This window comes from Ralstonia sp. SET104 (assembly GCF_003851545.1).
Lineage (GTDB): Bacteria > Pseudomonadota > Gammaproteobacteria > Burkholderiales > Burkholderiaceae > Ralstonia.
This window is the reverse complement of sequence record NZ_BHVX01000001.1, coordinates 54949-512685: the sequence shown is the minus strand read 5'-3', so window position 1 is coordinate 512685 and position 457737 is coordinate 54949. Positions and strand designations below refer to the sequence as shown.

403 protein-coding genes, 1 tRNA gene, 5 pseudogenes and 2 riboswitches (2 of these 411 cut by a window edge) are annotated in these 457737 nt (G+C 63.6%); of the genes and pseudogenes, 165 read left to right on the top strand and 244 right to left on the bottom strand.

All coding sequences use genetic code 11. The features are described 5' to 3' along the window. Positions 1-573 carry the 5' portion of a YbhB/YbcL family Raf kinase inhibitor-like protein gene (locus tag PSUB009319_RS02315; RefSeq protein WP_124380627.1) on the bottom strand. Its footprint begins 9 nt before the window's first position, so 573 of the gene's 582 nt are visible here — the first part of the coding sequence; the start codon lies at positions 571-573; the stop codon falls past the left edge of the window. Positions 574-772: 199 nt separating this feature from the next. Between PSUB009319_RS02315 and PSUB009319_RS02310 the strand changes: the two genes are divergently transcribed. Both PSUB009319_RS02310 and PSUB009319_RS02305 read left to right on the top strand, forming a co-directional pair. Continuing rightward, complete coding sequence (locus tag PSUB009319_RS02310; RefSeq protein WP_124380626.1) at positions 773-1333, top strand: YggT family protein; 561 nt, start codon at positions 773-775, stop codon at positions 1331-1333. 71 nt (positions 1334-1404) lie between these two features. Continuing rightward, positions 1405-1587: a glycine zipper 2TM domain-containing protein gene (locus PSUB009319_RS02305; RefSeq protein WP_124380625.1), complete on the top strand. Its 183-nt coding sequence runs from the start codon at positions 1405-1407 to the stop codon at positions 1585-1587. Positions 1588-1752: 165 nt separating this feature from the next. On the opposite strand, the gene PSUB009319_RS02295 is transcribed toward PSUB009319_RS02305, so the two are convergent. The 3 genes from PSUB009319_RS02295 to PSUB009319_RS02285 form a co-directional block, all read right to left on the bottom strand. After that, entirely contained in the window at positions 1753-2298 is a 546-nt protein-coding gene (locus PSUB009319_RS02295) for a hypothetical protein (RefSeq protein WP_124380624.1), read from the bottom strand. 178 nt (positions 2299-2476) lie between these two features. Next, positions 2477-3916, bottom strand: coding sequence for a nucleobase:cation symporter-2 family protein (locus tag PSUB009319_RS02290; protein ID WP_124380623.1), 1440 nt, complete (start codon positions 3914-3916; stop codon positions 2477-2479). 146 nt (positions 3917-4062) lie between these two features. After that, positions 4063-4851, bottom strand: coding sequence for a hypothetical protein (locus tag PSUB009319_RS02285; protein ID WP_124380622.1), 789 nt, complete (start codon positions 4849-4851; stop codon positions 4063-4065). 309 nt (positions 4852-5160) lie between these two features. Here PSUB009319_RS02285 and PSUB009319_RS02280 point away from each other — a divergent pair, with 309 nt between their 5' ends. Next, the gene (locus PSUB009319_RS02280; protein WP_124380621.1) at positions 5161-6252 is read left to right on the top strand and encodes an MBL fold metallo-hydrolase; all 1092 of its coding nucleotides are present in this window, start codon (positions 5161-5163) and stop codon (positions 6250-6252) included. Between the two features lie 39 nt (positions 6253-6291). Here PSUB009319_RS02280 and PSUB009319_RS02275 read toward each other — a convergent pair whose 3' ends face one another. The 27 genes from PSUB009319_RS02275 to PSUB009319_RS22835 form a co-directional block, all read right to left on the bottom strand. Beyond that, positions 6292-7053, bottom strand: coding sequence for an RNA polymerase sigma factor FliA (locus PSUB009319_RS02275; protein WP_124380620.1), 762 nt, complete (start codon positions 7051-7053; stop codon positions 6292-6294). Positions 7054-7061: 8 nt separating this feature from the next. Further along, positions 7062-7859 carry a MinD/ParA family protein gene (locus tag PSUB009319_RS02270; protein WP_124380619.1) on the bottom strand — a complete coding sequence of 266 codons (798 nt, stop codon included), beginning with the start codon at positions 7857-7859 and terminating at the stop codon, positions 7062-7064. A 13-nt stretch (positions 7860-7872) separates the two neighbouring features. After that, positions 7873-9807 (bottom strand): flagellar biosynthesis protein FlhF, encoded by a 1935-nt coding sequence (gene flhF / locus PSUB009319_RS02265; protein WP_124380618.1) that lies wholly within the window; start codon positions 9805-9807, stop codon positions 7873-7875. Then, on the bottom strand, positions 9804-11930 hold the full coding sequence (flhA, locus tag PSUB009319_RS02260; protein ID WP_124380617.1) for a flagellar biosynthesis protein FlhA: 2127 nt from the start codon (positions 11928-11930) through the stop codon (positions 9804-9806). The genes flhF and flhA overlap by 4 nt, the downstream gene beginning before the upstream one ends. Positions 11931-12398: 468 nt before the next feature. Next, positions 12399-13562, bottom strand: a complete 1164-nt coding sequence (gene flhB / locus PSUB009319_RS02255) for a flagellar biosynthesis protein FlhB (RefSeq protein WP_124380616.1) — start codon at positions 13560-13562, stop codon at positions 12399-12401. A gap of 208 nt (positions 13563-13770) precedes the next feature. Beyond that, a complete protein-coding gene (cheZ, locus tag PSUB009319_RS02250; RefSeq protein ID WP_124380615.1) occupies positions 13771-14439 on the bottom strand; it encodes a protein phosphatase CheZ in 669 nt (222 codons plus the stop codon). Further along, positions 14439-14840, bottom strand: coding sequence for a chemotaxis response regulator CheY (gene cheY / locus PSUB009319_RS02245; protein WP_048933593.1), 402 nt, complete (start codon positions 14838-14840; stop codon positions 14439-14441). Before cheY ends, cheZ begins: the two co-directional genes overlap by 1 nt. Before the next feature lie 150 nt (positions 14841-14990). Further along, positions 14991-16112, bottom strand: coding sequence for a chemotaxis response regulator protein-glutamate methylesterase (locus tag PSUB009319_RS02240; protein ID WP_124380614.1), 1122 nt, complete (start codon positions 16110-16112; stop codon positions 14991-14993). 38 nt (positions 16113-16150) lie between these two features. Then, on the bottom strand, positions 16151-16768 hold the full coding sequence (cheD, locus tag PSUB009319_RS02235) for a chemoreceptor glutamine deamidase CheD (protein ID WP_185453402.1): 618 nt from the start codon (positions 16766-16768) through the stop codon (positions 16151-16153). 86 nt (positions 16769-16854) lie between these two features. Beyond that, on the bottom strand, positions 16855-17739 hold the full coding sequence (locus PSUB009319_RS02230; protein WP_124380612.1) for a CheR family methyltransferase: 885 nt from the start codon (positions 17737-17739) through the stop codon (positions 16855-16857). Between the two features lie 104 nt (positions 17740-17843). Beyond that, positions 17844-19787, bottom strand: a complete 1944-nt coding sequence (locus tag PSUB009319_RS02225) for a methyl-accepting chemotaxis protein (protein ID WP_124380611.1) — start codon at positions 19785-19787, stop codon at positions 17844-17846. 225 nt (positions 19788-20012) lie between these two features. After that, on the bottom strand, positions 20013-21863 hold the full coding sequence (locus PSUB009319_RS02220) for a methyl-accepting chemotaxis protein (RefSeq protein ID WP_124380610.1): 1851 nt from the start codon (positions 21861-21863) through the stop codon (positions 20013-20015). Positions 21864-21987: 124 nt separating this feature from the next. Beyond that, the gene (locus PSUB009319_RS02215; RefSeq protein ID WP_124380609.1) at positions 21988-22479 is read right to left on the bottom strand and encodes a chemotaxis protein CheW; all 492 of its coding nucleotides are present in this window, start codon (positions 22477-22479) and stop codon (positions 21988-21990) included. A gap of 81 nt (positions 22480-22560) precedes the next feature. Next, positions 22561-24741, bottom strand: a complete 2181-nt coding sequence (gene cheA, locus PSUB009319_RS02210) for a chemotaxis protein CheA (protein WP_124380608.1) — start codon at positions 24739-24741, stop codon at positions 22561-22563. 286 nt (positions 24742-25027) lie between these two features. Continuing rightward, entirely contained in the window at positions 25028-25450 is a 423-nt protein-coding gene (locus PSUB009319_RS02205) for a response regulator (RefSeq protein ID WP_124380607.1), read from the bottom strand. A 25-nt stretch (positions 25451-25475) separates the two neighbouring features. Then, complete coding sequence (gene motB / locus PSUB009319_RS02200) at positions 25476-26435, bottom strand: flagellar motor protein MotB (protein ID WP_124380606.1); 960 nt, start codon at positions 26433-26435, stop codon at positions 25476-25478. Positions 26436-26513: 78 nt separating this feature from the next. Further along, on the bottom strand, positions 26514-27374 hold the full coding sequence (gene motA / locus PSUB009319_RS02195; RefSeq protein ID WP_124380605.1) for a flagellar motor stator protein MotA: 861 nt from the start codon (positions 27372-27374) through the stop codon (positions 26514-26516). Positions 27375-27879: 505 nt separating this feature from the next. Next, positions 27880-28440 (bottom strand): flagellar transcriptional regulator FlhC, encoded by a 561-nt coding sequence (flhC, locus tag PSUB009319_RS02190; protein ID WP_124380604.1) that lies wholly within the window; start codon positions 28438-28440, stop codon positions 27880-27882. A gap of 78 nt (positions 28441-28518) precedes the next feature. Beyond that, positions 28519-28836, bottom strand: a complete 318-nt coding sequence (gene flhD, locus PSUB009319_RS02185; protein WP_065854231.1) for a flagellar transcriptional regulator FlhD — start codon at positions 28834-28836, stop codon at positions 28519-28521. Positions 28837-29696: 860 nt separating this feature from the next. Next, complete coding sequence (locus PSUB009319_RS02180; protein WP_124380603.1) at positions 29697-30593, bottom strand: SMP-30/gluconolactonase/LRE family protein; 897 nt, start codon at positions 30591-30593, stop codon at positions 29697-29699. Further along, entirely contained in the window at positions 30590-31444 is an 855-nt protein-coding gene (locus PSUB009319_RS02175) for a citryl-CoA lyase (RefSeq protein WP_124380602.1), read from the bottom strand. The genes PSUB009319_RS02180 and PSUB009319_RS02175 overlap by 4 nt, the downstream gene beginning before the upstream one ends. Positions 31445-31446: 2 nt before the next feature. Further along, on the bottom strand, positions 31447-32634 hold the full coding sequence (locus PSUB009319_RS02170; RefSeq protein ID WP_124380601.1) for a CaiB/BaiF CoA-transferase family protein: 1188 nt from the start codon (positions 32632-32634) through the stop codon (positions 31447-31449). Positions 32635-32814: 180 nt separating this feature from the next. Beyond that, positions 32815-33618 (bottom strand): IclR family transcriptional regulator, encoded by an 804-nt coding sequence (locus PSUB009319_RS02165; RefSeq protein ID WP_124380600.1) that lies wholly within the window; start codon positions 33616-33618, stop codon positions 32815-32817. A gap of 20 nt (positions 33619-33638) precedes the next feature. Continuing rightward, positions 33639-34643, bottom strand: a complete 1005-nt coding sequence (locus tag PSUB009319_RS02160) for an ABC transporter substrate-binding protein (RefSeq protein ID WP_124380599.1) — start codon at positions 34641-34643, stop codon at positions 33639-33641. Positions 34644-34670: 27 nt separating this feature from the next. Then, positions 34671-35501: an ABC transporter permease gene (locus PSUB009319_RS02155; protein ID WP_124380598.1), complete on the bottom strand. Its 831-nt coding sequence runs from the start codon at positions 35499-35501 to the stop codon at positions 34671-34673. Continuing rightward, a complete protein-coding gene (locus PSUB009319_RS02150; protein ID WP_124380597.1) occupies positions 35485-36306 on the bottom strand; it encodes an ABC transporter ATP-binding protein in 822 nt (273 codons plus the stop codon). Before PSUB009319_RS02150 ends, PSUB009319_RS02155 begins: the two co-directional genes overlap by 17 nt. Before the next feature lie 124 nt (positions 36307-36430). Continuing rightward, positions 36431-36664 (bottom strand): hypothetical protein, encoded by a 234-nt coding sequence (locus PSUB009319_RS22835; protein WP_185453406.1) that lies wholly within the window; start codon positions 36662-36664, stop codon positions 36431-36433. Between PSUB009319_RS22835 and PSUB009319_RS02145 the strand changes: the two genes are divergently transcribed. Together PSUB009319_RS02145 and PSUB009319_RS02140 are read left to right on the top strand one after the other, a co-directional pair. Continuing rightward, a complete protein-coding gene (locus PSUB009319_RS02145; protein ID WP_306308023.1) occupies positions 36582-37079 on the top strand; it encodes a FlxA-like family protein in 498 nt (165 codons plus the stop codon). The genes PSUB009319_RS22835 and PSUB009319_RS02145 overlap by 83 nt on opposite strands. Before the next feature lie 157 nt (positions 37080-37236). Continuing rightward, positions 37237-38835, top strand: a complete 1599-nt coding sequence (locus PSUB009319_RS02140; RefSeq protein ID WP_124380596.1) for a hypothetical protein — start codon at positions 37237-37239, stop codon at positions 38833-38835. A gap of 12 nt (positions 38836-38847) precedes the next feature. Here the strand turns inward: PSUB009319_RS02140 and PSUB009319_RS02135 are convergent, their stop codons facing one another. Then, entirely contained in the window at positions 38848-39555 is a 708-nt protein-coding gene (locus PSUB009319_RS02135) for a GNAT family N-acetyltransferase (protein WP_124380595.1), read from the bottom strand. A gap of 239 nt (positions 39556-39794) precedes the next feature. Here PSUB009319_RS02135 and PSUB009319_RS02130 point away from each other — a divergent pair, with 239 nt between their 5' ends. Further along, a complete protein-coding gene (locus tag PSUB009319_RS02130) occupies positions 39795-40526 on the top strand; it encodes a hypothetical protein (protein WP_260392867.1) in 732 nt (243 codons plus the stop codon). Positions 40527-40919: 393 nt separating this feature from the next. On the opposite strand, the gene PSUB009319_RS02125 is transcribed toward PSUB009319_RS02130, so the two are convergent. Together PSUB009319_RS02125 and PSUB009319_RS02120 are read right to left on the bottom strand one after the other, a co-directional pair. After that, positions 40920-41474 carry an NADPH-dependent FMN reductase gene (locus tag PSUB009319_RS02125; RefSeq protein WP_124380594.1) on the bottom strand — a complete coding sequence of 185 codons (555 nt, stop codon included), beginning with the start codon at positions 41472-41474 and terminating at the stop codon, positions 40920-40922. Between the two features lie 43 nt (positions 41475-41517). After that, the gene (locus PSUB009319_RS02120) at positions 41518-42735 is read right to left on the bottom strand and encodes a cation:proton antiporter (protein WP_124380593.1); all 1218 of its coding nucleotides are present in this window, start codon (positions 42733-42735) and stop codon (positions 41518-41520) included. 242 nt (positions 42736-42977) lie between these two features. Here PSUB009319_RS02120 and PSUB009319_RS02115 point away from each other — a divergent pair, with 242 nt between their 5' ends. Genes PSUB009319_RS02115 through PSUB009319_RS02100 form a run of 4 tightly spaced genes read left to right on the top strand, consistent with a single transcriptional unit; the run spans position 42978 to position 45811 of the window. Next, on the top strand, positions 42978-43742 hold the full coding sequence (locus PSUB009319_RS02115) for a CoA transferase subunit A (RefSeq protein ID WP_124380592.1): 765 nt from the start codon (positions 42978-42980) through the stop codon (positions 43740-43742). Positions 43743-43771: 29 nt separating this feature from the next. Continuing rightward, positions 43772-44455 carry a 3-oxoacid CoA-transferase subunit B gene (locus tag PSUB009319_RS02110; protein WP_124380591.1) on the top strand — a complete coding sequence of 228 codons (684 nt, stop codon included), beginning with the start codon at positions 43772-43774 and terminating at the stop codon, positions 44453-44455. A 23-nt stretch (positions 44456-44478) separates the two neighbouring features. Continuing rightward, positions 44479-45114 (top strand): 2-hydroxychromene-2-carboxylate isomerase, encoded by a 636-nt coding sequence (locus tag PSUB009319_RS02105; RefSeq protein WP_124380590.1) that lies wholly within the window; start codon positions 44479-44481, stop codon positions 45112-45114. After that, a complete protein-coding gene (locus tag PSUB009319_RS02100) occupies positions 45107-45811 on the top strand; it encodes a Crp/Fnr family transcriptional regulator (protein WP_124380589.1) in 705 nt (234 codons plus the stop codon). Before PSUB009319_RS02105 ends, PSUB009319_RS02100 begins: the two co-directional genes overlap by 8 nt. Before the next feature lie 7 nt (positions 45812-45818). On the opposite strand, the gene PSUB009319_RS23090 is transcribed toward PSUB009319_RS02100, so the two are convergent. From PSUB009319_RS23090 to nirK, 6 genes and pseudogenes are all read right to left on the bottom strand, one after another. Next, a complete protein-coding gene (locus tag PSUB009319_RS23090; protein WP_260392866.1) occupies positions 45819-45944 on the bottom strand; it encodes a hypothetical protein in 126 nt (41 codons plus the stop codon). Positions 45945-46058: 114 nt separating this feature from the next. Beyond that, complete coding sequence (locus tag PSUB009319_RS02095) at positions 46059-47012, bottom strand: AEC family transporter (protein ID WP_124380588.1); 954 nt, start codon at positions 47010-47012, stop codon at positions 46059-46061. Between the two features lie 131 nt (positions 47013-47143). Further along, positions 47144-47248, bottom strand: a pseudogene (locus PSUB009319_RS23085) (LysR family transcriptional regulator); the annotation flags it as partial. A gap of 34 nt (positions 47249-47282) precedes the next feature. Next, entirely contained in the window at positions 47283-47873 is a 591-nt protein-coding gene (locus PSUB009319_RS02085) for an SCO family protein (protein ID WP_124380587.1), read from the bottom strand. Continuing rightward, positions 47870-48631, bottom strand: a complete 762-nt coding sequence (locus PSUB009319_RS02080; RefSeq protein WP_260392873.1) for a formylglycine-generating enzyme family protein — start codon at positions 48629-48631, stop codon at positions 47870-47872. Before PSUB009319_RS02080 ends, PSUB009319_RS02085 begins: the two co-directional genes overlap by 4 nt. 58 nt (positions 48632-48689) lie before the next feature. After that, complete coding sequence (nirK, locus tag PSUB009319_RS02075) at positions 48690-50189, bottom strand: copper-containing nitrite reductase (RefSeq protein ID WP_124380585.1); 1500 nt, start codon at positions 50187-50189, stop codon at positions 48690-48692. A gap of 273 nt (positions 50190-50462) precedes the next feature. Here nirK and PSUB009319_RS02070 point away from each other — a divergent pair, with 273 nt between their 5' ends. The 7 genes from PSUB009319_RS02070 to PSUB009319_RS02040 all read left to right on the top strand — a co-directional run bounded on the left by PSUB009319_RS02070 (position 50463) and on the right by PSUB009319_RS02040 (position 57223). After that, complete coding sequence (locus tag PSUB009319_RS02070; RefSeq protein ID WP_124380584.1) at positions 50463-50753, top strand: DUF2249 domain-containing protein; 291 nt, start codon at positions 50463-50465, stop codon at positions 50751-50753. A gap of 32 nt (positions 50754-50785) precedes the next feature. After that, complete coding sequence (locus PSUB009319_RS02065; protein ID WP_124380583.1) at positions 50786-53062, top strand: nitric-oxide reductase large subunit; 2277 nt, start codon at positions 50786-50788, stop codon at positions 53060-53062. 147 nt (positions 53063-53209) lie between these two features. Then, positions 53210-53932, top strand: a complete 723-nt coding sequence (locus tag PSUB009319_RS02060; protein WP_124380582.1) for a GntR family transcriptional regulator — start codon at positions 53210-53212, stop codon at positions 53930-53932. A gap of 60 nt (positions 53933-53992) precedes the next feature. After that, entirely contained in the window at positions 53993-54787 is a 795-nt protein-coding gene (locus PSUB009319_RS02055; RefSeq protein ID WP_124380581.1) for an ABC transporter ATP-binding protein, read from the top strand. Further along, positions 54777-55673 (top strand): ABC transporter permease, encoded by an 897-nt coding sequence (locus PSUB009319_RS02050; protein WP_124380580.1) that lies wholly within the window; start codon positions 54777-54779, stop codon positions 55671-55673. The genes PSUB009319_RS02055 and PSUB009319_RS02050 overlap by 11 nt, the downstream gene beginning before the upstream one ends. A gap of 82 nt (positions 55674-55755) precedes the next feature. Next, on the top strand, positions 55756-56784 hold the full coding sequence (locus PSUB009319_RS02045) for an ABC transporter substrate-binding protein (RefSeq protein ID WP_124380579.1): 1029 nt from the start codon (positions 55756-55758) through the stop codon (positions 56782-56784). Between the two features lie 40 nt (positions 56785-56824). After that, entirely contained in the window at positions 56825-57223 is a 399-nt protein-coding gene (locus PSUB009319_RS02040; RefSeq protein WP_124380578.1) for a DUF488 domain-containing protein, read from the top strand. A 26-nt stretch (positions 57224-57249) separates the two neighbouring features. Here PSUB009319_RS02040 and PSUB009319_RS02035 read toward each other — a convergent pair whose 3' ends face one another. Both PSUB009319_RS02035 and PSUB009319_RS02030 read right to left on the bottom strand, forming a co-directional pair. Beyond that, positions 57250-57891, bottom strand: a complete 642-nt coding sequence (locus PSUB009319_RS02035) for a helix-turn-helix transcriptional regulator (RefSeq protein WP_124380577.1) — start codon at positions 57889-57891, stop codon at positions 57250-57252. Between the two features lie 115 nt (positions 57892-58006). After that, entirely contained in the window at positions 58007-58444 is a 438-nt protein-coding gene (locus tag PSUB009319_RS02030) for a multidrug/biocide efflux PACE transporter (RefSeq protein WP_124380576.1), read from the bottom strand. Between the two features lie 115 nt (positions 58445-58559). On the opposite strand from PSUB009319_RS02030, the gene PSUB009319_RS02025 reads away from it, so the two are divergent. Next, positions 58560-59456, top strand: coding sequence for a LysR family transcriptional regulator (locus PSUB009319_RS02025; RefSeq protein ID WP_124380575.1), 897 nt, complete (start codon positions 58560-58562; stop codon positions 59454-59456). 15 nt (positions 59457-59471) lie between these two features. On the opposite strand, the gene PSUB009319_RS02020 is transcribed toward PSUB009319_RS02025, so the two are convergent. The 5 genes from PSUB009319_RS02020 to PSUB009319_RS02000 all read right to left on the bottom strand — a co-directional run bounded on the left by PSUB009319_RS02020 (position 59472) and on the right by PSUB009319_RS02000 (position 63410). Then, a complete protein-coding gene (locus tag PSUB009319_RS02020) occupies positions 59472-60344 on the bottom strand; it encodes a flagellar brake protein (RefSeq protein WP_124380574.1) in 873 nt (290 codons plus the stop codon). A gap of 154 nt (positions 60345-60498) precedes the next feature. After that, complete coding sequence (locus PSUB009319_RS02015) at positions 60499-60888, bottom strand: RidA family protein (RefSeq protein ID WP_124380573.1); 390 nt, start codon at positions 60886-60888, stop codon at positions 60499-60501. Then, positions 60885-61853, bottom strand: coding sequence for a threo-3-hydroxy-L-aspartate ammonia-lyase (locus tag PSUB009319_RS02010; protein WP_124380572.1), 969 nt, complete (start codon positions 61851-61853; stop codon positions 60885-60887). Before PSUB009319_RS02010 ends, PSUB009319_RS02015 begins: the two co-directional genes overlap by 4 nt. Next, a complete protein-coding gene (locus PSUB009319_RS02005; protein ID WP_124380571.1) occupies positions 61850-62500 on the bottom strand; it encodes a transcriptional regulator in 651 nt (216 codons plus the stop codon). The genes PSUB009319_RS02010 and PSUB009319_RS02005 overlap by 4 nt, the downstream gene beginning before the upstream one ends. Positions 62501-62648: 148 nt before the next feature. Beyond that, positions 62649-63410, bottom strand: coding sequence for an SDR family oxidoreductase (locus PSUB009319_RS02000; protein ID WP_124380570.1), 762 nt, complete (start codon positions 63408-63410; stop codon positions 62649-62651). A gap of 112 nt (positions 63411-63522) precedes the next feature. Between PSUB009319_RS02000 and PSUB009319_RS01995 the strand changes: the two genes are divergently transcribed. The 3 genes from PSUB009319_RS01995 (at position 63523) to PSUB009319_RS01985 (ending at position 67025) form a co-directional block, all read left to right on the top strand. Further along, complete coding sequence (locus PSUB009319_RS01995; RefSeq protein WP_124380569.1) at positions 63523-64449, top strand: LysR family transcriptional regulator; 927 nt, start codon at positions 63523-63525, stop codon at positions 64447-64449. A 225-nt stretch (positions 64450-64674) separates the two neighbouring features. After that, positions 64675-65208 (top strand): hypothetical protein, encoded by a 534-nt coding sequence (locus PSUB009319_RS01990; RefSeq protein WP_124380568.1) that lies wholly within the window; start codon positions 64675-64677, stop codon positions 65206-65208. Between the two features lie 95 nt (positions 65209-65303). Next, a complete protein-coding gene (locus tag PSUB009319_RS01985; protein WP_124380567.1) occupies positions 65304-67025 on the top strand; it encodes a SulP family inorganic anion transporter in 1722 nt (573 codons plus the stop codon). Positions 67026-67034: 9 nt separating this feature from the next. On the opposite strand, the gene PSUB009319_RS01980 is transcribed toward PSUB009319_RS01985, so the two are convergent. The 4 genes from PSUB009319_RS01980 to PSUB009319_RS01965 all read right to left on the bottom strand — a co-directional run bounded on the left by PSUB009319_RS01980 (position 67035) and on the right by PSUB009319_RS01965 (position 72243). Continuing rightward, positions 67035-68795 (bottom strand): virulence factor, encoded by a 1761-nt coding sequence (locus PSUB009319_RS01980; protein ID WP_124380566.1) that lies wholly within the window; start codon positions 68793-68795, stop codon positions 67035-67037. Then, positions 68792-71449, bottom strand: coding sequence for a bifunctional lysylphosphatidylglycerol flippase/synthetase MprF (mprF, locus tag PSUB009319_RS01975; RefSeq protein ID WP_124380565.1), 2658 nt, complete (start codon positions 71447-71449; stop codon positions 68792-68794). The genes PSUB009319_RS01980 and mprF overlap by 4 nt, the downstream gene beginning before the upstream one ends. Positions 71450-71717: 268 nt before the next feature. Continuing rightward, the gene (locus PSUB009319_RS01970) at positions 71718-71924 is read right to left on the bottom strand and encodes a hypothetical protein (protein WP_124380564.1); all 207 of its coding nucleotides are present in this window, start codon (positions 71922-71924) and stop codon (positions 71718-71720) included. 115 nt (positions 71925-72039) lie between these two features. Then, the gene (locus PSUB009319_RS01965) at positions 72040-72243 is read right to left on the bottom strand and encodes a hypothetical protein (RefSeq protein WP_124380563.1); all 204 of its coding nucleotides are present in this window, start codon (positions 72241-72243) and stop codon (positions 72040-72042) included. On the opposite strand from PSUB009319_RS01965, the gene PSUB009319_RS01960 reads away from it, so the two are divergent. Further along, complete coding sequence (locus PSUB009319_RS01960; RefSeq protein ID WP_124380562.1) at positions 72242-73756, top strand: sensor domain-containing diguanylate cyclase; 1515 nt, start codon at positions 72242-72244, stop codon at positions 73754-73756. The genes PSUB009319_RS01965 and PSUB009319_RS01960 overlap by 2 nt on opposite strands. A 59-nt stretch (positions 73757-73815) precedes the next feature. Continuing rightward, positions 73816-75201 (top strand): amino acid permease, encoded by a 1386-nt coding sequence (locus tag PSUB009319_RS01955; RefSeq protein WP_124380561.1) that lies wholly within the window; start codon positions 73816-73818, stop codon positions 75199-75201. A 24-nt stretch (positions 75202-75225) separates the two neighbouring features. On the opposite strand, the gene PSUB009319_RS01950 is transcribed toward PSUB009319_RS01955, so the two are convergent. The 6 genes from PSUB009319_RS01950 to PSUB009319_RS01925 all read right to left on the bottom strand — a co-directional run bounded on the left by PSUB009319_RS01950 (position 75226) and on the right by PSUB009319_RS01925 (position 81610). Next, positions 75226-76155 (bottom strand): amidohydrolase family protein, encoded by a 930-nt coding sequence (locus PSUB009319_RS01950; RefSeq protein ID WP_124380560.1) that lies wholly within the window; start codon positions 76153-76155, stop codon positions 75226-75228. Between the two features lie 2 nt (positions 76156-76157). Next, positions 76158-77492, bottom strand: a complete 1335-nt coding sequence (locus PSUB009319_RS01945) for an MFS transporter (protein ID WP_124380559.1) — start codon at positions 77490-77492, stop codon at positions 76158-76160. Between the two features lie 86 nt (positions 77493-77578). Further along, positions 77579-78952 carry an MFS transporter gene (locus PSUB009319_RS01940; RefSeq protein ID WP_124380558.1) on the bottom strand — a complete coding sequence of 458 codons (1374 nt, stop codon included), beginning with the start codon at positions 78950-78952 and terminating at the stop codon, positions 77579-77581. A 56-nt stretch (positions 78953-79008) separates the two neighbouring features. Beyond that, positions 79009-79959, bottom strand: a complete 951-nt coding sequence (locus PSUB009319_RS01935; protein ID WP_124380702.1) for an SMP-30/gluconolactonase/LRE family protein — start codon at positions 79957-79959, stop codon at positions 79009-79011. Positions 79960-79964: 5 nt separating this feature from the next. Further along, positions 79965-80912 carry a hydroxyacid dehydrogenase gene (locus PSUB009319_RS01930; RefSeq protein WP_124380557.1) on the bottom strand — a complete coding sequence of 316 codons (948 nt, stop codon included), beginning with the start codon at positions 80910-80912 and terminating at the stop codon, positions 79965-79967. Continuing rightward, positions 80912-81610: an RraA family protein gene (locus PSUB009319_RS01925; protein ID WP_124380556.1), complete on the bottom strand. Its 699-nt coding sequence runs from the start codon at positions 81608-81610 to the stop codon at positions 80912-80914. Before PSUB009319_RS01925 ends, PSUB009319_RS01930 begins: the two co-directional genes overlap by 1 nt. Positions 81611-81780: 170 nt before the next feature. Between PSUB009319_RS01925 and PSUB009319_RS01920 the strand changes: the two genes are divergently transcribed. Together PSUB009319_RS01920 and PSUB009319_RS01915 are read left to right on the top strand one after the other, a co-directional pair. Continuing rightward, complete coding sequence (locus tag PSUB009319_RS01920) at positions 81781-82491, top strand: IclR family transcriptional regulator (protein WP_124380555.1); 711 nt, start codon at positions 81781-81783, stop codon at positions 82489-82491. Between the two features lie 52 nt (positions 82492-82543). Beyond that, a pseudogene (locus tag PSUB009319_RS01915) lies at positions 82544-82717 on the top strand (GNAT family N-acetyltransferase); the annotation flags it as partial. On the opposite strand, the gene PSUB009319_RS01910 reads toward PSUB009319_RS01915, so the two are convergent. Then, the gene (locus PSUB009319_RS01910) at positions 82707-83987 is read right to left on the bottom strand and encodes a voltage-gated chloride channel family protein (RefSeq protein WP_124380554.1); all 1281 of its coding nucleotides are present in this window, start codon (positions 83985-83987) and stop codon (positions 82707-82709) included. The pseudogene PSUB009319_RS01915 and the gene PSUB009319_RS01910 overlap by 11 nt on opposite strands. 77 nt (positions 83988-84064) lie before the next feature. After that, positions 84065-84166, bottom strand: a riboswitch (Fluoride riboswitch). Positions 84167-84443: 277 nt separating this feature from the next. Here PSUB009319_RS01910 and PSUB009319_RS01905 point away from each other — a divergent pair. Continuing rightward, positions 84444-85937 (top strand): acyl-CoA synthetase, encoded by a 1494-nt coding sequence (locus PSUB009319_RS01905; RefSeq protein ID WP_124380553.1) that lies wholly within the window; start codon positions 84444-84446, stop codon positions 85935-85937. A gap of 34 nt (positions 85938-85971) precedes the next feature. On the opposite strand, the gene PSUB009319_RS01900 is transcribed toward PSUB009319_RS01905, so the two are convergent. From PSUB009319_RS01900 to PSUB009319_RS01870, 7 genes are all read right to left on the bottom strand, one after another. Then, a complete protein-coding gene (locus PSUB009319_RS01900) occupies positions 85972-87741 on the bottom strand; it encodes a phospholipase D-like domain-containing protein (protein ID WP_124380552.1) in 1770 nt (589 codons plus the stop codon). Positions 87742-87986: 245 nt separating this feature from the next. Beyond that, a complete protein-coding gene (locus PSUB009319_RS01895) occupies positions 87987-89144 on the bottom strand; it encodes an enoyl-CoA hydratase/isomerase family protein (protein WP_124380551.1) in 1158 nt (385 codons plus the stop codon). Beyond that, the gene (locus PSUB009319_RS01890; RefSeq protein ID WP_124380550.1) at positions 89141-89938 is read right to left on the bottom strand and encodes an enoyl-CoA hydratase; all 798 of its coding nucleotides are present in this window, start codon (positions 89936-89938) and stop codon (positions 89141-89143) included. Before PSUB009319_RS01890 ends, PSUB009319_RS01895 begins: the two co-directional genes overlap by 4 nt. Further along, complete coding sequence (gene mmsB, locus PSUB009319_RS01885; protein WP_124380549.1) at positions 89938-90831, bottom strand: 3-hydroxyisobutyrate dehydrogenase; 894 nt, start codon at positions 90829-90831, stop codon at positions 89938-89940. Before mmsB ends, PSUB009319_RS01890 begins: the two co-directional genes overlap by 1 nt. A gap of 19 nt (positions 90832-90850) precedes the next feature. After that, a complete protein-coding gene (locus PSUB009319_RS01880; RefSeq protein ID WP_124380548.1) occupies positions 90851-92410 on the bottom strand; it encodes a CoA-acylating methylmalonate-semialdehyde dehydrogenase in 1560 nt (519 codons plus the stop codon). Positions 92411-92478: 68 nt separating this feature from the next. Continuing rightward, positions 92479-94182 carry an AMP-binding protein gene (locus PSUB009319_RS01875; protein ID WP_124380547.1) on the bottom strand — a complete coding sequence of 568 codons (1704 nt, stop codon included), beginning with the start codon at positions 94180-94182 and terminating at the stop codon, positions 92479-92481. Positions 94183-94243: 61 nt separating this feature from the next. Continuing rightward, entirely contained in the window at positions 94244-95377 is a 1134-nt protein-coding gene (locus PSUB009319_RS01870; protein WP_124380546.1) for an acyl-CoA dehydrogenase, read from the bottom strand. A gap of 171 nt (positions 95378-95548) precedes the next feature. On the opposite strand from PSUB009319_RS01870, the gene PSUB009319_RS01865 reads away from it, so the two are divergent. Beyond that, complete coding sequence (locus PSUB009319_RS01865) at positions 95549-96565, top strand: AraC family transcriptional regulator (protein ID WP_185453392.1); 1017 nt, start codon at positions 95549-95551, stop codon at positions 96563-96565. Here the strand turns inward: PSUB009319_RS01865 and PSUB009319_RS01860 are convergent. From PSUB009319_RS01860 to PSUB009319_RS01850, 3 genes are read right to left on the bottom strand one after another with little or no spacing between them, the layout of a single operon-like run. After that, a complete protein-coding gene (locus tag PSUB009319_RS01860) occupies positions 96541-97467 on the bottom strand; it encodes a LysR family transcriptional regulator (protein ID WP_124380545.1) in 927 nt (308 codons plus the stop codon). The genes PSUB009319_RS01865 and PSUB009319_RS01860 overlap by 25 nt on opposite strands. Before the next feature lie 8 nt (positions 97468-97475). Further along, positions 97476-99695, bottom strand: coding sequence for a xanthine dehydrogenase family protein molybdopterin-binding subunit (locus tag PSUB009319_RS01855; protein WP_124380544.1), 2220 nt, complete (start codon positions 99693-99695; stop codon positions 97476-97478). After that, complete coding sequence (locus PSUB009319_RS01850) at positions 99692-100156, bottom strand: (2Fe-2S)-binding protein (RefSeq protein ID WP_124380700.1); 465 nt, start codon at positions 100154-100156, stop codon at positions 99692-99694. The genes PSUB009319_RS01855 and PSUB009319_RS01850 overlap by 4 nt, the downstream gene beginning before the upstream one ends. Before the next feature lie 135 nt (positions 100157-100291). Here PSUB009319_RS01850 and PSUB009319_RS01845 point away from each other — a divergent pair, with 135 nt between their 5' ends. The 8 genes from PSUB009319_RS01845 to PSUB009319_RS01810 all read left to right on the top strand — a co-directional run bounded on the left by PSUB009319_RS01845 (position 100292) and on the right by PSUB009319_RS01810 (position 109308). Further along, positions 100292-101185 (top strand): LysR family transcriptional regulator, encoded by an 894-nt coding sequence (locus PSUB009319_RS01845; RefSeq protein ID WP_124380543.1) that lies wholly within the window; start codon positions 100292-100294, stop codon positions 101183-101185. 240 nt (positions 101186-101425) lie between these two features. Beyond that, complete coding sequence (locus PSUB009319_RS01840) at positions 101426-102337, top strand: amidohydrolase family protein (RefSeq protein WP_124380542.1); 912 nt, start codon at positions 101426-101428, stop codon at positions 102335-102337. 28 nt (positions 102338-102365) lie between these two features. Further along, positions 102366-103289: an amidohydrolase family protein gene (locus PSUB009319_RS01835; protein WP_124380541.1), complete on the top strand. Its 924-nt coding sequence runs from the start codon at positions 102366-102368 to the stop codon at positions 103287-103289. 63 nt (positions 103290-103352) lie between these two features. After that, positions 103353-104744 carry a UbiD family decarboxylase gene (locus tag PSUB009319_RS01830; RefSeq protein WP_124380540.1) on the top strand — a complete coding sequence of 464 codons (1392 nt, stop codon included), beginning with the start codon at positions 103353-103355 and terminating at the stop codon, positions 104742-104744. Then, the gene (locus tag PSUB009319_RS01825) at positions 104741-105391 is read left to right on the top strand and encodes a UbiX family flavin prenyltransferase (RefSeq protein ID WP_260392860.1); all 651 of its coding nucleotides are present in this window, start codon (positions 104741-104743) and stop codon (positions 105389-105391) included. Before PSUB009319_RS01830 ends, PSUB009319_RS01825 begins: the two co-directional genes overlap by 4 nt. Next, positions 105388-106482 (top strand): GTP-binding protein, encoded by a 1095-nt coding sequence (locus tag PSUB009319_RS01820; protein WP_124380539.1) that lies wholly within the window; start codon positions 105388-105390, stop codon positions 106480-106482. The genes PSUB009319_RS01825 and PSUB009319_RS01820 overlap by 4 nt, the downstream gene beginning before the upstream one ends. Before the next feature lie 74 nt (positions 106483-106556). Next, the gene (locus PSUB009319_RS01815) at positions 106557-107900 is read left to right on the top strand and encodes a nucleobase:cation symporter-2 family protein (RefSeq protein WP_124380538.1); all 1344 of its coding nucleotides are present in this window, start codon (positions 106557-106559) and stop codon (positions 107898-107900) included. Between the two features lie 19 nt (positions 107901-107919). Continuing rightward, the gene (locus PSUB009319_RS01810) at positions 107920-109308 is read left to right on the top strand and encodes an amidohydrolase family protein (protein ID WP_124380537.1); all 1389 of its coding nucleotides are present in this window, start codon (positions 107920-107922) and stop codon (positions 109306-109308) included. 4 nt (positions 109309-109312) lie between these two features. On the opposite strand, the gene PSUB009319_RS01805 is transcribed toward PSUB009319_RS01810, so the two are convergent. From PSUB009319_RS01805 to cphA (PSUB009319_RS01785), 4 genes are all read right to left on the bottom strand, one after another. After that, complete coding sequence (locus tag PSUB009319_RS01805; protein WP_124380536.1) at positions 109313-109825, bottom strand: GNAT family N-acetyltransferase; 513 nt, start codon at positions 109823-109825, stop codon at positions 109313-109315. Further along, entirely contained in the window at positions 109822-110436 is a 615-nt protein-coding gene (locus PSUB009319_RS01800) for a flavin reductase family protein (protein WP_124380535.1), read from the bottom strand. Before PSUB009319_RS01800 ends, PSUB009319_RS01805 begins: the two co-directional genes overlap by 4 nt. Before the next feature lie 574 nt (positions 110437-111010). Beyond that, a complete protein-coding gene (cphA, locus tag PSUB009319_RS01790) occupies positions 111011-113578 on the bottom strand; it encodes a cyanophycin synthetase (protein ID WP_124380534.1) in 2568 nt (855 codons plus the stop codon). 40 nt (positions 113579-113618) lie between these two features. Then, a complete protein-coding gene (gene cphA / locus PSUB009319_RS01785) occupies positions 113619-116291 on the bottom strand; it encodes a cyanophycin synthetase (protein ID WP_124380533.1) in 2673 nt (890 codons plus the stop codon). 292 nt (positions 116292-116583) lie between these two features. On the opposite strand from cphA (PSUB009319_RS01785), the gene PSUB009319_RS01780 reads away from it, so the two are divergent. Then, positions 116584-118920, top strand: coding sequence for an ABC transporter ATP-binding protein (locus PSUB009319_RS01780; protein ID WP_124380532.1), 2337 nt, complete (start codon positions 116584-116586; stop codon positions 118918-118920). A gap of 22 nt (positions 118921-118942) precedes the next feature. Beyond that, positions 118943-119413, top strand: coding sequence for a DUF1854 domain-containing protein (locus PSUB009319_RS01775; protein WP_185453391.1), 471 nt, complete (start codon positions 118943-118945; stop codon positions 119411-119413). Between the two features lie 13 nt (positions 119414-119426). On the opposite strand, the gene PSUB009319_RS01770 is transcribed toward PSUB009319_RS01775, so the two are convergent. Next, on the bottom strand, positions 119427-120572 hold the full coding sequence (locus tag PSUB009319_RS01770; protein WP_124380530.1) for a serine hydrolase: 1146 nt from the start codon (positions 120570-120572) through the stop codon (positions 119427-119429). 202 nt (positions 120573-120774) lie between these two features. Between PSUB009319_RS01770 and PSUB009319_RS01765 the strand changes: the two genes are divergently transcribed. After that, positions 120775-122388, top strand: a complete 1614-nt coding sequence (locus tag PSUB009319_RS01765; RefSeq protein WP_124380529.1) for a glucan biosynthesis protein — start codon at positions 120775-120777, stop codon at positions 122386-122388. A 42-nt stretch (positions 122389-122430) separates the two neighbouring features. Here PSUB009319_RS01765 and PSUB009319_RS01760 read toward each other — a convergent pair whose 3' ends face one another. Both PSUB009319_RS01760 and blaOXA (PSUB009319_RS01755) read right to left on the bottom strand, forming a co-directional pair. Beyond that, a complete protein-coding gene (locus PSUB009319_RS01760; RefSeq protein WP_124380528.1) occupies positions 122431-122895 on the bottom strand; it encodes a hypothetical protein in 465 nt (154 codons plus the stop codon). A 207-nt stretch (positions 122896-123102) separates the two neighbouring features. Then, on the bottom strand, positions 123103-123918 hold the full coding sequence (gene blaOXA, locus PSUB009319_RS01755; protein WP_124380527.1) for an OXA-60 family carbapenem-hydrolyzing class D beta-lactamase: 816 nt from the start codon (positions 123916-123918) through the stop codon (positions 123103-123105). A 191-nt stretch (positions 123919-124109) separates the two neighbouring features. Between blaOXA (PSUB009319_RS01755) and PSUB009319_RS01750 the strand changes: the two genes are divergently transcribed. The 3 genes and pseudogenes from PSUB009319_RS01750 to PSUB009319_RS01740 all read left to right on the top strand — a co-directional run. Then, a complete protein-coding gene (locus PSUB009319_RS01750) occupies positions 124110-125708 on the top strand; it encodes a hypothetical protein (protein WP_124380526.1) in 1599 nt (532 codons plus the stop codon). A 61-nt stretch (positions 125709-125769) separates the two neighbouring features. Continuing rightward, positions 125770-126189 carry a MarR family winged helix-turn-helix transcriptional regulator gene (locus PSUB009319_RS01745; RefSeq protein WP_124380525.1) on the top strand — a complete coding sequence of 140 codons (420 nt, stop codon included), beginning with the start codon at positions 125770-125772 and terminating at the stop codon, positions 126187-126189. A 78-nt stretch (positions 126190-126267) separates the two neighbouring features. Next, positions 126268-126501 (top strand): annotated as a pseudogene (locus PSUB009319_RS01740) (pyroglutamyl-peptidase I); the annotation flags it as partial. An 81-nt stretch (positions 126502-126582) separates the two neighbouring features. On the opposite strand, the gene PSUB009319_RS01735 reads toward PSUB009319_RS01740, so the two are convergent. From PSUB009319_RS01735 to PSUB009319_RS01725, 3 genes are read right to left on the bottom strand one after another with little or no spacing between them, the layout of a single operon-like run. After that, a complete protein-coding gene (locus PSUB009319_RS01735) occupies positions 126583-127209 on the bottom strand; it encodes an FMN-dependent NADH-azoreductase (protein ID WP_124380524.1) in 627 nt (208 codons plus the stop codon). After that, a complete protein-coding gene (locus PSUB009319_RS01730) occupies positions 127206-127670 on the bottom strand; it encodes a GNAT family N-acetyltransferase (RefSeq protein ID WP_124380698.1) in 465 nt (154 codons plus the stop codon). Before PSUB009319_RS01730 ends, PSUB009319_RS01735 begins: the two co-directional genes overlap by 4 nt. Beyond that, positions 127667-128164 (bottom strand): carboxymuconolactone decarboxylase family protein, encoded by a 498-nt coding sequence (locus tag PSUB009319_RS01725; protein WP_124380523.1) that lies wholly within the window; start codon positions 128162-128164, stop codon positions 127667-127669. Before PSUB009319_RS01725 ends, PSUB009319_RS01730 begins: the two co-directional genes overlap by 4 nt. A 77-nt stretch (positions 128165-128241) precedes the next feature. On the opposite strand from PSUB009319_RS01725, the gene PSUB009319_RS01720 reads away from it, so the two are divergent. The 3 genes from PSUB009319_RS01720 to PSUB009319_RS01710 all read left to right on the top strand — a co-directional run bounded on the left by PSUB009319_RS01720 (position 128242) and on the right by PSUB009319_RS01710 (position 130436). Beyond that, positions 128242-128760, top strand: a complete 519-nt coding sequence (locus tag PSUB009319_RS01720) for a MarR family winged helix-turn-helix transcriptional regulator (RefSeq protein ID WP_124380522.1) — start codon at positions 128242-128244, stop codon at positions 128758-128760. 107 nt (positions 128761-128867) lie between these two features. Beyond that, entirely contained in the window at positions 128868-129536 is a 669-nt protein-coding gene (locus PSUB009319_RS01715; RefSeq protein ID WP_124380697.1) for a PadR family transcriptional regulator, read from the top strand. Between the two features lie 78 nt (positions 129537-129614). Then, positions 129615-130436 (top strand): siderophore-interacting protein, encoded by an 822-nt coding sequence (locus tag PSUB009319_RS01710; protein ID WP_124380521.1) that lies wholly within the window; start codon positions 129615-129617, stop codon positions 130434-130436. A 13-nt stretch (positions 130437-130449) separates the two neighbouring features. Here PSUB009319_RS01710 and PSUB009319_RS01705 read toward each other — a convergent pair whose 3' ends face one another. Then, complete coding sequence (locus tag PSUB009319_RS01705) at positions 130450-130701, bottom strand: hypothetical protein (RefSeq protein WP_124380520.1); 252 nt, start codon at positions 130699-130701, stop codon at positions 130450-130452. Between the two features lie 214 nt (positions 130702-130915). On the opposite strand from PSUB009319_RS01705, the gene PSUB009319_RS01700 reads away from it, so the two are divergent. Further along, positions 130916-132505 (top strand): PAS domain-containing methyl-accepting chemotaxis protein, encoded by a 1590-nt coding sequence (locus tag PSUB009319_RS01700; RefSeq protein ID WP_124380519.1) that lies wholly within the window; start codon positions 130916-130918, stop codon positions 132503-132505. A gap of 21 nt (positions 132506-132526) precedes the next feature. Here the strand turns inward: PSUB009319_RS01700 and PSUB009319_RS01695 are convergent, their stop codons facing one another. Beyond that, positions 132527-136066 carry an EAL domain-containing protein gene (locus PSUB009319_RS01695; protein ID WP_124380518.1) on the bottom strand — a complete coding sequence of 1180 codons (3540 nt, stop codon included), beginning with the start codon at positions 136064-136066 and terminating at the stop codon, positions 132527-132529. A 689-nt stretch (positions 136067-136755) separates the two neighbouring features. Between PSUB009319_RS01695 and PSUB009319_RS01690 the strand changes: the two genes are divergently transcribed. The 4 genes from PSUB009319_RS01690 to PSUB009319_RS01675 all read left to right on the top strand — a co-directional run bounded on the left by PSUB009319_RS01690 (position 136756) and on the right by PSUB009319_RS01675 (position 139704). After that, positions 136756-137064: a ferrous iron transport protein A gene (locus PSUB009319_RS01690; protein WP_124380517.1), complete on the top strand. Its 309-nt coding sequence runs from the start codon at positions 136756-136758 to the stop codon at positions 137062-137064. Positions 137065-137109: 45 nt separating this feature from the next. Then, positions 137110-138975: a ferrous iron transport protein B gene (feoB, locus tag PSUB009319_RS01685; RefSeq protein ID WP_124380516.1), complete on the top strand. Its 1866-nt coding sequence runs from the start codon at positions 137110-137112 to the stop codon at positions 138973-138975. After that, entirely contained in the window at positions 138972-139292 is a 321-nt protein-coding gene (locus PSUB009319_RS01680; RefSeq protein ID WP_124380515.1) for a DUF6587 family protein, read from the top strand. The genes feoB and PSUB009319_RS01680 overlap by 4 nt, the downstream gene beginning before the upstream one ends. Positions 139293-139398: 106 nt before the next feature. Beyond that, entirely contained in the window at positions 139399-139704 is a 306-nt protein-coding gene (locus PSUB009319_RS01675; protein ID WP_124380514.1) for a hypothetical protein, read from the top strand. A gap of 9 nt (positions 139705-139713) precedes the next feature. Here PSUB009319_RS01675 and PSUB009319_RS01670 read toward each other — a convergent pair whose 3' ends face one another. Both PSUB009319_RS01670 and fur read right to left on the bottom strand, forming a co-directional pair. Beyond that, the gene (locus tag PSUB009319_RS01670) at positions 139714-139965 is read right to left on the bottom strand and encodes a hypothetical protein (RefSeq protein ID WP_124380513.1); all 252 of its coding nucleotides are present in this window, start codon (positions 139963-139965) and stop codon (positions 139714-139716) included. A gap of 96 nt (positions 139966-140061) precedes the next feature. Beyond that, entirely contained in the window at positions 140062-140526 is a 465-nt protein-coding gene (gene fur, locus PSUB009319_RS01665; RefSeq protein WP_124380512.1) for a ferric iron uptake transcriptional regulator, read from the bottom strand. A gap of 490 nt (positions 140527-141016) precedes the next feature. On the opposite strand from fur, the gene PSUB009319_RS01660 reads away from it, so the two are divergent. After that, entirely contained in the window at positions 141017-141904 is an 888-nt protein-coding gene (locus tag PSUB009319_RS01660; protein WP_124380511.1) for a LysR family transcriptional regulator, read from the top strand. 87 nt (positions 141905-141991) lie between these two features. Here the strand turns inward: PSUB009319_RS01660 and ahpF are convergent, their stop codons facing one another. Both ahpF and ahpC read right to left on the bottom strand, forming a co-directional pair. Further along, a complete protein-coding gene (gene ahpF / locus PSUB009319_RS01655) occupies positions 141992-143566 on the bottom strand; it encodes an alkyl hydroperoxide reductase subunit F (RefSeq protein WP_124380510.1) in 1575 nt (524 codons plus the stop codon). Between the two features lie 124 nt (positions 143567-143690). Continuing rightward, entirely contained in the window at positions 143691-144254 is a 564-nt protein-coding gene (ahpC, locus tag PSUB009319_RS01650) for an alkyl hydroperoxide reductase subunit C (protein WP_124380509.1), read from the bottom strand. 402 nt (positions 144255-144656) lie between these two features. On the opposite strand from ahpC, the gene glgA reads away from it, so the two are divergent. The 11 genes from glgA (at position 144657) to PSUB009319_RS01595 (ending at position 169357) form a co-directional block, all read left to right on the top strand. After that, positions 144657-146288, top strand: a complete 1632-nt coding sequence (gene glgA / locus PSUB009319_RS01645) for a glycogen synthase GlgA (RefSeq protein ID WP_124380508.1) — start codon at positions 144657-144659, stop codon at positions 146286-146288. 30 nt (positions 146289-146318) lie between these two features. Next, positions 146319-149909: a maltotransferase domain-containing protein gene (locus tag PSUB009319_RS01640; RefSeq protein WP_124380507.1), complete on the top strand. Its 3591-nt coding sequence runs from the start codon at positions 146319-146321 to the stop codon at positions 149907-149909. Further along, entirely contained in the window at positions 149906-153400 is a 3495-nt protein-coding gene (gene treS, locus PSUB009319_RS01635; RefSeq protein ID WP_124380506.1) for a maltose alpha-D-glucosyltransferase, read from the top strand. Before PSUB009319_RS01640 ends, treS begins: the two co-directional genes overlap by 4 nt. Beyond that, entirely contained in the window at positions 153397-155742 is a 2346-nt protein-coding gene (glgB, locus tag PSUB009319_RS01630) for a 1,4-alpha-glucan branching protein GlgB (RefSeq protein ID WP_124380505.1), read from the top strand. Before treS ends, glgB begins: the two co-directional genes overlap by 4 nt. A 172-nt stretch (positions 155743-155914) precedes the next feature. After that, positions 155915-158233: a glycogen debranching protein GlgX gene (glgX, locus tag PSUB009319_RS01625; RefSeq protein WP_124380504.1), complete on the top strand. Its 2319-nt coding sequence runs from the start codon at positions 155915-155917 to the stop codon at positions 158231-158233. Next, complete coding sequence (gene treZ, locus PSUB009319_RS01620) at positions 158230-160083, top strand: malto-oligosyltrehalose trehalohydrolase (RefSeq protein ID WP_124380503.1); 1854 nt, start codon at positions 158230-158232, stop codon at positions 160081-160083. The genes glgX and treZ overlap by 4 nt, the downstream gene beginning before the upstream one ends. Positions 160084-160114: 31 nt before the next feature. Next, positions 160115-162409 carry a 4-alpha-glucanotransferase gene (gene malQ / locus PSUB009319_RS01615; RefSeq protein WP_124380502.1) on the top strand — a complete coding sequence of 765 codons (2295 nt, stop codon included), beginning with the start codon at positions 160115-160117 and terminating at the stop codon, positions 162407-162409. Beyond that, complete coding sequence (gene treY / locus PSUB009319_RS01610) at positions 162406-165249, top strand: malto-oligosyltrehalose synthase (RefSeq protein ID WP_124380501.1); 2844 nt, start codon at positions 162406-162408, stop codon at positions 165247-165249. Before malQ ends, treY begins: the two co-directional genes overlap by 4 nt. A gap of 149 nt (positions 165250-165398) precedes the next feature. After that, entirely contained in the window at positions 165399-166646 is a 1248-nt protein-coding gene (locus PSUB009319_RS01605; protein WP_124380500.1) for an MFS transporter, read from the top strand. Between the two features lie 55 nt (positions 166647-166701). Continuing rightward, positions 166702-167631 carry an amidohydrolase gene (locus PSUB009319_RS01600; RefSeq protein ID WP_124380499.1) on the top strand — a complete coding sequence of 310 codons (930 nt, stop codon included), beginning with the start codon at positions 166702-166704 and terminating at the stop codon, positions 167629-167631. Between the two features lie 340 nt (positions 167632-167971). Continuing rightward, positions 167972-169357 (top strand): sensor histidine kinase, encoded by a 1386-nt coding sequence (locus PSUB009319_RS01595; protein ID WP_124380498.1) that lies wholly within the window; start codon positions 167972-167974, stop codon positions 169355-169357. Positions 169358-169387: 30 nt separating this feature from the next. On the opposite strand, the gene PSUB009319_RS01590 is transcribed toward PSUB009319_RS01595, so the two are convergent. Next, positions 169388-171037, bottom strand: coding sequence for a diguanylate cyclase (locus tag PSUB009319_RS01590; RefSeq protein WP_124380497.1), 1650 nt, complete (start codon positions 171035-171037; stop codon positions 169388-169390). 457 nt (positions 171038-171494) lie between these two features. On the opposite strand from PSUB009319_RS01590, the gene PSUB009319_RS01585 reads away from it, so the two are divergent. Beyond that, positions 171495-172976, top strand: coding sequence for an AMP nucleosidase (locus tag PSUB009319_RS01585; protein ID WP_124380496.1), 1482 nt, complete (start codon positions 171495-171497; stop codon positions 172974-172976). A gap of 133 nt (positions 172977-173109) precedes the next feature. Next, positions 173110-174693, top strand: a complete 1584-nt coding sequence (locus PSUB009319_RS01580) for a M20/M25/M40 family metallo-hydrolase (protein WP_260392814.1) — start codon at positions 173110-173112, stop codon at positions 174691-174693. Positions 174694-174711: 18 nt separating this feature from the next. Here the strand turns inward: PSUB009319_RS01580 and PSUB009319_RS01575 are convergent, their stop codons facing one another. From PSUB009319_RS01575 to PSUB009319_RS01525, 11 genes and pseudogenes are all read right to left on the bottom strand, one after another. After that, positions 174712-176241 (bottom strand): carotenoid oxygenase family protein, encoded by a 1530-nt coding sequence (locus PSUB009319_RS01575; protein ID WP_124380495.1) that lies wholly within the window; start codon positions 176239-176241, stop codon positions 174712-174714. Between the two features lie 20 nt (positions 176242-176261). Further along, a pseudogene (locus PSUB009319_RS01570) lies at positions 176262-176441 on the bottom strand (DUF2141 domain-containing protein); the annotation flags it as partial. Between the two features lie 119 nt (positions 176442-176560). Beyond that, positions 176561-176782, bottom strand: a complete 222-nt coding sequence (locus tag PSUB009319_RS01565) for a hypothetical protein (RefSeq protein WP_124380494.1) — start codon at positions 176780-176782, stop codon at positions 176561-176563. A gap of 98 nt (positions 176783-176880) precedes the next feature. Beyond that, positions 176881-177672 (bottom strand): phytanoyl-CoA dioxygenase family protein, encoded by a 792-nt coding sequence (locus PSUB009319_RS01560; protein WP_124380493.1) that lies wholly within the window; start codon positions 177670-177672, stop codon positions 176881-176883. 143 nt (positions 177673-177815) lie between these two features. Then, positions 177816-178823, bottom strand: coding sequence for a glycosyl transferase family 90 (locus PSUB009319_RS01555; RefSeq protein ID WP_124380492.1), 1008 nt, complete (start codon positions 178821-178823; stop codon positions 177816-177818). 368 nt (positions 178824-179191) lie between these two features. Continuing rightward, positions 179192-179497 (bottom strand): copper-binding protein, encoded by a 306-nt coding sequence (locus PSUB009319_RS01550; RefSeq protein WP_374704177.1) that lies wholly within the window; start codon positions 179495-179497, stop codon positions 179192-179194. A 58-nt stretch (positions 179498-179555) separates the two neighbouring features. Then, positions 179556-180044, bottom strand: a complete 489-nt coding sequence (locus PSUB009319_RS01545; protein WP_124380490.1) for a plastocyanin/azurin family copper-binding protein — start codon at positions 180042-180044, stop codon at positions 179556-179558. 31 nt (positions 180045-180075) lie between these two features. Continuing rightward, entirely contained in the window at positions 180076-181374 is a 1299-nt protein-coding gene (locus PSUB009319_RS01540; protein ID WP_124380489.1) for a copper oxidase, read from the bottom strand. A 2-nt stretch (positions 181375-181376) separates the two neighbouring features. After that, a complete protein-coding gene (locus PSUB009319_RS01535) occupies positions 181377-182786 on the bottom strand; it encodes a TolC family protein (RefSeq protein WP_124380488.1) in 1410 nt (469 codons plus the stop codon). A 9-nt stretch (positions 182787-182795) separates the two neighbouring features. Then, a complete protein-coding gene (locus PSUB009319_RS01530) occupies positions 182796-183149 on the bottom strand; it encodes a hypothetical protein (protein WP_124380487.1) in 354 nt (117 codons plus the stop codon). Positions 183150-183246: 97 nt separating this feature from the next. Further along, the gene (locus PSUB009319_RS01525; protein WP_124380486.1) at positions 183247-183645 is read right to left on the bottom strand and encodes a DUF2946 family protein; all 399 of its coding nucleotides are present in this window, start codon (positions 183643-183645) and stop codon (positions 183247-183249) included. A 174-nt stretch (positions 183646-183819) separates the two neighbouring features. Between PSUB009319_RS01525 and PSUB009319_RS01520 the strand changes: the two genes are divergently transcribed. Continuing rightward, positions 183820-184323, top strand: coding sequence for an acyl-CoA thioesterase (locus tag PSUB009319_RS01520; RefSeq protein ID WP_124380485.1), 504 nt, complete (start codon positions 183820-183822; stop codon positions 184321-184323). A gap of 136 nt (positions 184324-184459) precedes the next feature. Here the strand turns inward: PSUB009319_RS01520 and PSUB009319_RS01515 are convergent, their stop codons facing one another. From PSUB009319_RS01515 to PSUB009319_RS01505, 3 genes are all read right to left on the bottom strand, one after another. Further along, on the bottom strand, positions 184460-185269 hold the full coding sequence (locus tag PSUB009319_RS01515; RefSeq protein WP_124380484.1) for an alpha/beta fold hydrolase: 810 nt from the start codon (positions 185267-185269) through the stop codon (positions 184460-184462). A gap of 19 nt (positions 185270-185288) precedes the next feature. Then, complete coding sequence (locus tag PSUB009319_RS01510) at positions 185289-186074, bottom strand: sulfite exporter TauE/SafE family protein (protein ID WP_124380483.1); 786 nt, start codon at positions 186072-186074, stop codon at positions 185289-185291. A gap of 61 nt (positions 186075-186135) precedes the next feature. After that, positions 186136-186591 (bottom strand): hypothetical protein, encoded by a 456-nt coding sequence (locus PSUB009319_RS01505; RefSeq protein ID WP_124380482.1) that lies wholly within the window; start codon positions 186589-186591, stop codon positions 186136-186138. 258 nt (positions 186592-186849) lie between these two features. Next, positions 186850-186932, top strand: a riboswitch (cyclic di-GMP riboswitch). A 62-nt stretch (positions 186933-186994) separates the two neighbouring features. Here PSUB009319_RS01505 and PSUB009319_RS01500 point away from each other — a divergent pair. Both PSUB009319_RS01500 and PSUB009319_RS01495 read left to right on the top strand, forming a co-directional pair. Further along, the gene (locus tag PSUB009319_RS01500; protein ID WP_124380481.1) at positions 186995-187849 is read left to right on the top strand and encodes a spherulation-specific family 4 protein; all 855 of its coding nucleotides are present in this window, start codon (positions 186995-186997) and stop codon (positions 187847-187849) included. A 122-nt stretch (positions 187850-187971) separates the two neighbouring features. After that, positions 187972-189054 carry a calcium:proton antiporter gene (locus PSUB009319_RS01495; RefSeq protein ID WP_124380480.1) on the top strand — a complete coding sequence of 361 codons (1083 nt, stop codon included), beginning with the start codon at positions 187972-187974 and terminating at the stop codon, positions 189052-189054. A 74-nt stretch (positions 189055-189128) separates the two neighbouring features. Here PSUB009319_RS01495 and PSUB009319_RS01490 read toward each other — a convergent pair whose 3' ends face one another. Both PSUB009319_RS01490 and PSUB009319_RS01485 read right to left on the bottom strand, forming a co-directional pair. Further along, a complete protein-coding gene (locus tag PSUB009319_RS01490) occupies positions 189129-190508 on the bottom strand; it encodes an FAD-containing oxidoreductase (protein WP_124380479.1) in 1380 nt (459 codons plus the stop codon). 174 nt (positions 190509-190682) lie between these two features. Next, complete coding sequence (locus PSUB009319_RS01485; protein WP_124380478.1) at positions 190683-191114, bottom strand: hypothetical protein; 432 nt, start codon at positions 191112-191114, stop codon at positions 190683-190685. A gap of 196 nt (positions 191115-191310) precedes the next feature. On the opposite strand from PSUB009319_RS01485, the gene PSUB009319_RS01480 reads away from it, so the two are divergent. Then, positions 191311-191820, top strand: a complete 510-nt coding sequence (locus PSUB009319_RS01480; protein WP_124380477.1) for a DUF1697 domain-containing protein — start codon at positions 191311-191313, stop codon at positions 191818-191820. Positions 191821-191840: 20 nt separating this feature from the next. On the opposite strand, the gene PSUB009319_RS01475 is transcribed toward PSUB009319_RS01480, so the two are convergent. Then, entirely contained in the window at positions 191841-192695 is an 855-nt protein-coding gene (locus tag PSUB009319_RS01475) for a cytochrome c (protein ID WP_124380476.1), read from the bottom strand. A gap of 356 nt (positions 192696-193051) precedes the next feature. Here PSUB009319_RS01475 and PSUB009319_RS01470 point away from each other — a divergent pair, with 356 nt between their 5' ends. Then, positions 193052-193516: a lysozyme inhibitor LprI family protein gene (locus PSUB009319_RS01470; protein ID WP_260392786.1), complete on the top strand. Its 465-nt coding sequence runs from the start codon at positions 193052-193054 to the stop codon at positions 193514-193516. A gap of 5 nt (positions 193517-193521) precedes the next feature. Here PSUB009319_RS01470 and PSUB009319_RS01465 read toward each other — a convergent pair whose 3' ends face one another. Next, positions 193522-194313 (bottom strand): 5'-methylthioadenosine/adenosylhomocysteine nucleosidase, encoded by a 792-nt coding sequence (locus PSUB009319_RS01465; protein ID WP_124380475.1) that lies wholly within the window; start codon positions 194311-194313, stop codon positions 193522-193524. A gap of 98 nt (positions 194314-194411) precedes the next feature. Then, positions 194412-195098, bottom strand: coding sequence for a DJ-1/PfpI family protein (locus tag PSUB009319_RS01460; protein WP_124380474.1), 687 nt, complete (start codon positions 195096-195098; stop codon positions 194412-194414). 100 nt (positions 195099-195198) lie between these two features. On the opposite strand from PSUB009319_RS01460, the gene PSUB009319_RS01455 reads away from it, so the two are divergent. The 4 genes from PSUB009319_RS01455 (at position 195199) to PSUB009319_RS01445 (ending at position 198712) form a co-directional block, all read left to right on the top strand. After that, on the top strand, positions 195199-196134 hold the full coding sequence (locus PSUB009319_RS01455; RefSeq protein ID WP_124380473.1) for a GlxA family transcriptional regulator: 936 nt from the start codon (positions 195199-195201) through the stop codon (positions 196132-196134). A gap of 116 nt (positions 196135-196250) precedes the next feature. Next, the gene (locus tag PSUB009319_RS22830) at positions 196251-196409 is read left to right on the top strand and encodes a hypothetical protein (RefSeq protein ID WP_185453390.1); all 159 of its coding nucleotides are present in this window, start codon (positions 196251-196253) and stop codon (positions 196407-196409) included. Positions 196410-196542: 133 nt separating this feature from the next. Further along, complete coding sequence (locus PSUB009319_RS01450) at positions 196543-197121, top strand: hypothetical protein (RefSeq protein ID WP_124380472.1); 579 nt, start codon at positions 196543-196545, stop codon at positions 197119-197121. A 187-nt stretch (positions 197122-197308) separates the two neighbouring features. After that, positions 197309-198712, top strand: coding sequence for a sensor domain-containing diguanylate cyclase (locus PSUB009319_RS01445; RefSeq protein WP_124380471.1), 1404 nt, complete (start codon positions 197309-197311; stop codon positions 198710-198712). 70 nt (positions 198713-198782) lie between these two features. Here the strand turns inward: PSUB009319_RS01445 and PSUB009319_RS01440 are convergent, their stop codons facing one another. Continuing rightward, positions 198783-199577, bottom strand: coding sequence for an enoyl-CoA hydratase (locus tag PSUB009319_RS01440; RefSeq protein WP_124380470.1), 795 nt, complete (start codon positions 199575-199577; stop codon positions 198783-198785). A gap of 272 nt (positions 199578-199849) precedes the next feature. On the opposite strand from PSUB009319_RS01440, the gene PSUB009319_RS01435 reads away from it, so the two are divergent. Next, complete coding sequence (locus PSUB009319_RS01435) at positions 199850-200785, top strand: MASE4 domain-containing protein (RefSeq protein ID WP_260392785.1); 936 nt, start codon at positions 199850-199852, stop codon at positions 200783-200785. Between the two features lie 394 nt (positions 200786-201179). Next, positions 201180-201800: a hypothetical protein gene (locus PSUB009319_RS01430; RefSeq protein WP_124380469.1), complete on the top strand. Its 621-nt coding sequence runs from the start codon at positions 201180-201182 to the stop codon at positions 201798-201800. Between the two features lie 330 nt (positions 201801-202130). On the opposite strand, the gene PSUB009319_RS01425 is transcribed toward PSUB009319_RS01430, so the two are convergent. After that, complete coding sequence (locus PSUB009319_RS01425; protein ID WP_124380468.1) at positions 202131-202508, bottom strand: hypothetical protein; 378 nt, start codon at positions 202506-202508, stop codon at positions 202131-202133. A gap of 962 nt (positions 202509-203470) precedes the next feature. Between PSUB009319_RS01425 and PSUB009319_RS01420 the strand changes: the two genes are divergently transcribed. The 4 genes from PSUB009319_RS01420 to PSUB009319_RS01405 all read left to right on the top strand — a co-directional run bounded on the left by PSUB009319_RS01420 (position 203471) and on the right by PSUB009319_RS01405 (position 207226). Further along, positions 203471-204691, top strand: a complete 1221-nt coding sequence (locus PSUB009319_RS01420) for a hypothetical protein (protein WP_124380467.1) — start codon at positions 203471-203473, stop codon at positions 204689-204691. Then, positions 204691-205125, top strand: coding sequence for a hypothetical protein (locus PSUB009319_RS01415; protein WP_124380466.1), 435 nt, complete (start codon positions 204691-204693; stop codon positions 205123-205125). Before PSUB009319_RS01420 ends, PSUB009319_RS01415 begins: the two co-directional genes overlap by 1 nt. A gap of 543 nt (positions 205126-205668) precedes the next feature. Next, positions 205669-206535 carry a DUF2242 domain-containing protein gene (locus tag PSUB009319_RS01410; protein WP_124380465.1) on the top strand — a complete coding sequence of 289 codons (867 nt, stop codon included), beginning with the start codon at positions 205669-205671 and terminating at the stop codon, positions 206533-206535. A gap of 196 nt (positions 206536-206731) precedes the next feature. Then, positions 206732-207226, top strand: coding sequence for a VOC family protein (locus tag PSUB009319_RS01405; RefSeq protein WP_124380464.1), 495 nt, complete (start codon positions 206732-206734; stop codon positions 207224-207226). Between the two features lie 51 nt (positions 207227-207277). Here PSUB009319_RS01405 and PSUB009319_RS01400 read toward each other — a convergent pair whose 3' ends face one another. Next, a complete protein-coding gene (locus PSUB009319_RS01400; protein WP_124380463.1) occupies positions 207278-208567 on the bottom strand; it encodes a chloride channel protein in 1290 nt (429 codons plus the stop codon). A gap of 498 nt (positions 208568-209065) precedes the next feature. Here PSUB009319_RS01400 and PSUB009319_RS01395 point away from each other — a divergent pair, with 498 nt between their 5' ends. Further along, a complete protein-coding gene (locus PSUB009319_RS01395; protein WP_124380462.1) occupies positions 209066-209641 on the top strand; it encodes an isochorismatase family cysteine hydrolase in 576 nt (191 codons plus the stop codon). A 99-nt stretch (positions 209642-209740) separates the two neighbouring features. Here PSUB009319_RS01395 and PSUB009319_RS01390 read toward each other — a convergent pair whose 3' ends face one another. Together PSUB009319_RS01390 and prpR are read right to left on the bottom strand one after the other, a co-directional pair. Further along, positions 209741-211087 carry a GGDEF domain-containing protein gene (locus tag PSUB009319_RS01390; protein ID WP_124380461.1) on the bottom strand — a complete coding sequence of 449 codons (1347 nt, stop codon included), beginning with the start codon at positions 211085-211087 and terminating at the stop codon, positions 209741-209743. Between the two features lie 326 nt (positions 211088-211413). Next, the gene (prpR, locus tag PSUB009319_RS01385) at positions 211414-213369 is read right to left on the bottom strand and encodes a propionate catabolism operon regulatory protein PrpR (RefSeq protein ID WP_124380460.1); all 1956 of its coding nucleotides are present in this window, start codon (positions 213367-213369) and stop codon (positions 211414-211416) included. A 212-nt stretch (positions 213370-213581) separates the two neighbouring features. On the opposite strand from prpR, the gene prpB reads away from it, so the two are divergent. The 4 genes from prpB (at position 213582) to prpF (ending at position 219756) form a co-directional block, all read left to right on the top strand. Then, positions 213582-214478, top strand: a complete 897-nt coding sequence (gene prpB / locus PSUB009319_RS01380; RefSeq protein WP_124380459.1) for a methylisocitrate lyase — start codon at positions 213582-213584, stop codon at positions 214476-214478. 37 nt (positions 214479-214515) lie between these two features. Beyond that, entirely contained in the window at positions 214516-215685 is a 1170-nt protein-coding gene (gene prpC, locus PSUB009319_RS01375) for a 2-methylcitrate synthase (RefSeq protein ID WP_124380458.1), read from the top strand. Positions 215686-215962: 277 nt separating this feature from the next. Continuing rightward, positions 215963-218560 (top strand): Fe/S-dependent 2-methylisocitrate dehydratase AcnD, encoded by a 2598-nt coding sequence (gene acnD / locus PSUB009319_RS01365; protein WP_124380457.1) that lies wholly within the window; start codon positions 215963-215965, stop codon positions 218558-218560. Then, positions 218557-219756, top strand: a complete 1200-nt coding sequence (gene prpF, locus PSUB009319_RS01360; RefSeq protein WP_124380456.1) for a 2-methylaconitate cis-trans isomerase PrpF — start codon at positions 218557-218559, stop codon at positions 219754-219756. Before acnD ends, prpF begins: the two co-directional genes overlap by 4 nt. Positions 219757-219793: 37 nt before the next feature. Here prpF and PSUB009319_RS01355 read toward each other — a convergent pair whose 3' ends face one another. The 9 genes from PSUB009319_RS01355 to PSUB009319_RS01315 all read right to left on the bottom strand — a co-directional run bounded on the left by PSUB009319_RS01355 (position 219794) and on the right by PSUB009319_RS01315 (position 227414). Then, positions 219794-221137: an ATP-binding protein gene (locus tag PSUB009319_RS01355; RefSeq protein WP_124380455.1), complete on the bottom strand. Its 1344-nt coding sequence runs from the start codon at positions 221135-221137 to the stop codon at positions 219794-219796. After that, positions 221134-221799 carry a response regulator gene (locus PSUB009319_RS01350; protein ID WP_124380454.1) on the bottom strand — a complete coding sequence of 222 codons (666 nt, stop codon included), beginning with the start codon at positions 221797-221799 and terminating at the stop codon, positions 221134-221136. The genes PSUB009319_RS01355 and PSUB009319_RS01350 overlap by 4 nt, the downstream gene beginning before the upstream one ends. Before the next feature lie 72 nt (positions 221800-221871). Further along, positions 221872-222654, bottom strand: a complete 783-nt coding sequence (dsbG, locus tag PSUB009319_RS01345; protein WP_124380453.1) for a thiol:disulfide interchange protein DsbG — start codon at positions 222652-222654, stop codon at positions 221872-221874. 30 nt (positions 222655-222684) lie between these two features. After that, positions 222685-223494, bottom strand: coding sequence for a TlpA disulfide reductase family protein (locus tag PSUB009319_RS01340; RefSeq protein ID WP_124380452.1), 810 nt, complete (start codon positions 223492-223494; stop codon positions 222685-222687). Beyond that, a complete protein-coding gene (dsbD, locus tag PSUB009319_RS01335; RefSeq protein WP_124380451.1) occupies positions 223491-225305 on the bottom strand; it encodes a protein-disulfide reductase DsbD in 1815 nt (604 codons plus the stop codon). Before dsbD ends, PSUB009319_RS01340 begins: the two co-directional genes overlap by 4 nt. A gap of 96 nt (positions 225306-225401) precedes the next feature. Then, a complete protein-coding gene (locus tag PSUB009319_RS01330) occupies positions 225402-225815 on the bottom strand; it encodes a hypothetical protein (RefSeq protein ID WP_124380450.1) in 414 nt (137 codons plus the stop codon). A 39-nt stretch (positions 225816-225854) separates the two neighbouring features. After that, positions 225855-226637 (bottom strand): hypothetical protein, encoded by a 783-nt coding sequence (locus tag PSUB009319_RS01325; RefSeq protein ID WP_124380449.1) that lies wholly within the window; start codon positions 226635-226637, stop codon positions 225855-225857. A 27-nt stretch (positions 226638-226664) separates the two neighbouring features. Further along, positions 226665-226979: a PepSY domain-containing protein gene (locus PSUB009319_RS01320; RefSeq protein WP_124380448.1), complete on the bottom strand. Its 315-nt coding sequence runs from the start codon at positions 226977-226979 to the stop codon at positions 226665-226667. Positions 226980-227162: 183 nt separating this feature from the next. Continuing rightward, on the bottom strand, positions 227163-227414 hold the full coding sequence (locus PSUB009319_RS01315) for a putative quinol monooxygenase (RefSeq protein ID WP_374704176.1): 252 nt from the start codon (positions 227412-227414) through the stop codon (positions 227163-227165). A gap of 110 nt (positions 227415-227524) precedes the next feature. Here PSUB009319_RS01315 and PSUB009319_RS01310 point away from each other — a divergent pair, with 110 nt between their 5' ends. Continuing rightward, entirely contained in the window at positions 227525-228886 is a 1362-nt protein-coding gene (locus PSUB009319_RS01310) for a site-specific integrase (protein WP_124380447.1), read from the top strand. Here PSUB009319_RS01310 and PSUB009319_RS01305 read toward each other — a convergent pair. The 5 genes from PSUB009319_RS01305 to PSUB009319_RS01285 all read right to left on the bottom strand — a co-directional run bounded on the left by PSUB009319_RS01305 (position 228881) and on the right by PSUB009319_RS01285 (position 231315). Then, a complete protein-coding gene (locus PSUB009319_RS01305) occupies positions 228881-229270 on the bottom strand; it encodes a hypothetical protein (RefSeq protein ID WP_124380446.1) in 390 nt (129 codons plus the stop codon). The two genes, PSUB009319_RS01310 and PSUB009319_RS01305, sit on opposite strands and share 6 nt — an antisense overlap. After that, on the bottom strand, positions 229267-229467 hold the full coding sequence (locus PSUB009319_RS01300; RefSeq protein ID WP_124380445.1) for a CI repressor: 201 nt from the start codon (positions 229465-229467) through the stop codon (positions 229267-229269). Before PSUB009319_RS01300 ends, PSUB009319_RS01305 begins: the two co-directional genes overlap by 4 nt. A gap of 146 nt (positions 229468-229613) precedes the next feature. After that, the gene (locus PSUB009319_RS01295; protein WP_124380444.1) at positions 229614-230291 is read right to left on the bottom strand and encodes a hypothetical protein; all 678 of its coding nucleotides are present in this window, start codon (positions 230289-230291) and stop codon (positions 229614-229616) included. 47 nt (positions 230292-230338) lie between these two features. Continuing rightward, entirely contained in the window at positions 230339-230971 is a 633-nt protein-coding gene (locus PSUB009319_RS01290) for a hypothetical protein (RefSeq protein WP_124380443.1), read from the bottom strand. A 74-nt stretch (positions 230972-231045) separates the two neighbouring features. Next, positions 231046-231315, bottom strand: a complete 270-nt coding sequence (locus PSUB009319_RS01285; RefSeq protein ID WP_124380442.1) for a hypothetical protein — start codon at positions 231313-231315, stop codon at positions 231046-231048. 297 nt (positions 231316-231612) lie between these two features. On the opposite strand from PSUB009319_RS01285, the gene PSUB009319_RS22825 reads away from it, so the two are divergent. The 4 genes from PSUB009319_RS22825 to PSUB009319_RS01270 all read left to right on the top strand — a co-directional run bounded on the left by PSUB009319_RS22825 (position 231613) and on the right by PSUB009319_RS01270 (position 234914). Beyond that, a complete protein-coding gene (locus PSUB009319_RS22825; RefSeq protein WP_185453389.1) occupies positions 231613-231753 on the top strand; it encodes a hypothetical protein in 141 nt (46 codons plus the stop codon). Between the two features lie 136 nt (positions 231754-231889). Beyond that, complete coding sequence (locus tag PSUB009319_RS01280; RefSeq protein ID WP_124380441.1) at positions 231890-232864, top strand: DUF932 domain-containing protein; 975 nt, start codon at positions 231890-231892, stop codon at positions 232862-232864. Between the two features lie 73 nt (positions 232865-232937). Continuing rightward, positions 232938-233933 (top strand): YqaJ viral recombinase family protein, encoded by a 996-nt coding sequence (locus PSUB009319_RS01275; protein ID WP_124380440.1) that lies wholly within the window; start codon positions 232938-232940, stop codon positions 233931-233933. A gap of 87 nt (positions 233934-234020) precedes the next feature. Continuing rightward, positions 234021-234914, top strand: coding sequence for a hydrolase or metal-binding protein (locus tag PSUB009319_RS01270; protein ID WP_124380439.1), 894 nt, complete (start codon positions 234021-234023; stop codon positions 234912-234914). Between the two features lie 378 nt (positions 234915-235292). Here PSUB009319_RS01270 and PSUB009319_RS22820 read toward each other — a convergent pair whose 3' ends face one another. From PSUB009319_RS22820 to PSUB009319_RS01225, 8 genes are all read right to left on the bottom strand, one after another. Beyond that, complete coding sequence (locus tag PSUB009319_RS22820) at positions 235293-235658, bottom strand: type II toxin-antitoxin system RelE/ParE family toxin (RefSeq protein ID WP_185453388.1); 366 nt, start codon at positions 235656-235658, stop codon at positions 235293-235295. A gap of 950 nt (positions 235659-236608) precedes the next feature. Continuing rightward, complete coding sequence (locus PSUB009319_RS01260; protein WP_124380437.1) at positions 236609-236983, bottom strand: hypothetical protein; 375 nt, start codon at positions 236981-236983, stop codon at positions 236609-236611. Continuing rightward, complete coding sequence (locus PSUB009319_RS01255; RefSeq protein ID WP_124380436.1) at positions 236967-237917, bottom strand: hypothetical protein; 951 nt, start codon at positions 237915-237917, stop codon at positions 236967-236969. Before PSUB009319_RS01255 ends, PSUB009319_RS01260 begins: the two co-directional genes overlap by 17 nt. Positions 237918-238582: 665 nt before the next feature. Beyond that, positions 238583-239167: a hypothetical protein gene (locus PSUB009319_RS01245; RefSeq protein ID WP_124380434.1), complete on the bottom strand. Its 585-nt coding sequence runs from the start codon at positions 239165-239167 to the stop codon at positions 238583-238585. A 101-nt stretch (positions 239168-239268) separates the two neighbouring features. Then, positions 239269-239727 (bottom strand): HNH endonuclease signature motif containing protein, encoded by a 459-nt coding sequence (locus PSUB009319_RS01240; protein WP_124380433.1) that lies wholly within the window; start codon positions 239725-239727, stop codon positions 239269-239271. A gap of 346 nt (positions 239728-240073) precedes the next feature. Then, positions 240074-241429, bottom strand: a complete 1356-nt coding sequence (locus PSUB009319_RS01235; RefSeq protein WP_124380432.1) for a hypothetical protein — start codon at positions 241427-241429, stop codon at positions 240074-240076. A 14-nt stretch (positions 241430-241443) separates the two neighbouring features. Next, positions 241444-241815 carry a hypothetical protein gene (locus PSUB009319_RS01230; protein ID WP_124380431.1) on the bottom strand — a complete coding sequence of 124 codons (372 nt, stop codon included), beginning with the start codon at positions 241813-241815 and terminating at the stop codon, positions 241444-241446. A gap of 325 nt (positions 241816-242140) precedes the next feature. Further along, the gene (locus PSUB009319_RS01225) at positions 242141-242749 is read right to left on the bottom strand and encodes a plasmid pRiA4b ORF-3 family protein (RefSeq protein ID WP_306308021.1); all 609 of its coding nucleotides are present in this window, start codon (positions 242747-242749) and stop codon (positions 242141-242143) included. Positions 242750-242956: 207 nt separating this feature from the next. Here PSUB009319_RS01225 and PSUB009319_RS01220 point away from each other — a divergent pair, with 207 nt between their 5' ends. From PSUB009319_RS01220 to PSUB009319_RS01195, 6 genes are all read left to right on the top strand, one after another. Continuing rightward, positions 242957-244798, top strand: a complete 1842-nt coding sequence (locus PSUB009319_RS01220; protein ID WP_124380430.1) for a class I SAM-dependent DNA methyltransferase — start codon at positions 242957-242959, stop codon at positions 244796-244798. Beyond that, entirely contained in the window at positions 244795-246147 is a 1353-nt protein-coding gene (locus PSUB009319_RS01215) for a restriction endonuclease subunit S (RefSeq protein ID WP_124380429.1), read from the top strand. The genes PSUB009319_RS01220 and PSUB009319_RS01215 overlap by 4 nt, the downstream gene beginning before the upstream one ends. Then, complete coding sequence (locus PSUB009319_RS01210) at positions 246144-246983, top strand: DUF3883 domain-containing protein (protein ID WP_124380428.1); 840 nt, start codon at positions 246144-246146, stop codon at positions 246981-246983. The genes PSUB009319_RS01215 and PSUB009319_RS01210 overlap by 4 nt, the downstream gene beginning before the upstream one ends. Before the next feature lie 2 nt (positions 246984-246985). Beyond that, a complete protein-coding gene (locus PSUB009319_RS01205) occupies positions 246986-250063 on the top strand; it encodes a type I restriction endonuclease subunit R (protein WP_124380427.1) in 3078 nt (1025 codons plus the stop codon). A 209-nt stretch (positions 250064-250272) separates the two neighbouring features. Then, on the top strand, positions 250273-251076 hold the full coding sequence (locus tag PSUB009319_RS01200; RefSeq protein ID WP_124380426.1) for a hypothetical protein: 804 nt from the start codon (positions 250273-250275) through the stop codon (positions 251074-251076). Positions 251077-251136: 60 nt separating this feature from the next. Beyond that, entirely contained in the window at positions 251137-251748 is a 612-nt protein-coding gene (locus PSUB009319_RS01195) for a PolC-type DNA polymerase III (protein WP_124380425.1), read from the top strand. 102 nt (positions 251749-251850) lie between these two features. Here the strand turns inward: PSUB009319_RS01195 and PSUB009319_RS01190 are convergent, their stop codons facing one another. The 4 genes from PSUB009319_RS01190 to PSUB009319_RS01180 form a co-directional block, all read right to left on the bottom strand. After that, entirely contained in the window at positions 251851-252900 is a 1050-nt protein-coding gene (locus tag PSUB009319_RS01190) for a hypothetical protein (protein WP_124380424.1), read from the bottom strand. Positions 252901-252935: 35 nt separating this feature from the next. After that, a complete protein-coding gene (locus PSUB009319_RS23080; protein ID WP_260392781.1) occupies positions 252936-253067 on the bottom strand; it encodes a hypothetical protein in 132 nt (43 codons plus the stop codon). A gap of 14 nt (positions 253068-253081) precedes the next feature. Continuing rightward, complete coding sequence (locus PSUB009319_RS01185) at positions 253082-254041, bottom strand: metallophosphoesterase (RefSeq protein WP_124380423.1); 960 nt, start codon at positions 254039-254041, stop codon at positions 253082-253084. A gap of 293 nt (positions 254042-254334) precedes the next feature. Further along, on the bottom strand, positions 254335-257394 hold the full coding sequence (locus PSUB009319_RS01180) for a DEAD/DEAH box helicase (protein ID WP_124380422.1): 3060 nt from the start codon (positions 257392-257394) through the stop codon (positions 254335-254337). On the opposite strand from PSUB009319_RS01180, the gene PSUB009319_RS01175 reads away from it, so the two are divergent. Continuing rightward, complete coding sequence (locus PSUB009319_RS01175) at positions 257359-257697, top strand: hypothetical protein (RefSeq protein WP_124380421.1); 339 nt, start codon at positions 257359-257361, stop codon at positions 257695-257697. The genes PSUB009319_RS01180 and PSUB009319_RS01175 overlap by 36 nt on opposite strands. Positions 257698-258409: 712 nt before the next feature. On the opposite strand, the gene PSUB009319_RS01170 is transcribed toward PSUB009319_RS01175, so the two are convergent. From PSUB009319_RS01170 to PSUB009319_RS01120, 11 genes and pseudogenes are all read right to left on the bottom strand, one after another. Continuing rightward, positions 258410-259000, bottom strand: a complete 591-nt coding sequence (locus PSUB009319_RS01170) for a hypothetical protein (protein WP_124380420.1) — start codon at positions 258998-259000, stop codon at positions 258410-258412. Next, positions 258990-259211: a helix-turn-helix domain-containing protein gene (locus PSUB009319_RS01165; RefSeq protein WP_221620952.1), complete on the bottom strand. Its 222-nt coding sequence runs from the start codon at positions 259209-259211 to the stop codon at positions 258990-258992. Before PSUB009319_RS01165 ends, PSUB009319_RS01170 begins: the two co-directional genes overlap by 11 nt. Before the next feature lie 175 nt (positions 259212-259386). Beyond that, positions 259387-260370 carry a hypothetical protein gene (locus PSUB009319_RS01160; RefSeq protein WP_124380418.1) on the bottom strand — a complete coding sequence of 328 codons (984 nt, stop codon included), beginning with the start codon at positions 260368-260370 and terminating at the stop codon, positions 259387-259389. A gap of 292 nt (positions 260371-260662) precedes the next feature. Beyond that, a pseudogene (locus tag PSUB009319_RS01155) lies at positions 260663-260758 on the bottom strand (antibiotic biosynthesis monooxygenase); the annotation flags it as partial. A gap of 130 nt (positions 260759-260888) precedes the next feature. Continuing rightward, positions 260889-262037, bottom strand: a complete 1149-nt coding sequence (locus PSUB009319_RS01150; RefSeq protein ID WP_124380417.1) for a collagen-like triple helix repeat-containing protein — start codon at positions 262035-262037, stop codon at positions 260889-260891. A 315-nt stretch (positions 262038-262352) separates the two neighbouring features. After that, a complete protein-coding gene (locus tag PSUB009319_RS01145) occupies positions 262353-263912 on the bottom strand; it encodes a SulP family inorganic anion transporter (RefSeq protein WP_124380416.1) in 1560 nt (519 codons plus the stop codon). Between the two features lie 127 nt (positions 263913-264039). After that, positions 264040-264684: a carbonic anhydrase gene (locus PSUB009319_RS01140; protein WP_124380415.1), complete on the bottom strand. Its 645-nt coding sequence runs from the start codon at positions 264682-264684 to the stop codon at positions 264040-264042. A 383-nt stretch (positions 264685-265067) separates the two neighbouring features. Beyond that, the gene (locus PSUB009319_RS01135; protein ID WP_124380414.1) at positions 265068-267101 is read right to left on the bottom strand and encodes a DUF3488 and DUF4129 domain-containing transglutaminase family protein; all 2034 of its coding nucleotides are present in this window, start codon (positions 267099-267101) and stop codon (positions 265068-265070) included. Positions 267102-267141: 40 nt separating this feature from the next. After that, positions 267142-268218 carry a DUF58 domain-containing protein gene (locus PSUB009319_RS01130; RefSeq protein ID WP_124380413.1) on the bottom strand — a complete coding sequence of 359 codons (1077 nt, stop codon included), beginning with the start codon at positions 268216-268218 and terminating at the stop codon, positions 267142-267144. Positions 268219-268233: 15 nt separating this feature from the next. Beyond that, on the bottom strand, positions 268234-269205 hold the full coding sequence (locus PSUB009319_RS01125; protein WP_124380412.1) for a MoxR family ATPase: 972 nt from the start codon (positions 269203-269205) through the stop codon (positions 268234-268236). Between the two features lie 130 nt (positions 269206-269335). Continuing rightward, on the bottom strand, positions 269336-269986 hold the full coding sequence (locus PSUB009319_RS01120; protein WP_124380411.1) for a TetR/AcrR family transcriptional regulator: 651 nt from the start codon (positions 269984-269986) through the stop codon (positions 269336-269338). Between the two features lie 164 nt (positions 269987-270150). On the opposite strand from PSUB009319_RS01120, the gene PSUB009319_RS01115 reads away from it, so the two are divergent. Further along, positions 270151-271449: an MFS transporter gene (locus PSUB009319_RS01115; RefSeq protein WP_124380410.1), complete on the top strand. Its 1299-nt coding sequence runs from the start codon at positions 270151-270153 to the stop codon at positions 271447-271449. Here the strand turns inward: PSUB009319_RS01115 and modA are convergent, their stop codons facing one another. From modA to PSUB009319_RS01095, 4 genes are all read right to left on the bottom strand, one after another. Continuing rightward, positions 271450-272232: a molybdate ABC transporter substrate-binding protein gene (gene modA, locus PSUB009319_RS01110; RefSeq protein WP_124380409.1), complete on the bottom strand. Its 783-nt coding sequence runs from the start codon at positions 272230-272232 to the stop codon at positions 271450-271452. Between the two features lie 108 nt (positions 272233-272340). Further along, positions 272341-273219 (bottom strand): LysR family transcriptional regulator, encoded by an 879-nt coding sequence (locus PSUB009319_RS01105; RefSeq protein WP_124380408.1) that lies wholly within the window; start codon positions 273217-273219, stop codon positions 272341-272343. A gap of 50 nt (positions 273220-273269) precedes the next feature. After that, positions 273270-273704, bottom strand: a complete 435-nt coding sequence (locus tag PSUB009319_RS01100; protein WP_124380407.1) for a VOC family protein — start codon at positions 273702-273704, stop codon at positions 273270-273272. Positions 273705-273958: 254 nt separating this feature from the next. Further along, positions 273959-274537, bottom strand: a complete 579-nt coding sequence (locus PSUB009319_RS01095) for a GNAT family N-acetyltransferase (RefSeq protein WP_124380406.1) — start codon at positions 274535-274537, stop codon at positions 273959-273961. Positions 274538-274672: 135 nt separating this feature from the next. On the opposite strand from PSUB009319_RS01095, the gene PSUB009319_RS01090 reads away from it, so the two are divergent. The 4 genes from PSUB009319_RS01090 (at position 274673) to PSUB009319_RS01075 (ending at position 279069) form a co-directional block, all read left to right on the top strand. Beyond that, positions 274673-275215 carry a helix-turn-helix domain-containing protein gene (locus tag PSUB009319_RS01090; RefSeq protein ID WP_124380405.1) on the top strand — a complete coding sequence of 181 codons (543 nt, stop codon included), beginning with the start codon at positions 274673-274675 and terminating at the stop codon, positions 275213-275215. 197 nt (positions 275216-275412) lie between these two features. Next, complete coding sequence (locus tag PSUB009319_RS01085; RefSeq protein ID WP_124380404.1) at positions 275413-276249, top strand: GntR family transcriptional regulator; 837 nt, start codon at positions 275413-275415, stop codon at positions 276247-276249. A gap of 103 nt (positions 276250-276352) precedes the next feature. Continuing rightward, complete coding sequence (locus tag PSUB009319_RS01080; protein ID WP_124380403.1) at positions 276353-277573, top strand: MFS transporter; 1221 nt, start codon at positions 276353-276355, stop codon at positions 277571-277573. 191 nt (positions 277574-277764) lie between these two features. Then, positions 277765-279069 (top strand): MFS family transporter, encoded by a 1305-nt coding sequence (locus PSUB009319_RS01075; protein ID WP_124380402.1) that lies wholly within the window; start codon positions 277765-277767, stop codon positions 279067-279069. A gap of 93 nt (positions 279070-279162) precedes the next feature. Here PSUB009319_RS01075 and PSUB009319_RS01070 read toward each other — a convergent pair whose 3' ends face one another. From PSUB009319_RS01070 to PSUB009319_RS01045, 6 genes are all read right to left on the bottom strand, one after another. Then, positions 279163-281760 (bottom strand): 2-oxoglutarate dehydrogenase E1 component, encoded by a 2598-nt coding sequence (locus PSUB009319_RS01070; protein ID WP_260392780.1) that lies wholly within the window; start codon positions 281758-281760, stop codon positions 279163-279165. Positions 281761-282035: 275 nt separating this feature from the next. Continuing rightward, positions 282036-283667 carry a methyl-accepting chemotaxis protein gene (locus tag PSUB009319_RS01065; RefSeq protein ID WP_124380691.1) on the bottom strand — a complete coding sequence of 544 codons (1632 nt, stop codon included), beginning with the start codon at positions 283665-283667 and terminating at the stop codon, positions 282036-282038. Positions 283668-284281: 614 nt separating this feature from the next. Beyond that, the gene (locus tag PSUB009319_RS01060) at positions 284282-285067 is read right to left on the bottom strand and encodes a hypothetical protein (RefSeq protein ID WP_124380401.1); all 786 of its coding nucleotides are present in this window, start codon (positions 285065-285067) and stop codon (positions 284282-284284) included. Positions 285068-285107: 40 nt separating this feature from the next. Then, the gene (locus tag PSUB009319_RS23075; protein ID WP_260392872.1) at positions 285108-285284 is read right to left on the bottom strand and encodes an efflux RND transporter permease subunit; all 177 of its coding nucleotides are present in this window, start codon (positions 285282-285284) and stop codon (positions 285108-285110) included. A gap of 162 nt (positions 285285-285446) precedes the next feature. Continuing rightward, positions 285447-286487, bottom strand: a complete 1041-nt coding sequence (locus PSUB009319_RS01050; protein WP_124380400.1) for a YncE family protein — start codon at positions 286485-286487, stop codon at positions 285447-285449. A gap of 36 nt (positions 286488-286523) precedes the next feature. Next, positions 286524-287054, bottom strand: coding sequence for a hypothetical protein (locus PSUB009319_RS01045; protein ID WP_124380399.1), 531 nt, complete (start codon positions 287052-287054; stop codon positions 286524-286526). Between the two features lie 185 nt (positions 287055-287239). On the opposite strand from PSUB009319_RS01045, the gene PSUB009319_RS01040 reads away from it, so the two are divergent. From PSUB009319_RS01040 to PSUB009319_RS01000, 9 genes are all read left to right on the top strand, one after another. Beyond that, complete coding sequence (locus tag PSUB009319_RS01040; RefSeq protein ID WP_124380398.1) at positions 287240-288604, top strand: ATP-binding protein; 1365 nt, start codon at positions 287240-287242, stop codon at positions 288602-288604. Positions 288605-288979: 375 nt separating this feature from the next. After that, complete coding sequence (locus PSUB009319_RS01035) at positions 288980-289981, top strand: ABC transporter substrate-binding protein (protein ID WP_124380397.1); 1002 nt, start codon at positions 288980-288982, stop codon at positions 289979-289981. 2 nt (positions 289982-289983) lie between these two features. Next, positions 289984-290826, top strand: coding sequence for an ABC transporter ATP-binding protein (locus PSUB009319_RS01030; RefSeq protein WP_185453387.1), 843 nt, complete (start codon positions 289984-289986; stop codon positions 290824-290826). Next, a complete protein-coding gene (locus PSUB009319_RS01025; protein WP_124380396.1) occupies positions 290823-291698 on the top strand; it encodes an ABC transporter permease in 876 nt (291 codons plus the stop codon). Before PSUB009319_RS01030 ends, PSUB009319_RS01025 begins: the two co-directional genes overlap by 4 nt. Before the next feature lie 106 nt (positions 291699-291804). Beyond that, positions 291805-292695 (top strand): hypothetical protein, encoded by an 891-nt coding sequence (locus tag PSUB009319_RS01020; protein ID WP_260392779.1) that lies wholly within the window; start codon positions 291805-291807, stop codon positions 292693-292695. Beyond that, positions 292692-294176, top strand: coding sequence for a substrate-binding domain-containing protein (locus PSUB009319_RS01015; protein WP_260392778.1), 1485 nt, complete (start codon positions 292692-292694; stop codon positions 294174-294176). The genes PSUB009319_RS01020 and PSUB009319_RS01015 overlap by 4 nt, the downstream gene beginning before the upstream one ends. 54 nt (positions 294177-294230) lie before the next feature. After that, the gene (locus tag PSUB009319_RS01010) at positions 294231-295403 is read left to right on the top strand and encodes a PstS family phosphate ABC transporter substrate-binding protein (RefSeq protein ID WP_124380394.1); all 1173 of its coding nucleotides are present in this window, start codon (positions 294231-294233) and stop codon (positions 295401-295403) included. Between the two features lie 143 nt (positions 295404-295546). Next, on the top strand, positions 295547-298456 hold the full coding sequence (locus tag PSUB009319_RS01005; RefSeq protein ID WP_124380393.1) for a TonB-dependent siderophore receptor: 2910 nt from the start codon (positions 295547-295549) through the stop codon (positions 298454-298456). A gap of 155 nt (positions 298457-298611) precedes the next feature. Continuing rightward, positions 298612-299670: a PstS family phosphate ABC transporter substrate-binding protein gene (locus tag PSUB009319_RS01000; protein WP_124380392.1), complete on the top strand. Its 1059-nt coding sequence runs from the start codon at positions 298612-298614 to the stop codon at positions 299668-299670. A gap of 252 nt (positions 299671-299922) precedes the next feature. Here the strand turns inward: PSUB009319_RS01000 and PSUB009319_RS00995 are convergent, their stop codons facing one another. Then, complete coding sequence (locus tag PSUB009319_RS00995) at positions 299923-300585, bottom strand: response regulator transcription factor (protein ID WP_124380391.1); 663 nt, start codon at positions 300583-300585, stop codon at positions 299923-299925. Between the two features lie 254 nt (positions 300586-300839). Here PSUB009319_RS00995 and PSUB009319_RS00990 point away from each other — a divergent pair, with 254 nt between their 5' ends. Then, on the top strand, positions 300840-301613 hold the full coding sequence (locus PSUB009319_RS00990) for a hypothetical protein (RefSeq protein ID WP_124380390.1): 774 nt from the start codon (positions 300840-300842) through the stop codon (positions 301611-301613). 174 nt (positions 301614-301787) lie between these two features. Here the strand turns inward: PSUB009319_RS00990 and PSUB009319_RS00985 are convergent, their stop codons facing one another. Genes PSUB009319_RS00985 through PSUB009319_RS00950 form a run of 8 tightly spaced genes read right to left on the bottom strand, consistent with a single transcriptional unit; the run spans position 301788 to position 310072 of the window. Next, a complete protein-coding gene (locus tag PSUB009319_RS00985) occupies positions 301788-302198 on the bottom strand; it encodes a RidA family protein (RefSeq protein ID WP_124380389.1) in 411 nt (136 codons plus the stop codon). 28 nt (positions 302199-302226) lie between these two features. Next, positions 302227-302646: a thioesterase family protein gene (locus PSUB009319_RS00980; RefSeq protein WP_124380388.1), complete on the bottom strand. Its 420-nt coding sequence runs from the start codon at positions 302644-302646 to the stop codon at positions 302227-302229. Beyond that, positions 302643-304259, bottom strand: coding sequence for an AMP-binding protein (locus tag PSUB009319_RS00975; protein WP_124380387.1), 1617 nt, complete (start codon positions 304257-304259; stop codon positions 302643-302645). Before PSUB009319_RS00975 ends, PSUB009319_RS00980 begins: the two co-directional genes overlap by 4 nt. 35 nt (positions 304260-304294) lie before the next feature. Then, on the bottom strand, positions 304295-305482 hold the full coding sequence (locus PSUB009319_RS00970; RefSeq protein ID WP_124380386.1) for an acyl-CoA dehydrogenase family protein: 1188 nt from the start codon (positions 305480-305482) through the stop codon (positions 304295-304297). Position 305483: 1 nt separating this feature from the next. After that, positions 305484-306335, bottom strand: coding sequence for an enoyl-CoA hydratase family protein (locus PSUB009319_RS00965; RefSeq protein WP_124380385.1), 852 nt, complete (start codon positions 306333-306335; stop codon positions 305484-305486). Next, positions 306332-306928, bottom strand: coding sequence for a MarR family winged helix-turn-helix transcriptional regulator (locus tag PSUB009319_RS00960; RefSeq protein ID WP_124380384.1), 597 nt, complete (start codon positions 306926-306928; stop codon positions 306332-306334). The genes PSUB009319_RS00965 and PSUB009319_RS00960 overlap by 4 nt, the downstream gene beginning before the upstream one ends. After that, positions 306925-307707 carry an SDR family NAD(P)-dependent oxidoreductase gene (locus PSUB009319_RS00955; protein ID WP_124380383.1) on the bottom strand — a complete coding sequence of 261 codons (783 nt, stop codon included), beginning with the start codon at positions 307705-307707 and terminating at the stop codon, positions 306925-306927. Before PSUB009319_RS00955 ends, PSUB009319_RS00960 begins: the two co-directional genes overlap by 4 nt. A gap of 1 nt (position 307708) precedes the next feature. Continuing rightward, a complete protein-coding gene (locus PSUB009319_RS00950; protein WP_124380382.1) occupies positions 307709-310072 on the bottom strand; it encodes a bifunctional salicylyl-CoA 5-hydroxylase/oxidoreductase in 2364 nt (787 codons plus the stop codon). 185 nt (positions 310073-310257) lie between these two features. Here PSUB009319_RS00950 and PSUB009319_RS00945 point away from each other — a divergent pair, with 185 nt between their 5' ends. Further along, positions 310258-310950 (top strand): DUF2076 family protein, encoded by a 693-nt coding sequence (locus PSUB009319_RS00945; RefSeq protein ID WP_124380381.1) that lies wholly within the window; start codon positions 310258-310260, stop codon positions 310948-310950. A gap of 288 nt (positions 310951-311238) precedes the next feature. Here the strand turns inward: PSUB009319_RS00945 and mctP are convergent, their stop codons facing one another. The 3 genes from mctP to blaOXA (PSUB009319_RS00925) all read right to left on the bottom strand — a co-directional run bounded on the left by mctP (position 311239) and on the right by blaOXA (PSUB009319_RS00925) (position 314968). After that, positions 311239-312747 carry a monocarboxylate uptake permease MctP gene (mctP, locus tag PSUB009319_RS00940; protein ID WP_124380688.1) on the bottom strand — a complete coding sequence of 503 codons (1509 nt, stop codon included), beginning with the start codon at positions 312745-312747 and terminating at the stop codon, positions 311239-311241. Continuing rightward, positions 312747-312926, bottom strand: a complete 180-nt coding sequence (locus tag PSUB009319_RS00935) for a DUF3311 domain-containing protein (protein ID WP_004632354.1) — start codon at positions 312924-312926, stop codon at positions 312747-312749. Before PSUB009319_RS00935 ends, mctP begins: the two co-directional genes overlap by 1 nt. A gap of 1205 nt (positions 312927-314131) precedes the next feature. Beyond that, positions 314132-314968 (bottom strand): OXA-22 family class D beta-lactamase, encoded by an 837-nt coding sequence (gene blaOXA / locus PSUB009319_RS00925; RefSeq protein ID WP_124380380.1) that lies wholly within the window; start codon positions 314966-314968, stop codon positions 314132-314134. A gap of 171 nt (positions 314969-315139) precedes the next feature. Here blaOXA (PSUB009319_RS00925) and PSUB009319_RS00920 point away from each other — a divergent pair. Continuing rightward, positions 315140-315224, top strand: a tRNA-Leu gene (locus tag PSUB009319_RS00920). A 164-nt stretch (positions 315225-315388) separates the two neighbouring features. Here PSUB009319_RS00920 and PSUB009319_RS00915 read toward each other — a convergent pair. From PSUB009319_RS00915 to pip, 5 genes are all read right to left on the bottom strand, one after another. Continuing rightward, on the bottom strand, positions 315389-316846 hold the full coding sequence (locus PSUB009319_RS00915) for a sensor domain-containing diguanylate cyclase (protein ID WP_124380687.1): 1458 nt from the start codon (positions 316844-316846) through the stop codon (positions 315389-315391). 520 nt (positions 316847-317366) lie between these two features. Further along, complete coding sequence (locus PSUB009319_RS00910) at positions 317367-318518, bottom strand: DSD1 family PLP-dependent enzyme (protein ID WP_124380379.1); 1152 nt, start codon at positions 318516-318518, stop codon at positions 317367-317369. A gap of 23 nt (positions 318519-318541) precedes the next feature. Further along, complete coding sequence (locus tag PSUB009319_RS00905) at positions 318542-319201, bottom strand: HAD-IA family hydrolase (protein WP_185453386.1); 660 nt, start codon at positions 319199-319201, stop codon at positions 318542-318544. Positions 319202-319334: 133 nt separating this feature from the next. After that, positions 319335-320240: a LysR family transcriptional regulator gene (locus tag PSUB009319_RS00900; protein ID WP_124380377.1), complete on the bottom strand. Its 906-nt coding sequence runs from the start codon at positions 320238-320240 to the stop codon at positions 319335-319337. Positions 320241-320254: 14 nt separating this feature from the next. Continuing rightward, a complete protein-coding gene (gene pip, locus PSUB009319_RS00895) occupies positions 320255-321208 on the bottom strand; it encodes a prolyl aminopeptidase (RefSeq protein WP_124380376.1) in 954 nt (317 codons plus the stop codon). A 119-nt stretch (positions 321209-321327) separates the two neighbouring features. Here pip and PSUB009319_RS00890 point away from each other — a divergent pair, with 119 nt between their 5' ends. From PSUB009319_RS00890 to PSUB009319_RS22815, 3 genes are all read left to right on the top strand, one after another. Further along, entirely contained in the window at positions 321328-321960 is a 633-nt protein-coding gene (locus PSUB009319_RS00890; RefSeq protein ID WP_124380375.1) for a TetR/AcrR family transcriptional regulator, read from the top strand. After that, positions 321957-324530, top strand: a complete 2574-nt coding sequence (locus PSUB009319_RS00885) for a PEP/pyruvate-binding domain-containing protein (RefSeq protein ID WP_124380374.1) — start codon at positions 321957-321959, stop codon at positions 324528-324530. Before PSUB009319_RS00890 ends, PSUB009319_RS00885 begins: the two co-directional genes overlap by 4 nt. A gap of 108 nt (positions 324531-324638) precedes the next feature. Then, positions 324639-324794, top strand: coding sequence for a hypothetical protein (locus PSUB009319_RS22815; protein WP_185453385.1), 156 nt, complete (start codon positions 324639-324641; stop codon positions 324792-324794). 121 nt (positions 324795-324915) lie between these two features. On the opposite strand, the gene PSUB009319_RS00880 is transcribed toward PSUB009319_RS22815, so the two are convergent. The 3 genes from PSUB009319_RS00880 to PSUB009319_RS00870 all read right to left on the bottom strand — a co-directional run bounded on the left by PSUB009319_RS00880 (position 324916) and on the right by PSUB009319_RS00870 (position 327821). Further along, positions 324916-326316 carry a ClcB-like voltage-gated chloride channel protein gene (locus PSUB009319_RS00880; protein WP_124380373.1) on the bottom strand — a complete coding sequence of 467 codons (1401 nt, stop codon included), beginning with the start codon at positions 326314-326316 and terminating at the stop codon, positions 324916-324918. Positions 326317-326368: 52 nt separating this feature from the next. Beyond that, positions 326369-326686: a YciI family protein gene (locus PSUB009319_RS00875; RefSeq protein ID WP_124380372.1), complete on the bottom strand. Its 318-nt coding sequence runs from the start codon at positions 326684-326686 to the stop codon at positions 326369-326371. Positions 326687-326813: 127 nt separating this feature from the next. Next, a complete protein-coding gene (locus PSUB009319_RS00870; RefSeq protein WP_124380371.1) occupies positions 326814-327821 on the bottom strand; it encodes a quinone oxidoreductase in 1008 nt (335 codons plus the stop codon). Positions 327822-328026: 205 nt separating this feature from the next. On the opposite strand from PSUB009319_RS00870, the gene PSUB009319_RS00865 reads away from it, so the two are divergent. Continuing rightward, complete coding sequence (locus PSUB009319_RS00865; RefSeq protein WP_185453398.1) at positions 328027-328899, top strand: LysR family transcriptional regulator; 873 nt, start codon at positions 328027-328029, stop codon at positions 328897-328899. A 108-nt stretch (positions 328900-329007) separates the two neighbouring features. Here PSUB009319_RS00865 and PSUB009319_RS00860 read toward each other — a convergent pair whose 3' ends face one another. The 7 genes from PSUB009319_RS00860 to PSUB009319_RS00830 all read right to left on the bottom strand — a co-directional run bounded on the left by PSUB009319_RS00860 (position 329008) and on the right by PSUB009319_RS00830 (position 337314). Further along, positions 329008-329742, bottom strand: coding sequence for an ABC transporter ATP-binding protein (locus PSUB009319_RS00860; protein WP_124380369.1), 735 nt, complete (start codon positions 329740-329742; stop codon positions 329008-329010). Continuing rightward, a complete protein-coding gene (locus tag PSUB009319_RS00855) occupies positions 329739-330536 on the bottom strand; it encodes an ABC transporter ATP-binding protein (protein WP_124380368.1) in 798 nt (265 codons plus the stop codon). The genes PSUB009319_RS00860 and PSUB009319_RS00855 overlap by 4 nt, the downstream gene beginning before the upstream one ends. Before the next feature lie 7 nt (positions 330537-330543). Then, a complete protein-coding gene (locus PSUB009319_RS00850; RefSeq protein ID WP_124380367.1) occupies positions 330544-331452 on the bottom strand; it encodes a branched-chain amino acid ABC transporter permease in 909 nt (302 codons plus the stop codon). A gap of 26 nt (positions 331453-331478) precedes the next feature. Beyond that, the gene (locus tag PSUB009319_RS00845; RefSeq protein WP_124380366.1) at positions 331479-332360 is read right to left on the bottom strand and encodes a branched-chain amino acid ABC transporter permease; all 882 of its coding nucleotides are present in this window, start codon (positions 332358-332360) and stop codon (positions 331479-331481) included. A 108-nt stretch (positions 332361-332468) separates the two neighbouring features. Then, the gene (locus PSUB009319_RS00840) at positions 332469-333629 is read right to left on the bottom strand and encodes an ABC transporter substrate-binding protein (protein WP_124380365.1); all 1161 of its coding nucleotides are present in this window, start codon (positions 333627-333629) and stop codon (positions 332469-332471) included. A 457-nt stretch (positions 333630-334086) separates the two neighbouring features. Next, positions 334087-336768, bottom strand: a complete 2682-nt coding sequence (locus PSUB009319_RS00835) for a diguanylate cyclase domain-containing protein (protein WP_124380364.1) — start codon at positions 336766-336768, stop codon at positions 334087-334089. A 105-nt stretch (positions 336769-336873) separates the two neighbouring features. Continuing rightward, complete coding sequence (locus PSUB009319_RS00830) at positions 336874-337314, bottom strand: surface-adhesin E family protein (RefSeq protein WP_124380363.1); 441 nt, start codon at positions 337312-337314, stop codon at positions 336874-336876. Positions 337315-337444: 130 nt separating this feature from the next. Here PSUB009319_RS00830 and PSUB009319_RS00825 point away from each other — a divergent pair, with 130 nt between their 5' ends. Then, positions 337445-338245 (top strand): YhfC family intramembrane metalloprotease, encoded by an 801-nt coding sequence (locus PSUB009319_RS00825; RefSeq protein ID WP_124380362.1) that lies wholly within the window; start codon positions 337445-337447, stop codon positions 338243-338245. Positions 338246-338259: 14 nt separating this feature from the next. Here PSUB009319_RS00825 and PSUB009319_RS00820 read toward each other — a convergent pair whose 3' ends face one another. The 7 genes from PSUB009319_RS00820 to PSUB009319_RS00790 all read right to left on the bottom strand — a co-directional run bounded on the left by PSUB009319_RS00820 (position 338260) and on the right by PSUB009319_RS00790 (position 347205). Continuing rightward, the gene (locus tag PSUB009319_RS00820) at positions 338260-339618 is read right to left on the bottom strand and encodes a sigma-54 dependent transcriptional regulator (RefSeq protein ID WP_124380361.1); all 1359 of its coding nucleotides are present in this window, start codon (positions 339616-339618) and stop codon (positions 338260-338262) included. Further along, on the bottom strand, positions 339611-341530 hold the full coding sequence (locus PSUB009319_RS00815; RefSeq protein ID WP_124380360.1) for an ATP-binding protein: 1920 nt from the start codon (positions 341528-341530) through the stop codon (positions 339611-339613). The genes PSUB009319_RS00820 and PSUB009319_RS00815 overlap by 8 nt, the downstream gene beginning before the upstream one ends. Positions 341531-341534: 4 nt before the next feature. Beyond that, the gene (locus tag PSUB009319_RS00810; RefSeq protein ID WP_124380359.1) at positions 341535-342887 is read right to left on the bottom strand and encodes an MFS transporter; all 1353 of its coding nucleotides are present in this window, start codon (positions 342885-342887) and stop codon (positions 341535-341537) included. 285 nt (positions 342888-343172) lie between these two features. Beyond that, positions 343173-344123: a UTP--glucose-1-phosphate uridylyltransferase GalU gene (galU, locus tag PSUB009319_RS00805; protein WP_124380358.1), complete on the bottom strand. Its 951-nt coding sequence runs from the start codon at positions 344121-344123 to the stop codon at positions 343173-343175. 256 nt (positions 344124-344379) lie between these two features. Then, positions 344380-345216 (bottom strand): DNA-binding protein, encoded by an 837-nt coding sequence (locus PSUB009319_RS00800; RefSeq protein ID WP_124380686.1) that lies wholly within the window; start codon positions 345214-345216, stop codon positions 344380-344382. A gap of 319 nt (positions 345217-345535) precedes the next feature. After that, entirely contained in the window at positions 345536-346540 is a 1005-nt protein-coding gene (locus tag PSUB009319_RS00795) for a ParB/RepB/Spo0J family partition protein (protein ID WP_124380357.1), read from the bottom strand. Beyond that, the gene (locus PSUB009319_RS00790) at positions 346537-347205 is read right to left on the bottom strand and encodes a ParA family protein (protein ID WP_124380356.1); all 669 of its coding nucleotides are present in this window, start codon (positions 347203-347205) and stop codon (positions 346537-346539) included. The genes PSUB009319_RS00795 and PSUB009319_RS00790 overlap by 4 nt, the downstream gene beginning before the upstream one ends. A gap of 414 nt (positions 347206-347619) precedes the next feature. On the opposite strand from PSUB009319_RS00790, the gene PSUB009319_RS00785 reads away from it, so the two are divergent. Continuing rightward, positions 347620-347823, top strand: a complete 204-nt coding sequence (locus tag PSUB009319_RS00785; RefSeq protein WP_004632415.1) for a cold-shock protein — start codon at positions 347620-347622, stop codon at positions 347821-347823. A 79-nt stretch (positions 347824-347902) separates the two neighbouring features. Here PSUB009319_RS00785 and PSUB009319_RS00780 read toward each other — a convergent pair whose 3' ends face one another. Next, entirely contained in the window at positions 347903-348985 is a 1083-nt protein-coding gene (locus PSUB009319_RS00780; protein ID WP_124380355.1) for a replication protein RepA, read from the bottom strand. A gap of 1423 nt (positions 348986-350408) precedes the next feature. Between PSUB009319_RS00780 and PSUB009319_RS00775 the strand changes: the two genes are divergently transcribed. Further along, positions 350409-351713, top strand: a complete 1305-nt coding sequence (locus tag PSUB009319_RS00775) for an NCS2 family permease (protein ID WP_124380354.1) — start codon at positions 350409-350411, stop codon at positions 351711-351713. A gap of 292 nt (positions 351714-352005) precedes the next feature. Here PSUB009319_RS00775 and PSUB009319_RS00770 read toward each other — a convergent pair whose 3' ends face one another. Then, positions 352006-353295, bottom strand: a complete 1290-nt coding sequence (locus tag PSUB009319_RS00770; RefSeq protein ID WP_124380353.1) for an integrase — start codon at positions 353293-353295, stop codon at positions 352006-352008. Between the two features lie 308 nt (positions 353296-353603). On the opposite strand from PSUB009319_RS00770, the gene PSUB009319_RS00765 reads away from it, so the two are divergent. The 6 genes from PSUB009319_RS00765 (at position 353604) to PSUB009319_RS00740 (ending at position 360564) form a co-directional block, all read left to right on the top strand. After that, complete coding sequence (locus PSUB009319_RS00765) at positions 353604-354386, top strand: DUF4397 domain-containing protein (protein ID WP_124380352.1); 783 nt, start codon at positions 353604-353606, stop codon at positions 354384-354386. 89 nt (positions 354387-354475) lie between these two features. Next, positions 354476-356893, top strand: a complete 2418-nt coding sequence (locus tag PSUB009319_RS00760; RefSeq protein ID WP_124380351.1) for a PAS domain-containing protein — start codon at positions 354476-354478, stop codon at positions 356891-356893. Between the two features lie 51 nt (positions 356894-356944). Next, complete coding sequence (locus tag PSUB009319_RS00755; RefSeq protein ID WP_124380350.1) at positions 356945-358213, top strand: AI-2E family transporter; 1269 nt, start codon at positions 356945-356947, stop codon at positions 358211-358213. Positions 358214-358438: 225 nt separating this feature from the next. Continuing rightward, positions 358439-358870 carry a hypothetical protein gene (locus PSUB009319_RS00750; RefSeq protein WP_124380349.1) on the top strand — a complete coding sequence of 144 codons (432 nt, stop codon included), beginning with the start codon at positions 358439-358441 and terminating at the stop codon, positions 358868-358870. Between the two features lie 7 nt (positions 358871-358877). Continuing rightward, the gene (locus PSUB009319_RS00745) at positions 358878-360050 is read left to right on the top strand and encodes a glycosyltransferase family 1 protein (protein WP_124380348.1); all 1173 of its coding nucleotides are present in this window, start codon (positions 358878-358880) and stop codon (positions 360048-360050) included. Continuing rightward, a complete protein-coding gene (locus PSUB009319_RS00740; protein ID WP_124380347.1) occupies positions 360028-360564 on the top strand; it encodes a phosphatase PAP2 family protein in 537 nt (178 codons plus the stop codon). The genes PSUB009319_RS00745 and PSUB009319_RS00740 overlap by 23 nt, the downstream gene beginning before the upstream one ends. 9 nt (positions 360565-360573) lie before the next feature. Here the strand turns inward: PSUB009319_RS00740 and PSUB009319_RS00735 are convergent, their stop codons facing one another. From PSUB009319_RS00735 to PSUB009319_RS00725, 3 genes are read right to left on the bottom strand one after another with little or no spacing between them, the layout of a single operon-like run. Further along, complete coding sequence (locus tag PSUB009319_RS00735) at positions 360574-361368, bottom strand: DUF2334 domain-containing protein (protein ID WP_124380346.1); 795 nt, start codon at positions 361366-361368, stop codon at positions 360574-360576. Between the two features lie 19 nt (positions 361369-361387). Next, entirely contained in the window at positions 361388-362608 is a 1221-nt protein-coding gene (locus PSUB009319_RS00730) for a glycosyltransferase family 1 protein (protein WP_124380345.1), read from the bottom strand. A gap of 26 nt (positions 362609-362634) precedes the next feature. Further along, entirely contained in the window at positions 362635-364137 is a 1503-nt protein-coding gene (locus PSUB009319_RS00725) for an RNA polymerase factor sigma-54 (RefSeq protein WP_124380344.1), read from the bottom strand. A gap of 318 nt (positions 364138-364455) precedes the next feature. Between PSUB009319_RS00725 and PSUB009319_RS00720 the strand changes: the two genes are divergently transcribed. Both PSUB009319_RS00720 and PSUB009319_RS22810 read left to right on the top strand, forming a co-directional pair. After that, the gene (locus tag PSUB009319_RS00720) at positions 364456-364860 is read left to right on the top strand and encodes a hypothetical protein (RefSeq protein ID WP_124380343.1); all 405 of its coding nucleotides are present in this window, start codon (positions 364456-364458) and stop codon (positions 364858-364860) included. 32 nt (positions 364861-364892) lie between these two features. Continuing rightward, on the top strand, positions 364893-365033 hold the full coding sequence (locus tag PSUB009319_RS22810) for a hypothetical protein (protein WP_185453405.1): 141 nt from the start codon (positions 364893-364895) through the stop codon (positions 365031-365033). A 111-nt stretch (positions 365034-365144) separates the two neighbouring features. Here PSUB009319_RS22810 and PSUB009319_RS00715 read toward each other — a convergent pair whose 3' ends face one another. Beyond that, the gene (locus PSUB009319_RS00715) at positions 365145-366248 is read right to left on the bottom strand and encodes a sigma-54-dependent Fis family transcriptional regulator (protein WP_124380342.1); all 1104 of its coding nucleotides are present in this window, start codon (positions 366246-366248) and stop codon (positions 365145-365147) included. Between the two features lie 543 nt (positions 366249-366791). On the opposite strand from PSUB009319_RS00715, the gene PSUB009319_RS00710 reads away from it, so the two are divergent. From PSUB009319_RS00710 to PSUB009319_RS00695, 4 genes are all read left to right on the top strand, one after another. Further along, a complete protein-coding gene (locus PSUB009319_RS00710) occupies positions 366792-368195 on the top strand; it encodes a sigma-54 dependent transcriptional regulator (RefSeq protein WP_124380341.1) in 1404 nt (467 codons plus the stop codon). A gap of 91 nt (positions 368196-368286) precedes the next feature. Next, the gene (locus PSUB009319_RS00705) at positions 368287-368454 is read left to right on the top strand and encodes a DUF1328 domain-containing protein (protein ID WP_004632450.1); all 168 of its coding nucleotides are present in this window, start codon (positions 368287-368289) and stop codon (positions 368452-368454) included. A 69-nt stretch (positions 368455-368523) separates the two neighbouring features. Further along, entirely contained in the window at positions 368524-368829 is a 306-nt protein-coding gene (locus PSUB009319_RS00700) for a hypothetical protein (protein ID WP_124380340.1), read from the top strand. A gap of 116 nt (positions 368830-368945) precedes the next feature. Continuing rightward, positions 368946-369953, top strand: coding sequence for a YihY/virulence factor BrkB family protein (locus PSUB009319_RS00695; protein WP_124380339.1), 1008 nt, complete (start codon positions 368946-368948; stop codon positions 369951-369953). An 18-nt stretch (positions 369954-369971) separates the two neighbouring features. Here the strand turns inward: PSUB009319_RS00695 and PSUB009319_RS00690 are convergent, their stop codons facing one another. After that, on the bottom strand, positions 369972-370307 hold the full coding sequence (locus tag PSUB009319_RS00690) for a hypothetical protein (protein WP_124380338.1): 336 nt from the start codon (positions 370305-370307) through the stop codon (positions 369972-369974). 127 nt (positions 370308-370434) lie between these two features. Then, complete coding sequence (locus PSUB009319_RS00685; protein WP_124380337.1) at positions 370435-370662, bottom strand: hypothetical protein; 228 nt, start codon at positions 370660-370662, stop codon at positions 370435-370437. 361 nt (positions 370663-371023) lie between these two features. Here PSUB009319_RS00685 and PSUB009319_RS00680 point away from each other — a divergent pair, with 361 nt between their 5' ends. Continuing rightward, complete coding sequence (locus tag PSUB009319_RS00680) at positions 371024-372619, top strand: peptide chain release factor 3 (RefSeq protein ID WP_124380336.1); 1596 nt, start codon at positions 371024-371026, stop codon at positions 372617-372619. Here the strand turns inward: PSUB009319_RS00680 and PSUB009319_RS00675 are convergent. The 10 genes from PSUB009319_RS00675 to mdcA form a co-directional block, all read right to left on the bottom strand. After that, positions 372616-372831 (bottom strand): hypothetical protein, encoded by a 216-nt coding sequence (locus tag PSUB009319_RS00675; RefSeq protein WP_124380335.1) that lies wholly within the window; start codon positions 372829-372831, stop codon positions 372616-372618. The two genes, PSUB009319_RS00680 and PSUB009319_RS00675, sit on opposite strands and share 4 nt — an antisense overlap. A gap of 196 nt (positions 372832-373027) precedes the next feature. Continuing rightward, positions 373028-373963: a malonate decarboxylase subunit epsilon gene (gene mdcH / locus PSUB009319_RS00670; RefSeq protein ID WP_124380334.1), complete on the bottom strand. Its 936-nt coding sequence runs from the start codon at positions 373961-373963 to the stop codon at positions 373028-373030. Then, positions 373960-374595 carry a malonate decarboxylase holo-ACP synthase gene (locus PSUB009319_RS00665; protein WP_124380333.1) on the bottom strand — a complete coding sequence of 212 codons (636 nt, stop codon included), beginning with the start codon at positions 374593-374595 and terminating at the stop codon, positions 373960-373962. Before PSUB009319_RS00665 ends, mdcH begins: the two co-directional genes overlap by 4 nt. Then, positions 374592-375356: a malonate transporter subunit MadM gene (gene madM / locus PSUB009319_RS00660; protein WP_124380332.1), complete on the bottom strand. Its 765-nt coding sequence runs from the start codon at positions 375354-375356 to the stop codon at positions 374592-374594. The genes PSUB009319_RS00665 and madM overlap by 4 nt, the downstream gene beginning before the upstream one ends. A gap of 11 nt (positions 375357-375367) precedes the next feature. Next, positions 375368-375775, bottom strand: coding sequence for a malonate transporter subunit MadL (gene madL / locus PSUB009319_RS00655; RefSeq protein ID WP_124380331.1), 408 nt, complete (start codon positions 375773-375775; stop codon positions 375368-375370). A 300-nt stretch (positions 375776-376075) separates the two neighbouring features. Next, positions 376076-376897: a biotin-independent malonate decarboxylase subunit gamma gene (mdcE, locus tag PSUB009319_RS00650; RefSeq protein WP_124380330.1), complete on the bottom strand. Its 822-nt coding sequence runs from the start codon at positions 376895-376897 to the stop codon at positions 376076-376078. Next, entirely contained in the window at positions 376894-377751 is an 858-nt protein-coding gene (locus PSUB009319_RS00645) for a biotin-independent malonate decarboxylase subunit beta (protein ID WP_124380329.1), read from the bottom strand. The genes mdcE and PSUB009319_RS00645 overlap by 4 nt, the downstream gene beginning before the upstream one ends. A 9-nt stretch (positions 377752-377760) precedes the next feature. Further along, positions 377761-378060, bottom strand: coding sequence for a malonate decarboxylase subunit delta (locus PSUB009319_RS00640; protein ID WP_124380328.1), 300 nt, complete (start codon positions 378058-378060; stop codon positions 377761-377763). Continuing rightward, positions 378047-378976 (bottom strand): triphosphoribosyl-dephospho-CoA synthase, encoded by a 930-nt coding sequence (locus PSUB009319_RS00635; RefSeq protein ID WP_124380327.1) that lies wholly within the window; start codon positions 378974-378976, stop codon positions 378047-378049. The genes PSUB009319_RS00640 and PSUB009319_RS00635 overlap by 14 nt, the downstream gene beginning before the upstream one ends. Further along, positions 378976-380655 carry a malonate decarboxylase subunit alpha gene (gene mdcA / locus PSUB009319_RS00630; RefSeq protein ID WP_124380326.1) on the bottom strand — a complete coding sequence of 560 codons (1680 nt, stop codon included), beginning with the start codon at positions 380653-380655 and terminating at the stop codon, positions 378976-378978. Before mdcA ends, PSUB009319_RS00635 begins: the two co-directional genes overlap by 1 nt. A gap of 184 nt (positions 380656-380839) precedes the next feature. Here mdcA and PSUB009319_RS00625 point away from each other — a divergent pair, with 184 nt between their 5' ends. The 3 genes from PSUB009319_RS00625 (at position 380840) to PSUB009319_RS00615 (ending at position 384230) form a co-directional block, all read left to right on the top strand. Beyond that, a complete protein-coding gene (locus PSUB009319_RS00625; RefSeq protein ID WP_124380325.1) occupies positions 380840-381754 on the top strand; it encodes a LysR substrate-binding domain-containing protein in 915 nt (304 codons plus the stop codon). 290 nt (positions 381755-382044) lie between these two features. After that, positions 382045-382356, top strand: coding sequence for a hypothetical protein (locus tag PSUB009319_RS00620; RefSeq protein WP_124380324.1), 312 nt, complete (start codon positions 382045-382047; stop codon positions 382354-382356). A gap of 245 nt (positions 382357-382601) precedes the next feature. Further along, positions 382602-384230, top strand: coding sequence for a hypothetical protein (locus PSUB009319_RS00615; protein WP_124380323.1), 1629 nt, complete (start codon positions 382602-382604; stop codon positions 384228-384230). Here the strand turns inward: PSUB009319_RS00615 and PSUB009319_RS00610 are convergent. After that, entirely contained in the window at positions 384208-384516 is a 309-nt protein-coding gene (locus PSUB009319_RS00610) for a hypothetical protein (RefSeq protein ID WP_124380322.1), read from the bottom strand. The two genes, PSUB009319_RS00615 and PSUB009319_RS00610, sit on opposite strands and share 23 nt — an antisense overlap. On the opposite strand from PSUB009319_RS00610, the gene PSUB009319_RS00605 reads away from it, so the two are divergent. Further along, on the top strand, positions 384494-385597 hold the full coding sequence (locus tag PSUB009319_RS00605; RefSeq protein WP_124380321.1) for a prolyl oligopeptidase family serine peptidase: 1104 nt from the start codon (positions 384494-384496) through the stop codon (positions 385595-385597). The genes PSUB009319_RS00610 and PSUB009319_RS00605 overlap by 23 nt on opposite strands. 142 nt (positions 385598-385739) lie before the next feature. Here PSUB009319_RS00605 and PSUB009319_RS00600 read toward each other — a convergent pair whose 3' ends face one another. Continuing rightward, complete coding sequence (locus PSUB009319_RS00600; protein WP_124380320.1) at positions 385740-386348, bottom strand: J domain-containing protein; 609 nt, start codon at positions 386346-386348, stop codon at positions 385740-385742. Between the two features lie 226 nt (positions 386349-386574). Here PSUB009319_RS00600 and PSUB009319_RS00595 point away from each other — a divergent pair, with 226 nt between their 5' ends. The 3 genes from PSUB009319_RS00595 to PSUB009319_RS00585 are packed head-to-tail and all read left to right on the top strand — an operon-like array spanning position 386575 to position 388846. Further along, the gene (locus PSUB009319_RS00595) at positions 386575-387849 is read left to right on the top strand and encodes an MFS transporter (protein ID WP_124380685.1); all 1275 of its coding nucleotides are present in this window, start codon (positions 386575-386577) and stop codon (positions 387847-387849) included. Positions 387850-387882: 33 nt separating this feature from the next. Continuing rightward, positions 387883-388338, top strand: a complete 456-nt coding sequence (locus tag PSUB009319_RS00590; protein ID WP_306308020.1) for a helix-turn-helix transcriptional regulator — start codon at positions 387883-387885, stop codon at positions 388336-388338. Beyond that, positions 388328-388846, top strand: coding sequence for an SRPBCC domain-containing protein (locus tag PSUB009319_RS00585; protein ID WP_124380319.1), 519 nt, complete (start codon positions 388328-388330; stop codon positions 388844-388846). Before PSUB009319_RS00590 ends, PSUB009319_RS00585 begins: the two co-directional genes overlap by 11 nt. A gap of 114 nt (positions 388847-388960) precedes the next feature. Here PSUB009319_RS00585 and PSUB009319_RS00580 read toward each other — a convergent pair whose 3' ends face one another. Together PSUB009319_RS00580 and PSUB009319_RS00575 are read right to left on the bottom strand one after the other, a co-directional pair. Then, positions 388961-389347 carry a cupredoxin domain-containing protein gene (locus tag PSUB009319_RS00580; protein WP_124380318.1) on the bottom strand — a complete coding sequence of 129 codons (387 nt, stop codon included), beginning with the start codon at positions 389345-389347 and terminating at the stop codon, positions 388961-388963. A 1-nt stretch (position 389348) separates the two neighbouring features. Next, positions 389349-390299 (bottom strand): metallophosphoesterase, encoded by a 951-nt coding sequence (locus PSUB009319_RS00575; RefSeq protein WP_124380317.1) that lies wholly within the window; start codon positions 390297-390299, stop codon positions 389349-389351. Positions 390300-390511: 212 nt separating this feature from the next. On the opposite strand from PSUB009319_RS00575, the gene PSUB009319_RS00570 reads away from it, so the two are divergent. Beyond that, positions 390512-391147: an RNA polymerase sigma factor gene (locus tag PSUB009319_RS00570; RefSeq protein ID WP_124380316.1), complete on the top strand. Its 636-nt coding sequence runs from the start codon at positions 390512-390514 to the stop codon at positions 391145-391147. Further along, positions 391137-391958 (top strand): anti-sigma factor, encoded by an 822-nt coding sequence (locus PSUB009319_RS00565; RefSeq protein WP_124380315.1) that lies wholly within the window; start codon positions 391137-391139, stop codon positions 391956-391958. The genes PSUB009319_RS00570 and PSUB009319_RS00565 overlap by 11 nt, the downstream gene beginning before the upstream one ends. A gap of 5 nt (positions 391959-391963) precedes the next feature. Here PSUB009319_RS00565 and PSUB009319_RS00560 read toward each other — a convergent pair whose 3' ends face one another. The 4 genes from PSUB009319_RS00560 to PSUB009319_RS00545 form a co-directional block, all read right to left on the bottom strand. Further along, on the bottom strand, positions 391964-394636 hold the full coding sequence (locus PSUB009319_RS00560; protein WP_124380314.1) for an EAL domain-containing protein: 2673 nt from the start codon (positions 394634-394636) through the stop codon (positions 391964-391966). A 257-nt stretch (positions 394637-394893) separates the two neighbouring features. Beyond that, a complete protein-coding gene (locus tag PSUB009319_RS00555; protein ID WP_124380313.1) occupies positions 394894-397020 on the bottom strand; it encodes a 3-hydroxyacyl-CoA dehydrogenase NAD-binding domain-containing protein in 2127 nt (708 codons plus the stop codon). A 12-nt stretch (positions 397021-397032) separates the two neighbouring features. Beyond that, positions 397033-398238, bottom strand: a complete 1206-nt coding sequence (locus PSUB009319_RS00550; protein ID WP_124380312.1) for an acetyl-CoA C-acetyltransferase — start codon at positions 398236-398238, stop codon at positions 397033-397035. Between the two features lie 17 nt (positions 398239-398255). After that, the gene (locus PSUB009319_RS00545) at positions 398256-399398 is read right to left on the bottom strand and encodes an acyl-CoA dehydrogenase family protein (RefSeq protein ID WP_124380311.1); all 1143 of its coding nucleotides are present in this window, start codon (positions 399396-399398) and stop codon (positions 398256-398258) included. A gap of 88 nt (positions 399399-399486) precedes the next feature. Between PSUB009319_RS00545 and PSUB009319_RS00540 the strand changes: the two genes are divergently transcribed. After that, entirely contained in the window at positions 399487-400509 is a 1023-nt protein-coding gene (locus PSUB009319_RS00540) for a GlxA family transcriptional regulator (RefSeq protein ID WP_124380683.1), read from the top strand. A gap of 17 nt (positions 400510-400526) precedes the next feature. Here PSUB009319_RS00540 and PSUB009319_RS23070 read toward each other — a convergent pair whose 3' ends face one another. The 7 genes from PSUB009319_RS23070 to PSUB009319_RS00510 form a co-directional block, all read right to left on the bottom strand. Further along, on the bottom strand, positions 400527-400661 hold the full coding sequence (locus PSUB009319_RS23070; RefSeq protein ID WP_260392776.1) for a hypothetical protein: 135 nt from the start codon (positions 400659-400661) through the stop codon (positions 400527-400529). Between the two features lie 230 nt (positions 400662-400891). Then, positions 400892-403078 carry a TonB-dependent siderophore receptor gene (locus tag PSUB009319_RS00535; protein ID WP_124380310.1) on the bottom strand — a complete coding sequence of 729 codons (2187 nt, stop codon included), beginning with the start codon at positions 403076-403078 and terminating at the stop codon, positions 400892-400894. Positions 403079-403209: 131 nt separating this feature from the next. Then, positions 403210-404844, bottom strand: coding sequence for a PepSY domain-containing protein (locus PSUB009319_RS00530; protein WP_124380309.1), 1635 nt, complete (start codon positions 404842-404844; stop codon positions 403210-403212). Then, entirely contained in the window at positions 404841-405131 is a 291-nt protein-coding gene (locus PSUB009319_RS00525) for a hypothetical protein (protein ID WP_124380308.1), read from the bottom strand. The genes PSUB009319_RS00530 and PSUB009319_RS00525 overlap by 4 nt, the downstream gene beginning before the upstream one ends. After that, a complete protein-coding gene (locus PSUB009319_RS00520; RefSeq protein ID WP_124380307.1) occupies positions 405128-405424 on the bottom strand; it encodes a hypothetical protein in 297 nt (98 codons plus the stop codon). The genes PSUB009319_RS00525 and PSUB009319_RS00520 overlap by 4 nt, the downstream gene beginning before the upstream one ends. A gap of 134 nt (positions 405425-405558) precedes the next feature. Further along, a complete protein-coding gene (locus PSUB009319_RS00515; protein WP_124380306.1) occupies positions 405559-406146 on the bottom strand; it encodes a 2-hydroxychromene-2-carboxylate isomerase in 588 nt (195 codons plus the stop codon). A 51-nt stretch (positions 406147-406197) separates the two neighbouring features. Continuing rightward, positions 406198-406932, bottom strand: a complete 735-nt coding sequence (locus tag PSUB009319_RS00510; protein WP_124380305.1) for an SDR family oxidoreductase — start codon at positions 406930-406932, stop codon at positions 406198-406200. A 91-nt stretch (positions 406933-407023) separates the two neighbouring features. On the opposite strand from PSUB009319_RS00510, the gene PSUB009319_RS00505 reads away from it, so the two are divergent. Then, positions 407024-407599 carry a TetR/AcrR family transcriptional regulator gene (locus tag PSUB009319_RS00505; protein ID WP_124380304.1) on the top strand — a complete coding sequence of 192 codons (576 nt, stop codon included), beginning with the start codon at positions 407024-407026 and terminating at the stop codon, positions 407597-407599. A gap of 325 nt (positions 407600-407924) precedes the next feature. On the opposite strand, the gene PSUB009319_RS00500 is transcribed toward PSUB009319_RS00505, so the two are convergent. Beyond that, positions 407925-408734 (bottom strand): helix-turn-helix domain-containing protein, encoded by an 810-nt coding sequence (locus tag PSUB009319_RS00500; RefSeq protein WP_124380303.1) that lies wholly within the window; start codon positions 408732-408734, stop codon positions 407925-407927. Positions 408735-408831: 97 nt separating this feature from the next. Here PSUB009319_RS00500 and PSUB009319_RS00495 point away from each other — a divergent pair, with 97 nt between their 5' ends. The 3 genes from PSUB009319_RS00495 to PSUB009319_RS00485 all read left to right on the top strand — a co-directional run bounded on the left by PSUB009319_RS00495 (position 408832) and on the right by PSUB009319_RS00485 (position 412563). Then, positions 408832-409734 (top strand): DMT family transporter, encoded by a 903-nt coding sequence (locus tag PSUB009319_RS00495; protein WP_124380302.1) that lies wholly within the window; start codon positions 408832-408834, stop codon positions 409732-409734. A 115-nt stretch (positions 409735-409849) separates the two neighbouring features. After that, on the top strand, positions 409850-410902 hold the full coding sequence (locus PSUB009319_RS00490; RefSeq protein ID WP_124380301.1) for a LacI family DNA-binding transcriptional regulator: 1053 nt from the start codon (positions 409850-409852) through the stop codon (positions 410900-410902). A gap of 422 nt (positions 410903-411324) precedes the next feature. Next, positions 411325-412563 (top strand): hypothetical protein, encoded by a 1239-nt coding sequence (locus PSUB009319_RS00485; protein ID WP_260392775.1) that lies wholly within the window; start codon positions 411325-411327, stop codon positions 412561-412563. 60 nt (positions 412564-412623) lie between these two features. On the opposite strand, the gene PSUB009319_RS00480 is transcribed toward PSUB009319_RS00485, so the two are convergent. The 6 genes from PSUB009319_RS00480 to PSUB009319_RS00450 all read right to left on the bottom strand — a co-directional run bounded on the left by PSUB009319_RS00480 (position 412624) and on the right by PSUB009319_RS00450 (position 420583). Beyond that, the gene (locus tag PSUB009319_RS00480) at positions 412624-413550 is read right to left on the bottom strand and encodes an NAD(P)-dependent oxidoreductase (RefSeq protein ID WP_124380300.1); all 927 of its coding nucleotides are present in this window, start codon (positions 413548-413550) and stop codon (positions 412624-412626) included. A 331-nt stretch (positions 413551-413881) separates the two neighbouring features. Next, a complete protein-coding gene (locus PSUB009319_RS00470; protein ID WP_124380299.1) occupies positions 413882-415084 on the bottom strand; it encodes a sugar ABC transporter permease in 1203 nt (400 codons plus the stop codon). Between the two features lie 6 nt (positions 415085-415090). After that, positions 415091-416638, bottom strand: a complete 1548-nt coding sequence (locus PSUB009319_RS00465; protein ID WP_124380298.1) for a xylose ABC transporter ATP-binding protein — start codon at positions 416636-416638, stop codon at positions 415091-415093. Positions 416639-416710: 72 nt separating this feature from the next. Further along, positions 416711-417721, bottom strand: coding sequence for a D-xylose ABC transporter substrate-binding protein (gene xylF / locus PSUB009319_RS00460; RefSeq protein ID WP_124380297.1), 1011 nt, complete (start codon positions 417719-417721; stop codon positions 416711-416713). 50 nt (positions 417722-417771) lie between these two features. After that, positions 417772-419127 (bottom strand): carbohydrate porin, encoded by a 1356-nt coding sequence (locus PSUB009319_RS00455; RefSeq protein WP_124380296.1) that lies wholly within the window; start codon positions 419125-419127, stop codon positions 417772-417774. Positions 419128-419578: 451 nt separating this feature from the next. After that, the gene (locus PSUB009319_RS00450; protein WP_124380295.1) at positions 419579-420583 is read right to left on the bottom strand and encodes a LysR family transcriptional regulator; all 1005 of its coding nucleotides are present in this window, start codon (positions 420581-420583) and stop codon (positions 419579-419581) included. A gap of 94 nt (positions 420584-420677) precedes the next feature. Between PSUB009319_RS00450 and PSUB009319_RS00445 the strand changes: the two genes are divergently transcribed. Further along, the gene (locus PSUB009319_RS00445; protein WP_221620951.1) at positions 420678-421655 is read left to right on the top strand and encodes an MBL fold metallo-hydrolase; all 978 of its coding nucleotides are present in this window, start codon (positions 420678-420680) and stop codon (positions 421653-421655) included. A gap of 4 nt (positions 421656-421659) precedes the next feature. Here PSUB009319_RS00445 and PSUB009319_RS00440 read toward each other — a convergent pair whose 3' ends face one another. Further along, positions 421660-422490, bottom strand: coding sequence for a FadR/GntR family transcriptional regulator (locus PSUB009319_RS00440; protein WP_124380294.1), 831 nt, complete (start codon positions 422488-422490; stop codon positions 421660-421662). Between the two features lie 353 nt (positions 422491-422843). On the opposite strand from PSUB009319_RS00440, the gene PSUB009319_RS00435 reads away from it, so the two are divergent. From PSUB009319_RS00435 to PSUB009319_RS00405, 7 genes are all read left to right on the top strand, one after another. Further along, positions 422844-424043: an ABC transporter substrate-binding protein gene (locus PSUB009319_RS00435; RefSeq protein WP_124380293.1), complete on the top strand. Its 1200-nt coding sequence runs from the start codon at positions 422844-422846 to the stop codon at positions 424041-424043. Between the two features lie 72 nt (positions 424044-424115). Further along, the gene (locus PSUB009319_RS00430; protein WP_124380292.1) at positions 424116-424973 is read left to right on the top strand and encodes a branched-chain amino acid ABC transporter permease; all 858 of its coding nucleotides are present in this window, start codon (positions 424116-424118) and stop codon (positions 424971-424973) included. Next, on the top strand, positions 424973-425941 hold the full coding sequence (locus tag PSUB009319_RS00425) for a branched-chain amino acid ABC transporter permease (protein WP_124380681.1): 969 nt from the start codon (positions 424973-424975) through the stop codon (positions 425939-425941). Before PSUB009319_RS00430 ends, PSUB009319_RS00425 begins: the two co-directional genes overlap by 1 nt. Then, positions 425938-426708: an ABC transporter ATP-binding protein gene (locus PSUB009319_RS00420; RefSeq protein WP_124380291.1), complete on the top strand. Its 771-nt coding sequence runs from the start codon at positions 425938-425940 to the stop codon at positions 426706-426708. The genes PSUB009319_RS00425 and PSUB009319_RS00420 overlap by 4 nt, the downstream gene beginning before the upstream one ends. An 8-nt stretch (positions 426709-426716) precedes the next feature. Continuing rightward, positions 426717-427421, top strand: a complete 705-nt coding sequence (locus PSUB009319_RS00415; protein WP_124380680.1) for an ABC transporter ATP-binding protein — start codon at positions 426717-426719, stop codon at positions 427419-427421. 15 nt (positions 427422-427436) lie between these two features. Further along, complete coding sequence (locus PSUB009319_RS00410; protein WP_124380290.1) at positions 427437-428690, top strand: Zn-dependent hydrolase; 1254 nt, start codon at positions 427437-427439, stop codon at positions 428688-428690. Positions 428691-428703: 13 nt separating this feature from the next. Beyond that, positions 428704-430182: a M81 family metallopeptidase gene (locus PSUB009319_RS00405; protein WP_124380289.1), complete on the top strand. Its 1479-nt coding sequence runs from the start codon at positions 428704-428706 to the stop codon at positions 430180-430182. Positions 430183-430185: 3 nt separating this feature from the next. Here the strand turns inward: PSUB009319_RS00405 and PSUB009319_RS00400 are convergent, their stop codons facing one another. Continuing rightward, positions 430186-431238 (bottom strand): LacI family DNA-binding transcriptional regulator, encoded by a 1053-nt coding sequence (locus PSUB009319_RS00400; RefSeq protein WP_124380288.1) that lies wholly within the window; start codon positions 431236-431238, stop codon positions 430186-430188. 164 nt (positions 431239-431402) lie between these two features. Between PSUB009319_RS00400 and PSUB009319_RS00395 the strand changes: the two genes are divergently transcribed. From PSUB009319_RS00395 to PSUB009319_RS00375, 5 genes are read left to right on the top strand one after another with little or no spacing between them, the layout of a single operon-like run. Then, positions 431403-432962 carry a UxaA family hydrolase gene (locus PSUB009319_RS00395; protein ID WP_124380287.1) on the top strand — a complete coding sequence of 520 codons (1560 nt, stop codon included), beginning with the start codon at positions 431403-431405 and terminating at the stop codon, positions 432960-432962. 52 nt (positions 432963-433014) lie between these two features. After that, the gene (locus tag PSUB009319_RS00390; protein ID WP_124380286.1) at positions 433015-434364 is read left to right on the top strand and encodes an MFS transporter; all 1350 of its coding nucleotides are present in this window, start codon (positions 433015-433017) and stop codon (positions 434362-434364) included. Next, positions 434333-435115: a 4-hydroxy-2-oxoheptanedioate aldolase gene (hpaI, locus tag PSUB009319_RS00385; protein ID WP_124380285.1), complete on the top strand. Its 783-nt coding sequence runs from the start codon at positions 434333-434335 to the stop codon at positions 435113-435115. The genes PSUB009319_RS00390 and hpaI overlap by 32 nt, the downstream gene beginning before the upstream one ends. 52 nt (positions 435116-435167) lie before the next feature. After that, on the top strand, positions 435168-436253 hold the full coding sequence (locus PSUB009319_RS00380) for a tartrate dehydrogenase (protein WP_124380284.1): 1086 nt from the start codon (positions 435168-435170) through the stop codon (positions 436251-436253). Positions 436254-436276: 23 nt separating this feature from the next. Next, positions 436277-437758: an NAD-dependent succinate-semialdehyde dehydrogenase gene (locus PSUB009319_RS00375; RefSeq protein ID WP_124380283.1), complete on the top strand. Its 1482-nt coding sequence runs from the start codon at positions 436277-436279 to the stop codon at positions 437756-437758. Position 437759: 1 nt separating this feature from the next. Here PSUB009319_RS00375 and PSUB009319_RS00370 read toward each other — a convergent pair whose 3' ends face one another. The 3 genes from PSUB009319_RS00370 to PSUB009319_RS00360 are packed head-to-tail and all read right to left on the bottom strand — an operon-like array spanning position 437760 to position 441121. Continuing rightward, complete coding sequence (locus tag PSUB009319_RS00370) at positions 437760-439013, bottom strand: FAD-binding oxidoreductase (RefSeq protein WP_124380282.1); 1254 nt, start codon at positions 439011-439013, stop codon at positions 437760-437762. Between the two features lie 13 nt (positions 439014-439026). Then, the gene (locus tag PSUB009319_RS00365) at positions 439027-439386 is read right to left on the bottom strand and encodes a RidA family protein (protein ID WP_124380281.1); all 360 of its coding nucleotides are present in this window, start codon (positions 439384-439386) and stop codon (positions 439027-439029) included. A 52-nt stretch (positions 439387-439438) separates the two neighbouring features. Continuing rightward, positions 439439-441121, bottom strand: coding sequence for an amidohydrolase family protein (locus PSUB009319_RS00360; RefSeq protein WP_260392774.1), 1683 nt, complete (start codon positions 441119-441121; stop codon positions 439439-439441). 255 nt (positions 441122-441376) lie between these two features. Between PSUB009319_RS00360 and PSUB009319_RS00355 the strand changes: the two genes are divergently transcribed. Continuing rightward, positions 441377-442333 (top strand): hypothetical protein, encoded by a 957-nt coding sequence (locus PSUB009319_RS00355; RefSeq protein WP_124380280.1) that lies wholly within the window; start codon positions 441377-441379, stop codon positions 442331-442333. A 3-nt stretch (positions 442334-442336) separates the two neighbouring features. On the opposite strand, the gene PSUB009319_RS00350 is transcribed toward PSUB009319_RS00355, so the two are convergent. The 9 genes from PSUB009319_RS00350 to PSUB009319_RS00315 form a co-directional block, all read right to left on the bottom strand. Continuing rightward, on the bottom strand, positions 442337-443812 hold the full coding sequence (locus tag PSUB009319_RS00350) for an efflux transporter outer membrane subunit (protein WP_260392773.1): 1476 nt from the start codon (positions 443810-443812) through the stop codon (positions 442337-442339). After that, entirely contained in the window at positions 443809-445122 is a 1314-nt protein-coding gene (locus tag PSUB009319_RS00345) for an efflux RND transporter periplasmic adaptor subunit (RefSeq protein ID WP_124380279.1), read from the bottom strand. The genes PSUB009319_RS00350 and PSUB009319_RS00345 overlap by 4 nt, the downstream gene beginning before the upstream one ends. Next, on the bottom strand, positions 445115-448309 hold the full coding sequence (locus PSUB009319_RS00340; RefSeq protein ID WP_124380278.1) for an efflux RND transporter permease subunit: 3195 nt from the start codon (positions 448307-448309) through the stop codon (positions 445115-445117). The genes PSUB009319_RS00345 and PSUB009319_RS00340 overlap by 8 nt, the downstream gene beginning before the upstream one ends. 212 nt (positions 448310-448521) lie before the next feature. Beyond that, a complete protein-coding gene (locus PSUB009319_RS00335; protein WP_124380277.1) occupies positions 448522-448959 on the bottom strand; it encodes a DNA-binding protein in 438 nt (145 codons plus the stop codon). Beyond that, a complete protein-coding gene (locus PSUB009319_RS23065) occupies positions 448922-449209 on the bottom strand; it encodes a nucleotidyltransferase domain-containing protein (protein ID WP_260392772.1) in 288 nt (95 codons plus the stop codon). The genes PSUB009319_RS00335 and PSUB009319_RS23065 overlap by 38 nt, the downstream gene beginning before the upstream one ends. Positions 449210-449230: 21 nt before the next feature. Then, entirely contained in the window at positions 449231-449530 is a 300-nt protein-coding gene (locus tag PSUB009319_RS23060) for a winged helix-turn-helix domain-containing protein (protein ID WP_260392771.1), read from the bottom strand. Between the two features lie 283 nt (positions 449531-449813). Next, a complete protein-coding gene (locus tag PSUB009319_RS00325) occupies positions 449814-450107 on the bottom strand; it encodes an addiction module antidote protein (protein WP_124380276.1) in 294 nt (97 codons plus the stop codon). A 1-nt stretch (position 450108) separates the two neighbouring features. Next, the gene (locus PSUB009319_RS00320; RefSeq protein WP_124380275.1) at positions 450109-450405 is read right to left on the bottom strand and encodes a type II toxin-antitoxin system RelE/ParE family toxin; all 297 of its coding nucleotides are present in this window, start codon (positions 450403-450405) and stop codon (positions 450109-450111) included. Positions 450406-450466: 61 nt separating this feature from the next. Beyond that, positions 450467-451327 (bottom strand): SDR family oxidoreductase, encoded by an 861-nt coding sequence (locus tag PSUB009319_RS00315; RefSeq protein WP_124380274.1) that lies wholly within the window; start codon positions 451325-451327, stop codon positions 450467-450469. 154 nt (positions 451328-451481) lie between these two features. Between PSUB009319_RS00315 and PSUB009319_RS00310 the strand changes: the two genes are divergently transcribed. The 5 genes from PSUB009319_RS00310 to PSUB009319_RS00290 form a co-directional block, all read left to right on the top strand. Beyond that, entirely contained in the window at positions 451482-451991 is a 510-nt protein-coding gene (locus PSUB009319_RS00310) for a DUF421 domain-containing protein (RefSeq protein ID WP_124380273.1), read from the top strand. Continuing rightward, positions 451988-453259, top strand: a complete 1272-nt coding sequence (locus tag PSUB009319_RS00305; protein WP_124380272.1) for an Nramp family divalent metal transporter — start codon at positions 451988-451990, stop codon at positions 453257-453259. The genes PSUB009319_RS00310 and PSUB009319_RS00305 overlap by 4 nt, the downstream gene beginning before the upstream one ends. A gap of 81 nt (positions 453260-453340) precedes the next feature. Further along, on the top strand, positions 453341-454576 hold the full coding sequence (locus tag PSUB009319_RS00300) for a cystathionine gamma-synthase family protein (protein WP_124380271.1): 1236 nt from the start codon (positions 453341-453343) through the stop codon (positions 454574-454576). A 125-nt stretch (positions 454577-454701) separates the two neighbouring features. Beyond that, positions 454702-456231 (top strand): catalase, encoded by a 1530-nt coding sequence (locus tag PSUB009319_RS00295; RefSeq protein WP_124380270.1) that lies wholly within the window; start codon positions 454702-454704, stop codon positions 456229-456231. A gap of 639 nt (positions 456232-456870) precedes the next feature. Next, positions 456871-457737: the 5' portion of a hypothetical protein gene (locus PSUB009319_RS00290; RefSeq protein WP_124380269.1), read on the top strand. 660 nt of this gene lie beyond the right edge of the window; only the first 867 of its 1527 coding nucleotides appear in the window; it begins with the start codon at positions 456871-456873; its stop codon lies off the right edge, out of view.

The following is a 457737-nucleotide window of genomic DNA, read 5'->3' as shown; positions in this document are numbered from 1 at the left end:
GCCGAAACGGCCGATCCAGGCAGCGGCGCCCTTGATATGCCCCTTGAGCGCGGCATCCAGTTCAGCGCGGGTGAGGCCGTTGGGCAGCGCGTCTGGCGCCAGGTCTGTGGCGATCAGCACAAAAACGTAGTGGTGCATGCCCGTGCCTTTAGGCGGACACGGCCCGAGGTAGGCCGGCTTGCCCATGGCGTTCTGGCCCATGCGCATTGCGCTGCCGGTGCCTGCACCTGCACCTGCGCCGGCCCCCTCCGGCAGGCTCGTCTGCGTGGCCGGAATGCCGTAGGCCATCCAGTGGTTCACGCCCAGGCCACCCCCGCCCTGCGGGTCAGTCACGATCAGCGCCAGGCTGGCGGTGCCGGCCGGCACGTTGGACCAGCGCAGCGGCGGAGAGACGTTCTCGCCCGTGCAACTGGCGTTCGCGGGATTCTTACCAGCGTACTTGCGGTCCATGACGCCGTTGTCGGCAAACGCGGGCGATTCGACAGCGAACGTGGTGTCGGCCTGCGCATTCACATGCGGCACAGCAGACAGGCACGCCAACGCGCACAGCGTGCGGAGCAGATGTGACTTCAAGGCAGGTCTCCCGGCAAGGAACGGCAACGTGGCAGTAAAGCGGCAGCAAACGGCCCCCACAATACGCCAATGCAACGCCGGTGCGCAGACACATCGCCGTACAGACCACGCGCAGATTGCCATGCGACAATACCGCGCCCCAAGCGCGCGGCGTTTGCAGCGCACTCTTGCCTGACCTGACCATAGGAGAACCGGACGCATGTTCGGCGATATCACGCGTTTTCTGCTCGACACGATCTTCACGCTCTTTGGCGCCGCGCTGCTCCTGCGCGCCTGGACGCAGGCGGTGCGGCTGTCACCGCGCAATCCGTTGTCGCAGGCAATCTTTCAGCTCACCGGCTGGCTGGTGCATCCGCTGCGCCGGGTGATTCCGGCCACGGGTTATATCGATTGGTCATCGCTGGTGGCCGCTTATGCGACGGCGCTCGTATATCTGCTCCTGCTGCTGGCGTCGGTGGGTATCAGCCCGGTGGCGTTTTTGCCGATGGGCTTTGTGGCAGCGCTCTTCACGGTGCTCAAATGGGCGTTCAACGTGCTGGTGTGGGTGACCATTGCGTCCGCCGTGCTGTCGTGGATGGGGCCGGCATCGCCCATGGGCGCGGTGCTCAACACGCTGGTTGACCCGCTGCTGCGCCCGATCCGACGTGTGGTGCCGCCGCTGGGCGGGCGGCTGGATCTGTCTCCACTGATCTTGCTGGTGATTGCGCAGGTGATCGTGATCGCACTGTCGCATCTGTCGCTCTCGCCGCTGTTTATGTGAGTGCGGCACGCGACTTGCTCGACTGAGGGATATGCCGGCTGCTGCTCTGGCCGGCAATTCAGGAGGGCATCATGAACGCATGGAAAACAGCGCTGGTGTGCGCCATTGCGGTGCTGGCTCCCACGCTCACGGCGTGTACGGCAGGCGGCGCAGTGGCAGGCGGTGTGGCAGGCCACGAGTTGACACATAGCCCGGCCGGCACGATCGGGGGCGCCGCCGCAGGCGCAGTCATCGGCCACGAGTTGAGCAAGTAACCCCACGGCGGCTCACCAGCCGCTTCTGACTTTCAGGCTTGCGCAAACAAGGCGCGGTAGGCGCTGGGCGACGTGTGACACGTCCGGCTGAAATGCTGCCGCAGCGATACCGCGCTGCCAAACCCCGCGAGTCGCGCAGCAGGCAGCGTGATGCGTGCGGTTGGTTCAGTTGACCACGCCGTCTTCGGCCGGCAGGAACCCGCGGAACGACATTTCAACCTGCTCCACCATTGATGCCGATGTGGCCTCGCGCAAGGCCGCCATCAGTGCATCGAATGCGCCCTCTACCGAGGCGCGATCGGTGGCCTCGACCAGGCGCTGGCGGATCGGGTGCTCCGCCGAGGTGAACGTGCGCGCGGCAATGTCCATCAGGTACATGCGCGCGGCGGCCAGCGAGCGCTTGCGATTGGCTGTTGCTGGCTTAGCCGCTGCGGGCTGGGGCGCCTCTGATTGCGGCTCCGCAACCTGGACGAAGGTCGGCTCGCCGGCCGCATCGGCCGCGCGCTGAATCAAACCCGCTTGCACCAGCTCGAATACGGCCTGCGCTTGCAGGCCAAGCTGGCCGGCACGCATGGCCAGATCCTCTCCCGTGACCTGTCCATCCACCATGATGAGCAGCGCGCGGCTTGAACGGCTCAGCGCCCCGCTGCGCGTGGCGATTTCTTGGCGCCCCGCATCTGTTTTTTCGAATCGTGCAGATAGCTCTTGCATGGCTTCCCTCTCTTCCCCCGAAGATCGGCTCAACCTAAGACGCTTTATTTGCAAAACCGTGAAAACGCGCGAATTGCACAGCGCAATGGCATGGCAAACGCTTGGCATGCGGGTTGGTGTCGCCAAAGCAAAACACCCCGCCGGACGCGGGGTGTTGCGTGTGTGCAGATTGCGCTAATCAGTGCGCCGCAGCGGCTGCACCATGCATGATTTCTTGCGCGCCTCGGATACCGTTGAACCAGGCATTGAGCACCACCGCCACCAGCGTCCCCAGCACGATGCCGCTGTGGGTGATCGGGTGCGTCCAGTCTGGGAAATGGTGAAAGAAGGCCGGCGCCAGCGTCGGCATCATGCCAAACCCCACCGACACCGCGATGATCAGCAGGTTATGGCGCTGCTGCTGAAAATCCACCATGCCCAGCATGCGGATGCCGGCTGCGGCCACCATGCCGAACATCACCAGCCCCGCGCCGCCCAGCACGTATTGCGGCACCGATGCCACCACGTACGACAGCTTCGGGAACAACCCCAGCACAATCAGCAACACACCCCCGGCGGCCGCCACATAGCGCGAACGCACGCCCGTGATCGACACCAGCCCGATGTTCTGCGAGAACGATGTATGCGGAAACGTGTTGAACACGCCCGCCACGACCGTCGCCAGGCCGTCGGCACGCAGGCCGTTCGTCAGTTCATTGCGCGAGATCGGCTTGCCTACCACGTGCGACAGGGCGAGGAACATGCCCGTCGATTCCACCAGCGTGATCACAATCACGATGCACATGGAGATGATGGCTGACAGCTCAAATTTGGGCATGCCGAAATGGAACGGCGTGACAAGCGTCATCAGCGGCGCGGCGCTCGCGTCGGCCAGCGACACCTTGCCGAAGGCGGCAGCCACCAGCGTGCCCGTCACGATGCCCAGCAGCACGGCGATGTTGCACAGCAGCGCGTTACCGAACTTGGTCAACAGCAGGATCGTTACCAGCACCAGCGCGGCAATGGCGAGGCCAAACGGATCACCAAAGGCGGGGTTCGGCACCATGTGGCGCACACCGTCCACCACCTGCGGAATCATCTGCTGACCGCCGGCCGCCCAGTTGATGCCCACGCTCAACAGCGAAAAGCCGATCAGCATGATGACCGTGCCCGTCACCACGCGCGGGAACAGGCCCAGGAGCCTGCCCATGAGCGGCGCAATGGCAATCCCGAAGACGCCCGAGACAATAGACGCGCCAAAGATGCCGGGCAGCCCCATGCCAGGCTCCACGCCGATGGCGATCATGGGTGCAACCGCAGCAAATGTGACCCCCATCATCACCGGCAGGCGAATCCCGAAAATCAGGAAGCCGAGCGATTGAATGAGCGTGCCGATACCGGCCGCAAACAAGTCGCAGTTGACCAGATACGAGAGATCGCTCTTCGACAGGCCGAGCGCATTGCCAACAATCAGGGGCACGGCAATCGCACCGGCATACATCACCAGCAGGTGTTGCAGGCCAAGGGCAAACAAACGCGGCAGCGGCAGCAGCTCGTTGACTGGGTCAACAACGGGGTCAACAACGGCGTCAGCAATTGTTGACGAAGAAGGCGAGGGTTGGCCGGGGGATTGGCGCATGGTTTGTCTCCTGTGGCCGCTCCCGTGTCAATGCCAGGAGCGTGCTTTAGGCGGATGGGGGTGGGATCTATCCGCCAGCATTCATGCAGCGTGATGCCGCGTATTTGCCGGAATCTTGGAGGCCTGCCATTTTTCTGTCAACAATTTCAATCGTTTTTTGTGTACATATTTTGCGTTCTGAAATGCGTGTGCGCTTCAAACATCGCCACCCCCTGATAAAGCGCACCCGAATCGAAGCGCCGCCGGTAGAGGATGACGCAGCGCAGCATGCCGTTCTCTGTTACCGCTGGCGTGAGGTCATAGTTGCTGTTGCCGAATGGGCTGCCGCCCCGGCATGTGGTGCCGATGTCGGGCTGGTAATTGCGAACCGGCAGGCTCGCCCGCTCGCCGTTGGCCTCGATCTCGAGGTTGCCGATCAGACGCAGGGTGCCGTCATGCCAGACCATGTCGAGCGTGCCATTCACCCGGCCTGCGGGGCCGCTTGCGCCCACCATGGTTGGCGTAGTGAACACGCCGTGACACCCAAGCGCGGTCTGTTGCTGCAGCGGCGTTTCCGCCTGTTCAATGACGGCATAGTGGCTGTCTCCGGCCTCACCGCCCACCGCCAATGTGGCTGCACTGCCACCGCCAAGGCTGACCAGGCCGTGCGCCCAGCGCCCGTGCAGATAGCCCTGCCGGCGATGAAAATCGGCCAGTTCGGCTGTCTCGCCAATCAGCCGGTAGTCGTTGATGCCGACAATCGCGCCTGACGGCAATTGCGCCAGCCAAGTGGCACTGCCGCTGATCTGTCGTGTGGAATCGCCCAGTAGAAAGCGCGGAGGTGCGCGATGGCGGCCAAGCGACGGAGGCGTCGAAACGATGGGAAACGCAGTAAACCGGGCATCTGCAAGTACAGCTGTCTGGTGTTCATGGCCATGTTCTTGACTGACTATCAAGTGGCTAGCAGCCCCCTTTTTTATGCACGTCCCGCACGTCCGTGTCATCGGCCTGACCGGCCAGGTGAGGATGTGGATGCATGATGGCGCTATGAGAACGGTGAGCGGTGAACGGTGAACGGCGGTATGGGTTGGTTTGGCTGCTGCGGCTCCCTCAGAGCAGAAATAGGCTGCGGCAGCACGCCTCGGCGATGCCGTTCCAGCCTAGCCAGCGCCGCCGCCATTGTTCAGAACCCAACACAAGTTGATATTTCTTGATATTGCAGCCACCTCCCTCACCTGCCTGTTTCGCCCACGCCCTGCGACGCCATGAAGAATCCCCACTACGATCCGGCCAAGCCCCACCACACGCCGGACGGATTCCGCAACCGCTATCCCCACCCACGTCCCGACGGCGATTTCTGGCAGTGGCAACGCGAACGCCGGCGCCTGAAGCTGCCCAAGCCGCCCACCCAGGATCTCTCTTGCGTTGCCCCCAAACTGAGCGCCGTGCACCAGCCGCCCGACGTACCGCAACTCACCTGGATTGGCCACGAAACGCTGCTGCTGCAAATCGACGGGCTGAACGTACTGACCGACCCCGTGTTCTCCAAGCGCGCGTCGCCGCTGCCATTTGCGGGCCCACGCCGGCACCAGCCGCCAGGGCTGTCGCTCAGGCAATTGCCGCATATCGACCTGGTGCTGCTCTCGCACAACCACTACGACCATCTGGACAAGGCCAGCGTCCGGGCGCTGATGCGCCAGCCGGGTGGCGCGCCGATGTTCTTCGTGCCGCTGGGCATTGATCGCTGGTTTGCACGCAACGTACGTGGCACGCGCCTGGGCGGCGACAAACCCAACGTGCGCGCGTTCGACTGGGATGACGAGACGCAATTCGGCCCGTTCACAGCGCGCTTGTGCGCCGTGCAGCACTGGTCTGCGCGCGGCCTGTACGACCGCAACCGGACGCTGTGGGGCAGTTGGGCGCTGCTGCATCCGCGCCTGCGCTTCTGGTTCTCGGGCGATCTGGGGTATTCGCAAGACACGCGAGACATTGGTGCGCGCTTCGGCCACTTTGATGTGGCCGCCATTGCCGTGGGCGCTTACGAACCGCGCTGGTTCATGAAGACGCAGCACATCGACCCGGCCGAAGCCGTGCAGGTCATGCACGACGTGGGCGCGCGGCAATCGGTGGGCATCCACTGGGGCACGTTCGCGCTGACGGACGAAGCGCTGGACCAGCCCATCACCGATCTGGCCAATGCATTAAAGGCGGCCAACGTGCCCGCCGAGCGTTTTGTCCTCTTCAGGCATGGCGAAACCCGCGTGTGGGATGCCGCCACCGAACGCCTCGTCACAACCATCACAGAAGTGCCCAAAGACAAAACGCGGCCGCGAGATGACTCGCAGGCCGCGCAGTAAAAAACTGGCAGGTAAAGCTGAGGTTAAGCCGGCATCCGATCAGGTCGGCGTCGGCAACCATGCGCGATCACGCAGGCGCGAGCGGATGCGGGCAATCGCCTGGCTGTGGATCTGGCACACGCGCGATTCCGACACGCCCATCACGGCGCCGATTTCGCGCAGGTTCAGGTCCTGCTCGTAGTAGAGGCTCATCATGAGCTTTTCGCGCTCCGGCAGCGCCTCGATGGCGGCGACCACCGATTCACGCAGGTCGTGGTCCAGCAATTGGTCCAGCGGCGTCGCGTCGTTCTCGGGGGCGCGGTTCTCGATGAAGGCGTCAGCGTCTTCGCGGTCAAAATCTTCGTAATACAGCAGTTGGCTGCCTTGCAGGTCGACCAGTTGCTTCTGGTAGTCGGCCAGCGACATGCCCAGCGCTGCGGCAATCTCGGTTTCAGTGGGCGCGCGGCCCTTCTGCTGCTGCAGCTTCTGGATCGCCTGCTCGATCGTGCGGGCGTTGCGGCGCAGGCCGCGCGGCAGCCAATCCGAGCCGCGCAGTTCGTCCAGAATCGCACCGCGAATACGCTGCGCCGCATAGAACTCGAACTGCACGCCCTGCGTTTCTTCATAGCGCGACAGCGCGTCGAGCAAGCCCATCATGCCGGCCTGGATCAGGTCGTCCAACTCAACGCTGGCCGGCAGCTTGACCATCATCTGGTTGGCAATGCGACGTACCAGTGGGGCATACGTGGCCATTTCGTCGGACTTGGTCTTGCGACCGGTTGCGGTGTACATATCCATGCCTGCCTTTGACGCTTCGTTCATGCTGCGCCTCAATAAACCAATTCGGCCGCGCGTGCGGTGGCGCGGAGCGTCGCAGTCGATGTTGCTGCCGACATTGACGTTGCCTGCGCCGATTCATCTGCCGGCTGTGCCGGTGCCCGCGCCGACATGACCGCCCGCGACGGCGCACCGCCATCACCGGCTTGGGCCTCGGCGCTGGCCCAGCTCAACATCTCTTCGGCAAGCTGGCGGAAGGCCATGGCCGAAGGCGATGCGGGAAACGCACTCGCCACGGGCTTGCCGAGCGAGAGCGCGAGTTCTACGTGCCGGTCCTCAGGGAGGTAGCCGGCGAAATCGATACGGGTGTTCAGGTACTGGCCCACGGTGTTGGCCAGGTTGCCGAACACGCGCACAGCAGAGTCCACCGAATGCGCGCCGCACACCACGGCGCGAATGCCACGCCCTTGCCGATTCGTGCCTTGCAGCACGGCGGTTTTCTTGAGCAGCGTGTACGCGCTCTTGATGCCGTCCGGGCCATCGGAGAAGGTCAGCAGCACGTCGTCGCAGGCTTCGGCCACGGTGCCAAGCGCACGGGTGCCAAAATGTGCGGCCACCAGCGTCACATCCGCCGTCTCGTCGTGCTGCTCCAGCACACCGGCCATGGCCAGCGTGGTCTGGGCGCTCACCACGGCGGCGTCGCGGCCCATGGCGGACAGCGCAATGCGCAGGTTGTCGACAAAGTCATCGACCTGCTCTTCCGCGCCGATCACCAGCACGCGGCGGGCAGCGGCATGACCCAGCATGCGCCGCAGCCCTGCGGCTTGATCCTTGGCGAATGGCGTTGTCATGGTCGCCCCCTTGTCAGGCGAAATCGAAAGCGGCCAGGCCGGGTTCGCGCTTGGCGACGCCATGTGCAGAGCCTTGCGCCACCAGCAACGATTCATCCGAATCCAGCGTGAACGACGACTGCTCGGCACCGGCCCGGAATGAGCGGTGGATCAGCAGCTTCTTGTTCGGCACCGCAATGTCTTCCGGCACGCGCTGGCCGTACGACACGTAGTGCAGCGGCAGGCGGCGGCGGATCATGACGTCCATCGCGTGGCCAACCGAGGCGGCCTCGTCGATCTTGGTCAGGATGCAGCCGGCCAGATTGGCGTCGCCTTGGTGGGCATTGCAATACGCGCTCACCACTTCGTCGAGCGTCTTGCCGTTGCTTGCAGCGTTCAGCAGCAGCAGGCGCTTGATCGACGGGCCCACGGCGTGCAGCATCGCCATCTGCTCAGACACGGCGCGGTCACGCTGGCTCATGCCGATGGTGTCGATCAGCACCACGTGCTTCTCGCGCAGATCGTTCAGCGCCAGGCTCAGGTCTTGCGCGTCTTTCACGGCATGCACAGAGACGCCCAGGATCTTGCCGTAGATGCGCAGTTGCTCATGCCCGCCGATCCGGTAGCTGTCGGTCGAGAGCAGTGCCACACGCGATGCGCCATGGCGCAGCACGAAGCGCGCAGCCAGCTTGGCGGTGGTGGTGGTCTTGCCCACACCCGTCGGGCCCATCAGGGCAAACACGCCGCCCTGGTCGAGCAGGCTGTTTTCATCCGACACGGTGCTCAGGTTCTTTTCAATCGCGCGCTGCACGAAATCCAGCGCGCCTTCATACGTGTCGTGCTGCGGCATGTTCTCCAGCACGTAGCGCGTGAGCTGTGCCGAGAACCCTGCGTTGAGCATGGTCTGGAACAGGCGCGTGCGCACCGGATCGCCCAGCTTCACGCCCAGCGAGGCGAGGCTGGACATGGCGTCGTTCAGCGTGCTCTTGAGCACGTCGATCTCGCTGACCATGCGGCGGGTCATCACGTCGGTCTCGGCACGAATGCTTTCCTTCACGTCGGCCTGGATGGCCGAACGCTGCAGGCTCAGGTCTTCACGCGGAGCTTCGGGCTTGGCCATCGTGTCTTCCACACGGACGAAAATGTCGGACGATTTGCGGGCATCAATGTGGGCATCGGCTTGCGCCTCGACACGCGCCTTCACCGGCGCGTCCATCTTCTGCTCTGCACGGAGGGAGCGGGCCTGGGCTTCCACGCGCTCTGCAAAGCTGCGCAGCGTGGCCGGGCGCTCGTCCTGCTCGCGTGCCTGTTCACGAGCGGGCTGACGGCTGGCGGCAAAGCGAGCGGTCGATTCCATCTCCGGCGCGTCGTCTTCCACCGTGGTGCGGCGGGCGATGAACTGAGCGGTGCTGGCCAAAGCCTGTGCGGCAGACTGGGCAACGTCGAGGTTGGCGCGATCCAGCGACAGGCCGGCCAGCATGCGGGTGGACGCCACCAGCGCATCTTCTTCGCCAAAGGCCACGTCATCATCCACGCGCGTTTGCAGCGTGCGGCCAGCCGGCTTCGCCTGGGCAGCGGCCACCGGGGCCACCGGCGCGTCTTCCTGCGCAGGGGCACGGCGCGAAGCAATAAAGCGGTTACGCAGACGGGCCAGCGCGTTGGGTGCCGGGGCTTCCGCCTGGAGGGACGCTTCAGCCGGTGCCTGAGCGGCAACGACGGCTGCGGTTGCAGCGGCAATCGGTGCGGGCTCGGGAATCGGTGCCGGTGCCATCGGACGGCGCTGTGCCGTCTTGGGCGCCGACGACTGCGTGTCCACCAACGCGTCCACGTGCGTATCCGACGCGGCGATGATCTCAATGCCGCCCGGCACGGCGCGGTTCGACAGAATCAGAGCGCCATCGCCGAGTTGATCGCGGACTTTGCGCAGGACGTCGCGCGACGTCAGTCCGGTGAATCGATGCATCTTCATGCGCGGCCTCCAAGCATGGCGACAACCTTAATCGTTCTGTGATCTGGAATTTCTGCGTGCGAGAGCACGCGCAGGCCGGGTGCGGCACGCTTGAACAGGCGGGCAAGCATCGGGCGCAGTGCGGGCGGCACCAGCAGGACGCCCGTCTGGCCCATCTGCTCGTGCTGGCGCGACGAATCGGCGGCCGCTTGCATGAGCGAATCTGCCAGTTGCGGTTCGATCGGGCCGGCGTTAGAGCCAACAACGCTTTGCAGCAAGATGTTCTCCAGATTCGGGTCAAGCGTGACGACCTGCATTTCGGTCTTGTTGGGAAAGAGCTGCTGGGCAATCGCCCGGCCCAGCGCCACACGCACGGCGGCGGTGAGTTCAGCGGGGTCTTGCGTCCTGCCGCCGTGTTCCGCCAGCGTCTCGACGATGGTGCGGATATCGCGGATATGCAGGCCTTCGTCCAGCAGGTTCTGCAGCACCTTCTGCACGGTCGCGACGGGCAACAGCTTGGGCACAACGTCTTCGACCAGCTTCGGTGCTTCCTTGCCCAAATGATCGAGCAACTGCTGGACTTCCAAACGGCCGAGAAGCTCGGTGCTATGGGTGTAAATCAACTGATTGACGTGGGTGGCGATGACCGTGCTGCAATCGACCACGGTATAGCCTTCGGCCTGCGCGCGATCGCGCACATCGGCGGTGATCCACATGGCCGGCAGGCCAAAGGTTGGGTCCACGGTGGGGGTGCCGGGCAGTTGCGTGCCCAAGCGCCCACCCTGGCCGCCATTGGCACCAAAGCCGCCAACGCCATCCTGGCCACCGGGGTTGATGGCGAGGAACTTGCCCTGCTGCACCTCGCCGTGGCCGATTTCCACGCCCTTGAGCGTGATGCGGTACGACGACGGGCCCAGCTCCAGGTTGTCGCGAATATGCACAACCGGCGCCAGAAAACCCATGTCTTGCGTGAACTTCTTGCGGATGCCCTTGATCCGGCGCAGCAGCTCGCCGTCCTGGCTCTTATCGACCAGCGGGATCAGGCGGTAGCCGATCTCCAGGCCCAGCACGTCGACCCACGACACATCGTCCCAGCTCGCTTCGGGCGTATCGACCGGGGCAATGGCTTGCAGTACCGGCTCGACTTCGGGCACTTCGCGCTTCTTCTTGAGATACCAGCCCAGATAGCCCAGACCGCCGCCAAACAGGATGAACGGGATGTGCGGCATGCCCGGCACCATGCCCAGCAGGCCCAGCACACCGGCGGTGGTCATCAGCACCATCGGCATGGCAAACAGCTCGCTCGACAGTTGCTGGCCGACGTTCTTGTCAGTCGAAACGCGGCTGACCATGATGCCCGCCGCGGTGGAGATCACCAGCGCAGGAATCTGCGCGACCAGGCCGTCGCCAATGGTCAGCAGCGTGTAGTTGGTAGCCGCGTGGCCAATGTCCATGTTGTGCTGGAGCACACCCACGGCCAGACCACCAATGATGTTGATCAGCAAAATGGCGATACCCGCCACTGAATCGCCGCGCACGAACTTGCTGGCACCGTCCATGGAGCCGAAGAATTCGGCTTCCTGGGCGATGGCCGTGCGGCGCTTGCGGGCTTCGTCTTCACGGATCAGACCGGCGTTCAGGTCGGCGTCGATGGCCATCTGCTTGCCGGGCATCGCATCGAGCGTGAAGCGCGCGCTGACTTCGGCAATGCGCCCCGCGCCCTTGCTGATCACCATGAAGTTGATGATGACCAGGATGACGAACAGCACGATGCCAACGGTGTAGTTGCCGCCCACCAGGAAGTGGCCGAAGGCTTCGATGACCTTGCCGGCGGCGTCCGGGCCGGTGTGGCCTTCCATCAGCACCACGCGGGTGGAGGCGACGTTGAGCGACAGCCGCATCAGCGTGGTGATCAGCAGGATGCTGGGGAATGACGAGAAATCCAGCGGCGTGAGCGTGTGCATGCTGATCAGCAGCACAATGATCGACAGCGCGATGTTGAAGGTGAACAGCAAGTCCAGGATGAACGGCGGCAACGGCAGCACCATCATCGCCAGGATCAGGATGATGAGCACCGGGCCCGCGGCGGAGCGGAAGTCGCCCTTGCGCAGGATGTCGGTGACTCGGAGCAGTGCGGCGTTCATTGGCGGGGCGTGCAGCAGGGGGCTTTTTCGATGGATGCCATCTTGCCGGGGGCGCCGCCAAATTGAAGACGTGAGAAAGCCGCCCAAAAGGCGGCTTTTCTTTGAAATACCCTCCCACCGAGGGGTGCGGAAGCGGAAGACGCCGCCGCCACGGTGCCACCTACCGCGGGCCGCAAATACAAGTGCTACAAGTGCCACTTATGTCACACAGAGGGCGCATGCGAAGCCGCAAAGCGGCGGCCTGCACGAAGTCCTATGTCAGTTGCACGAGGCAGTAGCGTCGGCGCTGAGAAACCGCATCGCCCTTCCCAATCGGCATTGTTCTCGCCACGGGCGCGGAACCAATCTGTGTCAGGGTCGATGGGGTGAGTGCGAGGCGCACACATTGCAGACGCCCGCTGGAATGCCGGCCCACGCTGGCTCGACCAGGATGCGGATCATAAAAACCGTGCGCAAATCCATGACGTCTTATGCGTCGTCGGGCTCGTCGTCGGGGCCGGGTTGCGGCCCTGGGTCCATATCGGCGGGCACTGGCAGGTCGGTCGGGCGTACCGGCGCGCGGCCACCCACCTGATGCAGACGGCGCAGTTGGTAGACGTAAGCCAGCACTTCTGCCACGGCGGCGTAAAGCGCTTCTGGAATCTGGTGGCCGATCTCGGTATGGCGATACAGCGCGCGCGCCAGCGGGGGCGCTTCCAGGATGGGGATTTTGTGCTCCGTGCCCAGCTCGCGGATCTTGGCGGCCACCATGTCGGCGCCCTTGGCCAACACGCGCGGCGCGCCGCCTTCCTTCTCGGAATAGCGCAGCGCCACGGCGTAGTGCGTCGGGTTGGTGACGATCACGTCGGCCTTGGGCACGTCGGCCATCATGCGGCGCTGGGCGGCCTGACGCTGCAGGTTGCGGATGCGGCCCTTGACGTGCGGGTCGCCCTCGGACTCGCGGTGCTCCTTGCGTACTTCTTCCTTGGTCATGCGGTGCTTGCGCGCGTATTGCCACAATGACAGCGGCACATCCACCGCTGCCACCAGCATCATCACGGCCGCCATGCACAGGAAGGCCACACCGGCCACATGCAGGGTGTCGCGCATGGCAACGCCCAGGTCTTGCTGCGGCAGCTCGATCAGGTCGCCACGGTAGTGACGGACCAGCAGCCAGCCCACGCCGGCAATCAGGAACAGTTTGATCAGCAGGCGAGGCAGCTCCATCAGCCCCTCGAGCGAGAACATGCGCGTCAGGCCCTGCAGCTTGAACAGGCGCGAGATATCAGGCGCCAGCGGCTTGAACGAGATGGCCCCGCGCGTGAGCGCCAGCGGCGACAGCGCGGCAATCACCAGCATCAGCATCAGAGCGCCCAGCGCCATGGCCAGCGGCATGAACTGGCCGCTCACATAGTTCCACTGGTCCTGCCCGCTTGTGTAGTTGTAGCGGTGAAACTCCAGGCAGCGCGCCAGAAAAGACGACGCGGCCCGCACGATCGAATCGCCCATGACCCATAAACCGCCCGCAGACACCGCGGTCAGGGCGAACGAAGCCAGTTCCCTTGATCTGGGAACGTCGCCTTCCTCGCGCGCCTGCTCGAGGCGCCTCGGAGAGGCGGCTTCAGTTTTTTCGAGATCGCTTTCTTCGGACATGCCGGACGAGAAAGGTGGGCTGGCGAGGGTAAATGGACACCATCGGCCCCATGGCCGACCGTTGCATTATTCCCGCAGCACTGTCCAGCCGAAGCACGGAAAAAGCCCGCCCGAGCCCGCTTTTTCCGTGAAATGACCGCCTGCGTCACAAACGAAAACGCCCACCGGAAGGCGGGCGTTTCAGGGAGCGTGCAGACGGTTCAGCGCTTCAGAACCCCAGACTTTCCAGCAGGTCGTCCACCTGCTCCTGGTTGGCAACCACGTCCGGATGGTCCGGATTGATCTGCGGGCCGTTGAGCAGCGTGGATGCAACTTGCGCAGCTTCCACGCGCAGGTGTTCTGGCGCGTTGTCGAGCAGGATGCCAACAAGCTGGCTTTCGATCAGTTGGACGACATCCAGCACCTTCTTGATCACCTGGCCAGTCAAGTCCTGAAAGTCCTGAGCCATCAGGATTTCCATAAGCTGCTGGTTCGTGTCACGCGTCTTTTCCGGGACGCTGCGCAGGAAGCCGTTGGTCTGGCCGACCAGATCGCGGATCTCGTCATCGCCCAGTTGGCGGTCCATCCACGACTGCCAGCGGTTGACCAGCGCCTCGGCGTCGGACTCCAGCGCGTCCTGCACCGGACGGGCGGCGTCAATGGCGTTGAGCACACGGGTGGCTGCCTGCTCGGTCATGTTGGCAATGTAGTTCAGGCGGTCGCGTGCGTCGGGAATGGCCGATGCCGCGCGCTCCACACTCTTGTCCAAGCCGAGTTCACGCATGCTTTCACGCAGCATCCGCGTGAGGTGACCGATGCGCTGGAGCATTTCCGGCATGTCACCGTGGTCTGCGCCTTCTGCGGCCTGCACCTGGGCGCCATCGTGCATCTCGCTCATCACGCCCCCTTTTCGAGCTTCTCGAAAATCTTGCCCAGCTTCTCGTCCAGCGTGGCTGCCGTAAAGGGCTTGACCACGTAGCCGTTGGCACCTGCCTGGGCAGCGGCAATGATGTTTTCCTTCTTGGCTTCGGCCGTGACCATCAGCACGGGCAGCTTGCTGATGACCGGATTGGCGTCTCCACGGATGCTCTGCAGCATCTGCAAGCCATCCATGTTGGGCATGTTCCAGTCCGAGATCACGAAATCGAACCGGCCTTCCTTGACCTTGGCCAGGCCGGCGGCGCCGTCTTCGGCCTCGTCGACGTTGGCAAAACCGAGTTCCTTGAGCAGGTTACGCACGATCCGGCGCATCGTCGGGAAATCGTCGACGACGAGGAATCGGTACTGGCTCTTGTCCATGGACACAATCTCCGCAAACTAACTGAAATGGGGGGTTTCGGGACTACCTTGGCAGTGTTATCGGCGTCCCAGGCTGTTTCTTGAGCGCCGTAACGCTTCGGGGCGCCTGACTGCTGCGCCCCGCAACCAATGTACCCGCAAAGGTAAGCGTTACACGCGCGTCACGCGGCCATGGGCTGACAACCTGGCCAGAACATGCGGGCCGATCTGCGACAGCGGCAGGACTTCGTGCACGCCGCCATGGGCCACGGCCTCTTTGGGCATGCCGTAGACCACACAGGACGCCTCGTCCTGGGCGACGTTGTAGGCGCCCGCGTTGCGCATTTCCAGCATGCCGACCGCGCCGTCGCGGCCCATGCCGGTCAGGATCACGCCCAGGGCGTTGGCCCCGGCGTTGCGCGCGGCCGAGCGGAACAGCACATCCACCGCCGGGCGATGACGGTTGACCGGCGGGCCCTGATCCAGCTCGGTGACGTAGTTGGCGCCGCTGCGGCCCAGCGACAGGTGCATGTCGCCCGGGGCGATGTAGGCGTGGCCAGGCAGCACACGTTCACCGTGCACGGCTTCTTTCACGCGGATGCGGCACAGGCCGTCCAGCCGCTTGGCAAACGACGTGGTGAAGCCCGCCGGCATGTGCTGCACGATCAGGATGCCGGGGCAGTCGGGCGGCATTTCCAGCAGGAAATCCTTGATGGCCTCCGTGCCGCCGGTGGAGGCGCCCACGATGATGAGCTTTTCCGTCGACGAGAAATGGGTACGGGCCGGAGCCGGCGCGGCCGGTGCATGATCTGCGCGAACGTGTGCGCCGGGCGCCGATGCCGACACGGGCGCAGCCGCGGGGGCTGCCGCGCGCGGACGCAGCTTGGCGCGGGCAGCCGCACGAATCTTGTCGGCAATCTGATCGGCGTATTCGTTCATGCCGTCGCGCATGCCCAGCTTGGGCTTGGCGACAAAATCCACCGCGCCCAGCTCCAGCGCGCGCAGCGTGGCTTCCGAGCCGCGCTCCGTGAGCGAGGAAATCATGACCACCGGCGTCGGGCGCAGGCGCATGAGTTTTTCCAGAAAGTCGAGGCCGTCCATCTTCGGCATTTCGACATCCAGCGTGAGCACGTCCGGATTGGTCTGCTTGATGAGCTCGCGCGCGATGATCGGGTCGGGCGCCACACCCACCACTTCCATGTCCGGCTGGCTGTTGATGATCTCCTTCAGGATGCTGCGGATCAGTGCGGAATCGTCGATGCACAGCACCTGAATCTTGCGTTTGTCGTTCATGTTGGAAGCAAGTGTCAGGAATTACGGGGATTGCGGGATTACGTGAACAGTTGCAGGCGCGAAGCGGGTTTCGTCGTGATGGATTTCGACAGCTTGCTGGCGTATTGGGCTTCGCTGTCCAGCTCGGCCGCCGAATTTTGCGAGCGCAGCTTGCGCACCATGATCTGGCCGGTGGACGGTACGAAATACACCTTGCGCGGATGCACGTCAAAGAGGTCTTTGGCGGCCACCGTCAGCCCTTCGTTGCGCAGGAATTCGAGCACGAACTTGCCGTTGCGTTCGCCCACGTCCAGCGTGCTCATGCCGGCCAGCACGGCGGCGCCACCAAACACCTTGATCTCCAGGCGCTCGCGCCGGGCACCCGCCTTGTAGAGCTGGTTGAGCAGCACTTCCATGGCGTGCGTGCCGTAGCGCATGGACGGCGACAGGATCGATTCGCCCTCGCTGCGCGAGGGCAGCATGAAGTGGTTCATGCCGCCAATGCCGAGGGTCTTGTCACGCACGCAGGCCGAGACGCACGAGCCGAGCACCGTCACCAGCATCAGGTCTTCGGTGGTGACGTAGTACTCGCCGGGCAGCACTTTCATGGCGCGCCGGCTGAAGGTGGTGTCGTAGTAAGCGTGGGTGCTGGCGGCCGATTGCGCGAGCGTGGCCATGGCGCCCGCGCTCATGCCGCTGGTGCCGCTATCGCTGCGCACAATGTCGGCAGCCGATTGCGGGGGCGCCCGTTTGCCAAAGTCGATCATCGTGCCCCCGTCATCCTGGCGCGCAGCTCGGGCGCGACTTCGTACACGGTTTTGCCGCGCAATGACCACGCCTTGCTGATCTGCAGGAAGCTCTCCGAATGGCCGGCAAAGAGCAGGCCGTCGGGTTTCATCACGTCGATAAAGTGTTCAAGGATCTTGGCCTGCGTCGGCTTATCGAAATAGATCATCACGTTGCGGCAGAAGATCACGTCGAATTTCTGCTGCAGGGGCCAATCGCGATCGAGCAGGTTGATCTGGCGGAAATCGATCATGGCCTGCAGCTCGGGCCGCACGCGGGCATAGCCCTCTTGCTTGCCGGTGCCGCGCAGGAAGTACTTCTTCAGGCGCTCGGGCGACAGCGCCGACACGCGCTCCATCGGATAAATGCCGGCGCGGGCACGGGCCAGCGCATTCGTATCCACGTCGGAGGCGACCACGCTCACCTGGCTGGGCGACATCGAGCCAAAGGCTTCGGCCAGCGTGATGGCGATCGAGTAAGGCTCTTCGCCCGTTGACGACGCCGAGCACCACACGGTGAACGGCGTGCGGCGGGCCTTGGCGTGTTCGGCCAGGATCGGGAAATGATGCTGCTCGCGAAAGAACGCGGTCAGGTTGGTGGTGAGCGCATTGGTAAAGGCTTCCCACTCGTCGGGCAGATGGCCTTTTTCCAGCGCGTCGAGGTAATCGCGGAAGGAGCCGAGGTTAACTACGCGCAGGCGGCGCGCCAGGCGGCTGTAGACCATCTCACTCTTGCGGTCGGACAGCGAGATACCGACGCGGCGATAGATCAGGTCGCGGATGCGGCCGAAATCTTCCGCGGTGAATGAAAACTCGCGCGAAGCGAGCGTCGGCGAGACTGGCGCCAAATTTTGTGCTGCCATGGATAACTAACCCCGTGTTTGGCGAGTCCTGATGCCCGCTTTCAATCGTTGGCGGGCACTGCTACCGCAGTGCCGCGCCAAGTTTGCTGCGGACGAGGCTGGCGTCAGAACGTGCTCCAGTCATCTTCATCGGCAGAACCGGCTGCCAGCTTGAGGGTCGGGGGAATCACGGCTGCCGAAACGACGGCGGCAACCACGGGGGCAACTGGCGCGTGTGACGGGTGTGGCGGGTGTGGCTCTTGGGGCGCGTGTGGCTCTTGGGGCGCTTTTTCTTCTTGTGCAACAACCGGGGCGGCAGAAGCAGTGGCGCAAACCTCTTCGGTGGCAGGCTCCGGCACCGTTGCCGGCTTGGCCGTCTTGCGCGAAGCCAAGGCGCGGGCCACGGAGGGCAGCACCTCGGTCTTCTCCGGGCGGACCTCGCTACGCACGGCAGGCGCCGAAACAACAGCCGGCGCCGCCACCGCCTGTTCCTCGGCGGCGTCCGTGCGGAAGGCCGACACGGCATTGCGCAGCATCTGCGCCTGTTCTTCCAGCGACAGCGCGGCGGCGGCGGCCTGCTCCACCAACGCGGCGTTCTGCTGCGTAACCTCGTCCATCTGGTTCACGGCCTGGTTGACCTGTTCGATGCCACTGGTCTGCTCGTCCGACGCGGCGGAAATCTCGCCCATGATGTCAGTCACGCGGCGCACGGCCACCACGACTTCCTCGATCACCGTGCCGGCTTCGGCCACCAGGGCCGAACCGTTGCGCACACGGCCAACCGAATCGCCGATCAGCTCCTTGATCTCCTTGGCCGCCGTCGCCGAGCGTTGGGCCAGGTTGCGCACCTCACCCGCCACCACTGCAAAGCCGCGGCCTTGCTCGCCCGCGCGCGCGGCTTCCACCGCTGCATTCAGGGCGAGGATATTGGTCTGGAACGCAATGCTCTCGATCACGCCGATGATGTCAGCGATCTTCTTGCTGCTGGCGTTGATGCCGGCCATGGTTTCCACCACACGCCCCACCACCTGCCCGCCCTTGACGGCGATGTCTGACGCGCTGCCCGCAAGCTGGCTGGCCTGCCGCGCGTTGTCGGCGTTCTGGCGCACGATGCTGGTCAGCTCTTCCATGCTGGAAGCGGTTTCCTCCAGCGAGCTGGCCTGCTCTTCCGTGCGCTGCGACAGGTCGGCATTGCCGGCCGCGATCTGCTTGGTGGCGCTGGCAATGGAGTCGGCCGAACTCTTGATGTTGGTGATGGTGCCGGTCAGTTGCTGCTGCATCTGCGCCATGGCGAAGAGCATGCTGCTCTGGTCGCCGGGGCGGGTCTGCACGTGCACGGCCAGATCGCCGGCGGCAATGCGGCGGGCAATATCGGCCGCGTACGATGGCTCGCCGCCCAACTGGCGCGACAGCCGGCGTGCGATGACGATGCCCAACACGATGCCAAGCAGCGCGCCCGCGCAGGCCATCACCATCATCACGAGGCGCGAGCGCTGTGCGTCATCGCGGGCGCGGGCGGTGGAAGCGGCAGAGACTTCCTCCACACGCTTGACCATCTTGTCGAGCGTCTTTTCAAAGGCGGCGGTGTCGTCCAGCAGGCCAACGTTCTCGGCCGTGACGCGGCTGTCGAACTGGGTCGGGTCAAGACCCTGCTTGTCCATCAGCGCCACGAAGTCGGTCATGCGCTTGCCCCAGACGGGGTAGATCGCATCGACCTCACGGATCATCTTCTTGCCTTCGTCCGACGTGAACAGCGGGCGGACATTCTCCACGCCGTCTTTCAGGTGCAGCATGCTGTCTGCAATCTGCGTGCTGAGTGTCTTGCGCTCGGTGAGCGTGGTGGCAATCAGCAGCGCCGTCTGCGCACGGCTGGCATGCGCCAGGCTGTTGGCCGCGCTGCCCATCTGCGTGATGGCGCGCATCTGCTTCTGTGCCAGCTCTTCGCTGGCTTTGGTCAACTGCGTGATCGTATAGATGCCCAACCCGCCAATGGCTGCGCCCATGGCGGCCACGATCAGGAAACCGCCGGTGAGTACCGTGGACACCGGCAAACGCTTGATCCAACCCATGTTGTCTACCCCTTCCTCTTTTTTGTATGCCCCCTGACCGCTATCGGCCCGTGGGGGGCGGCCCTTTAGAACCGCCGTGGGGTCATGCCACTTCAGTGGGGGGTCGCCCCAGCTTCAGTGAGTGATCGCCCAGGCAAAAAAAAACCTGCCCCGAAGGGCAGGCTGCACACCACAAACACACACGAGAGAGCTTTCGCGAGCAGCGAAGATCCCGTGCATACATGGTCAAAAGGTTTCCCAGTCGCTACCGTCGCCGCCTGCGGCAACGCGCTTGGGTACTGGCAACTTGGGCGCTGACACGGCCGCTTTCGTCACGGCGGCGGCGCGCTCGCGTTGTTGTTCTTTGGCGCTGGCCCGCACTGCGGGTTCAGCGGCAGTTCCGACTGCGGCCTTCGGCTGGGCGGCACGGCGCGGCACAGCCTGGGCCTTTGGCACCGGCCTGGCAGCGAGTGGGGCAGGGACTGGGGCAACGACTGGGGCAACGCCCCGGACAACCCCAGGCACCGTCGGCAGCACATTCGCCTGCGTACCGGTTTGCGTGCGGAACGCCGCCACGGCCTGGCGCAGCCCGCTGGCCTGCTCCTGCAGCGAAGTCGCGGCGGCGGCGGCCTGCTCCACCAGTGCGGCGTTCTGCTGCGTGCCCTCGTCCATCTGCGTGACAGCGTGGTGGATCTGCTCGATGCCGGCGCTTTGCTCGTCGGAAGCCGAGCTGATCTCGCCCATGATGTCGGTCACGCGTTTCACGGCAACGACCACCTCGTCGATCACGTTGCCCGCTTCCGCCACCAGCGCGGTGCCGTTTTCAACGCGGCCAACCGAGTCGCTGATCAGCGCCTTGATTTCCTTGGCTGCCGTGGCCGAGCGCTGCGCCAGGCTGCGCACTTCACCCGCCACCACCGCAAAGCCGCGGCCCTGTTCGCCTGCGCGTGCGGCTTCAACCGCCGCATTGAGCGCCAGGATGTTGGTCTGGAAGGCAATGCCCTCAATCACGCTGATGATGTCGGCGATCTTCTTGCTGCTGTCGTTGATGCCGGCCATGGTGTCCACCACGCGGCCAACCACTTCGCCGCCCTTGACGGCGATGTCCGATGCGTTGCCGGCCAGCGTGCTGGCCTGGCGTGCGTTGTCAGCGTTCTGGCGGACGATGCTCGTCAGCTCTTCCATGCTCGACGCGGTTTCCTGCAACGCAGAGGCCTGTTGCTCCGTGCGTTGCGAGAGGTCTGCATTGCCGGAGGCAATCTGCTGCGTGGCGCTGGCAATCGAGTCGGAGCCCGAGCGCACCTGCCCCACCATCTTCTGCAGGCTTTCCTGCATGCGTTGCAGGGCCAGCAGCAGACGGCCAGTTTCATCCGCACGCCCAACGCGAATGGTGTGCGTGAGATCGCCTTGCGTGATGTGCTCGGCCTGTTCGACGGCGCGCACCAGCGGCAGCGTAATCGAACGGCGCAGCGCCCACGTCAGCAGCCCACCCGCCAGAATGCCGCCCAGCAGCAGGCTGGTGGTGAGCGTGCTCAGCATGGTGTGCTCGTGCTGGCTGGCTTCGTAGCTGGCCTTGGCCTCGTCCATCTGCAGGCGGTTGAGCGCCGTCACCTTATCGCCCAGGGGGCGGTATAGGGCGGGCATGACGTCCATGACCGTCTTGTTGATGCGAGCCTCGTCGCGCGCTTGCAGAGCTTGCATCAGCACCTGTGCGCCATCACGTAGAAAAACATCCCGCAGGCCCTGGGCCTCATCGGCCAGCTTGCGCCCGTCTGCCGTGGCGGGCAGCGCGCGATAGCGCTTCCAGGCGGCGTCAGACCTGTCGAGAAACATCCTGGCGCGCTCGATCGCCTTCTCCATGCCCGGCGCGTCGGGCGCCATGGCTGCACGGTCCAGCACGATGCGAAAGCTCAGCAGGCTGGAATCGGACTCAGCCAATGCCACGGTGCCCGCCAGTTGCACGGCGTAGCCGTCCTGCACGCGAGTGTTGGCGTGCCGCATGCCGATCAGGCCAGCCACACCCACGATCACGGCGAGCACACCAATGCCTGCCATCATCAGCCCCAAGCGGAGCCGGATGGTCATCTTGCCGAACATGCTTCCCTCCCCTAACGGCGCCGCACCTGTTATCACGGTGTCTTGTCGCCCTGCCGGACCCCCTGTGGCCCAGCCTCTTTTGCCGTGGGCACGCACGCCGCGCCCGGCCGGATTCATCTTGCGATCAAGCCGTTTCTGCTTCGTCGCACAGTGCCATGTCAGCCGACATCAGCAGGCGCTCGATGTCCACCAGGATCAGCATGCGCTCATCGATCGAGCCCAGGCCACGGATGTATTCCGTATCCAGCGCGCCCGAAAATTCCGGCGCCGGCTTGATCTGCTGGCTTTGCAGCGTCAGCACGTCCGACACGCCATCCACCACGATGCCGACCACGCGGTCCATCAGGTTCAGGATGATCACAACGGTGTACTGGTTGTACTCGATGCGATCGAGCTGGAACTTGATGCGCAGATCAACGATCGGCACGATGATGCCGCGCAGGTTGATCACACCCTTGATGAAATCGGGCGCATTGGCAATGCGCGTAACGGTCTCGTAGCCGCGGATTTCCTGCACCTTCAGGATGTCGATGCCGTATTCCTCACGGCCCAGCGTGAAGGCCAGATACTCCTCTCCGCCGGTGTCTTCGCCGATCGCATGTTCCTTGACTGCCATTGTGGCTCCCCTCGGGCCCGTCGGGCCACTAGATTGAATTCGTTTTTTTGGTGGTTGATCCCACTCCGCCAGCGTGGACGCTTATGCTGCGGCCATCGCCTCGGTCGAGAACCGGCCGCCTTGTGCTTCGCCCAGCTCTTGCTTCTCGGCAGTAACGGCACGCATCGCGTTTTCTGAATGGCCAGAACGTGTCTCACGCGTCTCGCGCATCAGTGCCGACACATCAACGATCAGTGCAACGCTGCCATCGCCCAGGATGGTCGCGCCCGAGATGCCCGGCACACGGCGGTAGTTGGTCTCCAGGTTCTTGACCACCACCTGCTGCTGGCCAACCAGTTCGTCGATCTGCAGCGCAATCTTCTTGCCTTCCGAATCCAGGATCACGACGATGCCTTCCGACGGATTGGGCAGCGAGGGCGTGATGCGGAAGCGCTCATACATCGGCACCAGCGTCAGGTATTCGTTGCGCACCTTGAGCAGGCGGCCGCCGCCCGGCACGGCCTTGATGTCTTCGGGGCGCGGTTGCAGCGATTCAGCCACGCACGACAGCGGGAGGATGAACACCTCGTCGCCGGTCTTGACCGACATGCCGTCCAGAATGGCCAGCGTCAGCGGCAGCACGATACGGATCGTGGTGCCCTTGCCCTTTTGCGACTGGATCTCGACATAGCCGCCCATCGACTGGATGTTCTGCTTGACCACGTCCATGCCCACGCCGCGGCCGGACACGTCCGTCACCTGATCGGCGGTGGAGAAACCCGGCGCGAAGATGAGCTGGTTGATCTCGTCGTCGGTCATGTTGTCCGACACGGGCAGGCCACGCTCGCGCGCTTTCTTGAGGATCTTGTCGCGGTTCAGGCCCTGGCCGTCGTCGCTCACCTCGATCACGATGTTGCCGCCCTGGTGGGCAGCGGAGAGCAGCAACTGGCCGGCGGGGTCTTTGCCAGCGGCCACGCGGGCCTCGGGCAGTTCGATGCCGTGGTCCAGGCTGTTGCGCACCAGGTGCGTGAGCGGATCGATGATGCGCTCGATCAGGCCCTTGTCCAGCTCGGTCGATTTGCCAAACGTCGACAGCTCGACCTGCTTGCCCAGCTTGTGCGCCAGGTCGCGCACCAGGCGCGGGAAGCGGTTGAACACATAATCCATCGGCATCATGCGGATGGACATGGCGGCCTCTTGCAGATCGCGTGCATTGCGCGTGAGCTGCGACAGGCCAGCAAACAGGCGCTCGTTGAGCACAGGGTCAAAGGCTTGCGCGGTTTGCGCCAGCATGGCCTGCGTGATGACGAGCTCGCCCACCAGGTTGATGAGCTGATCGACCTTTTCCACCCCCACGCGAATCGACGTTTCCGCAGCCACGGTCGGTTTGCTCTCTGCAGCGGCCGGACGTGCGAGCGTCGGGGCAGCCGCAGCGGCAGCAACGGCACCTTGCATCGGTGCGGCTTCGTTGGCGGCAGGGGCATGCACTTCGGTTTGCGCGGCAGCCGGAGAAGGTGCAGTGACAGCGGCCACGGCGGCTTCAGCACCGGCCGGGGCCACGTCACCCACGTGCGGCGTGATGACGATCTGGTCGGCATCGATGATGAAGCAGCTCACCGCGATGATGTCGTCGGCGGTGCAGGTGCTTTGCAGCACGATGTCGCTGTTGCGGCCGGTGCGCGCGTGGCGCAGCACGGTGCCCAGGTGCTTGAGTTCAGTGACGATCAGTTCGCAGTCTTCATTCGAGACGTTGATGAGCTTGATGTCCAGGCCGCCATCGATGGCGGGACCGGCTTCGGCCACCGGCTCGGGGGCAGCCACTGGCTCGGGGGCAGGCGCCACCGGAGCGGCGGCAACAGGGGGGACGGCGGCAACAGGGGCAACGGGGGCGCCATCCTCGGCAGTCAGGCTGTTGAGCTTGGCCACCATGTATTCGAGCGTGGCCGTATCGATGGGGTGCTCTTGCCGGTAGGCATCAAGTTGGCTTTTCAACACGTCTTTCGTTTCCAGGAAGGCATCTACCATGTTCTCGCGCAGTTGCAGGGTGCCAGTGCGGGCGCGGTCCAGAATCGATTCCGCCACATGCGTGAGTTCAGTCATGTGCGTGAAACCAAAGGTCGCAGCACCGCCCTTGATGGAGTGCGCGCAGCGGAAGATGGCGTTCAGATCGTCAGAAGAAGGATTGGCGACATCGAGGTTGAGCAGCAGCCGCTCCATGTCGACAAGCAGCTCTTCCGCTTCTTCGAAGAAGGCGCCGAAAAACTGGCTGAGATCGAGATTCATGTCGTGGTCTCTGTGTAGGGTCTGTCCGCGCATGAAACGTGCGCACGCAAGGGGGATTTGGGTCGCAGGGCTAGGCGTGGATGGCGCCGCCTGGTCATTCCAAGCAAGCCAGCCGCAACAACGCCATGCGGCACAAATTCCCCTTGCCCTTCGGGTTGGCCCGATCGGGGGCCATCTACTTTGTCGGGCTGCCTTGCAAAGGGAATGACCCTTTGCTGCGGCCCCCTTCGCGTATCTGGGCCCCCGCTCGGGCCAACGTGCGTACGTTTCATGTGCGGACAGACCCTCAATGCGTGGAATGCGTCGACGCAGACCCGTGAGTCTGCGCATGCCATTCGAGCAACTGCATCACCGAATCGGTCAGGCCGTCGGGGTCGAACGGCTTGGGCAGGAAACCCGTCGCGCCGGCAGCGCGTGCCTGGTCGCGAATGGTGGCGTCAGCCTCGGTGGTCAGCATCAGGATCGGGGTGTCAGCGTAGGCCGGCAGCGTACGCAGGGCACGGATAAGAGTCAGGCCGTCCATTGACGGCATCACCTGATCGGTAATCACAAGGTGGTGGCTGCCCTGGGCAAGCGTGCGCACGGCTTCCAGCGCGGCGGTGCCGTCACCGGCTTCCGTCACGGCAAAGCCGCACTCGCGCAGGCACGCGGCAATCATGCGGCGGATCGATGTGGAATCGTCTACCACCAGGATGTGTTTCTCGCTCATTGACTCGTTCTCCCCTCGGCGCTCTTTATGGCTTGGCCGTGCTCACCGCATCCGCAGTACCTGCAACAGGCGCCGTGGCACGTGCGGCGGCGTCGGTCAGCGTGTCTTTGCCGTCATTGCGCAGGTCGGCCACTGGCTCGACCCCGCCCGAGCGCGCGGCTTCTGCGGCGCGTGCGTTGAGCACGACGATGCTGATGCGGCGGTTGATCGGGTTATAGATATTGGTCTTGTCCAGCGGCACCGATGCCTCAAGCCCCACCACACGGCTGACCTTCTCGGGCTTCATGCCGCCGGCCACCAGTTCGCGGCGCGATGCATTGGCGCGGTCGGCCGACAATTCCCAGTTGCTGTAGCCGTGCTGCGTGGCGTATTGCGTGGCATCGGTGTGGCCCGACAGGCTGATCGGGTTGGGCACGTCGTTCAGGGCCACGCCCAGCTCGCGCAGGATGGTGCGCATGTAGGGCTGCACTTCGGCGCTGGCGTTGGCAAACATCGGGCGGTTCTGCTGGTCGACGATCTGGATGCGCAGGCCTTCGGTGGTCATGTCGATCAGCAACTGGTGCTTGAACTGGCTCATCACCGGGTTCGTCTCGACCATCTCGGCAATCTTCTGCTTGAGCTTGTTCAGCGCCGCATCGTCCGATTCGTCGCGGATGTTGCGCTGGCGCTGCACCGTCGGGCTGGGGCTCGGGTTCGGCTGCGGCACGTTCTGCCTGAGGGCCGGGCTGCCCTGCAGGATGCTCGATTGGTCACCCGAACCGGCGCCACCAAACAGCGCCACCTTCAGCGGCGTGCGGAAATACGTTTCAACCGACGACAGCTCGGCCTTTGTCACCGAGCTGAGCAGCCACATCAACAGGAAGAACGCCATCATGGCGGTCACGAAGTCGGCGTAGGCGATCTTCCACGCGCCACCGTGGTGGCCGTGTCCGCCTTTCTTGTTGCGCCGAATGACAATGAAGGTCGGCGTGCTGGACTTGCTCATGGTCCGTTCCCGTCGGTTGGTGCTGTGTGGTTATCCGGCGCGACTCGTTGGCCGCGCTCTTGTGCTCATGGGTTCGCGCTACGCGGTCTTGGCGCCACGCACGTGGTCTTCCAGTTCGGCAAACGAGGGGCGCTCGGTCGAGAACAGCACCTTGCGGCCAAATTCCACGGCAATCGCCGGGGCATAGCCGTTCATGCTGGCCAGCAGCGTCACCTTGATGCACTGGAACAACTTGGTCGATTCTTCGGCGCGCTGCTCCAGCAGCGAACCCAGCGGCCCGATAAAGCCATAGGCCAACAAGATGCCGAGGAAGGTGCCGACCAGCGCAGACGCGATCAGCTTGCCAAGCTCTGCCGGCGGCAGGCCGACCGAGCCCATGGTGTGCACCACACCCATCACGGCGGCCACGATGCCGAAGGCCGGCATGGCGTCGCCCACTTTGGTGATGATGCGGGCCGGTTGTTCGGCTTCGTGGTGGTGGGTGTCGATTTCCTGATCCATCAGCGCTTCGATCTGGAACGGATTCAGGTTGCCACCCACCATCAGGCGCAGGTAATCGCAAATGAAATCCAGCGCGTGGTGATCGGCCTGGATGGCGGGGTAATTGGCGAACAGCGTGCTTTCGTGCGGGGCTTCGATGTCGGCTTCGATAGACATCATCCCTTCGCGGCGGATCTTGGACAGCACCACGTACAGCAGCGCCATCACTTCCATATAGAGCGCCTTGGTGTACTTCGAGCCCTTGAACAGGCCCGGAATCGCCTTGACGGTGGCGTTAATGGCCTTCTTGTCATTGCCGACCACAAACGCGCCGATGCCAGCGCCAAAGATGATCAGCAGCTCAGTAGGCTGGAACAAAGGCCCGAGGTGCCCCCCGGCCAGCATGTAGCCGCCGAACACCGAGGCGAGAATCACGATGTAACCGATGGCAACTAACACGGGCGAACTCCTGAATGGGCGATCCTTCGATCAATACAAGAGGGAATAACGGCATTCCCCCGGTTTCCTGAAGGCTTGACCGCCTTGTTTTGCTGCCGCGCGAGGGCTTGGAAAACCTTGCCACCACGCCCTTCTCCACCAAGAACGGCAGCAAAACGGATGGCTTGAGCGCCACCCGGCCAAGGGAGGGCATATCCCTACGCCAATCCAAAGAAAAAGGGACGGAAATCGCTTTCCGTCCCTGTTTTTCGATCTTCTTTTATGCGCGGCGGCAAAAAAAACCGGTCTGCAGTTTCCCGCGACCGGCCTACCCCCTTCCCCTTTTATCCTGCCTGAGCCCCTGTGCTTTGCTGCTCTGCGTGCTTTGCTCTTGTGCTCTTGTGCTCTTTTGTATTGTTATCTGGCGATCTGGCTGCCATTCCCGTATTTCCCGTCCGCCCTTTTTTTGCCCATCCCCCGGCGGTTCTGCAAGTCCCGTGTTCCCGTGTTCCCGCAAATGCCGTTATCAGGCCTCGATCGTCTTTTCTGCGATCGCATCAACCGGAGCAGCGACGCGCTTTTTCTTTCCTGCGCGTGACGGCGGCTGGCATACACCGCACACGAAATCATGGTGCAGGTCGTCTGCGTGGGCCACGAAATGACCCGTGCAGCGCTTGCACTTCACGGTGTGCAGCATCTTCCCCTCGAAGAACTTCAACATCATCCACGCGCGGGTGATCGAGAGCACCTCTTCCTGGTCGTGGACGTGAATATGTTCCTGGTACAGCTTGTAGGCCGAGATCAAGCGGCGCACACCGGTGCTGCGGCTGTTCTCGCCCAGAAAACGATAAATGTTCAGGAAGATCGACGAATGGATGTTCGGCGACCACGTCAGGAACCAGTCTGCCGAGAAGGGCAGCATGCCCTTGGGCGGCGATTCCCCACGAATTTCCTTGTACAGCTTGACCAGACGCTCACGGCTGAGCGTGGTTTCCTGTTCCAGCAGTTGCAGGCGCGCACCGAGCGAAATCAATTCCGCTGCAAGGTGGATCTGCTCAACTTCGTTCATGACGCTGGTGTGACGCATGGCACTGCTCCCGCTTTGCTTCTGCTACTCATCCAAGGTGCAAGGGCTGAACCCGGCGGAACATCCGCCGCAAACGGTTCAGTTAATTTGCTCAACCGCCTGACGCGCGAGCAGGATCGACATTTGCGATTGCTGCAGGCCCTTGTCACGGTGCGGCTGGGTCACCAGACCCAGGATGGCGTGATCGTCAAAGCGGAAGCGGCACAGCATCATGTTCGTGCTGGCCAGCTTGACGATCTGCGCGGGCGACATCGTCAGCAGGATGTCAGCCAATTCTTCAGAGATGCCAAGGCGGAAGAGCGCGGCATCGCGATCCTTGGCCAGCATCTGCTGGGCAAGCATCAAGTAAGTGAGATTCAGCTCGCTGATCTCGGAAACAATGTCTTGCGTGTCCATGTATATCCCGTCGTGTGCAGTAAAAGTACAACTTGCATCCGATCTCGCATGGTGATGTCCGGTTGGCGCTATTTTTTTTGCGCCTACCCTCGCCGGGCTGCTCACCAATCCCCACAGATCGGATGTTCCTGCAGTGGGCGCCGTTGCCGGCACTTCCTGCCCCTTCTTACTCACGTCGCTGAAGACATGGCGAAGTTGTTTTCTGTTGAACACATTGTGTGTTGACGTCGGGGGTAAGTAAAGAAGGGGGGACCCCTACGTCGGAGGGGTGAGGTAATCCATTTTCTTGTAAGCGAATTTCCTACAAATCTGTTAATAAACGTTGCAAATGAAGCCTTTGCCGACGCAACGGCCCTGAGTGGACGATGCGCTAAAGCGGGCGTTTGACACGTATTTACCCCAATGTTCGGCCAAAGATAGCAATTAAATTGCCTAAAGTTGCCGCAAATTAACAAAGAAGGCGTCGCACTTCTGCGACTGTGAGCATCGGATGCCGGGTTAACCGCTTGTAGGACACTTCTGACCCGCTCCTACACACCGTGTAGGACAGTTCCGCCCCATTTTTGGCTGACTTTGTAGGATCGCTCCTACATTCGAACGGTTATTTTGTAGGACGATTCTTACGGTATTGTCTTTCTAAAAAAGACGCGTCTATCTAAGCGATACAAAAATCGCCAATCAGGCAAGTTTGCCGGGACTGGAAAGGACGGCTGCCGCACTTTGTTTGACGCGGTGCCGCAAAAAGTGCGGCATAGCCGTCTGCACGGAGAGAAAACGAAGGAATTTTGATGATCTGGCGGGCCGCCGTCTTGTAGGACAGCTGTAGGACAGCGGGCTGCGACGACAGCCCGCGCGTGCGCTCAGCCGTGGTGGGGCGGTGCCCAGTTGGCGCGCAGTACAACGCCCGTGGCAGATTCGGTAATGACCAGCGATTGCCCGTCGGGCGTGAGCGCTACGTTGGTGGTCGTACGCCCGCGGCACGACGCGATGCGCGCCAGCGGTTCGCCATGCGGCGAGAGTACAAACACCGCCCCCAACGATGCGTGCGCGACAAACAGATGGCCCGCGGCATCCATCGCCATGCCGTCGGGGCCGCTGGTGCCATAGAACTGTGCAAAGCGGCCGACCTTGCTGGTGCTGCCGTCGGCCAGCAGCGGCAGGCGCCAAACGGCGTTGTCGCGTGTCATGGCAACGAACAGCGCGGATTCGTCTGGGGTGAGCGCCAAACCGTTCGGGCTCGGGCCGTTGGCGAGCAGGCAATCGAGCCGGCCGTCCGTGCGCAGGCGATACACGCGGCCTGTGGGGTCGTGCAGGCCGGTCTGGCCCTGATCGGTGAAATAGACGTCGCCGTTGCGGGCGACGATCAGATCGTTGGGGCCCTTGAAGCGCTCGCTGTTGCGGCGGGTGAGCAACGGTGCGACCACGCCCGTTATTGGGTCAAGCGACAGCAATCCATTCTTATAGTCAGCAATCAGCAGCGTGCCGTCGTGGCGAAGCGCGAGGCCGTTCGGTTCGCCGTCGTATTCGGCAACGACGCTCCAATCGCCCTGCGGTGAGACTCGCAGGATGCGGCCATGCGGAATGTCGACCAGCCAGAGATTGCCGTGCGCGTCCCAGCACGGGCCTTCCAGAAAGCACTCGACCGGCGCCCCGCCCTTGTTGGCGCGCGACCATTCGGTCGGAACGGGGCGGCGCAGCGCGGCGGGCATCTGCGCAAAGACGGTGGTTTCGACGGTGGGCCAGTTGAAGTAAGTCATGGCGCAGTGGCCGCCTCGGCTTCGGGCAGATGCCGCGTGGCGGCGCCGGTGTAACGGTATGGCAACTGACGCGGCATTGGGCCCTTGTTGCGCTCGCCGCGGCCGCTTTGTTCCCATGCGTGCGCCAGGATGCCGACCGCGCGCGACAGGCAAAACACGCCCCGCGCCAACGGCGCTGCAAAGCCCAGCTCCGCATAGATGATGGCCGTGGCACCGTCGATGTTCATCGGGATCGGCTTGCCCTTGCGGCGGCCAAGCAGCGCTTCGATGGCGCGGCCGATGCTGGCATAGCGTCCGCCCACCACACCGTCTTGTGCGGCTTCATCCACCAGTGCAAGCAAGCGGCCTGCACGCGGGTCGATCGGGTGGAAGCGGTGTCCAAAACCGGGCAGGTACTTGCCATGCGCGGCGATGAACGCATCAACGCCCGCTGCGGTGGCTGCCTCCGGCGATGCGCCGTCGAACATGCGTGCCTCGATAGCGTGGAACAGCTCCACGGCCTGCTGCCCTGCCCCGCCGTGCACGTCGTCCAGCGCGTTCAACGCAGACGCCATCGCGCCATTGAGCGGCAAGCCGCAGCTCGTCGCCATCTTGGCAATGGCGATGGACGGCGCATGCGGGCCGTGATCAACGGACGCCACCAGCGCCGCTTCCAGCAATGCAGCCTGGCGCTTGCCCGGCAGCTCGCCACGCAGCATCAGCCAGATCATCTCGGCAAAGCCGATGTGGCCGATCAGCTCCTGGATCGGGTAGCCGCGCACGTGGATGCGGCCGGGTTCGATGTCGATAATGTCAGTCCGCCAGTAATCAGCGGCCAGGCCGGCGGCATCTTGGGAGAAATTCGAGGTCATGGTCAGATGGCGCCTTCCGCGCGCAGCGCTTCAATGTGGTCGGTCTGGTAGCCGAGCTTGACGAGCCAGTGATCGGTATGGGCGGAAAGCGGCGGCGCGGGCGTCTGCGGGCATGGATCTTCGCCGGACAGACGAAAGCCCGCGCGCGTGACGTGCTGCCCCGCTTCCGGGAACGAGGTCACAAAGCCGCGGCCCGTCACCTGTTCGTGCGCAAGTACGCCAGGCACATCGAGCACCAGCCCGGCGGGAACGCCAGCATCGATCAACATCGGCTCCCACTGCGCCGCCGGCCGTGCAGCCAGCGCAGCTTCCAGCGCATCGTTGAGCGCCTGACGGTGCTCCTTGCGCGCGTGGCGCTCGGCAAAACGCGCATCGATGGCCAGTTCCGGATGGCCGACCACGCGACACAGCGCCGCAAACTGCTTGTCTTCGTTGGCGGCGATATTAATGAGCCCGTCGCCCGTACGGAACGTGCCCGACGGTGCGGCGGTGAAGTTCTGGTTGCCCATCGGGCGTGGGCTCACGCCGGCATTCAGGTAGTTCGACACCACCCAGCCCATGGTGGCCAGTGTCGATTCCAGCATCGACACGTCGACCATCTGGCCCTCGCCCGTGCGTTGCGCGCCGAGCAGGCAAGCGGTTACAGCCAGCGCCGCCGTGATGCCGCCCACCGTATCGCTGATCGGGTAGCCGACGCGCAGTGGAGCGGATTCATCATCGCCCGTGACGCTCATCACGCCGGAAATGCCCTGGATGATCTGGTCGTAGGCCGGGCGCCCGCTCAACGGGCCGTCCTTGCCGAAACCCGAGATGGCGCAATAGACGAGGCGCGGGTTGACTTCGCGCAGCACGTCGTAGCCGAGCTCCAGGCGATCCATCACGCCGGGGCGGTAGTTCTCGATCAGCGCATCGGCCTGCGCCACCAGCTTGAGCAAAATCGCCCGCCCTTCCGGGTGCTTCAGGTTGACGGTGACGGATTGCTTGCCCGCATTGACGGCGACGAACGAGGCGCCCATCTTGCGGCGCGCCTGCTCTGGATCAGCGCCCAGGCGGCGGGCGAGATCACCGTTGCCGGGCACCTCGACCTTGATGACTTCAGCACCGAGCAAGCCCAATTGATAGCCGCAGAACGGCCCGGCCAGCACGTTCGACAAGTCGAGCACGCGCAAACCCGCGAGAGGCAAAGCCATGAAAACAACTCCTACAACTGCAGCGGCTGCGCCCCTCGCCGTCTGGGGCGATGGATGCTCTGCAAAACGTAGCGAGGGTCTGAGGTTGGCTCAAGAAGCGCAGCCGCACTTGAGTACGGCGAGCATCACAGGACCAGGATCAGGACGCGCAGTCGTTTTGCTGAGCATTCATGGCGGAGCCTAGGTTTTAGAGATCAACTGAGCAGCATTGCGCAGCGGCGCAGGGTCGCCACCCAGCGTGGAAGTGATTTGCGCGGCGTGCTCCAGCACCGGGCCGCGCCACGACTGCAGCAAGGTCCCGTCGATGCGCGAAGCCGGGCCGGCGAGGCACAGCGCCCCACGCAGCGCCTGCTGTGCACCGAACACCGGCACCGAGATGCCGACCGTTTCCCGATCGCGCTCGCCAATCGACACGTAGTAGTAGTCGCGCCGGATCGCGTCGTACGTGGCGCCCTGCATGCCCGAGAACGCGCACAGCACGCGCCCGCCGGAGCCACGCTCCAGCGGCAGCACATCGCCCTCGCGCACGTGGTCACGAATCGAATGGTTCGAATCCACGCGGTGCAGGCAAACGCGCACGTCGCGCTCGCGGATGTAGAGCGACACGGCCTCGCCCGTGGCCTCGGCCAACGCGCGCATGTGCGGCAACACGACGTCGCTCAAGCGCATGCTGCGCTGGTAGAGCGCGCCCAGCATCAACGGCGCAGCGCCAATCTGGTAGCGGCCGTCTTCCAGACGGAACAGCATGCGGTGCTGGATGAGCGAGCCGGCCAGCCGCAGGATCGTGCTCTTGTAGAGCCCGGTGCGCGCCGCCAGCTCAGCCAGCGTGAGCGCGTAGTCACCGGGGCGGAACGCAAACAGGATCGAGAACGCACGGTCCAGCGCGGCCACACCTGACTGCCCAGGCGCGGCCTCGCCTTCATTGGCGGCGGGCAGCGTGGTCTCGCTCTGGGCTGTTGAGGCGGTTTGGCGGTCTGCGGTCATGACGTGTTGAGTGAGACGATTCACTTGACCGTCTTCAAGGCTTGGTCGACGAAGCGGTTAGTGTACGTTTTACTCAGGTCGATCCTGGCATTGCGGATCTTCTCGTCGTAACTGGAGAGCACCGTCAGGGCCACCTTGGCGTCCGCTTCGGTCATCAGGCCGTCCTTGGAGAAAATCGGCTTGGAGTGGCGCAGGGCGTCGACAAACACATCGCGGCCGCCCACTTGCTGCTCCTTGGGCATCTTGTCGGCAATGGCTTCGGGCGTGCTCGCGTCGATCCACTTGAGGGTGCGCACGAACGCGTTCACCAGGCGCTGCACGGTTTCGGGGTTCTTGGTCATGAAGTCGCGCGTGACGTACAGCGTGGCCGTCGGGTAGCGGCCACCAAACACGGTATTGGAGCCGGCATCGGTGCGCGTATCGACCAGGAACCTGGCCGCGTGGCGCTTCTCCAGCAGACTCGCCACCGGGTCAAAGTTGACCAGCGCGTCGATCTCCTTGCGATCGAGCGCCACCATGCCCGGCGCGCCCGAACCCACGGCGATGTACGACACGTCATTCACCTGCAGGCCGTTGCGGATGGCGTAGTAGCGCGCGAACAAGTCGGTGGACGAACCTGGCGCGGTGATGCCGATCTTCTTGCCCTTCAGATCCTTGCCGCTTTTGATATCGAGGTCGGGCCGCACCGCCAGCACAATGCCCGGCGTGGTATTGAGCAGCGCCACCGACACAATGTCCTTGCCCTGCGCCTGGATGTGAATGGTGTGGTCATAGAAGCCGACCACCGCATCGGTTGAACCGGCAATCAGCGCCTGCAGCGCCTTGCTGCCGCCGGCCTGGAAGTTCTCCACCTTGACGTCCAGGCCTTCCTTCTGGAAGTTGCCGAGCGACTGCGTGAGCGGCACCGGCATGTAGTTCAGGATCATCGAGCCGACCGACAGGCTCACGTCCTTCTTCTCCGGTTCAACGGCGTTGGCTGTCGTACAGACGGCCGCACACAGCAGGGCCGAAATCCATCGTTTCATGGTTGTCTCCATCATTGTTATTCAGGATCAGGCACCAGTTTCGGGGTCGGCCTTCGGGCGCCACACCAGCAACTTGCCTTCGAGTGCATCAACACTGCGGTCCAGCGCGATCACAAAAGCCGACAGCACGACGATCCCGGAGAACACGCCAGTGGCATCGAACACGCCCTCGGCCTGTGCAATCAGGTGGCCCAAGCCGGCGGACGAACCCAGGTACTCGGCCACGATCGCGCCCATTACCGCCATGCCGACGGAGGCGCGCAGGCTGGAGAGAATCCAGCTCGTGGCGGATGGCACATACACGTGGCGCAGCAGGCTGATGCGGCTGGCCTTGAGCAGGCGTGCATTGGCCAGGATGACCGGGTTCACCTCGCGCACGCCCTGGTACGTATTGAAGAAGGTGATGAACAACACCATCGTCGCGCCCAGCGCCACCTTGGAGGTCAGCCCCAGCCCGAACCACATCACAAAGATGGGCGCGAGCAAGATGCGCGGGATCGCGTTGAAGACCTTGATGAACGGGTCCAGCACCTCGGCCGCCAGCTTGGACAAACCCAGCCACAACCCCAGGCTGATGCCCATCAACGTGCCAATGCCAAACGAGAGAATCGTCTCGGCCAGCGTAATGGCCAGATGCGTGTAGATATCGCCAGCGGTGAACCATTCCCAGATGCGGGCGACGATGGACGACGGCATCGAAAAGTAGAACGGGTCGATCACGCCAGCGCGGCCAAGGCCCTCCCACGAGCCAAACATCAATACCACCACGGCCAGTTGAAACAGGCGGATCTTGGTCTTGTGCGCGAGACCGGCGCGCTGCACGCCCACGGCAGGCATCGTATTAGTGCTGGACTGCATGGCTCTTCTCCACTTCAGTGCCGAGGATCGACCAGATCTCGCGATACAGGCGGATGAACGCGTCGGACATGTTGATTTCAGACACGTTGCGCGGGCGCGGCAGCGTGATCCCCACATCGCCAACCGGGCGGCTGGCGGGCCCGGCCGACATCACAACCACACGGTCTGCCAGGGCAATGGCTTCTTCCAGGTCATGTGTAATGAACAGCAGCGATTTGCGGTCTTCCTGCCACAGGCGCAGCAGCTCGCTTTGCATCAGGTGCCGCGTGTGGACGTCCAGCGCGGAGAACGGCTCGTCCATCAGCACGATCTTGGGCGAGAGGATCAGCGTCTGCGCCATGCTGATGCGCTTCTTCTGGCCGCCCGAAAGCTGATGCGGATAGCGCGCCTCGAAACCCGCCAGCCCTACCTTCTTCATCCACGGGCGCGCGCGCTCGCGGGCCTCGTCCACCGGCATGCCCTGGAACACCAGGCCCAGCGCGACGTTGTCCAGCGCCGTCTTCCAGGGCAGCAGCGAGTCCTGCTGCATCATGAAACCGGCGCTGCCGTTCAAACCCGTGAGCGGCTCGCCAAACACGGTGACGGTGCCACCAGCCGGCTTGAGCAGCCCCGTAACCGCGTTGAGCAACGTGCTCTTGCCGCAGCCCGTGGGGCCCACCACCGCCACGAACTCGCCTTCACCAATCGACAGGTCAACACCCTGCACCGCCGTGAAGCTGCCAAACCGCACCGAAACCTGTTCGAGCTGAACCGCCGGCAACCCGGCGCGGATGCAGCCGCTGGCGGCCTGAATAGAAGAAAGCATGGGCGTCTCCTTGAACGCGCCTGATTCGATGCGTTCTGTTTGATGGAATATAGTTCTATTTTATTTGCAAAACACTGCCAAGTTAACGGGCGTAAACCCTATCAATCCGCCACGCATGCCGACATCAATGCCGCTTAGTCGGCGCAATTTGTTCTTTCCAGAAAAATACTGTTCTGCTGGAAAGAACTCGTAACAAACCAATTTCGCCGGGAATGTTGGCAAGAACGCTAAAGTTTTCCGCCCGCCATCCGATCAAGGGCGTACTGATCAGCGAGATGGCCATGCAACTTTCTTCCTCTTCCGTTTCTACTGCGACCGCCAGCGCATCGGGCAGCGGGAGCAACTCGGCCAGTGACATCGAGCGCCTGCAGCGTCAGCTCAAGAACCTGCAGAAGTCGATGCAGGATCTGCCCGCGCAGAATCTGCCTGCCGACCAAACCCGCCAGCAGGCGCAACTGCTCAGCCAGCAGATTCAGATCGTGCAGGCGCAGATCGCGCGCCTTCAGGCTCAGAAAGGCCTGGAGCAGGCGGAATCCCAGGTGGAAAGCCGCCACAACACATCCAAGAGCGCCTCCGGCACAGGCAACACCGACGCAGCCGCCAAGGCACGCACGACAGACAAAGTCACCGGGTCGTCCACGCTGAGCGATGCCCGGCTGCAAACCCGCGAGGCAACTGAGGCGCAATCGACGCAGTCCGCGCAGTCAGCCCACCCGGCCAGCGCCGAGGCCATCACCCCGGCGAAGCCCCCGCTGGTTTCCGTCAGGGCCTGACCGGAGGCAACGCGGCGGCCGCCTTTACTTGATGGCGCCAATTGCCGATGCCTGACCGCCCTCTTCGCCACCCCCTCCCATCGAGGGGACGCCAGCTTGCGGTGCTGACAGCGACAATCGCCGCGCCGCTATCCCGTGTGCGGCATCGAGAACACGCATGACCTCCGCCGCCAGCGACGCCCTGCCCCCAACCGTCCCCACCGATCCGCATCGGCAACGCGCACCATCGCGCAATTTCTTTGCACGCCACTGGCGCGGCGATTACGGCCTTGCGCGCTCGTACTGGCTGCACACGGCGCTGATGCAATTTGGCATGGTGGCGCTCAGTGCCGGCGTCACGCATGCGCTGGCGCATAACGCACCGGCGCGCGCGGCCTCATCGGCGCTGCTCGTGATTTACGTGATGGGATTGGCGCTGTGGATCTGGGCGGTGGTGGGCACCTGGCGCTCTGCCGATCGCGAGCAGGCGCGCAGCCGGCGCGCTGGCTTGTCGAACCCGTGGCCGCTGATCGCCAAGGTAATGATCGTGCTGGGCGCCGTGGGCACAAGCTCGCGCGTCATCAGCGATGGCCCGCGCCTGGGCGCGCACCTGCGCACGGCGCTGGGTGAACAGGCGGCGTCTCCGTTTACGGTGATCCCGCAGCGCGATGGGCGCGCCATTCTCTTCAATGGCGGCATCAACGATGGCGCAGCCGACGCACTGGAAACCGCGCTGCGCAAGGCGCCAAACGCCACGGCCGTTGTGCTGCGCTCCGAAGGCGGCTGGCTGCGCGAAGGCACGCTGATGGCAGACGTCATCCGCCGTCACCATCTGCAAACGTATGTCGAGCGGGCCTGCGCTTCGGCCTGCACCATCGCGTTCCTGGCAGGCGTTGACCGCGCCGCCGCACCGGGCGCACGCATCGGCTTCCACCGTCCGCGCGCGGTTGGCGCCGACCACGATCAGACCCCCGGCGCCATCGACAGCGAACTCTGGCTTGCTTACGCAGACGCTGGCCTGCCCGATGCTTTCGTGCGCCGCGTGCAAAACACGCCGTTTGACCAGATGTGGTTTCCGACGGCGCAGGAGTTACTGGCCAACCACATCGTCACGCGCACGTCGCCCGGCGGTGAATACGCAACCATGGCCACACAGTTGCGCACCAGAGAAGCCCTGGCCACAGAACTGCGCAGCGCCCCGCTGTATGCGGCACTGGAACGCAAATATCCCGCGCATTTCAGCCGCTTGATCGACGCACTGTGGCCCGAACTGCAGCGCAATGCTACCGACGCGCAGGCCGAGGCCCTGCTACGCGGGCAGACGGGCAAGCTGTATCGCGCGCTGATTCCGACTGCCCCCAACGCGCTGCTCTTTGCCAACGCACAACTCACGCTTGAACAGGCCCAGGCCCTGCAACGCGTGAGCCCCGAAGCCTGCGTGGCATACCTGGATGGCACGTCCGGAGCAAGCGCTGCTGCCGCACGGTTGCCGCGCGCGCTGGTGAAGCGCGAGCAGGCCTTGTTCTCAGACCTGATGCAGGCAGCCGACCCCGACCACGCACCAGTTGTCACGCGCGCACAGACCCTGCCGGCGCTACAACTGGCCGTAGCCGCGCTACCGCTGGATGAACAGCGCGTGCTGACCTTGCCCGCGTTGCGCCACACCGCGCCGCCGGCCGAACGCTGCCGGGCGCTGATCGGGTTCTCCCGCTCCATCCTCGCGCTGCCGGAAACCGAACGCGCGCTCGCGCTGCGCGGCATGTACGCCGAAGCGTAGCAAGCAAGACGCTTAAGCCGAACGCAACACAGCCAGCGACGCGCGCTGGCGCCCCTGCGCATCAAAGTTGCCCGGCGCCAGCCATTGCTCGAATGCGGCCCGCAACAACGGCCAATCCGCATCAATGATCGAGAACCACGCGGTATCGCGGCTGCGCGCCTTGTAGACCACCGCTTGGCGGAAGATGCCCTCGAACTGGAAACCCAGCCGCTGCGCGGTCTGTCGCGATGGCGCATTGAGGCTGTCGCACTTCCACTCGTAGCGGCGGTAGCCCAGGTCTTCAAAGACGTGCTTCATCAGCAGGAACTGCGCCTCTGTCGAAGCCGGCGTGCGTTGCAGCAGCGGCGAGAACGTAACCGCCCCCACCTCCACCACGCCGTGGTCTGGCGTGATGCGCATCAGCGCCAGCGTGCCGACAGGGCGATCGGTGCGCGCGTCGATCACGGCGTATTGCAGCGGATCACGCTTGGCCGCAATGCGTTCGATATAGGCGCGATGCGCTGCGATGTCGGCAAACGGGCCTTCCACCATATATGTCCAGACGCGGTCATCCGGCGCCTGGCTGAACGCTTCGAACAGCGCTTCGGCATGGCGAGCAGCGTCGAGTGGTTCGAGCCGGCAATAGCGGCCAGTGAGCGGTGTGTGCGGCGGTAGCGGGCGGGCAGTCCAGCCGGCCAGCGGCGTGCCGATGGGCTGCTCATAAGCGTTGAGCGTGGTCATGCGTGAAACCCCGATCGAAAAACAGCATAGAGCCGTTCACTCTATCGAATCTGCTGGCTCCATGAAAAGAGCCATGCAAACACACCTGGGTAGAGCCACGCCAACATCCCCACACGCGGATTAATCCATTCGATGCCCCGCCACACGCCGCTGGCGCTCGTGCATGCAAGTCGATATGTTGATGGCGAGCAATTCGGCGCCGCGAATACGCGCGGGCATAGGCATTGCTGTAGAGGGGCATGAACGCGCCCACGGAACTGTCCGCCATCTTTTCTGCCAGGAGCCCGCGAGTGGCGCCGTTAATCACAGCGTGGTACCGCCGCACCCACCGCGTCCGGTACGCATGCGCAGCCGCGTGGATCGCCCTTGCCGGCATCGCGCCGTGGGGCCCCACTTGGGCGGCGCCCAGGTTCGCCTACCCCGTCACGCAGCGCATTGACGCCGGTGCGAGCATTGCCGTACCGCGCACGTGGGGCCCGTTGCGGCTAACCAACGACACGCCCATTCCCTCGGTTCTCACCACCATCAACTCGCCGTTCGGGCCGTCGCGACTGGTATTTGCGCAACAGACCGTAGCGCCGGAGAGCTTCGCGCTGGTCACGGTACGCAAATCCGATTTCGACAAAGGCACGCCGGCTTATCTGGAAACCCTGCGCCCGCGCGATCTGGCAATCCTGCTCAATCACATGGAATCGCGCGTGCATGGCGATCGCCCGGCCTGGGCCACCCGCCTGGTGCGCGGCAAGGCCCCGATGCAGCAGATGCTTGCCGGGCGCCGGGTGATCTATTGGGAAGGTGAATGGAACACGTCCGCTGCCAGAACCGTCGTGGTTCGCGGGTATGCCTTCTTCGGCAATGGCGCGGTTTATCTGCTGCGCATATTCGGCACCGCGGGGCGCAGCAATCCTGTGGAGTTTGCCGAAGAGGCGCGTTTTGCCGACTTGGTGGCTGCGACTTTCCGCACGAAATAGTCGCTGCATTGTTGCAATGCAACAACACGCGTAGGCCGCGCGCCTGCCCCGCCGCACAAGCGCAGCCCCATTCACGCAAGCGCTGAAATTTGTTGTTACTCTTGGAACAGTCTGTTCACCCGCCATCGTATTGTTCTGGCGCACTGCAACACCTAAACTTCCTAACAGTTGTTCAGACATCGATTGCCTGAACAAGCAATGCAAGTGTTGTAAGGAGAACAATGATGAAATGGTTGGATATTGGCGCCGTCATGGCCGCCTGGATTGCAAGCTGCGTGGCAGCAGGTTGGCTCATCAGCGCCGCCGCCTTCCTGGCCTAATGCTCCAGAAGGCAAAACGGCCGAGCGGGAACCCCTTCCCCGCCCGGCCCTGAATACCCGGTTGATCGATTCGTCAGACTGGCTGTTGACCTGCCCACTGGACGAATCGGTCGACAAATCCCTGCAAGAACTGGCGCGTACGCGCATCTGTCACCCCGCCCTGGGCATCGAAGGGCTCCCCCGCAAAGTGGAAGAACACCTCCGGCAACGGCAAGACCTTCACGCCGACCGCCGCGAGCACATTGCGCAACTGCGCCTGTGACAACGCCGTGCCGATTGCGCCCGGCGATGCGCCCGCAATGCCCGCCGGCTTGCCGCCCCACACGCTCTGGCCATACGGCCGCGAACCCCAGTCGATGGCGTTCTTCAGCACGCCCGGCGTGCCGCGGTTGTATTCCGGCGTGACAAACAGAATGGCGTCCACACCCGCCACAGCAGTCTTGAAGCGCTGCACGGGCTCAGGCAGGTTGGCATCCAGATCCTGGTTGTAGAGCGGCAGCTCGCCAATCTCGATAAACTGCGCCGTCGCCCCAGACGGCAGCAGACCCACCAGCGCCTGCGCCAGTTGGCGGTTGAACGACGCCTTGCGCAGGCTGCCGACGATCACTCCGATAGTCAGATTGCTCATAAACACTCCTCGCTTGCAAAACAGTTCAAAACGGCCTCGATGCTCAGTCCACCGCCGCCGGCTCTGGGGCCACCTCGCGCTTGAGGCGGTTGATCAGGGCGAACATCAGCGGGTTCAGCAGAATCGACAGAATCGCCGCTGACAACAGCAGCCCACGCGCACGGTCAGGCAGGATTTCCAGGCTGATCCCCAGCCCGATCAGGATGAACGAAAACTCGCCGATCTGCGCGAGGCTAGCCGAAATCGTGAGCGCGGTGCGGTTGCCGTGGCCAAACGCGCGCACCACCGCAAACGCCGCCAGCGACTTGCCCACCACGACGATCAGGACCGTGCCCAGCACCGCCCAGGTGTCTTCAATCAGCACGCGGGGGTCAAACAACATGCCCACCGACACGAAGAACAGCACCGCAAATGCATCGCGCAGCGGCAGCGATTCTTCCGCCGCGCGTTGGCTGAACTCCGACTCCGCCAGCACCATGCCCGCGAAGAACGCACCCAGCGCGAACGACACGCCAAACAGCACCGTCGCACCATAGGCCACACCCAGCGCTGTGGCCAGCACGCCCAGCCGGAACAACTCGCGGCTGCCCGTCATGACAATGCGCTCCAGCATCCACGGGATCACGCGGCGGCCCACCACCAGCATCAGCGCGGCAAACGCCACCACCTTCGACAGCGTGATCGCCAGCACCTTGATGATGTCCCACGCGCTGACCGCCGTGCTGCCGGCGCCGCCCAGTGCACCGGCCAAGGCCGGCAGCAGCACGAGGGTCACCACCATCACGAGGTCTTCCACGATCAGCCAGCCGACGGCGATATGGCCTTCGTGCGAGTTCTCAATGCCACGATCCTCCAGCGCCTTGAGCAATACCACCGTGCTCGCCACCGACAGCGCCAGGCCGAACACCAGCCCTGGGCCGCCATCCCAGCCGAGCAGCCACGCCAGCCCCATCCCCATGAGCGTGGCCAGCGCGATCTGCCCGATCGCCCCCGGAATGGCGATGGCCTTGACCGCCAGCAACTCCTTCATCGAGAAGTGCAGCCCCACCCCGAACATCAGCAGGATCACGCCCAGCTCGGCCAGTTGCGGCGCGAGACTCTGGTCTGCCACAAACCCCGGCGTGAACGGCCCCGCCACCACGCCCGCCACCAGGTAGCCCACCAGCGGCGGCAGCCGCAAGCGCTGCGCAATGGTGCCAAAGATGAAGGCCAGCACCAAGCCGCCGATGATGGTGGAGATGAGCGGGGTGTCGACGTGCATGCGTTCCTGTGACGTTGATGTGGATGTGAAAACGGATTGGACAGCAGAACAGCGGAATGGGCCTGACCGGCCCTGGTGCGACAACGGTGGCGCCTGTTTGTTCACTTGGCGTCACAACTATAAGGGGTGGCACCCGCCAAACCTTACGAAGCAAATGTCATGCAGAAGACATCGCAGCAGAAGCGCCGCTCCTACACTGCGCCGCAGACCCGCTCTCCAGCGCGGCCCCAAGGAGACAACACATGCGCTACGCCAACAAAGTCCTTTCCGTGGACGAGGCCATCGCCCACATCCGCAGCGGCACCCGCCTGATGCTGGGCGAATTCGTGGGCGCCGGCGAGCCGGCCTGCTGCATCGAGGCACTGCTCGCCAGCGGCATCAATCAGCTCACGCTCATCACCAACACGCCGGGGCTGCGCGGCGGCTTTCTCAAGGCCAGGTTGTTTGCCTCGGGCCAATTGGCCGAGTTCATTGGCACGCACGTGGGTACCACCGATGAATCGACGCAGGCCTACCTGACCGACGCCGTGCGCGTGGCCGAGTTTTTCCCGATGGGCACCTGGGCCGAGAAAGTGCGCGCTGGCGCGCTGGGCCTGGGCGGCGCGCTTGTGCCGGTGGGCGTGGGCATCCTCGATCAGCCGGGGATGTTCCCCGCGCGCGGCGCACCCAAGCCGACGCTCACCGTGGACGGCATGACCTGCTTCGTCGAGCCGCCGCTGCGCGCCGACGTGTCGATCATCAAGGGCTGGCGGGCCGATACTTTCGGCAACGTGGAGTTTCGCGGCACGGCACTGCAAAACCAGCGCGATATCGCCATGGCGGGCGACTACACGATCGTCGAGGTAAACGAGATCGTGGAGGTGGGCACGATTGCGCCGGAGCGCGTCGGCTGCCCAGGCGTGTTCGTCAATGCCGTGGTGCAGGGGCTGTCGCTCGAAGACCAGCACGCGCTCTACAAGCAGCACTGGACCAAGCTCGGCCGCCTGCCCACTGCCGCTGAAGCCTGACCGCTGCTCACCACAACAAGGAGACCGTCATGCACGCGCTGCCCGAAACACCTAAACAACGCATCGCCGCCCGCTGCGCGCAGGAATTGCGCGCGGGTGAAGTCGTCAACCTCGGCCTGGGTATTCCGACGCTCACGGCCAACTACCTGGACGCCGATACCGGCGTCATCTTCCACACCGAGAACGGCGCCTTCGGCTTTGGCGGGCGCCCGTCGCTGGATGCCATCGACAGCGACCTCACCAACGCCGGCTGCGAGCCCATCACGCTGATACCCGGCGCCGCGCTCATGGACCTTGCTACCTCGCTGGGTGCCATGCGCAACGGCTATATCGATGTGACCATCCTTGGTGCCCTGCAAGTGGATGCGCTGGGCAACCTCGCCAACTGGGCGTGCGATCGCAACGGCAAGTGGTGGCCCGGCATTGGCGGGGCGATGGACCTGTGCTACGGCACGCGCAAAGTGATTGCCGCGCTGGCGCATACCGACAAGCACGGCAACTCAAAGATCCTGCCACGCTGCACGCTGCCACTCACGGGCCAAGGCTGCGTGAAAGTCATCGTGACCGAGCACGCCGTGTTTGATGTGACCGAGAGCGGGCTCGTGCTGCGTGAAATCCTCTCGCATGCGACACTCGACGACATTCGCGCCATGACGGCGGCACCGTTCACGCTGGCGTCGCTGCTGCAGATGCCCGTACCGCTTGATGCTTGATGCTTGATGCTTGAGGAGCGTCCATGTCCACCACTGTCGATTGGTTCTTCGATGTCATCTCACCGTTTGCCTATCTGCAGCTTGAGCAGTTGGACGCGCTGCAGAAGGCCAACGACATCGTCATCCGCCCACGCCCGCTGGTGCTGGGCGCGCTGCTGAACCACTGGGGCCAGAAGGGCCCGGCCGAGATCGCCTCCAAGCGCGTGTTCACGTATCGGCATGCGCTGTTCCGTGCGCAGCAACTGGGCATTGCGTTTCGCATGCCGCCCGCACACCCATTCAACCCGATCAAGGCACTGCGGCTGACGATTGCGATGGGGGGCTCGCTTGATGCCGTGCGCGCGGTGTTCCAATACATCTGGCGCGAGGGCAACGATGTCGCATCGCCCGAAGGTTTTGCAGCGCTGTGCGAGGCGGTGGGGTTTTCGGAAGGCGTCAGGGCGGTCGACCAACCTGCCGTAAAAGACGCCCTGCGTGCGCACACCGATGCGGCCATCGCGCTTGGCGTTTTTGGGGTGCCTACGCTGGTGCACAACGGCGAGCTGTTCTGGGGCGAAGACGCTAGCGGCATGTTCCTGCAGAGCCTGCGTGATGGGTGGCTCGCCACGCCCGAAGCGCAGCGGGTGAGCACATTGCCGGTAGGTATACAGCGTGGCTGAACACGACACCAACTCGCACCCCGGCATCAGCCGCGCACGGCTGGCGCATATCGCTGCGTGGTCGATTGATCTGCCTGCCGGCGAGGCAGACCGGGCCTGCGCCGGCATCGTTGAAAAAACCTACGCACGCGGCGCCTGCATTTGCCCGAAGAACACGCTGCTGGAAAGCTGGACGGGCGTGGTCACGGGCCTCATCAAGATCGGCACGGTGTCGCCGGAGGGCCGCAGCGTCACGTTTACCGGGGTGCCTGCCGGCGGCTGGTTTGGCGAGGGCACGGTGCTCAAGAATGAGCCGCGCCGCTACGACATCGTCGCGTTGCGCGACACACGCATGGCGTTCATGGACCGCACCACCTTCATGTGGCTGGTGGAGAACAGCGTGGCATTCAACCGCTTTCTGGTGCAGCAGCTCAACGAGCGGCTCGGGCACTTCATGGCGCTGCTCGAATATGACCGCCTGCTCGACGTTACGCCGCGTTTGGCGCGCTGCATTGCGTCGTTGTTCAACCCGGTGCTGTACCCCGGCGCGGGCGACCATCTGGAGATCACGCAGGAAGAACTCGGCTTGCTCTCGGGGATGACGCGGCAGGTTGCCAACCAATCACTCAAGGCGCTGGAAAAGGACGGCGTGGTGCGGCTGGAATACGGCGGCGTGACGGTCGTGGACCTTGATCGGCTGCGCACTTACGGCGCTTGATGCCCCCTCACAACTGCCCGGCCAGCACGACCTTGCCGGCCTGCAGCAGCAGCTTCACGTTGGCCCCATCGGCAAAGGTGCCTTGCACGATCACCACGAACGGTCGACTGGCGTCGGCTGCGGTATCGGGCACAACCTGCCGCAAGCCGCGCCGAAGGCTTCTGTGCAAGCCATGCTGGATGTGGTGCGCCTCTGAAACATCAGGGCGTGCTGGTGGCGATGCGCATGTGCATCACCGCATCCGGCCTCACAGCGCCGAGAGCAGCCCCTGAGGCAACCCGCGTGTGAGCGCCAGCAGCGTCATCACGGCCGGCATTGCGGCGGCGGCGAGCACCGTCTGCGCAGCGGTGATGCCAGCCATGAGCGGCGCATCCCCACCCAACTGGCGCGCCATGATGTACGAGGACGACGCCGTTGGCAGCGCCTGGAACAGCAACGCCACCAGCAACGCCACATCCGTCAGGCCGAACACGTGGCCCACCGTGAGCGTCAGCACCGGCATGGCCAGGAACTTGACGACCGACGACACGAACACCGGCTGCGCCCACGAACGCACACCACTGAAGTTCAGCGCGGCCCCCACGCACAGCAGGCCAAGCGGCATCGACGCCACGCCCAGCGCGCGCACGGCGGGCTCGATCAGGGCCGGCACCTGCATGCCTGTGGCCTGCATGCCGATGCCGATCACGCACGCCACCACCAGCGGGTTCGTCACGATCTGCCGCAGCAGTGCTTTGCCCCCGAACCGCACGGTGCCGTAGCGCGCAAACACCAGCACGCACAGCAGATTGACGGTCGGCACGATGGCGGCATTGCACACGGCGGCCAGCGCGATGCCCTTCGCGCCGAACATGCCCGCCGCCAGCGACACGCCCACGTAGTTGTTGAAACGCACCGCGCCCTGAAACACCGAGGTAAAGGCCGCACCGTCTACGGGCATCCAGCGCCGTGTCAGCACCAGCGCCACGGCGACGGTGACAGTTGCCGCAATCAACGTGGCCGCCAGCGGCAGCACCGGCAAGGCCTGCACATGCGCACTCGCCAAGCCATGCATGAACAGCGCGGGCAAGAGGATGTAGTAGCAGAGGCGCTCGGCCTGCGGCCAGAAGGCGTCTGCAATGAAGCCGGTGTGCCTGAGCCCGTATCCAAGCGCAACGAGGAGCGCCACCGGCGCCAGCGCCAACAGAATCGCGGCGGTCATGGCTGGGCTCCGGTGCAGCGGGATGAAGCAAGAAGAAAGGCGGGGAACAGCATGGCGGTGCTCGGCAAGAACAGGAACATCGCCAAGCTATCACGCACTGGTCGCAGCAATAATTTTGATTGATCGACCAATCAACAAGAAATTCTCATGGCAGACGCCATGACCGCATCGGCCAATGCCTGCGTGAAGCGCTGTGCCGGACGGGACTGATGCTCCAGCAACACAACCGCGCGGTTCCATCGACTCCGCCCGGGAGAACGCCGGTTGACCTTAGCGCTGCTGCGCAGCCACCAGCTTGCGCATGGCATCGACCAGCTTCGGATCCACGGCGCCCAGCGTGTTGGTACGGGCGTTGATGCGTCCTTCCGCATCCAGCAACAGGATCGTGCTGGAGTGGTTGAAATCGCCATCGGCCAGGCGGCGGTACTGCACGCCCAGCAACGCAGCCACTTCGCGCGTTCCGCTGGCGTTGGCGCGGGCGACTTGCCAGTGCGCATCGGCATTGTGCGCGGCGGCGGTTTTCTTGAGTACGGCAACCGAATCGCGCTCCGGGTCCACCGTCACCATCAGCACGCGCACGCCGTCCTGCGCGGGCTTGCCGCCCTTGGCCAGCGTGGCACGGATGGTCTCGAAGATCATCGGGCAGACCATCTGGCAGGATGAATAAAACATGCTCACGAGCACAGGCTCACCGCGCAAGTCGGCCAGGTGAAAGACGTGGCCATTCTGGTCGGTCAATGCCACATCTGACTGATACAGCGAGCCAGAGGTGACCGGCGGCCCCGCGGCAATGGCGCCGGCAGTCGCACCGGTCAACAGGAACGCCACCAGGGCGCGCCGAATGAAGGTCAGGAAAGTCATGGATGGTCTCCATTGAGGGATCGGGCGCAGCGGAAGCCAAGGCTGCCCGTGGCATCTGCGCCTTCGAGTGAGGACAGCAGCGCCACGCGCATCAGCACGGCGTAGCTGTCGCGGCGCACGATGCTGATGGCACCGGCACCGCAGAACTTCTGTTTGTCGGGGTCGCCCTGGGTGCGGCTGTCTCCGGCAATGAACAGCGCGTTGAAATCGTCGACCCATTCCCAGATCAGGCCATGCAGGTCGCGCACGCCGTGCACATCTGCCGGGCCGCCCACCGGTGGCAGCACACGCGTGGCCGGCCGTTCGTACCAGCCGAGAATGCGCTGCGCCCATTGCGGGTCGTCACGTGCGTCGGCACGGGTGGCGTCAGCCGCGGCGGCGGATTCCCACTCCAGCCAAGTCGGCAGCCGTGCACCTTCGCTTTCGCAATAGGCGCGGGCGGCAAACCAGCTCACCCCCGTGACCGGGGCCTGCGGCGAGGCCTGCGCGTCAGGGTGTGTCGCGTCGGCCCAGTCTGCAAGGTAAGCCTTGCCGGCAAACACCTGTGGCACACGGCCGCGCTGCCAGGCCTCGTGGCTTTGCACAAAGGCCTGGAACTCGCCAATGGTGACTGGCGTGGTACGCAGCGCAAACGGCTCGATATGCACCCGCTGCGGCTGCCCCGGTGCGTTCTGGGGCAGCACGCTGTCAAAGTCGCCGCCGGGCAACCGCACATAGTCGGCACCCTGTGCGGCGGCACTGGTCAGTGCCATCAGCATGGCTGCGAGCGTGGCAGCAGAGCGCAAGGTCAGGCGGGCCATGATCGTGCATGTCAGGTCAATGTTCGGCCACGGCCTTGGCCGGCGCCGGTTGGGCACGCACCGCCTTAACGTCGTCCGCGCTCACGCGACCGCCCGGGTTGTCCCAACTGTTGAGCACGTAGGTCAGGATGTTGGCAACCTCGTCGTCATTGAGCTGCGTCATCGGCGGCATGACGGAGTCGTATTCCTGGCCGTTGACCTTGATCTTGCCGTTCAGGCCGTGCAGCACGATGTTCATGGCGCGCTTCGGGTCTGCGGCCAGGAAGTCCGACTTGGCCAGCGGCGGGAACACACCCGGCAGACCTGCACCGTTGCCCTGGTGGCACACCGAGCACGTGCCCGCAAACAACGCACGTCCGGCATTCACCTGATCCTGCACCGACAGCGTGCCCGACACCGATGCCTGTGTCGCCTTGGTTACAGCAGCCAGGTTCGGGCCTGCGCGGTCACCCAGGTAGACAGAATCCAGCTCCTTGCCCGAATACACGAGCTTGTTCTCCGGACCATCGACCTTGAGGATGGCCAGTGCGCCCTTGTTGAAGGCACGGAAGATCGAGTGGTCGACCAGCACATAGCTGCCGGGCACCCGCGCGGTGAACTTCACCACCGCCGCGCCACCCGCGGGGATCAGTGTGGTCTGCACGTTCTTCTGCACATTGGTGCCGCCCTCGTAACGCACCTGGTCAAAAATGGCGCCAATCACGTGGAAGCTCGACACCAGGTTCGGCCCGCCGTTGCCAACGAAGATGCGCACGGTCTCGCCCACCTTGGCGCGCAGTGCCTTGTCGCCAGTGAGCGCGCCTTCTGCGCCGTTGAAGAGCACGTAGCTCGGGCGTTCATCAATGGCCTTTTCCATGTCGAAGGGCTGCAAGCCCTTCTCACGATATTTGCCGGCAGTGTAGAAGTCGCCCTGCATGACGTAGTACTCGTGATCGACCTTGGGCAAGCCTTCGGGCGGTTCGACCAGGATCAGGCCGTACATGCCGTTGGCAATGTGCATGCCCACTGGCGCGGTGGCGCAGTGGTAGACGTAGATGCCCTCGTTGAGCGCCTTGAAGGTGAACTGCGATTCATGGCCCGGTGCGGTGAAGCTTGACGCTGCGCCGCCGCCCGGCCCGGTCACGCCGTGCAGATCGATGTTGTGCGGCATCTTGCTGTTCGGGTGGTTCTTGAGGTGGAACTCCACCGTATCGCCCTGCCGCACGCGGATGAAGCTGCCGGGCACGGTGCCCCCGAACGTCCAGAAGGTGTAGCTGACCCCTTCGGAGATCTGCATTTCCTTCTCGACCACTTCCAGTTCCACGATGACTTTGGCCGGATAGTTGCGATTGACCGGCGGCGGCACCAGCGGCGGGCTGGTGAGCACGGCGTGGATGGGTTCGCCCCGTGGCGGACCAAAATCACCCGGTAGTTTGGCGCTGGCGGCGCGCGCTGCGGTGCCCGCCAGCACGGCGCCCAGCATCATCGAAATCAGGCCCGCGCGCATCAAGCCACGGACAGTGTGAAGACGGCTCATTTTTTCCCCCGTGTATCGGTGTGGTGTCGTCCACTCCACGTTATGACGTGCCCGCCGGGAGAGTTTTGATACAGAGCAAACGAAATCAGGCGCTTTAGGGGGCATCTGGGCTGCCGGGGTTCCCGCCATGCCAGTTGCAGCCTGGATTACCGTATCAAGATCGCCACAAAACAAGCATCTGATATACATCAATAACCGCGGAGATTCCTCTGGGTACTATAGTTGCATCTCCAATGCATCTTTATTGATGCGATACCCACAGAGGGAATCCCCATGACACAGTCCGCCTCGTCCATCCAGCTTGATCTGCGCTTGCTGGCGCCGCGCGAGCGCCATCCGCTGATCTTCTCCGCCTTTGGGGAACTCGGCATCGGCCAGAGCCTGGAGCTGATCAACGATCACGATCCGCGCCCGCTGCAGTCGCAGTTTCAAGTCGAGCGCCCGGGGCAGTTTTCCTGGGACTACCTTGAGCGCGGCCCCGCCACGTGGCGTGTTGCCATTACCAAGGTGGCGTCTGCCGCCAGTGCCGGCCACTGCTGTGGCGGCTGCGGTGGTGGTGCCTGAATTTCCGACTGCATCCTGCAAGGAACCTTGTCATGAAAACCAACCAAAGGCTGTGGCGGTGGCTCGGCCTGATCTTCATCCTGTCGTTCGGGGCATTGGGCTATCTGGGCCGGCAAATCTATCTGGCAGCACCGCCGATTCCGCATGCCGTCGTCACCTCTGTGGGCGAGGTGATCTTTACTGGCGAGCAGATCCAGCGCGGCCAGGAGGCCTGGCTGGCAGCCGGTGGCCAGCAGCTTGGCACCGTCTGGGGCCATGGCAGCTACGTTGCGCCTGACTGGTCTGCCGATTGGCTGCACCGTGAGGCTACGGCACTGCAAGCCATCCGCGCGCATCAGCAGTTCGATACCGACGCGCCGTTGACGACCGTGCAACAAGCCACCGTTGACGCCACCGTGAAGGAGGAAATGCGCCGCAATACGTACGATGCGGATCACGACATCCTGACCGTATCGCGCGAGCGCGCAGAGGCCATCCGTAGCGTTGCGCACCACTTTGAGGCACTGTTCGGCACCGATCCGACGCTGGCAACGCTGCGCGATCAGTACGCCATGGCCACCGGCGTGCTGCCGGAACAGGCCGATCGTGAAGCACTGGCAGCGTTCTTCTTCTGGACGTCGTGGGCCGCCGCCGCCGACCGCCCGGGCGAGACCGACATCTCGTACACGAGCAACTGGCCGCACGAACCGCTCGTGGGAAACACCATGACCGGCGGTGCCGCTGTGTGGTCGATGGTCAGTATCGTCCTGCTGCTGGGTGGTATTGCCGCCATGCTGTGGCTGCACGGCAGCAGCAAGCACGAAGAGGAAGAGCCGCCTCTGCCGGCCGATCCGTTCCTCAACGTGGTTGCCACGCCGTCGATGAAGGCCACGCGCAAGTACTTCTTTGCCGTGATCGGGCTGATGCTGGTGCAGATCGGCATGGGCGCCATCACCGCGCACTATGCGGTGGAAGGCGAGTCGTTCTTCGGGATTCCGCTGGCACAGGTGCTGCCGTACGTGATCAGCCGCACCGTGCATACGCAACTTGGTGTGCTGTGGATTGCCACCGCTTGGCTGGCCACGGGCCTGTATATCGCGCCGCTGCTCTCGGGGCGTGAGCCGAAGTTCCAGAAGCTCGGTGTTGACGTGCTGTTCTGGGCGCTGATCTTTATCGTGGTGGGTTCCATTGCCACGGGCTGGCTCGGCACGCTGCAGCATCGCGGTGCGGACTTCGGCTTCTGGATCGGCAACCAGGGCCTGGAATACACCAGCATGGGCCGCGTGTGGCAACTGCTGCTGTTTGTCGGGCTGCTGTTCTGGGTCGTGCTGCTCGGCCGTGCACTGTGGCCGGCACTGAAGACGCCGTCAGAATCGCGCGGGCTGATCGCCATGGTGTTCCTGTCGGCCACATGTATCGGCGGGTTCTATTCGACCTCGCTGGTGTGGGGCCAACACACGCACTATTCGATGATCGAGTACTGGCGCTGGTGGCTCGTCCACCTGTGGGTCGAGGGCTTCTTTGAAGTGTTCGCCACCGCCGTCATCGCGCTGATCTTCACGCGCCTGGGCCTGATCCGTGCCGCCAGCGCCAACCGCGCCATCGTGGCCGAGACGATCGTGTTCCTGTTCGGCGGCATCCTGGGCACGCTGCACCACCTGTACTTCACGGGGACACCGACCTCGATCATCTCGGTGGGCGCCGTGTTCTCGGCGCTGGAAGTGGTGCCGCTCTCGCTCATCGGCCTGGAAGCGCTGCAGAACTATCGCCGCACGCAAGGCACGCCGTGGCTGATCGCCTACAAGTGGCCGGTGCTGTGCTTCGTGGCCGTGGGTTTCTGGAACACCGTTGGCGCTGGCCTGCTGGGCTTTGCCATCAACCCGCCGGCTTCGCTGTACTACGTGCAGGGTCTGAACATGACGGCCGCCCACGGGCATGCAGCACTGTTCGGGGTGTACGGCATGCTCGGTATCGGCCTGATGCTGTTCTGCCTGCGTGGCCTGTATGCGCGCAGCCTGCATGCTGACCGCCTGCTCAAGCCCGCGTTCTGGGGCCTGAACATCGGCTTGGCAATGATGGTGTTCATGTCGCTGCTGCCGGCCGGTATCTACCAGGCCTGGGCCAGCGTCACCAAGGGCATGTGGTACGCCCGCTCGCCAGAGATCGTGCACTCGAAGGTGATGGAAACGCTGGTCTGGCTGCGTGTGCCGGGTGACATCGTGTTCGCCATCGGTGCGCTTGTTCTGGCCTGGTATGCGCTGCGTCTGCTGCGCCGTCCGAAAGCCCAGCAAGCGGAACCGTTGCCGGCTTCGGCTCGCGCCACCCGCTGATCTTTAACCTCTCGCAGTTCTCCCAAAACCCGCAGGGCTCGTGTCAGTCAGACCGAGCCCTGCGGGTTTTCCTGTAATGCCCGCCGCCATCAAGCTGCCTACAATGACGAGTCATATAGATGAATAGTTGACCACTTCCCGCACCTTATGCCCGCCGATCTCCGCCTGCCCCGCTACCAGCAATTGCGCGACGATCTGGCCGCGCAGATCGCCCAGCAGCACTGGCGCCCAGGCGACGCCATTCCCACCGAAGCCGAGTTGGCCAAAACCTACAACGTGGCCGTCGGCACAGTCCGCAAAGCCGTTGATGTATTGGTGGCCGAAGGCCTGCTCGAACGCTTCCAGGGCCGCGGCACTTTCGTGCGCCGGGCCAGCTTTGCCAGTTCGCTGTTCCGCTTCTTTCGCTTTCAGAGCGAAACCGGCGAGCGCCGCATCCCAGAGAGCCGCATCCTCAAGCGCGATGTGCTCGATGCACCGTCTGCGCCCGCTGCCGGCCTGCAGATCGAAACCGGCGCCCCCGTCATCCGCATGACGCGTCTGCGCTTGCTGGATGGCGCGCCATTGCTGGCCGAAGAAATCTGGCTGCCCCACGACCGCTTTGCCGACCTCGCCACGCTGGAACCTGAAGCGTTTGGCGACCTGCTCTATCCGCTCTACGAATCGCACTGCGGCCAGATCATTGCGAGCGCCGAAGAAACGCTCACCGCAGAGGCCGTCAACGCTACCTATGCACGCCTGTTGCGCATTCAGACGGGCGATCCGGTGATGGTCATCGAGCGCATCGCGCGCGGCTACGACCGCGTGCCGCTGGAATGGCGGCGCTCGCGCGGCGCGGCGGCGCACTTCCGGTATCACGTCGATATCCGATAGCCCTCGCGCGCATCCGACCGGCACGCACAAAACACAAAACACAAAACAGGAGACAACCCCATGCAGGCCAACTCGCCGACAGCGCCCCCATTGCTGGATGTACGTGGCGTCACGCTGCAATACAAGACACGTCAGCATCTGGTCACGGCCACCTACCGCGTCGACTTCCAGGTCTATCCCGGCGAGCGCTACATCCTGCTGGGCCCTTCGGGCTGCGGTAAATCGACGTTGCTCAAGGCCATCGGCGGCTACCTCACGCCCACCGAAGGCGAGATCCGCCTGAAGGGCCAGCCCGTGACCAAGCCGGGGCCGGATCGCATGATGGTGTTTCAGGAGTTCGACCAGCTCCTGCCATGGAAAACGGTGAAGGAAAACGTGCTGTTCCCGCTGCTCAGCACGGGCAAGCTCGGCGTGCGTGAAGCCGAAGCACGTGCGCTGCACTACATCAACAAGGTCAACCTCACCAAGTTTGCCGACCACCACCCGCACATGCTCTCGGGCGGGATGAAGCAGCGCGTGGCGATTGCACGCGGCATGGCCATGGAGCCCGACGTGCTGCTGATGGACGAGCCCTTCGCCGCGCTCGACGCACTCACGCGCCGCAAGATGCAGGACGAACTGCTGCAACTGTGGGACGAGACACGCTTCACTGTCCTGTTCGTCACGCACTCGATTCCGGAGGCGATCCGCTGCGGCAGCCGCATCCTGATTCTCTCGCCGCATCCGGGCCAGGTCCGGGCAGAACTGCCGAGCCTCGCGCGCGGTGATGATGACCCCGAGCGCTTCAAGGCGCTGGAAGCCGAAATCCACAACATGCTGTTCGACCGTGCGGTGGAGCAAACCCATGCAGACTGAAACCCTTTCCATGCCAGCCCCGGCCGACATCAGCAATCGCGCGCCCGTCTACGGCACGCCCGTGGCGTTCGAGCGCATTGGCGTGGTGGAAAAGCCGCTCTCGATTGCCGAACGTTTGTACGAGCAGGCGTGGCTGCGCAAGCTGGTCATCCTCATCGTGCTCGCGCTCGTGTGGGAAGGCGGCGCGCGCTGGCTCGACAACCCGCTGCTGATGCCGACGTTCTCTGACACCGCGCAGGCGCTGTGGGCGGGCTTGGCCAGCGGCACGCTGTTTGCACGCATCGGCACCTCCATGCAAACGCTGCTGGCCGGCTATGCGTTGGGCTTGGCGCTGTCATGCGCACTGGTTGTGCTGGGCATCAGCAACCGGCTGGAGCAGGACTTCCTGGAAACGCTCACCGCCATGTTCAACCCGTTGCCCGCCATCGCACTGCTGCCGATCGCACTGGTGTGGTTCGGCCTGGGCAACGGCAGCCTGATCTTCGTGATCGTGCATTCGGTGGTGTGGGCGGTATCGCTCAACACGCATGCGGGCTTTCTGTCGGTATCGAACACGCTGCGCATGGTAGGCCGCAACTACGGGCTCTCGGGCATGGGGTACCTGACCAAGATTCTGATTCCGGCGGCGTTCCCGTCCATCCTCACGGGGCTGAAGATTGGTTGGGCGTTTGCATGGCGTACGTTGATTGCGTCAGAACTGGTGTTTGGCGTCAGCTCCGGCCAAGGCGGCCTCGGCTGGTACATCTACGAAAACAAGAACCAGCTCCAGATTCCGGAAGTGTTTGCCGGCCTGCTGACCGTCATCATCATCGGCCTGCTGGTGGAGAACCTCGTGTTCCGCACGCTGGAGGCACGCACCATCAAGCGCTGGGGCATGCAGAACTAAGCTGATCAGGACGACCCTGGCAGGGGAGGAAACATAGGATGCCCCACCAACCTAACAATCGACCAAAACAAGGAGACACCCCATGCAGCAAACCCGCCGCAACATCCTTCGCCTGACCATGGCTGCCACACTGGCCACCTCCCTCTTCAGCGGTGCCATCTCCGCAGCCCATGCAGAAGCCAAAGAAGTCCGCATCTCTCACGGCTACGGCATCCTCTACCTGCCCATCATGGTGATGGCCAGCGAGCACCTGCTGGAAAAGCAGGCCAAGGCCGCCGGCCTGGGCGACGTCAAGGTCAACTACCGCATCCTCGATGGCGGCAACGTCATCAACGATGCAATGCTCTCGGGCGCGCTCGACATTGCCTCGCTGGGCGTGCCGGGCTTCCTCACGCTGTGGGACAAAACGCGGGGCAGCGCGATGGAAGTGCGCGGCCTGTCGTCGCTCAGCTCATCGTCGATGTACCTGATGACGCGCAACCCGAACGTGAAGACACTGGCGGACTTCTCCGACAAGGACCGCATTGCCGTGCCCGGCATCAAGACCTCGCTGCCTGCCGTGGTGCTGCAGATGGCCGCCGCCAAGACCTTCGGCGACAAGCAGTTCAACAAGCTCGACCCGATCACCGTGCCGCTGCCGCACCCGGACGCCACTGCCGTCATGCTGGCCGGCGGCAGCCAGATCAACAGCCACATGGCATCGCCGCCGTTCTCGTACACCGAGGCCGCTGCACCTGGCCTGCACCGCGTGTTCAATACCGTAGACGTGCTCGGCAACATCACGCTGGACATGACTTACACCAGCAAGAAGTTCTACGAGGCCAACCCAAAATTGTCGGCGGCATTCGTGGCGGCGCTGGATGAAGCGAATGCGCTCATCGCCAAGGACAAGACACGCGCCGCGCAGATCTACATCGCGCAATCGAAGGTGAAGAGCTCGCCGGAAGAGGTGAAGAAGATCCTCGATGATCCGGATTCGCGCTTCACGACCACGCCGGTTGGCGTCGGCCACTATGCTGAGTTCATGCAGCGCGTGGGCACGCTCAAGAACAAGCCCGCTTCGTGGAAGGATGTCTTCTTCCCGACGGTGCAGAGCCGGCAAGGTTCATAAGCGCTGAGCGCAACGACCCGCATCCGCACGGAGGCATCTCATGACACTACGCATCGTCCGGCTCGGCGAGCCGCGTCATCCTGATGAAGGCTTGCGTATCGGCACCGTGCGGCGGCCGCCGCGCGGCGTGCCCAAGGAAGCATTCGCCAGCCGCGATTTCTATGACGTGTGGATGCCGCTGCTCTCGCCCACGCCCGAGCTGGTCAAGCAGGCACAGGCCGCGCAAGCGGAGCACGACGACAAAGCGTGGCACACCTTCGTGCGGCACTTCCGCACCGAAATGCGCGACGGTGATGCCGCACGCCTGCTCGACATGCTGGCCGCGCTGTCGCATCAGACGAATCTGTCTGTCGGCTGCTATTGCGAAGATGAAGCGCACTGTCACCGCTCAGTGCTGCGTGAATTGTTGAATGAGCGTGGGGCGAAGGTGGCCGACTGACGGCAGGCCCCGGAACGTGCATGCACCTACCGGCGCGCAGACAGCGCCAGCATCAGCCGCACCACATCGCACTGGCTGTGCGTGTTGGTCTTGCGGTAAACGTGCTTGAGGTGCGTGCGCACCGTGTCGAGTGAAATGCCCAGCGTGCGGGCAATGCACGCGGGGTCAGAGCCGCCTGCCAGCAGATCGGCCACATCGGCTTCGCGGCGCGTGAGGTGGAACGCATCGGTCAGCCACAGGCTGGCCGGCTGTGCAGGCGAAATGCCAACACGCGTCGCAACGCGTTGCCAGCACAGCGGCAGCGCTTGCGCAAAATGCGGTAGCAAGGTCTCGGGCGCGGCACGCTGCTGCATGGGCTGCGGCACGCCTGCCTTGCGGTAATCGAGCCACACCGCGCCACGCACTTCGGCATCGGCCATCGGCCAGGCGTCGACACCATCGCCGCGTACCGCGTGCAACAGCACCTCGGCCGAGCGTGCGCCGCGTGATGCCACCCAGTGCCAGCGTCCATCCACGCGCCATCGGATCATGGCTGCGGCGTGGTCCGCACCGCACACATCGCGCAGCACGTTCATCACGCCCACGGCGTCGCCCGCGCACGCCGCCACATAGCATTGGCGCAGCACAGTTGCCGAGACATGGGATGAGGTGACAGAAAGGCGCAGCATGAAGGCAATACGGGCGCAGCGGCTTGCGGCCACTGCGCCCGTCTTGAAAGGGCCTTCATTATAGGAAGCGCGCTACCGCCTGCACTGCCCTTTTTGCCCTAGGCCGATCTTCGCGTCAGGCCAGCGCACGACGCGACATCCAGCGGGCGCGCAAATGGTCGTAGGCAAGGTTGAAGAAGAACGTGTACGGCAAGAAAAACAGCATGATGCCGATATCAATCACAAAGGCTTCCCACAGGCTGACGTTCAGCCACCACGCGCCCAGCGGCACCAGCATCACGACCAGGCCGCCCTCGAACAGGCCGGCATGCACCACGCGCACGGCCACGGTGCGCGATAGCTTGTAGCGATGCTCCACGCGCTCGAAGATGGCGTTGAACACCATGTTCCACGCCATCGCCACGCCAGCAAACATGAGCGTCAGGGCCCCCATATGCGCGAGGGGCACACCCATGATCCAACTGAACAGCGGCGCGCAGATGAGGGTGGCGAGAAGCTCAAAGCTCAGCGCATGAAACACACGCTCGACGGGGGTTTTGGCTGGCACTTGCATGGCGATACTCCGATGAATGGGCGTAATTTTCATCGGTGGAAGCGGGCTTATCCAGTTCGATAACATCGGTTTTTCCGATATATTGCGAGAATCCGTGCGCCCCCCGGAGCACCCTATGCGCCACTCTCCTGAAGCCCTGCACGCCTTTGCCGAGGCCGCCACGCTCGGGTCGTTCTCCGCCGCCGCGCGCAAGCTGGGCAAGCGGCAATCGACCATCAGCGAGGCAATCGGCAATCTGGAAATCGACCTTGGCCTGACGCTGTTTGACCGCAGCACGCGTCAGCCCACGCTGACCGAAGCGGGGCGCGCGATGCTCACGCAGGTGCGCCGTGTGCTTGAGGCCAGTGAACAAATGGACCGCCTTGCCGCACAGATGGCCGGTGGCCTGGAGGCGCGCCTCACGCTGGTGGTGTCCGATACGTACCAGTCTGATCGCTACGAACAAACGCTCGCGTTGCTCGAACAGCGCTTTCCCGAACTGGAGCTCGAGTGCCTGATCGCCGAGTACGAAGACGTGCTCGACATCATCCAGCAGGGCCGCGCGCAACTCGGCCTGGTGGCTACGCAGCCCGCGTATCCGCCGGACATTGGCGCGGCAACCATCGCAGAGCAATCGGAGATCGGCCTGTTCGTCGGACGACAGCATCCGTTCGCGCAATACGGCGACAAGGAAGTGCCGCATGCGATGCTGCGCGACGCGCGGGAGCTGCGCCTGAATACCTTTGTCGACCCGATCGGGCCGCGCGCAGAGACAACGCCCGTGCGCGGCCTGCGCCGGTGGTCTGCGCCGAGCTATCTGATGCTGCTGGAAATGGCCGTGCTGGGCTTCGGCTGGACGGAGTTGCCGCGCTGGCTGGTTGACCACTTCGCGGCAGACCGCCTGCACGAGGTGCGCGCACGCGGCTGGCCTCGCCATGTGCCGGTGGATGCGGTGTGGTCTCGCAAGCGTGCGCTTGGCCAGGCCGGTGCGTGGCTGCTGGAAACAATGCTTGCCGGCGCGATCAAGGCATAAGGCCGGCGCCAAAGCCTATTCGTCCAACCGCTCGATGATCAGGCGCGACAACTGCGCCGTCTGCTCTTTTGAGAGCGCGAACTCCACCCCAAACGACGGAAACGCCAAGTGCGATGCCCCCGGTGCGGGCGAGCCGCTGGCCACCCGGCCTGCCAGGGCGAAGTCTTCCTGTTGTCCGTCCACGTAGGCGCTGAACTCCAGCGCAAGGCGATCCCCCGGATGGAAAGCGGGACCGGCGCTCTGCACTAGCGCGCCATTCAGGCAGATATCGCGAATGACGGCCACACGATCAGCGGGCGAAGCCGGCTGCCCCTCTGCACGCACCGTGGCACCCATGCGCACCTGCACGCGCTTGGCCCGCCGCAGCGGCACCTTGTGCACCTTGGTCGGCATCGACAGCACGATATACGGTGACGGAAATTGCCCCACCGCCACCACGCTGCACAGCACGCTGACCACCGCCCGGCCCGAGAAACCGCGCACCAGCAGGATGTCACGCACCTCGGGCCGCAACGTGCGCGTGCCATCGGCTGGCTGCGTGATGAAAATCGCTTCGCCTTCGATATAGCCGATCAGTCGGCACGGCAGCGGGCCACGCAGCGGTGCGGATTTTTCCTGCACCTGAAGGATGGTGCCGATGGCCAGACCGGTTGCGCCCAGGCGCGGCTTGCCTTCGGGCACGTCAACAGGCTCAGCGGCGGCCGCGTCGTCGGCTTCGGTCAAGGCCATGACCGGGCCATGATGAAACAGCAACCGCACATCTTCGGCATCCGGCACGACCACACCGGCGGGCAGCAGCAGCCGGCCCGCGTTGTCTGCCAGGGTGAACGGCAGCGGTTGCCCGATGGGTACGTCGTCCTGCGTGAGTTGCCGCGATGGGTGGCTCATTGTTTTGAAGGGGGGGCGCATACGTTAGAGCCGGGCCAGCGCATGTGTCCTGGCGAGCATTCCGGCCATTTTGCAACAATGGCTCGCAAACGGGCGAAGATCAACCACCATCCGCTACCCCTGGCGTGATGTGCATCAACGCCAAGCGTTTGCGTCAGCCTGCCAGCGCGGTCGCCTCGATTTCGACCGCGAGGCCATAGTGCAACGTCGGCACCGGCACCACGGCGCGCGCGGGGCGCAGTTCCCCGATCCATGCGCGGTAAAGCGCATCGAATGCGGGCCAATGCGTTTCCATGTCGGTCACGTACACGCGCACCTGCACCAGGCGCGAGCGGTCCGTGCCAGCGGCGGCAAGCACCGCGTCCAGGTTGAACAACACCTGCCGCACCTGCGTCTCGAACGACGCATCGGCGAGCTTTTCGCCCGTGGGCGTCACCGGAATCTGCCCGGCCACGAACACAAAGCCATTCGCGCAGACCGCGTGTGAGTAGTGCCCGGCGGGCGGGCGCAAGTCCGGCGCATTCAGATAGCGCGCATCGCTCATACCGACCCCAGCACCAGCTTGGCGAAATGCTGCAAATCCACATTGCCACCCGACAGAATCACGCCGACGCGCTTGGCCGCCACGTCCACCTTGCCGGTCAGCGCGGCAGCAGCCGCCAAGCAACCCGTGGGCTCGACCACCGCCTTCATGCGGCTCGCAAAAAACTGCATGGCGCTCACCAGCTCTGCATCGCTCACCGTGACGATGTCGTCCACCAGCTCGCGGATCACGGCAAACGTGTAGTTACCCAGGTGCTGCGTCTGCGCGCCGTCAGCCAGCGTCTTGGGCGTGTCGATATGGACGATTTCGCCCTTGCGCAAGCTCTGTTGGCCGTCGTTGCCGGCCTCGGGTTCTACGCCGATGATCTTGCACGCGGGGTTCAGCGCACGCGCTGCCGTGGCGCAACCGGACAGCAAGCCGCCGCCGCCCAGCGGAGTGAGCAGCATATCCAGCGGGCCGACCTCTTCGATCAGCTCCTTGGCGGCCGTGCCCTGCCCGGCCATCACGTGCGGATGGTCGTACGGCGGGATCAGCGTGAGGCCGTGCTCTTCGGCCAGCCTGCGGCCGATGGCTTCGCGGTCTTCGGTATAGCGGTCGAAGAACACCACCTCACCGCCATAGCCGCGCGTGGCCTCCACTTTCACGACAGGCGCGTCCTTGGGCATGACGATGACGGCGCGCATGCCAAGCAGCCTGGCCGACAACGCAATCGCCTGCGCGTGGTTGCCCGACGAAAACGTGATCACACCCGCCTTGCGCTGCTCGGGCGTGAACTGCGACAGCGCGTTGTACGCCCCACGAAACTTGAACGCGCCCATGCGCTGGAAGTTTTCGGCCTTGAAGAACAGCTCGGCGCCGGTCATGGCGTTGGCGGTGCTCGACGTCAGCACGGGCGTCTTGTGGGCCACGCCTTGCAGGCGGGCATGCGCGGCAACAACGTCTTCGTAAGTGATGGGCAGGCTCATGCGATGTGCTCGTTATTCTCGGGAAGGTAGGTGTAGACGGTGGAGCGCGCCACGCCCAGCGTTTGCGCAACTTCAGTCAACGCGCGGCGCAGGTTCAGCAGGCCGCTGGCGGCCAGTTCGCGCATGGCTTCACGGCGCAGATCGAGCGTCATGGCCATGGGCGTGGTATTGCGCGCGGCAGCAAAGTGTTCAAGCGCGGTGCGCACGTCTTCCACGCGGCGCGAGCCCAGCGATTCAGCCACCGGCGGCGCAGCCACATCGACGCGCATCAGTTGCGTCAGGCCGGTGGTCACCGCGCTCAACATGGAAACGTCCATGTTCAGGCAGATGGCCGCGACGTAATGGCCGCGGCTGTTCTTCAGGCCGATGGATGTGCTCTTGGCCGGGCGTCCGTCGGGAAACCGGTTGGCGTAGTTTTCGATGACTTCCGGAAACTCCGGATCAGCCAGGCGCGCAAGGCCCAGTTCAGTCACGGCGTCGCCCACTTGGCGGCCGGACAGGTTGTTGGCGATGGCAACGACAGAATGATCGGGGTCGGTCAGGTCGTGCAGCACGACTTCCACCAGCGGCGCCAGCGTCTTGCCCAGCGCCTCGACAATCTTGCGGCCCTCGCGCAGCAGAAAGCGGTTTTCTTCAGCAGGTTTCATGGGCACTGACGATACGTCAATTACTGACATTTCGTCAATATCGTGCTGTTTTAGCGTTGCCACCTACAGAAGACGGAAGGCTCTGCCGTGCAACGCGGATGTCCGCGGGGACAAGTTGCGGCGCTGAACGGCAGAGCAAGGGGTAGATTTAAAGCTGGCTCATGCCGCCATCGGCAATGATTTCCGTGCCGACAATGAAGGCCGATTCCGGCGCCGACAGGTGCAGCACAGTCGATGCGATCTCTTCGGGCTGGCCAAAGCGGCCCAGCGGAATCTGGCTCTGGATCTGCGCCGCCGTGGCGGACAGGGTGTCGGCATCGAGGCCCAGCTTGCCGTAGAGGGGTGTGCTGACTGGGCCGGGGCTGACCACGTTCACGCGGATGCCCGAGCCGATCAGCTCGCCCGACAGCGTCTTGGCCAGCGAGATCAGCGCCGCCTTGCTCGCCGCATACACCGACGACATCGGCATGCCGATACGCGCATTGATCGAGCCGTTCAGCACGATCGATGTACCAGGATTCAGGATCGGCAGCAGCGCCTGAATCTGGAAGAACGCGCCCTTCACATTGGCGTTGAAGGTGGCGTCCCACAGGGCCTCATCCACATCCGGAACAGTTGCAAACCTGGCCATGCCAGCGTTGATGAACACGGCATCCAAACGCACGCCGGCTTCCTGCAGTTGGCGCGCCAGCTCGCGCGCGGCGGCCACGGTGCCGGTTTCATTGCGGATGGCGATGGCCGCGTTGCCGCCAACCGTGCCGAGCGCGGCGCGGGCCGTTTCCAGCGCCGCCGCATCGCGCCCGGTGATGACCACGCGGGCGCCTTCCTTAACAAATGCCTGGGCGGCTGCCAGGCCGATGCCGCTGTTGCCGCCAGTGACCAGAACGGTCTTGCCTTCAAAGCGATTCATGATGTCCTCCATGGGATCCGTTGAACTTGAACAATCGCGTAACTGCAGTGTGGACGCGGTCAAGCGGTTTGCCATACGATCATTCCGATGAACACGTTCGAAGGAATTGCACATGTTGACGGACGAAGAATTGGCGCTGCTGGAGGCCATTCGCCAGACGGGCAGCCTGTCGCGCGCGGCGGCGCAGTTGGGCAAGGCGCCCTCGACCGTGTCGTACGCGGCGCGGCAGCTAGAGCAGCGTTTTGACGCCCTGCTGTTTGACCGGCGCCGCTACCGGCTGCAGCTCACGCGTGCGGGAGTGCTCCTCACTGAAGAAGCCGCGCGGCTGGCGCAGGATGTGTCGCGCATCACGCAGCGCGTGCGGCAGGTGGCCAACGGCTGGGAAGACCGGCTGTGGATCGTGACGGACGAGTTGCTGGAGTTTGAATCGCTCATGCCGGTCATGCATGCGTTTGATGCGCTGCAATCGGGCGTGGCGCTGCGCGTAACGCACGAGGTGCTGGCCGGCACATGGGAAGCGCTGCGCGATGGCCGCGCCGATCTTGTCATCGGGGCCACCAACGAGCCCCCGTCCATCCCCAACCTGGGGTGGTTCGAGCTGGGCGTGGTGGAGTGGGTGTTTGCCGTGTCACCACGTCATCCGCTGGCGGCCATCGAGGCGCCGCTCACGCGTGAGGAAATCGCGCGGCACCGCGCCGTGGTGGTGGCCGACTCGGCACGAACCACCGCCGGCCGCGCCTACGGCATGCTCAGCGGGCAACCCACACTGGCTGTGCCGAGCATGCGCGCCAAGACGCTGGCCCAGCGCGACGGCCTGGGCGTCGGCTGGCTGCCGAGGCACCGCGTGGCATCGCTGCTCGCACGCGGCGAGTTGGTGGAGAAACACACCACCGACCCGCGCGAGCCGAACCTGCTCTACGTCGGCTGGCGCAGCGGCGATGTCGATGGCGAGGGCCGCGCCCTCCAATGGTGGCTTGAGCAACTACGCCAGCCGCGTCTGGCCAAACGCCTCGTGCAGGGTGTCGACGCATTTGCCTGAAACCTCGCCTGGGCGTGTGATCTTGCCTATGCTGGGATGGCGTCGGCGCCGCATGGTCGCCGATGCACCGTAAATCGCATCACAGGGCGCCAACTGTTGCGAAATGATCAACGTTGCAGCGTTTGTCTTCAGACAAACCCTCGGTTTGGTCAACGCGCGCTGTCGGCTGGCGTTAATCGGTCACGCACGTATCTTCGTGCCTCGTTAACCTCGTAAGGTCTCGTTATGAAACTGTCTGCGTTGATGTTTTCGATGGGTGCGTTGGTGATGGGCTCCTCGGCGCTTGCGCAAGGCACAGCCACGCCCGCTACCGCACCGGCGGCTGCACCGGCTGCTGTCCACGCGGTCTGCAAGGACGGCACGCCTTACAGCGGCGCGACGCTCAAGGGCGCTTGCCGCGGCCATGGCGGCGTCGACAAGAAAGCCAGCACGGGCAGTGCTCCGGCTGCCGCGCCGACTACGCCTGCGGCAGCGCCTGCTGCACCGGCACCGGCTAAACCCGCGGCTGCTGCGCCTGCCGCTGCGCCCGCACCGGCGCCAGCCGCCAAACCTGCAGCCACTGCACCTGCCAAGCCGGCAGCAGCAGCCGTTGCCCCCGGCGGCGGCCCTGACAAGGTGTGGGCCAACGCCGGCACCAAGGTCTACCACTGCCCGGGCGATCGCTACTACGGCAAAACCAAGCAAGGCGAATACATGACCGAAGCCGACGCCAAGGCCGCCGGCATGCGCCCGAGCCGCAACAAGGCCTGCACCAAGTAAGTCACGCCTGAAGCAACCCTGCACGCCGCGGCCCTTCCGGGTCGCGGCGTCTTCCATTTCAGCGCCATCGGCTCATCGTCCCACCATCACATCGCATGCCCCCGAGCAACGAACATCCCGCCACCGCCCTGCAACACCCGGAGAGCTTCGCGCCGCTGGCAGGGCCACCCCAGCCGCCACAGCAGCGCGTGGTGCGCGACGTCATCGCCGGGTTCTCGATTGCGGGTCTGCTGCTGCCCGAAGCCGTTGCCTATGCGGGCATTGCCAGCCTGCCGCCGCAGGCCGGTTTGATTGCACTGCTCTGCGGCCTGGTGGTCTATTCGCTGGTGGGCACAAGCCGCTTTGCCATCGTCTCAGCCACATCGTCGTCGGCTGCCGTGCTGTTTGCGACCGTGCTCTCGGAGCCCGGCGCCAACAGCGCAACGGCCCTCACGATGGCAGCGGCGCTCATCATCGCCACGGGAGTGCTGTTTATCCTGGCCGGTGCTGCGCGGCTGGGCGGCATGTCGGATTTCATCGCGCGGCCGGTGCTGCGCGGCTTCACGTTCGGGCTGGCGCTGACGATTGCCATCAAGCAGTTGCCCAAGATCCTTGATGTGACGGTGCACCACAGTGACACGCCACGCGTGGCACTCGACATCATCACCAGCGCGGCCAATGCCAACCCATACAGCACTGCGTTGGGAGCCATCGCGCTCGTCCTGCTGTTTGGCCTGGGGCGCTGGGGGCGCATTCCGGCCACGCTGGTCGTCATCGTGCTGGCCATTGCGGCCGGCTACTGGATCGACTGGCACACCTACGGCATCGCCGTGGTCGGCCATATCGATTTGCAAAACATCAGCTTTGGCGTGCCCGGCCTGAGCCACACGCAATGGATGCAAAGCGCCGAACTCGGCTTTGCATTGATGCTGATTCTCTATGCCGAGTCCTACGGCTCGATCCGCAACTTCGCGCTCAAACACGGTGATGGCATCTCTGCCAACCGTGACCTCATCGCGCTGGGCTGCGCGAACCTGCTCTCGGGATTGCTGCACGGCATGCCCGTCGGTGCCGGGTATTCAGCCACATCTGCCAACGAAGCGGCGGGCGCGCAATCACGCCTGGCCGGGCTGTGTGCGGCGGCTGTGGTCGCGCTGATCGTGTGGCTGTTTTTGCCGCAGCTCGCGCGCATTCCCGAGCCGGTGCTGGCGGCCATCGTGATCTTTGCGGTCAGCCATTCGCTACATCCGGCCGTGTTCAAACCGTACTGGATGTGGCACCGCGATCGTCTCGTGGTGATTGCCGCGCTGCTTGCGGTGCTGGTGCTGGGCGTGCTGCACGGGCTGCTGGCCGCGATTGGTGTGAGCCTGCTGCTGACGCTGCGCAAGCTTTCCGAGCCCAACGTGAGCGTGCTCGGCCGGCTGCGCGAGAGCCACGATTTCGTCGATGTGTCCTTGCACCCGGAAGCCAAGCCGTTGCCCGGCGTGCTGATCGTCCGGCCCGAAGTGCCGCTGTTCTTCGCCAACACAGAACGCGTGCTGGGCAAGGTGCGCGCGATGCTGCAACCACCGCACGCGCCCGCGCTGCGCGCCATCATGCTCAGCCTGGAAGAAACACCGGACGTGGACGGCTCGGCCATCGAGGCGCTGCGCATCTTTGCCGCCGAATGCGCGGCACGCGGCTTGCAGTTGATGCTGGTGCGGCTCAAGCCGCGCGCGCTGGCGGCCTTGCAACGCGCCGCAAACAACACGCTGCGGCCTGAAATGCTGCACGAGTTGAGCGTAGACGAGTGTGTGCAGTCGTTGGCCTCCGGCACCAGCGGACCGGCCGGCGGCTAGCCAAGCAGGTTAGCGCGGGGCGTTGCCCGGCCCGCGCGCGCCTTCGAGGATGATGCGCGCCAGCTTGGCGTAGTCGCCATCAAAGTGATGGCCGCCGGGCAGCTTCACGAGCTGCACCTGCTTCGGGTCCAGACCGGGGCAGTTGGTGTCCTTCTCTTCCTTGCCGTAGATACACATGCCCAGGCCCGCTGGCAACTTCTGCACCTCGGGCAGGATCAGCAAGCCAGACGCGCTGCTCGACACCCAGTTGGTCATGTGAAATTCAAAATCGGCGCGCTTGCCCAGGCCCATCATCACGGCCAGCGCCACTTGCTCGCGCGAGGCCGCCGGCATGCGGTTGACGATGAAAGGCAATACATCCGCCCCCTGCGAATAGCCGATCAGCAGCGCCTTCTGCTTCTTCCAGCGCGCGGCGTAAAAGCGCACGAGGCGGTCCATGTCGGCCGCAGCAGAGGCCGGCGTGCGTGGCGACCAGAAATAGCGCAGCGAATCAATACCGACCACCGGCACGCCCGACTTTGACAGCGCGGCCGCCACTTCCTTGTCGAGCCCCGCCCAGCCGCCGTCACCCGAGAGCAAAATCGCAAACAGCTCCGACGACGTGCCCGGCTGCGCAGCGACTTCAATGATCGGCAAGTCCGACACCGCAGCAGGCGGCGGCGGGGGCGGCGGCTTGCGTTGTGCGACGAGCTTGGCGAAAGCCGTTTTAAAAGGCTCGCTCTCTGTGATGGGCGGCACATTGGCACCCGAGCCAGCGGCTGGCAACGCCACCGATTGCGCCCCGGAAATCGTATCGATGAACGCTTGCGTGGCGCGCGCCTCGCACAGCGGGCCGGAGCGGCGCGCGAACGACGTCAGCGTGCCCGGCGATTGCAGCGCCACCCACGGCGCCGACAGCTTCATGGCCGGCAGCAGCACCACGCCGGCGTTCTCGGGCGGTTTGACACGTTTGGCCGTGGTGCGACTCTCGCTCTTGCGGCGGCTGAAGTGAATGCCTTCACCCTTGCACAGCGGCTTGCGCAGCTCCAGCACCGGGCAGAACTCCATCGACATGGCTGCGGCAAAGATGTTCGGGCGCGCCTGCGCGATCATCGCGTAGGCCAGCGCACCGCCTTCGTTGTCGCCAACAAGGATGGGCGGGTAGTAGCCCGGCACCTTCTCGTAGGCTTGCAAGAAGCGGCTGAAGTTTTCCAGGTCACCATCGGGGAAGGCGCAATCGCCCTGGTCGGCTTCCAGGCTGGAGAACAGCGCTGGCGTCGACAGCCCGGCCACCAGCGCGCCCTGCTGGGCCAGGCTTTCTGCCATGCGCGATGCGGCGGGCGTCCAGCCCAGGTCGCCCGACAGCATCAGCACGACGGAGCGGATTTCGCTCTTCGGCTTGTAGACCGGCACGTCGCGAAAACGCCCGTGCGTGACGAACTCGGCGGCGCCCGGTGCGGCGGCGGGCGTGGCCGGCGCCACCACCGGCAGCGAAAGCACGCCACCGTTGGCGGCCTTGTTGGCGGTGACGGCGGCGGCGCTCATCTGCAGGCGCGCCGGCATATCACCCTGCGCAGGCACGGCCGCAACGCCACTGGCGCCCGTCATGCCGACGGTCGGCACCAGCACCGGACCTTGCACAGACGTGGGCTTGGCCGGTGCATCGGCGGCGATGGCCCAGGCTGCAGTCAGCGCCATGCCGATCGCACTCAGATGCGCCGCCCAGCGCAAGCCTTTGCGTAACGCTCCCCGATGCCGTGCCTCTTGCGTGCGCGGTGCTTGCCAACTCATTTGGAGATCACTCCCTTCAAGCCGCCGCCGATCAATGCAGCGACGTCCGTCAATGTGAATAGCGGCGCAATGCCGCCGCGTGCGAGCAGGTAGCGGGCTTCCCACACCGGCTCGAACTTGTCCTTGAAATTGCGCAGCCCACGGAAATTGTAGAAGCGCGCGCCGTGGCGGAACATCATCCGTCCGAAGCGGTGCCAGCGCGGCGCAAGCTGATGCTCGACCATGCCCGACATCGGCGCCATGCCTAGCCCGAAACGCTGATACCCCTCCGCCTGAAAGTGGAGGATGACCTTGCCGAACAGGAAATCCATGGTGCCGGGCGGCACTTCGCTGCGATAGCGCATGAGGTCGACGCTGGCCTCGATGCGCTGCACATCGGGGCACATCAGCGTGGCAAACGCGACGATGGCGCCCTGTCTGTCGGATGCACCGCGCACCACGGCCACGGGCTGGCGGCAGATGTAGCGGTCATCAAACGCGCCGAGCGAAAAACCCTTCTCGCGCGCGTTCTGGTTGCGCAGCCATTCATCGGAGATGGCGCGCAGTTCGTCAAGCACGGCGGGCACGTCCGCCGCCGGCACGATCTCGAACGACAGGCCTTCGCGCTCGCCCCGCGTGACGCCGTGGCGCAGGTTGGCGCGGCGCGAGCCCTTCAAGCTGAACTCGGGCAGCGACACATAGGCCTCTTCACCCAGCTTGTAGGCGCGCAGGCCTGCATCGAGATACAGCGGGAGCGTTTGCGGCCGCGTCTTGTAGAACGCCGCACGGCCGCCGTGCGCATCGGCCATTTCGATAAAGCGCCAGATCAGCTCCGGCCATTCCTGTTGCGCGCCCACGGGGTCGGACAGCGCCACCCAGGAGCGCCCTTGCTTGGCATACATGATGAAAGCGTTGCCCGACGGCGAAAACAGCAGGCTCTTGTCGCCCATCAGCGCGAGCGTGGCATCTGCGGCGGGTTGCTTGCGGATGATCTCTGCGGCGCGGGTGAGTTCTTCATCGCTCGGGAATGTCGTAACGCCGGGCTCCTTGCGAAAGAGCTGCCACATGCCGAAACCGAGCCCGGTGACGGCCACCGCCATCAGCGCGCGGATGGAACGCGGTGCATCGCCGTCGAAGGTGAATTGCCACCAGAGCTGGTTGGCGTAGGCCACCTCGCGGTAAGCGAAGAAGAGGATCCACACGCACGCCGCAAATACACACACCGTGGCGAGCAGCCACCCTGCCTCCAGCCGCTGCGAGAACAGCGACGACGGCCGATCAAACTGCCTGCGCGAGATGACAAGCAGCACCGCCAGCGTCACCAGCACCGCCATCTCCGACACGGCGATGCCCTTGGGCAGAGCCAGCACGCCAGCGAGCAGCGACAGCACCAGCGCAGCCCACCATGCGGCGTCCAGCCGATGCAGCAGCCCGCGCGCGACAAACAGCATGATGAGCCCCGCCACGCTGCCGATCATGTGCGACGCTTCCACCACAAACAGCGGCACGTGCATGCGCAGGAGGTCTTCGGCTTCGTCCGTGGCCGGGGTGACACCCGAGACCAGCAGCATCACGCCGGCCACCATCGTCAGCGCGGCCAGCAGCCCCGGCGACAGCTTGACCGCGGCACGGCCGAATGGGGCAGCAAACGGAGCGCCCGCGCCAGAGCGCAACTCGAACACGCCTAACATGGCGGCAGCCACCACCAGCGGCAGCAGGAAATAGATCGCGCGGTAGAACAACAGCGCGGCCAGCACCTCGGCCGGTGGCGCCTGGCCGCTGCAGCCCAGCAGGATGACGGCCTCGAACACGCCCAGGCCACCCGGGCTCTGGCTCAGCACGCCCAGCGTGACGGCCAGCGCGTAGAACGCCACAAACGTGGGCAGATCAACGGCACCGGCCGGCATCAACACCCACAGCGCTGCCGCAGCCGCAATCATGTCCGCCGCCGAGATGGCAAACTGCCGCGCGGCCAACCCCGGCGGCGGCAGGCGGATCTCCCACCGGCCGAACAACGTCACGTGGCGCTGCCGCATGCACAGCACCAGCAACGCCACCACACCGGTCAGCACCAGCAGCGCCACCACTTCAAGCAACGCCGCCGGCAGATGCGTAATCGCAGCGATATGCGGCGCGCCCCACAACAATCCCACCGCACCGAAGGCCGTGGTGGACACGCCCAGCGCACCCGCGTCAAAGGCCACCGCCTCCGTCACACGCGCAGCGTCGAGCCCGGCCGCTGTGTACAAGCGTGTGCGCACCGCCCCCGCCGTCAGCGAGCCCAAACCAACGGTGTTGCCCAGCGCATAAGCAATGAACGAGGTAGTGGCCACGGTACCGGGCGCCACGAGCGCGCCTGCATAACGCAGGCCGGATGCGTCGTAGCCGGTCAGGGCGACATAACTCAGCGCTGTGGCCAGCCCGGCCAGCAGCAGGTGCGAGCGGGGTGTTGCCTGCAGCGCGGCGACCATGTCGGCGTAGTGCACGTGGTCGAGCAGCGCGTACAGGCTATCGAACACCAGCGCGCCAAGCACCAGCACCACCCCGATCACGATCCACCCGGTAAGGCCCAGGCGCGAATCGGAACGCGCAGGGGTGGCGGGCGCGGCAGGCGCAGCATGCGCCGACGATCGGCGCGAGGTTGAACTGGCGTCGTTGGACGCGGCGTCAGGCATGGTGAAAAACGAAATCCCTGCTGGCTTGGCGGAGTGCCTGGTCGAAGCGATATGCGAATCCGAACACGCAGGGGCGGGAAAGCGCGGCAAGCCGAACGGCCTGAGCCCACGCTCCTGCGGTATCGACATCTGGGTTGGACCCGGCCTATGGGCGCGGGCTCATTGCGCGCGCCTCGGCCTCAAATGGCGCGGGTGCCGGATTCGCACGGTGTCTGTGGTCCACGTAATACGGCTGAAGTGACCGATTCGTTGACACGCATTCCGTATTTTACGGTTTGGGCGCGCTTCCTGGCGCCTTGGGCGGCACATTGGGCTTGCCGGCATCGATGGATACCGGATCGCTGGCCGGAAAGGTCTCTTCAATGCCCTCGTCGAGCAGGGCTTCCTCGTGCGTATCGGGCACAGGCGGATGCGGGTTGGCGGGCGCTGGGGTGGGCGAGGCGCGGTCGTCTGGCTGATCTGGCTCATCTGGCATGGCGTTCTCCAAGAGTGCTTACCCAGAATAGGTAAAGCCGGCCTGACAGGATGACATGGAGGGCGGCATGGCCATATGTCAGGCGGGCGCGTCCTCGGCGCTACGAGTGCGCCACTCAGTCGATGCTCAGCAAGTCGTGCGCCCGCGGCACCGAAAAAGGACACAACGGGGCCTCGAAACGTTGCGCATCGAGGCGGCGGCCGATATCCGCAAACGTTTTTCTTCTGGAGAAGGCGCTCGACAGTATTGCGGAGAAAGGTGGAGTGCGGTAGACAATCACGGCTGTTACCGTTTTCAATTTTTTTACAATTCCGCGCATGCCTTTACAGCGCGCCACCGGTGCGTTCCTGCGCCGGCCGTCCTCATTAATCTTTGGCGCTTCGGTGCTGTCGCTGGTGCTGGCCGCGTTGACTGCGCTGTCATTGCAGGAAATGCGCGCCGATGCACTCGCCCGCGCGCGTGACAGTGCCGACAACCTGTCGCTGATCCTGCAGCGCGACATTGCCCGCAACATCGAGGTGTATGACCTCTCATTGCGGGCCGTGATTGACGGCCTGCGCGAGCCGGACATCGTTGCGCTGCCGCCCGCCATCCGCCAGCTTGTGTTGTTCGACCGCTCGACCAACGCGCAGGATCTGGGCTCGCTGCTGGTGACCAACGCGGTGGGCGACATCGTCATCGATTCACGTTCGGTGCCGCCCCGGCACATCAACCTGGGCGATCGCGACTACTTCCGGGTGCAGCAGGGCTCACCAGACGCCGGCCTGTACATCAGCGCGCCATTCAAGCCGCGCATTACCGACGCGGATGCGTCACTCGGGCTGAGCCGGCGCCTGAATGGGCCGCATGGTGAATTCAACGGCGTGGCGGTCGGCACGCTGCGCCTGAACTACTTTCGCAGGCTGTTTGACGGCATCAACCTTGGCCCCCACGCAGCGGTCACGCTCATGCGCTCCGACGGCACGGTGCTCATGCGCCGTCCTTACGAGGCCGACGTCATCGGCCGCAGCCACGCGCAAAGCCCGGCGTTTCAGAAACGGCTGCTGTCGCCCGAAGGTTCGTACGTGGAAGTGTCGCCCGACCACGTCGAGCGCCTGTTCAGCTACCGCCATATCGGCGACCACCCGCTGATCGTCACGGTAGGCCTGGCCACCGAAGACATCTACGCCGAGTGGTGGCAGCGCGCGTGGGTGATCGGCGGCATCGTGCTGATGCTCGATGCGGTGTTCATGGTGCTGTCGGTGCTGTTTGCCCAGCAACTGCGCAAGCGTCTGGAGATTGAACGGCAGCTTCAATTGCTGGCCAATACCGACAGCCTGACCGGGCTCGGCACGCGCCGCGCGCTGGACTCTGTGCTGGACGTGGAATGGCGCCGCGCCAATCGGCATCACACGCCAATGGCCGTGCTGATGATCGACGTGGACGACTTCAAGCAATACAACGACCGCTACGGTCATGCGGCCGGCGACACCGCGTTGCGCACCATGGCGCGCTGCCTGAACGACAGCATCAAGCGCCCCGGCGACTTCGCTGGCCGCTACGGCGGCGAAGAGTTCGTCGCCGTGCTGCCGAACACCGACCTGAACGGTGCCATGCGCGTGGCAGAGGCCATCCGCACCGCTGTGCTGGCCGCCGACGAACCGAACGTGGGCAGCACGTACGGCAGGCTGACAGTGAGCATCGGCGTGGCCGTGCACTCGGGCATTGCCGACGAGGACGACACGCTCGAAGACCTCATTCGCCTGGCCGACGGGCGGCTGTATGAAGCCAAGGCCGCCGGCCGCAACGTCGTCATCCCGCGGCAGGAGCGGCCAAGGCTTGCGGTGGTGTAGTCGGCCCGCCATCCGGGCCGCAGCGTATCATCGCGGCTTTTTCACCGGAACCTCACACCATGACCAAGGCCACCGGCAGCTTCGAAGCGCTGGCCGCACGCGAGGGCGGCCTGCAACACCGCCTGTCTTCTGCACAGCTCACCATGATCGCCATTGGCAGCGCGATCGGCACGGGCCTGTTCCTGGGCAGCGGCGCGGCCATCCAGTTGGCTGGCCCAGGCGTGATTGCCAGCTACGCCATCGGTGCGGCGATAGCCCTGCTGCTGATGGGCTGCCTGGCCGAGATGGTCGTCGCACACCCTACGACCGGTTCGTTCGGCGCGTATGCCGAGCACTACGTCAGCCCGCTCGCCGGGTTCCTGGTGCGCTATGCGTACTGGGCGGCGGTCGTCTTCGTGATCGGCGCAGAGGTGACGGCGGTGGCGGTGTACATGGCGTACTGGTTTCCGGGCGTGCCGGCATGGGTGTGGATCGTCGGGTTTTCAGCCGTGCTGGTGTGGATCAACGCGAGCAGCGTCGACGTATTTGGCGTGGCCGAATACTGGTGCTCGATGATCAAGGTGGTGGCCATCGTCGTGTTTCTGGCGGTGGCGAGCTACGCCATCTATCGCGCACCCGATGGCGGACCCATCGGCTTTCACAACTACGTGAGCGCGGGCGGGTTTCTGCCGCATGGGTGGTCGGGCGTGTGGTTTGGCGCGGTCATCAGCATCTTCAGCTTCTTCGGCATTGAACTGATTGCCGTGGCCGCAGGCGAGGCACGTGAGCCTGAAGCCGCGGCCACCAGTGCATTCCGCTCCACGCTGTTCCGACTGGTGTTCTTCTACCTCTGCACGCTCGCGCTGATGTTGGCTGTGGTGCCGTGGCAAGAGGCCGGCACCGGCAAGAGTCCGTTCGTGCGGGTGATGGAAATCCTGGGCATTGCCGGCGGCGCCGGTGTGATGAACTTCGTGGTGCTCACGGCTGCCCTGTCGTCGATGAACGCACAACTGTATGTGTCAACGCGCATGCTGTTCAGCCTTGCACGCGGCGGGCAGGCGCCCAAGGCGCTTGGCGCGGTGAGCAAAAACGGCGTGCCGCTGCGCGCGCTGGCGGTGTCCAGTTCCGGCGCGGCATTGGCCGCAGTCCTGAGCGTAGTGCTGCCGGGGCACTCGTTCCTGCTGATGATGTCGCTGGCGATGTTCGGGGCGCTGTTCACGTGGCTCGTCATTTTCGTCACGCATCTGCGCTTCCGGCGTGCTGCCGAGCGTGAAGGCCGCGCGCTGCGCTTTCGCATGTGGGGCTACCCCGTGCTGACCATCATTGGCGCCATCGCCATGGCAATCATTATTGTCAGCACGGCCTGGATGGCGGATTTCCGCATGACGCTGGTGGTGGGCGTGCCGTTTCTGGCGGCGATGGCGGTGGTGTTTCGGTGGGTGCGCCCGCGTGTGAACCACACCTGAACAACAGCTCCAGCATCAAGCCATTCAAAAACCGTAGAGCTTGACCGGGTTGGCAACAAAGATCATGTGCTGCCAATCTGCTCGCCCGATCCACGCGGCGATTGTGTCGACCAGCGCGGCATCATCCGGCTTGTGCGCTTTTTCAGTCGGATGCGGCCAGTCGGTGCCCCAGAGCGTTCGCTCGGGCGCCATGCTGATGAACGTCTTGGCCACGGGTTCAACATCGGCATAGGCAGGGGCGCCGGTCTTGGTATCGACGTAGGGCCCGGACAGCGTAATCCACGTGTTGCCCTTGTCGACAAGGCGTTGTGCGGTTCGCATCGCGTCAGACTGCATGCCGCCCGGCTGCGGAACATGCGCGATATGGTCGATGACGAGCGGGCACGGCAGCGTAAGCAGATGCTGCTCCAGTTCAGGCAGCTTCGCGCCCTGCACCACCAGCTCGATATGCCACCCGAGTGCGTTGATGCGCGATGCCAGCGGAGCCAGCATGTCGAGCGTGGTTGCGCCGGGATAGCTCAGGTTGAAGCGAATGGCCCGGAAGCCCGCCGTGTTCATCTCCACAAGCTGCGCATCCGTCACGGACGTATCGACCACCGCAACACCGCGCGCGTTGGGCCCGAAACGTTTGAGCGCATCCAGCGTACAACTGTTGTCGGTTCCGTACGTCGAGGGCGTGACGACCACGTTGCGCTGCACGCCCAGACGCGCCTGCACCTTGCGATACTGCTCGATGCTCGCGTTGGGCGGCCGGAGCGTGGTGCCCGGTGCGCTCGGGAAGCGATCATCGTAGATGTGCATGTGGCAGTCCACCGCACCCGGCGGCGGCTTGAACGCCGGTTTGTCGCTGCCGCTGGACCACACCTCTTGCGCTGCGGCGAATGCGGGCATCGCGTTAACCACGGCACCCGCACCCGCCATCTGCAGGAACTGCCTTCTGCTGAATGCGGGCATGGTCAGGCGGTCTCCGTCTTGTTCAGCACCTGGCCTTCTGGCCCGTTCGGCTTTGCGCGGCTCAACAGCAGCAGCGTCGTCACACTCACCAGCGTCAGCAGGGCCAGCGGCATCAGCGCCAGTGCATAGCTGCCGGTGGCCTGCTTGACCCAACCGTACACGTTCACCATCAAGCCGCCGCCAATGAGGTTGGCAATCGCGTTGATGGTTGCAAGCCCGGCGGCGGCGGCGCTATTCGAAAGCATGCCGGAGGCCAGCGCCCAGAACGGCCCCTTGAACGAGTACGCGCCCACCAGCACCGCACACAGCATCACCATGGTCGGCACCAATGACCCGCTGAGCGACGTGCCGAACAGGCCCAGGCCAATCAACAGCATGGGAACGGCGGTGTGCCAGCGGCGCTCCTTCAGGCGGTCTGACCGGCGGCCCCAATACACCATCAGCACCGACGCCACGGCATACGGCACCGAGTTGAGCAGCCCCGTCTGCATGACGGTCAGCCCGAAGGATTTGAGCAACTGTGGTTGCCACACCGACAGCGTGCTGCCCGCTGCCGACGCGCACACATCCACCAGTGCGAGGCACAGCACGTAGCGGTTGCAGAACAGCTTGGCCAGCGGCATCTGCGCAACTTTCTTTGGCCCGCGCGCCTCGCCAGCCAGCGTGTTCGTGAGCCACTGGCGCTCTTCGTTCGACAACCACTTGGCTTCTTCCGGCCGATTTGTCAGCAAGCCCAGGCAGGCGATGCCCAGCAGCACCGTGGGAATGCCTTCAAGGATGAACAGCCAGTGCCAGCCACGCAGCCCGGCCAGACCATCCATCTGCAGCAGCGCTGCCGAAATGGGCGAGCCGATGAAGCTTGCCGCCGGAATCGCCACCATGAACGTCGCCACGATACGCGCGCGGTGCGTTGCCGGAATCCAGTACGAGAGATACAGCAGCACACCCGGAAAGAACCCGGCCTCTGCGGCGCCCAGCAGGAAGCGCAGCGCGTAGAACGACGCCGGGCCGCGCACCAGTGCCGTCGCGGCCGAGATCAGCCCCCAGGTGATCATGATCCGCGCGATCCAGATGCGCGCGCCGTAGCGCTGCAGCGCCAGGTTGCTCGGCACCTCGAAGAAGAAGTACGACACGAAGAACAGGCTGCTGCCGAACCCGAACACGCGGGCTGTCAGCCCAAGGTCATGGTTCATCTGCAGCGAGGCCATGCCCACGTTGCCGCGGTCGATGAAGGCCAGCAGGTAGCAGAGCATGAGGAATGGCACGAGCCGCCAGACCACCTTGCGCAGGGTCTGCTGCTCGATTTCTGTGACACCGGTACTGCCCGTCACTTGCATGTGTGTCTCCTGGCGCCGTCGCGTGCTGCGCGGCGCTATTGGATGTCTAGGAAGAAAGGTACTGCGATCGCGCCGCTAATGGGCCATCAATGAGCCGCCGCTTCACCGGCATCGGCACCGGGGTCCCCCAGCCAGGCAATAGCCAGCGCACCGATGAGCAGCACCGCCGACACCGCCAGCAGCGGCGCCGTGAAGCCATGCGAAAACTGCTTGATGGCACCGATCATCGACGGGCCGACAAAGCCGCCCAGGTTGCCCACGGAAACGATCAGCGCCAGGCCGCCCGCCGCCGCACGGCCGGTCAGGAAGCTGGAGGGAATCGCCCAGTACGTCGCCTGGAACGCGAGAATGCCGCTCACCGTCAGGCACAACGCCGCCAGCTTGAGTGCCGGTGCATCCAGCGCCGTGCTGGCCGCCAGCGCCACGGCGGCAACGACCAACGCGCCAGCCACATACGGGATGCGGTTCTGCGCGCGGTTCGCCACACGCGCCCACCACAGCATAACTACCGCGCCCATCGCATAAGGAATGGCCGTCAGCCAGCCGACCACCGCATGCTCAACGCCAAACTGCTTGATGATCTGCGGCATCCAAAGGCCCACGCCGATGGAACCGACGATGCCGCAGAAGTTGATGAACGCCAGTACGAAGACGCGCCAGTTGGTCATCGCATCCCGCAGGTCGGTGCCGTGCTTGCTGGCGATGTTGCGTTGTTCCAGCGCAAGGCGGCGCGCGAGCACGGCTTTTTCATCATCGGTCAGCCACTTGGCTTTTTCAGGCCGGTCTGCCAGCACAAACAGGCACGCAATGCCGAGCACCACCGCCGGCAGCCCTTCGATCAGCAGCAGCCATTGCCAGCTTCGCAAGCCATGCAGCCCGCCCAATTGCAGCAGCGCACCGGAAATCGGCGAACCAATCATGTTCGCCACCGGAATGCCCACCAGAAACGCCGCCGTCACCTTGGCGCGCCAGCGGCCCGGAAACCAGTGCGTGAAGTACAGGTAGATGCCGGGCGTGAAGCCGGCCTCGGCAAGGCCCAGCAGGAACCGCGCGGCGGCAAAACTCTTGGGGCCAACCACAAACGCCGTGGCCATCGAGAACAGGCCCCACGTGATCATGATCCGCGCGATCCAGATCCGGGCGCCCACCTTCTGCATGATGAGGTTGCTCGGAATCTCGAACAGAAAGTAGCCGATGAAGAACAGCCCCGCCCCGAACCCGAACTGCTCGGCGGTCAGGCCAAGATCCTTGTTCATCGTGAGCGCAGCAAAGCCCACGTTGGTGCGATCGAGGTAGCTGATCACATAGCAGGCGAAGATGAACGGCAGGATGCGGCGGAACGCCTTGGCCAGCGTGCGTTCGCTCGCCTGGTAGTCCGCATCGGGCAGCGCAGGAGCAACGCGCGCCTCTGCGCCATGGGGTGGCGTGGCGGCATTGGCGGTGCTTAGGGACTGGGACATTTGCATGGTCTCCTCCATCGCGCTTCTATGAGCGCTACGGGTTGCGTATCAATGAGCTAGGGCTGGGGCTTGGCCTGCTTTGCCCGATGCGGCAGCGCGCCCGCGACGTCCATCTCGGTCTTGAGCACCGTGCCGGACACCGATTCCGTCATGAACAGCGTCTTCATTTCGGGGCCGCCGAAGCACAGATTGGTGAGCGACGCGCCTTCCGGGCTGGTCACAATCACCTCCGGTTCCGCGCGGTGATTCAGCACCCACGCACGACCGAGGCCGGGGTTAGCCACAAAGAGCCGCCCCGCCGTGTCGATCGTCAAACCATCGGGGCCGCTCGGGCCGTACGAGGTGAAGAACTGCCCCACCTTGCTGACGGACCCGTCTGCCTGCAGCGGCGCGCGCCAGACGCAGTTGCCGCGCGTCATGGCAACGTACAAGACCTTCTCGTCGGGCGACAGCACAAGCCCGTTCGGGCTGGGGCAGTTGCTGAGCAGCATGTCGAGCTTGCCGTCCGCCGACAGGCGATAGACGCGACCCGTCGGGTCGTGCAGTCCGGTCTGGCCCTGATCTGTGAAATACAGGTTGCCCCTGGAGTCGAACGTCAGGTCATTCACACCCTTGAAGCGCTCCGAATTGCGCCGCTCCAGGTAAGGCGTGACCTCACCGCGTGCGATATCGAGCAGCATCAGCCCATTGCGGTAGTCGGTGATGAGCAGGTGCGCATCGTCGACAAGTTTCATGCCGTTGGGCTCGCCGTCGTACTCGGCCACCAGTTCCCAATCGCCCGCAGGCGAGATGCGGAAGATGCGGCCATGCGGGATATCGGTCACGTACAGATGGCCGCGACCTTCGCCGTCAGGGCTCCACACCGGCCCTTCGAGGAAGGAGTCGGTGGCTAGCCCGCCGCGATTGGCGCGTGACCATTCCGTCTGGACATCGGGCTTACGAAATTTGGCGGGCATGCGCGTGAAGACGTCGGCTTCACGCACGGCAGGTGGCGAGAGCGTGAACATAGGCATCACGCGGCGGTGCGCGCGCGCTCCCCGATCACGGCAAGCACGTTGGCAGCAGCGCCCTTGCCCATGTTCACATAGGCTGCATCGCTCACGCCGCCGATGTGCGGCGACAGGATGACGTTCGCAATGCCCTGGAACGGGTGCGGCGTGGTCATCGGCTCCACATCGAAGCTGTCGAGCCCGGCCGCGCGCAACTGGCCGCTGGCGAGTGCCTCAGACAATGCGGGCTCGTCAATCAAACCGCCCCGCGCCGTATTGACGAGAATCGCGCCGGGCTTGAAGCAACGCAACGCATCACGGTTCAACATCTTGCGGTTCTCGGCGGTCAGCGGGCAGTGCAGCGACACTACATCGGACTGCGCATACAACTCGGCGAGGCTGACCAGCTTCACGCCGGCCGGCGCCTCCTTGGCGTATGGATCAAACGCAATGACGTTCATACCAAACGCCAGCCCGATAGCGGCAGCCCGACGCCCGATCGCACCCAGGCCAACCAGGCCCAGCGTGCGGCCATCCAGTTCGACCGACTTGTGCGTGGCCTTATCCCAATGCCCGGCGCGCATGCGTGCGTCGAGCTGCGGCACGGCCTTGGCACACGCCAGAATCAGCGCCCAAGCATGCTCGGCCACAGCGGCCGCATTCGCGCCCACGGCCGCGCGCACGGCAATGCCACGCGCGGCTGCAGCGTCCTGATCAATGACGTCGATCCCGCTGCCATGCTTGGAGATCACCTGCAGGTTGGCGGCGGCATCCATGATGCGGGCGTTCACCTTGCCGTAGCGGACGATGATCGCCACCGGCTTGTGACGCGCGCAGAGCGCAACGATGTCGTCTTCGGTGGGCTGCTTGCCAGCGAACACGACTTCGAAGTCGCCCAGCATGTCCAGCGCCTGCGGCGCGAGGTCAGCCGCTGTCACCAGCACAACGGGCTTGTGTGCAGTCGCGCCCATCACAGAACCTCGCCTTCGGCCAGCATGCCCGCGGCGCGCAGTTCCTTCTCGAGCCAACCCGGGCGCGTGTCGCCCTTGCGGATGGCGGCAATCCGGGCCGCTTCCGCATCCACCTTCTTCTGTGCGAGCACCAGAATGCGCTCGACATCTTCACGCGGGATAACGACCACGCCATCCGCATCGCCCACCACCAGATCACCGGGGTGCACCGTCGCGCCGGCGGCGGACACGGGCAGGTTCACGCGCCCCGCCACGCTCTTGGTCGGGCCGCACGGGTTGAGCCCGGCGGAAAAGATCGGGAACACGCCGTTCGCCAGCTCGTGCGAATCGCGCACCGCGCCATCGATGACAAACCCGGCGATGCCTGTGGCGTGTGCTTGCGTGGCCATGATCTCGCCGATCAGCGCGCAGCTCTGGTCGCCCTTGCCGTCCACCACGATGACATCGCCCGGCTTGGCGACTGCCATGGCGGCGTGGATGGCGAGGTTGTCGCCGGGGCGGACTTCAACCGTCACAGCCGGGCCCGCCACTTTCATGGTCGGTGCCAGCGGCTTGACGCGGCCGTTCAGGGTGCCGCGACGGCCGGCAACGTCCGCCAGGATGGCTGCCTGGAAGCGGGCTGCGGCCTCGACGAGGGTGGGCGAAACACGCTCGATATCTCGAACGATGGCGGAAGTGGTATGCGAAGGGGTACTCATGAAAAATCTGCCTCAATCTGATGAGTTGTACCATGTACAACTATGGTGTACTAAGCGAAACCACTATAGCCCCGGCAAGCGAGACGATCCACTCGCGTTTACCCTTCCGTCAGATACAACAGCGTTGTACATAGTACAATCTTGCCGTTCATCAATTCAGGGAGTTGGGAATGGGGAATGACGGCGTCGCCGCAGTAGAAAAGGCGTTGGCCTTGCTGGATTGCTTCAAGCCGGGGGCGGAAGCGTTGTCACTCGCGGCGCTGGCGCAGGCCTCGGGCATGCACAAGACCACGGTGTATCGGCTGATGAACTCGCTGGAGCGCATGAGCTATGTCGTCCGCTCCGAGTCGGGCGCGTATTCGCTCGGGCCGCGCCTGCTGTATCTGGGCAAGCTCTACGAGCAGTCCTTCCACTTATCTTCCGTGGTCGAACCGGTGCTGCACGCGTTGGCCGCAGCCACCCGGGAGAGCGCATCGTACTACGTCATCGACCACGGCCGGCGGCTGTGCCTGTTTCGCGCCGAGCCCTCGGAAGGCCTGCGCGAGACGCGTTTGCCGGGCACCTCGCTGCCGCTGGACGACACGGCCATCAGCCACGTGCTCCGCTACTGGGGCCTGGGCGACACGCTGTACGACGAAGCGCCCGAACTGCCGCTGTTCACCTCGGGCGCGCGCGATCAGCACACGGCGGCGTTTGCCACGCCCGTCTTTGGCTCCGGCGACAAGTTCATGGCAGCGCTGACCTTGTCCGGCGCCGCATCGCGGCTCGAAGCTGCGCGTACGTCCGTCGATTTCGTCACAAAGCAGTTGCAGGCGGCGTCCGACCTGTCGCGCAAGCTAGGCGCAAGCGCGGCGCTGTGCGAACGCATCTACGGCGTTTGAGTGAAGCCATGAGCCAGCCCGCCTCCGACCTTTCGCAGCCGCGGCAGACGGCGATGCGCTGAACGAAAAGTCCCGCGCGGCGGTCCTGCGCATCGGCGCGAAGCTGGAAGGCATCGTCCGTCATGAGCGCATCAAGCCGGATGGCCGCAAGCACGGCTCGGTGCGATTCAGCATCATCGACACCGAGTGGCCTGAGGTGAAGGCGCTGCTCGGGGCTAAGCGCGCGGGGCGGATTCCGAAGCGGTTTGCCGCGCCGCTTCGGCTTGCGGCGGGCGCTTCGCATGGCCAATGCGCTGCGCGTGGTAAATACCGGTGTGGCCCGAAAAGAGATAGCTCACCACGCACGCAATGCCGGCAAACGTACCGACCTCGGGGCCGAAGAGCTCCATCGCCATCAACGTCGATGCGATGGGCGTGTTGGCCGCGCCCGCAAACACGGCCACAAAACCGAGACCGGCGAGCAACGGGAACGGCAGCGGCAGCACATAACCAAGCGCATTGCCCAGCGTCGCACCGATGTAGAACAGCGGCGTCACTTCGCCACCCTTGAAGCCGGAAGCGAGCGTGACGATGGTGAAGGCGGCCTTGCCAGCAAAGTCGTAGGCAGGCAGCGGGTTGTGAAAGGCATCCACGATGACGGGAATGCCGAGGCCCAGGTACTTGTCCGTACCGAGCGCCATGGCCGCAGCCACGACCACGCAGCCGCCCAGCACGGGGCGCAGCGGGCCAAACGCGATGTGATGCTTCAGCAGGCGGCCGAGCCGGTGCGTCAACGCTGCGAACGTCATGCCCGCCAGCCCGAAGACAATACCGGCCACGACCACCAGGCCGATGGCGATGGGCGTGAGATGCGGCACAAACGGGATCACATACGGCGTGTGATGCACGCCCAGCAGCGGCGGCACCAGATCGCCCACGATGGCCGCGATGAAGCACGGCAGGATCGCGTCATAGCGCAGGCGCCCGATTGCAAGCACCTCCAGCCCAAACACCGCGCCGGCCAGCGGCGTGCCAAACACCGATGCAAAACCGGCGCTAATGCCGGCCATCAGCAAGATGCGCCGGTCCGCCGGGGCCAACGAGAACAGCCGGGTCAGGTAGTCGGCAAAGCTGCCGCCCATCTGGACGGCCGTCCCTTCACGCCCGGCCGAACCGCCGAAGAGGTGGGTAACGACGGTGCCCAGCAGGATGAGCGGCGCCATGCGCTTGGGCACGACGCGCTTCGGGTCGTGGATCTCATCGATCAGCAGGTTGTTGCCGCCCTCCACTGACCGCCCCGTGTAGTGATAGAGCAAGCCGACGGCAAGGCCCGCCACGGGCAGAAACCACAGGAGCCATGGGTGTGCCGTGCACGTGTTGGTGGCCCAATCCAGCGCCAGCAGCAATACCGCCGAGCCGGCGCCCGCAAGCATGCCGACGAGCGCCCCCAACGAGAGCCAGCGCAGCAGATACCCGAACATGAGTAGCGGCTCGGAGCGTGTAACGGTTTTCTTCATGATGACCAGATTCGAAGAACTCAAACCTGAGTGACAGAACGTCGTACGGGCGTATGTCTACAACTTCCTTCGCTCAGGAACTTGCAGGCATCATCAGCCGATTGCGCGATTCGTTTCGGGATTCGTTTCGCGATTCGCTAACCGGCGGTTAAGGGAGGCATGCCATCTCCACAAGGGTGGGCATTGTGCCTGAAGGTGGCAACCGTCACAACTCAGCACAGTTGGGCTTTACCCGACTGCCGCAGGCCCTTCACCCGGTCTGCGGTGATATCGCCACACGCGCTCGCAGATGCACAAACAGGTTCGGCACAATTGGGCAGGCGTTGTCCAATCGCATTCACCAGTGTGCGAACCCGGGGCAGATTGTTCAGCATGGGGCGATCCGGCATGCTGCGCAGGTTGAGAGGCCGCCCGTTCAAAACAGCCAGACATAGAGACCCGCCACAGGAGACACGCATGACCGCCCACCTGATCTTCGATGATCGCCCAACCGATGCCGACACGCTGCTCGCACGCGGCGCCGCCCTTGCCGGCGGCTTGCGCCGCATGGGCGTGCAGGAAGGCGACGTGATCGGCGTGCTGCTGCGCAATACGCCCGCCTGCATTGACGTGATGCACGCCTGCCGCATTGCCGGGTGCTACTTCTGCCCGATCAACTGGCACTTCACGCCGGCCGAGGTGGAATTTCTGGTGCGCGATTCTGGCGCCAAAGTGTTGATCGGCCATCGTGACCTGGTCGACGCGGTCGAACCGCGACTGTCGCCCCACGTGCAATTGCTGCGCGTGGATGCGGAAGGCACCGACCGCGCCGATGGTTATGCCAACTGGCTCGCGCTGCAGACGCCGTACGACGGCCCGGTTGTCTCCCCGCGCGGGCACATGGCCTATACATCGGGCACCACGGGCCGGCCCAAGGGCGTCGTGCGCCAGGCCGTGCCGCTCGATCAGCTCGACGCGCACCTGCAAAGAGCACGTGCCGTGGTGGCGGCCACGTTCGGCATCGTGCCGGGCTGCCGCGCGCTGGTGCCGGCGCCGCTGTATCACAGCGCCCCGAGCCTGTTCGCGCAGCAAGCCGCGCAGATGGCGCAGGTGCTGGTGGTCAACGCGCGCTTTGACGCGCTGCGCGTGCTGGAGCAGATCGAGCGCTACCGCATCGACACCGTCTACCTCGTGCCGATCATGTACGTGCGCCTGCTCAAACTGACAGCGCAAGAGCGCAACCGCTACGACCTGTCATCGCTGCGGTTCGTGGCCTCCACCGGCGCACCGTGCGCGCCCGAGATCAAACGCCGCATGATCGACTGGCTCGGCCCCGTCATCTATGAGACGTATGCATCAAGCGAGACCGGGATGATCACGGTAATGGACCCGCGCGACGCCGCCGCCCGCCCCGGCAGCGCCGGCCGCCCGGTGTGCGAAGCGCAAGTGCGCATCCTGCGCGAAGACGGCACGCCCTGCCAAACCGGCGAGATCGGCCTGATCTACAGCCACCAGCCCGCCTACCCCGATTTCACGTACCGAGGCAATGACGAGGCCCGCAGCAAGATCGAGCGCGACGGCCTGGTCACGCTCGGCGACATGGGTTACCTCGATGCGGATGGCTACCTGTATGTGTGCGATCGCGCGTCGGACATGGTCATCTCGGGCGGCGTGAACATCTACCCGGCCGAGATTGAACACGCGCTGCTGCGCCACCCCGATGTGGTTGACTGCGCCGTCTTTGGCGTGCCGGATGACGAATACGGCGAGCGCCTCATCGCCGTGGTGCAGACCGAGCGCGAAGACCTGCAGGCAGACCCCGTGATCGAATGGCTGCGCGGTCAGATTGCCGGCTTCAAGATCCCGCGACAGATCGAGTTCACCGCCGCACTGCCACGCGACGACAACGGCAAGATCGCCAAGCGCCGCCTGCGCGACGCGTGGTGGGGCGACCGGCAGCGGCGCGTCTGAGCGCTGCGGCCAACGCCGTGGGTCAGATGACTGATCAGGCGACCGCTGCGGTTTTTGCCGTGCCGGACTTGGCAAACAGCGTGCGCTCCGTGAACTTGATGTTCTGCGGATCGTAGTAGGGGTCGGCCCAGGCACCGGTCGTCTTCAGCACCAGCGGTTTGCCTGCCGTGGCCTTCGATTCGCCCGCGCGGAAGCGGTAGTGGTCGAACAACCGGATGGCCTCGATCGCATAGGCCGTGACGATGACGGGGTCGTAGATGGCAATCAGGCTGTCGCCGTTCTGTTCCTCGCCGCCTTTCGAGAGGTTGGACGAGCCGCAGAACACGACGGGCTCATCGCCGTTGAAATCACACACGACAAACTTGTGGTGAATGTGCTGGCCGGTACCAGCGTCGACTTCCTGCTTGAATGGCGCGGGCGCTTCGTCCTTCAAATACGCGAACGACACGGTTTGCGAGGGCACATCGCGACCGGGTGCGAAGGCATCCACACCGCCCTGTTTGTCGATAACGCCCAGCGAGAGCAGCCCCGCCTTGTGCGGTACGACCTGTTCGAGCGTGGTCAACATCTCGCCGCCGCCATCGGTGGCCATCACGGCAAACAGCACGGACGACAGCGCACCCTTCACACGGTCAGCGGCCTCCGTCAACAACGCGTCGGTCTGATGCGGCGAGAACCCGAAGCGCGCACGCGGCGTGCTGCCTTTGGGCACAGCCTGCCAGTTGGCCGCCAGCGCATCGGCGCGGAAGGCAGCCGCCACCTTGCGGCTGCCGGCGGCATCTTCACCGTACTGGCCGATCAGACTCCACATGTGCTCGAACACCTGCGCATAGAGCTGCGCGGGTTCCTGCTCGAACACCAGTACGCTGTTGGCCTGCACATACAGCCCGCGCAACGAGAAGTTGGCTGAGCCCGCCAGCACGCGCACCGGATTGCCCGCGGCATCGCGCAGCAGGATCGCCTTGTGGTGCTGGAAGCGCGCGAAGTGCGTGCGGCGGACGTCTGCGCCCGCCTGCTTGAAGTATTCGGTGGCCTGCGTTTCGAAGGCGTTGTCGGTGCCATGACCGGTCGGGTTGGCGCCGGTGCCGACGTAGTTGTCTTGAATCACCCGGACCTTGCGGCCGTTCTGCGCGAGCCACGCAACGGCGCGGATGATGTCCGGCTCGTCCAGGTCATAAGCCAGCACGTCGATGCCGTAACCGTTGGACGCCCGGCACTGGTTGAGCAGATCGATGATGAGGCGGCGGCCGGTGGCACCCAGGTAGGCATACTTGTTCTGATACGGCTGCGTGTCGTACAGCAGCGGCGATTTGGTCTGCGCGCGCTTGTCTGGTGCCAGCGCCGTGTTGCCGCCGTAGTGATCAATGAACGCCTGCGACGACACATAACCGCGCACCATGCCCACCGTGGCCCAGTCGCTCATCGGCTGCTGCAGCGTGATGTTCACGGTGCGTGTGGCGCGCGTTTCGAGCTGCACGGGGTTCGTCGAGACAAAGTAGCGCGCATGCACCGTGTAGGTGAGCTGCGCAGCCGCATGCGGCGGAAAGTGAACCCAGTGAAACGACTGGACCGGCGCGTCGATGGAATCGGCGTATTTGCCAGCCTGCAGGGGCGCGTCTGCATGAATGGGCGTGTCGAACGTCAATCGATTCGGCACCCAGTACGGCGCTGCGCCCTGCGGTGCGCATTGGATGGCAAAGCCGGCGAGGTCTGCGCGGTCTGCATCGGCCAAGTCAAAGGCGAACAGCACCGCGCTGTCGCCCTGGTACACCTTCACTTGGAATGAATCGACGGATGTCGCCATGGTGGGCTCCTGGGTGACAAAACATCCGCCCATCTAGCACCGAAATTGTGACAACTGTCTGACGCGGGCCGCCAGAACCTAGCTGCCATGCGGCTTGCCGGGCAGCGCGTTCCATTCGGTTTCAGCCCGATTTGCACGGGACGCATGCAACCGGATGCCCAAGTGATCCCAAAAGTGATCACAAAAGTGACGCCAAAGCCGGTGATGACGCACACCAGCTCCGGCGCAGGCTGCAGGGATGAGATTCACACCGCGCCCAACCCCACCAGCGGATGCGCCTCCGCCCGCCACGGCGACGCCAGAAAATCCCGCACCCGCTCCGGCCGCACTTGTGGCAGCGTGGCGGGTGCCCAGCCGGGGCGATGGTCCTTGTCCACCAGATGCGCGCGCACGCCTTCACAGAAATCGCCGTCCTGAATCACGCGCGCGACGATGCCCAACTCCATCTGGAAGCATTCGGCCAGTGAAAGCTGCCGGCCACGCAGCAACGCTTCACGCGTGACATGCAGCATCGTTGGCGAATGCGTGGTCATCGCATCCAGCGTGGCCTGCAGCCACTGACGCGGCTCGCGGGCGAATTCGCGCTCCAGGCTTTCGCGCAGCGTGGCGACGATACGATCCACCGACGAACGCCGATCAAAATAGCGCTGCACCCACGGCATGGCCTGTGCCAGCGGCGCGTGCGGGACGATGTTGCACGGTGGCTCGAACACGCGGCGCAGCGCCTGCATGAGATCACCGTCGTGCGGCATGCGCTGCAGCCGGTCTTCAAACGAGACGAGCCATTCGGCGGGCACGCACACATCGGCCAGATGGCAATGCAGCGCGTCAGCGCCGGTGAGCGTCACGCCCGTCAGCCCCACATACAACTCCAGCTCCGGCGACATCACGCTCAAAAAGTGCGCTGCGCCCACGTCGGGCAGAAAGCCGATGCGCGTTTCGGGCATCGCCATCTTCGTGCGCTCGGTCACCACGCGCAGGCGCGCAGCCTGCCCGAGCCCCATGCCACCGCCCATCGTGATGCCGTCCATCAGCGCGACGATGGGTTTCTGGAACTGGTGCAGTGCGTAGTCGAGCCGGTATTCGTCGACAAAGAATTGCAGCCAGCCGTCGTCGCCATCCATGCGGCCCTGTTGCGCAAGCTGATAGAGCGAGCGCACGTCGCCGCCAGCGCAGAAGCCCTTCTGGCCGGCGCCGCGCAGCACCAGCGCGACAACGCCGTCATCGTGGCGGCATTGCTCCACCAGCACGGCCAACTGCCGCACCATGCCGTGCGACAGCGCATTCAACGCAGACGGCCGGTTCAGTGTGATGATGGCCACGCGATTGACCACACGCATCAACACATCGGGTTCAGCGGCAGCGGTATCGGGCGGTGTCGCCTGCAGTTGGACTGCACTCATTGCAGCGTCTCCGGTTCGTAGGCGGACTGCCAGCGCGGCGGGCGCTTCTCAAGGAACGCGTTCACGCCCTCGCGCTGATCCGGGTGGTCGAACAGGTCGACAAAGCGCTCGCGCTCCACGGCCAGCGCCGCGCTGCGCGGTACGCCGTTGCGCGCCTGGTGAATCAACTGTTTGCTGAAGGTGACGGCCTGCGGGCTGAGTGTCGTCACCCGCAGCGCCATGGCGATGGCAGCCTCGCGGGCGGCGCCGGTTTCCACAACCTCCTCCACCAGGCCGATACGCAATGCGGTCTGCGCATCGACGCGCTCGCCGGTCAGGATCATCCGCTTGGCCCAGCCTTCGCCCACGAGCCACGGCAGCGTCTGCGTGCCGCAGCCACAGCACAGCAGGCCCACGGCGGTTTCGGGCACCGCCAGCTTGGCATGCGCTTCAGCAATGCGAATGTCGCAGGACAGCGCGCACTCCAGGCCGCCGCCCATCGCAAAGCCGTTGATGGCCGCGATCACTACCGGGCGCGCATTCTGCAACGCCTCGAACGCGGCACCAAAACGCGCCGCGGCTTCGCGGGCGGCGTCGCGGTCGCCATCGGCAAAGGTGTTGAGATCGGCTCCCGCGCTGAAGAACTTGGGGCCATCGCCAGTGATGACGATGGCGCGCACGCGTGCGTCGGCGTTCAGCCGTTCCACGGTGGATTGCAGTTGCAACAACCCCTGCGGCGTAAACGCGTTGGCGGGCGGGCGCTTGAGCGTGAGCAGCGCGATGGTGTTGTCGTGCAGCGTTTCCAGTTCGATCATCACGCGGCTCCGTCTTTCCGATAGAGCTTGATGACGGCGGAGAAATCCAGCTTGCCGTCGCCCTTGCTGCTCACGGTCTGATAAAGCTGCTGCGCCAACGCGCCGAGATAGACCGGCTGATGCACGGACTTTGCGGCATCACCGGCCAAGCCAAGGTCTTTGAGCATCAGATCGGTGCCGAAACCGCCGGTGTAGCCGCGCGAAGACGGCGCCGTCTCGATCACGCCTGGGAACGGGTTGTACGTGTCCGAGCTCCAGCAGCGGCCCGTAGATGTGTTGATGATCCCGCCCAGCACCTTCGGATCGATCCCCAGTGCTTCACCCAGCGACATGGCCTCTGCCACGCCCGCCATGGTGATGCCGAGCACGAGGTTGTTGCAGATCTTCGCGCCCTGGCCTGCGCCGGTGTCGCCACAATGCACGAGGTTCTTGCCCATGGCGGACAGCACTGTGCGCACCTGCTCGAATGCCGCTGTGCTACCGCCCACCATGAACGTCAACGTGCCGGCCGCCGCGCCACCCGTGCCGCCTGAGACCGGCGCATCGATGAACGTGTTGCCGCGCTCAGCGGCCAGCGCGGCAAACGCCTTCACGCTGGCCGGGTCAATGGTGCTCGAATCGATGATGGGCACGCCTTTGGCAATGCCGGCCAGCACACCGTCTTCGGCCGTCAGCACATGGCGTACATGGGCGGCGGCGGGCAGCATGGTGATGACGGCCTCTGCCCCGGTCACGGCCTCCTTGGGCGAAGCGGCAGCGCTGGCGCCAGCCTCCACCAGCGCTCCGACCGCTTGCGTGTTCAAGTCGAACACGTTGAGTGTGTGGCCCGCCTTGAGCAGGTTGCGCGCCATCGGGGCGCCCATGTTGCCCAGGCCGATGAATGCGATTTTCATGACAACGCTCCTTGGCCGCTCAGCGCAGGCTGATGGTGGTGTTCACGCCGCCGGCGTCCACCGCATCGTCAAACCAGCGTGCGGTCACGGTCTTCGTTTGCGTATAAAACTGCACGACCTGCTTGCCGTACGGGCCCAGATCGCCCAGCTTGGAGCCGCGCGAGCCGGTAAAGCTGAAGTACGGCACCGGCACCGGAATCGGGATGTTGATGCCGACCTGGCCGACGTCGATCTCGCTCTGGAACTTGCGCGCCGATGCGCCGCTCTGGGTGAACAGGCCCACGCCGTTGCCGAACGGGTTGGCGTTGACCAGTGCAATGGCATCGTCCAGCGTGGGTGCGGTCAGCACCAGCAGCACGGGGCCGAAGATTTCATTGGTGTAGATGTCCATGTCGGTCGTCACATCGGTGAAGACCGTCGGGCCGACGAAGTTGCCGTCTTCGTAACCGGGCACGCGCACGTTACGGCCGTCCAGCGCCAGCGTGGCGCCCTGCTGCACCCCCGAGTCGATCAGGCCGAGGATGCGTTGCTTGGCCGCGCGCGAGACGACAGGGCCAACGTCCGTGCCCGGCTCCACACCGGCATTCACCTTGAGCGTCTTGGCCTTGGCGATCAGGTCCGGCACCCACTGTTGCGCAGCGCCCACCAACACCACTACTGACGTCGCCATGCAGCGCTGCCCTGCTGCGCCAAAGGCAGCGCCGACCAGCGCGTTGAGCGTCTGTTCACGGTTGGCGTCGGGCAGCACCACGGCGTGATTCTTCGCACCCATCATCGATTGCACGCGCTTGCCATGCTCGCTACCCAGGCGATACACGTGCGTGCCCACCGCCGTGGAGCCGACGAACGAAATCGCCTTCACGTGTTCGTGCGTGCAGAGCGCATCCACCACATCCTTGCCGCCGTGCACGACGTTGAGCACGCCCGGCGGCACCCCGGCTTCCAGCGCCAACTCGACGAGCTGCATGGTCGACAGCGGGTCTTGCTCCGACGGCTTCAGCACGAACGTGTTGCCACACACGATGGCCATCGGGAACATCCACAGCGGGATCATGGCCGGGAAGTTGAACGGCGTGATGCCCGCGCACACGCCAATCGGCTGACGCAGCGTGTAGGTATCGACTGCACCCGCCACGTTCTCCAGAAACTCGCCCTGCTGCAGCGAACCGATCGAGCACGCGTGCTCCACCACCTCCAGCCCGCGGAAGATGTCGCCTTCGGCATCGGGCAACGTCTTGCCTTGCTCGGCCGTGAGCGTACGGGCAATGCGCGGCGAGTGCTCACGAATGAGCGCCTGGAACTTGAGCATGATGCGCATGCGCGCGCCCACCGGCGTGTTCTTCCAGGTGGCAAAGGCAGCGTGCGCAGCCTGGATGGCGGCATCCACCTCATCGGCCGTGGCAAATGGCACGCGCGCCAACACTTCCTGCGTGGCAGGGTTCACGATGTCGCGCCACGCGTCCGACTTGGATTGGACGAACGCACCGCCGATCAACAGCTTGACGGTGGGCGGGGTGTCCTGATTGTCGGCAGGATTGGCGACAGGCTTGGCGGAAGCGAGAGAGGCTATGGCGCTCATTGGGGGTCTCCTAGGCAAATCGATGGCGGGGTTCAGGGGGGATCAGTGAAGATCAGCGGAATCCGGAATCAGGCGAAGTCTTCTTCCCAGTACTCGCCAGGCAGGCGGGCGGGCTGGGGCGTGCGCTCCAGTTCAAGACGGCGCAGCTCGACGCGGCGGATCTTTCCGGAGATGGTCTTGGGCAGCTCGCTGAACTGCAGGCGGCGGATGCGCTTGTAGGGCGCGAGCTTTTCGCGCGAGAACAGAAACACGGCACGCGCCAGTTCGGGCCCGGCTTCGTAGCCCTGGCGCACCGTCACGAACGCCTTGGGCACGGACAGGCGCAGCGGATCGGCACTCGGCACCACGGCGGCCTCGGCAATGGCCTCGTGCTCGATCAGCACGCTCTCCAGCTCGAACGGGCTCAGGCGGTAGTCGGACGACTTGAACACGTCATCCGTGCGGCCCACGTAGACGAAGTAGCCATCGTCGCGGCGCATGGCCACGTCAGACGTGTGGTAGTAGCCGTTGCGCATGGCCTCGGCGGTGGCGCGGGCGTTGTTGGCGTAGCCCTGCATCAAACCGAGTGGGCGGTGCGAGAGCGGCAGCACAATCTCGCCTTCGCTCGCGGGCTGGTCGTCATGGTCGACCAGTTCAACGCGATAGCCCGGCAGCGGGCGGCCTACCGAGCCCGGCACCACCGGCTGGCCCGGCGTGTTGCCGATCTGGCAGGTGGTCTCGGTCTGGCCAAAGCCATCGCGGATGGTCACGCCCCAGGCGCTGCGCACGCGCTCGATGATCTCGGGGTTCAACGGCTCGCCCGCGCCGACGATCTCTCGCAGCTTGACGGCATACGACGCGAGCGGCTCCTGCACCAGCATGCGCCACACGGTGGGCGGCGCGCACAGCGTGGTCACGCCACAGCGCACCAACGCATTCAACGTGTCTTTCGGCACGAAGCGCGCGTAGTTGTAGATGAACACGCAGGCCTGCGCGTTCCATGGCGCAAAGAAGCAGCTCCACGCGTGCTTGGCCCAGCCCGGTGAACTGATGTTCCAGTGGATGTCGCCCGGTTGCAGGCCGATCCAGTACATGGTTGACAGGTGGCCGACGGGGTAGCTCTGGTGTGTGTGCTCGACCAGCTTGGGCTTGGATGTCGTGCCCGACGTGAAGTACAGCAGCAGCGGATCGGTGGCCTTTGTGGGGCCATCGGGAACGAATTCAGCTGGTGCGTTGCAGGCATCCGCCAGATCGATCCAGCCATCACGCTGCGTACCCACTGCGATGCGCTTGACGCCAGCATCAACGCCATCGAACTTGTGCAGTTCCGCCGCGTCGACCACCACGCAGGTCGCAGCGCCCAGTTCAACGCGGTCGCACACATCGTCGGGCGAGAGCTGCGTCGTGGCAGGCAGCACCACCGCGCCCAGCTTCATCGCGGCCAGCATCACGTCCCACAGCTCGACGCGGTTGGGCAACATCAGCAGCAAACGGTCGCCGCGCACGATGCCGAGCCCGCGCAGGAAGTTCGCCATGCGCGACGAGCGCTCGGACATCTGCGCAAACGAGAGCTTCAGCCCCGCGCCCTGCAGGTCATCGACAATCCACAGCGCCGGATTGTCGTTGCCGCGCGCCATCACGTCGAAGTAATCGAGCGCCCAGTTGAACGTGTCCAGCTTCGGCCACGTGAATTCACGGTACGCGCGGTCGTAGTCGGTGCGATGGCGCTGCAGGAAATCGCGCGCCTCGACAAACCGCATTGAGCCCTCTGCTGCAGATGCCACTTCGTTCATCGTCGTCTCCTGGTCGGCGCGTGTGCGCTCTTTCGTGTTCGGTCGATGCTGTGCAGGCTTGCTACACGTGCCGCGCAATCACCATCCGCTGGACTTCGCTGGTGCCTTCGTAAATCTGGGTGATGCGCGCGTCGCGGTAGTGGCGCTCGACGGCGTAGTCGGCCAGGTAGCCGTAGCCGCCGTGGATCTGGATGGCGTTGGAGCAGATTTCCTCGGCCAGTTCCGACGCATACAACTTGGCTTGCGACGCTTCAGACAGGCAGGGCTTGTCGGCACTGCGCAGGCGCGCCGCATGGTGGACGAGCAGCCGCGCCGCGTTCAGGCGCGTAGCCATATCGGCCAGCATGTTGGCGATGGTCTGATGCTCGCGCAGCGCCTTGCCAAACTGGATGCGTTCATTCGCGTAGTTGCGCGCCGCGTCAAATGCAGCGCGCGCAATGCCCACTGCCTGTGCGGCAATGCCGATGCGCCCGCCTTCCAGGTTCGACAGCGCGATCTTCAACCCCTCGCCGCGCGCACCCAGCATGTTTTCTTCGGGCACGGCGCAGTCTTCCAGCGTGATCGGGCAGGTATCGGACGCGCGAATGCCGAGCTTGTGCTCCGGCCGCCCGACATGAAAGCCCGGCGTATCCGTGGGCACGATAAAGGCGGAGATGCCGCGTTTGCCAGCTTCAGGGTCCGTCACGGCAAACACGATGGCGACGTCGGCGCGCGCGCCGTTGGTGACGAACTGCTTGTTGCCGTTGAGCACCCACTTTCCGTTGCGCAATACGGCACGCGTACGCAGGTTGTTGGCCTCGGAGCCGGCGTGCGGCTCGGTCAGGCAGAACGCGCCAATCGCGCGCCCCGTGGCCAGGTCCGGCAGGTAGCGTGCCTTTTGCGCCTCGGTGCCGAACTTCAGAATCGGCCCACAGCCGACCGAGTTGTGCACGCTCATCATCGTCGCGCAGGCGGCGCAGCCGGCGGCCACTTCTTCCAGCGCAAGCGCGTAGGCGACGTAGTCGGTGTACGACCCGCCCCACTCTGGCGGAACGATCATGCCCAGCAGCCCGAGTTCGCCCATCTGGCGGACCACGTCATCGGGCAGCGCGCCGTCTCGGTCCCACTGCGCGGCGTTGGGCGCCAGACGCTCGGTGGCAAAGTCGCGTGCAGCGTCGTGGATCATCCGCTGCTCTTCGGTATAGAAGTCGTCCATCGCTTGGCTCTTGCTTGTTTGCTGACCGGTGCCGCGTGACGCTGCCTGTGCAGGCGCCTTACACTGTGCAGCCTGCGGCGCTTGGTTTCGATGGAGAAAAAGTGTAGGCACGCGGCGGGGCGGCTTCGATGCCCGTCACGATCAACTTGCGTGAGCGGATTTGCCATACCGATGAAAACCAGCGAGAAAGGAACCGTCTCCGTCAGCCTCGTCAACGAGGCTGTGACACGCGCACGCGCGCACGGCGTGGAGTTGCAGCCGATCATGGCTGCGGCCGGCATCACGCCGCAGATGCTGGCGCAGCCGCGCAGCCGCGTATCGTCAGCGCAGTACGGCGCGCTGTGGGCAGGCATTGCGCAGGCCATGGACGACGAGTTCTTCGGGCAGGATGCACACCCCATGCGCTGGGGCAGCTTCGTGACGATGACGCAGGCGGCGCTCACCGCGCGCACCGGGCGGCAGGCACTTGCGCGGGCCACGGGTTTCTTGCGGCTGGTGCTCGATGATCTGCATGTGCAGATTGAAGAAGATGCGCAGCGCGTGCGGCTGGTGTTCGTGCACCGCACGGGCACGCGCGTGCCGCCCATGTTCACCTATGCCACGTGGCTCATCATGGTCTACGGCCTGGTCTGCTGGCTGGTGGGGCGGCGCATTCCGCTCATTGCGGCGCGCTTCCGGTGTGCGGCGCCGCAAGACGCGCAGGAATACCGCCTGATGTTCTGCGACGACATGGCATTCAAACACGACGCGTCATACGTCGATCTCTCACCTGCTTTTCTTGACCTGCCGGTCATCCAGACCGCCGCCTCCATCAAGACGTTCCTGCGCGATGCGCCCGGCAGCTTCATCGTCAAGTACCGCAACCCCGATTCATTTGCGGCGCGCGTGCGCAAGACGCTGCGCAATCTGCCGGTGGCAAGCTGGCCCGCATCACACGCGATGGCGCTCAAGCTGAACGTGGCCGAAGCGACCATGCGCCGCCGCCTGAAGCTGGAGGGCCACACGTACCAGTCGATCAAGGATGATTTGCGGCGCGACATCGCCATCGGCCAGTTGCAGGACACGCGCCGCACGATTGCCGACATTGCTGCGGCGGTGGGCTTTGCGGAGCCGAGCGCGTTTCATCGCGCCTTCCGCAAGTGGACGGGCATGCGGCCAACCGACTATCGGCTGACCAGCGCGGGCTGAGGTTCGACAGCTGCGGCATCGGCACCCGCGCTGACCTCTCGCAGCGTTTCCAGAAAGGCCTTGAGCACCGGCGATGTGTCGTCCACCCGGTAATGCACATACAGCGGCACGGTCGGCAGCGCGGGCTCCAGCGGCCGGAAGACCACGCCCGGCGGCGCCAGGTTGGCCGTGGAGCCGGGCAGCAGCGCCACACCAAAACCCGCACCCACCAACGCCAGCAGCGTCTGCACCTCGGTCACTTGCTGGCGCACCAGCGGTGCGAAGCCAGCCTGGATGCACAGATGCATCAGGTGGTCGGCAAAGCGCGAGCGCCTGGACTCGAACGCAACGAACGGCTCGCCCGCAAAGTCGCCAAGCGGCAGACTGGCCTGCCCGGCCAACCGGTGCGTAGCGGGCAGCGCCATCACGATCGGCTCGTGCTGCAGCAGTTCGCTGCGCACGGCCGGATCTTCGTGGCCCAGACGAAAGATGCACGCATCGATACGCCGTTCCTTGAGTGCCGCCACCTGCGCGGCGGGCGTCATCTCCTTCAGGCGCCATTCGACGCCCGGATAGCGCTCTCGAAACTGGCGCAGCGCTTCGGGCAGCAGCCCCACCATCACCGAGCTGATCATGCCGATTTCCAGCTCGCCGACTTGCCCACGGCCCGCCTGCCGCGTGAGGTCCAGCGCGCGGTTGAGCTGCTCAAACACCAGCGGTGCCTGCTCTTTCAACGTACGTCCGGCCGCCGTCAGTTCCACGCGATGGTGGCTGCGGATGAACAGCGGCGTGCCGATCTCGTCTTCCAGCAGGCGAATCTGCTGGCTCAGCGGCGGCTGGGACATGAACAGGCGCGCCGCCGCTCGCCCGAAATGCAGCTCGTCGGCCAGTACCGAGAAGTAACGCAGCAGGCGGATGTCCACGATGCGCGCTAGCCCTGCAAGTCGAGCTTGAACGGCGTCTCGCGCTGGCGCTTGCCAGTCAGGCGGAAGATGGCGTTGGCAATGGCCGGCGCCACCGGCGGGTTGGCCAGCTCGCCCACACCGCCGGGCTTGTCGCGGTTGCCGTCCACGATAACGATCTCGATGGCGGGCATGTCAGACATGCGCATCACCGGGTAGTCGTGGAAGTTGCTCTGCCGGACGGCGCCGCCCTGGATGTCGATACGGTCGAACAGCGCATGGCCGAGGCCCCACATCAGGCCGCCATAGAGCTGCTCTTCCACGCCGGTGCGCGAGACGGCCAAGCCAACATCCGCCACGCAGGTGAGCTTTTCCACCACCACGCGGCCATCCTTGCGCGCCACCTGTGCCACCACGGCGATGTAGCTGTCATAGGCCTGGTGCGTGGCCACGCCCAGCGCATGCCCATGCGCAGTCTTGCCCCACCCGGCGCGCTGCGCGGCGGTGCGCAGCACCTCCACATGGCGCGGCCGGTCGGCCATATGCGCAACACGAAAATCCAACGGATCACGCTTGGCCGCCACGGCCAGCTCGTCCATGAAGCTCTCGGTGGCGAATACGTTGGGGATGAAGCTGACGGCCCGGTACCAGCCCGTCGGGATGCCCGTTTCGTGGCGCACCCAGCCGATGTCCATGTGGTTGGCGCGGTAGGGAAAATCCCACTTCGAGATGGCCTCGGTGGTGCTGTAGTCCATGCGGTCGGGGCGATCGAAGTAACCGGGCTCCCACTGCTCGGGCGAGGCCGGCGACACCGCGCGGATGCGCAGCGCGTCCAGCCGGCCCTGCGCATCGAGCGCGCCGTCGAGCTGGTGATACGTGGCAGGGTGGCCGTACAGCGCGCGCATCTCGTCTTCGCGGCTGTTCATCAGCTTGACCGGCACGCCGGTCTTCTTGGCGAGGTAGCTCACCTCGAACAGCCAGTACTTGCTCTCGCGTGCGCCAAAGCTGCCGCCCGACACCATCTCGTGCAGCACCACCTTGTCGCGCGGCAGGCCGCAGATCGTCTCGGCCGCTTCCATCGCGGTGGAGGGCACCTGGATGCCGCCCCAGTACTGAATCGTTCCGTCCTTGAGCCACGCGGTGATATTGACGGGCTCCAGTGGGTTCTGCTGCTTGTAGGGCATGCGGTAGGCCGCGCTGATGCGCTTTGCGCCGTGCACGATCGCCACGTCCGTGTTGCCCGCCTGGACGGTGTGCACCACGCGGGCCTTGCCGCTGGCGAGCCACGCGGCCTGATGCTCGGCAACATGCCCGCTGTCAAAATCGGCGAAGGCGCTGTCGTCCCACTCGACCTTGAGTGCGGCGCGGCCCCTGTTGGCTGCCCAGTAGTCGTCGGCCAGCACGGCCACGCCTTCCTGGTTGCCGCCCAGCACGTCAGACCGCAGCGGAATCATGATGACTTGCCGCACGCCGCGCACCTTCAGCGCACCGGTGCTATCGATATGCCGCACACGTGCGCCAGGCATGGGCGCGCGCTGCACCACCGCCACCAGCATGCCGGGCAATGCCACGTCGATACCGTATTGGAAACGGCCCGTGGCCTTGGCCAGCGCATCGCGCTTGTGGCGCAGCTTGCCGATGTATTTGAAATCCGCCGGGTTCTTGAGCGCGACGTTGGCAGGCGCGGGCAAGCGGCCTGCGGCGTCGGCCAGTTCGCCGTAGGTGGCCTTGCGGCCGTCGGCGCAGATGACGGTGCCATCCGCTGTGCTGCAGTTGGCAACCGGCACGCCCCAATGCTGCGCGGCCGCGCTCACGAGCATCGCGCGCGCCGTGGCGCCAGCCTGCCGCAGCCGCGCATATTCAAGCGACACGCTGGTGCTGCCACCGGTGGAATACACCTTCCAGATCGGGTGGATGTAGTCCTGAAAGAACGGGTGTTCGGGCGTAATGACGGCGATGCGCATCGGGTCCACATCCAGCTCTTCCGCCACGCAGGCGGCCAGGGCCGTTTGCGTGCCGGTGCCGGAGTCATGCTTGTGGACGACGATCTTGACCGTGTTGTCGGCCAGCACGCGCACCCAGGCGTTGGGTTCAAACTCGCCCGCGGCGGCATCCTGGCTGGCGGCCAGCGCATCCGGCAGGCGAAAGCCGACTGCCAGCCCTGCTGTTAGCAGCGCGCTTTGCCGCAGGAAGCGGCGGCGGGATGGAGCGTCGAGCATCGGTGCAGGCAATTCATGCAGCGCGTTCATGCCTTGCCTCGCTCGTCAGCGGCGCGCTTGATGGCCTGGCGGATGCGCCCGTAGGTGCCGCAGCGGCAGATGTTGCCGGCCATGGCATGGGTGATGGCCGCGTCATTGACGGGGCCACCAGACGCCAGCAGCGCGGCTGCGGACATGATCTGCCCCGACTGACAGTAGCCGCACTGCGGCACGTCCTCAGCCACCCAGGCACGCTGCAGCGGGTGGGTGCCGTCTTTCGACAGCCCTTCGATGGTGGTGATCTTGTGCCCGGCAGCGACCGATGCCGGTGTGATGCACGCGCGGATCGGCGCGCCATCCAGGTGGACCGTGCAGGCCCCGCAGAAGCCGCCGCCGCAGCCAAACTTGGTGCCAGTCAGCTTGAGCCGGTCGCGCAGTACCCACAGCAGGGGCATGTCAGCGTCGGCATCGTGCAGCGCATGGGGGGTGCCATTGATCAGAATGTCGGTCATCATTGTTTCCTCCAGAAACCTGGCCATCTTGTGCGGCCGCTCCTGGCTGCAATATGAAGCCGCGCCCCGGTGCCCCGCCAGCGACGATTTCTGCCAACCCGTGTAAGTCGAACTAACAGGTAAGTAAGGGCTGCCATGTACAAGCGTTATCCGTCGATCCAGTCGATGCATGCCTTCCTGCAGGCTGCACGCACCGGCAGCTTTACCAAGGCCGCGCAGCAACTGGACCTGACGCACAGCGCCATCAGCCAGCAGATTCGCTCGCTGGAGGAGTTCATCGGCCAGCCGCTGTTCGTGCGCGAGGCCGGCGGCATCGTGCTGACAGACGCCGGCCAGCTCTTCGCCAGCATGCTCACGGATGGCTTCGGGCAGGTGGACCGGGCACTGTCTTCCGTGCGCAACCGGCACGTGCCGCAAACGCTCATCGTCGACGTTGACAGCGAACTGGCACAGGGCTGGCTCAACGCGCGGCTGCCGCAGTTGCTGGGGGCACTGCCGGGGTATCAGGTGATGTTCCTGTCCACCACGCGCGGCGAGCGGCCCTCGTTCGAGCGTGTGGATGTGTCGCTGCGCTACGGCTATGGCGAATGGGATGACTGCGAGCTGACCCTGATCTGCGGCGATCACGTCACCGCCGTGGCGGCACCCGCCCTGCTGGAGCGGCATGGCGTACAGGTGCCGCTGGCACCCTCGGCGGTGATGACACTGCCGCTGCTGGGCTACACGCGGCGCTCGTGGATTCCCTGGCTGGATGCGGCCGCGCAAGAGCCGCTGGAACCCGCCGTGGTGGCCGCTTTTGACAACGCGGCCAACATGGTTGCCGCGGCTGAGTCCGGTGTGGGCGTGGCGCTGGTGCGCGGGCTGCTGGCCGCCGACGCGCTGCAGCATGGGCGCCTCGTGCAACTGACCGATGTGGCCATCCCGGCGCACTACAACCTGTATGCCGTGTGGCAACGCGGCCAGGGCCAGCGCGCACAGGCGGTGGTGAACGCAGTGCAACAACTCGCGCGCGACACGCTGGGCGGCTGAGCGCCCGCCGCCTTCCTACCGACTTGCCGATATCGGCAACGTATCAAGACCGCCGCCAAATAGTATTGGCCGGCCCCCGGCCCTGACTCCGATACTGCGCCCCAAGCAGCACGCATCCGGCATCACGCGATCCGGCGAGGGGAAGGCACACGCCTAGCAAAGAGCGCCGCGCTGCAGGACGTGCCTGCCCTCACCGGGAAGCCATCACGCGCTTCCTCCCAGTCATCAGGAGATCCAACGATGATCATCGACATCAGCTGCTACCCCACCGACCTGGTGGACCTCGCGTGGTGGCACGACGGCGACCCCTTTACCGGCGAGCGCCTGCTCGAAATGATGGACGGCCCCTACATGATCAACGGCAAGCCGCGCCGTATCGACAAGGCCTTCATCCAGCCGCCGCAGGGCAACACCATCTATACGTGGACAGACGGCGAGCTTTCGGGCCGCGAATCCATCGACGCCTACATGGCGTACACGCTCAAGATGGTGCAGACGTACCCCGACCGCTTCATCGGCTGCTTCGTCTACAACCCGCGCTGCGGCGTGCAGAACGGCGTGGAAGCCATCGAGCGCTACGTCAAAGAGCACGGTTTCAAGATGGTCCAGATGCAGGCCAACATGCACGCCTACCGGCCCGACCGCGCGCTGGACTGGGTGATGCCGGCCTTTGAGAAATGCGCCGAGCTGGGCGTGCCCGTCAAGCTGCACACCGGAGACGGCCCTTACAGCATCCCGTCGGAATGGATTCCGATGATCAAGCGCTTCCCCAACGTCGATTTCATCATGGCGCACTTCGGTGTGCAGACCGGCGGCGTGTACGTGTTCGAGCCGATGCAGTGGGCCATGGAGCTGCCCAACGTGTACTGCGAATCGGGCTGGTGCCTGCAGTCGCGCATTGTTGAATTTGCCAAGGTGCTGCCCAAGCACAAAATCCTGTTCGGTACCGACACGCCACCCAACGAGCCCGGCATGTGGCTGCGTCTGCTGGAGGTGCTGTGCATGGACCCGCCGCAGGGTCTGAACCTCGATGAAGACACGCTCGAGGATTACCTGGGCAACAACATCGCCCGCATGATCGGCTTGGAGCCGACCCGTCCGCCCAAGACCGTGGCCGAAGCCGAAGCGCAGCGCGCGCTGGCTGCCGCCTGAGCCACCGCAGAACGCACGGAGCGCACACATGATTATCGATACCCATCTGCACCCGACCAACCTCGTTGACGAGGCGTGGCGCCACACCGGCACGCCGTTCAACGGCGAGCGCATGATCCAGTTGATGGACGGCCCCTACATGATCAACGGCAAGCCGCGCCGCATCGGCATGGGTTTCATCCAACCGCCGCCGGGCAACACCGGCTACCGCGACGGCAACCGCCGTGGCCGCGAAGGCATTCGCGACTACATGGCGTACATCGCCGAACTCACGCAGAAGTACCCCGACCGCTTCATCGGCAACTTCACCTACAACCCGCGCTGGGGCCCAGAGAACGGCGCGGCGGAGCTGGAATTCCACATCAAGGAATACGGCTTCAAGATGGTCAAGCTGCACGCCAACATGCACGGCTACCGCCCCGACCGCGCGCTGGACTGGCTGCGCCCGGCCATGAAGGTTTGCGCCAAGTACAACATCGTGGTGCTGATCCACACCGGCGACGGCCCGTACACCATCCCGACGATGTTCTACCCGATCATCCGCGAGTTCCCGATGGTGAACTTCATCATTGGCCACTTCGGTATCCAGACCGGCGGTAACTACTCGTTCGAGGCGTTCTGGATGGCGATGGATACGCCCAACGTGTACTGCGAATCGGGCTGGTGCTTCCAGTCGCGCATCGTTGAATTTGCGAAGCAGTTGCCGCGCGACAAGATCGTCTTTGGCACCGATTCGCCGCCCAACGAGCCCGGCATGTGGCTGCGCGAGCTGGAGGTGCTGTGCTCGGCGCCGCCGCAAGGGCTGGGCATTGATGAAGACCACCTTGAAGACTATCTGGGCAACAACATTGCGCGACTGGTCGGCATCGAGCCTACCAAGCCGCCCAAGGACTTGGCCGAGGCAGAACTGCGCCTGAAGTCGACCTACGTCCAGACAGCAGAAGCGGCCTGAGTGCCGATCCCGCGGGCGCCGCGCCTCTGTGGTGTTGGGCGCCCGCCTCTAGCGAGGTGTGCCATGAGCATGACCCGGCTTGGCGAAGGCCAGGATTTCCACGTCTTCGCCAATCTCTATCGCGAGCTGTATCCGGAAGATGTGCTGACCCTGCACAACGGCATCTGCGCCGATCAGGATGTCACGGCCGTCATCGATCAGCTTGCTGCGCGCAACCGCAACCCCATGCTGGTCTGCGAGCAGGTCAGCGGCCTGCAGGTGCCACTGGTCACCAATGTCTTTGCCTCGCGCACACGGTTGGCACGGTTGTTTGACGTGTCGCCGCCGCAACTGCACGACGCCTTTCAGGCGCGTGCCAATGCCCCCATCGCACCGCGTGTCGTTTCGCAAGGGCCCATCACCGACGAGGTGATCGAGGGCGATGCGGTGGACGTTGCACTGCTGCCGATGATCAAGCATTTCGAGAGCGACCGCGCACCCTACATCACCAACGCCATCATCGTGGCTGAGGACCCGGTGACAGGCGTGTCGAACATGAGCTATCACCGCTCGATGCGCCACGCACGCAATGCGCTGGCCACCAGCCTGCACTCGCGCGGGCACTTGTGGCGCATGCTGCAGACCGCACGCGAGCGTGGCGACGTGCTGCGCGTGGCCATGGTGGTGGGCGCGCATCCGCTGTTCATGCTGGCCGCCGCCGCGCGCCTGCCCTTCGGCGCCGATGAGCGTGCCGTGGCCGGGGGCCTGCTGGGCGCGCCGCTCGATATCGTCCGCACGCCGCGCTACGGCATCGGCGTGCCGGCGGCGGCGGAGTTCGTGCTGGAAGGCACCATCGACCCGGCAGCCTATGCGGAAGAAGGCCCGTTCGGCGAGTTCACCGGCTATTCGTCGGATCGCTCCACTAACAACGTGCTGCGCATCGATTCGCTGATGCGCCGGCGCGATGCGTGGCTGGTCGACGTGGTGGGCGGCCAGTACGCCGAGCACCTCACGTTGGCCCGCCTGCCGCGCGAAGCCGAGATGAGCGAGAAGCTCAAGGCGCGCTTCCCATCGGTCACGGCGCTGCACTACCCCAACTCGGGCACGCACTTCCACTGCTACGTGGCGCTCAACCCCACGCGCGACGGCGAGGCACGTCAGATCATGCTGGCCCTGCTCGGCTGGGACCCATACCTCAAGACCGTGATTGCCGTGGACTCAGACATCGATCTGCAGCAGGACGAACAGGTGCTGTGGGCCATGGCCACGCATTTTCAGCCGCATCAGGATCTGTTCATGATCGATGGCCTGCCGGGCAGCCCGCTCGATCCATCGTCGTCGGTGCACGGCACCACCTCGCGCATGGGTATCGACGCCACACGCGGCGCCAGCTTCGAGGGCATCCGCGCGCGCATCGATCCGGCGGTCATTGCGCGGGCAAGCGAGATTCTCGTCAAAGCCGGAGTGCAGTCATGAATGCGCGCCACGTTCAGCAGCTTCGACCTGTGACGCCCCCGCGCATGGTGGTCGGCATCAGCGGCGCATCGGGCTTCATCTACGGCGTGCGCCTGCTGGAACTGCTGCGGGCGCTGGAGGTGGAGACGCACCTCGTCGTCACACGGTCTGCCCTGCTGACGATGACGCACGAAACGCCGTACAAGCTGGCCGACGTGATCGGCCGCGCTACGCACTACCACCGTGCAGACGACATGGCCGCCGGCATTGCCAGCGGATCGTTTCGCGCGCTCGGCATGATCGTGGCGCCGTGCTCGATGAAATCGCTGGCGGAGATCGCCACCGGCGTTTCGTCGACGCTGCTCACACGCGCGGCGGACGTCACGCTCAAGGAGCGCCGCCCGCTGGTTCTGATGGCGCGCGAGACGCCATTCACGCTGGCACATCTGCGCAACATGCAGGCCGTCACGGAGATGGGCGCCATCGTCGCCCCGCCGGTGCCGGCCTTCTATGCGCGCCCCAATACGTTGGACGACATGATCGACCACACCCTCGGCCGCGTACTCGACCTTTTCGGGCTCGATGCCGGCACCGCCCTGCGCTGGGGCGAACACGCCTTACCAACCTTAGTCCGTACCCCACCCACGATTGACAAGGAGATCGCATGACCTCGCACGCAAACCTGCACGCCCATTTGCCCGGCCCGAACACCAAGATCCCGGTCACCATCCTGACCGGCTTCCTGGGCGCAGGCAAAACCACGCTGCTCAACTTCATCCTGCGTGAGAACCACGGGCGCAAGATCGCCGTGATCGAAAACGAATTCGGCGAGGTCGGTATCGACGGCGGCCTGGTGATGGCCTCTGAGAACGAAGAGATCTACGAGATGGTCAACGGCTGCGTGTGCTGTACAGCCGAAGTGCGCGAAGACCTCGTGCGCATCGTGCGCCAGCTCGTGGCACGCCCGGAGCGGCTCGACCACATCCTGGTGGAAACCAGCGGCCTGGCCGATCCGTATCCGGTCGCGCAGTCGTTCTTCATCGACGACCCGATTGCTGAGCATGTGGAGCTGGATGCCATCGTCACCATGGTCGATGCCAAGCACATCTGCGCACACCTGGACGACCTGCAGCTGGACGGCGTCGACAATCAGGCCGTCGATCAGATCGTCTGCGCAGACCGCATCGTCATCAACAAGGTGGATCTGGTGGACGACGATGCCGTTGCCGCACTGCGCGGGCGCATCCGCGGGCTGAACGCCACGGCCGGCATCGTCACCTCCAGCTATGCCGAGATCGACCTGAACAAGATCATCGGCGTGGGCGCATTCGAGGCCACGCAGAAGCTGCTGGAGATCGGCGCGGATGCTGGCCATGGCGAGCATCACGATCATGATCATGCTCACGGCAATGACCACGCCCACGCGCATGAACATGAACATGAGCCCGACCACCAGCACGATCCGAGCGTCAGCTCCGTGGGCTTTGATGTGCCGGCCGACGTGGACCTCGCCCGCTTTCACACCTGGATCGAAACCCTGCGCACCGAACAGGCCGAAACGCTGTACCGCATGAAGGGCATCCTGGCCGTGCAGGGCCAGGCGCAGCGCTATGTGCTGCAGGGCGTGCACAGCCTCATTGACTTTCGCGCAACACAGCCCTGGGGCAGTGAAGCGCGCAGCAGCAAGATCGTCTTCATCGGCCGCCACCTCGATCGCGCAGCCCTGCAGGACGGTTTCAACGCGTGTCTGGCGGCGTGAGCATGCCATGACATCCCCCTGACCTGTGGGCGGCCCATGGCACGCCCCGGGCATGACAACGAAAGGAGACAACCATGACAACAGCCGTACACCCGGTCGACCAGATTCTCTCGACCCGACAGATGTTGACGTTGGGCTTGCAGCATATGGCGGTGTCGTACATCGGCGCCATCGCGGTGCCGCTGATCATTGCATCGGCGCTCAAGATGTCGCAGGCGGACACCATTGTCCTCATCAGCACCACGTTGTTCTGCTCGGGCATCGCCACACTGTTGCAGACCATCGGGTTCTGGAAGTTCGGGGTACGGTTGCCGATCCTGCAAGGGGTCGCGTTCAGCAGCGTGGGGCCGGTGATTGCCATCGGCACCAACCCTGCCGTAGGTTTCGCGGGCGTGTGCGGTGCGGTCATTACGGCCGGCCTGTTTACGCTGCTCGCCGCACCGCTGGTGGGGCGGCTGCGGCGATTTTTTCCACCGGTGGTCACGGGCTGCATCGTGACCGTCATCGGCCTGCAGCTCTTTCCGGTTGCTTATGACTGGGTGGGCGGCGGGCGCAATGCCCCCAACTTCGGTGCGCCGCTGTACCTGACGGTGGCCGTCGTCGTGGTGCTCACCATCCTTCTCATCAACCGTTTCGGCAGCCCGCTGTTGCGCAACCTTGCCGTGCTGATCGGCATGATCGTCGGCTCGCTGCTTGGCTACGCGCTGGGCATGGGCAGCTTTCATGGCGTGGCAGAAGCCCCCTGGGCAACGCTGCCGGTGCCGTTCCACTTCGGGATGCCCATCTTTGCCCTGGTGCCGGCGCTGACCATGATCGTGGTGATGATCGTGCAAATGGTGGAATCGATGGGCCTGTTCCTGGCCATCGGCGATATTGTCGAGAAGCCCATCCACGAGGAAGAAGCCATCAACGGCCTGCGCGCCAACGGCTTGGCCAGTGCCATTGCCGGCATGTTCGCGGCCTTCCCGTTCATCGCCTTCATGGAGAACGTTGGGCTGGTGGTGCTCACCGGCGTGCGCAGCCGCTGGGTGGTGGCCGTGAGCGGCGTACTGATGTGCCTGGTTGCACTGGTACCCAAGGCAGGCGCCGTGATTGCCACCACGCCACCGGCTGCACTGGGCGGCGCCGGCATCGCCATGTTTGGTGTGGTGGCCGCCGCGGGCATCCAGACGCTCGCCCGCGTGGACTACGAAGAGAACCGCTACAACGTGCTGATCGTGGGCTTCACGATTGCTGCCGCGCTGGTGCCGGTGCTCGCCCCGGCGCTGCTCAAGCAGATGCCCGACTGGTCGCAACCGTTCCTGCACAGCGGGGTGGTGATCGCCTGCCTGGTGTCGGTGGGGCTGAACCTGCTGCTCAACGGCACGGAAGAGGAGCACGTGCCAGCATCCGTCGTGCGCACTGCCGGCCGCGCCTGATTCTTCATCGGAAACCCTCATGCACAACACGCCTCAAGACATCCTCATCCGCTGCCCGATGGCCGTCATGACTGGCCTGCGCGGCGACGCGGCGCGCGCCGGGGCCATCGATATCCGCATCGCCGGCGGCCGCATTGCCGAGATGGGCACCGATCTCACGCCCCGCCCCGGCGAGCGCGTGATCGACGCCCGCGACTGCATCGTCTACCCCGGCTGGATCAACACGCACCATCACCTGTTCCAGAACCTGCTCAAAGCCGTGCCGGAAGGCATGAACCAGGACTTGCAAGGCTGGCTGGCCAGCGTGCCATATCCGCGCCTGCCGCTGTTCACGCCGGAACTGATGCGCACCGCCGCGCGCCTGGGCATGGCAGAACTGCTGCTGTCGGGCGCCACCACGTGTGCCGACCACCACTACCTCTATCACGCCAGCGGCAGCACCGAGTCGGGCGATATGCTGTTCGACGTGGCCGATGAATTCGGCATGCGCTTTGTGCTGTGCCGCGGCGGCGCAATCGAATCGGCCAACAGTCATCCGGGCTTCTCGAAGACGGCGCTGCAACCTGAGACGCTCGACCAGATGCTGGCCGACATTGAACGGCTCAAACATCGCTATCACGATGACGCCCCTGACGCGATGCGCCGTGTGGTGGTGGCGCCGACCACGCCCACGTTCTCACTGCCGCCGGCATTGCTGGTGGAGCTGGCGCATGCCGCGCGCAGCATGAACCTGCGCATGCACACGCACCTGTCTGAAACCGACAACTACGTGCGCTTTTGCCGCGAGAAATACAACTGCCTGCCGGTGGAGTTTGTGGCCGAGCACGAGTGGCTGGGGCCTGACGTCTGGTTTGCGCACCTTGTGCACCTGCAACCGTCGGAGATCCGCATGCTGGCGCAAACGGGCAGCGGCATCGCGCACTGCCCGGTCAGCAACAGCCGGCTGGGCAGCGGCATCGCACCGGTGCCGCAACTGGCGGCAGCCGGTGTGCCGGTGTCATTAGGGGTGGACGGCGTGGCATCAAACGAATCGGGCAGCATGACCGGCGAGGTCAACACTGCCTGGCTGATCCACCGCGCCGCCCAAGGCGCCAGCGCCACCACCGCCGAAGACGTGATCCACTGGGCCACCGCTGGCGGCGCACGCGTGCTCGGTTTGAGTGAAGTCGGCACGCTGCAGATCGGGCAAGCGGCCGATCTGGTGCTCTACGACACCAACCACCCGCGCTTCTATGGCTTCCACGATCTGGCGCTCGCGCCCGTGGTGGCTGGCGAGCCCATCACCGTGCGCACCAGCATCATCGGCGGGCGCGTGGTGGTGGATGAGGGTGTGGTGTGTGGGTTGGATGTGGCAAGCATCCGCGCGCAAGCCACTCAGGGTGTGGCCAACCTGATGGCGTGCGCCTGACGGTTCAGGCATCGAGCCGCAGCGCCATGTGTTGTTCATCGTAGAAACGATCATCGACACGCATGGCGCGGCGCTCGACGCCGAAGGTTTCAAAACCCGCGTTGCGATACAGCGCTTGCGCACGCGGGTTTTCGGCGTTCACGCACAACTGGATCTGCAACACGCGCTCCGTGCGCGCATGCGCGATCGCCGCATCCAGCAGACGACCTGCAATACCGCCGCGCCGGTGCGCAGGGTCGACAAACACACCCCACAACACGGCTTTGTGGGCAACCTGCGCGAGCGGCTCCCGGCGCAATCCAGCAATGCCAATCAGTGCGGGGCCCGCAAACGCACCGAATACGATCTGGTGATCGGTCTTGCGAACGCGGTTGCGCGTCTCCTCCAGCGTGCGCCCCGACTCTTCATCGTACGTGGGCCAGATGGCGGCAGGCGCATCCTGAATCGCCTTTAACCGCAGCGCTCTGAACGCTTCGGCATCCTCATCCATCAACGGGCGGATTGCGATGTCGCTCATGGCTGTTTGGCCTCCACGTTAAATGCATCTCCCGTTTCAAAGAAGGCGCCGCCTGCAAGGTAATGCACGGTCTTGCTGCCCGCATCGGTAAAGTGCCAACGGCCATTGCTGAACAGCGCGGGGTCTGCCCAGGCGGCAGTCACTTCAGCGATGAAGAGGTCGTAGCGCTTCTCGTTGTGCGGCTCAGGAATGACGCGGCATTCCAGCCATCCTGCGCAGCCTGCCACCAACGGCACGTCGATTGTGCGGGCGGGCATGGTGGCAAGGCCGAGCGCATCGAACTTGTCGCCGTCGCGGCCCGAGAGCGTGCCCACCGCGAGCGTGGTCTCGGCGATGGCCCGGGTGGGGATGTTCAGCGCGAATACGCCGGAAGCCTCAATCAGCTCGCGCGTGAGCGTGCGGCTGTCAACCACGACGAGCACCTTGGGCGGGTCGAAGTCGAGTGGCATTGCCCAGGCGGCAGCCATGACGTTGCGCACGCCGTTGTGGGCGCTCGTGACCAGTGTGGTCGGGCCGTGGTTCAGCAGGCGGTAAGACTTCGCCAGTTCGACTGGGGCGAGCGTGGTGGGGTTGGTCATGATGGCGAGGGGACTAGGGGGAGGCGTCATCATAGGGCATGGTGTTGGAGTTGTTGGGGCGCGGTTTTTTCTGTTTTTTTTGTTGGTGGTGCATCCCTTGTTTCATCCCCTGCCGGGGCTGACTCACTTTCTTTGTCTTGCCAAAGAAAGTAAGCAAAGAAAAGCGCGCCCGATGCGGCGACCCACTCCTTGAATTTCTGTCGCAATGAGGGGAAGGGAAAAACTCGCTGCGCTCAAACAGTTTCCCTTCCTTTTTCCTCCTTGCAACAGAAATTCAAGGCGCCGCATAGGGCAGGGAAAGTCAAAAGCAAAGCAACGGCCAGACCACCGGGGCGCCAGCCAAAACGACAAAGGCCAACCGCGCGATGGGTTGGCCTTTTCTTTTGACATTAAGCCCTTGATGGCGCCTTGAATTTTTGTGAGCGGGCGGATCAAGGAAGGAGGCTTGTCTGAGCGCAGCGAGTTTGCCTCCTTCCCCGCACGCTCACACAAATTCAAGGGGAAGTCGCCATCCCGGGCGCGCCTTTCGTCGGTCCCGGCAGGGAACGAAACAAGGATGAACCACAAAAAACCAACCCCGGCGAACCCCATCCACCGGGGCTTCAATTTACTCAGCCACCCGCTTGGCAATATGCTCCAGCGCCTCTTCCACCTGATCGATCAAAATCAGGCAAAGATCACCAGACTGCAACCGCCCCAACGCCGTATCGATGGCAAGAAACTCTCCGCGGATTTCTTCAATGCGACTGGTCCGCTGAGCGCCCTGCAACCCCTCCCGCAGCAGCGCCAGCACTTCACCATCTTCACGCCCACGCTGGCACTGGTCTTCGTACAGCACCACGTCATCAAACACGTCGCCAAGAATCTGCGTCTGCTTGCGGATGTCCTCATCACGGCGGTCGCCCGCACCGCTGATCACCACCATGCGGCGCTGTGCCGGCATGGTCGCCACGGCGTTGCACAGCGCCTGGATGGCATCCGGGTTGTGGCCGTAGTCGGCGATGAGCGTGGCGCCCTTGTAGTCGAACAGGTTGAAGCGGCCCGGCGCCGTTGCAGCATCGTTCACAAACGTAGCCAGCCCGCGACGGATTACCGCCCAGTCGATGCCAAGCGCCCACGCGGCGGCAATCGACGACATTGCATTCTCGACCTGGAAGCCGATGGTGCCGTTGCGTGTGAGCGGAATATCGGCCAGCGCGATGCGCGTTTCGTTGGCACCTTCGGTCGCCACAATCTCTGCGCTGTCGACAAACACCACACGCTTGCCCTGCGCGCGATGCAGCGCCATGGTTGGCAAGCCCACATCGTGTGCGAAGAACGTGATCGAACCGGGGCAGGCATCGGCCATGCGCGCAACCATCGGGTCGGCGGCGTTCAGCACCGCCATGCCCTTCGGCGCCACGTTCTGCACGATCACGCTCTTGAGCACGGCCAGATCTTCGACCGTGCTGATGTAGTTCAGGCCCAGGTGGTCGCCTTCGCCCACGTTGGTGACCACAGCCACATCGCAGCGGTCGAAGGCCAGGCCTTCGCGCAGCAGGCCGCCGCGCGCGGTTTCAAACACGGCGGCGTCCACGTCCGGATGCAGCAGCACATTGCGCGCGCTGCGCGGGCCGCTGCAATCGCCGGTGTCAATGCGCTGGCCCTGGATGTACACACCATCGGTGCCGGTCATGCCCATGCGCAGGCCACTGGTGGCCAGCAGATGGGTGATCAGGCGCACCGTCGTCGTCTTGCCGTTGGTGCCGGAAACCGCCACCACAGGAATGCGGCCATCGTCGCCATCGGCAAACATTGTCGAGACGATGGCTTCGCCCACGGCACGGCCCTTGCCGTAAGACGGCTGCAGGTGCATGCGCAGGCCCGGCGCGGCGTTGACTTCCACAATGCCGCCGGCTTGCTCCTCGAACGGCTTGAGCATCGTTTCGCACACCGCATCCACACCGCAGATGTCGAGCCCGACCATCTGCGCGGCCGCCACGGCGCGCGCGGCAATGGCGGGGTGGACGTCGTCGGTCACGTCGGTGGCGGTGCCGCCGGTGGAAAGGTTTGCGTTGTTGCGCAACACCACGCGCGTGCCTTTGGGCGGCACCGCGTCGGCGCTCAGGCCCTGCTTGGCAAGCGTGGCCAGCGCAATATCGTCAAAGCGGATTTTCGTGAGCGACGTGGCATGTCCAACGCCCCGGCGCGGGTCGCGGTTCACTTCTTCAACCAGCTCGCGCACCGTGTGCTTGCCGTCGCCGATGACTTGCGGCGGGTCGCGGCGCGCGGCCGCCACCAGATGCTTGCCCACCACGAGCAGGCGGAAATCATGGCCAGGAATGTAGCGCTCGACGATCACGTCGGACGAAATGTCGGCCGCCACTTCGTAGGCCGTCATCACTTCTTCGCGCGTGCGGATGCGCACCGCCACGCCCTTGCCCTGGTTGCCGTCGCGCGGCTTGACCACGACCGGGCCGTGGATCTCCTGCGCGGCTTCCCACGCTTGTTCTGCGCTGGTGACGGAGCGGCCCAGCGGCACCGGCACACCGGCCGCGTGCAGCAGGGTCTTCGTCAGGTCCTTGTCCTGCGCGATGGACTCGGCCACCGCGCTGGTCATGTCGGTCTCGGCCGCCTGAATGCGGCGCTGCTTGCTGCCCCAGCCGAACTGCACCATCGAGCCCTGCGTCAGCCGGCGGTATGGAATGCCGCGCGCCACAGCGGCGTAGACGATGGAACCGGTGCTCGGGCCCAGGCGCACGTCTTCATCGAGATCGCGCAGCCGATGCAACGCCTCATCAAGATCGAACGGCTGGTCGTCGCGCGCGGCCAGGCAGAGTTGGCCGGCCAGCTCGAACGCCAGCCGCCCCACCTCCTCTTCGCTGTATTCGACCACCACCTGGTACGTGCCGGGTTCGAGCGTGGGCTCGGTATGGCCGAACGTGACTGGGCAACCGGCGGCGGCCTGCAGGCCAAGCGCTGCGGCTTCCAGCGCGTGCGCCATCGACGGCGCGCTGGCTTCGTCATCCGGCCGCAGCGGCCCGATGGCCGGAAAACGCGCGCGCAGGCGGTCTTCAAAGCCCGGCAGTTCGGCCAGCAGGAGCGATTGATCCGAGCAGGCCACGATGGCCTCAATGGCCGTGTGGCGACACCAGAGATTCGGGCCACGCAAGGCCCGGATACGAGAGACTTCCATGCAATCAGCTTTCCGTTGTGCTTTGGGCGTTCTTTCTGACTCAGGCCCGGTGTTCCGCGCGGCCCATCCACTGGTGTACTTGCTCGACGGTGCCCTCGATCGCGCACTCGTCGCATTGCAGGACCAGCAAGTCGCCTGCCGTGAGCTGCGACAGTGCCGTATCTACGGCATCCCGGCGCTTGCCTCCGTCGACAACGACCTCAGCCACGCGCCCGCCTGCCTGCAGCCCTTGCTTGAGCAGCGCGCGTGCTTGAGATTCGAAGTGGGCATCGGTGCGTTTGACGCTGGCGTCTTCGCACAACAGCACGCGATCGAACGTCCGTCCGATGACCGAGGCTTGCGCCACCAGATCTTCATCGCGGCGTTGCAGGCCGGCACCGAACACGATTGAGCGGCGCTGGGCCGGGAAGTTGTCCAGCGCAGCAGCCAAGGCTTCCAGCGCCAACGCGTTGTGCGCGTCGTCCACCACGATCGTGGCGCCGTTGTACTGGAACAGCGTAAAGCGGCCGGGCACATCCACCTGGCCCACGTCAAACGTGACGATGCCGGCGCGCATCAGATCATTTGAAATACCCAGCGCCCAGCCGGTGGCCACAGCAGCCAGCACGTTCTCAAGCTGGAATGGCACCCGGCCGGCGTAGGTCAGCGGAATGGCCGACACATCAGCCAGCGCCAACTCGGTCGGGCCGGTGGCGAGCACCACCTTGCCGTCGCGCACGAACACGGCCCGCTTGCCCTGAGCGCGGTGCGTGATGATGGCCGGCAGATCGCCTGACAACGCGAAGAAGATCACGTCGCCGTCGCACAGCTCGGCCATGTCGACCAGACGCGCATCGGCGGCGTTAAGCACGCCCACGCCGCTTTTCAGCACCACGTCAATCTGCGTACGCAGGACGCTGGCCATGCGGTCTTCGTCTTCGACGTAGAAGTCGCCCAAGTGGTCAGGCTTGCCGAAGTTGGTGACCACGCCAACCTGGCAGCGGTCGTACGGCAACCCCTGGGAGAGGATCATGCCGCTGTCGCTCTCGAACACGGCGGCTTCCACCGCACGGTTCATCAGGATGCGGTGGCAGGCGTCCCACGCAGCGCGATCGCCGTGGCCGCCCCGGTTGTTGCCCGTCTCCACCTGGCGGCGGTCCAGATACAGGCCATCGCTGCAGCCCAGGCCGGTGTGCTTGCCCGACAGTTGCAGCAATTGCGCAACCAGCTTGGCGACGACCGTCTTGCCGTTGGTGCCTGTAATGCCGACGATGGGGATGCGGCCGTCGTCCTGCGTGCCGTCTTTGTGGGAGAACAGGTGATCGACAATCGCGCGGCCCACCGGGCGCGCCTCGCCTTCTGCCGGGCGGATATGCATCAGCAAACCCGGCCCCGCGTTGACTTCCACAATGGCACCGCGCTGCGCGTCCAGCGGGCGCGAGATGTCATCGGCCACCAGATCCACGCCTGCAATATCGAGCCCCACCACCCGTGCGGCCAGCGCCGCATGGGCAGCCACGCTCGGGTGCACGCGATCGGTCACGTCAAAGGCGACGTTGCCGTTGCGCTGGATCAGCACGTTGCGGCCCGCAGGCGGCACGGCACTGCCATCGGCATAACCCTGGCGCTTGAGTTCCAGACGCGCGGCAGAATCCAGACGCACGCAGTTCAGCGGATGTTCTTCTGTGTTGCCGCGGCGCGGGTCGGAGTTGATCTGCGAGGCAATCAGCTCTTCGATGGTCGAGGTGCCATCACCGACCACCGACGCGGTTTCGCCCATCGCCGCCGCTGCCACACGGCCACCGACCACCAACAGGCGGTGTTCGTTGCCGGAGATAAAGCGCTCGACGATCACGCCGTTGCCTTCCTCGATGGCCACGGCGTAAGCGGTTTCCACCTCTTCGCGCGTCATCAGGTTCGTGAACACGCCACGGCCGTGGTTGCCGTCGTACGGCTTGACCACCACGGGCACGCCGATGTCCTCAGCCGCGTCCCAGGCGTCTTCGGCGCTGTCGACCATGCGGCCTTCGGGCACCGGCACGCCGCACGATTGCAGCAGGCTCTTGGTCAGGTCCTTGTCGCGCGAGATCGATTCGGCAATGGCGCTGGTGCGGTCGGTCTCGGCCGTCCAGATGCGACGCTGGCGTGCGCCGTAACCGAGCTGCACGAGGTTGCCGTCCGACAGGCGGATCGACGGGATATTGCGATCATCCGCCGCATCGACGATGCAGGCGGTGCTGGGGCCGAGGCAGTGGTCGTCCACCAGATCCCGCAGCGTTTCGACGGCCGCATCCACGTCGTACGGGCGGTCTTCAATGGCCGCCATGACCAGATCACGCGCAGCCAGCAGGGCGGCGCGGGTCACGTCTTCATGCCAGGCACGGACGATCACCTTGTAGACGCCGCGCACCGGCGTCTCGCGTGCCTTGCCGAAACCGCCCGGCATGCCGGCCAGGTTCTGCAGCTCCAGGGTGACGTGTTCCAGGATATGACCGGGCCAGGTGCCTTCCTTCAAGCGCATCAGGAAGCCGCCGCGCACACCAGGGCTGCAACGGTGCTCGATCAGCGTCGGCAGCCAGGTCGACAGGCGCTCGTAAAACCCCGGAATCGTGTTGGAAGGAAAGTCTTCCAGTTCACCAATGTCGACCCATGCCTCCAGCACTGGCCGATATGTCCACATATTCGGGCCGCGCAGCGACATGACATCGAGAATCTCAATGTCCTTCTTCTTCATGGAATTTGCTTGGAAAGCAGGGGGCGATGTACGCGTGAAGTCGGCCCGTGAAATCGAACCGTTACCTTTCAATAACGTTACAACGGCGTCGGCGTTGACGTCTTGAGCCCGAAGTGCATTGTGCAGCGCACAAAACGCCTGGCTCGCGTGGCTATGTATACTTGCGAGCAAAATTTGCAGGCCGCAACACACGCGACGCCGCACTCTTGCCCTGATTTATGTTCGTCCTTTTCCCGTTTTGGGCTGTTTTTGGGGCCATTTGGACGCGCTTTTTGAATTCTTTGCGCCATTGATGACCCAGCTCTCCCCATCGTCCGCATCATCCATTCGTGCCATCGCCCGCGCTCAGGAACCCTGGAGTGTCGCGCTCGGCTCAAGCCTCGCTCCAGAAGAAACCGTCCTGGCCGGGCTGCAGCTGGATTTGGACGCAAGGCTGCATTTTACCCAAGGCTGGCTGGTTGTTACGAACTGTCGCCTGATCGGGCAGGCCCCTGGTGAAAAGGACTTGCAAAGCTGGGACATCACCCCCGGCATGACGCTCGCCCACAGCGACCACGCCGGTGTTGGCACGCTGGAGCTGTCCGACGGCCAGCGCCGGTTGGCGAGCTGGCGCTACACGCTGGGCCATAACACCAACGCCCTGCGGTTGGCCGACATGTTCGACGCCCACCGCAACGCGCTGACCGCAGGCACCCAACCCGCCCAAGCCGACACGGATGTCTGCCCAACCTGCAAGGCACCGCTGCCACCCGGCGAAGACACGTGCCCGCAATGCAGCCGCGAGCTGGAACAGCCCCCTTCCACCTGGGCGCTGCTGCGCCTGTGGCGCTTCGCCCGGCCGTATCAGTGGGAATTACTGGCCGGTTTCGCCCTGCTGTTGATCGGCACGGCCGCCACCCTGGTGCCGCCGTATCTGACGATGCCCTTGATGGACAAGGTGCTGATCCCATACCAGAACGGCCAACCTGTCGACTACCACCTGGTCACGCTCTACCTGTCCGGCCTGTTTGGCGCCGCGTTGGTGGCATGGGTGCTGGGCTGGGCGCGCACCTACCTGCTAGCGCGCGTGTCCGAGCGCATCAGCGCCGACCTGCGCACGACAACCTATGATCACCTGCTCAAGCTGTCGCTCGAATACTTCGGCGGCAAGCGCACGGGCGACCTGATGGCGCGCATCGGCTCTGAGAGCGACCGGATCAGCGTATTCCTGTCGTTGCACCTGCTCGATTTCGCCACCGACGTGCTGATGATCGCAATGACGGCAATCATTCTGGTCTCGATCAACCCGTGGCTGGCGCTCGTCACGCTGGTGCCGCTGCCGTTCATCGCGTGGATGATCCATCTGGTGCGCGACCGGCTGCGCCACGGCTTCGAGAAGATCGACCGGATCTGGTCGGAAATCACCAACGTGCTGGCCGATACGATCCCGGGCATCCGTGTGGTCAAAGCATTCGCCCAGGAAAAGCGCGAAGTGATGCGCTTTACCGAGGCCAACCGGCACAACCTCGCCATCAACGACCGTGTCAACGCGGTGTGGTCGATGTTCACGCCGACGGTGACGCTGCTGACCGAAATCGGGCTGCTGGTGGTCTGGATCTTCGGGATCTGGCAGGTCACGCACGACGCCATCACCGTGGGCGTTCTGGTGGCGTTCCTGACCTATATCAGCCGCTTCTACACGCGCCTGGACTCAATGAGCCGGATCGTGTCCGTCACGCAGAAGGCGGCAGCCGGCGCCAAGCGTATCTTCGACATTCTCGACCACGTGTCGAGCGTGCCGGAACCGGCCAAGCCCGTACATATCGAGAAGGTGAACGGCGCGATCGAGCTGCGTGACCTGGGCTTCCGCTACGGCAATCGTGCTGTGATCCGCGGCCTGAACCTGTCGATCCGGCCGGGCGAGATGATCGGGCTGGTGGGCCACAGCGGATCGGGCAAAAGCACGCTCGTGAACCTGATCTGCCGCTTCTACGATGTGTCGGAAGGCGCGATCCGCGTGGACGGCGTCGATATCCGCTCGCTGCCCGTGTCGGAATTCCGCCGCAACATCGGCCTCGTGCTGCAGGAGCCGTTCCTGTTCTTCGGCACGATTGCAGACAACATCGCCTACGGCAAACCCGGCGCCACGCGCGAGGAAATCGTCGCCGCGGCGCGTGCCGCCCACGCGCACGAGTTCATCCTGCGCCTGCCGCACGGCTATGACTCGCTGGTGGGCGAGCGCGGCCAGGCGCTGTCGGGCGGCGAGCGCCAGCGCATTTCAATTGCGCGCGCGCTGCTCATCAACCCCCGCATTCTGATCATGGACGAGGCCACGTCGTCGGTGGATACGACCACCGAAAAAGAAATTCAGAAGGCGCTCGACAACCTGGTCCAGGGCCGCACGACCATCGCCATCGCGCACCGTTTGTCGACGCTGCGCAAGGCGGATCGTCTGGTCGTCATGGACCGGGGCCAGATCGTTGAAGTTGGCAACCACGACGAGCTGCTCGCGCGCGAAGGCGCGTACTACAAGCTCTATCAGGCGCAGGCCCGCAATGTTGATGCCGACACCGATTTGACCAGCGACGGCGAACGCGTGGACGCCGCCGCGCCAGCCGATCCGGCGCATTCGGCGCATTCGGCGCAGTAATTCCCTAATTGAAATGACTGCGATGCAAACGCCCGATTTCACCCTGAGCCGCAACGGCTTGGGCAAGCTTGTCATGACCCTGGCCGACGGCACCGCACATGAAGGTGTGGTGGCCGTGCGCGCGTTTCCGATTTCCGCTGCCAGCGAGGGCCTGAGCCTGATGAGCACCGATGGCCGCGAGCTGGCATGGATCGCACAGCCGAATGCGCTGCCCGCGCCCATGCGCGCGCTGATCGAAGCCGAACTCGGCGCACGCGAATTCATGCCCGAGATCCGCAAGATCGTTGGCGTATCGACCTACGCCACGCCCAGCACATGGACCGTACAGACCGACCGCGGCCAGACGGACCTCGTGCTGCGCGGCGAAGAAGACATCCGCCGCCTGACCGGCAACACGCTGCTGATCTCAGACAGCCACGGCATCCATTACCTGATTCGCGATCAATTTGCGCTGGACAAACCCAGCCGCAAGATTCTCGACCGGTTCCTCTGAACCACGCGGCCCGTCACTTGGGGGCGGGCTGCGCCGTCGCCATCACCTGCTGAAACAACGTCGCGGCCTGCGTCCAGATGGCTCGCTGGTTGTAATCGCCGGCGGTGGCAACCACCACCATATCCAGCCCCGGCACGATCCAGAGGCGCTGCCCGCCCCGGCCGATACCGCCCACCCACGCTTGCTCGCTGCCGGCCGCTTGCACCTTGCCAAGCCACCATTGGTAGCCGTACTGCAAGCCGGGTTCGATACCGGTGTCGATGCGCGGCTGCGTCGATTCCGCAATCCACGCGGCGGGCACGATCTGGCGGCCCTGCCACTCGCCGTGCTGCAATACGAGCTGCCCAATGCGGGCAAGATCGCGCGGCCGTAGCCGCAGCCCCGCATGCGCCATCGGGCGGCCACGAAAATCGTCCACCCACTCCCAGTCAGAAATGCCCAGCGGTTCAAAGAGTTGCTTGCGTGCGTACTCGGGCAGCGACACGCCTGCACGCGCCACCAGCAACTGCGCCAATACCGCCGTATTGCCGCCGCTGTAATTGAACTGCGCACCAGCCGGCGCTGCCATGGGCCGATCGAACACGTAGTGCACCTGCGCGCTGCGCCAGATCAGGCCAAATTCGTCGTTGTCCAGCAAGCCGGTCGACTTCCATTCGTTCCAGGCCAGGCCGCTCGACATGGAAAACATCTGCGCCAGCGTGATCGCCTCGCGCCCTTGTCCGTTGAGATCCGCCAGATCCGGAAACAGCGACAACGCGGGCGTATCAAGCGGCGGCATCTTGCCCTGCGCCTGCGCAATGCCCCACAACAGGCTCGTCACCGATTTGCTGATCGATCGGACGTCGTGCACGGCGGTCGGGCCGAAGGTTCTCGTCGTGCGGAACAGATCTTTGATGCGCTCGTCCTTGCCGGGCCGGTAGACCTCGGCCACCAGTCGGCCGTGGCGCACGACGAGCAGGCTGTGGAAGTTGATATCGCCATCGGCAAGGTTGCGCAGGACAGCGCAGAGGCGGTCGGTGTCGAAGCCAGCGGTGCTCGGGCTGGCTTCGATCTGCCAGCCGTCGTTCAATTGAACCGGGACGTCACACGGTGCGGCGAGCGCGTTGTGCGCCTCACACGCCAGTACGAAAGCGATGCCCATGTTATGAAGTCGCCGCATCGTCTCCGCCTCCCCGATTCGATTTGAGGTGAAGTATGGTTGCCAGCACTGTGGCGCTCAAACCGCTTGCGACGAACGGCGGTTTTCGGCGCCCGGATGGCAATGGATCAGCTATCCGGAGGAGTCCGGAGCCCGCTTCGGAACCCCCGCCCGCGTTACCATGTCGGACTGTTCTTATTCTTCAGACACATCACAGGCACCTATGGTCACACGTCGAACCCTTCTTGCCTCCGCATCCGTGACCGCCACACTGGCGGCGCTCGGCATCACGCCTGAAGCGCTGGCAGCCAATCGCGTCAGGCTGGGCGATGCTGCGCCGTTTTCTTTCGATGCACTGATCGAGCGCGCCCGCACAATGGCCGGCAAGCCGTACACGCCGCCGGCCACCGCGCCGGCCGACATCCTCGCCAAGATCGATTACGAGGCGCACGGCAAGATCAAGTTCGACACCGCCCATGCGCTGTTTGCCGACGGCCCCGGCCAGTTTCCAGTGACGTTCTTCCACCTGGGCACGTTCTTCCGCGCGCCGGTGCGCATGCATGTCTTGGAGAAAGGCGCCGCGCGCGAGATCGTCTACGACGAGTCGTACTTCGACATGCCCGCCGACAGCCCCGCACGCAAGCTGCCGCGAGGCAGCGGTTTCTCTGGCTTTCGCTTCCAGGAAAGCCGTCTGGGCGACCAGAAGAAGCTCGACTGGAAGAAGAATGATTGGGTTGCCTTCCTGGGCGCGTCGTACTTCCGCGCCATCGGCGAGCTGTATCAGTACGGCCTCTCGGCCCGCGGCATTGCGCTGGATGTGGCGCAGGCCGGCAAGCCGGAAGAATTCCCCAACTTCACGCACGTGTGGTTCGACACACCGGCCGACAACCGCGCCGATTCCGTGACGATCTACACGCTGCTCGACGGCCCGAGCATCACGGGCGCGTACCGCTTCGTCATGCACCGCACGAAGGGTGTGGTAATGGACATCGACACGGCGATCTTTTTGCGCCGCGACATCGACCGCTTCGGCATCGCCCCGGCCACGTCGATGTATTGGTTTTCGGAAACCGCCAAGGGCACCGCCACCGACTGGCGCCCCGAGGTGCACGACTCCGATGGCCTCGCCCTATGGACGGGCAGCGGCGAGCGCATCTGGCGCCCGCTGAATGATCCGCCGCGCACGATGGCTTCGGCCTTTGGCGACAACAACCCGCGCGGCTTCGGCCTGCTGCAGCGCGATCGTGATTTCAACAACTACCAGGACGGTGTGCATTACGAGCGCCGCCCGAGCCTGTGGGTCGAGCCGCTGGAGGGCTGGGGCGAAGGTGCCGTGCAGCTCATCGAGATCCCGACCGACGACGAGATCCACGACAACGTCGTCGCCATGTGGGTGCCGAAGGCACCGGCGCGCGCAGGCAGCCAGTACCGCCTGCGCTATCGCCTGCACTGGCTGGCCGATGAACCGTATCCGACGCAACTGGCGCGCTGCATAGCCACGCGCATGGGCAACGGTGGCCAACCGGGCCAGCCCCGTCCGCATGGCGTGCGCAAGTTCATGGTGGAGTTCAAGGGCGGCCCGCTGGAGAAGCTCCCCTTCGGCACGAAACCTGAGGCGGTGCTGAGCAGCTCGCGCGGCACGTTCTCGTACGTATTTACCGAAGCGGTGCCCAACGGCGTGCCGGGCCACTGGCGTGCGCAGTTTGATCTGACGGTCGACGGCAAGGAGCCGGTGGACATGCGGCTGTTCCTGCGGGTGGATGGCAAGCCGTTGTCGGAGACATGGCTGTATCAGTACCACCCATTCCAATCGCCGGTCGGGCCGGTGGCTGCGTAAGCCCCCGCGCCGCCAATAAAAAAGGCGAGGAAAAATCCTCGCCTATCGATATGCGACCATAATCACGACCAGCACGGGTTGCGCCGATAGCGCACTCGATAGCGTGAGTGTGCCGTTTTTGCCGGCAAGTACGTTGCCTTTGAAGCCAACGTATTGGGCCCGGACGCCGGTTTCGTTGCGGGCTGCTCCTACGCGCTGCCACGTCGGCGAAGCTTTAGTGCGTGCCGCCACCGATACCACCGCCGGTACTGGGCGCGCTGCGAGCGTGCTGAAATCCACAACCACTTGTCCACCGGATGCGGCCGCGTGTGTCTCCAACCCGTTGGTCGCACTTGCGGCACCTGCCGCACCTGCCGCACGCGGTGCTGCCGTCACGCTGTATCCGGCACCCAGAACGGTGCCAGTAAATTGGATGGTGCCACTGGTCTGGCTTCCCGCCGCTAGCGCTCCGGTAGCGCCAACGGCCGCCACCACCGCAACAATTCCCTTCGTATAACGCGTGCGCATAACAGCCCCCTGTACCCGACCCTCGGGCCTTTCACGGTATTCAGTCGTGTGCGAACGACCTCGCTTGACGTTTTTTACTGACCATTTTGTAGCGGCCTTACGCAACAATTGTTTGCAGAAACAATAGTCCTACAACTTAATTCTGAGCCGAACCTCCGGGTATTCCTGATTGAAAATCGGAATACCCCGCGTGCAACCCTTTAAGGTTCAGGGCGTCGGCCACACCGCCAGCGCTTGCATCAACTGCTTGCCCAGCGGAATGCGCTTGGCCATATCGCCTTCACGCGGCATGTCGATGTTCAGTGCGAAGGCATACACACGCCCGGCACGCTCCACCCAGCCGACCCACCAACCGATCTCAGGCTGGTATTCCGTCGCAACACCTGTCTTGGCATACAGCGCGGCATCGCCCTGCTGCTCGATCAACAACATGCGGTGGACCATGTCCCACGTGCGCGGCTTCACCGGCAGTTGCTTGAGCGCGAGGCGGCTGGTGAAGCGCGCCTCTTCGAATGCGGAGATCTCCAGCGGGCCACGCAGCCAGAACTGGTCGATCACGCGGCCAAGCTGGCGGTTGCCGTAGTCGAATGCGTCCACGTAGGCCTGCATGCGCTCGGCACCCACGCGGCGCGCAACTTCCTGATAGATCGGCACAGCCGACAGGCGGATCGCCTCGGGCAACGCCATGTCGTGTTCCCACTGCTTGTAGGGCTGCGGCTTGCCGCCGTATGGCAACACCTCGTTATCGTCGCGCACGGCACCCGTATCGAAGGCGATCAGGCTGTTCGGAATCTTGAACGTGGATGCAGGGTGGATGCGCCGCGCAGCGCGCCCCGGGTCGACGACATAGGTGCGGTCGGCGCTGATATCCATCAGCACGAAGGTGCCGCTGACACCAGCGGCGTCGAACACGCGCTTGAGATCGTTTCGCACAACCAGCTCGGCGTGGGCGGGGACGGTGCTCATCGCCACGGTGCAGGCCATGAGCGCGAACGCAAAGGTCTTCGACCAATGAGAAAACATGAAGGGCTCCTTGATTGGGGTGGATGACGGCCGGCAACCGTCGGGGTTGAGATGCGCCGGCGCTGCGCATCGTAGGGAGCGCGCGGCGCCGCTGCCAGCGCGCATGGCATGCCGCATGTCACGGGCGTAACGCCTGTAACAATCGGCTTGGCGCACAATGGCGCCACGTTTGGCCTCGCCTGATTGTTTGCATGACGCCGTCCACCCTGCCCGCCCTCCATGTCGAGCTGACCACCCCGCAAACCGTGGATGGCCGGCGCGCGCCGTTTCAGAGCCTGTGGCTGCTGGTGCGGCTGGCGTATGCGCATCGGCTGTCGCCGGAGCAACCGCTGGTGCGGCTGGCCGACTTGCGCGGCGCCGTGTCGGACGCCAGCACGCAGCGCATGATGATCAGCCGCGCCTTTCGCGACTGGCAGAACTGGGGCGTGCAGGCCGGCTGGGGCGAACAGCGCGAGCGCGAGCCGCGCTTTCTCAACGCAGACAAACGCAGCCAGGGCCCGTTCTGGCTCACGCCCGAAGACGCAGCGCGCGTGATCTGTGTGGTTGAAGGCCGGATTGCCGATGACGCCGACGTGCGCGCATTTCTCGGCATCGCTGTGCCGGAAAGCAGCACGGAAGCAATCGCAGAAGCAAACGCCAGCGCACTGTCGGGCCCGGTGCCAGGCACGCCCAACCCCGCGTTCTGGCACGCCTTTCTGACCGCACGCCACGCCATGCGCGAAGGCCGGCTGTTGCATGCGCTGGGCGCTGGCGCCAGTGCATCCGACACCGAGCGCGGCGGCGCCCTGCTCGCACTGCGCCACGCCGGTGACGCCGCCGACAACGACTTCCAGCGCGCCCTCGTCACCCTGGGCGAGGCCATGGCCGCGCGCCGCCTGGGGGATTCCACGCGCGCCAGCGCCCTGCTCTCGCAACTGCGCGCCCACCGCCGGCAGCGCCATGTGCTTGGCAACGATTACCTCGCCGCCATGGAGCACATCGTCACAGCATGGTGCGCGTATGACCGGCGCGACCTCGACCTCGCCGCCGGCCGGCTCGCCCGCTTGGCCGATGCCGAGCCCGGCCGCAGTCTGCTGCGCTATCACCCGCAGATCCGCTTCGAGTGGAACAACTTGAGCGCACTCATCGAGCGCGCGCGCCTGCTCTACGCCGAGACCGCCAGCATTGCATTGGACGCGCGTGCGCAAGCCGCACAACGCATCGTCGCGCAATTCGAAACCGCGCTGGCCGCCGCGCTGGAAAGCCAAGCCGCCGACGCTGTGCAGCAGGTCGCCGCCAACCTGGGCATGACGTGCTGGCTGCTGCGCGATGTGCTCGGCAACTCAGTGCATGCCGATGGCACCGTCGACGCTGTGCGGTGGCTGGCCATGAGCGAGTGGCAAGCGCTGCGTAACGGTGGGCCGCTGCAATCGGCGTGGAATGCCGTCGCGCTGATGCGGATTGCGCGTGCCGACACCCGCCGCGCAGTCATGACACTGGCCGACCTCCGTATGCAGGCCGGCCCGTTTGCCGAGGCCTTTGACGCGCGCTACTGGCCGCAACGTTGGACAGACGTGGCTGCGCTGCGCCTGCGCGAACACGACAGTGGCCGCCACCGCTACGGCCACGTCCAAGTCAGCGGATTGTTGCTGGAACTGGCGTGGTTTTCCCACGCAGACGGCGATCACGTCACCGCCCGCACGACGATGGACCGCCTCTCGCAAGCCATGCAAGACCTGGCGCCGCACGATCGTGCGTACTTCGTCCAGGCGCTCAAGCAAATCACGCAGACGACGGAAGCTGCACCTTAAGCACATCGTCGGATGGAAAAATTCGTTGCATCGCTAACCATCCGTCGCTAGACTGCCGCACATGTTCGAGCACTGCCTGTACTTCAACACTACCGCACTGGCGCGCACCGTCGAGCGCGAATGGGCGGCCGCGTATGCGCCGTTCGGCGTAACGCCGCCGCAAGGCTTTGTGCTGCGCGTGGTACTCAAGCGGCCCGGCGTGCTCAACCGCGAACTGGCCGAGGTGCTGGGCATTGCCCGGCCCACCGCCACGCGCCTGGTCGACGGCTTGATTGCCAAGAGCTTGGTAGAACGCCAGCCCTCTGCAGAAGACGGCCGCGAATGGAATCTGTTCCCCACTGACGCCGCGCTCGCATTGGAAGCCGCGTTGCAGGCTGCCAGTGCCAAAGTGGCGCGGCGCTTGCGCGAGCATGTCGGCACTGGCGTGTTTGACGATACGGTGCAGGCCATCCGCGACGTTCGCAGTGCGCTGAACACATAAGGCAATCGGGCGGGTTCTGCCGCCTTTTTTGTTCATCAAATAGTTGCATACCTACGCATTTGACCAAGGAGCGCCAGCGTGACCACCGTTCTCATCACAGGCATCGAGCCGTTTGAATCCGATCCGACCAACCCGTCCTGGGACATCGCTCGGGCGCTCGATGGCACGCAGGTGGGTGGAGCGACCATCGTGGCGCGGCAATTGCCGTGCGTATTCGGCGTTGCTAACGAGACATTGGTGGAAGCGATTACGGAAACGTCACCGTCGCTGGTATTCGCACTCGGGCTTGCCACGGGCCGAACGGAGATTTCGCCAAGGGCGCAACGGCAGATGCCGCTAGCGTGACAACAGGCCGGCCACGCACCGGCCTGTTTTCTTTACGCGTGACGCGCGTCAGGCCACCAACGGCATCAGCAACATCCGTGCAGCCAGTTCCTGCCGGAAACCTTCGAGCGCCTGCTTGGCGAAATCGGCGCCGCGCGCGGTGTTCTGCAAGCGGATGCCTTCCACTTGGTGAATACCGACCGTGGCAAACACGTAACGCAGATACGGCATCAGAAAATCTGTCTGCGCGTGGGCACCATCAAAGTTACCGCCCGAGGCGGACACCACCAGCACCGAGCGATCGGTCAACATGCCCACCTTGCCTTTAGGCGTGCGGCTGAATGTGCGTTCCGGCCGCACCACCAGATCGATCCATGCCTTCAACGCCGAAGGCACCGTGTAGTTGTGCACAGGGGTGGAGATCAGCACGGCATCCGCCGCTTCCAATTCTCCGATCAGTGTTTCTGACAGCGCAAGCTCTGCGCGGTGGGCCGCGGTGCGGTGGGTGTCGGGCATGAGGCTGGCCTCGACAAAGCCGGCATCAGGATGCGGCAGCGGCGTCGCTGCAAGGTCGCGCTCGACAATGCGCAGGCCACCGGCGGCTTCCGCCAGTTGTGCGATTACCAGTTGCGCGCCGCGCCGGCTGTGCGAGCGATCATCGCGCGGGCTCACGCTCACGTGCAGCAGTGTTGTCATCGGGCAGCCCCTTGTTGCTTCAGGTTCATGCCCGTGTTGATGCCAAAGCGCAGAGCGCCCGCGAGCAGCCCGTTGCGATAGTAGAAGCGATGGCCGAGCACGTTCGACAACGGTGTGTCGAGCACCAATCGCGCGCAGCCGAGGCGCTCGGCTTCGGCCTTGAGGTGGTCCATCAATACGTTGCCAAGACCACCGCTGCGCAGACTTGCGTCGGTCACCAGATCGTCGACATACAGGAAAGGGCCGTAGACGAGGTTCTCCTGCTGCCGGTAGCCCGCCAGCGCAACCGGCACGCCATCTCGCCAGACAGCAATCAGGCGATAACCATCTTCGACTTGCCGACGCCAGCGCGCGACCAACTCGTCGGCATCAACCAGATGTGGCCGCAGTTGATGCATGACAGAAAAGCACGCACGCAATGCAGCTTCGTCTTCAACGGGGCGGATGGCGTCCATGGTCAGGCCTCCTGTGCGGTCAGGGCGGCCGGCACCTGTGGTGCAAAGCGCATCGCGACGGCAATGCGATTCCACGCCTGAATGTTGGCGACAGCCGCCGTGAGAAAGGCAACTTCCGTCTTGGAGAAGTGTTTGCGCACAGCGTCGTATTCGTGATCTTCCACACCGTGGCCAACGGCGCGGGCCAGCGTGGTCAGCGCTTCCGTCCAGGCCAGTGCGGCGCGCTCGCGCGGGGTGAAGACGGCAGGCGTGTCGCGCCAGACGGCCGCCAGATCCAGCTTGGCGGGCGCCACTTGCAGCGTGCGCGCCAGGTTCAGGTGGAACTGCACGCAGAACGCGCAGCCGTTGATTTGCGAGGCACGCAGCTTGACGAGTTCAGTCAGCGGCTTTTCCAGCCCGGAGGCATCTACCGCCTTGCCGAGCGCCTGCAACGCCGCCGACACGCCACCAGCGGTTTCGACAAATTCCGGGTAATCCATGCGAGGCGAGAGATCTTCCATGTCTGGCTCCTGTTGAGGGTCCGGGTTGGATGAGTGGTAATATCAGTGCTCGAACATCATATTCGAACTCTTACATTATGAGCAAGCGCGCTTCTGCCGCCGGAAAGAGAAACGACACGTCCCGCACCTCACCCGCCATCCCCGAGCCCGGCCAGGGCAAGCGCGGCGAGGAGGGCTATCTCGGCTACCTGTTGCGCCAGGCAAGCGCCGCCCACCGGCTGCGCATGGAGCGCGCCATGGCCGACGTGGACGTCACACTGCCGCAGTTCCTGGTGCTAACCATGCTCCGCGCCTACCCCGGCATCTCGAACGCCGATCTCGCCCGGCTGACCATGCTGACGCCGCAGACCGTGAGCGTGATTGTCACCAACCTGGAGCGCAGCGGCGCCATCACGCGCAGGCCCCACGCGGTGCACGGCCGCATCCAGCACATCGACGTCACCGCAGAAGGCGCGGCCCTGCTTGCCGCCTGCCGCAAACGCTCCGGCGGCATCGAGCAGGATCTGCTCGACGGCTTCACGCCCGAAGAGGAAGAGGTTGTGCGGCGCTGGCTCGTGCACGTTGCCAAACTGGGCAGCGACAAACCCGCTTCCTGATCTGTCCCTCAGTTTTTTTCCGCTGTCGTCCTTGACTTCTGAATCGTCGCCACTATCATCCGATGTATCTTACGATATATCTGATGATGTTCTTCAGGAGAGTCATGATGCGCGGATGGTTTGGACACCACCACAAAATGTGGATGGAAAAGCATTTCTTGATGGGTCGCCATGGGCATGGCGGCCACGGTTTCGGGCGCGGTATGGGCGGCTTTGGCGGCCCCGGTGGCTACGGTGAAGGCGATGACGAGGGCGGTAGCCCATGGCGCGGCCGCCGGCTCAGTTCGGCCGACTTGCAACTTGTGCTGCTGGCGCTGCTCAAGGCCACACCGCGCCATGGCTATGAGCTGATCAAGGCGGTGGAAGAGCACTCGCTCGGCTTCTACACGCCGAGCCCCGGCATGGTGTACCCGGCGCTGTCGTACCTGGAAGACCACGGTTTTGCCTCTGTCACTGCCGAGGGCAACAAGAAGCGCTACGGCATCACCCCCGAGGGCGTTACGTGGCTGGCCGAGCGCCAGAACAGCGCCGACGCCATCCTCGCGCAACTGCGCGCCATGGGAGAACGCGTCAAGCGCATGAACGAGGCCATGGCCTTCGACCGCGAAACCGACAACGCTGCCGAATGGACCGATACCGGGCACGACCCACTGCGCACCGCGCGCTGGCGCCTGAAATTCGCGCTCATGGAAAAACGCTTCGCCTCGCGCGAAGAACAGCAGCGCGTGGCAGATATCCTGCTACGTGCCCTTAAGGAAATCACTGGAGAGCGGTAAGCGGCAACCACCATGCAGCCCGCGCCGGGTGATGCTTCATCGCCCGGACCACCGCCTCGATCCATTCGGCAGCCATCAATGTTTGCCTTCAATCGCACACAAGGTCTCATGTCGCAGCTGCTCAGTTCTGTCAAACCCGCCACACGCCGCGTGCGTGTGCGCGCCATCCATACGCTGTCACCGCGCATGCGTCGCGTGGTCTTTACTGGCGTGGCCGCCACGGATCTCGCTGATCTGGCTGGCGCTCCGCCCGGCGCGGCTATCAAGCTGATGTTTCCCCACGATGGCGCAGGCACTGGCCGCACGCTGGGCCGCGCTTACACCATTCGCCGCTATCACGCAGCGCGTGATGAACTCGAAATCGATTTCGTCGTGCACGACGAAACACCCGCCGCCGAGCACGGCCCCGCTGCGCGCTGGCTGGAAAACGCGGCACCCGGTGACGAGGTGGAATTTGCGGGCCCCAAGCGCGGCTTCCGCGCCGACCCTGCGGCACCGTGGACGCTGCTCATCGGCGATGAAACCGCGCTGCCCGCCATCTTTGCAATTCTGGAGACCCTGCCCGAGCACGCGCAGGTGCTTACCTATATCGCCATCGGCGATGTTCGCGCGCGACTACCGCTGGAAGGCGCGCTGGCCGCGCACCCGCGCAGCCGCAGCATTCATTGGGTAGAAAGCGATACGGCCCGCGCTGGCGCGATGATGGTCGGCGCACTCAGCGCACAAGCCGTGCCCGCCGGCACGCCGCAGGTGTTCCTGGCCGGCGAGGCGTCATTGCTCAAGCAGGTCCGCACGCTGCTCGAGGGCGCGTGGGCCGTGCCGCACGACGCCATCGACGCCAAGGGCTACTGGACGGCCGGACTCACGCGCGAGGAGCGCAAGGCAGCCGAGGCGCGCTGATCTTCGGGCCGCCTCAGGTGGCGATGTCCGCGTTGGGCGTGGCACCCCGCACCCAGTCGAGCAGCAGGCGCTGCCCATGAAGGAGCGCCGCATCCATCGCTTCGCGCGGCGAGCCGAACGTGCATCCTGGACGCACCGGTTGCGAGCCTGACAACGATTGCCCTCCGGTGTCGCGAAACACCACCTCAACGCGCGCTTCCCAACCCCGCCCGCCGGCGGGAATCACTCGCGGGACGATCTCAACGTCTCCACAGATCTTGTGCACCTCGTTCCTCCATCTGCCGCGCCTGAACGACGCGCTGCGAGGAACTTAGCAACGGCCGTGCCCAGCCGCGCGGGCCATGCGACTTGATACAGATCAACTCGCGGCGCACGCATCACCTTTAGCCCGCTGCCAGCTTGCCGATGCAAAGAGGACACTGTGTTTTTCACGCTTACCCCTCTTCCGTCTATCCGCGCCTACTCAGCGCGGCACCACCATGCGCAAGAATCTGCCGGTCACTCAAGCTGAAACCGCTCTCAACCCGACGGACTACCTCATCTCCCGCACCGACCTCAAAGGCCGCATCGTCTTCGCCAACCCGGCGTTCGTGCGCATCAGCGGCTATACGCACGAAGAGCTGCTGGGCGCGCCGCACAACCTCGTGCGCCACCCCGACATGCCCGAAGCCGCCTTCGCCGATTTGTGGGCCACGCTGCAAGCCGGCAAGCCGTGGCGCGGCCTTGTCAAAAACCGCCGAAAAGACGGTGGCTTCTACTGGGTGCTCGCCAACGTGACGCCGGTGTTCCAGAACAACGCAGTGATCGGCTATACGTCCGTGCGCTCGATGGCCACGCCTGCACAGATTGCCCGCGCGCAACGCGCCTACACAGCCATCAACGAGGGCAACACGTCATACACCGTGCGCGCCGGCCGCATTCTGCGCACGGGCTGGCGTCGCGCGGGGAACCTGTTCCGCCGCGACAGCCTTCGCTTCAAGGTGATCGGACTGCAAACGCTGATTGCGTCAGCGATCCTGATCGGCACGCTGTGGGCGCACATCGCCCTGGAAGCGGCCGACCTGCACGGCGCAGCGTGGCTGGTGTTCAGCCGCGACTGGCTATGGCTCACAGGCGTAGGCTGCGCGGGGTTGGCAACGGTGTCGGGTGTGCTGCTCGCCCGCACGCTCATCCGCCCGCTGGAAGAGGCCGGCACGCTGGCTACGCGCCTCGCGGCAGGCGACCTGACCACCACGGTCGAAGTCCGCTCCAGCGACGAGTTGGGAGAAGTCATGCGCGCCATGGGCACCATGCGCGCGAGCCTGTCGTCCATCGTGCGCGACATTCAGGACGGCGCCACCAGCGTCGCACACAGCACCCTGCAGATTTCCGCCGGCAATCATGACCTCTCTGCGCGCACGGAGCAGCAGGCCGCGGCATTGGAAGAAACCGCATCAAGCATGGAAGAACTGACGTCGATGGTTGCGCAGAACGCAGAGCATGCCCGCTCCGCCAGCATCCTCGCCGAACAGGCCTCCACCATCGCGGTAGACGGCGGCCAGGTCGTGCAACGCGTGGTGCACACCATGGACGCCATCCGCGCCGACAGCCAACGCGTGACGGAGATCATCGCCACCATTGAGAGCATCGCGTTCCAGACCAACATCCTGGCCCTCAACGCCGCCGTGGAGGCCGCCCGCGCGGGCGAGGAAGGCCGTGGCTTTGCAGTCGTCGCCGGCGAGGTGCGCAGCCTCGCGCAACGCAGCGCGCAGGCTGCCGCGCAAAGCAAGGAGATCATCCGCGCGTCAGATCAATCCGTGCGCGATGGCGTGGACCTGGTCAACAAGGCCGGCGCCACCATGACGCAGATTGTGCAATCGGTGCAGACCGTCACGCAGCTTATGTCGGAAATCTCGGCCAGCTCGCGCGAGCAGAGCAGCGGCATTGCGCAGATCAACGCGTCGGTTTCGCAGCTCGATGGGGTAACGCAGCAGAACGCCACGCTGGTGGAAGAAGCCGCGGCGGCCACCTCGGTGCTGGCTCGCCAATCGGAAGATCTGAAGCGCGCCGTCGCGGTGTTCCGCGCGTAGCGCAGCCGTGACAGCAGCGCGTTACAGTGTGAAACGCGTGTCGCGTTCCAGCAGTGCCGTCACCGCATCGGGCAACAGCGGCTCGCTAAAGTAGTAGCCCTGCAGCACGTCGCATTGGTGCGTGACCAGGAAGGCAGACTGCGCGGCATCTTCCACACCTTCGGCACACACTTTCACGCCCAGGTTGTGCGCGAGTGCCACGACCGTCGTGCAGATGACCGCGTCGTTGGAGTCGCGGTCAATATCCTTAACGAACGCGCGATCGATCTTGATGAGGTCGATCGGCAAGCGTTTCAGATACGCCAGGCTCGAATAACCCGTGCCGAAATCGTCGATGGCAATGCGCACACCGAGCTGACGAATGGCAGTGAGGTCTTCAATGGTGCGCTCGGTGCCTTCCATCAGCATCGATTCGGTCACTTCCAATTCCAGAAAACCCGAACTCAGGCCGTATTGGCGCTGCAGCTTGAGCAACGTCGGCAGCACAGTGCCGCGCTTGAACTGCAATGGCGAAACGTTCACCGCGAGCGTCAGATCATCCGCCAGGCCGCGTTTGTGCCATTCGGCGCGCTGCTGCGCAGCTTCAGTCAACACCCAATTGCCGATCTCGACAATCAGCCCGCTTTCTTCGGCCACCGGAATGAACGCTGCCGGCGGCAGCAGCCCACGCGTCGGGTGAATCCATCGGATCAACGCTTCCAGCCCGCACACGCGGCCCGTCTTGGTATCGATCTGCGGCTGATAGAGCAAGCGGAACTGGCCCTGCTCCAGCGCAGCCCGAATCTGATGTTCCAGGTTCAGGCGATACGACACGCCGATGTCCATCTCCGGCGCAAAAAATTCGAGCCGATTGCGGCCATTCTGCTTGGCGTAGTACATCGCCATTTCAGCATGGCGAATGAGCGTATCAGCGTCCGCGCCGTGTGCCGGGTATTCGGCCACGCCAATGCTCGCCGTCACAAACACCTCGTGCCCTTCCACGCGCACTGGCTCGGCGAAGAGGTCAAAACCGAAATCGACACCGTGCGAACCGGCGTGCGAGATTACCAGCGCAAACACGTCGCCGCCAAAGCGCGCCACCGTGTCCACCGTATCGGCCGCATCACGCAGGCGCTCGGCCACACGGCGCAGCACCTCGTCGCCCAACAAGTGGCCAAGGCTGTCGTTGACCACCTTGAAGCGGTCAATGTTGACCAGCGCCACATAGAAGCGGATACGCTGGCGCGCGGCCATCTCAACCGACTGCTGCACGCGGTCGGCCAGCAGCGTGCGGTTGGGCAAGCCTGTGAGCGAATCGATGGTGGCATGCTGCGCCAGGCGCGTGCGCGTCATCTCCTGCTCGGTCACGTCGTCCTGAATGCCGACGTAGTGCGTGACCGCACCTTTGGCATCGCGCACGGGCGAGAGCAGGAAGTTGTTCAAAAACGCGTGACCGTCCTTGTGGAAGTTGCGCAGCAGCACGCGGATCTCACTCTCGTCACGCAGGGCGGCGCGCACCTCGTTGAGCGCCGGCTGCCCCGGCTCGGACGAGTGCAGGAAGCGGGCGTTGCGGCCCAGCACTTCTTCAGCGCGATACCCCGTCATGCGCTCGAAGCCAGGATTCACGTACACCACCGGAAAATCGGGCTGCTGCGCGTCGGCCACCGTGATGCCCGACGGCACCGATTCAACTACGCGCCGCAGCAACCGCAGTTGCTCGTCGGATTCGCGCCGCTCGGTGATGTCCTGCATGGTGCCGAACAGAGCGACGACCTCGTCGTGGTCATTGCGCTCGATGTTGCCGCGCGAGAGCACCCAGCGGTGCTCGCCGTCGAGACGGATCATCTCCAGGTCCAGCGAGTAGGGCTCGCCTTCGGTCACGGCGCGGCTGGCGGCTTCGCGCAGGCGGTTGTAGCTGTCGGTGGTAAAGAACTGCGCCTGCTGAGCAAAGGCAGGCGGCGCACCGATCGGCATGCCAGTCAGCACGTACATGCCCGACGACCAGGTAGTCGAATCGCGCAGCACATCCCAGCGCCAACTGCCCAACAGCGCAATCTGTTCCGCCACGCGAAGGTTCGCTTCGCTGCTACGCAGTTCCTGCTCAATGGCCGAGCGCTGTGAGATATCGGTCACCCCGCCGACCATGCGCACGGCACGGCCATCCTGATCGCGATAAAGGCTCGCGCGAATTTCCACCGTGCGCGTGGCGCGGTTGGCATCGATCACGCGGCAGACGTGCTGCCAACTGTCGCGATCCGAAGTCAGCACGGCACGCAGCTCTTGGCCAAAGGCATCCGCGTCATCCGGGTGCACAAACTGATGGAAGGTCAGTGTGCGTGATACACCGTCGTCGTCGCCTTGGCCCAGCAGCACATCACTGCCAAGCAACCGGTGCAGGCTGGCGTTGGCCCATGACTCGCCTGTGGCGATATCCCAGTCGAAGATCCAGTCGTTGGTGGCGCGCGCCACGCGCTGGAAGCGTTCGGTCAGCCGGTGGACGGTGGCATCGTGGCGCTGGATGGCGGCGCGCATTTCATTGAAGGTGCGCTCAAGCAGAGAGAGCTCATCGCGCAAGATACCGTGCTCTGCCACACGGGCAGAAAAATCACCTGTTGCGTAATGACGTGCCGCATCCACCAGCGCGTCGATGCGCGGCATGACCATCCGCCGCAGTGCCATCTGGATCAACGCCAGCAACATCACGACCATCATCAGGATGGCGCCGCCGCCAGCCAGCGTCATGTTGCGCTGCTGGCGAACGATGTCGGTTGCGTCCACCCCGCGCACGATGCGCAGGCGCCCCCCGGCGGCATGCGGCACCACCATGGCGGCGTAGGCGCGGCGCACGCCGTCGGTATCGTCCACCAGCACGGGTTCGCCCGGTTGCTGCCCGGCCGTGGCCAGCAGCGGCCCGCGCACAACAGCCGGCACTTGCGCGGGGGCCAAAGCGCCGCGCGTCGACAACACGTTGCCTGCCGCATCCACAAGATAGACGGGCGCATCCGGCATACCGTCCATCGCCGCCGCAATCAGCGCACTTTGTCGTACGGCTGCGTACGCCACGCCATGGATGGTCCCATCGCCGCCCACCATTGGCCGGCCGGAAATGAGTACGGCTTCATGAGAGACGCGGCCCGTCGAAAACGTCGAGAGCGACGGCTTGCCGCTCGCAAGGACGTCGCGAACGTACTGGCGATCCGACAGCGTGATGCCAAGCCCGGCCGTATCTGGCGTGCAGACGACCTTGCTGTGCACATCGATCAGGCCCAGCCCTGCAAGGTCACTTTGGTCGTGGGAAACGCGGCTGACAAAGCGGCTGCACTCCTGCTCGTCTATCCGCAGGGCCGAGTCATCGGCCAGCAGCACGGAGAGCAGCGTATTGGCGTTGGAGAGCACCATGCCGATGCGCGCGGCGGCAGCCTCGGTCTCGTGCGTCAGGTGCTGGGCAAGGTGATCATTGAGCCGGTCACGGTAAAGCGCCACACCGGCAATCGCCACGACGATGGCCGGCAAGGCGGCCACCGCGGCCAGAGCGAGCAAGCGGCCGCGCAGCGTGGTGGGAAAGAAAGCGTGCTTCGGCACTTGAATGACCGGTAGAGCCTTATATGGAGAGCGGATGCACTCTGCGTTCGCACGATGCGCGGCTCAAGGCCCCTCCCCTCGGCGCACGATGCAGTTGCAGCATCGTGCAGGATAACGGCTGACGCAGTGCGCAAGCATTTTGCTTGCAATTCCTATCGCACGCAACTTGTGGATAGTCTATAGGCGAGTTGGCTGCAAATCGGCGCGGCAGGCGGCACGGCGGGGTCGTTCGCGAGCAGCGTGTGCGTGGTGGCACACGTTCTGTGCCGCTGTACTCATCGACGGCAAGACAGGCTCGCCGTCACCGTGTCGGCATCCTCTGGTGCGGGGTCACCTCAATCGGCGGGCGCCCATAGAAAAAACCACCGGATAGCGGTATCCGGTGGCTTAAGAATACGCTTTGAACGGGGAAGTTCAGCGCAGTAGAAGCATAGGCAATGGTCCCCGTTCAGGCCAATACCCAGGATAGGGTAATTTAGGAAAGACCCTGCATCGGCAGCGGTTTTGGCCGTCATGCCCTCTCGCGTGTGCCTTCTGCACAACGCCCGCCTCCGTAACAACCCTCCCTTCCGAAATAACCATCCTGGCGACCAAGTGCCGCAGCCCTCCCAAGGTGATGTTGCGATATAATGAAAACGATTCGCATTTAGCCTACTTGCCCTACCACGTTACGTTAACGATCACGCACGATGCGGCTTTCCGAGCTTTCCCGCCGGGCGACGGCAGTGGTGGATCACGTTGAAGACCGTGAACCTGCCGATCCCATCAGCCAACGCCTGCGCGAACTCGGGTTCGTGACGGGCGAAGAGGTGCGCGTGGTGGCCGTCGGCCCATTTGGCGGTGACCCACTGGTCGTGCAGGTGGGCTTTACCCGCTTTGCATTACGCCGCCAGGAGGCCGCACGCATACGCTTGCGCGCCGAGGCGGCCACGCAGCCCACTGCGGCCGTCGCCGCCATTGAGACGCCCCCGCCCGCCAAGGTACGCGAGGCGGCGTAGCCGCCTCTCATTGCCGCCGCTTTACGGCTCCGCTTATCCGGCTTCATGCAGATGCACGCCTCTTCCTCCTCCACTTCTTCACCTGCATTGCGTGTTGCCTTGGTGGGCAACCCCAACTGCGGCAAGACTGCGCTGTTCAACCTGCTGACGGGCAGTCGTCAGAAGGTCGCCAACTATGCGGGCGTGACGGTCGAGCGCAAGGAAGGCCGCTTTACCGCGCCGTCGGGCCGACATGTGCAGATCCTGGATTTACCCGGCGCCTACAGCCTGATCGCCACCAGCCCCGACGAAGCTATCACGCGCGATATCTGCCTGGGCACGTTCCGGGGAGAGTCGCGCCCCGACATGCTGATCTGCGTGGTGGACGCCACCAACCTGCGCCTGCACCTGCGCTTTGTGCTGGAGCTGCAGCGCCTGGGCCTGCCAATGGTGCTTGCACTCAATATGGTGGACGCCGCCGAGCGTCGCGGCATCCGCATCGACCGCGCCAAGCTGGAAGCCGCGCTGGGCGTGCCGGTGGTGCAGACCGTGGCCATCAAGCGCAATGGCGCAGCAGATCTCGTCACGCATATCGATCAAGAGCAACTGCCGGCTGTGCCGGTCGGGCTGCCTGCTGACGCCGACCCGCACATCGAGGTGAAACGGCTGCTCGACACCGCCGTCACCATGCCGCGCAGCACGGCTGAGCTAGACGACCGGCTCGACCGCATTGTGCTGCATCCGGTGCTGGGCCTGGCGCTGTTGGCTGTGCTGATGTTCTTCATGTTCCAGGCGGTGTTCTCGTGGGCGAAGCCGCTCATGGACGGCATTCAGGGCGCCGTGGAAGCCGTGGGCGTGTGGGTCAGCACGGTCATGCCCGATGGGCTGCTCAAGAGCCTGCTCGTCAACGGCATCATTGCCGGCACGGGCAGCGTGCTGGTGTTTTTGCCGCAGATTCTGATCCTGTTCCTGTTCATCCTCTCGCTGGAAGAATCGGGCTACCTGCCGCGCGCGGCCTTCCTGCTCGACCGGCTGATGGCAGGCGCTGGGCTATCGGGGCGCTCGTTCATTCCGCTGCTGTCGAGCTTTGCCTGCGCGATCCCCGGCGTGATGGCAACGCGCACGATTCAGGACCCGCGCGACCGGCTGGTGACAATTCTCGTAGCACCACTGATGACGTGTTCTGCGCGGCTGCCGGTGTATGCGCTGCTGATCGGCGCGTTCATTCCAGTACGGCAGGTGTGGGGCCTGTTCAACCTGCAAGGGCTGGTGCTGTTCGGGCTGTACATGGCCGGCATCGTGTCGGCGCTGGTGGTGGCCTACGTGCTCAAGCACCTCAAGCGCGATCGCAACGAGCACCCGCTCATTCTCGAACTGCCGTCGTACCGCCTGCCCAGCGTGCGCAACCTGATCGTCGGCTTGGTTGAGCGCGCGCGCATCTTCCTGCGCCGCATCGGCACGGTCATCCTGAAGATGATGGTGCTGCTGTGGTTCCTGTCGACGTTCCCGTCGCCGCCGGCAAACGCCACCCTGCCGGCCATCGACTACAGCTTTGCCGGCCACATCGGCCGCGCGCTGGAAGTCGTGTTCGCGCCCATCGGATTTACGTGGCAGATGTGCGTGGCGCTGGTTCCGGGCATGGCTGCACGCGAAGTGGCCGTGGGTGCGTTGGCGACGGTGTATTCGCTGTCGGCTGCAAATGAAGATGCGGCAGCACAACTGGCGCCGATCATCTCCCAGCAATGGTCGCTGGCCACGGCACTGGCCTTCCTGGCATGGTACGTGTACGCGCCGCAGTGCATCTCGACGCTGGCCACCATCCGCCGCGAAACCAATTCGTGGAAAGTCATGGCGGGCACCGCCGGTTACCTCTTCGCGCTGGCCTACCTGGCCGCCTTCGCCACCTATCAGATCACACGGGTGCTGACATGAGCGTGTATCACGTTGTCGAAACGGGCGTTGTCGCCACGGTCGTAGCACTGAGCGCGCTGTCGCTGACCAGCCGTTATGCGCCAGCCACGCGTGCCCGTGCGATGGCACGTGTGGCGGGCTGGTGTGATCGGCCGTCGCGGCCGGGCTGGATGCGCACCTTCGGGCAGCGCCTGCTCACGCCGGGTGAGTCGCCGTCGTGCCATTCCGATCCGCTTTCGGGCAGCGCATGCGGCAGCGGTTGCAGTGGCTGTGCGTCGGGTGAAGCGTCGTCATCCGCGGCGGTTGAACAGCCGATCCGCTTCGTGCGCCGCAAATAGCGGCCGACGCAACGCCACAACACCAAGGGGCTCGCATCACGCGGGCCCGTTTTATTTTTGGCGAACGCAAGCGTAGACTGGTCCAAACCTGAACGGGGGACGCGTCATGACCGAAGAATTGCTGGTCCAGTTGATTGCGGAAGTCGAGAAGGAAGACCCGGTAGATTTCGCTAACCTGCCCTTCGATGAGCAGATGCTGCGCGGCCTGGTCTGCAAGCTGGTATCGCGCCAGCTGTCGCAAATGGAAGAGGCCCACTTCAGCCCGGACGAGGTGATCGCTTCCCTCACGGCGAGCATCGCCAAACTGGTCCTCGAAAATCTCGTGCTGAATGCGCGTCTGCTGGCACAGCAGGGGCACGGTGAAAGCGCTCGCGCGCTGCTTGAGCGTATTTCGCGTCAGGCAAAAGGGTAAGCAGCGCGGTTACTGCGCCGGCACCACGTTGTACTGCGTGCGTGCGCGCGTCAGCAGACGTTTGGCGACCGACAGGCCGCGAATGGCGGCGGCATCGTCGTCGTCCGGAAAATCAAACTCGGCGCTCCAATTGCAGCCGGTGTGGTCGGGGCGGTGAATGCACATCGCGCGCAGTTCGCACTGTGCGCATTCCGGATGTTGCTGGACGCAGCGGGCCAGCAAGGTCTTGAGTTCATCTTCGGACTTCAGACGGCGTTGCATCGGCATCTCCTGGATAACAGGGAGTTGGAACCCAGAGCGCGCGGTGAGTTTCGCCATGATTCCGCCGATACTGTTTCAGCAAGTTACCGGATCACATCACGCGTTCAATCCAACCGTGCCGGACACACCCGCTCCCGCTTGGCATGCCGGGCACACGCCGTAGAGCGCCAGCGCGTGATCGCGCAGCACAAAGCCGCGCTCGTTGGCCACACGCTCCTGCCGCGACTCAATGGCGTCGTCGTGAAACTCTTCCACACGGCCGCACGACAGGCAGATCAGGTGATCGTGATGCGCGCCCTCGTTCAGCTCATACACCGCGTGGCCGGCCTCAAACGTATGACGCAGCAGCACGCCGGCATCCACCAACTGATTGAGCACGCGGTAGACCGTCGAGATGCCGATGTCGAGTTCCGCCGTCAGCAACTGGCGATATACACCTTCAGCGCTCAGATGGCGGCCGTGGTCTGTGCCAGCAGCGAGGATTTCCAGGATCCTGACGCGCGGCGACGTGGCTTTGAGCCCGGCTCTATGCAAATCGGGCAGGTCGGTCGAGTTTGGCATGACGTTCGTTGGGGCGGGATTTGGGTACAGCAGGCAGAGTGCGACAGCGGGTCAGAACCGGAGGCGACGGGCGCCGCAACTGTGCAGACGGGGTCGCAGCGTTCTGAAAAAAAAACGGCATGGCTGGCAGCCCGGGAAAGTCGCAGTCGGGAAAGCGGGGTCTGAGTGCTTTCCCGACTGTCGGGCGGCTTGCTACTGCCAAACGCTCTGTGTGTCAGAGCGGTCCCCACAAAAGATCGGTTGCCGGGCGCCGACTCATGGAACGGCCGACGCACGCAGCGAAATTCGGTTCGATGCGCCGTGCCTTGGGTGATGCGCCCTGAGGGGCGGTTCCATCGGCTGCAGCGCTGTCGAATGGATGCACTATAAATGCGAATGATTCGCATTACAAGTGTTTTTTTCGAGGCGCCCGCGTTACACCGCCCCAACCGGCTTGCACGCCGATGTATTTCAAAATTAAATGACAAAATCTCTATCAGAGATTTTTTGAATGATTGATCTGATCTTGCTACGCAGTTTTGTCACCGTGGTGGACACGGGCAACTTCACGCGGGCAGCCGAGCACCTGCATCTGACGCAATCAACCGTCAGCCAGCAAATCCTGCGGCTGGAGCAGCAATTGGACTGCCGCCTGCTCGACCGCAGCCAGCGACAAGTGCTGCCGACCGAAGAAGGCGACCGGTTGCTCGGCTACGCGCGCCGTCTGCTGCGGCTGGCCAACGAAGCGAGCGAAGCGCTCAGCCCCGAGCACACCGGGGGGGTGCTGCGCCTGGGCGTACCGGAAGACCTCGGCAGCGGCGCGCTGATGCCGCTCATCGCCAGCTTTGCGCGCGAGCGCCCACGGTTGCGGCTGGAAGTGGAAAGCGGCCTCTCGCACCACCTGCTGCGTCTGTACCGCAACGGCGATCTGGACATGCTGCTGGTCAAGCAATGGGGCACCGATAGCGATTGCCATGCGCGCTGGGCTGAACCGGTCTGCTGGATCGACAGCGCCGAGCGACCACACACGCTGCCGCTCGGGTCATCGGAACCCGCGCTGCCGCTGGTGGTGTTTCCGGTGGGCGCGCTGTATCGGCAGGAGATGCTGCACGCGCTGGAAGCGATCGGCCAGCCGTGGCGTATCACGTATTCGAGTCCGAGCCTGGCGAGCCTGTGTGCGGCTGTCAGCGCAGGATTGGGTGTGAGCCTGTTACCGGCCAGCAGCGTGCAGCCTGGGCATCGCGTGCTCGGCGCGGGCGATGGCTTTCCGGAAATCGGCGGGCTGGAGCTGGCACTGTTTGCGCGGCCGGACCTCGACAGCGCGGGGCGCGCGCTGCGCGATCGGCTGGTCGATATGTGCAGCGCGCGGGCACAGGTGCTGCAGTCCGCTGCCGGCTGAGCGCCAAAGCGCCAAAGAAAAAGAAAAAGCCGGACCCGCTGATTACGTGGTCCGGCTTCCTGCAGCGCGTTTCAGCTTCAGGCGGCTTCAGGCGGCTTCCGCCAGCGGTACGCGAATCAGGTGGTCAAACGCCGACAATGCGGCCTTTGCACCATCACCGGTGGCGATGATGATCTGCTTGTACGGCGTGGTAGTCGCGTCGCCTGCGGCAAACACGCCTTCCGCGCTGGTCTGGCCACGCGCATCGACGACGATCTCGCCGAAGCGGTTGCGCTCCAGGGCACCGTCCAGCCATTCGGTGTTGGGCACCAGGCCGATCTGCACGAACACGCCTTCAAGCTCGACTGTGTGCTCGACGCCGCCAACGCGGTCCTTGTAGCGCAGGCCATTGACCTTCTGGCCGTCACCGGTGATCTCGGTGGTCTGCGCGTTGGTAACGATGGTCGCGTTCGGCAGGCTTTGCAGCTTGCGCACCAGCACGGCATCGGCCTTCAGCTCACCGGCAAATTCGACCAGCGTGACGTGGCTCACCAGGCCGGCCAGATCGATGGCCGCTTCCACACCCGAGTTGCCACCGCCGATCACAGCCACGCGCTTGCCCTTGAACAACGGGCCATCGCAGTGCGGGCAATAGGCAACGCCCTTGTTCTTGTATTCCTGCTCGCCCGGCACGTTGACATTGCGCCAGCGCGCGCCGGTTGACAGGATGACCGAGCGGCCCTTGAGCACCGCGCCGTTGGCCAGCGTCACCTCGGCAAAGCCGCCCGGCGCGGTCGCAGGCGTGAGCTTGACCGCGCGCTGCGTGTTCATGATGTCGACGTCGTACTGGCGCACGTGCTGCTCCAGCGCGGCGGCAAACTTCGGCCCTTCGGTTTCCTGCACGGAGATGAAGTTCTCGATGCCCAGCGTGTCGAGCACCTGGCCGCCAAAGCGTTCGGCCACCACACCGGTGCGCACGCCCTTGCGTGCCGCGTACACGGCAGCCGCCGCGCCCGCCGGGCCACCGCCGACGATCAGCACGTCGTACGCCTCCTTGGCCGCGAGCTTTTCAGCATCGCGCGCGGCAGCGCCGGTGTCGATCCTGGCGAGGATCTCTTCCACGCCCATGCGGCCCGTGCCGAACGTTTCGCCGTTCAGGAACACGGTCGGCACGGCCATGATCTGGCGCGCTTCGATTTCACCCTGGAACAGCGCGCCGTCAATGGCGACGTGCTGGATGCGCGGGTTGATCACGGACATCACGTTCAGCGCCTGGACCACATCCGGGCAGTTCTGGCACGTGAGCGACATGTAGGTCTCGAAGCGGAAATCCCCTTCGATATTGCGAATCTGTTCAATGACGTCGGCTTCGAGCTTGGGCGCATAGCCGCCCACCTGCAGCAGCGCCAGCACCAGCGAGGTGAACTCGTGGCCGGTCGGGACGGCGGCAAAACGCACGCTCACGCCGGAACCGGTGCGGCGGATCAGGAACGACGGTGCACGCTCTGCGCTGTCACGTTGTTCAGTCAGCACGATCATGCTGGACTGCTCGGCCACATCGCGCAGCAGGTCCATCATGTCGCGGGCGCCCTCGCTGTCATCGACGTTGGCGATCAGCTCAATGGGCTGCACGAGGCGTTCGAGGTAGGCCTTCAGTTGGGCCTTGACATCAGCATCCAGCATGACGACTTCCTTATAAGCGTTGATTCTGTAACCGGGGGCGACACATGCCGCCTGCCCTTAAGCAAACGGCCGGCAGAGCCGGCCGTTTTTTACCGCTGCATTTCTGCAGCAACAGCCTGACAACTTAGATCTTGCCGACCAGGTCAAGGCTCGGCTTGATGGTCTTCGCGCCTTCGTTCCACTTGGCCGGGCACACGTTGCCCGGGTTGTTGGCGACGAACTGGGCAGCCTTGAGCTTGCGCAGGGTTTCCTTCACGTCACGGGCGATGGCGTTGTCGTGCACTTCCATCGTCTTGATCGTGCCTTGCGGGTCGATCACGAACGTGCCGCGCAGGGCCAGGCCTTCTTCGGGAATGTGCACGCCGAAGGCGTTGGTCAGTTGATGCGTCGGGTCACCCACCAGCGGGAACTGGGCCTTGCCCACAGCCGGCGAGGTTTCGTGCCACACCTTGTGCGAGAAGTGCGTGTCAGTCGTGACGATGTAGACCTCGGCGCCAGCCTTCTGGAATTCAGCGTAGTTATCAGCGGCGTCTTCCACTTCGGTCGGGCAGTTGAACGTGAATGCGGCCGGCATGAAGATCAGCACGGACCACTTGCCCTTGAGCGACTCATCCGAGACTTCGATGAACTTGCCGTTATGGAACGCTTGGGCCTTGAACGGTTGGACTTGAGTATTGATCAGCGACATAGTGGTTTTCGGTTGGGTTGCTTGGTTGACAACGGAGTGGATCGTATCGTCGTTCGATGCATTGCACAAGTTGATTGATCCGATTTTTCCGATTGTTTTTTTCTATTACGCGAACAACCGAGCGCTTACGCCCTGAAGTGCCCTCTTACCTCCAACGTGCGCCTGCGCGCATAGGCGAAATTACACAGCGCCGCCGCAGGTTGCACACCCCGCACGTGCTCCCGCAGCGCACGCATCACGTACAGCCAAGGCAGCGTGGGTGAAGCCCACAGCCTTGTCAGCGTCTGTCCGACTGGCATAGCTCTTGCGCGATGGGGAGGATCGCAAACCTCCGCCGCGCACCGGCGCCCTCCACTGCTCATGCAAGTGGCTGATGGCCCGGCAGGCGATTCCTCCGGGAGCATGACCTTGCCGCTGAACGTTCTCTTTGTCGCTTCTGAAGCTGTGCCGCTGGCCAAGACCGGCGGGCTCGGAGATATGGTCGGGGCGTGCGCGAACGCACTGCGGCGCGCCGGCCTGAAAGTGACGGTGATGCTGCCGGGCTATCCCGACGCCATCGCACAGTTGCAGCACACGCACACCGTGTGCGAATGGGCCGACCTGCCCGGCGGCCGTGCGCGCCTGCTGAGCGGTCGTATGGGCGCACAGGGCATTCCGGTATTGCTGTTCGACGCGCCTGCGCTCTTCGCCCGGCCGGGCAATCCGTACCTTGATGACCACGGCGAGCCGTATGAAGACAACGCGCTGCGCTTTGCCGCCTTCAGCCAGGCCGCTGCGCGCGTGGCGGGTGGCGTGCCGGGTGTGCATCGCTTTGACATCGTGCAGGCGCATGACTGGCATGCGGGGCTGGTACCGCTGTTCGTCAAGCGTGCGCAGGTACCGGTCAAGACGGTCTTTACCGTGCACAACCTCGCGTTCCAGGGCAATTTTCCGATGCGCGTGGTGCCGGATATTGGTGTGCCGCCCGATGCGGCGCACGAGGCCGAGTTCTGGGGCCAGTTCAGCTTCATGAAAGCCGGCCTGCTGTGGGCCGACCGCATCACCACCGTAAGCCACGCGTATGCGCGCGAGATCCTGACCGACACCGCGGGTTGCGGCATGCAAGACCTGCTGCGTGCGCGTCAGCAAGACCTGGTTGCCATCCTCAACGGCATCGACAACGATGTGTGGAACCCGTCGAAAGATCCGTTGCTGCCGCAGCCGTTCTTTGCCGCCAATCTGAGCGGCAAGCACACCGCCAAACGCGTGCTGCAGCAGCGCTTTGGGCTGCCCGAAGATGCCAAGGCACCCCTGCTGGCCGTCGGCAGCCGCCTGACGCATCAGAAGATGGCCGACGTGGCGTTGCAGGCGTTGCCGCAACTGCTGGAATCCAACCCGCAGTTGCAGGTGGTCGTGCTCGGCTGCGGTGAACACGCGTACGAGACCGGCATGGCTGAACTGGCGGCGCGCTATCCGCGCCAGGTAGCCGCGAAGATCGGCTACACCGAGGCCTACGCCCACCTGCTGCATGCCGGCGCTGACGTCCTGCTGCACGGCAGCCGCTTCGAGCCGTGCGGCCTGACGCCGCTTTATTCAATGCGCTACGGCACGGTACCGGTTGCGTCACGCGTGGGCGGACTGATGGACACCATCACCGACCGTGGCTCGCCCGAAGCGGCGTTGCACGGCGCCACCGGTTTTCTGTTTGACGGCGATACGGCCAACGCCATGGTGGCCGCTGTTGAGCGCGCGCTGCGCATCTTCGCCCAGCCGCAGGCGTGGCGCATCCTGCAATACAACGGCATGACGACCGACTTCGGGTGGTCGCAGCCCGCCCGTGAATATGTCGCGCTGTATCGCACGCTGGTGCCGGCCGCCACGCCCATGCCCGCTGTGGCACTGGCGCACGCGCCCGCCGCACCGGACGCGGTGCACGCGCCCCGACCCAACCAACCTGTGCGTACGCCGGCGCGGCGACGCTCGACGGCGCTGTCCGACGAGATCCGAGCGCACGCGGTGGCGCGCGCCGCCAGTGCCGAGAAGATCCGCGCCTGATCGCACTGACGTTCCGCCACGCTTTCACGCATGCCCGAGACCAAGTCGCCCAAGCCCGCCACTTCACGTAAAACCACGGCTGCGCTCAAGGCCGCCAAGCCGTCCGGCAGCGAAGCCAAATCGGCAACCAAGCCGACCGGACACCCGCCCGTTGCGGCAGCGGCGCCCATTTACGCTCCCGCCATCTGCTACGTGCATCCGCTGCAACTGGGCAGGCTCGACCGGTGGGACGGCGTGCTCGATCGCATTGCCTCACTGGGTTTCGACCATGTGCTGATGGCGCCACCGTTTGCGGTGGGTGCAGCCGGCAATGTGTTCGTCACGCGTGACCATGCTGAACTGCATGCCGCGCTGGGCGGCGGGCCGGCCGATACCGCCCTCACCAAACTGGCCGAAGGCTGCCGCGCACGTGGGCTTACGCTGCTGCTCGACTTGGTGATTGACCGCGTGGCCATTGATGCACCCTTGCGTGCCGATCACCCCGACTGGTTCGCCAGCCACGCCGAAGACGGCGACGCGCTGGACCCGCGCCTGCCGCCTTCGCACTTGGAGGTGGCCTCGTTCCGCCACGACAGCCCGCACTGCGCCGATGCCATCCTCACATGGTGGACGCAGCAGTTGCGCGCATGGGCCGCATTGGGCATTGGTGGATTCCGCTGCGAGGCGCCCGCACGGCTGCCGGCAGAACGCTGGCGCACGCTGATTGCCGACGTGCGTAAGGACGGCGGCGCCGCACGCTTGCTCGCCTGGACACCCGGCATGGACGGCGCGGCAATCGATGCGCTGGCGGGGGCGGGTTTTGACGCGACGTTCTCGTCGCTGCGCTGGTGGGATTTCCGCGCCGGCTGGATGGTGGAAGAACACGCGCGCCTGGCCGCCGTGGCACCGCCCATTGCCACCGTGGAGGCGCCGTTCGGCACGCGCTACGGCCAGGCGTTTGGCGATGCGATGATCCGTGAACGCGCATACCGACGCCTCCTGCACGTGGCCGACACGCTCGATGCCGGCTGGCTGATGCCGCTGGGCTTCGAGCGCGGCGCATTGCTGCCGATGCTGGCCGAACGTGGCGACCCATCCGACCAACAGTGGATCGACGCGCATGCCGCGTTCGACCTGAGCGACGCGGTGCGCGATGTGAACGCCACCATCCGCGCCGCGCGCGAGACGAACGCCGTGGCACCGCACGCTGAACTGCGCATGCTCACCGGCCCCGATGCGCCCGCTACCGCCCTGCTGCGTGCCGACGGCCCCGACCTGCGCGCAGGTGATGCCGCCACGCTCACCGTCATCAACCCCGACTTGCATATGGGCGTGTCGGTGCATGCCGACCACTTCCTGCCCGGCGTGGCTGGCGGCTTCACGCGCGGCGTGGCGCTGGATCTGCTGACCGAACCCGTCGGCAGTTGCGACGACACCCTGCGTGCCCGCGCCCGGCCTTTGGCCGAGATCGACCTGCTGCCCGGCGACGTACAGGTCTGGCGCGTGTTCCGCAACGCACCGGTGCGCTACCCCGCAGCAGGCAAGCCCGCCAAGAGCCCACGCACAAAGGCCGGCGAAGCGAAGAAGCCCGCGAAAGAACCCGTTGCGGCGGCCATTGCCTCACCGCGCATCGGCATCGAGCAGGTGCAGCCATCGGTTGACGATGGCCGCTTTGCCGTAAAGCGCCTGGTGGGCGACGACATCGTCGTTGAAGCCGATGTGCTGATAGACGGGCACGACAAGCTGGCCGTGCACCTGCTGTGGCGCGCGCAGGATGAAGACGCCTGGCAGCGCGCGCCGATGGTGCCGCTTGGCAATGACCGCTGGCGCGGCGCTTTCCGGCCCGAACGGCTGGGGCGGCACGTGTATGCCGTGGCAGCGTGGCGCGATGCGTTCGGCACATACCGGTCAGAGCTGGAGAAGAAGCACACCGCCGGTGTGGACGTCACGCTGGAGCTGGAAGAAGGCGCGCGGCTTGTCGCACAGGCAGCCGAGCATGCGCCCAAGGACGCGCCCGTCGACGCGCTGCACAAGCTGGCGGCACTGCTGGCCGAGGCCGACCAGGCGCACCGCCTCAAGCTGCTGCTCGACCCCGTGACCGCACACGTGATGGCACAGGCTTCGCACTACCGGCCGTTCTATGTGGAAAGCGTGGCGTACCCGCTGGAGGTGGAACGCGGGGGTGCGGCGTTTGCGAGCTGGTATGAGCTTTTTCCCCGCTCGGCCTCAGACGACGAACAGCGGCACGGCACCTTCGACGACGTGATCCGCCGCCTGGGCGCCATTCGCGGCATGGGCTTCGACGTGCTGTATTTCCCGCCCATCCACCCCATCGGACGCACCAACCGCAAGGGCCGCAACAACAGCCTGCGCGCGCAAGCCGACGACCCCGGCAGCCCGTACGCCATTGGCGCAGCGCAAGGCGGGCACGATGCCATTCACCCGGAGCTTGGCACGCTGGAAGACTTCCGGCGCTTGACACGTGCCGCGCGCGAGAAAGGCCTGGAGCTGGCGCTGGACTTTGCCATTCAATGCTCGCCCGATCACCCCTGGCTGCGCGAACACCCCGGCTGGTTTGCGTGGCGCCCCGACGGCAGCATCAAATACGCCGAGAACCCGCCCAAGAAGTACGAAGACATCGTCAACGTCGACTTCTACGCGAACGATGCCAAACCCGGCCTGTGGACGGCGCTGCGCGATGTGGTGATGTTCTGGGCCGACGAGGGCGTGCGCCTGTTCCGCGTTGACAACCCGCACACCAAGCCGCTGCCGTTCTGGGAATGGATGATTGGCGAGGTGCGGGCGCGCTATCCGGATGCGGTGTTTCTGTCGGAAGCCTTCACGCGGCCCAAAGTGATGTACCGGCTGGCGAAGGTGGGGTTCTCGCAGTCGTACACGTACTTCACGTGGCGGCATACCAAGCAGGAATTCATCGATTACCTGACCGAGCTGACGCGCACGCCGGTGCGTGAATACTTCCGCCCGCACTTATTCGTCAACACGCCGGACATCAACCCGGTGTTCCTGCAGACGTCAGGCCGGCCGGGCTTCCTGATTCGTGCGGCGCTGGCCGCCACGCTGTCTGGCCTCTGGGGCGTCTACAACGGTTTCGAGCTGTGTGAAGGACGTGCGCTGCCAGGCAAGGAGGAGTACCTCGACTCCGAGAAATACCAGTTGCGTGCGTGGGACCACAACCGCCCCGGCAACATCGTCAAAGAAATCGCACTGCTCAACCGCATCCGCCGGGCCAATCCGGCGCTGCACTCGCACCTGGGCGTGACGTTCCAGCCGGCCTCGGGCGAGCACATCCTGTTTTTCAGCAAGTCCACACCACCCGTGATGCCGGGCAATCCTGCGGAGTTGGCCAACGCGCTACCGCCCGAGCACTTTGGCGACAACACGCTGTTCATCGCCATCAACCTCGATCCGAATCACGCGCACGAATCCGACATCGAACTGCCACTGTGGCAATGGGGCCTGCCCGACCACGGCGCGCTGATGGCCGAGAACCTCGCAAGCGGCGATGGGGGCCAACGCACCGTGTGGCGCGGCAAGTGGCAGCACATCCGTCTTGAACCCGAGCAGCCGTTTGCCATCTGGCGCGTGCGCCCGGCCCTGCCATCGGAGGAACAACCGTCATGACGCGCAACCCGACCGCGCTGCTGATGGACGACGCGCTCTGGTACAAGGACGCGGTTATCTATCAGCTGCATGTCAAATCGTTCTGCGATTCCGACAATGACGGCGTGGGGGATTTCCCCGGCCTGATCTCCAAGCTCGACTACATCGCCGAGCTGGGTGTGGATGTGATCTGGCTGCTGCCGTTCTATCCGTCGCCGCGCCGCGACGACGGCTATGACATTGCCGAATACCGCGGTGTGCATCCTGACTACGGCAGCATGGCCGACGCGCGCCGCTTCATTGCCGAAGCGCATGCGCGGGGCCTGCGGGTGATCACGGAACTCGTCATCAACCACACGTCGGATCAGCATCCGTGGTTCCAGCGCGCTCGGCGTGCCAAGCCGGGTTCGGCATTGCGCGATTTCTATGTGTGGTCGGACCACGACAAGAAGTACGCCGGCACGCGCATCATCTTTATCGACACCGAGCCCTCCAACTGGACCTGGGACCCGGTGGCCAAGGCGTACTACTGGCACCGTTTTTATTCACACCAGCCTGATCTGAACTTTGACAACCCGCGCGTGCTCAAGGCCGTGATCGGGGTGATGAAGTTCTGGCTGAACCTGGGCGTGGACGGCCTGCGCCTGGACGCCGTGCCCTACCTGGTGGAACGCGAGGGCACGTCGAACGAGAACCTGCCCGAGACGCACGACGTACTGCGCAAGATCCGCGCGGCCATGGATGCGGAATTCAAGAACCGCCTGCTGCTGGCCGAAGCCAACCAGTGGCCGGAAGACACGCAGGAATACTTCGGTGCCGGCGACGAATGCCACATGGCATTCCACTTCCCGCTGATGCCACGCATGTACATGGCCATCGCGCGCGAAGACCGCTTCCCGATCACCGACATCATGCGGCAGACGCCGGAGGTGCCCAACGCCTGCCAATGGGCCATCTTCCTGCGTAACCACGACGAGCTGACGCTCGAAATGGTGACCGACGCCGAGCGCGATTACCTCTGGGAGGTCTACGCCAGCGACCGCCGCGCGCGCCTGAACCTCGGCATCCGCCGCCGCCTCGCGCCGCTGCTGGAGCGCGACCGCCGCCGCGTGGAGCTGATGAACAGCCTGCTGTTCTCGATGCCCGGCACGCCCGTCATGTACTACGGCGACGAGATCGGCATGGGCGACAACATCCACCTGGGCGACCGCGACGGCGTGCGCACGCCCATGCAGTGGTCGCCCGACCGCAACGGCGGCTTCTCGCGCGCGGACCCTGAGCAGCTTGTGCTGCCGGCCATCATGGGCTCGCTGTACGGCTATGAATCGGTGAACGTGGAAGCGCAGAGCCGTGACGCGCATTCGCTGCTGAACTGGACGCGGCGGTTGCTCGCCACACGCAAGCGGCATCGCGTGTTCGGGCGTGGCTCGATCCAGTTCCTGCAGCCGTCCAACCGCAAGGTGCTGGCGTATATCCGCGCACTGGAAGGCGAGGCGCCCATCCTGTGCGTGGCCAATCTCTCGCGTGCTTCACAGGCCGTAGAGCTGGACCTGGCGGCCTTTGCGCAGCGTGTGCCGGTGGAGCTGATTGGCGGCACGGCGTTTCCGCCCATCGGCCAGTTGCCGTATCTGCTCACGCTGCCGCCATACGCGTTCTACTGGCTGGAGCTGCGCGAGAACGAACCCGGCCCGAGCTGGTCGCAGCCGGCCGCCGAGCAATTGCCCGAGTTCACGACGCTGGTGCTGCGCGCAGGGCTTGATGCCCTGGCCGACACGCGCCTGCGCGAGGCGCACCGCCAGCAGATCGAACGCGAAATCCTGCCCACGTATTTACCCAAGCGCCGCTGGTTTGCCGCCAAGGACAGCGTGCTGCGCGGCGCGAAATTCGCCTGGGGCGCAGCGGTGCCGGTAGATGCCGCATCCACCAACCGCCCGCTGGCCGGGGCGACGCGGCCCGAGGTGTTCTTCAACGAAGTGGCCGTCACGCTGGGGGCCCCTGATGGCACCGAGCGCGTCGAGCGCTACCTGCTGCCGCTGTCGATTGCATGGGAATCGGCCACGCTGCCTGCGCTGCCGATTCAGCTCGCGCTGGCACGCGTGCGACGTGGCCGCCATGTCGGCTACCTGACCGACGCCTTCGCCACCGAGACCTTCGCCCGTGCGCTGCTCACCAACCTCGTGCGCGGCGTCACGCTGGAAGCCAACGATGGCACCGTGCGGTTTGAACCCGAGCCCAATATCGCAGAGCTGGCCGCGCCCGCAGAAAGTGCCGAGGCAGGGGCCGTGCGCCCGGCCCCACTGCCGCTCGCTCCAGATACGCCGATCCACTGGCTGGCGGCCGAGCAATCGAACAGTTCGCTGGTGATTGGCGAGTCCGTCATCGTCAAGCTGATCCGCCGCATTGCCAACGGCATCCATCCCGAGGTGGAGATGACGCGGCACCTCACACGCGTGGGCTATGCCAACACGGCCCCGTTGATCGGCGAGATTTCTCACCACGCTGCCGATGGCGAGCGCGCCACGCTGGCCGTCATGCAGAGCTTCGTGCCCAACCAGGGCGATGCATGGACGTGGGCGCTGGACTACCTGCGCCGCACCATCGACGAACTGGCCGTGCAGATGGAAGGCGTGACCGCTGGCGATGGCGAGTCCTCCCCGGTAGCCGTTACGGAAGCGCGCGTTGATACCGCTGAAGCGCTGGCTGGCTACGTCAACTTCATCGGCGTCATCGGCACGCGTCTGGGCGAGTTGCATGCTGCGCTGGCGGCGCCCACCGAAGACCCGAACTTTGGTGCGCGCATTGCCGACACCGGCGACGCTACCTACTGGACCGCCCGCGTGAGCGAACAGCTCACCCGCGCGCACGACAACCTGACAGCATGGCAACAGCAAAACCCCGACAGCCCACTGCAACCCGACGTGCAGTGGCTGCTGTCGCAACGCCGGGCGCTGCTCGACGCCGCACGCGCGCATGCCGCCGACGGCCTGGGCGCCACGCTCTCGCGCATCCATGGCGATTTCCATCTCGGTCAGGTGCTGGTGGCGCAGGGCGATGCCTTCCTGATCGACTTTGAAGGCGAGCCCTCGCGCCCCGTGGAAGAGCGCCGGCGCAAGACCAGCCCGCTGCGCGACGTGGCCGGGCTGATGCGCTCGCTCGACTACGTGGTGGGCGCCATGCGGCAAGGCCCCGAGCACGTGGCCGGCCCCGCGCAGGAGCGCCGTAATCACCTGCTGGAACGATTCCGCGCGGCGTCCACCGAACGCTTCCTGCAGGCGTATGCCGCTGCCATTCGCGGGCCCGATCTGAATGCGCTGGATCAGCCCGTGGTCGATCTCCACCTGCTCGATCTTTTTCTCTTGGAAAAAGCCGCATACGAGGTCAACTACGAAGCGTCCAACCGCCCAGGCTGGTTGCCGATTCCGCTGACAGGCCTCACGCGCGTGGCACGCCGCCTGCTGCATGCAGAGGCCCCATCACCCGCTGCGGACGATTCGACCGGAGGCCCACCGTGACCGCGCTCGACTTTGCCACCCCGGCTCAACCCGCCGCCGCGCCCGAACCGCCGGTGGTGCTGCCGCCCGGCGTTGACCAGATGCGCGTCGATGCGCTCACACATGGCCGCGTGGGCGATCCGTTCGCCGTGCTCGGGCCGCATCGCGTGGACACCGATGACGGCGCGCGCTGGGTCGTGCGTGCCTTCTATCCGGGTGCACGCCGCGTGCAAACCATCGACACACGCGGCCAGATCATCACCGAGTTGGCGCCGGTGGGCCGCACGGGGCTGTTCCACGGCCCACTGCGCACCGATGCGCAAGACGCGCAAGACGCACAAAACGCGGGCAGTGACATGCAGGGCCACCCGCAGGCCTACCGCCTGCGCATCATCTGGCCTGCCGGTACAGGCCGGGCGGGCCATGACGCCGTGCAGGAAACCGAAGACCCGTACGCCTTCGGCCTGCTGCTGGGAGACCTGGACCTGCACCTGCTCAACGACGGTACGCATTGGGCGCTGACAAGCTGCCTGGGCGCGCAGGCCATTCGCATCGACGGTATCAGCGGGGTGCGCTTTGCGGTGTGGGCACCAAACGCGCAGCGTGTATCCGTGGTGGGCGACTTCAACCAATGGGACGGCCGCCGCCACCCGATGCGCCTGCGCCACCAGGCCGGCGTGTGGGAACTGTTCCTGCCCAGCGGCCTGGGCGCGGGCCCCGGCGCGCGCTACAAGTTCGAGCTGGTCGGTGCCAATGGCCGGCTGGTGGTCAAGGCCGACCCCGCCGCCCGCCAGACCGAACCACCGCCCGCCACCGCATCGGTCGTGGCCGACCCGGCCCCCCTGCGCTGGAGCGACGACGATTGGATGCAGACGCGCGCCGAACGCCAGAAGCCCGACGCGCCCATCAGCATCTATGAAGTGCACGCCGGCTCATGGCTGCGCGATCTGGAAGACGGCGGCCGCAACCTGCACTGGGATGAACTGGCCGATCGGCTGATCCCCTACGTCACCGCGCTCGGCTTCACGCATATCGAACTGCTGCCGGTAGCCGAGCACCCGTTCGGCGGCAGTTGGGGCTATCAACCACTGGGGCTGTTCGCGCCGTCTGCGCGCTTTGGCTCGCCAGAGGCGTTTGCGCGCTTTGTCGACCGCTGCCACCAGGCGGGCCTGGGCATCATCGTCGACTGGGTGCCCGCGCACTTCCCGACCGACGCGCATGGCCTGGCGCAATTTGACGGTACCGCGCTGTACGAACACCAAGACCCGCGCGAAGGCTTCCATCAGGACTGGAACACGCTCATCTACAACTTCGGCCGCAACGAAGTACGCGGCTTCCTGATCGCCAGCGCGCTGGAATGGCTGGAGCGCTTCCACATCGACGGCCTGCGCGTGGACGCCGTGGCATCGATGCTCTATCGGGACTACTCGCGCCGCGCGGGCGAATGGGTGCCCAACCGCTACGGCGGCCGCGAAAACCTCGAAGCGGTCGCCTTTCTACGGCAGATGAACACCGTGGTGCACGAACGTTGCCCCGGCGCTATCACCATCGCCGAAGAATCCACCGCGTGGCCCGGCGTGACCGCTCCGGTGGAATTCAACGGCCTGGGATTCGACTACAAATGGAACATGGGCTGGATGCACGACACGCTGCACTACATGCAGCGCGATCCGGTGTACCGCCAGCACCATCACGACGGCATGACGTTCGGGCTGGTGTACGCGTTCTCAGAGCATTTCATCCTGCCGATCTCGCACGACGAAGTGGTGCACGGCAAGGGCTCGCTGCTGGGCAAGATGCCCGGTGATGAATGGCAGCGGCTGGCCAACCTGCGCGCCTATCTGGCATTCATGTGGACCCACCCCGGCAAGAAGCTGCTCTTCATGGGGTGCGAGTTCGGGCAGGTGGGCGAATGGAACCACGATGCATCGCCCGAATGGCACCTGCTGGACGACCCGCGGCACCGTGGGGTGCAACGGCTGGTGCACGATCTCAACGCGCAGTACCGCAGCGAACCGCCTTTGCACGCGCGAGACACTGCGCCCGAGGGGTTCAACTGGGTAATTGGCGATGATCGGACCAACAGTGTGTTTGCGTTCCTGCGGTTGGACGGAGAGGGGCGGCCAATGCTGGTGGTGGCGAACATGACACCTGTGCCGCGCGAGGGGTATCGCATTGGCGTACCGCCTGCGCAGGGTGCCGTGCAGTGGCGTGAGGTGCTGAATACCGATGCTGCCGTGTATGGCGGCACAGGCCTGGGGAACGGTGGCGCGGTGGATGTGGACCATGTGGCTGCGCATGGGCAGGGCCAGTCGTTGGTGTTGCGGTTGCCACCGCTGGGCGTTGTTGTGTTGAAGGTTTGACGCGGCGGTTGGACGCTTCTGTCTTTGGCTTTTTGTTTCTGGTGCATCCCTGGTTTCATCCCCTGCGGGGCTGACCCACTTTCTTCGTCTTGCCAAAGAAAAGTAAGTCGTGCCCGGCACGGTACGAAACAGGGATAACCACCCAAGCAAAAGACGCAAAACGCCTCAACCAATGCTCCGCCTACCAACCTCCCTCTCTCCCGGCAAACCCTTCCCATTAGGCGCCCAATGGGACGGTCTGGGCATCAACTTCGCCGTCTTCTCCGCCAACGCAAGCAAGATCGAGCTTTGCATCTTCGACCCCACCGGCCGCAAGGAGTTGACCCGCTTCGCCCTGCCCGAGTGCACCGATGAGGTCTGGCATGGCTACCTGCCCGGCGTGGAAGCCGGCCTCGTCTACGGCTACCGCGCCTACGGCCCGTGGGAGCCCCACCACGGGCACCGCTTCAACCCGCACAAGCTGCTGCTCGACCCCTACGCCCGCCGGCTGATGGGCGCGCCGCGCTGGTCCGATGCGCTGTTCGGTTATCGGCTGAACTCCAATCGTGGTGATCTCTCATTCGACCGTCGCGACAGCGCGCCGGCCATGCCCAAAGCCGTGGTGACCGACGAGTCGTTCAACTGGGGCAACGATGTCCGCCCGAACACGCCGTGGTCGCGCACGGTCATCTATGAAGGGCATGTGCGCGGGGTGTCGATGCTGCGCGAAGATCTGCTGCCGCCAGAGCGCGGCACCTTCGCCGCGCTGGGCGACAGCGTTTTCATCGAGCACCTGCAGCGGCTGGGCATCACCGCCATCGAGCTGTTGCCCATCCACGCTTTCCTGCAGGACCAGTTCCTGGTGGAGCGCGGCCTGCGCAACTACTGGGGCTACAACACGCTGTGCTTCTTTGCGCCGGAGCCGTCGTACCTGTCGGCACCCTCGCTGCACGAGCTGAAGGTGGCGGTCCGGCGGCTGCATGCGGCGGGCATCGAGGTGTTTCTTGACGTGGTCTACAACCACACCTGCGAAGGCAACGAGCTGGGGCCGACGCTGTCGTTCCGCGGGCTGGACAACGCGAGCTACTACCGCCTCGTGCCGGGCCAGGAGCGCTACTACATCAACGACACGGGCTGCGGCAACACGCTCAACCTGTCGCACCCGCGCGTGCTGCAGATGGTGATGGATTCGCTGCGCTACTGGGTCAATGCGTTCCATGTGGATGGTTTCCGCTTTGACCTGGGCGTTACGCTGGGGCGCGAAGGCGGTGGCTTCGATCCGGGTTCGGGCTTTTTTGATGCCGTGCGCCAAGACCCGGTGCTCTCCAACGTCAAGCTCATCGCCGAGCCCTGGGACGTTGGCCCCGACGGCTATCAGGTTGGCAACCACCCGCCCGGCTTTGCGGAATGGAACGACCGTTTTCGAGATGGCATCCGCCGTTTCTGGCGTGGCGATTCCGGCCAGCGCCCCGACCTCGCTGCCCGCCTGACCGGCAGCGGAGACCTGTTTGACCGCCGCCGCCGCCGGCCGTGGGCTTCGGTCAATTACGCGGCATCGCATGACGGCTTTACGCTGCGCGATCTCGTCAGTTACGCCGACAAGCACAACAACGCCAACGGCGAAGACAACCGCGACGGCCACAACGGCAACTGCAGCGCCAACTGGGGCGCCGAAGGCCCAACCGACGACACTGCCATCCAGGCCCTGCGCGAGCGCGTGATGCGCGCGATGCTGGCCACGGTGTTCTTCTCCAACGGCACGCCGATGCTGTTGGCGGGTGATGAGTTCGGCCGCACCCAAGACGGCAACAACAACGCCTATTGCCAGGACAACGCGACGTCATGGCTCGACTGGTCATTGCTGCAGACAGACACCGGCCACGCACTCGCGCGTTACACAACGCGGCTGATCGCGTTGCGCAAGGCCAGTCCGGCGCTGCGCTGGCCGCACTACGTGCACGGCAACACCGATATCCTGCCTGGCGTGCAAGACATTGCCTGGTTTGATGAGCGCGGCCAGGTGCCCTCGCCCGAAGCCTGGAACGATGGCGAGGCCCGCGCGCTCGCGCTGCGCCGCGCGTGTATTGAGACCGTCGATGGCGCAGATAAAGAAATGCGACGGCCACACGTGGCGCTGCTGCTCATCAACGGCGCCGCGACCGATCTGACCTTTGCGCTGCCGGAGCCCGCCATGGACTGGCTGCTGGCAATCGACAGCGCCGCGCCCGATCAGGATGCACGCCCGCACAGCGGAAACACGCTGCAGGTGGCCGGGCGCAGCGTGGTGCTCCTGCTTGCCACGCAGCTCGCCACCATCGCAAGAATTGCCGGCCACCCCGACGCAGACGCGCGCGGCGAGACGCTGGGGCACGTTCCCGAAATGCACAACGCACCGCAGAAGGACGCGCCCCAACAACCCATAACCGACGAGGAGCGCACCGCCCCCACCGCCGGCCACACCCCCCACGCCCCCCACGCCCCCCACGATGACCACGGAGACACCACGCCATGACCGCACCCGCCCAAGGGTTCGCGCACGACATGCCGTTTGGTGCCACCGTCCTGGCCAACGGCACCACGCGCTTCCGGCTGTGGGCGCCCGACGCCGCCGCCGCATGGATCGACATCGACAACGCCAAGGGCAGCCAGATCATCCCCATGGATTCAGAGCCCGACGGCTGGTATGCGGCCGTGGCACCCGTGGGTGCCGGCACGTGCTACCGCTATGGCATCACCAACCACGACGGCGTGACGCTATCGGTGCCCGACCCGGCCGCGCGCGCGCAATGGCAAGACCTGCCCGGCCCGAGCCTCGTCATCGATCCGCAGCGCTACCGTTGGCAGCATGCCAACTGGCAAGGTCGGCCCTGGCACGAAACGGTGCTGTACGAGCTGCACGTCGGCACACTGGGGGGCTTCAAGGGCGTGCGTGGGCGGCTGCCCGAACTGGCGCGACTCGGCATCACGGCCATCGAGCTGATGCCGGTGGCGGAGTTTCCGGGCGCGCGCAACTGGGGCTATGACGGCGTGCTGCCCTTCGCACCAGACGCAAGCTACGGCACGCCGGACGATCTCAAGGCGTTGATCGATACCGCGCACGGGCTGGGCATGATGGTGTTTCTCGATGTGGTCTACAACCACTTCGGGCCAGACGGCAATTACCTGCACCACTACGCACGCCGCTTCTTCCGCGACGATGTGCATACGCCCTGGGGCGCCGCCATTGATTTCCGCATGCCGCAAGTGCGCGAGTTCTTCATCCAGAACGCGTTGATGTGGCTGATGGAATATCGCGTTGACGGCCTGCGCCTCGATGCCGTGCACGCCATCACCGAGCGCGACTGGCTGGGCGAACTCGCCGCGCGCGTTCGGCTGTCGGTAGAGCCCGGCCGGCACGTGCATCTCATGCTGGAGAACGAGCACAACGCCGCATCGCTGCTGCACGGCGGGAACACTGCGGCCAACACCCATGGCGACTTTGAAGCCCAGTGGAACGACGACGGTCACAACGTGCTGCACGTGCTGCTTACCGGCGAGCGCGAGGCCTATTACGCCGCCTATGCCGATGCGCCGGCACAGCGTCTGGCGCGCGTGCTGCAAGACGGCTTCTGCTACCAGGGCGATCCGTCACCCATCCACGACAACGCACCGCGCGGCGAGCCCAGCGCGCACCTGCCGCCCACCGCGTTCGTGCTGTTCCTGCAGAACCACGACCAGATCGGCAATCGCGCCTTTGGCGAACGGCTGACACAGCTTGCGCACCCCGATGCACTGCTCGCGGCGCAGGTGCTGTTGCTGCTGAGCCCGCAGATCCCGATGCTGTTCATGGGCGAGGAATGGGGCAGCACATGCCCGTTCCTGTACTTCACCAGCCACCACGGCGTGCTGGCCGATGCCGTGCGTGACGGGCGCCGCCGCGAGTTTGCAAAGTTCGCGGCGTTTGCCGACCCACGCCTGCGCGAGCGCATTCCCGACCCGAACGACGAGCACACCTATCTCGCCTCCCGCCCCGGCGAAGCGGATTTGCGCCAACCCGAAGCGCTCAATGCGCTCAACCGCATGCACCGGCTGCTGGCACTGCGCCATGCAGAAATCATCCCGCGCCTGCCTAATGCGCGCGCGCTCGATGCGGTGGCACTGGGCCACGCTGGCGCCATCGCCCGCTGGCGCATGGGTGACGCGAGCGTGCTCACGCTGATGCTCAACCTGGCCGCACAACCGGTGGCGGTGCCCACGGTGCTCGCGGGCAGCCCGGCCGATCTGCTACACGAATCGCGCGAAGGTGCCGCTGCCGCACTGATCGCACATTGCCTGCCCGAGCGCGCATGCGTGGCCCTGTTGCACGCGCCGTCGCCCGCCTGACGTCTGACACCAGCCAACGGGCCAACGCACCATGGAACGCACACCCCATTCATCCGGCACGCAGCGCACGCCGCTCCAGCAACTGGCCACCGATGCCGGGCTGCTGGTCGACTGGGAAGACGCCGCCAGCCGCCCCATGCGCGTGGGCGATGACGTGCTGCGCGCCGTGCTGCTCGCGCTTGGCCTGCCGGCCGGCACGCCGGCCCAGGTGTCGGAAAGCCAGGCGCGCCTGCACGCAGAGGCCGAAGAGGTGGCCATACCACCCCTTGTGACCGGCGTGGCCGGCCAGCCAATCGCGCTGCAGACGTCTGCCCCGCAAGCCGCGTTGCTTGACGGACAAACCTATCGCATCGAGTTTGAATCCGACGGCAGTATCGAAGGCAAGATCAGTGTCAGCGCAAGCGAGCACCACGCCACGCTGCGCCTGGCGCCGGTGCAGGCCGCGGGCTATCACCGCCTCACCATTGACGCGGGGCCGGGCACCGTGATCGAAGCCACGCTGGCCATTGCGCCGGCTCGCTGCTACGGCGTGGCCGATGCGCTGCGCGAGCACGACCGTCCCGCCAACGCTCGCTTGTGGGGTGGCTCCGCGCAGATCTACGGCTTGCGCCATCGTCTGCAATACGGCGCCGAACGCGCGGCCTGCAGCGCCGGCCTGGGCGACTACACCGCTGCCGGCGCGCTGGCGCAACATCTCGCGCAGCACGGCGCGGATGCGCTGGCGCTCAGCCCCGTGCACGCCATGTTCAGCGCCGATGCGCGTCGCTATTCGCCGTATTCGCCGTCCAGTCGCCTGTTTCTGAACGCCTGGATGATCGACCCCGCCGCGCTCTTTGGAGACAAAGCCGTGCGCCAAACGGTGGTCGACTGCAATCTCGTTGACGACTATGCCCACCTGGAAGCTGCACAACTCATCGACTGGCCAGCCAGCGGCAACGCACGCATGACAGTGCTGCGCGCGCTGCATCGCCGCCTGCTGCAGGCGCCGCTGGGCGATACCGCCGCCCAGATGCTGCTGGACGATTTTCGCGCGCACTGCATTGATGGCGGCGCCAGCTTGCGCGACCACGCGCACTTTGAAGCGCTGAATGCGCACCTTGGGCCCGTGCATTGGAAGCAGTGGCCCGTGCAGTATCAAGACCCGACCTACCTGGCCGTGCAGGCCTTTGCACGCGAGCATGAAGACGCGGTGCATTTTCACCTCTTCCTGCAATGGGCGGCGGCACGCCAGTGGGCCGCCGCGCAACGCACCGCAGAAAGCGCCGGCATGGCCATTGGGCTGATCGCCGACCTGGCTGTGGGCACCGACAGCGCAGGCAGCCATGCGTGGGCGCGGCAGCGGGATCTGCTGATCGGCGTAACGGTGGGTGCGCCGCCCGATGTGTTCAACGCGCAGGGCCAGGGCTGGGGCCTGACCACGTTCAGCCCGCGTGCCATGCGCACGCAGGGCTTTACGGCGTTCATCGAGATGCTGCGCGCGGTGATGGCCGTGCCCGGCGGGGTGCGCATCGACCACGTGCTCGGGCTCATGCGGCTATGGGTGATTCCAGATGGCGCACAGCCGCTCGATGGCGTGTACCTGCGCTACCCCATGCAGGATCTGCTGCGGCTGGTGGCGCTGGAATCGTGGCGCAACCGCTGCATCGTCATCGGTGAAGACCTTGGCACCGTACCGCCGGGCCTGCGCGACAAGCTCGCCGACGATGGGTTGCTCGGCATGCGCATCCTCTGGTTCGAGCGCCAATACACGCAGGACGATGCACCCTTCAAGGCACCGCGCACATGGGCACCCGCCTCCGTCGCGATGACCAGTACGCACGACTTGCCGACGCTCGCGGGGTGGTGGATCGGCAACGACTTGCGCTGGCTAGCCAGGCTCGGCCTGCTGCCGGCCGGCATGAGCGAGGGCGAAGCACAGGTACGCCGCATGGAAGATCGCACAGCACTTGTCGCCGCTTTTGCCGAGCACAACCGGCAGGTGCTAGCCGAGGGCGGCGTGCCGGTGATCTGCGTGGCGCCCCTGCAAGCCGCGCTGGAGCAGGCGCGCGCGGCCACCGCAGCGCAAGCGCAAGCCATTCTGCAAGCCAGCGCGCAGGACTTTGCCACGGCGGCCACCGTGTTCACAGGCGCGGCCCCCACGCCGCTGGCGCTCGTGCCGCTGGAAGACTTGCTCGGCCTTGTTGAGCAACCCAACCTGCCGAGCACGATCGACACGCACCCGAACTGGCGGCGTCGCATGCCAGGCCCGGCCGCAACGCTGCTCGACACACCAGCGGCGCAGGCGCGTCTGTCAGCGCTGGCCAACGCGCGTATCGGCACGCCATGAGCGCACCTACCGTACCCTCCGTGCCCGCCATCCATCAACGCGTGCCACGCGCCACGGTGCGGCTGCAATTGCACCGTGATTTCACGTTCGACCACGCACGCGCATTGCTCGATGATTTCGCAGCGCTTGGCATCTCGCATCTCTACACATCCCCCATCACCACAGCGCAGCCGGGCTCCACGCACGGCTACGACGTGGTCGACCCGACACGCATCAACCCCGAGCTGGGTGGCGAAACCGCGCTCGAACGGTTGGTGGACGCACTGCACGCGCGCGGCATGGGGCTGGTCGTCGATATCGTGCCGAACCATATGGGCGTGGGGGGTGCGCACAACGCGTGGTGGCTGGACGTGCTCGAATCCGGCCCCGACAGCGCTTACGCAGGTTTCTTCGACATCGACTGGCAGCCGCCCAACCCTGCGCTGCGCAACAAGGTGCTCGCGCCGTTCCTGGGGGAAAGTTACGCCGACGCGCTGTCCGGCGGACGGCTGCAGCTTACCTACGACGCCACGGCAGCTCGGCTGGCAATTGCCTATTACGACCACCGTTTCCCGATTGCGCTGGCCGACTATGCCGCGCTGCTTCGCACCGGCAATGCGAACCCCGCCACCCACGCGGTGGCCGACCGGTTTGCCGCGCTCGGCATGGTCCGCTCGCTGCGCTCGCGCCGCGAACGCGCCGACGCGGCACGCGATGCACTGCGCAATCTCGCCACCACCGAAGCGGGCGCCGCACACATCGCCGAAGCCGTGCGCGCGCTCAACGCACAGCCCGATCAACTCGATGCGTTGATGGCGCGCCAGCACTGGCGCCTCACCCACTGGCGCACCGCCAACGACGAGATCAACTGGCGCCGCTTCTTCGATATAGGCTCGCTGGCGGGCTTGCGCATGGAGCGCGCCGAGGTGTTTGAAGCCTCGCACGCGCTGCTGTTCCGGCTCTACCGCCTGGGCTGGATTGACGGCGTGCGCATCGACCACGTTGACGGCTTGGCCGACCCGCCCGCCTATTGCCGCCAGCTACGCCGCCGCTTGCAGGCCGAACACGCCGCGCGCCCCGCTGATCGGCTCACGAGCCGCCCATGGATCGTCGTCGAAAAAATCCTTGCACGCGATGAAGCGATGCGCACCGATTGGGGCGTTGACGGCACCAGCGGCTACGACTTCATGAACCAGGTAGGCGCGCTGCTGCACGATGCGCGTGGCGAGACCGCGCTCACACAAGGCTGGCTGGAATGGATTGGTGCGCCGGCGGTTGAAGCACCGTTTTCAGCCACGGCAGTACCCGCACGCCGGCAGGTCTTGCATGCGCACTTTGCGGCGGAACTCGATGGAGCCACCTCCGCACTGCATGCGGTGGCACAGCAGCAGCGCAGCACGCACGACGTGACGTGGCACGCCATCCGCCGTGCGCTGGCGGAGGTGATCGTCCATTTTCCGGTGTATCGCACCTATGCAAACGCGCAGCAACGCGATGCGCAGGATTCGGCCATCGTGCAAACCGCCATGGCGGGGGCGGCAAGCGGCCTGCGGCGCGTTGATCAACCGGTGCTCGGCTGGCTCGATGCATGGCTGGGCGGGCAACCCGCAGGGCACGATAAGCTTCGGCAACTGGCGTTGCGGCGATGCCAGCAGTTGTCGTCGCCGGTGGCGGCCAAGGCGGTGGAAGACACGGCGTTCTACCGCTACGGGCGGCTCCTGTCGCGCAACGAGGTCGGCGCAGACCCCAGTGAATTCTCCATAAGCGCCAGCGCGTTCCATCACGCCATGCAGGTACGCGCGCACACTTGGCCGCACGCAATGCTGACCACCGCCACGCATGACCACAAGCGCGGCGAAGATGCGCGCGCGCGGTTGGCCGTGCTGTCAGAGCGGCCAGCGCAATGGCTGGCCGTCGCACACCAGTGGCGCACCGAACACGCTGCGTGGGTGCGCCATCTGTCCGATGGGCTCAACCCTGGACCGGCCCCCTCGCCCGCTGCGCAGTGGATGCTGTATCAAACGCTGGTGGGCATGTGGCCAGCAGGGCTCGATTGGCATGACGCCGATGCCGTGCGCGAACTGGCCGAGCGTGTCGCGCAATGGCAAGAAAAAGCACAGCGCGAAGCCAAGCTGCGCACGGACTGGTTCGCGCCCGATGCAGCTTATGAAGCCGCCAGCCGCGATTTCGTCTTCACGTTGCTCACCGGAGAAGCCGCCTCGAGCTTCCTGCCATCGCTGTCAGCCTTTGTGCAAAGCGTGGCACCGGCTTCGGCCGTCAACAGCCTTGCCCAGACCTTGCTGCGCGCCACGCTGCCTGGCATACCCGATCTCTACCAGGGCACCGATTTTTGGGACACAAGCCTGGTCGACCCTGACAACCGCCGGCCCGTCGATTACGCGGCGCGGCATCGGGCATTGCGCGCATTGCGCGCATCGCACGTGCATGCGGAACACAGCCTCGCGTCGTTGCTCACGCATTGGACCGATGGCCGCATCAAGCAAGCCGTCCTGGCACGTGCACTGGCCGTACGCGCCGCGCTGCCAGCAGTGTTTGAATCCGGCGACTACCAGCCGCTGGCTGTCACGGGCAGCGGCGCACAGCACGTGTTTGCGTTTGCGCGCATGCATGGCACGCAGGCGATCGTCGTGATGGTGCCGCTGCATGCGTCTGCCTTGCTGGGCCATGGCGGCACATTGACGTTTGCTGAAGGCGCATGGCGGGACACCACGGTCTGCCTGCCCGCCGCCCTCGCCCACAGCGCGCTGCACAGCGCATTCGACGGCCAGGTGCTGCACAGCCCGCGCCTTGCACCAGGTCAGGTGCTGGCGCAATTGCCCGTCGCCCTGCTGCATACCTGATCGCCCCTTTTCACGCATTCGCGCGGGTTAACACCAACTGCACCGTCCCTTCGCTCGCCCTAGAATTCCTCTATTCATATAGATGACTAGAGCAATGCGCACGCTGTAGCGAAAACGGCACGCCGCTCATGTCACCCGGAGGAGACCGCATGTTCGGCTGGTTCAAAGAGATTTCAAAAGGGGAGAGGCGCACGTTCTGGGCCTGCTTTGGCGGCTGGGCGCTCGATGCGCTGGACGTGCAGATGTTCAGCCTCGTCATCCCGACCATCATCGCGGCGTGGCACATCGGCAAGGCCGAGGCCGGGCTGGTGTCGGGCGTCACGCTGGTGGCCTCCGCCTTGGGCGGCTGGATTGCCGGCGCGCTGACCGACCGCTTCGGCCGCGTGCGCACGCTGCAAATCACGGTGCTGTGGTTTTCGGTGGCGACGTTCGCGTCTGCCTTTGCGCAAAATTTCGAGCAATTCCTGGTGCTCAAGGCGATCCAGGGCTTCGGCTTTGGCGGGGAATGGGCAGCAGGCGCCGTGCTGATGGCCGAGAGCATCCGCGCCAGCCACCGCGGCAAGGCCATGGGCACCGTGCAAAGCGCGTGGGCCGTGGGCTGGGGCGCGGCGGTGCTGCTGTATGCGCTCACGTATTCGTTCATCGAACCCGATCTCGCTTGGCGCGTGATGTTTGCCGCGGGCCTGCTGCCGGCGCTGCTCATCATTTACATCCGGCGCGGTGTGCAAGAACCCGTGCCGGCCGCCAAGCCGGCAGCAAGTGCAGACGCAATGCCGATCTCGCGCTTCCCGCTGTTCGACATCTTCCGCCCGCAGGTGCTGCGCATGACGCTCATCGGCGGCCTGCTCGGCGTGGGCGCACACGGCGGCTACTACGCGCTGATGACGTGGCTGCCAACGTATCTGAAGACCGAGCGCCACCTGTCGGTGCTTGGCACGGGCGGCTACCTGGCGGTGATCATCTTTGCGTTCTGGTGCGGCTGCGTGGCCAGCGCGTGGCTGCTGGACGTGCTCGGCCGCCGCGGCAACATCCTGCTGTTCTCGTGCTGCTGCGTGGTGACGGTGCTGGTGTACCTGCTGGTGCCGCTGTCCGATGGCGCGATGCTGGTGCTGGGCTTTCCGCTGGGCTTCTTTGCGGCGGGCATTCCGGCCAGCATGGGTGCGCTGTTCAACGAGCTGTATCCGCAGGGCGTGCGCGGCACGGGCGTGGGCTTTTGCTACAACTTCGGCCGCGTGGTGTCTGCTGCGTTCCCGGTGCTGGTGGGCAAGATGAGCGCGTCCATGTCGCTGGGCACGGCCATCGGCATCGATGCGGCCGTCGCATACGCCATCGTCGCCGTGGCGGTGCTGATGCTGCCCGAGACACGCGGCCGCGACCTGGCTGCAGTCACTGTCTGAACACCCATAACCACATCATGACGACGCCCGCCATCCGTCGCCAACAGGAGACCCCATGCCCACTCGCCGCGCGTTCAACACCGGGTTGCTTGCCATGCTAGGTTCCACCGCCCTCGCCGGGTGCGCCGTCACTGGCAACAGCGACGTCACACACGAGTCTTCCACGCGCGTCACTGCCATTGACACGCATGCGCATGTTTTCGAGCGCGGCCTGCCGCTGGCCAACGCGCGCCGCTACGCACCCGCGTATGACGCACCGCTGTCGGCCTACCTTGCGCAGCTTGATGCGCATGGCGTGTCGCATGGCGTGTTGATCCAGCCGAGCTTCCTGGGTGTCGACAACAGCTACCTGCTGGCCGCGCTCAAGCAAGCGCCGCAGCGCCTGCGCGGCGTGGCCGTGATCGACCCGGCCGCGCCTGAGGCCCTGCTCACGCAGATGAACACCGAGGGCATCGTCGGCATCCGCCTGAACCTGATCGGCGCGGCAGACCCGCAGTTGAAATCGCCCGTGTGGCAAGCCGCGTTGGCGCGTCTGCATGCGCTCGGCTGGCATGTGGAATTGCATGTGGAGGCACGCCGCCTGCCGGCGTTGCTGCAACCGCTGCTGGAAGTGCAGGTGAACGTGGTGGTCGACCACTTCGGCCGCCCCGACCCCACACTCGGCGTGGACGACCCCGGCTTTGCCGCACTGCTCGCCGCGGGCCGCTCGCGCCGCGTGTGGGTGAAGATTTCCGGCGCTTACCGAAACGGCAAAGCCGGCTACAACGGCCGCGGCGAAGCCATCGCCCAGGCGGCCATGCCGCGCCTGAAAGATGCGCTCGGCCTGGACCGCCTCGTCTGGGGCAGCGATTGGCCGCACACGCAATTCGAATCGCAGATCAACTACGACAAGATGTGGGCCTTCGCCGATGTGCTGCTGCCCAACCCGGCAGACCGCAAGCAGGTGCTGGTCGACACGCCCGCGCAACTGTTCCGCTTCGTCTGAAGCTGCACGCGCAATACCCCAGAGCGCTGAGCGCGATACTCCCGAGGCGCTGAGCGCGAATTTCGCCGCGCGGGCCGCGCTCCTGCACTGGCTCTCCTCGCAAGCGCGCCGTGTGCTCGAACGATCGACGCGATGATGCTCAAGGCGAACTAATACGTTTTATCTAATCCATGAAGAAGCGCCGTTGCATAGCGGTTTTCTCTGGATTTCACTTAAATCATCAGAATGAAAAAGATATGATGACGGGCGCGTTTTCGGAAAGGGTGGTTGCCAGTACCCTGCAGGGTTGCCGGCGCCCATCAGCAGGCAGTTCTACGCGTCTTTCTGCCAGCCACCGTTCATGTATGCCCTTCTTCCTGCCTTCGCCTCGTCGCTGTTTCTGTTCTCCGGCATTTATGTCCTGAACACGCGCGGCCGCACCCGCGCCAGCTTGGCGTTCTTCTGCCTGGCCGTTCTCACCGCGTTGTGGCAAGGGCTCTGGGCGTTCCTGTTCCGGGCCAGCGATGTGCCGACCGCGCAACTGCTGGCCAAGGCTGGCTGGCTGGCGATCCTTCCGCTGCCGACCACGATCTATCACTTTGCCGTCGAGATGACCGAACGCTCGACGGAGCGTCGCTGGTTGCTGGCGTCTTACGCGCTGGCCGCGGTGCTGATGGTGCTGCTACTCACCAGCGACTGGGTGATTGCCGGTGTACGGCAGTTCGATTTCGGGTTTTATCCCAAAGCGGGGCCGCTGGAGGCCGTACACATCGCCCAGACCACCGTGCTGATCGTGCGCAGTCTCTGGTTGCTTTACGCCGAGCAACGGCACGCCACCGTAGAAAAACGCAAACGCCTGCAACTCTGCGTCTTTGGTGTGGCGTTGTACTCGTTGGCGGCATCCGACTACACCGTGAACTACGGCCTGGCACCGTATCCACCGGGCGTGATCTTTATTGTGTGCAGCCCGCTGTTGCTCGCTTGGGCGCTGGTCAAGCTCGACCTCATGCGGCCCTATGCGCTGGCCGCCGGTATCGCGCATGAACTGCGCACACCCTTGGCCACGATCCGCCTGCAGGCGACTGAAATGGCCCGCGTATGGCCCATCATCGCCAAGGGCTACCAGTTGGCAGTCAGCCATGGCCTATCTACGGAAACGCTGCCGCCAGCCACAATCCAGCGCATCAGCCGACTTGCCAGCGCCATCGATGCCGAAGTGAGCACCGCCCACACCGTGATCGACATGGCGCTGGCATCCATCACGCTGGACCGGCTCGACACGCGGCAGTTTGCCAGCCACAGCCTCTATGAATGCGTGGCCGAGGCCGTTGAACGCTACCCGTTCCAGCCTGGCGAGCGCACACGCCTGACGCTGGAGGCGTTTGATCCGGAGTGGCGCTTCCTCGGCTCCGAAACGCTGCTCATCTACGTGGTATTCAACCTCGTCAAGAACGCGCTGTATGCCATCGATACCGCCGGCCAGGGCGCGATCACCATCTCGGCCAGTTGGAGCGCAGAGCACTTTGTGATCGCCTTCCGGGATACGGGCTGCGGCATTGCCGCCAGTCATCAAAGCCGTATCTTCGATGCGTTTTTCTCCACCAAGCGCTACGGCAGCGGGCACGGCATGGGGCTGACGTTCTGCAGGCGCGTCATGGAATCTTTCGGCGGGCGCATCGAGTGCCAATCCACGGAAGGAGCGGGAGCGTGTTTCTCGCTCTACTTCCCCCGCCTGTCGGAGCGCTGACGGCCTTCGGCACGCACAGCACACGTGCCATCACTCCCCACCCGAGACACTGTGCAGCCCCGGCGCACCGTGATGAAAGCGAAGCGTATTGCGACCGCCGCGCTTGGCGTCATAGAGCGCGGCGTCGGCCCATTCGAACAGCACATCAAGACGCTCGTCAGCCGGTGTGAGCGTCACGACGCCGGCTGACAGGGTGACGTACGACGCCACGGTCGATGCCGCATGGGGTTGCTCGCGCTCGGCCATCGTTGCGACCACGTGGGCAACGGCGTGGCGCGCGTCGTCATGGTTCAGATCGAAGAGCATGGCGACAAATTCTTCGCCGCCCACGCGGGCAATGAAGTCATCGGGATGGCGGCACGCCATGCACAGTGTGTCGGCCACCATGCGCAGGCAATCGTCGCCCTGCAGATGGCCGTAGGTGTCGTTGTATTGCTTGAAGCAGTCGATATCGAACAGTGCCAGCGTGACGGGGCGACTGTCGCGGCGCGCGTGGTCGAGCAGGCGCTGGCCCTGCGTCTCGAAGAATCGGCGGTTGAACAGGTGCGTGAGCGCATCGCGGTTGACATCGTTCTCGAGCACGCTGAGCTTGGCCTGCGTGCGCTGCAACTCGCCGCGCAGGGCGTCCTGGGCGCTGGCCATGCCGGCGCGCTGCAACTGCTCGACCGTCACGTCGCGCAGCAGCAGGAAAACACCAGCGTGGCGGCCACGTGCGTCCGTCAATCCTTCAAGCGTCACCTCCAGCGTGCGGCCGGCGTCGGGCAGCCAGACCTGGTGCCGGTTTGACAGGCGCGTGCGCTCGAACTCGCGCAGGATGGCCGGCACGCCCAGCACTGGCGGCGGCCGTGCGTGCACCTGGGCATGCGGCAGCAGATAGCGCGCGGCGGTGTTCATGCTGGCGATGGAGCCATCGCGCGCCAGCACGATGCAGCCATCGCGCATGGCTTCGATGATCTTGCCGCGGGCATAGGCGGCGGTGTCGCGCAGGCGCGGGCGCAACACGATCCAGCCGAGCAGCGCGGTGCTTAGCGCAAACGTGGCGGGCGTCAGGTCGCCGCCCAGCGCGGTCGTCCAGCGCTGCAGGTAAGCGAGATGCGCCACCAGCGGCAACAGTTGCCCGATGACCAGCGCCAGCCGCACGTTCACCCTCGACGACACGTACAGCGAGAGCGCTACCTCGCCGGGCGGCAGCGTCAACAGAACAAGGCTGATGGCCAGCAACACATAGTTGTAAGCCGTGGCTACCCAGAAGATCGGCCCATGATCGAACACGGCGCGCCGCACGCCGTCGATGATGACGAACCGCGCATCGAGCCACACCAGGTGGTGCAACTCATTTGTGGCCACCAGCCCGACAAAGCCTGCGGCCACCAGCAGCGCGAACACCCAAGCCACACGAACAACGGGCAACGCGCTGAGTTCTGGCCGCGTGAGGCCGATCACCATGCGCAGCCACGCGGCGGGCACCATCATGATTCCGATGTAAGCAACCTTGGCCCACCCCACGCGCACGGGCATATCAAAGGTGACGACCTCCATGAGGCGCGCGCCGCTCCATAGCGCGGTGCCGAGCGCTAAGAACATGAAGGCGCAGACCTCGGTGTCATCGCGGCGCGGCCATGACAGGCCGATCAGCGCGATCGAAATGAGCGCAGCGCAGGCCAATGCGGCGATCAGCATGGTCGGCACGCCGTGCGCGCATGGCGATACCGGCAGAGGCGGTCGCCAGACGTTGGATTCACGGTCACTCCCCGCTTGTTTGTTGTTCTCACAGTGTATCGGGCACTGTTGTCGGGTGAGTGACTGCGTGGTGCGCATTCGATCACCTATTGCTTCCATCGGCAGCAAATGTAAAAACTGAAGGCCCAAGCGGCTTTGCGGGGCGCGGAGCCGCACGGTAGCGTCCTGGCCAACGCGTTCGGCAGGGCGGCCATGCCGGATTCCTGCCGTGCGGCGGCATTGAGGCATTGAGGCGTTATCCAAATGGTTACGCACCGACACCGGCACGCCGCAGAGCCACGGGCCAGAATGTCGACCTGACAGCGCTTTTTGTGCAGGTGCGAACGCGCCTTTGCGAATGCCGCGACCCGAGCCACGGCGCTATCTTGCGTTCACAAAACGTCGGTATCATCGGAACATGACTGATACCCGCGCCACCGCCCATCTCTATCCTGCGCACGACCTGGCCGTCTGCACCGACGCCAACACCGCAGTCGAGCGCATCACCGCCATCTACGAGCGCTCCGCGCAAGCGATTCGTGATCGCTTCCACGCCTTTGCGCGCGGTGAGGATTGCAGCGAAGACCTCTCCGCCTGCTACCCCTACCTCGGCATCACCGTCGACCCGAAAACGCTGGTGAGCGACGCGCGGCCGGCGTGGGGCACGGTGGCGTATCCGGGTGTGTACGGCACCACGCTCACGCGGCCGGACCTCTTCCGGGAGTACTACCGCGTGCAGATCGAGCGCCTGCTGCACTATCACAACAGCCCCGTGGTGGTGGGCGTGAGCAACCGGCCCATTCCGCTGCCGTTCGTGGTGGAAGCGTCCACCGTGGACATCACACCCGAACAGGCACGCGCACTGGGCGGTGCGTTCGCGCTGCCCGACCTCGCGCAGATCGACGACTCCATCGCCAATGGCACGTTCCGCCCGATTGGTGACGAGCCACAGCCGCTGTCGATGTTCACCGCCGAGCGTGTGGACCTCGCCCTCCAGCGCCTGTACCACTACACCGCCACGCACCCCAAGCACTTCCAGCGCTTCGTGCTGTTCACCAACTACCAGCGCTACGTCGATGAGTTTGCCGCGCTCGGCCGCAAGCTCATGGAAGACGGCAACGACGAGGGCTACATCCGCTTTGTCGAGCCCGGCGACACCGAACACGAACTCGGCACGCCAGCGCCCGACGACGCGCACCGCATCAAGGGCCTGCCGCAGATGCCGGCCTACCACTTGGTGCGTGAAGACCGCCTGGGCGTGACGCTGGTCAACATTGGCGTGGGCCCGTCCAACGCCAAGACCATCACCGACCACCTGGCCGTGCTGCGTCCGCACTGCTGGATGATGATCGGCCACTGCGGCGGCCTGCGCCGTTCGCAGCAACTGGGCGACTACGTGCTCGCCCACGCCTATGTGCGCGATGACCACGTGCTCGATCAGGATCTGCCGCCGTGGGTGCCCGTGCCACCCATCGCAGAAATCCAGGTGGCGCTGCAAGAAGCCGTGGCGCGCATCACCGGGCTCTCGGGTGCGGACATGAAATCACGCATGCGTACCGGCACGGTGGTCTCCACCGATGACCGCAACTGGGAACTGAAGTACCAGGCGCTGTACAGCCGCTTCAACCAGTCGCGTGCGATTGCCATCGACATGGAAAGCGCCACGATCGCCGCCAACGGCTTCCGCCTGCGCGTGCCGTACGGCACCCTGCTGTGCGTGTCGGACAAGCCGTTGCATGGCGAGCTCAAGCTGCGCGGCATGGCCAACCTGTTCTACCGCCAGCGCGTGAGCCAGCACTTGGACATCGGCATGGAGGCCGTGCGTCTGCTGCGCGAAAGCGGCGTTGAAGCGCTGCACTCGCGCAAGCTGCGCAGCTTTGACGAGCCCGCGTTCCGATAGCGCAGACGCGGCGGGACTCTGCCTTGCACATTGCGCAAATTGCAAAGCATCCCGAGAAAACGCTACTGGTCAAACGGGGCATGTGTGTCCAGACTGCTATCGAATGACATTGTTCGATCAACCGAGTCCACACATGCCCGCTCTGCGCAACACCCCTCAGATTTCCATTCTCCGCACCGCGCGCCGCGTGCTGGTACTGCTGCCCGCGCTGGTGCTGAGCACCACCGCGCTCGCCACTGCGGCTGAGCTCTCGGCGGCCGATGCAGAGCGCTACGCGCAGGCAACCTACCGCGAATACTTCGAACTCATCTCCTTGCCCAACGACGCCATTGCGCCGGAGGACGTGCGCAAGAATGCCGACTGGCTGGAGCAGGCGTTCCGCAAGCGCGGCTTCACGACCAAGCAGTTGGCGAACAATGGCAAGCCGATGCTCTATGCCGAGCTGCCATCCAGCAACACTGCTCCCGATGCCACGCGCAAGACAGTGCTGTTCTACATGCACCTGGACGGCCAGCCGGTGATTCCCGCGCAGTGGGCGCAGAAGAGCCCGTGGACGCCCGTGCTCAAGCACAAGACCGCACAGGGCAACTGGGAAGAGATCGACTCGGCGCAGCTCTTCAGCGGCCCGCTCGACCCGGAATGGCGCGTGTTCGGCCGCTCGTCCGCAGACGACAAGGGCCCGATCATGATGATGCTGGCGGCCATCGATGCGCTGAAGGCTGGCGGCACCCAACCGGCAGTCAACGTCAAGATCATCCTCGACAGCGAGGAAGAGAAAGGTTCGCCGTCGATCAGCAAGGTGATGCAGGCAAACCGCGAATTGCTGCGCTGCGATGCCATCGTCATCCACGATGGCCCCATGCATGCGAGCAACCTGCCAACGCTGATCTTCGGCAACCGCGGTGCGGCCGAAGCCAGGCTCACCGTCTATGGTGGCAAGGTGCCGCTGCACAGCGGGCACTACGGCAACTACGCCCGTAACCCAGCCCAGCAACTGGCCAACCTGCTGGCATCGATGAAGAACGATCAGGGCCGGGTGACCGTGCCGGGCTACTACGACCGCGTCAAGATCAGCGCGGCTGACCGCAAGATCATGGCCGCCGTGCCCGACGACCAGGCCGCGCTCAACAAGCGCCTGGGCATTGCGCATGCCGACAAGGTCGGCGCCAATTACCAGGAGGCGATGCAGTACCCGTCATTGAACGTGCGCGGCATGGCTTCCGCCGCCGTGGGCGACAAGGTGGCGAACATCGTGCCCGACAAGGCCGTTGCTGAACTCGACCTGCGAACCACGCCAGATTCCAGCGCGGCCTACCTCGGCAAGCTGATCGAGCAGCACATCGAACACCAGGGCTATCACCTTGTGAAAAACGCCCCGACGGAAGAAGAGCGCAGCCGCTACGACAAGCTCGCCACCTTCACGTATCAGAGCGAGGGCGCGGACGCGGCGGGCTCACCCATCGACTCGGCAGTAGGCACATGGGCCTACAAATCGTTGACCGACAGCTTTGGTGCCAACCCGGCGCCAGTCCGCATCCGCATGATGGGCGGGACCGTGCCCACCGCAGAAATCGTGGGTGTGCTGCAGGTGCCGTTCGCGATCATTCCGCTGGTAAATGCCGACAACAACCAGCATGCCGCCAACGAGAACCTGCGGATGGGCAACTACGTGAGCGGCGTGCGCACGATCCATAGCCTGCTGACGCACCCGCTTTGAGCGGCTAGCCAACTGCGCCTAAGCCGCGCGGAACAAGCCATGCAGGCCAAGCGGTGCTACGCCGTCCAGGCTTGCCATGGCGACCGGCCCGGCGCCGACGTTCTGCGCATCGAACGCCGTCAGTCTGGTGCAGCCGCCATCCGCATCGAACACCGTGCCGACCAGCCAGCCCTGGCCTTCGCGGGCGGTGGCCGAGGCCGGCACGAACACATGTTCCTCCACCAGCGTGCGGCGCCCAAAGCGGTACTGTTGCACCTGCCCGGAATCCGCATCAAAGCGCATGACGGTGTCGTAGCCAGGCAGGGCCTGTGGGCCGCCGCCACCCGCAGGCGGCGCGGTGTAGGCCACCATGAACAGCGTGCGATGACGCTGCGCCGTGCGGCGCGTGTCGATCTTTGGAAACTCGGCCACATGCCCGGTGCTGACCTGCTCGGCGCGGCCGGTGGGCAGGTTCAGGCGCACTTGCGCGAGGTGTGCACCGGGTGCGGGGCGAATCTGTCCGCGCATCAGTTCACGCAGCGATGTGGTGACGACGGTCGCGTCGTCCGAGCGGATGTAATCGAGATGGATTTCCTGCCCATCGGGCGACGACCACGCATTGCCCAGGTGAAACACGAAGCCCGCTGGCAACTGCAACCAGCGCATGCGGGTGATGTCGTTCTTGTCGAGCACCAGCACGCGCATGCCCAGCTCCGGCCGCCAGACATGCGAATCCAGGAACGACATGCCGGCATGCATGCGCTCCACGTCGTACACGAAGGGCGGCAGCAGAAACACCAGGTGCTGCTGCGTCACGGCAAAGTCATGCACCATCGCCACATCGGGCACCTTGACTGATTCCACACGCTTGAGCGCGCTGTCTGCGCCCACGCAATACACCGTCAGCAGACCTGCCGCGCTGCTCACGCCAAAGTTCCACAGCGTGCCGTCGGGCTCGACCTTGGGGTGGGCTGAGAACGGCATGCCCTTGTAGTCGTCGTGCCAGATCTGCACGCCACGCGTGCGCAGCGAATTCGGATCGACGCGCGTGGCTGAACCGCCCTCCCACAGGGCGAGCATCTCGTCGCCGTGCATGACGAGGCTGGTGTTGGCCGCGTTGATGCTGTCGGACGAAGTGACCGGCTCCATGTCGGGGCGGGCAGTGCCAAAGGTGGCGCGCAACGGCCGGCCGGCGGCGGTGTCGGCGACGAACTTATCAGTGCGCACGAACACGCCGCGGTGCGTGACGCCCTGCTCGCTGATGTCGTAACGCTGGATCAAGCCATCGCCATCGAATAGATGGTGATAACGCACGCCGCCAATCTCATGCCGTGCCGGGCCATTGCGGTAAAACGCACCGCGCAACGCGGGCGGGAATGCGCCCTCCACCTTGAGCGCGCGGCTCGGCATGTCGGCACTTACGCCCTGGTAGCCCGCCAGCCAGGGGTATTGCGCCCGTGCTGCTGCAAACCCCGCCGCCCATGGGTCGGGGGTGGCGGCCATCACGTCGCTCAATGTCAGATCAAACGGCGCGGCGCCCACAACCGCAAGAAAGGATCGGCGTTGCATGGCAGGCCCTCGCTCAATCATCAATGCAGGTGGATCGTCACGCGCTGGTCGCCCTGCACGTCGATGGCGGCGGCATCGAATTCGGGCGGGCCAAAGCGGCCGCGTGCATCACGGCTGAAACCGTAGGGCTCGATGGGAATGCCGGCCAGGTTGGCGCCGAGCTTGCCATCGTTATTAGCGTCATGAAACACCGACGGCGCGGATGGCGGGCGCAAACAGGCTCCCGTGAGCGATGAGCGGATCACAGCAACTGGACGGACGAGCCATACGTACTGACTAAAACGCCCGCTGCAGGGCGGGCGTTGTGTGGTGTGCAGTGCTAGTGCGTCAAGCTCGACAAACGGTGCTCGGCCAGCAGCACACTGGCGCTCAGGGCGAGCTGGGCAGAGATGAAGCCCTCGGGCATCTCAATGTCTTCCCAGTCGCACACGATACGGCCGGCGCGACAGACCTGGAAACGTGCTGTCCAACGATGATCGTCACGTTGCAGCGGATCAATGATGATGACGTGCGCTCCATGTGTCACTTCCTGAATCGGCATTGTGCTTTCCCCGTTTGTGATCTTTGGAGGTCCACCTTAGCAAAGGCCCGTGACACAAATCTGTCCGCCACTCACCTACAAATGGGGGAGGCCCCTACTCAGCCAACCAGCGGATCAGGTCGCGCAGATGAGCGCGTGCCGGGCAGCGGATGGTTATCGGGGCCGTAATACGTGAACACGGCGGAAAACTTCACCGCGCCCGTCTGATTGGCGCGCGCCGCATGGAAGGTGTTGCAATGGAATAGCAGCACGTCGCCGGGCAGCAGCGGCACGGGGCGCGCGGTGTCGATCAGCGCGCGGTTCTCGGGCAAATCCTGGCGCAGGAACAGCTTGGCGTCGAACCGGTCGGCGGGCAGGTCCAGCTTGTGGCTGGCCGGAATCACCCACAAGCAGCCGTTGTCGACCGTCTCTTCCACCAGCGCCAGCCACGATGACACCAACTCGTTACGCGCGAACGACCAGTAGCGGCTGTCGCGGTGCCAATGCGTGGCGGTGCCAAACGCGGGGTGCTTTGTCATTACGCAGTTGTGGTGCGCGAGCGAAAGATGCACGGGGGCGCCAATCAGTTGCGCGACAGCGCCAGCCACGCGTGCGTCGCGTGCCCATTCCGTGTAAGGCGTGCCGCGTGAATCGGCATCGAGCAGGCGGCGCACGGTCTGGCCGCCCTCGGCTTCGCGCGAGGTGGGTGCCCCTGCATAACCGACGTCGGTTTCCAGCTCCACGGGTGCCGCCGCACGGGCCAGCCCATCCTGCGCAGCCGCAAGCAGCGCTGCGCTCACCTGCTGACTGACGAAGCCGCGCAACACGACATAGCCGTGCGTGTTGAAGAAGGCTAGCTGCTCGTCGGAAAGCGGGTGTGCGTGGGTGGTGGTGGGAGCAGACGCAGACATGGCGAAAAGGGCGGAAACGGCGGAAACGGCGTACGGAGACAGCGAAAGAGAACGAGTGTAACGCGCCGCCGTATGCATTGCAGACCCCGCCCGCCCCGGGCCTGCGCAACATCAAACGCAGTGCGCGTTGGCCTGGTCGCGCTTTACCAAAACGCCTGTTGGCCCGACAAGCGGAAATACTTTGCGATCACCATCAAACCGAGCAGGCGTTCCTGATCGCGGTTCATGAATTGCGCCACCCATTGATTGGCATTGCGGATGATCGCCAGCGCATCTCCCGGGTGTTTTCGGTAGTGCTCCATTTTTTCCTGGAGATCCGAATAATCATCCTTCAGCAAAACATAATGAATGCCCGGAATCAGGCGCCCCTCCATGAACCACGTCTCATACCGGGGCCGCCTCATAAAACAAAGCGAACTGGAGGACATGATCCATTTCAGGTTGGTTGCAACGTCATTTCCTTCAACGCTTACAATGAACTTGTATTGCAGTTGCTCTGCAATCGTCATCGGGGATTTGTAGGTCGCTTTCCCCTGCTCGGATTTCCGGGTATCGCCAATATTAACGTTTGCCAGATCATGACACCGCTCAACAAAGGCTTTGCGGTGTTCCTGATGGCAAGGGCCACGAAACACCGCCATTGGTTTCTTGTCGCGGAAATCAATCGTGTCGCGCGTCAATGAAAAATGCCGAATGGCGTCCAGCTTCAAGAGAATCCCATTGTGGGTTGCGCTCTTGATCGGGCGGCTCTTCACGAACGCCGGGAAGTGCGGCTCGGCAGTGACATCTCCGCAGTCGTAATCGAAACTGTAGCCGGGGCCAAAATAGTCCATCAGATCAACAAGATCGTAGAAATAGGTGCTGCCTATTTCACACCCCTTGCTCACGATGGTGCTCGTTGAGGATTTCAACAAGAATTTTGAATACTCGACGGCATTGCCGCTGGGGTCAAATGTTTCTGAGATGGAGTTGTAATAACTCAATCGATCAAATACATTCTGCATGCCGCCACGGCCGCCTTTATTCTTCAGAAGTGTCTCGGCTCTTCCGTTTTTGGTAGCGCGAGCCAGAAAATGGCTCGAGGCATTCGAAAAGTAATACCAGAATTTTTTTGCAGAAACCCTACTCAAGCGGTATTTGAGATGACGCATGAACCAAAAGAAGCCGCGGAAATTGAACCTAGGGCGTCGCATTTCGAACGAAAAGTACCCGCCCCCAATAAGCAGGAAAAGTGGCGCTAGATCCACTTTCTGCACGCCACTGACGCACGGTACTGCCGATCGCGCCTCTCCCTTCAGGCAGTGCTTCGACCCCGGTTGCCACTCGCATCTGCGGCGGGCCTCACTTTACCGTAAGTCTCTGGCGGCCCATTCCGTTTCTTGGGATCAAGCTGCACGCTGGTGCACACCAGTCCATCCTCAGCCTATTGGCCGTTGTCATGGCGTCACACTTTTCTGCCATCCGCGCCAACGGCATTGAAACCATGAGCGGGCCTCAGCCCGCCCTGCCTTCTTATTGCTTACTGCACTTGCAGCGCGATCACCGTTAGCGCGCCATTCACCTTCTCGGCAATAAAACGCACCTTGCTGCCGACCTGCACCTTGGTGAGCACCGCCGGATCCTGGACGCGGAAGACCATGGTCATGGGCCCCATGCCGAGGTTGTCGAGCGGGCCGTGCTTGATGGTCAGCTTGGCGGCGGCGGTGTCGATCTTCTTGATCTCGCCTTCAGACATGGGAGTCGCAGCGTGGGTGGCGGCAGGTGCAGAAGCAGCACCTTCAGCAGCGTGAACAAAGGGGGCGCCGGTCAGCAGCGCGGTCAGCATCAGGGCGTGGCGAAAGGACATGTGGGGCGCCTTATCGAAAGAGAGGGTTGGGGAAAGCTCAGGACTTGCCGCCGCGCACCTGCACGGCGCCGCGCATGCCGGCCTCGAAATGGCCCGGTTGCAGGCAAGCAAATTCGACCGTGCCGGCGCGCGTGAAGCGCCAGACGATCTCGCCGCGCTGGCCAGGGTCGACGGTGACGGCGTTACTGTCGGCGTGCTCCATCTCGGGGTGCTTGCGCATCTGCTCGGCGTGGGCGACGAGGTCGGCCGGCGCACCAAGCGTCATCTCGTGCCGCACCTGGCCGCTGTTGATGACCTCAAAGCGGATCGTCTCACCGCGTTCCACCGTGATCTGCGCAGGAGTGAAACGCATGGTGTCGACCATGTCTACGCGCACGGTGCGCATGATCTGTGCGGCGTCGCCGGGTTCTCCGATGGCGTTGTCTGCGTGGTCATGGCCGCCCGCGTGGTTGCCCGATGCGTGGGCGATGGCGGCCATTGACATCAGCGCGGCCAGGAAGGTGGAATGGATCAGGTTGCGTTGCATATATCTATGTCGTCTCGTATTCGATGCAGGTTCAGTCGTCGATGCTGCTGCCGGTGTATTCGTAGGCGACCGTGCCTTTGGGGTGCCTGTACCAACCGGGGTCGGCGTAGCTGTTGCGCGGCAGATCGCGGCGCACCTTCATGACGGTGAACATGCCGCCCATTTCGATGGCGCCGAACGGGCCCTGGCCCGTCATCATCGGCAGCGTGTTGTCGGGCAACGGCATTTCCATCTCGCCCATGTCGGCCATGCCGGCCTCGCCCATGCCCATGTAGTCAGGCACCAGCGCGTTCATCTTCTTGGCAAGGTCTTTCTGCTGCACGCCGATCATGGTCGGCACGTTGTGCCCCATGGCGTTCATCGTGTGGTGCGACTTGTGGCAGTGGAAAGCCCAGTCGCCGGGGTTGTCGGCAATAAACTCGATGGCACGCATCTGGCCAACGGCAACGTCCACCGTCACCTCCGGCCAGCGCGCGCCGGGTTGAACCCAGCCGCCGTCGGTGCCTGCCACCTCGAAGGTGTGGCCGTGGATGTGCATCGGGTGGTTGGTCATCGTGAGATTGCCCATGCGGATGCGCACGCGGTCCCCCAAGCGCACGGGCAGCGGGTCGATGCCGGGGAAGACGCGGCTGTTCCACGTCCACATGTTGAAGTTGGTCATCTCGGCCACGCGCGGCGTGTAGGAGCCGGGGTCAATGTCATAGGCCGCGAGCAGGAACACGAAATCGCGGTCAACACGATGCTGTGCAGTGTCTTTCGGGTGCACGACGATAAAGCCCATCATGCCCATCGCCATCTGCACCATCTCGTCAGAATGCGGGTGGTACATGAAGGTGCCGGACTTCTTCATCTCGAACTCGTAGACGAAGGTCTTGCCAGGCGGAATGTGCGGCTGCGAGAGACCGCCCACACCGTCCATGCCGGCGGGCAGGATCATGCCGTGCCAATGCACGGTGGTGTGCTCGGGCAGCTTGTTGGTCACGAAGATCCGCACGCGGTCGCCTTCCACGCATTCGATCGTCGGGCCGGGGCTCTGCCCGTTGTAGCCCCACAGGTGGCCTGTCATGCCGGGCGCGAACTCACGCTCGACCGGCTCTGCTACGAGGTGGAACTCCTTCCACCCACCGCGCATGCGCCACGGCAGCGTCCAGCCGTTGAGCGTGACGACGGGGTTGTAGGGTCGGCCATTGGGTGGCGCGAGCGGCGGCTGCGTGGCGGGCTTCGATTGCAGCGGCGCTTCGGGCAGCGAGGCGGCGCCAGCGCGCGAGACCATCGCTGCGCCCAGCATGGCCGCGCCCGTGCCGCCGAGAAATTGACGTCGGGAAACCATGTTCAGTGTCCTTGGGGATGAGTAGGTGCGGCTGCCGGTGCTTCGGCCTCGACTGGCGGCAGCTTGCCGCCCAGCGCCATCTGCAGATCAGTCTGCGCAATCCAGTAGCCGCGCAGCGCGTCGATGTAGCCATTGACGGCATTCACCTGTTCGCGCGCATCGGCCAGTAGCTCGAACACGCTCACGAGCATGCCGTTGTAGCGCAGCAGCATCTCGTCGGAGATGGTCTTGCGCACTGGCACCACCTCGTCGCGGTAGTGGCGTGTGAGGTCGTATGCCGTCTGGTAACGCACGTACGATTCGCGCACCTCGGAGCGCGCACGCACGGCCGTATCGGCAAGCTGATCGGCGGCCTGCATGTAGATCGCCTGGGCACGTGCGACACGTGCACCACCCCAGTCGAACAGCGGGATTTCGATGCTGATCTCGTAGCCCGTTTCGCGCGGCGCGCTGGATTTGCTGTTGCGCACGTAGCCGAGGTCCAGCACGTTGATGAAGCGCGTGGCCTGCGTAAGCCCTAGCGACGATGCCAGCCCATCGACCTGCAACTTGCCCGCCTGAATGTCCAGCCGGTTGCGCAGTGCGTAGGCTTCGATCTGCTGCAGATCAGGGCGATTCTTCGGCAGGTCGGGCAAGCGTTCGGGCAGCTTGAAGCCGATGTCTGAGCCCCAGACGCCAAGCAGGCGGATCAACGCCTCGCGCTCGGCCTGCGCCTGCTGGCGCGTGCGCGCGAGGGTGGCGGTGGCTTCTGCATAGAAGGCGTGTTCACGTGCGCGATCAAGCTTGCTGAAGTTGCCGGCGGCGGCCAGGCGCTTGGCAAACTCGGCGCCAGCTTCGGCGGCTTGCTGGACTTGCTCCGCATAACGTGCGGACTGCTCCGCCGCCACGGCATTGACGTATGCACGACGCGTATCGGCCGCCACCTGCAGCATCTGGTTGGCGACCAACAGCTTCGTCTGCTCGAAGTAGCGGCCTTCGATGCGCGTTGCCATTGGCAGCGTCAGCAGGTTCAGGAACGACAACGAGAACGTGCGCTCGATCGATAGATCATCGCCGCTGCGCGTGCGTTTGAAACTGAAGCCCGGATTTGGAAGGCGACTGGCCTGTACGAGTGCCGCTTCGGATAAACCCAGTTCCGCATACGACGCCTGCAAGCCACGGTTGTTCAGCAGCGCGATCTGCACGGCGTTGTCCATCGTCAGCGGTTGGGCGAGCAGTTCCCGCGTGCGCTGGGCGGCGCTGTCGCGCGCCTCCGGAGAGCGCTGCCAAGTGGCGTCTTTGCCAAGCCGGTCGCGCGCCACATCGGCGACGGTCTTGAAGCCACTGTCTTGCGTGATGGTGGCGCAGCCGCCCAGCAGCAGCGTAGTAGCCAGGGCGCACAGGGCGAGGCGGCGTGTGGATGTATTGAGCATGGCGCCTCCTCAGTGGTGGTGCATGCCGGGCATGGCATTGCCGGCAGGCTCGTGAGGGGGTTTGAGGGGGGCAACGGCAGGGGCGCTTGCTGGCATGGTGTGCTCCGCATGGCCGCTGTGCGCGGGGCCGCCGGGCTTTGGGCTCACAGCCGCGTTGGTCTCGCGCCAGGGTGCGGGCCCTGTATCGCGATACGCGTCGTAGCTGTCGAATGTGCGCGGGGCAGACACCACGGGCGCCGCTGCGTCCGCATTCAGTGGGTCAGGTGGCGTTGCCGGTGGCGCAGACGCCGCGCCCTGCGCCAATGCCCATGGCGGTGCCAGCGCCAACAGCGCTGCGGCCACGAACCATCGTATGAAAAGCATGAGAAACCTCGATCAAGCGTGATGACGTACGGCTGCACGTCGGACATGGAGCCGTAAAACCAGAGGCCAGACCCGTTCTATGGACGGACTGGTGGCGTCAAACGCGAATCGAGGGTGGGCGTTGCAGCGCTTCAGGGATGAAGCTGCGGAAGGACACAGCGAGGCCACGCGGCGCAACGGCCGCCAGCTTGATCAGTGGCACACCAAGGCTGGCGGCCAAGGGGGCGACCGAACCGAGCGAACAGGCCGCGCAGATCGGGCAGGTCTTGCAGTGTGACTGTGCCGGCGCCTTCGTATCAGCGCCAGCGGCCATGGCCTCTTCGTGCTCATGGCAGGCATCGGACATGACAGCGCCATCATCCGCAGGCATTGTCATAGCAACCACCGCATCATCCGTTGCACCGGCGCGCGCCATCATCGCCGTCGCGGCAAACCCTTGCAGGGGCAGTGCCAGGACAACCAGCCAGAGCAGGAGGCGGGTCAGCAAGCGGTGCATTGAACGAGAAACGTCGGACGAAAGCGTGGTCACGAAAGCGGGCATTGTAGCGCGATGCCATCAAATTTCGCGCAGTACTGCACAAGGTGAGTCGAGCACGGCACAATGGCCGCCTGCTGCGTACCCATTTCTGCGCCCCGCTTTTTCCCTCATCCCTCCAGCTTCAACGCCCCCATGAATACGCAATCCCACCAGCTCAGCATGACCGTGCTGATGACGCCCGACATGGCCAATTTTTCCGGCAATGTGCACGGCGGCCATATTCTCAAGCTGCTCGATCAGGTCGCATACGCATGCGCGAGCCGCTATGCCGGCCGCTATGTCGTAACGCTGTCGGTAGACCAGGTGGTGTTCCGCCAGCCGATCCACGTAGGCGAGCTGGTGACGTTTCTCGCGTCGGTCAATTACACCGGTCGCACGTCGATGGAAATCGGTATCAAAGTGGTGACCGAAAACATCCGCAACCAGATCGTGCGCCATACCAACAGTTGCTACTTCACGATGGTGGCCGTGGATGACGACGGCAAACCGGCCGACGTGCCGCCGCTGGCGCCCGCCAACACTGAAGAAAAAGAGCGCTTCGAGGCGGCTCAGCAGCGCCGCGCACTGCGTCAGGAAATGGAGGCCCGGCACAAGGCGATCAAGGCGACGTACAGCCCGCCGGATACGGGCAACTGAGCTGTCTGCCTACGCAGTCAGCAATCGGCTGCGAACCGCGTCGCATCGCGGTCGCGCGTCGTTATCCACAGGCTTACCCACTGTTTCTGTGGATAACGCGCAGTGTCTGTGTTGCGCAAATGCGCTCGGCCGCGGCCTACCGCTGTGCAAGTCCGCGCAAGAACGTAAGCACGGCATCGTTGAACAACGCCGGCCGCTGCAACGGCGCGAAATGGCTCACGCCCGGCAACAATACAAGCCGCGCGTCAGGAATGGTCCGCGCCAGATAGTGCGCGTGCTCGGGCCGGATGAACTCGTCGTGCTCGCTCTGCGCGATGGTCACCGGCACGCAAATCGCCGCCAGTTCCGCGACCGTGGCATTCGGCTGCGTCTGCATCATTTCCGTGACGGCTCCAACAAACGCATCAAAATCGCCCGGTGTGGATGACAGCGCGGTGTAATCCTTTTGGTGGCGACTGAAGCAACGGTCGATAACCGGCGCGGGCTGAAAAGGCCTGGTGCCGCTCGGGTCCATGTTGCAGGCAAAGAAGAACACGCCAGTGGCACGCTCCGGTGACTGCATGGCCAGGGTGAGCGCAACGCAAGCGCCGTCGCTCCAGCCGATGAGGGCTGCGCGGCCGATGCCGAGCGCGTCCATGACCGCCCGCACATCGGAAGCCATGCGCGTGTAAGCGTAAGGCTGTGAGTCGCGCGTGCTGCGGCCGTGCCCGCGGCTGTCGACGACGATCGGGCGGTAGCCGGCGGCCATGAGCGCCGGAACCTGATACCCCCAGTTGCCGCCGTGACCGAGCCCGCCATGCAGCAGGATCACGGGCGTTCCGCTGCCGAAAGCGGCATACCAGATGCGGGCGCCGTCGTGCTCGACATGGCCTTGCTTGGCGGCGGCCGGCAGCGGTTCAGCACCGTGGGCGGCAAATTGCGTCAGATCGTCGTCAAAGGTGTCCATGTCAAAAATCAGGTCGATATCAGGCCGGCTTGACCAGCAACATCATCAGCGCCGTACCCAGCAGCACCGCGCAAAACGCCAGCCGCAGCCGCCGTGCTGAAAACCGATACGCCAGCGTCACGCCCCACGACACGCTGACAATGCCGCCCACCGCCAGCGGAATGCCCGTGCACCAATCCACGTGGCCCGCATGTGCATACGTGGCCAGCGCGATGAACGTGCCCGGCACGACCAGCGCAAGCGCCATGCCTTGCGCGCGCGTTTGCGGCATGCCGAAAAACGTCACCAGCGCGGGCACGACCACCAACCCGCCGCCCACGGTGAAGATGCCCGACATCGCCCCGCTGGCAATACCCATCAATGGCAGCGCGGCCACGGGCATGGCGTGCGGGGCAGCGTGTGAAGCGTCGGAAGCAGCATTGCGCTTCTCTTTGAGCTGCGAAGCAAAGTAGGCCGCCAGCACGATGAGGAACACGGCAAACGCCGTATGCAAGAGGTGAGCATCCAGCCCCGCTGCAAAACGCGCAGCAACGTAGGTCGCCGCCATCGAGAACACGCAGATCAGCGCGACCGAACGCAGATGCACCGGATGCCGCTGGTGATATCGCCAAAAGCCGATCAGCACATTGGGCGCGATCATCACCAGCGCGGTGCCTTGCGCCAGATGCTGATCCATACCGTACAGGTAGCCGAGCACAGGAATGGCGATCAGGCCGCCGCCAATGCCGAGCAAACCGCCCGCCACACCAAGGCCCATGCCGAGCAGCAAATTGATCAGGCCCGTGAGAGCCGCGTGAGACGTCATGCCAGCGAGAGAGAGAAAGCCATAGGCTGCGATTCTCCCACGCCGTGCGGGAGGCCAGCGCCTACTTGCACTGCGGCTTGTTGATCGACACGCTGTTCAAGTCGGTGGACGTGTAAGCCGCCGGCACGTTCGCGTCGCCAGCAGTCGTCATGGCCGCGTTCAGGTTCGCCAATGCCTGGAGGTGGCCGGCCTCGCCGCTTGAGAAGCTCTGCTGTGTCGGCTTCGATGCGCCATACATGCCATTGCACAGCAGCGCCTTGCGGAAGATCTGCAACACGGCAAGTCGTGCGGAATATGTCTCGCGCCGCTCCGCTGCATTGGCGGGCGCGTGGTTGATCTTGGCGTAGCTGTTGGCGCATTGCGTGCCGAGAATCGGGTACGCGTCCTGGATACCCTCGCACGACGCGACGGTCGCGGGCGGCACAGCCAACGCCGCCGTGGCCGCCAGCGATGCGATCACGGACATCACCGCCAACTGCACGAGACGGATGACGGGCACATTCGAGCGGATGTTCATTGCTGGTTCTCCTCAGTCAGATATGGAAACGAAAACGCAGCGGCAACCGGTTGCACTGCGTGGCCTGAAGATACGGGCGAGGTGCTTGTCGGCGGAATGCGCCAGAGGTTCTGGTGCAGGCCAGGGGAAACGCGGCATGGGAGACATGGCACCGTGGGATCCGGACAACGCTTCACACGGCGGCCAGCCGGTTTGCGCAATCTCCGTTTGCCGGGTTCGCGTGGCCCCGGTAGAGTCTTTGCCCAATGGGTTCACACTCAGAGGTCTGGGCAAAACCGGAGTGATCCGGCGACGCAAAGCTATAGGGACTTCTCGTATCAGGAAGTCAGCCAGTTGCCTGCCAACCCGCAGCGGGGGCGGGCCTGATGATACACGCAATACATTGCGCGGTCGGGGGCACAAAATGAAAACAATACAAGCAGGGGGGCGTTCGCCCACATCCGCCACGCTGGCCGTGGCATCGCAAGCCGGTAACGCAAAGCGCAGGTTTGCACGCGCCGCATGCACAGCGCTCGCGCTGGTGACCGGTGCGCTGATGGGTGCACCACATGCCAACGCTGAAGGGCTGCTGGTGCCGTCCTATATCTATCCGTCGGGCACTGGCGCAACACAGTGGAACGCGCTGGCCACGGCAGCAAAATCGGTACCGACCACAGTCATTCTCAACCCGAACAGCGGGCCGGGTACCACGCAAGACGCCAACTACGTTGCCGCCGTTGCCAACGTGCATGCCGCAGGCGGCAAAGTAATCGGGTATGTGTCCAGCTCGTACACAAACCGGCCGTTGTCTGCGGTGGTGCAGGACATCAACACCTATCTGACGCTGTATCAGGTGGACGGCTTCTTCATCGATGAGATGACAGCCGACAGCACGACCGCGCACATCCAGTTCTACCAATCGGTCTACAACTACATCAAGGGCCTGTCGACCAACTACACGATCACGGGCAACCCGGGTACCAACGTGCCGGAAATCTACGCCAGCCTGCCGGTGGCGGATCAGCTCGTCGTGTTTGAAGACAGCGCCAAGCATTACGCCAGCTACGCACCGCTGGCGTGGCAGGCCAGCTATCCGACGAGCCGCTTTGCGCACATCGTGTACGCCGCATCGGCCACGCAGATGCAAACTTTCGTCCAGAACGCATCAAATAAGGGCGCGGCCGCCGTGTTCATTACAAACAAGACACTACCGAATCCATACGGCGCGCTGCCTACTTACTGGAGCCAGGAGGTATCGAACGTGGCAGCGGCCAAGTAACGCCGTCACAGGACGCATCGCGCAGGTGCGGGCTGATGCTCCGCACATGCTTTATATTCGGGCCACACCGCATCCAACCCTTCGCTGCCCGTCAGCGTTGAGGCAACAACAAGGAAAAATCCGTGGCCCTATCTTCCAACAAGCTGCCCGTCTGGACGATCGCCGCCCCGCTGCTCGGGTGGGTGGTGCTGGTCGGCGGCACGCTCATGACACCCGGCGGCTGGCTGATCACGCTGATGGCGCTTGCGCTTGCAGGCGCTGTCTTTGCAGCTGTGCACCATGCAGAGGTTGTCGCCCACAAGGTGGGCGAGCCTTTCGGCACGCTGGTCCTGGCGATTGCCGTGACCGTCATCGAGGTCGCGCTCATCGTGTCGGTCATGCTCTCTTCCGGCCCTGAGAAGGCTGGCCTGGCGCGCGATACCGTGTTTGCGGCGGTCATGCTCATCTGCAACGGTATCGTGGGTATGTGCCTGTTCGTGGGCGGCCTGCGCCACCGCGAGCAGGCCTTCCAGGCACCGGGCGCCACCGCTGCACTGGCCGTATTGGCTGCGCTGGTCACGCTGACCATGGTGCTGCCCAACTACACAAGCTCCACGCCGGGGCCCGTCCTGACCCCGGCGCAACTCGGCTTTGCGGGGGTGACGTCGCTGGTGCTCTATGGTTGCTTCGTCATCGTGCAGACCATCCGCCACCGTGACTACTTCCTCGTCGACAGCGCCAACGAAGACGTGCATGCACCGCCGCCGCCAGGACGCGTGGCCGCCTTCAGCGCGGTGCTGCTGATGGTGTCGCTGGTGGCAGTGGTGGGGCTGGCCAAGGTGCTGTCGCCTTCGGTGGAAGCTGCCATCCTGAACGCGGGCGCACCGCCCGCCACCGTGGGCATCGTCATCGCCGCGCTGGTGTTGCTGCCCGAATGCCTGGCAGCGCTGCGCGCCGCCAATGCCGACCGCATCCAGACGAGCCTGAACCTCGCACTGGGTTCGGCGCTGGCCAGCATCGGGCTGACCATCCCGACGGTGGCCGCCGTGTTCATCTGGATCGGCCGCCCGCTGGAGCTGGGCCTGGGCCCGAAGGAAATGGTGCTCCTGTTTCTGACGCTGATCGTGTCGTCGCTCACGCTCGGCAAGGGCCGCACGACCATCCTGCAAGGCGTCGTGCATCTGGCGATCTTTGCGGCGTACCTGTTTCTCTCGATCGTGCCCTGAGCGGCGCGCACGGTAGCCAACGGATGTTTGGGGCGCCTGGCAGGCGCCCTTGTTTTTGGGCGGCGCGCCCTGCGCTACGACACCGGCTCCAAGCTCTGCAGCAACGTGGGAATCAGCTCCGACACTGTCGGGTGAATATGCATGGCGCGGCTGATGGTCGTGTAAGGCGCCTTCGCGTACATCACGTCGAGGATCGAATGCACCGCCTCGTCGCCGCCCACGCCCAGGATCGACGCGCCAAGAATCTCATGCGTCTGCGCATCGACCACCACGCGCATGAAACCCTGGCTCTCGCCCTTTTCCACAGCGCGGCCGACGCGCGTCATCGGGCGGTTGCCGACCAGCAGCTTGCGCCCCGATTGCCTGGCCTCCGTGAGCGACATGCCGATACGCGCGAGCGGCGGGTCGATGTACATGGCGTATGCCGGGACGCGGTCCGACACCTTGCGCGGGTCGTCGTCGAGCAGGTTGGCGGCCACGATCTCGAAATCGTTGTAGGCCGTGTGCGTAAACGCGCCGCGCCCGTTGCAGTCGCCCATGGCCCAGATGCCGGTCACGTTGGTGCGCAGTTGCTCGTCGACGCGGATATTGCCGCGCTTGTCGATTTCCACACCGGCCTTGTCGAGGCCAAGATCATCGGTGTTGGGCACGCGCCCCACCGCCACGAGCAAATGTGAGCCCCGCACCTCGCGCGCGCCACCGGTGCAATCCAGACCGACCACCACATTGGCGCCATCCCGCTGCACGCTCAGGCAATTGGCGTTGACCTGCACGTCGATGCCCTCGGCCTCCAGGATCTCGCGCACGGCCTGCGATACATCTTCGTCTTCACGCGCGATCAGGCGCGGGCCCTTTTCAACAATCGTCACGCGCGCGCCAAAGCGGCGGAACATCTGGCCGAACTCCAGCCCGACGTAACTTCCGCCGATCACGACGAGGTGCTCGGGCAGAAAATCCACGTCCATCATGGTGGAGTTGGTGAGAAAGGGCACCTGATCGAGCCCCGGCATCGGCGGCACCAACGCGCGGCCACCGACGTTGATGAAAATGTGCTCGGCTTCGAGCAATTCGTTGCCGACACGTACGGTCCGCGCGCTTTCAAAGCGGGCATGGCCCTGGAAGACGGTAGCGTGCTCCTGGCCGCGCACCCATTGCTCAACGCCATGGCTGGAGCGCCCGGAAATCTCATCCTTGCGGGCTTTCACGCGCTGCATGTCTACGGTGACACCACCGTTGATCACCACGCCATATTCGGCCGCACGCTGTGCCATGCGCGCCGCATAGGCGCTGGCCACCATCGCTTTCGTGGGAATGCAGCCGGTGTTGACGCACGTGCCGCCAAAGCGGCCGCGCTCGACGATGGCGACCTTCATGCCCGCGCCAGACAACCGCGCGGCCAGCGGCGGGCCAGCCTGTCCGGTGCCGATGATGATGGCGTCGAAACGTTGCGTCATGGCGCTCTCCTTCGTGGTCTTCGTGGTAATGGCCCACCGAGACTGTCTCGATATGATAGGCAGCACACGTGACGGCGACGAACCGTTTTGGCGACTGCCTGCCAAGCCCTGGCGCCCGAAGGAAAGCAAGAAAGCGGCCGAGGCGCTCAGCGGCGAGCACCCCGGCGCATCACATTAGTGATGGTGATGATGGTGTTTGCCGTGGCGACGATAGCCGCGGTCGTCGCGGTCGGAATACGAATTGCGCTGCACGTTACCGCCCAGCGCTGCACCGGCGCCGCCACCCAAGCCGGCGCCGACGATGCCGCCCGTGCGGCCGCCCATGGCATTACCCGCAGCCGCGCCCACACCACCGCCCACTGCACCGCCCACGATGGCGCCCTTGCGCTCGCGGCCGTTGGCCGTCAATGCACCGCCAGCACCGCCGCCAATCGCCCCGCCGATGACCGAACCGGTCTGGCCGCCAAGCGCGCCGCCCACGGCCGCCCCGCCCGCGCCACCCAGCGCGCCGCCCAGGGCGTTGGACAAGTCATCCGCGGCTGCGGGCAAAGCCGTCAGACCGGCAAGCGCTGCCGCAAACAGGGCAGGTGCAATCTTCTTCAACATGGTGTTCTCCTTATGCGCAAATGCAGGATGCCGCACTCGACAGCGCGGGCCGATCCGCAGATCGATACGTTCGGGGCGCAGAATACAAGTCGCGCAACAGGACGGGTTAAACACATTCGTCAATCCCGTAACAAAATGTTGCTGATTAGAGCACACCTGCAAGCCATCCATAAGACAAATAGAACAGGAGAACCTCATGCCCAGCTACATCGCCTTTCTGCGCGCCGTCAACGTGGGCGGCACCGGCAAACTGCCCATGGCTGAGTTGCGCGCGATGTGCGAATCGATTGGCCTGACCGGCGTGCGCACCTACATTGCGAGCGGCAACGTGGTTTTTCAAAGCCGGCTTTCGGAAGCGTCAATCAAGGCGAAGCTGGAACGCTGCCTGGAGGACTACGCGGGCAAGCCCGTTGGGGTGGCGGTGCGCACGGGGCCGGAATTGGCTGCCGTGCTGGAGGGCAATCCATTCAAGACGGCGGCGCCCAACCGGACGGTCGCCATCTTTCTCGATGCGCCACCGCCTGCTGATGCACTGGCCGCCGCCACCGGCCGCAAGGCGGAAGAGATGGCGCTCGGCACCCGCGAAATCTACGTGCTCTACGGCGATGGCATGGCCGATTCCAAACTGAAAATCCCCGCCGCCAAGACGGGGACGGCGCGCAACATGAACACCATCGCCACGCTGGTCGGCTGGGCAGCCGAATAGCGCAGATCAAACAGCGCAGATCAATGTGTCGACTTGCGCTTGGTCATGTGCCGGAAGTACGCCAACAGATCGTTGAGCTGGGCATCGGACAGCGTTTTCTCATCGATGGCCGACATGCGCGCATTGGGCCACCAGCGCAGCGATTGCGGATCGCGAATCAGGTGGCGCAATTTCTCGTCGCCCAGGTATTCCACGGGGCTGTATGGCACGTTCAGATCGGGGCCGAGGTTGGCATCGCCAGCGCGGTTGAGCGTGTGGCACGAGAAGCAGACGCGCTCAAACGTGGCGAAGCCGCGCATGACAGGGCCGTCTGCGGGCAGCCCGGCGGCGGGCCGGATGGCCGCGAAGCGCTCGCCGGGTAGCGCGGCAATGTCGATGCGCACGATGCTGTACGTCCACAGGCTTTCGTTCACGACCGGCGCCTTGGCCGGCGGCGCTGTCCAGATCAGGCGAAACGGGCCGATGTCCTGGCCCTTGAGCGTGGGCCACGGTGCGGCCGGGTCTTCGACGGCCAGCCAGGCGCGCGGGCCATCGGCGCGGTCGGCCAGCAGCAGCCGCATCGGCAGGTGCGAGACGTAGCCATCGCTGGCGGCGGTGGTGGCGCTGGCATCGGGCCCGATGGTCTGCCCACGGAACAGCTCCGTCATGGGGATCGCCTTGAAAGTCAGGCGGCGCTTCAGGTTCTGGTCTTCCACGGTCACGTTGGTCAGGTGTGGATCATGCAGCAGCGCATCGCGCGACAGCGTGCGGTGCTGCGTGCCGATGTTGACGGTCAAGGTCGAGCCGTCGGGGGCATCGGCTGCATGGGCAGTTCCGCCAAGCGCCACGCACGCGCAAAGCATCCATCCCGCCATCGTCGCGAGCCACGTATTCATGGGGTCTCCTGAGTGGGCCATTTCGGTCATCCCGTTGCGACGAGAGTGTAGGCAAGCCGACGCCGTTTGGCACGCTTCCCGTCATGGACGGACGCACGCCTGCACCTGCTGCCGGTCAAGCGCAACGGAGCCAAGCGCCAGCGGCAATGCGTGCGGCACCGGCTTCGACATCGCAAATGGCCACGCGGTCGGCCCGCACCTCAGGCGGCAGCACAAGCCAGACGAAATGCGGCGCCGGATGCGCAACCTGCGGCCTCACCTGCCTGGCTGATCGCGGGCGCGCGGGCCAGCCGATAGACTGGGCGGCCCATATCAAGCATCCCCGACATCGCAGACACGCGATCAGGAGTGGCCTCTTGAACACGCTGACGACACTGAAGACACTGAAGACGCTCACCCTGCCCGTTGCACTTGCGCTGCTGGCGCACAGCGCTGGTGCCTCTGCGGCGCAGACCCTGGCCAACGGCATCAAGCGCCGCGCACCGCAGGGCATCAGCACCAAGCTCTATGCATGCGTTGACAAGGCAGGCGACAGCCCGGACGCGATCGGCACTTGTCTGTCTGCCGAGAAAGCCGCGCAGGATGAGCGCCTGAACGCCACATACAAAACGCTGCTCGGCAAATTGAGTGGCCAGGCAAAAGATGCGCTGGTGGACTCGCAGCAGGCGTGGCAGGACTTTCACGCCAAGACAGCGGCCCTTGAATCCGGCCTCTACGGCAAGGGCACGCTAAACGATCTGCAACGCCTTGAGAATGAAATCTTCCGCCTGAGTGAACGCGCCAACGCGCTCGACAAATATCTGGCCGTGCAAGGTCAGTAGACCGTTCAGGCCACGCACGTCGTCGACAGCCATTGGCGCAGGATGGCCACGCTGTAGCGTGAATCCACCTGCGCGATGAACTGGGCAAAATCCACGCTGGCCGCGTCGTCCGCCCGGTCTGAAATCGTGCGGATGGCGGCAAACGGCACGCCCCACTCGTGGCAGACCTGCGCCACGGCGGCACCTTCCATCTCGACCGCCAGAGCATCGGGCAATGCGGTACGCAGCACGGCGCTCTCGGCCGAGGTGCAGACAAAGCGGTCGCCGCTGACGATCAACCCCCGATGCACCTGCGGCGCGGTAATCCCGAAGGCGCGCATGACATCCGGGCCCAGCAGCGCGTGCGGGTCCGCCAGCACGGCGCCCGCGCTTTCCAGCAAGCCGCCAGCCAGCACCGCATCGGCAGGAAAGCGCGCCATGCCCGTCAGCGGAATTTCCCAGCGCGGGAACAGCGGCGAAGCATCAACATCGTGCTGCAGCAGTTCTTCCGACACCACCACATCGCCCACGGCCACACCCGGCGCCACCGCGCCCGCCACACCGGCAAACACCATCGCGCGTACGTTGAACTGCGTGATGAGCACCGCCGTGGTAGACGCCGCCGCCACCTTGCCAACGCGTGACAGCACCACAACCACCGCGTGGCCATCAAGCTGGCCGGTCCAGAAATCGCGGCTGCCGATAGGCACGCACTGCGCGTCAGACAGCAGCGTCAGCAGCTCGTTGATCTCTTCATGCAACGCAGCAACGATGCCGATCGGGCCACGGGTGTTGGGCGAGGAAGACAGTGTGTTCATGCAGGGCGCAGCGCCGGAGGGGGGGCGGCAAAAGTTTCGAAAGACGCCATTGTCTCCGCAATCCCTTTCCATCAACCAACTGGCTGCCGCACCTGGGCTCAGAGGCGCTGTGCGGCCCTTTGTACTGCGTCATGGCGATCTGCGCGCAGCCGATCCAGGCGCGATGTCACCGCCTCAAGAATCTGTGGTGCCGCGCGCTCTGGCCGGCCGCAGTCGAACGGCGGCGCCGGGGCATATTCGATGCCAAGCTGCACGGCCTGCGCGTGTTCCTCGCCCGCAATGTCTGCCATGACCGTGAGCGCCATATCGATACCGGCCGTCACGCCGCCGCCGGTGATGAGGTTGCCGTCGCGCACCACGCGGGATTCATCCACCGTGGCGCCAAACGCCGGCAGCAGATTGCGCCATGCCCAGTGGCAGGCCGCGCGCTTGCCGCTCAACAACCCTGCCGCACCCAGCACCAGCGAGCCGCTGCAGACCGAGGTGACATAGCGCGCGCCCTCGGCCAGGCGACGGACTTCTCGCACGAACGCGGCATCCTCCATGGCTTCGATCACGCCAAAACCGCCCGGCACGCAGATCAGATCCGCATGCGCAATATCCGCCAGCCGCTGCACGTTGGCGATGGTGAGGCCGCCATCGGCGTGGATTTCTCCGCCCGCCGCCGAGGCGACCACGCATTGCGCGCCAGGCAGCCGCCAGAACACCTCGTGCGGCCCGGTGAAATCCAGTTGGGTGACGCGGTTGTACAGCGCAAAAACAACGATGAACGGGGAAGTCGTCATGGTGCGGATCTCCTGAGCGTGATGCAGTGGTGAGTTGACGGTTCACAGCATCGCGCCCTATCGTGTTGGCAGCAATGACCAGTCCCCCACTTTTTCTGCCATGCCCCACCGCATTGCCGTACTGATCTTTCCGGACTTCCAGGTGCTCGATGCTGCCGGGCCCGTGGCGGCGTTTGAAGTGGCCAGCCGGTATCGGGATGACCACTACACACTGCGCACCGTGGCCGCACAGCCCGGCCTCGTACGCAGTTCGTCGGGCGCGCGGTGGGATGCCGAGGCGCTGCCACCGGCAAGCCAGATCAACACGCTGCTGATTGCCGGCGGTGACGGCGTGGATGCCGCCATGGCCGATGCACGCACGCGCCGCTTTGTGCAGCGCTGCGCAGCCGGCGGCGCACGCGTGACCAGCGTATGTTCAGGCAGCCTGCTGCTGGCCGCCACGGGCCTGTTGAATGGCCGGCGCGCCACCACACACTGGAGCCGCGGCGAGCAGTTCGCGCGCGTCTTTCCGCAAGTGCGGCTTGAGCCCGACCACATCTATGTGAACGACGGCGGCATCTGGACCAGCGCCGGTATCAGCGCCGGCATCGACCTTGCACTGGCCCTCATCGCCGAAGACTTGGGCGAGCGCGTAGCGCGTGCGGTGGCGCGACAGCTTGTCGTGTACTACCGGCGGCCCGGCGGCCAATCGCAGTTTTCTGCGCTCAATGAGATGGACTCGGCACGCGGCCGCTTCAAGCCGCTGCTCGATCATGTGCGCCGCCATCTGGATGCACCGCACCGCGTGGGCGATCTGGCCGAACACGCCTGCATGAGCCCGCGCCACTTCGCGCGCGCCTTCCAGGCCGAAACAGGCCTGACGCCAGCCAAGGCCGTGGAAAAACTGCGTGTGGAGGCAGCACGTTCTGCACTGGAGAGCGGTGCCGTGTCCATGCAGCGCGTCGCCACCGAGTGCGGTTTTGGCGATACCGAGCGCATGCGCCGCAGTTTTCAGCGCCTGCTGGGCGTGTCACCGTCTACGTTGCGCGCCCGGTAACGCCGCCCAAACCCGCGCCACTGCGCCATTCCTCTCTCTCGGGCCCGAAGTTTGCGCCTGCGCAACGTCGCTGCCCGGCGCCCACAGGCCGGGGCCGACAAACGGAGGAGACGCGTATGAAAACCCGGGAAATGCTGGCCATCGTGGGGGTCACACTGGCCGTGATCACGGCCTATTCGCTTGCCCGCGATCTGACGGATGAGCCGCGGGGCTTGCAAGCGCCCCAAATCAGCATGGGGCAGATGCAAGCGCAGGTGAGCGCGCCGCACCAATAATGCGGATGCCGGGTTGGGCTGATCAAGGCAATCCGGGCACCGGGTCGGCGTCGAGCTAGACCGCCTTCCTCGTGGCTGGATCGAGCGACGCCTACAATCCCTATCCGCCGTCGCTTCGCCATCCGGACACCCCATGAAACGCACCCGCATCCTGCTGGCCGCCAGCGCCATCACCCTGATCGCGCTGCCTGCGGCCGCACTGGCCTTCGTGAAGCCACTGCGGGTGGCAGTGCCCTCGCTCATGCCGGGCATCATCTGCACGCAGCCGAACCTTTGCATCGACGATGTGGCCGCCCTGAACGAAGCAGAGCAGCTCTATCAAGCGGGCTATGCCAAGGCCGCCAGCGCCGTGGGCCCGTTCCAGCATGCGCCGCGCATGGTCTTCTGCACGACAACGCGCTGCGCAGACACCTTCGGCATCGGCCGGCGCGCGGCAGAAGCCGTGGGCAACTTCGGCACGGTGATCGCACCGCGCGGTTGGGCCACGTACTACATAGCGCATGAACTCATCCACCACCGGCAGGCCGAAGAGCTTGGCAACCTGGCCGTGGCGACCAAGCCCCGCTGGCTGATCGAAGGCATGGCGTATGCGCTGAGCGGCGACCCCAGGCCCCTGAGCGAGCCCTTCGCGCAATGGCGCAGCCGTTTCAACGCGTGGCAGGCCGGGCAGGGCCCCCACAACCTGTGGACAGCCGCCAAAACCGCAGATTGAGCCTCAAACACACGTTTTAGCGCTGCCAACCCCGCGCCCCTCAAAAAACCGCGTAAACGTTTGCGCCTGTGCGTCGGCGCAACACCTGCCCCATCCAAGCCGCCGAGGATCACGCAAGCGGCGAAATCGGCACCTAAAGTGCGGATCATTTGAGACGATTAAGCCTGGATGCAGGTACGGGTGATCAATGCAGGAAACAACAGAACTGGGGGCAAGCCGACCCTCCGCGCGTGAACGATGGGGCGCAACGCTGGTGGTAATCGCCATTGCCGCCATTGCAGGCTGGGCTTTCGTCAATGCAAACGTCGCTCTGCCGGAGGTCAAACCCTTCCTGCCGATGTTCCTCACCATGGTTGTGCTGTCGGACAGCCTGACTGCGTACCTGCTCCTGCAGCGTGCGCGCATTGGCGGCGAAGCGTTCTCGGGCATGCTGGCCAGCGCGTACGCGTTTCCGGCCATCATCGCGGCGGTGCAGTTGCCGACGTTTCCGGGGGTGTTCTCAGCCACCGGCCTGCTGGGCGCGAGCTCGCAGACGGCGGTGTGGCTGTGGACGTTCTGGCACGCGGGCTATCCGCTGCTCATTCTTTTTGCGCTGCTGGTGACGCGTTTGCCGACCCAGCACCCCGCGCACCGGCGTGCGCAACGGGCCGGGCGCGTGAGCGCGCTGCGCTGGATCGGGCCCGTGCTGGCCGCCGGCGTGGCGCTGGTCTGCGTGCGCCAGAGCGATCTCCTGCCGCCGCTCATTCGTGAAGGCCAGTATGGCAACCTGGTGCACGCGCTCGGCGTGCCCGCCATCGGCGCGAATCTCATTGGTTTGATCGCCTACGTGAGCGTTACACGCGTGCGCCGCTCCATCGACTTATGGGTGGCCGTTGCGCTGGTTGCTGCGCTGGCAGATGCCATCCTGACGCTGCACGGCGGCGCACGCTACTCGCTCGGGTGGTATGTGGCCCGACTGCTGAGCATGGTGTCGTCAGCAGTCGTGCTGTGCATGCTGGTGGCCGACATCACGCGGCTGTATGAAGCCCTGATACATGCCAATCAAGCACTGGAAAAACAGGCCCAGGTCGACGGGCTCACCAAGCTCGGCAATCGCCAGGCGTTTGAAGAACGCTGGGACGTCGAGTGCCGCCGCGCCACGCGCGAGGGCATTCCGCTTTCGGTGCTCATGATCGATATCGACCACTTCAAGCAGATCAACGACAGCTACGGCCACGCCCGCGGCGATGCCTGCCTGGTGGAGATTGCCCGCGTGCTTGCCGAATGCGTGCGCCGCCGCGCGGGCGCTTTCGTTGCACGCTATGGCGGTGAAGAGTTCATCGTGATCCTGCCCAACACTGCGGCAACGGGCGCGCAGCATGTGGCCGAGTTCGTGCGCACTACGATCGAGCGTGCGGGCATTCCGGCCGCGCCTGCCGTGGGCGGTGTGGTCACAGCCAGCATCGGCCATGCGACCTACCAGCAAGATGCCGCGCCCGCACAGTCCAAACGCCAGCCCGTGCGAGAAGACGCGGCTATCGTCCTGAACCTGGCCGACCAGGCACTCTACGCGGCCAAGCGCGGCGGACGCAACCGCGTGGCCGGCGCCTGAATTCGCCCGACTTGGCCTGCGCCGTATTGGATCGACGCTGGCGCCCGCAAACCTACGCGATGGCCCGCCCCTACGATTGCCAACGGGCGGGCCGCTTCTGCAGAAAGGCGTCGATGCCCTCGCCCGCGTCTTCTTCCATCATGTTGCGGGCCATGACGTCGCCTGCATAGGCATAGGCATCGGCCAGCGGCATCTGCCGCTGCCGATAGAACATCGCCTTGCCGTAGCGGATGGCTGCGGGGCTCTTGGAGATGATGTCCGCCACCTTGCGGGCCACGGCGTTATCCAGCTCGGCATCGGGCACGGCTTCGTTGATAAGGCCCCAGTCGGCCGCCGTAGCCGCATCGATAAAGCGGCCCGTGACCAGCATGTCGAACGCGCGTTTGGGGCTCACATTGCGCGACAGCGCCACCGCCGGCGTCGAGCAGAACAGGCCAACGTTGATGCCCGAGACTGCAAACCGCGCCGCATCCGAAGCGATGGCCAGATCGCAGCTTCCAACCAACTGGCAGCCTGCCGCAGTCGCCACGCCATGCACCCGCGCAATGACCGGCACGGGCAGCGCCTGTATCGCCTGCATTACCACACTGCACCGCGCGAACAGCGCCTGGTAATACGCTAGCTCCGGCGTGCCGCGCATTTCACGCAAGTCATGCCCCGCGCAGAAGGCCTTGCCCTCGCCGCCGAGCACTACGCAGCGCACGCTGGCATCGCGGGCAATGTCGCCCAGCGCGCCCTGTAGCGCATCGAGCATCGCTTCCGACAAGGCGTTGAATTGCAGGGGCCGGTTCAGCCGCAGGGTGGCGGCGCCGTCGCGGTCATCACGCAGGACGAGGGCGTCAGAGGTGGTGTGAACGGGATCCATGGGTGCGCTCCTTGGGTCAGCCCCCGACAGGGCAAAGGCCAGTCTATCGAATCCCACCCGCAATAACATTGCGCGCCGCGCCGCTGACAAACGTACTACCCCCTCGCCGCTTTGACATCGGGCGGGCGGCTGACTATCAAGCGTGTATCAGACGTCGGGCGCCGGCAACACCTCCTGCAGAAAACAAGAGGGCGCACCGCTGCAGACCGCCGCCTGGAGCACAATCGCACGGCAGGAAAACGAGTGACACAGTCACCGGAAAGGGGGCCAACGTGATAACGGAAACGCTGGACATGCAGCGCGGCTTGTTGCTGAGCCTCTCCCCAGGGCGCCGGACGTACTGGATGGCGCAGGCAGTGGCCTTGCTGTCGCTCGTGGTGCTGCTGTCTGCCGTGCCGTTCGCCAAGGTGCAGCTGGCGCAACTTCCGTCGTTCGTGCCGATTTACGAATCGGTGCTCATCCTCAATGACCTGATTACCGCCGCGTTGCTCTTCGGACAGTTCGCCATCACGCGGTCGCGCGCCATGCTGGCGCTGGCCAGCGGCTACCTGTTTACGGCCGCCACAGCAGTGGGGCATCTGCTGTCATTTCCGGGGCTGTTCACGTCTGGCGGCCTGCTGGGCACGGGGCCGCAGAGCACAGCCTGGATCTACATGTTCTGGCACGCGGGCTTTCCGCTGTTTGTTATCGCTTACGCCGTGCTCAAAGGGCGCGAAGAACGCGATCCCGGCCGCTTCCCGGCCCACACGCTGACGCGGCAGACCGCGCTGGGCACCGTGGCCGCCGTGCTGGGCGCAGCGGCAGCCTGCGTGGCGCTGGCCACCGCCGGTGAACATCTGCTGCCCACCATCATGGCCGCCAACCGCTACACCCACATCATGTGGATCGTGGCCGGCGGCACGTGGTGCTTTTGCGTGGCCGCCCTGGTCGTACTGTGGCGCAGCCGCCCACACCTCACGCTCGACATCTGGCTGATGGTGGTGCTGTGCGTGTGGATTTGCGACGTGGCGCTCAGCGCCGTATTCAATGGCGGCCGGTACGACCTCGGCTTCCATGTGGGCCGCGTGTTCGGTCTGATGGGGGCGAGCTTTGTGTTGCTGCTGTTGCTGATTGAGAACACCGTGCTGCATTCGCGGCTGGCGGCGGCACGGGCGGAAATCAGGCGGCTGGCGGCGAACAATGTGAAAGATCGGGAGATGGATCGCTGAACGCCCTGCCGCCCTGCCGCCCTGCCGCAAACGACAGCGATGCAAACATCAGAATTGAGAGCCGGCGGGCTGCGAAGAACGCTCCGTTATTGCCATGTGTCCTGGCTGTTGTTGTTACAGACAGCCGCAATGACGATGCGGCGCGGCTACACGCAAGCCATCGTCAGCTGACGAGACAGCGCACACCAACTCAGCCGCAAATGACGGGCTCGGCCACCGGCGCCACGCTAGCGGCACCAGGCACCGCCGGCCCGTTTCGTCACATCGCCGGCTTAATATGCGCAACACAACAACGCAGGTTTCAAAAAAGGGGTAGGACTTGTCGCACAGCATCATCTCTCTGGCCGTGGCTTGCGTCTGCTGCATGAGCCAGGCGGCCTTCGGACAAATCACAATGGAAGCGCCCCTGATTGATGCGCCCCCAACCGAAGCGCTCCAGGCAGAAGCACTGCCGATGGGCACACTCCAGGCACAAACGCCCCAGGCACAGGCACCGCAGGCAGAAGCCCTGAATCCAGAACCCATCGCAAACGCAGAACCCGTTGCCAATGCAGCGCCTGCCGTAAAGGTCAACCAAAGCTATTGGGCCGCCGAAGGCCTGAACACGCGGATGCGCAAGGCCCACGCAGTCACGCTGTATTTGATGGACCCCGCCCGGACGCCGCTCAAAGCCGTGGACGAAGCGCGGCTGAAAGACGCCGGCTGCGAATACACCACCGAAGACACCGCGCTCATTGCCAACCTGATCCAAACCATGGAACGGGCCAGCGTGCGCAGCAACTCGTTCCCACTGCCGTTCGAGCCTCGGGAAGCGGTGTACCTGGCGCTCGGGGGCGGCAGCGAGATGAAGCTGCTGTTTGATAAGCCCTATCAGAATCAACCGGACGTGCTGGGGCACATTGATGGCCAGCCGGTCACGGTCAGCAAAGGCGTGGTGGAAGGGTTGTACCGATGGGCTGCAAAGCTAAGCCGCGCGCGCCAGTGCGAGCACTTTGTCGGGCGGTATCGGGATTAGCCGGGGCCGGAGCCGGGGCCGCTGCAGTTTCACGCTCCGCACGCATGCCGGCAATCTGAGCGGGTTCTATTGTTCGCAGCGTGCGCACAGCGCAGGACGTTATGCCCGGCCTGCAAACCAGCACAAACACCACCACCGGTATCTGGATCAAGATCAGCAGCGCTGCAACCCACGCTGCCAACAGCGAATAGAACACCAACGGCCCTGTTCTGACTGCAGCCAAGTCAACGTGCACAAGCAGCGTATAAACAAAGAACACCGCGCCCACCACGCCCACCACGCTTGACAAGCCTGAGAGCGCCCAAACGGCCAGAGATGCTCAGGATCGGTTCACCTTGCCCCCGCTGCGACAATTTGCTCGGCTAATGTGGGCCAGAGCGCAGGACTGTCTGGCAACTGCCGATCGGTCCGGTCTTGACCCAGCATGAAGCCAGCCGCCAATGTGGAGATACCCAAGAAGAACATCACCACCACGCGCAGGCGGATACCGGGCCGGCGAAGTAGCGCAAACAGTACAAGCGGTATCTGCGCCAACACCAGCAAGCCCGCCACCAGCAAAGCGAACGCGGCGTACACCACCAAGGGCCCGGTTCTGACGGCCGCATGATCGACATGCGCCAGCATCGAATGTGCGAAGTACACCGCGCCGACTACGCTCAACGTGCCCGCCAAGGCTTCCGCCCATTGCAAGGCGCGTGAACGACTCATCGCAACCTGCGCCACAAATGCAGCGCTGCTTTCAGGGCTCGCCCCGCACACCGGGCACGTTGCCGTATCGGCCCACTGCGCCGCTGCCCTTTCGTCAATGACCGTGAACGCGCCGCTTGTTGTGGCACTGCCACCAGCGGCTGCACAAGCGCGAGGCCCCATTTCACCCTCCCAGTCCAATCAAGTCCCATCTGCCGGATGCAGACAGCGACCTGCACTGTGGTGGGCGAAGCAACGCTTGCCTATCGGCTCATTCTGAATTGCGGGTTGCATGTTTCCCGCCGACGCAGGGCGGACCGGCACGCCTCCAAGAATCAGAAACTGCCGATACCGGCCAGCGCGTACCACAGTCATGGTTCCGTGCTTTCACCACGACACAGGGAAACGCAGATGGCAACGCAAGCCCCCATCCAATCCGGCTTTGAAAAATAGACGGATGGAATCGACAACGCAGTCGGAAATTCACAACGGAACGCAGGCGGCATGCATGCAAGCGATAAGCGCACTCTGCGGGGCCATTGTCGTCATTGCATCCGTGGGCAGCGCCTTTGCCACAGATGCCCCTTGGCTGCAGCCTGGAACGATTGAAGAAATAGCACCCGGCCCCTCTTGGGGTGGCGTCTACCGCGTGCCTTATCTCTGACTAGATAATATTTTGCAAACTTTGATGCGATTATTGTGATTTTTTATAAATCAAAAATTATTCTATTACGCACGGTCTATGCTGGCCTTGGCGCTGCATGGATATTCATACCGCTGCTCCCATTCTAAGATCAGATCAACGACCACGATCAGGCAAACGATCACCACGGTATTTTTTCGCAAATTAGCTTACGCATTAAATGAAAAAATTAAATAAATTTCTTCAGTCCATATCGCCGCACAAGCTGCAATAAAACGATCGAAGTCGCGCAGTGATTACACCATCAACAAATCCTGCCCCGCCCCCGTCAAGCGCGTTCATGCTCACGCATCTCGGTGATCACGTGAATGATCTAATTGAAAAATCACCAAGCCTGCACCGTGATCTCGTGCAGCTCGATGGAAAAGGCTGGATTTTCAAGTACGGAGAAAACGGTCAAGGTGGCTTCACCTCCAAGGCGACAAAAACGATTGTTTTGGATCGCAAGAAAAACGGGAATCCGGCACATGCCGTTATCAGTCTTTCCAGAGCAGTAGGATACCTTGCACATGAACCTCGCTCGAAATATTCCTCACTGGAAGACATCGTGAATTGTCATATGGAGCAGATTGGATGCGGAAAAATAAACACCATCAAAGTGCAGCGCGAAATTGCTTCCAATGGCGGGCCTGACATCCTTGGCAACACTGATGGAGAAAAGGTCAATTGGAACAAAGAATATGACAACTATTTGAACAGCAAAAAAAGGCGTAACGATCGAGAAGCGATCGGAAAATTATTATTCAGATGGGACGCCAGTCCTAAATCATTTGATGATTACAAAGATGCGTACAACACAATCGTTCTGGGCAAGCTTTCTCACCTCAATTTTCCACAACGCCAAGCCAGTGAATTTTTTTCAACAGGCCTGGGCGATGAAGTTGACGAAATGATCAAAAAATCGCCAAGTCTGGTAGGTGACATCTTGCAACTCAACAAAGAGAAATGGCGCATCAACTACGGAAAAAATGGGCAAGGCAGCCACTGCGTAAAAGGGAACAAAATCATCGTCATCGACCATAAAGATTCACCAAACGTAGAAGCCATTGTCGACACCTTGGCGCATGAGGTCGGGCATGCATTGTACAAAGTGCCCGCAGAATTACACTCAAAGAAAGCCTTCGTGCAATCCCGTATGCTGGATGAGGCTGCAGCCATCATGTGTGCCATGAACACAAGGGTCGAAATGGTTTCAAACGGAGAGCGCCGGATAGATCTTGAGAAAAAATATCCAGCTTCGTTCTCGAATAACCGTGATGTTTACCTTCAACACTCCCGACTAAAGAGGGGTGAAAAACTCAACACCGTTCTTAGCTCCGTGGCCGCTGAAATCACGCCCATTTCAATAAATCCCGCGTCTGGACTAATGGTCAAAGATTACTATTCAAATCAATACGATGGCATTCCAAAATTGAGAATTTTGACAGATAAAATTCGCCATGGGTTCGAGACAAAATTGACGGCAAGCAGCAAAGACAATTCACGCAGTCTGGAACGCTGATGAATCAATCCAAGTTAACACTATGGCAAGCAATTGACTTGTTCGTCAGTCAACTACCGTTCTCGAAGGAAAAATTGGAGGCTTCGCTTGGTTTTCCATTGCTCGAAACCAGCCGAAACGCGCACATGGCGTTTTTTGAAAGCCCGCGTGCAATAGATCTTGCGGACAACGGGAAAATTGCAATGCTGGATCTACGTCTGAGTACAGACAACAAGGGCGCTGGCTTTCTACTTTTGGCGCTCAATGGGGTAAGCATTGGTGTTGACGAAGTGCACGCGCGCTACCCCAACCTCATCGTGACGGACCTACCTCGGGGGCGCTCACCCCAAGAGGTAACGACGCTCACCGCATCTTTGCCTTGGGGGACCTTGGCGTTCGGGTATCGAGAGCGCATTCCAGACCGGCTTGCTTACCTGACCATCGATCCGGAATAGAACGTTCAGGTCGTCACCTTCGGCGCAGTAGCGCCGTGGGAGGGGAAAAAACAAGCGTTGGCGGCAAGGCTCAGCGGGCACCCCCATCCACTGTCTTGCCCTCTGCGTATTGAGTTGGAAGCCACCCACCGGTGAGGGTGGGCTGCCCCATCGCACGCAGCATCAGCGGCAACAACGCCAAAGCATGCATGCGCGGCCATTCTGATGCTCGCGGCCTTATCTGCCCCTCGCGGCGCAGCCGGCTGAAAGCAGCGATCCGGTTTCGCGTGGCCAATGGGAAGCTGGCACCGGCATCGCTGGCGTGTGTGATGACGCCGTCACCAAGGTAGCGGGGTGGCGGAGGAGGCAAACGGCTTGGAACGGCCCCCAAACTTATCCGCCAGCCCTGTCACCCGACAAACTTATAATGTTGCCCGGCCACCCGCCCACGCCGCCACCGCGTGCCGCGCACAAAACTTGCGCCGCACACGCAGTGGCGCCGCCGGGCCGGTGCCTGATGACACATCGGGCACACCACCCGGCCAAGCCCTTTTGACCAACGCCATGCCCTACCGCTTCCGTTCGTTGTCTGTTTTGTGCGCCGCTACTGGCATTGCCGCCGTGGCTGCATGCAGCTCTGCGCCCACGCCGCTCTATCAGCAGGAGCAGTTCGATGCGGCCGCGAGCCCCTATGCGCGCACGTTCCACGCCAAGTCTGATGCGACGTGCGAGGCCGCACGCCGGGCGCTGCTGAGCCAGGGGTATGTGTCAAGCTCGCCGCGCGCAGACACGATCGATGGCAGCAAAAATTTTCAGCCGAGCAATGATTCGCACGTGGTGATCTCGTTCCACGTGGTGTGCGCAGAGGCCAATACCGAGGGCACGTCGAGCACGGCCTATGTGAACGCGGTGCAAGACCGCTACACGCTCAAGAAGACGAGCACGTCGGCCAGCGTGGGGTTGAGCATTCTGGGCTCGGTGTCGCTGCCCATCGGCTCGGGTGACGATTCGATGGTGAAGGTGGCAAGCGAGACGATTCCGGCCGGGGTGTTCTACGAGCGCTACTTCAATCTGGTGGACCACTTTCTGAAGATCGACCCCGCCCGCCACGACCGCAAGATCGCCAAGGCGGCGGAGAAGGAACACGTGGCCCCACTGCCCGAGCCTGCGCCCACGCCGCAGGGCGAGCCGATGAAGATGACAACGCCCGTGGTGCCAACGCCTGCCGCGCCGCCTGTGCCGGTGGCCGCGCCTGCATCGGCTCCGGCCGCTGCGCCAGTTCCGCCCCCGGTGGCCGCGCCCGCTTCTGCGCCCGCCGCGATGCCCGCCGCACCGGCATCGAATGCACCTGCGGTAACTACGCCAGCGCCAGTTCCGCGTTCGGCGCCTGCATCTGAACCAGCGGGTGCGACAACCGGCGGCGCGGGCTGAAAACAAGCCAATCCACCCAGTGATGCGCAGGCCCAGGCGGCGCCCGCATCACTGGCCGACAGCCAAGACCTGTGAGACAGTGGGAGCCCCCAACAGCGGCACCCGGCAACCGTCTTGCCCGACACAGCCCAAGTCCTGTAGCGCATAAGGTGGCAGACGTTGCACATGCCGGTGCCCGCCCTTTCCGGAGACACGCATGGTCAGCAAGAACACGATTTGCCTGTGGTACGACCGCGACGCGCTCGACGCGGCCAAGTTCTACGCCGAGACCTTCCCCGACAGCAAAGTCACTGCCGTGCACCACGCACCGGGCGACTACCCTGCCGGCCAAGAGGGCGATGTGCTGACGGTGGAGTTCACGGTGGCGGGCATTCCGTGCCTGGGGCTGAACGGCGGCCCAGGCATCCAGCACAGCAATGCGTTTTCTTTCCAGATCGCTACCGACGACCAGGCCGAGACGGATCGGCTGTGGAACGCCATCGTCAACAACGGCGGCCGGGAAAACGCATGCGGCTGGTGTCAGGACAAGTGGGGGCTGTCGTGGCAGATCACGCCGCGTGTGCTCACAGCGGCTTTCACCGACCCTGACCGCGTGGCAGCCAAGCGCGCGTTCGAGGCAATGATGACGATGACGAAAATCGACATTGCCAGGATTGAGGCAGCGTGGCGGGGGAGTGGATCGGCGGGTTGATGTCGGGCAGCAGCCAGCTGGGCGACGCAAGCGCAAACCGTCACGACCCGATCACGACGCGCGAAACCGATGGGCAAGCGTGTGATAGAACGACGGCGTCAGCGCCTTTGACACCTGGCTGGAGAGCAACGCCACGGCCATGAGCGGCAGGACCATCTCGTGGCCGTCGATCATCTCCATCACGATGACGAACGACGTGATGGGCGACTGCGTGACCGCCGCCAGATAGCCCACCATGCAAAGCGCGGCCAGACTCGGCAGCGGCACAGCCGACGTCAACAGCGCCATGATGTTGCCAAGCCCTGCCCCAATCGATAGCGAGGGGGCAAAGATGCCGCCCGGAATGCCCGACAGGTATGACGCGATCAGCGCGGCAAATTTGAGCACCGCGTAGAACGGCGAGAGCGCCTGGTGGGTCTCCAGCAGGCCCCGCGCTTCTGCATAACCGCTGCCAAACGTGGTGCCGCCGGAAGCCAACCCGATCAGGGCGATAGACACGCCGCACAGAAAAGCAAACTGCACCGGCCGCGCCTGGCGCAGTTCAACCAGCGGCGCGGGCATCCAGCGCGGGATGTTGAGCAGCAGCCAACCAAACACGCCGCCCGCCACGCCCGAGAGCGCGCTGGCGGCAATCACCACCGGCACCAGCGCCAGATGAAACTGGCCGATGGCCTGAATGCGCCCGAAATACAGGTAGTTGCCCTGCAAGCCCAGGGCAACCACGCCGGAAAAGATGATGGCGGTGATCAGCGTGCCGCTGTTGCGCGCCACGAAGCTGCGCGTGAGTTCTTCAATGGCAAAGACAACGCCGGCCAGCGGTGTGTTGAACGCTGCCGCCAGGCCCGCCGCGGCGCCGGCCAATGCAAGCTGCCGCTCGATGTGCTGGCTGCTGCGTCGATAGCCCCGGCGCATTGCATACATGAGCGATGCGCCAATCTGCACCGTGGGCCCTTCCCGGCCAATCGTGAAACCGCAGAGTATGCCCAGGAACGAGACCACGATCTTGCCGATCATGATGCGCAGCGAAAGCAGGGAGTTGGATAGCCGCCCATCTTCCAGCGCCGCGATGACCTGCGGAATGCCGCTGCCTTCCGCGCCACGAAAGAACTGCCGCGTCAGCCAAATGGCGAGTGCCGCACCCAGCGGCGTAATGACGATGGGCAGCCAGAACGCATGCGAGACCATGCCGCGAAAGACTTCAAAGCCGAAGTCGATGAGCTTGGCGTACGCCACGGAAACCAGCCCGACCAACACCGCGCCGAGCCAGAAAATGCCGTAATTGGCCCACAGTCTCCGGGCCCGACGCGCGGGCTGATCGGCAATGCGGAGACGAGAAAACATGGGCGTGAGCGTCCGTCTGTGAAAGGCGGACATTATACGGCGCGGCATCCGGCGCTACCGCCCAGCGATGGAGCGCAGCGAGTCAAACAGGCTGTTCGCCGTCGGTATGACCTTGGCGGATACCGGAATCAGGAATCAGGAATCAGGAATCAGGAACGTGAGCGATCAACGCAGGCTGACCAGTGTCTGCAGGATCGTGTCTGGAACCGCGCGAACGCACATTGGGCGCCACAGTGGCGCCGATGCTCGTCGTGGGACCAGTGCACGCGCACGGCCAGAGCTTCCGCCACATGCCGTGCTGCGCAGGGAAAGACTTGGGCTTACCAAACCAAGTCTGCCTTTTTTAACAAGGTCGACAAGGGTCGTAACGTGTTTTCGCGGCGCTCAGGCTGCAACGCGATTGGGGCAGATTGGAGCCGATTGGGGCCGGGTGTGGTCAATTCGCATACAGGTGACCGTGATAGAGTCGACCGCCCCCCTCCCGGATCGCGTAGCCCTATGTCGACATTCGCACTGGTTCCCAAGCAAACGGCGTTGTTGGTGATGCACTACCAGACCGACATCATGGGGCTGTTTCCATCAGTCGCGCCCGCGCTGCTCTCTAACACGCGCAAGCTATGTGATGCCGCGCGAGCCAAGGGCGTTCGTGTCTATTTCGCCAAGTTCCACTTCAGCCCCGGCTATCCGGAAGTCAGCCCGCTGAACAAGAACGGGCAAGGCGTGAAGCAACTGGGGCTGTTTGTGGAAGACCGGATCTCGCCGGAACTTGGCCGGCAGCCAGATGAGTCGATCGTCGTCGCGCACCGGGCCAGCGTGTTCTACGGGACGGATCTGCAGGTGCGGCTTTCCGCGCAGGGCGTCGACACCTTGATCATGGTGGGCGTTGCATCGACAGGTGTGATGCTGTCGTCCATCGCACACGCGAGCGATGCGGACTATCGCCTGTTCACCGTGAAGGACTGCTGCTACGACCCGGATCAGGTCGTGCACGATCATCTCTTCGCCACGGCGTTTGAATCACGCACGACGGTGCTCTCGCTGGCGGATGCGTTGTCGTTGCTTGCCTGGCATTGAGCGGTCACGCAGCCGACGTCAACCCGGCGTCCCACCCGGCTTGGCGCCGATCGCCTGAGGGTGCCCGCCACGCTCACGGCTGCTGAGGCTATCCAGCGCTCAGGCGCAGACGACCTTGTTCTTGCCGGCGCGCTTGGCTTGATACATGCCACGGTCGGCGCGATGAATGGCGGCCATGGGCGCTTCGTCTTTGCCGACTTCCGCCACCCCGGCAGAGAAGGTGATGAACAGCCGGGTATCGCCCGCCGCAAAGAAGCGCTGCGTGAGCGCCCGCTGCAGCCGGACGATGGTTTGCACGCCTTCTTCCAGGCCCGTATCGGGCATCAGGATCACGAATTCCTCGCCGCCAAAACGGGCGAGCGTGTCTTGCGGGCGCATCGATTCACGGGCCACCTGGGCTAGGTGCGATAGCGCATCGTCGCCAAAGCTGTGGCCATGGGTGTCGTTGATCGACTTGAAGTCGTCGATGTCCAGAAACGCAATCGACAATACGGTGTTCTGGTGCGCGGCGCGGGCGACTTCGCGCTCCAGCGCTTCCTCCAGACCCTTGCGGTTGAGCGCGCCGGTCAGCAGATCGTGACGCGCCGACGCCGATGCCATGTCGAGCGCCTTGCGCAACTGTGCCACCTCGGCGGCGGCTTCTTCAGCCTTCACCTTCATGGCCGACAGCACGTCGCGATTGCGGGCTGACTCCAGCGACATCCAGCGGGTGGCCGATAGCGCGTCCTGAATGGCCGGCGCGATCTCTGCGATGCTGTTGGCTGATTCGATCTTCTTGGCGCAGGCCTCCATCTGGCGGTGGTGCTCGCCCGAGGTTTCGGCCGCAGCGGACAGGCGCTCCATGAAGGCGGCCAGCAGCCGCTTCATCTCTTCCTGGGCCTCGATCGACTTCGTCTTCAGCGAGCTTTGCTTGTGGATCACCTCCATGAGGCGGCGGCGCAGGTCGTCCAGCCGGCGCAGGCTCACGGGGGCTTCGCTGGCCCTCATCAGGGCTTCGATCTGGCCACGCAGCCAGCGGTCGTCCAATGACAGCTCGCCGATGTTCTCGAACACCAGTTGCAGAAGGCCCAGCAGCGTCCGGCGGATCTCGCTCTGGTCTTGCGTCGCGGCCGACAGCCGATGGTTGAACGTCGCCAGCTTGGCGTTCAGGTTGGCAAGGCTTTCGAACTCGGAGCGGCAGGCCCTGATCAACGCCCAGGCGGCAGGGCCGATGGTGGCGTCGTCTTCGCCCAGCACCGGCAGGCAGCATTCAACCGTATGCGCGAGCTGTTCGCACAACTCCCGCAACAGAGTCATCCGCTCGGTGTCCTGGGTGTCTGCGTGTGGCCCGCTGCCAGCGATTTCGTAGTAGATCGAGGCGAAATTGTCTGGCGTGGGCGCCAACCTGCGTGAGGCCAGCAGCCTGAGGGCATGCCGGGCGGTCTCCGAGGGATTGTTTTCTGTCATTCCGAACTACAGATGGGCAAGCAGGATTGGAGCGCGATTTTCCACGGTTCCGGCCCCACCGAAAAGCCCGCCCAAAGGTTTATGTGGGCATTGCGCTGCATGCCTGAGACACGCGGTGTTGCGTGTCCAGGCAAGCATTGCGGTGGATCGGCTCTTCCCGTCTGCAGATAACCCGGCGCAGTGGCAGCGCATTGCGCGTCCACGCTCTGCTGGTGTTTGCGATGTAGTTGCCAGCGCAGGCAAAAAGCCGCGGCTGATTCCAAAGTCGGGCCGCACGATAGCCGCACGATAGCTGCACGACGGCCGCACAAGCGCAGCACAACAGGCTACCCAGCCTGCAAGCGTCGCCACAGGGTTGTCTTGCTGATTCCCAGCGCCGCACACACGGCATCCCGATCGCCGCCGTGCGCGGCCAGCGCGGCGCGTATCTCTTCCGCTTCCACGCCCCGGCTGCGCTCGCGCAGCGTCAACGCCGCCGTTTGGCCTGGCGCGGCGTGCGCAAACACTTCCGGTGCGATCAATCGCAGCACGTCTTGCGTGATGGCGTTGGTGTCATCGGTGTCAGCCAACTCCACGGCAATGCGTTCGATCACGCTCTGCAGTTCGCGCACGTTGCCGGCCCAGGTGTAGCGCCGCAGCGGCTCGGCAATGTCGGCCAGCACGCGGGCGGCCTCTTCGGTATCGGCAATGCGCAACAGCAGGCGCGGTTCGCGGCGCGCGGCTTGCACGAGCAGTTCTGCGGCCAGAGGTATCACATCGCCGGGGCGTTCACGCAGCGGGGGCAGCGCAATGCTGAGGATGTTGAGGCGGTAGTACAGGTCAGCGCGGAAGGTGCCCGCTTCCACCGCGTCCGTCAGCGCGCGATGCGTGGCAGCCACCACGCGGATGTCGACGCGCGTGGGCTCGGTGGAACCCAGCCGCACGACCTCGCGCTCCTGCAGCACACGCAGCAGGCGGCTTTGCAGCGGCAGCGGCATCTCGCCAATCTCATCAAGGAACAGGGTGCCGCGGTGCGCGGCTTCAATCAGCCCGGCCTTGCCGCCCTTGCGCGCGCCGGTGAAAGCGCCCTCTTCGTAGCCGAACAGTTCGCTCTCCAGCAACGCCTCGGGAAACGCGCCGCAATTGATGGCGACAAACGGAAAGTCGCGCCGCCCGCTGAGCTGATGCATGCCCTGCGCGACCATCTCTTTGCCGGTGCCGGATTCGCCCAGCACGAGCACGGTGGCATCGGACTTGGCATAACGGCGCACCAGCGTACGCACACGCTCGATGGGCACGGATTCGCCCACGAGGTCCTCGATCCGATAACGGGCGCTGAAGTGCTGCGGGCGCTGGCGTGAGCGCAGCGTGCGATCCAGCCGCTCCACCGCGCGGGATTCCTGGAAGGTGAACACGGTGCCTTCTGCGCCGGTGCCCGAGCTAGAGAGTGGGCCGCGGTGGATGACGTAGTTCACGCCTTGCACGGTGCCCAGCGTATCGCCATCAGCATCAGGCAGTTGGCCGAACAGATTGGGCGCGATGCTCAGCAGCGGATGCCCGATGGCCTGCTTGGCCTCGATGCCCAGCGCAGTGGCAAGACGCTGGTTGATGGCCTCAACGCGGCCCTGCGCATCGAGCGCAACCACACCATCGCGCAGATGCTGCAGCAGGTTGTCCAGCCGCTGGCGGCGCAGTGTTTCGCGGCGCGTGGCCTGCACGACTTCCAACGCAGTGTCGAAGGCCGCGCGCACCGAGTCACGCGAATACAGGAACACCGCGTTCATGCCAGCCTGCGCGGCCAGGTCTGTCACCAGGCCAGGGCCGACCACCGCGCCCACGCCGCGGTCTCGCAAATCCAGCACGCAGCTCTCTGCGCCCTGGCGCGAGGTGTATGAGGCAAACACCACGTCCATGCCATAGGCGGCGACGAAGCGGCGCACTTCATCGGGCGTGTCGCCGTGGGTCACGAGTGCCACCGATGCTGCATCGCCGGGGGCCGTACGTCGGGCGCGGGCCAGCGCATGCATCACGTCAAAACCCGTCGGGTTGATGACCACCACTGGCAACGACAGCCGCGGTTTCAGATACGCGCCGTTGGAGCCGCCCGCGACCACCACATCGGGACGCTCAGCACCGGCGGCTTCGATCTCGCGCACGATGTCTTCAAAGCCGCGCGTGATGACGCGCAGCTCGGCGCGGTCGTTGTATTCGGCGGCGATGTCGAGGAAGAGATCGCTCAGGCGGCTGATGCCGCAGGCCCAGATGCGGGGGCGGGCGGCCTGGTCGGCGGGCGTGGGGCTCATGGTGCGGTGCGAACAGCGGAAACGGCGGAAACGGCGGAAACGGCGGTCCGGTCATTATGCGCCGCGAATTTCTACATTGAAATTAAAAATTTCATTTTTGAAATGATGCGCACAAGGGCGGCCACGTCACTCCCATACAAATCAATGGGTTACGCGGCGCAGCCAAGGTGGCCCGCTTCCTGCTCACTGAGGCCATTCTTTACGGAGCCCGCATGAGCACAACCCAACGTCACCCCACCAGCGCCGGCGCCAAGTTCCGCGCTGCCGTTGCCGAATCCCAGCCACTGCAAGTGGTGGGCGCCATTACTGCGTACGCCGCCAAGATGGCGGAGCAAACCGGCTTCAAGGCCGTGTACCTGTCGGGCGGCGGCGTGGCCGCCAACTCGCTGGGCATTCCAGACCTGGGCATCAGCACCATGGAAGATGTGCTGATCGACGCCCGCCGCATTACCGACGCCGTGCAGATTCCGCTGATGGTCGATATCGACACCGGCTGGGGCGGCGCCTTCAACATCGCGCGCACCGTCCGCTCGTTCATCAAGGCGGGCGTGGCGGCCGTGCACATGGAAGACCAGGTCGGCCAGAAGCGCTGCGGCCATCGCCCAGGCAAAGAAGTCGTGTCCACTGACGAGATGGTCGACCGCGTGAAGGCCGCCGTGGATGCCCGCACCGACGATGACTTCGTGATCATGGCCCGCACGGATGCGGCGGCCTCGGAAGGTGTCGATGCTGCCATCGAGCGCGCCGTGGCCTATGTGGAAGCCGGTGCGGACATGATCTTCCCCGAAGCCATGAAGACGCTGGACGACTACCGCCGCTTCAAGGCCGCCGTAAAGGTGCCCATCCTGGCCAACCTGACCGAGTTCGGCAGCACGCCGCTGTTCACCACGCAAGAGCTTGCCAGCGCCAACGTGGATATCGCGCTGTACTGCTGCGGCGCCTATCGCGCGATGAACGCAGCCGCGCTCAATTTCTATCAAACCGTGATGCGTGACGGCACCCAAAAGGCCGCCGTAGAAACCATGCAATCGCGCGCCGATCTGTATCAATATCTCGGCTATCACGCATACGAAGACAAGCTCGACGCACTGTTTGCTGCACAGAAATAACGCCCACAAGATTCCCACGCATCCAAGGAGACCATTCATGAGCGAAGCTGACAACAACACCCCGGCTGCAGGCGCATTCAAGCCGAAGAAGTCCGTTGCCCTGTCGGGCGTGACGGCAGGCAACACCGCGCTGTGTACGGTGGGCCGCACCGGCAACGATCTGCACTACCGCGGCTATGACATCCTCGACCTGGCCGGCGCGTGCGAGTTTGAAGAAGTCGCGCACCTGCTGGTGCACGGCAAGCTGCCCAACAAGGCCGAACTGGCTGCGTACAAAGCCAAGCTGAAGGCGCTGCGCGGCCTGCCCGCCAACGTGAAGGCCGCACTGGAATGGGTGCCCGCCTCCGCCCACCCGATGGACGTGATGCGCACAGGTGTGTCGGTGCTCGGCACCGTGCTGCCCGAGAAGGACGACCACAACACCCCCGGCGCGCGTGATATCGCCGACCGTCTGATGGCATCGCTCGGTTCAATGCTGCTGTACTGGTACCACTACAGCCACAACGGCCGCCGCATCGAAGTCGAAACTGATGATGATTCGATCGGCGGCCACTTCCTGCACCTGCTGCACGGCGTGGAGCCGTCCAAATCGTGGGTCGACGCGATGCACGTGTCGCTCAACCTGTATGCGGAGCACGAGTTCAATGCATCGACGTTCACGGGCCGCGTGATTGCCGGCACGGGCTCGGACATCTACTCGGCCATCACGGGTGCGATTGGCGCGCTGCGCGGCCCCAAGCACGGTGGCGCCAATGAAGTTGCGTTCGAAATCCAGAAGCGCTATGACACGCCGGATGAAGCCGAGGCCGACATCCGCCGCCGCGTGGAAGCCAAGGAAGTCGTGATCGGCTTCGGCCACCCGGTGTACACGGTGTCCGACCCGCGCAACAAGGTCATCAAGGAAGTCGCGCGCAAGCTGTCGAAGGAGGCCAGCAACACCAAGATGTTCGACATTGCCGAGCGCCTGGAAACCGTCATGTGGGACATTAAAAAAATGTTCCCGAACCTGGACTGGTTCAGCGCCGTGTCGTACCACATGATGGGCGTGCCAACCGCGATGTTCACGCCGCTGTTCGTGATTGCGCGCACGTCCGGCTGGGCCGCGCACATCATCGAACAGCGCATCGACAACAAGATCATCCGCCCGAGCGCCAACTACACCGGCCCGGACGACCTGAAGTTCGTGCCAATCAGCAAGCGCGCATAAGAAAACAAAAGAGAAAAAAAGAACCTCAACCCAAGCCTCCAGACGGTTTGGCTGTTGACGTTCCTGCCCTTGATGGCGCCTTGAATTTTTGTAAGCGGGCGGAAAAAAGACGGGGAACTGTTTGAGCGAAGCGAGTTTTCCCCGTCTCCGCCCGGTTACGAAAATTCAAGGAGTCTTTCGCCATCTCGGGCGCGCCTTTCTTTGCTGACTTTCTTTGGCAAGACAAAGAAAGTCAGTCAGCCCCGGCAGGGGATGAAACAAGGGATGGACCCACACCATGAACACAGCACACCGCAAACCCCTCCCCGGCACCACGCTGGACTACTTCGACGCGCGTGAGGCCGTAGAAGCCATCCAACCAGGCGCCTACGACAAACTCCCCTACACCTCCCGCGTGCTGGCCGAGAACCTGGTCCGCCGCTGCGACCCCGCCACGCTCACCGCATCGCTCAAGCAACTGATCGAACGCAAGCGCGATCTGGATTTCCCCTGGTTCCCCGCACGTGTGGTGTGCCACGACATCCTCGGCCAAACCGCACTGGTCGACCTCGCCGGCCTGCGCGATGCCATCGCCGACCAAGGCGGTGACCCCGCCAAGGTCAACCCGGTCGTGCCGGTGCAGTTGATCGTCGACCACTCGCTGGCCGTGGAGTGCGGCGGCTTCGACCCCGACGCCTTCGCCAAGAACCGCGCCATTGAAGACCGCCGCAACGAAGACCGCTTCCACTTCATCGACTGGACCAAGCTCGCGTTCAAGAATGTGGACGTCATCCCGGCTGGCAACGGGATCATGCACCAGATCAATCTGGAGAAGATGTCGCCCGTCATCCAGGCGCACGACGGCGTGGCCTACCCCGACACCTGCGTCGGCACCGACAGCCACACGCCGCACGTGGATGCGCTGGGCGTGATCGCCATCGGCGTGGGTGGGCTGGAAGCCGAGAACGTGATGCTGGGCCGTGCGTCTTGGATGCGCCTGCCGGATATCGTGGGCGTGGAGCTGACGGGCCAGCGCCAGCCCGGCATTACCGCCACCGACATCGTGCTGGCACTGACCGAGTTCTTGCGCAAGCAGAAGGTGGTGGGCGCGTATCTGGAGTTCTACGGCGAAGGTGCCTCCAAACTCACGCTGGGCGACCGCGCCACCATCTCGAACATGGCGCCCGAGTACGGCGCCACGGCGGCGATGTTTTCGATCGACCCGCAGACGCTCGACTACCTGCGCCTGACCGGCCGCAGCGACGAGCAAGTCAAGCTGGTAGAGACGTACGCCAAGGCCGCAGGCCTGTGGTCCGACACGCTCAAGCATGCCGAGTACGAACGCGTGCTGCGCTTCGATCTGTCGAGCGTGGTGCGCAACATGGCCGGCCCGTCCAACCCGCATGCACGTGTGGCAACGGCTGACCTGGCCGCCAAGGGTATCGCCGCCAAGTGGGAAGACACGCCGGGCCAGATGCCCGATGGCGCGGTCATCATTGCCGCCATCACGAGCTGCACCAACACCAGCAACCCGCGCAACGTGATTGCCGCCGCGCTGCTGGCGCGCAATGCCAACCGTCTGGGCCTGACGCGCAAGCCGTGGGTGAAGAGTTCGCTGGCGCCCGGCTCCAAGGCCGTGGAGTTGTATCTGGAAGACGCCGGATTGAAGGCCGAGTTGGAAAAACTGGGCTTCGGCATCGTCGCGTTTGCATGCACCACATGCAACGGCATGAGCGGCGCGCTGGACCCGAAGATCCAGCAAGAGATCATCGACCGCGACTTGTACGCCACCGCCGTGCTCTCGGGCAACCGCAACTTTGATGGCCGCATTCACCCGTATGCCAAGCAGGCGTTCCTCGCCTCGCCGCCGCTGGTGGTGGCCTATGCGATTGCCGGTACGGTGCGTTTTGACATCGAGCGCGACAGCTTTGGCACCGATGCCAACGGCAAACCCATCCTGCTGAAAGACCTGTGGCCGACCGACGAAGAGATCGACGCCATCGTGCGTGCATCGGTCAAGCCGGAGCAGTTCCGCCGGGTCTACATCCCGATGTTCGAGCAGCGCACGGAAGCGGTCGCCAACGTCAACCCGCTGTACGACTGGCGCGCGCAGAGCACGTACATCCGCCGCCCGCCCTACTGGGAAGGTGCGCTGGCCGGCGAGCGCACGCTCCGTGGCCTGCGCCCGCTGGCTGTGCTGGGCGACAACATCACGACCGATCACCTCTCACCGTCCAACGCCATCCTGGCCAGCAGCGCCGCCGGCGAATACCTCGCCAAGATGGGCCTGCCGGAAGAGGACTTCAACTCGTATGCCACGCACCGCGGCGACCACCTGACCGCGCAGCGCGCGACGTTTGCCAACCCCACGCTCATCAACGAGATGGCCGTGGTGGATGGCGCGGTGAAGAAGGGTTCGCTGGCGCGCATCGAGCCCGAGGGCAAGGTCACGCGCATGTGGGAAGCGATCGAGACCTACATGGAGCGCAAGCAGCCGCTCATCATCATTGCCGGTGCCGACTACGGCCAGGGCAGCTCGCGCGACTGGGCCGCCAAGGGCGTGCGCCTGGCCGGCGTGGAAGCCATCGCGGCCGAAGGCTTCGAGCGCATCCACCGCACCAACCTGATCGGCATGGGCGTACTGCCGCTGGAGTTCAAGCCGGGCACCACGCGCCTGACGCTGGGCATTGATGGCACCGAAACCTTTGACGTGATCGGCGAACGCAAGCCGCGTGCAGACCTGACGCTCATCATTCATCGCAAGAGCGGCGAACGTGTGGAAGTGCCCGTCACGTGCCGGCTGGACAGCGATGAGGAAGTGTTGATCTACGAAGCCGGTGGCGTACTGCAGCGCTTTGCGCAGGACTTCCTTGAGTCGAACAAGGAGGCCGCATGAGCCACCCTGCACAAGTGAAGATTCCTGCCACGTACATGCGTGGCGGCACCAGCAAGGGCGTGTTCTTCCGCCTGCAGGATTTGCCGCTGGCAGCGCAGGAACCCGGCCCCGTGCGCGATGCGCTGCTCATGCGCGTGGTCGGCAGCCCCGACCCGTACGGCAAGCAGATCGACGGCATGGGCGGCGCCACATCGAGCACCAGCAAGACGGTGATCCTGGCCAAGAGCACGCGCCCGGACCATGACGTGGATTACCTGTTCGGCCAAGTCTCTATCGACAAGCCGTTTGTGGACTGGTCGGGCAACTGCGGCAATCTCTCGGCCGCCGTGGGGCCGTTCGCCATCAGCAATGGCTTGGTGGACGCCAACCGTGTGCCGCAGAACGGCACCGCCATCGTGCGCATCTGGCAGGCCAACATCGGCAAGACCATCATTGCGCACGTGCCCATCACCAACGGCGCGGTGCAGGAGACGGGCGACTTCGAGCTGGACGGCGTGACCTTCCCGGCGGCAGAAGTGCAGCTTGAATTTCTCGACCCCGCGGCGGAAGAGGATGGTGATGGTGATGGTGATGGTGGCGGCGCGATGTTCCCCACCGGCAACCTCGTCGATGATCTGGACGTGCCCGGCGTGGGCACGCTCAAGGCGACACTGATCAACGCGGGCATCCCGACCATCTTCATCAACGCGGATGCCATCGGCTACACCGGCACCGAACTGCAGGACGCTATTAACAGCGATGCGAAGGCGCTGGCCATGTTCGAGACCATCCGCGCGCACGGCGCAATGCGCATGGGGCTGATCAAGCATATTGACGAGGCGGCCACGCGCCAGCACACGCCCAAGGTGGCGTTTGTGGCGCAACCGAAAGACTACGTGGCATCGAGCGGCAAGCAGGTCGGCGCGGGTGATGTGGACCTGCTGGTGCGCGCGCTGTCGATGGGCAAGCTGCACCACGCGATGATGGGCACGGCTGCGGTAGCCATCGGCACCGCAGCGGCAATTCCGGGCACGCTGGTCAACCTCGCGGCGGGCGGCGGGGAACGTGGTGCGGTGCGCTTTGGGCATCCGTCCGGCACGCTGCGTGTCGGTGCCGAGGCCAAGCTGGTGGATGGCGTTTGGACAGTCACCAAGGCCATCATGAGCCGCAGTGCGCGCGTGCTGATGGAGGGCTGGGTGCGCGTGCCAGGCGCCTGAGACGTTTGAATCCGTGGCGGCAAGCGCGCCGCCCCGTTCAGATCAGCGGGATCTGCAACACAGCGCGCAAGCCCCCGCCTTCCCGGGGCATCAACTCGAGTGCCCCGCCAAAGCGATCTGCAATCGCGCGCACGATTGAGATGCCCAAGCCCGCGCCTTCGCCTTGGCGCCGGCCTTGATCCCCCCGCCAGAAGCGCTGACCAATCTGCTCGGCCTGCTTGTCGTTCAATCCCGGGCCGCGATCAGCCACCTCAATGCGGCATCGCTGTTCCCGACTGTCAAACGCCACATTGAGCGTAATCGGCTGATCTGCCGGGGAATATCGCAACGCGTTGTCCACTAGATTGCGGATGCCGGCGTCCAGCATGTGCTTTGGCATCGGCGTGCCAGCATCGGTGCCGCTGGCGGTCAGGACGATACGCGCGCGCGCGGCGTCATTCATGCGCGCGAGCATGTCACTCACCACCGCGCTGACCGACGCGCACGGGTCTACACCTTGCGTCGAAGCCTCGGTGCGCGCCAGCGTCATCATCTGATCCAGCGTATGGCGCAAGCGCCGGACGCCTTCTTCCGCCTGCCTGAGCGAGGCGTGCGCCTCTTCCCCCTCAACCAGCCGCGCGACTTGCAGATGCGTGTCGATGGCCGTCAAGGGCGTGCGCAGTTCGTGCGCAGCGGCATCGGTAAAGGCACGCTGATGCGCCATGGCCTGGGCCAGACGATTCAGCAGCCCGTTCATCGCGCCAATCACGGGGCGCAACTCGGTAGGCGCGTGCCCGTCGTCAATGGGGCTCGTATCGTCGGTGCGCTTGTCGCGCAAGGTCTCGCGCAGCGTTTTCAATGGCGACAACCCGCGGTCGATCCCGAACCACAGCGCCACCAATCCGCCCACCACCGCAATCAGGAACGGGATGCTGGCCGCGCGCAGCATTTCAGAAGTCAGCACTTTGCGCTTGTCGATGCGGTCTGCGGTGATGATCTGGTAACCGTGGCGGTCCATCAGGAAGATGCGCCAGGGCTTGCCGTCGATCTCGCGTGTGCTGTAGCCCTCTGGCAGGGTGTTGTCAGCGGCGCCCGGGCCACCGTTGGTTTGCGCAATCACTGCGCCCTGCTCGGAACGGATCTCGCAAGCGACGCCGTCCTGGCCGCTGACGCGAATCACCTCCGCCCAGTCCGGCTGGGGCGCTGCGTGCGGCGACACCTGCGGCAGCAACGCCGCTCGCGCCATCAGCCCCGAGACCATCCTGGCGGACATGGCAAGCCGCTCGTCCAGCGCTCGGTCCAGATTGGCCTGGACGCCGTGCATCATCCATGCCGCCGCCAGCGCCCAAGGGACGATCAACGCAATCCCGGCGATGAGTACAGCGCGCCAGCGCAGGCTCATATGACCCTCCAGCCGAGTCGGTACCCCAAGCCCCGCGAGGTCTCGATCACATCACCACCGAGCTTGCGGCGCAGGTTGTGGATGTGCACGTTCAAGGCGTTGCTGCTGACGGGTTCTGCCAGCCCATATAGACGCTCATGCAGCATCTCGGGCGTGAGCCATCGGCCACCCGTGTTGGCAAGATGGGCGAGCAGATCGACCTCGCGGCGGGTGAGCACAACGGATCTGTCGTCCAACCACGCCAAGCCGCTGTCGGGCTCCAGGCGCAAGGGGCCGGCCTGGATGACTTGCGTGGCACGGCCCTGCGTACGCCGGATGAGCGCATGCAGACGCGCCGCCAACTCGCGCAGGTCGAATGGCTTGACCATGTAGTCATCTGCGCCGCCGCTGAAACCGTTCAGCCGATGCTCGATCGCATCGCGCGCTGTGAGAATCAGCACCGGCAATGTGGGCTCCACCGCCCGGAGCTCAGCCAGCAGTTCCATGCCATCGCGGTCCGGCAACCCGAGATCCAGCACGAGTGCATCAAAGGTATTTTCAGCGTGCGTGGCTTCTGCCGTTGCGGCGTCGGCCGCATGCTCGACGGCAATGCCATGCGCGCGCAGGCCGACGACGATGCCGTTTGCGATCAGTTGATCGTCTTCCACCAGCAGTACGCGCATGGGTTCATCCTTAAGCCACTAGGCAAGTCGCCAGTTTATCGGCCAGTGCGGCCAGTGCGGCCAATGCATTGGTCAGCGCTGCCCCATCACCTTGGCCAGCGTTGCCGACTGCGGCAAGCCACCGATCTTTTGGACCAGGCCCTGGTCATCCTGATAAACGATGCCCGGCGTGCCACGCAAACCCAGCTCGGCCATCAGCGCAGCATGGGTATCAAGCGTGCGTTTGATGTTGGCGGGCACACTGGCAGCCGGCTTGATACCGCCCTTGGTGAAGTTGTGCTCATTCTGGAGCAGCGCCGCTGTCTTGTCGCCAGCGCCCAGAATGGCGGCGGCCTTTGTGCTGCTGTCTGCCTTGATCACCCCGACGAGGATATGCCGCAACTGGACCTTGCCCGAGTCCACCCAGGGGCGGGCCGCGTCAAAGAAGCGGTTGCAGTAGGGGCAGTTCGGATCGCTGAACACATAGACGATGCGCGGTGCGTTGTCTTTGCCGTCCTGCACCCAGGTGGTGGTGCTCAGCTTGTTCCAGATGGCCGCGCTCATGGGCTTGGCGACCAGGTTTTGCAGGCGCTGTTCGTCCAGGCTCTTGCCATCCGGCCCCACCCGCACGCCAACGATGGCGTTGCCGTCGGGCATGACATAGGCGGTTACGGGTTGCTGCTCTGCCACACCGGCGAAACCGCGCAGGCCATTGCCTGCCGGAAACTCCTGAACGTTCGTCACACCTTGCTTCTCCAGCGCCTGGATGACGGCCGGGCGATCGTTGCTGGCAGCAACGCTTGGCGTAGCAACCGGCAAGGCAGCCAAAGCGGCCGCAGCGGCAAACATGGAAACGACATGCGTGTTGTAGGACATTGATAACTCCTGCGTGAATGGTCCGGTCAGTTAGGGATTCAGCCGCTGCTTCACGATGTCCGCCAGGCGCGCGGCGGTGATCTCGCCCATATGCGAGTCGACCATGCGGCCCTGTGCATCGAAGAACAGTGTTGTCGGCAAAGCACGCGCACCCATGGCACGCATGACCTGAGAATGCGGATCGAGCAGCACGTGGCTGAACTGCAAACCCTGGTGTTCGAGAAAGGCGCGCACCACTTGGGCATCTTCGCCTTGGTTGATGAGAAGGAAAGCGACATCAGGATGGCCAGCCTGTGCCCGGGCCAGCACTGGCATCTCACGCCGACACGGCGGACACCACGTTGCCCAGAGGTTCACGACCAGGGGCTTTCCGATGTAGCTGCGCAGCGGAATCGAATCGGCATGGAGCGTGGCCAGCGGCAGATCGGGCAGCGGCGGTGCTGCATGGTTGAGCGCATTCAACACACCCTGTGCCGCACCCCACGCCACCATGCCGGCGGCAATGCCTGCCAGCATGGGGCGGCGCAACGCATGTGCGCCGCGCGACTTCCACCACACGAAGGCCAGCGCTGCGGGCAAGCCGCCCCACCAGTCAAAACCGCCATCGCCAATGGAGACGATGCTCATGGGTGCGGCGGCATACTCCAGCCACCAGCGCAAGACATACGTCACACGGGCGGCGACAAGACCGATCAGCAGCGCATCGAGGACCAGGCTGGCGGCAGAACTACGCTGGCCACACGCCTGCCTGCGCTGCACGAATCGCGCGACCAGCCACGCCGCCAAGGCCGCGATGAATACCGCGACAACACGCACGGAGAAGGGTCCGACGCTCGTCATGGCACGCCCGCAGTATCAAGGCGCTGCATGAAGCTGCGCGCATCCAGCTCGCCCACCATGCGCTGCGCACGCATCTCCTGACCGTCCGGCCCGACGAGGATCAGCGTGGGGGGCCCAAGCACCCCCCAACGCTTCATGAGCGCCTGATCGGTTGCGTCGTTGCGCGTGACGTCGGGGCGCAAGACCTGCATCGTGGCGAGCCGTGCGCTCACGGCGGGATCGCTGAAGACCTTGTGTTCGATCACCTGGCAGCTCACGCACCAGTCTGCGTAGAAGTCGATCAGCGTCCATTGGCCGCGTGCGCCGGCTTGTGCAATGCGCTCGTCCACGTCTTGCACCGACTTCACACTCACGTGGCCGACTGCCTTGGCGCTACTACCCGCATTGGCCACCCCCACCGTTCGCAGAGGCTGCAAGGGCTGCATTGGCGACTCGCCGCCAATGGCCGCGCCGGTCAACATCATGGCGGACCACAGCCCCACGAAAGCGGCGCCAAAGGCCAGCAGCCAGCTCAGACGGCGCTGCAGCGTCGCCGCGTGAATCCACCCGACCAAGCCCACCGACACCGCCAAGCCCAGCGCACCCCACAGCATCAGGCTGATGTTGCCCGGCAAAAACCGGCTCAGCATCAGGATGGCCATGCCGGCCATTACATAACCGAATGCGACGCGCACGCGCTCCATCCACGGGCCGGGACGCGGCAACACACGCGCACCAAACACGGCAATCACCAGCAGCGGCAAGCCCATTCCCACACCCAGCGCAAAGAGCGCGGCGCCGCCCATGACCGCGCTGCCGGTCTGGCCGATGTACAGCAGCGCGCCCGCCAACGGCGCGGTCATGCATGGCCCCACCAGCAACGCGGAGAGCAACCCGAGCGCGGCTGCGCCCAGCACGCTGCCGCCCGCCCGGTTCTGGCCGGAAGCGTTGACGCGATCCATCAGTGCCGCGGGCAAACGCAGTTCAAACAGGCCAAACAATGACGCCGCCAGCACGAAGAACAACCCCGCAAACGCCCCCAACAGCCACGGCGATTGCAACGCGGCCTGCAGATTGGCGCCCGCCAGCCCTGCCGCCACGCCAACGGCCGCATAGGTGGCCGCCATTGCCAACACATACGACAACGTCAGCATGAAGGCGCGGCGCGGCTTGGCCTGGCTGCCCACCACCATCGTCGAGACAATCGGAATCATGGGCAGCGTGCACGGCGTGAACGCCAGCAGCAGCCCAAAGCCGAAGAACAACAGCGCGCCTGCAACGGGCCCGAGAGAAGCCAAGCGTTGTGAGACAGCCTGGTCCTCGCCGACGGCGTTGGTGGCAAATGCTGGCGTCGCCACCTGCATTGCGGCAGCCGACGTGCCCGTACTTGCCGGCAAGGCGATCTTCATCGTCTGCGGCGGATAGCAAATGCCGGCTTCCGCGCAGCCCTGCCAATGCAGCACCACCTGCCCCGACGTCTGGGCAGGAATGCTCAACTGCAGGGCGTCGCCCTTGTAGATGTCGGTGTCGCCAAAAAATTCGTCGGTATGGCGCGTTCCGGGCGACAGCGTGAGTTCAATCGCTTTGCCCTGTAAATCTTCGAGCCGCAGCGATTTGCGATAGACGTAGTAGCCGTCGGCCACGTGCCCAGCGGCGACAAGGTGGTCGCCTTTCTGCTGCGGCGCGCTCAGCGTGAAGACTTCTGCTGCATCCAGAAAGTCGCTCTCGCTTTTACTTTGCCAAGGAAACGGGCTGGCAGCCCAAACGGTGCCAAAAACGGCGCCCAAGGTGAAGAACGCCAACACCAGGGCAATGATTTTGCGGTGAAACATGGTGACCCCTCGCGATACCGAGAACGGAGCGAGCGTCGGTGAAACCGGTTAACCGAAAATTAACTGGTGCTCACGCAAGGGGCCAGCGCACCACATTCAGCCCTTGCCGCTGACCTGATCGATGATCTGAATCAACTCCGCCAATGTCTGCTTGCAATTGGCCGCATCGGGCTTGCTGGCGCGCAGCGCTTCAAGCGCGCGGTCGATGGCTTTGTCGACACGGTGCCAGTCCGATGCGGCGCGCGGCTTGAGGCCCGCTTCAGCGCTGTCCCATGAGACTTCCAAATCCTTGATGCGGGTTTTGGCGCCAGCCAGGTCGCCCTTGTTGACGATAGCGGCAGTGTCGACGGCAATCGCACGGAACTGGCTCAGATCCCCCAATTTAGAGGGCGTGGCCGCATGCGCGGCCGTCAGCGGGCCGATATCGGCGGGCACGAGGTGGCCTGCGGCGGCCATGAACAGAACAAGCGCGGCAGCCGCCAGCGACGGTGTCAACTTCACGAGTTTCATAGCATCTCCTGCATTGGATGAAAAAAAACGGTTTGCGAATCAGGCCACCGGCGCGGCATGCGCGGGCCGGCCTTCGTGGCGCTGAGCAAACGCAACGAGCACGACGATGACGACAAGGAACACAGCACTGGTCAGCATCGCACCCAGGCCAAGTCCGCCGTAGCTTTGCGATTGAGAAAGGAAGTCTCCCAGCGCCGCACCCAGCGGGCGTGTGAGGATGTAGGCCATCCAGAACGCCAACACCTTGTTGGCACCCAACCCGTACGCAAGAGCCGCCAACGCGATCAGCACGCCAAAGGCCACGATGCCCAGTTGGAACCCAAGGCCGAGCGCCTCGGTAGCCAGGTCTCCCGCAGCGGTGCCCAGCGCGAACGTGCAGAGAATGGCGGCCCAATAGAACAATTCACGGCGGCGCGTATCGATGGACTGGATCGATAACGTGTGCTCCGCGCGATACCAGATCGCAAAGAGCGCAAGCAGCACCACGCTGAAAACCGCTGTGCTCACATACAGGCTCACGCCCAGCGCGTCAGTCAGCAGGTCGGTGATCTGTGTGCCGACAATGCTCACCAGCACCACCGTCAGCCAGTACAGCCACGGCACATAACGTGGTGCACGCACCTGCGCAGCGAGCGCGATGGCAAGCAGCACAGCCATCGCACCAGCGGTGATAGCCGTACCCAGCCCAACGTTGACGGCCAGAAAATCCGCGCCCGTCTCACCCACCGTGGTGGAGAGAATCTTGATGATCCAGAACCCCAGCGCGACCTGGGGCACCTTGTTCAGCAGGCTGGGCGTTTCGCGTATTGATCGTGCATCCATGGGGTTCTCCGTAGCAGTGGCAAGCGCTCAGTCGTGGTCGAGTTTGTCGATGGCGGCAGAGAGCACCCTGCCGGTATTGGCGTCCAGCCGCACGTTGAAACCGCGACCGCCTTTGGCAACCTCGACGTCGTAGATCCAGCCGGTGCTCGCACGCTCAAGCTGAGCGCGCAGGGCGCGGCCGTGTACGTATTGCTCGGCAATCACGGCAGCCTGGGCGAGAGAGGTCTGGGTAGAAGCGGCCGACAGCGCATCGGCATCGAAGCCGCGCGCGGCAAACGCCGCCGTGCACACGGCCGTGACCGCGAACGCGAGCAGCGTGAATTTGGATTGGCGGATCGCCATGTCGTGCGCAAATCAGAGTGATAACGCAGACAGGCTAGGCATCCAGACTTAGGTGCCACTGAGATGCGGCAAATGTGCCGCAGGGTGATGGGCAAGCGTGATGGCGAAACAACGTCGCGGGTGACACCCCGCGACGCGTGCAAAGGTTACGCGCCAATCTGGCGCACAGGCGCCTTGGTGCCGTCAGCCGGCCAGCGTGTTCTTCATGCCCAGCACGTCAATCGACGCGATCTCGGGCGCAGACGCCAGCAGCTCGGCGGCGTTGGCCATGAGCGCCTTGGCGATCGGGCCGTCCAGATGGGCCTGGCGGTCCTGCTCGCTGGCAAACGCGTCAAAGATGCCAAACACGTTGGGCGCAATGCGCAACGCAAACCAGATCGGGGTGGTGGCCTCCTGATTGGCCATCCGTTGGTCAGTCAATTCACACAATTGGATCTCACTTCATTGCCATTGATTTTATTGAGAAAAATCCTGATGCCGAGTAGACTGAAAGTGATGCGAATGTGTCATTTTTCACCAAATCTGTAACCCCAGCGTAACCCCAGATGCCCAACGAAAGCCACATCAATTTCACCAAAGCAGCGCTGCTGGCGATCCCTGCTCCAGTCGATGGGCGGGTTACCTACAACGACACCAAGACACCGGGGCTCCAGTTGCGAGTAACTGCGACGGGCACCAAAACATTCTCCGTGTTCAGGCGAGTCAAGGGTGGCGGTCCGAACCGCCTGACAATCGGCCGCTTCCCGGACGTCACTATCGAGAAGGCACGGCAACAGGCCATGTCTTTCATTGCCGAACTTGCTATCGGCACTGATGTTGCGGAGCGCCAGCGCAAGGCTCGTGCGGTGATGACGTTTTCTGGCCTCTTTGCCGAATACATGAAACGGCACAGTACGCTCAAGAAGCGCTCGTGGCAGGAGGATGAGAGCAAGTACAACCAGTATCTCGCTGCGCCGTTAGGCCGAAAGCGCTTGTCGGAAATTACCCGGAAGCATGTTGCCGACATCCACTCGAAGATTACGGCGGCGGGGCATGCCACCACCGCTAACCGAGTCCAAGCCCTCGTGTCGAGTGTCTTCGGTTGGGCGATCTCGGTTGATATGTGGGATCAGAACCCAGCCACGGGCGTCAAGAAGAACGCAGAGCGATCTCGGGATCGCTTCATCCAAGGGGCAGAACTCCCCAATTTCTTCCGGGCTGTCCAGGCGGAGCCTAACGACTGCATTCGGGATTTCTTCCTGCTGTCGCTCTTAACGGGTGCAAGAAGGGCCAACGTGCTGGAGATGGCCTGGGCCGAAGTTCACTTGGCGGAAGGTGTATGGCGAATCCCTAGGACCAAGAACGGCGAGTCGCAGACAGTTATGCTTGTTGAGGTAGCGGTCGAGATTCTAGAGCGCCGTAAGAAAGGGCACACAAGCCCATTTGTCTTCCCCGGACACGGCAACACCGGCCATTTTGTGGAGCCGAAGAGAGGTTGGTTTCGGGTTAAGGTCCGCATGGCAGGGCAAGCGCTGCTAGAACAGCTAGGCGAGCACCAGCAATGGGACCAAGGCACTCTTACCGACGGAATCGAGCAATTCCTAGTCTCGGCAAATCCTACGACCGCTTTGAAATCGATTTGCGATCGAGTTGTGCAAGCCGGTCTCACTGTTCCGACACCTCTACTGCCCGACCTGCGCATTCACGACCTTCGACGCACTCTGGCAAGCTGGCAGGTCAAGACAGGGGCATCGCTGCCGGTGATCGGCAAGAGTCTGAACCACCGCTCGTCGGCAACGACGGCGGTATATGCCCGACTGGACCAGGATCCAGTCCGGGAGGCGGTTTCTCGGGCGACAGAGGAGATGCTAAAGGTTGGTCAGGTCGGCATCGGCAAGGATGAAGTCCTGATCGAGCCGAACTCATGACCGCCCAGCATCGAGCCTGGTTATCCCATCCTCAGCAAGAGGCGGTAGGTTCAGTCTGGCCTGTATTTCTGGATCCCGCACAGCCGGCCAGATGAACTCACGCTCGATAACGACGGTCCATGGCTCCTGAATGCAGGGCACCGCAGCTCTGGCAAGGGTATGGATCCTATCTGCATATGGCTGCGGAACGTGGTGCTCATCAATCCAGAGCTCGACCTCGTCTGGCGACACGCCAAGCAGCTCTGCGGTCTTGTTGGTACCGCCGAAGCGATCCACGTAGAACATCACGTCGTTGTGCATGTCGGCAAATCTCGGCCTACCCGTTGTTGGGCTGATCTCGACGCGCTGCCCGAGATACTTTTTCAAGGTCTCGAAGTCGATCATCGCGTACTCCTCAGGTCTTGGACATCGAGCTTGGCGAGCTTTGCCACCAGGTTCGCCTTGTCGATGTTCTGAATCCTGCGGCGCTTGATCCAGTTGTGAATCGAGGCGTTTGAGACTCCTGCAGCATGGGCTGCCTTGGTCGGACCGCCGAGCCTCTCGACGGCGATTTTGACGTAGTTTTGCGGAATATAGATCATTGCGCATTTTTCCTTGGATTTGTCAAGCGCAAGTCAATTGGTTGATAATTGCTTGTCTATATTTATTTTAGTTTCTATTTGGCGGTGAGTAGCAAAATAAAAAGGAGGGGGCGACCCTCCATTTTTTTCTGTCCGAAACGGGGTGCCTATTTTATTAGGGTGCCAACAGGGATTATTTGCTCAACGGAAACGTCCTTTGTGCTTTGCTGAGTCCTTGATGACATCAAAGCGAAACCATTTCGATTGACTTTGTAAAGTTTTCTTGAGTAAATGTAGCTCCTCTGTACCTTACATTCTGCGGAAGAGACGCAATATTTTCCAGGAACCATCTTTTCTTCTGTTAAGAAATACGCTAACTCCTGATTTCTACCGATGATCGGAAGCGCAATGCGGTACGATTTTTCAGGAATGCCCATCATGCCACTGACATCGGGTTGGTTTTTTTGTTCTTGTCCGCCAAGCCTGCTGCAATTCTTCTCGTTCGCCAATATCGAATAGGACGTACCCGTGAAATTTTCCCCTTCTGCGGACGAGTCGGCGAGTAGGATTGTGCTTTTTCCTTCGACATTGAATTTGTATAATGAAAAACTACTCGACCCTATATCTTGCTGGCAGGCGCTGCGCAAACGCTCTGTTTCCGCACTCTTAGAAGACATGCCGTAGGTTTCGTCATCAAGATTAACCTCCTTGAAGGTTCCGTATGTAGCCAAGGGGCGAGGCGTTGGCACCGATTGTGCTGATGCGATGCGGCAGATGGAAATTGCGGCGATCAAAAAAATTGACCTGAAGCTGTGCCTTGGTGCGCTGATTTTATATTCACACATCACATTTTCCTCCACCGATTCGAATAATTTCGATAAATATGCTGACTTTAATATTTTGATGCATCAATTCCGCTTCCGCTTCTCGCTCGAATTAGCGGCGATAGTTTCTGCTTCATACGGGCAACTCCATCATCTGGATAATAAGAAATGAGGATTTGAACATATTGGTTTCTTGAGCCATATCGCTCGGCAAATAATACTACGCTATAATCTAGCCAGGCCCCAAGAACGGCGATTCTTTCTGAGTGATTTGCGAAGAATTCTGATATGGCGCCGTCGTTTATAATGTATGTACTGCTGTATTTCTTGCTTAGACCTTTCAATAGATCGCGTGCGTCGCCTTCCATGGCGGGAAAAACAATAGTTGTCTGAATCGCATTCACGCGCTTTGTTGTTGGATCTATATAGAATTTCGGGCTGCTTGCCATCGAGAATCCAGCGCACATCGAAATAAAGGTGTCTGTTCTTCCTGATGCCGATGGCGCTATACGCGAGCAGCCAGGGCCAACCGTTTGAATTTCCCCTAATGTCATCCCGAATTTGAACCGATCGAAGCCCTGAATTCGATCAGCGAAAGCATTTTTTGGTGATGCAAATAATATTATAAATAGATATGCAATTAGGGTGGAGGCTACTTTCCATGGGTGCTGATTTTTATGTTTTTTTTCTTTGCATTTCATATTATTGTCTGCGCTTCTTATTCTAGACTTGTGCGATAGGTTTTTTAAAATATTTTCGATCTAATTTATATAACTTAGATGTCCGTTTTGTGACCCAACATCGCACTCGCCCGCCACAATTTGTACTCGTAGTTTCCATCCCACTCCTTTTTCTGGGTGAAACGACGCTCAAAAATGAAATCGAAGTGTCGCTCCTTGCAAAGGATCCGGAGCTGCAGTTCAGCATCGGACTGGCTGCGGTGGTAATCCGAGCTCACGGACTCGGTCGGACGACTACGGTCAACCGGTACCGCACCTTTGAAGGTGGCTGGGAAAATCTCGATCTGCTCTGCCTCTTTGATCAACCCGGCTGCTAGTGCCTCACAAGCCAAAGCCAAGCCAGCCCGACGGCCACCAACACACCGAGGCCACGACAAGCCACAGCATCTCCTGTAGGAAGATCACGATACGTCTCCAGCACTGACGGCAGCCTTGCGGTCCAGCATGTCTTTTGGGCGAGATTGTGGCGCTGTCCGGTTCCAGTGCCGGTGCAGCTTGCATCGCCAGTCAGCCAGGCATGATCCAATTTCCGCTTCTGTCCTTGGTACAAGAAACACAGGAAGGCATCTCGCTTTCCGCTTCACTCGACCAAGGAAATTCCCATGAACAAACCTCTCGTCAGCGTGCTGCTGGTCATCCTCGTCGAAGCTATTGGCGCTGTCGTCGCCTACCTCAAGGAGCGTCTGATGCACCAGATGTATCCGGATGGCCGGGCTTACGACGACAGCAACGCCTTCGCCTAACCCAATCCCTCCCGTGCTGGTCTAGCGGCCGGCGCTGACCTGCTGTTCTGGCAGGTTCGTTTCGTTCCCTTTCGTGTTTTTGCGTGGCTCCGAGCTTCGTCTCGGGGTTGGCGCTCGTCCATTCACAGGAGTTCACATGCATCTCGTACAAACCATGGCCTATGTCGGCCAGAAACCGTGGCACGGTCTCGGTAACGAGTTGGCTCGCCATCAGCCCATCGAGGTCTGGATGCAACGCGCCGGCATGGACTGGCAGATTGAAGAAACTCCGGTCTGCTTTGTCACCGGCCAGTCCGGCACGCTCGGTGCCATTCATCCTTATCCCGAGCAGAAGGTGCTGTACCGGTCCGACACCAAGGTTCCGCTCTCGGTCGTGTCCAACCGCTACCAAACTGTTCAGCCCAGAGAAATCCTGGAGTTCTATCGGGACCTGACCGAAGTTGGCGGCTTCGAGTTGGAAACGGCAGGTGTGCTCAAGGAGGGCCGCAAGCTCTGGGCTCTTGCCAAGACAGGTCAACAGACTGTCCTGAAAGGTGGCGACACCGTCCAAGGCTATCTGCTGCTGGCCACGGCCTGCGATGGCACGTTGGCTACCACGGCACAGTTCACCAGTGTTCGCGTAGTCTGCAACAACACCCTGCACATCGCCTTGGCTGAAGGTAACGGAGCGGTCAAGGTTCCTCACCGCAGTCAGTTCGATCCGCAGGCAGTCAAGTGCCAACTCGGCATTGCCATATCCAGTTGGGACGAATTCATGTTCCGCATGAAAGCCCTGTCCGAGCGCAAGGTTCGACCGGAAACCGCTCGTGCGTACTTCCAGCGTGTATTGGGCGCTTCGTCGACACCAGTCCCGGCAAGCAAGCCAACCGCAGTCCCCGCCAATGAGCGGGCTCTCAAGGTTGTGCAGGGGCTGTACGACGGCAAAGGCATGGGAGCCGACTTGGCTTCGTCTTCGGCCACGGCCTGGGGAATGCTCAACGCGATCACCCAGTACGCCGATCACGAACGCCGGGCTCGCAGCACGGATCATCGCCTCGATTCCGCCTGGTTCGGAGCCGGTGCCAACTTGAAGCAACGTGCCTGGGAGGAAGCCATCAAGCTCGTTGCCTGAAATCTACTGTTGTTCCACATGACGCCCGGTTTGAGGTCTACCTCGCCGGGCGTTTTCCATTCTAGGAGGTGCCATGCAACCCGCAATCCATCACGCAGGAAAGCGCGCTAGGCCAGCGCTACGTCTGGTGCAGACCAATGACCTGAGCCGAGGGGATTGGCTGGAGGTGCGTAAGCAAGGCATAGGCGGATCCGATGCCGCTGCTGCCGTCGGGCTCAATCCATACAAGTCGCAGCTCGAACTCTGGCTGGAAAAAACCGGCCGGGATGCCGAACTGCGCAAGCCCGATCCCGATGACGAGAACCAGCCGATCTATTGGGGAACATTGCTGGAGCCCATCGTTGCCGCCCACTACACCAAGCGGACCGGCAATCGAGTTCGCCGTGTCAATGCCGTGCTCCAACACCGTGAAATTCCATGGATGCTGGCGAACATCGACCGAGAGGTCATGGGCGCTTGCGATGTCGCAATCCTGGAGTGCAAAACAGCCGGCATGAATGGTGCCAGGCTGTGGCGAGATGGTGTGCCGGAGTACGTCCAGTTGCAGGTTCAGCATCAGTTGGCCGTGACAGGCAAGGCGGCCGGTGACGTGGCGGTCCTGATCTGCGGTCAGGAGTTGCAGGTGCATCGCATCAAACGGGACGACGCTCTGATCGCTCGCCTGATCGAACTGGAAGCCCGGTTCTGGCAGTACGTGGAATCGGACATGCCGCCACCGGCAGATGGCTCGGATTCGGCTGCGACGGCGTTGCAATGCCTGTATCCACGCGACGCCGGGGCCACGGTCGATTTCTCGGACGACCGAAACCTGTCGGCTGCCTTTGCTGACCTGGTGACGGTTCGGGCTGAGATTGCAGATCGGACCACGCTCGAAGCCCAGCTCAAGCAACGCCTGCAGCAAGCCATGGGTGAAGCCACCAAGGCGATCTTCGAGACCGGCGAAGTCTCGTGGAAACGCAGCAAGGACGGTCTTGGCCTGGACACCGACAAGCTCCTGCAAGAGCGGCCCGATCTGTTGCAACGCTACCCCCTCACCAAGCCCGGCAGTCGCCGGTTCCTGATCCTGTAATCCATGCCCTGATCCGCTGGGGCTGCGCTGTGCCTGCCCCTTGCGGAAACGTGGGGCGGGCCTGCGCTTCTTTCTTGGAGAAAGACGATGCTGAAAAATTTGGCGATTACCCCGCCCGTGCTGGGGCGCATCTCGATCGGGCACGTGGTCGAGAAGGACGGCAAGCGACTGCCGCAGAAAGACGACCAGTTCACTATCACCACGCAGGTACAAGGCAAAGACGGCTGGATCTTGCATCCCTACGACGAAGCTCTACGCAAGGCCGGCAACGGAAAGCTGCGCTCGATCCCCGTCACGGTGCTGTTCAACGATCCCGACCTGAACCTGCGGGCCGAGTACAGCCTGTTTGACCGTCAAACGGGTCGGCCTGTTTGCGTGGGCAATGGCGAAACCTGCCGCCGCTATACCTCGTCCGGGCTTCAGACCTTGCCGTGTCCGTCGCCGGATGGCTGCGACCTTGCCAAAGGCGGACTGTGCAAACCGTACGGCAGGCTCAATGTCCGCATCGGTGACGATGACCTTCTGGGCAGTTTCATCTTCCGGACCACGGGCTTCAACAGCATTCGTGTGCTGACGGCAAGGCTGCGGTACTTCCATGCCGTGTCAAGTGGGTTGCTGGCAGCGCTGCCACTGGAACTTCGACTGCGAGCAAAATCCACCGCGCAGAGCTATCGAGCTCCCATCTACTACGTCGATCTGACGGTCAGGGAGGGCGTGAGCCTGGAAGCAGCCATAGCCGAGGCCAGAGAGGTTGATGCCCAGCGCAAAGCTTCGGGCTTCGATCAGGCAGCGCTCGATGTCATTGCCCGAGCCGGGTTCGGTAACGGTGTGTGCGAGGATGCCGACGAAGAGATTCCGGCCATCGTGGAAGAGTTCTACGCCGAAGGCGAGTCAGCCGGCCAAGCCACAAGCAGCCCGGCAACCACGCTGAAAGACAAGCTCGACCGCAAGGCCGCTACGCAGACGGGAGGTTCGGCATGATCTTCCTGTATGCGATTGCGATTCTTGTCGTTGCCCCGGCGTTGTTGGTCGTTGTTGGAATGGTCTGGCTATGGCTGGGTCACAAGCTCTTGGCCGTGCTGCTGGGCGGGCGTTGCTAGAGGCCACCACTAGCAGTGGTGACCGGGCCTCTTTGCGCTACGTCAAGCTCCGCCGAGCGCTTATCCCGAAACTGATGACAGACGATTCATCTTGTTTGTCAAGCGTGCCATACCACCCGGCCATGGTGCGCTTTTTTTCGCCTGGATCTGGAGCATCGACCGGTTGAATCCGCAGCCAGTTTCGGCCACTCGCCCATACACCAAGGTTGACATTCGAACGTCAGTTAGCACTTTGGCAACGGCCCTAGATTACCATCTCTTAGTCTCCTACTCCCGAATATCCAGCACTGCGGGCGACGAAATCCACGAGCACGACGACGCTAGCCGCATTTTCAGGGCGATAGATCAAGCGGAACTCGCCGATCCGGTAGCGCCAGAGGCCCTTTAGATTACCTTCCAAGGGCTTCTTCGTGTCTCCTTGGGCGGTCAGAGGGTCTTCACAAATGCCTGCTATTGCTTCCAGAATGCGGCCCTGCAACTTTTTATCTACACTGCCTATTGCCTTCCTGAATGCTGGACTTAATCCAATCGTCCAGTCACCGAGCTTGCGGCTATAAAGCGGCGGGCAATAAGATGGATCCCATACGGCGAGCAGATGATCGCGTAGATCAACAAAGTCACCCACCCAATGCACGCCAGGGTACCTGCTCAGATCTGTATCTCGAAAAAGTCGCCCACCCAATACACGCCGGGATGCCAGTTCGGATCTACTATCCCACAAGAAAACCGGCCAGACCAAGATTAGGATCAGTATCAAGACAAAGACTAAAGCCGAAAATCTAGCCCACTTCGCTGGTACCTCGGAATAGGTGAGCTCGGCCCTAGTTTCTCGAAACGTCTTACGCAAGTCTCTCGCAAAAGGCCCTGCCACGGATAGGCCTGTGCCGATCAGTATGTACCCCGTCAGGATTGCGGCAGCTAGCGTCGGCATGGTCACGTGACAAATTCGTTTTGAATGACCAATTCATTCTAATCGCGAGTGCCAAGTTCGGCACAGTCCTGGGGTTATGTGGCCAGTCGGAACATTTCTGCCGACGCCACTGCCCCTAGTCCCTACGCGTAAGGCAGAGCGCCCGCCGATCTACATTGATGCGCGAATGACCGTTGTACCCTGGGGAGCCGCCGTCAAGGTCACGCCAGGCCGAACGTCTCTTGTGGGTCGTTCTGAGACGGTCCCTCACCCCGCAAATCGGCGAAGAGCTTTTTTGCCTCGAACTGAGCCTGCCCCCCAGTGGCTGTGACGTTTGTGACGGGCGTTTTCCACCCGTGACACCGGGAAAACCACACCACACACGGATTGTGACATTGTGACATTGTGACGGCGGTTGGCGGCAAGGTCGGCTGTCGTGCCGTTGCCAGCATCGCCCGATCACCGACTGCCCATCCTCACCCGTCATGCAGTTCGGGCTGGACTATATATGTTTGTCCGTCACAACTATCACATTGTCACAAACCAATACTGGCGCGGATTTTCGGCTGTTGCTGACCGTCACAGGTCCGTCACGGGCGTCACAGGGATCCAACCTGTCCATTCCAGGCGCTTGAGTTTGGTTAACCTCGAAAAATAGTGATGGCTTATTTGAAGAATCTCGCATGGAAGCCGGTTGGGTCCGGCGAAGATTCTCCGATCAAGCCGCCTTGTTCATCAAAAATATTGGACCCACCAAAGATATTTGGCTGTGTGTGTCCAATCACATGGCCCAGTGAATCCAGTGCGTCCACACCACCTAATATATTGGGGTGTGTTGAATGTGATATCTGCCCCATTTGATTGTGGTGATCCATGCCACCAAAAACGTTCAGGGTGGAGTGGTCAATCATGTTTCCATTTTTATAAAAATCCATTCCGCCCGCAATATTGGAATGGCCTTGCGCTTCGATTGAGCCATTTTCGTCAACGATATCGACGACATCGAAGATATTTTCTACAGCCTTAAGCAAACTTTCCACTCTTGATCTCCTCACCAAAAATTATTTCTTCCGCCTCCCTCAAATCATTGAGGTCCAACGATGTGAAGTAATGATCAATGGCATAGTCGTTCGCGAAAACCTCACGGAGTACCTCGGATACTGCTGAGCTATTTACCTCAATATATTTTTTTCTTGTGTAATCCTTGGTTCTTTCGGCGGCTTCGTCAATTTTTTCTCGAAGAGAAATTATTTTATCTTCGAACTCCGAAAACAAATCGAAGTACACTTCAATATTTGAGTTTTCGCGGTTGTTTTTATCGGATCCGGCTGCGAAGTTTGCAATTAGTGCCGGAATACCAATGAGTGGGTTAGCAAATGCTAATGCACCAGCCCCAAAATGACGTGCAGCAGATCCCCAGTCAAATTTATCATCGGCTGCCTGTGCAAAATCGTGATAATTTGCTTGGAGTCGGCGACGATGCTGAGCCAAATCTCCTGCCTCACTAATAGCCTGGGTGAAGTGACTCGAAACGATCGCAGCTATTTTTTCGATCTGGGATGTGCGTAGATCAATATTTAATTTAAATTTTTCCCCGAACTTCTCAAAATCCCGTCCGGAAAATATGGCGCCAAGTTGATCCTCGTATAATTTGATGAGCATTTCCGCGATTTCATTGCCAGCACTTGATACGCCAACCTTAATATGATCGAAATTCGCCGATTCGATGACAGAGGAGAATAGGTCGCACCATTCTTTTGCTGAATGCCCCTCTTTTTTTATATCAAATTGCTCGTAAGATTTGTCGATTTTTTCGCAGCTGCCATAGAACGGTGATAATGCGGCTCTCTTTGCTATTTCCGCATAAATCTCTGCTGCTCGCTTGTGAAATTCATTTGCCTGCGATAGTTGCTGGGAGCAATCCCTGGGGGCGGCTACCGTCGCGCTATTATTGTTGACTTCCTTGAATTCCATGCGGCTATTCCCTTGATGGAGTCAGATAATGACAAATCCAGAGACAGTGTGGTTAAGCATCATAATAGTGGCATGACAGTAGTGAAAATTTATACTCGGCCCAGCATATGTCACTGAGCGCCGCACGTACTAACCTGCCGGCTAGCATATCGCACCTGCATCAGTCGATTACCCCCCCTAATTGAGGGGTATGCGCCTCCTCGTACCCGAGTAGCCTCCCTGGCATCCTTCCTCCGCCAACGACTCACGATTTTTTACACTTGCCCAGGGGCTTCGGCACTATCCTGAAAGCGAGGATCCGCCAACCGCTCTCAGAGCACGAAGAATTATGAACCGATTTGCAGTCCTGTCCGTTGCCACCGCCGCACTTCTGAGCGGTTGCGCTGTTGTTCCCTACGATAATGCCTATTACGGTGGTTACCCGGCTCCGTACTATGACGCCTACCCCGCTCCCGGCGTCGGCGCATACTTTGACTGGAACAACGGCGGTTACTACGGTGGGCGACGGGAGGGAGACCAAGGCGAGAACCACGATCAGGATCGGGGACGCCGACGTGGCTGGGATCATGGCCGAGATCAGGGTGACAACCACCGGGGAGATCATGGCCGGGGTCGAGGCGGTGACCGCGACGGCGATTGAATATCTGACACCGAGGTCCTGACTCTCAAGCAACGGATGTTGCCGCAGCCTTGGCCACTAGATCTAGATGATCGGCGGCCCAGGACTTCCAACTGTTCCACTTTGGAGGGGCCAAGCTTGGAACGACGAAGACGGTCATCGGTCGGTCGTCGTATTTCACCTCTAGCGAACGCATATCCTCCGCTCGTTCCGGAGGACTTGGCAATTTGCTTCCCAGGCACCTGCCGAGCCGCTCAGTTGCGTCAACGCCGTGGACAATAAGAACGGTCGGCCGGATATGGGCGAGCAACGTACGAAAAATCAGATCGCCCTTCACTGCGCCGGCGGCATGCTTTTGTTGACGCAAATGTCGACTCATTGCCGTCGAATAGCAGACCACATTGGTTTCCAGGACACCTTCCACGCCAGCTAGTGTGAGACGTTTTGTCAAATCGTCAATGTTGGGGCGAGTCTTTGATGGTTGCCCATCGGCAATCTCGTCATACAGTGCCCGACAGCTTTGGCCGTTCCTGTTGTAGAGTGCATCTACGTGTCTGGCGTGTGATCCAACTCGGGCAACCAGATACTCTTTGGCTTGGTTCTTGCCGACGATAAAGACCTTGGCCTTCATGGGATCTTGAAGATCCGTCATCCAGGGACGAGGGTACTGCCCGCCTATCGGCTGGGTCAGTTCATGAATTGCTACCTCAAGCTCGTCTCTCATAACCCGCTTCATGTTCGGCTTTTCGTTTCGAAATGGTCAAGGTGTAGCCTGAGGTAGCCGGCCTGTCCCTGGTTCGGCACTTTTCTCAGGTTCGCTGGGAGGCCGAGGATGGCACGGTCGGCTTTGCCGATCTCGTGTGAGACCTGCATCCCCCCTGTCTTCGGATCGAACGTGATTAGATATTGGTCGAAGAGCCGGTCGAGTGTGGCTATGAGCGGCAAACCATTGCAAGGGTCTAGTCGCTCTTCATCGCTACTGTTGTCCGAGCAAACCTTGATGTATTTATCCCCGGTGAAGGCGTTGTCAGCGTAGTTGCTGGCGTAGGTCGAAATGTGGTGACAACCTGACGCGTGGAGCATCGCGTATTGGCTATCGGACCGTGTGGTGTTCAGGACGTAGCCTTCGGGATGTTGCTTCATCCATCCCAGATACTCGTTATCGGTGGTCTCGAAAACGCGCTCATTCATAGCCGGCTCTGGCTGTTGGTTGTTGTGGTGCTTATGCGCCCTTGTCCTGTGTGGTGGCAGAGCGACCACTGGTTGGCACTATTGTTCGGCTACTCGCTACCGTCTAGCGGCTGCTTGCGAAGGAAGTCCGGGATTTCACGCTCTCCAGCCAGTGGGAAATCTGAAACGTGCTTTCGAACCAGAAAGCGATTCCCGTTCTCGCCGTATATGCACACCGTGCGGTATTCGGATTCCCGTCGGCGCCGCTCTGCTCGTGCAGAATGGTGGGCGCTATACAACTTCCAGGCACGCCGGAGACAATGGCCGACCAAGACAACGCCAATGAAGACGGCAGGCAAATAAGAACTCATGGCTCAACCTTTCCTGCCGCTTGAGCAGCGTCGAAGTCGTGCGCCCACTGGCCCAATTGCTTGCGCTTTGCTGCAGGTAGCGCCTTTTCAACTCGCTGACGGAAATCTGCGCTCTTGGTCTGCTCAAACGTTACGTCCTTGAAAACTACCTTAACACTCGGCGCTTCGTTTTTTGCCTTGTTCAGCCCCTTCTTCAACTCTTCGCGTAGCGACGAACGATCCGGCCTAAACTCCGATCCTGACCGCTCGGCACGCTTCATTATCAGGTCAACAGCCTCGTCAAGGATCTTAATTGCTTGTGCGTCAACTAGTTCACGTAGACCTTTAGAGTGTTCCTCCAGTTGCTTTGTGTAGGCTGCAACATGGGCCTCGAAGGTGCTCTTCTCGTCTTTGGCGATCAGGCGGCCGTAGCCAGGGATGTCATAGATGAACTTTCTCTCAATCGCCTTTCGAAAGCTTTCTAGGGTAGCCTCGCTTGCCGATTCCAGAAGTGGCTGGCTATTTCTGCCGAATGCTGGCTCACCATTTAGGAAAGCCGGTACCTCAACTCTGTGGTCACGAAGATCAGCGAACGCTTTGAGCCTCGACTCGATCGCCCCCTTCAACTCATCCTTCACGTCTGCATTGAGTAGCTGACTGGGCACCGTCAGCTGAGTTTGCGAGAGCTTCGCACGCTTCACCGTTAGTTCCACAAACTGCAACTTGGTGCTGAAGACACGAGTAATGCGCTGAAGATCGACAGGGATTGGAGGGTTCTTCTCTAGCGCGGCGAGCGTCTCAACCACGCGTTGTGGCGTGATCGCCGACTTTCCAATTTCGGCAAGCTTCGGATCCGCGTTGATGCCTTCGGCTGCGACAGCTTTAGCTAGTTGCTCGCTCGGATGGTTACCCAGCAAGAGACCGTTTGGCGTCATCCCCGTCGGCTCAGGAAATAGCGCTTCTTGGGGCGCAGCAAAATTTGACGCGCCATCGGTGGAAATCGGTGGGGATTCCACTGAACGGGGCGTGGGGGCCCAAATCAATGTCTGATCATCCGCCAACAAGACTCCGACGCGGAGGCCGGCCTGCTCTCTTACCCAGAACCCATTTCTTCCTGCGGAAGCGTGAAGCAACTTTAGACCATTGGCATCTCCATAGCCGATGCGGCACACATCGTCATCAGGGTCGAGCACGACAGTGACGTCCAAACCGTCGACTTCACTAAAGCGCTTTCCAAGTGCCACGGCCACTTGCTCATGAATGCCCGGTGAAATGTAGACAACGCGCCGTCGCGCTCCATTGATCAACTTGATTAGCGTCGCGTCATCCACCGCGCAAAACGTACTCATTTTTTTATCCGGCAGGTTATTCATCAGAGCATCAACGCTCAGTCCTTCAGCCCGTGTTTCCTCTGTAGAGCTATTCTTGCTGAGGTCAATGTCTCCGTCTCGGGATTAACGTTTCGAACCAGTTCGATGACGATTGACTTGCCCTCGTGAAGGGCAATGTCGATGTCCCGGTGAATCTGACGGAATCCTTGCCCATTCCGTGGTGAGCGACCTTCCCGCATTCTCCGCAGGTTGTCGTCGTAGTTGGAAAATGGGCCTTTGGCACCGTCTCGGCTCATGCCCACGTAGATGACCTTTGTTTCGGCACCGACGTCGTCTGTCACACCGATCTGGAACAGCAGCGGAAGCGAGGGATCGACCGACCCAACACGCAATTCGATGCCGAGCGGGCTGTATTTCTTCTCTGTCATGGGGGCTATTGCCGTTGCGTAGAAAGGGGAGCCACACCCAGCCCCATCGCTCCGAAGCCCAGGCTGACATGACTGAGGTGGGCGGCTTGATGGAAATCTGTCGTGACATAGGACCATGGGCGTCTCCTGTCCAGCCCCCAGTACCTCGATAGAGGGGCATCGATCGACGGGAAGATGTCCTTGTAGGCGGTCACTATCTGCTCTACCTCGCCTCGCTCGTAAAGTAAGTCCATGCATGCCTCGTCAAAAGGGGGGGCTTGCAAGAAGCGGAGGGACTCGCACCCAACGCTCTGGCGTTGCCGACAAGTATGAGCCAGTCACCCTGTTAGCGGATCGCCCGCAACCTGACATTCACGGCGTTCACGTCGAAACCAGCCGGGTCGAAAATTCCGCCGATCCAGGTCCTGTAGTCGTTGTGCTGCTCATGTTCCGGATCTGCCAGCGCTTCGACGAATTCCGCATAGCCGGTCACGCCACCAACATTTTCAGGTGGGCAAGCGTTCTCGCCAGCAAGGCAGGCTGGCAGCGTCAAGGTTAGTTCTGGGTTGCCCATGCCTTCCACCACAATGCGATGCCGCCAGCTATCGCCGAAGTCGTACTCGTAATCGAACTCGGTGTTTGAGCCAAGAGCCTTATTCAGCCGCACGCCCTTCTCTGGCAGAGTGGGATCGCCAGGATACTCATCGCTGGGCGTCCCGTAGATCGTGTCACCGAACTCAAACTGATGCAGATGCTCGTCGTCCCAGCCCATCACAGCCTGGAAGACCTTGTGCAGTTTGGGTAGCTGGATGTCCGCCGGGACAACGAGTCGACGCCAGACCAACGGCTGGACGTGCAGCAGTTCGATGCGAAGGGTTGCGGCAGGTTTGAGCATGAAGCGGAGGATGGGTGGGTCGGCTGGCATTGTATCGGTCTCTGGCCGCAGCTTCGTCATCGTCTCTCTCTATATATATTAGGAAATGCTCGCAACCAACCAGCGAGAAACGACGCTGCTTTCCTGCGCTCAGTCGCCCACGAGTTTTTGAATTTCGTGGGCGAAACTGAGACTCACGCTCACTCCGCACTCAGCCTGCCGCAAGACTGTCTGCCCGGTTCGGGCAGCCATTACAATCTGACAACGAATTCATCCGAGAGGCAAGTTGTGGCTGCAAATTTCAGCGAGATCGCATCGTTCATCTGGTCCGTGGCAGACCTTCTGAGGGGCGACTACAAGCAATCCGACTACGGCAAGGTAATCCTGCCGTTCACCTTGCTGCGACGCATGGATTGTGTGCTGGAGGCTACGAAGCCGGCCGTGCTGAAGGAGTTCGAGGCCAAAAAGAGCATGGGCATCGAGATGTCGACCTTCCTGACAAAGAAGGCGGGCCAGTCGTTCTACAACACCTCGGCGTTCGACTTCGACAAGCTCCAAGGCGACCCAGCCCATATCAAGTCCAACCTGACGGCCTATGTCAACGCCTTCTCGGAAAATGCCAGGGACATCTTCGAACGCTACGACTTTCTGAAACAGATCGAAAAGCTCGACGACTGCAACCTGTTGTACCTGGTGCTACAGAAGTTCGCTGGCATTGACCTGCACCCAGAGCGCATCACCAATGCAGACATGGGCTTGCTGTTCGAAGAGCTGATTCGCCGCTTTGCAGAACTCTCCAACGAGACCGCTGGGGAGCACTACACCCCCCGAGAAGTCATCCGGCTAATGGTCGACCTGCTGTTCACCACCGATGACGCGGCACTGACCAAGCCGGGCATCGTTCGGACCATCTACGATCCCACGGCTGGTACTGGTGGCATGCTGTCCATAGCAGGAGAACACCTTGCCGGCCTGAACCCGGATGCACGTTTGGTTATGCATGGCCAAGAGCTCAACGCCGAGTCCTACGCCATCTGCAAGGCAGACATGCTGATCAAGGGCCAGGACGTTGGCAACATCGCCTTCGGTAACACCCTGTCCGATGACTGGCATGCCGGCAAGGATTTCGACTACATGCTTTCCAATCCCCCGTTCGGTGTGGAGTGGAAGAAGGTCGAGAAGGAAGTCCGCAAGGAACATGAGCAGCGTGGCTACGAAGGTCGCTTCGGACCGGGTCTGCCTCGGGTGTCGGATGGCAGTCTGCTGTTCCTAATGCACTTGCTGTCGAAGATGCGCCCCTACGACAAAGCCAAGGACCAGGGTGGCTCTCGTGTCGGCATCGTATTGAACGGCTCCCCTTTGTTTACTGGCGGGGCGGGTTCTGGCGAGTCTGAAATCCGCCGCTGGATCATTGAGAACGACTGGCTGGAAGCCATCGTGGCACTGCCGACGGACATGTTCTACAACACCGGCATCGCTACCTATGTCTGGATTCTGACGAACAAGAAGAGCCAGGAGCGCAAGGGCAAGGTCCAGTTGATCAACGGAGCCGAGTTCTATCGGAAGATGCGCAAGTCGCTTGGCAGTAAGCGCAAGGAGCTGGGCGACGCTGACATCAGCACCGTGGTTGAGATCCACGGTCGCTTCGAGGAGCTGCGATACGTGAAGGTGACGGATGCCAAAGGCGCTGTTGTTTCGGAAGGACTGAAGCCTGCTAGTCAGGCATTGCCCGCCGAACCCGAGGGCGGCAAGGTTGAATCGTCGATGGTGTCACGAATCTTTGACAACGCTGAGTTCGGTTACCACACCATCACGGTAGAGCGCCCTCTGCGAGACGAGCAAGGGGAGATCGAAAAGGACCGTAAGGGCAACCCGAAACCTGATGCAAGCCTACGGGATACAGAGAATGTTCCCATGAGCGACAGCATCGATGCGTACTTCGAGCGAGAGGTGTTGCCTCACGTTCCGGATGCCTGGGTCAACGATGAGAAGACCAAGGTTGGTTATGAGATTCCGTTCAACCGCTTCTTCTACCAGTACACCCCGCCTCGCCCGCTGGAGGTTATTGACGCTGAACTGAAAGCTGTGACCAGCGAGATCCTCGCCCTGCTGCAAGAGGTGACGGCGTGAAGCTCAAGCCTTATCCGAAGTACAAGCCCTCGGGCGTGGAGTGGTTGGGGGAGGTGCCGGTAGCTTGGGACATCACGCCACTGAAAGGTTGCTTCGCTATTTACGGTGGCTCGACGCCAAAATCGGACGAGACCGCCTACTGGGACGGAAACATAGTTTGGGTAAGTCCGGCAGACCTAGGCAAACTTCCCTCCCTGTACATCAGTGATTCGGCTCGTAAGATTAGTCAAGCAGGACTGGAATCCTGCGCCACAACGCTAGTACCGCAAGGAAGCATTGTGCTGTCAACTCGTGCGCCGATTGGCTCGCTCGCCATTGCAAAGACAGAGCTGTGCACGAATCAGGGCTGCAAGTCTCTCGTTCCGAAGACGGGCATCAACGAGCTCTTCTATGCCTATTCCCTCCTGGCGTCTACCGAGGCACTAAATCTCCGAGGCAAAGGGACAACTTTCCTCGAGTTATCGGCGGACGAACTCGGCACATTCAAAGTTCCTCGGCCACTAATCGAAGAGCAGTCCGCCATCGCCACCTTCCTCGACCGTGAAACTATCAAGATCAATACGTTGATCGCCAAGCAGGAAAAGCTGATCGAGCTGCTGAAGGAAAAGCGTCAGACGGTGATCTCACATGCTGTGACCAAGGGGCTGGATTCGACCGTACCAATGAAGCCGAGCGGTGTGGAGTGGCTGGGGGATGTGCCAGTGCATTGGAACGCCAAGCGTATTAAATGGGTGGCAAAGATGGAGAGCGGCCATACACCCGATAAGAAGGTTCCAGCCTACTGGGAGAGCGGCGATATCCCCTGGGTTTCGCTCAACGACACAGGTTACCTGAAGAATCACGAGTACATTTCGGAAACCGCGTATCAGATCACGAAACTTGGCATCGAAAACTCGTCGGCTCGCCTACTTCCACCAGAGGCCGTGGTTTTTTCCCGAGACGCCACGATTGGCCGATGTGCCATAACGACTCGCCCAATGGCAGTCTCCCAACATTTCATCGCTTGGCTGTGCAGTCCTGATCTGCTTCCTGAGTATCTCCTATACGTATTTCGGTCGATGAGTCACGAACTGGAGCGCTTAACTTTCGGTGCAACGGTGAAAACCATAGGCATGCCGGACGTGAAAACGTTGCACACTCCTGTTCCTCCAAGGGATGAGCAGGTCCGCATTGTTAGATCGATAGCCGTTAGAGTTCAGGCCATCGACACCCTCATCGCCAAGGCCCAGCAAGCCATCGAGTTGCAGAAGGAACACCGCTCCGCTCTCATCTCCGCAGCAGTGACCGGCAAGATCGACGTGCGGGGCTTGGGTGACCAGGACATCATCCATGAGGCGGTGGCAGCATGACGGACCGCTTTCGAGATCTGATCGAGAACGATCGCTTGGTCGACATTCTGTACAAGACAGATCCGCCCACAGAAACAGTCAGTCCTCGCGTCACCTACGACAATGCTGGCGTACCCCACGTCTACTGCATGAAGGAAACTATACCTTTGTCAGTCTTCATGGAACGCCATGCCCGAGGTGAGCAAGGTATGTGGTTGGCGGCATATCGTCCCAGCAATGGTCGTCAGACCACGATTACCTTTGCTAAGCAGGACCGACTGACATTCGGAAAACGATTCATAGATGCGGTTGCTGCTGAGCGGACACGCCTCTTGGGCCCGGCTCAAGATTTCGATGGACACCCGACGACGCCCGACTCGGTTGATTCCGAGAAGCGGGCCGATATTCGCGTTGGAGCAGCAAAAAAAATTTCGCTCGAAGAGTTGGAGCGGAAGCTTGCTCTGCAACGGGAAATTGGGCGTCTGGGCGAGGACGCGGCCTATCGCTACGAATACGTCCGTCTAGATTCATTGGGCTGCCCCAATCCTGCGGAACACATTGAGCGTGTCTCGGAAACCGATGTTGGGGCAGGCTATGACATGCGCAGCACCTTCGCCGGCGAAACGAGATACATTGAAGTAAAGGCGTCAACGACCCGGTTGGACTCCTTTTATATATCTGAAAACGAGCGAGATACCCTTACCGAGTTGGGGCAGGAAGCCTTTATCTATCTCTGTTGTGTCGACAGGGATACGCCCAAGAACTCAGTTGTCGTTCGGGAAATCGCTGACCCAATGAATCCGGCAACGGGGATTCAGCTAGAAGCCGTTGCTTACAGGGCCAAACTCGGCGAATGACGATGAACTCGCCCAAACATCAAGAAATCCACTTCGAGTCGGACATCGTTGCGCACCTGACCGCCCACGGCTGGCTGGAAGGCGATCCCGCCAAGTATGATCGTGAGTTGGCCCTCTACCCTGAAGACGTGTTCTGGTGGATTCAGGACACGCAGCCAAAGACCTTGGAAAAGTTCAAGGCCGCAAAGAACGGCAAGACAGAAGCTGCTCTGCTGGCTCGCCTGGCTCAAGTGCTTGACACGGAAGGCTCCCTGTCGGTGCTGCGGCATGGCTTCAAGGATGTATCGACCAAGGTCGATATGTGCCAGTTTCGGCCGGCGCAAGCCATCAATCCCGAGACGTTGGAGCGTTACAGCAAGGTGCGTTGCCGGGTGGTGCGGCAGGTCCGCTACAGCCTGTCCAACGAGAACGCCATCGACCTGGTGTTCTTCATCAACGGCATTCCCGTTGCTACGGCGGAGCTCAAGACGGATTTCACCCAGTCAGTCGAGGATGCCAAGAAGCAGTACCGCACCGATCGCATCCCCCGAGAGCCGGGCGCAAAGCGTGAGGAACCGCTGCTGGCCTTCAAGCGTCGGGCATTGGTCCACTTTGCCGTGTCCACCGATGAAGTCTGGATGACGACCGAGCTCAAGGGGAAGTCGACGTACTTCCTGCCGTTCAATCTGGGCAACCATGGCGGTGCTGGCAATCCGGTCAATCCTGCAGGCTACCGCACCGCATATCTGTGGGAGCGTATCCTCCAGCGGGACGCTTGGCTGAACATCATTGGCCGCTTCGTTCACCTGGCCAAGGAAGAGAAGAAAACCACTGAGGGCAAGAAGCAGATTCGTGAAACGCTGATCTTCCCTCGGTTCCACCAGTGGGAAGCTGTCACCAAGCTGCTCGCTACGGCTAAGGTCGAGAAGGCTGGCAATAAATACCTGATTCAGCACTCGGCCGGTTCCGGCAAGTCGAACTCCATCGCCTGGCTTGCGCATCAGCTATCAAACCTGCATGACGACTCTGACAACAAGGTGTTCTCATCGGTGATCGTCATCACAGATCGCACTGTGCTGGACAAACAGTTGCAGGACACGATCTACCAGTTTGAACACAAGGCGGGCGTGGTCTGCAGGGTCACCGATGATGCCGTGAAATCAGCGCAGTTGGCGGAGGCTCTGAATGATGGCGTGCCGATCATCATCGTCACGATCCAGACCTTCCCCTTCGTGTTGGAGGCCATCCAGAAAGAAGCTGGTCTGAAGGGTCGCACTTTCGCAGTGATCGCCGACGAGGCCCATTCTTCTCAGACCGGGGCAGCGGCCAAGAAGCTGAAGCAGGTTCTGACTGCCGAACAGCTTGCCGAGGGCGAGGAAATTGGCGTCGATGAACTGCTAGAGGCCGAGATGGCCGCCCGGCCACAGCAAGACAGCCTGAGCTATTTTGCCTTCACGGCCACGCCCAAGGCCAAGACACTGGAGATGTTCGGTCGCCTGCCCAATCCCGACCAAGCGCCATCGGACACCAACAAGCCGCAGGCCTTCCACGTGTACTCGATGCGGCAAGCCATCGAAGAAGGCTTCATCCTGGACGTGCTGAAGAACTACACGCCCTACAAGCTCGCCTTCAAGCTGGCCCACAACGGTAAAGATTACGACGATACGACGGTCGACCAGAGCGAGGCAATGAAGTCGCTCATGCGGTGGGTCCGGCTGCATCCGTACAACATTTCCCAGAAGGCCCAGATCATCGTTGAGCACTTCCGGACGAACGTTGCGTGGCGACTGGATGGTCAGGCCAAGGCCATGGTGGTCACGGCGTCCCGCAAAGAGGCTGTTCGCTACAAGCTTGCTGTCGACAAGTACATCAAGCAGCAGGGATACAAGGACCTGGCGACGTTGGTAGCGTTCTCCGGCGAAGTTGACGATCCTGAAAGCGGACCGGCACCGTTCTCCGAAGGCAAGATGAACCCAGGCCTCAAGGGGCGTGATCTGCGGGAAGCCTTCGATACCGACGAGTTCCAAGTTCTGCTGGTGGCCAACAAGTACCAGACCGGCTTCGATCAGCCCAAGCTGGTATCCATGTACGTGGACAAGAAGCTGGCCGGGGTTGCAGCGGTACAAACACTGTCTCGCCTGAACCGGACCTGTCCTGGCAAGGATCAGACCTTCGTACTGGACTTCGTCAACGAGCCCGAAGAGATCCGAGCAGCATTCCTGCCGTACTACGAGACCGCCGAGCTAGCTGGGGTCAGCGATCCGAACCTCATCCATGCGCTGCAGGCGAAACTTGATAGTGAGCTGATCTATACACCAGAAGAAGTCGAAGCCTTCGTCGTGGCCTATTTCAAGGGCACGCAGAAGGACATGCAGGCCAAGATTGCGCCGGCCGTAGACCGCTACCGGGTGCGCATGCAAGACGCCGCAGAGAACGAAGACAAGGAGGCGGCCGATGCCCTGGATGTTTTCCGCAGAGACGTAGGTACCTTTGTTCGTGCCTACGACTTCCTCTCCCAGATCGTTGATTTGGGCGACACCGACCTCGAAAAGCGTGCCATCTACCTGAAGCACCTGTTGCCGCTGCTGCGGAGCGTCCGCAACAAAGAAGAAATCGACCTCAGCGGCGTCAAGCTGACCCACTACAAGCTGTCGGACAAGGGCAAGCAAAGCATCGTCCTTGGCCAAGCTGGCGAGGACGGAAAGCTGAAGCCGCTCACCGATCTGGGTTCCGGCAAGCCCCACGATCCCGAGCAGGTAATGCTGGCCCAAGTGGTGGAACGAATGAACGATCTGTTCGAGGGAGTGACTGATACCGACCTGCTGCCGTTCGCCTTGCACATCAGCAGCAAGATGCTGGAGAACGAGACACTGGCACAGCAGGCAGCGGCGAACACAAAAGAGCAGTTTGATGCCAGCCCTGACTTCAAGGACGCGATGATCCAGTCTGTTGCCGATGGCTTCGATAGCTACTCGGAGATGGCCAAGCAGGTTCTCAACAGCCCCAAGGTACAGGAGGGGTTGGCAGCGCTGCTAGGTGATTTGGTCTACGCGGGATTTGCGAAGAAGCGTGGAGGTAGTGGCGGTGCCGCATCGGTCTAATGAGACGGCGTTATTGAACTTGAATTCGCAGGCCAGCGTCGCTAAGGGTTGTTTCCATTGCCCCCAACTCAAGCTAACGAATGCCGACTTAACAGATGCAGTTCTTCGATCAGAAAATAAAAATCAGTAATTGATCTATCGCATATGGGCGACGGAGGATTGTTGTGTCAAATTTAATATTGAAGCGAGTACTCATATCGTTAATCTCCATGGCGGCTTTTTTGGTGACGGCGTGCGGCGATCCGTATGAAACCAAGCTCCCTGCAGACGGCAAACTTACTCCTACTCAAACACAAGAGATTGTTGGCAAACTCCCATCATCTGACGGTGACCTCTTCTCCAAATGGGCAAAACGTCAAGTAACCGGCGAGGGCACTATCGGAGAGCCAATTTTCTCAAATGTTAGGAGTGCCATTAGAAATCAAATCGATTTTGAGGCTAGGCAGGCCGCTGAGCGTGAAAAAGAAATAAAAATCAAAGAAGAGCAAAGGCGAGCAGCAGCAGAGGCGCAAGAGAAGTTGGAGCAAGAGAAACAAGCGCTAATCGCCCTTCGAAACCAACGAGCGGCGGTCGACGTGGAGATTAAAAAGTATTTCCGAGTGGAGGCCATTGCCTATGACTTGGCTCCTATTTTTGACAGGTATGGCTATGAAATTTCCCGTCGATGGGTATTCAGACTTCGTCTATCCAATTTATCTAAAAAATCTATCATTGGTGCGGCCGGCTGGGTCTCAATAAGAGATGCCTTTGGTGGCGAAATCGGATCGTTTCCGATGCGGATTGAGCCAGAAATCCTCCCTGGGAAAACTATTTTATTTGATGTATACAAGGATTTCGATAAAACCAATGTAGCAGATCAAGCATTGATGCAATCCAAAACTCTTTTCCCCTCTTGGTTTATGGAGAGCGTGGTTTTCTCAGACGGCACCCGAGTGGATGTGAAGGCACTACCTCAGCCTGCCGTGCCTGACAGTAAGGATAGCGGCACAAGAGGGAGTCGCGTAACAAGCTGAATGATTCATTGTCATTAGTGGGGCGGCATTTTGTTCCTGAGACAGGACGGGGAAAGCAGTATGCAGACGGTCGCAGTTCTGGACTTTGAAACCACAGGGCTGTCACCCAGCCAAGGTGATCGAGCTACAGAAATCGCCGTCATCCTGCTGCGCGATGGGCAGATCGTCGATCGCTACCAAAGCTTGATGAATGCGGGCCGGCGTATCCCCTCGAATGTCGTCAGCTTGACGGGCATCACGAACGAGATGATTGCATCTGCGCCCGCAGCATCGACGGTGATGCGAGAAGCGTCCCAGTTTGTCGGCAAACATCCGGTGGTGGCCCACAACGCAGCTTTCGACAGACAGTTTTGGCGGGCTGAGCTTGATCTTGTGGGCATCTCAGCAGACCAGTCCTTCGCATGTACGCTGCTCGCGTCGAGGCGCATCTACCCACATGCCCAGAATCACAGGCTATCGACGCTGGCAGACATGCTGCAACTGCCGAAGGCCGGGCGTGCTCACCGGGCAATGGCCGATGCCGAGGTAACCAGTCATCTGTGGTGCCGGCTGCAACAAGATATCGCTCAGACCTACGGAGTGAGTCGGGTCGACTACGACCTCATGGCCCGTGTGCAAGTCACCAGCAAAGCTCAGGTTCCGAGGTTCCTGCGGTCGCTGGGCAGAGGCTAGACGCCAGTCCCAGTCGGCGTAAACGTGCTTGTCCGACTCGAAGTGGATTTCTTGGTGTTTTTTGTGCCATGGCCTTCACCACCTGGTTCGTTAGCCGAGGAGCTATTCGCTTTTCTCTGCTGCGCCGAGTTGAGTCTGCATGAACCACTCGACAAATTCATCGACCAACAAAAGGACCGACTTCGTAAGTCTTGGCGTCAGGTCATTTTCATGTTCGCCTTGGTCATGCATCGTGAAGTTGCAGAACGTATTGATCGTTTTGGTGGCCAATTCCAAATCTCTTGGAAGTGCACCACATGTTTGCAGAACCGCTAGAAGTTGCCCTCCGGTTGCACGTTCTAGCGATGTCTTTTCCGGAGATTGCCCTCGACTCCTACACATCGCTTTCCAGGCGCACTCAACGGCTTGGCGAGCATACTGAAGAGAAGCCCTTGAGTCCTTATCTCGGTAGTAATGAGCACGGCTCTTAAATTCCGTTATTCGCTTAACGACATCCTCATCGATCGAAACCAGATCACCTGGCCCGATCTGTTCCTGTACCGGCCTGGCGCTCTGCACCGGCATAGCACTCTTTCCTCTCTCGCTGATGAGACCAATAGCATGCACCAGCTTTTCGGCGAAATCTCGCTGTGCGGCTGCCTCCACGTGCATCAGCAGCGTAGAGATGTTTTCTTCTGTACGAGCCCCATTTATTGCTGCAGAGATAAATTTTTTAGTTTGGGCTAGAGGCACTTGCTCATGAAGAATTTCACGGAGAGTTGCGAGCGATTCTACGGATCCGTGCTCAGCAAGCGCCTCCACCATTGCGACGCGACGGTGGTTTCCTATCTCGCTAGCTTCATTGAAGAGCTTTTCTAGAATAATTCGCTCAACATCCGGGTCCGGGTAGTCGGCCGTCAACAATCCAATAAGAGACCAGACATCTTCTTTTAGTTGGTCTTTCACGTGCAAGTACAGTTCAGATGAGCACGTCTTGGCCACAACCAGCACGAGTGTTTCGTTAGGCGTGTATTTCCCCGATTCTTGTGCGTCTAGCAGAGCACGAAGCGCCTCGTCATCGAACGAATCCGTGCCGATCAATTCACTGATGGTTTCGCTCCTCACCAACGAGTCGTCGCCACAGATGTTCATCAGTTGTCGTTTTGTCGTCATCTCACGCACCACAGGTTATGCCGCAAAATATTGCTTCATGCTACCGTCTCCTCATAGGCTTTTTGCTCAACCATGCCCCGAACGTCGATTTTGCCTGTCACTGCGGCGTAGATTAGAGCGGTGAACGTCTGAGCAAAAGCATTGCGCTGCGTCAGTGAGCTTTGCATTCGTCGGCTCCCGGTCAAACGCCATAGGCATGGCCATCTCCTTCGCTGGATAGCACGAAACTGCTGGACGACAGCACTGGCTCACCGCTCCATCGGTACGCTACAAGTGGGCCGCCTTTCCCAGCACTGTAGTCAACGCATGCTACTTGCGGGGCCAGGACTTCCGGCTGACCGGTCATCCAATAATGGCCGACGAACACGGGCTTGTCGCCGGTATAGCCGATCCTCAAGTGTTCTGGAATCTCTATGTCGGGCAGTTGCGCTCTGTCCTCGGACGGCACCAGCGCTGCTTGGCGATAGGTCGTTGCAGTGGTATCCCACCAGCGAGTACGAGCTTCGTGTCGTGTGTGTCCTGACTTGTCCTTGAAGGAGTGGCCAGGAGGAAGCTGAACTTCGACACCCTTGAGCAGAGATTCGATCATCCGATATTCCACTTCACTCTTTCGATTAGCCTTGACCATCAGGGCATCATCCAATCTACGGCCAGGCTTTAAGCGAGGCTCAAGCTCGGCCAGGTAGCCGGGATGCCAACAGGCGTGGATGACTCGGAGCTCCGGCAGATCCAGCCACAAGGGAAGGCCCAGGAACCAATTGACAATTTCGGAGTGAATGGCCGGCTTGTGTTCGACCTCTGCCAGGAAGGCCACATGCTGGTGACGATTCTTCTCACCTTTCTCGCCCTTGCGGGGGCGTAGATATTCATCGTCCTGGTCGGGGTCACACAGATACCAGGCAATCGCGTTGAACTCGTGGTTCCCCATTGTGGCCAGGGCACTCCCCGCATCGACCATCGGGCGGACGATGTCGAGCGTCTCAAGCTGGTGCGGGCCACGATCAATGAAGTCACCGACGACGATGGCCTTGCGCGTGGGGTGCCGCATTGCTCCATCGCGCTGGACATATCCCAGCCGACTCAACAATGCCCGGAGCTTTGGTGCTTGTCCGTGCACGTCTCCAATCACGTCATAGTCCATGGCGACTCCCCTCCGTGTCCATGAGCATGACCTGTTCCTCGTTCCTTGCCCACGGCATTTTCTTGATGTCTTCGATCATTGCTGGCCGGGGTTCCGTCCAGGTGAGGAGCTAATCGTACTTCGGCCCCGCGCCCGGGAGGAGTTGGGCGGTTCGGCGGGCCGATGGCCTGCTCTCTGCTGATGTTTTCTATATATGTATTAGGAAATGCTCGCAACCAACCAGCGAGAAACGACAAGGCTTTCCTGCGCTCAGTCGCCCACGAAATTTCAAAACTCGTGGGCGGAGACGTAGGTCAGTGCAGCATCAGTTCGATCTTGATGCGCTTGAAGGCACCACACTTCCTGCCGACAGCATCAACGGGCGAGCTCTGCCAGTCCGTCGGGTTCCCCAAGCAGCAGGCGTTCTGATGAAAGTACACGCAGTTCTCGCAGACTTGGCGGGGCATCGGTGGCTCACCAAGGACGGGCTCATCCCAAGCCGCAACCACCGGTTCCTTCTGCCCTTGCGGTAGGGCTCGAAGTCGGACTGCCTGACGTTCAAGCATCAGAATCATCTCTGACAAGTCCAAACCGGCCGGGACGATCGGCTTGGTGTTATCAGTCACCTGGCGGCCCTTGACCGTCTTTTTTCCGTAGCTGACACCCAGCGGTTCCAGCAGCTCTCGCAGCAGTTCCAAGCCTTCTTGCTGCACCTTGGCTCGCTCGGCATTTCCGCCCTTGTTCCGGATTTTTTCTCGAGCCGTCTTCAGTCGTTCGATCTTTCTCCCGATAGCTTGGAAGTCCTCGTCGCTACTCGCCAACGCCTTGAATGCCTCTCCAAACGGAACGTTTCGCGTCAGTGCCGCAGACAGGTCTTCAGCATCGATCCGCCCGGCCTTGAGGTCCTGCAGCTTCGCCAGTAACACCACGCACTTGTCAGTCTTCTCGGCTTCAACCTTGGCCCAGTCCGGATGGCGGTCACGAGCGTATTGGTTCGAGCTCCACGGCGACTCTTCGCCAAACAGCCGCAAAACCTTGCGCACATCCACCTTCTGAGCCGCCACTGGGTCTTGGATGCCGAAGCCAGCCATCACAATGCCGGCCTCCTCGTTCTGCAGTGTCCGCTCAAGCCGAGGCTCACCGTCCTTCCAGCGACTCTTGCGTTCGTTCCGTATCGCCTGCAGCTTGATGATCGCTCCTAGCGAACCACATCTGGGCACCTGACCAGCCGCATCGACGACTGCCTGGCGATAAGACAACCGAGCATCCTTGCGTGCAGTCTTGACGGGATCGGCCCTGCGCTGATCGGTACCGGACAACCTCTCACATACCTCCACGTTGAAGTTCTGGATGGCGTTGTCACGAACCAGCAAGCTGAGTGCCACTAGGCTGTTCTGCTCAGCCTTACGCAACTCCTGGTAGAGCACCCGATCCAGATGCAAATGCGCTTCAAGCAGACCCGCAATGGAGGTTTCGCCCTGCAAGCGCTCGGCAATCTCCTGCCGCAACACCGCTTGATTTGGCAGAGCAAAGCTCACGTCCGGCTGAACGTTGCCGTAGATACGCACCTGGCATTGCACCTGCCCTCGATTGGCACGGTTGACTGTCTGGATGATCTGGTTGGTATCCGCACCTACGTGGTCAAAGCGAGCCCAGAAGATTTCCGGTTCCCGTTCGAAGTTGAGACCCAAACCAAACAACGGGCTGGCGACAAGAATCGGCAGTGTGCTCGTCCTTGCGACTTCGATTTCAGCTTCCGCGCTTTCTGGACGGGAAACGATTAGGGCGTGCTCCGTCAGACCATATCGCTCCATCAGGAGGCGGTACAGCTCCATCTTCGAGGTATCAATCAGCAACACAAAGCGTGGGAGCGGCTCGTTTCTGCTGAGCTTGCCCTGGAAATCTTCAAGCAGCGTTGCAAGGTCCAAGTCAAAGCGGTCGCTTGGCATCAGTCGCAGCGGATTGGCCTTGGACGATGCGAACTCGTAGCAGCAGTAGTCCGTCTCCGTTAGGCTTCCGAGCGCCTGCTTGCAGACCTCCACGATGGCGTGCCGTTGAACGTCCGTCAACGTGCCCGTCAGCAGCAATGTCTGGCGAGCCTTGCCGAGTGCGGATTCCAGACCTGCCAGGCGCTGGCTGCTTTCCATGCATCGGTCTAGTCCTTGATGGATCTCGTCGAGGATCAGGACATGAGGCAGCCCCATGTCGTAGATGCTCTTCAAGAGCCGTGACACTGAATCGTAGGTGGTCACAATCACGCCGCTCCTGGGAACGGTCGGCCCCCAAGCGTCCTTGTAATACACAGGATTGAGACCGGCTACCGTCAGGTCATCCCTCATCTGATCCACCAAGGCAATCGTCGGCCCAGCATAGAGAACGACCCGGCGCTGTTCGATTTGATCCTGAATCCAGCCGATCGTTGCCGTGGTCTTTCCCGAGCATGTTGGCGAGAGAATCAGGGAAACCTTCGCAGCGGCAAATCCGGCCAGTGGTGGCAGGTAACCGTCGACAAGCGACAGATGGTGATGTGGCACCTCGGTGAACCAGCCAAGCTCATCCCGAACGTAGTCGTGAGCTCCTTGGGACAGTTCCTTGAGGGGCATGGCGGAGCCATCGCCATGTCGAACACCCAGTTGAGGCCGGTCCTTGCAGACGTACCACGAGCCTGGCGATCCTTCGTCGGTGAAGTACAACGTCAGGTATTTCGCATCTGGGCTTAGCTTGGCGTTGGCAAAGGGACGTCCGCTCCGCGCCGGTTGATCCGCTCGACGCGGTGCGATGCTGTACCTGGTGACTGCGACCTTGCCCTGAACATTCGTCACCGAGACATGGGTTTCATAGCCATGGCTGCGCTTGTACTCACCGACTAGCTGATCCTTGAGTGCTTTTGCCTCCTGGACCACGGCTGCAGCAATGGTCGGGAGTGTGACTGCGGCCTTGCTCTTCTCGATCAACCCCTGCCGCTGGTCAGTTGTGATCCGGCAGCGGACACCGGCATCGATCGTCGGCGCGGCGATGAAATGGGGCTGGACTTCGCTGCGCAGGGGGGCAGGATCAACACCCGGGCTCAGATCCACGTTCCCGCCCCTGTTTTCGCCAAGTTTGTAGAAACCGGTCTTCATGCCATGCAGAGACAGATAAGCCGATAGCAGCTTGCCTGACACGCGCCGGTCCAGCCAAAAGAACAGGTGGGCGTTCAAGCCTGACTTCAAGGGCACACCGGCCGCACTGAGTACCCCGGCGCTGGCGCTGTACTGATAGAAGTACGTTACGTCCCGAAACTCGGCCGGAAGCTTGGCGATCACCCACTCGATCGCTTCGACCGAAACGGGATCGAGATGCTCTGGCACCTCAACGTCGTCGAAATCGAGCATGGCCCAAGCCGTGCCTTCTGCGGGTTCGACGAAGTTTTCTTTGGTCCTTTGGATTCGGTGACGGCAAGTGCCAACCGGGAGACCCCGGATCAGAATATGGCGGTTGTCGGCACTGCAAAACTCGATCAACGTTGCCAAGTCGCGAATACCGCCAACGGGGACGGTGGTGACCGCGTAGTGAAACGCGTTCTGGAAGTTTTGCTTTTGGACCAGCTCGTGTTCGTCAAGGAAGAAGCGCTTGTTTACCGGGTGATCCAAGGATGTCAGGACAGTGATCTTGTTATCGCCAGCGTCTGTGCCTGAGGGGAAAGCTATGGGTTCGGGTTGAAAGCGGGGACGAGATGATGATGGCATCCCGCCTGTGAATGCTGAGTTAAAATACATATATCAATTATCTTTTTTAATTTCTGGCTCGGTCGAACTCTCAATTCGCCGGGCCTTTGTTTTTTTGAGCGGTGGGGCACGAAGCCTACGCTTCGCCACCGAGTAGTGCTGTCAGATGGTCTTTCGCAGTGTTGCCACAGGTACGCCGACAAGTGCTGCCAGCCTTTGCGCACAATCATATTTGGGGACGTAGCCTTTGTTCTGCCAGGTGTTGACCGCTCGACTCGACACACGGAGCTCTGCTGCCACTCTGCTTGGCCCACCAGCATTGCGCACGGCGGAAATTACGTTGTTTTCTGAATCCATTTTTTAATTTATGTGCCGCAAAATTTCAGCACAAATCCCTTATTTATATTTTAACTTTAAATATATTAATTGCAATATTTTTATAAATATAAAAAATTAAACCACCCGTAGCCGGGCAAGTGCCCCGAACGTGCCAATTCGGAAGCATCGCCTGCAGGATGCGAGTCGTGGTGCGGTGGAGAGTAGAATTGTTTGTGAAACATCTTCCCATCCTCCCGCTGGCAGCCTGATCGAGAGGGCAGCGTGAGCCGTCATGGGAAGATGGGAGGCGGAGAAACGAAAAATCCCCGCTTGTGGCAGGGATCTTCGAGGGGGATCAGGATGGTTACCCGTTGGGTATACCCGTGAGATGAGCCGGTCTCCGAGAGTCAGCTCCAACAAGGGATCCGTTCTCGCCAATTCTCAAGAGCTTTGGCCACGAAACTGGACACAATTTGTCCAGTTCCAGCTTCACTTTCTTAGCAACCTCCTTCGGAGAAATTGTCTTGCGATCAAAAAAAGGCCAGATACCAGCATTTTGATAAGATGTAACTGGAAAATCGTCCTCCGACTTTAACTCATCCTTGACCACAAATAGGCTGTACCAAACTCGCCCAAGTCTAGGTGGAAAATCCACCCCTATATATTTCAGTCCATATCCGGAGAGCACCAAACCCTTGTTGGTATTGCTTAATCTTCCAAATGCAGCTCTAGCATAACTTGCCGATTTTTCGTGATAAAGCCGCTCCAGCCAATCAATTGCTGCCCGAGCCGGAGTGAACGCAAATGCAATGTAAAGCGCCTCCTGATCGGCATCTTGCGGAAATAAGTCCTCCGACCTCAGAAGCAAGTTTGCCCGATACACTGCCTCGCTCGGGACAGGTTGGAGCGTTGCACAGAACTTTTGAAATGGACTCAGGCCAGCATTATCGGTCATGGGGCTCTCCTTTGTAGGCAAGAGCACCACGCACATTGCGCTGGATGAACGCGTCCAGGTCTTGCTTGCGATAGCGGACGTTGCGGCCGACCTTGACGTAGCGCAGGTCATAGCGCTGGGTACAGGCCCAGGTAGCCAGGGTGTTTGACTGTACACCGATGTAGGCGGCAGCCTCCTGGCGGGTGAAAAGACGATCTTGATATTGCTCCAACACTCTTCTGCTCCTTGCGAAAGTTGATCTGGTTTGCCGTGCACGCTTTTCGTGGCACGGGGATCAATCTATTTGCAAGGTGCACCTCAGTCGAGCGCACACCCTAAGGATGTTGCCGACAAGATCCTTGGATTTTGTCCAAAATTTTTATGCGATCGTCAGAGTCTTGCAACAGTCAAGATGAGGGACGACGCCTGCGTGGCACAAAAAGGGCCGGACGCTCCTGCCTGATCTCTCCGAGGATCTTCTTGTATGTGCTCTCGCTCAGTTCTCCTTGCATCGTTTCGGCCACCTCGTCCAACGTTCTCAAGGCTTCGTTCACGCTTTTCCAACCATCAGTCCGGCGCTCCAGCGCTCGGATGGCGTGCTGTTTGATTTGTGCCCATCGGACGGTCTTCTGCTGTCTCTTGGCCTCTGCGCCCCGTTGGGAATTGACACGTTGGTGAGCGGAGTCGGTGACTGTCGTCAAGACACCCATGACCTTGTAGAAAGCGTCCCCTGGAAGGGAGTGCAGATATTCCATGGCATGGCTCAAGCTGGCGGCGGCGCTATAACCGATGAGTGCCTGATCGTGGTTTCCCCGTTGGTATAGACGAACAGAACAATCCACCAGGGCCAGCACCGCAAGGGCGGCGAGATCCCAAATATCCAAGCTAAATGGCAACTCATCAAGGATCTTCAGGCGCAATATGGGCCAATCTTCCCCTGGCACTTCCTCGACTAAGATCTTTCCCACATGGGACCCAGGGTTCCAGTCGAACACCACGTCATCGAACAAGGAGTCGAGCTGGGAGGCATCTGCGGCGACCATCTCGGGGAAAGCGTGAAGGGCATCAAGCGCATCGGATACGGATAGCGTACCTTCCGTTGGTGTGGTGGCAATTGCTTGCAGAAATTTGACAACGATTGAAGCAATGGCCATTGCAAGCGCCGTGGGATCAGCGAGCAGCTCACGACTGATTCGGTCTCGCTTCAACGCGTCTACAGGCGGAAGGTTTCGCCCAAGCAAGACCCGAAGTGCTCGCTGCAGAGGCAATAGCAGTGCGGGCAAAGGGGGCAGTCCCAAAGCGCCGACCGCCGCCAGCGGGTCTCGGTCCAACATGTCGAGGTCCAGCCATTCAAATGGCTTCGGCTCAACTGGCGAAGTGCTCGGATCCATGAAATCTCCGGTGGAACATCAAGTCCTACCACTGTGCATACGAAAACTTCGCCAGAGCGGCGTAGTTCTCAAGCGAGAACCCTTTGAGATCTTCCTGCGTAATCTTGCGACGACTCACCCTACCTCCAACGTTTCGAGGACACGTGGCTCCGCTTCCTGTGTCGGGATAGATGGTAGTGCACAAGGTGTGTAACCCCGGCGTAACCCGAAAGAAAAGTTGTCTGCAGGCGCTAACCTGCAAACCCTTTTGGTATCTATAAGAAAACTGGGACTCGCAACCCTAGACAAACGGATTGGCCATCTGCAGGCCGGCGGCCAAAAAGTCGGCCACGGCCTGTTCCTTGCCGGGCTTGGCAATGAGCCGGGCAAATAGTGCGTGCTTGATCATCTTGGGTCTCCATATGGCGCGCGGGGGTTGCGCGCACAAGATGTACTTTACAAACTGTGGGCCCTCGCGATGGCCCAATGAAAAAAGCCGTCCAGCGCAAAGCATGGACGGCCAGTCGGCACAGCGTGGATCAATGATGCGGCGTGCCTCCCAGCGCACCGCCCAATGAGCCCACCGCACCGCCCACCGCGCCCGTGACCGGGGCCAGCGGCGTTGCGGCACCTGTTGAGGTGAGCGACGAGCCCACGCCCGTCAGCAACGAGCCGATCGGTGCGGTTGCCCCCGCCGCAGGTGTACCGGTTGTGGCGGCCCCACCCAGCGCGCCTGTCACCGCACCCAGCGGGTTGCTGCCGCTGCCTGCACTGCCCACGCCACCCAGCGCGCCGGTAATCGGTGCCAGCGGATTGGCCGACGTAGCACCACCCGGCGTGGACGTGACGCCGCCCAGCGCGGCCACCGTGCTGCCTGTGGCTGTGACCACACCGCCCAGGCCGGAGACGACCGGCGCGTTCGTCGCCGTGAGCGACGTGCCGACGCCTGCCACGCCACCGCCCACGGTCTGCAGCAGATTGGTCGCCGGCGCACCCAGGCCAGTGGTGTTGCCCAGCGTTTGCGTGGCGGTGGTCACCTGCGAGGTGAGCGGCACCACGGCGGAGCTGATCTGTTGCGTGACCTGCTCCACAGGCCCCGTCGACAGCGCCGTACCCAGCGTGCCGCCCGCGTTTGCAACCGCCTGGCCAACCTGCTCAACCGCACCGCCCACCGGCGTGGTGACCGGCGACAACGGCTGCAGCGGGCCGGTGCCGAGGCTGTCGAGCAGCCCGCCAGTCGCCGTGACGGTGTTGCCCGCCGCGGTGACAACGTTGCCGGTGCTGGAGACCGTGGTGCCGACCGGGTTCGGATTCGCGCCCATCGCGCCCAGGCCCGACTGCACACCCGTGCCGGCGGCAGACACCGTGTTGCCCAGGTTGTCGATCACGCTGCCCAGCCCCGCTGCGCCCGGCGCGTTGGAGCCCGCCACTGTCGCACCCACGCCGCTGATGGCGCCGCCCGTAGCAGTCAGCACACCGCCGCCCTTGTTCGCAACATCGCCGGTGGGTGTGGTGGAAGCAGTGGTCGCCGTGCCACCCGAACCGTTGGAGCCGGAGCCGGAGCCGGAGCCGCCGCCGCTGCCAGTGGTGCCGCTCATGTCGCCCGAGCCCGAGCTGGCGCAACCGCCCAGCACAAGCAGGGCGGCCAAGGCCGCCGAAACCAGGGTCCCTCGTTGCAATGTCGTCATGTCTGCCTCCCGTTTTAAATATGCGCTTGATAATGCGCCTTTGCGCCCTGCGCAATGTTTTATCGGTGTGCCATTCGATTTGCCGGAGAGCACGCTCCAATTCAGTCTATTAACCGAGCCGTGGGCAATTGCAAACATTGTCAAACGCCGACAACCACCGCCATGGCGCCAAACTCCGGCCCGAGCCATACGCCAGCTCAAGCGCCACCCTGAGGCAAACGTTCGTCGGACGGCAAGTTTGTCTGATTATGTTTGGAGGCAGACCTCTAAATTACTAAAAACGAGTTACCCCCGAAGCGACGTTATCAAGCGGCGCTATCTGGTGGCAGCGCGTGCAAATGGCAGGCGTGGAAATCGAAGCCCCGCATGCTGCGGCACGATCGCATCAAAGTGATGACGCTCGATAACGATGCCGCGGGCCGGCGCCGCATCGATGAAGCGTTCGACCATCTCGCGCACATCGGGGTCGATGTAATCCGCGCGGGCCGCATCGACAATAAGCGTGGCGTGGTCCGGCACCTGCGCCAGGTAGCGCTTGAGCGGCACCTTGCCCATGAACGACACGTCTTTGCGGAACGACAGCAGGAAGTGGTCGTGATGACGCGCCATGACGATGGCGCGGCGCAGGTTGGCCTGGATCGCCCGCGCGATGCTCAGCGCAATACCGATCACGATGCCGATGAGCAAGTCCGTCAGCAGCACGCCCACGATGGTGGCAATGAACGGCGCAAAGCGATCCCACCCCTGCCGCGCCACGGCGACGAACAGCGACGGCTTGGCGAGCTTGTAGCCGGTAAAGATCAGGAGGGTGGCCAGGCACGCCAGCGGAATGCGGTTGACGATGGCCGTGAGCGCAAACACGCTCGCCAGCAGCAGCGCACCGTGCACGACGGCCGACCAACGGCTCTGCGCACCGGCATGCAGGTTTGCCGAACTGCGCACGATGACGGAGGTGATCGGAAGCCCGCCCAGTGCACCGGCCACCATATTGCCGATGCCCTGGGCCTTGAGTTCGCGGTCGGGCGATGCGGGGCGCTTTTTCGGGTCGAGCTGCTCAACGGCTTCAAGGCTCAGCAGTGTTTCCAGGCTGGCCACGATGGCCAGCGCCATCGCCAGGCGCCAGACGTCGGGATTGCCGAGCGCACCCAGCGCGGGAGATTCCAGCGCATCCAGCAACGCTCCAAACGAAGCCAATGACGGCAGGCTTACGCGGTGCTCTGCGGGTGCTGCCATGCCGGGGGCCACCATGTCGAGCAGCAAGGTCACGCCAATGCCGAGCACCACCACCACCAGCGGCGAAGGCAACGCGCGCACGAACGTGAAACGCCGCAGCATCGGCGTATCCCAGCCGATGAGCACAGCCGCTGAGAGCAACGTCACCAACATCGCCGCGACAGAAACCGCGCCGAACGGCGTGGCAAGCATGCCGGGGCCGGCGGCGCCCTGCCCGTCTGCAAAGCCAAACGCCAGCGGTACCTGCTTGATGATCAGCAGCAACCCGATCGCCGCCAGCATGCCCTTGATGACCGAGGACGGCACATATGCCGCAAAGCGCCCGGCGCGCAGCATGCCAAACACAAACTGCAACGCGCCCGCCAGCGCCACGGCCACCAGAAACGCAGAGAACCCGCCCAGCCTGGCAATGCCATCCACCACGATGACGACAAGGCCGGCAGCCGGGCCGCTCACGCTCAGTTTCGAGCCGCTGAGCAACGCCACCACCAGGCCGCCGATCATGCCGGAGAGCAGCCCCGCAAGCGGGTCAACGCCCGATGCGTTGGCAATGCCCAGGCACAGCGGCAGGGCAACAAAGAACACGATGAGCCCGGCGAGCATGTCGCGCGGGAAGAAAGCCGGAGAAGTTGGTGTCTGCATGGTCTTGTCAGTGTTGTAGAACTGCGCACGCGCGAGACGCCTGCCTGCGGGCGGGGGCACCGCCGGCATGCGTGAGGAGAGAAAACGTTGGGGAAAAGAGGCCGCCGCAAACGGCGACGCCAAGCGGTCAGGCGATGGCCTCGGTGGGCATCAGGATGTCGCCGCAGGTAGCGTGTTCAGCATCGGGGCCGCCCGACGCCAGCACACGGATGCGCCCGTCGGTCAGACCGAAGATCCAGCCGTGCACGCGCGGCGGCGGCTCTGCTTGGCGCACGATGGGGCTCTCACGCAAGCAGCGCACCTGCTCGAGCACGTTGAGTTCAGCCAAGCGGTTCACGCGCGCACCCAGATCGGGCATGGCATCGAGTTCTGCGCGGTGGTGGCCTGCCAGTGCGCACAGCGGCGCAATGCGGCGCGCCACATGCGGCAACCCATCGGGCGGCGGCAGCAATGAAGCGCGCACCCCGCCGCAGCCGTCATGCCCGCACACGATCACATGCGCGACCTTGAGCACGCGCACGGCATACTCCAGCACGCTCATCGTGTTGTCATCGGCCAGGCACACCAGATTGGCGATATTGCGATGGACGAATAAATCGCCCGGGTTGGAATGGGTAATGGTTTCGGCGGGCACACGGCTATCTGCGCAGCCAATCCATAACACCTGGGGTTGTTGGCCCTGTGCCAAACGTGAAAAAAATCCGGGGTCGCGCGCGGCAATTTCGTGCGCCCACACGATATTCTCGACAAGCATGCGTTTCGGTCGATGCATTGGTATGGCTCCTGCAAATCTGCGAAACCGCTGCAGGCCGAAACCCCCGTTGGGTGGGTGTTCTCGGCAACGTTGCAGTGCAGCGGAAACGCTACGAAACCCATCGTATGAGAAAGGTTCCCGCTGTGCCAAAAAGGCACTCGCCTCAAAAGCCGGTCGGATATGCACCGATAACGCGCACGCCTGCGTAACTGTGTCGCACCGGTTTTCTGTTATCGGGAAGCTGCGTGCAGTTATTGCACCACCCGAGTTATCTATCTGAAATATTTAAGCGCCGGATCGGAAAATATTCCATCACAGGTGAATGACTGGCACGCTCGATGAAGCGCGTGTGCACCCGCATTTGGGACACGTTTTCTAAGCCGATCAACAGCTTGCCCGCACTAGCCCAGGCGGACTTGCGCGAGGGCTTCGCGCCATTGCGTCAACCGCTGGGCACGTGCTTGGGTATCGCCATCGTCACGGCCGTAGCGCAGGGCGACGTAGCCAGCGGCAGCATGACGTAGCGCCTGCGCGGCCTGTGGAAACTGCGCGGCGGCGCGTTCAGCGTAGGCTATCGGGCCTTCTGCCGGGCCGCGCGTGCAACCATGCCGCGCCAGGCGATCGCACAAGCGCTGCCACTGGGCTTGCACCGGGTCGGGCTTGGGCTTGCGCTGCTGCCACAAGAGCGGCAGCGCAGCCAGCAGGAACAGGCCCGACACCCCCCACAGCACGGCGCGCGGGTCCGCCGCATCCAACCCCAGCCACGCGAACAGGCGCGCCTGGCGGCTGCGGTCATAGCCGAGCACCCAACTGTTCCAGCCGCTGATGAGGCCATCGAGGCCCCAGCGCACGCTGCGCAACCAGCGGGGTTCTTCTGCACGGCGCGAGCGGAATTCGCTGGCGGGCACGGCGGCGGCCAGGCCGCGCTCCACGCGCTGCGGCGCGACCGCGGCGGTCGGGTCCACACGCACCCAGCCGCGCCCATCGAGCCACACCTCGGCCCACGCGTGCGCATCGGACTGGCGCACGATGATGTCGCCGCTCACCGCGTTCACCTCGCCGCCCAGATAGCCCACCACCACGCGCGCCGGCACACCCGCCGCTCGCATCAAGAAAACGAAGCTGCCCGCGTAGTGCTCGCAGAAACCGCGGTGCGTGCGGAAGAGGAAATCGTCGATCTGCTGATCCTGCAGCGGCTCGGGCGCAAGCGTGTAGGCAAACGGCGCGCGGCCAAACAGCTTGAGTGCAGCAGATACGCGTTCGGCGGGCGGCAGTTCTGCCCACTGCGCCGCCAGTGCACGCGCCTGCGGGTTGCCCGGCGGCAACGCAAGTGCCATCTGGTGCGTGAGCGGATCGAGCGGGCGTGCATCATCCGCGCGATTGCGCTGCGGCAACCGTGATCGCGCGTGATAGCGCACGCGCTGGTCGAGCGGTTGGGTGCTGATGAATTCGCCGTCGATGCTGCGGCCCGTGCCATCGCGCGCCTCGATCGACTGGCCGCGATCGAGCGCAAACAACCAGCGCTGACGCGTCGGTTCCAGCGTGATGTTGTAGTCGATCCCGCCGGGCGCGCCGCTGATTGCGTCCGCAGAATTGGGTACGCTTTCGGATGCGGGACGCTGCCGCATCGACGCGGCTGTCCACGCCTGGCCGTCGAAGCGCCACAACACCATGCCACGCCAATAGAGCGTATCGAGCGGCGGTGGCGCACCGGCAAAGTCGACGCGAAAGGCAAGATCGTCCGACAGGATCAACTGGCCGACGGAGCCTGGCGCCATGCGATCAGACAGGCCGCTGACGGCGGTGTCGGCGGTTTGCGGCAGGCGCCACAGCGGATGATCCAACCGAGGAAACAGCAGGAACAGCACGGCCGCGCACGGCAAGCCCATCAGGGCAAGCCGCGCGAGCACACGCATGGGCGACACACGCATGCGCGCCTGCGGATGCAGCAGCAACAGCCAGTTGTGCAACAACAGCGCCACGGTCGCCAGCATGGTGGCGGCCAGCCAGGGTGGCTGGTCAAACAGCACCTGCGAGAGCAGCAGGAAACAGCACAGTTGCGTCACGAGAATGCCGTTGCGCACCGTGTGCGATTCCATCAGCTTGAGCACGAGAAACGCGCCCAACAACGCCACCGACAAGTCCCGCCCGATGTTCCCGCCGGTGCGCATGGCCAGTGCCAGCGTGATGACAAGCGTCGCCACGCCGGTCAGCCCCAACACCCACTTGCCCGGCAACGGCGCACGCCGCACCCACAACAACGCGCGCCAGAGCAGCAGCACGCCGAACACGGCGCAGGTCACCAACGGCAGCGCGCGCAGCAGCGGTACGAGCACAACCGCAAGCTGCGCGATCAGCCAGCCGTGTTCACGATGTGTGAGCGCGCGGGCGGAACCGAATGCCGCGGCTTCAGTGCCGATGGTGGCGGTGCTCATGCGGCCACCTCCCTACCGATATGAGGCCCTTGGTTACTGCTCATGCTGCCCTCTCTTGCGGCATCGCGGGCTTACCCCACAGCGCCAGCGCGCGCAGGCAGGCATCACGATGCGCAGGCCCGCGCGCCGGCCCAATCAGCACGCCCGGCAGGCTCAAGGTGTATTCCGGTTCATCGCCAGCGGAAGATTGCTCGGCGGCCAGCACCCAGGCGCACAGGCGCGACAGGCGTTGCTCAACATGCATTGACGGCGGCAGCGCATCCCACGCGAGCACGCATTGTGCGTGGCGCACCTGCTGGCCGGTGCGGCTCATCCAGGTGTCGAGCCGCGCGCTGTGCTTCCAGGCAATGCTGCGCAGAGCGTCGCCGGGGCGGTAGGTGCGCAATTGGTCTGCGGCTTCTTCGACGTGAGTGCGGGCGGCGCGCGTGTCGTCTTCCTCGCCAGGGTCGGGGGCAAAGCTGGCGGGCAGTGGTGGTGCAGCAGGTTCCGGCGCGGGATAGACCAACAGCGTGAGCGGTGCATCGGCATAACTCCACGCGCGAAACAGGCCGAGCGGAAAACGCGTCGACACCGTCAGGCGCGGCAACCTGAACCAGCCACGCGGCTGATCTGCGAAAGACAACGCGGCCACGATGGCGTCCTGCGCATCGAGCGATGTTTCCACCGCGGCGGCCTGTTTTGCGCTCACATCCACACCCACACGTGCCCACGGCGTGACATTGGCCAGCGCCACGCTCACATTCAGCGCGTGCCCGGCAAAGACTGCATCGCCCGCTGCGCCGCGCACTTCCAGATCGACCAGGTTGCGATGCGTCTGCCACATAGTCGCGGCCGCCACACCGGCCAGCACAAAAGTCAGCAGAAAGCCCAGGCTCACGTTGTAGTTGAGCGAGGTAAGCAGCATCACCATCAGCAGCAGCGCAAAACCGGCGCCGGCCGCGGTGGGCAGAATGTAGACGTGATTGCGATCCAGGCGGATGCGGCCTTCGCGCGGCGTGCGTGGCCGCTGCAAGAAGCGCTGTACGCGTGCCAGCACGAAACGGATACCGGGCAGCATCGCCAACACCGCACCGAGTGCGCGCAACGCTGCGGCCAGCAGAGATGTGAAACGCGCCATGGCGCTATGTGCGGATCAGGGAATGGCAACCGTATCGAGCAGCCGCTGCGCCAGCGCGGTGGCCGACAGTGTGCCGCCCGTCGGTAGCAGCCTGTGTGCTGCCACGGCCTTGAACACGGCTTGCACGTCTTCAGGCAGTACGGCATCGCGGCCATCGATCAGCGCCCAGGCACGCGCGGCCGCCAGCAACGCCAGCCCGGCACGCGGCGACAAACCCATCTGCACCTGGGCATCGGTGCGCGTGGCATTCACCAGCGCGAGCACGTAGTCGACCAACGCGGGCGCCACATGCACGGCGTCGGCAGCCGCCTGCAAGGCAACGACTTGCGCAGCGGTCAGCACCGCCTCGATGTCCTGCGGCGCACCGCCACCGAGATACAGCGCACGTTCGGAGCTTTGATCGGGATACCCCAGCGACAGCCGCATCGTGAAGCGATCCAACTGCGACTCCGGCAGCGGATGCGTGCCAATCTGGTTCAGCGGGTTCTGCGTGGCAATCACGAAGAACGGCTCGGGCAGCGGATACGTCGCGCCGTCATGCGTCACCTGCCCTTCGGCCATCGCTTCGAGCAGCGCGCTCTGCGCCTTGGGCGTGGCGCGGTTGATTTCATCGGCCAGCACCACCTGCGCGAACAGCGGGCCGGGGTGAAATTCGAACGCGCCTTTCTCTTTTACGTAGATCGACACGCCGATGAGATCGGTCGGCAGCAAGTCGCTCGTGAACTGCACACGCTGATATTGCAGCCCGAGCGTGCGGGCCAGCGCGTGCGCGAGCGTGGTCTTGCCCACGCCCGGCAAATCCTCCAGCAGCAGGTGCCCGCGCGCCAGCAAACACGCCAGCGCCAGGCGGATCTGCAATGGCTTGCCGAGCACGATGCGATCAAGCGCACGTTGCGCCTGCGACAGTGCCACCGGCAACGACAGCGGCTGCGCCGGCGCGGCTTGCGTCGGGCGAATGGGAGACAGCGGAGCTTGGGTGGGCGTCATCGGGGCGGGAGCAGCCGAAGCAACAATGCCAGCGAGTGTAGCGGCATCGTGTGCAACCGGCTTGACCATTTCCAGCGTGGCGCGGCTGCGACAACAAGCGGTGACGAACCTTCAGCAAATGCTGCGCCAATCAGGGCGCGGGAATGGCAGCGTCCAGCAACACGCGCGCGGTGCGCGGCAGGCTCTTGATCAGGCGTGGCGCATCGGTACCGAACGTCTGGCTGGCGGTATAGGCGCCTTCGATCAGGAAGGCCAGATCGTCGGCCAGCGTATCCGGATCAGCCGCCCCAGCGGCTTGGGCGCGATCACGCAGGCGCGTGAGCAACAGCGCCTTGTTGCGCTGAACAAACTGTCGCGCCGGATGCGTCAGGTCCGGAAATTCCGCCGCCGCATTCACGAACGGGCAGCCCCGATAACCGGGGCGCGACGCGCGTTCAGATACATCGATAAAGAACTGCAACAGTTGTGCGCGCGCGTCGTCCGGATGCTTGGCCATGCTCGCATTGAAGTAACCCCAGAAGCTCTCGTCGGAGCGCTCCAGGTACGCGATGACGAGGTCATCCTTCGATTTGAACTGGCGATACAGGCTCATCTTGTTAACACCGGCACGCTCCACCACGGCCTCGACGCCCACAGCCCGCACGCCTTCGTAGTAAAACAGTTGACGCGCCGCTTCGAGCAGGCTGGCGTGTGCATCCTCGCCGCTGATGCGACGCGGCGTCGGCTTGGATTGATCAACGGTGGAAAGCGCGCGAGGTCCGCGACGGTTGGGCGTGGCCATGATGGTGCTCCTGCAAGCGCGGCGGGTCACAAACCCCCAGCCACGCCGATGTCATTCGAATGCGACTTGACATGTTACCGATCAGTACTTACTATCGCAACCACGTTGTTACCGACCGGTAACGAATGCCATATTGTCGCCCCAACAAAAATCGGACGCTCCCAATGCAGCGACTTGCCCGACTCATCGCCCCACGTTTTCACTACAGCTGGATAGCGCTGGCCGTGGTGTTCCTGATCCTGCTGTGCGCGGCCGGCACGCGCGCCACACCCAGTGTGATGATGCTGCCGCTCGAGCAGGAGTTTGGCTGGAGCCGCGGCACGATCTCGCTGGCCATCTCAATCGGTATTGCGTTGTACGGGCTGACCGGGCCATTTGCAGCGGCGTCGATGCAGTACTTCGGCATCCGCCGGACGGTGCTGGTTGCGCTGGTGGTGCTGATTTCGGGCACCGCGCTGTCAGCGATGATGCGCCAGCCGTGGCAGATGGTGCTGCTGTGGGGCGTGATGGTGGGTGGCGGCACGGGTGTGGCTGCCATCACGCTGGGCGCCACGGTGGTCAACCGCTGGTTCACCACGCACCGCGGGCTGGCGATGGGCATCCTGACAGCCAGCTCGGCCACAGGCCAGCTCGTCTTCCTGCCGATGATGGCCGCCGTGGTTGAACATTACGGCTGGCGCCCGGTGGTGTTGATCGTAGCCGGCGCGCTCGCGCTGCTGCTGCCGATCGTGGCGATGCTGCTGCCGGAATCGCCCAAGAGCGTGGGCCTGCGCACCTACGGCGAGCCCGCCGATGCTCCGGAAGTGGCCCAAGGCCCGCGCGCCAACCCCATCGTGCTGGCCATGAACACGCTCGTGCAGGCAGCACGCAAGCGCGATTTCTGGCTGCTCTTTTTCAGCTTCTTCATCTGCGGCGCCAGCACCAACGGCTACATCGGCACGCACTTCATCGCCATGTGTGCAGACCACGGCCTGACCGAGGTCAAGGGCGCCAGCCTGCTGGCTGTCATGGGGATCTTCGATCTGGTGGGGACTACGCTCTCGGGCTGGCTGTCCGACCGCTACAACAGCCGCGTGCTGCTGTTCTGGTACTACGGCCTGCGCGGGTTGTCGCTGATCTATCTGCCGTACGCGTTCGGCTTCGAGTTCTTCGGCCTGCCGGTATTCGCGCTCTTCTATGGGCTGGATTGGATCGCCACCGTGCCGCCCACCGTGCGCCTGACCAACGATGTGTTCGGCAAGGCCGCAGCGCCCATCGTGTTCGGCTGGATCGTTGCCGGGCACCAGTTGGGCGCGGCATTTGCCACGCTCGGCGCGGGCATGATGCGCGCCTCGCTGGGCAACTACACGCTCGCTTCGATGATTTCGGGCGGGCTGTGCGTGGCGGGCGCCTTCCTGGTGCTGCGCATTCACCGCACGCCCAAGCAGGATGCCGAGCGCGCGGGTCAGCCAGCGACTGCGTAATTACGGTTTCAGGAATCCGTACTTGGCCAGCACCGCCTGGCCCGCCGGTGACAGCACATACGCCACGAAATCGGCCGCTTGCTGCGGCTGCTTCGTGCCAGACGTCACGGCGATCGGGTAAGTGAGCGGCACATTCAGCGGCACGGGGCTCGCCACCTTTACCTTGTCGGCGGCAATGGCGGCATCGGTGGAGAACACCAGACCGGCGTCGACTTCGCCGCGCGACACATAGTCCAGCGCCTGGCGCACGTTCTGCGCCAACACGGCCTTGGCCTGCACCGGTTCCCACAGCTTGGCCGCTTCCAGCGCGCGCTTGGCATAGCGGCCCACCGGCACCGACGCCGGATTGCCGATCGCCACGCGCTTGACCTCGGGCTTGGTCAGGTCACTCAACGCATGCACGGGCACCGTGCCTGCCGCCGTCATGGCTGGCACGATCAGTACGAGCTGGTTGGCCACAAAATCCTTGCGCGTATCGGCCTTGATGGCCTTATCGTCCACGGCCTTGTTCATCGCTTCCTGATCGGCGGAGGCAAACACGTCAGCCGGGGCGCCGCGCGCGATCTGCTGCATCAGCACGTCCGACGCGCCGAAATTCAGCACGACTTTGGTGTCTGGATGCTGCGCTTCGTATTGCTGTGCAATCGTCTTGAAGGCGTTCGTCAAGCTGGCCGCGGCCGAGACGACCAGATCGGCGGCATGCGCGGGCACAGCCAGACCCAGCGACAGCACAGCGACCAGACCAATGGCACGCACATGCGTGCAAAGCGAGAAACGTTGCATGAGAAACCCGAAGAAATAGTCAAAAGATCGCACGTAATATACGAGCCGATATAACGCTTGGTCAACGCGCAACCTGAATGCCGGATATCACATTCGGGCCATGCGGCGTCAGGTGCGATCAGCTCGTGCGGCTTCGTCAATGCAATCGGCCAGGCGCCCGGCAATGGGCTGGCGGCTGTGGCGCGGGCGCTCAATCAGGCCGATCTCGCGATAGAAGGTGTCGTCACCCAGGCTGACGGCGCGTGTGCCGGGCGGCCACGCGCCTTGCGCTGCGGTCTGCGGGGCAAGCGCCACGCCCTGCCCACGCGCCACGAGCTGCGTCATGCCTTGCAGCTCGTCGAGTTCGATCACGTCGTGCGTGGCGATGTGCTGGTCGCGCAGGAACTGGTCGACACGGCGGCCGCCAAACGAGCGGCGGTCGTAGCGGATGAACGGTTGATGCACCAGCAGCGTGCGCCAGTCGTTGCCGGGCACGCTGTCGGGTACAAGCAGAACAAAAGGCTCGGCCACGAGCGTGCGCCATTCAAGATCGGCTGGCACCGCAAATGGCGGGCGGATCAGCACGGCCACGTCGATCTCGCCAGCATCCACCAAACCAAGCAAGTCCAGCGAGACGCCCGGCAACACGCGTGCGCGGCAATGCGGGAATTCCGTGCGGAACTGCACCAGCGCATCCACCAGAAACGACGTCTGCACCGAAGCAATCGCGCCGATGCGCACGAGCCCACGCTGCTCATTGCTGCCAGCCTGGTCACCCAGACGGTCGTACAGCGTGACGATGTGCTCAGCCAGTGCCAGTGCATCGCGCCCGGCGGCGTTGAGCGTGGCCGAACGGCCCGTGCGGTCGAACAACTGGAAGCCAAGCGACTCTTCGAGCCGCTGGATCTGCGCGCTCACCGCCGATTGCGTGAGGCCGATGCGCTCGCCCGCGCCTGCAAAGGTGCCGTGCCGGGCGACGGCGATGAAGGTCTTGAGTTCTCGAAGCATGGTGCGCGCGGATCAGAGCGAGGACGCAAGGATACGCGCGCCGCGCCGTCTTACTTGGCAAACAGCGACGCCATGTTGGCAAACGCCTTTATCTCCATCGCGTTGCCCGACGGGTCGAGGAAGAACATGGTGGCTTGCTCACCCACTTCGCCCTTGAAGCGGATGTGCGGCTCGATGATGAAGCCGATGCCGGCGGCGCGCAGCTTGTCGGCGGCGGCTTCCCATTCGGCCATGGAAAGCACCACGCCAAAGTGGCGCACCGGCACGTTGTCGCCATCAACGGCGCTGGTCTTGCGATGGCCGATTTCGTCCGGCGCGAGGTGAGCCACGATCTGGTGGCCGTAGAAATTGAAGTCCACCCAGTCCGGCGAACTGCGCCCTTCCGGGCAGCCAAGGATGTCGCCGTAGAAGGCGCGCGCGGCGGCAAGGTCGTGTACAGGAAAGGCAAGGTGGAATGGGGCAAGCACGGGCCTGACGTCGTTCATGTCGCTCATGGTGTGGGGCACGGACTGGGAATGGTTGGAATAAGGCAGCACCGGCACGCAGTTGGGGGGGCCGCCCACGCACCAGGCCACTGAGAAAGTCTATGCGCATCCATTCATCCACGAAAACGATGTTTTTTTGGACTGAGCATTACGAATATCGATAAGTTGATCAAAAAAAAACGCCGCTCAACGGCGGCGAAAGAGACACGCGGGAACGCACTTGCTTGGAGGCAAGCGCGTGAAAGCGAAAGGGCTCAAGCGAAAACGAAGGGCGTCATGACCGTCTCGACATCAGCCAGCGGCAAGCGCACAGTGCAGACGGTGGCGTCGCCCGGCACATTGGCAACATGGAAACCCGCATCGCGCGCCAGGCCGATCATGCGGCGGTTGATGGACAGCACTTCGCCAAAAACTTCACGCGCGCCGGATACCCGCGCCGCGCGCACCAGCGTGGCAAACAGGCGGCGGCCGACGCCCTTGCCCTGCCACGCGTCGGCCACCAGCATGGCGAATTCGGCCACACCGTCTTCAACAACGAAGCGGCCGTCGGCGATCAGGTCTTCGCCCGTACCATTGGCGCGCGCAACACTCACGACCAGCGCCATGTGGTTGACGTAATCGATTTGCGTATAGGCGGCGAGCATCTCGTCGGTCAGCCGGCCGCCGCCCACCAGAAAGCGTGCATAACGCGACTCGGACGACAACCCCTCAACCAGAGCGGCTTCAAGCGGGGCGTCTTGCGGCAGAATCGGGCGCACGGTGGCGATAGAGCCGTCGTGCATGGTCCAGCGGTCGATCCATTCGGCGGGGTAACGGTGGATGGTGTACAGCATGGGGATCTCCTCACGCGGTTGGATCGTTGTTGCTAAACGCCAGCACGGGATCTCCGTCTGACTTTTTAATTTGAAGCTAGATTAGCAGAAACCCTGACTTTTGCAAGTAAAGTCAGAATTGACTATGCTTTTGCCATGAGAAATCAGGAACCCTTCCCCGTCCCAGCGGCGTCCGAGCTTGTGACGTCGATGGAAGAGCCTTGCTCGATCGCGGCTGCAGTGTCGATCGTTGGCGAAAAATGGACGCTGCTCGTGCTGCGCGAGGCGTTTTCGGGCGTGACGCGGTTCGATGAATTTTTGCGACGCACGGGGTGCTCGTCAGCGATTCTGTCGTCGCGGCTCAAGGCGCTGGTGACCTACGGCATCCTGCGCCGTGTGCCCTATCAGGAGCCCGGCGACCGCGTGCGCGACGCCTACCGGCTCACGCGGGCGGGTGTCGATTTGCTGCCCGCCATCGTCGCGCTGATGCAGTGGGGCGACCGGTACCTCACGCCCGACGGCGAAGGCCCGATGCTGCTGCGCGACCGCGAAAGCGGCACGCCGATCCACGTGGCGCTGGTCAATGCGTTGGGCGAACCGGTGGCGCCCAAGAACTCGATGCGCGAGCGCAATCCCCGCTATGGCCAAGGGGAAAATCCGGCTGCACAGGCCGCAGATACACCGCCCGTCAACGGGTAACACACAACTTTACAGGCCCAGCAAAACCCCCTATCGTCGCGGATGAAGGGGGGAAAATGCCCGTTCGGCCGCCCTTTTCAACGCATCCCGCGCTTTGCTGTCCTTGGCTTGATGGCCTGATGGCCTGATGGCAGCCCATCCCGGATTTCGGGATTTCGCTCTCGACCTCGCTGCTCTCGCCCGGAACCACGACTGCCATGCCTGATGCCGTGGTACCGCTCTACCATCAGATCTACGTCGTCCTGCGCCAACAGATTCTGGAAGGCCGGTTCAGTGACGGCCCGATGCCGGGCGAAATCGAGCTGGCCCGCCAGTTCGGCGCCTCCCGCGTCACGATGCGGCGCGTGTTCGACTATCTCGTCAAGGAAGGTCTGGTGCGCCGCCACCGCGGCATGGGCACCTTTGTCGTCAAACCCGATGATCCAGTGACGCTGGCTGGCGGTGCTCAGACACTGCTGCAGAACATCATCGACGTGGGCGAGCGCACCTCCGCCGTTGTCGTCGAATTTGAAGACGTGCTGGCCCCGCCCGACGAGGCCAAGTGCCTGGAAATCGCGCCGGGCACGCCCATCAAGAAGCTCGTGCGCGTGCGCCACCTGGAAGACACGCCCATGGCGCTCATCGTCACGTGGCTGCCCCTGGACGTGACCCGCAAGCTGACGCTCGACCGCCTGGCGAACCAGTCGCTGCTGCGGCTGATCGAGAGCTCGGGCGTGCGGATCGATCGCGCATCGCAAGTCGTATCGGCACGTTTGGCTGACGTGGCGACGGCACAGTATCTGGATGTGGCGGTGGGTGCGCCGCTGCTCTCGGTCCAGCGCACCGTGCGGGAGATGAGCGGCCGCCCCGTCCAACTGCTGCAGGGCCTCTACCGGCCTGACCGCTACGAGTACCGCATGGAGCTGTCTCGCATGGGCGAAGACCGCGCCCGCTTGTGGATCGACAACGCCGGCCACAACGTGCAAGGCGGCCATAGCGAAGATGTGGAAGAGGCGCCCGCCTCGGCGTCGGCCCCGGCCAGCAAGCCTGCCTGACACCATCACCAGCAGCAAGGTTATTGGCCGTCTGCAGGCGCGGATGAAAGTTGTTAGCATCGCCGCTTCGCTGCGATGCAGCAATTTCATCCATGAGGTTCCCATGCCGACCTCGCCTGTCGCTGCCGCTACGGCACCCGCCGCCCCCCTCGCACCTGACACCCAAGGGCTGATCCGCCTGCTCACGGCCGGTGCAGGCATCAGCGTGGCGTGCATCTACCTGAACCATCCGCTGCTGGGCCTCATCAGCCGCGACCTGTCCATCGCACCGCACGCATTGGGCGTGCTGCCCACGCTCACGGCGGCGGGCTATGCCAGCGGCATCTTTTTCTTCGGCCCGCTGGGCGACCGCTACGACCGTCGCATCGTCATCCTGTGGAAGGCGGTGCTGCTCACGCTGGCGCTCATCGGCAGTTGTCTGGCGCCCAACCTGCCGCTGCTGGCGGTGGCGGGCTTTGCGGTCGGGCTATCGGCCACCATCGCGCAGGACTTTGTGCCCAGCGCCGCCGCCATCAGCACAGACCACAACCGCAATCGCAACATCGGCACAGTGATGACGGGCCTCTTGATCGGCATCGTCGGCTCGCGCGTGTTCAGCGGCATCGTGGCAGACCACTTCGGCTGGCGCGCGGCCTTCGGCATATCAGCGGTGGCGATTGTCGGGTTGGCGATTGCCGTGCGCGCCGCCCACTTTGGCGTGGCACCGCCCCCGGCGACCATGCGGCAGCCCTACCTCACGCTGCTGCGCTCGCTGGGCACGCTGTTTGCGCAGCATCCGCGTCTGCGCGCGTCGGCCATTACGCAGGCATTTATCGGCATTGCGTTCTCGGGCTTTTGGTCGACCGTGGCATTGCATCTGACAAGCTCGCTCGGGTTGTCGACCGGACAAGCGGGTCTGTTGGGGCTGGCCGGCGTGGCAGGTGCGCTTGGCGCGAGCATTGCCGGGCGATTGTCCGGCCGCGTGGCGCCGGGCCACATCGCGGCGGGCGGCGCGCTGCTCATGGCGGCGACGTTTGCCGCGATGGCGCTGGCCCCGCAATCGCTTATCGCCATCGTGATCGGCACGCTCATCTTTGACGTGGGCGTGCAGGCCGCGCTGGTGTCGCACCAGACCATCATCTACGCGCTCGCGCCCGAAGCGCGCAGCCGCATCAATGCGGTGTTCATGACGGCGTTGTTCATCGGCATGTCGGTCGGCGCGTACGGCGCGAGCCTTGCGTGGACGAGCGCACGCTGGACGGGCCTGATGGGGTTCTGCACGGCAGCGGCGCTGGTGGCGCTGGGGCTGCGCGTTGTGTTCAACGCGCGGCAGGGTGCGCGTTGAGCGAAATCGGCCGGGTACGCGCGATGTGCGTACCCGTTTCTGCGTAACTTCCGCACACGCCACCCGCACTTTCAGCAAGACACCATCTCACCCATCGGTGCAATTCCGGGGCGCGATAACGCGCGACATGTCGTTACAATTCTGGGGCTCAGCTTAGGCTGCCTACAGAACAACCACACCGAGATGCCCCCATGGATACCACTGTCTCCCCGCACGCGGTTGACCCGCACGACACACGTCGCCGCATCCTCGCCATTGTCGGCGCGTCGTCTGGCAACCTCGTCGAATGGTTCGACTTTTACGTCTACGCGTTCAGCTCGCTGTACTTTGCGCCGGCGTTCTTCCCCAGCGGCGACCGCACGACGCAGTTGCTGAACACGGCGGGCGTGTTTGCGGCAGGCTTCCTGATGCGGCCGATTGGCGGCTGGCTGTTCGGCCGCATTGCCGACAAGCGCGGCCGGCGCACCGCGATGATGATCTCCGTGCTGATGATGTGCGGCGGCTCGCTGCTGATTGCGGTACTTCCGACCTACGCGCAAATTGGCGCGCTGGCGCCGTTCCTGCTGCTCGTGGCGCGGCTGTTCCAGGGCCTGTCGGTTGGCGGGGAATACGGCACCAGCGCGACCTACATGAGCGAGGTGGCGCTGCGGGGGCGGCGCGGGTTCTTTGCGTCGTTCCAGTATGTGACGCTGATCGGCGGCCAGCTGTGCGCGGTGCTCGTGCTGGTGATCCTGCAGCAACTGCTGACGACGGCCGAGCTGAAGGCCTGGGGCTGGCGCATTCCGTTTGTGGTGGGTGCGCTCACGGCGCTGATTGCGCTGTACCTGCGCAAGTCGCTGCACGAAACGCAGACCACCTCGGCGCGCAAGGCCGAGCACGCAGGCACGATTCGCGGCGCGTGGCAGCACAAAGGCGCGTTCCTGCGCGTGATCGGTTTTACCGCCGGCGGCTCACTGATCTTCTACACGTTCACCACGTACATGCAGAAGTACCTGGTCAACACGGCGCACATGGAGACCAAGACCGCCTCCACCGTGATGACCGGCGCGCTGTTTGTCTACATGCTCCTGCAGCCGGTGTTTGGTGCGCTGTCCGACCGCATCGGCCGCCGCAATTCGATGCTGCTGTTCGGGGCGCTCTCGGTGCTGGGCACGGTGCCGCTCATGAAGGCGCTGGCCACGGTATCGAGCCCGCTCGCAGCCTTCGGTCTCATCACGTTGGCGCTGGCCATCGTCAGCTTCTATACGTCGATCAGCGGGCTGATCAAGGCCGAGATGTTCCCGCCGGAAGTGCGCGCGATGGGCGTAGGCCTGTCGTATGCGATTGCCAACGCGGTGTTCGGTGGTTCAGCGGAATACGTGGCGCTGTGGTTCAAGCAGGCCGGCACCGAGTCGACGTTCTATTGGTACGTGACGGCGTTGTGCGCCGTATCGCTCATCGTGACGTACTTCATGCCTGATCCGAGCAAGGAAGGCTTCCTGCGCCACGAGCCGTAAATCACGGCCTGGCGTTTCAACCACAAGCCCGCACCGCGGCCACCGATTGCAAATCCGGTTGGCCGCGGCAGAGCTTCCCGCATCGTCCTCCGGCTAGCGCAGCGGGCCGAATGCTGCGGCCACCAGACGGCGCTGCTCCGTTTGGTGCACCCGAACGGATGCATGCGCACCCGACGGCGTAGCGTTACGGCACACGCTTGCGAGTCGGCTCCCCTCCGGTAAACATGTCTCCAGCGCATCGCGCACAAAGCGCCATGCACCCTGGTTGGCGTCTTCCTCCTGCGCCCAGACAATTTCCTTCAGGTTCGGGAATGCCGCCAGCGCGGTCATGAGTGCCGCTTGCGGAAACGGGTAAAGCTGCTCAACGCGAACCAGCGCCACATCCGCACGGGCATCCTTCTCACGCTGCGCAAGCAGTTCGTAGAAGAACTTGCCACTGCACAGCACCACCCGCGTAACGGCTTGTGGGTCGGCCAACCAGGCGTCGGCCAGCACCGGCATGAAGCATCCATCGATCAGGTCCTGCACGCGCGAATGCGAACGCTCGTTGCCATAGAGTTCGGTCTTGGGCGACATGACGATCAGCGGCTTGGGCGTTGCCAGCGTGGCGTGCTCACGCAGCAGATGGAACCACTGGCCCGAAGTCGACGGCACAACCACGCGCAGGTTGCCCTCTGCGCAAAGCTGCAGGAAACGCCCCAGGAATCCGTTGGAATGCTCCGGCCCGACACCCTCGTGGCCGTGCGGCAGCAACATGGCCAACGCAGACTGGCAACCCCACTTGTATTCGCCCGAAGCGATGTACTGGTCAATGAAGACCTGCGCACCGTTGGCGAAATCACCAAACTGCGCCTCCCACAGCGTCAGCCGCGTGCGGGTCTGGACGCTGTAGCCGTATTCGAAGCCCAACGCGGCCTCTTCCGACAGCGGCGAATTGACGACGTCGAACGCGCCCTGGCACGACGCCACATGCTGCAGCGGTATGTGCCGCTCGCCTTGGTCAGCGGCCGTGGCTTGCGAGTGCCACACCGCGTGCCGATGCATGAACGTACCGCGCCCGACGTCCATGCCGGCCAACCGAATGCTTTGCCCGTCTTCCAGCAGTGTGGCATGGGCGAGGTTTTCGGCCAGGCACCAGTCGGACACATGTTCGGCGCTCGATGCCGCGAGACGCCAGCGCTCGCACAGCCTGCGCACAACATCGTGCAAGAGCACACCGTCGGGCGGCGTGGTGAGCGTCTGCGTCAAGGCCTGCACACGCTGCAATGACAACGGCTGAAGCGGGCGGCGCACAGCGTTCTGCGGCAGCGAAGCGCCACACGCAAGGGATACGCCGCTGGGGCCGGCCCGCAAGTCACGCACGGCAGCCTCACGCAGATCCGCCAGGCGTATCGGTTCCGCACTGGCGTGGTGATACTGCTCCGTGACCGTCGGGTGCGCGGCAATGGCTGCGTGCAGCTCGGGCTGCGTCACGGCGGGCGTGTCGTGCTCCGAATGCCCCAGGCGGCGATAGCCGATCAGATCGATGACGATATCGGCGCCATGCTCCATGCGGTACGCCAGGGCAAGGCTTGCGGCGCGCAGGACGGCTTCAGGGTCGTCCGCATTGACGTGCAGCACCGGGGCGTCAACCATGCGTGTCACGTCGGTGCAGTAGTCGTGGGCACGCACATCCATCACGTTGGGTGTCGTAAAGCCGATCTGGTTATTGACGATCACGTGCACGACGCCGCCCGCCGCGTAGCCGCTGCGGCGGGTCAGGTTCAGTGTCTCCATGACGACGCCTTGCCCGGCGAATGCCGCATCGCCATGCACCATCACCGGCAGGCACGGTGTGCCGGGATGCTCGTCCGCATGCGCGCGCGCCATGCCACAGACGACCGGATACACGCTCTGCAGATGCGAAGGGTTGGGCGCCAGCACCAGCGTTGTCTCATCACCAGCGACCACTCGACGCGCGACCCCACCAAGGTGATACGGCAGATCGCGCTGGGCGCGGGCGACGTCGGAGTCCGGATCAAGCCGATCGAGCATGCCTCGCGCTTCAAAGCCCATCACGTTGACGAGCATGTTCAATCGCCCGCGATGCGGCAAGCCAAAAAAGACCTGCCGTACGCCGTAGCCGGCGCCTGCTTCAACAAGCGTATCGAGTAACGGCACCAGGCTCTCGCAGCCTTCCAGAGAGAACCGCTTGGCATGCGCAAACGTGCCGCCCGCAAGGCGCTCCCACATCTCGGCCGCCACCAGCCGGCTCAGCAGCCAGCGCTTCCGGTCCGGGGCCAGCGGGGGCGCCTGGAGTTGCGCCTCCATGCGGGCGTAAAGCCACGCACGGCGCTGGCGCTTGCGTACGCTGCTGCAATCAAGCCCGATCGCGCCGCAGTACACGCGCTTGAGCTGCCATTCGAGCTCATGCACCGTCGTCGCGGTTGGGAGCACCGTGCTCGCGGGGTCGCGCTTTTGCGCAGGGTCGAGGCCATGAAACCGCAGGCGGAGTTCGGGCACCTCGGGCAAGGGCACGCGTGCGAGCGGGTCCAGGCGCGCACGGCGATAGCCCTGCTCTCGATAGGCATCGATCAGTTGCGTAACAGGGGAAGATGGCGGCGCTGCCACGGCAGTGCCGGCCAGCGCGGTAGACGGGTCAAATGCGGCTGCCGAACCCGGGGCGGCCATTTCAGGAGCGTGCGAAGACATGGTTGTTCAGGAGAAAAGAGACACCGTTGGATGACCTCGCCACCTGCACGCCGGCGCGCCCACGCACGCAACCCTCCAACCCGCACAGCGGTTGCGCGGCAGACACGTGTTCGGCTGATGGCGGGACCGTTCGAAACGCCAAACCCGGCAAGCCGCCCGGGCGCTACGTCGATTCCTTCTGTTACGAGCCGCCTGGTGACGGCCCGTGCCTCCTCCGTTGGACTGCTGACAGCAACATCACTGCGCAACTGCAACTGCAACTTGCGACGTACGAACTACGAAAGCGTTTGCACGCGTGCCCAGGCAGTACGTGCCATCGGGGCCGTCTCACCTTGTGCGCCGTGCGCATGGTCCGGCGCGTCACCGTGCAGCTTGAACGTGCTGACCATATCGGCCAATTGATCAGCCTGGTCCTGCAGCGCCTGTGCCGATGTCGCGCTTTCTTCCACCAGCGAGGCGTTCTCCTGTGTGGCCTTGTCCATCTGCGTGATGGCCTCGTTGATCTGCTCGATACCGTCGCTCTGCTCACGGCTTGACGCACTGATCTCGGAGACGATGTTCGTCACGTTCTGGATACCGGCAACCACGTCGCGGATGATCTGGCCGGCCTCTTCCACCTTGGCCGTACCGGTGCCGACATGGCTGACCGAATCTTCGATCAGCGCCTTGATTTCCTTGGCCGCCGCAGCACTGCGCTGCGCGAGGCTGCGCACTTCGCCCGCCACCACGGCAAAGCCGCGACCCTGTTCACCGGCGCGGGCGGCTTCCACGGCAGCGTTGAGCGCGAGGATGTTCGTCTGGAACGCAATGCTGTCGATCACGCCGATGATGTCGACGATCTTGCGCGACGACGCGTTGATGGTGCTCATGGTTTCGATCGCCTCGCCAACGGCGTCGCCACCTTTGGTGGCAACCAGCGATGCGTTGGATGCCAGGCGGCTGGCTTCCTGCGCGTTGTCAGCGTTCTGCTTGACGGTGGAGGTGAGCTGCTCCATGGCCGCCGCCGTTTCTTCCAGCGAGCTGGCTTGCTGCTCGGTCCGGCTGGAAAGATCGATGTTGCCGCTGGCCACCTCACGCGAGGCACGGGTGATGGTGTCCGTCCCACCGCGCACGCGGCCAACGATGCCGTGCAGGTTCTCCGTCATGCGCTTGAGCGCGGCCAGCAGGCGGCCGATCTCGTCTTTCGTGCCGACTTCCAGATGATGCGTCAGGTTGCCCTGCGCCACCGCCTCGGCCAGATGCACGGCACGGTTGATCGGGCCCGTGATCGTTCTGGTGATGAAACCGCCCGTAGCAACGGCCAGCAGGGTTGCCAGCACGGCCAGCACGATCATCTGGATCTTGGCGTTGGCGCCTTGCGCGGCGGCTTCGCCCACGTCACGCTCCATCTCGCTGGCCTGGTGGTCCACCATCTTGTCGACCAGCACGTAGTACTGGTCTTGCAGGCGGCTCATGTCTGTCTGGTACAGAACGCGTGCGTCTTCCGGCTGGTTGGCGTCGACCAGCTCGAAGAACTTGCGCACGCTGGCACCGTAAGCGGAGCGCGCATCGAACTGTTCCTTGAAGAGCGCCTTGCCCTCATTGGTCTTCAGCGCCTTCTCCAGCCGGCTATACGCCTGTCCGTTGGCCTGGCGGATGGCTGCGTAGTCGCTCATGTACTTCGCTTTCTGGTCGGCCGAGGTGGCCAGCAGCAGATTGCTGAGGATGCCGTTCGCCTTGTAGCCGTTGTTCTTGATCTGGTTGCTCAGTGCGATCAGCGAATAGCGCTCGCTGACGATCCGGCCCATCTTCGTGTTGTTGTCGTCCAGCCGTTGGATGCCGACCGCCGCAGTCCCGATCAGCAGCGCCACAACAAGCGCGAACGCCACACCAAGGCGCGCCCCGATCTTCATATCCGAGATTCTCATTTGCTTCATTCCTGTTTCAGCGGCGTCAGAGAGAGACGTCATGACCTGAGCGGTGTCATCGCCGGGGCCGTCTGGCGATGCACTCAGGTGCATGCGTTGCAGCAGGAAAATTTCGGAGACATGTGCGGCCGTCGTTTGCCGATCTTCAAAGCCGTCGCGCCCCGAGGTTGCCCAGGCTGCTTTGATCGGAAATGACGGCACCGCCAACGGAATCTTGAATGCGACGCGAATACAACCACGCGCCTCAAATGCGTGCACGCCAAGGGGCGCAAGTGCCCGATCGTGACCCGCATGGCGCCAGTACACGGCTTGGAGAGAATGACCGCGCACCAAATCCAAGCATTCCTGGCGTTTGGTAGCGCGAAAACACCCGATATGAAATTATTTTATTTCTCGTATGCACAGAGCGCGCGCCGATCACGGTGCGGAAACTCGCAGCTCAAGATCGGCTTGAAACAATATCCCGCGCAGCCCATGCCCAGCCAGCCGTGCCAAACTTCCATCGCCTGAAAACAGCCATGGCTGCAAGGGTGGCAGAAGCGATTCGATTGACACCCATAACTGGTCGTCGATCGGCGATTTATCCATGACGCCAACGCGCAACGTCGGACATCCTATCGGGTGATTTGCACACCCAGATACACCAGGGCTTGCCGCCTTTCGTCGGAGGCGGCGCCGAACTCGCGCCCGATCGCGCCGAGCAGCGTGTAGGTGTCATTGATTTTCCAATGCATGCCGAGGTTCAACAACGTGAGGCGTGTGCCCGGCGCCTGCGTCCTGCGGATTTCGGCAATGCATTCGCGCCCTTCGCCGCAAGCATGGCCGGCCACGATGCCGGCAACCCATTGGCTGTTTCCACCACCCGAAACGAGGTTGCGGCCCACCTCGGTCGAGACCCCGAAACCGCCAACGTCGGTGGCAAGCTCAAGCGGCAGAAAGAGCTCATGCCCACCGCCGGTAATACCGCGCCGGACGGACCCATCCAACATGCTGCGGGTGTACTGCGGATAGGTCGACATCGAAAAGCCAGCCTGCTCCTGATCGATGAAGCGCCATTTCACACCGAAGTTGCCACTGCCGAGCCCCGACTTCCAGTGCTGCCCATCGTCGCGGGCAAAGACCCACGGCACATCGGCCTTGAGCTGGATGTGGTCACCCCAGCCGTAGTTGATATCCGCGTCGGGCGCCGCTATTTCCAGGCGTCCGTGCGAGCGGGTTGCAATCGCGCCGAGGTTGATTTCCCAATGGCCGTCTCCGGGCGTTTCCGGATCATCGGTCACCATCGGTGGTCCGCCCTGAGCCAACACCGGTCCTGCAATTGTGGCGGCTGCAATCAGCGCCAACCAGCGCGCGGTGCGGCGCAGGCGTGCCCTCGCGCCGCTCGGAAATGGCTTGTGCATAAACGTCTCTTGTTTGGTTGAAGGCATTGGGAGCGTGCGCTCAGGATTGGGGAGCCATCGCGGACATCGGCTTCGGTCGCGTGCGCAACGTGCCAAGCGTGTCGAACCAGAGGGACAGCACCGGGGTGATGAACAGCGTGGTCAGTTGAGAGCGCAGAAGGCCGCCCACAATCAAGACACCGAGCGGCTGGCGCAGCTCAGCACCGCCCCCGCAAATCGCAGGGCAAGCAGCGCGCCGAGCGCCGCAGACGGAATCCCGAGCAGCATCGTCACCGGGTGATTGCGAATGCTCGATAGCGTGTGCAACAAAGGCGTACGGTGCGCGCAGCGCAGCCCATCAGAGGGGTCGCGCTGCAACGCGCCCCGGCACGGCCCAACGCTATTTCGCGTCGCCGGGCATCACTTCGTACCGCAGCAATCCGGCCTTGGTCTGCGCGGAGCCGCCAACGGCCACGTACAGCCGGCGCAGCTCGGGCACCAGGAACGCCGTCTTCGCGCCCTTCTCCGACGCCACACGCGCGATCTCTTCGTAGTGATCGGCATCGCGCTGCTGGAACACGGCAACGTAGTCATCACCGGCGGCGTAGATGCGCCGGTTCTTGGCGTCGAACATCATGCCGTTGGTGCGGCCGGGCGCATCGAAGCTCGCCACCGACTGCCCCGTTTCCGTGTTGATCACCACGAGCTTGAACGGCTTGCGCGTAATAACAAACAGCCGCTTGTTCTTCTCGTCCAGGTCGATCTGCGAGTTGTCCTTACCTTCCTTGATTTGCCAGGTTGCCAGCGGCTGGCCGGTTTTCTTGTCGAGCACGGCAATCTCGCCCTTGCCTGCCACGTTGACAAACACACGCGATCCGGCCTGCTCCGCCACGATGCCTTCGGTAAAGTCGGTGTCGAACGTGGTTTCGCCCAGCGTCTTGCCAGAGTCAACGTCCACCTGCGTCACCAGCGTCTTGGTCATCTTGGTGGGCGCGTTCTTTCCGCCGGTGACAAACCAGAGGCGGCGCGACGAGGCGTCATAGCTCATCACGTCCGCGCCCGGCGTCAGCTTGATGGTGCCGGTGACTGCGTAGCTCTTGCCATCCAGCACCTTGCTCAGGCTCGCGCCGCTGTTGCTGACGAACAGCCGATTGGTCTTCGGTTCGTAATGGATCGCGTGCGGCGTCTCCATGCCCTTGACGGTCTTCAGGTGTGCGCCGCTGCGCAGGTCGAAGACCTCCAATGTTCCGCCATCCTCGCCGGCCAGAAACAGCCGATTGCCTTTGACATCGGCACCGAAGTGATCGAAATCACCGTCGTACCCGGGAAGATCGGTGCGGCTGAGCAGGTGCAGCGGCTCGCCCGCCACGGCAACGCTGGACAGCAGCGTCGATGCTGCGAGCGCCAGGACAGTGGCGACCGTGCGAATGTTCGCTTTCATAGGGGTCTTCTACCTTCGCAATTGCGGCGCGCCGCTTCAGTTGACCTGATTGAACAGGGCGTCGTAGCTCGGGATCTTCTTGGCCAGTGCATCCCGCAGTGCGTTCGACTTCTTCAGAAAGGCCATTTCCTGGCTGCTGGTGTTCGGGTTGGCCGGCGGGTTCTTGAAGGCGTACACGACCAGGCCGATGTTGTTGCCCTTGGCATCGCGCATGGGCATAAGCACCACGAATTTCTTCGGGTTGTCCTTGGTGCGGTTCCAGCGCGGGTCGACGATGGTGATGCCTTTCTTGGAGACGTCGATGTCATCCGGATCGTCGGCGTTGCCGATACGCTCGGGGTAGGACCCGGCGAACATCGTGTAGACATCGGTCTGGCCCGGCGGCGTGCCGTGCAGCGTGATGCTCAGCAGCTCCGGATGCCTGGACATCGTCTCGTCAGACAGTTGCTGGCCGTAGATCTTGTGGGACGGCGGCGTCCAGTTCTTATCTGCCCAGGAAGGCAGGCTGCTCAAAGCGGCCATGCCGGTAAGTGCCGTTGCCAGCGCCAACTTGAAAAACTTGCTCATGGGTGTCTCCGTTCTTGAGATGTCATTGATCGCATCCGATCCGTGGAAGCGTGAACCGAGTCTAGGGGCGCACTCTGTACGCTTCCTGTAGTGATCCTTAAAATTCATTCAGCAAGCGCGGCGCGGGATCGAATAGCATCACCGGACAACGCGATTCCCTCCGCTAAGAGACTGGAGCCCCCCGAATGAAGTCGATCGGCAGCCGCATCACCGTCTGGTATGCCATTACCGTCACGGCAACGCTCGCGTGTCTCTTCATCGCAGGCCACTTCCTGCTCGACCGCTATCTCATCAAGCAGCTCGATGAACTCAACGAGGCGCAGTTCAAGCACCTGAAGGCCACGCTCGGCCGGGACTACGCCAAGCTGACGCCACCGGAAATTGACGACCGCATCCGCCAGGCCACCGAGTCGGCGTCGGCGCTGTTCTACATCGACATGCATGGGTCGATGGCGAACCGGTTCTTCAAGTCGAGCAACCTGCATGGGCAATCCGTTCCCGATATTGCAGGGGAACGCGCGTATTCGATCGCTGTGGACACCATCGGCGAGGTGCGGGTGAGCGAGTTCCAGCTCGCGCCGTTCGATGTCATCGTGGCGACACCGCTGGCACCGGTGAAAGACCTGATGGCTGGCTATCGGCTGGTCTTTTTCGGCTTGCTTGGCACAGCGCTGGTGATCAGCGTGGCGGTGGGCTACGGTCTGAGCCGGCTGATACTCCACCCCGTGCGCGTGATCCAGGCCACCGCGAACCGTATCCGCTCCGACGATCTCAGCCAACGTATTCCGGTTGGAGACGTGAAGGACGAGATCGCGCAGCTATCGGCGTTCCTGAACCAGATGTTCGACCGGCTGGAGATGTCGTTTGCCGAAATTCGGCGCTTCGCAGCGGAGGCATCGCACGAGCTCAAGACGCCCATGTCTCTGGTGGCGCTTCACGCCGAGCGGCTGCTTGTCAGCGATGGTTTGACACAGCAGCAGATGGATTCGGTGGCCGTCATCCTGGAAGAACTCGGCCGCGTGAACCGCATCATCGACGAGCTGCTGTTCCTCTCGCGCGCAGATGCGGGCGCCGTGCTGGTCGAGCTGCGGGCGCAGTCTCCGGCCACGCTCTTGAACACGTTTGGCCAGGACGCCTCGGCCCTGGCTGAGCACGGCGGCAAGGTCTTCGCCTGGTCACACCGCGGCGAAGGCGAGGTCAACATCGACGGACCGCGCATCCGGCAGGTATTGCTGAACCTGCTGACCAATGCGCTCAGGGTGTGTCCTCCGGGCGGGGTGGTCTACGTCGACTCGGCACTGGCGGCCGGCACTTGGCGCATCAGCATGGTTGACGAAGGTCCCGGCCTCACCCCCGAAGAATGCGAGCGCATTTTTGAACGGTTCGTGCGCTTGCCCTCGCCCGGACAGGATCAGCGCGGCAGCGGCCTCGGCCTGGCCATCTGCCGCAGCATTGTGTCGATGCACAAGGGGAAGATCTGGGCCACCAGCCGCGATGTCGGCCGCGGCCTGCGTGTCGTGATCGAGATCCCCGCCGCGCCCGCGGCGTGACACCGCCCACAGGGGAACGGTCGACAAGCCGGCCTTTCTATGCAACGCAAACCTTTGCTGCCGGCTGCGATCGATCCTGCATGAGCGTTGCCCTGCCATCCGCGTCCTGCTACGCGGCCGCCCTGTAGCTGCCTCCCGGCAACGTTCACTCCAAAACGACCCAACACGCTGTTGGCACCCTCCCGCCTCTACGGTTGCGCAGGCAGCCGTTCGCGGGGCATCGGCTTCTAGGGAAAACCCACCCCCAAATCCGACGTGACCTGAACGCGCTTTCAGAATCGATTCACGTTCGAGACAGGCTCGCTGTCTAGTGTATGGGCATGGTTGGAACACCCCAACTACCACGTGATCCCCCGCAACCAAGGACCCATAACGATGAACATCCGAGACAAATTCCTGCTGTCTGCCGCCATTGCAAGCATGTTTGCGGCAGCCCCTGCCGCACAGGCGGCCGACAAGGTCACCCTGATGGTTGGCGGCTACGAAAAAATCATCTATCTGCCCGCCAAGCTGGCGGAAGGCTTGGGCTACTTCAAGGAAGAAGGCCTGAACGTCGAACTGCTCAACGAAGGCGCTGGCGTCGATGCCGAGAACGAGATGCTGGCCGGTGCCGTGCAAGGCGTGGTTGGCTTCTACGACCACTGTGTCGACCTGCAGGCCAAGGGCAAGTACATCGAATCGGTCGTACAGATGGCCCATGCGCCCGGCGAGGTCGAGCTGGTGTCGAGCAAGTACCCGCAAGCCAAGGGCATGGCCGACCTCAAAGGCAAGACGATGGGCGTAACGGGTCTGGGCTCGTCCACCAACTTCCTGACCCAGTATTTGATGGTCAAGGCCGGTGTGCCGGTCGGCCAGTTCACCTCGCTGCCGGTGGGCGCGGGCACGACGTTCATCATGGCCATGCAGCAGGACAAGATTCAGGCCGGCATGACGACCGAGCCCACGATCACGCGCCTGCTCAAGACGGGAGAAGCACGCGTTCTGGTCGACCTGCGCACGGCCGAGAAAACCAGGGAAGCGCTCGGCGGCACCTATCCGGCCGCCTCGTTGTACATGCCGACGGACTGGGTCGAGAAGAACAAGCCCACCGTGCAAAAGCTCGCCAACGCCTTCGTGAAGACGCTGCGCTACATCAACACACACACCGCGGCCGAGATTGCCGAGAAGATGCCCAAGGACTTCTACGTGGGTGACAAGGCGGGCTACATCAAGGCCCTGGAAAGCGGCAAGGCCATGTTCACCACCGACGGCGTGATGCCCACGGGCGGCCCGGAAACCGTGCTGTCGGTGCTGGGCTCGTTCTCGCCGAACCTGAAGGGCAAGAAGATCGATCTGGCGAAGACCTACACGACCGAGTTTGTCGCGAAGGTGAAGTGATCATGGGTGCAGCAATGGCAACGACCACCTCCAATCCAGCCATCGAGCTGATCAACGTCAGCCGTCGCTTTCTGACGCCCGACGGCAAGTCGATGACGGCCATCCGGGATTTCACGATGACCGTCGAGCGCGGCGAGTTCGTTGCCGTTGTTGGCCCGACCGGCTGCGGCAAATCCACCACGCTGAACCTCATCACCGGCCTGGCCAAACCCTCTGCCGGTGAGGTGCGCCTGTTCGGCGGCCCAATCGACGGCATCGACAGCCGCATCGGGTTCGCCTTCCAGACCGACGCGCTGTTCCCCTGGCGCAGCGTGATCGACAACGTCGTCGCGGGGCCGCTGTTTCGTGGTGTCTCGAAGGAAGAAGCGTACGCGAGTGCCCGCCAATGGCTGGCACGCGTGAATCTGACCGGGCACGAGACCAAGTTTCCACACCAGCTCTCCGGCGGCATGCGCAAGCGGGTTTCGCTGGCGCAGACCTTCATCAACGGCCCGCAGATCCTGCTGATGGACGAGCCGTTCTCCGCGCTCGACGTGCAGACCCGCGTGCTGATGCACGACGAGCTGCTGCGCCTGTGGTCGCAATCGAAGGCGTCAGTGGTGTTCGTCACGCACGACCTGGAGGAAGCCATCACCCTGGCAGACAAGGTGTATGTGCTGACGTCCGGCCCGGCCACCGTCAAGTCGGTGTACACGATTGACATCCCGCGCCCGCGCATCGCAAGCGAAATCCGCTACGACGAGCAATTCATCGACATCTCACGCACGATCTGGAATGACCTGCGTGAAGAAGTACAACGTGGTGCCTCGCAGGAAGAAGCGCGCGTGGCCAAGGAGGCAGCATGAACAGCAATGCCACGCTCAAGTCCCCGGTCGGCGTGTCGGTCCCGTCCGAGGCACAGATCGAGGCCGCGGCCGCGCGCAGCGCTAAGCGCCGAAAGCAGACGGTCTACTTCTGGCGCTACTTCATCCTCGTCGTCTTCCTGGGCGGCTGGGAAGTGCTGGTCCGCACGAAGCTGATCGACGAGTTTTTCTTCTCCAAGCCATCGGAGATCGTCTCGCGCCTCTATACCTGGCTGACCGAAGGCACGTCTGATGGCCCGCTGTGGTACCACCTGTGGGTGACCATGGAGGAGTCGATGCTGGGCTTTATCACGGGCGCGGTGGCCGGCATCATCGCGGGCATCGCGCTGGGGCGCAACCGCATGCTGTCGGATGTGTTCTCGGTCTACATCAAGGTGATCAACTCGGTGCCGCGCGTGGTGCTGGCACCGATCTTCATCATGATCTTCGGGCTGGGGCTGACCTCCAAGGTGGCGTTGTCGTTCGTGATGGTGTTCTTCGTGGTGTTTGCCAACGCATTCCAGGGCGTGCGCGAGGCAGACCGCAACCTGCTGGCCAATGCGCAGATTCTCGGTGCACGCGGCTGGCAACTGACGCGCTCGGTGGTGATTCCGTCGGCCATGAGCTGGATTTTTGCGTCACTGCACGTCAGCTTTGGTTTTGCCATCGTCGGTGCCATCGTCGGTGAATTCGTGGGCGCACGTTACGGCATCGGCCTGCTGATCAACATCGCGAAAGGCTCGTTTGACGCGGCCGGGATGTATGCGGCCATCGTCATCATCATGGTCGTCGCGCTTGCGGCTGAATACCTGATGACGATGGTTGAAACGCGCCTGGCCAAGTGGCGCCCGGCCCCGCTGCAGGACACGCACTGAGTCCGGTGGGGTTCACTGAAAACCGGCGAACCCTTCCTCCACGTTCGCGGTCAGCGTCCAACCAACAGACCTCATCATGACGATCGAAATAACAAGAGCCCGAGTCTTGGCCGCGACGGTCCCGAAATGCGCCGTCGCTGCCCTGGCGCTCGTTGGCGCATCGGCAGCGCTTGCACAACTGCCGGCGTCGTTTCCGGTGAAAAGCTACGCACAGGAACTCGTCGACCGCACGGTCGCGCAGCACCCCGATCTCCGGGCCGTGGTGATGCACGTGACCCCGCCCAACGCGGCGGACAACGTCGTCATTGCCTCCAACATTGGTCGCATCGGCAAGCCCGCCGATGCCGACGACCTCGACGTGATCGCCACCGGCAAGCCGCACGTGGCAATGGACCAGGGCAACAAGCGCATCGAAATCGAGTTGCCGTTGCACGATGTCGGTGGCCAGACCGTTGGCAGTCTCGGCCTGGTGTGGCGCTATCCGGTTGGCGGCAACCATGCCGAATTTGAGCGCATCGCAGGCGTCATCCGCGACGCTCTGTCACGACGCATCCTCAGCCTCGCCAACCTGATGGACCCCTACCCGTTTGTACCGCTCGTGACCACCAAGTCCCGAGCGCAAACCCTGATCGAAGAAGCCCTTCAACGCCACCCGGAAGTCACGGTGCTGGCCTTGCGGGCGCGGGTTCAACCCAAGGGCGACCTTGTCTTGCTGGGTTCCACCTTCGGACGCCACGGCAAGAAGGCGGATGCGGACGACATGAAGGTGCTGGGCGCCACCGCACCGATCACCGGCGTGTACTCGAACGGCAAGCGCTTTGGCGTTGACCTGCCGATCCGCAACCGCAGCGGCATTGCAATCGGCACACTGAACGTCGGCTACGCCTACGGTAGCGGTCAGGACGCGAAAGCCCTGACAGCCCACGCCGTTGCACTGCGCGACGAACTGCAGACCCGCGTTGCCGCAACGCCGGCACTTGAGGAGATCGACCCATGATGCCGAGGTTCCGGAGCACGCTCGGCCCGCTGCTGTTGGCAACCTTGTTGGCAACCCTGTTGGCCGGCACCGCCTGCGCGACAGCCGCCGTATCCGCACAGCCGGCCGATACCACGACGGTGTCCAGCATCGGCAGCCGTGAGATGGGCCCGTTGATGAACGCATGGCTGCAGGCATTGCACCAGCAGCAGCCGGGCATCTCTCGTGGCCCGCGTTGGCAGCATGTCGGTAATGCCGCCGCCATCGGCGCGCTGATGTTCGAACTCGCAGACGTTGCGCCGATGACGCGCCCGCCCCTGCCGGCCGAGCTTGCACCGTATGCGCACCAGTTCGCGGGTGACATGATGAAGACCCCGGTGCTCGTGCGTGTGGCGCTGCGCGATGGCAAGCCCGTTTTCCTGGCATTCAACAAACGGCCGGACTCCCCGCTGCCGCCAGCGGTCCTGGAATTCGTCCGCTTTGCGTTGAGCCCTGAGGGGCAGCAGATCGTGGCGCGCCAGTCCGGCTTTGCACCGCTAGCCGCCGACGCCATCGCGCAGGAGCTGCCCAAGCTGGACGGCTACCGCGCCACACTCGATCCGGCCCTGCCCCGCTACGTGGCAGGCGCGCCGCTCAAGGGCGAGATCCGCAGCATCGGCAGCGACGGCATGAAGTCGCTGATGGAACGGTGGATGCACGACTTCCACGCGCTGCAGCCCGGCGTGCGCAAGGGCGACCGCTGGGAACATCTCGGCACGCTGAACGGCTTCCATGCCCTGATGGCCGGCGAAACCGATCTGGCCCCCATGGGCCGCGAGCTCTGGCCCGACGAGACGGCATCGTTCACCCAGTTGAATGCCGGGCACGTGCCGTTCGAGATCCGGGTCGCGCGCGGCGGGTTCGACACCCAGCAGCGCACCACGGCGCAAGCGGTGTTCGTGAATGCGGGCAATCCGATCGAGCGCCTCACGATGCAGCAGCTGGCCGACATCTTCGGCCACTCGCCCACTATCACGCGCTGGGGCCAGCTTGGCCTGACGGGTGAATGGGCGGACCGGCCGATCACGCTCGACGTGCCGCCCTTGATCACGCCGAACGCCATGTCGATGCAGATCATGGCGCTCAAGGGCGGCGTCTGGAGCAATGCCGTGCACGAGGCATCTGTGGCCGACACCGCCAAAGCCATCGCGGCCGATACCGGGGCAATAGGCTTCGGCGGCTTCGAAGACGGCGGGCCGGGGCTGAAGCCCGTCCCGATTGCCCGGGACACAGGCAGCCCCGCCATCAGCGGGACGCACGAAACCGCATCGAGCGGCCGCTACCCGCTCACGCGCTACATGTACATCCGTCTGCGGCGCAACCCGGGCCAACCGCTGCCTGCGGCTATCAAAGCGTTCTTGCGCTACGTGCTCAGTCGGCAGGGTCAAGAGCCCATCCTGTACTCCGGCTACTACCCCCTGACCGCGCAAGAGGTGAAGGAAGAACTTGCCAGACTCAACTGAGCTGGAAGCCGAACACGAACCTGCATACAACGACAACACAAGGAGACCAAGTTCATGAAACGATCCATCAAGCTCAGCGCCACAGCGCTGGCCGCAGTTGCATGGCTGGCAGTGTTCGTGCCGGCCCACGCTCAGGCGCAACAGGGCACGACCCCCATGCTGACCTGGGTCACGCCAACCACCCCGACCAACAAACCGCAGACTGAAGCGCAAGCCAAGGCGGGTGTGGAGCACGGACGCGATCTGCCGGCGCCGGAAGTGCTGCAGCCGATGCTGGACGCACAACTCCCGTCCTATCAGCCGCGCCGCGACATCAACATCAGCGGCACCTTCAAGGGCGCGGCCTCTGACGTGATGGTGGTTCTGGCGCAGAAGTGGATGGAGAAGTTCAAGACCTACTACCCGAATGTCAACATCTCGATCTCGCCGCCGTACGCCGGCAGCCTGGGTGCCATCGAACTGATCAAGGGCGACCTGGACTTCGTCTTCGTCTCGCGTGAGCTCAAGCCGGATGACATCAACAAATTCAAGGCCAAGTTCAATTACGACCCGCTGAGCGTGCCGATCTCGGGGGGCTCATACCGGCACTTCGGCGCGCTCGATACCGTTGCCTTCATTGTCAACAAGGACAACCCGATCGAGCAGATCACCTTCAAGCAGCTCGACCAGATGTACTCGTCAACGCATGCTCGCGGAGGCGCCGCCATCACCAAATGGGGCGACCTTGGCCTGACCGGCGAATGGGCCGACAAGCCGGTCAATCTGTACGGCATCCGCCCATGGAACGGCTTCGAGGAATTCGTGCGCCAACGCGTGCTTAGCCTGGACGGCAAGCGCGGCGAATGGCGCGACGGCATCAAGTTCGAGAAGGTCGTATTCCCCATGGCCAAGAACGTCGCAGCAGACCGCTACGCCATCGGGTATTCGGGCATGGCCTACATGGACGCCCCCGTCAAGCTCGTGCCGCTGGTCGAGAAAGCGGGCGACACGCCGCAGGCACCCACTTACGAGAACGTCGCCCTGGCCACGTATCCGCTCAGCCGCCTGACCTACTTCAACACCAACAAGGCCCCAGGCAAGCCGCTGCCCCCGGCGCTGGAGGAGTTTCTGAAGTTTGTGCTCAGCCGCGAGGGGCAACAGGTTGTGCTCGACCATGCGCGCTACGTGCCGCTGCGCGCGTGGCAAGTGACCAAGGCGCGCGCATTGGTGGACGGACGCGGCAACTGATGAAGCCGCATACCTGCTGAAGCAGGCCGATGCCGCAGCGCCAGCGCGAAGGGGTCTGGAGAAACGCGGCGGCATCGGTCAGGCAGCACTTAGACGCACCAGGCCGACACGACAGGCCGGGCAAAAATAAAGGTGGAGACACGATGAAGCTGGCCAAAACAACCCTGGCCCTGGCCATCCTGTTGGCGATCCCGCAGATGCGGGCGCTGGCCGCGGACGCACAAGCGTCCAGCGCGCAGGACAGCCGGGGCAATAGCAAAGACAGTGCGCAATCCTATGCGCAGTACCTCGTCGACAGTTATGCGCGGCTGCATCCGCAACTCGTCGGCATTGAGCTGCACGCCGCAATGCCGGGCGCATCGCAGCTCACGATCGTGGCATCGAGAACACCCGCACTCGTGGGCGCGCCTTCCAGCCCCGAAGATGTGGCCGTGTTCCGCACGGGCCGCGCACTCGTCGAAATCAACCGCAAGGGTGACCAGAACGTCGAGGTGACGCTGCCGCTGTTCGACATCGCGCGGCGGCCCATTGGCATTGCGGAGCTGACGTTCCCCTATGCGCCGGGTACCGATGAAGACGCCCTCCTGCGTCAGGCCGCGCAGTATCGCAATGACCTCAGCCGCCGCATTCTCGATCCTGAGAGCCTGACGGCGCCGATGCAGCTCGACGAACGCATCCCCACCGAGTCCTACGCGCAGTTCCTGATCGACGACGCGCTCGAAAAGTATCCCGGGGTGGAGGTTCTGGCGCTGCACGCGCGCACAGCGAAGGTCTCGGGTTATCCCATCACCGCCTCCAACATTGGCCGATATGGCAAACCAGCGGAGCCCGGTGATCTTGCCGTCATTGAAAGCGGCAAGCCCCACGGAGCCGTCGACGCACGTGGCGCTCGCTATGAATGGAAGGTGCCGGTCAAGGACGCGGTGGGAACCACGATCGGTGTACTGGCTGTCGTGTTTCCGTACACCTCGCGCACCGATACGGAGGCGTTGCGCAAGCAGGCCGAGCGCATCGCTGGCGGTTTGCGCGAACGCATCTCGATCGCGTCCGGGCTGGATGCCCCGTACGCTGCCGCGGGCGTGGCCCCGCGCAGCGACGCCATGAAGGAGTACAACAAGCCGGAGCTCGCCAACGAGCAAAGCCTGCCGATGACCAAGGAGGTGTCGTCCGGCCACGCACTTAGCCAGACGCAGGAAGGGTATTCGGACGCGATCAAAAACGTGGCGGGCGTGGTGTCGACCAACTCGGCAGGCAGCGCCAACGATGCATTTGCCATTCGTGGTATCAAGCTCAACCTGTTCTCCAACTATCGCCTGGACGGCGGCCTGCCGATCACCGGCGTCATCACAAACCCGACCGAGAACAAAGAGCGTGTCGAAACGCTCAAGGGTGCCAACGCGCTCATGTTCGGGGTGGCCAGCCCGGCCGGCATCATCAACTTCGTGACCAAGCGCGCGGGCCCGCAAGACGTCACCACCTTGGGCCTGGCCGGCAATGCGTTTGGGCAGTACGGCGCCAGCATCGACATCGGCCGCCGGTACGGCCCGGAAAAACAGCTTGGCGTGCGCTTGAACGCATCGGCCACCCACTATGAAAACGGCGTCCATGACCTGGGGGGCGACGGCGAGTTCGTCAGCCTCGGCCTGGATCTGAAGGCCACGTCCCGGCTCACCTTCCAGAGCGATTTCGAGTACTACCGCCGCCAGGTGCCGGAGCAGGCGGGCATCTCGCTCAAGCCGGCCGTCAACGGCGTCGTGCCGATTACGCCGGTGCCGGACCCGAGAAACCTGCTGTCCGGCCGGTGGGACCTCTACACCCCCGAGACCTTCAACTGGCAGGGCCGCGCCGACTACCAACTGAGCGATGACTGGAAGGTCTTCACCCAGCTCGGCTATTCGGGTTCGCACCGCCACCGCACCACCGTGCGCATCTCTGGTTACGACCTGAACACCGGCGCCAATGGCCTGGTGAACGTGCAGCCAGTCACCAACGCGTATCGCAACACCTTCTTCCGCACGGAGGTGCTTGGCCACTTTGCGACCGGGCCCGTCACGCACGACCTCACCGTTGGCGTCTCGCGCACGTCGCGCTATTCGCTGGCAGCAGACGTGCAGAACATGACGTTGCCGCAGCGCCAGAACATCTTTGACCCAATCGTTCTCAACCCGCCGGTCTATACCAAGCCCGGGGTAACCAGCCCATCGCAGACGAGTTCCGACGAGGCCGTGTATGCCTACGACACGATCGCGCTCACCAAGCGGCTGAAGCTGCTGGTGGGGGCGCGCCAGGTGCTGGACACGGAGGAAGTCGGCTCCGCCACATCGCAGAACCATGTGTTCTCGCCGGCGTATGGCGTGTTGTTCGACGTGCTGCCCACCACGACGCTGTTCGCCAGCTACATGCAGGGTCTCGAAGCCGGTGGCACGGCGCCCGCGAATGCCGCAAACGCGAACGTGATCCTGGCGCCAGCCATCTCAAAGCAGAAGGAATTCGGCATCCGAGATTCGTTCTTCAAGGGGCTGTCGGTCAGTGCGTCGTATTTCGAGATCACGCGCGGCAACGCCGTGACCGACCCGGTGACCAACATCTTCGGCTACAACGGCGACCTGTCATACAAGGGTGTCGAGACAACGGCAACGTATGAGATCAACCGCGCCTGGCGCATCCACGCGGCCGTGCTGCGTCTGAAGGCCCGGCAGGAGGCACCCAAGCAGCCGCTGATCAACGGCATGGTGCCGGAGAACACGCCAGACTGGACCGGCAACCTCGGCGTTTCGTACAGCCCTGCCGCAATGCCTGGCCTGACGTTGCGCGGCGGCATTGCGCTGATCTCGAAACGGCCGGTCAATGCGCAAAACCAGGGCTACATCCCGGGTTACAGCCTGTACAACATTGGCGCCAGCTACACCACCCGCATCCAGGGGCGCCGCACGACGTTCCAGCTTGCGATCGACAACCTCGCCAACAAGCGCTACTGGAACTCCGTGACGACCGGCACCTACGGCATCGGCATGGACCGCACCATCAAGTTCAACGTCAAGTTCGATCTGTAATCAGACGGCCGTGGCAGACGTGCACGCCTTGCGCGTTTGCCACGCCCAATCCTGAACGAATCTTCAGGTCACATTCATCCTGCATTCGGATGGGGCTTCTAAGGTAGAGAGGATCACGCCCGATTGAGCGTTGACGCCCATACTAGGAGACATCCATGAGAAGGACAGCCACCCTGGCCGTCAGTATCGCAGCCGCCCTCTGCGCGCTGAGTGCCGTACCCGCCCATGCACTGAAGTACGCCGCGCCGGAACATGCGCTGAAGGCCGACCCATCGATTCCGACGTGGAATCCGGGCCCGGTCGAAAGCCACCCCGAGGAAGAACTGGCAATCGTCGGCGCCGACATCATGGATGAGATGGTGATGGAGTGGACCAAGATCTATCGCAAGCAGTATCCGCGCCTGTCGCTGACGATGGATCTGCGCGCTTCCGGCGCAGGTGCTCCGGGCCTCGTCTCGGGCAAGGGGCAGCTTGCGCCCGTCGGCCGTGAGATGTTCCCCGCCGAGCGCAAGGCCTTTGTCGATAAGTTCGGCTATGCGCCGCTCGAGATCAAAGTCGCCACCGGCAGCGTCGGCTCGCTGGGCAAGACGGCCGCCAGCATCATCCTTGTTGACAAGGACAACCCGATCGACTGCCTGAGCCTGCCGCAACTCGATGCTATCTATTCAAAGACGCGCAAGCTCGGCTACAAGGAAGTCAATACCTGGGGCGACCTCGGTGCGACGGGTGATTGGGCGTCCCGCCCCATTCATCTCTATGGCCTGAAACCGGTCAACGGCATTGAGCAGTACTTCAAGGAAGTCGCCATGCACGGTGGCGAATACAAAGACAACATCCAGTTTGTCAAAGGCAAGGGTTTCACGCACGCCTTTACCGTTGCAGCGGAAGACATGGCCACGCACCCCGGCGGCCTGACCTACGCACTGATGGCAAACGTCACGCCCAACGTCAAGGTCCTGAAGCTCTCTTCCACGCAAGGCGGCACGTGCTATGCGCCGACGGTGGAGAGCGTCTATGCGCACAATTATCCGTTCAGCCGCTACGTCTACATCTATGTCAACAAGGCTCCCGGTAAGCCGCTTGAACCCAAGGTGAAGGAATTCCTCAAGCTGGTGCTGAGCCAGGAAGGTCAGCAGGCGGTGGCCAACGAACGCGTCTTCATTCCGCTGCAGCCTGAGGTGGTGAAGGAGGAACTGAAGAAACTCGATCAATAAGCAGCAGCCACCGCAACCGCCCGCGGCGCAGTCACCGCCCCACAACGTAAGCGCCGCGGGCTGGCAGACAGGCTTGTCAGGATCACACGCTCTGCTCGGGTTGGACAGCAACTGGGCCGCGCCCCATCCACCTGTGCGGGCTTGCGCCATCAACGGCGCTGGGCATGCTCATGCAGCGCCGGCTGGGCGGCAACCCATTCGCAATTGATTTCACGCCGACGTGGTCGACGCGCGCGAGGCAGCCGCGTGGCATCAAAGGAGCTGGTACCCCACACCGCGCACGGTCTTGAAAAGCGGCCTTCCCGGTACCTCGAGCTTGGCACGCAGCCGGCTCATATAGACGTCGAGCAGATTCGTATCAACATCGTAATGCGCCGACCAGATCTTCTCCGAGATCAACGTGCGCGGCAGGATCCGCCCTTGGTTCTGCATAAAGACTTCAAGCAGCGCGTATTCGCGGCTGGTCAGGTCGACCGCCTTGCCATTGAGCGTGACGGTGTGACTGAGCAGATCCAGGCAGATGCCGGCATGCTCAAGCACCACCTGCTTGACAGCGGAATGGCGGCGAACCAGGGACCGCACTCGTGCAAGAAGCTCTTCCAGGCTGAATGGCTTTGCGAGGTAATCATCGGCGCCGATGTCCAGACCCTTCACGCGATCCTGTACGCCATCACGTGCGCTCAGAATCAGCACTGGCTCCTGGAAGCCGCCCTTGCGCCATGTGTGGAGAAGATCAAGGCCATCGCCATCCGGCAGCCCCAGATCCAGAATCACCACGTCATACGAGGACTCCACAATGGCATCGGTGGCCGCCGCACAGGTGCGCACCAATGTGACCGTATAGGAGCACTCCGTCAGTCCTTGCTGGAGGAAACGGCCCAACCGATCTTGATCCTCAACAATCAATGCCTTCATACGAATCCTCGTGCCAATCCTATCTGGCGGTTCACGCACAAGCGGACGTAACACCACGCTTCAAGATGATGAATGCTTAACAGGCAAATGCAATCCGGTCTGGTACTTAGAGAACAATCTGCGCGCTGTTCAAGCGCTATCAAAGAAGCACAAGGCACAGAAAGTGCCGCTATGAAAGCGCTAAGTCTGGAGGAGCAAACTTGCCAACCAGAGTCAGTCACACCGTCACTTGCATCCGCCTGGGAGATCAAACAATGGCAATCAGCAAACCACTCAGTCGAACAGAGGCCGCCCTGGCCAAAGTGCCCGAAGTCACGCTCGGATTCTGGATCATCAAGATCGCCGCAACGACGCTCGGAGAAACCGGGGGCGATGCTGTCTCGATGTCCATGAACATGGGCTACCTGCTCAGCACCGTCATCTTCGCGGCGATCTTCCTGGCACTGGTGATGGCGCAGATCAAGGCCAAGGCGTTCCGTCCGTTTCTCTACTGGACGACCATCATCGCCACGACCACCGTCGGCACAACGCTGGCCGATTTTGCGGATCGGTCGCTCGGCATCGGATACGCCGGCGGTTCGAGCCTGCTGCTGATATTGCTGCTGGGCTCGCTCATTCTCTGGCATCGCACGCTCGGCTCTATCTCGGTCAGCACCGTCAGCACGCCAAAGGCCGAGGCGTTCTACTGGGTGACGATCATGTTCTCGCAGACGTTAGGGACAGCGTTGGGCGACTGGACCGCCGACTCCGCAGGCTTGGGGTACACCGGCGCGGCCATCGTGTTCGGTGGGCTGCTGGCCTTGATCGCGGCGGCCTACTTCTGGACGAGCGTGTCGCGCACGCTGCTGTTCTGGGCCGCGTTCATCCTGACCCGCCCGCTGGGCGCCGTGGTGGGCGACTTCTTAGACAAACCCCTGAACGCGGGCGGCTTGGCGCTCAGTCGTTACTCCGCTTCGGCCGCGCTTGTCGGGTTCATTCTGGTCAGCGTGCTGCTCGTTCGACAGAGGGCCGCCAGCACCGCGCACTGATATTGAGGTCGCACAGCCCCGGAGCGATGCGGGGCCGTCGAGAATTTGAAGATCACGTAAAAGGCCGGCCGGGGCCGGCGTCGAACCCTCGGTTGGCAGCCATGGACAGCGACGACAATGCGTTGGCCGAAACCATCAATGGGCGGACTTGGTACAGCCTTTTTTTGTCTCCCGTTACCGCGCGCATAAAACCTGGTCCGGCACCACCGCCGTCACCTCAATCTCAACCTTGGCCCGGTCCTCCACCAGCGCTGACACCTCCACCGCCGTCATCGCAATGCTGAAGCTGCCGATCAGCTCGCGGAAAGCCTGGCCGATCTCGGGATACGCAGCCACGTAGGCGCGCCGGTCGGTCACGTACCACGTCATGCGTACGATGTGCTCGGGCTTGGCATCGCCGGCAGCAAGCACGTCGACGATGTTCTGCAGCGCCTGGCGCACCTGTCCGGCAAGGTCATCCGTGTGGAACACGCCCTGCGCGTCCCAGCCGATCATGCCGGCCACGAAGATCATGCGCCCACGTGCGGACACACCGTTGGCATAGCCCTTCGGACGCGGCCAGCCAGGAGGGAGGAGAGCTTGCATGATGCGATTCCTTCTATTGCGATTGTTTCTACTGTTGAACGCTCGCCTCAATCGCCTGCCGCACGTCGGGCGGCATCGGCATCGCGCGATGCGTATTGAGATCGGTAAACACCAGAACCTGCTGCGAGCGCACACGCTGTTCGTCGTCCGCCCAGCAATCCAGGCCCAACGTGAGCGATGCATTGCCGAGCCGCTCCAGCCTCAACTTGAACTGCACATCGTCGCCCATGCGGCTGATGGCGCTGAACTCGCAGTGCAGCTTGACGATGGGCAGGCCGATGCGTCGCGGGCCCAGCATCTGCGCATACGAGATGCCCAGCCCATCGGTAAACCAGTCTTCGACCAGGCCGTTGAACAGCACGAGGTACTGCGGAAAGTAGACGATGCCGGCCGGGTCGCAATGTGCAAAGCGGATGCGCGCGGCGCGCTCGAAGTGATAGCGGTTCATGGTTTGTCGTGCTCACGCAGGCGATAACGCAAGAGCTTACCGACTTCACTGCGCGGCAGGCTCGCGCGGAACTCGATGGCGCGCGGGTACTTGTACGGCGCCACCGTCTGCTTCACAAAATCCTGCAGCGTCTTGACCATCTCGGGCCCCGCTTCGTTGCCGGGGTGCAGCACCACAAAGGCTTTGACGATCTGGCCGCGCTCTTCGTCCGGCTCGCCAATCACACCACACTCGGCCACGGCCGGATGCTGCATCAACGCATCTTCCACCTCGGGCGCGGCAATGTTGTAGCCCGACGAGATGATCATGTCGTCAGTGCGGGAGTGGTAGTGGAAGTAACCTTCTTCGTCCATCACATAAGCGTCGCCGGTGAGGTTCCAGCCGTCGCGCACGTAAGCGCGCTGGCGGTCGTCGGCAAGATAGCGGCAGCCGGTCGGGCCCCGCACCGCCAGGCGGCCCACCGTGCCCGGCGGCACGGGGTTGCCTTCATCATCCACCACGCGCGCAACATAGCCGGGGACAGCCTTGCCGGTTGCGCCGGGGCGCACGTCAGCATCAGCAGCGGAGATGAAGATGTGCAGCATCTCCGTCGCGCCAATACCGTCAATCAGCTCGATGCCGCTGGCGTTCTTCCACAGCGTGCGCGTGGCAACAGGCAATGCTTCGCCAGCAGAAACGCAGCGGCGCAGTGGCGTGGCGCGTAGCTCATTCCCACGCGCGGCGATGGCGCGGTAGGTGGTTGGCGCGGTGAACAGCACCGTCGCCCCAAACGTGCGAATGCCATCCACCAGATCGTTGGGCGACGCCTTCTCCAGCAGCACCGTCGATGCCCCCGCGCTCATCGGAAACAGCAGCAGGCCGCCCAGCCCGAACGTGAACGCCATCGGCGGGCTGCCGATGAAGACGTCATCGGCGCGCGGCTGCAGCACATGCGGCGGCCAGCATGCGCAGATCGCCATGATGTCGCGATGAAAATGCATCGTCGCCTTTGGCACACCGGTCGTACCGGAAGTGAAGGCGAGCAGGCACGTATCGTCGGCAGACGTATCGACATTGGTGAAGGTGGCCGGCTGGCGTGCCATGGCCACCTCCAGCCCTTCGTGCGTGTCGTCGTGAAAGCACAGCGTCTGCACCGGCTTGGCGGCTTGCGCCACTGCACCACGCAGCTCATCAATCAACCGTGCATCGCATAGCGCGAAGCCGATCTCGCCCTTGTCCAGAATCTGCCCCAGCTCCTTGGCGCGCAGCAGCGGCATGGTCGCCACCGCAATCGCGCCCGCCTTCATCACGGCAAACCAGCACGCCGCCAGCATGGGGCTGTTGGGCGAGCGCAGCAGCACGCGGTTGCCCGGCACCACGCCCATCTCGTGCACCAGCACGTTGGCGATGCGGTTGGCGTGTTCCTGCAAGTCCGCATAGGTCCAGCGGATGCCGGGGGCCTGAATGCACAGGCGCTCGCCCTCACCGGCAGCGACACGATTGTCGAGCAGCTCGGTCGCGCAATTGAGCTGCGCCGGAAACTGCAGCGCTGGCAGGTCGAAGCGGTAGACCGGTTGCAGCTCCGCCGGCGGCAGACGGTCGCGGGCGAAAGTGTCGATATGGGCGCTGGGCATGGCGAACTCTCCGTCTCTGGCGGGTCGGGTATCGATCAGGGCTTGGCAGGCGCTGATGCACGCAGCAGTTCGCGCGCGATGATGAGTTGCTGCACTTCGGTTGCGCCTTCGTAGATGCGCAGCGCGCGAATCTCGCGATACAGGCGTTCGACCGGCTGCTCGCTCACCACGCCCAAGCCGCCCCACATCTGCACAGCGGCGTCAATCACCTGTTGTGCGTTCTCGGTGGCGGTCAACTTGGCCATGGCGGCTTCGCGCGTTACGTTGCGGCCCTGGTCACGCTGCCACGCGGCGCGGTAGGTCAGCAGCGCCGCGCTGTCGATAGCCGTGGCCATCTGCGCGAGCTTGGCCTGCGTGAGCTGGAAGTCGGCCAACACGCCGTTGAACATCTTGCGGGTGGTGGCACGCGCGAGCGCTTCATCAAGCGCGCGGCGCGCAAAGCCGAGTGCCGCCGCCGCCACGGACGTGCGAAACACATCCAGTGTGCGCATGGCGACCTTGAAGCCCTCGCCCGCCGCGCCCACACGCTGGCTGGCCGGGATGCGGCAATTGGTAAAGCGCAAGCGTGCGAGTGGGTGCGGCGCAATCACGTTGATGCGCTCGGCAATTTCGAAACCCGGCGTCTCTGCTTCAACGATGAACGCGCTGATGCCACGCGAGCCCGGCGCCTCCCCTGTGCGGGCGAACACAACATAGAAGTCTGCAATACCGCCGTTGGAAATCCACGTCTTCTCGCCGTCGAGCACGTAGTCCGTGCCATCCTCGCGCGCGGCGCAAGCCATGGCCGCCACGTCGGAACCGGCGTCAGGCTCGGACAGCGCGAAGGCAGAGATGGCTTCACCACACGCCACCTTCGTCAGATAACGCTCACGCTGCTCCGGCGTGCCGTGCAGCGAGATCGCACCTGAGCCCAACCCTTGCATCGCAAATGCAAAGTCGGCAAGGCCGGAATGGCGCGCCAGCGTTTCGCGGATCAGGCAGACGGCGCGCGTGTCGATGCGCAGGTTCGTCATCCCGCCTGCGCCGCCATGCACCGTTCCGCCCACCGCGTGGCGCAACCAACCCGCTTGCCCAAGCTGCCTCACCAGCGCGCGGCACTCGGCATCCACATCGGGGCCGTGATCGTGCGGGATGTGCTGGGTCGCCCAGGCGTCGAGTTCGGTCGCAAGCTGGCGGTGCTTGTCGTCAAAGAAGGGCCACTGCAGATAATCCGTGTCGCTCATGTCAGTTCCCCTCGAACACCGGTTTTTGCTTGGCGACAAACGCGTGGTACGCACGCGAGAAATCTTCGGTCAGCATGCAGATGGCCTGCGCCTGGGCTTCCGCCTCAATCGCCTGCTCGATCGTCATGGTCCATTCCTGGTGCAGCATCGTCTTGGTGATGCCGTTGGCGAAGGTGGGGCCCGCGGCCAGGCTAGCCGCGAGCGCTTGCGCCTGGGCCAGTACCTCGGCGGGTTCGCAAAGGCGGTTGAAGAAGCCCCAGCGCTCGCCCTCTTCGCCGCTCATCGAACGGCCGGTGTAGAGCAGCTCGCTCGCACGGCCCTGACCGATGATGCGCGGCAGGATCGCGCAGGCGCCCATGTCGCAACCCGCCAGGCCGACGCGGTTGAAGAGAAAAGCGGTCTTGCTGCGCACGGTGCCCAGTCGCAAGTCCGAAGCCATCGCCAGGATGGCACCCGCGCCCGCACACACGCCATCAATGGCAGCGACGATCGGCTGCGGACACGCCCGCATCGTCTTCACCAGTTCACCAGTCATGCGCGTGAACATCAGCAGCTCGGGCGCCTTCAGCTGCACCAGCGGGCCGATGATTTCGTGCACATCGCCGCCGGAACAGAAGTTGTCGCCCGCGCCCGCCAGCACGACGGCTTTGACATCGTCCGCCCACTTGAGCTGGTGGAACAAATCACGCAGCTCGGCGTACGAATCAAACGTGAGCGGGTTCTTGCGCTCGGGCCGGTTGAGCGTGATGGTGGCAACGCCGCCCTCCACGCTCCACAAGAAGTGTTTGGCCTGATAGCCTGCGAGCGGGCGGCGGTTGCCGGTCAAGAGCGCCGGATCAATACGGTCAGTCATGGTTTGGTCGCGTTTGTTTGAGGTTGATCATCACGGGCGTCCAGCTCTTCCTCGCGCTGCGCAAGGTGCACGCGCAGGTGGCCTAGCTGCGCGTACAGCGCATCTTTGTTGGCTAGCCCCAAGCCTTCGAACATCTCGATCAGCCAGCGTTCATGTTCGGCGGCCATCTCGGCAAAGTCCCTGCGGCCGGCATCGGTCAGCAGCACGCGAAAGGACCGGCGATCATCCGGATCGGCTTCGCGTTTGACAAGCCCTTCCTTCTCCAGCTGATCGGTCAGGCCGGTGACATTGCCGCCGGTCACCATCAGATAGCGCGACAGCACGTTCATGCGCAGGCCATGGGGGTGGCGATCAAGCTGGGCCAGATAGTCGAAGCGCGGCAGCGTGGTGTTAAACCGCGTGCGCAGGCGCTGGCGGATCTGCTGCTCGATCTGCGTGCTGCAGGCCAGCAGGCGCAGCCAGATCTTTACGTCCATGTGGTCGTCTGCCTGTGCGCGCGCTTCCAGGCCGATGCGTTCGTCGCCCAATGCCTGCACAACCTTGTGGTAGCCGGACGTGCGGGTGGCGAGTGCAGTCTTGCGGGGCTTGCTCACATCACCTCCCCACCGGATACCGAGATGGCTTGCCCGGTGATGGACGATGCGCCGTCGGAGCACAGCCACAACACCGCATTCGCCACTTCATCCGGCGTCACCAACCTGCCTTGCGGGTTGCCCTTGGTCAGCTCGGCGCGCGCCTCTTCTGCGCTGCGGCCGGTGCGCGCGACGATGCGGTCAATGCTCTCGCGCACGATGTCGGTTTCGGTGTAGCCGGGGCACACCGCATTGACGGTGACGCCGCGCGCCGCCAGCTCCAGCGCCAGCGCGCGCGTCAGGCCAATCACCCCATGCTTGGCCGCCACATAGGCGGACACATATGCATAGCCGCGCTGCCCCGCCGTACTCGCAATGTTGACGATGCGGCCACGGCCCGACGCTTGCACATCCGCCAGCGCCGCCTGCGTGCACAGGAACGTGCCCGTCAGGTTCACGGCCAGCATGCGCTGCCACTGGTCAAGCGTGGTCTTGGCAAACGGCGCACTCTCGGCTTGCCCCGCGTTATTGACGAGGATGGAGATGGTGCCGAGCCCCGCACGGGCCGACTCAAACGCCGTCGACACACTCGCCCCATCCGTAACGTCGCACGTGACGACCTGTACGCGAGCGCTGTCGGGCAACGTCTTGGCGGTGGCTTCGAGCGCGGCAGCGGTGCGGCCCATCAGCGTGAGCGTGGCGCCCTGGGCGGCCAACTGCGCAGCAATGGCCGCGCCAATCCCCCGGCCTGCACCGGTCACAACGGCATGGTGTCCTGTCAGCATCGCGGATGTCGCCATCTCAAACCCCCTGCATGCGGTTGGCCTGCTCCAGCGGAGACAGCCCCGCCGCCTGCGCCGCCATCGCGCGTTCACGTTCGAGATTGCGCTCCAACTGCAGCTTGCCCGCGCGGTACTGCTTGGGCCATGGCATGTCGAGGTAACCGATGCGCGCGGCTTCGTTCAGTGTCCAGGCCGGGTTGGCCAGGTGCGGGCGCGCCACGGCGCACAGGTCGGCACGGCCAGCGGCGATGATGCTGTTGACGTGGTCCGCCTCGGAAATCGCGCCCACGGCAATCGTGGCGATGCCCGCCTCGTTGCGCACGCGATCGGCAAACGGTGTCTGGAACATGCGGCCGAACACCGGCTGCTCCTTCTTGCTGACCTGGCCTGACGAACAGTCGATCATGTCGGCGCCCGCCGCCTTGAAGATGCGTGCAATCGCCACCGCATCGTCCGGCGTGATGCCGCCTTCCACCCAGTCGTGCGCAGAAATACGCACCGACATCGGCTTGGTGCTCGGCCACACTTCGCGCACCGCATGGAAGACTTCCAGCGGAAAGCGCAGGCGGTTTTCCAGCGAGCCGCCGTACGCGTCATTGCGCTGGTTCGTCAGCGGCGAGATGAACGATGACAGCAGATAGCCGTGCGCGCAGTGCAGCTCCAGCCAGTCGAAGCCAGCCTCTGCCGCCAAGCGTGCCGAGTGCACGAAGTCGTCACGCACGCGGTCCATGTCATCACGCGTCATGGCGTGCGACCACTGGCTCACGCCATCCAGATACTGCTGGGGGGATGCGGACACGATCGGCCAGTTCCGGCCCTCCTCCAGCGGCAGGTCGATACCCTCCCACGCCACACGCGTCGAGCCCTTGGCGCCTGCGTGCCCAAGCTGGATGCCCAGCTTCGCATCGCTGTTGCCGTGCACGAACTGCACGATGCGCGCCCAGCCATCGCGCTGTTCGGTGTTCCACAAACCTGGGCAGCCCGGCGTGATGCGCGCATCGGGCGACACGCAGGTCATCTCGGCCATGACCAGCCCGGCGCCACCCATGGCGCGCGCCCCCAGGTGCACGAGGTGATAGTCCGCCGGCTGGCCGTCTTCGCACGAGTACTGCGCCATGGGCGACACCACCACGCGGTTCTTGAGCGTGACGCCGCGCACGGTAAAGGGCGTGAACATCGGCGGCACCGGGCCGTGCTCGGGCGCGCGTGGTGCGCCAGCCTGCCCGGCAATCCAGTCTTCAAACTGTTCGAGATACCGCTTGTCGCGCTGGCGCAGGTTTTCGTGGCTGACGCGCTGGCTGCGTGTGAGCAGCGAATACGCAAACTGTTCGGTCGGCAGGTTGGCGTAGCGGTCTACGTTTTCAAACCACTCGGTCGAGTTGCGCGCCGCGTTCTGAATGCGCAGCACTTCCACGCTGCGCGCGGCTTCGTAGTGTTCAAGCCCAGCGCGCAAATTGCCCGCGTGCTGGCCGATGCTGCGCGCCAGCTCAATCGAATCTTCCAGCGCCAGCTTCGTGCCCGAGCCGATCGAGAAATGCGCCGTGTGTGCGGCATCGCCCATCAGCACCACCGGCGTGTTGTGCGCATTGGTGTGCACCCAATGCCTGCAAACCACGCGCGGAAAACGAATCCATTGCGCCGAGCCCCGCAGGTGCGTGGCGTTGGACATCAGCTTGTTGCCATCAAGGTGCTTGGCGAACAGGCGCTCGCAGAAGGCGATGGCGTCTTCCTTCTCCATTGTCTCCAGCCCCGCCTTGCGCCACACCTCTTCCGGCGCCTCGACGATGAAGGTGGAGGTGTGGTCGTCAAAGCGGTATGCGTGTGCCTGAAACCAGCCGTGCTCGGTTTCCTCAAACGCAAACGTGAACGCCTCGAACAGCTTGTGCGTGCCGAGCCAGACAAAGCGGCAGCGGCGCGTGTCGATATCAGGTTGATACGTGGCGGCGTACTTGGTGCGGATGCGGCTGTTCAGGCCGTCGCTGGCGATGATGAGGTCCGCATCTGCATAGGCTGTGTCATCTTGCACATCGGTTTCAAAGACGAGCTTGACGCCTTCTTCCTCGCAGCGCGCCTGCAGGATGTTCAGCAGCCGCTTGCGCCCAATGCCGCAGAAGCCGTGGCCGCCCGAGCGCACCACCTGGCCACGGATGTGGACTTCAATGTCGTCCCAATGGTTGAAGGCGTCGAGAATCTGCGCGGCGCTCTTGGCATCGGCCCGCTGCAGGTTGCCAAGCGTCTGGTCTGAGAAGACCACACCCCAGCCGAAGGTGTCATACGGCCGGTTGCGCTCCACCACAGTGATGTCGTGTGACGGGTCCTGCAGCTTCATCAGCAGGGCAAAGTAGAGGCCAGCCGGCCCACCACCAATACAGACGATCTTCATGACGGCTCCGCGTTTGATGCGGTGTTACATTAGTCATGAATAGTTTAGTTGTAAAGTAATTTCATTATATGCCCTGACGATGCCGGCACAGCGCCATGTGAGCTTGGCGGCATGTTGTCTTTAATACTGGCTTAAGCTTCGCTTCCTACAGTGGAGCCGTCACACTCCACCCCGAAGGCTCCACCATGTCCCCGCAAGAACTGCAAGCCCTGGAAAACTTCCTGGCCCAACTGACGCAAGCGCGTGCCGGGGCAAAAGACCCGCAGGCCGAAGCGCGCATTCTGGAAGCGGCCGCCCGCCAGCCCGACGCCGCCTACCTGCTCGTGCAGCGCGCCATGCTGCTTGATCACGCGCTGGCATCGGCCCAGGCGCAAATCGCCACGCTGCAAAACCAGTTGCAGGCCGCACAAGCTGGCCGCAACACATCGTTCATGGACCCGGCCAGCAACTGGGGCAACCATGTCACCGGCACGGGCGCCGCGCCCAACCCTGGCTACACCCCGCAGCAAGCCGCCCCCATGCAGATGCCAGCGCAGCCCCAACCCGCGCCCGCGCAACCGGTGCGCTCAGGCTTCTTTAGCGGCGGGCTGGGCAGCACGCTCGGCAGCGTCGCCACCACGGCAGCCGGTGTGGCCGGCGGCGCGCTCCTGTTCCAGGGCATCGAAAACCTGTTCCACCACAACAGCGGCAGTGGCGGCTTCTTTGGCCAGCAACCGGTAATGGGCGGCACCACGGAAACGGTGATCAACAATTACTACGGCAGCGGCAACGGCAGCGACAGCAGCACCACCGCCGCGCGCGATGACAGCCTGGGGTTGATGGACGACAGCGACTTGGGCGGTGGGGATTACTCAGACGATGATTCGTTGTTGAGCTGATCCAGCCCTTGCGCTCCGGCGGCTGCGCATCTGCATTCAGTACGCTCTGCGCGGGCGCCGTCCGCTTGACGCGCTCTGAGCCGGCTCCGACAAACCACAAGGTATGCGGTCATCTGCGTCCACTCGGGCTTGTGTTACAGAGTGCAGCGCATGCCAGACGGGGCGCACGGTTGAAACCGCTCAATGCTTGGGCGGACCAGGATTAACCCCGCCAAGACAATAAAAAAGGGCCAGCACCCCTCGGTGCCAGCCCTTCTTTCTTCACTGCAAACGCCTTCAGCGCATCAATCAACCCGCCTGACGCACAGCGTGCGTTTCCGCCCCACGCTTGCCGAAGATGAGCTGCACCACCACGGCCACAACAATGTTGAACGCCAGCGCCGCAAGCCCCGTGTAGATGCTGTACTTGTCGCCGCCAATCACAAAGGTGTGCACGGGCTTGATGCCGTCAGAGAACGCCAGCCAGCTGCCGCTGATCATGCCCGCCGCCCAGCCAGCCAGCAGTGCAGGTGCGCGGAAGCGGTTGGAAATGTTGAACAGCCCGAACACGACCGACGGGAAGGTCTGCACGATCCACACGCCGCCCAGCAGTTGCAGATCCAGCGCGAACTTGGTCGGCAGGAACAGGATGAACACCAGTGCGCCCGCCTTGACGATGAGCGAGATCACCTTGGCGACCTTTTCCTGGCCGGCCGCGGTGATGTCCGGTGCCACATACGGCTTCCAGAAGTTGCGCGTGAACAGGTTGGCCGCGCCAATTGACATGACGGCCGCCGGCACCAGCGCGCCAATGGCGATGGCCGAGAACGCAAAGCCCGTGAACCAGCTCGGGAACAGTGCATTGAACAGCGCGGGCACCACGTCGTTGTTGTTGGTGACCTTCACGCCCGCCGCATAGGCCATGAAGCCCAGCAGCGCAATCAGGCCCAGCAGCACCGTGTAGGCGGGCAGGAAGACGGCGTTCTTGCGGATCGTGTCTGCACTGCGTGCGGCAAAGATGCCCGTGAGCGTGTGCGGATACATGAACGCCGCCAGTGCCGAGCCGATGGCCAGCGTGGCAAACGGCAGGAACTGTGCGGATTTGAGCGTGAGGCCCGTGGCACCGCCCTTCAGCGCGAATGCGTCATGCGCATGTGCAAACACCGCACCGTAGCCGCCCAGCTTGGCCGGCACCAGCACCACCGCCACCAGCACCACGATGTAGATCATGATGTCTTTGACGAAGGCGATGAGCGCGGGGGCACGCAGGCCGGCGGAGTACGTGTACAGCGCGAGGATGACGAAGGCGGCGGCCAGCGGCAGTTCGCCCGTCAGGCCCAGCGCCTTGATCACAACCTCCATGCCGATGAGCTGCAGCGCGATGTAAGGCATCGTCGCCACCACGCCCGTGATCGCCACGGCAAACTCCAGCGAGCGCGAACCGTAGCGGCCATACACGGCGTCGGCCGCCGTCACATGGCCGTTGGCATGCGCCACCTTCCACAGCTTGGGCATGATCAGGAAGACGATCGGGTACACCAGGATCGTGTACGGCAGCGCGAAGAAGCCATACGCGCCCACCGCGTACACGAGTGCCGGCACGGCAATCACGGTGTAGGCGGTGTAGAAATCGCCGCCCACCAGGAACCACGTGATCCAGGTGCCGAAGTTGCGGCCGCCCAGGCCCCATTCGTCAATGTGGGCGCCCTTGTCGGAATTGCCGCGCTGCCAGCGCGAGGCGATAAAGCCCAGCACCGTGACCAGCGCGAAGAAGAAGACGAAGACCGCCAGCGCAGTCCAGTTGATTTGTCCGTCCATCATTCTTCTCCTTTGCTCTGACCGTTTTTGAAGACGATCCAGATCAGCAGCGAGGTGATCGGCACCCACAGGAACTGGTACCAATAGAAGAACGGAAAGCCGAAGAGCGCGGGCGTTTCCTGGTTGTAGAACGGCACCCACAGCAGGCCGATAAAAGGCAGTGCGAGCAAGAACTTCATGGGTTGTCTCCTGATGTTCGGGGACTTCGGATGTTGTTTTGAACCGGCGAGGTGCCACGCCCGATGCGTGACCAGACGGATGTCTGACGGACGGTTTTCCGTCTTTGTTGTTATCCGGCGCACTGTGATCGCGCGCGTTCCGGAAAACCATCCGCACCTGTACGCAGCAGCCACACGTAGTACTACGTAGTAAGCGTAGGCTTTTCGCATGAAATAACCAATCACTAAGGTGGGCGCGGGTTTCCTAGGGTTTTCACGAATTCCTGACACGCCGAATGACGCCCGAATGCGTGAGAAAAACTCGCAAACAGCCAGCGTGCCGCATGGCACCGAGCACAACGGGGAATCACATGGGCGCCCCCTTGAACGGGGCGGCGCAGCATAAGCCCTGACAAGATCAGGGTTTCTGTGCAGCGTGTTGTTGCCGCGCCGGGCCCGGCACGCAAAGCTCCAGCCGCGAGGCAGACGCCGCTCCGAGAAACAACGGTGGATGGAAAAACGAACTTCCCCGTTCGTTGCCGCTGTTGAGGCCCACAGGCGCCGGTGGACTATGTGGACTGTGCAGGCTGCTCTATCGGCGGCTCCGGCGCCGCCAATGATTCAGCAACGCAGTCCGGTTTGGGATGCGCATGGCGACACGACGCGTTGCTGGGGCGAATTCTGAAAAGCCTGCTCAGGCAGCGCCCTGTGTGCCGAGGGGCTTTGGGCAACCAATGTACCCGTCTGGATTTGGCAATTAAAAGCGGAATTGAATCAGCGCTTATTCAATTCAATCATGACGTTTTTATTTGGCTTTTTCGCTCTCAATTTTTAACGCGTATGCGGTCATCTCTGAAGCCAATCCCTCAAAAGGAAATCGTTTGCCTGCGGCCCGGAAATGACGCCGTGATTGGGAAAAACCCGTACATCCGCTTATGTTCAAGCACCCGTTTCTTTAGAGCAAACACTCAAAATTGTGTTGTGTTTTGAATTTGTTTTCAATCTGATATAAGAAATACTTGTAAGGTGCTTTTGTCGTACGAATTCACATCCCACTTAGCCCGGCAATCCCCTCGCCGGGCGTTTTTTTGGGCGACACGCCGAGCCCGAAGGCGCGTGAGCTGGGCTTGTGCCGCTGCTGCTATGACCACCTTGCCGGGCAAGTGGGGGTGGATGAAGCGACGGTGCGCAGCGAGGCTCGACGCCGTGATGCATCACGGCGTCGATCAATGGCCGTCAAAGGCCAGTACCTCCGGCAAACGCGCCAGCATTGCATCGCGCGAGCGCACACCGCCCGACGTCGGCTCAACCTTATCGTCCTGGATCAGATTGGCGAACACGTACGTCTTGCCCCCTTTCTTGGCCCAGCCGACAAACCAGCCGTACGCGTGCGCCTGATCCCACGTGCCATCGGCCGACGTATTGCCCGGCGCCGGGCCGGCGGTGCCCGTCTTGCCCTGCACGGCCCAGCCGCCCGGCACCTGCCAGGTCTGCACGGCACGGTCGACCATCTCATAGGTATGCGCCGATACCGGCAACTTCCGGTTGACGATTCTGCGCATAAAGCCGGCCTGCACTTGCGGCGAAATCTTCAACGACGAGGTGATCCACGAGCGGTCCATGCCGTTGTTCTTTCCCGGGTCGCCGCTCACGTCCATGTTGCCGTAGCCGAGCTTGCGCACGTACGCCTGAAATGTCTGCGCGCCCATCGCATGCGTGATCCGCTGCGAATACCACACCACCGAATACTGGAGCCACAGCGCTGGGTCGATGGGCTGGTGCCAGGCTTCGCCGCCCCAATCGGGGTCGCCACGCTTGAAGTGCTCGACCGGCGTGTGCTCATCTTTGAGGAAACCGTGGTCGAAGCCCATGACGGCCAGCGCCAGCTTGAAGGTGGAAGCGGGGGTCACACGCTCGTCGCACTTGCCTTCGTGCAGTACGGCTTTGCCTGTGGCGGCATCGGCAACGATCGTGCAGATCGGGTGCTCGGCGTGGGCAAACGTGACAAACGTTGCAAGCGCGGCCAGCAGGGCACCGGCGGCAGCGTGGCGGAGTTTCATCATCAATCAACCTCATCTTGGGGGGGAATGCGGGGACTGCGCCGCAGCGTAGCAGCGCGGTTAATGTCCTGCAGACCGCCACGCGCGTAACGGCTGTAACGCTGGCGGAATAGCCGTCCAAAGAAGAAGGGCTTGCAAATTTTCCGGCGGCCGGTAGAATGCGCCGCTCACCTAGCCCAGGTGGCGGAATTGGTAGACGCACTAGTTTCAGGTACTAGCGGGTAACTCCGTGGAGGTTCGAGTCCTCTCCTGGGCACCAAACACAGTCCCAAGCCGTTTCGGGACGACCAAAAAGCCCGCGTGACGATGCGTCTCGCGGGCTTTTTGTTGTTAACAGCGGGCGTCATGCAGGCTGCCGGCAAGCAACCCATACCCGCGACCTGCTTGCTGCTTGCGGCGCGCTAAAGACAGCGCGCCGTACGGTTACGCCGGACTCGGCTTGGTGGACTGTGCAACCCGGTTACGGCCCGTCGTCTTTGCGTCGTACAGGGCTTCATCAGCAGCACGGATGACTGCTGACACGTCGACGTCCTGCTCCGGCGTCCATGCCGCCGCGCCAATGCTGGCAGTGACGCGGCCATACTCACTGCCCCGGTGCTCAATGGCGAGGTTGGAGATGGCCGCGCGTATTTTCTCGGCGATGGAGGCAGCGCCTTCTGGCGAGGTATCCGGCAACACCACAACGAACTCTTCACCGCCATACCGCGCAGCACTGTCAGTCGGCTGGCGAATATTGTCGCCAATGCACTTCGCGACAGCCGCCAATGCGGCGTCTCCAGCTTGGTGCCCGTAGGTATCGTTGTACATCTTGAACCGGTCAATATCGACAAACAGCAGTGAAAGCACGCTGCGTGTGCGTTTGGCTCGGCGCCATTCCTGGTCGAGAATTTCACCGAGGGTGCGGCGGTTGTTCAGCCCCGTCAAGCCGTCCGTTCGCGCCAGCATGGCCAGCTCCGATTCCGCGCGCATGCGGCGGCGCAGTTGTGCCGCGAAAGCGAAGGAAAGGCCGATGAAGCCGAGTGCCAGTGCGGCCATCAAAGACGCGATGGTCAGTGCGCGACGTTTCCACGCCGCATAGATGTCAGAGTGCGCTTGCGCCACCGTGATGATGAGCGGCAGGTTCGGAAGGTTCTTGAAGTAGTACAGCCGCTCGACGCCATCAAGTACCGACGTGTCAGAAAAGCTGCCTTCCGGCGCCGACAGGAACTTCTGGAACGTACTCGCGCTGCGGATGTTTCGCCCGATGACATTCACGTCGTAGGGCTGACGCATGATCATTGCGCCGTCTCGTGCGATCAACGCCACCGAACCATGCGGCCCCAGCGACAGTGTGGCGAACAGCTGGTGGAAGTACTCAAGCTGGACAGCAATCAACACGATCCCGGCAAACGAGCCGTCCGGTCTGGATAGCCGGCGCGTCAGCGGAATGCTTGGGGCACCATTGCGCAATCGCGACGAGTAGGGGTCGCCGACGTACAGACCGGCGTTTGGATTGTCGCGTTGTACCTTGAAGTATTCGCGGTCCGAGAAGTTCGCCTTTCTGGGGACTTCGTTCGCAGAATCGATGACGACATTGCCTTGGGCATCGAGCACCAGCATCGAGCCCAGGTACGTCGCCGTTGCAGCGCGGTCGAATAGGGCAAATCCTCGCAAGCGCGGTGAAGCGCCCATGACTTCAGCGTCGTTCGCGCCGTCGACCACGGCCTGGAGCGACAGCGCGTAGAGCTCGAAATTTCTTTCAATGTCACGTCCTGCCAGCAGGGCAAGGTTGCGTGATGTCTCAATGGCACGCGCCATGGCATCCAGCCGGCTCTGGTACAGAGCCATCGTGCAAATTGCCACCATGGATAGCGCGATGACGATCCCGGCAACGACGATCATGTAGGGCGCTGTCAGCCGGCGGTAGCCCCAATGAAAAGAAAACCAGCGAAGTGGATTGGTTTTGCTGTTGTCCTTCACTGTTGTCGTCCTATTCGTGTGCTCTTGTCAGGAAGACCGCGAAACGCCCGAATACATCCACACCAACCTCATGGCGGCCTGACGCGATGGTTGCCACAGCAAGCCTGTCAGGAACAGTTTAGAAGATCGATGAACCGTTTTAATGCAAGCGCTTTTGAACGCACTTGAACCGTTTTACGTTACGTACCGCCCACATCAATCGACCATGCGCACGAGCGGCTGACACAAGCGATGCGGCTGGCGGGCGTTGCGATGTCGCGGACAGTCTGGCTGTGCGGCAAGGGGGCCAAAACCAACACCGCTTCGTGCAGGCCTGGCAGCGGCGGCTCGTGCGTTGCGGTACAGCCCGCTCGGATCACGCGCTTGGCACATGAGAGCGGCGTTCAGGCAAAAGGCCCGCATTGCTGCGGGCCTTTCTCTTTTGGCGTGCGCAGCGGACAACTCACCAGCCGTGGAACCGCCCCCACGTCTGCACCGCACCGCGCGACGATACCGCCTGGTATTCCGGAAACTGTGCTCCGGTCGCGCACGCATGGTTCGGCAGAATGCGCAGCTTCGTGCCAACGGGGAAACGTTCTGCCAGATCGCTCCGTACCGAGCCATCGCTGGCCGCCAGGATGCCGTGCTCCTGGTTCGCGCCAATCAGCATGAGGCCATCAAACGGCGTGCCGTCAAGCGCGCACGGCTGCCCGTAGCCAAAGTCATGCGCCTGCCTGGCGGTACCGCGGTCCCGGCTCATGGCCATCCAGCCGGCATCGACGATCACCCAGCCCTTGTCCGGCTGATGGCCGATTACGGTGCTCAGCACGCTCAGGGCGATCTCGTCCATCGTGCAGACGCCCACGTTGTGCATGACCAGATCGAAGAACACGTAGACCCCGGCGCGTACCTCGGTCACACCTTCGAGGTGTTCCGTAGCCAGCGCCGTGGGCGTGGAACCGACGCTCACCGCGACACACGGTACGCCCGCCTCGCGCAGGCGCTGCGCAGCGCGCACGCAACCGGCACGTTCCTGCTCGGCCAATGCAGCCAACGCAGCGTGGTCGTTCAGGTCGTAGCTGGAGCCAGCGTGCGTCATCACGCCGCCCACGTCGATGCCGCCGTCTTTCAGGATGCGCCCGACTTCCAGCAGCGTGTCCTGCTCGGGCGTGATGCCGGAGCGGTGGCCGTCGGTATCGACTTCAATCCACACGGCGCAGCGCTCGCCGTGTGCGTGGGCGTAGTCCACCACGGCCTGTGCGGCCTCTGCGTTGTCGACCACGAGCGTCAGGTCGCAGCCGCGACGGCGCAATGCCATCGCACGCGGCAGCTTGGCCGCGACAATGCCCACCGCATACAGGATGTCGCGAATGCCGGCGGCAAAGAAGGCCTCGGCCTCCTTCAACGTCGAGACGGTGATGCCCTGCGCGCCGGCCGCCACCTGCGCGCGCACCACGTCGAGGCACTTGGTGGTCTTCACATGCGGGCGGAACTTCACGCCCAGCGCGTTCATGCGGTGCTGCATGCGAGCAATGTTGTGCTGCATGCGCGGCAGATCGATCAGTGCTGCGGGCGTATCCAGCGAGTCGAGCGTTTCAAAGGGTTCGGCGGTCATGGTTGCATCCTTATGCTGATTGCTTACGCGGCAAAACGACGGGCCCAGGGCAACAGGTCGTCCAGCGTGGGCGAGGTGATCTCAGGCAAGCGGGCACCCGCCACCGGCGCCAGCCCGATGCGGTTGTGCCAGTACGTGCGCAGGCCCACGGCTGCCGTGCCGAACATGTCGTAGCTGGAGCCGGCCACAAATGCAGCGTCGGCCGCACCCACGCCCAGTTGTTCGAGCGCCATGCGGTACGGCTTCGGATCGGGCTTGTATACGCCGGCCTGCTCGGCCGTGATGACGGCATCCCACGTAACGGGCAGCAGCGCCGCGGCTTGCCGGCCTAACCGCTCCGAGCAGTTGGTGACGACGGCCAGCTTGCAGTGCGGCTGGAGCTGGGCCAGTGCTTCTGCCGCGCCGCGCCACGGCGCGAGCAGCAGCCAACTGGCTTCCAACGCGTCGGGCACGGCAGCCGGCAAACTGGTGTTCTGCGCCGCCTGCCGCACCATCGCCTCGTAGGGAACGTACGTGCCGCAGCCGTAAGTGAGCCGCAGATACTCGGCGCGCCACGCGCGGCCCGCCTGCTCAGAGCCGGCCGCGCGGTTCCACAGCGACCAAGAATCGAGCAGCGCAGTCAGCAGATCGAACAGGATGGCCCTGGGGTAGCCGGAAGCGGGGGAAGCCGTAGAAGCGGTCATGTCTGTCACCTGCCAATCGGTGGAAATGGGTGGAAATCGATGGAAATCGATGGAAATCGATGCAGCCGATTGTAGGCACCGCGCACCGGCTTTCGGTGAAGCCGGTTTGAATCAAAGATTCAGTCTGGCTACATCAAGTGCGCCAGGGCGGGTGAGGCTTGAAGCGGCCTTGCAGGGCCTGCATGAAGTGGCGCGTGCGTTGTGGCAAACCCGCGCGGTTGTGTGTGAGCGCGATCACGTTGGCGTCGGGCGCCTTCCAGCCCGGCAGCAAGCGCACCAGCCGGCCCGCATGCAGATCGTCGGCCACGTCCCATTCGGAGCGCAGGATTACGCCGCGGCCCTCGCACGCCCAGTGGCGGATCACATCGCCGTCGTTGCAGATCAGTTGGCTTGGCACGCGCACACTCCGGCTTGTGCGCCCCTTGCTGAAATGCCAGAGCGATACATCCTCCTTGTTTTCGCGCAGCACGATGCAGGGCAACGCGGCCAGGTCGTCGGGCGTTTCGGGCAAACCGAAGCGCTTCACCAACGCCGGGGATGCGCAAACAAAGCGCGCATTCGGCGCTATCGCATAGCCGACCAGGTTCGACACCTGCAGCGCGCCGATATGCACCACCACATCAAACCGGTCTGCAGCCTCCGTAAGCGGCGCATCGGAAAGCGTCAGTTCGATATCGACATCGGGATGCTGCTGCTGAAAATCGGCAATGACCGGTGCCACGTACCGCCGCCCAAACCCCAGCGGCGCGTTGATCTTGAGCGTACCGACCAAGCCACCCCGGCGCGTGTGCAAGTCCTCCGACAGCGCATCGAGCAGGCGGATCAGTTCTGCCCCGCGCTCACACAGCAAGGCGCCTTCCTGGGTGAAACGCAGGCTGCGCGCAGTGCGATCGACCAGCCGCGTGCCCAGCTTCTTCTCAAGCTGCTGCAGGCGCTGCGACACGGCCGATGGCGTCAGATCCAGTGCCCGCGCCGTCGCCACCAGGCTGCCGTTGTCCTGGATGGCGAGCAGGAAGCGCAGGTCGGCTGAGTCAGTCATGGGGCCGTCATCCGTTACTTGCCGGCAAAGCGGTCGGTAGCGGCCAGCAATTGGTCGAGGATGCCGGGTTCGGACCATGCATGGCCGGCGCCTTCGATCAGGTGGAAGTCCGAATCCGGCCACGCCTGGTGCAGCGCGTAGGCATAGCGCGCAGGGCACGGCATGTCGTAGCGCCCATGCACGATCACGCCCGGAATGCCCGCCAGCTTGTGCGACTCGCGCAGCAACTGGCCCTCTTCCAGCCAGCACTGATGTGTGAAGTAGTGGTTCTCCAACCGCGCGAAGGCCAGCGCGAAATGGTCATCGGCGTGCTTGGCGCTGTTGCTCGGGTCGGGCAGCAGCGTGATGGTCTCGCCTTCCCACACGCTCCAAGCGCGGGCGGCTTCGATCTGCCGGGCGGTGTCGTTGCCGGTGAGGATCTTGCGATAGGCCGCGATCATGTCGCCGCGCTCGGCCTCGGGGATGGGCGCCTGAAAACGAACCCATTTCTCGGGAAACATCTCCGACACGCCGTACTGGTAGTACCAGCGCAACTCTGCCTGCGACACGGTGTAGATGCCGCGCAGCACGAGTTCACTCACGTGCTCCGGATACTTCTGCGCGTAAGCGAGCGCCAGTGTCGAACCCCATGACCCGCCAAAGACGAGCCAGCGCTCTGCGCCGGCAATTGCGCGCAGGCGTTCGATGTCGGCCACGAGGTGCCACGTAGTGTTGGCCTCCAGCCCCGCGTGCGGCGTAGACCGCCCACATCCGCGCTGGTCGAACAGCATCACGTCGTAACGCGCCGGATCAAACACGCGGCGGTGATCGGCCGAGACGCCGCCGCCCGGCCCGCCGTGCAGGAAGACCGCCGGCTTGGCGCCGGGCGTACCAACGCGCTCGTAGTAGATCGCGTGGCCATCCCCCACGTCGAGCATGCCGGTTTCATAGGGTTCGATGGGCGGATACAGAGTGCGCAGTGCAGGCATGGTCGGTCCTGTCGAAAGTTGCCGGGAGGTGGGGCTGATTCTACAGAGAGGTTCTCGCTTGCACATATTTTTGAACGACGTATAAAATTGTTCATCGTTTACAAATATGCAGCGCCATCATGCCATCCATCCCGATCCCTATCGCAGCCGGCCTTCGCGAGCGCAAACGCACCCAGACGCTGGACCACCTGGCCACCACGGCCTTCGCCCTGTTCGAGCAACACGGCTACGACGCAGTGACGATGGAACAGATTGCTGCGCAGGCGGACGTGTCCAAGGGCACGCTGTACAACCACTTTCCGGTCAAGGAAGCGCTGCTGGCGCACCAGTTCCATGCCGAACTGGCGGCGGGCGGCGCGCAGTTGCGCGGGCAGATCGAGGCGCAACCGGATTTCGCCTCACGTCTGTCGGTGCTGCTTTCTGCCTCAGCCGATTGGTGCAACGCACGTCGCCCCTATCTCGCCTCTTATTTCCGCTACCGCTTTGCCAGCGCTGACCTGGCCGCCCGCAGCCGCGACGCCGACAAGCGCAGCGGGCTCGAAGCAGTGTTCATGGCACTCATCGACGCGGCGCAGCAATCGGGCGAACTCGACACGCGGCTTGACGCCGAGCACCTCGCGGGGCTGTTCGAGTATCTATATCTCGGCGCGCTGATGCGCTGGCTCGCACATCCTGACATGGACTTGCACGAGGGTTTCTCCGCTGTCATCGATCTGTTCCTGCACGGCATGGTCCGCAAGGAGGGGCGATGAACACGCTCGTGCTTGATTGGCCGGCTGCCGCAGCAGCCGGCGCCGCAGTGGCCGGTGGCAAGGGCTGGCAGCTTGGTCGGATGGCGACACTCGGCGTGCCGGTGCCCGACGGTGTGGTGCTGGCTGCAGAAGCCAGCCGCGGGCGGGTGCGAGGTGATGCCGTGCCCGATGCCGTGCTGGCTGCCCTTGCACAAGCACTGGCTGCGCGTGGCTGGCAGGACACGCCGTTGGCTGTGCGTTCGTCCGCGCCACAGGAGGATTCGGCACAACGTTCGTTCGCGGGCATTCATGAAACGCGCCTGAACGTCATCGGCGCGCAGGCGCTGTCGGAAGCGGTGCGCGCCGTGTGGGATTCCGTGCACGCACCGCAAGCGTTGGCATACCGCGAGCGCTTCGGCATCGACACCATCGACATGGCGATGGCCGTGGTCATCATGCCGATGCTGCCCGCAGTGGCCGCAGGCATCGCGTTCACGGGCGACCCGCAGAGCGGCCGGGACGACCACATCGTCATCAACGCGCACTGGGGCCTGGGCGAAGCGCTGGTGGGCGGCCAAGCCGACGGCGACATCGATCGGCTGGAAGTCGCGCAAGATGACACGCTCCGCGTGCTCGAACGCCAGATCGGCAGCAAGCGCCGCATGACGCGCGCGCTGCCCGAAGGCGGTACGGCACTCGCCGATACGGCAGCGGAAGATGCGCGCCGGGCCGTACTGGACGGCGCGCAGCTCATCGCTCTTGCCACGGTGGCGCGCGACACGGCACGCGCGCTGGACTTTGCGCTGCCGCGCTACGACATCGAATGGGCCTGGGACGGCCAGCGCTTCTGGATCGTGCAGGCACGGCCCATCACCACGCGCGCACGACATACCTACCCGGCGCTGCAAACCCAGCCGACGCTCTGGACACGCGGCAACACGCGCGAGATGTTCCCCGCGCCGCTGTCGCCCATCGACTGGACACTCTACGGTCACGCCGCCAACCGCATGCTGACGCTGGCGTACTCGCTGGCCGGCTATCCGCTGCTGCCCGGGCTGGCGCGTGCCGGACTGTTTCGGGGCCGCGTGTATCTCGATGTCTCGTTGATGCAGTGGGAGGCGTTTGACGCGTTCGGCATCGCGCCGGAGGCCATCAACCGCATGCTGGGCGGCACGCAGCCCGCGATCGCGCTGCCGGCCGTGACGTGGCCGCAGCGGCTCGCACGCGGCGCACGGCTCATGCGCTACCTGTTCAGCGCCGGCACCGCACGCCGCCATGCACAGAGCGATCTCAACCGCGCGCGCAAGCAAGCCACGCAATGGCGTGAAAACGCGTGGCCGGAAACCACCGCCGAACTGGCCACCTGCCTGCGCGAGCGCTTCAACATCGTGCGACGCGCAGACAGCCTGTTCTTCCTGCAAGGCTCGGCGGGTGGCTCGGTCTCGGGCCTTGTCGACGTCATTGAAAAACAGCGCCCCGGCGAAGGGCATGCTCTGGCCGCCGCGCTCATGGCCGGCGCCGAACCCAGCGTGACGGCGCAGCAGAGCTACGACCTGATGGCACTGGCACAGACAGTCACCACCGATACCGAGGCACTCGCCTGGCTGCGCGGCGGTGCGCGTATCGGCGCGCAATGGGCGCAGCAACTGCCGGCGCACAGCCCATTCCGCCAGCAGTTCAGGGGGTTCCTGGAGCGCTACGGCCACCGCGCCATTGAAGAGAGCAACTTCCGGCACCCGCGCTGGCGCGAGCAACCGGACTATTTGCTCGATCTCGTCGTTGGCCTGATCGGCAGCGATGCGCACGCCGTGCGGCAACGGCAGCAGGCGGCATCCCGGCAAGCGTGGCAGCGGCTGCCGTTTTGGCTGCGCCCGATTGTGCGGGCGATGCTCAAGGGTGCCGTGCGCGATAGCAACCAGCGTGAAGCTGCACGTAGCGCGCTGGTAGCGTATCTGGAAGTGCTGCGCATCGGCCTGCTGAAGCTGGCAGACAAGCTGGTCGGCAACGAAGGGCTCGATGCGCCGGAAGACATCTTCAACCTGACGCTGGACGAATGCCTGGCCGCCGGCACCGGCACGTTGCCGCTGCGCTTTGCCGCCCAGCGTGCGCGTGAGCGCCGCCACCAATTGAGCAGCTATGCCGTTGAGACGGAGCCGGACATCATCACCGAACACGGCGAAGCGCTTGTCGCAGCCGCTGCCCCGAGCGGCCACCCAAGCGCCCCCCCAAGCGGCACCCCAAGCGGCACCCCAATCGCCCCAGTTGGTGATACCTGGAGCGGCACAGCCGTCGGTGCGGGTTCTGCACAGGGGCACGCGCGGGTGATTGACAACGCCGCCGCCGGCACGGCGCTGCAGGCTGGCGACATCCTCGTCGCCCCGAGTACCGACCCCGCCTGGACACCACTCTTCCTGAAGGCTGGCGGGCTGGTCATGGAAACCGGTGGCTACCTGTCGCACGGCGCCATCGTGGCGCGCGAATTCGGCATTCCAGCCGTGGTGAACCTGCCAGGCATCCGGGGGCAGTTAAACGATGGCGAGCCGATCCGGGTGGACGGCAATGCCGGGACGGTCAGTAGAGTGGTCAATTAGTCGCATACATGTGGTGATGAGGCGACACTGGCAAGCCCGATTTGCTGCATCGCAATATTGAGACTAACATAGGGTTATCCCTAGGTTATCGCTCAACAAGGAACTGCCATGAAAGCCACCGCCCTCGACACCACCGCTGCCGCCCCTGCCTCGCGTTTCGCCCGTTTCTGGCAAATTGTGCGCCGTGAGGCAAGCCGCGCCGTTGCGCTGCATGTGGAAAGCTGCGGCATGATGGCCGAGCTGTATCGCCGTTCGGGCCACTAAGCCGAGCCGCACAGACCGTGTGAATATTGCGTCGCACCATTCCCAGTGTGACGCTGCGGCTTCATCTCGGCCCTCGCTCATCGTAGGGCCCATACCGGCCAAAACTGGTAGCAGAGCGTACCTATTTCTGCGTGCCGCCGGAGGGTGATGGCAAGTGCTGGGCGTCATCGCCCGCATCTTCACGATTGCGGGCCAACGCGCGTGCATATACCGACGGCGCGCCCGCCGCATGCGCCGTCACATAGCCAGTGATGCACGCCAGCATGAGCGGCAACACCACCTGATACGACAGCGTCATCTCGAAAATCATCAGGATCGACATAAGCGGCGCGTGCGTGGTGGCTGCCAGCAGCGCGCCCATGCCAACCACGGCGTAGCTGACGGGCACCGGCGCCGCATCCGGCAGCAGCGCGTGCATGCCCGTGCCGTACAACAACCCTAGCGCCGCGCCGCAGAACAGCGTGGGCGTAAACACACCACCCACCGCGCCCGATCCCGCGCTCGATGCAGTTGCCACCACCTTGCAGATCAGCACCAGCGCCACGGTCTGCCACAGCCACGGCGCGTGCAGAAAGCTATTGACGACGCTGTAGCCGTTGCCCCAGACCTCGGGCGCGCCCGTCGACAGCGCACCGACAATCAACCCGCCGGCGGCCAATTGCAACGTGAGCGGCAACCGGGTACGCGCAAACGCATCGCGCGCGCGGTCAATCAAGCCGAGCAGCAGCGGCCCCACCATGCCGGCGGCCAAACCAAGGCCCAGATACGTCAGCACCTCCCAGCCGGACACGAAATCGAAGTGCGGCATCTCGTAGACGGCGCCGTATCCGAAAAACTGGCGCACCACGATGTCAGCCGTGACGGCGGCCACCAGCAGGGGCCCCAGCGTCGCCGTGGTGATCACACCAAACACGATTTCGCAGACGAACACGGCGCCCGCGATGGGCGCGTTGTAGGCAGACGTAATACCGGCCGCCGCACCGCACGCCACCAGCAGGCGTAGTTGCTCGACCGGCATGGGCGTCCAATGCCGCAGCGCGCGGCCCACCAGCGAACCGCACATCGCCGCCAGTTGCACCATCGGCCCTTCGCGCCCGATCGACGCACCGCTGGCCACCGAGCACAGCGACGACGCACTGCGTACCAAGCTCTGCCGCGCGCTGAGCACGCCATCGCCCACGGCAATCGCTTCCATATAGTCTTCGGAGCCCTTGCGCGGGATCCACTTCAGACCGACCTGCAACGTAATGCCCGCCAGCAGCCCACCCAACGTCGGCACCAGCAGGCGTGCCCACCAGGGCAGCGCACGTGCCGTGGCCACCAGGCCCTGATCCGTCCCCGAGAGCCACCATTGGAGGTGGCGCAAGCACTCGCGAAACAGGATCGTCGACAAGGCCCCCGCGCAGCCGATCACGCCGGCAATCACAAACACCAAGTGCTCGCGTCCAAACGGCAACCGGGCAATCGCGCGCCGCCACCATCGCAGGCGCGGCGTATCAGGTTGGGGCGGCGTGTCGGTCATGTCGATTCGCGCAAGAACAGATCGACATGATAGCGGCGCCACCGCACCGGCCTTAAGTCGAAGCGACGACCGGCGCGTCGGGCAACCACGCCTGCGGCACATCGGCGCTGCGGCGGTTCGGGCCCCAGGCAATCACGTGCGCCTGTACCAGGTTCTCAATCACAAAGGGGTCGCGTGCGACGATGGCGTCGACTTCCTCGCGAGATTGGGCGCGCGCCAGGATGCCGCCGCCTTCACGCGGAAAGAACGGCCCCGACATCAGAAAGTGCCCGCTCGCATAGTGGGCATCCAGATGCGCGCGGTGCGCAGGCAGCACGCGGTCGAGTGCTTCGCGTGGCGCGGTGTAGTCGAAAAGAATCAGGTACAGCATGCGATGACGCCTTGCGGGATGCGGTGAAACCTTCAAAACGCGAGACCCAATAGCGTGAAACAACGCCGCTGAGTGTCTCGCAGAAACGGGTACGCTTTGTGCGGAAACCCTTTGCAGCGCATGGTTCTCAAGGGCGCAAGAGCAACGCGCCCGAAGTCTGACCCGCCTCCAGTGCGGTGTGCGCAGCGGCCGCATCTTCCAGTGCATAGATGCCGCCCAGCGGCACGCGCGCGCCATCGAGCATGCGCTGCAGGGCCGCCTGCGCCCCTGCCCGGTAGCGCGACAGATCAGCCATGTAACGGAACACGCCTGGCCGCGCCAGCGCAATGGAACGCGACGGCCCCAGCGTGGCGAGATCGATCACGTTCGTTTGCGTGTTGCCGACGTCGCCCGCCTGACCGATGCTCGCCACCATGCCAAACGGCCGCGTCACCGCCAACGAGGTTTGCAGCATCGCACCGCCAATGCCGTCGATCACGTAGTCGACGCCCTCCCCTCCTGTGAGTTGCAGCACCGCGTCTCGCACGTCCTGCTGGCGATACAGCACGATGTGGTCTGCGCCGTGGCCGAGCGCGATGGCGGCCTTGGCCTCGCTGCCCACCGTGCCGATCACGCGCGCGCCCTGGCGCTTGGCCCACTGCACCAGCAGCAGGCCCAAGCCCCCAGCCGCCGCGTGCACAAGCACCGTATCGCCGGCGCTGACCTGCCGCACCCGCGTCAGCAGCATGTGGGCAGTGATGCCACGAACCAACGTCGCCGCGACGGTTTCGTCGTCCAGCGCATCGGGCAGGGCAATCGCGCGCTCAGCCGGGATGTTGCGGTGGCTGGTGTAGCCGCCGGGCGCGCCGTCCACCAGGCCGGCCCAGGCCACGCGCTGGCCGACCACAAAGCCGTGCACATTCGTACCCATCGCTTCCACGACGCCGACGGCCTCCACACCGAGTACCGCCGGAAATGCCGTGGATGACGGAAGCGAATACAGCCCGACACGGTGATACACGTCAACAAAGTTCACGCCGACAGCGGTGTGCCGCACGGTCAACGCGTTGGGCGCGGGTGGCGGCAACATCAGGCTGGCGGGCTGCAGACCCGATGCCGGACCGGGTTCGCGGAGCTGGATCACCTTGGCGTGCATGGCAGAAGTCCTCGCAGAAATGGGTACGCTTTTCGGTTTTCGTGATGACGGGTACTGCGTTCATCACGTTGTGAAACAAGCGTAATCCGTTCAGAATCACTCGGGAATTCATAAAAATTGATCAGCTTCTGTGCAAAAAAGCCCAGGTCGGCCAAAAAACGTGCGCACGCTGGCGCGGGCGGCAGCGGCCAAACCTTCTTCTTCCTTGCAGTGGGACGACGTGCGCTACTTCCTCGTGCTGGCGCGCGAGGGCAGCCTGTCGGCTGCGGCGCGGCGACTGGCGGTGGAACACACCACGGTAGCGCGGCGCGCCGAAGCGTTGGAGCAATCGTTGGGCGTGCGGCTGTTCGACCGCCTGCCGCGCGGCTGGCGCCTGACCGCCGAAGGCAACGCGCTGGCCGAACGCGCTGAACGCATGGAGCAGGAAGCCGCCGGCTTTGCACGCGCAGCAGCAGGTGCGGGCAGCTTGCGCGGGACGGTGCGCATCTCGGCGCCGCCCACCATCGCGAGCCACTTCATCGCCCAACACCTGGCGACGCTGCACCGGCAGTGGCCCGGCATCAACCTCGTTCTCCTGGGCGAGACGCGCAACGCCAACCTGGTGGCACACGAGGCTGATCTGGCCATCCGGCTCTCGCGCCCGACCGCATCCACGCTGGCCACCCGACAGCTCGGCGATCTCGGCTACGGCCTGTATGCAACACCCGAGGTGCTGACGCAACCCGAAGCGCAATGGGAGTTCATCGGTTACGACGAGCGCCTTCGCCACGTGCCGCAGCAACGCTGGCTGGACGACTATGCGGGCGAGCGCCGCGTCGTTCTACGCTGCAGCGATCTGGCTGCGATCCATCAGGCCGCGCTCGCCGGAGTGGGCGTTGCAGCGCTTCCGCACTTCCTTGGCGCGCCCGCAGAAACGGGTACGCTTTTGCGCCGGCTGCCCGTCGACGACCCCGCGCTGCATCGAGAAATCTGGTTGGTGATTCACCCCGACGTGCGGCGTTCACCGCGCGTGCGGGCCGTGGCCGATGCGCTGATCGCCTTGTTTGATGCGCAACGACACGTTTTGGCGGGTGTTTGAACGTACGCAGAAACGGGTACGCTTTTGGATGAAAATGAACCGCAAACCCAATGGATATGCGGCTCCCGCACCCCGGCAATGTTGCATGCCGAGGCGCGCTCAGAACACTCAACCGCCGAGGTAGGCTTCAAGCACGCGCGGATTGCCGAGCAGGTTTTTGCCGCTGTCATCCAGCACGATTTGGCCGGTCTCCAGCACATAACCGTGCTGCGCAATCTTCAGTGCCTGCCGCACGTTCTGCTCGACCAGGAAGATCGTCAGCCCTTCAGCATTGATGGTGCGCAGGATGCGGAAGATCTCCTGCACGATGATCGGCGCCAAGCCCATCGACGGCTCATCGAGCAGCAGCACACGCGGGCGGGCCATCAGTGCGCGGCCGATGGCAAGCATCTGCTGCTCGCCGCCCGACAGGTTGCCGGCCAGACCGTCGATGCGCTCCTTCAAACGGGGGAAGAGGTGGAACACGCGCTCCAGATCCGAAGCGATCGGGCCTTTATCCTTGCGCGTGTTTCGTGTGTAGGCGCCCAGCTCCAGGTTCTCGCGCACCGTCATGGTGGTGAGCGTGGCACGCCCTTCGGCCACTTGCACGATGCCACGTTCGACGCGCTTGTGGGCCGACCACTGCGTGACGTCTTCGCCTTCAAACAGGATCTGGCCACGCACCTCGCCCTGCGACTTCGGGATCAGCCCCGAGAGCGCCAGCAGCGTGGTCGATTTGCCCGCACCGTTAGCGCCCACCAGCGAGGTGATCTCACCAGCCTTCAGCGCAAAGTCGATACCCTTGACGGCCGCGATGTGCCCGTACGACACATCCAGCCCTTTGACTTCCAGCAGCGTGGTCATGCCGTCTCCTTCTGCGCGGCATTGCCGTTCGCTTCATCGTCATCATCGCGGCCCAGATAGGCCTCGATGACCTGCGGGTCATTGCGGATCGCCTCGGGCGGCCCTTCGGCGATGATGCGGCCAAAGTTCAGCACGGCAATGCGCTCGCACAGGCCCATCACAAAGCGCATGTCGTGCTCGATCATGAAGATCGTGTAGCCGCGTGCCTTGATGTTCTCGATCTCGGCCATCAGGTCGACCTTCTCGCCGGTGTTCATGCCCGCGACAGGTTCGTCGAGCAGCAGCAGCTTGGGTTCGGTGGCCAAGGCGCGTGCAAGTTCGAGCTTGCGCTGGTCGCCGTACGAGAGGTTGTCGGCAATATCGTGCGCCTTGTGGTCGAGCTTGACCCATGAGAGCAGCTCCTGGGCGCGATCGCGCGCGCGGCGCTCGGCGGCGCGGTACTTGGGCAGCGAGAACAGCAGCCCCGGCGCGCCGTAATCGAGATGCCGATGCATGCCCACCACCACGTTCTCCAGCAGCGTCATCTCCTTGAAGATGCGGATGTTCTGGAACGTGCGGGCGATGCCCATCTGCGTGATCTGATGCGGCTTTTTGCCGACGAGGTTCTCGCCGTTGAACGTGAGCGAGCCGCCGGTGGGTGCGAGCAACCCGGTGATCAGGTTGAACACCGTTGTCTTGCCGGCGCCGTTCGGGCCGATCAGACCGAAGATGCTGCCTTGCGGCACTTCAATGTTGACGTCCTGCAAGACTGACAAGCCGCCAAAGCGCTTGGAAATGGATGTGAGTTTCAGCATGGCGGCCTCAGTGCGATTCATTGGAAGCAGCCCGAGTGTCACCCGTACTAGGCATGGTGCCGCCGCGCTTGATGCCGAGCCAGCGTGCAAAACGCGCCGGATCCCAGATGCCCTTGGGCAGGAACAGCACGATCACCATCAGGATCACGCCATTGACGACCAGGCGGAAATCCTTGAACGCGCGCAGCAGTTCGGGCAACAGCGAGAGAATCAGGCTGCCGAGCACCGGGCCAGTCAGGCCATTGGTGCCGCCCAGGATCGTCATCGTGAGGATCTCCACGCCGCGGTCGAAGCCGAATTCATTCGGGCCGATGAAGAAGGTCAGGTGCGCATTAAGCGCACCGGCCAATCCGGCGATGGCCGCACCTAGCGTGAACGCCAGCAACTTGGTGCCGGCCACGTTGATGCCCATCAGGCCGGCAGCGGTTTCGTCTTCCTTGATGGCCTCAAACGCGCGGCCCACCTTGGAGCGGCGCATACGTGCCAGCACGAACAGCGTCGCCAACACAGCCAGCGCCACGTGCCACCACTCTGTCAGTTGCGGGATGCCGTTCAGGCCCAGCGCACCGCCCGTCCAGTTCTCGGTGTTGAGAATCAGCACGCGCACGACCTCACCAAAACCCAGCGTAGCCATGGCGAGGTACACGCCAGACAGCCGCAGCGTCGGACGGCCGATGACCACCGCCACCACGGCCGGCGCCACCATACCGCCCAGCAGCCCCACCGAGAACGGCATCTCGGCGTTCATCGTCAGCAGGGCCGCCGTGTATGCGCCGATGCCCATGAAGGCCGCATTCGCCATCGCCAACAAGCCGCACGACAGCGTGAGATAAATGGACAGCGCCAACAGCGCGTTGATGCCGAGCGTGAGCACCAGGTTGCTGTAGACCGACCAGAAATTGTCGAACCATTCCATGTCGTTGGTCTCTTGTTGTTAGAGATTCATGCCTTGCGTTCCGGCACCTTGCCGAACAGCCCTTGCGGGCGCACCAGCAGGATCAGGAACAGCAGACCGAACGCCACCGCATCGCGCATGGTCGAGCCGATGTAGGCCACCGACAGCACCTCGGCAAACCCGAGGAACAGCCCGCCCAGCATCGCGCCGCGAATATCGCCCAGGCCGCCCAGAATGATGACCGCGATGCCCTTGTGCAGCATCGGCTGGCCCATCAGCGGAAACACCGCGTTGGAGTACAGGCCGATCAGCACGCCAGACAACCCGCCCAGCGCAGCCGCCGCAAACGAGGTCAGCAGAAACAGCCCTTCGACATTGATGCCCAGCAGCGCCGCCGCCTTGGGCGACTCCGCAATCGCGCGCAGCGCGCGACCGAGTTGCGTGCGCTTGAGCAGCAGCATGAGCGCGGCCATCAGCACGAATGACAACACGATGATGCCCAGCTCCAGCGGCGTGAGGTGGATGCCGCCCAGGTCCAGCGAGGCATCCGACACCAGCCCGGCCGGAAAGCGCAGGTTCTGCGCGCCAAACGCACCCTGCATGGCGTTGTTGATGGCGATGCCCGCACCGATGGTGCCGATCATCGGGATCAGGTGCGGTGCATTGCGGCGGCGCAAGGGGCGCAGCAGCAGCACATCGATGATGAGCCCAGCCACGCCGCTCACGACAAAGCCGACGGCCAGCGCCGCCCACAGCGGCAGTTCGAAGTGGAGGACCAACTGCAGCGCCGCATAGGCACCCAGCATGAAGACCGCGCCGTGCGACAGGTTGATCACGCCCAGGATGCCGAAAACCAGCGTGAACCCCAGGGCAAACAACGCATACACGCAGCCGAGCGACAGCGCGTTGACGAGTTGCTGTTCCAGCATGATGAATCAGAGTGAGGTGCGGCCGAATGTCACCAAAGCGGCCACAAAAAAAGCGATGGGGCGTAGGTTTAGCTACGCCCCGCGGTTCGGTTCAAAGCCAACCGAAGATTACTTCTCGATCGTGTACTTGCCCGACTTGGTCACGCTCACGATCGGCGTCTGCACAGCGTCATAGCCGGCCGGCTTGCCGCGCGCCGTCACCTGGCGGAACGCAAACGCACCAGTGGCGCCCGTGTGCTTGACCGCCGGCAGCGCATCGCGGATGGCCTTGCGGTCGGCTTCCAGGTTGCCGCTGAACTTGACCGTCTTCAGTGCTGCAGCCGCGATGTACATGGCGTCATACGCCTGCGCCGCGAACTGGTCCGGCGCGGCCTTGTACTTGGCGGTGTAGGCGGTGATGAACTTGGTGTTCTCGGCCGTGTGGTTCTCGATCGACCACGGGCTGCCCACCCACAGGCCATCGGACTTGTCGCGGGCCAGGTCGAACACCTTGACCGAGTTCATGCCGTTGCCGCCGATGACCGGCACGTTCAAGCCGAGCTGGCGTGCCTGCACCATGATCGGACCACCCTCGGCAATCAGCGCCGACAGCACGATCGCATCCGGGTTCGTCGCCTTGATCTTGGTGAGCTGGGCCTTGAAATCCACGTCGCCCTTGGCGAAGGTTTCGGTGGTCGTCACCGGAATCTTCAGGTCTTCGAGCGCCTTCTTGAAGTTGTCGTAGCCGCTCTTGGTGAAGACGTCGTCGTTGCCGTACAGCACGGCAACCTTCTTCACGCCCGCCTTTTTCACCACGGTCTGGATGGTGGCCGGCAGCACGTCGGCTTCAGTCACGGAATTGCGGAAGACGAAGTCGCCAATGCTGGTGATGCCGTCTGCCGTGTTGGAGGTGCCGAACGCCACCGTCTTGGCAGCCTGCGCGATCGGGTCAGCCGCCTGGGCCGAGTTGGACAGCGTGGGGCCGAACACCATCGCCACCTTGTCCTGGAAGATCAGCTTCTTGAAGACGTTGATGGCCTCTTCCTTCTTGCCCTGCTCGTCTTCGATCACCAGTGCGATCTTGCTGCCGTTGACGCCGCCAGCAGCGTTGATCTCGTCAGCCGCCAACTGGAAGCCGTTGCGGATGGCCACGCCGTACTGGGCGGCGCCGCCCGACAGCGCTTCGGCCACGCCGATCTTGATGTCCTGGGCCGCGAACGACGTGCCCGTTGCGATTGCCGCCCCCGCAGCCGCCGCCGTCACCAGCAGCCGTTTGATCGTCTTTTGCATGCGAACCTGCTCCTTTTTGTCCGTCGCTTGTTGCCGAATGCGATTTTGGTCTTGAAGAGTGCGCTGGCCCAACACCGTCGCTCCCCCGCATGCGCCCTGCATCGCGTCCAGCCGCGTGCCTGCCCAGGTTTCGCGCCACAAAAAACATTGGCGAAACGGCGGAAGGTCTGCCGGGCGAGCGATGCCGGATCAGGCATGCATGCACCGGGAGTGCGTCGGAGTGTGAAGCGAAGGCGCCATGGGTACAGCGCGCTTGTGCGACGTGCCGGGATGGCCGGCACGTGCAGTCAGTCGCGGGACTTTACCGGAAAGCGCACGACCGTGCGATAGGGGATTGTCCGTCGCCCAGCCTTGGGGGCCGATATTGCGACGCAACATTGACCACGCAACACTGTCAGATCGAGGCCGAGCGTACCCGTTTCTGCGTCCCCTCAACCGATTGTGTTGCATCGCGAAATCAGCCCGTCGACAACTCGTCCGCGCTGACGAACAAGCCCTTGCCGCGCGATTTGGCCTCGTACAGCGCCTCGTCCGCAGCCTCAAAGACGACGCTCTGCGCCAGCGTGCGCGAGTCGAAAGTCGCGATGCCAATGCTCGCCCCCACTTGCACCACCGCCTCGCGCAGGCGAAACGGCCTGCCGCACGCACTGAGGATATGGGCTGCAACCGTCTTCGCGTCGTCCGGGCGCGACAGGTGTTCAAGGATCACGGCGAACTCGTCGCCGCCAAAGCGCGCGACGCCGTCATACGGGCGCACGGCGTGCGCCAGACGCTGCGCGAATGTCCGGAGCAGCGCGTCGCCCAGGGCATGCCCATGCGTATCGTTGACGACCTTGAAGCCGTCGAGATCAAGCAGCAGCAACGCGCCGGTCGAGCCGCTCACGCGCGCTTGGTCCAACGCGGCCGCCAGACGTTCTTCAAAGCCCGCGCGATTGAGCAGGCCGGTCAGATGGTCGGTGGTCGTCAGTGCACGCAGACGCAACTCCTGCTTCTTGCGCTCGGTGATATCAAGCGTGACCGAGTGCACGCCACTGACGCGGCCCTGCACATCGAACTGCGGGAGGTAGCTGATCTCCTCGCAGCGGTACAGATCGCGGCCTCGGTGCTCGCGTTCAAAGACAACGGTCTCGCCGGCCAGGGCGCGCTGCAGTACTTCGCGCATGAAACCGTAGGCATCGTCGCCCACAACATCGCGCACGGTCTGGCCGAGCATGCTGGCCGTCGGCCGTCCATAGGCCTTCTCGCAGGCGGCGTTCAGGAAGCGGAAGCGCTCGTCGGTGTCAATGAAGGACACCAGCGCGGGCAGCGCGTCTGTCACGGTTTGCAGCGTTTCGCGGCTGCGCTGCAGCGCTTCTTTGGCGGCCTGGTCCTGCGTGATGTCTCGCATGACCGACGAGAAGTACTCTATTCGCCCGGCCGGATCGCGGTGCGCAATGATCATGTGGTTGATCGGCACGACCTGGTCTTCAGTGCCTCGCACGGTGGTTTCGCCAATCCACACGCCATCACGCGTGGCCGCAGGTACGGCTACCTCGCTCAGCCAGCCCATCGTCTCGGGCGGGTAGAAATCTGCGACGGTCATGCCCTGGAGATCCACATCCAGCGCGATGCCGGCAAAGCGGCGGCCAGCCGGGTTCATGTAGGTGACGTTGCCCTGTACATCGCTCTGGGCGACAAAGTCGGTGGTGGAATCGAGGATCTTGGTCAGCACACGCGACGCCTGTTGCGCCCGCGCCCGTACGGTGATGTCTTCCATGACGCCAACGTGGCCGACCACCTGGTCGTCCACGCGCACGGGGGCAGTCGTGACAATCAGCAATCGCTCACCGACCTGCGGCACGATCACGCGCTGCTCGGCGCTGTAGCCCGCACCGCGCGCGATCGCCTCGCGCCAACCAGCCATGGTGGCATCGCGATCTTTCGGATGCAGGCGCGTGAGCCACACGTCGGCCAGTGCCTCTTCGTGCGTGGCACCGAGCAACCGACGATACGCCTCGTTGGTATAGACGGTCCGGCCGTCCGCATCCGAGCGGAACAAGCCCAGCGGCGAGGCGTCGTTCACGGCTTCCAGCTCGGCGCGCTGGCGCACCACCTCACCCATCAGCTTGTGAAACGCTGTCGATACCGCGTCGATTTCCGCCGAAGCATCGGGCAGCTCAAGCGGCGGCACATTGCGCAAGTCCGTGGTCGAGAGCTGCGTCATGGCGGCATGCAGCCGGGCCAGCGGGCGCAGCAGCCACAGCATCGCCGCCCACACCGACACACCGATCAGCGCCGCCAGCACCACAAGCGACCAGCGAAAACGCTGGCGCATGAGGAAGAGCTGGCGGTTGGCTTCGGCGCCGGGCAAGACAGCAGCGAGCGTCCAGCCGGCCGCGATGATGTCTTGCGTGGCCACCACATCGCCGCCGCGCTCGGGCAGCGCATCCGGGTCCGCGCGAAAGGCGGCCGCCACGGCCGGATCAGCATCGAGCGGCGCGAGCGTCTTGTCAGCGTCGGGGTGCACGATATAAACGGGGGCATCGCCACGCGTAATCAGGTAGACATGCCCCGTCTGGCCAACGCGCATATCGCGCAGGTCACCCAGAAAGTTCGACTTGAGCAGATAGAGCGACGCGCCGATCAGCCCAACGAGATTGCCGTCCTGATCATGCACAGGTGCGACCAGGATGACGATCGGCTCGCCGCCCACGCGGTTGCGCAGCGGCGCGGAGATGGTCGGCTGATCGACCGCCATGACTTGCCTGAAGTAATCCCGATCCGAAATATCGATGCCGACCACGCCTTCACGGTGCGGCGAGGTTGCCGTCACCTTGCCCTCGGCCGAGGCCAGGAACACGCCGTTGAACAGGCCGCTGGCCGGCCGAATGGACTGGTAGAACGCCGCTTCCTGCGCGGGCGTACTAAACCGCACGCTGCGCATCTGCTGCGCGGTGCGTTCAAGCACGCCCAGGTAGGTGTTCAACCGCTGCGTGAGGTGCTCTGCCGATTTCTTGACCAGGGCCGTCTGCTGGACCTTGATCTGCGCCATCATTTCGCGGCGGATCGGCTCGCGTTGCGACCAGCCGAACAGGCTCACCACCGTCACGCTGATGACGGTTGCCATGATGGCCGCCTGCGACTTCAGGGTCAGGTTCATCGGACGGTCGGCTGGCACCGGTGCCCCTCGCGGCCGGTGTCTTGTAAATGGAGGGCAGACACCATAGTGCTATGCCCGCCGGTCATTGTCGAGCCACCGCAGCGTCTAGCGGCGGCCGCAGACGTAGGCGGCAGAACGCGCCGCCAGTGTGCCGGAACGGATGCGCATCCAGTGCGCGCCGGCGGCGGTATCGGTATCGAGCGTGGCGCCATCGGGGCCGCGCACCACGTAGTCGACCAACCGGATGCGCTGGCGGCGGCAGTCGATCTCCTGGCGCGAGAGGATCACCGTGCCGGGCCGGTAACGGGCCCCATGGGCACGGCGTTCGCTGCGCTTGAGCACGGTGCGCGCCAAAAAGATCTTGTGACCGGTGTGGTTCGAGCGCAGCGACGTGCGATCGATGGAAGCCACAACGGAGGTCGTCGTCAGGTATTCGTGCCAGCGCGCCGCCTGGGCAGGCACCGCCATGCCGAACGCGCCCATGCCGACACCGCACATCCAGATCCACCGCCACATCATGCGTTTCACGACCGTCTGCCCTGCCATATCAAGACGCGGCACCTGCTGCCGCATTCACACATTGTAACAATCAGCCCGCCAGACCCCCTCGCAAAACGCGCGCCCATGGGCCTCAGGTAGCATGCGCTCCACCGACAGCCTATCTGCATCTTCTGCCATGCCCACCGTTGCCCTGCCCGCCCTGGCTGCCCACGCCATCGCAGCCCTGCTGATCGCCTGCGCGCCCATCGTGGCGTGGTTCTGGCTGCGCCGGCGCTTTGACCTGGCGTGGCGCGACATCGGCGTGGGCGCGGCGGTGTTTGTCGTGTTTGCGCTCTTGCTCGAACGCACGCTGCATCTGTATCTGCTGCAACTGAACCCGGTGACGGCCCACTGGTTGCGCATGCCCGCTCTATTCGTCATCTATGGCGCACTGATGGCCGGATTGTTTGAAGAGAGCGGCCGCTGGCTCGGCCTGCGCTTTCTTGTGCGCAAGCCCTGGAGCGCCGCCACGCCCGTGGCGTATGCGCTGGGGCACGCCGGCATCGAGGCCTGGCTGGTCGGCACGGCATCGCAGGCGCAGATGGTGATGTTCGGCATTGCCGCCAACCGGGGCGAGCTGGAATCGCGCCTCGCGGCAAGCGGCGCCGATGCAATGGCCGGGGCAATCCATGCAATGCTCGCGCAGCTCTCGCCGTGGCTGGCACTCGGTGCGCTCAGTGAGCGCATTGCGGCGATGCTGATTCAGTTCACGCTCACGCTGGTGGTGTGGCACGCGGTGCGGCAGCGGCGTTTTGTGATCGTCGTGCTGGCGGTGCTGCTGCACGCGCTGGCGGACCTGCCCGCTGCGCTGTACCAGGTACATGTGCTGCCGCTGGCGGTAACCGAAGCGATCTACGCCGTAGTGGCCATGTTGCTTGCTGCAACGTGCTGGCCGCCGCAGGGCGGTCGCCAGATCGGCGAATCTTCGCTGCGCTAACTAACTACCGCGGACTAACTACTGCGGAATCGGTCCGGCTCGATGCCGTGCCGGTTGAGTTTGTCGTACAGCGTCTTGCGCGGCACGGCGAGCAAATCCGCCGCACGGGCGACGTTGCCCTCCGTGGCCCGCAGCGCTTCCTCAATGGTGGCGCGTTCCACCGCCATCATGCGGCCTGCCAGGGAGTGCTGGCTCGCTTCCGAAGCAACGAGCCCATCGTCCAGTCCAAGACAAAAACGCTCGGCCACGTTTTTCAGCTCGCGCACGTTGCCGGGCCAGTCGTGATGCTGCCAGCGCATCATGTCGGGCGCAGACCAATCCGGCGCAGCCCGCTCATAGCGCACCGCGGCCTGCTGCAGAAAGTGGGCCATCAGCAGCGGAATATCTTCGGCACGCTGGCGCAGCGCCGGCAGCGCAATCGACACGACATTCAGGCGGTAATACAAATCCGCGCGGAATTGGCCATGATCGGATGCGTCTTTCAAGTCCACCTTGGCGGCGGCCACCACACGGCAATTGACGGGCACGCTTGCGTTGCTGCCCAGCCTTTCGATGCTGCGCTCCTGCAGCGCGCGCAGGAGCTTGGCTTGCAGCGCCAATGGCATCGATTCGATCTCGTCCAGGAACAGGGTGCCGCCGTCTGCGTATTCCATCTTGCCGATGCGGCGGCGGTTGGCACCCGTGAAGGCGCCAGCTTCATGGCCGAACATCTCGCTCTCAAACACAGACTCCGGCAACGCCGCGCAATTGAGCGCAACGAACGGCCCGCGCCGCCGGCTGCCCTCGTGGATGGCGCGCGCCAGCACTTCCTTGCCCGAGCCGGTTTCGCCGGTGACAAGGATGTCGGCATCGGTGGGCGCCAGTGCGGTGACAAGCCGGCGCACGTTCTGCATGACTGCGCTCTGACCGATCAACGGATACGCCTGCCGGCCCTGCAGCGCTTCACGCAGGCGCAGGTTTTCGGAAGTGAGCCTGCGCTTTTCCAGCGCACGCCGCACCACGTCGACCAGGCGTTCGGAATGGAACGGCTTTTCCATGAAGTCGTACGCGCCGGCACGCATGGCGGCCACGGCCATCGTCACGTCGCCATGACCGGTGATGAGAATGACCGGCAACTGGCGATCGTGCTGCAGCATCTCGCGCAGCACAGCCAGGCCATCGCGGCCGGGCAAGCGCACATCGGTGACGACCACGGCCGGCGTTTGCGCGGCGAGTGCGGCCAGCGCACTTTCCGCATCGGCAAAGGACTGCACCGGCAGGTCCGCCAGCGTGAGCGCTTGCTCGCAGCCCAGGCGCACCACGTCGTCGTCTTCGATCAGGAAGACGGGTGCGTGATCGATGGAAGACAGATCGGGAGTGGGGTGTTCAGGCATGCGATTTTACGACGCGTTCCAACTCGATGATGAATTCTGCGCCGCCAGCGCCGTCCGGTGCGTTACGACCGATAAGCCGGCCGCCGAAGTCTTCAATGATCGCCAGCGAAATCGCCAGCCCAAGCCCAAGGCCCAGGCCGTCGTCCTTGGTGGTGAAGAACGGCTCGAACAGGCGCGGCAGCACATCGGCGGGAATGCCGGCGCCACAGTCGCGCACGGTAATGCGTACCCAATTCTCGATGGGCTCTACGCGCACGTATGCAGCGGCGGAATCGGACTTCGGCACCTCGGCAGTGGCGTCGATGGCGTTGCGGATCAGGTTGACGAGCACTTGCTCCAAGCGCACAGCGTTGGCCCAGACAGCAAGGTCAGCAGGTACCGCCTCGACCATCACCGTCACACCCGCCTGACGGCGGCGCGTTTCCACCAGCATCAGCGCCTGGCGGATGGCTTCGTCCACCGATACGGCCGCACGCGCCGCATCGCCCTTGCGCGAGAACGCCTTGATGTGCGAGACGATGCGGCCCATGCGTTCGGCCAGTTGGCTGATGTGCCTGAGATTGCCGCGTACCTCGTCGATGCGGCCGCGCTCGGCAAGCTGGTTAGCGTTGTCGGACAGCGTGGTCAGCGCAGTGAGCGGCTGGTTGAGTTCGTGGGTGATGCCAGCGGCCATCTGGCCCAGCACAGCGAGCTTGCCGGCCTGCACGGCGGCATCGCGCGTTTCACGCAGAATGCGTTGCGCAGCATCGAGCGCTTCCACCTTGCCGGCGAGCGCGGTGTTGGCGGAGGTCAGCTCGGCAGTGCGCTGCGCAATGCGCGCCTCCAGGTCGCGCTGGACTTCGCGCAGCGCGGCGCGCGCGCGGTGTTGCTCTTCACGCCGGCGCGCACGCAGACGCAAGGCAACGAGTACGGCGAAGATCAGCGCCATGGCAAACGCAGCACTCGCACCGGCAACCAACGCCGTGCGCTGCTCGTCGCGCGGATCAATCAGCACGGCGACTTGCCAGCCGAGCAAGCCCACCGGGCGGTACTGCACACGCAGTGTCGAGGCCGATTTTCCGGGCAATGCCACACGCACAGTCTGCGGCGGTTGGTCCGCAGAAAAGGGTACGCCCCCGGCTTGCCCATCGTTCAATCCGAGCGGCGTGAGTGTGTGGGGTGCGTATTGGCGCGTCGCATCGAGTGCCGCGCGCTGGTCTGCATTCAAGGTGCCGAGCGTGCGGTATTTCCACTCGGGTACGGACGACAGGAAAATCACGCCATGGCGATCGACCAGTAACACCGTATCGCCGCTGCGCGACAGCGTGGCTTCGAACGCATCGAGGTTGACCTTCACAACCACTACGCCGATCGGCTTGTTGTCTTCGCGCACGGGGGCGGCAACAAAATAGCCCGTCTCGCCGGTGGTGTTGCCTACGCCGTAAAAGCGGCCGAGCCCTTCGCGCATGGCCTCGACAAAGTACGGGCGGAACGCATAGTTCTGGCCGACAAACGAGGTCGGCAGATCCCAGTTGCTGGCCGCAATCGTAAGGCCCGTCGTATTGATCAGGTGAGCGGCAGCCAGATCGGTGGCCGCCTGGACTTCTTTCAGATAGGCATTGGCCGCGCGGCGCATGACGGCATCGCCGGCCCGGGGATGCTCCTGCAGCGCGAGGTGAAGCACGTGTTCCAACGCCGCCAGCCGCGGCAAAGATTCATAGCGCGCCAGCGTGCTGCGCAGGTTCTGCGCATAAAAGGTGGTGCGCTGGCCGGCTTCTTCGGCGCGCGTGGCAACGTAGCGCTGCAGGGCGATGGCGTAAGCGCCCCACCCTGCTGCCGCACAGCACGCCGCCATGGCCAGCGCGACGGCCAGCCGCCAGCCGCGCCCGCGTGCGGGGTGGGCAAGGTCGGCGTGGCCGTCGGTTGGTGACATGGGATCAATGTTCGATGCGGGAATGCTCGCGAGTATCGCGCATGAACACGTACACCAACAGCGACAGGAAAATGGCGCCCGTCACGTACCAGTAGAACAGCGACTCATGGCCGGACTGCTTGAGCCACAGCGCGATGTACTCGGCCGTGCCACCAAAGATCGACACCGTCAGCGCGTACGGCAGGCCCACGCCCAGCGCGCGCACTTCTGCGGGGAACAGCTCCGCCTTCACCACCGCGTTGATCGACGTGTAGCCCGAGACGATCACCAGCGCGGCCATGATCAGGAAGAAGGCCGTCCACACGTTGGTGGTCTGGCTGATGGCGGTCATGATGGGCACGGTAAACAGCGTACCCAGCACGCCGAAGGCGATCAGGATCGGGCGACGCCCAATGCGGTCGGACAGCCCGCCCACGATCGGCTGCAGCATGGCGAACAGCAGCAGCGTGGCGCCTGACACCAGCGTCGCCTTGTCTTTGGACAGACCGACCGTGTTGGCCAGGAACTTCTGCATGTAGATCGAGTACGTGTAGAACGCGACCGTACCGCCCATCGTCAGGCCCACGACCGTCGCAACAGCACGCGGATGCTTGGCCAGTTCCGCCAGGGTGCCGCGCTTCTTGTTTGTCTTTGCGGCCGTAAACGACTGCGTTTCTTCCATGTGCGAGCGCATGCCCATCGCCACCAGCGCACACAGCGCGCCGATGAAGAACGGAATGCGCCAGCCCCACGCCTCAAGCTGCGCCGGCGACAGCACAAACTGCTGCAGCACGATCAGCAGTGCCAGCGCCGTCAGTTGGCCGGCGATGAGCGTGACGTACTGGAAGCTCGAATAGAAGCCGCGGTTTTCCTTGTCGGCGACCTCGCTCAGGTACGTGGCCGAGGTACCGTATTCCCCGCCGACCGACAGCCCCTGCAGCAGGCGCGCCAGCACCAGCAGCACCGGTGCCGCAACGCCGATGGTCGCGTAGCTGGGCGTGAGCGCAATGATGAGCGAGCCCGCGCACATGAGCACCACCGAGAAGAACAGCGCGCGCTTGCGGCCGTAGCGATCGGCATAGATGCCCATCAGCCAGCCGCCCACGGGGCGCGCCAGGAAGCCGACCGCAAACACCGCAGCGGTATTCAGCAACTGCGCGGTCTGATCGCCCTTGGGGAAAAACGCCTTGGCAAAGTACAGGGCAAACGCCGAATACACATACCAGTCGTACCACTCGACCAGGTTGCCGATCGAACCGGAGAAGATCGAGCGCAGACGGCGGCGAACATCTGCGGGGGTGTCTTTGGCGGGGGCTTGGGTGGGCGTGTGCGAGGGCGAAAACTCGCCCGTGACCGCGCCAGCCTGGGGCTGCGTCATGGTGTCTCCTTGGAGCGTTGGCGGCGGCCTTTGCTCGTGTCATGTCGGCACACCTGTCTGCGTGTGCGACGTGCGAGCGGCCCGCCGGTTTATGGGTGGTCGCTCTTACTCAAGAAGCATTCCATGCGAAAAACAGACGCGTCGATTTGCCGCAAATACCCATGGCACAAGGCTTTGCGGAAAATCGGCGGAACGGCGGCGGATAGCGGAAGTGTGCGGTTTCTCAGAATTGGCCGACGGCGCTGTGCGGAAACCCGCACGACCGATTCAGAAGACAGATAACGCTCAGGCCGCCACCCCCAGCGCAATGGGGTCACGCACCAGCGGATTGATCTCGACAGATGTTTCCTCATGCGCCTGGGGCAAACCGAGACGCTCGTACAGGTACGCCTCAAAGTCAGCGCGCACTTCCGGATGGCGCAGCGCAAACTCAACGGTCGCCTGCAGGTAACCGAACTTGCTGCCGCAATCAAAGCGTTGACCGCGGTAGCGATATGCCAGGATCTGCTCTTCCGCCAGCAAGCTTTGGATGGCGTCCGTCAGTTGCAGCTCGCCACCGGCACCCGGCTTCAGGCTGTGCAAATGATCAAAGATGCGCGGCGTCAAAATGTAGCGGCCGACCACGCCGAGGTTGGACGGCGCGTCTTTCGGTGCCGGCTTTTCGACGATGCCATCGAGCTTGATCAGGCGATCATCCCATTCACGACCGGCCACCACGCCATACGAACGTGAGGCTTCCGGCGCAATTGTCTCGACACCAACGATGGAACAACGGTAGTGATCGTAAAGCTCCGTCATCTGTTGCATGACGGGCGGCTGGTTGTCTAACAAGTCATCGGCCAGAATCACAGCAAAGGGCTCGTCGCGTACCAGTTTCTGCGCACACAAGACAGCGTGGCCCAGGCCCAGCGTCTCGGGTTGACGCACATAGAAACACTCGACGCCGGGCGGCTTGATCGACTGCACCATATCCAGCAGTGCCTGTTTATTCTTGGCAGCCAGTTCGGTTTCAAGCTCATAGGCCTTGTCGAAATGATCTTCGATAGCGCGCTTGGCTCGGCCCGTGATGAAGATCATCTCCGTGATGCCCGCAGCGGCTGCCTCTTCCACCGCATATTGGATCAGCGGCTTATCAACGATCGGCAACATCTCTTTCGGGCTAGCCTTGGTGGCGGGTAGAAACCGCGTACCGAGCCCCGCCACGGGAAACACGGCCTTGGTGATCTTCTCGTTCATGACGACTCCATTGGTAAGACGTAGCGTCATGAGCAAGTCATATGCCCGCGTGGCAGCTTTTGAATAGCGCACCACCGGGCAAGCGCCATGCATTGGCACGCGCACCGCACGGGCACGCTTTCCTACAAGGGGTTGCAACTCTGTCGTACCAACTTTCAGCGCCGAAAGTCGCAAGCGTACCCAATTCTGCGTACTGATTGGCGTCGCGTTGCAGGTAGCCAGACCAGTAAGTGCACGCTAACGGCACGTCAAAAAATCAGGAAGACGGCTTGACCCAGCCGCGCGAAACCGGCGCGGTACGCTCGGGTGTGCGCCGATAGGCGTCGATCTGAGCGTTCAATTGCGTGACTTCGGCCTCCAGGGCGCGAATGCGTTGGCGGAGTTGATCGGCTTCATTTTGCGTCTGCTGGCGCACTGCGTCGTTCTGCAAGCGCAGAAAGCGTTCCGTACCCGCCAGCGCACTCGCCGCCCCTTCCAGGCGGGTGACGGTTTCCATGGTTTGCTCCAGGCGCTCGAGCGTCGCGTCCGTCAGCTTGGGCGGCACGGCGGGCGCAGTGGCGAGCGCCTCGCCGAGACGCCGCTCCAGGTCGGCCATGGCGGCCTGCAGTTGCCGGTTGCGCGCGGCCTCGTGTTCCAACGCCCGCTCCGCCACTTCGGCACGGATGCGCGCTTCCATCCATTCAGCGCCCGCACCCGGCGCGCCAATGGCGCGCGAGGCGATCCGATTGCGCTCGTCTCGCGCCGAATGGCTCGGAACCTCAGAAAGCGTACCTATTTCTGCGTGCGCCAACGGGATCGGCCAGGGCTCAATGGCATCCGCCGCGATACCACCGGCGGTCGGCCCGCGACCTTGGGCGCGATCCACCGCCTTCTGCAGCGTCGTATTGCTCGGCCGCCGACGTACGCCCGCCTGCGCCAACCATTGCACGTATCGCCGAGCGCCATAGACGCGCCGTGTAACCGCCTGAACGGCCTCGATGACTTCATCCAGGAACACCGCGTTGTCATGCGGGAAAGCGATATCCAGCCGCCGAATCGCTTCTACGATCCGCTGCTGTTGCTCTACCGAGAAATGAAGACCGGGGCGTGCCATGAGGGCGATCAGATGTTTGTGTAGTGTACAACAAGGGTTAAAAACATCAAACAAGCCAATGTGTAAATCATTATGTAAATATGGATGCAATATAGTTGCAGCCCGATTCTGAGCAGAAGGAGTGTCCTTGCTTTCCAGAATCTGGCCAGTTCGGCACCCGAATAGCGCTGGGGCGAAACCTGCGGAGAAGGTTTTAGTCGGCGGCTCGCCCGTCGCAGAAACGGGTACGCTCAACACGCTGAAAGGCTGCCCCATGGGAAGCCGGGTCAAAAAAAAGCGCCCTATTGGGCGCCTTGCAGCGGATAAATTGGGAGCGAAACTACAGTAGCGCGACGTCCAGGCCGAATCGGCTTTTCAGCGCCTCCACCAAGGATTCTCGCGCGCCCCGGTCTTCCAGCTTCACATCGAGCATGACGCGCCCCGAATCCCATTCCTTAATTGTGCCCAGAAGATCACCTTCAGCGCTTCGGATCTTGTACTGGCGACTGACTTCCTTAACCTTGCGAGTACGCCCTTCCTGGGCCACCTTGCGGATTTGCTCCACGTCGCGGCTGGAGAGTCCCTCTTCCAACACACGATGCACCAGTTCGCGCGTGCGGTCTTCGCCAGCACTCTTGAAGTAAAGCGTCAGTTCATATCCGGTTGCGATACCGATACCAGCCGGCCGCTCCTTCATCACTTCAAGCACCGACTCCGGCAGTTTCAGCAGCGCCAGCGTCTTGTTAACCGTGCCTGCGGACACGCCGGTAATTTCACAAATATCTTCTTCTTTTTTTACTTTTCCTTCATCCAGCAGTTGGCGCCAAGCGAGCGCGTTGTCCAGCACAGACTGCCCTGAGCGTTGCTCATTCAGGACAAAGGACAACCGATAGAAATCAATGTCCGACAGGCCATCTTCGACGAAGCAATCCATCTCGGCCTTGCCGGCCGCGGCCAACGCCCGCTTACGGTAATGGCCGTCGATCAGAACATACCAGCCTGGCCGGGCTGGATCAGGCGCCGCCAAGCCAGGCGTTTGCTGACCATGCGTGGCAATGGATGCCGCCCGTTCTTGAACGATCTGCGGATCGTAGATACGGCGGGCGTTGAGCGGATTCTCCTGCAGCCGCTCAAGCGGAACCTTGATAACGCGGCGCTCAGAAGTATTGGCGGGAGCAGGACTTTCAGCGCTGAAAGCGGGACCGGTCTGACCCAGCAAGCCGCGCGGATGCGACGTAATCGCCTTGTCCGCCAAAGCAAAGCGGTCAACCGGTGTCGCTTTGGTTTTCTCTGCGGCAATACCGGCGAGCATGCCGTCCTTGAGCGATTTCAACTTCGCGCTCATACGCGTTCCTCCTGCAGCAACTGCAACACCTCGTCGATCAGGATGTCGACTTCACTCACGGCTTCGCGTGCCCCAGAGACACCGTGCACGGTTGCACCAATCGCTTGGCATTCTCGAAATGCGGAGCGCGAACCGATCATGGAATCCATCAAAGGAATATCGCCATCATCACCAAGAATTTCAATTGCTTGTTTAGCGAGTGACACACGCCGCTGGACCATGTTCGCCAGTACTCGAATACGCAACGTCTCATTGGTCACCTGGGCCTGCTGGGCCAATGCTTTTGCGGCCACCGCAGCCCACAAATCGGGCGGAGACGGCACAACAGGGATGAGCGCAATGTCGGAAATTAACAACGCGCTCGATGACGAGGGCGAATGAACTGCGGGAGGGCAATCGACCACGATGTAGTCGTAGTCCGCCACAAACTTGCGAACCTCTCGATGCATGGCGCCGCCGGAAGGCGCCAAGCCGATCACAGACGCCGGGAAAGGTTTCTCTTCGGGAGCCTGAGCAGCCCAACGGGTGGCCGTTCCTTGCTCGTCCATGTCGACCAATAGCGTCTTGCTACCCCGCAAACCCAAGGTGCCGGCGATGTGCATGCTGACAGTCGTCTTGCCGCAGCCGCCCTTCTGATTGAATACCGTTACGATTTTGGCGCTCACTCGTCCTCCACTTTCAGCGCTGAAAGTCAGTAGCGCTCATCTTAGGGAAGACCGCAAGGAAACACAAGATCGGTAAAATTCAATTCATATAAATTTCATTGGGAAGGCGCTGCGGAAGGCGGTGTGAGCAGGTGGTTTTCATCCGCCTAAACTGAGATGTAAATGCGGTCTTTGGCGCATAACTTCATGCGTTCAACCCTGCATTTACGTGCTTCCTAGGTGTTTACCAGTGAGATGCATAAAAGCGACATTTGGAAAAAATGCCGCCCATCGACACTCTGCTCCAAACTGGTTATGATGTTCGGACAGTCGTCTGAAGACTTTGTCTACGCAAGATTCGGAATCAGCCGGTTCTTCGTGCGATGTCCGGATCGGCTGGACGACGTGTTTTTTGTTTTTTAAAGGAATTTTTGCATGGCCACGGGTACTGTCAAATGGTTTAACGAAACCAAAGGCTTCGGCTTCATCACTCCGGACGGCGGCGGCGCGGATCTGTTCGCGCACTTCTCCGAAATTCAGGGTTCGGGCTTCAAGACCCTGAAAGACGGCCAGAAGGTCACCTTCGAGGTGAAGCAAGGCCCGAAGGGTCTGCAAGCCTCGGCGATCAAGCCGGAATAAGTTTCGGGCTGATCGCCTGAGATGAGAAAAGGGGAGCTTCGGCTCCCCTTTCTTTTTGCCTGGCGCTGTCGCTTTTGCTTCAGGCCAGCTTCCGCACACTGGTACGCGAAGGCTGCAGAATCAGCGCTTTCGACGAATCGGCATCCACTTTGGCATCCGGATAGACGACCAGCACGTCCTTCAGCGCCTTCCGGAACAAAGCACGGAATTTCCGTTCGCTTTCAGTCTCGGTGCCGAATTGCATCTGCAACGCTTCCCAAGGAATCTCCGTACGCTTCTGGATCGTAAAGAAGCGGTAGGTGAGCCACGAATACACATCCAACGCAAACGGCGACTGCTTGAGCGCTTTCAGCGCGCGCATATCCACTGGCACCGGCCGATTCACCAGCTCGTTGAAGAACGGTTCAGACAGCACCACGAAGCTCTCAAACATTGAGCCTTGGCCAGGCTGCATCGGATCCCACCACGTAGACAACTGATCGGCCAGCAAATAGCCGATGCGGTCAATCGACAATGGTTCCTGGTTCTGATTTTGATTCTGGCTGAGGGGCGCTGATTTGTTCTGCACGATGGCAATCGTGGCGGAGAACAGCCGAATCATCTGCTGGCGCACCAGCGTCATGGTCCCGCGCTTGCCGCCCGTGGCCATCGGGATACCCAGGTTGTACATGAACTCGGACAACGAGTTGCCCAACGAGATACGCCGATCCTCCACGGTGCCCTGGAACTCGCCGCGCTTCTTCTTGGCCATGATTTCCTTGCCGATCCAGGCCAGCATTAGCCGCGGATACGAGCCATAGGGATAGCCAAACGAGACGGTCTCAGAAACGATGCGCTGCCGCCCATTGCTGGCGCGTTCGGAGCGCTGCTGCGTGAAATACCCCGGTTGGATCATCAGCGAGATGTTGCCGCTCGAACGCGTCCAGACTGGCGGGGCGCCTTTGGGAGCCCGATAGGGGAGAGTGACTTGCACGCTGGCACGGCTGAGGAAGCCGACCTCGCCGCTTTGCCAGGCGTCTTCGCGTTCCATCGCCTGCGCTTCGTCGAACAGGCGCTGGAATTTCTCCGGCGCGGCAATGACTTGCCCTCCCGAAGGGACGATGATGCGGCCGGGCGAGTCGTCGTCCGGTTTCCCATTGGGAGCGAGGCGTTTGGTGACCATGGTGCGCAGGAATTGTTCAGAGCCTTTGTACTAAAACGTCTTCGCCTTGTCACGCAGAATCGGGTACGTTTTCTTATTTTTGCTCGTTGTCGCGGGAAGGGCGTCGGTGGGCAACCTGAAGGGTTGTCCACGGAAGACCTTTCCTCACTACAAGCTATATATACCTTCTACGTTTACTACAGGTAAACCGTATACGCGGCCCGCAAAGCCTTGTCAGCATTGGGTTCAGGGGGGTAAACCGAACCAGATTCTGCGAACGTGCGAACCAGATTCTGCGTGACGGCGTACCCGCTTCTGCGCGAAACCGTACCCGCTTCTGCGCATTGGGCGTACCGGAATCTGCGGGGACAACATCAGGTTGTCCACAGTGTTATCCACAGAAAAAGGGTAAGGGCGCAACGCAATTCGGCGCCACTTTGCCTGCGCGTACCCGTTTCTGCGGCCAATTAGGCCGCTTTCTGGGCAGGATCAGTTGGATCGCAGCAATAGCGTACCCGTTTCTGCGTGAACAAGGGGGAGCGAGTGTGCGCCTGGCGTACCCAAATCTGCGAGTGTGCTGACTTTCGTGATGTTGTTGCTCGCGCGGTTAAGGCATCTGCCAGAAAGCAAGCGCCCGCTTTCGTAGGTTTGCGTGTGGCCAGTGCGTACTCGTTTCTGCGGAGCCGTTCCCGCTGGCACTTCGTCGAGCCTTCCGTTCGGGCAAGCGAATTTTGAACTTTCATCGCTGAAACTTGGACGAGGGTGTGCATTTTGGCGATGGGCGGAGGCTTGGCGTCAGCCCCGCCGTACCTGTTTCTGCGGGTAAAAACCCTTATTAGCCAAGGGCTTGGCGTGGCAGCTTGCAAATAAGGCGTACCTGTTTCTGCGAACGATGGCGCAGAAATGGGTACGGCGGATCAGGGGCTTCCTCGCAGAAACGGGTTCACGTTGCATGAGGCGACGGGGTCCGATCGCGCGCAGAAACGGGTACGGTTTGCCTGTCACAGCGCGCAGAAACAGGTACGCCAGTGTTCTTGCCGCTTCCGCTGCTCGATTCGCCAACATTCGTACCCGTTTCTGCGACAGCGCACGCAGAAACGGGTACGCGAATCGCTACGCAGGCCGCGTGGCATCAAGTTCTCGCAGAAACGGGTACGGTCTGCCCGCGCAATTTAGCCGCCTCTGAGCGGCGGAGCACTGCCCGCCTGGCGCGTGCATACGCCGGGCGTTTCGGGCATCATGCGCATCCCGCGCGCCGGCCAAACGCCAGGTCGGCGCGTTTTCCGTCATTCGATTCGCATGGACCGTATTTCGACCGCGCGGCCTTTGGGCGCCAGAATCTTGCTAAGAGCAGCCTCGCTCCATGGTGGATGGTCATCGGGGAGCCGGATGCCGGTCAGCGCCGGCCAGCGATGACACTTCACAACAAGAGGAGACCGCCTGAATGACCTGGCTCGCGCGCACCTTCAAGCTTGAGGAACACCAGACCGACGTTCGCACCGAAGTGCTCGCTGGGCTGACGACGTTCCTCACGATGGCGTACATCGTCTTTGTCAACCCGAACATCCTGGCCGATGCGGGCATGCCGCACGACGCGGTGTTTGTCGCTACCTGCATTGCGGCAGCGATCGGCACGATCATCATGGGGATGTACGCGAACTACCCGATCGCCATGGCGCCGGGCATGGGCCTGAACGCCTACTTTGCGTATGCGGTGGTCAAGGGCATGGGCTTTACGTGGCAGGCGGCGCTGGGCGCGGTGTTCATCTCCGGCTGCCTGTTCCTGCTGGTGAGCGTGTTTCGCATCCGCGAGATGATCGTCAATGGGATTCCGCATTCGATTCGCGTGGCGATCACGGCTGGTATCGGGTTGTTCCTGGGCATTGTGTCGCTGCGTGGCGCGGGGTTGATCGTCGGGAATCCGGCGACGCTCGTGACGCTGGGCGACGTGCATCAGCCTTCGGTCATCCTGGCGGTGATCGGCTTCTTCCTGATCGTGGCGCTGGACCACCTGCGCGTGAAGGGCGCCATCCTGATCGGCATTCTGGCGGTGACGGCGGCGAGCTTTTTCTTTGCCGGCAATACCTTTCACGGCGTGGTGTCGATGCCGCCGTCGCTGGCGCCCACGCTGATGCAACTCGACATCATGGGTGCGCTGTCGGTGGGCATCCTGAACGTGGTGCTGGTGTTCTTCCTGGTGGAGCTGTTTGACGCGACCGGCACGCTGATGGGCGTGGCCAACCGCGCGGGGCTGCTCAAGCAAGGCAAGATGGACCGTCTGAACAAGGCGCTGCTGGCCGACAGCACGGCCATCATGGCAGGCTCGCTGCTGGGCACGTCATCAACCACCGCCTACATTGAAAGCGCCTCGGGCGTGCAGGCCGGGGGCCGTACCGGGCTGACTGCGCTGACGGTGGCGGTGTTATTCCTGCTGTGCCTGTTCTTCTCGCCGCTGGCTGGCGTGGTGCCCGCCTATGCGACCGCACCCGCGCTGCTATACGTGTCATGCCTGATGCTGCGTGAGCTGGTGGACCTGAACTGGGAAGACACCACCGAAGCCGTGCCTGCGGTGCTGACAGCGCTGATGATGCCGTTCACGTATTCGATCGCCAACGGCGTGGCGTTCGGCTTCATCACGTACTCGGGCCTGAAGCTGTTGACGGGCCGCATGCGTGAGGTGCCGATCATCGTATGGATCATCTCGGCGGTGTTCCTGTTCCGCTTCTTCTATCTATCGGGTGGGCACTGAACACCAAGGTCGTTACTGTTCAACGAAGAACGCGGACTTTCAGGGTCCGCGTTTTTTTTGGGGGGAGCATTTGCGCCAAAGCGTACCCGTTTCTGCGTGCAATGCAGAGGCGAGCGTACCCGTTTCTGCGCACCATCGTCGCCGATCCGGCAACCAAAGCGTACCCAATTCTGCGGGCGACGTAAGTAACAACTGTCGCGCAAATCGCGCTGATAATCGGTTTCGACAATGCGCTAACGCACCACGCGTGCAAGCGATGCGTACCCGTTTCTGCGTAAGCTGTGGCGGAATGTCAGGCCGACGGCGGGGCCAGTTTGCGTGCCGCGTCGGTAATGCTGGCGGCGAGATCGGCATCGCGTGCACGCACGGCAACGCTTGGCAGGGCGGCAAGCCCAAGCGCATGGGCGACATCAGCCGCGGCTTCACCGGCGGCAAGCCGCTCGCGCAAGTGGGCGCCACGTACGCCGCGCAGTGAGGCATTCTCGAGGCGCATGGCCGCGCCGGCGTGGCCGATTGCGCGGGCGTACTCAGCAGCTTCGCCCAGCATGGCCTTGACGATGAGCAGCAGTTGCGAGCGTGAAGCAATGCCCTTGCGTTCGCCGAAGTCGCGGCGCAGGGCGGGGGAATCGATGACGGTGCCGTCTGCGCGCCGTGGCGAGCGCTTGCGCACAGACAGCAGCAACGGCGTGGCTTCATTGGGCAGCGGCAGCGGCGACAGGCCGAAGGCCGTGCGGTACTCGCGCAATGCAGACATCAGCGCATCGCACGGCAGCCAGCGCTGCGTGCGGCCAGTGCCGATTGCCAGCAGCCAGACCGACGTCGGCAGTAACGCGTCGGATGTTGCGTGCGTGGCCGGCACAGCGTGCAGCGCTATGTTGCCCATGCGCGCACTCACCAGTTCCGACACACGCATGCCCGCCTGCGCGAGCAGCACGGCGAGAAAGTGGTCGCGCGCCTGACGCAAGCGCGCTTCACGGCCAAGAGCGACCCGGGCGCGCACGGCATCGATCATCAATGTCATATCCGATGCGCCAAGTGCGGTGTCCGGCTTGGCCGTTGCGATGGGCGGCGCAGGCGAGGGCGCGCTTGGCGCCGGCACGGTAATGACGATCGCATCGTCGTCAAGAAATGGGTTCGCATGCAGATGGCCGGCGCGCAGCAGCCAGCCGCAGAGATTCGCCGCGATGATGCTGCTCTGCCGCGTGGAGCGCGCCGAGAGCGGGCCGCGTAACGGCGTCCAGTTGGCATCGTCGCGTTCGATGCCGCGCGCACTGATCGCCCAGGCGGGCGGTTCTTGCAAAAAGCGCAGATAGGCCCACGCGTCGTCGCGCTGCCAGCTTGCGATCGGCTTACCGAATGTGCGCGCGTACCAGCACACGCGTTCGGCTTCCACGCGGTACTGCGACAGCGTGGAAGCACTGACCGCACGCGTGCCAGAGGCCCGTGCGGCGAGCCATGCCTGCACGCGTTCGCGCTCTTGGGCGAATGCCTGCAGATCGGCCTGGGAGCAGGCGTTATCCGGAACGGGCGCGGGAACGGGCGCGGGAAGGGGCGCGGCATCAGCCGGGCGCGGTTCGAGCATGCGAAGCGTGTGTGGCGCACGAAGACAAAACGGATTGCGCAAGTATAGCGATCCGCATTCAGGCCCAGCTGCAGGCGCCGGTTTGGAAGGGTCATTCAACCATGATGGGCACGCGCCGTGCTCAATATCCAAACGTCGCTTCGTGTGTCGGACGCCTCCGACAGAACGATCGGAACCGGCTCGATAGGCGCGCTGCATATGCGCGGCTATCGTCGGCTCCACAAGTCGACAACGACGTACATGGGCGTGCGATGCAAGCGGATGCAAGCGGCCCGGTTCATGACAGGACTCTCCCTCCGAGGTGGAAGATGAAAATACAGATCAGGAAGATCGTCGCCGTGCTGGCGTTGGGTTCGTTGGGTGTGGTGGCCGGGTGCGGTGGCGGCAGCGACGACATTGGGCAGATCATCGGCACCAGTTCGCCGCAGTACCGTACGGTGCATGCCAACCCGTTCATCGGCAACGTCGACTTTGGTGTGAACGGCGCCACGAAGATCACCAACGTCGGGTTCAAGAACGTCAGCAACTACTTTGGCATTGACGCCACGGCCAGCACGGCCACGGTGTCGAACCCGGGTAGCACTACGCCGCTGGCTTCAGCCGGCTTTACCCCGGCCAATGGTCACCGCTATACGGCGCTGGCCGTGGTGGGGGCCAACGGTTCGGCCACGAGCCTGTCGCTCATCGATGATCCGTACAACAAGTCGATCCTCTCGGACAAGGCGCGCGTGCGCAGCTTCAACGCTTCGTACAACGCTCCCAACGTCGACGTCTATGTGACGGCGCCGAATGTGGATCTTTCGGCGATTGCGCCGACCATGAGCGGTGCCGCGTATGGTGCGGCGTCGCCGGCCAGCACGCAGGATTCAATCTACGTCGATGGCGGTACGTACCAGGTGCGTGTGGCGACGGCCGGTACGAAGAACATCATCTTCACCTCGCAGCCGTTCAGCCTGGCCAACAATGCCGACTGGCTGATCACCACGTTGCCGGCCGGTGGCGCGGGCGCAGTTACGCCGAATGCGATTCGCGTGCTGGTGGCGCAGGCCAACGGGGCTTCGCAGACGGCTTCTGAATTGCCCACCCAGTAACCCGCCTTCACGTCCTATGATGCGGTGCAGCGGCACCGCATTTTTTTCGATGGCGGTGCCTGGAATGAAAACTGCTAACGAAGGGCGCAATGAGTGAATCCGTAACCGGCTGGCCGGCACCCGTGCGCGCAGCGCGAAGGACGTGTACCGCACCGGCCAGCACCAGGCAGGTTGATGTGTTCTGGGTAGACGATCCGTTGACGGGAACGCGTCTGCACGTAAGCGCCGCAGCGCAGACGTGGGGCGTGCAGGCCGATTCTTTGTGCGGTGTTCGTGAGCGCTGGCTTCTCCATGTGCATCCGGACGACCATGCCGCGCTGCGTGCCGCCTGGGACGGCTTGGCGCGCGGGCAGGAGTTCGTCCTCGAATACCGCTGGCTCGGCGCCGATCACGGCGAAGACCGCGAGTATCGCGTCCGCGAACGCGGCTATCTCATGCCAAACCTCGATGGCGCATCTGCCCATGCAGTGGGCGTGGTTGAAGACGTGACGCACGGCCAGCAGACCCTGGCCGCCCTCACGGAGTCGGAATTCCAGTTGCAATGGCTGACCGAAAGCGTGCCGTTTCCGCTCGTGCAGATCGATTCCGGGCACCATGTGCGCTTTGCCAATCGTGCTTACGCGCAGCGCTTTGGCCTTCGTCCCGACGATGTGCTTGGGCGCCATCTGCGCGAGCTGATGGGCGACGCTGCGTATCTGCGCATCCTGTCGCACCTGAACGAAGCGTTCGCGGGGCAGCGTGTCGATTTTGAAATGGAGTTGCCGTATCCGGCCCACATTGGCCGCCGTTTCGTGCACGCCGCGTTTTCGCCGCAGCATGGGCCCGACGGCAGCGTGCAGGCGCTCGTTTGCGTGGTTGAAGACATCACCGAGCGCAAGGAGGCCGAGCACGAGCGCTTTCGCCATCAGCGCGAATTTGTCACGCTGGTTGAGAACGCGCCCGACGTGATTGCGCGGCTCGATCGTGAACTGCGCTGCGTGTATGTCAACCGCGCAGTAACCGAAGCCTTTGGCGTGACGCCTGCCGTGATGATTGGCAAGACGTTGACCGCATCGCCGCTGGCCTGCGCAGTCACGCGCCCACTGGAGGATGCCGCGCGCCGCGCCTTCGCCTCGGCCGCCGAGCAGACGCTTGCGCTGCATCTGGAGCTCGAGGATGGGCGCCCGCGCATTGCGCACTACAACGCGCGCGTTATTCCAGAGGCCGATCGGAACGGCGTGATGGAATCGGCGCTGCTCATCATCTACGACGTGACCGAGCGCACCGAGGCCGGGCGCGAGCGCGATGCGCTGTTGTTGCGCGAACAAGCCGCGCGCGCCCAGGCGGAGGCCGCAGCGCTGGCGCGCGATCAGTTTTTGGCGGTGGTGTCGCATGAGCTGCGCTCGCCGCTCAATGGCATTCAGAACTGGGCGTACGTATTGGAGAACCAGCTTGCGGGCGGCGCGCCGCTCATGCAGCGCGCGCTGGCGGGTATCAAGACCGGCGTCGAGCAGCAGGTACGCCTGATCGAAGACCTGCTTGATGCCACGCGCGTGATGAGCGGCAAGCTGCGCCTGACGCGCGAGCCTTTCGTGTTGCGAGGTGCACTGGAGCGTGCGCTCAACAGTGTGCACACGCTGGCCGCCGAACGCCACGTCACGCTGCATACCACCATTGCCCTGAACGAACATGAGATTGACGGCGATGCCGATCGTGTTGAGCAGATCGTGTGGAACCTGCTGACCAACGCTATCAAGTTCACGCAAGACGGTGGCGATGTCTGGCTGTCGGCCGATCTGTCGGGCGAGGTGGCGCGCATCGTCGTGCGCGACAACGGGCGGGGCATTGCGCCGGCGTTTTTGCCATATCTGTTTGATCCATTCCGCCAGGCCGATGGCGCGCACACGCGGCGTACAGGTGGGCTCGGGCTGGGGCTGGCACTGGTCAAGCGCCTGACCGAGTTGCACGGCGGGCGGGTGTATGCGCGCAGCGACGGCGACCAGCATGGCGCCACGTTCACGGTGTATCTGCCGCTGCATGCCGGCGCCGATCTGATTACGCCACTGGCCGAAGACCCTGAGCGCAGCGGGCCGTTGCCCTCGCTGGCAGGCTTGCGTGTGCTGCTGGTCGACGATCAACAGGACGCGCGTGACGCGCTGGCCACACTGCTGACGCAGGTCGGTGCGCAAGTCGGCAGCGTGGGCTCCGGCTACGAGACCATGGCGCTGCTGGACGCCTGGGGCGCCTGCGGCGAGGTAGGCCATCCGCAGGCGGTGGTGTGCGATATCGCACTGCCCGATGAAGACGGCTACGCGATCCTGCAGAAGATCCGTGCGTGGGAACAGGCACATCTGCCCGCCGGTGCCGCGCCGATGGCCGCCATTGCGCTGACCGCGTTTGCCCAGCCCCATGATCGTGCCCGAGCGCTGGCTACCGGCTTTCAGGAGCACCTGATCAAACCTGTGTCGCCGTACGATCTGGTGCGTACGTTGCGCATGCTCGCCATGCGAGTCGCCCCGCTGTCGTAGGCTGCGGAGGCACAACTCTTGCGCAGAGAAGGGTGCACCACATTCTCTGCCATGTCAGCCGAACCCACTCCACCCCCTACGCCGCCAGAACCTTTGCATGGCAGCCTGCTCGACGGATTGCGGCAGCCGGCGTGGCGCGTGGCGATGGTGCTGGTGGCCATTGGTGGCACCTTGGTGTTTCTACAATGGGCGCGGGCGTTTCTGGTGCCCTTCACCATTGGTGTGGTGCTTGCGTTTGCGTTGAACCCCGTGGTGGTGTGGTTGCGGCGCTGCTATGTGCCGCGCCCCATTGCAGCGGGCATTGTGGTGCTCGGTTTGTGGATCGGCGGTGCGGTGCTGGTCTTCGGCATGCAAGACGGGGTGTCGGCCATGGCGGCGCGTCTGCCGCTGGCGGCGGAACGCATGGCGGGGTCGGTCGACCGTATGCGCGGGCATATGGGCGGCGCGTTCGACAAGATGCGCGAGGTGACCGTCGCGCTGGAGCATGCCGCCGAAGGTGTGCAGGGCAAGCCAGCGCCTGCGCCTGCAAAGCGCTCGCCCGCCGCTGCAACCTCCGCCGAGCAGCCTGCGGCGCAGCCGGTGTTGCCGCTGCGCGAGTTTCTGTGGACGGGCTCCGCCAACCTGTTCGCGCTGGCAGGTCAACTCGTCGTGGTTTCGTTTCTCGTCTACTTCCTGCTCGCTTCGGGCCAGGCGCTCAAGCGCAAGTGGGTACGCGCGGTGGGCAACACGTTGAGCGAGAAGAAGCGGGCGGTGCGCATGATGGCCGTCATCGGCACGCAGATCCAGTATTCGCTGCTGGTGCTGTTTGTGACCAACATCGTGCTGGGCGTACTCACCACGGTGGCCTTTGTGCTGCTGGGCATGGAAGACGCAGCGGTCTGGGGCCTGGCGACCGCCGTGCTGCACTTCGTGCCTTATCTGGGTTCGGTGGTGATTGCGGTGGCCAGCGGCATTGGCGCGTACCTGCAGATGGGTACGTGGTCGGACGCCCTCGTGGTGGCGGGCGTCACGCTGGTGCTGGCCACCCTGGTCGGCACGCTGCTCGTGACGTGGCTGCAGAGCCGGGCGTCCAAGCTCGACCCGTGCGTGGTCTACATCGGCCTGCTGCTGTGGGGCTGGCTGTGGGGCGTATGGGGTTTGCTGCTCGGGACGTCGGTCACGGCGATGATCAAAGTGGTGTGCGATCACGTCGATCGGCTGCGCCCATTGGGTACGCTGCTCGGCACCACCGACGCGCCGGCCGGCGTGTCGCAGCGCTTGCTGGACCGACTGCGTGGTCGCCCGACCCGGCGCCCTGAACGTATGCGCCGGCTGCGCTGATTCCTTCTGCCTCACCTTGCGCAGCAAGCGTTACAAGCACGCATGTAACCCTTACGCAACGATCACGCCACGACCCCGGCAAGTGCATTGGCACGCGGCATCGCCCCGTTAGCGCGCTCGCGCAGGTGTGGTGCAGGTCTTGTCGATTGCAGCGTCTGTGCGTACGCGCCGGGCACGTCGGTTGCGGTGCGCAAGGCATCCAGATCACGTCCGCAGGAGGGCGCCATGAACCGACTACGCCCCACCTTACGCGGCCCTCATCAGCGCGACGATCTGCCGGGGGGCACCACGCCCCCGCGGGCGCCTGGTGCGGGCCGAAGCGCTGAAAACATCGACAAGGTGCTCGGCAAGCCCGAGCACGGCAAGCCGGCGTCGGGCTCGGCAGACCGGCTGCCGCACGAGCGCGACCAGCATCTTGAAGAGCAACGTTCCGAGCCGCGCAGCGATGTCGAGCAGGCCGCGCGCGACATCGAAAGCGGCCTGCTCGATACCGATCTGCACAACACCCCGGGCGTAGAGCGCGTCGTGCGCGAGCGCCATGCGGCCAACCGTGAGGACAGCGACCGCCAAGTCGCCAACCGCAGCGCAGACGACCTTGCCGACAAGCGAGGCCAGACCGGCCGCCCCTCGCACAGCCGTGACGAGCGCAAAGGTTGATCGGTCCATGCGCATTGCTTACATGACCGAAACCTGGCCGCCGGAACTCAATGGCGTGTCCCTTACTGCCGCGCGCACCGTGGCGTTTTTGCAAGCGCGCGGGCATGACGTGATGCTCGTGCGCCCACGCCAACGCGCCATCGATGCCGGCAAGCCTGCACTGGCCGACGACACACTGCGTGTGCCCGGCGTGCCGATTCCGCTGTATCCGGATTTGCGCATGGGCTTGCCCGCACGCCGGCGCTTGCTGCGTGCGTGGCAGATGCATCGGCCCGATCTGGTGCATGTCGCCACGGAGGGGCCGCTTGGCTGGTCAGCCGTGCGCGCTGCACGGCAACTGGGCATACCCGTTACGTCGGATTTCCGGACGCGCTTTGACGAATACGGCCGCCACTACACCTGGGACGGTGCAGTGCCGCTGGTGCGTGCCTATTTGCGCGCGTTTCACAACCGCACCGATCGCACCTTTGTCCCCACGCGCGAATTGCAGCGGCAGTTAAGCGAACTGGATTTCGAGCGCTTGACGGTCAGTACGCGGGGCGTAGACGCGCACCGGTTCACGCCCCAGAACCGCAGTGAGGCATTGCGCGCGCAGTGGGGCGCCAATGCCGATACACCGGTCGTGCTCACCGTGGGCCGTCTGGCCTTGGAGAAGAACCTCGGCGTCGCGCTCGATGCGTTTGGCGCAGTGCGTGAGCGCGTGCCTGAGGCGCGCCTCGTCATGGTGGGCGATGGCCCACAACACAACGCGCTGCGCCGGCGCTGTCCCGATGCCATCTTTGCCGGAATGCAGCAAGGTGAGGCATTGGCCGCGCACTATGCGTCGGCGGATATGTTTCTCTTTCCCAGCTTGACGGAGACCTTCGGCAACGTGGTGGTGGAGGCCATGGCCAGCGGTTTGCCCGTAGTGGCATTCGATACCGCAGCGGCAGGCATGCACGTACGCAGCTACCAAAGCGGCTATCTCGTGCCGCTTGGCGTTACCGACGCATTCATGCAGGCCGCCATCACACTCGCCACCGATGCCGGTTTGCGCCAGCGCTTGGGCTGCGCGGCGCGGCTGACCGCGCAGCGTCTGGATTGGCCGCATGTGCTCGAACGCTTTGAAGCCGCACTCATCGCCATTCACGATGCGGCCACCAACCGGGAGGCCTACCATGGCGACCCACGCCTGGCCTGATTGGAAGCGCTGGCGCGAGCGCGATCGGCAGCTTGCCGTGGCGCTCAATCATGTGGCGGGCGATGCGTCGGCCATGCGCTTTTATCGCGGTGTCAGTCGCTTGGGCGACGGCATGCTCTGGTATGCATTGATGGCGGCACTGCCCGTAGTGGGCGGCGATGCCGGCTGGGAATGCGCCAAGCAGATGGGACTCACGGGGCTGCTCTCGCTCGTCATCTACATCCTGCTCAAGCGCGGCGTGTGTCGGCCCCGGCCTTACCTCTCTTGCGAAGAGATCCACCTGTGCGGGCGCGTGCTCGATCAGTTCAGCTTCCCGTCGGGTCACACGCTGCATGCAGTGTCGTTCAGCATCGTGATGGCGGCGTACTACCCGCGCATGGCGCTGGCTCTGGTGCCGTTCACGTTGATGGTGGCGGTCTCCCGCGTCGTGCTTGGCTTGCACTATCCGAGCGACGTGCTGGCGGGTGCCGGACTCGGGATGCTGATCGGCGGATTGTCGGTGTGGTTGTTCTAGCGCCGGCGCTCAGTACGACGCCTGCGCATGGCCGGCGACAGTGGTTTCGGGGCCGCCCATCCACGCTTGGGCCAGCACCTGCGCAAAGCCGTTTTTAGTGACGGGCTTGCGTGTCTCCAGGCACGCTGCGAGAAGTTCTTGCCAATGGCGGATCACGTCCGGATGCGCCGCGTCGGCCGGATGCAGGCCCAGACGCAGCAGCGGTGTCTGGGCATGCCGCTGCGCCAGCCAGCGCAAGTAGTAGCGTGACACCAGCCGGCGCGCGGGCGAGCGCACGCTGTAGGTCAGGCAGGGTGCCTTGAGCGCGCGCCTCGGGTGCAGCAGATAGAAGCGCTGCAGCGTAGTCGTATAGCGCAGGGGCAGGGCGTCGAGCGCCTCCCAGGTGGCCGGGTTCATCAGCCAGGCGGGGGCGACAAAACCGTGCAGCGGCCAGCCGTTGGCAGCAAACCAGGCGGCGCCGGCTTCAATGCGCGCGCGCGCGGCCGCCAGCGGAATCGCAGAGAACTCGCCTTCACCGGCGGTATAGCGCGTGCGGATCAGTTGGTCGATAACGCCGCCGGGGGGCTGGTCGTCCAGGTGTGCGTAGCCGTGCAGGACAAGTTCATCGCCTTCGGCCAGGCATTCGCTCATGACGCGGCAGAAGCGCTCGCTGCTGCGCGCGGTCGGGCCGCGATAAAAATTGGGAATGACCAGTAGCGACTTTGGCACGCGCGCCACCTCGTCCAACGCAGAGAGCAATACCTTGCACGCAGGCCAGGTGGCGGGCGTGACATCGTGCATGGCAAGAATGAGATAGCGCGACATGATGAGCAGGGTATCTGGGCTACCGGCCGCGCGACGCACGCAGGCGCTCGCGAGCCGGTTGTGGTGTTTCTGCGGCCGTGCCGGCTTGCCTGCCGAGCAACGCCAGATAGCGTTGCAGGAGCTGCGGCAGCACGGCACGCCAGTCGTACTGCATGGCATGGCGGCGTGCGGCGTGTGCCAGCGCCACGGGATCACGTTGGCGCATTGCCTGCAGTGCTTGTGCGAAATCGTCAGCGCGGCAACGGGGCACGGCATAGCCGACGCGCTCGTTCACCAACTCGCTCAAGCCCCCGGCCGCACAGGTGACGACCGGCACGCCACTGGCCATGGCTTCCAGCGCGACCAGGCCGAAGGTTTCCTGATCACCCGCGTGCACGAACACGTCGGCGCTGGCCATGGCGGCAGCCAAGTGGTGTGCATCGCCTTCATAGGCAAGCGCACGCACGTGCTTGCCACGCGGCGCGCTTGGTGGGACTGGCCCCGAACCAATGGTGACGAGCACGCTGCCATCGTTGAGCTTGTCCACCGCGTCGCACAGCACGTGCAGATTCTTTTCCGGCGCGTAACGACCGACGTAGAGCAACACGCGGGCATCGCGCGGCAGGTCGAGCTGTTCGCGCCAGCGCAGCGAGCGCCGCGCGGGATGGAACAGGCGCGTATCCACGCCCAACGGCTGCAGTTCGATGCGCTGCACGCCCAGTTCGGCCACCTTCTGCGCGATATAGCGGCTGGGGACGAACACCGTGTCGAAGTGCGGATACAGCTTGCGGGCGTACGCGGCCGCGGCCAGTTCGGCAGGAGGGCCGCCCAGGCGGCGGAAAAATGCCGGCAGATCGGAGTGATAGAACGCCGCCACCGGCACCTGCAGCCGCGCGCCGGCATGCACGGCAGCCCACGACAGCCGATAGGGGTCGCCCGCTTCAATCAGGTCCGGTGACAGCGCGCACAGCGCCCGCACGGCCGGCCCGGCGCGCAGCGGAATGCGATAGCCGTGCGACAGCGGCAGCGGCACGCCAGGCACCACCGCGATCTCGTTGGTGGCGTCGTCCGCGGTGCCCGGCACGACCAACGTATGCCGCCACTGCGTGGAGCGCAGAAAGTCGTGCTTGGCACGCAGGTAGCGCTTGACGCCTCCGCTTTCCGCCGCCCAGAACATCGTCACGTCCGCCAGATGCAATGCGGCGGTCGAGGCATCGGCGTCGCGGCGCAGCGGGTCGTGATCGGTTGGCAGCTTGCGCACAGGGGCTCCTGTCGGTGGCAGGCGTGTCAAACCTGGCGCCGCATTTCTGCCGGCGCAATGCGCATCAGCCCGCGGTACTTGGCGACTGTGCGGCGTGCAACGATCACGCCCTGCTCGGCCAGCATCTTGGCCAGCGACACGTCGGAGAGCGGCGCGTCAGAGTCTTCGGCTTCGATCATCTCCTTGAGCAGCGCCCGCACCGAGGCAGCCGAGCATGCGCCACCCGTATCCGTGGCGAGCTGGCGCGAGAAGAAGTACTTGAACTCGAAGATGCCGCGCGGCGTGGCCATGTATTTGTTGCCCGTGGCGCGCGAAATGGTGGATTCGTGCAGGCCGAGTTCTTCAGCCACATCACGCAGCACCAGCGGCTTCATGGCCACCTCGCCGTATTCCAGGAAGTGCTTCTGGTGCGCAACGATCGCCTCGGCCACGCGCTGGATGGTGGCAAAGCGCTGCTGTGCATTGCGGATCAGCCAGCGCGCTTCCTGTAGTTGATGCGCCAGCGGCGTGCGATGGTGGCCGCGCGTTTGCGCAAACAACTCTGCGTAGACCTTGTTGATGCGCGCACACGGCGCCACCGACGGGTTCGTCACGGCAATCCATTTGCCCTTGATCTTGGCGACGATCACGTCCGGCACGATGTAGCCCGCATGCGCCTGCGAGAAGCGCTGGCCTGGGCGCGGGTCCAGCATGCGGATCAGTGCGCACGCATCGCGCAGTTCATCTTCGGTACAGCCGAGCGCGCGGCGCATCTGCATGAGTTCGCGCTTGGCCAGGCGCGGCAGGTGGCTGCGCACGATGTCCTGTGCGATCTCCTGGATGCGTTCTTCGGCTTCCGTGTCAGCGGGGCGGGCTTCGATCTGCAGGCGCAGGCATTCCGACAGATCACGCGCGGCCACGCCCGGCGGGTCCAGGCTTTGCACCAGCGCCAGTGCAATCTGCATCTCCTTCTCGGTGGGCGGCGGCTCGACCGGCGCCAGCGGAATCAGCTCGGAGAGCAATTGGCGCAGATAGCCGTCGTCATCCAGCGCTTCAATCAGCGTTTGGGCGAGCAGGCAGTCGCGCTCCGACAGGCGATAGCTGCGCAGCTCCTGATGCAGATGCTCGCGCAGGCTCGGGGTGGAGTGCACCCATTCACCGATGTCGCTGTCTTCACCATCGCCGTGGTGGGCGCCGCCATGGCTGTAGTAGGTGCTGAAGTCGGTGGGAAAATCTTCCGATGCGGCCAGCGCCGGGTCGGTTTCGATGGCGCTGGTGGTGGTCTCCAGCGAGGCCTCGTCAACAGGCGTGTGGTCGGCCGCGGTGCCGTCCAGATCGGCAGAAGCGGCCATGTCGGCCGAGCGCACAGCCTCGGGCTGCGCGCCAGCTTCTTGCTCGACTTCTTCCAGGAACGGATTGCTTGCGAGCGCTTCTTGCATTTCCTGCGCAAATTCGGTTGCAGACAACTGCAGCAACTTGACGGATTGCTGCAGTCGCGGCGTTAGCGCGAGATGCTGCTTCGCACGCATTTCCAGAGCGGCCTTGACCATTCGCCTTGCCTCCTTTGGTGAGTGGGCGTCGACATTTCCGTCGACCAGTCACCGCTTCGATGCAAAGGGTATGCCATGTCAGCAAACCCAGTCGCCACAAGGCTTTATGGGCGGCTGGCACGCCGTTTCTACATGGTCATGTCGTTTTTATATGCGCATTGTTGCCGGCACATGACAGCGCCGGCGATGGGTGCATGCCACAACGGCGGAGACAGAGGGGGTGGCACCGCAGGTACATGCGTTGCTGCGTTGGAGGGTGGGAGACGCGCCTGCGTGCGCTTCCATTGCCTTCTTACCGAACATCCCAGGAGAAACCACATGCGAACACGTTTCCTGAGCGCTGCGCTAGCCAGCGCGATCTTCAGCCTTGGCGTGGGCACGGCCATGGCCCAGACGACGGCCGCACCGGTCGACAACCAGGAATCCAGCAACCCCACCAAGGCGCCGGGCAAGCGCACTGACCCGCCGTCTTCGACTGCCGATCGCACCGCCAATACCCCGATGGCTGGCGCCGAGGCGACACCTGCCGCTGGCGGCAACGACACCAGCAAGCCCATGCACAAGAAGCATCGCCACCACAAGCAGTCGAAGTCTGAGTCGACCGTGCCGGGCGGCGCCAATAGCGCGGGCGATATGTCGCACTCTGGCGTGCAGTCCGGCGGCAACGATGCCGCGACGACGACCGGCAATTCGTACCCCGGTAGCTCGAAGCCAGGTCAGTAACGTTGAAGAAAGGGAAAGGGCTCGCTATGCCGATGACACTCACCACTGCCGTCCGCACGGGCCCGCGCGCCCGCGCGGAGACCGAACCCGCACCGCGCCGGCCGACACCCGAACCGCACGAGCGCCGCCGCCACGAGCATCCGGGCGAGCGCGCGCATGCGCATCCGCGCTAGGGCGTCAGCGCGGATGCAGCCGGTACGACAGTGTCGGAAGGGTTTGAGCTTTGAGAAGGCGCCGCCGTCAGGCCCCTCAGCCCCTCAGCCCCTCAGTTCGCCCTTAGTCCGTCAGGCCGCCATGGCGGCGGCCGCGCTGCTTTGGTACAGGTCGAGGCGGTTGTACAGCGTCTTCAGGCTCACGCCGAGTGTCTTGGCGGCTTGGCGCTTGTCACCATGAAAGTGCTCCAACGTGGCGAGGATCATCGCTCGCTGCGCATCGGCCAGCGTCACGCCCACCGACAGGCTCAGCACGCCTTCCTTCACGGTCGGGCGCGTGGGGCCGCGTGGCGGCGCCAGCGGCGCAGTCAGTTCAACCGTTTTCTCGCCGAGGATATAGCCGCGCTGCACGGCGTTGCGCAACTCGCGCACATTGCCGGGCCACGATTGGTTACGCAGCGCAGTCAGCGCCGAACGCGAGAACATCTTGTCGGTCTGGTGCGCCGCGTTGAACTGGGCGAGGAAGTGCAGGGCCAGTTCTTCGATATCGTCATCGCGCTCACGCAACGGCGGCACATGCAGTGGCACCACGGCCAGGCGGTACATCAGATCTTCACGAAAGGCACCTTCGCTTACCGCTTCCAGCAAGTTGCGGTTGGTGGCCGCGATGATGCGCACGCGCGTCTGGATCGGCTCAGTGCCGCCCACGCGCATGAATACGCCGGTCTCCAGCACGCGCAGCAGCTTGACCTGCATCTCCACCGGCATCTCGGTAATCTCGTCAAGGAAGATCGTGCCGCCGCAGGCATGTTCGAAATAGCCGACATGGCGCTGACCAGCGCCCGTGAAACTGCCCTTTTCGTGGCCGAACAGTTCCGACTCGATGAGATTGGGTGAGATGGCGCCGCAGTTCACGGCGATGAAGGCTTGGTCTGCGCGCGGGCTCATGTCGTGCACCGTGCGCGCAATCAGCTCCTTGCCGGTGCCCGATTCGCCCATGATGAGCACGGTGGCCAGCGTGCCGGACACCTTGCCGATCTGATCGTATAGCGCACGCATGACGGGCGAGCGGCCATAGAGGTGGCCGAAATCCGGCTCGGCAATCGGTTGGGCGGCAGACGTTTCGGTATCCGACGGCACGCGCTCGGTGTCGTCAAAGTCGGTCAGGGAAGGGGGGTAGCGCAGGCGCCCGACGGTCACTGCACGATCTTCGGCGAAGGCTTCGCTCAAGGACATGGCTCCCTCGTGGTTGGTTGCGACGGGGGACGTCCTGGCGAGCGGCCGCATCTTCAGCGATGCAGTCTCCGAAAGGCTGGGTACGTCGTCATTCCGTCACATTGTGTTGAAAAGTTGAGCCATTATCAGCGCCGCCCGAGTGCGTTGTATGTCAGGCATGCGCTGACGTTTCTTCCATCCTGTCGGCCAAACGCTGACAAGAAACGGGCCTGAAACGCAGATGCCGCGTGGGTTTCACATTGCTATGCGGCGTAAGGTCTCCATTTCAGCCTGCGGGTGGCGAAGCGCTGAGCTTCTCAACTATGCTGATTGCTCCGCCATCCCCCGCGGGCTGACGGCCGGAGTGACGCATTCGATCCATTTGTTGCACACGTTCTTGTAAAAATTACCTGCGCCCACGTTACCGGTGCAGGTTTGACCGTGCAATTGCCACGCTTGTATTGGATGGAATACTTTTTGCACCTGCCGCCGGTTCTGTAGTCGAGTGCACCATTGCGCCACGCATGACCGCCGGCCCATGCCGGCTCAATCAACCGAATCGAGATGCCACATATCCTGATTGTCGAAGACGATGCCAACGCGCGCGCCGCTCTGTGTGAGCTGGTGGGTGCCGAGGGCTTCACCACCGCACAGGCCGGTTCCCTGCGCGATGCGCGCATTCAGATGTCGCGTCACAGCCCAGACGCCGTGCTGATCGACCTGCAACTGCCTGACGGCAACGGCATGGATCTGATGGAAGACATCGCGCCGCATTCCGGCACCGAGATCATTGTCATGACCGGCCACGCCAGTGTGGAAACCGCCGTCGAGGCGCTGCGCATGGGCGCGGCCGACTACCTGGTCAAGCCCGTTAATTTCCAACGTTTGAAATCCGTACTTGCGCGCATTCCGCGCCCAGGTGATCTGAAGGCCGAGATCGGCAACCTGCGCGGCGAGTTGCGGCGCCTGGGCCTCTTCGGCCAGATGCTGGGCAACTCGACGGTGATGCAGACGCTGTATGACCAAGTCAGCCGTGTGGCGCCCACCGAAGCAACCGTGCTGCTCATCGGTGAATCCGGCACCGGCAAGGAGCTGGCCGCCCAGACCATCCACGACCTCAGCCTGCGTCGCAAACAGCCCTTTCTGCCCGTCAACTGTGGCGCCATTTCGCCCAACCTGATCGAGTCGGAAATGTTCGGCCACGAGCGCGGCAGCTTTACCGGCGCTGATCGCCAGCACAAGGGCTACTTCGAGCGCGCCAACGGCGGCACGCTGTTCCTTGATGAAATTACCGAGATGCCGATCGAGCTGCAGGTCAAACTGCTGCGCGTGCTGGAAACCGGCGTGTTCATGCGCGTGGGCACCAACCGCGAGATCGACTCTGACGTGCGCGTGATTGCCGCCACCAACCGCGACCCCGAAGAGGCCGTGGCCGACGGCAAGCTGCGCGCCGACCTGTATCACCGCCTGAACGTGTTCCCGCTGCAATTGCCGCCGCTGCGCGAGCGCGGCAAAGACGTCGAACTGCTGGCCCAGCATTTCCTGGATCAGCTCAACGCACAAAGCAACACCAAGAAAGCGTTCTTGCCACCGGCCATGGACACGCTGCGCGGGTATCACTGGCCAGGCAATGTGCGCGAACTGCGCAACTACGTGCAACGTGCATACATCCTGTCGGACGACACCGGCATCGATACGGCCAACGTGCCGCTGCAGGTGTCGAGCACGCAGGTGTCGTCGGGTTCCACGCTCACGATTTCGGTCGGCACGTCGCTGGCGAGCGCCGACAAGAAAATCATCCTGGCTACGCTGGAACAATGCGGTGGTGTGAAGAAGCGTGCGGCCGAACTGCTCGGTATCAGCCTCAAGACGCTTTACAACCGGCTGGAGGAATACGGCAACAGCAACGCCGACGGCGGTGACGACAACAGCGCCGGCTCCGGCCGCGCGCATGCCACCGAGGCATAACCCGGCATCCTGGCGCGGTACGCGGCTTGCTGACCCTGTGGGGTATCCGCCCTGCGGCGGGCAAGCCCATCCAACTGCACAGGAGGTCACCATGCTGCGTTATGCAGTCGTTTTTTTCATCATCGCCCTGATTGCGGCCGTGCTCGGGTTTGGCGGCATTGCTGCCGGCGCTGCGAGCATCGCCAAGATCCTGTTCATGATTTTCGTGGTGCTGTTTGTGGTCAGCCTCATCTGGGGTCTGGTCGCGGGCAGAGGATGACGCCGGGATGACGCTCGCAGCTTTCACCCCGGCTCTGACGATGCCACGCAACCCCAGGAGCGCTGACTGATGGAACCGTCTCAAACCAACCCATTTCCCAAATCCGATGCCAACGGCAACCTGATCCGCGACGACGTGGCGCACGCCGCCGAGCGTGTGAAGGCCACCACCGCACAGGCTATCGACCGCACTGCCGACGCAGCGGCCACCGCACTCGACGAGGCCACTGCCAAGCGCGACCAATGGCGCGCATCGCAGCAGCGCCTGATGCGGGATGCGGCAGACTGCATGCGGTCGTATCCGCTCGCAACGATCGGCTTGGCATTCGGCGCCGGCTTTCTTATCAGCCGGCTGCTGGGCGGCAATGACGGCTGACGGCTGAGGCCCAACCATCCCACAGCCACGGTCGCGCTTGCGTGTGTGCCGTGTGCTGACTACGCTCAAGGTCGAGGTCGGCACCGGGCTGGCCGCGTCGCTTTGCAAGGAATCCCATGCGCCTGGCTGCCTGCTTCGACCGCGACCTGCTCAAGCGTTCTGCCCAGGTACTGATGGGATCGGTGCGGCAGTGGTCGGCACACCGTGCCGCGAGCAAAGGCGCGGCACTGTCGTTCTACACGTTGTTCTCGATGGCGCCGGTGTTGGTGCTGGTTATTTCCATTGCCGGTTTGTTCTTTGGCGAACAGGCCGCGCGCGGCGAAATCTTCGGGCAGATCCAAGGGCTGGTGGGAGCACAGGGTGCCTCTGCGGTGGAAGCTGTGCTTGCCGCCACCAAGCGCTCGGGCAACGGCGCAGTCGCTGCGGCAACGGCCGTCGCGCTGTTGCTGGCGGGGGCGACCACCGCCTTCTCTGAACTCAAGGACAGCCTGGACGAACTCTGGGAGGTCCCCCCGCGCCAGCAGCCGGGGCTGTGGGGTTTGTTGCGATCGCGGCTGCTGTCATTCAGCCTGATCCTGGTGCTGGCGTTTCTGTTGCTGGTGTCGCTCACCATCAACGCGGCGCTGGCGGTGGTGGAGCGCTTTTGGGGCGCGCTGTGGTCAGGCTCGACCTCCGGCATTGCGCTGACGGTGGCCGAGGTGCTGTCGTCGGCGTTCTCATTTGCAGTCGTGGCGCTGCTGTTTGGCACCATCTTCAAGATGCTGCCCGAAACGCGCGTGGCGTGGCGCGACGTTGCCCTGGGCGCCATCGTAACGGCGCTGCTGTTTACGCTGGGCAAACATCTGATCGGCTTGTATCTGGGCAACAGTGCCGTGGCGTCGTCATATGGTGCGGCGGGCTCTGTGGTGGCGCTGATGCTGTGGATTTACTACTCGGCGCAGATTTTCTTTTTTGGCGCGCTGGTTACGCGGCAATATGCGCTGCAATTCGGCAGCCGCCAGTACGAGGCGGCCGGCCAAGCCGATCCGGCCACGCAGGCGGCCTTGCTCAACCCGGCGCTGGCCGCAAACCGTGCGAATGGCGCGGCCAGCGGCAGCGCCCACGCCGCGCGCCACAACCGCTAAAACAAACGCCGCGCCGGATCAATCCCGCGTCAGTTGTTCCAGCAGCATCCCTGCCACAAACGCCAGGCCGATCGTAATGACCGGGTGCTGACGCACGGAGCCACTCGCCTGCTCCGACACATTCGCGTGGAGATTCTTCAACTGTTCGGTGCGCTTGTCGAACTGCGTAAGCGTTGTAGAGAGGACGCTCGCCAGCCGGTCGATGCCCTCGGCGGTGGCATCCTTGACGCGCTGCGCGGTGTGATCGATCTGCGGATGCAGCGTGGTGACGGTGGCACCGTTGGTGCCATTAGTGGCGTTTTTGCCGTTTGTGCCATGGGTGCTGGCGGGCGGCTTGGGGGTCAGTTCGGTCATGAGGCCTCCTGAGCTTGGTCACGTTCAGCCAACCACAAGCAACCGCCATGCCCCAGAAACGTCGAGCGCTGCGCTCAAAAGAAAAGGGCCACGACTGTGGCCCTCGACACGGTGAGGAACTGCGTTGCTAGCCGACCGTCACCACGGTCTTGCGCGCGGCCCAGATTTCAGCTTGCAGGGCGAGTGCGGCGAGTGCCTGCAGGCTGTCCTGCGGCAAAGCCTTGATCCGTTTGCGGCGAGCTGCGGCACGCTGTTGACGCGCCGCGCGCACGCTTTGCTCGTCGAGTTGCCACGCCTTGCGGGTGGTCTCGATGATGCGTTGCACTGCCGGATCGACAGAGGTTCGACTACGCACGATGTTGGACTCCTTGCTTCTTTGCTTCTTTCAATATCGCGGCGTACCCAAACGCGGGTTTCGCGACGGGCTCCACAATACGGGAGCTTCATGACAACTTCGATAACACCGACTCCGAAAGGGTTGTCAGTGCATTCCCACAACGGGTTGGTCTCGCCCATCCGGTTGACGGTTCCTAGGGAGTTTCCCGCCCTTGTCGGCTAGATCAGTCGATCTTAAGCAAGGGCGCCGATCGCGTACAATCTCGGCTGCCCTGATTGACAACGCCGATCAGGCAGTCCACCGGCCGCCGGGAAGCCCCCCGCCAGCCAGCGCCCGCGCCAAGGGCGTATCCATCACTTCTCCCTTTCGGTTTTTGCCTGTGAGTACGCTGCAGCAGGAGATCCGGCGCCGCCGGACGTTCGCCATCATTGCCCACCCGGATGCGGGTAAAACCACGCTCACCGAGAAGCTGCTGTGGTTCGGCGGCGCCATTCAGATGGCCGGCGCCGTGCGCGCGCGCAAGGCCAACCGCCACGCCACCTCCGACTGGATGGAGATGGAAAAGCAGCGCGGCATCTCGGTCACGTCTTCGGTAATGCAGTTTCCGTATCAGAACGACGGTGGCGACTACATCGTTAACCTGCTCGACACCCCAGGCCACGAAGACTTCTCGGAAGACACGTACCGCACGCTCACGGCCGTCGACTCCGCCGTGATGGTGATCGACTCCGTCAACGGCGTGGAAGCGCAGACCATCAAGCTGCTCAACGTCTGCCGCCTGCGCAGCACGCCCATCCTCACGTTCATCAACAAGCTCGACCGAGAAGGCCGCGCGCCCATCGAATTGCTCGATGAAATCGAAAGCGTGCTGCAGATCCAGTGCGCGCCAATGACGTGGCCGATCGGCATGGGCAAATCGTTCAAGGGCGTGTATCACCTGGTGAACGACACGGTGCAACTGTTCGACCCCAACGCCGACAGCGAGAAGGGTGCAACCGCGGGCCTGATCCAGGGTCTGGACAATCCCGAACTGGATCGTGTGCTGGGCTCGCAGGCAGAAGAGCTGCGCATCGACATCGAACTCGTGCGCGGCGCATCGCACACCTTCGATAAAGACGCCTTTCTGGCCGGCAAGCAGTGCCCGGTGTACTTCGGTTCGGCGGTCAACAACTTCGGCGTGCAGTCGCTGCTGGACGCGTTGGTGGGCCAGTCGCCCGAGCCGCTCGCGCGCCCGACCGAAACGCGCGAAGTCAAGCCGCTGGAAGACAAGTTCACCGGTTTCGTCTTCAAGATTCAGGCCAACATGGACCCGAAGCACCGTGACCGCATCGCCTTTGTGCGCGTGTGCTCGGGCCGCTTCGAGCGCGGCATGAAGCTGCTGCAGGTGTCCACCGGCAAGACGGTGGCCATCAACAACGCCATCACCTTCATGGCGCAGGACCGTAACACCACGGAAGAGGCGTTTGCCGGCGACATCATCGGCGTGCCCAACCACGGCACGATCCGCCTGGGCGATGCCTTTACCGAAGGCGAGACGCTCAAGTTCACGGGCATCCCGTCGTTTGCGCCGGAGTTCTTCCGCCGCGCGCGCCTGAACAACCCACTGCGGCTCAAGCAACTGCAGAAGGGTTTGCAGCAACTGGCCGAAGAAGGCGCCACGCAGATGTTCCGCCCGCTGTCGTCGAACGACCTGGTGCTGGGCGCGGTCGGTATCCTGCAGTTCGACGTGGTGGCGCATCGCCTGGAGCACGAGTACGGTGTCGATGCCATCTTCGAACCGCACGAATGCTCCACGGCCCGCTGGCTGCGCGGCAAGCAGGAAGATATCGACAAGCTGATCGACAAGGCCGGCCACAACGTGGCGCTGGATGGCGCTGGCGATTACGTGTACCTGGCGCCGAGCCAGGTGAACCTGCGGCTTACGCAGGAGCGGTTTCCGGACATCCAGTTTATGGAAACGCGGGAAATCGTTTAAGCGACGATGGGTGCAAAGAAACGGGGCCATGTGCCCCGTTTTTCATTGGAGGGGCCGATTTGCGTTCGACTTTGCCGGCCTTGCCCGTAGCTGCTGCCGCCGTGTTTCGCGCTCTTGCAGCCAATGCGGGTGGCGGCGTTGCGGAAGTGCCCAAAGCCATCGGCATGCAGCATGCCGAGCATCGCGCGCAGCTTTGAGAGCTTGTCGAACAAATCAGCGTGCGCTTGATGGCGGCAGTGATCGGGATTGGCTCGGGGTCTGTCATGGCGAGGTCTCCATCGAATTGAGGAAACTCGCCAGCCGGGGGGTGTGGGCGAGCATTGACAAGGTTGGAACCCGAGGCAGAACGCTCGATCGGCGCGAAGCGACGATCAAGAAGCGCTTCAATACGGATACCTATGCGCGACGTCAGGCGCCGTTGCTGTGTCGCTGGCGCTGTATCCGCACCCGCACCGCATCCAGCCCGCCGCTCGCATCCAGCACCACATCTGCGGCAAACACGCCTTGTGCGAGACGCGCAAGCGCGCCGCCGCCCGGCACCTCGACTGCCATGCGCGCACCGCGCTCCAACGCGTGCCGCAACGTGTCGTGCCACAGCACCGGCCGCGCCATGTTCCAGGCCAAGTCTTCAATGATGAGATTTGCGCGAAACAGCGCACGCGCACGGCTGCTGCTGACGTAGGTGACTTGCGGCGCGTGGGCTGGCACCTTGGCGGCGGCAGCGGCCAGCTCGGCGGCTTGTGCATCGAGCAACGGGCAGTGCGACGGCACCGCCATGCACAAGCGCGCTGCGGTGGATGCCCCTTCTGCCCGCGCGCGGGCCATGACTTGCGCGAGCGCGGCATCGCTGCCGGCCACGACAATCTGCCGCTCCGCATTCAGATTGGCGACATAGGCCGGTGTTTGCGCCGAGTGGATCTGCGCGACGATGGCAGCCACTTCCGGCTCGGTCAGGCCGGCGGTGACGGCCATGCCGTAGCCGCGGGGGTAGGCGTCTTCCATGAGCTGGCCGCGCAGACGGACGAGGCGCAGCGCATCGCTGAAACCCAGCACGCCAGCCGCAACGGCGGCGGGCCATGCGCCGATCGACAGCCCCGCCACCATGTCGGGTGCTGCGTCTTGCCGAACCAGCGTGCGCGTGACGGCCACGCTGGCAATCAGCAGGCAGAGCTGCACGGCCACGGTCGAGCGCAACGCCTCTGCGGTATCCAGCGCGTGCGGATCAACGCCCAACACATCGGCTGCCTCAGCCAAGGTTTGCGCGACGGCCGGATCGTTGGGCAACGTGTGAAGCATGTCCACACGTTGGCTGCCTTGGCCGGGGAACATGAAGAGGATGCTCATGCCACATCGCTCCATGAGTCTGCAACGAGGCGGGGGCCGTGGTCGGTCTTGAGCAACGTTTGATGCGGCGATGCCAGCCAGTCTTGTAGCGCGAAGCCACCGTGGCCGGTGTCGATCTGACAATCGACGCGGCATTCGGTATCGCGCAGCAGATGTACGAGCTGATCGCGCTGCGCGGCCGATGGTGCTTGCGGCATGCGCACGACGAGGTCGAGATCGCTGTCTGCATGCAGCACGGGCAAGCCGCTGGCCAGCGCAAAGCCCGTGCCGCCAGTCGGCCCCCACGCCCAGCCGAGTGCGTTGAGCCGGGGCGCCAGCGCGCGCAAGGTACGCAGCGCCGCGAATGGCGGGTCGTGGGCGAGGGTCATGATGGTGGCCGCCAGCGTTTCGGGCGAGACCACGCGCGTGATGGTGGCAACGGCCACGGTGGCCGCACAACGTTCGCTCCGCGCGTTGCCGCGCAGCCCGACCGGGATCGACCCATCCGCACCGCGCGGTGCCCGGCGCACGACAACTGGCGCCCCCAGCCGGCATGCCGTGATGGCCCAGTCCGGCAAGGGTGCGCCGTTCGTCGCCATGGGTGTTTCAGACACCCACAGCAGATCGTGCGCGCGCGGTGGCGTGCGTGTCATCGCAACAGGGCTTGCGTTGCCAGAAACAGCACCGACGGCCCGAGCAAGCAACCGATGCCCGTATGGAACGTGGCCACGAGGGAGCCGTAGGGCACCAGGCGCCGGTCCGTGGCCGCAAGGCCCGCCGACACGCCGCTGACCGTGCCCGCCAACCCGCCGAACACCATGGCCGCGCGCGGGTTGTTCAGGCCCAACGCCTTCGCTGCGAAGGGTGTGCCGACCATCACCAGAATCGCCTTGACGAGCCCGGTGGCAATCGACAACGCCATCACATCTGAGGTGGCGCCCAGCGCCGCGCCCGTCACCGGCCCGACGATGTACGTGACCGCACCCGCGCCGATGGTGGTGACGCTCACCGCATCGGTGTACCCAAAGGCGTAGGCAACGCACGCCCCGACGATGAACGGCAGCACCGTCCCCAGCAGTAGCGAGATCGCGCCGATCATGCCCGCCTTGCGTGCCTCCGTTACCTGCACCTCAAACGCTGTGGCGACGATGGCGAAATCGCGCAGCATCGCACCGCCCATCAGGCCGATGCCGCCGAACAGCTTCAGGTCAGCCAGACCCCGTTCGCCACCGGTCTGCATGCCGCCCCAATAGGCCAGCACCAGCCCGATCATGATGGCGATGGCCGAGCCGTGTACGCGGCCGAAGGTGAGCTTTTTTGACGCCCACATCGACAGACCCATGACGATGCCGACCAGCGCGAACGCCGCCACCAGCCCGTTGTGTTGCAGAACTTTTTCTAGCATTGCCAGCATGGCGGGGCTCCTTATGCGCGGGCTTGTTCGGATTCAGGCATCGGCGGCAGGGGTTGCCGGTCTTCCGCGTTGCCCGTGCGGTTGATGAGCGCGATGCACACGCCGCACACCAGCACCGCGCCGATGGCGCCGAGCAGTGCAACCGGGCCACCGCGCAGTGCCGTCACCACGTTTTGCGTGGCGGCCATTGCCACCACCACCGGGATGTACATTGCGCCCCAGAACGAGACGCCTGCCTCGGTGGCGGCTGGCATCAGCCCGCGCTTGTGCAGGTAGAGCCGCGCGAAGATCAGCAGCAGCATGGCGATGCCCACGCCGCCCACATTGGCTTTTACGCCGATGGCCTGGCCGAGCAAGTCGCCCAGGAAGAGGCCGGCGATATGACAGAGCGCCAGCAGGGTCGTACCGTAAATGATCACGTCTTTGTCTCCTGAAGGAACGGCGATGGATCGCCTGTTGTGGGTTTTTGGGTGATCGAGGGGTGAGGACTGTTTCTTTTTACGTTAGTGGCGCATTCCTAGTTTCACCCCCTGCCGGGGGCGACTCACTTTCTTTGTCTTGCCAAAGAAAGTCAGCAAAGAAAGGCGCGCCCGAGATGGCGAAAGACTCCTTGAATTTCCGTCACCGGGATTCAAGCCGCCATCAAGGGCAGGTACGGCCAAACCGTCTGGGTGCTTAGGTTGGCGCCTAGGCGGGTTCTTGCTTCCTGTTGGTGGTAATCAGGCTGCTACGTTCCACTGCGCGCGCAGGCGTTCGCGCACTTCCGATGACGCCTTGCGCAGCGGTGCGCCCAGCCGGCTTTCCAGCCCGCGCGATGGGTCTGCGGCAATGTCGGCTAATGCTGCGGCAAGTGCGGTCTGCACGGTATCAACGTCGCCCGCATCCGGTGCGTTGGCTGATTTGACCTTCAGCAGTTTCCACAGCAGCCCGAGCGACGCGAAGCTGGCGATGTCATACGCCATGGGTGGAATCTCTTGGGCGAGGCGTTCCAGATCGGCCACGGAGCGTAGTGTCACGCGCGCAGCGGCTGCCTTGCCCATGGCGTGCACCATCACCTCGGCATCGTCCAGTGCGAGCAGGCGGTTGGCCTGATAGCCGTGTGCCAGCAGCGCGCCTGACATGGCGCGCCCGACAATCAGGCCGATCACCGGGTGGCCGGCCAATCGTGCAGCGGCGTAGGCATCCGCTGCTGCGGCCAGTGCGAGGTGGATGCCATAGGCTTCCTCGCGGCGCCCGTAGGCTTGGCTTGCCACGTCAATCACGGCGATGATGGCGCGCTTTTTTTCTTGCCCGGCATCTGCAGCCATGGCATCGCGCACGGCACGCGCGAGCTGCCAGCCTTCGAGCAGGCCGACTTCGCCGTTGCGTGCGCGGGGGAAGCGGTTTTCTGCATCGGGCACAACGGCGATGTAGCGCGCGGGTTGGCCCGCCAGCGCGGTATCCACCACTTGCAGCGTGCTGCCGTAGCCGGCAACCGGCGTGCTGTTGGTGAGCGCGCGCATCCAGGTGGCGCCGCGCGTGGAAAGTGAGGTCTGGCTCATGCGCGATCCTTTGCTGAATTGGCCGAGTAGCGCGCGCGCACGTCTTCGGCCGTGGCTTGGCGCGAGGTGTCAACGGCGGCGAGTTGTGCGAGGTAGTGGTCGATCTGCTCGCTGCGCTGGTGTTTTGGCGCGCCCGCCTGCAGCCACGCGATCACCTGCGCGCGAATCGTGACGGAATCATCTTCAATGCAAACGTCGGCCAGGCCGGTGGCGGTGCGTTGCTCGCCGCCGGTCAGGCTCCAGATGAAGGGGCGGTCGCGCGAGTCGTATTCCTCAATGCCGGCTTCCTGCTCGATCACCTGCGGGCCGTTGAGGCCAAGACGTGCTTCGCGCGTCATCAGCAGGTAGCTGCACAGGCCAGCGGCAATGCTCATGCCGCCAAAGCAGCCGACCACGCCCGCGGTGATGCCGATGACGGGGCCGTACTCGCGCAACGCGCGGATGGCCGCGTGGATTTCAGCAATGGCGGCCAGCCCGAGGTTGGCTTCCTGCAGCCGTACGCCGCCCGTCTCGAAGACGATGACGGCGCGGGTGGGAATGCCGTTGCGGTTGTCTTCCGCTGCCAGCTCCAGCGCGCCTGCGATCTTGGCGCCGGACACCTCGCCCATGCTGCCGCCCTGGAAGGCGCCTTCAATGGCGAGCACCACGGCAGGCTGCCCACCAAGCGTGCCACGTGCGACCACCACGCCGTCGTCAGCCTGCGTGACGATGCCCTGGCGCGGCAGCCACGGTGATGTCAATTGCTCGAACGGGTCCAGCAATTCACGGAACGTGCCGGGGTCAAGCAGGGCAATGGCGCGCCGGCGCGCATCGCGTTCGATAAAGCTGTCGCGTTCAATCGGGTTGCGTGACATGGCGCCTCCTTACGCTTGCGCAAGCGCTTCTAGCGCCTGCTCGAGCCGCAACCGCACCACGGCCGGTGTCGCGCCGAAGTCGTTGATGGTGATCCTGGCCGCTGGCCACGCATGCGAGCCGAATACGCGCGCAAGCTGCGCCTGCCACGTCGCGCTCATGCCGTTGACGGACGTGGTGATGGCCACGTCGATCTGGCCGGCGGTGCCGGGGGTGAGCAGCACCTCCAGATCGCCCGAGCCGACCACGCCGGCATAGGCACGGCGCCCGGCGGGTGCGCCGCCGGTGAACTGAAAATCAAGATGCTCCATGTTCGGTTTCCTGATGAGCGGATTCGATGTCGGACGCTGCGTGCGCGCTGGCGGGCAGGCGGTCGAGGAACAGCGTGGCGGCCAGCAGGTCGGCTGCGCCACCGGGGGACACATGCAGTGCCAGCATGTCTTGTTCAAGCCGGCGGAACGCGCGGCGGCCCTGCGGTGTTGCGAGCCCGCCTTCGGCGCGCACAGTGGCCGCGCCGGTTTGCACGGCGCGCAATGCACTGGCGCCACCGCGCGCGAGCACGCAGGTGTCGTCCAGCGTGGCCATGACGGCGAGCAATGCGTCCACGCGTGCGTGGTCTTCGCGGATGCCTGCGGCGCGCGCGTGGCGCAATGCGGGCAGCGCCACCTTGGTCACGTGCGGAAAGCCGGCACAGGCCTGGCCCTTCGCGCCGCCGACGCCGTAGTCGTTGCACGCACGCTCGCCCTTGTGGCCGGTGGAGGCGGGTGCAAAGCGATCGGGAATGGTGGCCAGGCGGGCTGCGCGGCTTGCAACAGCGGCTGCGTTCAACGCGTGCGGCGCTTGCGCGGCGGCCGTCACCAGCAGGCCGAGTGCCCAGATGGCGCCACGGTGCGTGTTGATGCCGCCGGTGGCATCCAGCATGGCTGCTTCGCCTTCACGGCCGAAGCGGCCGATGCGCTCGCGCAGGGCGAGTTGTGTGCCAACCAGCGTTTCGGTCTGTGCGCCAGCCAGCGCCATGGCCTCAAATGCCGGGCGCAGGGTTTGCGCGGAATGCACCATCAACATCCAGTCGAGATCGTGATGCGCGCCGTTGCCACGCACATCCACAAGACCGGGTTTGGGGGAGAGCGTCACCTCGTCGATGAGCGCGGATTCCACCAGCGCGGCCAGCCGCTTGGCACGCGCTTTGGGGCTGGCTGGCAGGGGGCGCTGCAAGGTTTTCTCCATCACCAGCTCCGAAAGCGTGCAGGCGGGTCGTACAGGCCGCCGGACCATTCAACAAGGTCGGCGATGCTCTTGGCGGCAAGCAGCTCGCGGCTGGCATCGCTGCGGCGCACGTCCAGGTCTTCGGGCAGGGCGATCAGGCCGTCGCGGCGCATCTGTTCAGTCTTGGACGGATCATGGCGCAGGCCGATGGAGGTGACGCCTGCCACAGCGGCGATCATCGCGCGCCGTTCCTCCAACGAACGTGCCTTGTACAGATACGCAATGCCGTCTTCGGTCAGCAGGTGCGTGACATCGTCGCCGTAGATCATGATGGGCGCGAGCGGCATGCCGCTTTGCTTGGCCACCGACACTGCATCCAACGTGTCGACAAAGGTCGGTTTGCCGCCTTCCTGAAAGGTCTCGACCATCTGCACGACCAGCTTCTTGCCGCGCTCCAGCATCGTCACGGGCTCGGTCATGTCAAGCCACGCGGGCGTGGCGTGACGGCGGCCGCGCGGGTCGTGGCCCATGTTGGGCGCGCCACCAAAACCCGCCAGGCGCCCGCGCGTCACGGTGGACGAATGCCCGTCGCCATCCACCTGCAGCGTTGCCCCGATGAACAGATCGACGGCGTATTGACCTGCCAACTGACACAGCATGCGGTTCGAGCGCAGCGAGCCATCGTGGCCGGTAAAGAACACATCGGGGCGCGCTGCCACGTAGCGTTCCATGCCCAGTTCGGTGCCGAAGCAATGCACGCTTTCCACCCAGCCCGATTCAATGGCCGGAATGAGCGTTGGGTGCGGATTGAGCGTCCAGTTGCGGCAGATCTTGCCCTTGAGGCCCAGGCGCTCGCCGTACGTTGGCAGGATCAGCTCGATCGCTGCCGTGTTGAAGCCGATGCCGTGGTTGAGCGACTGCACGTTGTGCCGCTGGTAAATGCCGCGAATGGCCATCATTGCCATCAGCACGTGCACGGGTTTGATGAGGCGCGGGTCGCGCGTGAACAGCGGCTCGATGTAGAACGGCTTGTCGGCCTGCACGATGAAGTCGACCCACGAGCCGGGAATATCCACCCGGGGCAGGTCTGCCGGGTCATCAACGATCTCGTTGACCTGCACGATGACGATGCCGTCGGAAAACGCGGCGGGTTCGACCAGTGCAGGCGTGTCTTCAGTGCTGGGGCCGGTGTAGATGTTGCCTTGGCGGTCGGCCTTGAAACCGGCCACCAATGACACATTGGGAATCAGGTCTACCACCAGCCGCGCATACAGCTCGATGTAGGTGTGGATGGCGCCGACTTCCAGCAGGCCATCCGCCAGCAATTGGCTGATGCGCAGGCTCTGCGGCCCGGCAAACGAGAAGTCCAGCTTGTGCGCAATGCCCGCTTCAAACAGATCCAGATGCTCGGCGCGGCTTACGCTCGGCATGATCATGTGCAGATCGTGCAGGCGCTCGGGGTTGACCTTGGCCAGCGAGCGCGACAGAAAGTCAGCCTGCTTCTGGTTGTTGCCCTCCAGCACGACGCGATCGCCGGGAGCGAGCAGCGCTTCAAGCGCGGCGACGATATCGCCAGTGGGGATGACCTTGCCGTTGGCGATCCGGCGCGCCGCAGCCAGGCGGCGTTCTTTCTCGTCGCGCCGCTTGCGCCACTGAGGCGGGATGGCGGCGTTGGCCGGATTGTTGGACATCGCTTGCATGAGTGGACAGCTCCAACCGTGGACTCGATGGGCTGTACCGTATGCCGTAAGAACGTGCACTTCAATCAACCTTGGCACGGTTTCATTAACTTCAGGTTAATGAAACAATGCGCAGATCGCGGCAAAGTGCAGGCCCGGCTCATCACAGACCCAAGCCCCGACCCAAGCCCGGCGGAGACAAACCATGGCAATCGACGAAGACATCACGTTGAAGAAGCTGGAGGTGTTCCAGTCTTTCATGACGCTGGGCAACATGGCGCGCGTGTCTGAGGCGCTGGGCCAGAGCACGGTGAGCGTGCATCGCGCGCTGCATTCATTGGAAGAAGGATTGCGCTGCCCGCTGTTCAAGCGCGACGGGCGCAAGCTGATTCCGCTGTCCACCGCCTACGTGTTTGCCGAGCATGTGGAGCGCATCCTGGCCGAATGTGAAGCTGGCGTGCGTCGCACGCGCGAGGCAGCGGGCTTCTCATCAACCACGCTGAAGATCGGCGGGCTGTATTCGATGACGGTGGGCACGCTGCCGCGCATCTTCGCCGGGCTCAAGACGCGCCGCTCCGCGCTCGACATCGAACTCACGTTGGGCTCGAACCGCAGCCTGCTGGCCAAGCTGGAAGACGGCCAGCTCGATGCCATCGTCATAGCGCTGGGCGAGCCGCTGCGTAATCCCGATCTGCTGACGGTGCCGATGTTTGCCGACGAGATTCTGTTTGCCGCGCCGCTTGCCTCGCCGTACGCATCGTCGGCGGAAATCGATCTGCAAACCGTGCGCAGCGAAAAGTTCGTCGCGCTTGGTGATGACTTTGCGACGTATCACGACTTTATGGCCGCGTTCGACAAGGCCGGTTTTGCGCCGCAGATCGCGCTGCGCGTGGGTGACATCTTCTCGCTCATGAACCTGGTGAGTGGCGGCATCGGCTACGCGCTGCTGCCGCGCCGCGTGGCAGATTTCAGCCCCAGGGTGCAGTTGATTCCGCTGGCCGCGCGCTATGCGATCAGCCAGCACATTGTGCTGGTGATGCAGCGCAACCGGGAGCGGGACCCGAACTTGTTGGCGTTATCGGCGGAGTGTCGGTTGTTGGGTGGGAAGGCGGCCGGGTGAAAAAACGCGTGGCCATCGCACTTTAAGAATCTGCCGATGTTCATGTCCCGAGACGGTCACTAGAATCCACTCGCCTTCGCACTAGCGGAGGCCTGGGTTTAGCGACCTGGTCAGGACAGTGAACATCCGTTCATTGTGTACACTCACGTCCGTTTTCAAAGGCGGGCCGGGTGAGGAGACCGCAAGGTCTACTGGGTCCTGACACCAGTCGCTAACCTCGCCGTCGGGCCCGCCACCCTCGTTTAGCGACGAGGAGCGTGCCCATGATCCGTCGATCGTCAGGAGACGTCATGGCCATCCAGCAAAGCGGGCTTCGCCCCGCATCTTTCCCTTCTCCTCCGCTAACTCGCCGCACGCCGTACCAATCTGGCGCGTTGCGCGCGCAGCGCTTTCTGCGGCTCGCGCAGCGCTCGATGTCTCGGCATCGGGTGTTCCAGCCTGCGCTCCTGCGCGAAACGCTGGACTATGTGCTCGGCGCGCGCTCGCTCGAATATCGCGCGGGGTTTCTCGACACGATTGGCGCGTATGTGCTGCTCGCGCTGGAGGGGTGCCAGTTGAACCCAGGTACATGGGATGCACTGGAAGCCGTTGGGCGTCAATAGGGCCTGCGCCAAATGAACACGCCCTGAGCAGGTCAGGGCGTCTCTGAGCTTTTCCACCTTGGCGTTACGCCACCTCAACTGCCGGTGCAATCTGCAGCGCATTTACTGGAACCGCCATTGCGCAGCCATTGGCAAGGCAAACGAATGCGGCCCGAGCCCTCCGCCGAAATCCGCAATGTAGGCACATCAACGAGAATTAGACTGGCTCAGTAAGGGCCGTCCGATTGGCGGCGGAGGGGGCGACCATGAAGTCAGCCGACAGCAACACACGTGCCGTTGGGGGCGCCTTGGCCGGGGTTTTGGGCCTGCTGCTTTGGACCGGACCCGGCGCGGCGCAGGATAGACCCAGCGCGGCCCAAGCGCATGCGGTGCACCACGATGTCTCGCCTCCGCTGGCGAACATGGTGCCGCTTAAGCCAGCGCTTGGCCAACGGATCAAGCTGCTGGGGCGACTCCCATCGCCGCAGGCACCGGCGAGCCAGTCGGATCCTGTTTTGCAAAGCACCACCACCGGCTTGCTCGTGCCGGTGACGGTGGGCCAGGACTTGCTCGGGCTGGGCCAGCATTATCCCGGGTTCACGGTCAACGGCATTCCGCCTGATCCCAATAGCGCCGTCGGGGCAACCCAGGTTGTACAGTGGGTGAATGAATCGTTCGTGGTGTTCGACAAAAGCACTGGCGTCGCTCTGTACGGTCCGACAGCGGGCAATACCTTGTGGCAAGGCTTTGACCCGACGGGCCTTGGCGCGCTGTGCGGACAAGATAATGATGGCGATCCGATCGTCCAATATGACAAGCTCGCCAACCGCTGGGTCATGACCCAGTTTGCCGTGACCGGCGCTGACGGCAGCGCGGCCCACCCCTATTTGCAGTGCGTTGCGGTTTCTACGACGTCGGATGCGAGGGGCTCCTGGAATCGCCACGCCTTTGCCTACAGCGATTTCCCTGATTACCCCAAACTCGGGGTATGGCCGGACGGCTATTACACGACGTTCAATATGTTCAAGGTATCCAGCTTCGTCGGTGCCCAAGTGTGCGCCTATGACCGGCAAGCCATGCTGTTGGGCAACCCCGCAACCCAGCAGTGTTTCCAACTCGGATCGAGCGTTGCCGGCCTGCTGCCGGCCGATCTTGACGGGCCGACCCAGGCGCCGCCCGCCGGATCCCCGAACTTCCTGCTCAGCCTTGGCGTGAATGCGCTGAACCTCTGGAAGTTTCATGTCGACTGGAGCAACGCTGCCAATTCCACGCTGCGTGGTCCGACCAGCATCCCGGTGGCGCCCTTCAATCAAGCCTGCGGCGGTGGTGCGTGCATTCCTCAACAAAACACCGCTCAGAAGCTCGATTCTCTAGGCGACCGCTTGATGTATCGCCTCGCTTACCGGAACTTCGGGGCGCATGAGTCTTTGGTGGTCAACCACTCCGTGCAAGTGGGATCGACGAGAAAGGGATACACCGGGGTGCGATGGTATGAATTGCGCAATCCGAACGGTACGCCAACGGTCTTTCAACAAGGCACCTACGCGCCTGATTCGAAATTCCGCTGGATGGGAAGCATTGCGATGGACAAGGTCGGCAACATGGCGATGGGGTACAGCGTCTCAAGCGGCAGCATGCCACCCACCCTACGCTATACGGGCCGATTGGCGACCGACGCGCTTAACACCATGCAAGCGGAGGCGATTGCGATTAACGGGAACGTTTATGGCAGCGGCTCACAAACGTCCTATAACCGATGGGGCGATTATTCAAGCATGAGCGTGGACCCGGTGGATGGGTGCACCTTCTGGTACACCAACGAATACTTGGTCGCCACCGGCAACTTCAATTGGGATACGCGGCTGTTTTCGTTCAAGTTTGCCAATTGCAATTGAGGCAGTGCGTCGTTCGGTTACCAAGCAAGCCGCCCACGGAAAGGGCGGCTTGCTTAATTGACAGCGGCAACCGATTCACTCGCTTCACCGCTGCCTCCTCCTCTTGCTCCGTCTTCCTTGAACCGGCTTGAAGCCCCCGCGCGACATTCTGGCAGGGATCGATCGAATTGTTCGCGAGCTTGTACTGCTCGTCTGAGCGGAATAAATTGAGCAGGGTGATTGCGGCGTGCGATGCGCGCGGCGACGGCTTTGAGGAGACGACAATGACCAGGATGGCGTTAGGCATACGTTTAGCGTTGGCAGCGGTGTTAGCGATCGGCCTCATCGGGGCGAAGACGTTGGCCGCCGCTGGGAGCCCCACCACGGACGGCGGATCGGCCGCAATCGTAAAACTTCAGGGCTATAACATCGACCCGGCGAAGGTTTTCGTTGCGGGCATTTCGTCTGGCGGTTTTGCGGCGGTGCAGATGCATGTCGCGCACTCCTCGACCTTCAAGGGGGCCGCTGTCTACGCTGGCGGGGTGTACTGGTGTGCCGGCGCCGGAGGCGCGGCGACAGCATTGGCAAATTGCGGCGGCTTGACGCTTGCGTCGAATCAGGCGTCGTACAACAGCACGCTTGCGGCATCCGAGGCGTATTTGGATGCGCAATCGTCTCTTGGCACCATCGATCCGGCGACGAATCTGCGTGGACAGCCCGTCTATCTTTGGTCCGGCACGCAAGACGTCGTCGTCAATCCGCTTGAGATGGCTGACCTCAACTCGGAATACAAACGTTATGGGGCCAATGTTCACTTCGACAATGCGTATCCCGCCGCGCACGGCTGGGAATCGCCCGACGGCGAACTTGCATGTGGCACGCTCGGGAGCCCCTACATGGTGCGCTGCGCGGCGAACGGCGCGGTCTACGATTCCGTACAAACGTGGCTGACGATGTTCCTCGGCACATTGGAGCCGCGCAACAATGGAAAGCTGTCGGGTACGCTCGCGGCATTTGATCAAACGGAGTTTGGGGCGTCGCCAACCGTTTCGATGAGTTCAACCGGGAGCGTTTTTGTGCCGAAAGCGTGTGCGCGGGGCGACAAGTGCGGATTCGTGCTCGCCCTCCACGGCTGTTTGCAGGAAGCATCGCTGATCGGAAACCGTTGGGTGACCGAGGCCGGCATCAATGCATGGGCCGACACAAACAAACTCGTGGTCGTGTATCCCGACACGATCGCGTCGTCTGCGCCAGGCACGACGAACCCGAATGCATGCTTCGACTGGTGGGGCTACTCCAATCAATACGACCCGAACTACGCGCTCAAGAACGGCTTGCAGATGTCGGTGCTCTACGCAATGGTGCAGCGCGTGACTGGCAGACCGTAGGTCAGTCGATGCGGGAGCGGGATGCGGGATAACGGTGGGGCTGTCGAGGGGCGGATAACGCGTCGTATTGATTCACAGCAGCAAACGATCAACTCGCTCCACCGCTGCGCCTTTCTGCGCCGAGCACCAACACCGCTACGGGCTACGGGCGCATGCCGAACAAGCCATGCCAGAACGATTCAAAGGCGCTGGGATGACGCCGGGTTCGCGCCGCTTCGCGCGGCTCAGGCGCGGCTGCCTCGTCGGGCGGCGGGGCAGTCTCGATGTCTTGCGCGTCTGCGGCGGGTGCGGCGCTTGTGCGTCGCGCTTCCTGCAAGGCCCATACGCTGTTCGCAATGCGCGCTGCCAGTTCGGCCTCGCAGTCCTGGCCGAGCAGTACGCCGAAGAGGACGTCCCGATTGTGGCCGTCGTTGGCAAAGCGCATCGCGATGGCGACCATCTTCTCGTAGTGTTCCTGCGCAATGCGCTCACGCTCGCGTTGCGCGGCACGCTCTTGCGCTTCCTGCGCGTCGCGCTGGGCGTGCCAGCGCTGCATTTCCTGCTCGAAAACCTCGTCGTACACGCGGCGCTGCTCGGTGTCGGAGAGGATGGCGTAAGCCTCGCGGATTTCCTGGAACGCCGCGTATGCCTCAACCTCGCGGCCAGGGTTGCGGTCTGGGTGCCACTTCATGGCGGCGCGGCGGTAGGCGCGTTTGATTTCGTCCAGGGTGGCGTCCGGCTGCACGCCGAGCGTGGCGTAGATGGTCGTCATGGGTGGAGGGGGCGGGCGGGGGCGGGGGGGAGCGGTCATCCTAGCATGGGGTTGCTTGGCTCTTGAGGTCGATTCTCCATTGACGCATGTTGACCCGATGCGCTTACACAGCGCATGCTTTTAGCCAGTCGTCGCCCTGGGGGCGCGTGCCGTGGCAACAAAATCCTCCGACCGATCAAAAGCCGCCGCCAACCGCTGGCGCGCTGTGCAATCTGCGCCTTTTTCGGTGGGTTTGGACGCTCAGGGTGCGAAGGGCAGCGACCAGACCCTGCTGTATTTCGGTTGCCTGACCCTGTGCGTCACGCTGGCAACGCCGGCCGGCTATCTGATCGACATCCAGACGTCGTACCTGCTCAAGAACCAGTTGCATGCAACGGCCACGCAGATCTCGCTGTTCCGGCTGGTGACGGGTATCCCGGTGTACATCGCGTTTGTTTTTGGCCTGGCGCGTGACCAATGGAACCCGCTGGGATTGCGGGATCGCGGCTTCTTCCTGGTCTTCGCGCCGGCAACCGCGCTGGCACTCATCGGGATGGCGCTCTCGGGGTTCTCCTATCGGGCGCTGATGGTCGGGATGCTGCTGGCCATGCTGTCCTCCCGGTTTGTCGCCGCGGCCTATCAGGGGCTGATCGCGCTGGTGGGCCAGGAAAAGCGCATGTCCGGGCGCCTGAGCGCGCTGTTGAACGTGGTCAGCACCGTTCCGGTTGTTGCCGGGGCATTCGCCTCCGGCCTCATCTCCGACCATCTGGCCCCTAAAGAGGCTTTCTTGCTGGCGGCGGCGTTCACGTTATCGATTGCCATGCTGGGGCTCTGGCGGCCCGCGTCCGTCTTTGGCGGTGCATATGAGAAGCCGCAAGCCAGGGCTGCGGATTTTGTCGAGAATGTCCGGCGGCTGGTGAAGCATCGGGCGGTCTATCCGGCGGTGCTCATCTGCTTCCTGTGGAACTTTGCGCCGGGAGCGGCCACGCCACTGCAGTTTTATCTGACTGACACGCTGCACGCGTCGGATTCCGTCTACTCGTACTACAACGGGATCTTTGCTGCCGCATTTATCCCGACCTTTCTGCTGTACGGCTGGCTGTGCAAGAAGGTCGCGCTGAACACGCTGCTGTGGTGGGGAACCATCATTGCCGTGCCGCAGATGATTCCGCTGGCCTTTATTCACTCAGCCGATCTCGCGCTGGTCCTGGCGGCACCGATCGGGCTGATGGGCGGTGTCGCCACGGCCGCGTATCTTGACCTTGCGATGCGCTCCTGTCCGCCGGGCTTGCAAGGCACCCTGATGATGCTGGTGGACGGCGTTCTCGCGCTCTCGGCGCGCGCCGGCGATCTGTTGGGCTCGCGCATCTATAGCAGCAGCCCAACGTACGGATTCACGTACTGTGTGATCGCCACGACCGTGGTGTACGCGCTGATCCTGCCCTTGATTCTGCTGACGCCAAAAGGACTGGTTGCCACCAAGGATGGCGAACCGAATCCGGAGATCGAAGCCGAGCGGTGAATCGCGCACGCTTCAGGTGGCGGTCAACGTCCCATGCATTATTTTGTGCGCTGCGCCGCAGAAGATGTCGCACAGAAAATCGAACGTGCCGCTGCGGTTGAAACCCTGTTGCGCCGAAGCGTTTCTGAACGTATAGTTAGCCAAATGGATAACAATGTAATCGCGCTGGACGCGGTATTTCACGCACTTGCAGACCCAACGCGCAGGGCTGTTATTCAACGGCTCGGTCAAGGGCCCGCGACGGTGAGCGAACTGGCAGAGCCATTCGACATGGCGTTGCCGTCGTTCATGAAACACATGCGGGTGCTGGAAGGGGTGGGGTTGGTCCGCTCGGAGAAGAGCGGCCGAATCCGCACGTGCACGCTTGAGCGCAAGAAGCTGGCCGCTGCCGAGCGCTGGTTTGAGAAACAGCACGCGATCTGGGCGAGCCGGTACCGCAATCTGGACAACCTTTTAGAGAAACTCCAAGGAGAAGACGATGAAGCCTGACCTTCGGTTTGATTTCCTGGTCGACATGCAGAAGAGCAGTATCACCGTGAGGCGAGAGTTCGCGGCAAAGCGCCAGCTTGTGTGGGATTGCCATACGAAGCGCGAATTGCTTGACCAGTGGTTCGCGCCCAAGCCGTTGACCACCAAGACCAAGCATATGGAGTTCAAGGAAGGCGGCTATTGGCACTACGCGATGATCACCCCCGATGGGCAAACCTTCTGGAGCCGCCTGGACTACCAGACGATCAACCCGATCGATGGCTATGCGGCCCTGGATGGCTTCTCTGACGAAGCCGGCGTGGTGAATCCTGATCTGCCCCGTGCACGCTGGGATGTCGCCTTTGCCGATGCGAAGGAGCGGACCCTCGTGACGACCGTTGTGTTGTACAACTCGCCGGAAGATGTGCAGAAGGTGATCGACATGGGGTTGAAGGACGGCATGACCTCCACCCTGGAACGGCTTGATGAACTGCTGTTGACGCTGGGTGCGCCCCAGATGCAGGCATAAGGCATCGCGCAGATGTCTCCAGGCGTGCGTGCCACGCACGGATGTACGCAAATGACAACGCCCCGAACATGTCGGGGCGTTTTGCGTTTTGCGTTCTGCGTTTGGCCTTGCGTGTCACGTCACGGTTAACGTCCCATTCATCGTCTCGTGCCCCGTGCCGCAGAAGATGTCGCACAGGAAATCAAACGTGCCGGTCTTGTCGGGCGTCATCGCGAGCCGCGCGGTCTGGCCCGGCACCACATCGGCGCGCACGTTGAAATCGGGAATCGAAAAGCCCATCAGGATGTCCTGCCCTGTCAGCTCGAACATCACTGGCACTCCGCGCTTGAGTGTGATCTTGTCGGGCGTGAAGGTGAACTTGCGCGCGTGCACGCGAATGACCATCGGGCCTTCGCCGTGCGCAACGCACGCGAGTGCGGCACCGGCCGCGAGCACCGTGAACTGACGCAGCGCCAGGCGCCGCTTGGGGTTGTGTGCAATGACTGAGGTGAGGTTGGGCATGTCAGGTGGTCTCCGGTGTCTTGGTGGCGCTGGCCTCGCTGCTGGCCTGGATCGGCTGTTCGGCCAGTGCCCAGGTGGCGGCGTCCTGTGTGCCGTGCTCGGTGATGCGGCGCCAGCCCAGGCCGCGATACGGTTGTGAGGCATCCCACGGGATCGGCGTGCTCTTGGGCTGCGACCCTGGCGCAGGCAGCGGAAACATCAGCGAGCGCGCCGAGTGGTGGGCAATGTGCCCGGTCATGTGGTGGTGTTCCTGATGGATGTGGCCGTAGAACACGGTCACGTTCGGGCGCGGCATGAGCAGGTCGATCACCTGCTGGCCGTCGCGCGTGGCCCAGTCCCATTGCGGGTACAGATCGAACAGCGGCCGGTGCGTGAATACAACGATGGGCGTGTGCACCGGCACCGAGCGGATATCTGCTGCCAGCCACGCAAGCTGCGCATCGCCCACGCGGGCAGACGGGTCCGACACGTTATCGATGGCGATGAAGTGCACGCCCTTGTGGTCAAACGCGTAATGCGTGCGGCCAAAGAGCTCAATGTAGGCCTCGCCGTTGTCGAGTGATGCGTCGTGCTCGCCCGGCATGTAGTGCACGACCGGCACCTTGATCCTGGCGGCAATGTCACGAAACTCGGTCAGGCGCTTGCGGCGCTCGGCGGGGTCGTCGCTGATGTGCGAAAGATCGCCTGTGAAGATGACGAAGTCCGGCGCGGGCGAGAGCGCATTCACCGCGGCAATCGCCTTGGGCAGCGTACCCTGTGCATCGGGATTGGGTGCGCCCTTGAAGCCCCAGTGGGTGTCCGACAACTGCACGAAATAGAAATCTTCCTGCTTGGCGCCGGCGGCGCGCGTGGTGGCGGCCATCGCTTGCCAGCCGGGCAGGCCGGATGCGTACACCAGACCGCCGACCGTGGCCAGTTGCAGGAACTGGCGTCGTCCGGGTTGTTTGCTCATGGGGTGTCCCCTGCGGTCGTTCGCTGAAGTCGTTCGCTGAACGAGGTTGTCGATCCAGCGCGATGGAAATGGAGGCGGCGCCGGTCCTGCCTGTCATACCGGCTGGGGTGCCCGCGTATTCCACAAGATCTGCGTTTTCAGAAAATTCCCTTGGCGCGGGAATAAACTGCATTGCACCCAGGTATACAGAGGTCAACCGCCTTCAGGCCGCCATGCCCGACCTGTCAGACCCCCCGCGCGATTTGCCCACCGACGCCCAGCGCTTTGCCCAGGCGGTGCTGCCGCATGTTGATGCCGCCTACAACCTGGCGCGCTGGCTCTCGGGCGACGCGCAAGACGCCGACGACATCGTCCAGGAAGCCTGCCTGCGTGCGTTCCGGCTGTTTGCCGGGTTTCGTGGCGCAGACGGCCGCCCGTGGCTGCTGGCCATCGTGCGCAACACGTGGTTCTCAGAATGCGCGCGCCGCAAGCAGGCACCGGCCCAGCCGTGGGATGACGACGCGCCTGCCCGCCTGGCGGGTGACGACAGCGCCAGCTACGGTGTCGACCCGGCCGCGCTGCTCGCCCGCATCGACGATGTGCGCCGCGTGCATGCCGCGCTGGCGCAGTTGCCGGTGCCGTATCGCGAGGTGCTCGTGCTGCGCGAGCTGGAAGATTTGCCGTACCGCGATATTGCCGCCGTGGTCGATGTGCCCATTGGCACGGTGATGTCGCGGCTGGCGCGTGCGCGGCAGCAACTCGCGCGGCTGTTGACTGAAGACAACGCGCCACCGCGTACCAACGTGACGCCCATCCGCGCATCGGGTGGCATGGGAAACAGCACCAAGGAGGCCCGCCATGAACTGTGACGACATCCGCGCGCTGCTGGCTGCCCGCGCCGATGGCGAACTCGGTGCGGCGGACAGCCTGCGCATGGAAACGCATCTGGCCGGCTGTGAGATCTGCTCCGCCATCGCGGCCCGCCACGATGGCGTGGTGCGTGCGCTGCGCCAGGGGCTGCGTGCGCCGGCGCTGTACAGGAAGGCGCCCGCGGGTTTGAGCGAGCGTGTATTGCAGGCCGTACAAACGGAGGCGGGGCTGCGGCCCGAATGGGCTCCGGTGCGCGCGCCGCGCCGGGCAGAATCGCCGTGGCAGCGCTTGACCAACTGGCTGATCACGCCCTCTCGGGGGCTCGGGCTGGGCTTGGGTGCCGGTGCACTGGCGGCCGTGGCGTTGGGTGTGGGCGTGTTGGCCGGCCGGCCCGATACGGCCGCGCTTACCGCGCACGACATCACCGCCAGCCATGTGCGGGCGCTGCTGGGCGCGCGCGAGACGGATGTGCTGTCGTCCGATCGCCACACGGTCAAGCCGTGGTTCAACGGCCGCATTGACTACGCGCCGCCCGTTACCGATCTTGCCGCGCACGGTTTCCCGCTCATCGGCGGGCGGCTGGACTACATCGATGGCCGCCCGGTGGCGGTGCTGGTCTACCGCTCAGCGCAGCATCCCGTTGACCTGTACGTCCGCCCCGAGGCGGGCAGCGATACCGAGCCTGCGCTGCGTACCGAGCGGGGCTACCAGTTGATGGTATGGCGCAGCGCCGGCATGGGCTACTGGGCCATCACGGATGCGTCTGCCGATGTGGTGCGGGCGTTTGCGGGTGCCGTGCGCGGCGGTTAAAACGATCAGGCTTGCGCAACCTGCCTTTTGGCGACAAACGCCTCAAACGCCGCCGGCGGCACCGGCGGGCAGAAGAGGTGACCCTGGCCATAGTCGCAGCCTGCAGCCACCAGGATCGCCTTCTGCTCCTCGGTCTCGATGCCTTCGGCAATGACCTTGATGTGCAGCGCATGCGCCATGCTGACGATGGCGCTGCATAGTGCGATGTCTTTCGGATCATGCGCGAGGCTGCGCACGAACGACTTGTCGATCTTGATGTAATCGATGTCGAAACGCTTGAGGTACGACAGCGATGAATACCCCGTGCCGAAATCGTCGAGCGCAATGTCGATGCCGATGCGCCGGAAGGCACGGAGGTGTTCGACCACGTCTTCGCGTTCGGCCATCAGCGCCCCTTCGGTAATCTCGACGACCAGGCTGTGCGGCGCTATCCTCCGGCGCTCCACCACCTTGGACCAGGAATCGGCGCTCGACTGCTGCGCGCGAAATTCCACCGGTGACTTGTTGACCGACACCTGCAGCGCGTTGTCGAGCGTGGCGTGCCAGTGCGTGAGCTGATCCAGCGCCTCGTTCAGCACCCACCTGCCGATCTCGACGATCAGCCCGCTGTCTTCGGCCACCGGAATGAAGTCGGCGGGGTCGATCTCGCCCCGCATGGGGTGCGTCCAGCGGATCAGCGCCTCCGCCTTGCGGACCTTGCCCGTGCGCAGATCGACGATGGGCTGGTAGTGCACCGCAAGCTCGCCTTGCGTGAGCGCCACGCGCAAGTCGCTGGTTACGCGCAGGCGTTCCTGCTCGGCACGCTGCAATGCCGGGGTGAAGACGGCCCATTGATTGCGGCCCGCGCTCTTGGCCGCAAACATGGCTTGGTCTGCGCGCACGAGCAACGATTCCGCGCTGTCTGCATCGCGCGGATACAGCGCCAACCCAATGCTGGCCGACACTTCAACGTTTTCCTCGCCAAGCCGCAGCGGCGCGCAAATGCGCGCAAGCAGGCTGCTGATGATGGACGAGGCCACCCCGGCATCGGGCAGGTCCGTCAGGATGACGGTGAACTCGTCGCCGGCCAGCCGCGCGACCGTATCCGTGCCGCGCACGATGGCCGAGATGCGGCGCGCGATCTCCTTGAGCAGGATGTCGCCCTGGTCGTGACCCAGCGTGTCGTTCACCTCCTTGAAGCGGTCCAGGTCGATGAACAGCAGTGCCAACTGCGTGGATGACTGCCGCGCCCGCGCGATCTCCTGACGCAGGCGGTTGTAGAACATGTGCCGGTTGGGCAGATCGGTCAGCGCGTCGAAGTTGGCCTGCCGCCAGATGACCTCTTCGGCGCGCTTCTTCTCGGTCATGTCGTGAATGAGCGCCACGCGGCGTGGCTCGCCCAGCGTGCTGTCCGCAAACGTGTCAATGGTGAGCAGCGCGGGGAACTCGCTGCCGTCTTTGCGGCGGATAAGGTATTCGCCGCTCCACGTGCCCTTGGTCGAGACGTCCGCGCGCATCGCGTCGATCACGCTGCTCTCATTGCATTCGGAGCGGATGGCGTCGCTGAATTGGCCCTTGAACTCTTGCGCCGTATAGCCCGTGGTGACGGTGAACGCCGGGTTCACGTCAACCACCTGCCCGTCGAGCGTTGTCACCATCATCGCTTCGCTGCTCGATGCATAGACCAGCGAGGCCAGGCGCATCTCTTCAATGTGCCGTTTGCGCTCCGCCCCCTGGTGGCGCAAGGCGAAGTACAGCAGCGCGAGCAGCAGGGTTGAGGCGGCCGCCTCGACCAGCGCAGTGCGCCGATAGCCCTGGTAAGGCGCCAGCACCGACGCCACCGATTCGCCCACCAGAAAGTAGAGCCCGATCTCCGGCACATGGTGATAGCCGATGATCCGCTCCACGCCGTCGGTGCCTGACACCACGCGGTAGTTTCCCGTTTCCTGTGCGCCCGGCTTGTTGAATTGGCGACGGCGCGGCGGCTTCTCGATGCCTGCGGTCGGATCGGGCACGCGGGCCAGGACCTGGCCGGACTCGCGGATGATGGTGGCGGCGCCATCCTTGCCGACGGCGAGCGTATTCGCAAAGCTGGAGAACTGTTCGGGGCTGACCGACACCACCACCACACCGGCAAACCGCCCAGCTTTGAGAATGGGCCGCGTGAACTGGATCGACCACTTTTTTGAGACCTTGCCCCGCACTGGGTCGCTGATAAACAGCGCGTCGCGTCCGCCCGATTCCTTGTGCACGCGAAAGTGCTCGCGTTGGCTCAGGTCGATGCGTTCTGTTACGGGGCCAATGCTGGAGTAGACGAGCATGCCGTTCTCGTCGATGACGGCCACCTGGAAGGTCAGGTCGCGCACGACCTCTTGCCGTTCGTGGATGACCTGCTCGAACACTTCGCGGCCGGAGAGCCAGCTCGCACGCAGATCGAGCAGGAATTCCGACAAGCGGCGCACGCTGCCGAGCGAGTACTCACCAAACGCCCGTGCTTCGACCTGCGTGCGCGCCTGGGCATCGCTGGTCAGCCGGTCGCGTTCCTGCGTGAGCTGATGAAATGTGAAGGACCAGATGAACAGCAGGCACACCACCGCGCCGACGTTCAGCGGCGACAACAGCCCACGCCGCCGCCATCCTCGTCCTGTCGTGGTGCCAGCCGTGCCACCAGAAGAAGCCTTCCATTGCTCTACGGGCATCCTCACTCCAGCGTTTGCGTGTCCAGTTGTCGTGGGCACGCGTGCGGCGTGCCAAGGTGTCGGCAACTCAATGTGGCTCCTACTTTATATCGGAGCGGATCGCATGTGGCTGAAGCCGAACGGTTAGGCCGGGCGGTGGGCGCGCAATCGTTTGCTTTCGGCGGGCCGGGTTGGGGCTTATCGCTGGTTGGTGTTTGGGCGCAACGCTTGTACAGGATGGGGCGCCGCGCGCGATCTGCGCACGCGGCGCCGCAGGGTCAGCGTGTGTAAAACGCGGTTTGCTTGTCTGCCATGTCACGCAGCAGTGCGGGTGGTGTGAAGCGGCGGCCGTGGTCTGCTGCCAGCCGATCGCACAACGCGACAAACGCGCTCACCCCGATCCGATGGATGTGCGATACCGGCCCGCCCCGGAACGCCGGGAAGCCCCAGCCGAGCAGCGCGCCGACATCGGCATCGCGCGGGTCGGTGACTACACGTTCATCCAGGCAGCGTGCGGTTTCCACAGCTTGCACGGTGACGAGGCGATCAACCAGCGTCTGCACATCGGGCTGCACGGCGGCTTGGGGATATTCAGTGGCCAGCCCCGGCCAGAGCGCCTTTTTGCCACCCTCCGGATAGTCGTAGAAGCCCTGGCCAGCCTTGCGGCCGATGCGGCCCAGCGCCACCATGCGCTCGGCCACGGCTTCGCCTGGGCGCTCGATATAGGCGGCGCCCAAATCGGCGCGGGTCTGCTGGTTGACCTTGTGGATCAATTCGCTCGAGACCTCGTCGATGAGCGCGAGCGGCCCGACCGGCATGCCGGCCAGCAGCCCGGCGTTCTCGATCAGCGCGGGTGCCGTGCCTTCGGCCAGCATCGCCAGGCCTTCGAGCACGTAGGTTGAAAACACGCGGCTTGTATAAAAGCCGCGGCTGTCATTGACGACAATGGGCGTCATGCCGATGGCGCGCACGTAGTCGAGCGCCTGCGCCAGCGTGGCCGGCGTGGTCTGCCGGGCGACGATCACCTCCACCAGCGGCATCTTGTCGACCGGCGAGAAGAAATGCAGCCCGATAAAGTTGCCCGGCCGCTGGCTTGCCTGCGCCAGCCCGGTGATCGGCAGCGTGGACGTGTTGGACGCGAAGATGGCATCCGGCGACAGCACGGCCTCCGCCTGGCGCGTGACATCGGCCTTGATCTCGCGCTGCTCGAACACGGCTTCAACGACGAGCCCGGCGCCATCCAGATCGGCGTACGAGGTGGTGGGCTTGATGCGCGCGAGCAGCGCCTGCGCTTGCTCGGCATGCAGGTGGCCGCGCTGTACCTGTTTCTCGATCAGCTTGCGTGCGTAGTCTTTGCCGCGTTCAGCGGCTTCCTGCGTGCTGTCGAGCAGCACGACCGGCAGACCGGCCTTGGCCGTAACGTACGCAATGCCCGCACCCATCATGCCCGCGCCCAGCACGCCGATCTTTGTGTAGCGGCGCACCGGCACATCGGCGGGGCGCGCAGCCAGCTTGTTGGCGGCGTTCAGGCTGAAGAAGAGGGTGCGGATCATGGCGCGTGCCTCTGGCGACAGCACGGCCTGCACGAAGTAGCGCGCCTCGGTTTTCAGGCCCGTATCGAGATCGGTGATGAGCCCTTCGTACACGCACGACAGGATGCTGGCCGCCGCCGGGTAGTTGCCGCAGGTCTTTTGCCGCAGCATGGCGTTGGCCGCCGTGAATAACTGCTGCATGGCGGGACTGGAGATACCGCCACCAGGCACCTTGTAGCCCTTGCTGTCCCACGGTTGCTGCGTGCGCGTTTGCCCGTCGCCCAACAGCCATTCGCGTGCTGCGTTGACTTCCTCGCCGGCACTGACCACCGCATCGACGATGCCGAGCTTGAGTGCCTCTGCGGCCTTGATGCGCTTGCCTTCGAGCAGCATCGGCAGCGCCTTCTGCACGCCAATCAAGCGCGGCAGGCGTTGCGTGCCGCCGCCGCCCGGCAGCAGGCCGAGCGTGACTTCGGGCAGGCCAAAACGCGCGCGCGCGTTATCTGCGGCGACGCGGTAGTGGCAGGCCAGCGCAATCTCCAGCCCGCCACCGAGCGTGGTGCCCGGCAGCGCAGCCGCCACGGGTTTGCCGCACGCCTCCAGCTTGCGCAGCATGCGGTGCAGTTCGCATGTGCGGTCAAACAATGTGGCTGCGTCGTCGCTGGCCTGCAGCCATTCGAGGTCGCCACCGGCAATGAAGTCCGGCTTGGCAGAGGTGATGAGAATGCCTTTGACGTTCGCATCCGCACACACCTGATCAATGGCGGCGAAGAAGGCGGCGCAGGTCTCGCCGTTCAGTACGTTCTGCGCGCGGCCCGGCTGGTTCCATGTGAGTGTGGCGATGCCGTTGGTGTCGAGGGTGATGTCGATCATGTCGGCGCTCCGTTAAATGCGTTCGATGATGGTGGCGGTGCCCATGCCCGCGCCCACGCAGAGCGTGGCCAGGCCCGTGCTGGCGCCGCGGCGTTCCAGCTCATCGAGCAGCGTGCCGAGGATCATGGCGCCGGTTGCGCCCAGCGGATGGCCCATCGCAATGGCGCCGCCGTTGACGTTGATCCTGTCGTGCGGCACCGCCATGACCTCCATGAAGCGCAGCACGACGGAGGCAAACGCCTCGTTGAGTTCGTACAGGTCGATGTCAGAGGCGCGCATCCCTGCGCGCTTGAGCGCCTTCTCGGCAGCGTACGAGGGGCCGGTCAGCATGATCGACGGCTCCGAGCCGATGCTTGCGAAGCTGCGGATGCGCGCACGCGGTTTGAGCCCCGCGCGCTGGCCGGCCTCGCGGCTGCCGATCAGCACCGCCGCTGCACCATCGACAATGCCCGAGCTGTTGCCTGCGTGATGCACGTGCTCGATGCGCTCCAGCTCCGGGTAGCGCTGGCGGATCACGGCGTCAAAGCCGTATTGCTCGCCGAGTTCTGCAAAGGAGGGTTTGAGTTGCGCGAGCGTGTCAACGGTGGTCTGCGGGCGAATTGTCTCGTCGCGGTCGAGGATGGTCAGGCCGTTCTGGTCGCGCACCGGCACGATGGAGCGCGTGAACCGGCCCGCTGTGCTGGCGGCATGTGCGCGGCGGTGGCTCTCGGCGGCGTAGGCATCGACGTCGTGGCGGCTGTAGCCCCACTTGGTGGCGATCGTGTCGGCCGACACGCCCTGCGGCACGAAGTACAGCGGAATGGCGGCGGCCGGGTCGACTGGCCATGCGCCGCCGCTGGCGCCCATCGGCACACGCGACATGCTCTCTACGCCGCCGCCGATGGCGAAGTCGCTTTGCCCGGCCATCACCTGTGCAGCGGCCATGTTGCACGCCTCCAGACCCGAGGCGCAGAAGCGGTTGATCTGTACGCCGGCCGTCGTTTCTGCATAGCCAGCAGCGAGCACAGCAACGCGGCCGATGCAGGCACCTTGCTCGCCCACGGGTTCGACGCAGCCGAGCACCACGTCGTCCACCAATGCGGTATCGAGCTGATTGCGATCACGGATGGCGCGCAGTGCGGTTGCGGCCAGCCGCAGCGGCGTGACGCCGTGCAGGCTGCCATCTTTCTTGCCTTTGCCGCGCGGTGTGCGCACAGCGTCGTAGATATAGGCTTCCATCGGGTTCGGTCCTTGGGTCAAAGGGTGCGGGCGATCAGCTCTTTCATGATCTCGTTGGTGCCGCCGTAGATCTGCTGCACGCGCGAGTCGGCCCACGCGCGGGCGATGGGGTATTCCCACATGTAGCCGTAGCCGCCGTGCAGTTGCACGCAGCGGTCCATCACCTTGAACTGCAGGTCGGTGGTCCAGTACTTGGCCATCGATGCGGTGGCCGCGTCGAGCTTGCCGGCCAGCTTCAACGCAATGCACTGGTCCACAAACACGCGGCCGATCTGCACCTCGGTTTTCAGCTCGGCCAGCGTGTGGCGCGCGGTCTGAAAATCGAGGATGGCTTTGCCGAAGGCCTGGCGCTCGCGCACATAGCGCAGCGTCCATTCGAGCGCGCCCTCGGCTGAGGCGATGGCGCTGATGGCGATCTGCAGGCGCTCCCAAGGCAGCTCCTGCATCAAGTACGCAAAACCGCGATGCGCTTCGCCGAGCAGGTTGGCGGCGGGCACGCGCACGTTGTCGAAGAACAGTTCTGCTGTGTCCTGCGCTTTCATGCCCACTTTCTTCAGGCGCTTGCCTTTGCTGAAGCCGTGCATGCTGGTGTCGACCACGAACAGGCTCGTGCCCTTGGCGCCGCCTTCGGGCGTGGTGCGCGCCACGACGATCACCACATCGGCGTGCCAGCCATTGGTGATGAAGATTTTGGAGCCGTTGAGCACGTAGTACTCGCCATCGTTGCTGCGGGTTGCGGTGGTGCGCACGCCTTGCAGGTCGGACCCCGCGCCAGGTTCGGTCATGGCAATCGCGCCGATCATCTCTGCGCTGGCGAGCTTGGGCAGGTAGTGCTGCTTCAACGCCTCGCTGCCGTAGTGCAACAGGTAGGGCGCGACGATTTCCGAGTGCAGGCCGAAGCCGAGGCCGGTGGCACCCGCGCGCGCAATCTCCTCGATCAGTACTGTGCTGTAGCGGATGTCGGCACCGGCACCGCCGTAGGCCTCGGGCATGCTGGCGCAGTGGTAGCCCGCGGCGGCGGCTTGCTCCCAGACGGCGCGGTCAACGTAGCCCTGGTCTTCCCAGCGCTCGTGGTGGGGCAGGACTTCCGCTTCGATGAAGCGGCGGACGGATTCTCGAAAGGTGTCGTGCTCTGCGTCGAACAGCGTGCGGGCAATCATGGCGGCTCCGGAATGGGGCGGGCGGGTGTTGCCGTATTTCAGCAAGGCCGCGACAATTCAGGTTGATCTGGATCGCCACGTTATTGATATGAAGCGCCAGCCGAAAGCCCCCTCCAAACGCTCAGGCGCCAGCGCGCGGGCCCGCATCGCCATCCTGTTGCCGCCGCGCCTGTTTGCCGGCTACGTGTTCCTCACACAAGAGATGCTGCTGGTTGCCGGCACCATGCAGGCGCGCAGCGTGGATGTGATGGGCAGCCGGCTCTTCGACATCGATTTGCTGTCCACCGACGGCGCTGCCGTCCTGAGCTTCGGCGGGTTGCCCGTGCCTGCCACCGCCGCCTTGAACGATGCCGCTTACGACGTGGTGATCGTGCCGGCACAGTTCGCCCCGCAGACGGCACTGGATGAGGAAGAGACCTGCATCGCCCGTTGGCTGCGCACGCGCTATGATGCCGGCGCACTGGTGGTGGGCATGAATGCGGCGCCGCTGTTCGCCAAGGCGGGCCTGCTTGATGGCCGCCGCGCGACCGGCTTGGCGAGCGAACGCGCGTGGTTCGCGCGGCATTTTCCCGATGTGCGCTACGCGCCAGACAAGCCGCTGGCCGTGGACGGCCGCATCATCACGGTAAGCGGCATCAACCCCGCTGTAGACGCTTGCGCGTACGTCATCGATCACTGCTGCGGGGTGGGTGCATCGCGCCGGATGCTGCGCACGGCGCTCACGCAGTCGCTGCCGTCATACGAGCACATGGCCGTGTGGACGGCGCAGTTCAAGCGCCATGGCGATGCAGCCATGCTGGCCATCCAGGAGATCGTGGAGCGGGAACTGGCAGCGCCGCCCGCATTGGCGGAACTGGCCGCGCAAGCCGCGATGAGCGAGCGGACCCTCACGCGCCGCTTTGCTGCGGCCACCGGCAGCAACCTGCGGCGTTATGTGGCAGCGCTACGGCTGGAACTGGCGGCGTTTTTGCTGCGCACGGGGCGGCAGCCGCTCAATCACATTGCCGATGAATGCGGCTACGGCAGCGTCAGCGCACTGAGCCGCGCCGTTGCTGCAGGTTACGGATGCAGCCCGTTGCGTTATCGGGCGCAACAGCGCGGCGCCATGTAACTGCGCGGTGGCGTGCATCACGGGCGGAACAGGTCGAAACCGGCGAGCAACACCACACCCGCCAGCGCCGTCAATGCCAGCGAGTGCTGGCCGAAATACAGCAACGCAGCGGCTAGCCAACTGGCAGCGAAGAATGCACCCATGCGGTTCATGATGACCCCTGATGGTTTTTGTGGCTGGTGTATTGCTGCACTCGCAACAAGCGTGCATTGCCGCGTGGTTGTGTGGTGCGGGCCAGCGTTTTCTATAGGTATAGGTCGCTTTACGCGGATTGCCTGGTGTGCGTATGTGCGTTTGTGCGTGTTGGTGGGGCGCCTCTGTTTCGGCCCCCGCCGCGGCAGAAACAAGGGTTGCACCACCAAGGCCAAGGCCCCGGAAAAAATCAGAAATAAACCGTTGCACTGGCCCTGAACGTCCGCGGCGCACCTTGCACCAGAATGAATCCCCAGCTCGGCAACCAATACTTCTCGTTCGTCAGGTTGTCGACATTGAATCGCAGCGTAACGGGCTTGCCGCCCACCTTGGTCGAATACCGGGCCCCCACATCAAACGTGTGATACCCCGGCACGATATTGCTGTTGTTCGCCTCCAGCGCGGAGTTGCCGACGTACTGGCCACCCGCTGACAGTACCAGCCCCGGCACGGGCGGCACGGCATATTCAACATAGGCCGTTGCCTTGAAGCGCGGTGACCCATACGCACGCTTGCCCAGCACGGAGGCGTCGGATTCCGTGTTCTCCGAGTTCATGAACAGAACCCCGCCCAGCAGTGTCCAGTCACGCGCGAGCTTGCCGCGTGCGCTCAACTCGAGCCCGCGATAGCGCGTCATGCCGTCTTGCGTATAGACGTTGTCCGGCCGCAAATACGCCAGCCCGCGCTGCACCTGGAACAGTGCCGCGCCGAATGTCCAATCGTGCAACTCAGCCTTGGCACCCACTTCAACCTGCTTGCTCTTGAGCGGCCCGAATACGGTGCCCGCATTGCTTGCCGTGATGGGTGCGCTGGCACCGGCTTCGAGCGATTCCACATAGCTTGTGTACAGCGTGACCGGCTGCACGGGTTTGAACATGAGCGCCAGCGTGGGCGTGATCGGCTCGCGGTTGTACTTGGCCGAGGTGCTGCCATCGGGGTTGTAGCCGGTCTGGCTGAAGCGCGTGTAGCGCAAGCCACCGAGTACCGACCAGTGCTCGTTGAACTTGACCGTGTCGCTGGCAAAGACGGAGGTCTGGTCGATTTTCGACGTGCGATACATGCCGTCGGAAGTGGGCACCTGCATTGGTGTCGCGCCGGAAGAAATGAACGCCGAGGTGTCATACAGATTGCCCGTGCCGAGCAGCGTGGAAGCGAAGCCGGTGGTGCCCTGCGTGAGGCTTTGCCACGACGTGCCGAACACGAGTTCGTGCTCGATCGCGCCTGTATGCACCTTGCCATTGGCCATCACCTGGGCTTGCTGATACGCATAGCGCTGGTACGAGCCATACTGCAGCTCCGTAAAACGGCCTGTGTTGTCGGTCAGTTGGATCGCGCTGTCGGCGTTGCCACGGTTCTGCTGCGTATAGCGATATGCCGCGCGCACGTTCCAGTCGGGCGTGGCGGCCCAGTTCAGTTCGGTGCCGACGGATTTGATTTCGGTCTCGTAATACGAGCCGCGCGACGACACGCGCTGGCTGCCGTCAATCGCGCGCGGCGTGCGCACGAACTCCGCCACCGGCACGCCAAAATCCTGTCCGGGGATGATGCCGTAGTACGCACCCTGCACGTTGCGCTGCATGTACAGGCCATCGAACGACCATTGCAGGTCGGGCGTGATGCGCGCAGCGAGCGCCAGCGATGCGGAGTCGCGCTTGATGTGGCCGCCGTCGACGAAGGTGTCGCCTTCTTCATGTACGACGCCCAGCCGTGCGCCAAGCGCCTTGGCCGGGCCAAAGCGCCCGCCCAGGTCGATTGATTCCTTGAGCGTGCCGCCGCTGGTGAAGCCAAACGTGGCGCTGCCGCCAAAGGTGTTGGTCGGGCGCTTGGTGACAAAGTTGGCGATGCCGCCCGGCGTGCCAAAGCCATACATGAAACCCGACAAGCCCTTGAGCAGCTCCACGCGCTCGAAGTGTTCAAGCGGCACATCGCTGCCCCAGTTGGGCACGGCCACGCCGTCCACCTTGTAGCCCTCCAGCAGGTCGAGTTGCAGGCCGCGGATGGTGATGTTCGATGCCTCGCCAATGTAGCCGTCGTTGTTGGCGGTGACGGCCGGATCGCCCTTGAACACCTCGCCGATGGTCTGCGCCTGGCGGTTTTGGATCAGCTCTTGCGTGGCCACATTGATGGTGAACGGCGTGTCGAGCAGGGGTTTGTCACCCAGCGCGCCGGTGCTGGCCTGCCTGGCGCCATAGGCTGCGGGTTTGCCGGCAGTGACTTGCGTGGCGGGCAGGTCGACTTGCGTGGTGGTCTCCTGCGCGAGCGCCGATGCGCCAGCACTCATGGCAGCGAGTGCCAGCGCGAGCTGGCGCGCCAGCGGCGTTGAGCGAAGGCGGACGGCGCAACGGCGTGAAGCGGGTGGTAAAGCAGCGGCTCGCATGATCAAGCTCCCCTGGATCAATGTTGTCGATGTTGTGTATAGGCATGCACAGTCCCGCGCGTGCCGGCGGGCGGCATGCGTTTGCTGTGCGGGTGGTTGTGTTGTGGTTTCTTGGGGCCGAACGTGTAGAGCTATCGCTCTCTGGCTACGCTTGGGTGCAGGTCATTGCTGGTGCGTGCGCTCGTACGTGAACTACGCGCCGGCATGGCCCACACAGAATCGGGCGCGCCGTGGCGTGCACGGCGCAGCGTCGCGCGCGCAAGGCCGACAAAGCCGCATGCAAGCGCCAGTGCGCCCAGGTCGAAACCGGCCACCATCCAGTCGTCACGCGCGATCGTGCGCAGCAGGTGGTCGCCAGTGACGACGGCATTCGTAATGGGGGCGAGCACCGCTGCAATGGCGGCAGCGCTCAGCAGTTCAACGGCGCCGCGTGCTGGCGGCCGCAGCATCGCCCAGGCAATCGCCGCGAAGAACACGGTGTAGTACGTCACGCCGGCCGAGCGCTCTGGCCACAGCAGCGCCGCCGGGAACGTCGCCATCACGCCCACGCAGCAACCGATGCACACGCCCACCGTGGCGCGGGCCAGCAGTTGATGCACGCGCGGCTGATCCGCCTTGCGCTGCTTGCGGCGCGATTCGATCCACAGCAGGTTGCCCGAATAGAAGACAAATGCACCGGCCAGGCCCATCACCAGATAGGCAAGGCGCAGGACGATATCGCCGTAGGTGCCGAAGTGCAGGCCGTAGACAAGGCTATAGATGGCGTGATTGGTGTCGCGCGTGTCGGGTGTCTGGTTGCCGACGAGTCTGCCGCTGTCGGGTTGGTTGGCCGCCGCGTGAATTGCCACGGACCCGTAGTCGCCCACGGCGCGCGTGCTGCTGCCGCGCACTTCCGCCACGGCATTCGCATCGCCAATGTGCTGATAGTGGATCGATTTGACGGTGAAGTTCGGGTCGGCCGCTTCGCGTGCGCGGGCCAGCAGTTCGTCGGCTGGCAGCAGGGGCGCGGCGCGCTTGGCGGCTGCCACCGTGCCGGCCGCCGTGGTTACGCGCGGTATGGCGTCAAACAGTCTGCCGTTGAGCGCCACGGTGTTGAACACGGTCATCAGCACGATGCTCAGACACAGCACTGGGGCCGTAATCGCAAAGATCAGGTGGAAAGGCAGGCTGAACAGGCCGAGCACGTTGTGCATGTCCATCCAGAAGCGCTTGAGGTTGCGCCCGGGGCGCACGGCCAGCAGATCCTTTTTCAGGCGCGGCAGATGCAGCAGCACACCCGAGATGAGCGCCACGCCGTAAAGCACCGAGATCACGCCCATGAAGTACATGCCCGGCTCTTCCAGCCCCAGCGAGTAGTGCAGCCGGTTCAGAAAGTTGGCCAGTTCGCCTTTGGATGACTCGATCGACAGGTCTTTGGGCGAGGTTTTGCCGGCGGTGAGCCCACTGCCGGTTGTCATCTGCCAATCGCCCTTGCTGTTCTGCCAGTAGGCGGAGAACTCCGGCTCGCCCTCGTTGGGGAGGATGACGTATGCGCTGGCCGCAGCGGCCGGGTGCGTGCGGACCAGCGTGTTGACGAAATGATCGATGTCGGCCGGCGTGGTGGCAACGGCGGCGTGGTTCGCGCGCAGCGGGTTTTGCCACGCGTGCAGCTCTTCATGGAACACCGTGATCGCACCCGCAAAGAAGGCGATGAACAGCGCCCAACCGGCCATCAGGCCCACCCAGGTATGCAGCGTCTGATACAGACGTAAGGTCGTGGATTTCATAGCGAGGTCAGGCCGCCACCAGACGCGGCAATCAGGCGCGGCAGCCAGAGCACGCCAAACGACAGCGCGTTGGCAGCAGCCAGCAGGGCCCACGCGCGGGCGCTGGTCGAAAACAGCACGCTCACGCTGATGATCACGGCCCACAGCGGCAGGCAGATGAGCAGCGCCCCGATAACGCCGCTTTCCCAGCCGCCCGGCAACCACAGGATCGCCAGCGTGCACAGCGCAATGGATAGCGGCAGCCCCAGCACGGCACCGGCCAGCCATTTGGTGCCCATGCCGGTCATGGCTGCACCTCTGTGCGGGCTTGAATAGCGTGGTGCCGGTGTTGTGTCCATGCGCTCACCATGGGCCACACCGGCAAGGCCCCCGTGACCACCAGCATCACGGCAATGACCGCGCCTGCCCACCCCAGCACGTCGTTCCACAACACGACGGCAATGGCTGACAGCGCTGCGGCAGCGCTACACAACGCGCGCCCGCGCCGGCCCGATGCTGGCGCGAGCAGCACTTGATTGGGCGCGGCCGCATATAGGCAACCCGCCGCCAGCAGCCCGAGCAGGAAGGCAATACCGTGCATGGCAGTCTTCAATGGAATTCAGAACGCAAATGATAATGATTCGCATTGAAAGAAACAAGCCAGGGCAGCATTCCCGCGTGAGCAAGGGGGAGATGGGCGTGCGCCGGCACTTGCCACCGGCACATGCCCGGCCGTCAGGACAGCGCCGCCTCGACGAAGTGCAGACGGTCTTGCCCCCAGAACATCGCATCGCCGACAAAGAACGTGGGCGCCCCAAACACGCCGCGTGCGACGGCTTCTTCGGTTGTCTTGCGCAGCGTCTGCTTGACGTGGTCGTCCTGCACCAGCTCCAGCATCAGCGCCGGGGAGATACCGGCCGCTTCCAGCACCGCGGCCAGTTCCTGCAGATCGCCGAGGTTGCGCGGGTGCTCAAACATCGCGCTGAAGATGGCGGCCAGATAACGATGGAATTCCGCATCGCTGCGCAGTTGCATGCCGACTGCACCGCGCATCAATTGCAGCGTGTTGATCGGAAAGTGCGGGTTCTGCTGGATCGGCACGCCAAAGTGTTTGGCCCAGCGCTGCAGGTCGATGTTGGAGTACTGACCTTTGGCGGGAACGGTGGCCGGGCTGCTGTTGCCGGTCGCCTGAAACACGCCGCCCAGCAACATTGGCCGCCAGACGATTTCCGCGCCCTTGGCTTGCGCGATCTTTGGCAACTGGTGATACGCGAGGTAGCTGTACGGGCTGCCCACATCGAAGAAGAATTCGACCTGCTTCATGCGTGTGTCTCCGGGTGTTGTGGTTGTGGTTGGGCGGGGCTACCAGCGGGGCTACCAGCGCTCGATCCATGGGCGCAGATCCAGCTCGTGCGTCCACGCATCGCGCGGCTGTGTGTGCAGGTACCAATAGTTCTCGGCAATGTGCTCGGGGCTGAGAATGCCGTCCTGGTCCTTCAGGGCGTAGCGCTCAGGAAAGTTCTCGCGAATGAATTCGGTATCGATTGCACCGTCGACCACCACGTGTGCCACGTGGATCCCCTTGGGGCCCAGTTCGCGCGCCATGCTTTGCGCCAGCGCCCGCAACGCGTGCTTGGCACCGGCAAACGCCGCAAAGTTTGCGGATCCGCGCATCCCCGCCGTCGCGCCCGTGAAGAGGATCGTGCCGTGCCCGCGCGCAACCATGCGCTTGGCCACCTCGCGCCCGGCCAGGAAGCCTGAGAAGCACGCCATTTCCCAGATCTTGAAGTACTTGCGCGCCGTCTCTTCCAGGATGCTGCTCGGCACGTTGGCGCCGATGTTGAACACCATCACCTCGATGGGGCCGACGTCGCGCTCGATGTCGTTGACGAGCTTGATGACGTCGTCTTCCTGACGTGCGTCGGATGCGAAGCCCTGCGCCTGGCCGCCCTCCGCGCGGATCGCCTCGACCAGCGGTTGCAGCTTGTCGGCCGAACGGCGCGTGACGCAGGCGATGTAGCCCTCGCGTGCAAAGCGTTTGGCGATGGCGCCGCCGGTGGCGTCTCCCGCTCCAATGACGAGCGCCGCTTTGTTGTTGCTTGTCTCCATGTCCACCTCGTTTATAGAATAACGATCGTTACCGGAAACAAAATTATGCTACTGGTTGCATAGTGTCAAGCCAGAATGTGTAGGGAAAAAGATGCGATACCAGCCGGGTCACAAAGAAGAAAAGCGCAAGGAGTTGCTGAAGGCGACCGCACGCAAGGTCAAGATGAACGGCTTTGCCGCGACCGGTGTGGACGCGCTCGCGCAGGCTGCCGGCATGACCAGCGGTGCGTTTTACAGCCACTTCGGTTCCAAATCGGATTGGCTTAAGGCGCTGATCGAGGCTGAATTGGCCGCCAGCCGCGAGATGTGGGCTGGCAATCCGCACGATACGGCGCAAGACTGGTTGCGCTTCGAGCTGGACCGCTACTTGTGCCTTGCCCACGTAGCGCATCCCGAGGCAGGGTGTGCCGTACCCGGTCTTGCCGCCGAGATCGCGCGCGCCGATGCGTCAGTGCGCGAGCTGTATCAAGAAGAGATGCGCAAGGGCCACGCGGTTCTCGCGCAGCGCCTGGGCGATGACGATGCCGCATGGGCAATGATCGCGCAGTTGGTAGGCGCCATCCATATCGCGCGGGCCATGCCGGACGAGGCCATGCAGCGCACGATTGTCGAGGCGAGCAAGCGGTTCCTGCAGGACGCGGTGACGCGCCTTGCCGCCAAGCCTTAGCCTGCTGTTGCGTTACTGCAGATCGCCCCAGCGCGCCGTGGCCGGCTCCGCTGTCGCCCATTTCCACTGCTTGCCCTCGTTGCAGATCGAGGCGACGAAAAAGTCGACCTTTGCGGCCCCGTTGTCTACGCCAAATCTGCAGCAGAGCGAATTCTAAAAGACGCCACGGGCCGCAAATGGCTAAACGGCGCGGTTTCCCGCAATTGTTTTCAGTTGCCGCAGCGTCGCGTCGTGCATGTTCAGCCCTGGGCGGACGATGCGCGCTTGGTGTCCGGCCACGCGCTGGTGGCGGATGGTGGCGACTCGGTTGCCTGATGCTGGTGATCTATGCGATGGGGCGTTCGGCCTCGCCGCACATCTGCCTGCGGTAGCGCTCGGGTGAGAACCCAACCTGCTTGCGGAACATCGCAATAAACGCCGAGGGCGTTCCATAACCCAGCGCGAGTGCAATGTCCTGCACTGAGCGGTCTTCCTTGAGCCACACCAGCGCGCGCAGCAGGCGCACGCGATTGCGCCATTGCACGAAACTCATGCCGAGTTCGGCCTGAAAGCGGCGTGCGAGCGTGCGCTCGGTGCTGTGCACGCGTTCGGCCCATTGCCCCAACGTGGTGTTCTCAGCCGGGTCCAGACGGATAGCGTGCAGGATGGGCTCGAGCTGACGATCCTGGCTGTCGGGCAGGTAGCTGGCGGTGTGCTCGGCGCGGGTCAGCAGTTCGATCATCAGCTCGAACTGGCGCAAGTCCCACGCGTCTTGCATGACCGATATGCGGCGCGTGGCGAAGTCTTCAAACAGCGCGCGTATCAGCGGCGTTTGCGCGATCAGGCAGGCCGTGGCGGGCAGGCGCTCAGCCATTGATTCCGCGACATACACCGAGATGAAATCCGTCGCCTGCCGGATCGACGCGGAATGCGGCACATTGGCCGGCACCCAGATCAGGTATTCCGCCGGCGCCGTCAGCTTGTGTGTCTCGACGGTCGCCTCCATCAGCCCGAGGCTGATGCGGCAGAGCTGGCCCCACGGATGGGCATGCGGCTCGACGGCGGTTTCGGGCTCGAAGTGGTTGTAGCGAAAGTAGAACGGCGCGCCCTTTGGGACACGCAGATCCGCTTCGCGGTAGGCAGAGGCGGTGTACACGTTGTCGCCTTTGATGGGTTGGATTGTCTGGTTTGCAGTATATGTTTTGAATCAGACATTACTACACTGCCATCTTCGATTGTTCGAGGAGGCCGTCGTGCCTGTGCTGTATCCCTTGCTGGCAGTGCTGATCTGGGCGGCCAACACCATCGTCTCGAAAGCTGCGGCCGGTGTGGTGGACCCGGCGGCTATTTCGATCTACCGCTGGCTGCTGGCGGCCATCGTGCTCACGCCGTTCTGTGCGCGGCCGCTGTGGCGCCAGCGGCAGGCGGTGCTTGCGCAGGGCAAGCGCTTTGCGGTGCTGGCGTTGCTGGGGATGGTGATGTACCAGTGCCTGGCGTATTACGCCGCGCACAGCACAAGCGCGACCAACATGGGCGTGATCGGCGCGCTGATCCCGATGCTCGGGCTGATCCTGAACGTGACGGTGTTCCGCCAGCCGGTGGGCGCGCAGGCGGTGACGGGCGTGGTGGTGTCGCTCTTGGGCGTGCTGTATCTGCTGGGGCGCGGAGCGCCAGCCAACCTGTTCGATGGCGGCATCAACCATGGCGACGTGCTGGTGCTGGCCGGTGCCACCGCGTACGCGCTGTACAACATCCTTTATCGCCGCTGGGCGCTGCCGTTCGGGCAGTGGATCAACCTCTACGTGCAGGTGCTGATGGCGGTGGTGATGCTCGTGCCGGTGGCCATGACGGCGCACAGCCTGGCGGTGCCGGCCAAGGGCATCGGGCTGGTGGTGTTTGCAGGCATTGCCTCGTCGATTGTCGCGTCGTACCTGTGGATGCAAGGGCTCAAGCGCATCGGCAGCGAACGCACGGCAGTGTTGATGAACCTGATGCCCGTCTTCACGGCGGGCATGGCAGCGGTGATGCTGGGTGAGACCGTGCACGGCTATCACTGGATTGGCGGTGGTCTCGTGTTGCTGGGTGTGAGCCTGGCGCAAGGCATCATTCGGCTGCCTTTCGGGCCATCGGGTCGTTCCGGATTGAGCGCCCGTTAGTTTTTTTCGGCCGCGCGGCGCAGGGGTTGGCGGTAAAATCAGCCACATTGGCGGGCGCGTGATTGCGCCCGTTCCGTGTTCTAGAACCACACTCGCCAGACCTTCTCGCCAGACCATGAAGCGCAACGCCCGTACTGGCAACGTTAGCGTCACCGTCGATGATGTTGCCGCGCATGCGGGCGTGTCCATCAAGACCGTCTCGCGTGTGCTGAACCACGAGCCCAACATCAGCGAGAAGACGCGCGCCAAGGTGGTTGAGGCAATGCAGACGCTCGACTACCGGCCGAACCCCGCCGCCCGTCGCCTGGCCAGCAAGCGCGCCGACATCATCGCGCTGGTCTACGACAACCCTTCCGACAACTACATCGTCAACATTCAGCATGGCGCGCTCGAAGCCTGCCAGGCGCTCGAATACAGCCTGCTGCTCACGCCCTGCAACTACCGCGATCCGAACCTCGCCGAGCAGATCATCCAGAGCGCGCGCCAGCGTGCGCTGGCCGGCATTATCCTGACGCCGCCGGTGTCGGATGTGCCGTCGCTGGTGCAGGCACTGGATGAAGCGGGCATCGATTACGTGCGCCTTGCGCCGGCCGATCGCGAGCACAAGGGCCTGTCCGTCAATACCGAAGACCGTGCCGCCGCGCGCGACATGACACTGCACCTGATCGGCCTGGGCCATCGCCGCATTGGCTTCGTGGTCTGCGATCCGGATCACGGCGCCGCGTATCAGCGCGTGTTCGGCTATCGCGATGCCATGTCGCAAGCCGGTATCGAGGTCGACGAACGTCTGGTGGAACAGGGCCAGCAGTCGTTTGAATCCGGCGTGGCCTGCGCGGAAAGGCTGCTGTCTTGCGAGCCGCGTCCGACCGCCATTTTTGCCGGCAACGACGACATGGCTGCCGGTGTGCTGCGTGTGGCGCAGGCGCGTGGCATCAAGGTGCCGGAAGACCTGTCCATCTGCGGCTACGACGACACGCCGCTCTCACGCCAGCTCTGGCCGGCGCTGACCACCGTGCGCCAGCCGATCCAGGCGATGGCGCATGCGGCCGTGGAACAGCTTGTTGCGATTCATCGTCCGCATCTGCCAGGGCTGAAGCTGCATTCGGTGCACGAGAACCTGCAATACGAACTGGTGATCCGCGAGTCGACCTGCCCGCCCGTGCGGTGAACTCAGGACTACGCTGCAAAGCGCCTATGTAATTAGCGGGGCCTTTGATGTGAGGCATGGGCGTCAATACGCTTGTCGCTGTGCCGGTCAATCCCGTCTGCGGGAGGGTGGTCGGGCGAGTGCGAGAGCCATTACGGTATCGCCCCGAGGATATCTGGGTGACAAAGGCGCCTTCGTTCTTGAGGTTCAGCAAAAAATACGGCATCTCAGCACAAGAACCAGCGTTGTAATTCCCTCACGCGTATTTGCTCTTGGTGTCTTCGTCACCAAACTGCAGTGTTCTGCGGGCACGATGACGGAAAGCGCACTTGACATGTCAGCAGGTCGAGCGATCGGGCTTCAGTAGTAAGAGCCATAACCTGACTCGCATGCAGTGGTTTTCTGTTTCTAAATAATCGGCAGTTTTAAGGCGGGCAGGAGTGATGAAGAACGATAGTCCAGTGGCGTATGCGGAAGACGATCTGCTGAGCATCGATGTGAGGGCGCTGCTGTTGCGCTGCTGGGCGCTGCGCCGGAAAGTCGCCGTATTTGCCGCGGTTTTGTCCGTGCTGATCTTTGTCGCCGTCTTCTGGGTTGGATGCAATTATTCCAGCGAAGGTTTTCTGCGCGCACCTCGCAAATTCGCCGAGTTCAATGTCCAGAAGGCCGCATTCTGGGATCGCGAGACGCTGCGCCGCTACCTGGAAGAGAACAAGAAGCTCGACGATGCAAACGGTCGCTATTTGCTCGGCGCCCTGAGCGAGCACTTTATTCAGGCGCATCTGCAGCCCGTCCTGCCGCCGTCGAAAGATGACCTGCGCTACATCACGGACGCAAAGGGTGCGCTGGACGCCGTCGGTATCCTCGGTTTTTCGATCGGGTTCAAGGATCGGTCTCCAGACAACGCGCAGGCGCGTGTCCAGTTGCTGGGCGACTTCGTCAAAGACACGATGCTGAGCGAAGATCTGTTGGACACCATCTACACCAAGGCAGGCGAGACCAAGGCCAAGAAGCAGCAGATCGACAACCAGATCATCCAGAAGAAGGTGGCTCTGGCCCAAGCCGCTAACCGTCTCGAAGCTGCCCGCGCCATTGCCGGCAAGTATCCCGAGGCGTCGAAAATGGAAGCGCGCCAGCTGCTGTCGACCGGTAGCGACAAAGAATCGTCGCGTTACCTGTCGCCCATGGCGCAGTTGGTCGGGATTGAAACCGAAATGGCGGACCTGAAGTCGCAGCTCACGTTGCTGGAGCGCGATGCCGAGCAGAACGGGTTGCGTAACGAGTTCTATGAGCGCCTTGCGCAGCGTGCCGGCCAGACGCTGACCGGCAATATGCTGCTGTCGGAGTTTGTGAAAACGGGGCAAGCCGTCTTTACAGACAAGAACCTGCAGGACGACAAGACGCGCGAGGTCTACAACCAGATCATGCTGGTCGCAGAGCAGATGCGGACCAAGCACATCACCGAGGCGCGGTTTGTTTCGGGCCCGACGCTGCCGGAAAACCGTTCTGGTCCGAGCCCACTGGTCCTGCTGCTGTTGTCGCTCATCGGCGGCAGCTTGCTGGCCGGGATGATCGTGTTGTTCCTCGACAAGATGCGCGGCCCCGCAACTGTCAGCGAGGATGATGCTCGCGACCACGGGACCGACCTGGACGAGGGCCTGAGGCCAGTGCGTGTCGCGTGATCCTTCTGCACGCAGGTACAAAGAGGCCCGGCCATTGCGCCGGGCCTTTTGCTTGATGCGCTACGGCGCAACCTTGATCAACGCGTACAGATCATCCTGCGGGTCATAGCCGAGCAATTTGCGCCCGGTCTCCAGGCCCCAATCCATCCCACGGTTGTTCGATACGCCATTCACGACAATGGCTGGTGCCGGCCAGCGCGCCGGGTCGGCGGTGATGGAGCAGAGGAACAGCCGGCGCAGATCGCCATTCGACAACCACATGTTGCGGAACCAGCGCAGCGCGATGCGGCTGGCTTCATCGGGCAGTTCGGTGGGGACGGGCGTGTCGGCGGTGCCGGAGTAGTTGATGTCGCTGGGGTCGTTTTCGTCGGGCAGCGCCCAGCCGATGCGCAGCGAGACGATCGACAGCTTGCCGCTGTTGGCTGCGGACACCGCACCCACCGCCGTGCACAGCCGTTCGCCCATCGCCTTGGATGTGCCGTAAGCAAGCGAGTAGACGTCTTCGGTGCCGTTGTTCCAGCGTGTGCCGGGGGCGGGCGGCAACTCGGCGGTGAGTTTGCCGGGGCCGATGGTGGCGGCCAGCGGTTGGTCTTTGTATGCGCCCATCGCGTGATTGGACGAGGCAAACACGAAGCGCCTTACGCCGTGCGCGGCAGCGGCCTGCAGCACGTTGAGCGTCATGCCATAGGAGGCCAGCGCTTGCTCCCACGTTGCGTCCGGCGTGGAGTGGATGGCGGCCAAATGGATGACGGCGTCTACGTTGCTCAGCAAGTCAGTCCATGCGCCATCCGCCTGCGTAAGGTCGGCCTTGACCCATTGAAAACGTTGGGCTGCTTGCGGCGAAAACTCGACGTTCTGCGCAACCCAGTCGACGCCGATGATGGATGTGCACCACGGGGCAGAGGCCAGTGCCTCGACAACCTTGCGGCCCAGGTTGCCGGCCACGCCGGTGACGAGAACGCGAGCGGGGGTTTGGTAGTCAGCCACGATGTCGGAGTTTGTTTTGAGGTGTGTCGGGTGGGGGTTTGGCGTTGGTAGTCCATCCCCGGTTTCGTCCCCTGCGGGGGGGCGACTCACTTTCTTTGTCTTGCCAAAGAAAGTGAGCAAACGAAGTCAGCAAAGAAAGTCAGCAACGAAAGGCGCGCCCAAGATGGCGGCTTCCCCTTGAGTTTCTGTCGCAGAGAGGGAAGGGAGGCAAACGTGCTGCGCTCAGACAAGCCTCCCTTCTTTTTCCTCCCTGCAACAAAAACTCAAGGCGCCATCAAGGGCAGATACGGCCAAACCATCTGGGCGTTTGTGTTGGCGCCACGGTGGGTGCTTAACCGCGGTTGGAGCCGGAGAGGACGTCGATCCACACGGCCAGCACGAGCACCACGCCCTTGACGATCATCTGCCATGAGGCGTCGACGTTCATCTGCTGCATGCCGTTGTCCAGGCTGGCCATGACGAGTGCGCCGATCAGCGCGCCGTACACGGTGCCCGAGCCGCCGCGCATCGAGGTGCCGCCGATGAAGCAAGCCGAGATGGCATCGAGCTCGCCGCCCACGCCGGCCGAGGGCGAACCCGCCGCCGAGCGCGCCGTGGTGATGATGCCCGCGAACGCGCACATCAGGCCCATCAGCACGAACACCAGCAGCTTGACACGGCCCACGTTCACGCCGGACAGGCGCGTCGCTTCCATGTTGCCGCCCACCGCATAGACGTGACGGCCGAACACGGTTTGCGTGGCGACGTACGAGAAGATGGCCAGCAGCACCAGAAGGATCAGCACCGGCAGCGGCACGCCGTTGGCGTTGTTGAGCACGGCGACGAAACCGAATGCGGCGGCGGCGATGGCGAGCAGCTTCAGGCCATCGGCCCACATCGGCGTGAGCGAGAGCGACAGACGTGCACGCTCCCGGCGGCGGCGCACCGTGAGCACAACAGAACCGGCGACGATGACGGCGGCAAGCGACCACGCCAGCCACGCGGGCACGAAGCTTTGCGCGAGGTTACCGAGGTCATCGGGCACCGGGGCGATGGTCACGCTATCCGTGCTCCACTGCAGCAGGCCGCGAAACGCCAGCATGCCGCCCAGGCCAACGATGAACGACGGCACGCGCAGCTTGGTCGTGATAAAGCCATTCACCACGCCGATGGCCGCGCCTGCCACGAGCACCGTACCCACCGCCAGCCATGTGTTCCACCCAAGGTTGACCGTGAGGATGGCCACCAGCCCACCGAGAAGCCCGAGCAGTGAGCCGACCGAAAGATCGATCTCCCCGGCGATGATGACGAACACCATGCCGCAGGCCAGCATGCCCGTTACCGACATCTGCAGGAACAGGTTGGAGATGCTGTTGGGCTTGAGGAACGTGCCGCTGGTCTGGAAGTAGAAAAAGATCCAGATGAGCGCCACGGCCAGCAGCAGGGCCAACACCTTGTAGCGCACAAACAGTTGCTGGATGGATCGGCCGTCCAGACGTGGGCTGCCGCCGCTGCTGTTCTGGCGGGCGAGTTGGGATTGCAGAATATTGGACATGGCAATTCAAGCCGCTTGGCGGCCGGGTTCAGCGTTGATTGCAGCGGCCAGGATGCGTTCCTGGGTCAGGCCTTGGTTGACGAAGTCGCCGCGCAACTGGCCTTCGCCCATGACCAGGACACGATCGCTCATGCCCATGATCTCCGGCATCTCGGAAGAGACCATGATGATCGCCACGCCGGCCGCGGCCAGGTCGGCAATCATCTTGTAGATGTCGTACTTGGAGCCGACGTCTACACCGCGCGTGGGCTCGTCCAGGATCAGCACCTTCGGCGCCGCCAGCACCATCTTCGTGACGACAGCCTTCTGCTGATTGCCGCCCGAGAGGCTGGCGATCGACAGCGCGGGGCTGGCAGTCTTGATGCGCAGGCGCTTGATTTCGCGGTTGACCGTGGTGAGTTCAGCGCCCTTGTCGACACGCATGCTGCGCGCGTACTGCGCCAGCGTGGCGAGCGTGATGTTCTCGGCCACGCTCATCAACGGCACGATGCCGTGGCGCTTGCGGTCTTCGGGCACCAGGCAGATGCCGTTGGCAATGGCTTGCGCGGGTGAGCTGATCTTCACCGGCTTGCCCTCGATGATGATCTCGGCGGTGGAGCGGCCGGGATACGCGCCAAACAGTGCGGACACCATCTCCGTACGCCCAGCGCCCACCAGGCCGGCAATGCCGAGAATCTCGCCGCGGCGCACGGCAAAGCTCACGTTGTCTGCGCGCTTGCGGTTGGGGTTGGTGACATCCCAGCAGGTGACGTTGCGCGCTTCCATCACCACGTCGCCCACGGTGTGTTCCACCTTGGGGAAGAGTGCGGTCATTTCACGGCCAACCATCATCGTGATGATGTTGTCGATGGTCATGTCGGCGGCGGGGCGCGTGCCGATGTGCTTGCCGTCGCGGATGACGGTGACGGTGTCGCACGCGCGCTTGACCTCATCGAGCTTGTGCGAGATGTATACGCACGCCACGCCGCTGCGCTTGAGGTCTTCAATGATGGACAGCAGCACCTCGATTTCCTTGGCGGACAGCGATGAGGTTGGCTCGTCCAGGATCAGAAGGCGTGCATTCTTGGCCAGCGCCTTGGCAATCTCAAAGAGCTGCTGGTGGCCGCTGCCGTAGTTCATCACGGGCGCGGCCACGTTCACGTCGGTCAGGCGCAGGCGGGCGAGGAGCTGTTCTGCCTTGGCGTGCATGGCGTCGTAGTCCATGCGGCCCCCTGGCTTGGTGATCTCGTTGCCGAGGAAGATGTTCTCCGTGACGGAGAGCTGCTGCACCAGCATCAGTTCCTGGTGGATGATGACGATGCCTGCTCGCTCGCTGTCGCGCACGGAATGCGCGCGCAGCGGTTCACCTTCCCATTCAATCTCGCCCTCGAAGGTGCCGTAGGGGTAGACCCCCGACAGCACCTTCATGAGGGTGGATTTTCCGGCGCCGTTCTCCCCGCACAAACCGACGCATTCACCTGGCTGCACCGCCAGGCTCACGCCATCGAGTGCGCGCACACCGGAGAAAGACTTCACGATGTTGCGCATCTCGAACAGGGTGCCGTTACTGCTCATGGCTGCCTCCTACTCACTACGGCTGACTGCAATGAATCGACTGCGACTGCGACTGTGACTGCTATCGGCGGCTTACTTGCCGAAGATCTGCTGATGCGTATAAAAGCCATCCTTGACGACAGTGCTGTCCAGGTTGTCCTTGGTCAGCAGCGTCGGGGTCAGCAGAACGGTGTCGACGTCCTTCTTGCCGTTGTTCAGCTTGGTGTTGAACTTCGGCGCGGTGCCCTTCACGAGGGCGACGGCCATTTCAGCGGCGGTGGCGGCAATTTGCTTGATCGGTTTGTACACCGTCATGGCTTGTGTGCCTTCGGCCACGCGCCGCACGCCGGCAAGGTCGGCATCCTGACCCGACACCGGCACCTTGCCCGCCAGCTTCTGGCGCGACAACGCTTGAATTGCACCGCCGGCCGTGCCGTCGTTCGAGGCGACGATGCCCTGGATGTTGTTGTTGTTTGCGGTCAGCACGTTCTCAACAATGTTCTGTGCCTTGGAAGGGTCCCACTCCGGCGTCCATTGCTCGCCGACGATCTTGATGTCGCCCTTGTCCACGTACGGCTTGAGCACCTTCATCTGGCCCTCGCGCAGCAGGCGTGCGTTGTTGTCGGTCGCGGCGCCGCCCAGCAGGAAGTAATTGCCCTTCGGCGCCACCTTGACCACGCCCTGTGCCTGCAGCTCGCCGACCTTCACGTTGTCGAAGGTCACGTAGCCATCCACATCCGCATTCAGGATCAGGCGGTCATACGACACAACCTTGATGCCCTTCTTCTTGGCGCTGGCAATCGCGTTGCCCAGCACCTTGGAGTTGAACGGCACGATCACGAGCACGTCGACGTTCTGTGCGATCAGGTTTTCGATCTGGGCGATCTGCTTGGCTTCGTTGGCATTGGCCGATTGCACGTTGACTGTCGCGCCAAGGTTCTTGGCTGCGTCAACAAAGTAGTCACGGTCGTGCGTCCAGCGCTCGACACGCAGGTCGTCGATCGAGAAGCCGATCACGGGCGCTTCTTTGCTGGCATGGGCCGACGTTGCGGCGAAGGTGAGAACCGCCGCAGCGGCCAGGGTGTTGAGTACGCGGGAAATCATGAAAGGTCTCCTGTAATGCGCAATTGAATGGGTTTCGCGATCAGAACCGGTCAGAACGTGACGCCGGTCTTCAGGCCGACGACGAACGCATTCTTGTTTTGCGAAGTGCCGCCCGGATGCAGGATGTACTGCAGATTAGGCCGGAAGTAGACAGACTTCACCGGCGACCAGCTGTAATACAACTCGCTTACGTATTCGTAACCGTCACCTGCGACGGCGTTCGAGCCGGTACGGGCATTGTTCTGGCGGACGAAATCGGCAAAGCGGCCGTTGTTGTGCGTTGCACCCACGGCAAAGCCGATGGTGTCGGACAGACGATCGAACGGCCCTTTGTATTGCACGCCCACCGAGATCTGGTGATCCGTCTGCGCGGTATTGCGATCGGCTTGCGAGAAATTCAGGAACACCGTTGCACCGCGCCCATCGGGTGCGCCCGTGATCTGTTGCTGCAGGTTCAGGTAGGCCCCGTATTGGCCGTTGTGCTGGCGGGCGTCCAGCCCGGTGATGCCACGCGGGTTGCCGTTCACATCTTCGTACAGGTCGCGTCCGTTGGACGTGTTGTACCAGACGCCTGCACGGTATGTGCCGGGGCGGCCTTCGATGGTGGGCATCCAGCCGAATTCCAGCGGGATCAGCGCGCCGGTGGTGCCACCTGGGTTGTTCAGCTTCCAGCCGTTGCGGCGGGCCCAGCCGTCATCCACGTAGTTGGGGTTGACCTGGTACACGCCGATCTGCGCGTAGGTTTGGGCCGAGGTATGCACCTTGGCGCGCGCGCCCCATTGGCTGGTCGGCCAGTTCACCCAATAGCTGCCCACCAGGTTGCCCGGCTGCGAGCCGCAGAACGTCAGGTTCTGGAAGTCGCACGAAAACGAGAAGAAGTCTTCGCCCACCGTGACGCGGCCCGCCTTGATTTCCAGGCGATCGTCCAGCAGCTTCTGGTTCAGCCAGAACTGCGTCAGGTGCCAGGTCTGGCCGCGGCCATAGACTTCCTGGATCAGCATGTTGTTGCCGATGTTTGCATCGGAGCCGAGATTGCGGCCGTTGCGGTCGGTGATGGTGGCCTGGAATGTGCCGCCTTTCCAGCCCCAGAGTTTTTGCAAGTCCAGCGCCGTACCGATCACCCATTGATCGGTGTAGCGCGTGAGGTGCTCGGTGCCGCCGCTGAAGTTGTGCGCCACTTCGCTGCCGTAGCCGAGGTTGAAAGTCACACCCTGTTCGGCCAGGCGGGTACGCAGCCCGCCCCAGTCGCCCAGCAGATATGGGCTGGTGGTGACGTCATACGCGTGGGCGCTGGCAGCGCCGAGTGCGAGTACGGCCGCAGCGATGGCCGACGCGCCGACGCGTTGACCAAAGCGCTTGCTGCGGGATTGACGACGTGCGGCCGGACGTGCGGCTTCAAGCTCCATGAATTGTCTCCTGATATTGGACCGGCTGTCATGCATGACAGTGGTGTCGGCGTTCTCTTCTGAATAGTGTGGCGAGCCGACGGACGCAAGAATGGCCACAATTGACAGCGCTGTCAATCTCGGGTTTTGCCCTAGTTCAAGCCGTGGTCTGCAATTCGTTGGAGGGTCAAGCAAAGCATGTTGCGGCGCAAGAAAGGAGCTGAACCAGGGCAAGCGCCGCCATGGGCGCGGCGCTTGTGACATGGCATCGACCTTGCTCATGCTGTGCGACCGTGCGACCGTGCGATTCGGGCAGCCGGAGCAGGCGTCTCGTTCATCCAACCATAGGAGTTGGGCCATGCAACGTGAAGGGTGAAGGCGTAACGGTGTTGATTCACACATGCGCAATCCTGTCGCCAGCATGGGACTGGGCGGTTGCGAATGTGAGTACTTCAGAATCGACTGATAGCGGCTAGCGGACCAAGCTGCCAGTTCGTCCCCACGGGCTACTTGGCAACGTGCGTGCCGCCTCTTGCAGGGCTTGGCGCAGCGCGTCAACCGCGCCTTTTGACGGCATGGCGTACAGCAGCCCAATGGCTTTTGGCGCGCTGGCCAGGTGCAACGGCAGCGCACGCAGCGTTTGGGGCTCCGGCGCAAACCGCGCGCTCTGGCTGGCGGCGACGAAAAGGCAATCTGTACTTCGCGCCGCCATCGCGTTGATGGGAAGCGACGAAGACTCCAGCGCCATGGCAGGAATCGGCAGGCCGGCCCGTGCCAGTTCGAGTTCCAGCGCAGTACGCATTGGCGAGCCCGCTGGAGGCAAGATCCAGGGAAAGCAGACGGCGTTTTTCCATGTGACCCGCCGCTGCCGGAGCAATGGGTGATGCGCACCGACAAAAACGCGCACTTCATCCTCGTAGAGCTCTTGAATGGCCAAGCCCGAGTTGCGCGCGGCACTCCCGATGTGGCACAGGATCAGGTCAAGCTCGTGGCGTTGCGCCTGGGGCAATAGCTGGTCCAGTGTTCCTTCGAGCAGACGAACCTGCGGCTGCACGGCCTGCTGCTGGAGCCATCGCATCGCTGCTGGCACCAGTACCGCTCCCATGCCTGGCAGCACCCCCAGAGACACCGGTTGGCCGTGCCCCTGCCTCAGCGCGTCAAGTGACTGCGGCAGGCGAGCCATGTCGGTCAGCACGCGCGCGGCGCACGCCAGCGCGATCTCTCCGGATGGCGTCGGAGCGACGCGGCGTGTGGTCCGTTCGAACAGCACGACGCCAAGTTCGCCCTCCAGATCGCGCAGCCATTTGGAGAGTGCCGGCTGCGTGATGGCATTGGCCTCGGCGGTTTGACCGAAGCTGCACGTGTGCCCCAGTTCCGCAAGCATTTCAAGATCGCGCAGGCGCAGTTTGCGCAGGGCGGGCGCCAGATCCGGCAGTCGTGGACTCTTCCGAAAACTCATGGAAAATGGCCGATTCATACTTGTGAGGTTATGAATTGTCGGTCAAATCTCATGATTCAGGGGCAACCCCTCGGAAATAATGGGTGCCACCTATGCCAAAAGAGGAGACACCATGAAATACAAGAAAACGGCTTCACGCATGCTCGCAGTGCTCGCGGCCGCTGCCATGTTTGCGGGGCTTGGCCAAGCCCGCGCCCAAGCGGAAACGCTATTCACGGTCACGCTGCTGGGCACGGGGTCTCCGACCCCCAGGCCGGAACGCAACGGTCCGAGCACGCTGATCGAGGTCGGCGGCAAGAAGCTGCTGTTTGACATGGGGCGCGGCAACACCGTCTCGCTGTTCCGCGCAAAGATTCCGTTCGGTGAGATCACGGCGCACTTCATTACGCACCTGCATTCAGACCACATCAACGGCCTGCCGGATCTGTATCTGACCGGCTGGCTCGGCACGCCGTACGCCAGTCGCCAGGGCCCTTTTGTCGTCTATGGCCCGAAGGGGACCGAGGCGATGATGGCAAAGCTCTATGACGCATTCTCGGAAGACCGCCGCATCCGCCATGCCGACGAGCATCTGACGCTGGAGGCCGCAGCAGTACAGGCTCACGACATTGGCCCGGGCGTCGTCTACGACGTGGACGGTGTGCGGGTCACCGCCTTTAAGGTTTTCCACGGCGCACTGATCGAGCCGGCATTCGGCTACAAGATCGAATACAAGGGGCACAAGGTGGTGCTATCTGGAGACACCAAGTACGCGCCGGCTGTGGAGAAAGAAGGCACAGGTGCCGATCTGCTGATCCACGAAGTCGCCATCCTCGGCAGCGATGCTGAAAGACTGCTCGCCGAGCGTCCGGTCTATCGGGCCATCATGGATCACCACATCACTCCGGAGCAGGCCGGCATCCTATTCAACAATGCCAAGCCGAAGCTTGCTGTTTTCAGCCATATCGTCATTGCCGGCACAGCCGCCCCGGATACGGTTGACCAAATCGTGGCGCAAACGCGCAAGGCCTACGCGGGGCCGCTCGTGGTCGGCGAAGACATGATGCGGTTCAACGTGGGTGATGACGGCATCGCCGTGAGCACGCGTTAGGCCATTAGTCTTCGGCGTCGTGCTCGTCAAGCAGCGGGCGGCTGCGGCGCGGCATCTCGGAATCCAGCACGAGGCGGCCGTGCACGCGGCCCTTCATGCGCGTGACGTGGTGCGTGCAGTCTTCCATGTGCGCGGCCATGAGTTCGCGCACGCGATCGGCATTGCGTGCGCGTGCTGCCTCGAAGATCTCGCGATGGAACTTGACGGTGGACGCGCCAAATCTGGCGTGGTCCTTGGGTGAGGTTTCGTTGCCGAAGACCACCAACTGCCGCAGCATTTCATTGATCAGCTCGCAGCAGAACCGCAGCATCGGGTTGGGGTTGGCCGCGGCCAGGATGTCGTGAAAGCTCAGGTCTTCCTGGCGCTGGTCCAGCGGCGCGGCGGCCTTGGCTGATGCCGGGTCGCACAGGTCGATGGTGTGCTCGAGCGCGCGGAAATCGTCTTCGGTCAGATGCGGTACCGCACCGGCGGCCAGTTCCGGTTCCAGCAGGCGGCGCACGGTGTAGACGTCTGCGATGCCGATGTCTTTGAAGAACAGGTAGTTCTGCATGAGCTGGAACGTGCGGTCCAGCGGCACCTCGACGATGGTGCCGCCGCCCGCCGGGCCCGTGCTCACGCTCACCAGCCCTTGCACCTCCAATGATTTGAGCGCCTCGCGGATCGTGCCTTTGCTCACGCCAAAGGTCTCCTGCAGCTTGATCTCTTGCGGGAGCTTGTCGCCGGGCTTGAGGTTGCGCTGCGTGATCAGCCGCTTGAGCTCTTCGGCAACGAGGTCGGCGCGCTTTTGCTTGCGGATGCCGATCGACGCTGTCTTGCCTGCTCCGAGTGTAGCCATGGATGTCCGTTCCTGAGTTGCGCGCATTCTAACTGCGGGCCCGTGCCGCTCGGTCTGACCGGCATGGTGCATGCGTGCCCCTCAATCATGCGCACGCACCGCATTTCCGCATCGTCGCCCGGCACCTTGGTCGCGCACAGCTTGGCGTAAACACCGACCTCTTCGCCGTTGACGCGGCGCGGATGCGGCTTCTATGATGATTTCGCCTATTTATCATAACAAATATAAGAAACTGGTCTGGTTCTTGCTCGACTCGACGGTCGGCGAAAACCTCGCCGGAGGCTAGGAGGAAGCCGCCATAGGTGGCTCCAGGCGCTTGTTGTGTCCCAAACACGAACCCCAAGGAGTGCGCTTTGAATCGTCGAGACTTGCTCAAACTGGCGGCGCTGTCCGCCGTGCCCGCGTCGGTGCTGCAGGCCCGTTCCGCGTTTGCTGCCGATGCCATCGAACTGGGCTGCCCGGTGCCGATGTCTGGCCCGTTTGCCGCCAACGGCAAGTTTGCTGATCTGGGCATGAAGCTGGCCGTGGAGCAATACGGCAAGGTGTTGGGCCGGCCGCTGGCGTACAGCGTGCTCGACACCGAAGGCAAGCCCGCCACGGCCGTGCGCAAGGTGCAGGAGCTCGCGCAGCAGAAGAATGCACGCTACTTTGCAGGCGGCATCCTGTCGTCCGAATCGTTGGCGATGGGCAAGGAGGCGGAGAAATTTGGCGGCGTGTTCATCACCACCGCCGGTGCCGATGAAATTACCGGCAAGGATTGCAACCGCGCCACGTTCCGCTGGTCGGTGCCGACCTACGGCGCCATCGAGCGCACCGTGCGCCCGCTGATCGAATCGATGCCGAAGGCCAAGCGCTGGTACACCATCACGCCGCAATACGTGTTTGGCGACGGGCTGCTTTCGGCGGCCAAGAATATCTTCAAGGAAAAAGGCATCGAGCACGTGGGCAACAGCTATCACGCGCTCACCGAGAAGGAGTTCAGCGGCTACCTGACCAACGCCATGGCCGCCAAGCCCGATGTGCTGCTGATCCTGAACTTCGGCTCGCAATCGTCTGACACGCTGCGTCAGGCGGTGAGCTTTGGCATGAAGAAGAACGTGACGATCCTGGTGGCGTGGGCGTCGGGCCTGGAGCAGTTCGAATCGCTCGGCGCAGACTTGTGCGATGGCGTGTACTTTGGCGCGCAGTATTGGCACGACGTGGAGTCGCCCGCCAACCGCGATCTCGTTAAACGTACACAGGCCGCGTTCAAGACGAACCCGAACTACAGCCTGGCGGGCTCGTACACCTGCACCAAAATCCTGCTCGATGCGATGGTCAAGGCGGGCAGCGCTGACCCGAAGGCCGTGATTGCCGCGCTGCAAGGCATGAAGTACGACGGCCTGACCGGCCCGGAAGAGATCCGCGCGGCCGACCACCAGGTGCTCAAGAACTACTACCTGCTCAAAGGCAAGCCCAAGAGCCGCATGAAGAACAAGGACGATTTTGCCGACGTGGTGGCTGTCGGCAAGGCGTTCCTGCCGGTCGAACAGACGCAGTGCAAGCTGACCTGATTCACCGCTCGCCCGCCTTCCGCCAATGAAGCGCGGGCGCCTGTCTTTCTGAATGCGATTTCCGTCAACGCAATGAACGTCTACCTGCTCCAGGTCGTCAACGGCGTGGGGATCGGCATGCTCTACTTCCTGCTGGCGGTAGGGCTGTCGATCATCTTCGGGCTGTTGCGCTTCGTCAATTTCGCCCACGGCGCGTTCTATGCGCTGGGCGCGTATCTCTGCTTTCAGGCCCTGCAGATGGGCATGAATTTCTGGCTGGCGCTGGTGCTCGCGCCCGTCGTCATCGGCGTGCTCGCGTGGGTAACGGAGAAAGTGCTGCTGCGCCACGTGTATGCGCAGGCGCACGAGTTCCACATCCTCATCACCGTGGGGCTGGCGCTGGTGGTGCAGGAACTCATCATCGTGGCGTGGGGGCCGCTGGGCGTGGATGTGCCGCCGCCCGATGCGCTGCAGGGCGTGGTGATGTGGGGCGATTTTGTGTATCCCAAGTACCGGCTGTTTGTGATCGGCTTTACCGCCGTGCTGGCGCTCGCGCTTTGGTGGCTGCTTGAAGGCACGCGGCTGGGCAGCGCGGTGCGTGCAGGCAGTGAATCGACCGAGATGGTGTCGTTGCTTGGCATCAACGTGTTCCGCTTGTTCAGCCTGATGTTTGCGCTCGGTGCGGCCACAGCCGCGGTGGCGGGTGTGCTCGCTGCGCCCATTCGTGGCGCGGAGCCGTTCATGGGCGTGGAGGCACTCGGCATTGCCTTCGTGGTGGTGGTGGTGGGCGGCATGGGCAGCTTTGCGGGGGCGCTGGTCGGCGGCCTGCTGGTGGGCATTGTGCAAAGCCTGATGAGCACGCTGTGGCCCGAGGGCGCGCGGCTGATGATCTACGTGGCGATGGCGGCGGTGCTGCTGCTGCGTCCGCACGGCCTGCTGGGGAGGGGATGATGCAAGGCACATTCCACGGATTCGCGCGCTACCGCTTCTGGTGGCTGGCGCTGGGTGTGACGCTGCTGCTGCCGCTGGGGCTGAGCTCCGGCACGCTGGCCACCGAAGTGCTCGTCTACGCGATGGCGGTGATGGCCTGCAACCTGCTGCTCGGCTACACGGGGTTGCTGTCGTTCGGGCAGGGCATCTTCTTCGGGCTGGGCAGTTATGCGGTGGGCGTTGGTCTCACGCGGCTGGCTTTGCCGGTGCCGGTGGCCATCGGGTTGGCCGTGGCGGTGGGCGCGGTGGTTGCGGCGGCGGTGGGGTGGTTCGCCATCCGCCAGCGCGGCACGTACTTCGTCATGCTCACGCTGGCCTTCGCTCAGATGTTCTACTTTCTGGCCTACACCACGCCGTCGCTCACGGGTGGGGACAACGGCTTGCTCGATATTCCGCGTCCTGCATTTGCAGGGTCGCCGTGGGCGTTTTACGCGTTCGTGGCGGTGCTGTTCCTGATTGTGTTCTTCCTCGTGCAGCGCGTGACGGAATCGGTGTTCGGCCGCACGCTGCTGGCCATTCGCGACAACGAAGAGCGCGCGCTCGCCGTCGGCTACAACGTGCGCGCATTCAAACTGCTGGCCTTCGTGATCTCGGGTGCGGTCACCGGCTTGGCAGGCGGGCTGCATGCCATGCTCACGGGCATCGCGCCGCTGGCCAATATCGACTACCACGTCAGCGAGATGATCCTGGTGATGACTGTCATCGGCGGCACGGGCAATGTGTTTGCTTCGGTGTTGGGGGCGGCGTTTTATGTGCTGCTGTCGGATTGGCTCTCCACGCTGTGGCCGCGCTGGTTGATGCTGCTCGGCTTCCTGCTGATTGCGGTGAGCCTGTTCATGCAGCGCGGGCTGTTCGGGCTCGGGCAGAAGCTGTGGCAACGCGTGCGTACGCCGCGCAACACACCGGTGGTTCAGGAGGAACGCGCATGAGCACCACGCCCATCCTGCAAGCCACCGGCATCGTCAAGCAGTACGGCAAGTTCACCGCACTGGGCGGTGTCGATTTGCGCGTGATGCCCGGCACGGTGCACTCCGTCATCGGCCCCAATGGGGCGGGCAAGACGACGTTGTTCCACATGCTCACCGGCACGCGCATGATCACCAGCGGCACGATCGTCTTCGATGGCCATGACGTGACACGCGAGGCGGACTACCAGCGCGTGCAGCGCGGCATCGCGCGGTCGTTCCAGGTGACGAGCCTGTTCCCGAGCTTGAGCGTGCGCGAGAACCTGCGCTTGGCCGCGCTCGGCACCACGCCGCGCCGCGCCATGCACGGCTGGCGTTTGCCACAGGGCGATCTGGCCTGCACGGATACGGTCGATCGCGTGCTCGAGCGGCTGGAACTGCCGCGCATGGCAGACACACCGGCCGCCGCGCTCTCGCACGGTCAGCAGCGCCGGCTGGAGGTGGGCATGGCGCTGGCTGCCAATCCGCGCGCGATCTTCCTCGACGAACCGACCTCGGGCATGGGCGTGGATGACCTCCCGGCCATGAAGGCGCTCATCCGTGGTCTTGCGCACGACCACACCGTTGTGCTGATCGAGCACAACATGGACATCGTCATGGACATCTCCGACACCATCACCGTGATGCAGCAGGGCAAGGTGTTGATGGAGGGCACGCCCGATGCCGTGCGAGCGGACCCGCGCGTGCGTGCCGCCTACCTCGGCAACATGATCACCGGAGGCAAGAAGTGACGACCACGATGATCCTCGACGTTGAAGACCTTCACGGTTACTACGACAAAAGCCACGTGCTGCAGGGCGTGGCGCTCTCGGTGGGCGAGGGCGAACTGGTGACGCTGCTCGGCCGCAACGGCGCGGGCAAATCGACCACGCTCAAAACGATTGCCGGCGTGGTCACGCCGCGCGGCGGGCACGTGCGCTTTCGGGGCGGGAATATTGCCGGGCAGCCGGCGCATCGCATTGCCGCACAGGGGCTGTGCCTGGTGCCGGAGCATCGCGGCATCTTCAAATTGCTGACGGTGGAAGAGAACCTGAAGCTCGGCGCGCGGCGCGATTCGCCGTGGCAGTTGGCCGACATCTATCGCATCTTCCCGCGCCTGCATGAGCGGCGACGCAACGGCGGCGCCAACCTGTCCGGCGGCGAGCAGCAGATGCTGGCCATTGGCCGCGCGTTGATGAACCACCCGCGCCTGTTGATGCTCGACGAGCCGGTAGAAGGTCTCGCCCCCGTCATCGTGGAAGAGATCGTCGCGCAGTTGAAGGTGATCAAGCAGGCGGGCGTGTCCATCCTGCTGGTCGAGCAGAACCTGGAGGTTTGCACGCAACTGGCAGATCGCCACGTGATCATCGAACAGGGCCGCGTGGTCTACACCGGCACCAATGACGCTTTCCGCGCTGACGACGCCATCAAGGACCGCTACCTTGGCGTCGGCCTTGCCGCCTGAGCAGCACACACGACCATGACGACAACTACCCTCGATATCACCCTGCGCATCAACGGTGCGCGCTTGTGGGACACGCTCATGCAGCAGGCGCGCATTGGCGCCACGCCCAAGGGCGGCGTGCGCCGCTTGGCGCTGACCGATCTCGACCGGCAGGGCCGCGACTTCTTTGTTGCGCAGGCCGAGGCCGCCGGCTGCACCGTGCGTGTAGACGCCATCGGCAACCTGTTCGCACGCCGCCCGGGGCGCAACAACGCGCTGCCGCCCGTGATGACCGGCAGCCATATCGACACGCAGCCCACGGGTGGCAAGTTCGACGGCAACTACGGCGTGTTCGCGGGCATCGAGGTTGTGCGCACGCTCAACGATGCGGGCATCGAAACCGAAGCACCGATCGAGGTGGCCGTGTGGACCAACGAAGAGGGCTCGCGCTTTGTGCCGGTGATGATGGGCTCGGGCGCCTTCATTGGTGAATTCACGCTCGACGCTGTGCTGGCCGCGCAGGACCGCGACGGCGTGGCCGTGGGCGAGGCGCTGCGCAGCATCGGCTACGCGGGCAGCGAGCCGGTGGGCGGCCGCGCCGTGGGTGCGTATTTCGAAGCGCATATCGAGCAAGGGCCGGTGCTCGAAGCGCACGGCAAGACCATCGGCGTGGTAACGGGCGCGCTTGGCCAGCGCTGGTACGACGTGGTTCTCACCGGCATGGAGGCGCACGCCGGGCCCACGCCGATGGAGTTGCGCCGCGACGCACTGTTGCCAGCCGCAGAGCTGGTCGGCATCGCCAACCGTATCGCGCTGGAGCGCCCGCCGCACGCGCGCGCCACGGTGGGTTGCCTGAGCGTGCACCCCGATTCGCGCAACGTGATTCCGGGCGGCGTGTCGATGACGATCGACTTTCGTGCGGCGGACGATGCCGTGCTGTCCGACATGGACGCGGCGCTGCACGCGGCTGTGAGCGAACTACGCGCGCGCAGCGGCATCGACATCGCGCTGCGCCAGGTTGTTTACTTCCCGCCGCAACCCTTTGACGCGACGCTGGTAAACGCCGTACGCAACGGTGCGCGGCAACTGGGTTTCTCGGAGATGGACGTCATCAGCGGCGCAGGCCATGACGCGGTCTACCTCGCGCGCGTGGCGCCCACCGCCATGATTTTCGTGCCATGCAAAGACGGCATCAGCCACAACGAGATCGAAGACGCCCGCCCCGAACACCTGGAAGCTGGCTGCAACGTGCTGCTGCACGCCATGTTGCAAGCCGCTGGCCGCTCATAACCGACACACGCCCATGCGCATCCTGATCGCCCGCTTCAATCACGAGACCAACACGTTCTCGCCAGTGCCGACGCCGCTGGCGTCGTTCCATCCGCACTATGGGGCAGATGCCTACCGCGCCGCCAAAGGCACGCGCACGGCAGCCGGTGCTTTTATTGATTTGGCGGAGGCAGCGGGCGCGGAGATTGTCGTGCCCGTCGTTGCCGGGGCCAACCCGAGCGGGCGCGTGGCGGCTGACGCCTACACCGCACTGTGCGATGCCATCGTTGCCGCCGCGCCGGGGTGCAATGCGCTGATGCTCGACCTGCACGGCGCGATGGTTGCGGAAAACAGCGACGACGGCGAAGGCGACCTGCTCGAACGCCTGCGCGCGGTGGTGCCCGATGTGCCGATTACTGTTGCGCTGGACCTGCACGGCAACCTCACACAGAAGTTCATCGACTTGGCGGACATTGCGGTGAGCTTCAAGACGTATCCGCACGTCGACATGTACGAGACAGGCGAGCACGCAGGCCGCCTGCTGTTCGACAAACTGGCCGGGCGCGCGAATCCGGTGCTCGCATGGCGCCGCTTGCCAATGGTCACGCACACGCTGCGCAGCCGCACGGATGAAGGCGCGATGCATCATGCCGTGGCGCTGGCCAGGCAGGCGGAGAACGCGGGCATGCTGGCCGTGTCGATCCTCGCGGGCTTTGGGCTGGCGGATATTGCCGCGCCATGCCCCTGCGTTGTGGTGGTTGGCAATGGCGACGCGCAAGCCGCTGATGCCGCCGCCCAGCGCATTGCGGACGCCATCTGGGCTGACCGGGAAGGCTTCGTCTATCGTTCCGAGCCGCTGGCAGATTCCATCGCACGCGCCGCCACGTTGGCCGAAGGCCCGGGCAACGCACCCGTGCTGCTGCTCGACCATGGCGACAACTGCATGTCCGGCGGCACCTGCGACGACATGCACGTCTTGCACGAAGCGTTGAAGCAGGGTTTGACCGGTATCGCTGTCGGGCCTGTGTGCGACCCCGAAGCCGTTGCTGCAATGATCGAGGCGGGCGTGGGTGCCACCGTTACGTTGCCCGTGGGCGACAAGGTGCCGCTCGTACAGTTGGGCGTGTACCCGGTTTCACGCGCACTCACGGGCAAGGTCGCTGCCATCAGCGATGGCGAATACATCATCACCGGGCCCACCTACACCGGCCAGCGTATCCGCATGGGGCGCACGGCATTGCTCGACATCGGCGCGGCGCAAGTCGTCGTCACAGAAACGCCGCAGGAGCACTGGGACCTCGGCATCTTCACGCACATTGGTGTGGACCCGCATGCCGCGCGCTTCGTGCTGCTGAAGTCGCGCATGTATTGCCGGCCAGTGTTCGTGCCGATTGCCAAGGCCGTGGTGGAGTGCGACGGCGGGGGCGTGACGAGTTCGGACTACACGCGCTTTCCGTTTGCGAAGTTGCAGCGGCCTGTGTTTCCGCTCGACGCGCAAGCCATGCCGGCTTGAGTACTACGCGCTGTCGCGCTCCACGAGCGTAAAGCCGATGTCGACCGTGCGGCGTTCTTCGTCGCCATGCTCGATGCGGTCAATCAGCAGCGATGCGGCCAGTTTGCCGATGCCCGTGCCGTCAATGCGGATGGTGGTGAGCGGGGGCGTGGTGTCTTTGGCGAAGACCTGATCGCCGTAGCCGACCACGCGTAGCTGTTCGGGCACCGCGATGCCGCGATGCGCGGCTTCCATCAGCACGCCGAGCGCGAGGATGTCGGCGCCACAGAAGATGGCGTCGGTGTTCGGATGCTGCGCTAGCAATGCGCCCAGCGCGCGTCGGCCGTCGCCCAGGTTGGCAGGGGATTCAGCGGCAATCACGGGAACGTCGACGTCCGAGCCGAACGCCTTTACGAAGGCTTGCGCGCGCGCCTGCGCACGGCGGTCGCTCGGTGTAATGACCGCCGGGCGCTTGGCACCGCGCTGTTTCAGATAACGCGCCGCCGCCTGCCCGACTTTCTGGTGCGAAAAGCCGACCAGCATGTCGAGCGGGTTGCGCGTGATGTCCCACGTTTCCACCACCGGCACGCCCGCGGCCTGCAGCTTTTGCCGCACGCTGGCCGCGTGCACCACGCCGGTCAGCACGATGCCCGCCGGCCGCCGCCCGACGATGGCGTCAAGCAGCGCGTCTTCGCGCGATTCGTCATAGCCGCTCTGGCCGATCAGCAATTGGTAGCCCGCCGCCGCCAGCTCGGTGGTCAGTGCTGCCACGGTTTCCTGGAACACGCTGCCCGCAATCGTGGGGATGAGCGCGACGATCAACCGGCTGCGGTTGGATGCCAATGAGCCGGCCACCAGATCCGGCGTGTAGCCGGTCTGCCGCACCGCTTCGCGCACGCGCTCGAGCGTATCGCTCGACACCAGCTCCGGCGTGTTCAATGCGCGCGACACCGTTACCTTGGTCACGCCCACCAGCTTGGCGAGGTCGCTCAAGGTAACGCGCCCCGTGCTTTTGCGCGCGCGGCGTGCGGTGGCGGGCGCAGATTCTGCGAGAGACACGGTGGTGGACTTGGTCACGTGATCGATGGGCCGATGAGGGAAACACAGGGGAAAAAAGGGGCTAGCAATTATCGCAAAAGCCGACTACGATTGCGCCAATGTTACCGGTTACATGAACCGGTAACATCAAAACCACACCATTGACGACGGCTGCACGACAAGACAGCCCGGAGGAGCAAAGGATGTTGCAGGCAAGCCCGGCCCGGGCCGTAACAGGCAGCGGGCCGCTGATTCAATTGAACGCGGCAGACAACGTGCTGATTGCGCGCGAAGCGCTGTCGCTTGGGGCGAGTCTGTCCATTAACGGCGCGACGATCCGCCTGCGCGCGCAGGTGCCCGCCGGCCACAAGATCGCCGCACGCCGCATCGCACAGGGCGAGGCCATCCGCAAGTACGACACCGTCATCGGCTGCGCCGCACGCGCTATCGAAGCCGGCGAGCACGTCCACACGCACAACGTCGAACTGATCAACTACGCACGCGACCCCGGCTTCGGGCTGGATGTGCGCCCCGTTGATTACATCCCCGAAGCCCAGCGCGCCACCTTCCACGGCATCGTGCGGCCCGATGGGCGTGTAGCGACGCGCAATTTCATCGGCATCCTCGCCTCGGTCAATTGCTCGTCCACCGTTATCAAAAACATTGCGGCGTGGTTCACGCCGGAGCGCCTGGCGCCGTTTCCCAACGTGGATGGCGTGGTCGCGTTTGCGCAGACCAGCGGCTGCGGGATGTCGTCGCCATCAGAGCACTTTGACGTGCTGCGCCGCACGCTGGCGGGCTACGCGCGGCATCCGAATCTGGCCGGCGTGCTGGTCGTCGGCCTGGGCTGCGAGCGCAACCAGGTGGCCGACCTGATGGCATCGCAAGGGCTGGAGACCGGCAAGCTGATGCATACGCTGGTGATGCAGGACACGGGCGGCACGCGCGCCACCATTGAAGCGGGGATCACCGCCATCCAGAAGATGCTGCCCGCGGCCAACGACATCGTGCGCCGGCCGGTATCGGCCAGTCACATCAAGATCGGGCTGGAGTGCGGTGGGTCGGATGGCTTCTCAGGCATCACCGCCAACCCCGCGCTGGGCGCCGCGATGGACTTGCTGGTGCGCCACGGCGGCACGGCCATCCTGTCGGAAACGCCAGAGATTCACGGCGTGGAAACCATGCTCACGCGGCGCGCGGTGTCGCCCGAAGTCGGCCAAAAGCTGCTCGACCGCCTGAAATGGTGGGAGAACTACACACGTGGCCACAACGGCCAGTTCAACGGCGTGGTGGGCCCCGGCAACCAGCAGGGCGGCCTCGCCAACATCGTCGAAAAATCCCTCGGCTCGGCCATGAAGGGCGGCACCACGCCGCTGCAGGCCGTGTACGAATACGCAGAGCCTATTGATCGCGCCGGCTTTGTCTTCATGGATTCGCCGGGCTACGACCCGGTTGCCGTGACGGGGCAGATTGCCAGCGGCGCCAACCTCATCTGCTTCACCACGGGGCGCGGCTCGATGTTCGGCTCCAAACCGGCACCCACCATCAAGCTGGCCAGCAACACGCCGATGTTTCGCCGTCTGGAAGAAGACATGGACATCAACTGCGGCCGCATTCTCGATGGTGAACGCTCGGTGCAAGAGATGGGGCAGGACATCTTCGCGCACATCCTGCGCACCGCTTCGGGCGAGCGCACGAAGAGCGAACTGCTCGGTCTGGGCGATCACGAATTTGTCCCCTGGCACATGGGCATCGTGAGTTAGCGTTTCGGCGCGAAGGCCAGCATCACCTATTACAAAACAGGAGACCAACACCATGCAGGACACCTCACAAGGCGGCCAGCGCTCGAAAGTGCGCTGGGTCGTCGCCGGGCTCATGTGGGCGGCGATTGCCATCAACTACATCGATCGCACCGTGCTGTCGGCCGCCGCACCGCACATCCAGAAGGAGTTCCATCTGAGCGCGGTGGAAATGGGCGTCGTCATGTCGGCGTTCTTCTGGTCGTATGCGCTGCTGCAGTTGCCGGCCGGCATTCTGGCGGATCGCTTCGGGCAGAAGAAGGTGCTGGGTTTTGCGGTGTTGTGGTGGTCACTGGCAACGGCCATCACGGGCCTGGCCAACGGCTTCAAGTCGCTGGTGGGCCTGCGTGTGGCGCTGGGCATTGGTGAAGCGGGTGCGTACCCGAGCAGCGCGGGCATTACGGGGCGCTGGTTCCCCAGGCAGGAGCGCGCTACGGTGGCGGCCATTTTCGACAGCGGCTCCAAGCTGGGCAGCGCTGTCGCCCTGCCGCTCATCGCGTGGCTGCTGGTGATGTTCGATTGGAAGGTCACCTTTGCGGCGACGGGCGCGCTGGGCATCGTGTGGAGCGTGGTGTGGTGGGCGGTGTTCAAGGAAACACCGGCCGAGCACAAGGGCGTGAATGCCGCCGAGCTGGCGCATATCGAGCGCGGCCTGCCGCCAAAAAATGGCGCGGGCAGCAAAGACGAACCGAAGATGCCTTGGACGAAGCTGCTCACGCACCGGAACATCTGGGCGATGTGCATTGGCTTCTTCATGATCAACTACAACTCGTACTTCTTCATCACCTGGCTGCCGACGTATCTGGTCAAGGAGCGCGGCATGGGTTTGATGCAGATGGGCCTCATGGCATCATTGCCGCTGTTCGTGTCGATGTTCGTGGAGGTGTTTGCGGGCTGGGCATCTGACCGTGTGTATGCGTCGGGCAAGCTCTCGCTGACGGCCACGCGCAAGCTGTTCCTGGTGGTCGGGCTGGTGATGGCGTCGAGCATCGGGCTGGCGGCGTTCGCGCAGTCGGCGGTGGTGGCAGTCGTTCTGCTGTGCATTGCCAAGTCGGGCACCACCGTGGCCGCATCGCAAGTGTGGGCGCTGCCGGCCGATGTGGCGCCGGGCAACAACGTGTCGATGGTGGCGGGGCTGCAGAACAGCGTGTCGAACATGGGCGGTGTGGTCGGCCCGATCGTCACCGGCGCCATCGCGGGTGCCACCGGTTCGTTCATCCCCGCGCTGGTGTTCTCTGCCGCGCTCATTGGCCTTGCCATCCTCAATTACCTCTTCCTGCTCGGCAAGGTTGAACCGATCACCTTCGAGCCCACCTCCGCAGCACTCAATCCGCATGAACAAAGCAATGCAAACGCCCGAGCCTAACCGTTTCAAGGCCGCGCTGGCCGCCCAACAACGCCAGATCGGCTTCTGGCTGGCGATGAGCGATCCGTACCTAGCCGAGGTAAGCGCCACTGCCGGCTTCGACTGGCTGCTGATCGACAGCGAGCACGCCCCGAACGACGTGCGCACGATCCTCGCGCAACTGCAGGCCGTGGCACCGTACCGCGCCGAGCCTATCGTGCGCCCATACAACGGCGATCCGTCGCTCATCAAACGCCTGCTGGATATTGGCGCGCGCACGCTGCTGGTGCCGATGGTCGACACGGCCGAACAAGCGCGTGAGCTGGTGCGTGCGGTGCGCTATCCGCCGCACGGCATTCGCGGTGTGGGCAGTGCAGTGGGCCGTGCGTCGCGCTGGAGTGCCCGCACCGATTACCTGCAAATTGCCGATGACGAAGCCTGCCTGCTCGTGCAGGCCGAAACTGCCACCGCGCTGCAAAACCTTGAAGCCATCTGCGATGTGGATGGCGTGGACGGCGTGTTCATCGGCCCGGCAGACCTGGCTGCATCGATGGGCCACCGCGGCAATGCGGGCCACCCTGACGTGCAGGCCGCCATTGACAACGCCATGCGCACAATTGTTGCGTCGGGCAAGGCTGCGGGCACCTTGACGTCTGACCCTGCGCTGGCCCGTCATTATCTGGAGCTGGGCTGCACCTTTGTTGCCACCGGCATTGATATCCTCATGTTTGCCAACGGTGCGCGCAAGCTCGCGCGCGAGTTCGGCCTGTGAGCCCATCCTGCCGTAAGCTGCCTGACTCTTCCCCTTTTTTACCGGATCTGACATGACTCGCAAGACTTACCGGATCGCTGTGATCCCCGGCGACGGCATCGGCCGCGAAGTGATGCCCGAAGGCCTGCGCGTGCTCGAAGCCGCCGCACGCCGTTTCGGCATCGATCTCGAAACCCAGCACATCGAATGGGCAAGCTGCGACTACTACCAGCAGCACGGCAAGATGATGCCGGACGATTGGAAGGCCCAGCTCAAGGGCATGGACGCGATTTTCTTCGGCGCGGTGGGGTGGCCGCAGACGGTGCCCGATCACGTCTCGCTGTGGGGCTCGCTGCTCAAGTTCCGCCGCGAGTTTGATCAGTACATCAACCTGCGCCCAGTGCGTTTGTTTGAAGGCGTGCCGTGCCCGCTGGCCAACCGCAAGCCCGGTGATATCGACTACTACGTCGTGCGTGAGAACACCGAAGGCGAGTACACCTCGCTGGGCGGCATCATGTATGAAGGCACCGACCGCGAGATCGTGATTCAGGAGTCGGTCTACTCGCGCCGTGGTGCAGAGCGCCTGCTGAAGTTCGCCTTTGACCTGGCGCAGAGCCGCGCCCGCAAGCACGTGACGCTCGCCACCAAGAGCAACGGCATCGCCATCAGCATGCCGTGGTGGGACGCCCGCGCTGATGAGGTCGCCGCGCAATATCCAGGCGTCACGCTCGACAAGCAGCACATCGACATCCTGACCGCGCGCTTCGTGCTGCAGCCCGGCCGCTTTGATGTGGTGGCCGCCACCAACCTGTTTGGCGACATCCTGTCTGACCTGGGCCCCGCGACTACCGGCACGATTGGCTTGGCACCGTCTGCCAACCTGAACCCCGATCGCACGTTCCCCTCGTTGTTCGAGCCCGTGCATGGCTCCGCGCCGGACATCTATGGCAAGAACATTGCCAACCCGATTGCGATGATCTGGTCAGGTGCGCTGATGCTGGATTTCCTGACTCAAGGCCAGGGCGCAGGCCGCGCCGCGCACGACGCCATCGTCGCCGCGATTGAAGCTGTGCTGAAGGACGGCCCGCGCACGCCGGACCTGGGCGGCACCGCCAACACCACACAGGTGGGCGAGGCGATTGCCGCGCGCCTGGGTTGACGTGCGGCTTGAAGGAATCGACGATGGCTTTCACCTTCGACCAGCTCTGCCAGACCGGGCTGATCCGCACCGACAACCTGATCGACGGCCAGTGGATTGCAGGCGCTGACGGCACCCGCTTTGCCGTGACCGATCCGGCCACCGGCAACCTCATCACCAACGTGCCGGACAGCAGCGCGGCCGACGCGCGTGCCGCCACCAACGCCGCAGCACGCGCCTTCCCGGCATGGCGTGACACGCTGCCCGCCGAGCGCGCTGCCATCCTGCGCCGCTGGCATGCGGCCATCGTGGCCAATGCCGATGCGCTGGGGCGGTTGATTTCGCTGGAGCAGGGCAAGCCGTTTGCCGAAGGGCGCGGCGAGGTGCTGTACGGCGCGTCGTACGTCGCCTGGTTTGCCGACGAGGCCACGCGCATCTACGGCGATCTCATCCCGCAGCAGCAGCGCGGCAAGCGCATGAGCGCGATAAAGGAGCCCGTGGGTATCGTTGCGGCCATCACGCCGTGGAATTTTCCGCTGGCGATGATCGCGCGCAAGATCGCGCCGGCGCTGGCGGCGGGCTGCACCGTGGTCGCCAAGCCGGCCGAAGACACGCCACTCACGGCACTGGCCTTGGCGCAACTCGCACAAGAGGCGGGGCTGCCGCCGGGTGTGCTGAACATGATCTCTGCCTCGCGCGATCGCGGTATTGAAGCCGTGGGCGATTGGCTGCACGATGCCCGCGTGCGCAAGATCACGTTCACGGGCTCAACGCCGGTCGGCAAGTACCTGGCGCGCGAATCGGCCGGCACGCTGAAAAAGCTGTCGCTGGAGCTGGGCGGCAACGCGCCGTTCATCGTGTTTGACGACGCGGATCTTGATGCGGCCATCACCGGCCTGCTGGCGGCCAAGTTCCGCAATGGCGGCCAGACCTGCGTGTGCCCGAACCGCGTCTACGTGCAGGCCGGCTTGTACGAGCGCTTTGGCGCCATGCTGGCCGAGCGGGTTTCCGCGCTGAAAGTCGCACCGGCCACAGACCCCGCCGCGCAGATCGGCCCGATGATCAACGCCCGCGCTGTCGACAAGATCGAGCGCCACGTGCAAGACGCCATTGCCAACGGCGCCCGCGTGCTGGCCGGCGGCAAACGCCTGCCGGAAGTCGGTGAACACTTCTATGCACCCACCGTGCTGGCGGACGCCAACGGCGGCATGGCCCTCTGCGGCGAAGAAACCTTTGGCCCCGTCGCCCCGTTGTTCCGCTTTGTGGATGAGGCCGAGGCCGTGCAGGCCGCCAACGACACACCGTTCGGGCTGGCTTCGTACTTTTACACGCAGGACATCCGCCGTATCGAGCGCGTCTCGCATGCGCTGGAAGCGGGCATCGTCGGCATCAACGAGGGTGCGCTCGCCAGCGAGGCGGCGCCCTTTGGCGGCGTGAAGGAGTCGGGCTACGGGCGCGAGGGCTCCAAGTACGGGCTCGACGATTACCTGTCGATCAAGTACTTGTGCCAGGGCGGCCTTGCTTGAACTAGCGCGCTGAATCCCAGAAGCGCTGGGCACGGAACGGGCGAGCATCTACCGCAGGTGTCTCGCCCGTGATCATTTCTGCAATTAATCGCCCGGTAATCGGCCCCAACGTCAGACCGTGGTGTGCGTGGCCAAATGCGAACCACAGGCTCGGATGGTGCGGCGCCGGCCCGATGATCGGCAGCATGTCTGGCGTACAGGGGCGGGCGCCCATCCAGGGTTCAGCATCCACGCGCTCGGCCAGCGGAAAGAGTTTGCGGGCCACGGGCTCAACGGCTTCCAACTGCACCGGCGTTTTCGGTGCGTCACGGTGCGCGAGTTCAGCGCCGGTGGTCAGGCGGATGCCGCGCGCCATCGGTGCCAGCACATAACCGCCGTCTGCATCGAGCACCGGGTGGTTCAACTGCGTGCCCGGCGCGCTCGCATAGTGCATGTGGTAACCGCGCTTGACGGCCAGCGGCAGGCTGTAGCCCAGGCGCGAGGTGATCACGTCTGCCCACGGGCCCATGGCAATGACGACATTGCCGGCGCGCAGCTCGCCTGACTTGGTTTGCAGCAGCCACGGCGCGTTGGGCGTCAGCGTGTTGGCATCAGCTTCAAACAGGCGGCCGCCGAGTTGCTCGAAATACCTCGCATAGGCGGTAACCAGCGCGTTTGGGTCGCTCACGGAATCGGCTTCCGTATAGCGCAGGCCACCCAGCAGCGATGGGTCCAGATGTGGCTCAACCGCGTGCAGGCGCGCTGGGTCCAGCGCTTCAAAGGCGACGCCGTATTCGCGTTGCCAGCGCTCGACGGCGCGGGTTTCCGCGTCCTGCGTGGCTGCGTTGCGGAAGACCTTGATCCAGCCACCGGGGCGGATCAGGCCCGTGGCACCGGCCGCTTGCGCCAGCGCGCGGTGCTCGCTCACGCTGTGCGCGATGAGCGGCGCATACGCCCGCGCAATGGCTGCATGCCGGGCCGGATGCGAATTGCGCCAGTACTGCCACAGAAACGGCAGCAGCCGGGGCAGATCGCCCGGGTGGTAGTGCACTTCCGCCGACGTGTTGCCCGCATAACGCAGCAGCGTCGGCAAGTCGCGCGGGAACGCATACGGATACACACCCTCACGCTGGATCAGCCCCGCATTGCCGAACGACGTCTCAAGGCCCGGCGCACGTCGGTCCACAAGGGCGACGGTGCGCCCGCGTTTCTGCAGATGCACAGCCACCGAGACGCCGACAATGCCGGCGCCCAGCACAAGGGTGTCGAAGCGCATGAGCTGTCCGCCCTTACTTCGCCAACGCTGTCACAGCGATTTCCACATCAATGCCGGGGCGCATCAGACCCGACTGCACGCAGGCGCGCGTCGGTGCGTTGCCGGCCGGCACCCAGGCTTCCCAGGCGGCGTTCAGCGCGGCAAAGTGCTTGGCGTCGGTCAGCCAGATGTTGGCCGAGATCAGGCGCGTTTTGTCGACCCCGGCTTCAGCCAGCAGCGTATCGATGCGCGCAAGGATGTTGTTGGTCTGCTCGGTAACGGACTTGAAGTCGAACGCGGCGTCAGGCACTTGGCCTGCCAGATGCACGATGCCGTTGGCGATCACGATCTGGCTCATGCGGGCGTTGGTGTGCAAGCGTTGGATGTCGGACATGTTGGAACCGGAAAGTTGAGGAGAAAGATGCGCCGATGGTAGCGCGGCCGCCTTACTTGCGCAGCGCCCGCCCTGCCAGAACATCCGGCACGGCCTTGCCGTCGGCCACCGCCACCGTACCGTTGACGAGCACCCAGCGCACGCCCACGGGTGGCAGCGCTGGTTGCTCATAGCTGGCGCGGTCGGCGTAGGTGGCCGGGTCGAAGACAACCAGATCGGCAAACTTGCCTGCTTGCACGGTGCCGCGGTCTTGCATGCCAAAGATCTCGGCCGTGCGGGCGCTGGCCTGGCGGATGGCGAACGGCAGCGTCATCACGTGCTTGTGCGTGACGTATTTGCCGATGCGCCGTGCGAAGGTGCCGGCTTCACGCGGGTGGCCGGCAATGCCGTCGGAGCCGCCCACCACGAAGTCCTGCTTCATGAACGTCTCCAGATCGGCGTCGCTCATGTTGAACGACACGATGTTCGTGCCGCCATGCTGGATCACGTTGATGGCCGCATCAACGGGGCTCACGCCCAGCTTCTTGCCAAGCGCTTCGAGCGATTGCCCGTTGTATTCGGGATCAGCGGAAATCAGCACCTGCGCGGCGGGGCCATTGCGCTGCTGCATGGCCTTCTCCATGTCAGCCGCGATGCGCGCACGCGTGGCGGGGTCTTCCAGTCGCTTGAGCAGCGCACCGTTACCGCCGTCACGCGCCCAGCCCGGCACCAGCGCCGGAATGATGTGCGTGCTCGACGCCGTGTACGGATACTGGCTTGCCGATACGTTCATGCCGCTGGCCTGCGCCTGGCGTATCAGCCCGACGATCTCGGTGCTCTTGCCCCACGAATCCACGCCCAACGCCTTGATGTGCGAGATGTGAATCGGGATGCCTGACTGCCGGCCGATATCCAGCGCCTCTTTCACCGCGTTGACGAGGCCGGTGCGGAAGTTGCCCTCGTCGCGCAGGTGCGTGTCGTAGATGCCGCCGCGCGCGGCCACTGTCTTGGCCAGCGCCACCACCTCGTCGGTCTTGGCGAACACGCCGGGCGTGTACACGAGGCCCGTCGACATGCCAAATGCACCGTCGCGCATGCCGTCTTCCATCAGGCCCTGCATGGTCTTGAGTTCGTCAGCGGTGGGCGCGCGCGCCACGTCGCCCATCACGCGGTGGCGCACGGCGTTGTGGCCCACCAGCATGGCCACGTTGGTGCCGACGCCGTTGGCATCCAGCGCATTGAGCGCCGGCCCGATCCGGTCAAGGTCTGGCCCGTCGCCTTCGAGCACGATGCCGTCGTTGCCGATCACCACCGTCGTCACGCCTTGCAGCAGGTAGGGCAGGTTCTGGTGGCGGTCTTTTGTGATGAGGTTGTGGTACGCGTGCGTATGCGGATCAATAAAGCCCGGCGCCACCACCAGCCCGCGCGCATCGAGCACCGTCTTGGCCTGCACACCCTTGGCGGATGGCTGCACCAGTACGATGCGGTCGTTGCGGATACCCACGTCGGCCACGAACGGCGCACCGCCGCCGCCATCGACCACGGTGCCGTTGCGGATCAGAATGTCGACCGGTTGAGGTTCCGGTGCGGCATAGGCCGCGCTGGCGAGCGCAAGGCTCAGGGTGAGGGCGGGCAGCAGGCACTGCGGCAAACAATGTGGGCGCATATCGGCTTCCTTGGCGTTTGCAGCGAGTGTAATGAGCTTGGTTTCGTGCGTTGCATGCAAATGGTTGGGGCCGGTATGCGGGGCAGACATGCAGAGTTTCGCGGCCCCGCGCCGCAGTGGACGACACCGAAACAACAGTCAGCAAAATCAACATCAGAATTAAGACCGGCTAATCACTCGCAACCCCTTATCAGCATTACCTTTGGCAACACATTGACGACAATGTGGTCTCGCCCCCACTCTAGAGGGGGGCGCCCGCTTTGCCCCGATGACACAATCGCCGACATTCAAGAATCCATGCTCCGCCCGGCCGCGAAGCATGGCGAACCCGGATGAGGAAGCTTCATGCAAGGAAGTTGGATTGCGATATCTGCGGCGCGTGCGCGGGCGCATCGGCTTTATGGCGTGCGCGGCTGGCTCGTGACGCTGCTGTGGCTGAACACGCTGCCAGCGCTGGTGATTGTGCTGGCGATGGCCATGGTTCTGATGCTGGGCGGGATGGGCGGGATGGGCGGAATGGGTGAGATGGGCGGCCGCGCGGCGCGGCCGGTGCTGGCGTTTGCGGGGCTGGCGTTTCCGCTGGGGCTGGTGGTGGTGGCGTTCCTGCGCGTGCGCTGGTTTGCGTGGGTCTGGCTGGGATATTGCCTGTTGCAGTTGCTGGCCACGCTGGGCATGAGCGGCGGGATCAAGGCATGGGCCGTGCAGGCAACGGGCGGTGCGGCGGCGGGGCTGCCCATGGCGCTGCTGCTGGCGGCGCAAGTGCTGGTGCCCATCGGGACGCTGGCGTACCTCGTGCGTTCGCGCCGCGTGCGCGTGACGTACCGGCATGAGGTGCGCGCGAGCGATCCGGCGGCAGCGCCAGCCGTGTTTGACAGGCTCAACCCGAACGAAACCCCCAGCGACGCCACCGACCACGCCCGCGAACGCGCCGCACTGCGCCGCGTGACGCAGGAGCTGAGTTCCGGCGTGCTCGACACGCAAACCTGGATGCACGTGATGCGCCATCACGCCGAGGGCACCGACAGCGCGCGCACCGCTGCCTATGTGCGCGCGCGCATGGCGGTGCTGTGTCCGCCGGCGCATGTGCATCCGCCGCTTGTGCGCATGCTCGCAGCGGGTCTGGGCGCGCTGCTGGTCAGCCTGGCTGTAGCGGGGGTGCTGATGGCCGCGGTAATTGCGCTGGCGATGAGCGTGCCGGGCGATGCCACCCCGGTGCTCGAATTGCTCGTGGCCGTGGCGCTTACGTTGAGCTGGCTGGCCGGGTTGTTCGTTGGCGCGCGGTTCCTGCGCGCCGTTGCCTGACGCTTACTGCCGGGCTGTGGGTGGTGGCGTGTTGGCGGTGTGGTTCCAGTCGCCGCCCACGGCTTTGACGAGAAACACACTCGTCGTCATTTGCTGGCCAAGAATCTGCACCGCCGTGCGCTGGTTGTTGAGCAACGACTGCTGCGCGGTGATCACGTCCAGCGAGGTCGCCAGCCCGCCTTCATAGCGCACGCTGGCAATGTCGTAGACCTTGCGGGCGCTTTGCACGGCGGCGCGCGCCTGCGTGGCGGCGCGGTCGAGCGATTGCAGCCCGGCCAAGCCATCCTCCACTTCCTGCAACGCGCCCAGCACAGTCTGCCGGTAGTTGGCGATCGCGCCCTGGTAGGCCGCATTGGCAAAGTCCACCCGCGCCCGCGTGCGTCCGGCGTCGAACACTGTCTGCGCGATCTGCGTGCCGAACGACCACAGCAGCGTGGGCGCAGAAAACAACAGCGCAAGATCACGGCTTTCCCAGCCGGCGCCGCCGTTCAACATCACGCTTGGGAAGAACGCGGCACGCGCCACGCCCACTTGCGCGTTGGCAGCCGCGGCGCCGCGCTCGGCGGCGGCCACGTCGGGGCGGCGTTCAATCACGTCAGAAGGCAGGGCCACCGGAATCTGCGGTGCCGTGCCCTTCAACGGAATCGGGTCGATATGGAATGCAGGGGCGGGCGTGCCCACCAGCGTGGCCAGCGCGTGTTCGTACAGCGCGCGTTGCTTGGTCAGCAGCTCGGCCTGCGTGGCGGTGCTGTCGACCAGCGTTTGCTGTTGCGCAAGATCGAGCCCCGACGCCACACCATCCTGATGCCGCGAGGTGACGAAATCGAGCGCCTTGCGCTGCAGCGTCAGGCCTTCCTGCACCACGGCGATTTCGGCATCGGTTTCGCGCAGGTTGTACCAGGTGGTTGCCACCTGCGCGGCGAGCAGCAGGCGGAAGTTCTCGAAATTGGCGCCGGCCTGTTCTTCGCTGGCGGTGGCGTTGGCGACGGTGTTGCGCACACGGCCGAACAGATCGGCTTCGTAGCTTACGTCGGCGCGCAGCACGAAGTCGTTCTGCACGGTCGACATGGTCGGGCTGGTGTACGAAGACAGCGGCCGCTTTCCCGATATGCGCGTGCGTGCGTCGTTGCTGTTGGCCGTGACGGCTGGCAGCAAGCTGGCGCGGGCCACACGCGTCTGCGCCTGTGCCTGCTCCAGGTTCGACAGCGCAACCTTGAGCGATTGGTTTTCCTGCAGCGCCTGGGTGATCAGCTTGTCGAGCTGCGGATCATTGAAGCGCTGCCACCACGTGCCCTTGGGCGCGGCGTCGGCAGGTTGCGCGGCGCGCCACGGCGCTTCGGTCTGCCAGTGCGCAGGCATGTCTATGGCGGGGCGCTCGTACGTCGGCGCGAGCGAGCAGCCTGCCAGCAAGGCAGCCAATGAGACAGGCAGCGAGAAAGGCAGCGCAGCCGCCAGCGCGGTGGTACGCAATCTGGTCATGACGCGTGCGGCGCCGATGCCGCAGGTGCCGACGCCGGGGCAGGCGCGACGATGGTCACGGCTTCACCCTGCTCAATGGAATCGGCCGGGTTGAGGATCAGCGCGTCGCGCGGCTTGAGGCCCGAGACGATCTCTACAGTGCGGCCGTAGTCGCGCCCGATGGCAACGGAGCGCAGGTCGACGCGGCCGTTTTCTGCCACGGCAATGCGCGGGCCTTCCTTGCGGAACAGCAGCGTATTGGTCGGCACGATGAAGGCGGTTGATGCACTGGCGTTGGCGTTGGCATTGGCGTCATCGCCAGACGCCTTGCCCTTGATGGCTACTTGCACATACGCGCCCGGCAACAGGTGGCCGTCTTTGTTGGGCAATTGCACCTCCACCTGCAGGGTGCGCGTCGTGGCGTCGATGGCGCCGGACGCCCGCGCAATGGTGCCGTGGAAGGTCTGGCCCGGCAGTTCGGACAGCGTGACGGCCACGTCCTGCCCAGTCTTCACCTGCTGCGAATACGCCTGCGGCACGTACAGATAAATGCGCAGCGGATCGGTCTGCGCCAGCGTGAACAGCTCGCGGTTGGCGCCCGCATTGCCAGCGTTGACCAGCGCGCCGACATCGACATTGCGCTTGGTCACTACGCCCGCAAACGGCGCCACCACACGGCGAAAGCCTTGCAGCTCCTGCAGGCGGCGCACATTGGCTTCTGCAGCGGCCAGGTCGGCCTGGGCCTGATTGGCGGCGCTGGTGCGTTCGTCCAGCTCTTGTTGCGAGACGGCGTCTTTCTGGCGCAGGCTCTGCCAGCGCGTGAGCGAGGTCTGCGCCAGCGCCCTGCGTGCAGCGGCCTGATTGCGCACGGCCTGCGCCTGGTTCAGTTCCTGGTCGACTTCGGGCGTGTCGAGCAGCGCCAGCACTTCGCCCTTGTCCACGTGGGCGCCGATGTCCTTGAACCAGCGCAGTACATAGCCGCTGGTGCGCGCATAGATGGGCGATTCAACATAGCCCTGCAGCGTGCCCGGCAGCGTCAGCTCGCGGTTGGCGTTGGCCGGTTTGGGCGCGATGGTGTTGACGTAGCGGCTGGTCTGCGCCTTCACCTGGCGCTCCAGTGCATGCGCGTTGTCATAGCGGCTGACCAGCGTGCGCGCGGCGCCCAGCGCCAGCAGCACCGCCACGACAATCACGACCCAGCGCGCGCGGCGCATGGCGGGGCCGCGATCGACCTGTTCGATCGGGTCAACCGTGACGGCGTGGTGCGGCGCGGCGTCCGGCAGGTGACTGGAATGGTGCCCAGGATGGGCGCCGGATGATTGCTCAGACATGTCCTTCGCTTCCCCGCAAGTCAGTACCACGCCGCGCGGCGCGTTGCTGCAATCTGTTGTGCACGCTGGCAAACACCACCGGAACAAAAAAGAGGGTCGAGACGGTCGCAAACAGCAGACCACCGATCACCGCGCGACCCAGCGGCGCGTTCTGCTCGGCGCCTTCGCCCAGGCCCAGCGCCATGGGCACCATGCCGATGATCATCGCCAGCGCCGTCATCAGCACCGGGCGCAGGCGGGTGGCGCCCGCTTCCAGCGCGGCTTGCACAGGTGCAATCCCTTCGGCCAGCCGCTCCCGCGCAAACGAGATCAGCAAGATCGAGTTGGCTGTGGCCACCCCCATCGTCATGATCGCGCCCGTGAGTGAGGGCACCGACAGCGTCGTCCCGGTCACGAACAGCATCCACGCAATGCCCGCCAGCGCTGCCGGCAAGGCGGTCACGATGATGAGCGGGTCGACCCACGACTGGAAGTTCACGACGATCAGCAGATACACCAGCACGATGGCCATCACCAGCCCCAGCCCAAGCCCCACGAACGACGACTCCATCGTCTTCACCTGACCGCGCACCGTCACCTGCGCGCCGCGCGGCAGCCTGGGGCGGATGTCGTCCACCGCCTTTTGCACTTCCTTGGCGACGGCGCCCAGGTCGCGGCCCTGCACAGAGGCGTACACATCCACCACGGGCGTGATGTCGTAGTGCGAAACCACCTGCGGCTGCACGGCGGGGCTCACCTGCACGAGGTTGCCCAGCAGTTGCGGGCCGCCCGCTTGCGCCGCCCCACCGCGCGAGCTGGCCACCGGCGTGCGCAGCAGCGCGTCGAGCGAGTCGATGCGGTACTGCGGGCTTGTTACGGCCACCTGATACACCACGCCGTTGATCGGGTTCAGCCAGAACGTGGGCGAAGTCTGGAAGCTGGAGCTGAGCGACACGAGCATGTTCTGCGCCACGTCGCGCCCTTCCAGGCCGACCTGCTGGATCCGGGTGCGATCCATGTTCAGCGCCAGCGTCGGCTGGTCAAAGCGCTGGTGCACGTGCGTATCCACCGCGCCCGGAATCTGCTTGATGCGGTTGGCCAGAATGCCCGCCAACTGGTGATTGGTTGCCACATCGGCGCCCGAGAACTGCACGTCAATCGCTGAAGGCAAGCCGAAGTTCAGGATCTGGCTGACGATGTCTGCGGGCTGAAAGGCGAATTCCACCCCAGGGAAGCGTTTGGGCAGTGCTTCGCGCAGGCGGCGGATGTATTGCGCGCTGGGTTTGCGCTCGCCTTCGTGCAGGGCGATCAGGATTTCGCCATCCAGCGTGCCGATCGTGCCCGCGTTGCTGTACGACAGGTTGATCCCGGAGTTGGGCACGCCCAGATTGTCGAGGATGGTCGACAGCTCATTGCTGGGAATGATCTCGCGCACGGCCGTTTCCACTTCATCCGCCAGGCGCGCGGTTTCTTCAATGCGCAGGCCAGACGGCGCGCGCATGTGCAGGCGGATCTGGCCGGCATCCACATCGGGGAAGAAGTCGCGGCCAAGCACGAGATACAACGCACATGACGCTACGCAAAAACCCAGGAACGACAGCGCAAACACACGGCGGCGCTCCAGCAGCCCGCCCAGAATGGCGGCGTAGTTGCCGCGCATGTGTTCGAACTGCGCGTTGAAGCCCTCATAGATGCGCCGCATCAGGCCCGCTTTCTTGGCGTCCTCGGTGTGGCCGGTCATCAGCATCATCACCAGCGTCGGCACCAGCGTGCGCGAGAGCACGTACGACGCCAGCATCGCAAAGATCACCGCTTCGGCCATCGGCACGAACAGGTAGCGCGCCACGCCCGTGAGGAAAAACATCGGCACGAACACGATGCAGATACAGAGGGTCGACACGAAGGCTGGCACGGCAATTTCAGCCGCACCGTCCAGGATGGCCGTGATCGGCGCCTTGCCTTCGTGCAGATGGCGCTCGATGTTTTCAATGGTGACGGTGGCATCGTCCACCAGAATCCCGACCGCAAGCGCCAGGCCGCCGAGCGTCATCAGGTTGATCGTTTCGCCCAGCAGGTGCAGCACGATGATCGACGACAGGATCGACAGCGGGATCGACACCGCAATGATGGCCGTGCTGCGCCAGTTGCCGAGGAACAGCAGGATCATCGCGGCGGTCAGGCACGCGGCGATGATCGCCTCGCGGATCACGCCCTCAATGGCCGCCTTCACGAACAGCGATTGATCGAACAGCGGCGTGATCTTCAGGTCTTGTGGCAGTGCCGCGGCTGCAGCGGGCAGCAGCTTGTAGATGTTGTTGACGATATCGAGCGTCGACGCGCCGCCGTTCTTCAGGATGGACAGCAGCACACCGCGCTGGCCGTCCTGGCGCACCACGTTGGTCTGCGGTGAGAAGCCGTCGCGCACGTTGGCCACATCGCCCAGATAGAGCGTGGCGCCGTTGCTGGTCTTGACCGGAATGGCGTTGAGCGCGGCGATGCTGCCCGGCGTGCCGTTGAGCGTGACGCCGTATTCGGTGGCGTCGATCTTCTGCGTGCCAGCCGGCAGGATCAGGTTCTGCGCACCCACCGCGTTGACGATATCCACCGGCGTCAGGCCCTGCGCCAGCAGCTTCTGCGTGTCGAGGTCCACCGTAATCTGCCGGCTCTTGCCGCCGTACGGAAACGGCACGGCGATGCCCGGCACGGTAATCAGGCGCGGGCGCAGGAAGTTCAGCGCCGCGTCATTGAGCTCCTGCTCCGACAGCGTGTTTGAAGACAGGCCCAACTGCAGGATCGGGATGCTCGAGGCCGAGTACTTGATCACCAGCGGCGGCGTGGTGCCAGGCGGCAACTGCCGCACCTGCGCTTGCGTGCTCGCCACGATCTGCGCCAGCGCCGTCTGGATGTTGGCGTTGGGCTGGAAGAAGACCTTGATGATCGAGATGCCGTTCAACGACTGTGATTCGATGTGCTCGATGTCGTTGACGGTGGTGGTCAGGCTGCGCTCCGTCACAGAGACGACGCGGTCGGCCATCTCTTTGGCGGGCAGGCCGTTGTAGTTCCAGATGATGCTGGCGACCGGAATGTCGATTTCCGGAAAGATGTCCGTCGGCGTGCGCATGAGCGCAAACGGCGTCGCCAGCAGAATCAGCAGGGCGAGGACGATGAACGTCAGCGGCCTTCGCAGCGCGAGTTGGACAATCCACATGGAGGCGTTTCAGAACTGCGGTGCGCAATGCGTTGATGGGGCGAGCGCCACTCGAGCGGGCTTGAAAGCGCTTGAAAGGGCTTGAGCGGCGGCGATTGATCATTCTATCGCCAGGGGTCGTCGATCAGAATATTCCTATGATCTGACTTTATTACATTGCATAACGGCGGGGGCTGGAGACTGAAGGGTGCGGAATTCCGCTTTTCGCGGAATCAGAGCAGGTCTGGCTTAGTCTCGCGAAGCCAGTTTTCGATTGCAGCTAGCAGCAAGCGCGCGCTGTGAATGCATTCGTTGACCGCAGTGTCTGGAACGATGTCACCCGAGTCGTCGGATAGATGGCGCTGCTTGCGCAATGCATCGAGGACGATCACGCGAGGCTTCTCCAGGCCAATGGTTTCCGGCAGCGTTTGAATGGCGGTCTGATGATGGCCTGGGCGGCTCGTCAACGTGCGATAGCCATTGGCGTGCAATGCCAGCATCGCCAATTGCATGATGGCCTTGTAGGCAGCATCGAATCGGTTCTCGTTGCTCAACGCCGCGAGTTGCGCGTCCGCCAGATTGCGTTGTGCGGCGGCAAGCAGTTTTGCAACCTGCTCGCGCGCGGGCCGCACCTCATCGAGACTGATCCCCACTAAGTTCTGCAAGGTCATGTTCGTTGCCGATCAGGAAGATCTTGGGCTTGGCCTGGACGTCTAGTAGAAAAGGCTCTCGCGTTGAGATGCCATTTCGCCACTCGGCTGCCGACAAGACCTTTGGGTTGATTTCGCGTCCCAAGGAGGTCTGTGCTTCGTACAACTGCCGTATGACATCGACAAAGCCAACTGTGCCGACAATCATCACGTCAATGTCACTGCTTGCCGTCTCTTGGGCACGCGCAACGGAGCCAAATACGAATGCCACGTCAATGTGCGCCGAGCACGGCTACAACGCTTGAGCCAGCACGTCAGCCAAGCCGGATGTTTTGCGCATGATGCTCGCCAGCTCTTCAAAGATCGGGCAGGTTCGATCAGCCTGATAAATGACCTGGTTGCCGTTGCGCGCTCGGGTGAGGATGCCGACGTTGGCAAGTTTGCTGAGTTCTTTGTGCAAGGTGCCCGGCGGGGTGCCTGTCAGGCGTGCGATTTCACGCACGTGGTAGGCGTTTTCCGGCCGCAGCAAGAGCAGGCCCAGTGCGCGGCGGCGGTACTCGCTGAAGAGGGTTTCGGAGAGGGGGTGTAGCATAATTGGCTACGAATGTAGCTGATTTTGCTTCGTTTTCCAAGTGGGACGCTCTTGTGTCATGCGGCAGTTGCCAAGCATTTCTCGGACAACTACCTAGGCAATTTGCCGTGTGGTGGCTTGGCCGGAAGGTCGCCCCACTCGCGTCTCAACTGTCAACGATCCCTTTTGGATTGCCTCGGCAGATAGTTCGTTTTCTTCCGAGGCTTGGGCGGTTTAGACGATCCATTCTCCCGTACACGCAGGCGGGCGCGCATGCAGCGCCCGCCCGCAAGTTGCATGTCACTCAATGCGCAGCGTGGACTTTGGCAGTCAATTCAACGCCAAGTGCCCGCATGACGGCGAGCAACGTTTTCAAGGTGGGGTTGCCTTGCTCGCTGAACGAGCGATAGAGCTGTTCCCGGGAAAGACCGGTTTCGCTGGCGATTTGTGCCATACCTTTGGCACGGGCGACGATGCCCAACGCGTGCGAAATAAAGCCTGCATCGTTGGTCTCGAATGCACCGGCCATGAAAGCTGCAATGGCTTCATCGGAGGTCAGATCTTCAGCCGGATCATAGGTCGTCAATTTTTCAGTCATGTCATTCGCTCCATTGCTCGGCGAGGTGCTTTGCTGTCTTGATGTCCTTGGCCTGGGTACTCTTGTCGCCGCCGCAGAGCAGGATGATGATCGTGCTGCCTCGCTGCTGAAAATACACGCGGTACCCAGGTCCATAGTGGATACGAAGTTCACTAATGCCTTGTCCCACTGGCTCCGCGTCACCAACATGGCCGTAGCCCAAACGGGCCAGGCGCAAGGCGATGGCGGCACGGGCGCGTTCGTCTTTGAGTTTCGCGCGCCACTTGCGGAACGTTTCGGTCTGCTTGAGTTCGGTCACGGCTTGATTGTGGTTTAAAAACTACTCTTTGGCAAGAGCAAGCCCCGTGTGTGCTTGATCACTATCCGTTGACAATTTCCCCCCCATTCGGGTGCAGCGTCTGCCCCGTCATATAGCGCGCATCGGCCGACGCCAGAAAGATGTAGCACGGTGCAACCTCATCTGGCTGCCCGGCGCGGCCCAAGGGCTCTTTGCTGCCAAACTTGGCCACCGCTTGCGCATCGAAGGTGGACGGAATCAGCGGCGTCCAGATCGGCCCCGGCGCCACGGCGTTCACCAGGATGCCCTTGTCCGCCAGTTGCTGCGCAAGCGAGCGCGTGAACGCCACGATTGCGCCCTTGGTGGCCGCGTAGTCAACCAGATGCCCGCTGCCGCGAAACGCTGTGACCGATGTGGTCGTGATGATGCGCGCGCCTTCGTGCAGATGTGGCAGCGCGGCGCGCACCAGATAGAACATCGCAAAGACGTTGGTGCGGAACGTGCGCTCAAGCTGGGCTGCGTCAATGTCGGCCAGGCTCTGCTGCGGGTGCTGCTCTGCCGCGTTGCTCACCACGATATCGATCTTGCCGAAGGTGGCCACCGCCTGCGTGACTACGGCGCGCGCATGTGCTTCGTCGCCCAGGTCGCCGGCAATGGCTTCGCAGCGGCGGCCGGTGGCGCGCACGAGCCGGCAGGTCTGGTTGGCATCGGCTTCTTCGTTCAGATAGGCGATGAGCACGTCGGCACCTTCCTTGGCAAAGCCGATGGCCACCGCGCGCCCGATGCCGCTGTCGCCGCCGGTGATGATGGCCACCTTGTCTGCCAGCTTGCCGCTGCCGATGTAGTCGTCCATCTCTGCGCGCGGGCGCGGCGTCATGTCGCTCTCGGTGCCGGGCTGGTGGTCCTGATGCTGTGGCGGTTGCTGTTGTGGCTGCTCAGGCATGGCGGGCTCGCTGTGAGAGTGTGGATACCCGCATTCAGCACGCGGCATGCCATCGCGGGCGGGTGTCGGCATGGGTACGGTTGCATGCATGCCGCCCGGCACGCAGCTTGCTGCGGTGCTGGAAAAGGCTCCACATCGACGACAGGGGGGCGCCATGGACACGCTGCTGTTCCTGTTTGGCGAAGGCAAGGATCTCAACCCGCTGCAGACCGCACTGCGCGCGGTGGTGGTGTTCGCCATCGGGCTGGTGCTGGTGCGCCTGTCGGGCCGGCGCTCCTTTGGGCAGCGCGCGCCTTTCGATTTCGTTGTTGCCGTGTTGCTCGGGGCGACGTTGAGCCGCGCGATTGTCGGCGTGTCGCCGTTTGTGGCGACGGTGTCGGCATCGTTTGCGCTGGTGGCGGTGCATCGTCTGCTGGGGTGGGCGTGCGTGCGGCTGCCCAAGCTCGACCGGCTCATTGCCGGCCGCGAACGTGAGGTCTACCGCGAGGGCCGCTTCAACCAAAGCCAGATGGATGCGGCGCTCATCACCATGGGCGACCTGGAAGAAAGCGTGCGGCAGACGCTTGGCACGCGCACGCTGGACGATGTTGAGGCCGCCATTCTGGAGCGCAACGGGCAGGTGAGCCTGATCCGCAAGCGCCAACGAACACCGAGGCCGCTGTGACCGACCGCGACTCCGCTCCGTGGTATCGCCATCTGGGCCCGGGGCTGACGACCGGGGCGGCGGATGACGACCCAAGCGGTATCGCCACCTACGCGCAGGCCGGGGCGCAGTTCGGCACGGGGATGCTGTGGACGTTGCTGCTGACCTTGCCGCTCATGATTGCTATCCAGCTCGTCAGCGCGCGGCTGGGGCGCGTGTCGGGCGGCGGTGTGTTTGCCAACATACGGCGCCACCAATCGCCCTGGCTGGCTGGCGGTTTTGTGTTGCTGGTCACGATGGCCAACGTCATCAACATCGGTGCGGATATTGCCGCCATGGGCGATAGCCTGCACCTGATGCTGGGCGGGCCGAGGGCCTTGTATGCCTGCGGCTTCGCGCTGCTCTCACTCGCGTTGCAGGTCTGGCTGCCATATCGCCGTTATGCGCGGTATCTCAAATGGATGGCGATTTCGCTCTTGGCTTATGTGGGGACCGCCTTTGTGGTGCGGGTCGACTGGCTGCGTGCGCTGCACGACACGGTGCTGCCCCATCCGCTAGCCACGAAGGACTATGCAACGACGCTGATCGCGGTGTTCGGCACCACCATCAGTCCGTACCTGTTCATCTGGCAGGCGGCAGGCGAAGTGGAAGAGACGAGGCTGGACCCGCGCGCCGCGCCATTGACGCACGTGCCGGAGCAGGCCGAACGTCAGCTCAAGCGCATTCGCATCGATACGGTGGTCGGCATGGCGGGCTCGGCGTTTATCGCGTTCTGCATCATGCTGACCGCGGCATACGCACTGCACACGCATGGCATTACGCACATCGAAACCTGCAAGCAGGCGGCGCTGGCGCTGGCGCCCGTGGCGGGGCGCTTTGCCGAGGCGCTGTTTGCATGGGGGGTGATCGGTACCGGCATGCTGGCGGTGCCCGTGCTGGCCGGTTCCTCGGCCTATGCGGCGGCGGAGGCGTTCGGCTGGCGCCGCAGCCTGGAAGACCGGCCCGCGCGCGCGCCTCGCTTCTACGGTTTCCTGGCACTCGTGATGGTGGTGTCCACGCTTGTGGTCTTTCTGCCTGTCGAGCCGTTCAAGCTGCTGTACTGGAGCGCGGTGCTCAACGGTATTGCCGCCACGCCGGTGATGGTCATCCTGCAACTGCTCTCGCGCCGTGCCGCAGTCATGGGGGCATTCGCCAGCCCGCGCTGGCTGAGCGCCGCCGCGTGGGCGGCCACCGCGTGCATGGGTGCTGGCACCGTGGCGTTCCTGGTGCTCGTGGGAACGGGCGCATGATCGGGCGGCGCGGGGCTGCAGGGGCCCCCGGATTCGCGCGATAATGTCCGACTTTCCCGTCTTTCCTTCGCCCTGCCCGCCATGACTGGACTCACCACCGCCCTCCTGCACGCCGACCGCGAAGCCGGCATCGAGCACTACGCCGTCCACAAGCCGCTGCACACGTCCACCACGTACGGCTATGCCGGCACGCGTGAGCTGATCGACGTGTTTCAGGGCAAGCCCGGCTACACCTATGCGCGCCAGGGCAACCCGACCACGGCCGCGCTGGAAGCCAAGATCACGATGATGGAAGCGGGCGTGGCCACCGCGTGCTTCGCCACCGGCATGGCGGCCATCATGGCGGTGTTCTCGACCATGCTGCGCGCGGGGGACCACGTGGTCTCCAGCGGCTTCCTGTTCGGCAACACCAACAGCGTGTTTGAGACGCTGCGCAACCTGGGCGTGGAAGTGACCTTCGTTGATGCGACATCCGCCCAGGCCGTGGCCGATGCGGTGCAGCCCAACACGCGCCTCGTCTTTGTGGAAACCATTGCCAACCCGCGCACGCAGGTGGCGGACTTGAAGGGCATTGGCGATATCTGCAAGGCGCGTGGCTTGATCTACGTGATCGACGGCACGATGACCTCGCCGTGGTTGTTCCGCGGGCGCGACGCGCAGGCGAGCCTGGTGGTGCACTCGCTGTCCAAGTACATCGGCGGGCACGGCAACGCGCTGGGCGGCGCCGTGGTGGATACGGGCCTGTTCGACTGGACCGCGTATCCGAACATCTACCCCGCATATCGCAAGGCCAAGCCGGAAATGCAGGGCATTCAGCAGATCCGCAAGAAGGGCCTGCGCGACCAGGGCGCGACGCTCATTGCCGACGCCGCACACCGCATTGCCGTGGGCGCTGAAACGATGGCCCTGCGCATTGACCGCACCTGCAGCAACGCGCTGGCACTGGCCCGCACGCTGGCCGCGCACCCGAAGGTGGCACGCGTGTACTACCCTGGGCTGCCCGAGCACCCCGAGCACGCCCGCGCAACCGAGCTGTTCCGCCATTACGGCGGGTTGCTGAGCTTCGAACTGGTGGACGGCGCGGATTACGTCGACATGCTCGACCACCTGCGCTACGCCGTGCGCGCCACGCACCTGGGCGACACGCGCACGCTGGTGATTCCGGTGGCCCCCACCATTTACTGGGAAATGGGCGCCGAGCGCCGCGCCTCGATGGGCATTGCAGATTCGCTGGTGCGCGTGTCGGTTGGCATTGAAGACGAAGCCGATCTGGTGGCCGATTTCACGCAGGCGCTGGACGCCATCAGCGTGGCTTAATGTGATTTAAATCACAAATATTGACGCGTATTTAGCGCGCCTATCACGGGAATTTAAACAATCAAATTCTCAGCCCATGTCGGGGCCATTAAGGTGGCGGGTCGTCTCACCTTAGGAGTACCGACATGGCATCCCTTTCCCGACCTCTGCGCTGTTCGCTAGCCGCACTGGCTGCGCTCACCGCCTTCCACGCCGGTGCCGCCACGCTCACGCGCGACAACGGCGCGCCCGTGGGCGACAACCAGAACTCCCAGACCGCGGGCCCCAACGGCCCCGTGCTGCTGCAAGACGTACAGCTCATCCAGAAGCTGCAGCGCTTTGACCGCGAGCGCATTCCCGAGCGTGTGGTGCACGCACGCGGCACCGGCGCTTACGGCGTGTTTGTCGCCAGCAAAGACATCTCGGACCTGACCCGCGCCAAGGTCTTCATGCCGGGTGAAGAGACGCCGGTGTTCGTGCGCTTCTCCAGCGTCGTGCACGGCAACCACTCGCCCGAGACGCTGCGTGACCCGCGCGGTTTTGGGACCAAGTTCTACACGCGCGAAGGCAATTGGGACTTGGTCGGCAACAACCTGCCGGTGTTCTTCATCCGTGATGCGATCAAGTTTCCGGACATGGTGCACGCGTTCAAGCCGGCGCCCGACACCAATGTGCAAGACCCGAACCGCGTTTTCGATTTCTTCTCGCACCAGCCCGAAGCCACGCACACGCTCACCCGTGTGTACAGCGACTACGGCACGCCCACCAGCTACCGCGAGATGGATGGCAACAGCGTGCACGCCTACAAGTTCGTGAACGCCAAGGGCGAAATCCACTACGTGAAGTTTCACTGGAAGAGCCTGCAAGGCCAGAAGACGCTGACCGCCAAACAGGCCGAAGCCGTGCAGGGCAAGAACTTCAACCACATGACGCAGGACCTGATTGCCGCCATCAACAAGGGCGACTATCCGAAGTGGGATCTGTACGTGCAGGTGCTCAAGCCCGAGCAGCTTGCCGGGTTCGACTTTGATCCGCTGGATGCCACCAAGATCTGGCCGGATGTGCCGGAAACAAAAATCGGCACCATGACGCTGAACAAAAACCCGGGCAACGTCTTTCTGGAGACCGAACAGGCCGCGCTGGCGCCGTCCAACCTGGTGCCGGGCATCGAGCCCTCGGAAGACCGCCTGCTGCAAGGCCGCATCTTCTCGTATGCCGACACGCAGCTCCACCGCGTGGGCACAAATGGTCTGCAATTGCCGGTCAACCGCCCGAGCACGGCCGCCGTCAACTACAACCAGGACGGCACGCTGAACCCCGGCATGAAGCAGGGCAACGTGAACTATGAACCCAGCAAACGCACCGATGTGGCTGCCGATACAAACGTCATGTACAGCCGCCTGCCGTTGTCGGGCACCACGCAGCAGCAGCGCATCGCCCGCACGCAGAACTTCAAGCAGGCGGGGGACTTTTACCGGTCGCTATCCGCACAAGAGCAGGCCAATCTGGTGAGTAATCTGGCCGGTGATCTTGGGCAGGTGAAGGACGAGGGCGTGAAGTACACCATGCTGTCGTACTTTCAGAAGGCCGATGCCAACTATGGCCGTGCGCTGGCCAAGGCCGTAAAGGCTGACCCGGCCCGCGTGCAAGCCATGGCCGCAAAGCTGGAGGACTGATCGAGCGGGACCAATCGACCGGTCTACCAGTGCACTGCCTGCGCAGGCGGCGGGCTTTTTCCGTGGCGCTTTCCGATTGGCATCGGCGCAACGTCTACAACCCGTCCGTCTGGGATTTGTTTGAATTGCTGGCAAAAAAGCCAGGACTTGAAACCCCTCGCCAAAAGCTACCCGTTCTACAAAGGTGTTGGTAAACGGGGCCTGATTCACTAGAATCCCCAGCAAGCTCAACGGTTTGCTGGGGATTCCTTTTTGCCGAAGATATTTTCGGGAGAGGACGGCCCCTCTGGTCTCCCTCCCACCAACGAACAGTCAGTTGCCCCACCACAAGGTGCGGTAAGCCGTACTCGCGTCAATCGACCTGCCGCAGGGTCTGCTGCGTCAGGCACTCCCCGTATCCCTCCTGAAGTCGACGGCATCCAGGTCAACTTCTGTAAGGACCCTGTCTGTTGGAACTACGGCGTACCCCCAAAGGCAGTGAGCAAACGGGGACGTGGTTCAGGAAACCACGACACCTATGTCCTATCGGGCGGCAGGCTAAAACGCGGCACGCCGAGGGTTGCACTGCGCTGCAAGCTTTGTGGCGACACACCACCTGTCAAATCCAACCTCGCTATTGCCGAGGAGGTTCAGCGACTCATGGAGTACTTGGCTCCCGAGCCAGAGCCGTCGTGTCCGGATGAGGCGTGCCCGAACCACGGCCAGGGCATTTATGCCTGCCGCAAATCCTATCAACGATACGGCAAGACCGTCCATGGCTCTCCACGCTACCACTGCAAGGCCTGCGGTTGCACTTTCGCCGTGCCAACGCCGACGACTGGCCAGAAGAAGCCATATGAGAACCGAGAGATATTCATGGAGCTGGTTAACAAGGCCCCGTTCCGTCGAATCATGGAGAAGCGGGATATTGCGGCGCCGACGCTGTACGGAAAAATCGACTTTCTGTTTCAACAGTGCAAGCGATTCCTCGCGAGGCGAGAGCGACGATTGGCCGCCGGCCTGCCACTCGAGCATCTCTCGATATCGGTGGACCGGCAGGACTACTACACAAACTGGGTTCGACGGGAGGACAAGCGAAACGTCCCACTCCATGCTGTGATTGCCGCTGACAATCGCTCAGGGTACGTGTTTGGCGCCCATCTGAACTTCGACCCTCGCTTCACGCCCGCCGCAGTCGAGGCTGATGTTCACACAGACGATGACGATTTGCGGCAGCAGGAATATCGCCGGAACGCGCGGTTCTGGCTGAAGAGTGACTATGAGACCTCGGTAACAGCAAGCGCGAACCGGCGCGTCTTCCGTGGCAAAAAGGCATTGGACCACGCGGAGGCAGTCTACAAGACCGCCGAAACACGGGATGACGTTGAAATCTCCGGTGAGTTTAATGAAGCCCTTCGGCTCCCAGAAGCGGGCATGCAGATACATGCGGAGTACACCCTCTACGCACACTTCCAGGTCCTGAAGCGACTTCTGAAGGGAGCCAAAAGCATCACCTTCTATCTTGAC

What these genes read in the sequence shown, in the direction of transcription:
- PSUB009319_RS22815 (WP_185453385.1), top strand. Translation starts at nt 324,639, where the DNA reads ATGAAAGCCACCGCCCTCGACACCACCGCTGCCGCCCCTGCCTCGCGT.
- PSUB009319_RS01430 (WP_124380469.1), top strand. Translation starts at nt 201,180, where the DNA reads ATGGAAGCGCCCCTGATTGATGCGCCCCCAACCGAAGCGCTCCAGGCA.
- PSUB009319_RS00375 (WP_124380283.1), top strand. Translation starts at nt 436,277, where the DNA reads ATGGCTTTCACCTTCGACCAGCTCTGCCAGACCGGGCTGATCCGCACC.
- PSUB009319_RS01130 (WP_124380413.1), bottom strand. Translation starts at nt 268,218, where the DNA reads ATGGCGCGTTTCACATCTCTGCTGGCCGCAGCGTTGCGCGCACTCGGT.
- PSUB009319_RS01580 (WP_260392814.1), top strand. Translation starts at nt 173,110, where the DNA reads ATGCCCGCTCTGCGCAACACCCCTCAGATTTCCATTCTCCGCACCGCG.
- PSUB009319_RS02165 (WP_124380600.1), bottom strand. Translation starts at nt 33,618, where the DNA reads ATGACCGCAGACCGCCAAACCGCCTCAACAGCCCAGAGCGAGACCACG.
- PSUB009319_RS00810 (WP_124380359.1), bottom strand. Translation starts at nt 342,887, where the DNA reads ATGACGCAGCCCCAGGCTGGCGCGGTCACGGGCGAGTTTTCGCCCTCG.
- PSUB009319_RS01425 (WP_124380468.1), bottom strand. Translation starts at nt 202,508, where the DNA reads ATGAGTCGTTCACGCGCCTTGCAATGGGCGGAAGCCTTGGCGGGCACG.
- flhD (WP_065854231.1), bottom strand. Translation starts at nt 28,836, where the DNA reads ATGGACACGCAAGACATTGTTTCCGAGATCAGCGAGCTGAATCTCACT.
- PSUB009319_RS01595 (WP_124380498.1), top strand. Translation starts at nt 167,972, where the DNA reads ATGTATGCCCTTCTTCCTGCCTTCGCCTCGTCGCTGTTTCTGTTCTCC.
- PSUB009319_RS22830 (WP_185453390.1), top strand. Translation starts at nt 196,251, where the DNA reads ATGAAAACCCGGGAAATGCTGGCCATCGTGGGGGTCACACTGGCCGTG.
- PSUB009319_RS01100 (WP_124380407.1), bottom strand. Translation starts at nt 273,704, where the DNA reads ATGAACGACGTCAGGCCCGTGCTTGCCCCATTCCACCTTGCCTTTCCT.
- PSUB009319_RS00425 (WP_124380681.1), top strand. Translation starts at nt 424,973, where the DNA reads ATGCAAGGCACATTCCACGGATTCGCGCGCTACCGCTTCTGGTGGCTG.
- galU (WP_124380358.1), bottom strand. Translation starts at nt 344,123, where the DNA reads ATGAACGAGAAGATCACCAAGGCCGTGTTTCCCGTGGCGGGGCTCGGT.
- PSUB009319_RS01490 (WP_124380479.1), bottom strand. Translation starts at nt 190,508, where the DNA reads ATGACGCAACGTTTCGACGCCATCATCATCGGCACCGGACAGGCTGGC.
- PSUB009319_RS02065 (WP_124380583.1), top strand. Translation starts at nt 50,786, where the DNA reads ATGAAAACCAACCAAAGGCTGTGGCGGTGGCTCGGCCTGATCTTCATC.
- PSUB009319_RS01930 (WP_124380557.1), bottom strand. Translation starts at nt 80,912, where the DNA reads ATGGGCGCGACTGCACACAAGCCCGTTGTGCTGGTGACAGCGGCTGAC.
- PSUB009319_RS02205 (WP_124380607.1), bottom strand. Translation starts at nt 25,450, where the DNA reads ATGAGCGAGAAACACATCCTGGTGGTAGACGATTCCACATCGATCCGC.
- mdcH (WP_124380334.1), bottom strand. Translation starts at nt 373,963, where the DNA reads ATGAGCATCCTCTTCATGTTCCCCGGCCAAGGCAGCCAACGTGTGGAC.
- PSUB009319_RS02035 (WP_124380577.1), bottom strand. Translation starts at nt 57,891, where the DNA reads ATGCTGCGCCTTTCTGTCACCTCATCCCATGTCTCGGCAACTGTGCTG.
- PSUB009319_RS01275 (WP_124380440.1), top strand. Translation starts at nt 232,938, where the DNA reads ATGCAACCCGCAATCCATCACGCAGGAAAGCGCGCTAGGCCAGCGCTA.
- PSUB009319_RS02070 (WP_124380584.1), top strand. Translation starts at nt 50,463, where the DNA reads ATGACACAGTCCGCCTCGTCCATCCAGCTTGATCTGCGCTTGCTGGCG.
- PSUB009319_RS00695 (WP_124380339.1), top strand. Translation starts at nt 368,946, where the DNA reads ATGCGCCTGGCTGCCTGCTTCGACCGCGACCTGCTCAAGCGTTCTGCC.
- motB (WP_124380606.1), bottom strand. Translation starts at nt 26,435, where the DNA reads ATGAGCAAGTCCAGCACGCCGACCTTCATTGTCATTCGGCGCAACAAG.
- PSUB009319_RS00900 (WP_124380377.1), bottom strand. Translation starts at nt 320,240, where the DNA reads ATGACTGACTCAGCCGACCTGCGCTTCCTGCTCGCCATCCAGGACAAC.
- PSUB009319_RS00470 (WP_124380299.1), bottom strand. Translation starts at nt 415,084, where the DNA reads ATGTCCAATATTCTGCAATCCCAACTCGCCCGCCAGAACAGCAGCGGC.
- PSUB009319_RS01320 (WP_124380448.1), bottom strand. Translation starts at nt 226,979, where the DNA reads ATGGCGATCCGCCAATCCAAATTCACGCTGCTCGCGTTCGCGGTCACG.
- PSUB009319_RS01135 (WP_124380414.1), bottom strand. Translation starts at nt 267,101, where the DNA reads ATGAGCACCGCCACCATCGGCACTGAAGCCGCGGCATTCGGTTCCGCC.
- PSUB009319_RS01600 (WP_124380499.1), top strand. Translation starts at nt 166,702, where the DNA reads ATGCCCACTCGCCGCGCGTTCAACACCGGGTTGCTTGCCATGCTAGGT.
- PSUB009319_RS00560 (WP_124380314.1), bottom strand. Translation starts at nt 394,636, where the DNA reads ATGCCCGTAGAGCAATGGAAGGCTTCTTCTGGTGGCACGGCTGGCACC.
- PSUB009319_RS00710 (WP_124380341.1), top strand. Translation starts at nt 366,792, where the DNA reads ATGCCACATATCCTGATTGTCGAAGACGATGCCAACGCGCGCGCCGCT.
- PSUB009319_RS01400 (WP_124380463.1), bottom strand. Translation starts at nt 208,567, where the DNA reads ATGTTTTCTCGTCTCCGCATTGCCGATCAGCCCGCGCGTCGGGCCCGG.
- PSUB009319_RS01460 (WP_124380474.1), bottom strand. Translation starts at nt 195,098, where the DNA reads ATGACGACTTCCCCGTTCATCGTTGTTTTTGCGCTGTACAACCGCGTC.
- PSUB009319_RS01080 (WP_124380403.1), top strand. Translation starts at nt 276,353, where the DNA reads ATGCCGACCTCGCCTGTCGCTGCCGCTACGGCACCCGCCGCCCCCCTC.
- PSUB009319_RS02150 (WP_124380597.1), bottom strand. Translation starts at nt 36,306, where the DNA reads ATGCTTTCTTCTATTCAGGCCGCCAGCGGCTGCATCCGCGCCGGGTTG.
- PSUB009319_RS01765 (WP_124380529.1), top strand. Translation starts at nt 120,775, where the DNA reads ATGGTCACACGTCGAACCCTTCTTGCCTCCGCATCCGTGACCGCCACA.
- PSUB009319_RS00295 (WP_124380270.1), top strand. Translation starts at nt 454,702, where the DNA reads ATGGCATCCCTTTCCCGACCTCTGCGCTGTTCGCTAGCCGCACTGGCT.
- blaOXA (WP_124380380.1), bottom strand. Translation starts at nt 314,968, where the DNA reads ATGATGAAACTCCGCCACGCTGCCGCCGGTGCCCTGCTGGCCGCGCTT.
- PSUB009319_RS02085 (WP_124380587.1), bottom strand. Translation starts at nt 47,873, where the DNA reads ATGACTTTCCTGACCTTCATTCGGCGCGCCCTGGTGGCGTTCCTGTTG.
- PSUB009319_RS00600 (WP_124380320.1), bottom strand. Translation starts at nt 386,348, where the DNA reads ATGACGACCATCTACGCCACGCTCGGCGTGCAGCCGGACGCCACCCTG.
- PSUB009319_RS00335 (WP_124380277.1), bottom strand. Translation starts at nt 448,959, where the DNA reads ATGACCTTGCAGAACTTAGTGGGGATCAGTCTCGATGAGGTGCGGCCC.
- PSUB009319_RS01535 (WP_124380488.1), bottom strand. Translation starts at nt 182,786, where the DNA reads ATGCTCAATACATCCACACGCCGCCTCGCCCTGTGCGCCCTGGCTACT.
- PSUB009319_RS01715 (WP_124380697.1), top strand. Translation starts at nt 128,868, where the DNA reads ATGCGCGGATGGTTTGGACACCACCACAAAATGTGGATGGAAAAGCAT.
- PSUB009319_RS01120 (WP_124380411.1), bottom strand. Translation starts at nt 269,986, where the DNA reads ATGGCCACGCCCAACCGTCGCGGACCTCGCGCGCTTTCCACCGTTGAT.
- PSUB009319_RS00395 (WP_124380287.1), top strand. Translation starts at nt 431,403, where the DNA reads ATGTTGCAGGCAAGCCCGGCCCGGGCCGTAACAGGCAGCGGGCCGCTG.
- malQ (WP_124380502.1), top strand. Translation starts at nt 160,115, where the DNA reads ATGGAACGCACACCCCATTCATCCGGCACGCAGCGCACGCCGCTCCAG.
- mctP (WP_124380688.1), bottom strand. Translation starts at nt 312,747, where the DNA reads ATGGACGGACAAATCAACTGGACTGCGCTGGCGGTCTTCGTCTTCTTC.
- PSUB009319_RS01830 (WP_124380540.1), top strand. Translation starts at nt 103,353, where the DNA reads ATGAGCATGACCCGGCTTGGCGAAGGCCAGGATTTCCACGTCTTCGCC.
- PSUB009319_RS01970 (WP_124380564.1), bottom strand. Translation starts at nt 71,924, where the DNA reads ATGCCAGATGAGCCAGATCAGCCAGACGACCGCGCCTCGCCCACCCCA.
- PSUB009319_RS01890 (WP_124380550.1), bottom strand. Translation starts at nt 89,938, where the DNA reads ATGATCGAACTGGAAACGCTGCACGACAACACCATCGCGCTGCTCACG.
- PSUB009319_RS02170 (WP_124380601.1), bottom strand. Translation starts at nt 32,634, where the DNA reads ATGGCTTTGCCTCTCGCGGGTTTGCGCGTGCTCGACTTGTCGAACGTG.
- PSUB009319_RS02240 (WP_124380614.1), bottom strand. Translation starts at nt 16,112, where the DNA reads ATGAACGACAAACGCAAGATTCAGGTGCTGTGCATCGACGATTCCGCA.
- PSUB009319_RS00785 (WP_004632415.1), top strand. Translation starts at nt 347,620, where the DNA reads ATGGCCACGGGTACTGTCAAATGGTTTAACGAAACCAAAGGCTTCGGC.
- PSUB009319_RS00490 (WP_124380301.1), top strand. Translation starts at nt 409,850, where the DNA reads ATGAAGCGCAACGCCCGTACTGGCAACGTTAGCGTCACCGTCGATGAT.
- PSUB009319_RS01690 (WP_124380517.1), top strand. Translation starts at nt 136,756, where the DNA reads ATGCGGCTTTCCGAGCTTTCCCGCCGGGCGACGGCAGTGGTGGATCAC.
- PSUB009319_RS00855 (WP_124380368.1), bottom strand. Translation starts at nt 330,536, where the DNA reads ATGCTGAAACTCACATCCATTTCCAAGCGCTTTGGCGGCTTGTCAGTC.
- PSUB009319_RS02275 (WP_124380620.1), bottom strand. Translation starts at nt 7,053, where the DNA reads ATGAACGAAGCGTCAAAGGCAGGCATGGATATGTACACCGCAACCGGT.
- glgA (WP_124380508.1), top strand. Translation starts at nt 144,657, where the DNA reads ATGACCTTGCCGCTGAACGTTCTCTTTGTCGCTTCTGAAGCTGTGCCG.
- PSUB009319_RS00750 (WP_124380349.1), top strand. Translation starts at nt 358,439, where the DNA reads ATGAACCGACTACGCCCCACCTTACGCGGCCCTCATCAGCGCGACGAT.
- PSUB009319_RS01200 (WP_124380426.1), top strand. Translation starts at nt 250,273, where the DNA reads ATGGCGGCTTTTTTGGTGACGGCGTGCGGCGATCCGTATGAAACCAAG.
- PSUB009319_RS00585 (WP_124380319.1), top strand. Translation starts at nt 388,328, where the DNA reads ATGAAGCCTGACCTTCGGTTTGATTTCCTGGTCGACATGCAGAAGAGC.
- PSUB009319_RS01760 (WP_124380528.1), bottom strand. Translation starts at nt 122,895, where the DNA reads ATGCGCACGCGTTATACGAAGGGAATTGTTGCGGTGGTGGCGGCCGTT.
- PSUB009319_RS00360 (WP_260392774.1), bottom strand. Translation starts at nt 441,121, where the DNA reads ATGTCTGCCCCGCATACCGGCCCCAACCATTTGCATGCAACGCACGAA.
- PSUB009319_RS02040 (WP_124380578.1), top strand. Translation starts at nt 56,825, where the DNA reads ATGACACTACGCATCGTCCGGCTCGGCGAGCCGCGTCATCCTGATGAA.
- PSUB009319_RS01510 (WP_124380483.1), bottom strand. Translation starts at nt 186,074, where the DNA reads ATGACGTCTCACGCGGCTCTCACGGGCCTGATCAATTTGCTGCTCGGC.
- PSUB009319_RS23080 (WP_260392781.1), bottom strand. Translation starts at nt 253,067, where the DNA reads ATGCAAAGCTCACTGACGCAGCGCAATGCTTTTGCTCAGACGTTCACC.
- PSUB009319_RS01005 (WP_124380393.1), top strand. Translation starts at nt 295,547, where the DNA reads ATGAAGCTGGCCAAAACAACCCTGGCCCTGGCCATCCTGTTGGCGATC.
- PSUB009319_RS00575 (WP_124380317.1), bottom strand. Translation starts at nt 390,299, where the DNA reads ATGAGCAAACAACCCGGACGACGCCAGTTCCTGCAACTGGCCACGGTC.
- PSUB009319_RS01090 (WP_124380405.1), top strand. Translation starts at nt 274,673, where the DNA reads ATGAGAAATCAGGAACCCTTCCCCGTCCCAGCGGCGTCCGAGCTTGTG.
- PSUB009319_RS01190 (WP_124380424.1), bottom strand. Translation starts at nt 252,900, where the DNA reads ATGACGACAAAACGACAACTGATGAACATCTGTGGCGACGACTCGTTG.
- PSUB009319_RS00520 (WP_124380307.1), bottom strand. Translation starts at nt 405,424, where the DNA reads ATGCACGGTATTGCCTTCCTGCTCGGGCTGCTGGCGGCGGGTTGCCTA.
- PSUB009319_RS01475 (WP_124380476.1), bottom strand. Translation starts at nt 192,695, where the DNA reads ATGAATACGTGGCTCGCGACGATGGCGGGATGGATGCTTTGCGCGTGC.
- PSUB009319_RS00525 (WP_124380308.1), bottom strand. Translation starts at nt 405,131, where the DNA reads ATGACCGGCATGGGCACCAAATGGCTGGCCGGTGCCGTGCTGGGGCTG.
- PSUB009319_RS01810 (WP_124380537.1), top strand. Translation starts at nt 107,920, where the DNA reads ATGCACAACACGCCTCAAGACATCCTCATCCGCTGCCCGATGGCCGTC.
- PSUB009319_RS01910 (WP_124380554.1), bottom strand. Translation starts at nt 83,987, where the DNA reads ATGAAGAAAACCGTTACACGCTCCGAGCCGCTACTCATGTTCGGGTAT.
- PSUB009319_RS00720 (WP_124380343.1), top strand. Translation starts at nt 364,456, where the DNA reads ATGCGAACACGTTTCCTGAGCGCTGCGCTAGCCAGCGCGATCTTCAGC.
- PSUB009319_RS01160 (WP_124380418.1), bottom strand. Translation starts at nt 260,370, where the DNA reads ATGGATCCGAGCACTTCGCCAGTTGAGCCGAAGCCATTTGAATGGCTG.
- PSUB009319_RS01035 (WP_124380397.1), top strand. Translation starts at nt 288,980, where the DNA reads ATGAACATCCGAGACAAATTCCTGCTGTCTGCCGCCATTGCAAGCATG.
- PSUB009319_RS02080 (WP_260392873.1), bottom strand. Translation starts at nt 48,631, where the DNA reads ATGCTGATGGCACTGACCAGTGCCGCCGCACAGGGTGCCGACTATGTG.
- PSUB009319_RS00995 (WP_124380391.1), bottom strand. Translation starts at nt 300,585, where the DNA reads ATGAAGGCATTGATTGTTGAGGATCAAGATCGGTTGGGCCGTTTCCTC.
- PSUB009319_RS01125 (WP_124380412.1), bottom strand. Translation starts at nt 269,205, where the DNA reads ATGACGCCCACCCAAGCTCCGCTGTCTCCCATTCGCCCGACGCAAGCC.
- PSUB009319_RS00615 (WP_124380323.1), top strand. Translation starts at nt 382,602, where the DNA reads ATGAAGTCAGCCGACAGCAACACACGTGCCGTTGGGGGCGCCTTGGCC.
- PSUB009319_RS01555 (WP_124380492.1), bottom strand. Translation starts at nt 178,823, where the DNA reads ATGCGTCATCTCAAATACCGCTTGAGTAGGGTTTCTGCAAAAAAATTC.
- PSUB009319_RS02120 (WP_124380593.1), bottom strand. Translation starts at nt 42,735, where the DNA reads ATGCACGTCGACACCCCGCTCATCTCCACCATCATCGGCGGCTTGGTG.
- nirK (WP_124380585.1), bottom strand. Translation starts at nt 50,189, where the DNA reads ATGAGCCGTCTTCACACTGTCCGTGGCTTGATGCGCGCGGGCCTGATT.
- PSUB009319_RS01985 (WP_124380567.1), top strand. Translation starts at nt 65,304, where the DNA reads ATGCCCCCGAGCAACGAACATCCCGCCACCGCCCTGCAACACCCGGAG.
- PSUB009319_RS01185 (WP_124380423.1), bottom strand. Translation starts at nt 254,041, where the DNA reads ATGGACTATGACGTGATTGGAGACGTGCACGGACAAGCACCAAAGCTC.
- PSUB009319_RS02175 (WP_124380602.1), bottom strand. Translation starts at nt 31,444, where the DNA reads ATGACCTCGAATTTCTCCCAAGATGCCGCCGGCCTGGCCGCTGATTAC.
- PSUB009319_RS00775 (WP_124380354.1), top strand. Translation starts at nt 350,409, where the DNA reads ATGACCTGGCTCGCGCGCACCTTCAAGCTTGAGGAACACCAGACCGAC.
- PSUB009319_RS00885 (WP_124380374.1), top strand. Translation starts at nt 321,957, where the DNA reads ATGAACACGCTCGTGCTTGATTGGCCGGCTGCCGCAGCAGCCGGCGCC.
- PSUB009319_RS00535 (WP_124380310.1), bottom strand. Translation starts at nt 403,078, where the DNA reads ATGCGAGCCGCTGCTTTACCACCCGCTTCACGCCGTTGCGCCGTCCGC.
- PSUB009319_RS01670 (WP_124380513.1), bottom strand. Translation starts at nt 139,965, where the DNA reads ATGCAACGCCGTCTGAAGTCCGAAGATGAACTCAAGACCTTGCTGGCC.
- PSUB009319_RS00835 (WP_124380364.1), bottom strand. Translation starts at nt 336,768, where the DNA reads ATGAACCTGACCCTGAAGTCGCAGGCGGCCATCATGGCAACCGTCATC.
- PSUB009319_RS02060 (WP_124380582.1), top strand. Translation starts at nt 53,210, where the DNA reads ATGCCCGCCGATCTCCGCCTGCCCCGCTACCAGCAATTGCGCGACGAT.
- PSUB009319_RS01960 (WP_124380562.1), top strand. Translation starts at nt 72,242, where the DNA reads ATGCCTTTACAGCGCGCCACCGGTGCGTTCCTGCGCCGGCCGTCCTCA.
- PSUB009319_RS01145 (WP_124380416.1), bottom strand. Translation starts at nt 263,912, where the DNA reads ATGCAGACACCAACTTCTCCGGCTTTCTTCCCGCGCGACATGCTCGCC.
- PSUB009319_RS00315 (WP_124380274.1), bottom strand. Translation starts at nt 451,327, where the DNA reads ATGCCTGAGCAGCCACAACAGCAACCGCCACAGCATCAGGACCACCAG.
- PSUB009319_RS01305 (WP_124380446.1), bottom strand. Translation starts at nt 229,270, where the DNA reads ATGATCGACTTCGAGACCTTGAAAAAGTATCTCGGGCAGCGCGTCGAG.
- PSUB009319_RS00770 (WP_124380353.1), bottom strand. Translation starts at nt 353,295, where the DNA reads ATGCTCGAACCGCGCCCGGCTGATGCCGCGCCCCTTCCCGCGCCCGTT.
- blaOXA (WP_124380527.1), bottom strand. Translation starts at nt 123,918, where the DNA reads ATGTTTTCTCATTGGTCGAAGACCTTTGCGTTCGCGCTCATGGCCTGC.
- PSUB009319_RS01565 (WP_124380494.1), bottom strand. Translation starts at nt 176,782, where the DNA reads ATGCCGATTCAGGAAGTGACACATGGAGCGCACGTCATCATCATTGAT.
- PSUB009319_RS01530 (WP_124380487.1), bottom strand. Translation starts at nt 183,149, where the DNA reads ATGCTTTTCATACGATGGTTCGTGGCCGCAGCGCTGTTGGCGCTGGCA.
- PSUB009319_RS00965 (WP_124380385.1), bottom strand. Translation starts at nt 306,335, where the DNA reads ATGACTGACCGTATTGATCCGGCGCTCTTGACCGGCAACCGCCGCCCG.
- PSUB009319_RS01945 (WP_124380559.1), bottom strand. Translation starts at nt 77,492, where the DNA reads ATGCAAGTGACGGGCAGTACCGGTGTCACAGAAATCGAGCAGCAGACC.
- PSUB009319_RS00310 (WP_124380273.1), top strand. Translation starts at nt 451,482, where the DNA reads ATGGACACGCTGCTGTTCCTGTTTGGCGAAGGCAAGGATCTCAACCCG.
- PSUB009319_RS01465 (WP_124380475.1), bottom strand. Translation starts at nt 194,313, where the DNA reads ATGAACACACTGTCTTCCTCGCCCAACACCCGTGGCCCGATCGGCATC.
- prpC (WP_124380458.1), top strand. Translation starts at nt 214,516, where the DNA reads ATGAGCGAAGCTGACAACAACACCCCGGCTGCAGGCGCATTCAAGCCG.
- PSUB009319_RS01455 (WP_124380473.1), top strand. Translation starts at nt 195,199, where the DNA reads ATGCCCCACCGCATTGCCGTACTGATCTTTCCGGACTTCCAGGTGCTC.
- PSUB009319_RS00380 (WP_124380284.1), top strand. Translation starts at nt 435,168, where the DNA reads ATGACTCGCAAGACTTACCGGATCGCTGTGATCCCCGGCGACGGCATC.
- cphA (WP_124380533.1), bottom strand. Translation starts at nt 116,291, where the DNA reads ATGAAGAAGAAGGACATTGAGATTCTCGATGTCATGTCGCTGCGCGGC.
- PSUB009319_RS01245 (WP_124380434.1), bottom strand. Translation starts at nt 239,167, where the DNA reads ATGAAGGCCAAGGTCTTTATCGTCGGCAAGAACCAAGCCAAAGAGTAT.
- PSUB009319_RS00875 (WP_124380372.1), bottom strand. Translation starts at nt 326,686, where the DNA reads ATGCTGTACCTGATTCTTTTCGACTACACCGCGCCACGCGAAGCACTC.
- PSUB009319_RS02010 (WP_124380572.1), bottom strand. Translation starts at nt 61,853, where the DNA reads ATGAGCCTGCCCATCACTTACGAAGACGTTGTTGCCGCGCATGCCCGC.
- PSUB009319_RS00625 (WP_124380325.1), top strand. Translation starts at nt 380,840, where the DNA reads ATGGCAATCGACGAAGACATCACGTTGAAGAAGCTGGAGGTGTTCCAG.
- PSUB009319_RS00975 (WP_124380387.1), bottom strand. Translation starts at nt 304,259, where the DNA reads ATGCCCAGCGCCCATATCGACACTTTCGCCCGCGACCGTCTGCCGCCG.
- PSUB009319_RS02295 (WP_124380624.1), bottom strand. Translation starts at nt 2,298, where the DNA reads ATGCAAGAGCTATCTGCACGATTCGAAAAAACAGATGCGGGGCGCCAA.
- PSUB009319_RS00840 (WP_124380365.1), bottom strand. Translation starts at nt 333,629, where the DNA reads ATGCAAAAGACGATCAAACGGCTGCTGGTGACGGCGGCGGCTGCGGGG.
- PSUB009319_RS02280 (WP_124380621.1), top strand. Translation starts at nt 5,161, where the DNA reads ATGAAGAATCCCCACTACGATCCGGCCAAGCCCCACCACACGCCGGAC.
- PSUB009319_RS01420 (WP_124380467.1), top strand. Translation starts at nt 203,471, where the DNA reads ATGCTCACGCATCTCGGTGATCACGTGAATGATCTAATTGAAAAATCA.
- PSUB009319_RS01350 (WP_124380454.1), bottom strand. Translation starts at nt 221,799, where the DNA reads ATGCGCGTACTGCTGGTGGAAGACGATCAACTGATCGCAAACGGCATC.
- PSUB009319_RS02135 (WP_124380595.1), bottom strand. Translation starts at nt 39,555, where the DNA reads ATGACCACGCTCAACGCTTATGAGCAGCCCATCGGCACGCCGCTGGCC.
- PSUB009319_RS01880 (WP_124380548.1), bottom strand. Translation starts at nt 92,410, where the DNA reads ATGAGCGCCATAGCCTCTCTCGCTTCCGCCAAGCCTGTCGCCAATCCT.
- PSUB009319_RS01175 (WP_124380421.1), top strand. Translation starts at nt 257,359, where the DNA reads ATGCTCTGGCACCTCAACGTCGTCGAAATCGAGCATGGCCCAAGCCGT.
- flhC (WP_124380604.1), bottom strand. Translation starts at nt 28,440, where the DNA reads ATGCGTCACACCAGCGTCATGAACGAAGTTGAGCAGATCCACCTTGCA.
- PSUB009319_RS01735 (WP_124380524.1), bottom strand. Translation starts at nt 127,209, where the DNA reads ATGACAACACTGCTGCACGTGAGCGTGAGCCCGCGCGATGATCGCTCG.
- PSUB009319_RS02305 (WP_124380625.1), top strand. Translation starts at nt 1,405, where the DNA reads ATGAACGCATGGAAAACAGCGCTGGTGTGCGCCATTGCGGTGCTGGCT.
- PSUB009319_RS01255 (WP_124380436.1), bottom strand. Translation starts at nt 237,917, where the DNA reads ATGGAATTCAAGGAAGTCAACAATAATAGCGCGACGGTAGCCGCCCCC.
- flhA (WP_124380617.1), bottom strand. Translation starts at nt 11,930, where the DNA reads ATGAACGCCGCACTGCTCCGAGTCACCGACATCCTGCGCAAGGGCGAC.
- PSUB009319_RS00850 (WP_124380367.1), bottom strand. Translation starts at nt 331,452, where the DNA reads ATGGAATGGTTCGACAATTTCTGGTCGGTCTACAGCAACCTGGTGCTC.
- dsbG (WP_124380453.1), bottom strand. Translation starts at nt 222,654, where the DNA reads ATGTCCTACAACACGCATGTCGTTTCCATGTTTGCCGCTGCGGCCGCT.
- PSUB009319_RS02000 (WP_124380570.1), bottom strand. Translation starts at nt 63,410, where the DNA reads ATGAATCGCTTTGAAGGCAAGACCGTTCTGGTCACTGGCGGCAACAGC.
- flhF (WP_124380618.1), bottom strand. Translation starts at nt 9,807, where the DNA reads ATGAAGATGCATCGATTCACCGGACTGACGTCGCGCGACGTCCTGCGC.
- PSUB009319_RS01140 (WP_124380415.1), bottom strand. Translation starts at nt 264,684, where the DNA reads ATGCATCGACCGAAACGCATGCTTGTCGAGAATATCGTGTGGGCGCAC.
- PSUB009319_RS01845 (WP_124380543.1), top strand. Translation starts at nt 100,292, where the DNA reads ATGTACAAGCGTTATCCGTCGATCCAGTCGATGCATGCCTTCCTGCAG.
- PSUB009319_RS00555 (WP_124380313.1), bottom strand. Translation starts at nt 397,020, where the DNA reads ATGATCGACATCACCCTCGACACCAACGGCATCGCCACACTCACATGG.
- madM (WP_124380332.1), bottom strand. Translation starts at nt 375,356, where the DNA reads ATGCTGGCAATGCTAGAAAAAGTTCTGCAACACAACGGGCTGGTGGCG.
- PSUB009319_RS01905 (WP_124380553.1), top strand. Translation starts at nt 84,444, where the DNA reads ATGACCGCCCACCTGATCTTCGATGATCGCCCAACCGATGCCGACACG.
- PSUB009319_RS01505 (WP_124380482.1), bottom strand. Translation starts at nt 186,591, where the DNA reads ATGAACATCCGCTCGAATGTGCCCGTCATCCGTCTCGTGCAGTTGGCG.
- PSUB009319_RS02105 (WP_124380590.1), top strand. Translation starts at nt 44,479, where the DNA reads ATGTCCACCACTGTCGATTGGTTCTTCGATGTCATCTCACCGTTTGCC.
- PSUB009319_RS01115 (WP_124380410.1), top strand. Translation starts at nt 270,151, where the DNA reads ATGCAGCGACTTGCCCGACTCATCGCCCCACGTTTTCACTACAGCTGG.
- PSUB009319_RS02115 (WP_124380592.1), top strand. Translation starts at nt 42,978, where the DNA reads ATGCGCTACGCCAACAAAGTCCTTTCCGTGGACGAGGCCATCGCCCAC.
- PSUB009319_RS01010 (WP_124380394.1), top strand. Translation starts at nt 294,231, where the DNA reads ATGAAACGATCCATCAAGCTCAGCGCCACAGCGCTGGCCGCAGTTGCA.
- PSUB009319_RS00970 (WP_124380386.1), bottom strand. Translation starts at nt 305,482, where the DNA reads ATGAGCGACACGGATTATCTGCAGTGGCCCTTCTTTGACGACAAGCAC.
- PSUB009319_RS02130 (WP_260392867.1), top strand. Translation starts at nt 39,795, where the DNA reads ATGAACGCGCCCACGGAACTGTCCGCCATCTTTTCTGCCAGGAGCCCG.
- PSUB009319_RS00590 (WP_306308020.1), top strand. Translation starts at nt 387,883, where the DNA reads ATGCATTATTTTGTGCGCTGCGCCGCAGAAGATGTCGCACAGAAAATC.
- PSUB009319_RS01640 (WP_124380507.1), top strand. Translation starts at nt 146,319, where the DNA reads ATGCCCGAGACCAAGTCGCCCAAGCCCGCCACTTCACGTAAAACCACG.
- PSUB009319_RS00985 (WP_124380389.1), bottom strand. Translation starts at nt 302,198, where the DNA reads ATGCAAGCTCTCCTCCCTCCTGGCTGGCCGCGTCCGAAGGGCTATGCC.
- PSUB009319_RS02230 (WP_124380612.1), bottom strand. Translation starts at nt 17,739, where the DNA reads ATGGCAGCACAAAATTTGGCGCCAGTCTCGCCGACGCTCGCTTCGCGC.
- prpB (WP_124380459.1), top strand. Translation starts at nt 213,582, where the DNA reads ATGAGCACAACCCAACGTCACCCCACCAGCGCCGGCGCCAAGTTCCGC.
- PSUB009319_RS01710 (WP_124380521.1), top strand. Translation starts at nt 129,615, where the DNA reads ATGTTTGCCTTCAATCGCACACAAGGTCTCATGTCGCAGCTGCTCAGT.
- PSUB009319_RS01410 (WP_124380465.1), top strand. Translation starts at nt 205,669, where the DNA reads ATGCCCTACCGCTTCCGTTCGTTGTCTGTTTTGTGCGCCGCTACTGGC.
- PSUB009319_RS01575 (WP_124380495.1), bottom strand. Translation starts at nt 176,241, where the DNA reads ATGCAACGCCGATCCTTTCTTGCGGTTGTGGGCGCCGCGCCGTTTGAT.
- mdcE (WP_124380330.1), bottom strand. Translation starts at nt 376,897, where the DNA reads ATGAGCCAGACCTCACTTTCCACGCGCGGCGCCACCTGGATGCGCGCG.
- PSUB009319_RS00645 (WP_124380329.1), bottom strand. Translation starts at nt 377,751, where the DNA reads ATGTCACGCAACCCGATTGAACGCGACAGCTTTATCGAACGCGATGCG.
- PSUB009319_RS01045 (WP_124380399.1), bottom strand. Translation starts at nt 287,054, where the DNA reads ATGAGCAAGTTTTTCAAGTTGGCGCTGGCAACGGCACTTACCGGCATG.
- PSUB009319_RS00450 (WP_124380295.1), bottom strand. Translation starts at nt 420,583, where the DNA reads ATGAATCGGCCATTTTCCATGAGTTTTCGGAAGAGTCCACGACTGCCG.
- PSUB009319_RS02050 (WP_124380580.1), top strand. Translation starts at nt 54,777, where the DNA reads ATGCAGACTGAAACCCTTTCCATGCCAGCCCCGGCCGACATCAGCAAT.
- PSUB009319_RS01745 (WP_124380525.1), top strand. Translation starts at nt 125,770, where the DNA reads ATGTTCGAGCACTGCCTGTACTTCAACACTACCGCACTGGCGCGCACC.
- PSUB009319_RS00390 (WP_124380286.1), top strand. Translation starts at nt 433,015, where the DNA reads ATGCAGGACACCTCACAAGGCGGCCAGCGCTCGAAAGTGCGCTGGGTC.
- PSUB009319_RS00550 (WP_124380312.1), bottom strand. Translation starts at nt 398,238, where the DNA reads ATGGAAGCCTATATCTACGACGCTGTGCGCACACCGCGCGGCAAAGGC.
- PSUB009319_RS01295 (WP_124380444.1), bottom strand. Translation starts at nt 230,291, where the DNA reads ATGTGTGAATATAAAATCAGCGCACCAAGGCACAGCTTCAGGTCAATT.
- PSUB009319_RS00565 (WP_124380315.1), top strand. Translation starts at nt 391,137, where the DNA reads ATGAACTGTGACGACATCCGCGCGCTGCTGGCTGCCCGCGCCGATGGC.
- PSUB009319_RS01485 (WP_124380478.1), bottom strand. Translation starts at nt 191,114, where the DNA reads ATGTTGAAGAAGATTGCACCTGCCCTGTTTGCGGCAGCGCTTGCCGGT.
- PSUB009319_RS02225 (WP_124380611.1), bottom strand. Translation starts at nt 19,787, where the DNA reads ATGGGTTGGATCAAGCGTTTGCCGGTGTCCACGGTACTCACCGGCGGT.
- PSUB009319_RS01015 (WP_260392778.1), top strand. Translation starts at nt 292,692, where the DNA reads ATGATGCCGAGGTTCCGGAGCACGCTCGGCCCGCTGCTGTTGGCAACC.
- PSUB009319_RS00350 (WP_260392773.1), bottom strand. Translation starts at nt 443,812, where the DNA reads ATGACCAGATTGCGTACCACCGCGCTGGCGGCTGCGCTGCCTTTCTCG.
- PSUB009319_RS01310 (WP_124380447.1), top strand. Translation starts at nt 227,525, where the DNA reads ATGCCCAACGAAAGCCACATCAATTTCACCAAAGCAGCGCTGCTGGCG.
- mprF (WP_124380565.1), bottom strand. Translation starts at nt 71,449, where the DNA reads ATGCCTGACGCCGCGTCCAACGACGCCAGTTCAACCTCGCGCCGATCG.
- PSUB009319_RS01990 (WP_124380568.1), top strand. Translation starts at nt 64,675, where the DNA reads ATGAAACTGTCTGCGTTGATGTTTTCGATGGGTGCGTTGGTGATGGGC.
- treY (WP_124380501.1), top strand. Translation starts at nt 162,406, where the DNA reads ATGAGCGCACCTACCGTACCCTCCGTGCCCGCCATCCATCAACGCGTG.
- PSUB009319_RS00605 (WP_124380321.1), top strand. Translation starts at nt 384,494, where the DNA reads ATGACCAGGATGGCGTTAGGCATACGTTTAGCGTTGGCAGCGGTGTTA.
- PSUB009319_RS00765 (WP_124380352.1), top strand. Translation starts at nt 353,604, where the DNA reads ATGAAAATACAGATCAGGAAGATCGTCGCCGTGCTGGCGTTGGGTTCG.
- PSUB009319_RS00410 (WP_124380290.1), top strand. Translation starts at nt 427,437, where the DNA reads ATGACGACAACTACCCTCGATATCACCCTGCGCATCAACGGTGCGCGC.
- PSUB009319_RS01550 (WP_374704177.1), bottom strand. Translation starts at nt 179,497, where the DNA reads ATGCTGACCGCGCTGCTGACCGGCGCCCCCTTTGTTCACGCTGCTGAA.
- PSUB009319_RS00910 (WP_124380379.1), bottom strand. Translation starts at nt 318,518, where the DNA reads ATGACCGCCGAACCCTTTGAAACGCTCGACTCGCTGGATACGCCCGCA.
- PSUB009319_RS01390 (WP_124380461.1), bottom strand. Translation starts at nt 211,087, where the DNA reads ATGACAGAAAACAATCCCTCGGAGACCGCCCGGCATGCCCTCAGGCTG.
- PSUB009319_RS01850 (WP_124380700.1), bottom strand. Translation starts at nt 100,156, where the DNA reads ATGACCGACATTCTGATCAATGGCACCCCCCATGCGCTGCACGATGCC.
- PSUB009319_RS00415 (WP_124380680.1), top strand. Translation starts at nt 426,717, where the DNA reads ATGATCCTCGACGTTGAAGACCTTCACGGTTACTACGACAAAAGCCAC.
- PSUB009319_RS00890 (WP_124380375.1), top strand. Translation starts at nt 321,328, where the DNA reads ATGCCATCCATCCCGATCCCTATCGCAGCCGGCCTTCGCGAGCGCAAA.
- PSUB009319_RS01030 (WP_185453387.1), top strand. Translation starts at nt 289,984, where the DNA reads ATGGGTGCAGCAATGGCAACGACCACCTCCAATCCAGCCATCGAGCTG.
- PSUB009319_RS01060 (WP_124380401.1), bottom strand. Translation starts at nt 285,067, where the DNA reads ATGCACAAGCCATTTCCGAGCGGCGCGAGGGCACGCCTGCGCCGCACC.
- PSUB009319_RS01775 (WP_185453391.1), top strand. Translation starts at nt 118,943, where the DNA reads ATGCAAACGCCCGATTTCACCCTGAGCCGCAACGGCTTGGGCAAGCTT.
- treS (WP_124380506.1), top strand. Translation starts at nt 149,906, where the DNA reads ATGACGCGCAACCCGACCGCGCTGCTGATGGACGACGCGCTCTGGTAC.
- PSUB009319_RS00465 (WP_124380298.1), bottom strand. Translation starts at nt 416,638, where the DNA reads ATGAGCAGTAACGGCACCCTGTTCGAGATGCGCAACATCGTGAAGTCT.
- PSUB009319_RS02180 (WP_124380603.1), bottom strand. Translation starts at nt 30,593, where the DNA reads ATGACTTACTTCAACTGGCCCACCGTCGAAACCACCGTCTTTGCGCAG.
- PSUB009319_RS02015 (WP_124380573.1), bottom strand. Translation starts at nt 60,888, where the DNA reads ATGAGCGATGCGCGCTATCTGAATGCGCCGGACTTGCGCCCGCCCGCC.
- PSUB009319_RS01720 (WP_124380522.1), top strand. Translation starts at nt 128,242, where the DNA reads ATGAGCAAGCGCGCTTCTGCCGCCGGAAAGAGAAACGACACGTCCCGC.
- mdcA (WP_124380326.1), bottom strand. Translation starts at nt 380,655, where the DNA reads ATGCAAGCGATGTCCAACAATCCGGCCAACGCCGCCATCCCGCCTCAG.
- PSUB009319_RS00700 (WP_124380340.1), top strand. Translation starts at nt 368,524, where the DNA reads ATGGAACCGTCTCAAACCAACCCATTTCCCAAATCCGATGCCAACGGC.
- PSUB009319_RS01820 (WP_124380539.1), top strand. Translation starts at nt 105,388, where the DNA reads ATGACCTCGCACGCAAACCTGCACGCCCATTTGCCCGGCCCGAACACC.
- PSUB009319_RS01280 (WP_124380441.1), top strand. Translation starts at nt 231,890, where the DNA reads ATGCATCTCGTACAAACCATGGCCTATGTCGGCCAGAAACCGTGGCAC.
- PSUB009319_RS01150 (WP_124380417.1), bottom strand. Translation starts at nt 262,037, where the DNA reads ATGACGACATTGCAACGAGGGACCCTGGTTTCGGCGGCCTTGGCCGCC.
- PSUB009319_RS01540 (WP_124380489.1), bottom strand. Translation starts at nt 181,374, where the DNA reads ATGGTTTCCCGACGTCAATTTCTCGGCGGCACGGGCGCGGCCATGCTG.
- PSUB009319_RS01515 (WP_124380484.1), bottom strand. Translation starts at nt 185,269, where the DNA reads ATGGACACCTTTGACGACGATCTGACGCAATTTGCCGCCCACGGTGCT.
- PSUB009319_RS02045 (WP_124380579.1), top strand. Translation starts at nt 55,756, where the DNA reads ATGCAGCAAACCCGCCGCAACATCCTTCGCCTGACCATGGCTGCCACA.
- PSUB009319_RS01075 (WP_124380402.1), top strand. Translation starts at nt 277,765, where the DNA reads ATGGATACCACTGTCTCCCCGCACGCGGTTGACCCGCACGACACACGT.
- PSUB009319_RS01835 (WP_124380541.1), top strand. Translation starts at nt 102,366, where the DNA reads ATGATTATCGATACCCATCTGCACCCGACCAACCTCGTTGACGAGGCG.
- PSUB009319_RS00515 (WP_124380306.1), bottom strand. Translation starts at nt 406,146, where the DNA reads ATGAAGCAGGTCGAATTCTTCTTCGATGTGGGCAGCCCGTACAGCTAC.
- PSUB009319_RS00980 (WP_124380388.1), bottom strand. Translation starts at nt 302,646, where the DNA reads ATGAACCGCTATCACTTCGAGCGCGCCGCGCGCATCCGCTTTGCACAT.
- PSUB009319_RS02270 (WP_124380619.1), bottom strand. Translation starts at nt 7,859, where the DNA reads ATGACAACGCCATTCGCCAAGGATCAAGCCGCAGGGCTGCGGCGCATG.
- PSUB009319_RS01900 (WP_124380552.1), bottom strand. Translation starts at nt 87,741, where the DNA reads ATGGCGACATCCGTCGATTCATTCCAAGTGAAGGTGTACCAGGGCGAC.
- PSUB009319_RS00455 (WP_124380296.1), bottom strand. Translation starts at nt 419,127, where the DNA reads ATGGAGCTTGAAGCCGCACGTCCGGCCGCACGTCGTCAATCCCGCAGC.
- PSUB009319_RS01895 (WP_124380551.1), bottom strand. Translation starts at nt 89,144, where the DNA reads ATGAGTGCAGTCCAACTGCAGGCGACACCGCCCGATACCGCTGCCGCT.
- PSUB009319_RS00610 (WP_124380322.1), bottom strand. Translation starts at nt 384,516, where the DNA reads ATGCCTAACGCCATCCTGGTCATTGTCGTCTCCTCAAAGCCGTCGCCG.
- PSUB009319_RS01405 (WP_124380464.1), top strand. Translation starts at nt 206,732, where the DNA reads ATGGTCAGCAAGAACACGATTTGCCTGTGGTACGACCGCGACGCGCTC.
- PSUB009319_RS01955 (WP_124380561.1), top strand. Translation starts at nt 73,816, where the DNA reads ATGACCAAGGCCACCGGCAGCTTCGAAGCGCTGGCCGCACGCGAGGGC.
- PSUB009319_RS01865 (WP_185453392.1), top strand. Translation starts at nt 95,549, where the DNA reads ATGAAAACCAGCGAGAAAGGAACCGTCTCCGTCAGCCTCGTCAACGAG.
- PSUB009319_RS01525 (WP_124380486.1), bottom strand. Translation starts at nt 183,645, where the DNA reads ATGCACCGCTTGCTGACCCGCCTCCTGCTCTGGCTGGTTGTCCTGGCA.
- PSUB009319_RS01105 (WP_124380408.1), bottom strand. Translation starts at nt 273,219, where the DNA reads ATGCTTCGAGAACTCAAGACCTTCATCGCCGTCGCCCGGCACGGCACC.
- PSUB009319_RS02020 (WP_124380574.1), bottom strand. Translation starts at nt 60,344, where the DNA reads ATGAGCCACCCATCGCGGCAACTCACGCAGGACGACGTACCCATCGGG.
- PSUB009319_RS02290 (WP_124380623.1), bottom strand. Translation starts at nt 3,916, where the DNA reads ATGCGCCAATCCCCCGGCCAACCCTCGCCTTCTTCGTCAACAATTGCT.
- PSUB009319_RS02025 (WP_124380575.1), top strand. Translation starts at nt 58,560, where the DNA reads ATGCGCCACTCTCCTGAAGCCCTGCACGCCTTTGCCGAGGCCGCCACG.
- PSUB009319_RS02110 (WP_124380591.1), top strand. Translation starts at nt 43,772, where the DNA reads ATGCACGCGCTGCCCGAAACACCTAAACAACGCATCGCCGCCCGCTGC.
- PSUB009319_RS01870 (WP_124380546.1), bottom strand. Translation starts at nt 95,377, where the DNA reads ATGGACGACTTCTATACCGAAGAGCAGCGGATGATCCACGACGCTGCA.
- PSUB009319_RS01355 (WP_124380455.1), bottom strand. Translation starts at nt 221,137, where the DNA reads ATGAGCCTGCGCTGGCGCGCTGTACTCATCGCCGGGATTGCGTTGATC.
- PSUB009319_RS02310 (WP_124380626.1), top strand. Translation starts at nt 773, where the DNA reads ATGTTCGGCGATATCACGCGTTTTCTGCTCGACACGATCTTCACGCTC.
- dsbD (WP_124380451.1), bottom strand. Translation starts at nt 225,305, where the DNA reads ATGTTTCACCGCAAAATCATTGCCCTGGTGTTGGCGTTCTTCACCTTG.
- fur (WP_124380512.1), bottom strand. Translation starts at nt 140,526, where the DNA reads ATGCCAAACTCGACCGACCTGCCCGATTTGCATAGAGCCGGGCTCAAA.
- cphA (WP_124380534.1), bottom strand. Translation starts at nt 113,578, where the DNA reads ATGGAAGTCTCTCGTATCCGGGCCTTGCGTGGCCCGAATCTCTGGTGT.
- PSUB009319_RS01415 (WP_124380466.1), top strand. Translation starts at nt 204,691, where the DNA reads ATGAATCAATCCAAGTTAACACTATGGCAAGCAATTGACTTGTTCGTC.
- PSUB009319_RS01480 (WP_124380477.1), top strand. Translation starts at nt 191,311, where the DNA reads ATGCCCAGCTACATCGCCTTTCTGCGCGCCGTCAACGTGGGCGGCACC.
- PSUB009319_RS02140 (WP_124380596.1), top strand. Translation starts at nt 37,237, where the DNA reads ATGACCTCCGCCGCCAGCGACGCCCTGCCCCCAACCGTCCCCACCGAT.
- PSUB009319_RS02030 (WP_124380576.1), bottom strand. Translation starts at nt 58,444, where the DNA reads ATGCAAGTGCCAGCCAAAACCCCCGTCGAGCGTGTGTTTCATGCGCTG.
- PSUB009319_RS01450 (WP_124380472.1), top strand. Translation starts at nt 196,543, where the DNA reads ATGAAACGCACCCGCATCCTGCTGGCCGCCAGCGCCATCACCCTGATC.
- cheD (WP_185453402.1), bottom strand. Translation starts at nt 16,768, where the DNA reads ATGGCCACGCTCGCGCAATCGGCCGCCAGCACCCACGCTTACTACGAC.
- PSUB009319_RS02145 (WP_306308023.1), top strand. Translation starts at nt 36,582, where the DNA reads ATGGCCATGCAACTTTCTTCCTCTTCCGTTTCTACTGCGACCGCCAGC.
- PSUB009319_RS23070 (WP_260392776.1), bottom strand. Translation starts at nt 400,661, where the DNA reads ATGAACCGCATGGGTGCATTCTTCGCTGCCAGTTGGCTAGCCGCTGCG.
- PSUB009319_RS00780 (WP_124380355.1), bottom strand. Translation starts at nt 348,985, where the DNA reads ATGGTCACCAAACGCCTCGCTCCCAATGGGAAACCGGACGACGACTCG.
- PSUB009319_RS01395 (WP_124380462.1), top strand. Translation starts at nt 209,066, where the DNA reads ATGTCGACATTCGCACTGGTTCCCAAGCAAACGGCGTTGTTGGTGATG.
- PSUB009319_RS01980 (WP_124380566.1), bottom strand. Translation starts at nt 68,795, where the DNA reads ATGAGTTGGCAAGCACCGCGCACGCAAGAGGCACGGCATCGGGGAGCG.
- PSUB009319_RS00705 (WP_004632450.1), top strand. Translation starts at nt 368,287, where the DNA reads ATGCTGCGTTATGCAGTCGTTTTTTTCATCATCGCCCTGATTGCGGCC.
- PSUB009319_RS01815 (WP_124380538.1), top strand. Translation starts at nt 106,557, where the DNA reads ATGACAACAGCCGTACACCCGGTCGACCAGATTCTCTCGACCCGACAG.
- PSUB009319_RS01440 (WP_124380470.1), bottom strand. Translation starts at nt 199,577, where the DNA reads ATGGATCCCGTTCACACCACCTCTGACGCCCTCGTCCTGCGTGATGAC.
- PSUB009319_RS01725 (WP_124380523.1), bottom strand. Translation starts at nt 128,164, where the DNA reads ATGGAAGATCTCTCGCCTCGCATGGATTACCCGGAATTTGTCGAAACC.
- PSUB009319_RS00440 (WP_124380294.1), bottom strand. Translation starts at nt 422,490, where the DNA reads ATGGCTACACTCGGAGCAGGCAAGACAGCGTCGATCGGCATCCGCAAG.
- PSUB009319_RS00665 (WP_124380333.1), bottom strand. Translation starts at nt 374,595, where the DNA reads ATGACACGCACGCCACCGCGCGCGCACGATCTGCTGTGGGTGTCTGAA.
- PSUB009319_RS01025 (WP_124380396.1), top strand. Translation starts at nt 290,823, where the DNA reads ATGAACAGCAATGCCACGCTCAAGTCCCCGGTCGGCGTGTCGGTCCCG.
- PSUB009319_RS00830 (WP_124380363.1), bottom strand. Translation starts at nt 337,314, where the DNA reads ATGGCAGGGCAGACGGTCGTGAAACGCATGATGTGGCGGTGGATCTGG.
- PSUB009319_RS00340 (WP_124380278.1), bottom strand. Translation starts at nt 448,309, where the DNA reads ATGTGGATTGTCCAACTCGCGCTGCGAAGGCCGCTGACGTTCATCGTC.
- PSUB009319_RS01085 (WP_124380404.1), top strand. Translation starts at nt 275,413, where the DNA reads ATGCCTGATGCCGTGGTACCGCTCTACCATCAGATCTACGTCGTCCTG.
- PSUB009319_RS01770 (WP_124380530.1), bottom strand. Translation starts at nt 120,572, where the DNA reads ATGCGGCGACTTCATAACATGGGCATCGCTTTCGTACTGGCGTGTGAG.
- PSUB009319_RS01065 (WP_124380691.1), bottom strand. Translation starts at nt 283,667, where the DNA reads ATGAGAATCTCGGATATGAAGATCGGGGCGCGCCTTGGTGTGGCGTTC.
- PSUB009319_RS00825 (WP_124380362.1), top strand. Translation starts at nt 337,445, where the DNA reads ATGCCCACCGTTGCCCTGCCCGCCCTGGCTGCCCACGCCATCGCAGCC.
- PSUB009319_RS00640 (WP_124380328.1), bottom strand. Translation starts at nt 378,060, where the DNA reads ATGGAGCATCTTGATTTTCAGTTCACCGGCGGCGCACCCGCCGGGCGC.
- PSUB009319_RS01210 (WP_124380428.1), top strand. Translation starts at nt 246,144, where the DNA reads ATGACGGACCGCTTTCGAGATCTGATCGAGAACGATCGCTTGGTCGAC.
- PSUB009319_RS01700 (WP_124380519.1), top strand. Translation starts at nt 130,916, where the DNA reads ATGCGCAAGAATCTGCCGGTCACTCAAGCTGAAACCGCTCTCAACCCG.
- PSUB009319_RS00745 (WP_124380348.1), top strand. Translation starts at nt 358,878, where the DNA reads ATGCGCATTGCTTACATGACCGAAACCTGGCCGCCGGAACTCAATGGC.
- PSUB009319_RS01660 (WP_124380511.1), top strand. Translation starts at nt 141,017, where the DNA reads ATGATTGATCTGATCTTGCTACGCAGTTTTGTCACCGTGGTGGACACG.
- PSUB009319_RS01545 (WP_124380490.1), bottom strand. Translation starts at nt 180,044, where the DNA reads ATGCAACGCAACCTGATCCATTCCACCTTCCTGGCCGCGCTGATGTCA.
- PSUB009319_RS01520 (WP_124380485.1), top strand. Translation starts at nt 183,820, where the DNA reads ATGAATACGCAATCCCACCAGCTCAGCATGACCGTGCTGATGACGCCC.
- PSUB009319_RS01750 (WP_124380526.1), top strand. Translation starts at nt 124,110, where the DNA reads ATGACGCCGTCCACCCTGCCCGCCCTCCATGTCGAGCTGACCACCCCG.
- PSUB009319_RS01050 (WP_124380400.1), bottom strand. Translation starts at nt 286,487, where the DNA reads ATGAAAGCGAACATTCGCACGGTCGCCACTGTCCTGGCGCTCGCAGCA.
- PSUB009319_RS00880 (WP_124380373.1), bottom strand. Translation starts at nt 326,316, where the DNA reads ATGACCGACACGCCGCCCCAACCTGATACGCCGCGCCTGCGATGGTGG.
- PSUB009319_RS02220 (WP_124380610.1), bottom strand. Translation starts at nt 21,863, where the DNA reads ATGTTCGGCAAGATGACCATCCGGCTCCGCTTGGGGCTGATGATGGCA.
- PSUB009319_RS00945 (WP_124380381.1), top strand. Translation starts at nt 310,258, where the DNA reads ATGTCCCCGCAAGAACTGCAAGCCCTGGAAAACTTCCTGGCCCAACTG.
- PSUB009319_RS01000 (WP_124380392.1), top strand. Translation starts at nt 298,612, where the DNA reads ATGAGAAGGACAGCCACCCTGGCCGTCAGTATCGCAGCCGCCCTCTGC.
- PSUB009319_RS01330 (WP_124380450.1), bottom strand. Translation starts at nt 225,815, where the DNA reads ATGAAACTCGTGAAGTTGACACCGTCGCTGGCGGCTGCCGCGCTTGTT.
- PSUB009319_RS00635 (WP_124380327.1), bottom strand. Translation starts at nt 378,976, where the DNA reads ATGGAGAAAACCTTGCAGCGCCCCCTGCCAGCCAGCCCCAAAGCGCGT.
- PSUB009319_RS01325 (WP_124380449.1), bottom strand. Translation starts at nt 226,637, where the DNA reads ATGGATGCACGATCAATACGCGAAACGCCCAGCCTGCTGAACAAGGTG.
- PSUB009319_RS00510 (WP_124380305.1), bottom strand. Translation starts at nt 406,932, where the DNA reads ATGGAGACAAGCAACAACAAAGCGGCGCTCGTCATTGGAGCGGGAGAC.
- PSUB009319_RS01805 (WP_124380536.1), bottom strand. Translation starts at nt 109,825, where the DNA reads ATGAGCGACATCGCAATCCGCCCGTTGATGGATGAGGATGCCGAAGCG.
- PSUB009319_RS00915 (WP_124380687.1), bottom strand. Translation starts at nt 316,846, where the DNA reads ATGATCGTCGTTGCCGGGATCGTCATCGCGCTATCCATGGTGGCAATT.
- mmsB (WP_124380549.1), bottom strand. Translation starts at nt 90,831, where the DNA reads ATGAAAATCGCATTCATCGGCCTGGGCAACATGGGCGCCCCGATGGCG.
- PSUB009319_RS01675 (WP_124380514.1), top strand. Translation starts at nt 139,399, where the DNA reads ATGACCGAAGAATTGCTGGTCCAGTTGATTGCGGAAGTCGAGAAGGAA.
- PSUB009319_RS22825 (WP_185453389.1), top strand. Translation starts at nt 231,613, where the DNA reads ATGAACAAACCTCTCGTCAGCGTGCTGCTGGTCATCCTCGTCGAAGCT.
- PSUB009319_RS00690 (WP_124380338.1), bottom strand. Translation starts at nt 370,307, where the DNA reads ATGACCGAACTGACCCCCAAGCCGCCCGCCAGCACCCATGGCACAAAC.
- PSUB009319_RS00955 (WP_124380383.1), bottom strand. Translation starts at nt 307,707, where the DNA reads ATGGCGACATCCGCGATGCTGACAGGACACCATGCCGTTGTGACCGGT.
- PSUB009319_RS01235 (WP_124380432.1), bottom strand. Translation starts at nt 241,429, where the DNA reads ATGAATAACCTGCCGGATAAAAAAATGAGTACGTTTTGCGCGGTGGAT.
- PSUB009319_RS00370 (WP_124380282.1), bottom strand. Translation starts at nt 439,013, where the DNA reads ATGCGCTTCGACACCCTTGTGCTGGGCGCCGGCATTGTCGGCGTCTCG.
- PSUB009319_RS00715 (WP_124380342.1), bottom strand. Translation starts at nt 366,248, where the DNA reads ATGTCCTTGAGCGAAGCCTTCGCCGAAGATCGTGCAGTGACCGTCGGG.
- PSUB009319_RS01875 (WP_124380547.1), bottom strand. Translation starts at nt 94,182, where the DNA reads ATGAACGAAGTGGCATCTGCAGCAGAGGGCTCAATGCGGTTTGTCGAG.
- PSUB009319_RS01940 (WP_124380558.1), bottom strand. Translation starts at nt 78,952, where the DNA reads ATGTCCCAGTCCCTAAGCACCGCCAATGCCGCCACGCCACCCCATGGC.
- PSUB009319_RS01585 (WP_124380496.1), top strand. Translation starts at nt 171,495, where the DNA reads ATGACTGATACCCGCGCCACCGCCCATCTCTATCCTGCGCACGACCTG.
- hpaI (WP_124380285.1), top strand. Translation starts at nt 434,333, where the DNA reads ATGAACAAAGCAATGCAAACGCCCGAGCCTAACCGTTTCAAGGCCGCG.
- PSUB009319_RS01935 (WP_124380702.1), bottom strand. Translation starts at nt 79,959, where the DNA reads ATGTTCACGCTCTCGCCACCTGCCGTGCGTGAAGCCGACGTCTTCACG.
- PSUB009319_RS01300 (WP_124380445.1), bottom strand. Translation starts at nt 229,467, where the DNA reads ATGATCTATATTCCGCAAAACTACGTCAAAATCGCCGTCGAGAGGCTC.
- PSUB009319_RS01680 (WP_124380515.1), top strand. Translation starts at nt 138,972, where the DNA reads ATGAGCGTGTATCACGTTGTCGAAACGGGCGTTGTCGCCACGGTCGTA.
- PSUB009319_RS01445 (WP_124380471.1), top strand. Translation starts at nt 197,309, where the DNA reads ATGCAGGAAACAACAGAACTGGGGGCAAGCCGACCCTCCGCGCGTGAA.
- pip (WP_124380376.1), bottom strand. Translation starts at nt 321,208, where the DNA reads ATGCCTGCACTGCGCACTCTGTATCCGCCCATCGAACCCTATGAAACC.
- PSUB009319_RS01800 (WP_124380535.1), bottom strand. Translation starts at nt 110,436, where the DNA reads ATGATGACGCCTCCCCCTAGTCCCCTCGCCATCATGACCAACCCCACC.
- PSUB009319_RS01180 (WP_124380422.1), bottom strand. Translation starts at nt 257,394, where the DNA reads ATGCTCGATTTCGACGACGTTGAGGTGCCAGAGCATCTCGATCCCGTT.
- PSUB009319_RS01965 (WP_124380563.1), bottom strand. Translation starts at nt 72,243, where the DNA reads ATGCGCGGAATTGTAAAAAAATTGAAAACGGTAACAGCCGTGATTGTC.
- PSUB009319_RS01605 (WP_124380500.1), top strand. Translation starts at nt 165,399, where the DNA reads ATGTTCGGCTGGTTCAAAGAGATTTCAAAAGGGGAGAGGCGCACGTTC.
- PSUB009319_RS01925 (WP_124380556.1), bottom strand. Translation starts at nt 81,610, where the DNA reads ATGAGTACCCCTTCGCATACCACTTCCGCCATCGTTCGAGATATCGAG.
- PSUB009319_RS01560 (WP_124380493.1), bottom strand. Translation starts at nt 177,672, where the DNA reads ATGTCTGCGTCTGCTCCCACCACCACCCACGCACACCCGCTTTCCGAC.
- PSUB009319_RS01290 (WP_124380443.1), bottom strand. Translation starts at nt 230,971, where the DNA reads ATGAAATGCAAAGAAAAAAAACATAAAAATCAGCACCCATGGAAAGTA.
- glgX (WP_124380504.1), top strand. Translation starts at nt 155,915, where the DNA reads ATGCTCCGCCTACCAACCTCCCTCTCTCCCGGCAAACCCTTCCCATTA.
- acnD (WP_124380457.1), top strand. Translation starts at nt 215,963, where the DNA reads ATGAACACAGCACACCGCAAACCCCTCCCCGGCACCACGCTGGACTAC.
- ahpC (WP_124380509.1), bottom strand. Translation starts at nt 144,254, where the DNA reads ATGTCGCTGATCAATACTCAAGTCCAACCGTTCAAGGCCCAAGCGTTC.
- prpF (WP_124380456.1), top strand. Translation starts at nt 218,557, where the DNA reads ATGAGCCACCCTGCACAAGTGAAGATTCCTGCCACGTACATGCGTGGC.
- feoB (WP_124380516.1), top strand. Translation starts at nt 137,110, where the DNA reads ATGCAGATGCACGCCTCTTCCTCCTCCACTTCTTCACCTGCATTGCGT.
- PSUB009319_RS00545 (WP_124380311.1), bottom strand. Translation starts at nt 399,398, where the DNA reads ATGATTGCCCGCACGCTGTTCGACGCAGAGCACGACACCTTTCGAGAA.
- PSUB009319_RS01240 (WP_124380433.1), bottom strand. Translation starts at nt 239,727, where the DNA reads ATGAATGAGCGCGTTTTCGAGACCACCGATAACGAGTATCTGGGATGG.
- prpR (WP_124380460.1), bottom strand. Translation starts at nt 213,369, where the DNA reads ATGAGCCCCACGCCCGCCGACCAGGCCGCCCGCCCCCGCATCTGGGCC.
- PSUB009319_RS01205 (WP_124380427.1), top strand. Translation starts at nt 246,986, where the DNA reads ATGAACTCGCCCAAACATCAAGAAATCCACTTCGAGTCGGACATCGTT.
- PSUB009319_RS00800 (WP_124380686.1), bottom strand. Translation starts at nt 345,216, where the DNA reads ATGGCACGCCCCGGTCTTCATTTCTCGGTAGAGCAACAGCAGCGGATC.
- PSUB009319_RS00365 (WP_124380281.1), bottom strand. Translation starts at nt 439,386, where the DNA reads ATGTCCGACATCCAACGCTTGCACACCAACGCCCGCATGAGCCAGATC.
- treZ (WP_124380503.1), top strand. Translation starts at nt 158,230, where the DNA reads ATGACCGCACCCGCCCAAGGGTTCGCGCACGACATGCCGTTTGGTGCC.
- PSUB009319_RS00755 (WP_124380350.1), top strand. Translation starts at nt 356,945, where the DNA reads ATGTCAGCCGAACCCACTCCACCCCCTACGCCGCCAGAACCTTTGCAT.
- PSUB009319_RS00505 (WP_124380304.1), top strand. Translation starts at nt 407,024, where the DNA reads ATGCGATACCAGCCGGGTCACAAAGAAGAAAAGCGCAAGGAGTTGCTG.
- PSUB009319_RS00950 (WP_124380382.1), bottom strand. Translation starts at nt 310,072, where the DNA reads ATGAAGATCGTCTGTATTGGTGGTGGGCCGGCTGGCCTCTACTTTGCC.
- PSUB009319_RS22810 (WP_185453405.1), top strand. Translation starts at nt 364,893, where the DNA reads ATGACACTCACCACTGCCGTCCGCACGGGCCCGCGCGCCCGCGCGGAG.
- PSUB009319_RS23060 (WP_260392771.1), bottom strand. Translation starts at nt 449,530, where the DNA reads ATGCTACACCCCCTCTCCGAAACCCTCTTCAGCGAGTACCGCCGCCGC.
- PSUB009319_RS00735 (WP_124380346.1), bottom strand. Translation starts at nt 361,368, where the DNA reads ATGTCGCGCTATCTCATTCTTGCCATGCACGATGTCACGCCCGCCACC.
- PSUB009319_RS00580 (WP_124380318.1), bottom strand. Translation starts at nt 389,347, where the DNA reads ATGCCCAACCTCACCTCAGTCATTGCACACAACCCCAAGCGGCGCCTG.
- xylF (WP_124380297.1), bottom strand. Translation starts at nt 417,721, where the DNA reads ATGATTTCCCGCGTACTCAACACCCTGGCCGCTGCGGCGGTTCTCACC.
- cheA (WP_124380608.1), bottom strand. Translation starts at nt 24,741, where the DNA reads ATGAATCTCGATCTCAGCCAGTTTTTCGGCGCCTTCTTCGAAGAAGCG.
- PSUB009319_RS00570 (WP_124380316.1), top strand. Translation starts at nt 390,512, where the DNA reads ATGCCCGACCTGTCAGACCCCCCGCGCGATTTGCCCACCGACGCCCAG.
- PSUB009319_RS00540 (WP_124380683.1), top strand. Translation starts at nt 399,487, where the DNA reads ATGAAGCGCCAGCCGAAAGCCCCCTCCAAACGCTCAGGCGCCAGCGCG.
- PSUB009319_RS01230 (WP_124380431.1), bottom strand. Translation starts at nt 241,815, where the DNA reads ATGACAGAGAAGAAATACAGCCCGCTCGGCATCGAATTGCGTGTTGGG.
- PSUB009319_RS02160 (WP_124380599.1), bottom strand. Translation starts at nt 34,643, where the DNA reads ATGAAACGATGGATTTCGGCCCTGCTGTGTGCGGCCGTCTGTACGACA.
- PSUB009319_RS01040 (WP_124380398.1), top strand. Translation starts at nt 287,240, where the DNA reads ATGAAGTCGATCGGCAGCCGCATCACCGTCTGGTATGCCATTACCGTC.
- PSUB009319_RS01340 (WP_124380452.1), bottom strand. Translation starts at nt 223,494, where the DNA reads ATGACGAGCGTCGGACCCTTCTCCGTGCGTGTTGTCGCGGTATTCATC.
- PSUB009319_RS00725 (WP_124380344.1), bottom strand. Translation starts at nt 364,137, where the DNA reads ATGGTCAAGGCCGCTCTGGAAATGCGTGCGAAGCAGCATCTCGCGCTA.
- PSUB009319_RS00325 (WP_124380276.1), bottom strand. Translation starts at nt 450,107, where the DNA reads ATGACTGAAAAATTGACGACCTATGATCCGGCTGAAGATCTGACCTCC.
- PSUB009319_RS00990 (WP_124380390.1), top strand. Translation starts at nt 300,840, where the DNA reads ATGGCAATCAGCAAACCACTCAGTCGAACAGAGGCCGCCCTGGCCAAA.
- cheY (WP_048933593.1), bottom strand. Translation starts at nt 14,840, where the DNA reads ATGGACAAGAGCCAGTACCGATTCCTCGTCGTCGACGATTTCCCGACG.
- PSUB009319_RS01590 (WP_124380497.1), bottom strand. Translation starts at nt 171,037, where the DNA reads ATGCTGATCGCCGCATTGGCCTGCGCTGCGCTCATTTCGATCGCGCTG.
- PSUB009319_RS00405 (WP_124380289.1), top strand. Translation starts at nt 428,704, where the DNA reads ATGCGCATCCTGATCGCCCGCTTCAATCACGAGACCAACACGTTCTCG.
- PSUB009319_RS01500 (WP_124380481.1), top strand. Translation starts at nt 186,995, where the DNA reads ATGAAAACAATACAAGCAGGGGGGCGTTCGCCCACATCCGCCACGCTG.
- PSUB009319_RS01780 (WP_124380532.1), top strand. Translation starts at nt 116,584, where the DNA reads ATGACCCAGCTCTCCCCATCGTCCGCATCATCCATTCGTGCCATCGCC.
- cheZ (WP_124380615.1), bottom strand. Translation starts at nt 14,439, where the DNA reads ATGAGCGAGATGCACGATGGCGCCCAGGTGCAGGCCGCAGAAGGCGCA.
- PSUB009319_RS01855 (WP_124380544.1), bottom strand. Translation starts at nt 99,695, where the DNA reads ATGAACGCGCTGCATGAATTGCCTGCACCGATGCTCGACGCTCCATCC.
- PSUB009319_RS01270 (WP_124380439.1), top strand. Translation starts at nt 234,021, where the DNA reads ATGCTGAAAAATTTGGCGATTACCCCGCCCGTGCTGGGGCGCATCTCG.
- PSUB009319_RS02155 (WP_124380598.1), bottom strand. Translation starts at nt 35,501, where the DNA reads ATGCAGTCCAGCACTAATACGATGCCTGCCGTGGGCGTGCAGCGCGCC.
- PSUB009319_RS01070 (WP_260392780.1), bottom strand. Translation starts at nt 281,760, where the DNA reads ATGTCTTCGCACGCTCCTGAAATGGCCGCCCCGGGTTCGGCAGCCGCA.
- PSUB009319_RS22835 (WP_185453406.1), bottom strand. Translation starts at nt 36,664, where the DNA reads ATGTCACTGGCCGAGTTGCTCCCGCTGCCCGATGCGCTGGCGGTCGCA.
- PSUB009319_RS00795 (WP_124380357.1), bottom strand. Translation starts at nt 346,540, where the DNA reads ATGAGCGCGAAGTTGAAATCGCTCAAGGACGGCATGCTCGCCGGTATT.
- PSUB009319_RS00430 (WP_124380292.1), top strand. Translation starts at nt 424,116, where the DNA reads ATGAACGTCTACCTGCTCCAGGTCGTCAACGGCGTGGGGATCGGCATG.
- PSUB009319_RS02125 (WP_124380594.1), bottom strand. Translation starts at nt 41,474, where the DNA reads ATGAGCAATCTGACTATCGGAGTGATCGTCGGCAGCCTGCGCAAGGCG.
- PSUB009319_RS02055 (WP_124380581.1), top strand. Translation starts at nt 53,993, where the DNA reads ATGCAGGCCAACTCGCCGACAGCGCCCCCATTGCTGGATGTACGTGGC.
- PSUB009319_RS00740 (WP_124380347.1), top strand. Translation starts at nt 360,028, where the DNA reads ATGGCGACCCACGCCTGGCCTGATTGGAAGCGCTGGCGCGAGCGCGAT.
- PSUB009319_RS00760 (WP_124380351.1), top strand. Translation starts at nt 354,476, where the DNA reads ATGAGTGAATCCGTAACCGGCTGGCCGGCACCCGTGCGCGCAGCGCGA.
- PSUB009319_RS00300 (WP_124380271.1), top strand. Translation starts at nt 453,341, where the DNA reads ATGACTGGACTCACCACCGCCCTCCTGCACGCCGACCGCGAAGCCGGC.
- PSUB009319_RS02215 (WP_124380609.1), bottom strand. Translation starts at nt 22,479, where the DNA reads ATGGCAGTCAAGGAACATGCGATCGGCGAAGACACCGGCGGAGAGGAG.
- PSUB009319_RS00860 (WP_124380369.1), bottom strand. Translation starts at nt 329,742, where the DNA reads ATGACCACGCTGCTGGAAGTCAAAGGGCTGGATGTGTCGTACGGGCAC.
- PSUB009319_RS01950 (WP_124380560.1), bottom strand. Translation starts at nt 76,155, where the DNA reads ATGCCCGCATTCAGCAGAAGGCAGTTCCTGCAGATGGCGGGTGCGGGT.
- PSUB009319_RS01095 (WP_124380406.1), bottom strand. Translation starts at nt 274,537, where the DNA reads ATGCTGTACACCATCCACCGTTACCCCGCCGAATGGATCGACCGCTGG.
- PSUB009319_RS00355 (WP_124380280.1), top strand. Translation starts at nt 441,377, where the DNA reads ATGCAAGGAAGTTGGATTGCGATATCTGCGGCGCGTGCGCGGGCGCAT.
- PSUB009319_RS01840 (WP_124380542.1), top strand. Translation starts at nt 101,426, where the DNA reads ATGATCATCGACATCAGCTGCTACCCCACCGACCTGGTGGACCTCGCG.
- PSUB009319_RS01170 (WP_124380420.1), bottom strand. Translation starts at nt 259,000, where the DNA reads ATGACCGATAATGCTGGCCTGAGTCCATTTCAAAAGTTCTGTGCAACG.
- flhB (WP_124380616.1), bottom strand. Translation starts at nt 13,562, where the DNA reads ATGTCCGAAGAAAGCGATCTCGAAAAAACTGAAGCCGCCTCTCCGAGG.
- PSUB009319_RS00935 (WP_004632354.1), bottom strand. Translation starts at nt 312,926, where the DNA reads ATGAAGTTCTTGCTCGCACTGCCTTTTATCGGCCTGCTGTGGGTGCCG.
- PSUB009319_RS00905 (WP_185453386.1), bottom strand. Translation starts at nt 319,201, where the DNA reads ATGACCGCTTCTACGGCTTCCCCCGCTTCCGGCTACCCCAGGGCCATC.
- PSUB009319_RS01995 (WP_124380569.1), top strand. Translation starts at nt 63,523, where the DNA reads ATGTTGACGGACGAAGAATTGGCGCTGCTGGAGGCCATTCGCCAGACG.
- PSUB009319_RS02095 (WP_124380588.1), bottom strand. Translation starts at nt 47,012, where the DNA reads ATGACCGCCGCGATTCTGTTGGCGCTGGCGCCGGTGGCGCTCCTCGTT.
- PSUB009319_RS01195 (WP_124380425.1), top strand. Translation starts at nt 251,137, where the DNA reads ATGCAGACGGTCGCAGTTCTGGACTTTGAAACCACAGGGCTGTCACCC.
- PSUB009319_RS01920 (WP_124380555.1), top strand. Translation starts at nt 81,781, where the DNA reads ATGGGGAATGACGGCGTCGCCGCAGTAGAAAAGGCGTTGGCCTTGCTG.
- PSUB009319_RS02005 (WP_124380571.1), bottom strand. Translation starts at nt 62,500, where the DNA reads ATGAAACCTGCTGAAGAAAACCGCTTTCTGCTGCGCGAGGGCCGCAAG.
- PSUB009319_RS00620 (WP_124380324.1), top strand. Translation starts at nt 382,045, where the DNA reads ATGGCCATCCAGCAAAGCGGGCTTCGCCCCGCATCTTTCCCTTCTCCT.
- PSUB009319_RS00420 (WP_124380291.1), top strand. Translation starts at nt 425,938, where the DNA reads ATGAGCACCACGCCCATCCTGCAAGCCACCGGCATCGTCAAGCAGTAC.
- PSUB009319_RS01225 (WP_306308021.1), bottom strand. Translation starts at nt 242,749, where the DNA reads ATGACGAAGCTGCGGCCAGAGACCGATACAATGCCAGCCGACCCACCC.
- PSUB009319_RS00485 (WP_260392775.1), top strand. Translation starts at nt 411,325, where the DNA reads ATGAAGAACGATAGTCCAGTGGCGTATGCGGAAGACGATCTGCTGAGC.
- PSUB009319_RS01825 (WP_260392860.1), top strand. Translation starts at nt 104,741, where the DNA reads ATGAATGCGCGCCACGTTCAGCAGCTTCGACCTGTGACGCCCCCGCGC.
- PSUB009319_RS00870 (WP_124380371.1), bottom strand. Translation starts at nt 327,821, where the DNA reads ATGCACGCCAAGGTGATCCAGCTCCGCGAACCCGGTCCGGCATCGGGT.
- PSUB009319_RS00820 (WP_124380361.1), bottom strand. Translation starts at nt 339,618, where the DNA reads ATGCCTGAACACCCCACTCCCGATCTGTCTTCCATCGATCACGCACCC.
- ahpF (WP_124380510.1), bottom strand. Translation starts at nt 143,566, where the DNA reads ATGCTGGATGCTGATGTCAAGGCCCAACTGAAGGCCTACCTCGAACGC.
- PSUB009319_RS00445 (WP_221620951.1), top strand. Translation starts at nt 420,678, where the DNA reads ATGAAATACAAGAAAACGGCTTCACGCATGCTCGCAGTGCTCGCGGCC.
- PSUB009319_RS00345 (WP_124380279.1), bottom strand. Translation starts at nt 445,122, where the DNA reads ATGTCTGAGCAATCATCCGGCGCCCATCCTGGGCACCATTCCAGTCAC.
- PSUB009319_RS00845 (WP_124380366.1), bottom strand. Translation starts at nt 332,360, where the DNA reads ATGCTGGAACAGCAACTCGTCAACGCGCTGTCGCTCGGCTGCGTGTAT.
- modA (WP_124380409.1), bottom strand. Translation starts at nt 272,232, where the DNA reads ATGCAACGTTTCTCGCTTTGCACGCATGTGCGTGCCATTGGTCTGGTC.
- PSUB009319_RS00815 (WP_124380360.1), bottom strand. Translation starts at nt 341,530, where the DNA reads ATGTCACCAACCGACGGCCACGCCGACCTTGCCCACCCCGCACGCGGG.
- PSUB009319_RS00530 (WP_124380309.1), bottom strand. Translation starts at nt 404,844, where the DNA reads ATGAAATCCACGACCTTACGTCTGTATCAGACGCTGCATACCTGGGTG.